The 455,025-nt window shown below is 65.5% G+C and carries 393 protein-coding genes, 5 tRNA genes and 2 riboswitches (2 of these 400 running past the window's edge); of the genes, 150 read left to right on the top strand and 248 right to left on the bottom strand.

Annotated features, from left to right (window positions below):
* Positions 1-55, top strand: partial view of an alpha/beta fold hydrolase gene (locus KT882_RS05260; protein WP_161075176.1) — the end only. Its footprint begins 797 nt before the window's first position; the window shows 55 of its 852 coding nt (coding positions 798-852); its start codon lies beyond the left edge, outside the window; its stop codon occupies positions 53-55.
* 2 nt (positions 56-57) lie between these two features.
* Here KT882_RS05260 and KT882_RS05255 read toward each other — a convergent pair whose 3' ends face one another.
* On the bottom strand, positions 58-990 hold the full coding sequence (locus KT882_RS05255; protein WP_161075177.1) for a LysR family transcriptional regulator: 933 nt from the start codon (positions 988-990) through the stop codon (positions 58-60).
* A gap of 294 nt (positions 991-1,284) precedes the next feature.
* Here KT882_RS05255 and KT882_RS05250 point away from each other — a divergent pair, with 294 nt between their 5' ends.
* The gene (locus KT882_RS05250) at positions 1,285-2,865 is read left to right on the top strand and encodes an isocitrate lyase (RefSeq protein WP_161075178.1); all 1,581 of its coding nucleotides are present in this window, start codon (positions 1,285-1,287) and stop codon (positions 2,863-2,865) included.
* Positions 2,866-2,966: 101 nt separating this feature from the next.
* On the opposite strand, the gene KT882_RS05245 is transcribed toward KT882_RS05250, so the two are convergent.
* Positions 2,967-3,932: a GlxA family transcriptional regulator gene (locus tag KT882_RS05245; protein WP_161075179.1), complete on the bottom strand. Its 966-nt coding sequence runs from the start codon at positions 3,930-3,932 to the stop codon at positions 2,967-2,969.
* 106 nt (positions 3,933-4,038) lie between these two features.
* On the opposite strand from KT882_RS05245, the gene KT882_RS05240 reads away from it, so the two are divergent.
* Positions 4,039-4,647, top strand: a complete 609-nt coding sequence (locus KT882_RS05240; protein WP_228894744.1) for a cysteine hydrolase family protein — start codon at positions 4,039-4,041, stop codon at positions 4,645-4,647.
* Here the strand turns inward: KT882_RS05240 and KT882_RS05235 are convergent.
* The 4 genes from KT882_RS05235 to KT882_RS05220 form a co-directional block, all read right to left on the bottom strand.
* Positions 4,644-5,669, bottom strand: a complete 1,026-nt coding sequence (locus tag KT882_RS05235) for a hypothetical protein (protein WP_228894743.1) — start codon at positions 5,667-5,669, stop codon at positions 4,644-4,646. The two genes, KT882_RS05240 and KT882_RS05235, sit on opposite strands and share 4 nt — an antisense overlap.
* Before the next feature lie 99 nt (positions 5,670-5,768).
* Complete coding sequence (locus KT882_RS05230; protein ID WP_228894742.1) at positions 5,769-8,459, bottom strand: hypothetical protein; 2,691 nt, start codon at positions 8,457-8,459, stop codon at positions 5,769-5,771.
* Positions 8,456-9,262, bottom strand: a complete 807-nt coding sequence (locus KT882_RS05225) for a hypothetical protein (RefSeq protein WP_228894741.1) — start codon at positions 9,260-9,262, stop codon at positions 8,456-8,458. The genes KT882_RS05230 and KT882_RS05225 overlap by 4 nt, the downstream gene beginning before the upstream one ends.
* An 85-nt stretch (positions 9,263-9,347) precedes the next feature.
* On the bottom strand, positions 9,348-9,884 hold the full coding sequence (locus KT882_RS05220) for a DUF2058 domain-containing protein (RefSeq protein ID WP_228894740.1): 537 nt from the start codon (positions 9,882-9,884) through the stop codon (positions 9,348-9,350).
* 151 nt (positions 9,885-10,035) lie between these two features.
* Here KT882_RS05220 and KT882_RS05215 point away from each other — a divergent pair, with 151 nt between their 5' ends.
* Positions 10,036-10,479, top strand: coding sequence for a nuclear transport factor 2 family protein (locus tag KT882_RS05215; protein ID WP_161075185.1), 444 nt, complete (start codon positions 10,036-10,038; stop codon positions 10,477-10,479).
* Between the two features lie 73 nt (positions 10,480-10,552).
* Here the strand turns inward: KT882_RS05215 and KT882_RS05210 are convergent, their stop codons facing one another.
* A complete protein-coding gene (locus tag KT882_RS05210; protein ID WP_161075186.1) occupies positions 10,553-13,489 on the bottom strand; it encodes a TonB-dependent receptor in 2,937 nt (978 codons plus the stop codon).
* A 214-nt stretch (positions 13,490-13,703) separates the two neighbouring features.
* On the bottom strand, positions 13,704-14,852 hold the full coding sequence (locus KT882_RS05205) for a sensor histidine kinase (RefSeq protein WP_228894736.1): 1,149 nt from the start codon (positions 14,850-14,852) through the stop codon (positions 13,704-13,706).
* A 181-nt stretch (positions 14,853-15,033) separates the two neighbouring features.
* Between KT882_RS05205 and KT882_RS05200 the strand changes: the two genes are divergently transcribed.
* Genes KT882_RS05200 through KT882_RS05160 form a run of 9 tightly spaced genes read left to right on the top strand, consistent with a single transcriptional unit; the run spans position 15,034 to position 24,871 of the window.
* On the top strand, positions 15,034-16,242 hold the full coding sequence (locus KT882_RS05200; RefSeq protein WP_161075188.1) for a TIGR04552 family protein: 1,209 nt from the start codon (positions 15,034-15,036) through the stop codon (positions 16,240-16,242).
* Positions 16,223-17,014, top strand: a complete 792-nt coding sequence (locus KT882_RS05195; RefSeq protein ID WP_228894735.1) for a substrate-binding periplasmic protein — start codon at positions 16,223-16,225, stop codon at positions 17,012-17,014. The genes KT882_RS05200 and KT882_RS05195 overlap by 20 nt, the downstream gene beginning before the upstream one ends.
* A gap of 2 nt (positions 17,015-17,016) precedes the next feature.
* Positions 17,017-17,844 (top strand): type 2 periplasmic-binding domain-containing protein, encoded by an 828-nt coding sequence (locus KT882_RS05190; RefSeq protein WP_161075190.1) that lies wholly within the window; start codon positions 17,017-17,019, stop codon positions 17,842-17,844.
* A 51-nt stretch (positions 17,845-17,895) separates the two neighbouring features.
* Positions 17,896-18,615, top strand: coding sequence for an RDD family protein (locus tag KT882_RS05185; protein WP_228894734.1), 720 nt, complete (start codon positions 17,896-17,898; stop codon positions 18,613-18,615).
* A gap of 10 nt (positions 18,616-18,625) precedes the next feature.
* Positions 18,626-19,585, top strand: coding sequence for a stage II sporulation protein M (locus KT882_RS05180; RefSeq protein WP_161075192.1), 960 nt, complete (start codon positions 18,626-18,628; stop codon positions 19,583-19,585).
* On the top strand, positions 19,575-21,182 hold the full coding sequence (locus KT882_RS05175) for a hypothetical protein (RefSeq protein ID WP_228894732.1): 1,608 nt from the start codon (positions 19,575-19,577) through the stop codon (positions 21,180-21,182). Before KT882_RS05180 ends, KT882_RS05175 begins: the two co-directional genes overlap by 11 nt.
* Positions 21,179-22,513 carry a DUF4350 domain-containing protein gene (locus KT882_RS05170; protein WP_228894731.1) on the top strand — a complete coding sequence of 445 codons (1,335 nt, stop codon included), beginning with the start codon at positions 21,179-21,181 and terminating at the stop codon, positions 22,511-22,513. Before KT882_RS05175 ends, KT882_RS05170 begins: the two co-directional genes overlap by 4 nt.
* Positions 22,497-23,525 carry an AAA family ATPase gene (locus tag KT882_RS05165; protein WP_161075195.1) on the top strand — a complete coding sequence of 343 codons (1,029 nt, stop codon included), beginning with the start codon at positions 22,497-22,499 and terminating at the stop codon, positions 23,523-23,525. Before KT882_RS05170 ends, KT882_RS05165 begins: the two co-directional genes overlap by 17 nt.
* Complete coding sequence (locus tag KT882_RS05160) at positions 23,522-24,871, top strand: DUF58 domain-containing protein (RefSeq protein ID WP_161075196.1); 1,350 nt, start codon at positions 23,522-23,524, stop codon at positions 24,869-24,871. Before KT882_RS05165 ends, KT882_RS05160 begins: the two co-directional genes overlap by 4 nt.
* A gap of 21 nt (positions 24,872-24,892) precedes the next feature.
* Here the strand turns inward: KT882_RS05160 and KT882_RS05155 are convergent, their stop codons facing one another.
* Positions 24,893-25,468, bottom strand: a complete 576-nt coding sequence (locus tag KT882_RS05155) for a DUF805 domain-containing protein (RefSeq protein WP_161075197.1) — start codon at positions 25,466-25,468, stop codon at positions 24,893-24,895.
* Positions 25,469-25,538: 70 nt separating this feature from the next.
* On the opposite strand from KT882_RS05155, the gene KT882_RS05150 reads away from it, so the two are divergent.
* Entirely contained in the window at positions 25,539-26,486 is a 948-nt protein-coding gene (locus KT882_RS05150) for an alpha/beta fold hydrolase (RefSeq protein ID WP_161075198.1), read from the top strand.
* 34 nt (positions 26,487-26,520) lie between these two features.
* On the opposite strand, the gene KT882_RS05145 is transcribed toward KT882_RS05150, so the two are convergent.
* A complete protein-coding gene (locus KT882_RS05145) occupies positions 26,521-27,933 on the bottom strand; it encodes a M16 family metallopeptidase (protein WP_161075199.1) in 1,413 nt (470 codons plus the stop codon).
* 10 nt (positions 27,934-27,943) lie between these two features.
* Positions 27,944-29,338 carry a M16 family metallopeptidase gene (locus tag KT882_RS05140; RefSeq protein ID WP_161075200.1) on the bottom strand — a complete coding sequence of 465 codons (1,395 nt, stop codon included), beginning with the start codon at positions 29,336-29,338 and terminating at the stop codon, positions 27,944-27,946.
* 158 nt (positions 29,339-29,496) lie between these two features.
* Here KT882_RS05140 and KT882_RS05135 point away from each other — a divergent pair, with 158 nt between their 5' ends.
* Both KT882_RS05135 and KT882_RS05130 read left to right on the top strand, forming a co-directional pair.
* Positions 29,497-29,961 (top strand): cache domain-containing protein, encoded by a 465-nt coding sequence (locus KT882_RS05135; protein ID WP_161075201.1) that lies wholly within the window; start codon positions 29,497-29,499, stop codon positions 29,959-29,961.
* Positions 29,962-30,080: 119 nt separating this feature from the next.
* Positions 30,081-32,354, top strand: coding sequence for a putative bifunctional diguanylate cyclase/phosphodiesterase (locus tag KT882_RS05130; RefSeq protein WP_161075202.1), 2,274 nt, complete (start codon positions 30,081-30,083; stop codon positions 32,352-32,354).
* Here the strand turns inward: KT882_RS05130 and KT882_RS05125 are convergent.
* Together KT882_RS05125 and KT882_RS30870 are read right to left on the bottom strand one after the other, a co-directional pair.
* Entirely contained in the window at positions 32,351-32,875 is a 525-nt protein-coding gene (locus tag KT882_RS05125; RefSeq protein ID WP_228894729.1) for a helix-turn-helix transcriptional regulator, read from the bottom strand. The two genes, KT882_RS05130 and KT882_RS05125, sit on opposite strands and share 4 nt — an antisense overlap.
* On the bottom strand, positions 32,875-33,066 hold the full coding sequence (locus KT882_RS30870) for a hypothetical protein (protein ID WP_371869406.1): 192 nt from the start codon (positions 33,064-33,066) through the stop codon (positions 32,875-32,877). Before KT882_RS30870 ends, KT882_RS05125 begins: the two co-directional genes overlap by 1 nt.
* Positions 33,067-33,205: 139 nt before the next feature.
* Here KT882_RS30870 and KT882_RS05120 point away from each other — a divergent pair, with 139 nt between their 5' ends.
* From KT882_RS05120 to KT882_RS05090, 7 genes are all read left to right on the top strand, one after another.
* On the top strand, positions 33,206-33,544 hold the full coding sequence (locus KT882_RS05120) for an HNH endonuclease (protein WP_161075204.1): 339 nt from the start codon (positions 33,206-33,208) through the stop codon (positions 33,542-33,544).
* Positions 33,545-33,795: 251 nt separating this feature from the next.
* Entirely contained in the window at positions 33,796-34,134 is a 339-nt protein-coding gene (locus KT882_RS05115) for a hypothetical protein (RefSeq protein ID WP_161075607.1), read from the top strand.
* A gap of 5 nt (positions 34,135-34,139) precedes the next feature.
* Positions 34,140-34,634: a tetratricopeptide repeat protein gene (locus KT882_RS05110; RefSeq protein WP_161075608.1), complete on the top strand. Its 495-nt coding sequence runs from the start codon at positions 34,140-34,142 to the stop codon at positions 34,632-34,634.
* 26 nt (positions 34,635-34,660) lie between these two features.
* Complete coding sequence (locus KT882_RS05105) at positions 34,661-36,253, top strand: hypothetical protein (protein ID WP_228894727.1); 1,593 nt, start codon at positions 34,661-34,663, stop codon at positions 36,251-36,253.
* A gap of 9 nt (positions 36,254-36,262) precedes the next feature.
* Positions 36,263-38,275 (top strand): hypothetical protein, encoded by a 2,013-nt coding sequence (locus tag KT882_RS05100; RefSeq protein ID WP_228894726.1) that lies wholly within the window; start codon positions 36,263-36,265, stop codon positions 38,273-38,275.
* A 23-nt stretch (positions 38,276-38,298) separates the two neighbouring features.
* Positions 38,299-38,952, top strand: a complete 654-nt coding sequence (locus KT882_RS05095; RefSeq protein WP_161075611.1) for a hypothetical protein — start codon at positions 38,299-38,301, stop codon at positions 38,950-38,952.
* Between the two features lie 106 nt (positions 38,953-39,058).
* Positions 39,059-39,700 (top strand): hypothetical protein, encoded by a 642-nt coding sequence (locus KT882_RS05090; protein WP_161075612.1) that lies wholly within the window; start codon positions 39,059-39,061, stop codon positions 39,698-39,700.
* 80 nt (positions 39,701-39,780) lie between these two features.
* Here the strand turns inward: KT882_RS05090 and KT882_RS05085 are convergent, their stop codons facing one another.
* Together KT882_RS05085 and KT882_RS05080 are read right to left on the bottom strand one after the other, a co-directional pair.
* On the bottom strand, positions 39,781-41,847 hold the full coding sequence (locus KT882_RS05085; RefSeq protein ID WP_228894723.1) for a S9 family peptidase: 2,067 nt from the start codon (positions 41,845-41,847) through the stop codon (positions 39,781-39,783).
* A 193-nt stretch (positions 41,848-42,040) separates the two neighbouring features.
* On the bottom strand, positions 42,041-42,469 hold the full coding sequence (locus KT882_RS05080; protein ID WP_228894720.1) for a hypothetical protein: 429 nt from the start codon (positions 42,467-42,469) through the stop codon (positions 42,041-42,043).
* A gap of 181 nt (positions 42,470-42,650) precedes the next feature.
* Between KT882_RS05080 and KT882_RS05075 the strand changes: the two genes are divergently transcribed.
* Both KT882_RS05075 and KT882_RS05070 read left to right on the top strand, forming a co-directional pair.
* On the top strand, positions 42,651-43,103 hold the full coding sequence (locus KT882_RS05075; protein WP_228896546.1) for a GNAT family N-acetyltransferase: 453 nt from the start codon (positions 42,651-42,653) through the stop codon (positions 43,101-43,103).
* A complete protein-coding gene (locus KT882_RS05070) occupies positions 43,103-43,456 on the top strand; it encodes a nucleotide pyrophosphohydrolase (protein ID WP_161075615.1) in 354 nt (117 codons plus the stop codon). Before KT882_RS05075 ends, KT882_RS05070 begins: the two co-directional genes overlap by 1 nt.
* Before the next feature lie 86 nt (positions 43,457-43,542).
* On the opposite strand, the gene KT882_RS05065 is transcribed toward KT882_RS05070, so the two are convergent.
* From KT882_RS05065 to KT882_RS05050, 4 genes are all read right to left on the bottom strand, one after another.
* Positions 43,543-44,448, bottom strand: coding sequence for an alpha/beta hydrolase (locus KT882_RS05065; protein ID WP_228894719.1), 906 nt, complete (start codon positions 44,446-44,448; stop codon positions 43,543-43,545).
* A 79-nt stretch (positions 44,449-44,527) separates the two neighbouring features.
* A complete protein-coding gene (locus tag KT882_RS05060; RefSeq protein ID WP_228894717.1) occupies positions 44,528-46,312 on the bottom strand; it encodes a hypothetical protein in 1,785 nt (594 codons plus the stop codon).
* A gap of 265 nt (positions 46,313-46,577) precedes the next feature.
* Entirely contained in the window at positions 46,578-48,893 is a 2,316-nt protein-coding gene (locus tag KT882_RS05055) for a DEAD/DEAH box helicase (protein ID WP_228894714.1), read from the bottom strand.
* A gap of 103 nt (positions 48,894-48,996) precedes the next feature.
* Positions 48,997-49,812, bottom strand: a complete 816-nt coding sequence (locus KT882_RS05050) for a substrate-binding periplasmic protein (protein ID WP_161074495.1) — start codon at positions 49,810-49,812, stop codon at positions 48,997-48,999.
* A 120-nt stretch (positions 49,813-49,932) separates the two neighbouring features.
* Between KT882_RS05050 and KT882_RS05045 the strand changes: the two genes are divergently transcribed.
* On the top strand, positions 49,933-50,325 hold the full coding sequence (locus KT882_RS05045) for a nuclear transport factor 2 family protein (protein ID WP_228894713.1): 393 nt from the start codon (positions 49,933-49,935) through the stop codon (positions 50,323-50,325).
* 19 nt (positions 50,326-50,344) lie between these two features.
* Here the strand turns inward: KT882_RS05045 and KT882_RS05040 are convergent, their stop codons facing one another.
* Positions 50,345-52,498, bottom strand: coding sequence for a hypothetical protein (locus KT882_RS05040; protein ID WP_228894712.1), 2,154 nt, complete (start codon positions 52,496-52,498; stop codon positions 50,345-50,347).
* Positions 52,495-54,372, bottom strand: coding sequence for an STY4199 family HEPN domain-containing protein (locus KT882_RS05035; RefSeq protein WP_228894711.1), 1,878 nt, complete (start codon positions 54,370-54,372; stop codon positions 52,495-52,497). The genes KT882_RS05040 and KT882_RS05035 overlap by 4 nt, the downstream gene beginning before the upstream one ends.
* A 144-nt stretch (positions 54,373-54,516) precedes the next feature.
* On the opposite strand from KT882_RS05035, the gene KT882_RS05030 reads away from it, so the two are divergent.
* Entirely contained in the window at positions 54,517-56,154 is a 1,638-nt protein-coding gene (locus KT882_RS05030; protein ID WP_228894710.1) for a M28 family peptidase, read from the top strand.
* Between the two features lie 50 nt (positions 56,155-56,204).
* Here KT882_RS05030 and KT882_RS05025 read toward each other — a convergent pair whose 3' ends face one another.
* Positions 56,205-57,293 (bottom strand): class I SAM-dependent methyltransferase, encoded by a 1,089-nt coding sequence (locus KT882_RS05025; RefSeq protein ID WP_228894709.1) that lies wholly within the window; start codon positions 57,291-57,293, stop codon positions 56,205-56,207.
* A gap of 142 nt (positions 57,294-57,435) precedes the next feature.
* On the opposite strand from KT882_RS05025, the gene KT882_RS05020 reads away from it, so the two are divergent.
* The gene (locus KT882_RS05020; protein WP_161074500.1) at positions 57,436-58,014 is read left to right on the top strand and encodes a PEP-CTERM sorting domain-containing protein; all 579 of its coding nucleotides are present in this window, start codon (positions 57,436-57,438) and stop codon (positions 58,012-58,014) included.
* A gap of 22 nt (positions 58,015-58,036) precedes the next feature.
* Here the strand turns inward: KT882_RS05020 and KT882_RS05015 are convergent, their stop codons facing one another.
* Positions 58,037-60,871 (bottom strand): bifunctional diguanylate cyclase/phosphodiesterase, encoded by a 2,835-nt coding sequence (locus tag KT882_RS05015; RefSeq protein ID WP_321170327.1) that lies wholly within the window; start codon positions 60,869-60,871, stop codon positions 58,037-58,039.
* 177 nt (positions 60,872-61,048) lie between these two features.
* Here KT882_RS05015 and KT882_RS05010 point away from each other — a divergent pair, with 177 nt between their 5' ends.
* The 5 genes from KT882_RS05010 to KT882_RS04990 all read left to right on the top strand — a co-directional run bounded on the left by KT882_RS05010 (position 61,049) and on the right by KT882_RS04990 (position 67,243).
* Positions 61,049-64,120: a DUF4097 domain-containing protein gene (locus tag KT882_RS05010; RefSeq protein WP_228894707.1), complete on the top strand. Its 3,072-nt coding sequence runs from the start codon at positions 61,049-61,051 to the stop codon at positions 64,118-64,120.
* Positions 64,121-64,187: 67 nt separating this feature from the next.
* Positions 64,188-64,877 (top strand): dienelactone hydrolase family protein, encoded by a 690-nt coding sequence (locus KT882_RS05005; RefSeq protein ID WP_228894704.1) that lies wholly within the window; start codon positions 64,188-64,190, stop codon positions 64,875-64,877.
* 94 nt (positions 64,878-64,971) lie between these two features.
* Positions 64,972-66,846, top strand: a complete 1,875-nt coding sequence (locus KT882_RS05000; protein ID WP_161074503.1) for an amidohydrolase — start codon at positions 64,972-64,974, stop codon at positions 66,844-66,846.
* 11 nt (positions 66,847-66,857) lie between these two features.
* Entirely contained in the window at positions 66,858-67,094 is a 237-nt protein-coding gene (locus KT882_RS04995; RefSeq protein ID WP_161074504.1) for a DUF1427 family protein, read from the top strand.
* Positions 67,091-67,243, top strand: coding sequence for a DUF1427 family protein (locus KT882_RS04990; protein WP_161074505.1), 153 nt, complete (start codon positions 67,091-67,093; stop codon positions 67,241-67,243). The genes KT882_RS04995 and KT882_RS04990 overlap by 4 nt, the downstream gene beginning before the upstream one ends.
* Here the strand turns inward: KT882_RS04990 and KT882_RS04985 are convergent.
* Positions 67,240-69,108, bottom strand: a complete 1,869-nt coding sequence (locus KT882_RS04985; protein ID WP_228894701.1) for a sensor domain-containing phosphodiesterase — start codon at positions 69,106-69,108, stop codon at positions 67,240-67,242. The two genes, KT882_RS04990 and KT882_RS04985, sit on opposite strands and share 4 nt — an antisense overlap.
* A gap of 46 nt (positions 69,109-69,154) precedes the next feature.
* Entirely contained in the window at positions 69,155-69,637 is a 483-nt protein-coding gene (locus tag KT882_RS04980; RefSeq protein WP_228894700.1) for a DUF2306 domain-containing protein, read from the bottom strand.
* 185 nt (positions 69,638-69,822) lie between these two features.
* Here KT882_RS04980 and KT882_RS04975 point away from each other — a divergent pair, with 185 nt between their 5' ends.
* Positions 69,823-71,010, top strand: a complete 1,188-nt coding sequence (locus KT882_RS04975) for a PQQ-dependent sugar dehydrogenase (protein ID WP_228894697.1) — start codon at positions 69,823-69,825, stop codon at positions 71,008-71,010.
* Between the two features lie 49 nt (positions 71,011-71,059).
* Entirely contained in the window at positions 71,060-71,503 is a 444-nt protein-coding gene (locus KT882_RS04970) for a thioesterase family protein (RefSeq protein ID WP_161074508.1), read from the top strand.
* Positions 71,504-71,506: 3 nt separating this feature from the next.
* On the opposite strand, the gene KT882_RS04965 is transcribed toward KT882_RS04970, so the two are convergent.
* Entirely contained in the window at positions 71,507-72,025 is a 519-nt protein-coding gene (locus KT882_RS04965) for a DUF3016 domain-containing protein (protein WP_161074509.1), read from the bottom strand.
* 101 nt (positions 72,026-72,126) lie between these two features.
* Complete coding sequence (locus KT882_RS04960; RefSeq protein ID WP_228894696.1) at positions 72,127-74,376, bottom strand: PhoX family protein; 2,250 nt, start codon at positions 74,374-74,376, stop codon at positions 72,127-72,129.
* A 366-nt stretch (positions 74,377-74,742) separates the two neighbouring features.
* Between KT882_RS04960 and KT882_RS04955 the strand changes: the two genes are divergently transcribed.
* A complete protein-coding gene (locus KT882_RS04955; RefSeq protein ID WP_161074511.1) occupies positions 74,743-76,245 on the top strand; it encodes a response regulator in 1,503 nt (500 codons plus the stop codon).
* On the opposite strand, the gene KT882_RS04950 is transcribed toward KT882_RS04955, so the two are convergent.
* On the bottom strand, positions 76,223-77,548 hold the full coding sequence (locus KT882_RS04950; protein ID WP_228894695.1) for a Fic family protein: 1,326 nt from the start codon (positions 77,546-77,548) through the stop codon (positions 76,223-76,225). The two genes, KT882_RS04955 and KT882_RS04950, sit on opposite strands and share 23 nt — an antisense overlap.
* Positions 77,549-77,995: 447 nt before the next feature.
* Here KT882_RS04950 and KT882_RS04945 point away from each other — a divergent pair, with 447 nt between their 5' ends.
* Positions 77,996-78,292 carry a transcriptional regulator gene (locus KT882_RS04945; protein WP_228894691.1) on the top strand — a complete coding sequence of 99 codons (297 nt, stop codon included), beginning with the start codon at positions 77,996-77,998 and terminating at the stop codon, positions 78,290-78,292.
* Positions 78,293-78,314: 22 nt separating this feature from the next.
* On the opposite strand, the gene KT882_RS04940 is transcribed toward KT882_RS04945, so the two are convergent.
* The 3 genes from KT882_RS04940 to KT882_RS04930 are packed head-to-tail and all read right to left on the bottom strand — an operon-like array spanning position 78,315 to position 81,929.
* The gene (locus KT882_RS04940; protein ID WP_228894688.1) at positions 78,315-80,273 is read right to left on the bottom strand and encodes a GAF domain-containing protein; all 1,959 of its coding nucleotides are present in this window, start codon (positions 80,271-80,273) and stop codon (positions 78,315-78,317) included.
* Positions 80,274-80,315: 42 nt separating this feature from the next.
* On the bottom strand, positions 80,316-80,846 hold the full coding sequence (locus tag KT882_RS04935; RefSeq protein WP_228894681.1) for a hypothetical protein: 531 nt from the start codon (positions 80,844-80,846) through the stop codon (positions 80,316-80,318).
* A 54-nt stretch (positions 80,847-80,900) separates the two neighbouring features.
* Complete coding sequence (locus KT882_RS04930) at positions 80,901-81,929, bottom strand: LacI family DNA-binding transcriptional regulator (protein ID WP_228894679.1); 1,029 nt, start codon at positions 81,927-81,929, stop codon at positions 80,901-80,903.
* A gap of 194 nt (positions 81,930-82,123) precedes the next feature.
* On the opposite strand from KT882_RS04930, the gene KT882_RS04925 reads away from it, so the two are divergent.
* The 9 genes from KT882_RS04925 (at position 82,124) to KT882_RS04885 (ending at position 90,789) form a co-directional block, all read left to right on the top strand.
* Complete coding sequence (locus KT882_RS04925; protein WP_161074517.1) at positions 82,124-83,005, top strand: dioxygenase family protein; 882 nt, start codon at positions 82,124-82,126, stop codon at positions 83,003-83,005.
* Between the two features lie 10 nt (positions 83,006-83,015).
* The gene (locus KT882_RS04920) at positions 83,016-83,783 is read left to right on the top strand and encodes an SDR family NAD(P)-dependent oxidoreductase (RefSeq protein WP_161074518.1); all 768 of its coding nucleotides are present in this window, start codon (positions 83,016-83,018) and stop codon (positions 83,781-83,783) included.
* Between the two features lie 9 nt (positions 83,784-83,792).
* Positions 83,793-84,662, top strand: coding sequence for a BKACE family enzyme (locus KT882_RS04915; protein WP_161074519.1), 870 nt, complete (start codon positions 83,793-83,795; stop codon positions 84,660-84,662).
* 22 nt (positions 84,663-84,684) lie between these two features.
* Positions 84,685-85,677, top strand: a complete 993-nt coding sequence (locus KT882_RS04910) for a quinone oxidoreductase family protein (RefSeq protein WP_228894674.1) — start codon at positions 84,685-84,687, stop codon at positions 85,675-85,677.
* Positions 85,674-86,015, top strand: a complete 342-nt coding sequence (locus KT882_RS04905) for a cupin domain-containing protein (protein ID WP_161074521.1) — start codon at positions 85,674-85,676, stop codon at positions 86,013-86,015. The genes KT882_RS04910 and KT882_RS04905 overlap by 4 nt, the downstream gene beginning before the upstream one ends.
* A gap of 59 nt (positions 86,016-86,074) precedes the next feature.
* Positions 86,075-87,376 carry a dicarboxylate/amino acid:cation symporter gene (locus tag KT882_RS04900; RefSeq protein WP_161074522.1) on the top strand — a complete coding sequence of 434 codons (1,302 nt, stop codon included), beginning with the start codon at positions 86,075-86,077 and terminating at the stop codon, positions 87,374-87,376.
* Positions 87,377-87,388: 12 nt separating this feature from the next.
* The gene (locus tag KT882_RS04895) at positions 87,389-88,510 is read left to right on the top strand and encodes a porin (RefSeq protein ID WP_228894673.1); all 1,122 of its coding nucleotides are present in this window, start codon (positions 87,389-87,391) and stop codon (positions 88,508-88,510) included.
* 227 nt (positions 88,511-88,737) lie between these two features.
* Positions 88,738-89,697 (top strand): IS110 family RNA-guided transposase, encoded by a 960-nt coding sequence (locus tag KT882_RS04890; RefSeq protein ID WP_228893647.1) that lies wholly within the window; start codon positions 88,738-88,740, stop codon positions 89,695-89,697.
* 681 nt (positions 89,698-90,378) lie between these two features.
* Positions 90,379-90,789, top strand: a complete 411-nt coding sequence (locus tag KT882_RS04885) for a hypothetical protein (RefSeq protein WP_161074524.1) — start codon at positions 90,379-90,381, stop codon at positions 90,787-90,789.
* Here KT882_RS04885 and KT882_RS04880 read toward each other — a convergent pair.
* On the bottom strand, positions 90,786-93,821 hold the full coding sequence (locus tag KT882_RS04880; protein WP_228894672.1) for a CHASE domain-containing protein: 3,036 nt from the start codon (positions 93,819-93,821) through the stop codon (positions 90,786-90,788). The two genes, KT882_RS04885 and KT882_RS04880, sit on opposite strands and share 4 nt — an antisense overlap.
* Before the next feature lie 319 nt (positions 93,822-94,140).
* Between KT882_RS04880 and KT882_RS04875 the strand changes: the two genes are divergently transcribed.
* The gene (locus tag KT882_RS04875; RefSeq protein ID WP_228894670.1) at positions 94,141-94,767 is read left to right on the top strand and encodes a PEP-CTERM sorting domain-containing protein; all 627 of its coding nucleotides are present in this window, start codon (positions 94,141-94,143) and stop codon (positions 94,765-94,767) included.
* Positions 94,768-94,798: 31 nt separating this feature from the next.
* On the opposite strand, the gene queC is transcribed toward KT882_RS04875, so the two are convergent.
* Positions 94,799-95,509 (bottom strand): 7-cyano-7-deazaguanine synthase QueC, encoded by a 711-nt coding sequence (queC, locus tag KT882_RS04870; protein WP_228894669.1) that lies wholly within the window; start codon positions 95,507-95,509, stop codon positions 94,799-94,801.
* Positions 95,510-95,635: 126 nt separating this feature from the next.
* On the opposite strand from queC, the gene KT882_RS04865 reads away from it, so the two are divergent.
* Together KT882_RS04865 and KT882_RS04860 are read left to right on the top strand one after the other, a co-directional pair.
* Positions 95,636-97,462 (top strand): autotransporter assembly complex protein TamA, encoded by a 1,827-nt coding sequence (locus KT882_RS04865; RefSeq protein ID WP_228894667.1) that lies wholly within the window; start codon positions 95,636-95,638, stop codon positions 97,460-97,462.
* Entirely contained in the window at positions 97,462-101,961 is a 4,500-nt protein-coding gene (locus tag KT882_RS04860) for a translocation/assembly module TamB domain-containing protein (RefSeq protein WP_228894665.1), read from the top strand. The genes KT882_RS04865 and KT882_RS04860 overlap by 1 nt, the downstream gene beginning before the upstream one ends.
* A gap of 2 nt (positions 101,962-101,963) precedes the next feature.
* On the opposite strand, the gene KT882_RS04855 is transcribed toward KT882_RS04860, so the two are convergent.
* Both KT882_RS04855 and KT882_RS04850 read right to left on the bottom strand, forming a co-directional pair.
* The gene (locus KT882_RS04855; RefSeq protein ID WP_187358816.1) at positions 101,964-102,110 is read right to left on the bottom strand and encodes a hypothetical protein; all 147 of its coding nucleotides are present in this window, start codon (positions 102,108-102,110) and stop codon (positions 101,964-101,966) included.
* Positions 102,111-102,172: 62 nt separating this feature from the next.
* Complete coding sequence (locus KT882_RS04850) at positions 102,173-104,632, bottom strand: alpha/beta hydrolase family protein (protein ID WP_228894663.1); 2,460 nt, start codon at positions 104,630-104,632, stop codon at positions 102,173-102,175.
* A 137-nt stretch (positions 104,633-104,769) separates the two neighbouring features.
* Here KT882_RS04850 and KT882_RS04845 point away from each other — a divergent pair, with 137 nt between their 5' ends.
* Positions 104,770-105,303, top strand: coding sequence for a hypothetical protein (locus tag KT882_RS04845; RefSeq protein WP_161074530.1), 534 nt, complete (start codon positions 104,770-104,772; stop codon positions 105,301-105,303).
* Between the two features lie 7 nt (positions 105,304-105,310).
* Here the strand turns inward: KT882_RS04845 and KT882_RS04840 are convergent, their stop codons facing one another.
* The 8 genes from KT882_RS04840 to KT882_RS04805 form a co-directional block, all read right to left on the bottom strand.
* Positions 105,311-106,273 (bottom strand): TIGR01777 family oxidoreductase, encoded by a 963-nt coding sequence (locus tag KT882_RS04840; RefSeq protein WP_228894662.1) that lies wholly within the window; start codon positions 106,271-106,273, stop codon positions 105,311-105,313.
* Between the two features lie 2 nt (positions 106,274-106,275).
* Positions 106,276-106,815: a GbsR/MarR family transcriptional regulator gene (locus tag KT882_RS04835; protein WP_161074532.1), complete on the bottom strand. Its 540-nt coding sequence runs from the start codon at positions 106,813-106,815 to the stop codon at positions 106,276-106,278.
* 78 nt (positions 106,816-106,893) lie between these two features.
* Positions 106,894-107,976, bottom strand: coding sequence for an acyltransferase family protein (locus KT882_RS04830; RefSeq protein ID WP_260048887.1), 1,083 nt, complete (start codon positions 107,974-107,976; stop codon positions 106,894-106,896).
* Between the two features lie 48 nt (positions 107,977-108,024).
* Positions 108,025-110,850, bottom strand: a complete 2,826-nt coding sequence (locus KT882_RS04825) for an ATP-binding protein (protein ID WP_161074534.1) — start codon at positions 110,848-110,850, stop codon at positions 108,025-108,027.
* 3 nt (positions 110,851-110,853) lie between these two features.
* Positions 110,854-111,618, bottom strand: a complete 765-nt coding sequence (locus KT882_RS04820; protein ID WP_161074535.1) for a hypothetical protein — start codon at positions 111,616-111,618, stop codon at positions 110,854-110,856.
* Positions 111,611-112,990, bottom strand: coding sequence for a hypothetical protein (locus tag KT882_RS04815; RefSeq protein ID WP_161074536.1), 1,380 nt, complete (start codon positions 112,988-112,990; stop codon positions 111,611-111,613). Before KT882_RS04815 ends, KT882_RS04820 begins: the two co-directional genes overlap by 8 nt.
* 98 nt (positions 112,991-113,088) lie before the next feature.
* Positions 113,089-113,853 carry a DUF3108 domain-containing protein gene (locus KT882_RS04810; protein WP_161074537.1) on the bottom strand — a complete coding sequence of 255 codons (765 nt, stop codon included), beginning with the start codon at positions 113,851-113,853 and terminating at the stop codon, positions 113,089-113,091.
* A 2-nt stretch (positions 113,854-113,855) separates the two neighbouring features.
* Complete coding sequence (locus KT882_RS04805) at positions 113,856-115,037, bottom strand: DUF3108 domain-containing protein (protein ID WP_228894659.1); 1,182 nt, start codon at positions 115,035-115,037, stop codon at positions 113,856-113,858.
* A 90-nt stretch (positions 115,038-115,127) separates the two neighbouring features.
* Between KT882_RS04805 and KT882_RS04800 the strand changes: the two genes are divergently transcribed.
* A complete protein-coding gene (locus KT882_RS04800) occupies positions 115,128-115,940 on the top strand; it encodes a PhaM family polyhydroxyalkanoate granule multifunctional regulatory protein (protein ID WP_161075340.1) in 813 nt (270 codons plus the stop codon).
* 76 nt (positions 115,941-116,016) lie between these two features.
* On the opposite strand, the gene KT882_RS04795 is transcribed toward KT882_RS04800, so the two are convergent.
* From KT882_RS04795 to KT882_RS04770, 6 genes are all read right to left on the bottom strand, one after another.
* On the bottom strand, positions 116,017-117,960 hold the full coding sequence (locus tag KT882_RS04795) for a S9 family peptidase (protein ID WP_161075341.1): 1,944 nt from the start codon (positions 117,958-117,960) through the stop codon (positions 116,017-116,019).
* A 100-nt stretch (positions 117,961-118,060) separates the two neighbouring features.
* Positions 118,061-118,276: a hypothetical protein gene (locus tag KT882_RS04790; RefSeq protein WP_161075342.1), complete on the bottom strand. Its 216-nt coding sequence runs from the start codon at positions 118,274-118,276 to the stop codon at positions 118,061-118,063.
* A 68-nt stretch (positions 118,277-118,344) separates the two neighbouring features.
* Complete coding sequence (locus KT882_RS04785) at positions 118,345-120,066, bottom strand: tetratricopeptide repeat-containing response regulator (protein WP_228894657.1); 1,722 nt, start codon at positions 120,064-120,066, stop codon at positions 118,345-118,347.
* Positions 120,067-120,077: 11 nt separating this feature from the next.
* The gene (locus KT882_RS04780) at positions 120,078-120,791 is read right to left on the bottom strand and encodes a sensor histidine kinase (RefSeq protein ID WP_228894655.1); all 714 of its coding nucleotides are present in this window, start codon (positions 120,789-120,791) and stop codon (positions 120,078-120,080) included.
* Positions 120,792-120,830: 39 nt separating this feature from the next.
* Entirely contained in the window at positions 120,831-122,552 is a 1,722-nt protein-coding gene (gene mnmC, locus KT882_RS04775; protein ID WP_228894653.1) for an FAD-dependent 5-carboxymethylaminomethyl-2-thiouridine(34) oxidoreductase MnmC, read from the bottom strand.
* On the bottom strand, positions 122,537-123,112 hold the full coding sequence (locus KT882_RS04770) for a DNA-3-methyladenine glycosylase I (protein ID WP_228894652.1): 576 nt from the start codon (positions 123,110-123,112) through the stop codon (positions 122,537-122,539). The genes mnmC and KT882_RS04770 overlap by 16 nt, the downstream gene beginning before the upstream one ends.
* 51 nt (positions 123,113-123,163) lie before the next feature.
* On the opposite strand from KT882_RS04770, the gene KT882_RS04765 reads away from it, so the two are divergent.
* Positions 123,164-123,625, top strand: coding sequence for an OsmC family protein (locus KT882_RS04765; RefSeq protein ID WP_161075346.1), 462 nt, complete (start codon positions 123,164-123,166; stop codon positions 123,623-123,625).
* Positions 123,626-123,718: 93 nt separating this feature from the next.
* Here KT882_RS04765 and KT882_RS04760 read toward each other — a convergent pair whose 3' ends face one another.
* From KT882_RS04760 to KT882_RS04750, 3 genes are all read right to left on the bottom strand, one after another.
* On the bottom strand, positions 123,719-126,544 hold the full coding sequence (locus tag KT882_RS04760) for a diguanylate cyclase (RefSeq protein WP_228894651.1): 2,826 nt from the start codon (positions 126,542-126,544) through the stop codon (positions 123,719-123,721).
* A 72-nt stretch (positions 126,545-126,616) separates the two neighbouring features.
* The gene (locus tag KT882_RS04755; protein ID WP_161075348.1) at positions 126,617-127,570 is read right to left on the bottom strand and encodes an AEC family transporter; all 954 of its coding nucleotides are present in this window, start codon (positions 127,568-127,570) and stop codon (positions 126,617-126,619) included.
* Positions 127,571-127,610: 40 nt separating this feature from the next.
* Complete coding sequence (locus KT882_RS04750; RefSeq protein WP_228894650.1) at positions 127,611-128,291, bottom strand: DUF4142 domain-containing protein; 681 nt, start codon at positions 128,289-128,291, stop codon at positions 127,611-127,613.
* A gap of 117 nt (positions 128,292-128,408) precedes the next feature.
* Between KT882_RS04750 and KT882_RS04745 the strand changes: the two genes are divergently transcribed.
* The 3 genes from KT882_RS04745 to KT882_RS04735 are packed head-to-tail and all read left to right on the top strand — an operon-like array spanning position 128,409 to position 130,105.
* Complete coding sequence (locus KT882_RS04745) at positions 128,409-128,762, top strand: COG4315 family predicted lipoprotein (protein WP_161075350.1); 354 nt, start codon at positions 128,409-128,411, stop codon at positions 128,760-128,762.
* A gap of 13 nt (positions 128,763-128,775) precedes the next feature.
* On the top strand, positions 128,776-129,288 hold the full coding sequence (locus tag KT882_RS04740; protein WP_161075351.1) for an RNA polymerase sigma factor: 513 nt from the start codon (positions 128,776-128,778) through the stop codon (positions 129,286-129,288).
* A gap of 10 nt (positions 129,289-129,298) precedes the next feature.
* The gene (locus KT882_RS04735) at positions 129,299-130,105 is read left to right on the top strand and encodes an anti-sigma factor family protein (RefSeq protein WP_161075352.1); all 807 of its coding nucleotides are present in this window, start codon (positions 129,299-129,301) and stop codon (positions 130,103-130,105) included.
* Between the two features lie 18 nt (positions 130,106-130,123).
* On the opposite strand, the gene KT882_RS04730 is transcribed toward KT882_RS04735, so the two are convergent.
* Positions 130,124-130,621 carry a winged helix-turn-helix transcriptional regulator gene (locus tag KT882_RS04730; RefSeq protein WP_056404007.1) on the bottom strand — a complete coding sequence of 166 codons (498 nt, stop codon included), beginning with the start codon at positions 130,619-130,621 and terminating at the stop codon, positions 130,124-130,126.
* A 406-nt stretch (positions 130,622-131,027) separates the two neighbouring features.
* Here KT882_RS04730 and KT882_RS04725 point away from each other — a divergent pair, with 406 nt between their 5' ends.
* Complete coding sequence (locus tag KT882_RS04725) at positions 131,028-131,327, top strand: hypothetical protein (RefSeq protein ID WP_161075353.1); 300 nt, start codon at positions 131,028-131,030, stop codon at positions 131,325-131,327.
* Between the two features lie 18 nt (positions 131,328-131,345).
* On the opposite strand, the gene KT882_RS04720 is transcribed toward KT882_RS04725, so the two are convergent.
* The 4 genes from KT882_RS04720 to KT882_RS04705 form a co-directional block, all read right to left on the bottom strand.
* A complete protein-coding gene (locus KT882_RS04720; RefSeq protein ID WP_161075354.1) occupies positions 131,346-132,374 on the bottom strand; it encodes a Csu type fimbrial protein in 1,029 nt (342 codons plus the stop codon).
* Entirely contained in the window at positions 132,371-134,650 is a 2,280-nt protein-coding gene (locus KT882_RS04715; protein WP_228894649.1) for a fimbria/pilus outer membrane usher protein, read from the bottom strand. The genes KT882_RS04720 and KT882_RS04715 overlap by 4 nt, the downstream gene beginning before the upstream one ends.
* A 187-nt stretch (positions 134,651-134,837) precedes the next feature.
* Positions 134,838-135,587, bottom strand: a complete 750-nt coding sequence (locus tag KT882_RS04710; protein WP_267478638.1) for a fimbrial biogenesis chaperone — start codon at positions 135,585-135,587, stop codon at positions 134,838-134,840.
* A gap of 12 nt (positions 135,588-135,599) precedes the next feature.
* Complete coding sequence (locus KT882_RS04705; RefSeq protein WP_161075357.1) at positions 135,600-136,121, bottom strand: Csu type fimbrial protein; 522 nt, start codon at positions 136,119-136,121, stop codon at positions 135,600-135,602.
* 205 nt (positions 136,122-136,326) lie between these two features.
* Here KT882_RS04705 and KT882_RS04700 point away from each other — a divergent pair, with 205 nt between their 5' ends.
* Positions 136,327-137,115, top strand: a complete 789-nt coding sequence (locus KT882_RS04700; protein WP_161075358.1) for a response regulator transcription factor — start codon at positions 136,327-136,329, stop codon at positions 137,113-137,115.
* On the opposite strand, the gene KT882_RS04695 is transcribed toward KT882_RS04700, so the two are convergent.
* From KT882_RS04695 to KT882_RS04670, 6 genes are all read right to left on the bottom strand, one after another.
* On the bottom strand, positions 137,112-139,670 hold the full coding sequence (locus KT882_RS04695) for a TonB-dependent receptor (RefSeq protein WP_228894642.1): 2,559 nt from the start codon (positions 139,668-139,670) through the stop codon (positions 137,112-137,114). The two genes, KT882_RS04700 and KT882_RS04695, sit on opposite strands and share 4 nt — an antisense overlap.
* 342 nt (positions 139,671-140,012) lie before the next feature.
* A complete protein-coding gene (locus KT882_RS04690) occupies positions 140,013-141,014 on the bottom strand; it encodes an NADP-dependent oxidoreductase (RefSeq protein WP_161075359.1) in 1,002 nt (333 codons plus the stop codon).
* Complete coding sequence (locus KT882_RS04685; protein ID WP_161075360.1) at positions 141,011-141,847, bottom strand: oxidoreductase; 837 nt, start codon at positions 141,845-141,847, stop codon at positions 141,011-141,013. Before KT882_RS04685 ends, KT882_RS04690 begins: the two co-directional genes overlap by 4 nt.
* A gap of 55 nt (positions 141,848-141,902) precedes the next feature.
* Entirely contained in the window at positions 141,903-142,514 is a 612-nt protein-coding gene (locus KT882_RS04680) for a TetR/AcrR family transcriptional regulator (protein ID WP_161075361.1), read from the bottom strand.
* Complete coding sequence (pnuC, locus tag KT882_RS04675; protein ID WP_260049045.1) at positions 142,511-143,089, bottom strand: nicotinamide riboside transporter PnuC; 579 nt, start codon at positions 143,087-143,089, stop codon at positions 142,511-142,513. Before pnuC ends, KT882_RS04680 begins: the two co-directional genes overlap by 4 nt.
* Complete coding sequence (locus KT882_RS04670; RefSeq protein ID WP_228894637.1) at positions 143,076-144,305, bottom strand: M48 family metallopeptidase; 1,230 nt, start codon at positions 144,303-144,305, stop codon at positions 143,076-143,078. Before KT882_RS04670 ends, pnuC begins: the two co-directional genes overlap by 14 nt.
* 174 nt (positions 144,306-144,479) lie before the next feature.
* Between KT882_RS04670 and KT882_RS04665 the strand changes: the two genes are divergently transcribed.
* Both KT882_RS04665 and KT882_RS04660 read left to right on the top strand, forming a co-directional pair.
* Positions 144,480-145,523, top strand: coding sequence for a hypothetical protein (locus KT882_RS04665; RefSeq protein ID WP_228894636.1), 1,044 nt, complete (start codon positions 144,480-144,482; stop codon positions 145,521-145,523).
* Between the two features lie 67 nt (positions 145,524-145,590).
* Positions 145,591-148,962, top strand: coding sequence for an ATP-binding protein (locus KT882_RS04660; protein ID WP_228894634.1), 3,372 nt, complete (start codon positions 145,591-145,593; stop codon positions 148,960-148,962).
* A gap of 22 nt (positions 148,963-148,984) precedes the next feature.
* Here the strand turns inward: KT882_RS04660 and KT882_RS04655 are convergent, their stop codons facing one another.
* Positions 148,985-150,499, bottom strand: a complete 1,515-nt coding sequence (locus KT882_RS04655; RefSeq protein ID WP_228894630.1) for a tetratricopeptide repeat protein — start codon at positions 150,497-150,499, stop codon at positions 148,985-148,987.
* A 112-nt stretch (positions 150,500-150,611) separates the two neighbouring features.
* Here KT882_RS04655 and KT882_RS04650 point away from each other — a divergent pair, with 112 nt between their 5' ends.
* Together KT882_RS04650 and KT882_RS04645 are read left to right on the top strand one after the other, a co-directional pair.
* Complete coding sequence (locus KT882_RS04650; RefSeq protein WP_228894628.1) at positions 150,612-151,889, top strand: SDR family oxidoreductase; 1,278 nt, start codon at positions 150,612-150,614, stop codon at positions 151,887-151,889.
* Position 151,890: 1 nt separating this feature from the next.
* Positions 151,891-152,358: a DUF2269 family protein gene (locus KT882_RS04645; RefSeq protein WP_228894619.1), complete on the top strand. Its 468-nt coding sequence runs from the start codon at positions 151,891-151,893 to the stop codon at positions 152,356-152,358.
* A 37-nt stretch (positions 152,359-152,395) separates the two neighbouring features.
* Here the strand turns inward: KT882_RS04645 and KT882_RS04640 are convergent, their stop codons facing one another.
* Entirely contained in the window at positions 152,396-154,057 is a 1,662-nt protein-coding gene (locus KT882_RS04640) for a CorA family divalent cation transporter (protein ID WP_228894618.1), read from the bottom strand.
* Positions 154,058-154,189: 132 nt separating this feature from the next.
* Between KT882_RS04640 and KT882_RS04635 the strand changes: the two genes are divergently transcribed.
* Complete coding sequence (locus tag KT882_RS04635) at positions 154,190-154,951, top strand: substrate-binding periplasmic protein (RefSeq protein ID WP_161071345.1); 762 nt, start codon at positions 154,190-154,192, stop codon at positions 154,949-154,951.
* On the opposite strand, the gene KT882_RS04630 is transcribed toward KT882_RS04635, so the two are convergent.
* A complete protein-coding gene (locus KT882_RS04630) occupies positions 154,936-155,331 on the bottom strand; it encodes a hypothetical protein (RefSeq protein ID WP_161071346.1) in 396 nt (131 codons plus the stop codon). The genes KT882_RS04635 and KT882_RS04630 overlap by 16 nt on opposite strands.
* Before the next feature lie 238 nt (positions 155,332-155,569).
* Between KT882_RS04630 and KT882_RS04625 the strand changes: the two genes are divergently transcribed.
* Positions 155,570-156,910 carry a hypothetical protein gene (locus tag KT882_RS04625; RefSeq protein WP_228894616.1) on the top strand — a complete coding sequence of 447 codons (1,341 nt, stop codon included), beginning with the start codon at positions 155,570-155,572 and terminating at the stop codon, positions 156,908-156,910.
* On the top strand, positions 156,907-157,791 hold the full coding sequence (locus KT882_RS04620; RefSeq protein ID WP_161071348.1) for a hypothetical protein: 885 nt from the start codon (positions 156,907-156,909) through the stop codon (positions 157,789-157,791). The genes KT882_RS04625 and KT882_RS04620 overlap by 4 nt, the downstream gene beginning before the upstream one ends.
* Here KT882_RS04620 and KT882_RS04615 read toward each other — a convergent pair whose 3' ends face one another.
* The 20 genes from KT882_RS04615 to ubiE all read right to left on the bottom strand — a co-directional run bounded on the left by KT882_RS04615 (position 157,792) and on the right by ubiE (position 176,521).
* Positions 157,792-158,571 carry an enoyl-CoA hydratase gene (locus KT882_RS04615; RefSeq protein WP_161071349.1) on the bottom strand — a complete coding sequence of 260 codons (780 nt, stop codon included), beginning with the start codon at positions 158,569-158,571 and terminating at the stop codon, positions 157,792-157,794.
* A gap of 72 nt (positions 158,572-158,643) precedes the next feature.
* Positions 158,644-159,840 (bottom strand): acetyl-CoA C-acyltransferase, encoded by a 1,197-nt coding sequence (locus KT882_RS04610; protein ID WP_161071350.1) that lies wholly within the window; start codon positions 159,838-159,840, stop codon positions 158,644-158,646.
* Between the two features lie 42 nt (positions 159,841-159,882).
* Positions 159,883-160,380 (bottom strand): PaaI family thioesterase, encoded by a 498-nt coding sequence (locus KT882_RS04605; protein WP_228894615.1) that lies wholly within the window; start codon positions 160,378-160,380, stop codon positions 159,883-159,885.
* 5 nt (positions 160,381-160,385) lie between these two features.
* A complete protein-coding gene (locus KT882_RS04600) occupies positions 160,386-162,785 on the bottom strand; it encodes a 3-hydroxyacyl-CoA dehydrogenase/enoyl-CoA hydratase family protein (RefSeq protein ID WP_228894612.1) in 2,400 nt (799 codons plus the stop codon).
* A 17-nt stretch (positions 162,786-162,802) separates the two neighbouring features.
* Positions 162,803-164,593, bottom strand: coding sequence for an acyl-CoA dehydrogenase C-terminal domain-containing protein (locus KT882_RS04595; RefSeq protein WP_228894611.1), 1,791 nt, complete (start codon positions 164,591-164,593; stop codon positions 162,803-162,805).
* Positions 164,594-164,658: 65 nt separating this feature from the next.
* The gene (locus tag KT882_RS04590) at positions 164,659-165,246 is read right to left on the bottom strand and encodes a TetR/AcrR family transcriptional regulator (RefSeq protein ID WP_161071353.1); all 588 of its coding nucleotides are present in this window, start codon (positions 165,244-165,246) and stop codon (positions 164,659-164,661) included.
* 248 nt (positions 165,247-165,494) lie between these two features.
* Positions 165,495-165,872, bottom strand: coding sequence for an RNA-binding S4 domain-containing protein (locus KT882_RS04585; protein ID WP_228894608.1), 378 nt, complete (start codon positions 165,870-165,872; stop codon positions 165,495-165,497).
* On the bottom strand, positions 165,872-167,035 hold the full coding sequence (clsB, locus tag KT882_RS04580; protein WP_228894605.1) for a cardiolipin synthase ClsB: 1,164 nt from the start codon (positions 167,033-167,035) through the stop codon (positions 165,872-165,874). The genes KT882_RS04585 and clsB overlap by 1 nt, the downstream gene beginning before the upstream one ends.
* A 6-nt stretch (positions 167,036-167,041) precedes the next feature.
* Positions 167,042-167,848: an endonuclease/exonuclease/phosphatase family protein gene (locus KT882_RS04575; RefSeq protein ID WP_161071356.1), complete on the bottom strand. Its 807-nt coding sequence runs from the start codon at positions 167,846-167,848 to the stop codon at positions 167,042-167,044.
* 97 nt (positions 167,849-167,945) lie between these two features.
* A complete protein-coding gene (locus KT882_RS04570) occupies positions 167,946-168,341 on the bottom strand; it encodes a type II toxin-antitoxin system VapC family toxin (protein WP_228894603.1) in 396 nt (131 codons plus the stop codon).
* Entirely contained in the window at positions 168,338-168,583 is a 246-nt protein-coding gene (locus tag KT882_RS04565; RefSeq protein ID WP_161071358.1) for a FitA-like ribbon-helix-helix domain-containing protein, read from the bottom strand. Before KT882_RS04565 ends, KT882_RS04570 begins: the two co-directional genes overlap by 4 nt.
* A 50-nt stretch (positions 168,584-168,633) precedes the next feature.
* Complete coding sequence (nudB, locus tag KT882_RS04560; protein ID WP_161071359.1) at positions 168,634-169,095, bottom strand: dihydroneopterin triphosphate diphosphatase; 462 nt, start codon at positions 169,093-169,095, stop codon at positions 168,634-168,636.
* Positions 169,096-169,142: 47 nt separating this feature from the next.
* Positions 169,143-170,948 (bottom strand): aspartate--tRNA ligase, encoded by a 1,806-nt coding sequence (aspS, locus tag KT882_RS04555; RefSeq protein ID WP_187358629.1) that lies wholly within the window; start codon positions 170,946-170,948, stop codon positions 169,143-169,145.
* A gap of 28 nt (positions 170,949-170,976) precedes the next feature.
* A complete protein-coding gene (locus tag KT882_RS04550) occupies positions 170,977-171,564 on the bottom strand; it encodes a DUF502 domain-containing protein (RefSeq protein ID WP_161071360.1) in 588 nt (195 codons plus the stop codon).
* Positions 171,565-171,568: 4 nt separating this feature from the next.
* Entirely contained in the window at positions 171,569-171,871 is a 303-nt protein-coding gene (locus tag KT882_RS04545; protein WP_161071361.1) for an FmdB family zinc ribbon protein, read from the bottom strand.
* Positions 171,872-171,936: 65 nt separating this feature from the next.
* A complete protein-coding gene (locus KT882_RS04540) occupies positions 171,937-172,548 on the bottom strand; it encodes a TPMT family class I SAM-dependent methyltransferase (protein ID WP_228894601.1) in 612 nt (203 codons plus the stop codon).
* Positions 172,545-174,113 (bottom strand): ubiquinone biosynthesis regulatory protein kinase UbiB, encoded by a 1,569-nt coding sequence (ubiB, locus tag KT882_RS04535; protein WP_161071362.1) that lies wholly within the window; start codon positions 174,111-174,113, stop codon positions 172,545-172,547. Before ubiB ends, KT882_RS04540 begins: the two co-directional genes overlap by 4 nt.
* Positions 174,110-174,739: a ubiquinone biosynthesis accessory factor UbiJ gene (locus KT882_RS04530; protein WP_161071363.1), complete on the bottom strand. Its 630-nt coding sequence runs from the start codon at positions 174,737-174,739 to the stop codon at positions 174,110-174,112. The genes ubiB and KT882_RS04530 overlap by 4 nt, the downstream gene beginning before the upstream one ends.
* Before the next feature lie 71 nt (positions 174,740-174,810).
* Positions 174,811-175,773 (bottom strand): Tim44 domain-containing protein, encoded by a 963-nt coding sequence (locus tag KT882_RS04525; protein ID WP_228894594.1) that lies wholly within the window; start codon positions 175,771-175,773, stop codon positions 174,811-174,813.
* Positions 175,774-175,786: 13 nt separating this feature from the next.
* The gene (gene ubiE / locus KT882_RS04520; protein WP_228894591.1) at positions 175,787-176,521 is read right to left on the bottom strand and encodes a bifunctional demethylmenaquinone methyltransferase/2-methoxy-6-polyprenyl-1,4-benzoquinol methylase UbiE; all 735 of its coding nucleotides are present in this window, start codon (positions 176,519-176,521) and stop codon (positions 175,787-175,789) included.
* Between ubiE and KT882_RS04515 the strand changes: the two genes are divergently transcribed.
* Positions 176,504-177,124, top strand: a complete 621-nt coding sequence (locus KT882_RS04515) for a PIN domain-containing protein (RefSeq protein ID WP_228894589.1) — start codon at positions 176,504-176,506, stop codon at positions 177,122-177,124. The genes ubiE and KT882_RS04515 overlap by 18 nt on opposite strands.
* 307 nt (positions 177,125-177,431) lie before the next feature.
* Here the strand turns inward: KT882_RS04515 and KT882_RS04510 are convergent, their stop codons facing one another.
* The 6 genes from KT882_RS04510 to KT882_RS04485 all read right to left on the bottom strand — a co-directional run bounded on the left by KT882_RS04510 (position 177,432) and on the right by KT882_RS04485 (position 184,801).
* Positions 177,432-178,751 (bottom strand): RNA polymerase sigma factor, encoded by a 1,320-nt coding sequence (locus KT882_RS04510; RefSeq protein WP_228894587.1) that lies wholly within the window; start codon positions 178,749-178,751, stop codon positions 177,432-177,434.
* A 10-nt stretch (positions 178,752-178,761) separates the two neighbouring features.
* Positions 178,762-179,112: a YciI family protein gene (locus tag KT882_RS04505; RefSeq protein ID WP_161071368.1), complete on the bottom strand. Its 351-nt coding sequence runs from the start codon at positions 179,110-179,112 to the stop codon at positions 178,762-178,764.
* A 111-nt stretch (positions 179,113-179,223) separates the two neighbouring features.
* On the bottom strand, positions 179,224-179,640 hold the full coding sequence (locus KT882_RS04500; RefSeq protein ID WP_187358630.1) for a gamma-butyrobetaine hydroxylase-like domain-containing protein: 417 nt from the start codon (positions 179,638-179,640) through the stop codon (positions 179,224-179,226).
* The gene (locus tag KT882_RS04495; protein ID WP_161071369.1) at positions 179,637-180,089 is read right to left on the bottom strand and encodes an HIT family protein; all 453 of its coding nucleotides are present in this window, start codon (positions 180,087-180,089) and stop codon (positions 179,637-179,639) included. The genes KT882_RS04500 and KT882_RS04495 overlap by 4 nt, the downstream gene beginning before the upstream one ends.
* The gene (locus KT882_RS04490) at positions 180,086-184,090 is read right to left on the bottom strand and encodes a DUF3683 domain-containing protein (protein ID WP_228894585.1); all 4,005 of its coding nucleotides are present in this window, start codon (positions 184,088-184,090) and stop codon (positions 180,086-180,088) included. The genes KT882_RS04495 and KT882_RS04490 overlap by 4 nt, the downstream gene beginning before the upstream one ends.
* A gap of 216 nt (positions 184,091-184,306) precedes the next feature.
* The gene (locus KT882_RS04485; protein WP_228894583.1) at positions 184,307-184,801 is read right to left on the bottom strand and encodes a YqaA family protein; all 495 of its coding nucleotides are present in this window, start codon (positions 184,799-184,801) and stop codon (positions 184,307-184,309) included.
* Positions 184,802-184,935: 134 nt separating this feature from the next.
* Between KT882_RS04485 and ilvA the strand changes: the two genes are divergently transcribed.
* The 5 genes from ilvA to rapZ all read left to right on the top strand — a co-directional run bounded on the left by ilvA (position 184,936) and on the right by rapZ (position 190,193).
* A complete protein-coding gene (gene ilvA, locus KT882_RS04480) occupies positions 184,936-186,471 on the top strand; it encodes a threonine ammonia-lyase, biosynthetic (RefSeq protein ID WP_161071372.1) in 1,536 nt (511 codons plus the stop codon).
* 120 nt (positions 186,472-186,591) lie between these two features.
* Positions 186,592-187,425, top strand: coding sequence for an NADPH-dependent 7-cyano-7-deazaguanine reductase QueF (gene queF, locus KT882_RS04475; RefSeq protein ID WP_228894581.1), 834 nt, complete (start codon positions 186,592-186,594; stop codon positions 187,423-187,425).
* Positions 187,426-187,796: 371 nt separating this feature from the next.
* Positions 187,797-188,279 (top strand): PTS sugar transporter subunit IIA, encoded by a 483-nt coding sequence (locus KT882_RS04470; protein WP_107870025.1) that lies wholly within the window; start codon positions 187,797-187,799, stop codon positions 188,277-188,279.
* A gap of 43 nt (positions 188,280-188,322) precedes the next feature.
* Entirely contained in the window at positions 188,323-189,258 is a 936-nt protein-coding gene (gene hprK, locus KT882_RS04465) for an HPr(Ser) kinase/phosphatase (RefSeq protein WP_056404135.1), read from the top strand.
* A 71-nt stretch (positions 189,259-189,329) separates the two neighbouring features.
* On the top strand, positions 189,330-190,193 hold the full coding sequence (gene rapZ, locus KT882_RS04460) for an RNase adapter RapZ (protein ID WP_161071374.1): 864 nt from the start codon (positions 189,330-189,332) through the stop codon (positions 190,191-190,193).
* On the opposite strand, the gene KT882_RS04455 is transcribed toward rapZ, so the two are convergent.
* From KT882_RS04455 to KT882_RS04420, 8 genes are all read right to left on the bottom strand, one after another.
* Complete coding sequence (locus KT882_RS04455; RefSeq protein WP_228894579.1) at positions 190,194-191,273, bottom strand: enoyl-CoA hydratase/isomerase family protein; 1,080 nt, start codon at positions 191,271-191,273, stop codon at positions 190,194-190,196.
* 95 nt (positions 191,274-191,368) lie between these two features.
* Positions 191,369-191,725: a ribosome hibernation-promoting factor, HPF/YfiA family gene (hpf, locus tag KT882_RS04450; RefSeq protein WP_161071376.1), complete on the bottom strand. Its 357-nt coding sequence runs from the start codon at positions 191,723-191,725 to the stop codon at positions 191,369-191,371.
* Positions 191,726-191,794: 69 nt separating this feature from the next.
* Positions 191,795-193,279: an RNA polymerase factor sigma-54 gene (locus tag KT882_RS04445; protein ID WP_161071377.1), complete on the bottom strand. Its 1,485-nt coding sequence runs from the start codon at positions 193,277-193,279 to the stop codon at positions 191,795-191,797.
* 15 nt (positions 193,280-193,294) lie between these two features.
* A complete protein-coding gene (lptB, locus tag KT882_RS04440) occupies positions 193,295-194,056 on the bottom strand; it encodes an LPS export ABC transporter ATP-binding protein (RefSeq protein WP_228894577.1) in 762 nt (253 codons plus the stop codon).
* Between the two features lie 2 nt (positions 194,057-194,058).
* Entirely contained in the window at positions 194,059-194,655 is a 597-nt protein-coding gene (gene lptA, locus KT882_RS04435; RefSeq protein ID WP_228894576.1) for a lipopolysaccharide transport periplasmic protein LptA, read from the bottom strand.
* A gap of 14 nt (positions 194,656-194,669) precedes the next feature.
* A complete protein-coding gene (gene lptC, locus KT882_RS04430; protein WP_228894572.1) occupies positions 194,670-195,263 on the bottom strand; it encodes an LPS export ABC transporter periplasmic protein LptC in 594 nt (197 codons plus the stop codon).
* An 11-nt stretch (positions 195,264-195,274) separates the two neighbouring features.
* Positions 195,275-195,814 carry a KdsC family phosphatase gene (locus KT882_RS04425; RefSeq protein ID WP_161071379.1) on the bottom strand — a complete coding sequence of 180 codons (540 nt, stop codon included), beginning with the start codon at positions 195,812-195,814 and terminating at the stop codon, positions 195,275-195,277.
* Between the two features lies 1 nt (position 195,815).
* Positions 195,816-196,814 (bottom strand): KpsF/GutQ family sugar-phosphate isomerase, encoded by a 999-nt coding sequence (locus KT882_RS04420; protein WP_161071380.1) that lies wholly within the window; start codon positions 196,812-196,814, stop codon positions 195,816-195,818.
* A gap of 109 nt (positions 196,815-196,923) precedes the next feature.
* Here KT882_RS04420 and KT882_RS04415 point away from each other — a divergent pair, with 109 nt between their 5' ends.
* Positions 196,924-198,900, top strand: coding sequence for a monovalent cation:proton antiporter family protein (locus KT882_RS04415; protein ID WP_161071381.1), 1,977 nt, complete (start codon positions 196,924-196,926; stop codon positions 198,898-198,900).
* Between the two features lie 265 nt (positions 198,901-199,165).
* Here the strand turns inward: KT882_RS04415 and KT882_RS04410 are convergent, their stop codons facing one another.
* The 3 genes from KT882_RS04410 to KT882_RS04400 form a co-directional block, all read right to left on the bottom strand.
* Positions 199,166-200,317: a GGDEF domain-containing protein gene (locus tag KT882_RS04410; RefSeq protein WP_161071382.1), complete on the bottom strand. Its 1,152-nt coding sequence runs from the start codon at positions 200,315-200,317 to the stop codon at positions 199,166-199,168.
* On the bottom strand, positions 200,317-201,168 hold the full coding sequence (locus KT882_RS04405; RefSeq protein WP_161071383.1) for an MOSC domain-containing protein: 852 nt from the start codon (positions 201,166-201,168) through the stop codon (positions 200,317-200,319). The genes KT882_RS04410 and KT882_RS04405 overlap by 1 nt, the downstream gene beginning before the upstream one ends.
* A gap of 207 nt (positions 201,169-201,375) precedes the next feature.
* On the bottom strand, positions 201,376-203,247 hold the full coding sequence (locus KT882_RS04400) for an NYN domain-containing protein (protein WP_228894564.1): 1,872 nt from the start codon (positions 203,245-203,247) through the stop codon (positions 201,376-201,378).
* Positions 203,248-203,377: 130 nt separating this feature from the next.
* Here KT882_RS04400 and KT882_RS04395 point away from each other — a divergent pair, with 130 nt between their 5' ends.
* The gene (locus KT882_RS04395; RefSeq protein WP_228894562.1) at positions 203,378-203,878 is read left to right on the top strand and encodes a nuclear transport factor 2 family protein; all 501 of its coding nucleotides are present in this window, start codon (positions 203,378-203,380) and stop codon (positions 203,876-203,878) included.
* Between the two features lie 178 nt (positions 203,879-204,056).
* On the opposite strand, the gene ychF is transcribed toward KT882_RS04395, so the two are convergent.
* Complete coding sequence (ychF, locus tag KT882_RS04390) at positions 204,057-205,148, bottom strand: redox-regulated ATPase YchF (protein ID WP_161071386.1); 1,092 nt, start codon at positions 205,146-205,148, stop codon at positions 204,057-204,059.
* Positions 205,149-205,238: 90 nt separating this feature from the next.
* Between ychF and KT882_RS04385 the strand changes: the two genes are divergently transcribed.
* The 3 genes from KT882_RS04385 (at position 205,239) to KT882_RS04375 (ending at position 207,404) form a co-directional block, all read left to right on the top strand.
* On the top strand, positions 205,239-205,673 hold the full coding sequence (locus tag KT882_RS04385) for an acyl-CoA thioesterase (RefSeq protein ID WP_228896542.1): 435 nt from the start codon (positions 205,239-205,241) through the stop codon (positions 205,671-205,673).
* Positions 205,670-206,338 carry an ion channel gene (locus KT882_RS04380; RefSeq protein WP_228894560.1) on the top strand — a complete coding sequence of 223 codons (669 nt, stop codon included), beginning with the start codon at positions 205,670-205,672 and terminating at the stop codon, positions 206,336-206,338. The genes KT882_RS04385 and KT882_RS04380 overlap by 4 nt, the downstream gene beginning before the upstream one ends.
* 76 nt (positions 206,339-206,414) lie before the next feature.
* Positions 206,415-207,404 carry a proline dehydrogenase family protein gene (locus KT882_RS04375; RefSeq protein ID WP_228894558.1) on the top strand — a complete coding sequence of 330 codons (990 nt, stop codon included), beginning with the start codon at positions 206,415-206,417 and terminating at the stop codon, positions 207,402-207,404.
* Here KT882_RS04375 and KT882_RS04370 read toward each other — a convergent pair.
* The 4 genes from KT882_RS04370 to KT882_RS04355 form a co-directional block, all read right to left on the bottom strand.
* Positions 207,358-208,158 carry an AraC family transcriptional regulator gene (locus tag KT882_RS04370; RefSeq protein WP_161071388.1) on the bottom strand — a complete coding sequence of 267 codons (801 nt, stop codon included), beginning with the start codon at positions 208,156-208,158 and terminating at the stop codon, positions 207,358-207,360. The two genes, KT882_RS04375 and KT882_RS04370, sit on opposite strands and share 47 nt — an antisense overlap.
* Before the next feature lie 5 nt (positions 208,159-208,163).
* The gene (locus tag KT882_RS04365) at positions 208,164-209,483 is read right to left on the bottom strand and encodes an amidohydrolase (RefSeq protein ID WP_161071389.1); all 1,320 of its coding nucleotides are present in this window, start codon (positions 209,481-209,483) and stop codon (positions 208,164-208,166) included.
* Positions 209,484-209,501: 18 nt separating this feature from the next.
* Positions 209,502-209,915: a hypothetical protein gene (locus KT882_RS04360; RefSeq protein ID WP_228894556.1), complete on the bottom strand. Its 414-nt coding sequence runs from the start codon at positions 209,913-209,915 to the stop codon at positions 209,502-209,504.
* An 87-nt stretch (positions 209,916-210,002) separates the two neighbouring features.
* On the bottom strand, positions 210,003-210,446 hold the full coding sequence (locus tag KT882_RS04355) for a DUF3224 domain-containing protein (protein WP_228894555.1): 444 nt from the start codon (positions 210,444-210,446) through the stop codon (positions 210,003-210,005).
* A 55-nt stretch (positions 210,447-210,501) separates the two neighbouring features.
* Here KT882_RS04355 and KT882_RS04350 point away from each other — a divergent pair, with 55 nt between their 5' ends.
* Together KT882_RS04350 and KT882_RS04345 are read left to right on the top strand one after the other, a co-directional pair.
* The gene (locus KT882_RS04350) at positions 210,502-211,329 is read left to right on the top strand and encodes a helix-turn-helix domain-containing protein (RefSeq protein ID WP_228894550.1); all 828 of its coding nucleotides are present in this window, start codon (positions 210,502-210,504) and stop codon (positions 211,327-211,329) included.
* Between the two features lie 138 nt (positions 211,330-211,467).
* Entirely contained in the window at positions 211,468-212,751 is a 1,284-nt protein-coding gene (locus KT882_RS04345; protein WP_228894549.1) for an HD-GYP domain-containing protein, read from the top strand.
* On the opposite strand, the gene pth is transcribed toward KT882_RS04345, so the two are convergent.
* The 7 genes from pth to KT882_RS04310 all read right to left on the bottom strand — a co-directional run bounded on the left by pth (position 212,748) and on the right by KT882_RS04310 (position 218,726).
* Positions 212,748-213,329 carry an aminoacyl-tRNA hydrolase gene (pth, locus tag KT882_RS04340; RefSeq protein ID WP_161071392.1) on the bottom strand — a complete coding sequence of 194 codons (582 nt, stop codon included), beginning with the start codon at positions 213,327-213,329 and terminating at the stop codon, positions 212,748-212,750. The genes KT882_RS04345 and pth overlap by 4 nt on opposite strands.
* A gap of 69 nt (positions 213,330-213,398) precedes the next feature.
* Complete coding sequence (locus KT882_RS04335; protein WP_161071393.1) at positions 213,399-214,028, bottom strand: 50S ribosomal protein L25/general stress protein Ctc; 630 nt, start codon at positions 214,026-214,028, stop codon at positions 213,399-213,401.
* Between the two features lie 134 nt (positions 214,029-214,162).
* The gene (locus KT882_RS04330; protein ID WP_161071394.1) at positions 214,163-215,113 is read right to left on the bottom strand and encodes a ribose-phosphate pyrophosphokinase; all 951 of its coding nucleotides are present in this window, start codon (positions 215,111-215,113) and stop codon (positions 214,163-214,165) included.
* Between the two features lie 145 nt (positions 215,114-215,258).
* Positions 215,259-215,335: transfer RNA gene (locus KT882_RS04325), tRNA-Gln, on the bottom strand.
* 77 nt (positions 215,336-215,412) lie between these two features.
* A complete protein-coding gene (gene ispE / locus KT882_RS04320) occupies positions 215,413-216,288 on the bottom strand; it encodes a 4-(cytidine 5'-diphospho)-2-C-methyl-D-erythritol kinase (protein ID WP_161071395.1) in 876 nt (291 codons plus the stop codon).
* 9 nt (positions 216,289-216,297) lie between these two features.
* Positions 216,298-216,921, bottom strand: coding sequence for an outer membrane lipoprotein LolB (locus tag KT882_RS04315; RefSeq protein WP_228894548.1), 624 nt, complete (start codon positions 216,919-216,921; stop codon positions 216,298-216,300).
* Positions 216,918-218,726, bottom strand: coding sequence for a tetratricopeptide repeat protein (locus KT882_RS04310; protein ID WP_161071396.1), 1,809 nt, complete (start codon positions 218,724-218,726; stop codon positions 216,918-216,920). The genes KT882_RS04315 and KT882_RS04310 overlap by 4 nt, the downstream gene beginning before the upstream one ends.
* 90 nt (positions 218,727-218,816) lie before the next feature.
* On the opposite strand from KT882_RS04310, the gene mutM reads away from it, so the two are divergent.
* The 3 genes from mutM (at position 218,817) to mutY (ending at position 222,832) form a co-directional block, all read left to right on the top strand.
* The gene (gene mutM, locus KT882_RS04305; RefSeq protein ID WP_161071397.1) at positions 218,817-219,650 is read left to right on the top strand and encodes a bifunctional DNA-formamidopyrimidine glycosylase/DNA-(apurinic or apyrimidinic site) lyase; all 834 of its coding nucleotides are present in this window, start codon (positions 218,817-218,819) and stop codon (positions 219,648-219,650) included.
* 9 nt (positions 219,651-219,659) lie between these two features.
* Positions 219,660-221,588, top strand: a complete 1,929-nt coding sequence (locus KT882_RS04300; protein WP_228894546.1) for a dynamin family protein — start codon at positions 219,660-219,662, stop codon at positions 221,586-221,588.
* A gap of 92 nt (positions 221,589-221,680) precedes the next feature.
* On the top strand, positions 221,681-222,832 hold the full coding sequence (mutY, locus tag KT882_RS04295; RefSeq protein ID WP_161071399.1) for an A/G-specific adenine glycosylase: 1,152 nt from the start codon (positions 221,681-221,683) through the stop codon (positions 222,830-222,832).
* Here mutY and KT882_RS04290 read toward each other — a convergent pair.
* The 9 genes from KT882_RS04290 to KT882_RS04250 all read right to left on the bottom strand — a co-directional run bounded on the left by KT882_RS04290 (position 222,829) and on the right by KT882_RS04250 (position 233,454).
* Positions 222,829-223,062 (bottom strand): hypothetical protein, encoded by a 234-nt coding sequence (locus KT882_RS04290; RefSeq protein WP_161071400.1) that lies wholly within the window; start codon positions 223,060-223,062, stop codon positions 222,829-222,831. The genes mutY and KT882_RS04290 overlap by 4 nt on opposite strands.
* 86 nt (positions 223,063-223,148) lie before the next feature.
* Positions 223,149-224,285, bottom strand: coding sequence for a deoxyguanosinetriphosphate triphosphohydrolase (locus KT882_RS04285; protein WP_228896540.1), 1,137 nt, complete (start codon positions 224,283-224,285; stop codon positions 223,149-223,151).
* A complete protein-coding gene (aroKB, locus tag KT882_RS04280; RefSeq protein WP_228896538.1) occupies positions 224,285-225,910 on the bottom strand; it encodes a bifunctional shikimate kinase/3-dehydroquinate synthase AroKB in 1,626 nt (541 codons plus the stop codon). The genes KT882_RS04285 and aroKB overlap by 1 nt, the downstream gene beginning before the upstream one ends.
* A gap of 98 nt (positions 225,911-226,008) precedes the next feature.
* On the bottom strand, positions 226,009-228,306 hold the full coding sequence (locus KT882_RS04275) for an Ig-like domain-containing protein (protein ID WP_161071401.1): 2,298 nt from the start codon (positions 228,304-228,306) through the stop codon (positions 226,009-226,011).
* A 48-nt stretch (positions 228,307-228,354) separates the two neighbouring features.
* Entirely contained in the window at positions 228,355-230,487 is a 2,133-nt protein-coding gene (gene pilQ / locus KT882_RS04270; protein WP_407682042.1) for a type IV pilus secretin PilQ, read from the bottom strand.
* Between the two features lie 32 nt (positions 230,488-230,519).
* Positions 230,520-231,077, bottom strand: a complete 558-nt coding sequence (locus tag KT882_RS04265) for a pilus assembly protein PilP (protein ID WP_228894543.1) — start codon at positions 231,075-231,077, stop codon at positions 230,520-230,522.
* The gene (locus KT882_RS04260; protein WP_228894541.1) at positions 231,074-231,736 is read right to left on the bottom strand and encodes a type IV pilus inner membrane component PilO; all 663 of its coding nucleotides are present in this window, start codon (positions 231,734-231,736) and stop codon (positions 231,074-231,076) included. The genes KT882_RS04265 and KT882_RS04260 overlap by 4 nt, the downstream gene beginning before the upstream one ends.
* A gap of 9 nt (positions 231,737-231,745) precedes the next feature.
* Positions 231,746-232,375: a PilN domain-containing protein gene (locus tag KT882_RS04255; protein ID WP_161071404.1), complete on the bottom strand. Its 630-nt coding sequence runs from the start codon at positions 232,373-232,375 to the stop codon at positions 231,746-231,748.
* Complete coding sequence (locus KT882_RS04250) at positions 232,375-233,454, bottom strand: pilus assembly protein PilM (protein ID WP_161071405.1); 1,080 nt, start codon at positions 233,452-233,454, stop codon at positions 232,375-232,377. Before KT882_RS04250 ends, KT882_RS04255 begins: the two co-directional genes overlap by 1 nt.
* 312 nt (positions 233,455-233,766) lie before the next feature.
* Here KT882_RS04250 and KT882_RS04245 point away from each other — a divergent pair, with 312 nt between their 5' ends.
* Positions 233,767-236,091 carry a penicillin-binding protein 1A gene (locus tag KT882_RS04245; RefSeq protein ID WP_161071406.1) on the top strand — a complete coding sequence of 775 codons (2,325 nt, stop codon included), beginning with the start codon at positions 233,767-233,769 and terminating at the stop codon, positions 236,089-236,091.
* A 38-nt stretch (positions 236,092-236,129) separates the two neighbouring features.
* On the top strand, positions 236,130-238,469 hold the full coding sequence (locus KT882_RS04240) for a S41 family peptidase (protein ID WP_228894539.1): 2,340 nt from the start codon (positions 236,130-236,132) through the stop codon (positions 238,467-238,469).
* On the opposite strand, the gene cyaY is transcribed toward KT882_RS04240, so the two are convergent.
* A complete protein-coding gene (gene cyaY / locus KT882_RS04235) occupies positions 238,456-238,791 on the bottom strand; it encodes an iron donor protein CyaY (protein ID WP_161071408.1) in 336 nt (111 codons plus the stop codon). The genes KT882_RS04240 and cyaY overlap by 14 nt on opposite strands.
* A 40-nt stretch (positions 238,792-238,831) precedes the next feature.
* Between cyaY and lptM the strand changes: the two genes are divergently transcribed.
* Complete coding sequence (gene lptM, locus KT882_RS04230) at positions 238,832-239,026, top strand: LPS translocon maturation chaperone LptM (RefSeq protein WP_228894532.1); 195 nt, start codon at positions 238,832-238,834, stop codon at positions 239,024-239,026.
* An 8-nt stretch (positions 239,027-239,034) separates the two neighbouring features.
* Positions 239,035-240,312: a diaminopimelate decarboxylase gene (lysA, locus tag KT882_RS04225; RefSeq protein ID WP_228894529.1), complete on the top strand. Its 1,278-nt coding sequence runs from the start codon at positions 239,035-239,037 to the stop codon at positions 240,310-240,312.
* A gap of 117 nt (positions 240,313-240,429) precedes the next feature.
* Here the strand turns inward: lysA and KT882_RS04220 are convergent, their stop codons facing one another.
* The 5 genes from KT882_RS04220 to KT882_RS04200 all read right to left on the bottom strand — a co-directional run bounded on the left by KT882_RS04220 (position 240,430) and on the right by KT882_RS04200 (position 246,563).
* The gene (locus tag KT882_RS04220) at positions 240,430-241,065 is read right to left on the bottom strand and encodes a protein-methionine-sulfoxide reductase heme-binding subunit MsrQ (protein WP_161071411.1); all 636 of its coding nucleotides are present in this window, start codon (positions 241,063-241,065) and stop codon (positions 240,430-240,432) included.
* A 1-nt stretch (position 241,066) separates the two neighbouring features.
* Entirely contained in the window at positions 241,067-242,044 is a 978-nt protein-coding gene (msrP, locus tag KT882_RS04215) for a protein-methionine-sulfoxide reductase catalytic subunit MsrP (RefSeq protein WP_161071412.1), read from the bottom strand.
* A gap of 206 nt (positions 242,045-242,250) precedes the next feature.
* A complete protein-coding gene (gene ccsB, locus KT882_RS04210) occupies positions 242,251-243,576 on the bottom strand; it encodes a c-type cytochrome biogenesis protein CcsB (protein ID WP_161071413.1) in 1,326 nt (441 codons plus the stop codon).
* Between the two features lie 33 nt (positions 243,577-243,609).
* Entirely contained in the window at positions 243,610-245,775 is a 2,166-nt protein-coding gene (locus tag KT882_RS04205; protein ID WP_161071414.1) for a cytochrome c biogenesis protein ResB, read from the bottom strand.
* 125 nt (positions 245,776-245,900) lie between these two features.
* Positions 245,901-246,563, bottom strand: a complete 663-nt coding sequence (locus KT882_RS04200; RefSeq protein WP_161071415.1) for a c-type cytochrome — start codon at positions 246,561-246,563, stop codon at positions 245,901-245,903.
* A gap of 153 nt (positions 246,564-246,716) precedes the next feature.
* Here KT882_RS04200 and yihA point away from each other — a divergent pair, with 153 nt between their 5' ends.
* A complete protein-coding gene (gene yihA / locus KT882_RS04195; RefSeq protein WP_161071416.1) occupies positions 246,717-247,451 on the top strand; it encodes a ribosome biogenesis GTP-binding protein YihA/YsxC in 735 nt (244 codons plus the stop codon).
* A 23-nt stretch (positions 247,452-247,474) separates the two neighbouring features.
* Positions 247,475-248,476 (top strand): porphobilinogen synthase, encoded by a 1,002-nt coding sequence (hemB, locus tag KT882_RS04190; protein ID WP_161071417.1) that lies wholly within the window; start codon positions 247,475-247,477, stop codon positions 248,474-248,476.
* A 32-nt stretch (positions 248,477-248,508) separates the two neighbouring features.
* On the opposite strand, the gene KT882_RS04185 is transcribed toward hemB, so the two are convergent.
* The 5 genes from KT882_RS04185 to KT882_RS04165 all read right to left on the bottom strand — a co-directional run bounded on the left by KT882_RS04185 (position 248,509) and on the right by KT882_RS04165 (position 256,005).
* Positions 248,509-249,402, bottom strand: coding sequence for a cell envelope integrity protein TolA (locus tag KT882_RS04185; protein ID WP_228894527.1), 894 nt, complete (start codon positions 249,400-249,402; stop codon positions 248,509-248,511).
* A 164-nt stretch (positions 249,403-249,566) separates the two neighbouring features.
* Positions 249,567-252,701, bottom strand: coding sequence for an efflux RND transporter permease subunit (locus KT882_RS04180; RefSeq protein WP_161071418.1), 3,135 nt, complete (start codon positions 252,699-252,701; stop codon positions 249,567-249,569).
* A complete protein-coding gene (locus tag KT882_RS04175; protein ID WP_161071419.1) occupies positions 252,698-253,894 on the bottom strand; it encodes an efflux RND transporter periplasmic adaptor subunit in 1,197 nt (398 codons plus the stop codon). Before KT882_RS04175 ends, KT882_RS04180 begins: the two co-directional genes overlap by 4 nt.
* Positions 253,895-253,924: 30 nt before the next feature.
* Positions 253,925-255,280 carry an ATP-binding protein gene (locus tag KT882_RS04170; RefSeq protein WP_228894526.1) on the bottom strand — a complete coding sequence of 452 codons (1,356 nt, stop codon included), beginning with the start codon at positions 255,278-255,280 and terminating at the stop codon, positions 253,925-253,927.
* Positions 255,277-256,005 carry a response regulator gene (locus KT882_RS04165; protein WP_161071420.1) on the bottom strand — a complete coding sequence of 243 codons (729 nt, stop codon included), beginning with the start codon at positions 256,003-256,005 and terminating at the stop codon, positions 255,277-255,279. Before KT882_RS04165 ends, KT882_RS04170 begins: the two co-directional genes overlap by 4 nt.
* A gap of 212 nt (positions 256,006-256,217) precedes the next feature.
* On the opposite strand from KT882_RS04165, the gene KT882_RS04160 reads away from it, so the two are divergent.
* On the top strand, positions 256,218-256,739 hold the full coding sequence (locus KT882_RS04160) for a Spy/CpxP family protein refolding chaperone (RefSeq protein WP_161071421.1): 522 nt from the start codon (positions 256,218-256,220) through the stop codon (positions 256,737-256,739).
* Positions 256,740-256,860: 121 nt separating this feature from the next.
* On the opposite strand, the gene dsbD is transcribed toward KT882_RS04160, so the two are convergent.
* The 33 genes from dsbD to creB form a co-directional block, all read right to left on the bottom strand.
* Positions 256,861-258,660, bottom strand: coding sequence for a protein-disulfide reductase DsbD (gene dsbD, locus KT882_RS04155; protein WP_228894525.1), 1,800 nt, complete (start codon positions 258,658-258,660; stop codon positions 256,861-256,863).
* A gap of 199 nt (positions 258,661-258,859) precedes the next feature.
* A complete protein-coding gene (rplQ, locus tag KT882_RS04150; RefSeq protein WP_161071423.1) occupies positions 258,860-259,255 on the bottom strand; it encodes a 50S ribosomal protein L17 in 396 nt (131 codons plus the stop codon).
* Between the two features lie 123 nt (positions 259,256-259,378).
* A complete protein-coding gene (locus tag KT882_RS04145) occupies positions 259,379-260,356 on the bottom strand; it encodes a DNA-directed RNA polymerase subunit alpha (RefSeq protein WP_145878057.1) in 978 nt (325 codons plus the stop codon).
* A gap of 109 nt (positions 260,357-260,465) precedes the next feature.
* The gene (gene rpsD / locus KT882_RS04140) at positions 260,466-261,089 is read right to left on the bottom strand and encodes a 30S ribosomal protein S4 (protein ID WP_161071424.1); all 624 of its coding nucleotides are present in this window, start codon (positions 261,087-261,089) and stop codon (positions 260,466-260,468) included.
* Between the two features lie 225 nt (positions 261,090-261,314).
* A complete protein-coding gene (gene rpsK, locus KT882_RS04135) occupies positions 261,315-261,719 on the bottom strand; it encodes a 30S ribosomal protein S11 (RefSeq protein ID WP_008444339.1) in 405 nt (134 codons plus the stop codon).
* 15 nt (positions 261,720-261,734) lie between these two features.
* A complete protein-coding gene (rpsM, locus tag KT882_RS04130; RefSeq protein WP_028833790.1) occupies positions 261,735-262,100 on the bottom strand; it encodes a 30S ribosomal protein S13 in 366 nt (121 codons plus the stop codon).
* A gap of 27 nt (positions 262,101-262,127) precedes the next feature.
* Positions 262,128-262,241 (bottom strand): 50S ribosomal protein L36, encoded by a 114-nt coding sequence (rpmJ, locus tag KT882_RS04125; protein WP_005663407.1) that lies wholly within the window; start codon positions 262,239-262,241, stop codon positions 262,128-262,130.
* Positions 262,242-262,272: 31 nt separating this feature from the next.
* Complete coding sequence (infA, locus tag KT882_RS04120; RefSeq protein WP_005663428.1) at positions 262,273-262,491, bottom strand: translation initiation factor IF-1; 219 nt, start codon at positions 262,489-262,491, stop codon at positions 262,273-262,275.
* A gap of 21 nt (positions 262,492-262,512) precedes the next feature.
* A complete protein-coding gene (gene secY / locus KT882_RS04115) occupies positions 262,513-263,847 on the bottom strand; it encodes a preprotein translocase subunit SecY (protein WP_161071425.1) in 1,335 nt (444 codons plus the stop codon).
* A gap of 32 nt (positions 263,848-263,879) precedes the next feature.
* Complete coding sequence (gene rplO / locus KT882_RS04110) at positions 263,880-264,311, bottom strand: 50S ribosomal protein L15 (protein ID WP_161071426.1); 432 nt, start codon at positions 264,309-264,311, stop codon at positions 263,880-263,882.
* Positions 264,312-264,338: 27 nt separating this feature from the next.
* On the bottom strand, positions 264,339-264,515 hold the full coding sequence (gene rpmD / locus KT882_RS04105; protein WP_161071427.1) for a 50S ribosomal protein L30: 177 nt from the start codon (positions 264,513-264,515) through the stop codon (positions 264,339-264,341).
* Between the two features lie 11 nt (positions 264,516-264,526).
* Complete coding sequence (gene rpsE / locus KT882_RS04100) at positions 264,527-265,045, bottom strand: 30S ribosomal protein S5 (protein WP_049817602.1); 519 nt, start codon at positions 265,043-265,045, stop codon at positions 264,527-264,529.
* A gap of 10 nt (positions 265,046-265,055) precedes the next feature.
* Entirely contained in the window at positions 265,056-265,418 is a 363-nt protein-coding gene (gene rplR / locus KT882_RS04095) for a 50S ribosomal protein L18 (RefSeq protein WP_028833785.1), read from the bottom strand.
* A gap of 13 nt (positions 265,419-265,431) precedes the next feature.
* Positions 265,432-265,965, bottom strand: a complete 534-nt coding sequence (gene rplF / locus KT882_RS04090) for a 50S ribosomal protein L6 (protein WP_161071428.1) — start codon at positions 265,963-265,965, stop codon at positions 265,432-265,434.
* A gap of 9 nt (positions 265,966-265,974) precedes the next feature.
* A complete protein-coding gene (gene rpsH / locus KT882_RS04085; protein ID WP_161071429.1) occupies positions 265,975-266,370 on the bottom strand; it encodes a 30S ribosomal protein S8 in 396 nt (131 codons plus the stop codon).
* A 14-nt stretch (positions 266,371-266,384) separates the two neighbouring features.
* The gene (gene rpsN / locus KT882_RS04080; protein ID WP_056404282.1) at positions 266,385-266,690 is read right to left on the bottom strand and encodes a 30S ribosomal protein S14; all 306 of its coding nucleotides are present in this window, start codon (positions 266,688-266,690) and stop codon (positions 266,385-266,387) included.
* A 6-nt stretch (positions 266,691-266,696) separates the two neighbouring features.
* Positions 266,697-267,236 carry a 50S ribosomal protein L5 gene (gene rplE / locus KT882_RS04075; RefSeq protein ID WP_161071430.1) on the bottom strand — a complete coding sequence of 180 codons (540 nt, stop codon included), beginning with the start codon at positions 267,234-267,236 and terminating at the stop codon, positions 266,697-266,699.
* 6 nt (positions 267,237-267,242) lie between these two features.
* Positions 267,243-267,557: a 50S ribosomal protein L24 gene (gene rplX, locus KT882_RS04070; RefSeq protein ID WP_161071431.1), complete on the bottom strand. Its 315-nt coding sequence runs from the start codon at positions 267,555-267,557 to the stop codon at positions 267,243-267,245.
* Positions 267,558-267,568: 11 nt separating this feature from the next.
* On the bottom strand, positions 267,569-267,937 hold the full coding sequence (rplN, locus tag KT882_RS04065) for a 50S ribosomal protein L14 (protein WP_050409761.1): 369 nt from the start codon (positions 267,935-267,937) through the stop codon (positions 267,569-267,571).
* A gap of 251 nt (positions 267,938-268,188) precedes the next feature.
* Positions 268,189-268,461 (bottom strand): 30S ribosomal protein S17, encoded by a 273-nt coding sequence (gene rpsQ, locus KT882_RS04060; RefSeq protein WP_056404288.1) that lies wholly within the window; start codon positions 268,459-268,461, stop codon positions 268,189-268,191.
* Complete coding sequence (rpmC, locus tag KT882_RS04055) at positions 268,458-268,649, bottom strand: 50S ribosomal protein L29 (protein ID WP_161071432.1); 192 nt, start codon at positions 268,647-268,649, stop codon at positions 268,458-268,460. The genes rpsQ and rpmC overlap by 4 nt, the downstream gene beginning before the upstream one ends.
* Positions 268,650-268,661: 12 nt before the next feature.
* On the bottom strand, positions 268,662-269,081 hold the full coding sequence (rplP, locus tag KT882_RS04050) for a 50S ribosomal protein L16 (protein ID WP_161071433.1): 420 nt from the start codon (positions 269,079-269,081) through the stop codon (positions 268,662-268,664).
* A 2-nt stretch (positions 269,082-269,083) separates the two neighbouring features.
* Positions 269,084-269,902, bottom strand: coding sequence for a 30S ribosomal protein S3 (rpsC, locus tag KT882_RS04045; RefSeq protein WP_057158346.1), 819 nt, complete (start codon positions 269,900-269,902; stop codon positions 269,084-269,086).
* A 9-nt stretch (positions 269,903-269,911) separates the two neighbouring features.
* A complete protein-coding gene (gene rplV / locus KT882_RS04040) occupies positions 269,912-270,244 on the bottom strand; it encodes a 50S ribosomal protein L22 (protein WP_177307311.1) in 333 nt (110 codons plus the stop codon).
* Complete coding sequence (rpsS, locus tag KT882_RS04035) at positions 270,241-270,516, bottom strand: 30S ribosomal protein S19 (protein ID WP_050409767.1); 276 nt, start codon at positions 270,514-270,516, stop codon at positions 270,241-270,243. The genes rplV and rpsS overlap by 4 nt, the downstream gene beginning before the upstream one ends.
* A 9-nt stretch (positions 270,517-270,525) precedes the next feature.
* Positions 270,526-271,353 (bottom strand): 50S ribosomal protein L2, encoded by an 828-nt coding sequence (gene rplB, locus KT882_RS04030; protein WP_056404299.1) that lies wholly within the window; start codon positions 271,351-271,353, stop codon positions 270,526-270,528.
* Positions 271,353-271,670, bottom strand: a complete 318-nt coding sequence (gene rplW, locus KT882_RS04025) for a 50S ribosomal protein L23 (protein ID WP_161071434.1) — start codon at positions 271,668-271,670, stop codon at positions 271,353-271,355. The genes rplB and rplW overlap by 1 nt, the downstream gene beginning before the upstream one ends.
* Positions 271,667-272,287: a 50S ribosomal protein L4 gene (rplD, locus tag KT882_RS04020; protein ID WP_056404301.1), complete on the bottom strand. Its 621-nt coding sequence runs from the start codon at positions 272,285-272,287 to the stop codon at positions 271,667-271,669. Before rplD ends, rplW begins: the two co-directional genes overlap by 4 nt.
* A gap of 3 nt (positions 272,288-272,290) precedes the next feature.
* The gene (gene rplC / locus KT882_RS04015) at positions 272,291-272,947 is read right to left on the bottom strand and encodes a 50S ribosomal protein L3 (RefSeq protein WP_056404304.1); all 657 of its coding nucleotides are present in this window, start codon (positions 272,945-272,947) and stop codon (positions 272,291-272,293) included.
* 214 nt (positions 272,948-273,161) lie between these two features.
* Positions 273,162-276,020, bottom strand: a complete 2,859-nt coding sequence (locus tag KT882_RS04010) for a TonB-dependent receptor domain-containing protein (protein WP_161071435.1) — start codon at positions 276,018-276,020, stop codon at positions 273,162-273,164.
* A gap of 468 nt (positions 276,021-276,488) precedes the next feature.
* Positions 276,489-277,880 carry a cell envelope integrity protein CreD gene (gene creD / locus KT882_RS04005; RefSeq protein WP_228894524.1) on the bottom strand — a complete coding sequence of 464 codons (1,392 nt, stop codon included), beginning with the start codon at positions 277,878-277,880 and terminating at the stop codon, positions 276,489-276,491.
* A 74-nt stretch (positions 277,881-277,954) separates the two neighbouring features.
* The gene (creC, locus tag KT882_RS04000) at positions 277,955-279,406 is read right to left on the bottom strand and encodes a two-component system sensor histidine kinase CreC (RefSeq protein ID WP_228894523.1); all 1,452 of its coding nucleotides are present in this window, start codon (positions 279,404-279,406) and stop codon (positions 277,955-277,957) included.
* Entirely contained in the window at positions 279,403-280,122 is a 720-nt protein-coding gene (gene creB / locus KT882_RS03995; RefSeq protein ID WP_161071438.1) for a two-component system response regulator CreB, read from the bottom strand. Before creB ends, creC begins: the two co-directional genes overlap by 4 nt.
* A 176-nt stretch (positions 280,123-280,298) precedes the next feature.
* Here creB and KT882_RS03990 point away from each other — a divergent pair, with 176 nt between their 5' ends.
* A complete protein-coding gene (locus KT882_RS03990) occupies positions 280,299-281,711 on the top strand; it encodes an aminotransferase-like domain-containing protein (RefSeq protein ID WP_228894521.1) in 1,413 nt (470 codons plus the stop codon).
* A gap of 80 nt (positions 281,712-281,791) precedes the next feature.
* Here the strand turns inward: KT882_RS03990 and rpsJ are convergent, their stop codons facing one another.
* From rpsJ to rpsL, 5 genes are all read right to left on the bottom strand, one after another.
* Complete coding sequence (rpsJ, locus tag KT882_RS03985) at positions 281,792-282,109, bottom strand: 30S ribosomal protein S10 (RefSeq protein ID WP_028101676.1); 318 nt, start codon at positions 282,107-282,109, stop codon at positions 281,792-281,794.
* 168 nt (positions 282,110-282,277) lie between these two features.
* Complete coding sequence (gene tuf / locus KT882_RS03980; protein WP_161071440.1) at positions 282,278-283,468, bottom strand: elongation factor Tu; 1,191 nt, start codon at positions 283,466-283,468, stop codon at positions 282,278-282,280.
* Positions 283,469-283,542: 74 nt separating this feature from the next.
* The gene (fusA, locus tag KT882_RS03975) at positions 283,543-285,648 is read right to left on the bottom strand and encodes an elongation factor G (protein ID WP_161071441.1); all 2,106 of its coding nucleotides are present in this window, start codon (positions 285,646-285,648) and stop codon (positions 283,543-283,545) included.
* A 111-nt stretch (positions 285,649-285,759) separates the two neighbouring features.
* Positions 285,760-286,230, bottom strand: a complete 471-nt coding sequence (rpsG, locus tag KT882_RS03970) for a 30S ribosomal protein S7 (protein ID WP_161071442.1) — start codon at positions 286,228-286,230, stop codon at positions 285,760-285,762.
* Positions 286,231-286,367: 137 nt separating this feature from the next.
* Complete coding sequence (rpsL, locus tag KT882_RS03965; RefSeq protein WP_056392507.1) at positions 286,368-286,751, bottom strand: 30S ribosomal protein S12; 384 nt, start codon at positions 286,749-286,751, stop codon at positions 286,368-286,370.
* 255 nt (positions 286,752-287,006) lie between these two features.
* Here rpsL and KT882_RS03960 point away from each other — a divergent pair, with 255 nt between their 5' ends.
* The 3 genes from KT882_RS03960 to KT882_RS03950 all read left to right on the top strand — a co-directional run bounded on the left by KT882_RS03960 (position 287,007) and on the right by KT882_RS03950 (position 291,221).
* Positions 287,007-287,987 (top strand): GlcNAc-transferase family protein, encoded by a 981-nt coding sequence (locus KT882_RS03960; protein WP_228894520.1) that lies wholly within the window; start codon positions 287,007-287,009, stop codon positions 287,985-287,987.
* Positions 287,988-288,049: 62 nt separating this feature from the next.
* Positions 288,050-290,008: a phosphoethanolamine transferase gene (locus KT882_RS03955; protein ID WP_228894519.1), complete on the top strand. Its 1,959-nt coding sequence runs from the start codon at positions 288,050-288,052 to the stop codon at positions 290,006-290,008.
* Positions 290,009-290,042: 34 nt separating this feature from the next.
* The gene (locus KT882_RS03950) at positions 290,043-291,221 is read left to right on the top strand and encodes a DUF1624 domain-containing protein (protein ID WP_228894516.1); all 1,179 of its coding nucleotides are present in this window, start codon (positions 290,043-290,045) and stop codon (positions 291,219-291,221) included.
* A gap of 255 nt (positions 291,222-291,476) precedes the next feature.
* Here the strand turns inward: KT882_RS03950 and KT882_RS03945 are convergent, their stop codons facing one another.
* The 4 genes from KT882_RS03945 to KT882_RS03930 form a co-directional block, all read right to left on the bottom strand.
* Positions 291,477-291,950: a helix-turn-helix domain-containing protein gene (locus KT882_RS03945; RefSeq protein ID WP_228894515.1), complete on the bottom strand. Its 474-nt coding sequence runs from the start codon at positions 291,948-291,950 to the stop codon at positions 291,477-291,479.
* An 81-nt stretch (positions 291,951-292,031) separates the two neighbouring features.
* Positions 292,032-293,603 (bottom strand): MutS-related protein, encoded by a 1,572-nt coding sequence (locus KT882_RS03940; RefSeq protein ID WP_228894514.1) that lies wholly within the window; start codon positions 293,601-293,603, stop codon positions 292,032-292,034.
* A 66-nt stretch (positions 293,604-293,669) separates the two neighbouring features.
* A complete protein-coding gene (locus tag KT882_RS03935; RefSeq protein ID WP_228894513.1) occupies positions 293,670-295,331 on the bottom strand; it encodes a GH35 family beta-galactosidase in 1,662 nt (553 codons plus the stop codon).
* Positions 295,332-295,336: 5 nt separating this feature from the next.
* Positions 295,337-298,441 (bottom strand): TonB-dependent receptor, encoded by a 3,105-nt coding sequence (locus KT882_RS03930; protein WP_228894512.1) that lies wholly within the window; start codon positions 298,439-298,441, stop codon positions 295,337-295,339.
* A 340-nt stretch (positions 298,442-298,781) separates the two neighbouring features.
* Here KT882_RS03930 and KT882_RS03925 point away from each other — a divergent pair, with 340 nt between their 5' ends.
* From KT882_RS03925 to KT882_RS03890, 8 genes are all read left to right on the top strand, one after another.
* Positions 298,782-300,050 carry an efflux RND transporter periplasmic adaptor subunit gene (locus KT882_RS03925; protein ID WP_228894511.1) on the top strand — a complete coding sequence of 423 codons (1,269 nt, stop codon included), beginning with the start codon at positions 298,782-298,784 and terminating at the stop codon, positions 300,048-300,050.
* A 29-nt stretch (positions 300,051-300,079) separates the two neighbouring features.
* Entirely contained in the window at positions 300,080-300,775 is a 696-nt protein-coding gene (locus KT882_RS03920) for an ABC transporter ATP-binding protein (protein ID WP_161071452.1), read from the top strand.
* A 10-nt stretch (positions 300,776-300,785) separates the two neighbouring features.
* Positions 300,786-302,099: an ABC transporter permease gene (locus KT882_RS03915; RefSeq protein ID WP_228894510.1), complete on the top strand. Its 1,314-nt coding sequence runs from the start codon at positions 300,786-300,788 to the stop codon at positions 302,097-302,099.
* A 15-nt stretch (positions 302,100-302,114) separates the two neighbouring features.
* Positions 302,115-303,350, top strand: coding sequence for an ABC transporter permease (locus KT882_RS03910; RefSeq protein WP_161071454.1), 1,236 nt, complete (start codon positions 302,115-302,117; stop codon positions 303,348-303,350).
* A 33-nt stretch (positions 303,351-303,383) separates the two neighbouring features.
* Positions 303,384-304,742 (top strand): sigma-54-dependent transcriptional regulator, encoded by a 1,359-nt coding sequence (locus tag KT882_RS03905; protein ID WP_228894508.1) that lies wholly within the window; start codon positions 303,384-303,386, stop codon positions 304,740-304,742.
* Positions 304,743-304,761: 19 nt separating this feature from the next.
* Entirely contained in the window at positions 304,762-306,105 is a 1,344-nt protein-coding gene (locus tag KT882_RS03900) for a sensor histidine kinase (protein WP_161071456.1), read from the top strand.
* Positions 306,106-306,145: 40 nt separating this feature from the next.
* Positions 306,146-306,916 (top strand): spermine/spermidine synthase domain-containing protein, encoded by a 771-nt coding sequence (locus KT882_RS03895; RefSeq protein WP_161071457.1) that lies wholly within the window; start codon positions 306,146-306,148, stop codon positions 306,914-306,916.
* 220 nt (positions 306,917-307,136) lie between these two features.
* The gene (locus tag KT882_RS03890) at positions 307,137-309,584 is read left to right on the top strand and encodes a TonB-dependent receptor plug domain-containing protein (RefSeq protein WP_161071458.1); all 2,448 of its coding nucleotides are present in this window, start codon (positions 307,137-307,139) and stop codon (positions 309,582-309,584) included.
* Between the two features lie 9 nt (positions 309,585-309,593).
* Here the strand turns inward: KT882_RS03890 and pdxR are convergent, their stop codons facing one another.
* Positions 309,594-311,180 (bottom strand): MocR-like pyridoxine biosynthesis transcription factor PdxR, encoded by a 1,587-nt coding sequence (pdxR, locus tag KT882_RS03885; protein ID WP_228894494.1) that lies wholly within the window; start codon positions 311,178-311,180, stop codon positions 309,594-309,596.
* 68 nt (positions 311,181-311,248) lie between these two features.
* On the opposite strand from pdxR, the gene KT882_RS03880 reads away from it, so the two are divergent.
* Positions 311,249-311,887: a pyridoxamine 5'-phosphate oxidase family protein gene (locus KT882_RS03880; protein WP_228894492.1), complete on the top strand. Its 639-nt coding sequence runs from the start codon at positions 311,249-311,251 to the stop codon at positions 311,885-311,887.
* Positions 311,888-311,918: 31 nt separating this feature from the next.
* On the opposite strand, the gene KT882_RS03875 is transcribed toward KT882_RS03880, so the two are convergent.
* From KT882_RS03875 to KT882_RS03830, 10 genes are all read right to left on the bottom strand, one after another.
* Positions 311,919-313,610: a hypothetical protein gene (locus KT882_RS03875; RefSeq protein ID WP_228894490.1), complete on the bottom strand. Its 1,692-nt coding sequence runs from the start codon at positions 313,608-313,610 to the stop codon at positions 311,919-311,921.
* Complete coding sequence (locus KT882_RS03870; protein ID WP_228894489.1) at positions 313,607-315,682, bottom strand: DUF4175 domain-containing protein; 2,076 nt, start codon at positions 315,680-315,682, stop codon at positions 313,607-313,609. The genes KT882_RS03875 and KT882_RS03870 overlap by 4 nt, the downstream gene beginning before the upstream one ends.
* Positions 315,666-316,733 carry a BatA domain-containing protein gene (locus KT882_RS03865; RefSeq protein ID WP_228894487.1) on the bottom strand — a complete coding sequence of 356 codons (1,068 nt, stop codon included), beginning with the start codon at positions 316,731-316,733 and terminating at the stop codon, positions 315,666-315,668. The genes KT882_RS03870 and KT882_RS03865 overlap by 17 nt, the downstream gene beginning before the upstream one ends.
* Positions 316,730-317,650 carry a DUF58 domain-containing protein gene (locus tag KT882_RS03860; protein WP_228894485.1) on the bottom strand — a complete coding sequence of 307 codons (921 nt, stop codon included), beginning with the start codon at positions 317,648-317,650 and terminating at the stop codon, positions 316,730-316,732. Before KT882_RS03860 ends, KT882_RS03865 begins: the two co-directional genes overlap by 4 nt.
* 25 nt (positions 317,651-317,675) lie before the next feature.
* Positions 317,676-318,674 (bottom strand): AAA family ATPase, encoded by a 999-nt coding sequence (locus KT882_RS03855; protein WP_161071464.1) that lies wholly within the window; start codon positions 318,672-318,674, stop codon positions 317,676-317,678.
* The gene (locus KT882_RS03850; protein ID WP_161071465.1) at positions 318,671-319,291 is read right to left on the bottom strand and encodes a DUF4159 domain-containing protein; all 621 of its coding nucleotides are present in this window, start codon (positions 319,289-319,291) and stop codon (positions 318,671-318,673) included. Before KT882_RS03850 ends, KT882_RS03855 begins: the two co-directional genes overlap by 4 nt.
* Positions 319,292-319,399: 108 nt before the next feature.
* A complete protein-coding gene (locus KT882_RS03845) occupies positions 319,400-320,737 on the bottom strand; it encodes a TldD/PmbA family protein (RefSeq protein ID WP_228894483.1) in 1,338 nt (445 codons plus the stop codon).
* Between the two features lie 14 nt (positions 320,738-320,751).
* Positions 320,752-322,389 carry a TldD/PmbA family protein gene (locus KT882_RS03840; RefSeq protein WP_161071467.1) on the bottom strand — a complete coding sequence of 546 codons (1,638 nt, stop codon included), beginning with the start codon at positions 322,387-322,389 and terminating at the stop codon, positions 320,752-320,754.
* 119 nt (positions 322,390-322,508) lie between these two features.
* Positions 322,509-323,846, bottom strand: a complete 1,338-nt coding sequence (locus KT882_RS03835) for a TldD/PmbA family protein (RefSeq protein WP_228894482.1) — start codon at positions 323,844-323,846, stop codon at positions 322,509-322,511.
* 15 nt (positions 323,847-323,861) lie between these two features.
* A complete protein-coding gene (locus KT882_RS03830) occupies positions 323,862-325,499 on the bottom strand; it encodes a TldD/PmbA family protein (RefSeq protein WP_228894481.1) in 1,638 nt (545 codons plus the stop codon).
* A gap of 286 nt (positions 325,500-325,785) precedes the next feature.
* Here KT882_RS03830 and KT882_RS03825 point away from each other — a divergent pair, with 286 nt between their 5' ends.
* A complete protein-coding gene (locus KT882_RS03825) occupies positions 325,786-326,607 on the top strand; it encodes a class I SAM-dependent methyltransferase (RefSeq protein WP_161071470.1) in 822 nt (273 codons plus the stop codon).
* On the opposite strand, the gene KT882_RS03820 is transcribed toward KT882_RS03825, so the two are convergent.
* Positions 326,608-327,360, bottom strand: a complete 753-nt coding sequence (locus tag KT882_RS03820) for a substrate-binding periplasmic protein (RefSeq protein ID WP_161071471.1) — start codon at positions 327,358-327,360, stop codon at positions 326,608-326,610. It lies immediately after the preceding gene.
* Positions 327,361-327,485: 125 nt separating this feature from the next.
* Between KT882_RS03820 and aqpZ the strand changes: the two genes are divergently transcribed.
* Both aqpZ and KT882_RS03810 read left to right on the top strand, forming a co-directional pair.
* A complete protein-coding gene (gene aqpZ, locus KT882_RS03815) occupies positions 327,486-328,178 on the top strand; it encodes an aquaporin Z (RefSeq protein ID WP_161071472.1) in 693 nt (230 codons plus the stop codon).
* Positions 328,179-328,204: 26 nt separating this feature from the next.
* Positions 328,205-329,053: a hypothetical protein gene (locus KT882_RS03810; protein ID WP_161071473.1), complete on the top strand. Its 849-nt coding sequence runs from the start codon at positions 328,205-328,207 to the stop codon at positions 329,051-329,053.
* A 40-nt stretch (positions 329,054-329,093) separates the two neighbouring features.
* Here the strand turns inward: KT882_RS03810 and KT882_RS03805 are convergent, their stop codons facing one another.
* A complete protein-coding gene (locus KT882_RS03805) occupies positions 329,094-330,719 on the bottom strand; it encodes a serine hydrolase (protein ID WP_228894480.1) in 1,626 nt (541 codons plus the stop codon).
* A complete protein-coding gene (locus KT882_RS03800) occupies positions 330,716-332,569 on the bottom strand; it encodes a M1 family metallopeptidase (protein WP_228894479.1) in 1,854 nt (617 codons plus the stop codon). Before KT882_RS03800 ends, KT882_RS03805 begins: the two co-directional genes overlap by 4 nt.
* Positions 332,570-332,654: 85 nt before the next feature.
* Positions 332,655-332,792, top strand: a riboswitch (yybP-ykoY riboswitch).
* 61 nt (positions 332,793-332,853) lie between these two features.
* Here KT882_RS03800 and KT882_RS03795 point away from each other — a divergent pair.
* Positions 332,854-333,429, top strand: a complete 576-nt coding sequence (locus KT882_RS03795) for a TMEM165/GDT1 family protein (protein WP_228894478.1) — start codon at positions 332,854-332,856, stop codon at positions 333,427-333,429.
* A gap of 86 nt (positions 333,430-333,515) precedes the next feature.
* On the opposite strand, the gene KT882_RS03790 is transcribed toward KT882_RS03795, so the two are convergent.
* Positions 333,516-342,218: a GH36-type glycosyl hydrolase domain-containing protein gene (locus tag KT882_RS03790; RefSeq protein WP_407682033.1), complete on the bottom strand. Its 8,703-nt coding sequence runs from the start codon at positions 342,216-342,218 to the stop codon at positions 333,516-333,518.
* Between the two features lie 114 nt (positions 342,219-342,332).
* Positions 342,333-344,366, bottom strand: a complete 2,034-nt coding sequence (locus KT882_RS03785; RefSeq protein ID WP_228894477.1) for an aminotransferase class V-fold PLP-dependent enzyme — start codon at positions 344,364-344,366, stop codon at positions 342,333-342,335.
* Positions 344,367-344,494: 128 nt separating this feature from the next.
* Here KT882_RS03785 and KT882_RS03780 point away from each other — a divergent pair, with 128 nt between their 5' ends.
* Genes KT882_RS03780 through KT882_RS03760 form a run of 5 tightly spaced genes read left to right on the top strand, consistent with a single transcriptional unit; the run spans position 344,495 to position 350,094 of the window.
* The gene (locus KT882_RS03780; protein WP_228894476.1) at positions 344,495-344,980 is read left to right on the top strand and encodes an Lrp/AsnC family transcriptional regulator; all 486 of its coding nucleotides are present in this window, start codon (positions 344,495-344,497) and stop codon (positions 344,978-344,980) included.
* Complete coding sequence (locus tag KT882_RS03775) at positions 344,977-346,149, top strand: HPP family protein (RefSeq protein ID WP_228894473.1); 1,173 nt, start codon at positions 344,977-344,979, stop codon at positions 346,147-346,149. Before KT882_RS03780 ends, KT882_RS03775 begins: the two co-directional genes overlap by 4 nt.
* A 49-nt stretch (positions 346,150-346,198) precedes the next feature.
* Positions 346,199-347,629: an AAA family ATPase gene (locus tag KT882_RS03770; RefSeq protein WP_228894472.1), complete on the top strand. Its 1,431-nt coding sequence runs from the start codon at positions 346,199-346,201 to the stop codon at positions 347,627-347,629.
* Positions 347,616-348,260, top strand: coding sequence for an HNH endonuclease family protein (locus tag KT882_RS03765; RefSeq protein WP_228894471.1), 645 nt, complete (start codon positions 347,616-347,618; stop codon positions 348,258-348,260). The genes KT882_RS03770 and KT882_RS03765 overlap by 14 nt, the downstream gene beginning before the upstream one ends.
* A gap of 37 nt (positions 348,261-348,297) precedes the next feature.
* A complete protein-coding gene (locus KT882_RS03760; RefSeq protein ID WP_228894469.1) occupies positions 348,298-350,094 on the top strand; it encodes a DUF885 domain-containing protein in 1,797 nt (598 codons plus the stop codon).
* Positions 350,095-350,260: 166 nt separating this feature from the next.
* On the opposite strand, the gene KT882_RS03755 is transcribed toward KT882_RS03760, so the two are convergent.
* Genes KT882_RS03755 through KT882_RS03730 form a run of 6 tightly spaced genes read right to left on the bottom strand, consistent with a single transcriptional unit; the run spans position 350,261 to position 360,378 of the window.
* Positions 350,261-353,794, bottom strand: coding sequence for a response regulator (locus KT882_RS03755; RefSeq protein ID WP_161071482.1), 3,534 nt, complete (start codon positions 353,792-353,794; stop codon positions 350,261-350,263).
* A complete protein-coding gene (locus tag KT882_RS03750) occupies positions 353,791-354,417 on the bottom strand; it encodes a chemotaxis protein CheB (protein WP_223149311.1) in 627 nt (208 codons plus the stop codon). Before KT882_RS03750 ends, KT882_RS03755 begins: the two co-directional genes overlap by 4 nt.
* Positions 354,414-355,256, bottom strand: a complete 843-nt coding sequence (locus KT882_RS03745; RefSeq protein WP_228894467.1) for a CheR family methyltransferase — start codon at positions 355,254-355,256, stop codon at positions 354,414-354,416. Before KT882_RS03745 ends, KT882_RS03750 begins: the two co-directional genes overlap by 4 nt.
* Positions 355,253-359,389 (bottom strand): response regulator, encoded by a 4,137-nt coding sequence (locus KT882_RS03740; protein WP_228894465.1) that lies wholly within the window; start codon positions 359,387-359,389, stop codon positions 355,253-355,255. The genes KT882_RS03745 and KT882_RS03740 overlap by 4 nt, the downstream gene beginning before the upstream one ends.
* A 4-nt stretch (positions 359,390-359,393) precedes the next feature.
* Positions 359,394-359,714, bottom strand: coding sequence for an Mpo1-like protein (locus tag KT882_RS03735; RefSeq protein ID WP_228894463.1), 321 nt, complete (start codon positions 359,712-359,714; stop codon positions 359,394-359,396).
* A 1-nt stretch (position 359,715) separates the two neighbouring features.
* Positions 359,716-360,378, bottom strand: a complete 663-nt coding sequence (locus KT882_RS03730) for a helix-turn-helix domain-containing protein (RefSeq protein WP_228894461.1) — start codon at positions 360,376-360,378, stop codon at positions 359,716-359,718.
* Between the two features lie 288 nt (positions 360,379-360,666).
* Here KT882_RS03730 and KT882_RS03725 point away from each other — a divergent pair, with 288 nt between their 5' ends.
* Positions 360,667-361,602 (top strand): DUF4351 domain-containing protein, encoded by a 936-nt coding sequence (locus tag KT882_RS03725; protein WP_228894460.1) that lies wholly within the window; start codon positions 360,667-360,669, stop codon positions 361,600-361,602.
* A gap of 44 nt (positions 361,603-361,646) precedes the next feature.
* Here KT882_RS03725 and rpoC read toward each other — a convergent pair whose 3' ends face one another.
* From rpoC to KT882_RS03660, 13 genes are all read right to left on the bottom strand, one after another.
* Positions 361,647-365,873 (bottom strand): DNA-directed RNA polymerase subunit beta', encoded by a 4,227-nt coding sequence (gene rpoC / locus KT882_RS03720; RefSeq protein WP_161071487.1) that lies wholly within the window; start codon positions 365,871-365,873, stop codon positions 361,647-361,649.
* A gap of 72 nt (positions 365,874-365,945) precedes the next feature.
* Complete coding sequence (gene rpoB / locus KT882_RS03715) at positions 365,946-370,055, bottom strand: DNA-directed RNA polymerase subunit beta (RefSeq protein WP_161071488.1); 4,110 nt, start codon at positions 370,053-370,055, stop codon at positions 365,946-365,948.
* 254 nt (positions 370,056-370,309) lie between these two features.
* Complete coding sequence (gene rplL / locus KT882_RS03710; RefSeq protein ID WP_161071489.1) at positions 370,310-370,684, bottom strand: 50S ribosomal protein L7/L12; 375 nt, start codon at positions 370,682-370,684, stop codon at positions 370,310-370,312.
* A 64-nt stretch (positions 370,685-370,748) separates the two neighbouring features.
* The gene (rplJ, locus tag KT882_RS03705; protein ID WP_161071490.1) at positions 370,749-371,273 is read right to left on the bottom strand and encodes a 50S ribosomal protein L10; all 525 of its coding nucleotides are present in this window, start codon (positions 371,271-371,273) and stop codon (positions 370,749-370,751) included.
* Between the two features lie 242 nt (positions 371,274-371,515).
* A complete protein-coding gene (gene rplA, locus KT882_RS03700) occupies positions 371,516-372,211 on the bottom strand; it encodes a 50S ribosomal protein L1 (protein WP_161071491.1) in 696 nt (231 codons plus the stop codon).
* A 2-nt stretch (positions 372,212-372,213) separates the two neighbouring features.
* Complete coding sequence (gene rplK, locus KT882_RS03695; RefSeq protein ID WP_161071492.1) at positions 372,214-372,645, bottom strand: 50S ribosomal protein L11; 432 nt, start codon at positions 372,643-372,645, stop codon at positions 372,214-372,216.
* Between the two features lie 124 nt (positions 372,646-372,769).
* On the bottom strand, positions 372,770-373,384 hold the full coding sequence (gene nusG, locus KT882_RS03690; RefSeq protein WP_161071493.1) for a transcription termination/antitermination protein NusG: 615 nt from the start codon (positions 373,382-373,384) through the stop codon (positions 372,770-372,772).
* Complete coding sequence (gene secE, locus KT882_RS03685) at positions 373,384-373,767, bottom strand: preprotein translocase subunit SecE (RefSeq protein WP_161071494.1); 384 nt, start codon at positions 373,765-373,767, stop codon at positions 373,384-373,386. Before secE ends, nusG begins: the two co-directional genes overlap by 1 nt.
* A gap of 36 nt (positions 373,768-373,803) precedes the next feature.
* Positions 373,804-373,879 (bottom strand) — tRNA-Trp (locus tag KT882_RS03680).
* 74 nt (positions 373,880-373,953) lie between these two features.
* The gene (gene tuf, locus KT882_RS03675) at positions 373,954-375,144 is read right to left on the bottom strand and encodes an elongation factor Tu (protein WP_161071440.1); all 1,191 of its coding nucleotides are present in this window, start codon (positions 375,142-375,144) and stop codon (positions 373,954-373,956) included.
* A gap of 82 nt (positions 375,145-375,226) precedes the next feature.
* Positions 375,227-375,301, bottom strand: a tRNA-Thr gene (locus tag KT882_RS03670).
* A gap of 38 nt (positions 375,302-375,339) precedes the next feature.
* Positions 375,340-375,413, bottom strand: a tRNA-Gly gene (locus KT882_RS03665).
* A gap of 49 nt (positions 375,414-375,462) precedes the next feature.
* A tRNA-Tyr gene (locus KT882_RS03660) sits at positions 375,463-375,546 on the bottom strand.
* 233 nt (positions 375,547-375,779) lie between these two features.
* On the opposite strand from KT882_RS03660, the gene KT882_RS03655 reads away from it, so the two are divergent.
* Positions 375,780-379,106, top strand: a complete 3,327-nt coding sequence (locus tag KT882_RS03655; protein WP_228894458.1) for an EAL domain-containing protein — start codon at positions 375,780-375,782, stop codon at positions 379,104-379,106.
* Between the two features lie 33 nt (positions 379,107-379,139).
* Here KT882_RS03655 and KT882_RS03650 read toward each other — a convergent pair whose 3' ends face one another.
* The 4 genes from KT882_RS03650 to KT882_RS03635 all read right to left on the bottom strand — a co-directional run bounded on the left by KT882_RS03650 (position 379,140) and on the right by KT882_RS03635 (position 385,310).
* Positions 379,140-380,144, bottom strand: a complete 1,005-nt coding sequence (locus tag KT882_RS03650) for a hypothetical protein (protein WP_161071496.1) — start codon at positions 380,142-380,144, stop codon at positions 379,140-379,142.
* 88 nt (positions 380,145-380,232) lie between these two features.
* Positions 380,233-381,780: an HDOD domain-containing protein gene (locus KT882_RS03645; protein ID WP_228894456.1), complete on the bottom strand. Its 1,548-nt coding sequence runs from the start codon at positions 381,778-381,780 to the stop codon at positions 380,233-380,235.
* Positions 381,781-381,847: 67 nt separating this feature from the next.
* Entirely contained in the window at positions 381,848-383,539 is a 1,692-nt protein-coding gene (locus KT882_RS03640) for a response regulator (RefSeq protein WP_228894454.1), read from the bottom strand.
* A 181-nt stretch (positions 383,540-383,720) separates the two neighbouring features.
* On the bottom strand, positions 383,721-385,310 hold the full coding sequence (locus KT882_RS03635) for a DUF3369 domain-containing protein (protein WP_228894452.1): 1,590 nt from the start codon (positions 385,308-385,310) through the stop codon (positions 383,721-383,723).
* 195 nt (positions 385,311-385,505) lie between these two features.
* Between KT882_RS03635 and KT882_RS03630 the strand changes: the two genes are divergently transcribed.
* The gene (locus tag KT882_RS03630) at positions 385,506-386,012 is read left to right on the top strand and encodes a chemotaxis protein CheW (protein WP_161071499.1); all 507 of its coding nucleotides are present in this window, start codon (positions 385,506-385,508) and stop codon (positions 386,010-386,012) included.
* Positions 386,013-386,239: 227 nt separating this feature from the next.
* Complete coding sequence (locus KT882_RS03625; protein ID WP_228892791.1) at positions 386,240-387,199, top strand: IS110 family RNA-guided transposase; 960 nt, start codon at positions 386,240-386,242, stop codon at positions 387,197-387,199.
* Positions 387,200-387,241: 42 nt separating this feature from the next.
* Here the strand turns inward: KT882_RS03625 and KT882_RS03620 are convergent, their stop codons facing one another.
* Together KT882_RS03620 and KT882_RS03615 are read right to left on the bottom strand one after the other, a co-directional pair.
* The gene (locus tag KT882_RS03620) at positions 387,242-388,234 is read right to left on the bottom strand and encodes a J domain-containing protein (RefSeq protein WP_228894450.1); all 993 of its coding nucleotides are present in this window, start codon (positions 388,232-388,234) and stop codon (positions 387,242-387,244) included.
* A 122-nt stretch (positions 388,235-388,356) separates the two neighbouring features.
* A complete protein-coding gene (locus KT882_RS03615; protein ID WP_228894448.1) occupies positions 388,357-389,511 on the bottom strand; it encodes a class I SAM-dependent methyltransferase in 1,155 nt (384 codons plus the stop codon).
* Between the two features lie 33 nt (positions 389,512-389,544).
* Between KT882_RS03615 and KT882_RS03610 the strand changes: the two genes are divergently transcribed.
* The 8 genes from KT882_RS03610 (at position 389,545) to KT882_RS03575 (ending at position 394,032) form a co-directional block, all read left to right on the top strand.
* Entirely contained in the window at positions 389,545-390,327 is a 783-nt protein-coding gene (locus KT882_RS03610) for an SDR family oxidoreductase (RefSeq protein WP_161071502.1), read from the top strand.
* A gap of 32 nt (positions 390,328-390,359) precedes the next feature.
* Positions 390,360-390,758: a dihydroneopterin aldolase gene (locus KT882_RS03605; RefSeq protein WP_161071503.1), complete on the top strand. Its 399-nt coding sequence runs from the start codon at positions 390,360-390,362 to the stop codon at positions 390,756-390,758.
* Entirely contained in the window at positions 390,758-391,684 is a 927-nt protein-coding gene (gene ttcA, locus KT882_RS03600; protein ID WP_228894447.1) for a tRNA 2-thiocytidine(32) synthetase TtcA, read from the top strand. Before KT882_RS03605 ends, ttcA begins: the two co-directional genes overlap by 1 nt.
* 73 nt (positions 391,685-391,757) lie before the next feature.
* Positions 391,758-391,991 (top strand): ribbon-helix-helix domain-containing protein, encoded by a 234-nt coding sequence (locus KT882_RS03595; RefSeq protein ID WP_161071505.1) that lies wholly within the window; start codon positions 391,758-391,760, stop codon positions 391,989-391,991.
* Positions 391,981-392,262 carry a type II toxin-antitoxin system RelE/ParE family toxin gene (locus KT882_RS03590; RefSeq protein ID WP_161071506.1) on the top strand — a complete coding sequence of 94 codons (282 nt, stop codon included), beginning with the start codon at positions 391,981-391,983 and terminating at the stop codon, positions 392,260-392,262. Before KT882_RS03595 ends, KT882_RS03590 begins: the two co-directional genes overlap by 11 nt.
* Before the next feature lie 119 nt (positions 392,263-392,381).
* Complete coding sequence (locus KT882_RS03585) at positions 392,382-392,708, top strand: ArsR/SmtB family transcription factor (RefSeq protein WP_161071507.1); 327 nt, start codon at positions 392,382-392,384, stop codon at positions 392,706-392,708.
* A 13-nt stretch (positions 392,709-392,721) separates the two neighbouring features.
* Positions 392,722-393,687, top strand: a complete 966-nt coding sequence (locus tag KT882_RS03580) for an acyl-CoA desaturase (RefSeq protein WP_228894445.1) — start codon at positions 392,722-392,724, stop codon at positions 393,685-393,687.
* Between the two features lie 9 nt (positions 393,688-393,696).
* Positions 393,697-394,032, top strand: coding sequence for a hypothetical protein (locus tag KT882_RS03575; RefSeq protein ID WP_161071509.1), 336 nt, complete (start codon positions 393,697-393,699; stop codon positions 394,030-394,032).
* Positions 394,033-394,046: 14 nt separating this feature from the next.
* Here KT882_RS03575 and KT882_RS03570 read toward each other — a convergent pair whose 3' ends face one another.
* From KT882_RS03570 to hppD, 4 genes are all read right to left on the bottom strand, one after another.
* On the bottom strand, positions 394,047-395,816 hold the full coding sequence (locus KT882_RS03570; RefSeq protein ID WP_228894436.1) for a M14 family metallopeptidase: 1,770 nt from the start codon (positions 395,814-395,816) through the stop codon (positions 394,047-394,049).
* A gap of 33 nt (positions 395,817-395,849) precedes the next feature.
* Positions 395,850-397,373, bottom strand: coding sequence for a S41 family peptidase (locus tag KT882_RS03565; protein ID WP_228894431.1), 1,524 nt, complete (start codon positions 397,371-397,373; stop codon positions 395,850-395,852).
* A 125-nt stretch (positions 397,374-397,498) separates the two neighbouring features.
* Positions 397,499-401,065 (bottom strand): indolepyruvate ferredoxin oxidoreductase family protein, encoded by a 3,567-nt coding sequence (locus KT882_RS03560; protein WP_228894429.1) that lies wholly within the window; start codon positions 401,063-401,065, stop codon positions 397,499-397,501.
* A 110-nt stretch (positions 401,066-401,175) separates the two neighbouring features.
* Complete coding sequence (hppD, locus tag KT882_RS03555; protein WP_161071513.1) at positions 401,176-402,306, bottom strand: 4-hydroxyphenylpyruvate dioxygenase; 1,131 nt, start codon at positions 402,304-402,306, stop codon at positions 401,176-401,178.
* Positions 402,307-402,432: 126 nt separating this feature from the next.
* On the opposite strand from hppD, the gene KT882_RS03550 reads away from it, so the two are divergent.
* The 4 genes from KT882_RS03550 (at position 402,433) to KT882_RS03535 (ending at position 406,198) form a co-directional block, all read left to right on the top strand.
* Complete coding sequence (locus KT882_RS03550; RefSeq protein ID WP_161071514.1) at positions 402,433-402,960, top strand: Lrp/AsnC family transcriptional regulator; 528 nt, start codon at positions 402,433-402,435, stop codon at positions 402,958-402,960.
* 131 nt (positions 402,961-403,091) lie between these two features.
* Complete coding sequence (locus tag KT882_RS30745) at positions 403,092-404,669, top strand: methyl-accepting chemotaxis protein (RefSeq protein ID WP_321170322.1); 1,578 nt, start codon at positions 403,092-403,094, stop codon at positions 404,667-404,669.
* Between the two features lie 2 nt (positions 404,670-404,671).
* Positions 404,672-405,079 (top strand): hypothetical protein, encoded by a 408-nt coding sequence (locus KT882_RS03540; protein ID WP_228894428.1) that lies wholly within the window; start codon positions 404,672-404,674, stop codon positions 405,077-405,079.
* A 15-nt stretch (positions 405,080-405,094) separates the two neighbouring features.
* Positions 405,095-406,198, top strand: coding sequence for a porin (locus KT882_RS03535; protein ID WP_228894427.1), 1,104 nt, complete (start codon positions 405,095-405,097; stop codon positions 406,196-406,198).
* Here KT882_RS03535 and KT882_RS03530 read toward each other — a convergent pair.
* Positions 406,195-406,857, bottom strand: a complete 663-nt coding sequence (locus KT882_RS03530) for a GNAT family N-acetyltransferase (protein WP_161071551.1) — start codon at positions 406,855-406,857, stop codon at positions 406,195-406,197. The genes KT882_RS03535 and KT882_RS03530 overlap by 4 nt on opposite strands.
* Before the next feature lie 228 nt (positions 406,858-407,085).
* On the opposite strand from KT882_RS03530, the gene KT882_RS03525 reads away from it, so the two are divergent.
* The 3 genes from KT882_RS03525 to KT882_RS03515 are packed head-to-tail and all read left to right on the top strand — an operon-like array spanning position 407,086 to position 408,478.
* The gene (locus KT882_RS03525) at positions 407,086-407,577 is read left to right on the top strand and encodes an Hcp family type VI secretion system effector (RefSeq protein WP_161071518.1); all 492 of its coding nucleotides are present in this window, start codon (positions 407,086-407,088) and stop codon (positions 407,575-407,577) included.
* Positions 407,578-407,588: 11 nt separating this feature from the next.
* The gene (locus tag KT882_RS03520) at positions 407,589-408,098 is read left to right on the top strand and encodes a M74 family metallopeptidase (protein ID WP_228894425.1); all 510 of its coding nucleotides are present in this window, start codon (positions 407,589-407,591) and stop codon (positions 408,096-408,098) included.
* Positions 408,095-408,478 (top strand): hypothetical protein, encoded by a 384-nt coding sequence (locus KT882_RS03515; RefSeq protein WP_161071520.1) that lies wholly within the window; start codon positions 408,095-408,097, stop codon positions 408,476-408,478. The genes KT882_RS03520 and KT882_RS03515 overlap by 4 nt, the downstream gene beginning before the upstream one ends.
* Positions 408,479-408,485: 7 nt before the next feature.
* Here KT882_RS03515 and KT882_RS03510 read toward each other — a convergent pair whose 3' ends face one another.
* Genes KT882_RS03510 through KT882_RS03500 form a run of 3 tightly spaced genes read right to left on the bottom strand, consistent with a single transcriptional unit; the run spans position 408,486 to position 412,453 of the window.
* A complete protein-coding gene (locus KT882_RS03510; RefSeq protein ID WP_228896532.1) occupies positions 408,486-409,733 on the bottom strand; it encodes a multifunctional CCA addition/repair protein in 1,248 nt (415 codons plus the stop codon).
* A gap of 7 nt (positions 409,734-409,740) precedes the next feature.
* Positions 409,741-410,457: a glutathione S-transferase family protein gene (locus KT882_RS03505; RefSeq protein ID WP_228894424.1), complete on the bottom strand. Its 717-nt coding sequence runs from the start codon at positions 410,455-410,457 to the stop codon at positions 409,741-409,743.
* A 22-nt stretch (positions 410,458-410,479) separates the two neighbouring features.
* Complete coding sequence (locus KT882_RS03500; RefSeq protein WP_161071522.1) at positions 410,480-412,453, bottom strand: lytic transglycosylase domain-containing protein; 1,974 nt, start codon at positions 412,451-412,453, stop codon at positions 410,480-410,482.
* A gap of 38 nt (positions 412,454-412,491) precedes the next feature.
* On the opposite strand from KT882_RS03500, the gene KT882_RS03495 reads away from it, so the two are divergent.
* Positions 412,492-413,106, top strand: a complete 615-nt coding sequence (locus tag KT882_RS03495) for a 5-formyltetrahydrofolate cyclo-ligase (RefSeq protein WP_161071523.1) — start codon at positions 412,492-412,494, stop codon at positions 413,104-413,106.
* 75 nt (positions 413,107-413,181) lie between these two features.
* On the opposite strand, the gene metF is transcribed toward KT882_RS03495, so the two are convergent.
* The 4 genes from metF to metK form a co-directional block, all read right to left on the bottom strand.
* A complete protein-coding gene (gene metF, locus KT882_RS03490; protein WP_161071524.1) occupies positions 413,182-414,009 on the bottom strand; it encodes a methylenetetrahydrofolate reductase [NAD(P)H] in 828 nt (275 codons plus the stop codon).
* Positions 413,996-414,352 (bottom strand): phage holin family protein, encoded by a 357-nt coding sequence (locus tag KT882_RS03485; RefSeq protein WP_161071525.1) that lies wholly within the window; start codon positions 414,350-414,352, stop codon positions 413,996-413,998. The genes metF and KT882_RS03485 overlap by 14 nt, the downstream gene beginning before the upstream one ends.
* Before the next feature lie 115 nt (positions 414,353-414,467).
* A complete protein-coding gene (gene ahcY / locus KT882_RS03480; protein WP_161071526.1) occupies positions 414,468-415,883 on the bottom strand; it encodes an adenosylhomocysteinase in 1,416 nt (471 codons plus the stop codon).
* Positions 415,884-415,910: 27 nt separating this feature from the next.
* Positions 415,911-415,981: riboswitch (S-adenosyl-L-homocysteine riboswitch) on the bottom strand.
* Positions 415,982-416,034: 53 nt separating this feature from the next.
* Positions 416,035-417,201 carry a methionine adenosyltransferase gene (gene metK, locus KT882_RS03475; protein WP_228894416.1) on the bottom strand — a complete coding sequence of 389 codons (1,167 nt, stop codon included), beginning with the start codon at positions 417,199-417,201 and terminating at the stop codon, positions 416,035-416,037.
* Between the two features lie 187 nt (positions 417,202-417,388).
* Between metK and KT882_RS03470 the strand changes: the two genes are divergently transcribed.
* The 3 genes from KT882_RS03470 to dapF are packed head-to-tail and all read left to right on the top strand — an operon-like array spanning position 417,389 to position 420,019.
* Entirely contained in the window at positions 417,389-418,243 is an 855-nt protein-coding gene (locus tag KT882_RS03470) for a lysophospholipid acyltransferase family protein (protein ID WP_161071528.1), read from the top strand.
* Complete coding sequence (locus KT882_RS03465; RefSeq protein WP_228894415.1) at positions 418,240-419,142, top strand: LpxL/LpxP family acyltransferase; 903 nt, start codon at positions 418,240-418,242, stop codon at positions 419,140-419,142. Before KT882_RS03470 ends, KT882_RS03465 begins: the two co-directional genes overlap by 4 nt.
* A 13-nt stretch (positions 419,143-419,155) precedes the next feature.
* Entirely contained in the window at positions 419,156-420,019 is an 864-nt protein-coding gene (dapF, locus tag KT882_RS03460) for a diaminopimelate epimerase (RefSeq protein WP_161071530.1), read from the top strand.
* Here the strand turns inward: dapF and KT882_RS03455 are convergent.
* On the bottom strand, positions 420,016-421,614 hold the full coding sequence (locus tag KT882_RS03455; protein WP_321170320.1) for a tetratricopeptide repeat protein: 1,599 nt from the start codon (positions 421,612-421,614) through the stop codon (positions 420,016-420,018). The two genes, dapF and KT882_RS03455, sit on opposite strands and share 4 nt — an antisense overlap.
* Positions 421,615-422,147: 533 nt before the next feature.
* On the opposite strand from KT882_RS03455, the gene KT882_RS03450 reads away from it, so the two are divergent.
* From KT882_RS03450 to KT882_RS03405, 10 genes are all read left to right on the top strand, one after another.
* Entirely contained in the window at positions 422,148-423,224 is a 1,077-nt protein-coding gene (locus KT882_RS03450; RefSeq protein ID WP_161074545.1) for a porin, read from the top strand.
* A gap of 222 nt (positions 423,225-423,446) precedes the next feature.
* Positions 423,447-424,742 carry a porin gene (locus KT882_RS03445; protein WP_161074546.1) on the top strand — a complete coding sequence of 432 codons (1,296 nt, stop codon included), beginning with the start codon at positions 423,447-423,449 and terminating at the stop codon, positions 424,740-424,742.
* Positions 424,743-424,838: 96 nt separating this feature from the next.
* Entirely contained in the window at positions 424,839-425,507 is a 669-nt protein-coding gene (locus KT882_RS03440) for a DUF484 family protein (RefSeq protein WP_161074547.1), read from the top strand.
* A gap of 7 nt (positions 425,508-425,514) precedes the next feature.
* A complete protein-coding gene (locus tag KT882_RS03435; RefSeq protein WP_161074548.1) occupies positions 425,515-426,444 on the top strand; it encodes a tyrosine recombinase XerC in 930 nt (309 codons plus the stop codon).
* A gap of 105 nt (positions 426,445-426,549) precedes the next feature.
* On the top strand, positions 426,550-427,602 hold the full coding sequence (locus tag KT882_RS03430; RefSeq protein WP_161074549.1) for a CobW family GTP-binding protein: 1,053 nt from the start codon (positions 426,550-426,552) through the stop codon (positions 427,600-427,602).
* 121 nt (positions 427,603-427,723) lie between these two features.
* The gene (dksA, locus tag KT882_RS03425; RefSeq protein WP_161074550.1) at positions 427,724-428,176 is read left to right on the top strand and encodes an RNA polymerase-binding protein DksA; all 453 of its coding nucleotides are present in this window, start codon (positions 427,724-427,726) and stop codon (positions 428,174-428,176) included.
* Between the two features lie 146 nt (positions 428,177-428,322).
* Positions 428,323-429,714 (top strand): STAS domain-containing protein, encoded by a 1,392-nt coding sequence (locus KT882_RS03420; protein ID WP_161074551.1) that lies wholly within the window; start codon positions 428,323-428,325, stop codon positions 429,712-429,714.
* Positions 429,715-429,844: 130 nt separating this feature from the next.
* A complete protein-coding gene (hslV, locus tag KT882_RS03415) occupies positions 429,845-430,393 on the top strand; it encodes an ATP-dependent protease subunit HslV (protein WP_161074552.1) in 549 nt (182 codons plus the stop codon).
* Complete coding sequence (gene hslU / locus KT882_RS03410) at positions 430,390-431,727, top strand: ATP-dependent protease ATPase subunit HslU (RefSeq protein WP_161074553.1); 1,338 nt, start codon at positions 430,390-430,392, stop codon at positions 431,725-431,727. Before hslV ends, hslU begins: the two co-directional genes overlap by 4 nt.
* A gap of 17 nt (positions 431,728-431,744) precedes the next feature.
* Positions 431,745-431,936 (top strand): hypothetical protein, encoded by a 192-nt coding sequence (locus KT882_RS03405; RefSeq protein WP_161074554.1) that lies wholly within the window; start codon positions 431,745-431,747, stop codon positions 431,934-431,936.
* Positions 431,937-432,175: 239 nt separating this feature from the next.
* Here KT882_RS03405 and KT882_RS03400 read toward each other — a convergent pair whose 3' ends face one another.
* From KT882_RS03400 to gpmA, 16 genes are read right to left on the bottom strand one after another with little or no spacing between them, the layout of a single operon-like run.
* Positions 432,176-432,703: a type II secretion system protein N gene (locus tag KT882_RS03400; RefSeq protein ID WP_187358817.1), complete on the bottom strand. Its 528-nt coding sequence runs from the start codon at positions 432,701-432,703 to the stop codon at positions 432,176-432,178.
* Between the two features lie 2 nt (positions 432,704-432,705).
* Positions 432,706-433,926, bottom strand: a complete 1,221-nt coding sequence (gene gspF / locus KT882_RS03395; RefSeq protein ID WP_228894413.1) for a type II secretion system inner membrane protein GspF — start codon at positions 433,924-433,926, stop codon at positions 432,706-432,708.
* A 5-nt stretch (positions 433,927-433,931) separates the two neighbouring features.
* A complete protein-coding gene (gspE, locus tag KT882_RS03390) occupies positions 433,932-435,353 on the bottom strand; it encodes a type II secretion system ATPase GspE (RefSeq protein ID WP_161074556.1) in 1,422 nt (473 codons plus the stop codon).
* Positions 435,350-437,530 (bottom strand): type II secretion system secretin GspD, encoded by a 2,181-nt coding sequence (gene gspD, locus KT882_RS03385; RefSeq protein WP_228894412.1) that lies wholly within the window; start codon positions 437,528-437,530, stop codon positions 435,350-435,352. The genes gspE and gspD overlap by 4 nt, the downstream gene beginning before the upstream one ends.
* Before the next feature lie 11 nt (positions 437,531-437,541).
* Positions 437,542-438,318, bottom strand: a complete 777-nt coding sequence (gene gspN, locus KT882_RS03380; RefSeq protein WP_161074558.1) for a type II secretion system protein N — start codon at positions 438,316-438,318, stop codon at positions 437,542-437,544.
* Positions 438,315-438,833 (bottom strand): type II secretion system protein GspM, encoded by a 519-nt coding sequence (gspM, locus tag KT882_RS03375; RefSeq protein WP_228894411.1) that lies wholly within the window; start codon positions 438,831-438,833, stop codon positions 438,315-438,317. The genes gspN and gspM overlap by 4 nt, the downstream gene beginning before the upstream one ends.
* Positions 438,830-440,113, bottom strand: coding sequence for a type II secretion system protein GspL (gspL, locus tag KT882_RS03370; RefSeq protein ID WP_161074560.1), 1,284 nt, complete (start codon positions 440,111-440,113; stop codon positions 438,830-438,832). Before gspL ends, gspM begins: the two co-directional genes overlap by 4 nt.
* Positions 440,114-440,155: 42 nt before the next feature.
* Positions 440,156-441,118 carry a type II secretion system minor pseudopilin GspK gene (gspK, locus tag KT882_RS03365; RefSeq protein ID WP_161074561.1) on the bottom strand — a complete coding sequence of 321 codons (963 nt, stop codon included), beginning with the start codon at positions 441,116-441,118 and terminating at the stop codon, positions 440,156-440,158.
* Positions 441,118-441,762, bottom strand: coding sequence for a PulJ/GspJ family protein (locus KT882_RS03360; RefSeq protein WP_161074562.1), 645 nt, complete (start codon positions 441,760-441,762; stop codon positions 441,118-441,120). The genes gspK and KT882_RS03360 overlap by 1 nt, the downstream gene beginning before the upstream one ends.
* Before the next feature lie 2 nt (positions 441,763-441,764).
* Positions 441,765-442,148, bottom strand: coding sequence for a type II secretion system minor pseudopilin GspI (gspI, locus tag KT882_RS03355; protein ID WP_161074563.1), 384 nt, complete (start codon positions 442,146-442,148; stop codon positions 441,765-441,767).
* A gap of 1 nt (position 442,149) precedes the next feature.
* Positions 442,150-442,641: a type II secretion system minor pseudopilin GspH gene (gene gspH, locus KT882_RS03350; RefSeq protein WP_228894409.1), complete on the bottom strand. Its 492-nt coding sequence runs from the start codon at positions 442,639-442,641 to the stop codon at positions 442,150-442,152.
* Positions 442,642-442,650: 9 nt separating this feature from the next.
* Positions 442,651-443,097: a type II secretion system major pseudopilin GspG gene (gspG, locus tag KT882_RS03345; RefSeq protein WP_161074565.1), complete on the bottom strand. Its 447-nt coding sequence runs from the start codon at positions 443,095-443,097 to the stop codon at positions 442,651-442,653.
* Between the two features lie 41 nt (positions 443,098-443,138).
* Positions 443,139-443,906 carry a HesA/MoeB/ThiF family protein gene (locus KT882_RS03340; protein WP_161074566.1) on the bottom strand — a complete coding sequence of 256 codons (768 nt, stop codon included), beginning with the start codon at positions 443,904-443,906 and terminating at the stop codon, positions 443,139-443,141.
* A gap of 4 nt (positions 443,907-443,910) precedes the next feature.
* Entirely contained in the window at positions 443,911-445,392 is a 1,482-nt protein-coding gene (locus KT882_RS03335; RefSeq protein ID WP_161074567.1) for a S41 family peptidase, read from the bottom strand.
* 23 nt (positions 445,393-445,415) lie between these two features.
* Positions 445,416-446,966, bottom strand: coding sequence for a murein hydrolase activator EnvC family protein (locus KT882_RS03330; protein WP_228894407.1), 1,551 nt, complete (start codon positions 446,964-446,966; stop codon positions 445,416-445,418).
* Between the two features lie 7 nt (positions 446,967-446,973).
* Positions 446,974-447,720: a 2,3-diphosphoglycerate-dependent phosphoglycerate mutase gene (gpmA, locus tag KT882_RS03325; RefSeq protein ID WP_228894405.1), complete on the bottom strand. Its 747-nt coding sequence runs from the start codon at positions 447,718-447,720 to the stop codon at positions 446,974-446,976.
* 105 nt (positions 447,721-447,825) lie between these two features.
* On the opposite strand from gpmA, the gene KT882_RS03320 reads away from it, so the two are divergent.
* From KT882_RS03320 to KT882_RS03285, 8 genes are all read left to right on the top strand, one after another.
* On the top strand, positions 447,826-448,227 hold the full coding sequence (locus KT882_RS03320; RefSeq protein ID WP_161074570.1) for a rhodanese-like domain-containing protein: 402 nt from the start codon (positions 447,826-447,828) through the stop codon (positions 448,225-448,227).
* 14 nt (positions 448,228-448,241) lie between these two features.
* The gene (gene grxC / locus KT882_RS03315; RefSeq protein ID WP_161074571.1) at positions 448,242-448,502 is read left to right on the top strand and encodes a glutaredoxin 3; all 261 of its coding nucleotides are present in this window, start codon (positions 448,242-448,244) and stop codon (positions 448,500-448,502) included.
* Between the two features lie 123 nt (positions 448,503-448,625).
* Positions 448,626-449,105: a protein-export chaperone SecB gene (gene secB / locus KT882_RS03310; protein ID WP_161074572.1), complete on the top strand. Its 480-nt coding sequence runs from the start codon at positions 448,626-448,628 to the stop codon at positions 449,103-449,105.
* A gap of 112 nt (positions 449,106-449,217) precedes the next feature.
* Positions 449,218-449,661, top strand: coding sequence for an SH3 domain-containing protein (locus KT882_RS03305; protein WP_161074573.1), 444 nt, complete (start codon positions 449,218-449,220; stop codon positions 449,659-449,661).
* 9 nt (positions 449,662-449,670) lie between these two features.
* The gene (locus KT882_RS03300) at positions 449,671-450,699 is read left to right on the top strand and encodes an NAD(P)H-dependent glycerol-3-phosphate dehydrogenase (RefSeq protein ID WP_161074574.1); all 1,029 of its coding nucleotides are present in this window, start codon (positions 449,671-449,673) and stop codon (positions 450,697-450,699) included.
* Positions 450,700-450,849: 150 nt separating this feature from the next.
* Positions 450,850-451,362, top strand: a complete 513-nt coding sequence (locus tag KT882_RS03295) for a hypothetical protein (RefSeq protein WP_161074575.1) — start codon at positions 450,850-450,852, stop codon at positions 451,360-451,362.
* A gap of 11 nt (positions 451,363-451,373) precedes the next feature.
* Positions 451,374-453,395, top strand: coding sequence for a hypothetical protein (locus tag KT882_RS03290; RefSeq protein ID WP_228894402.1), 2,022 nt, complete (start codon positions 451,374-451,376; stop codon positions 453,393-453,395).
* A gap of 9 nt (positions 453,396-453,404) precedes the next feature.
* Entirely contained in the window at positions 453,405-454,661 is a 1,257-nt protein-coding gene (locus tag KT882_RS03285) for a hypothetical protein (protein ID WP_161074577.1), read from the top strand.
* Here KT882_RS03285 and KT882_RS03280 read toward each other — a convergent pair.
* A protein-coding gene (locus KT882_RS03280; RefSeq protein ID WP_161074578.1) for a hypothetical protein crosses the window boundary here: on the bottom strand, positions 454,654-455,025 show its 3' portion. It continues 174 nt past the right edge of the window; 372 of the gene's 546 nt are visible here — the last part of the coding sequence; its start codon lies beyond the right edge, outside the window — the gene reads right to left on this strand; the stop codon is at positions 454,654-454,656. The genes KT882_RS03285 and KT882_RS03280 overlap by 8 nt on opposite strands.

Below are 455,025 nucleotides of genomic sequence, written 5' to 3'. Positions count from 1 at the left end.
CCCTGAGCTGTCGGCGCAGTACATCAAGGACTTCCTGCGCCTGGCCGCCAAATAAGGTCAGCGTTCCTGCGAGCCGGTGATCACGCTGGCCACCAGCTCGCGGAACCAGGCGTGGCCGGCGTCGTTCTCGTGGCGCGCATGCCAGGCCAGCGACAGGTCCACGTCCGGCAAGGCAAACGGCAGCGGGCTGATGGCCAGCTGCAGCCGCGCCGCATACACCCGCGCCGCCCGCAGCGGCAAGGTGGCCAGCGAAGGGAAAGCCCCCAGTACAAAGGGCAGCGTGGTGAAGCGCGACGTGGCCATCACCACGCGCCGCGACCGTCCCTGCTTCGCCAGCACCTCGTCCACAAAACCGGAAAAGCCGCCGCTGAAGGATGTCAGCAGGTGCGGATAGGCCAGGTAGTCCTCCAGCGAAATCGGCAGCGCCGCCGGCACCAGGCGCGGATCGAAGATGCAGGCGAACTGCTCGCTATATAAAGGCACGCTGCGCAGCCAGCTCGGCACCGCCGCAAAATCCGCCAGCGCCAGGTCGATCGCGCCGCTCTCCAGCAGCTGGGCGCTGTTGTTGCGGTCGGCCGGCTTGAGCGCCAGCCGCATGCCCTGCCCCGCCTGCTCCATGCGCGCCAGCAGGGCCGGCGCCAGCGTCACCTCCCCGATATCGAACATACCCAGCGTGAAGCAGCGCGTGCTGCTGGCAGGATCGAAGCCGGCCGGCGCGAACAGGGCCAGGCTCAGGCTCTCCAGCGCCGGCTTGACCGCCTCCGCCAGCGCCAGCGCGCGCGCGGTGGGCGCCATGCCGGACGGCGTGCGTACGAACAGCTCGTCGCCGGTGAAGGCGCGCAGCCGCGACAGCGCCGCGCTGACGGCAGGCTGGCCCAAATAAAGCCGCTGCGCCGCCCTGGTAACGCTGCGTTCACGCAACAAAGCGGTGAACACCAGCAGCAGATTCAGGTCCAGGCGGCGGAAATCCGGTTCATTGATGTCGATCATGCAATCATTTTACCCCAGCGGTATGCTGTTTATTCATGAGCCGAAAAGGCATTCCACATCATGGGATCCTGCGCAAAAAAACGCAGCACGGCGTATTCCATTTTTTGAAAATTTATTTCGCATAGCAAAATACTGCAAATAAGTAATTGAAAAATAAGGAATTAATTTTACTTATATGTCTTATATAAGACCCTGTTGCGCCGCAATAAAAAGGCCTACTATTAATGCATGCGGTTTCACTTTTTTGCATTATTTATTTGCCCTACTACTTGCCTTACCACCTAGGAGATTCTCATGTCCCAGTACCAAGACGACATCAACGCCATCGGCGCCCTGAAAGAACAGCAAGGCAGCGCCTGGAATGCGATCAACCCGGAATCGGCCGCCCGCATGCGCGCCCAGAACAAGTTCAAGACCGGCCTGGACATCGCCAAGTACACCGCCAAGATCATGCGCGCCGACATGGCCGCCTATGACCAGGACCCGTCCAAGTACACGCAATCGCTGGGCTGCTGGCACGGTTTTATCGGCCAGCAGAAGATGATCTCCATCAAGAAGCACTTCAACAGCACCGACCGCCGCTACCTCTACCTGTCCGGCTGGATGGTCGCCGCGCTGCGCTCGGAGTTCGGCCCGCTGCCGGACCAGTCCATGCACGAAAAAACCGCCGTCTCGGCGCTGATCAAAGAGCTGTACACCTTCCTGCGCCAGGCCGACGCCCGTGAACTGGGCGGCCTGTTCCGCGAGCTGGACGCCGCCGACGGCGCCGCCAAGGCCGCCATCCAGGCCAAGATCGACAACCACATCACCCACGTCGTGCCTATCATCGCCGACATCGACGCCGGCTTCGGCAACGCCGAGGCGACCTACCTGCTGGCCAAGCAGTTCATCGAAGCGGGCGCCTGCTGCATCCAGATCGAGAACCAGGTGTCGGACGAGAAGCAGTGCGGCCACCAGGACGGCAAGGTCACCGTGCCGCACGAGGACTTCCTGGCCAAGATCCGCGCCATCCGCTACGCCTTCCTGGAACTGGGCGTGGACGACGGCATCATCGTGGCCCGCACCGACTCGCTGGGCGCCGGCCTGACCAAGCAGATCGCCGTGACCGCCAAGCCGGGCGACCTGGGCGACCAGTACAACGCCTTCCTCGACTGCGACGAAGTGTCGGCCGACGCGCTGGGCAATGGCGACGTGGTCATCAAGCGCGGCAACCAGCTGCTGCGTCCGAAGCGCCTGCCGAGCAATCTGTTCCAGTTCCGCGCCGGCACCGGCGAAGCGCGCTGCGTGCTCGACTGCGTGACCGCCCTGCAGAACGGCGCCGACCTGCTGTGGATCGAAACCGAAAAACCGCACATCGCCCAGATCGGCGGCATGGTCAGCGAAATCCGCAAGGTCATCCCGAACGCCAAGCTGGTGTACAACAACAGCCCGTCGTTCAACTGGACCCTGAACTTCCGCCAGCAGGTGTACGACGCGATGAAGGAAGCCGGCAAGGACGTGTCCTCCTACGAGCGCAGCAAGCTGATGAGCGTGGAATACGACCAGACCGAACTGGCCATCACGGCCGACGAGAAGATCCGCACCTTCCAGGCCGACGCGGCGCGCGAAGCGGGCATCTTCCACCACCTGATCACGCTGCCGACCTACCACACCGCCGCGCTGTCGACCGACAACCTGGCCAAGGAATACTTCGGCGAGCAAGGCATGCTGGGCTACGTGGCCGGCGTGCAGCGCAAGGAAATCCGCCAGGGCATCGCCTGCGTCAAGCACCAGAACATGTCCGGCTCGGACATCGGCGACGACCATAAGGACTACTTCAGCGGCGAAGCGGCCCTGAAAGCCGCCGGCAAAGACAACACCATGAACCAGTTCTAAGCAGTTTTAAGCAGTAAGCCGTTTTACCCTCGCCCACAAGGCAACCGGTCGCAAGCCCCCGCGCTGTATCCAGCGCGGGGGCTTGTTTTTTGGGGCGTCCATTATTTGGGGCGGAACTGTTTGCGGTAGGCGGCGGGCGAGAGCGAGAACGCGGCGCTGAACTGCTGGCGCAGCGACACGGTGGAACCGAAGCCCGCCAGCTCGGCCACGCGGTCCATGGCCAGCTCGCCGGTCTCCAGCAGGCGCTGGGCGGCGGCCAAGCGGTGGTTCAGCAGCCATTGCGCCACCGTGGCGCCGGTGCGGGCCTTGAAGCGGCGCGTGAAGTTGCGCCGGCTCATGGCGGCGCGCTCGGCCAGCTTGTCCAGGCAGAGCGGCTGGTCCAGGTGGGCCTGCGCCCAGGCCAGCACCGCGTCCAGCGGGTCGCCGCTGCCGCCCTTGGGCAGCGGCTGTTCGATGTACTGGGCCTGGCCGCCGTCGCGGTGCGGCGCCACCACCATGCGCCGCGCCACGCGGTTGGCCACTTCCGCGCCGTGGTCGCTGCGCAGCAGGTGCAAACAGCAGTCGATGGCGGCGGCGGTGCCGGCCGAGGTGAGGATGTCGCCCTCGTCCACGTACAGCACTTTCTGGTCCAGCCTGACCTTGGGGTATTTGCGCGCAAAGTCCTCGCTCCAGACCCAGTGCGTGGAGGCGCTGCGGCCGTCCAGCAGGCCGGCTTCGGCCAGCACGAAGGCGCCCAGGCACAGGCCCACCACCCGCGCGCCCCGCGCGTGCGCGGCGCGCAAGGCTTGCAGCAAGGCGGGCGACGGCGCTTGTTCGGGGTCGCCCCAGGCGGGCACGATGACGGTGTCCGCCCGCTCCAGCGCGTCCAGTCCGTGCGGCACGGCGATGCTGAAGCCGGACATGGTGGCAACCAGCCCGGCCTGCTCGGCGCACACCAGCAGCTCGTAGCGCGGCACGCCCAGGCGCGCCAGGTCGTCGCCGAACACCATGCAGGGCACGGACAAATGGAAGGGGCTGATGCCCTCGAAGGCGAGTATGGCGACGGTATGAGGCTGGACATGAGACATGGCCCGATCCTATCACATGTTGTCCTGCGGGCCGCTTTCGCGGGCGGCGCGCCGGCCGGATACTGCTTCCTGTCGCCAGTCCACATCAACCAAACAGGAGAACACCATGAACCATCCCACCATCCGCACCCTGTCCGGCGCCAGCGCCCCGCAGTCCATCGCCGCAGCCAGCACGGCCCTGCTGGTGATCGACTTCCAGAACGAGTACTTCAGCGGCAAGATGCTGATACCGGACGGCATGAGCGCGCTGCGCAACACGCAACGCCTGATTGCGCATGCGGACCGGGCCGGCATGCCGGTCTTCCATATCCAGCACGTCACCCCGGCGGGCAGCCCCATCTTTGCGCAGGACGGCGACACGGTGCGCTTCCACAGCGAGCTGCAGCCCGGCGCCAATCACGCGGTGGTGCAGAAGTCGCAGGTCAGCGCCTTCCAGGGCACGGACCTGGACCAGCGCCTGAAAGCGGCCGGCGTGAAAACGCTGATCGTGACGGGCCTGATGACCCATATGTGCGTGACCGGCGCGGCGCGCGACGCGGTGCCGCTGGGCTATGGCGTGATCGTGCCGGAGGACGCCTGCGCCACGCGCAGCCTGGACACGCCGGGCGGCGAGCTGCCGCATGCGGCCCTGCACCGCGCGGCGCTGGCCGCCATCGCGGACGCCTTCGGTGCCGTCATGAGCACGAACCAGGTGCTGGAGCTGCCGCTGGCTTAAGGCGACGCCTGCGCCGGCCGCGCGGACGGCGCAATGGCCAGCTCGAGCGGCCCCGCCACCACGTCGTTGGCCACCGCATAGACCTGGTAAGTGGCCGGCGGCAGCGTCTCGCGCAGCGCCGCTTCCAGCTGCGCCTCGAACGCGACTGGCACCACGTCGCCCGCCTTCAGCGCCGCGCGGCCCAGCACCGGCACCAGCAGCTCGGTCTTGCGCGGCTTGGCCTGGTCGATGCTGGCCACCAGCAGGGTGATGCGCAACACCGCCTGCACCGGCCCTTTGCCGTCCGCCGCGAGATTGCCCGGCGCCAGCGCCACTCTGGCCGCGCCGCGCAGCAGCGAACGCGGCGCGCCGGCGCCGTCCGCCGGGACCAGTTCCAGCACCATGCCCGGACCGGCCAGCGCATCCGCTTTCGCCTGCCATTCGGCCGGCGGCGCCGGTTTATTCGCCAGGCCGGCCGCCTCGCTGTCCGGCCAGCGCAAGGCCCGCAGCGCGGCGTCGCCCACGCTTGCGCCACCGCGCAGCAGCTGGACGGTGGCGGTATTGGACTTCCAGTCGTGCATCAGCATGGTCACCGCATAGCGTCCCGGCTGCCATGGCAAATTGACGATGCCGCGCACATCCAGCACGCGGGTGCTGACGGTGGCGCCGCGCGGCGCGGGCCGTGCTGCGGGATCGCCTTCGGCCGACATGGGCATGCCGCGCAAGTTCTGTTTCTTGGGGCCGAAATACGCATCCTGCACGCTGACCTTGCCGGTCAGCAGGTCGCTCACCACCAGTGCGCTGTTGCGCTTGCCCACCACGCGCCAGTTGCGCAAATTGGTGGCGCGGACCGCCCACAGCAGCGGCAGCGTTTCCCCCCGCGCGGTGTCCGCCACCGCAGGCATGCCGATCACCATGCCTTCGTAACGGCCCATGGTGATCATCTGCTCCTGCAGCGCGCCCAGCCTGGCGTCGTCCAGGTGGTAGAAATCGGCATCCGGCAAGCGCACCAGGCTGGCTGCAAGGTCACTGTGTTGCTGCATATTCGCTGCCCCAGAAGAAGTTGACATGGCGGCCACCGCCACGAGCGCCACCGCCATGGCGCGGTTCCGCAAAAAAATTCGCATGCTGCATCCCGCCGCTCAAGGTCTGTGGAAATCTTCCGCCAGCACATAAGGCTGGCACTTGGGGCAGAATTTATGGATGCCCCATTTCATCGGTCCGGCATCGTACATCACGCACTCGTACTTGATTTTCTTGCCTGCCTTGCCGCCATTCACCCGGCAGTGGTTGCCCTGCCCCTTGTCCTTCTGCTTGGGATGCTTGGGCAGCGACTTGGGTTGCTTGCCGGGGCGCGGCGTCTGGTTGAAGGAGTGGCCGAACTCATGGGTGATAGTATCGAAATAATCGTCATTCTCCGTGGGATCGTACACCGCCAGCGTATGCCTGACGCCGAAACTTTCGCCCAGAAAGTCTTCGGCCGTATGGCAGCGCGCCACCACATACACCGCATCGGCGGCCGAAGGAGGCGGCACAATGGCCGGCAGCCGCACCTGGATGTGTCCGGGAGTCTGGCGCGGCTTGGCCACCCGCGCCTCGTTCGCCGGAATGGGAACCCTGGTTGAATCGGAATCGCGGTACCAGTAGATCGACGTGGCCATCGGGCCGCCGTTCTCCATTTCAGGGTCGACCACATACAGCTCGCTGCTGACGTCGATATCGATATACTGGCCCGACATATCGCTTTCGACGGGGTCGCTCTGGCCCAAGGCCGTACCGCCCGGATCGCATTGGTAGGCGCACACCATCAAATGGCGCTTGACCGGCTGGTCGGGCTGCGTGTCGAGCCGGGCCGACAGCGCCAGCTTGTTGTAGCTGCCGATATTGGCCACCAGGGTGGTCGACGTGCTGTTCATGTCCAGCATGTATTGCGGGTAAAAGGTCTGCGCCGGCGCCGAGCCCACGTCGAAGTCCTTGATCTTGTCGAGCACCAGTTCGGTGTAGACCTCTTCGTAAGCGCTCTTGGTGACGTCCGCCGCCGGCGGATTAAAGCCGGCGGCCTTGCTCAACTGGTACCACACCTTGCGCCAGACGGTGATGCTGTCGTCCTTGGCCAGCACCGGCTTGCGCTTCTCCAGTTCGCCGTGGCCGTCCACATACTTGGCCAGGTGCGGGTCCTGTTCTATGTAGGCCGCGGGCTGGAATTTGTCGCCGCCGAAGCGCGACAGGATCACTTCCACTTTTGCGTAGCCGGTGGCGTCCGTCTTGGCCGACAAGTGCAGGTATTTCTTGTATTTCACCTTGTCCAGGTGCTTCAAGCTGGAGGAAATATCCTTCCACTTCCAGCTCTTGGGCATGTCCACATTCCAGTTGGCCTGCTTGCGGTTGTCCTTGTCCGGCGCCAGCATGACGTGCAGCTCCACGTCCGCCAGCGCCACGCTGAGCTTGGCGCCTATGGTGACTTTGCGGCCGTCCGTGTCCTGCAGCAGGTTGATGTAGAAGCGCTTTTGCGCCGCGTCCCAGGCCGGGCCGCTGGCTGGCGCCTGGTAGTCCACCTTGACCTCGTCGATTTTCACCACGGTGAAGCCGGCCCAGTCGCCGTGGCGCTTGGCGGTCTTGGCCAGGCCGCCGTCGGCCCGGTCCATGCCCAGGTCCAGCTTCGCGTCCAGCAGGGCATTGGTGGCGCTGCCGCCCTCCACCCAGAACTCGTGCTCCTTCGCCTTCAGATCCGCCACGCGGATCTTGACGGGATCCTTCAGCTCGTCGTCCCATTCCTTGGTGTGGATGGCCAGCCCGCCGCTGGCGGCCGTTGTCGTCAACACGATTTCGTAGTCGTCGGTGCCGTCCGGCCAGTGCTTCTTGGTGTATTTTTTGACGAGCAGCCTGGCGCGGGAAAAACTGCCGCTGTCCTGCGCGTGCAGCAGGCGGCCCATTTTGGTGACCTTGCCCGCGTCGTCCATGGCCTTTTGCTTGGGCAGCTTGAGCGACTCCAGCGCGTCCGCATCGTCCGGCTTGCCATCCAGCTTCAGCAGTTTCTCGCGGCTGTGCTGGTGCACCACCATTTCCAGCTCCACCACGCCCATGGCCTCGGTGGCCGGCTCGTCCAGGCGCACGCCGGGCAGGTTCGGGTCGGTCAGCCCCAGCTTGGCTTTGAACTTGCCCGCCTTGGTACCGCGCAGGTAGAGCTTGAGCTTGGTGTCCGGCGCCAGCTGCTGGGGTGTCAGGTCGGCGGTCAGCTTCTGCGTGCAAGCGGCATCGAGAAACACGTCCACATTCGCCGGCGTGCAGCTGAATTTTCCGCCGCCGGCATAGGGATAGGTCTTGTTCGATTCGCTGAAGGACAGCTCCACATAGGTCGGGTCCGGCAGCAGCTTGGGCTGGCTGGCTTCCTGCAGCTCGCCCAGGCCCCGGTCCAGCATGACCACCTTGTATTCCAGCTCCAGCTTGGGCGTGACGATGTTCTTCTTGTCCACCTTCAGGTCGACGGTCTGCTTGTCGCCCGGCCCCAGCGTCACCGTGCTGGTGGAGCCGGGCAGTATCACGTAGTCCTTGTCGTCCGGCGCCAGGATGGTCCCTACGCTGACCGTGTAGGTGCCGGGCTGCACCACGCCGAAATCGGCAATGCCGGTCTTGGCCTTGCTGGCCTTCTGCCCTACGCCGTTCACGGTGGCGTGGATGGTCTTGGGGCCGTCCACGTCGCACGTCACTTTGGCGAGCAGCGTGGGCCGCTGGGCCTTGGGGCAAGGCTGGGCGGAGCCGTCCACCGCGCCGTCGCCGTCCTGTTGCATCTGCTTGTCCAGCGCCGCCGCCTGGTTTGTGCTTTTTCCGCTCATGCGGCGCGCTCCTGTTGTGGTTCGTGGTCCTGTTGGTGGTCCTGGCCGGACAGCGACTGCGCCAGGTGCGCCATCGCCGCCGCATACAGCCGCTCGGTGCGTTCCGCTTCGCCGGCTATGCGCTCGTCGTTCAGGATGGCGGCGGCCCATGGGTGGAGGGGATCATGGTCGAAGCCGCTGCCCAGCATGAACATCAGCTCCAGGAATACGAACACGCCCGCCGGCGCGGCCAGGCCATACTGTTTGGCGCGGCGACGGCCGGACCAGATCACGCGGCGCATCAGCGCGTCGCCCTGGTGGCGGTATTTTTCGGGATAGAACTGCTGGAAGATGGCGGCCACGTCGCTGATCCAGGCCTCGCCGGTGCGGCGCGGCGCCGCTGCGAGGTCGAAGGCGCGCATGCGCAGCATGGCGCGCACCACGCGCTGGCCGTCGCTGCCGGCGGTGGCGGCAAGGTAGTCCAGGGTGGCGGAAAACAGCTGCTCCAGCCGCACGGTGGGGTCGGCGATGGCCTGTTCGTCCAGATAGTCGGCCACCCAGGGCAGTTGCGGGTCGCTGGCGAAATCCACGCCGAGGATGAAGGTCAGTGCGACATAGATGCCGGCCTGGCGCTTGCTGGTGTAGCCTTGGGCGGCGGCAGCCCGGACGCCCTGGCGGACCAGCAGCAGGATCTGGTCCGCGCCGCCGGCCTGCCGGCACTCGCGCGGATAGGAAGCCACCAGCCTGGCGGCAAGCTCGTGTTCAAAACGCTGGCGCAGCAGCGGTCCGAACGCTTCGAGCTGGGTGTTTCGTATGACGAGCATAGGCCTCCCCCGACAATGCGCACTATCCTGAACATGCCGTTCAGAATGTTGATATTACTACAAGTGCGCTTGCCGGGGTAAGGCTTTACCACATCAGATCATCAGGAATCTTGAAGGCAGCGTAAGGATCGTCCTCATCGACTTCGGTGCTGGCCTGTTTCACGCGCACCACGATGGATTCGTCGCGCTCGGCGATCTTGTCGGCGATCACGCGCGGCACCAGTTCCACGGCGCCGTTCAGGCACACGATCACCAGGCGGCCGGCAACCAGGTGGGCCTGCACCTCGGGCGACACATAGATGCGCTCGATCTTGGTGCCGAAGGTGAAGTTGTAGGGCACGTCGCCCTTGCCCTTGTTCTGGCGGTTCTGCTGCACCATCTGCGCGATCTGCGCCTGGATGGCTTTCTGCGCGGCGGCCGCGTCGCGCTGGGCGTTCAGCTCGCGCGCGCGTTCGGCCTGCTTGCGCTGGATTTCCTGCGCGGCCAGGCGCGCCTCGTCCACGCTCTCGGTGCCGGTGCGGCGCTCTTCCTTCTTCTGTTTGCTCTTGTCCTGGTTGACGACTTTGACCTTCTTCTTGTCCACCAGGCCGGCTTTGAGCAGCTGATCTGCCAATGAAACCATAATCTAAACTCCGTGCGAAAGACGCTAGCATAGCAAACCTTGGCGCCGTCCTTGACTTCCGCCCCGCCGGCACTAGGCTTAACAGATCGGCTCTCTGCGGCATGACCATCCGCGACTGCTGTCGGACTGCCGACCTATCAGGAGGTATGTCATGGGCATACAGGAAAACAAGCAACTGGTCATGGAAGGTTATCGCCTGTTCCAGACCGGCGACATCCGCAAGCTGCTCGAGCGCTACCACGACGACGCCGAGTGGCTCAGTCCCGAATCCGAATTCGTACCCTTCGCCGGCTGTTTCCACGGCAAGGCCGAAATCGCGCAGTTCTTCCACAAGCTGGACGCGTCGGTGAAGGCGCTCAGCTTCGTACCGCAGCAGTTCATTGCCGAAGGGGATCAGGTAGTGGTGACGGGCACGGCCACCTGGATGGCCAGGAACACCGGCCGCAGCTACGACAGCCCCTGGGTCCACGTGTTCAACTTGCGCGACGGTAAGGTGGCGCGCTTCCAGTCCTATTACGACACCGCAGGCGCCGAACGCGCCCTGCACGCCGACCAGCCCGGCCAAGCCGCCAGCGCGGCGCAGCTGCACCACTAAACGCGTACGCCCCTGCGGATGGGAAGCCATCCGCAGGGGCGCATATCGCCCGGTCTACATCAGCGCTTTTAGATCAGTACTTGTAGGTCAGGCCCAGCACGAAGGTACGGCCGGAGTGGACGTAGAGCAGCGTGTCGTTGCGCTGCAGGTCGCGGCCGTAGCGCAGCGGGGTGTCGGTCAGGTTCTGGCCTTCCAGGCTCACGCGCAGTTTCGGCGTGATGTTGTAGGACAGGCTGAAGTCGATATTGGTCGAACCGTCCACCACCGTGAAGTCATGCCCCGCCACGTCGCCCAGCACGTTCAGCAGATAGGCCGAACGGTGCGCCGCCGAGACCCGCGCGCTGAACTTCGGATCTTCGTAGAACAGCGTGATGTTGTGCGCGTTCGGCGACAGGCCGGTGAAGTTGGCGGTCTTGCTCAGCAACTCGTTGGCCGGCGTGTTCGGGTTGTCCACCCGGGTCACGTAGGTGATCTTCGAATCGACGTGGGTGTAGTTGGCCAGCAGGCCGAAGTTGTTCCAGCCGGCGGGCAGGAAGCTGAACGGCGCTTGCAGGTTCACTTCAAAGCCGTTCAACGGACCGCCCGGCGTGTTGACCTTGCGGCCCACGGTGACGATGGTGTCCGGCAGCGTCGGGCAGGCAGGGGTGCCGCCGGTGATGCTGCAGCCGCCGCCGATCAGCACGGAGTCAGGCAGGCCCAGCGAGGAGAACACGGCGCGCTCGGAGACGCCCTGGATGAAGGTGTTGATCTCCTTGCGGAAGTAGCCCACCGACAGCAGCGCGTTCTTGGCGTAGTACCACTCGGCCTGCAGGTCATAGGTGCGCGCGCGGATCGGGTCCAGGTTGGGATTGCCGATGGTGACCGACTGGTTCTGCGTGGACAGCGTAGCCGATGGCGCCAGGTCGGTGTACTCCGGACGCGACAGCGTCTTGCCGGCCGAGAAGCGCAGCAGCACGTCTTGCGGCAGCGAGGCGGTCACGTTCAGCGCCGGCAGCACGTCGCGGTATTTGTGTTCCACCGTGGCCGGCGTGAGCACGCCGTTGGCGTTGATCAGCGCGAACGAGGTGGCCTTGGTTTCCGCACCGCGCACGCCCACATTGCCGCGCAGGCCGACCGGGCCGACGTCGTACTTGAAGTCGACCGAACCGTACAGCGCGTTGATGCCCTCTTCCACGCCGCGGTTGGCCTGGCCCAGCAGGTTGTACTCGGACCCCGGCACTTTCGAGCAGTGGCATTCGATGTCGTAGATCTGGCGGAACTTGTCCAGGTCCACCGCCACCCACGAGGTGGGCACGCCGCTGCCGCCCAGGCCACGGCCGAAGCCGCTGATCTGGCGCGTGATGCTGGCCATGGTGGTGCCGGCCGGCAGCGCCAGGCCGTTGCCGCCCGAACCGATCTCCACGTTGGTCCAAGTGTTCTTGCGGTTCGACAGGCCGCCGCGCAGCGTAAGGTTGTCGTTCAGCTCGAAGCTGGCGTTGACGGCGTTGGTGCGCAGCTTGTTCTTGGTGTGCAGGTAGCGGCCCACGAACTGGCCGTGGAAGGTGCCGTCCGCTTCCTGCGGCGCGAAGGTGAACAGGCTGGGGTTGGCCACGTCCATGCCGAAGTTCAACGTCGGCACGTTGCGGTTGTTGCGGAAATCGAAGGAGAAGCCGTCCACGTTGGGCGTGTCGAACTGCACCGTGGCGCGCATCGGCTCGTCCAGGTCGGAGTTCGAGATGCCGGTCAGGAAGTCCACCTTGAGGCGGTCGGTGATCTCGCGGCTGCCGGACAGCACGTTCTGGCGGAACAAGGTGGTGTACTTGTCGAGCAGGCCTTCGGTGCGGATGTCCACCGCGTTGAACTTGCCGTAGTCCCAGCTGCCGTTGGCGTCGAAGTGCGCGTCCAGGATGGAAGACTGCGGCTTGCCGTTGGACTGGCCCAGCGTGCGGCCGAAGGAGATGGCGGAGATGTAGTTGTCGTAGCGGTCGTTGACGAACTTGCCGCCCATGAAGTCCAGGTTCAGTTCGGTCTTGGTGTCCGGACGCCATTGCGCGGACGCGGTGATGCCGGTGCGCTCGTAGTTGGTGAGCGAACGGCGGTAGCGCGGAATGCGCGGCGCGAAGGCGCCCGAGCCGGCGGCCGGGCTGGCCACGGTGCCGCCGTAGTTGTCCAGGCGGCCCATCACGTCGTTGTAGGCGGCCAGGTTGGAGGTGCGCGGCACGCCGGTGCCGCAGGCGGTGGCGGTGATGCCCTTGGACGGGGTGTTGACCGGGTTTTGCGGTGCATAGCCGAGCGGCGAGCAGAAGCCGCCGTCCTGGCTGGCGCTCAGCAGTTCAACTGCCTCGTAGCCCTCTTCCTGCACGGTACGCTTGGAATAAGCCACCGAGGCCAGCGCGCCTATCTTGCCGATCGGGGTTTCCCAGCGGTCCGAGTACAGCGCGGTCACGCGCGGCTCGGCCTTGCGCGACAGGCCGTTCCACGATTCCTGGCCGCCCAGGCTGAAGGTCTGGCCCTTGAAGTCGAAGGGGCGAGCGGTGCGCAAGTCGACAGTGGCGCCCAGCGAGCCTTCTTCCACGCTGGCCTCGGAAGTCTTGCGCACTTCCAGGCTGTTGAACAGCTCCGAGGCGAACACGGAAAAGTCGAAGCCGCGGCCGCGGTTAGTGCTGCCGTTGATATCGGAGGCGCCGGTTGCGGTCACGCCCTCGATGCCGTTGATGCGCACGCGCGTAAAGCCCGCGTTCAGGCCGCGCACGGTAATCTGCTTGCCCTCGCCGCCGTCGCCGCGCGTGAGCGATACGCCCGGCACGCGCTGCAGCGATTCGGCCAGGTTGGCGTCGGGGAACTTGGCGATGTCTTCCGCCTTGATCACGTCGACGATGCCGTCGCTGTTTTTCTTGGTGTTCAGCGCGCTGTTCAGGCTGGCGCGAAAGCCGGTCACGACCACCACGTTGTCGTCGGGCTTGTCCTTGGCGCTGTCCTGGGCCTGCGCTTGCAGCGAGGTGGCTAGCGAAAATACCGCCAGGGCGATCAAGGTGGGTTTCAAAGCGGGAAGATGAGGGGTGCTACTGTGCCGGCTAGTCATATTGCTTCCTTGTGATTTATTTGTTTGGAAATGAAGCGCGCGTCCCAACGCGATTTCGATCATATGCGGATTCATTTCGCCCGCAACACGGCCGGCACAAATAGTCACGGAGTTGAGCAACTGACTGGTCTGCTGATTGATCAGCTGATTGATTGGCTTCCCGTCAGGCGACCGTGGGCGCCCCTTGGTGGGGCCGGGCGTCGCGCGGAATGTCGATGACAAAGGTGGTGCCATCCTGTTGGTTGCTTGCCACAACGATGCTGCCGCCGTGCGCCTCGGCCACCTTGCGCGCAAACGGCAGGCCCACGCCCCAGCCCTGCGCCGCGTCCTTGGCGTGCGCGGCGCGGCGGTAGAGCTGGAAGATGCTCTCGCAGTCCTCGGGCGCGATGGGTTCGCCCTCGTTGTGCACCGCAATCTTGACGCGCTCGAACAGCACGCCGACAGACACTTGCACCGGCGCATCGGGGCGGCCGTACTTGATGGCGTTGCCGACCAGGTTCTCCACGGCGCGCCGCAGCGAATCGCGGCACCAGTGGCCGAGCAGCGGCTGCGGCGGCAGCTCCAGCTGCACGCGTCCGCCCGAAGCGATGGCGCCGGCCACTTCGCGCGCCAGCTCGGCCAGGTCGAATTCGCTGATGCGCAGGGCCAGCTTGCCGCAGCCGCCGAACACAATGCGGTCCAGCAGTTCGCGCGTCATGGTGTCGATCCGGGCCGCGCTGCGCAAAATGGTCTGGGCCAGCTGGCGCACGTCGTCGCTGCCGGCGATACGTTCGATCAGCTCGGCGGCCATGCGCGCGTTCGACAGCGGCGTGCGCAGGTCGTGCGTAATGGCCGCCACGAACTGCTCGCGCAGCGCCGCCTGCACGGCGGAAAAGGCATTGGCGCTGTCGCGCATCATATTGTCGATGCTGCTGGCGATCAGCGCGCGCTGCTGTAGATCGAGCGGCGTGCCCGCCTGCTCCATGCGGGCAAACAGCACGCGCTTGAACAGCTGCATTTCGTGGATCAGGGTGGTGATGTCGTAGGGCGTCAGGCGCGCGCGTTCGCCCCCATGCTCGGTGGCCAGGGACAGCAGGTCGCATATGGCATGCTCGCGCTCGCTTTCGGTCAGCAGCAGGGCCAGCGTATCGACAATGGCGGGCAGGGTATTGCCGAGGATGGAGATATGCAGCGGCACCGCCTTGCTCAACTCGGCCCGCACCGTGTCCATCCAGGCCCTCACCACCTCGTCGCGGCAATCCAGCAGGGCGCGCGTGGCCGGCGCCAGACCGGGCTGGCCAGGGTCCGTCGTGCCTGTCAGATTCGAAGCCATGAGCGAGTATAGCGCCGGGAACGGGCGGCCGACGCCCGCTTGAACCTGCGCGCCCGGCGTGCTGCAGCGCAGCACGCCGGCCTGCCGCCGCGATCAAATTGCAACGCAGGACAGGCCCCGATTGACCGTTGCCCGGCACAGGGGGATACTTGCTTATCGGATAGTGGTGATGGTCGAGGACATGACTGAACTGCATGCTTCACTCAAGTGCGCGCACAAATTCTCGCTGAACTGGGGCTACCTCAACGCGATCGCCAGCGGCGTGTCCGCCATCGACCTGGGCGCGCTGGCGCTGCGCAATCTGCACGACGCGCGCCAGTTCGTGCTGGAATACGGCTTCGACCTGGAACAGCCGGCCGCGCCCGCCGTGATCGCGCGCGCCCACCGCGAGGCGGTGGCCTTCATCGCCTGCACCTTCCTGGAGCCCGGACAGGAGGCGCTGATCCCGCATGAAGTGCGCAACCCGGACGATCCGCTGCAGCTGCTGGTGTACGCCTCGCGGCGCGGCATGCACGCGGACGCGCTGCGCATGTGGTCGTGCGCGGTGCTCAAGGTCATGCACGGCATCTTCTACATCGACAACAATCTCAAGCTGCGCCACTTCAACACCATCCGCGAGCAGGTGTTCGCCTCGCTGGACGAGGTGATACGCTGCGAGGACGGCCACTACTTCCTCACGCACGGCGACACCTGCTTGCCGCTGCTGCATTTCGACCGCAAGAACAACAAGGGCCGCAACAGCATCCTGCTCAAGCTGCTGCAGAAGGCGGCCTACCTGGCGGCGGACGTGTACGACCACCTGGGCGTGCGCATGATCTTCAACACCCGCTTCGAATGCCTGCTGGCCCTGCAAACCCTGCAGCGCGCGCACCTGCTGTCGGTGACCAATGTCGATTCGCAGCGCACCCGCAACACGCTGCTGGACATGGAGGCGGCCAAGGAGGTGTTCTGCAAATACCGGCCCATGCTGGAGCGCAGCGAGCAGTACCCGGCCCAGCTGCTGCTGCGCATGGACGACGAGCTGCTGGCGCGCTCGGAGCAGCAGACCCGGAGCGACAATCCGCACAGCGGCGAAGGCTTCAGCAGCATCCAGGTGACGGTGCGCAAGATGATCCATCTGCACGCCGACGACGCAGGCGGCAGCAGCCTGCCCATCTTCGCCGCGCAGGACGCCGCCGCGCAAGAATCGGTGGAGCCGGACTACGACGTGGGTTTCTTCTTCGAGTACGAGATCCAGCTGATGGACAAGGCCAGCCATGACCTCAGCCTGAGCGGCCCCGCCAGCCACGAAGCCTACAAGCGGCGGCAAGTGGAGACGGCGCGCACGCGCGTGTTCGGCCGCGAACTGCTGCGCTGGATGGAGAGCCACGATGCCGCCGTCATGGCCTGATCCGGCCCGCCTGGCGGCCCGTTGCCGCGTGGCCCTGGCCGCGCTGGTCTGCCTGGCCGGCCCGGCGCACGCCGGCCCGCTGGTGCTGCGCACGGCGGCGCAGGACAACAACACCCTCAAGTACGAACTGCGCGCCAAGCGCAAGGGCATCTGCGTGGACGTGATCAAGGCGCTCGAACGAACCGACCCCGCGCTGCACTTCAGCGGCTGGACCCAGCCCATGTCGCTGCCGCGCATCGAATCGGCGCTGGCGGAAGGCCAGCTGGACGCGTTTTGCGCGCTGATACGCACCAGCGCGCGCGAAGCCAGGTTCGGCTTCATCGACGTTCCGGTCTACACCGTGCGCCACACCATCGCCGTGCGCGCCGACGACCAGGTGGTGGTCAATTCGCTGGACGACATCCGCAAGCTGGGACCGGACAACGTGATCATCGTCTCCAAAGGCACGGCGCACGAGAGCAAGCTGCAGCATGAGAAGGGGCTGCGCGTAGACGCCACCAGCCGCGACACCGACGTCAATCTGCGCAAGCTGCTCAACAAGCGCGGCCGCTTCTACTATCACACGGAGAGTGCGCTGCGGCGCTATATCGCAGACGAACAGTTAAAGGGCATGATAAGGCTATTGCCCACCGTGTTCAGCGAGGAGACTCTGTATTTCGCTGTGTCACCTTCGCTGCCGCCTCCCGCCACCGAGCAGCTGCGGCAGGCGCTACGCAAGCTGGCCGAGCGCGGCGAGCTGCAAAAAATCTACGCCAGCTACAAGGAAGACTAAGCATGCGCGTCCTGCTTCCATGCGCCGTCCCGGCCACGCTGCTGGCTACTGCGCTGCTGGCGCTGGCGCCGCAGGCGAGCGCGGGTCCGGTTGCGGGAGCCGGCGCGGAGGCACCGCCGCTGGTCATGTGCTACGAAGACGTGGCGCAGCGCCCCTGGACCACGCCGGACAACAACGGCCTCACCTTCGAGCTGTTGCGGCGCGTGGAGAAACAACTGGGCGAACGCTTTGTATATGCCGCCAAACCCTGGCGGCGCTGCCTGGAGGAGCTGCGCACAGGCACGGTGGATGCGGTGATCGCCGCCGCCGACAGCAAACTGCGCCGCAGCTTCGCCGCCTACCCGCTGCTGCCCGACGGCAGAGCCGACCCGGCGCGCGCCCTGTTCACGGATACCGTGAACGTGTTCCTGCGCGTGGGCGGCAGCGGCAGCTGGGACGGCCAGACCCTGGCCGCGCCCAAGCAGGAGGTGGCGGTGCAATCCGGCTACCTGGTTGCCTCGGTACTGCGCGAGCGCGGCTTCGTCACGCGCGAATTGGTCAAGTCGGCCGACGACGGCCTGCGCCTGCTGGCCAGCGGCATGTTCGACGTCGCCGTCCTGCAGGGAATGGAGGCGGGCCGCCTGGCGCGCAGCGACGCGCGCTTCCGCGACCGGGTGGTGCAGGCCGCGCCGCCTTACCGGGTGGTGGAGTTCCACCTGATCTTCAACCTCGCCGCTTACCGCAGCGCACCGCAGCGCGCGGAAGCCATCTGGCGCGCCATCGCCGCCGCGCGCAAATCGGCCGAATACCGCCAGCTGGCCAGCGAGGCGGGCGTGGCCGAGCCGCCTTAGCGCGGGCGGAGAGCAGCACGGTTTACTTTTTTTGCAACTCCGTGCTGTTTCTTGGATACAATAGCCATCCATGACCGCATATCCATCACGGCCTTGATCGACGGCCGGCTCTCGCTCACCACGCCGGAAGGCACCCGCCTGCTGCTCACGCCGGCGGGACCGGCGCCGCGCGCCTGGGCCTGGGCGCTGGACGTGTCGCTCTGGCTGGCCTTTATGCTGGCGGCCACCTTGTTGCTGCGCGGTCCGCGCATGGCGCAGGGCGTGCTGGCGGTGCTGGCCTTCGTCAGCTACTGGGGCTATCCCGTCATCTGCGAAGTCTATTTCCAGGGCCAGACCGTGGGCAAGCGCGCGCTCGGCCTGCAGGTCCGGCGCGACAACGGCCTGCCGGTGGGCTGGCGCGAATCGGCGCTGCGCAACCTGCTGCTGGTGGCCGACTTCCTGCCGCTGGCCTACGCCACCGGCCTGGCCTGCATGCTGTACGATCGCCAGTTCCGCCGCCTGGGCGACATCGTGGCCGGCACGCTGGTGGTGTACCGCGACAAGCCTCCCGCCCGCCCCGCCGCCGCCGAACGCGATGCGGCGCCGCTGCCCCCGCCCTTCCCGCTCACCTCTGCGCAGCAGCGCGCCCTGGCCGACCTGTTCGAGCGCGAACAGGGCTTGCCGCAGGCGCGGCTGGAGGAGCTGGGCGACGTCGCCGAACCACTCACCGGGACAACCGGCGCGGCCTCCCTGGAGCGCTTGCGCTCCTATGCGGCGGGCCTGAAGCAATGAGCGCGCGGCCATGAAACAGACCCAGTTCGAACAGCAGCACGCGCCCCTGTGGGAAGCGGTCGACGCCATCCTGCAAAACCGCTCCGAAGATTCGGCCGCCCTGCCCGCGCTGTACCGCCGGCTGTGCCAGTGCCTGGCGCTGGCCGGCCAGCGCGGCTACTCGCCGGCGCTGACCGACTACCTGCAGGCGCAGGCGGCGGCCTGCCATTTGCGCCTGTACGGCGCGGCGGCCGAGCGTCCGCGCGCGCTGATGGAATGGCTGCTGGTGGACTTTCCGCGCCGCGTGCGCGCCGAGTGGCGCTTGCTGCTGCTGGCGGCGCTGGCCGTGTTCGGCGTGGCGCTCGCCCTGGGCCTGCTGGTGTGGCAGCACCCCTACTGGGCGCACAGCTTCATCGACCCCGAGCAGCTGGACAAATACCGCCGCATGTACCGGCCCGGCCGCATCGACCTGGGGCGCGGCCAGGAGGGCGACCTGCAGATGTTCGGCCACTACATCTGGAACAACGTATCGATCTGCTTCCGCACCTTCGCCGGCGGCATTTTCGGCGGCCTGCCTTCGCTGCTCAGCCTCGCCTTCAACGGCATGCACATGGGCGTGATCGCCAGCTGGCTCAGCATGGACCCGCTCACGCGCATCAATTTCTGGTCCTTCGTGGTCACCCATTCCAGCTTCGAAATCACCGGCCTGGTGCTGGCCGGCCTGTCCGGCATGCGCCTCGGCCTGGCGCTGATCGCCCCCGGCCGCCTGAGCCGGCGCCACGCGCTGCACGCCAGCAGCCGCGCCATGTTCCCGGTGATTACCGGCGCGGCGGTGCTGACCCTGCTGGCGGCCTTCGTGGAAGCCTTCTGGTCCGCCAGCGCGGCCATACCGCCGCAGGTGAAGTTCGCCGTGGGCGGCGTGTGCTGGACGGCGGTGATCGCCTTCTTCCTGCTTGCGGGCCGCCGCCGTGGAGCGCCGCATGCGGATTGACCAGTTGCGCATCGCGCTGCGTCCGCGCCCGGCGCCGCAGGCGCTGGACCTGGGCTTCGCGCTGCTGCGCGCACACGCCGGGCCGGTGTACAAGACCTGGCTCGCGCTGTGGCTGCCCCTGTGCGCGCTGTCCGTTGCCATGATCTTCATGCTGCCGGACTACACGCTGCTATGGATGCTGCTGCCCTGGTGGCTGCGGCCGCTGCTGGAGCGCGGCCCGCTGTATGTGCTGTCGCGCCAGGTATTCGGCGAAGACGTGAGCTGGCGCCAGGCGCTGCGGGCCTGGCCTCGGCAGCTGGGCGGCGGCTGGGTGCGGCAATTGACCTGGTGGCGCCTTGCCATGCCGGGGCGCGGCTTGTACCAGCCGATCTGGCAGCTCGAACAGGCGCGCGGCGCGGCCGCGAGCGAGCGCCGCGCCGCCCTGGGCCGCAACGGCACCGGCGCCGCCGCCTACCGCTTCGGCCTGGCCTGCGCCCACTTCGAAGGGGTGCTGAACTTCGGCATGATGGCGCTGGTGGGCCTGTTCCTCAGCGACACCACCATGAATCCGCTGGCCTTCCTGAGCAAAGGTCCGCACAGCACGCTGGTGGACATGCTGGCCATGGTGTTCTACGGCGTGGCGGGCGGCGTGATGGGCCCCATCTACACGGCCTGCTGCTTCACGCTCTACCTGAACCGCCGCGCCACGCTGGAGGCCTGGGACATTGAAATCACGCTGCGCCAGATCCAGGCGCCGGCCGCGCGCCACCAGCCGCAGGCCGGCCACGCAAAGCCGCTGCTGCTGGCCGCGCTGGCCTGCATCGCCGCCGTGCTGATGGCGGCGGCTCCGGCGCCCCGCGCCGAAGCGCTGCAGCCGGCCGCACCCGCACCCGCGCCGGGCGGCGTGCAATGCGCGCGTCCCAAGCAGTTGCCTGACGTGGTGGGCAAGCACGCGCCACCGCACAGCGTGGAACAGGCGCTGCTGCGCAAGGAGCTGCGCCAGCTCTACAACAGCGACGACCTGCGCGGCTACAAATGCGAGGACAGCTGGCACCTGAAGGATTTCAAGGCGCCCAAGCCCGAGAAGCCGCCCAGGATGCCCGACCTGAGCGCGCTGGCCTTTGCCATCAAGCTGGTGCTGATCGCCAGCGGCGTGATGCTGGTGGCATGGCTGCTGCACCGCTATCGCGGCAAGTTCGCATGGCTTCTGCCTGCGCCAGAGATGCTGGCGGCGACCGAAATCGCGGGGCTGGACATCCGTGCCGAGAGCCTGCCGCCCGACGTGGCGGACGCCGTGCGCAACCTGTGGGAACGCGGCGAGCGCCGCGCCGCGCTGGCCTTGCTGTACCGGGCCACGCTGTCGCGCCTGGTGCAGCAGGACGGCTTGCTGCTGGCGCAAGGCGCCACCGAGGGTGACTGCCTGCGGCTGGCGCAGCAAGCCGCCCTGCCGCCTGCCCGCTACGCCATCGCCGCCACCACCACTACGCTGTGGCTGAACGGCGCGTATGGCGCGCGCTGGCCGGACAGCGCGGCGCTGTATGCCGCCTGCGATGCATGGCGCGCGCAATTTGATGCGGCCTCCGCTCCCGCTGCCGCGCCAGCCGGGGAGCTGCCATGAGCGCGGGCCGCCGCAATACACGGCGCGCACTGATTGCGCTGGCCTGCGCCGCCGCCCTCGGGGGCTGCGTGTGGCTGTGGTACGCCGTCATGGAACGCTCGCCGGCTGCGGTCAACTACGTCTCGCCGCTGGCCATCAGCAATCCCATGCTGGCGGCCGGCACGCTGCTCAAGCAGCACGGCTACACGGTCAGCGTGGAGCAGCGCCTGAGCGGCGCGCGCCTGGCCAGCCTGCCCGGCGGCACGCTGATTCTGGCGGACAATACCGGCCAGGTCGATCCGGTGCAGGCGGAGCAGCTGATGGACTGGGTCCGGCGCGGCAACACCCTGCTGATGCAGCCCAAGTGGGTGCCGGTGCGGCCCGGCGGCAGCGACAAGGCGGACCGCCTCGATCCGCGCAAGCGCGTGATTCCGCTGACCGAGCCCGACCCGCTGGGCAAGCGCTTCGGCGTGGGCCTGAGCTACCGCAGCAAGCTGCGCGCCGATTGCGACCATCCCGGCGCCCCGCCGCCGGACGCCGAAGCGGAAGGCGACGAGGAAGACGAGGACATGGAGGAGGACGACAGCGACGGCAGCGGCGCGGAAGAAGTCCCGGCGCCCAAGAAAGAGCTGCGCCAGCTCACCTGCGTCACCCTGCCCGGCGGCGCCTACCCGCTCGCGCTGGACACCGGCACCGAGGTGCTATACCCGCTGCATGCCCGCATCACGCCGCTGTGGAGCGATGCCGACGGCGCCTCGGTGCGCGTGTACGGCGAGGGCAAAGGCCATGTGGTCATGGTGTCGGACAACTACTTCAACAACCAGCGCCTGCCCCGCTACGACCACGCCGAGCTGCTGCTTGGCCTGGCAGGCCTGAACCAGCAGGGCCGCAATGTGATGCTGGTGCTGCATGCCGACGCGTCGCCGTGGTACGCGCTGCTGTGGCAGGCCGCATGGATGCCGCTCACCGCGCTGGCGCTGCTGCTTGCGCTGCTGCTGTGGCGCGCGGCGCGCCGCTTCGGCCCCATGCTGCCGGACCCGTCCACCGAACGCCGCGCCCTGCTCGAACATATCGAAGCGAGCGGCAACTGGCTGTGGCGCGCCGCCGGCGGCCGCGACACGCTGCTGTCCGCCGCGCGGCAAGAAACCCTGGCGCTGCTGCGGCGCCGCGCTCCGGAACTGCAGCAGCTCGGCGCGGACGAACAGGCGGCCCGCCTGGCGCGCCTGTGCAGCGCCCCGCTGGCTGACATGCGCAGCGCGCTGCACGGCCCCGCCGCGTCCCAACCGGCCGCGTTCACGCGCCAGATCCAGCTACTCCAACAAGTGAGAAACCTATATGAGCGAAAACAGTAGCGACAACAACCCACAACCCTCCGCCGAGGACGGCGGCAGCGCCATTGGCGCCGAGCGCCTGCAGCAGGCGCTGGACATCGTGCGCCGCATGGGCGAGGAAATCCGCCGCGCCGTGGTGGGCCAACAGGAAGTGATAGACGAGGTGCTAGCCTGCATGCTGGCAGGCGGCCACGTGCTGGTGGAAGGCGTGCCCGGGCTGGGCAAGACACTGCTGGTGCGCGCGCTGGCCAAGACCTTCGCCGGCCAGTTCTCGCGCATCCAGTTCACGCCCGACCTGATGCCGGCCGACGTGATGGGCCACGCCGTGTTCGACCTGAAGAACCAGACCTTCAGCGTGCGCAAGGGCCCCGTGTTCGCCAACCTGCTGCTGGCCGACGAGATCAACCGCGCGCCCGCCAAGACGCAATCCGCGCTGCTGGAGGCGATGCAGGAAAGCCAGGTGACCATAGAAGGCGAAGCGCACGCGCTGGCGCCGCCCTTCATGGTGCTGGCGACGCAGAATCCGCTGGAAAACGAGGGCACGTATCCGCTGCCGGAAGCGCAGCTGGACCGCTTCCTGATCAAGGTGCGCATCGGCTACCCGAGCGAGAACGAGGAGCAGGCCATGCTGCAGTCGGTCACGCGCAACCGCGTGGGCGACGGCCTGGACGTGGCCGCCGTGGCCACGCTGGTCAAGCCTGAAACGGTGCTGGCGCTGCAGCAGCTGGTGGCGCGCATCCGGGTGGACGACAGCGTGGCCAACTACGCCGTGCGCCTGGTGCGCGCCACGCGCGACTGGCCGGGCATCGCCATCGGCGCCGGGCCGCGCGGCAGCATCGCGCTGGTGCGCATGGCGCGCGCGATGGCCCTGCTGGCCGGGCGCGACTACGTCACGCCGGACGACATCAAGCTGGCCAGCCTGCCGGTGCTGCGCCACCGCGTCGCCATCTCGCCGGAAAGCGAACTCGATGGCCTGAACAGCGACCACCTGCTGGCGGCGCTGGTGCAGCAGATCGCCGCGCCGCGCGCATGACACCAGCGCGCCGCCTGCTGCAACTGCTGCTGGCCTGGGCCGCGCTCGGCGCCGCCGCTTCCGTCCCTGCGCTGGCCGGCACCGCCTGGCCGCTGTCCGCCCTGTGGTGGCTGGCCGGCGCCGCCCTGCTGGCCGCCGCGCTGGTGGACGCCTGGCACACGCTGCGCCCGCCGCCGTTGCGGCTGGAGCGCCAGCTGCCCGGCGTGCTGCCGGTGGAGCTGTGGCACGCCGTCACGCTGACGGTTCACAACCTCGGCACGCGCCCGCTGCGCCTGGACCTGTTCGACGGCTACCCGGCCGCCTGGGCGCTGGAAGGCATGCCGCATGCCTGCACCGTCGCCGGCGGCGGCTTTGCCTCCGTGGTCTACCGCGTCAAGCCGGACCAGCGCGGCAACGCGCGCTTCAGCCAGCCGCATGTGCGCGTCAGCTCACCCTGGGGCCTGTGGCAGCGCACGCGCCGCATCGGCCCCGAGCAGACGGTGAAGGTGTTCCCCGATTATTCCCGCCTGCTGGGCCAGACCCTGCAGGCGACCGAACGCCGCGCGCCGGCGGCCGGCGCCATCCGCAAGCGGCGGCGCGGCGAAGGCACGGACTTCCGCCAGCTGCGCGAGTATCGCCAGGGCGACAGCCTGCGCTCGATAGACTGGAAGGCCACGGCGCGCCAGCGCAAGCCCATCGCACGCGAGTACCAGGAGGAGCGCGACCAGCAGGTGGTGTTCCTGCTCGACTGCGGCCGCCGCATGCTGGCGCGCGACCACGATGGCGCGGACCGCAGCAGCCATTTCGACCACGCGCTGCAAGCCGTGCTGACGCTGGGCTTCGTGGCGCAGAAACAGGGCGATTCGGTGGGATTGATGACCTTCGGCGGGGCCAGCGCGGGCGCCGGCGGGCGCTGGCTGGCGCCGGCCAAGGGCCGCGCCGGTTTCGACCGCCTGCTGGCGGGCGTGTATGATGTGCAGCCGGATGAAACCGCGCCCGACTACACGCAAGCGGCGGGCGCACTGATGAACAAGTTGAGCAAGCGCGCCTTCGTGGTGCTGATCACCAATCTGCGCGACGAGGACGACCAGGCCATGCGCAGCGCCTGCGAGCTGCTCGGCACGCGCCACATGGTGCTGTGCGCCAGCCTGCGCGAACAGGCGCTGGACCGCGCCGTAGCGGCGCCGGTGGCCGGCTTCCAGGACGCGCTGCGCCAGCCTGCCGCCATGCTTTACCTGCAGCAGCGCCGCGAAGCCATACGGCGCCTGGGGCTGCGCGCGAACGCCCTGGTGGACGTGGCGCCCGGCCAGCTCAGCGCCGCATTGATCGGGCGCTACCTGGAGATCAAGGAGAGCGGGCAGCTCTGAGTGCCCGCTTTGCAAGCGCGCTTACAGGCCCTGGCTGGCGGACCTGGCCTGCGCCTTCTGCACATAGCTCTGGTAGGCAGGAATGGTGACGGCGGCCATCAGGCCGATAATGCCCACCATGAACAGGACCGGGAACACCAGCCCGACGATCTTGATCAGCAGGGTATTCGGCGACGGCGCCGGCCCGAAGTCGTTGTCGCCCTCGTCGCCGCGCGCGAAGACCAGGTACAGCGAGACGATGAAGTTCACCAGCGGCACCCACAGCAGCAGCGAAAACCAGCCGCTGCGGTTGACGTCGTTGAAGCGGCGCTTGGCCAGCACAAAGCTGAGCACCAGCAGCGGCAGGTAGAGCAAGGTGCTGATGGCGACGATGGCGTCCTGGTTGCTCGACAGGATACCGGCCGCGCCCAGCACGCCCATGAGGATGGTGACCGGGATCATATTGGCCAGGGAAGCGGCGAACAGGTAAGCCATGTAGCGCAGACGGCCTATGCGGCCGCGCCAGGCGAACAGCTTGGGCTCATAGGTCTGGTCTTTGCCCGGCGCCAGGCCGGACAGGTCGGCGCTGGGCGCCGAATATGGATTGGGGGTGTTCACGGCGTATGCTCCCATGGTTTATTAAATTATTAATTACGCAATACTACTGGATTTATAAGGAAAAGCGGCAATGGATCCACAACAATTCGTCTACTTCTTCAGCGCCCTGCTGTCGCTGGGCGCCGCGCTGCTGATGGCGCTGGTGCTGTTCGACCGCCTGGCGCCGATGACGGCGGCGCGCGCCGGCATTGCGCTGGAGCGGCTGCGCTCCGGCCTGCGCCTGCGCCAGGCCGGCGTGCCCGGCTTCGCCATGCCCTACCTGGAAGGCGGCAAGGGAGAAACGCTGGTGCTGCTGCACGGCTTTGCCGGCGACAAGGACAACTTTACCCGCATCGCGCGTTTTCTCACGCCGCATTACCGCGTGATCGCGCCGGACCTGCCGGGCTTTGGCGACGCGGGCCGCGACCCGCAGGCGGGCTACGGCATCGCCGAACAGGCCGAACGCCTGCGCGCGCTGCTGGACCAGATTGCGCCGGGCCGCGTCCACCTGGGCGGCAACTCCATGGGCGGCTTTATCGCCGCGCAGTTTGCCGCCGCCTACCCGGAACGCGTGGCCAGCCTGTGGCTGCTGGACGCGGCGGGCACGGAAGCGTCGCATAGTTCGGAAGTGCTGAAGCGCTACGAAGCCAGCGGCGACATGCCGCTGCTGGTGCGCGAAGAGCAGGAATACGGCGCGCTGGTGGACGCCTGCACGCAGGAGCGCCCTTTCCTGCCGCATTCCGTGCTCACCGCGCTGGGCCGCCGCGCCGTGGCGGACTTCCCGCTGCACACGGCCATCATGCAGCAGGTGGCGGCGTCGCCATTGCTGCAGCCGCAGCCGCAGTACGCCGCGCTGCCGGCGCTGGTGGTGTGGGGCGAGCAGGACGGGATATTGCACCCGTCCGGCGCCGCCGCCTTCGGCCAGCTGTTCCCGCGCAGCCGCGTGGTGATGATGCCGGGCGTGGGCCATTTGCCGATGGTGGAAGAACCACGGCGCACCGCGCAGGATTACCTCGAGTTCCGGCGCGGCTCGGCGTAAACGGCGGGTTACGGCGCGGCGCGCCTAACCCGCCCTACCGGTCGGTGACCGTAAACTCGCCAAACTCCTTGAGCTGCTCGGCCACTGCGGCCTTGTCGCCCACCACCACGATGGATTGCGTCTCGGGCGAGAAGTACTTCTTGCCCATGTCGCGCACCTGCTCCGCGCTCACCTTCTGGATCTTGGGCACAAAGCTGCCCAGCGTTTCCGGCGGCAGGCCCACCAGCCAGTTGTTGGCCAGCGTGCCCGCCACCGCGCCCTGCAGCTGGTTCGTGACCAGGTAGGTGCCCGCCACGTAGCGCTTGTTCATGCTCAGTTCCTCGTCGCCCACCAGCTCCGTGCCCAGCTTGCGGTATTCCTTGAAATACTCGCCCAGCGCGGCGCCGGTCACTTCGTTGCGCACGTCCGCGCCGCCGATGATGGCGCCGCCGTTGCGGCTCATGCGCGCGCCGGCCGAGGCGCCGTAGGTGTAGCCCTTCTCTTCGCGCAGGTTAAGGTTGACGCGGCTGCTGAAGCCGCCGCCCAGGATGGTGCTGGCCAGGCGCAGCGGCACGTAGTCCTCCACGCTGGCGGCGGTGCCGGGGCGGCCCAGGCGCAGCGTGGACTGCACGCTGCCGGCGCGCTCGAGCAGCAGGCGCTGCGGCGGCATGGCCGCTGCGGCGGCAGGGGTGTCCGGCAGCGCAGGGCCGGTCGACTTCCAGCTGCCGAAGGCCGCTTCGGCCAGCTTCATGGCGTCCGCTTCCTTGATGCGGCCGGTGATCACCAGCAGGCTGCGCTCGGGACGGAAGCGCTTGGCGTGTTCGGCCCGCAGCAGGGCCGCGTCGACCGAGGTGATGGCTTCGGCGGTGGCGGTGGTGCGGCCGTATGGGTGGTCGCCATAGACCACGCGCGAGATGGCGCGCTCGGCGCGGAAGGACGGACGCGCTTCGGCCGCCTTCAGCGCCTGCAGGGCGTTGGTCTTGGCCAGCTGCACTTCGGCGTCGGGGAAGGACGGCTCGCGCGCCACTTCGGCCAGCAGCGCGGCCATGGGCGCCGCGCTGGAAGCGAGCGCGTTGCCATACACGGTGATGCCGTCGTTGCTGGTGCCGGCGCCCACGCTGCCGCCCATGCCCTGCGCCGCTTCGGCCACCGCGCGCGAGCTGCGCTTGGTGGTGCCTTCGTTGAGCAGGTTGGCCAGCAGGCTGGCGAAGGCCGGGTGCTGCGCGTCGTCGGCAGCGTAGCCGGCGCCGCGCACGGCCAGCACAAAGTCCACGCGCGGCAGGCCGGTGCGCGGCACCACCCACACTTCCAGGCCGTTGGCCAGCGTCTTGCGGGCGATCTTGGGCACGGGCAGGGGCTTGTCCGCGCCGTAGGCGGGCACCGGCGAGGCGGCGGGGGCGGCGGTCTGGGCGTGCAGCACGGGAGCGCACAGCGTGGAGATGGCCACGGCCAGTATCAGTTTCTTCATGGTGCGGTCCTTATTTGTTGGCGGCTGGGGCGGCGGCGGCAGGTGCGGCGGGCGGGGCTTTCGGCGCCGGCTTGCGGTCGATCACGGTGCGGTTGGCCTTGGTCAGATAGGTGGCCGCCACGCGCTGCACGTCCGCCGATGTCACGCCTTCGATCCAGCCCGGAATCTTGTTCACCACCTTGGCGTCGCCCCACAGGGTTTGCAGCTTGGCCAGCGTGTCGGCGCGGTTGATATAGCTTTCCAGCTTGTTGTACCACTGGGCCAGCATGGCGGTCTTCACGCGCTGCAGCGAGGCCGCGTCCACGCCGTCCTTGGCCACCTTCGCGATTTCCTCGTCCATGGCCGCCAGCACCGCGTCGGCGCTGCTGGTGGGCTTGTACATGCTGAACACGGTGAACAGGGTCGGGCCGTCGTATTCCCAAGGTCCGGTCAGGCCGTACAGCGGCGACAGGTTGAGCGACAGCTCGCGGCCCTTCACCAGCCCCAGATAGAGGCGCGAGGCGTCGCCGCCGGCCAGCAGCTCGCCCAGCACCGCCATCGGCGCCTGGTCCTTGCTGCCGCGCGCGGGCATCTTCCATGCCGCCGCCAAGGCCGGCACCTGGGCCAGCGCGTCGCTCTGCTCGACGCGCTTCTCGGCCGTGTTCAGGCCTTCGCTGAAATCGCCGAAGGCGGGCGTGGGGCGCTTGGGTATGGCGCCGAAGTACTTCTGGGCCAGCGCGTAGCCCTGCTGCGGCGTCACGTCGCCTGCGATGGCCAGCACCGCGTTGTTGGGGCCGTAGTAGTCGCGGTGGAAGGCGCGCACGTCGTCCAGGCTGGCGCCTTCCAGGTCCTTGAAGCTGCCGTAGCCGTCGTGGTTGTTTTCCCACTTCTGGAAGGCGTGCTGGCCTATGTCGATCCACATGAAGCCGCCGTAAGGCTGGTTCTTCACGTTGACGCGGATTTCCTCCTTCACCACGTCCTGCTGGTTCTTCAGGGTTTTCTCGTTGAAGTCCAGGGTCTTCATGCGGTCCGCTTCCAGCCACAGGATGGCGTCCAGCGCGGAGGCGGGGGCGGTCTCGATGTAGTTGGTGAAGTCGGCCCGGGTGGAGCCGTTGTTGTTGCCGCCGCCGCCGGTGATGGTCTTGTCGAACACGCCCTTGGGCGCGTTCGGCGTGCCCTGGAACATCAGGTGCTCGAACAGGTGCGCGAAACCGGTGCGGTTCTGCGGCTCCAGCCGCATGCCCACCTTGTACACCACGCTCACGCCCACGGTGGGCGAGCTGTGGTCTTCGGTGACGATGACGGTCAGGCCGTTGTCCAGCTTCTTGACGTGGACCGGCACGTCCCAGCGGTCGGCACTGGCCGCTTGCGCGGACAGCGACAGCATGGCGGCGGCCAGCAGGACGGGAATTTGGCGCATGCGCATAAGGTAAACCTTTCTAATGAGGGTGGAGCGTCCGGCGTTTTGCCGAACCTGCAATTTTGCCTGTTGCACAGCAAAAGATACTCACCAATTATTGCAAGCGCCATCTTTTTTTTTTGAGTTAAGATGGGTTCACATCCACAACGTTGGGAGGTGTGTCCATGAAACGACGGCTGATGCTACTGACTCTCGCTACCACCCTGCTGCTGGCGCAACTGCCGGCCCGCGCCGCGGAACGCGGCAATGCCGACGAAGCGATGGCCATGGCGAAAAAAGCCATCGCCTACCTGAAGGCGCACGGCAAGGAGAAGGCCTTCGCCGAGATCAACGACCCGCGCGGCCAGTTCACCGACCGCGACCTGTACGTGGTGGTGTACGACCTGAACGGCAAAAACCTGGCGCACGGCCAGAACCCGCGCATGATAGGCAAGGACCTGATCGACATCCGCGACGGCGACGGCAAGTACTATATGCGCGAGCGCCTCGAGATCGCCAAGACCAAGGGCAAGGGCTGGCAGGACTACAAATTCCTCGACCCGCTGACCAAGAAGATCGAGCCGAAGTCCATGTATATCGAGAAGGTGGACGACCTGATCATCGGCTGCGGCATTTACAAGCCGCAGTAAGCCGCCGCCCCCGCCGGCGCCTCGCAAGCCGTGACAGGCTGCGGCTTTGCAGGTAACATGTCTGGTCAGCAACAACCACACCTCATACCTATGTTACTGGCCAAGAACGGGGGCTGCGAGTGGCAGCGCTAAACGACGTCGCGCACTGGCGCGGCCAGATCTTTACGCGCATCCTGCAGTTCGTCCTGGGGCTGGGCGTGATCACGGCGGTGCCCAGCATGCTGCTCAGCATCGCCGAGAACCTGTGGTCGGTGGTGGTGCTGGACGTGGCGGCGCTGGTCTGGATCTTCGGCATCCTGCGCCTGACCAGCGTGAGCTTCCGCACCCGGGTGCTGAACTTCCTGGCCGTCACCTTCATCTTCGGCGTGGGCCTGCTGGTGAAAGTGGGGCCGGTCAGCCAGATCTACCTGATGGCCGTGCCGGTGCTGGCCGCGCTGCTACTGGGCCTGCGCGCCGGTCTGTGGGCGCTGGCCATCGACAGCGCCGCGCTGCTGGTGATCGGCTTCTACACCAACACCATCCCCGACCTGCAGGGACTGGAGCTGGCGGCCTTCCTCAAGTGGTCCGTGATCACTTCCAACTACCTGTTCATCACCGCGGTACTGACGCTGTCGTGCGGCGTGCTGCTGCAGCGGCTGGAAAAGTCCATCGGCGACCTGCGCGCCACCGCCGCCTCGCTGGAGCAGGGGCAGCAGGAGCTGACCGCGCTGAACGCCGAGCTGCGCCTGACCGCCGCCGCCGTGGCGCGCCTGAACGACATGGTCAGCATCGCCGAAGTGGCGGGCACCGAGCAGCGCATCATCTTCGTCAACCGTGCCTTCGAGCGGCGCAGCGGCTACAACCGCGACAGCATGCTGGGCGGCAGCCTGCGCCTGCTGCAGGGGCCGGACACGGCCACCGGCACGCTGGACCGCATCAACCAGGCCATGGCGCGCAGCGAGGCGGTGCGCGCCGAGCTGCTCAACTACACCCGCTACGGCGAACCGTACTGGGTGGAGCGCGAGCTGGTGCCCATCTCCGACGAGGGCGGCAACAACACCCACTGGGTGGCGGTGGAGCGCGACATCACCGAGCGCAAAAAATCCGAGGACGACATCCACCGCCTGGCCTACTTCGACGTGCTGACCGGCCTGCCCAACCGGCGCCTGCTAATGGACCGCATCGACAAGCTGCTGGCCAGCTCGGAGCGCAACAGCCAGTACAGCGCGGTGATGTTCATCGACCTGGACAACTTCAAATACATCAACGACGCGCGCGGCCACGCCACCGGCGACGCGCTGCTGAAGAACGCTGCGGCGCGCCTGGCGCAGCTGATGCGCAAGGCCGACACGGTGGCGCGCATCGGCGGCGACGAGTTCGTGGTGCTGCTGGCCCACCTGAGCGGCGTGCACGCCACGGCGGCGCACGCGGCGCTGGTGGTGGCCGAGAAGATCCGCGTGGCCATCGCCGAGGACTTCGTGATCGACGGCCAGACCTACAGCAGCTCGGCCAGCATCGGCGTGACGCTGCTGCCCAAGGGCGAGCAGAGCGCGCAGGACCTGCTGCGCGAGGCCGACATCGCCATGTACCGCGCCAAGGCGGACGGGCGCAACGGCATCGCCTTCTTCGAGGCGGCCATGCAGGCCGAGGTGGAGCAGCGCCTGAACCTGGAGCGCGACCTGGCCGCCGCCATCGACAACCGCGAGCTGGCCATGCACTACCAGCCACAGGTCGACCGCGACGGCGCCATTATCGGCGCCGAGCTGCTGATGCGCTGGCAGCGCGCGGACGGCAGCTGGGTGTCGCCGGCGCTGTTCATTCCGCTGGCCGAGGAATCGGGCCAGATCCTGGCGCTGGGCGCCTGGGCCATGCGCCAGGCTTGCGAGGCGGTGCTGCAACTGCTGGCGGCGGGCCACCGGCTGCCGCTGTCGGTCAACGTCAGCCCGAGCCAGTTCCGCCAGCCGCTGTTCGTGGAGCAGGTGCGCACGCTGCTGGCCGAAACCGGCGCGCCGGCCGAGCTGCTGATCTTTGAAGTGACCGAAGGGCTGCTGGTGGAAAAACTGGAGGACACGGTGCTGCGCATGCGCCAGCTGGCCGCGCTGGGCATCCGCTTCTCGATCGACGATTTCGGCACCGGCTATTCCAGCCTGGCCTACCTGAAAAAAATGCCGCTGTACGAGCTGAAGATCGACCGCAGCTTCATCCAGGACACGCCGGCCGACGCCTCGGTCACGGCCATCGTGCAGACCATCCTGGCGATGGCGCACCACCTGGGGCTGAAGGTGGTGGCCGAGGGCGTGGAGACGCAGGCCCAGGCCGACTTCCTCGTCAACAACGACTGCCACGGCCTGCAAGGCTATCTGTACGCCCGCCCCGCCCCGCTGGACGCGCTGCTGGCGCGGCTGGGCGGCTAGGCCAGAAGGCCCTGAACCGCTTGCAGTACTTCGGGCTCCAGTTGGCGCGACTGCTTCGCCAGATTGAGCTGTTTCGCCGTCGATGCGACTTCCAGCATGCCCGGCTCCAGCTTGTAGCTGCCTTTCGCCAGCAGCCAGCGCAGCACATCTGCCAAGTGCCACAGCGAGGAGCTGCCTTCATGTATCGGCGTCGGGAAGGTAGCAGCATTATTCATGGCGAGCTTGCGCATATTTTGGCGCGATACACCCACGACGTCGGCAATATCGGTTAGACCTACGAAGTCCGGACCGGCCTCAATCAGCCTGGCCGAGGGGATGGCGCGCTTGACGTCGGCAAGGGCGCTTGTCAGGGCAATGTATGCGCTGTCCGCTTCGCGCGTGAACTCAAGCGCAACCCGGCCTGGCTGGCCGATCCCAACTAATGCATCGTCGCACCCCGCCTCGCCCAGGCGTTCAAGCAGTTCATCATGGTTCGCATCATCCACGTCCAGTTGGTATTTGAGCCTAAAAATAAAGTCCATTAGTGTTGCCTCTTGTTCCGGGCGCAATTATCGACCACACGCCTCAAAGCCTTCGCATGACTGCCGGGATTTTTCGGAGTACTCCATACCGACGCAATGCAAAATTCGCCGCAACGGCAAGTCTCATCGTTATAGGGACAATACATCTTTCCCCAGGCATGGCTTTTCTTGGGATGCGACACACGAGCCATCATGCTCTCCGGGTTCACATAGCACGGCCAGAGGTTGTCACATGACAACCATTGAATACATTATAGTGCAATCTCAAAAAGTCGCGCATCCTGCCCTGCGTCCGCTATCATGAGTGATCCTCGCAACCTTTTGCATCCAATGGAATTGATTGTTGTTACGGTGTGCCTGCTGGCTGCCGCTCTTGCCTACTCGCTGCGCGCCGCCGGCACCAAGCCGGTCAAGGGCAGCGATTTCTACGTCGTCTCGCGCGACGGGCGCGTGCTGCGCAACCGGGGGCCGCAAGTGAAGTGCCTGCGCGCGCTGGCCTTGCCGGAAGGGCTGCGCGTCACGCTCAGCAACGGCAGCCGCACCGGCCAGTTCTTCGTCCACGACCTGGTGGCCGAGGCGCACCTGCCCAACCCGAAAGGCCGCAGCAGCGTGCGCCACAAGGACGGCAACAAGCGCAACAACGCCGTAGATAATCTGGAATGGTATTAGGAATTGCTAGCAGAAGATTGCCTCTTGAAAGCTATCCAATTATCACCAAAACGTTAATTCTCAGGTTAAACGGCAAAATATTTTTACCATTAGAAACAAATATTTCCGACAACATCAATTAAGATTCAGATAATATATCCGAATTGCTAATTGGAAATATTAGTTTCATGCGCCTAAATACCGCTGCCGTATTGTCACTGCCACTTTTACTGTCCGCCTGCGCCTCCCAGCGATTGGAGCCGGCACCGGATTTGAGCGCCTACCGCTCCGTAGAATTGATTTCCAATAGCAGCGGCAAGCGCGCCAATCTGCCGGCCCGCTTTATTGCCGAGGGCTCCTATTTCGAATTGCCGGGTGAAACCGGCGGCAGCCAGCGCCTGTATTTGCAGGCTGAGGCTTGCCGCAATTCCAGCGACGCCTATTGCCAACGCAGCTACGCCATTACCGGCGACCTGGACGTGTTCCAAACGCGTCTGAAATGCTATGCCGAAGTGCGCAACGACAGCACCACCGGCTATGCAGGACAGGCCTTGCAGGGCTTGTGCCAGGATCCGCACAGCCGCTCCTATTCCTTCACCATCTCCCGCTAAGCACTATGAAAAAGTACGTTTTTGCCAGCCTGCTGGCAGCTACCGCCATGCTCGCAGCCTGTGATTCCGGCCCCTTCGCCAGCACGGACGCCATGCGCCAGCACGCCGCGCAAAGCCTGGCGCAGAAAAACTTCGGCGCGGCCGCCAGCCAGGCCGAGAAACTCAGCGCCAAAGCGCCGGACGACTATGAGGCGTTTTACTTGCTGGCCCAGGCGCAGGCGCAATTGGGCAATAAAAACGCGGCCCTGGCCGCGCTCGAATCGGCCATCAAAAAAGGCTACAAGGACGAGCAGGCAATTGCCGCCAACGACAATTTGCAATCACTGCGCAATATGTCCGCCTACGCGGAATTAATGGACAGCGCGTTCCCGCGCCGCGTCCAGGCCGGTACGGCGGAAACGCCGGCCGCCGCTTCCGACGCGGTGGGCATTACCGAAACGGCCGGCAAGACCGTTATCCGCGCCGGCGACGTCGTCGTGGAAATGCCGAAAACAAACTAATGAATAACGCAATTGGGGAAAAAGCTATGCCGAATCTGTTGAAAAAAACCATCTGCGTGGCGCTGGGTGCGCTGGCCCTGGCCGGTGCCGCACGTGCCGACGACGCCGTGATCGGCGAAGGCCGCGCGCCGCTGGGCGCCGGCAATGCGTCCGCGATCCGCGGCGCCGCCAAGCAGGACGCCGTGCGCGACGCCGTGCTCAAGGCCATCAAGGACGCCACCGCGCTGGACGCGAGTGACGAGCGCTTCGCCCCCATCGTGACCGAAGTGGCCAAGCAGATGCGCGACGTCCGCGTCACCTCGGAAGAATCGGTGGGCGGCGAATTCGTCACCCGTGTGCAAGTGTCGGTGGACCGCAAGCAGATCAAGAACGCCATCCGCGGCACCGACCTGGACAAGCTGAGCGACCGCTCCTTCAGCATCCTGATGCTGGTGGACGAGTTCATGACCAGCACGCGCGACCTCAACATGCCGCTGGAAGAACTGGTGGAATTGAAGTACGACGCTGGCTCCGCCTTCCGCGACAAGTCGATCAAGGCCTCCTCCGCCAGCTCCTCCAACAACTCGGCGGCCGCCTATTCCGGCAGCCTGAACGCGTCCAGCGCCTCGTCGGCCAAGATCAACGCCAGCTCGCAAAGCGCGGCCGGCCTGCGTTCCGGCGGCGACAGCCTGCATGCCAGCGAGCAGTCCAGCCTGCAGGGCAGCCGCTCGTCGGCCGCCGCCGTCTCGGCCAAGGAGAACTACAGCGCCGCGTCGGCCTCGAAGTCGCAGCGCGCCTCGGTCGATGCGCGCAACGTGGCCGCCTCCAGTCATGAAACAGCCAGCTACAAGCACCTGGTGAAGTACCAGGACACGTCCAAGCCGACCAACCGCCCCTTGTTCCTCAACGAGTTCGCCGGCAAGCTGCGCGACTACGACCTGCGGCTGCTCGATTCGATGAATGCGAAAAGCAAATTCTTCGGCGACAAGGCCATCAACCTGACTTTGCTGGGCAACACGGCGGAGATGGCCAAGTTCAGCGAGTTCGCGCGCACCAAGGCCAATGCCGACTTCCTGATGGTCGGTTCGGCCACCGTGATCGCCGGCGAGCGCAACAACGCCACCGGTGAGATGGGCTGCGTCGCCAACGCCGAAGTGAAGGCCTTCGCCACCGCCGGCGGCGAGATGATCGCCTCCATGGCCGAAAGCGCGCAGGCCAGCGGCCCGAATATCGAAGGCTGCGCGGCGCTGGCCGCGCAGAAGGCGGCGCGCCTGATGGCGCCCAGCTTCGCCTCCAGCGCGCTGGGATACTGGGCCGACCGCGCCGCGCGCGGCCGCCAGTACACGGTGGAATTCAAGGGCAGTAACCTGGCGCTGCCGGTGCGCATGGCGTTCGCCAAGGCGTTGCGCGACATCGACGGCGCCTCGGCCGTCGAGAAGAAGGAAGACGGTCCGGACGGCGTGAAAGTCACGCTGACGCTGAAGGGCAAAGGCGACGCCATGGAACAGGTCTACGGCGCCGTGTCCAGCCAGCCAGCGTTCTCCGGCAAGAACCTGGACGGCACCGTGGAAGGCGAACTCGTGACGCTGTGCCTGGACAAGTGCGGCGCGCCGGCCAAGGCGCCCGCCAAGAAGAAGTAAGGAACGGCCATGCTCAAACATTCCCTCCTTGCGCTGCCGGCACTGCTGCTGGCCATGGCCTCGCCCGTCGCGCTGGCCGCCGCCGAAGCCAAGGTGTATCCGGTGCGCGGCGTGTTCTGGGACAGCGGCGAAAGCAAGGCCATCGACCAGCGCTTCATGCAGTCGCTCGACATGCCCAAGGTGTCGCAGCAGGTGAAGGACGCGCTGGACACGGCCTTCAACGGCCGTACCGGCGAGCTGACGCAAAAGACCGGCGCGCACACCTTCGCCGTGTCCTTCCACCTGACGCGCATGGCGACCTACACCGCGCGCAAGCCGGACGGCAACGTGGAGATCCGCACCCCGGTCACCGGCAGCATCTACTTCACCAACGTGCTGACCGGCGAGATCCTGTTCACCGCCACCAGCACCAATGCGGCGCTGTCGCTGGTGTCGGGCAAGGCGCTGGGCGAAGCCGCGCTGCGCGCCGAGGCGGACAAGCTGTACGCGGCGTCGCTGAACGCGCTGATCGAGCAGCTGTGCAAGCAGGCCAACGCCGGCTTCCAGCCGCGCGCGCTGGAGGCGAAGGTGACCGCGCTGCACAACGGCATGCTGCTGCTGGCCGGCGGCTACCAGCAGGGCTTCCAGTCCGGGGACAGCCTGGAGGACGAGCAGTCCAACCTGATCCGCGTGGTGTACGCCGGCGCCGACTACGCCGTGGCCCAGCCGGTCCTGGCCGACGGCGTGCAGCCGGGGGCCAGCTTCCGCAAATACGTGGTCGGCAAGATCGACGGCCGCCTGCGCCCGCGCGCCACCGTGGTGGTGGACCAGGTGGCGCCCGGCTTCAGCCAGGAATACGTGGCGCAGCTGTTCTCCGAGGAGCTGGGCCAGCAGGCGCCGCTGACCATGGTGCAGGTCAACCGCAATTTCGCCGCGCTGCTCAAGTCCATCGCCCAGCAGGCGTCGCTGGCGACGGCCAGCACCGCCCAGCGCGACACGCCGGACCTGCTGATACGTTTGCGCGTGGCCGATCCCATCCTGTACGAAGCCCGCACCAACCTGGGCTTCCGCACGGTGCGCAGCTTCGAAGCCAATGCCTACGCCGAAATCATCGACACCAGCGGCCGCGTGCTGTTCACCTCCGCCGGCCATGAACGCCAGAAGATCGAAGTGAACAACGGCTTCGACCTGGACCCGGCGGCGCGGCGCGAAATCGCCATCAAGAACGTGCTGCTCAACCTGGCGCAGCAGATGGGCAAGCTGGCCGAGGCCAAGCCGGACGCCACGGCTGTGGCGCGCGTCAGTGCCGACGGCATCTTCCTGCCGACGCCGGCCAAGGTCTACCCCCAGCAGGCGGCGGGCTATCTGCTGCGGCCGACGGAATTCAAACTCAACGGCAAGAGCGTCAAGCTGCTGTTCCCGCTGTCCGAAGCGGTGGCGGCCCGGCGCATCGGCAATGAAACGCTGGTCGCCACCGTGATCCCGCTCGGCAAGGACAAGGCCGCGCCGGCCGCCGGCGACGTGTTCGAAACCCTGCAGCTGGGTGTGACGCCGAAGTCGGCCGCCGCCTTCAGCCTGTGCGGCGACTCGGAAACCCTGGGCGCGCTGCGCACGCCGGAATTCGAGAACCTGGCGTCGATGGCGCTGGCCAAGGCCATGCCGGGCAATTACTACGCGCCCGAGATCAAGGCCATCGCCGACGACACCGTCAACGGCGCGACCGGCTTCCGCTCGGCCATCAAATGGACCATCCCCGCCGTGCCCTCCTGCGTGCAGCCGGTGCAGCGGATCGACCTGGCCGGCGAGGAATGCGGCGAGCAGTGCCAGAAGAACGTCACCGCGCGCTACACCATGCGCATCCGCGAAGGCGGCGTGGTCGGCGCGCGCGTCGGACTGGAATCGAAATTCAAAACCAGCGGCTACGAGAAATCGACCGGCGCGGACGCCGTCAACGCCTTGATCCGCTCCGACCTGATCGACGAGGCGCAGCAGCTGCTGGGCAGCATCGCCGCCAAACTAGTTTTCCCCACCACCACCAACTAAGAAAGAGCTACATGAAAGCACGCATGAAAGTACAAGCCGCAGCCGCCGCACTGATCCTGGGCACCAGCATGGCGGCACACGCCCAGCTGGGCGGCCTGTCGCTGCCGGGCGCCAGCAAATCGGCGCCATCCGCCTCGGTGGACGTGGACGGCTTCCTGAAAAACGCCATGACCGCCGAACTGCTGATGCGCGGCTCGCTGGACCAGCTGGTGGCATCGCTGGCATCGAAGGAAGAGCTGGCGCAGATCGACGCGCTGAAGAAAGTGGCCAGCGAAAAGACCGACTCCAAGGAGAAGGCCGTTTCCGAACAGGCCATCATCCAGTCGCAGACCGCCCTGCTCAACACCAAGGACTTCGACAAGATCGCCAATGAAGACGCGAAGAAGATGGACGCCAAGCAGAAGCAGAAACTGGCCGGCGCCGCCTACAACTTCATGCTGGCCGCACTGAAGGACAAGGAACTGATCGGCCAGTCGCAAAGCGTGATCAGCGGCCTGAGCGGCAACCCGGCCAACCTGGGCAAGCTGGGCACCGTGAAAGACACCGCAGGCAGCCTGAAGACGCAGCTGGAACTGGCGTCCTCGCTGGCCACCAAGGTGCCGAAAGTGTTCACCGCCGTGGGCGTGAAGAACCCGCCGGCCAAGGCTTCGGACGCACCAGTCGCCATCGCCGACTGATATAGACCAAGGCTGGGAGCCGGCACATTTATCGTCCAGCTCCCAGCCTTGTATAAAAATTCAACGGGAGCGCAGCATGTTTCGCAGTATCGTACTATGCACACTTATGGCCTTCTCCAGCACGTCGTTCGCGCTCGACTGCGAGGCAGGTAGTCAACTGTACCGAGGCGCTTGCACATCCAATTCAATGGTGGACCTGATTACCTGCATTGATGCCACTGGCGGTAACAAGCAGCAGTTGGTTGCTTATCTCGATCAGTCAAATGGAGCCAACAACAAGGGAGGTGGGAGCATAGCCGCCGGGAATAGAGTCGCATCCGGCAAAGTCGAACTTCAGGCCGCCCGGGAAACAGAGAGCCGAGCCATTCTTGCTTTGGGCGCACGATACTTCGAAGGCGCAACCAAGGTATGCGCAGCGCATGCAGAAAAAATCATTTCAATGAAGTCGGAAGCGCGTCCAGGTAAGGGAAAAAGCGTATCCCCACCATCCGCAAAACTTCCCGTAGCCGTCATTGCCAGCGGCGGCTCTTTGACATTCTTCCCAGGATTTACCATCGTCATCAGAAGCACATCCAGTTCAGAGGACCCATCGCTTACCAATGTGAACATTCAAACGCCGGAAAACGGAACGATCATGGTCCGCACCGACAACATCGCCTGGGACATCTCTCATAAGGGCGTCAACTACAAGATTCGCGCGTCTCTGAACAAGCATAATCAAATCGTACTCACGCTATCGCAGAAATAGTGCGCCTGCATAGTAAAAAAAGCCCGTCATGGCAATGCATGACGGGCTTTCAAACTCATACAAGTTAACTTTTCAGGGCATTACTGCTTGGTGTACTTGTTCAGCCAGTCCAGCACCGTATGGTGCCACAGCACGGAGTTGGCCGGCTTCAGCACCCAGTGGTTCTCGTCCGGGAACACCAGCAGCTTGCTGTCTATGCCCTGGCGCTGCAGCGCGGTGAAGGTGCCCAGCGCTTGCGCGGTAGGGATGCGGAAGTCCAGGTCGCCCTGCACCACCAGCATCGGCGTCTTCCACTTGGCAACGTGGTGCACCGGGTTGAACTTCTCGTGCGACTCGGCCGCCTTGTAGTACGGGCCGCCGTATTCCCACTCGGTGAACCAGATTTCCTCGGTCGAGTAAGCCATGCCGCGGATGTCGAACACGCCGTCGTGGTTGACGATGCACTTGAAGCCGTCGGCCCAGTTACCCTCGATCCAGTTCATCATGTAGCCGCCGTAGGACGCGCCCAGCGCGCAGCTGCGCTCGCGGTCCAGCCATGGGAACTTGGCCACCGCCGCGTCCATGCCCTTCTTCAGGTCTTCCAGCGGCTTGCCGCCCCAGTCGCCGCTGATGGAGTCGGTGAAGGCCTGGCCGTAGCCGGTGGAGCCGTGGAAGTCGATGAACACGGTGGCGTAGCCGGCGCCGGCGTACACCTGCGGGTTCCAGCGGTAGCTCCACGAGTTGCCGAAGCTGCCCTGCGGACCGCCGTGCACCAGGAAGGCGATCGGGTACTTCTGGCCCGGCTGCGCGTTCCACGGCTTCATCACGTGGCCGTACACGGTCTCGCCGTTGGCGCCCTTGAAGGAGAACTGCTCGTACTCGCCGAAGCGCACGTCGGCCAGCGCGGCCTGGTTGACGCTGGTCAGCTGTTCAGGCTTGGCGGCGCTAGTACCCAGCTTGAATTTGTACAGCTGCGCGCCGGAGGCCAGCGAGGCTTGCGCCATCACCACGGTGTCGCGCGCGACGCTGAAGGCGGACACATAGCCCGGGCCGGAGACGGCGCTGGCCTTGCCGCTGGCGGCGTCGATGCTGAACAGGCGGTGCTGGCCCACGTCGTCTGCGGTGGCCAGCAGGGTCTTGCCGTCCGGCGCCCAGCGGTAGTCGGCCACGGAACGGTCCCAGGCGTCGGTCAGCGCGCGCTTCTTGCCGGTGGCGACGTCCATCAGCACCAGGTGGAAGCGGTCGGCCTCGAAGGTCGGGCGCTTCATGGCGGTGTAGGCCAGGGTTTTGCCGTCCGGCGAGAACTGGGCGCGGGTGTCCCAGGCCGGATTGTCGGCGGTCAGGTTGCGCGGCTCGCCGCCGGCGGCGGGCACGCTGAACAGGTCGAAGTTGGTGGACCAGGCTTCGGTCTTGCCGGCCACGCGGGCCGAGAACACCACGGTCTTGCCGTCCGGGCTGAATTGGTATTCGTCGTGGTCGCCGAACGGTTTCGACGGCACGTCGCCGTCAATGCCGCCGCTCAGGCTCACCGGCGCGGCGCTGACCTTGCCGCTGCTGTCGATGGGCGCGGTGTACAGCACGTTGTTGCGGCCGTCGTTCCAGGTGTCCCAGTGGCGCACGAACAGGCGGTCGTAGACCTTGCCGGTGGCCTTGTTCTTGGCTTGCGCATCCATGCGCGCCTTGCTGCAGGCCAGGTCCGCGCAGTCGCGGAACACGGCCAGGCTCATGGCCAGGCGGTCGCCTTGCGGCGACAGGCGGAAGTTCTCCACGTCCACCGGCAGGTCGGTCACGCGCGCCGCTTCGCCGCCGGCCAGCGGCAGGCGCCAGACCTGGTTGCTGCCGCTGCGCGCGGACAGGAAGTAGACGGCATCGCCGGAGGGCGACCATTCGGGGTCCGTGCTGCTGGCGTCGGCCTGGGTCAGGCGCACCGGCGCCGGCTTGGCCGCGCGCAGGTCCAGCATCCACAGCTGGGTGTTGCCGCGGTTCTTGTCCATATTCGTGGCGCGCACCGTGTACACCACTTTCGACGCGTCCGGCGACAGCAGCGGGCTGCCGACGCGTTCCATTTTCACCAGGTCTTCCACGGTAAAGCCGCGCGGTGCGGCCTGTGCGTGCTGAACACCGGACGCGGCCAGCGCGGCCGCCAATACCAGCAGACGTAATTTCATTCGGTTTATCTCCGACATCGTTATAAAAAAGGCCAGCTTGTGGCTGGCGCAGTCGGACATCATACCAAGATTCGGGGATAAAAGAGGCCCGCCGGCCGCGCCAGGGAGGACGAAGCCGGCGGAAAGGGAGACACCACGGGCGGCGGACTCGCCCGTGGCTTGCTACACGATCGGAGCTGCCTGAGGGCGCCGCCTAGCGCAGCGACACCAGCAGGTACTGCACCGGCTCGCCGGCCACGCGCGGGGTGCGGGCGATCAGCAGTTCGCCGCCCATGTCGCCGTCCGGCTTGCGTTCAAAGCTCATCTGCAGGCTGCGGTCGAGCGCGACAAAGCTTTGCAGCCCGGTGCCGACGATTTCAGTGCGTTCGCCGTTGTCGAGCTGGGCGTACATGCGCCGGCCTTGCGAGGTCAGTTGCAGCAGGCCGCCGTTGCTCAGGTCGTAGGCGCCCTTGTAGGCGCCGAAGTCCACCGCATACATGCCCAGCCTGTGTTCCGGCACGACGATGGACAGGCCGGTGGCGGGCACGCGCACCGAATCGACCATTTGCGGGTCCTGCGCCGTTTGGCCCATGGCGGCGATGCAAACCATGAACAGCAGCGGCGCCAGCAGCAGTTTTTTCATGATGCTCTCCTTCGCTTGGAGGGGGGCTTTGTCGCCCCACTATGATTCAATATAGCCAGCTTTCACGGCGGCGGGATAGTATTTTTCTCGCGCCGGCGCGGCGTGCATAGCGCCCCTGCATGCCCCTCGCCGGGCTTGCGCTACAATGCAGCCACACCCGTTTTTCGCCTCCATCACGCCCATGAATATCGCTTTCGAAACGCCGGACCAGCCCGAAGTCATCGCCCTGATTGCCGACCTGGACGCCTACCAGTTGACCTTGTATCCGCCGGAGAGCGTGTACGCGCTGGACCTGGCCTCGCTGAAGCAGCCCAATGTGCTGTTCGCGGTGGCGCGCGACGCGGAAGGCGCAGCGGTAGGCTGCGGCGCCATGGTGGTGACGCCGGAGTTCGCCGAGGTCAAACGCATGTATGTGCGGCCTGAAGCGCGCGGCCAGGGATTGGCGCGGCGCATGCTCACCACACTGGAACAGGCGGCGGCGCAGCGCGGCAGCAGCGTGTACGCGCTGGAGACCGGACCGGCGCAGCCGGAAGCGATTGCGCTGTACGAGCAGCTGGGCTACCAGCGCTGCGGTCCGTATGGCGACTACCGCGACGACCCGCTCAGCGTCTTCATGCGCAAGCAGGTGGCGTGATGGAACAAGACAGCCTGATCGAACTGCGCGACCTGGCGCGCGCCTTCGCGGCCGAGCGCGACTGGGGGCAGTTCCACACACCCAAAAACCTGGCGATGGCGCTGACGGTGGAGGCGGCCGAGCTGGCCGAGCATTTCCAGTGGCTGCCCACCGGCGCCGCGCACGAACTCGACGAGCGCAAACGCGTCGGCATCCGGCACGAGCTGGCGGACGTCATGCTGTACCTGATACAGCTGGCCGACAAGACCGGCGTGGACCTGCGCAGCGCGGTGCTGGAGAAGATGGAATTGAACCGCGCAAAATACCCCGCCGAGAAGGTGCGCGGGGATATGCGCAAGTACAACGAGTATTAACTGACGCGGCATATTGGCGGGTTACGCGCTCTGCGCTAACCCGCCCTACGCAATACCACCGCCACAGGCCACTCGCCGTGCAAGCGTCAAGGCAGCCCCAGCGCCTTGCGGATCTCGGCGTACACCAGCTTCCAGGCGGGCGAACTGGCGGCCACTTCGTCATAGTGGCTGGCGTTGGGCAGCACCACCACCTCGGCGGCGTCGCCCGCTGCACTTGCGCGGCGCGCATAATCCTGCGCCACGCGCACCGGCGACACGGTATCCAGCTCCCCCGTCACCAGCACGGTGCGCACGCCGGCCGGCAACAGCTCGGCGGGCGATGTGTCCGAAAACACATCCGGCCTCGTAGCGCTGGGCAAGCCCGTCAGCTGCACCATGTCGCGCTCGCAGCTGCTCTTGATCAGCGCTTCCTCGTTGCGCAGGTCGGCCAGGCCGCCCAGGCTGATCACCTGCGGAATCGGCAGCGGCGCGGCGCGGTAGACGGGGCTGGACTGCGGCAGCTTGTGGCGCGACGCGGCCCATTGCGCCAGATGCCCGCCCGCCGAATGGCCCATGGCCACCACGCGCGTCAGGTCCAGCTGGTGCGCGGCGGCTTCCTGCTTCAAGCGGTCCACCGCCGTGGCCACGTCCTGGTACATGCCGGGATAGCCGCCGCCCTCCTCGTCCACGCGGCGGTATTCCACGTTCCACACGGCGATGCCGTTTTTAATCAGCGCGCCGGCCACGTTGCGCATCTGCTTGATGCCGCCGAAATGGACGGTCCAGCAGCCGCCGTGGATGAGTATCACCACCGGGAAGGGCCCCGGCCCGGCGGGCTTGTACAGTTCTGCGAATTGCGACGGCGCGCTGCCGTAGGCGATGTGCTGCTGCGGCGCGGGGCCGTCCAGGGCCAGGTAGTCCTGCAGCGTCATCGGTGCGGCGGCGTGCGCGCTGCCGCCGGCGGCGCCGGCAATGGCGGCGGCGCAGAGCGTCTTGCGTAGTGTGGTCAGCATGGGTGGTCCATAAAAGCGGGGCAAGGCGCAGCATACCGCGCCCTATTCCGCTTGTCACCCGCTGCTCGTCGGCAGCTCGCTAACCCGCCAGTGCGGCCACCATGCGTTCGAAACTGGCGTACTGGCCCGGCGGCGGCACGTGCTGGCGGACCGGCGCCTCGCCGGCGCGCAGCCGCAGCACTTCCGCCGACGACAGACGGCGGTGCGCCACGCTGCGTTCGGCGATATGGCAGGCGTGGAAATGCATGGGCGCCTGCGGGTCAAGCAGGTAGATGGTGTCCAGGCTGGACGTGTCGCAGGCCACCTTCACATGCCACTGGCCGCGCTGGGCGGCGCGCTCGAACCAGCGCCCCTCCACGGCGCGCGCGCAGCTGTAATAGGTGCCGTGCAGGCAGATGCCTTCGGCCGTGACCACCGCGTCCTGCACCGGCAGCAGGCTGCAATGCACCAGCTCCTCGGCATACTGGCGCAAGGCCGTTCCGCGCTGCGCCACGCCCCAGTCCCACAGCTGCTGCGGCGTGCGGTCGTCCTCCTGCGCCGTGTGGTTGTAAGCCAGCACGCCGCTGATGACGATGCGCGTGAACTGCTCCAGGTCCAGCACCGCATCCAGCCGGCCGCACGGGGCGGCGGCATCGGCTGCGGGAGCGGCTGCCGATGCGGCGGTACTGGCTGCGGCGATGGCCGCCGCGTGCGTGCGCAGCGCAAAGCGCTTGCCCAGCTCCGCGCTCCACGGCGACGGCCCTTCCTGCGGCGCGACCAGGCAGCGCACATTGAAGTTGTTCAGCAAGGCGCCGTCGTCCGCATCGCCCAGCAGCGCGGCGTCGGCGAACAGCAGCTCCGGCAGGTGGCGCGACGGCCACGCGCCGGACGGGATATCGAGGCCGTGGCGCAGGCAGTAGCGGCGCTTGTCGGCGGCGCTGTTGGCCAGCGCCATCAGCGCGTGGCGCCAGCTGGGCTGCTCCATGCTCACATACACGCCTGCCACCACGCCGCTGAAGATGTCCGTCACCGCGTACAGCCAGGGTTTGCCGGTGACCTGGCTGCGGTCGGCGCGCGACACCAACTGCACCTCGGCCTGCATGGCCTCGACGCGGAAGGCCGCGCCGGGGCGGCCCGGATGGGCAATATCGCTATCGCCGGGCAGCGCGGGCGCGATGCGCTGCGCCGCCATCAGCTGGTCCTGCTCCAGCCAGTAGCTGAACTGGCCGAAGGTCGGCAGCGCCTGCAGCGCCTCGCCGCGCTGCACGCGCTGCGTGCCGGGAGCGACGCTGCGCTCGCAGAAGAAGTCGCGCAGCATCTGGTCGAAAATGGCGCGGCGCGACAGCGGCGGATGCACGGCGGCGTGGCGCGCAACGGCCACGCGGAACACCGCGCGCATCTGCTCGTCCACGTTCACGCCGGGCGCGGCGCCTTCCTTGCGCGGGCGGCCGCGCTTGATGCCTTCCGAAGCCGCGCGCGTCTTGCCGCGTCCTCCGGAATTGGCGTAGTCGGGCAGCAGCGCATTCGGCGTCTGGCCGCGCTGCCAGTAGCGGCGCAGATAGCGGTAGATGGTGGGATGCGATACGCCATGCCGCTGCGTATAGTCCGCCACCAGCTGGCCGCGCCGGCGCGGCTCGTAGATGGCGGGCTCCATGGCGGTCAGTTCGCGCACGATTTCCCAGGCGCGGGCGCGCAGCTCCAGGTGCTTCGGCGGCAGCAGGTCCTGGTTGACCACCACCATATACGGATCGTCCGGCAGCAGCCGCGCGCGGCCGGACGCCAGGTCGGCCTGCAGCACCGCCACGCGCGCCAGCTCCGCCTCGGCGCTGTGCGCTTTCACGTTATAAACATAGGCGGCGGTGTGCGCCGCATCTATCCACAGCACGCGGATCGTTTTGCGATCCGGTCCTGCATACTCAAGAAGGTCATTTCGGGATATCACGTCACCCTCGCTGGACAGGAAAATACAACCTTAGAAGCAAATTCCAGGCCAGATGGCAAAAAACAGTGCTTGCGGGGCGTGCCGCATTCCGCTGCGGCCGCGCAGCGTCCTTCTGGTGCAACGCAGCACGCCGCTGCACCGGCAACGTGCACCGCGAGGATGCGCCGGGGGTTGCCCAAAGAAAAAGGGCCTTGCGGCCCTTTGGTGTTTATTTGAACTTGTTGAACTTGCCCGGCTTGCGCAGCGGCTTGTCCGTGCCCGGCACCTTTTTCGGTGCGCCGGGTTTCGCGGCGGCGGGCTTGGGCGGCGTGTGCTTGCCCGATTCCGGCGGCATGGCGTCGGCGTGGCTGATGCGCAGCTGCTGGCCGCCCACCCACACTTTGCCCAGGTGCTGGAAGACGTCGTCCGGCATGCCGTCCGGCAGTTCCAGCACGCTGTGGTCGTCGAATATCTCGATGCGGCCGATGTACTTCGCCTCGATGCCCGCTTCGTTGGCAATGGCGCCGACGATGTTGGACGGCGTGGCTGCGTGCTTGCTACCCACTTCGATGCGGAAGGCGCTCATCGGCAGCGTGACCTTGTGCTTGTCCTTCTTTTTCTTCTTCGGCGCTTCGTCGCCAAAGGCCGGTTCGCTGTCGTCGTCCTTCGGGGCCAGTTCCGGCTCGGGCGCGGCGGCGCGCTTGGGCGCTGGCGCGCGTTCAACCGGCGCTGCGCGCTCGGCCGGCGCCGGACGCGGCGCCGCAGGGGCGCGGGCCGGTGCGGCAGCGGCGGCAGGCGCCAGCTCGCCGTCGCGGCTCAGGCGGATGATCTGGCCGGCGATCTTCACGCCCTGCAGGTGGCTGATGGTGTCCGAGGCCAGGTCGCTCGGCATATCGAGCACGCTGTAGTCGTCGTAGATCTCGATGCGGCCGATGAACTTGGAGTCGATGCCGCCTTCGTTGGCGATGGCGCCCACAATGTTGCCCGGCTTGACGCCGTGCTGGTAGCCCACTTCAATGCGGTAGGTCTGCATGCCCGGTTCCGGTTCGCGGATCACGCGTTCCTTTTTCGGGAAGGCGCGCTCGCCGCGGTCCGGACGCTCGGAACGCTCAAAACGGTCGCCACGGTCGAAACGCTCGCGCTCGGGGCGGTCGCCGCGCGCCGCCTGGGCCGCCGCAGCGGCCTGCGGCGTGTCGTGCCAGCCGGTTTCCTTCTTCTTGTCGAGCAGCAGCGACTTGCCGCCGCGCGCCATGCTGGCCAGCGCCGCCGCGATTTCAACCGCCGGCACATTGTGCTCGCGCTCGTAGTCCTCGATCAGGCCCTGGAAGTGTTCCAGGCCGCCCTTGGCCAGCACTTCGGTGATCTCGTCCTTGAACTTGGCCACGCGCACGTCGTTCACCGCCTGCAGCGACGGCAGCTCCATCACGCTCACCGGCTGGCGCGTGGCGCGCTCGATGGCTTTCAGCAGCGGGCGCTCGCGCGGGGTGATGAACAGGATCGCTTCGCCGCTGCGGCCGGCGCGGCCGGTACGGCCGATGCGGTGGGTGTAGCTTTCCGGATCATGCGGCACGTCGTAGTTCACCACGTGGCTGATGCGCTCCACGTCCAGGCCGCGCGCGGCCACGTCGGTGGCCACCAGGATGTCGATCTTGCCGTCCTTGAGCATGCTGATGGTGCGTTCGCGCGCCGCCTGCTGCATGTCGCCGTTGATGGCGGCAGCCGAGAAGCCTCTCGCGTTCAGGCGCTCGGCCAGTTCCTCGGTGCCCATCTTGGTGCGCGAGAAGATGATCATGCCGTCGAACGGCTCCGCTTCCAGGATGCGGGTCAGCGCGTCCAGCTTGTGCATGCCGCTCACCAGCCAGTAGCGCTGGCGGATGTTTTCGGCGGTGCCGGTCTTGGCGGCCATGGTCACTTCGGCCGGCTTGTTCAGGTAAGTCGTGGCGATGCGCTTGATGACCGACGGCATGGTGGCCGAGAACAGCGCGGTCTGGCGCGTGGCAGGGGTCTCTTTCAGGATGCGCTCGACGTCGTCGATAAAGCCCATGCGCAGCATTTCGTCGGCCTCGTCCAGCACCAGGGTCTTCAGCTTGGAGATGTCCAGCGAACCCTTGTCCAGGTGGTCGATCACGCGGCCCGGGGTGCCCACCACCACGTGCACGCCGCGGCGCAGCGCCGACAGTTGCGGGCCGTAGCTCTGGCCGCCGTAGATCGGCAGCACGTGGAAACCGGGGATGTAGGCGGCGTAGCGCTGGAAGGCTTCGGCCACCTGGATCGCCAGTTCGCGGGTCGGCGCCAGCACCAGCGCCTGCGGCGCGGTCAGCTTGGTGTCGATCTGCGACAGGATGGGCAGCGCGAACGCGGCGGTCTTGCCGGTGCCGGTTTGCGCCTGGCCCAGCACGTCGCGGCCGTCCAGCAGATAAGGGATGGTCGCGGCCTGGATAGGCGACGGCGACTCGTAGCCGACCTCCTTCAGCGACTTGATCAGCGCGGGAATCAGGTTAAGGTCGGTAAACAGGGTTACTTCGGTATTCGGTGTTCCAGACATGGCGTCACTCACAAGTATGTTCGAATCGCCCAATGCGAAACAAAAGCGCTAGTTTACTCCCTCCGGGCCGCCCGCGCCCAATTGTTCATAAATCCTGAACCGGTCAGCGGCTGCGCGGCAGCGGAAAACTGCTCGACATTTCTGCCGGCGTGAAGAATTTCCGGGTCCGGTGCAGCAGTTCGCCGTCCCGGCTCAGCTGCTCCAGCAGGGCCGCCAGCTGCGCCGCGTCGGCCGGCGGCGTGCGGCGCGAGATATAGACCCCGCTGGTGGAGGCCGGGATGCCCGCCAGCCGCGTGTAGTGCACGCGCGCGCCCAGCGATTCGCGCAGGCCCAGCTCCTCCAGCGTGCCGGCGAAGGTGTTGGACGGCATGAAGGCGTAGTCGGCGCGCCCTATGCCCATCTTGCGCGCGATGGTCTGCGGATCCTTCACGTATTCCAGCTTGCCCTGCTTGTCCAGCCGCGCCAGCAGCGCCAGATAGGCCGGCCCGTAGTTATAGCTGCGCACCACGTTCAGGCGGATGCCGCGCCGCGCCAGCATCTCCTCGGTGGAGCGCGGCGGGTCCGGGTCGGTGGAGATCAGCATCCATTCCGTGCCTATCATGGGCACGTAGCGGCCCCACTCGTCGCGCTCGGGCACCTGCACCGCGCCCACCATCAGGTCCGCGTCGCCCTGGCGCAGCATGGCTTCGGCGCGGGCGCGCGGCACCACCGGGAACACGAACTCGCAGCCGGCGCGCCGGCCGCGCTCGCGCAGCAGTTCGGGATAGACGCCGCCCACTTCGCCGCTGGCCTCGTTGACGGTCATCATTTTGCCCAGCGAGGACGCCGGCACCACGATGGGGCGCGAGCAGGCGGCGCCGGCGCGCAGCGGCAGCGCAAGAGTGGCGGCAAGGGAGAACAGGACGGCAACGTGTTTCATTAGCGAAATGCTAGCACGGCCGGCGCCATGCGTGCTGGCGCATACCCGGTATAGCAACAGACTGCGCTTCGGCGCGGCGCCGGTCCGGCATCATGGAACGCCACCCACAGGAGAGCCGCCATGAATATGAACACCATCTTCCGCCCCCCGTTCAGCGAAGAGCAAGCCGCCGTGCTGGACCCGATCAACCAGTACTTCGCCGGCCACGCCAACGACGACGCGGCCCATATGCGCGCTGCCTTCCTGCCCAGCGCCCACATCGAGTCGGTGCGCGAAGGCGTGTTCACCTCCTGGCCGCTGGACGTCTACTGCGAGCGCTTCAAGGGCGCCCCGGCCGCCGACGAGGCGGAGCGCGAGCGCATCGTGGACTGGATCGACGTGCAGGGCAGCGCGGCCTGCGCGCGCATCACGCTGGTGCACGGCGCCACCACCTTCACCGACTACTTCGTGCTGCTGAAAACCGATGCCGGCTGGCGCATCGCCAACAAGGCCTTCCACGGCGAAGCATCCTGAGGCTGCGCGGCGCCCGCCGCTAGTGGCTTTCGCCCCGGATGCCGAAGCGCCAGTACAGGATGAAGCCGAGCAGCGAGAAACCCACCACCACGCCCACCGTGGCCAGCTCGTAGTTGGCCACCTGGTGCGCGATCGCGGCCAGTTCATGCACGTCCGGCGCCGGGCTTTCCTTGAACAGCTTGAGCTGCCATTCGTAGCTGTTCATGGTCAGCCACTCCCGGATCGGCTCCCAGATGTGGTTGGCCGCCAGTCCCAGCCCCAGCGCCGAGAACACCGAGCCGTACACGCGCTGACGCATCTCCGTGCGGGCCGCGATGGCGTGCCGCATCATGCCGTCGATGCGGTCGATCAGCCCGAGCAGCTCGCCGCGCTGCTGCGACACGCCCCACCAGCGCTGCAGCGCCTCGCTCACGCGGTTCTCGTCGAAGTCGTCGCGCAGCATGCTGCCGCCGGCGATCACCGCCAGCGCGCGCGCCTTGACCTCGTGCATCTGCTTGCCCCAGCCCTCAGCGTCGCGCCCGGCGGCGGCGCCGTGGTGCTTGCCCAGCTCCGCAGTCCATTCCGCCAGCTTGTGCGCGTAGTCGGCCAGGAAGCCGCTGTAGGCCGCGCTGACCGCCGCCACGGCGGCGGCCACGCAGGCTAGCGGCTGCGCCGCGCCGCGCGCGCCCGGCCCCTCGAACAGCGTCACGCCGTGACGGTGCGCCAGTACCTGCACGGCGCCGCAGCGCAGCACCTCGTAGCTATCCTGCGGCGGCAGCGCCAGCGGACTGGCCGCAGCGCCGCCAGCCTGGCTGTGCGAGGCCAGCCAGGCCTGGAAGCCGGGCGTCTCCAGCAGCGCCAGATCCGGATGCAGCCCCTGCGCCGCCGCGCTCTCAGCGTTCCAGCGCAGCATGCACACCGCCTTGGCACGCCCCGGCGGTGCGGTCACAGCGTTAACAGCGGCGGCGGCGTCAGGCACCGGCAGCGCCTCCACCAGCGCGGCGGCCGGCCGCAGGAAGTACTGCCGCCACAGCGCCGGCAGCACGTCGGCGCGCCAGTCCAGCAGCGAGCCGGGCCTGCCGTCGTCCAGCAGCTTGGGCGCGGCCAGCAGGGTGTGGCGGCCGTTGTCGTCATACCAGGGCTGGTTGGGCGCTCCCGGCGCCATGCGCGCGGGATTCGCCGGGTCGCGGTAGGACGCCAGCGCGCGCGGCGCGTCCGCCGGCCGGCTGCCATCCCAGCGCTCGTCCTCCAGCGCCTCGAGCGCACGCCACAAGCCCTCCAGCGTGGCGCCGCAGCGCGGGTCCAGCGACAGCACCATGTCGTTGCCGTTGCCGGCCTCGCCCGGCCGGTGCAGCGCCAGCAGGGCATAGCCCTTGCGCGTCCAGCTGTTGGCCGAATCGGCGCGCGCCATCACCTTCAGCACGCCCGAGGGGAACACCTCCGACAGGATCAGCGCGTCCAGCAGCACCTGCCGCCCCGACCCGGCCAGGTCGACCAGCAGCTGGCAACGGCTGGCCTGGCGCAGCGCCAGCTCGTACATCTGCCGCTCGTGCGCCAGGTGGGCCAGCGCGCGGCCGTACTCGGCCCCCTCCAGGTAGCCGATGCCGGCCTCGGGGCGCGGCTGGCTGGCCAGCATGCGCCGCATCAGCGCCAGGCAGGCGTGCAGGCCGGCGCGCGCATAGCCGTCGCGCGCCACGTCGGCGGCCTGCGGCGGCAGATAGGAATGGCCCAGCACGCTGAGCAAACAGGCTGCCGAGCGCGACAGGTCGGCGCCGTCCAGGCAGTCGCCGCCCTCCCAGGCGCTGACATAGGCTACCCAGGCCGCCGTGTCGGGCAGCGGCCGGCCGTCCAGCGCGGCGCCGAACAGCAGCAGCGCGCAGCAGGTGTCCAGCGAAAAGTCTTCCACCACGATGGTGCGGATGGCCCCGGTCGACGGCAGGCGCGCACGCCAGGCCTGCCAGCGCGCCGCGTCCGCGCCAGCCACCAGCGCAGCCACCGAGCGCGCGCCGCCGGGGTCGCCCTTGTAGTTCAGGCACACGGCCTGGCCGTCCTCCCCTGGATCGCCCAGTCCCACCAGCAGGGTGCCGGGGCCGCCCTGGCGTGCCCCCGCGTTCAGCTCCACCGTCATGTCCGGCGCCAGCCACCAGCATGGCTGCTCGCTCAGCACGGCCTGCACCGCCATCTGGTCGTTCATGACTTCACCGCCTTCAGAATTTGTTCGTTGGCCCGCACAGACCAGTCGTTGATATCGATATTCGGCTCCTTTTCCACCAGGCCGGTGCAGTATTTATGCACCGCGGCGCGCAGCTTGTTGCGGTCCAGCAGGCCGGTGGCGATGCCGACGTACAGCTCGCCCAGCAATTCGTCGCGCGGCGTGTAGGTGCCGCGGCGCATGGGATTGAACCCGCCCGCTTCGTTGATCAGGGCCCCCTCCCTGTTCATTTCCGCCGCCTCGCACTGCGGCACCGGTTTCACGGCCGCCTTCTGCCGGTCGTATTCGGCGCGCGCCTCGCGGTGGGATTTCAGCTCGCTCTCGTACTGCTTCGTCGCATAGGCGATATCCTGCGGACGGCTGCAGAAGCGCTGCAGCATGCGCTGCTCGTCGCCGCTCAGCTGGTGCGCCTGCAGCGGCGAGCTGCCCGGCACCCAGCGCCGCGCGCGGCCCATGGCCAGCACGCAGTCGTTGTCGTCGCGCGCCAGCAGATCCGGGTGTTCCATCAACAGCGCCACGGTCTTGCTGTCGCCCTGCTCCAGCACCTTGCCGGTGTAGCCCAGCTGCCAGCGCATGCCGCCGGCCAGGAACAGCGCCACGTTGCGCGTGTCGCCGCGGCTGATCGCGCCAATGAATTCGCTCTCCTTCCAGGCCACGCCGTTGTTGGCCAGCTCCTTGCGCGGGTCCGCGCTGACCTCTTTTTTTACCGTGTCCATCTTCCGGTCGATGCTGGTGACCGAGCCGCGCATGCTCTCGGTGCTGCGCAGCGTGAACAGCGACGCGGCCCCCAGCGCCAGCACGCCCAGGCCGATCCAGCGCTGATGGCGCCGCAGCCAGCTGGTGTCGGCGCGCACAGTGCGCACGTCCTCGCCGGTGCGTTCAACGGTCTTGCGCACCTCCTCGACCTTGCCGTCCAGCGCCGCCACGTCGTCGCGCACGGCCTGCACGTCCTCTCCCAGGCGCGCGAAATTGTCCGCCACGCGCTGGAAATGGCGCTCCAGCTCCTCCTTGCTGGCGTCGAAGTAGCCGTCCGGATTCACGCCCAGCACGCCGTCGTCGTGCGCGTCCTGCAGCGGCTTGACCACCTCGTGGTAGTAGTGCCCCAGCAGCGCGATCTGCACCGGCGTCACGCGCTTGTGGTGGGCCAGCCGATTGCGGATGTCGCGCACGTCCTCCAGGAAGGCCGCCAGCGTGCCGCGCTTGTCCTTCAGCAGGCTGAGGAAAGGCGTCTCGGCAAACAGCGCCGCGTAGTGCTGCGGGTACTCCCGCTTGTGGGCGAAGATGCGGCCCAGGTCGCTGAACATGGTGCCGCTGAGCACATCGCCCGGGTCCGCCACGGCCAGCCAGCGCTCCACGGCGGCGTCGCCGGACAGCTCGCGCAGCCGCGCCAGCAGGCGCTGCTGGTCGCCATGGGTTTCGCCGATCACGCCGCGCAGTATCAGTTCCAGCGCCCGCACCTGTTGCTGCCCTGTGCGCAGCGCGCGCTCGCCGGGCGGCGGCAGCTGCACCGCGATACCCGCCGCCGGCTGCTTCTCCTGCACCCGCTCCAGCCAGTTCAACCAGCGCAGCGCGGCCACCTCGTCGCTCGCCGCCGGCGGACCGGCCTCCACCCGCACTGCACGCCGCGCCGCCTTGGTGAAATCCTCCATTTCCTGCGCATCCAGGCCCAGCGCCCGCGCCAGCGGGTCCCAGGAACCGGCCTCCATGCGCCGCGCGTCCAGGCGCTCGAACAGCTGCGCCAGGGTCGTTGCGCCGCCGGGGTCGCCGCCCAGATGGCGCACGATGGCGGCCAGTCCGGCGCGGCCGATGTCGAGATAAGCCGGCAGCCGGCCTTGGGGTTCAGCGTGATCAGGCATGGTGCTCCTGTTGGTTTCCGTGGAGCAGGCGATTATATCGGCGGCGCCCAAGCCGAATTCTCACCAATTCCCACAAGCGCCCGGCCGGGGTAAGATAGCCGCCATCCGAACTGAACCAACACCTTTGCCATGACTGGAGCTGCAATGCGCCTCACCCCCTTCGCCCTCGCCGCCGGCCTGACCCTGGCCGGATTCGCCTCGCACGCCAACGCCCAGCAAGCCACCGTGCGCGAAGCGCCGCTGCGCGCCCACCTGTCCTTCCTGGCCGACGACCTGCTCGAAGGGCGCGGCACCGGCCAGCGCGGCGGCGACCTGGCCGTGCGCTACCTGGAAACCCAGGCCGCGCTGATGGGCCTCAAGCCGCTGGCCGACGGCAGCTACCGCCAGCCGGTGCGCTTCCAGGGCACCAAGCTGCTGGCCAGCGGCAGCTCGGTCACCTTCCACGCCGGCAGCGGCACGCGCCTGACGCCCATCCCCGGCCAGGGCATCGTGTACGGCACCGGCAGCGGCCAGGCCAGCGTGAGCTTCGAGGCGCCGCTGCTGTTCGTCGGCTACGGCGTCAAGGCCGAGGAGGAGAACTGGGACGACTACAAGGGCGTGGACATGAAGGGCAAGATCCTCGTGATGATGGTGAACGACCCGCAGCCCACCGCCGAGGAGCCGAACCGCTTTGCCGGCAAGGCCTACACCTACTACGGCCGGTGGCTGTACAAGTTCGAGGAGGCGGTGCGGCGCGGCGCCGCCGGCGTGCTGCTGATCCACACCACGCCCTCGGCCTCCTACCCGTGGTCGGTGCCGGCCAACGGCTTCAGCCACGAGCGCTTCCACCTGAACCGCGGCGGCAACGGCATTGAAGGCTGGCTGCACGAGGACACCGCGCGCGACCTGGTGGGCGCCTCCGGCTTCGACCTGGACGAGCTGCGCCGCCGCGCCGAGCGGCGCGACTTCCAGCCGGTGGACCTGAAGGCCAGCGCCAAGGTGGAGCTGCGCAGCGTGATCCGCCAGGTGGAGCAGTTCAACGTGGCCGGCATCGTGCCGGGCACCGATCCCAAGCTGAAGGAGCAGGCGGTGGTGTACTCGGCGCACTGGGACCACCTTGGCATCGACGAGGGCGTCAAGCGCGAGGACAAGACCGACCATACCTACAACGGCGCCATCGACAACGCCTCCGGCGCGGCGGCGCTGCTGGCCATGGCGGCCGAGGCGGTCAAGCATCCGGCCAAGCGCACCCAGGTCTTCCTGTGGCCGGCGGCCGAGGAGCAGGGCCTGCTGGGCAGCGCGGCCTACGTGGCCAATCCGGCCTGGCCGCTGGACAAGACCAGCGCCGACCTGAACCTGGACAGCATGAATTTCGCGGGCCGCACCAGGGACATCGGCGTAGCCGGCGCCGAGCGCAGCACGCTGTACGAGACCGCCGGCCAGGTGGCCAAGAAGATGGGGCTGAAACTGGCGCCGCTGATCCCCGATCTGTCCGGCGCCTACTTCCGCGCCGACCACTTCAACTTCGCCAAGGCCGGCATCCCGGCCTTCAACGTGGGCTCGGCCGTGTTTTCGGGCGACGGCCATTTCGAGTTCGAGAAAAACCAGCAGGCATCCAGCGACAAGCTGGTGGCGTTCAAGAAGGACTACCACCAGGTGACCGACGAGTACCGCGCGGACTGGGACTTGTCCGGCATGGTGCAGCAGGCGCAGTTCACCCTGAACCTGGGCTACGCCGTGGCGAACGCGCCCGGCATGGCCAGCTTCAAGAAGGGCGACGCGTTTGCGAAGGTGAAGCGCTAGGGACCGTGGCGGCGCATTGGCGGGTTACGCGAGTGCCTCGCTAACCCGCCCTACGCGGCATCGTAAGCCGCGCACTCCGCCCGCGCGCGCACTTCCCATTCGTCCGGGTCGGGCGCGTACAGGGCGGCGGGCGGCGGCAGCGCCGCGCCTTCCGGCACCGCCACGCGCTGGTACAGGAACACGCCGGTCCAGGCCAGCGTGTTGGCCGGGAAGTGCTGCAGCAGCCGGAACGCCGGATGCGACAGCGCGAAGGTGGTGCAACTGACCAGGCAGCCCTCGGGCAGTTCGCGCGCCAGCTTGGCGGCCAACGCGTCCATCAGCGGCGCGAAGCAGGTGCTGTAGATGAACACCAGGCTGGCGCGGCTGACGTCGGCCTCGAACATGTTCTGCTCGCGCAGTTCTATGCGCGCGTCCAGCTCCAGCAAATGGCGCAGCGTGGCCGCGCCGCCGACGGGCAGCGCCAGCGGCGCCTCCGGCTGCAGCGCCTGCCCCGGCAACGCCGCCAGCAACTGCTGCGACAGCGACAGCAGGCGCGCGCGCCGCTCCAGCGCCATGGCGTGCCGGTAGCCCAGCAACTCCACGCCTGTGCAGCGCTCAAACGGCAGCGCCAGCGCGGCCGACATCACCACCTTCCCCAGGCCGCTGCCCAGGTCTATCATCTCCCCGCCCGGCCGCAGATGGGGCACGATGGCGTCGAAATAATTGGCCAGTTCGTAGCGCTGGAACTCGCCGTAAATCAGGCTGCCGTCATCCACCAGCCATTGGCGCAGTTCGGCGTCGCTCACCTGCTCCAGCCGCAGCGCGTCCGGCGCCGGCGCTGACGGTTCCGGCGGCAGCATGCCGTGCCGCTGTATGCCGGACGGCAGCACGCCTATCACCAGCTGCAGATGCGGCTTCATGCGGGCGATAAAGTAGTCGCGCTGCGCCGGATCGCGGAAAGCGCGCCGCAGCGCCAGCCCGACCTCGTTGAAACGCGCGAAACGGCCGCTTTCCAGCAGCGCGCGCAGCGGCCGGATATGCAGTTCGCCGCCTTCCACGCTGTCCAGCAGGGCCGCCAGCACGTCCCCGGCGCTGGTGCAGGGACCGGCTGGGGCTGCGGCCGCCGTATCGGCGCGCCGCCATTCAATAGCAGATTCCATGTCGATTTTCTTTACACTTTCCTTGCGCATACTTTTTGTGGCAAACGGCAAGTTATTGATTTGCATAAATTTTTCTTACTTCGAGGGAATTGGCATAATTATTGCTTATACTTAAGAAAATGCATTTATCAGGACCTCTGCCATGTTCAAGACCCTCCGCTCCCTCGTTTTCCTGTTCGCCGCACTGAGCAGCGGCATCGCCTGCGCCGACGTGATCAGCGTTTCCCACACCTGGACCGGCGACGAAATCTCCGGCGACCTGCGCCTGATGCGCAACGGCATCATTTCCGTGGCCGACACGCCAAAAGCCTTTCCTGGCACGACGTCCACCACCCCGACGTATTTCGAGACCTGGTCCTTCGCAGCCGAGGCAGGCTCCCTGGTTAAAGTCCTGGTGACCGCCACCACCTTCGACAGTTTCTTCTCGCTGTACGACAGCGTGCTGGACGTCGGCAACCTGGGCCAGAACTACCTGGGCGATGTGGGCCGTTCCGACAGCGGCATCGAATTCAGCGTGTTCGCCCCCGCCAGCGGCCAGCTCTTGCTGGTGGCCAATACCACCAGCGGCGGCGCCGCCATCGGCCAGACGGCCAACGCCACCATCACCTTCCAGGGTCCGGCCGCAGGCGCCGTGCCGGAACCGGCTTCGCTGGCCCTGCTGGCCATCGGCGCCCTGGCCCTGCTGCCGGCCACGCGCCGCCGCAAATCGCCGGCAGCCTGAAGCTCGCCGGCCGGCGCGGCGCTCACGCCGCCGCGCGCGCCTCGTATTCCGCCAGCACCGCCTCGAAGGCGGCCGCCGGCACCGGACGGCTGAAGTAATAGCCCTGCATCTGCCGGCAGCCGTGCTGGCGCAGGAAAGCCATCTGCTCCAGCGTCTCCACCCCTTCCGAAATCACTTCCAGCTTCAGATTGGCCGCCAGCGCGATGATGGTGATGACGATGGCCGCGTCGTCCGGGTCCACCGTCAGGTCGCGCACAAAGGTCTGGTCTATCTTCAGCACGTCGATCGCGAAACGCTTCAGGTGCGCCAGGCTGGAATAGCCGGTGCCGAAATCGTCGATGGCCAGCTGGACGCCGAGCTTCTTCAGCTCGTGCATGACGGCGATGGCGTGCTCCACGTCGTTCATCACCTGGCTCTCGGTCAGCTCGAGCTCCAGACAGGCCGGCGGCAAGCCGGTTTCGGCCAGCGCGGCCGCCACCGACTGCACGAAGTCCGGCTCGGCCATCTGCCGCGCCGACACGTTGACGGCCACGCGCAGGCTGTCGCGGCCGGCGCCGCCTGCCGCGCGCCAGGCCATCAGCTGCTCGCAAGCGGTGCGCAGCACCCATGCGCCCACCGGCAGTATCAGCCCGGTTTCCTCGGCCAGCGGGATAAAGCGGTTAGGCGCCACCATGCCCAGCTCAGGATGCTGCCAGCGTATCAGCGCCTCCATGCCGACGATGCGGCCGCTGGCCGTGTCCACCTGCGGCTGGTAATGCAGCACGAATTCGCGCCGCTCCAGCGCGCTGCGCAGCGCGCCCTCGATCAGCATGCGCTCGCCCAGCTTCTCGTTCATGGCCGGGGTGTAGAACTGGTAGTTGTTGCCGCCCATTTCCTTGGCGCGGTACATGGCGATGTCGGCGCGCTCGAGCAAGGCGCCGGGGTCGGCGCTGTCGTCCGGGTACACCGCAATGCCGGCGCTGCAGGTGAAGAACAGCTCCTGGTTGTCGATCAGCAGCGGCGCGGCCAGGCAGTCGAGCACGCGCTGCACCTGGTCGGCGCGCGGCGACAGCGCGCCCTGCTCGGGCAGCAGCATCAGCGCGAACTCGTCGCCACCGATGCGCGCCACCGTGTCCACCGGCCGCAGCGCCAGCTGCAAGCGCTCGGCGACCGCCTGCAGCAGGCGGTCGCCGCCCTTGTGGCCCAGGCGGCTGTTGGTGAATTTAAAACGGTCCAGGTCGATCGACACCACCCACAGCGCATGGCCCTTGCGCTCGGAGTGGGTAATGGTCTGGCGCAGGCGGTCCAGCAGCAGCACGCGGTTGGGCAGGCCGGTCAGCGCGTCGTGCGTGGACTGGTGGTGCAGCTCGGTCTCGTAGGCCTTGATGGCGGTGATGTCGTGCATGAAGGAGACGAAATGGGTCACCTCGCCGTTCTCGTCGCGCACCGGCGACACGTAGACGTCGTTCCAGAACATGGCGCCGTCCTTGCGGTAGTGGCGCAGCACGGCGTGGCCCTCGCGCTGCTCGCGCACGGCCGCCACCAGCTCGCTCACGCCCGGCTGGTCGACGTCGTCGCCGTGCAGCAAACGCGTGCTGCGGCCCGCCAGCTCGGCGCCGCTGTAGCCGGTCAGCCGCTCGAAGGCCGGATTGGCGTAGGCGATGGCGTAGCCGGGCGCGCCGTCGGTGATGATGATGGCGTTCACGTTCGACTCGATGGCGCGGTCGCGCAGCCGCATGGCGCGGTTCACGTCGTGCAGCTCGGCGGTGCGCTGGTCCACGCGGCGCTGCACGTCGCGGTTGCGGCTGGCCAGGGAATTGACGTAGGCCGCGCCCAGCACGCTGACGATGGCGCCCAGCGCCAGCGTGAAGATGGACGCCAGGTGGTCGCCCACCAGCACCGCGCGCGGCTGGGTGGCCACCATCAGCCAGGTCTGGCCGGCCACGTCGAAGGGCTGCGCCAGGCGCGGCGGCGGCGCCGGATACAGCCAGTGCGGCAGCTCGGCCTGCGCGGCGGGCTGGCCGGCGGCCTGGTACACCAGCGCGTCCGGCTCCTCGGCGCCGCTGGCGTACACCTTCAGGTTCAGGTCGCCGCTGGCGGGCAGGCCGGCCGTGGCGTAGATCTTTTCTATCATGTCGCCGGGGCGCAGCACCATGGCCGTCTCGCCCGCCAGCGCGGCGCGGCGCTCGGCCGGGCTGGCCGGCTGCGCGCCGTAGCGGAACACCGGCATGGACACGATCACGCCCAGCCGCGGTTCCGGGCCTTGCGCCAGGCGCACCAGCTTGCCGGCCGTGGGGCGGCCGCTGGCATAAGCCTTGTTGCGCGCGCCGCCGTCGAGCGCCGGATAGGCCGTGTCCAGGCCGATGGCCGCCGCGTTGGCCGCCATCGGTTCGATATACTCGATCACGCGGTAGCTGTCGCGCGCATCGGCCGGCACCCGCTGCCCGCCGCGCATCTCGGTCAGCACCGTGCCCGGCACCACGGCGGCCAGCTCGGCCTCCAGCGCGGCGCGCTCGGCGTGCCCGATCACGCGCAGCGAACTGATCGCCTGCATATAGGGATAGTGCTCGATAATGGGCCGGGTGAACAGCTCGAATTCCTTGCGGCTGACCCGCTCGCGGCTGGCGAACAGCTGGTTCACCGACCCCAGGCCGGCGATGGCGTTGCCCACGCCCTGCTGCAAAACGAACAGGCGCGCGTGCGCGCGCTGCAGAAAGGCGAGCGACACATTGTCCTGCTCCAGGCGGCTCACGCCGGCAAATAGCAGCGCCGTGCAACCCAGGCCGGACAGCAAGGCCAGCACCATCGGGCGGAGCTGGGCCAGGCGGCCTGGCTGCGGCTGAGGAGCGGAAGGGTGGGAAGCGCTAATCGGGTTCACCCGTCGTAGATGCTGATAAAGCAGCAAGATTAGCACGGATTGGCGCGCCGCGAACGGTGGGGCAGCCCCGGCGGGCGATCAAAATTTGCTTTGTGGCAAATTTGTCAAGCGTTGCCGACAGCGTGGCACAGTGTGATAATCGGTGACAATCCAGCGACGATCCGGGCCACTCCCCTTATGCCCCAGCTTCCCCTGCTCACCCTCCTCGCCGCGCTGCTGGCCTGGCTGGCCGCCGCGCCGGCCCTGGCCAACACAGCAGCCGTTTTCAATGGCGGCGCGGTGGCCGGCTGCAGCTATACCGCCGCCAGTGCCAGCTACAGCTGCCCGCCCTTCGCCGCCACGCTGGACGTGACCATCGCCAGCGGCTACAAGGTGGTGCTGACCGGCCCCATCAACTTCGATTTCAACCAGCAGCTCAACATGAGCGGCACGGCGCAGCTGCAGGTGGCGGGCGACCTCGACATCGGCAACATCAAGCCGTCCAACCTGAACATCAGCGGCGGCGCGCTGGTCTCCAGCGGCCAGTTCAAGATGGGCGCCCAGGTGCAGACCATCGTGGCCGACATCAGCGCCGCCAGCATGAAGATCGGCACCGGCTCGGACACCAAGGTGACCGGCACGCTGACCTCCACCGGCCAGATCGACCTGGCCTCGCACGCCACCATCATCGGCCCCATCACCGGCAGCAAGATCACCACCGGCTCGCCGGTGGCGCTGACCGGCGACGTGACGGCCAGCGTGTCCTTCAACCTGTCCTCGGGCAGCACGCTGAACGGCAACCTGGTGGCGCCGGTGGTCACGCTGGACGCCTCGCCCTCGCGCGTGAACGGCAACGTCACGGCCAACACCTCGCTCACCATCTCCTCGGCCAGCAGCGTGAACGGCAACGTGGTGGCCGGCGCGGTCAAGCTGCTCTCCTCGGAGGCCTACATCACCGGCACCGCGCTGGTGGACACACTGGAACTGGACTGGCACGGCCGCGTCTACCAGGCGGTGACCTGCCGCACCGGCAGCGCCGGCAGCCCGTGCAGCTGCGTGGATGACGGCAGCGGCTACGCGAACACCTCCTACAAGACCGTCTGCGCGCCGCCCGCCGCCAACACCGTGCACCACTACCAGATCACGCACGACGGCAACGGCCTGACCTGCCAGCCGGAGACGGTCAGCGTGAAGGCCTGCGCCGACGCATCCTGCAGCACGCTGTACACCGGCAGCGCGCAGGTGTCGCTGGCGCCCAACACGGTGGACTCGCCGGCGCCCGTGTTCAGCTTCAGCAACGGCATCGCCAGCGCCTATGTGCGCCAGACCACGGCCGGCAACGCCACCCTGACCATCACCTCCGTCACGCCGGCAGCCACGGCTGCGGCCACCTGCAGCTCGCCGTCCGGCGCGTCCTGCAGCGTGGCGTTCGCCGCAGAGGGGTTTACAGTGTCCGGTGGTGCGCGCCTGGCCGGGGTCAGCGGTACCTTCACGGTGGAGGCCTTGAAAGCAGATCTGCAAACGCCGTCCAGCTGCGTACCGCTCATCGCCAACAGCACCAAGTCCCTGACGCTGCGCTGCGCTTACACCGACCCTGGTACGAATAACAACACGCAGAGCCGCAATGTCAACCTGACCAACGACAGCGGTTCCGGCAGCACCGCTACCGCCACGCTGGTGTGCGGTAGCGGCGGCTTCACCGGCGCCGCCAGCGCCAACCTGCCGCTGGCGTTCGACGGCAACGGTAAGGCTAAAGGTACGCTGGCTTACGACGACGTGGGAAAGCTGGCGCTGTCGGCGGAATACACGGCCAGTGGCGCCAACTTCATTACCGCTTCCAGCCCGGATATCCTGGTCGTCCCACACCACTACGGCATAGGCAGCATCACTGCAGCCGGTGTATCCAATCCCGCCGCCACCAGCGCCACCGATCAGCCATTCGCAACCGCTGGTGCAAATTTCAGCGTGCAGGTGACGGCTTTGAGCAACAACAATGTGGTGAGTACGAACTTCGGCCGAGAGAGCCAACCAGCGCGGGTCGACTTCACGCATAAATTGATCGCGCCGGCTGGGGCAAACGCAGGCACGCTGTCCGTGCCCAACGCGAGCACCATCTCGGCCGCTATCGTCGCTGGCGGCAACGCCTCGTCGGGCAAATTCACGGTCAGCAACTTGAGCTGGGACGAGGTGGGCATCATCACCCTGACCGCCACCACCAACAACGCGCTCAACAACGGCAGCCTGTACAACAACCTGCCCGCCGCGCTGGTCGGCAGCGGGACCAGCGGCAACATCGGCCGCTTTATCCCGGACCACTTCGACACCGCCCTCACCACGCCGAACGCCTCCCCCGTCATGGTGTGTCCAAGCGGCGTGTTCAGCATTAGCTGCAGCGGCGGCCGCTTCGTCTACGCGGCCCAGCCCTTCGGCCTGACGGTGAGCGCCCGCAACGCCGCCGGCGGCCTGACCACCAACTACGCCGCCACCTACGCGCGCCCGCTCACCATCACCGCCTGGAACGCGGCCGGCGCCACCGGCACCGCCGCCCCCAACGACAACGACAACCCGGAATACCGCCCCGTGGACAACGCCGCCCGCAGCATGCCGGTCGGCGCTGGCCTGACCGGCGGCCCCGCCGTCCCCACGGCCTTCGTCTTCACCGGCGGCAACGGCCTGGGCAGCGTCAGCTACGCCTTCAGCAAGTCCTACTCGCCCGGCCCGCCCTATATGCCCAGCGTAGCCACAAATCTCATCTCGAGCCCGGTCAACGTGTTCTTCCGCGCCACCGAAACCACGCCCGGCGGCGACGGCGTGACCTCCCTGCGCGCCGGCGCCGTGGAAGCGGGCATCGCCGTGGCCAGCGGCCGCCTGAAGGTGGCGCACAGCTACGGCTCGCCACTGCTCAAGCGGCGCGTGGAAGTGGAATCGCAATACTGGACCGGGACCGAATTCCTGCGCAACAGTGCCGAAGCCACCGCCGGCACGACCGCGCTGAGCGCCGCCGGCGTGCTCACTTTCGGCAACTGCACCCGCAACCTGTACACGGGCGGCGGCTGCTACGCCGGCTTGGCGGCCGACTCCACGCCCCCCACGCTGGACTTCCGCCAAAGCAAAGGCCTCTCCTACCTGAACCTGGCCGCCCCCGGCGCCGGGCGCGACGGCAGCGTGGATGTGCGCGTGAACGCCTTCCCCTGGCTGCCCAGCACCGTCGGCCGCCTCAACTACGGCGTCTACCGCTCGCCCTTCATCTACCTGCGCGAACTCCACTAGCGTGCCAGCCGGCCGGTCCGAACTGCGGTAGCATGGCCGTTTCCCCAACAACGGCACAGGAGCGGACATGGACGGCAAGTGGATAGAGATACAGGGCGACGACGGCGCATTCGGCGCCTGGCTGGTGCCGCGCGGCGGCAGCGGCCCCGGCATCGTGCTGCTGCAGGAAATCTTCGGCGTCAATGAACACATCCGCGGCGTGGCCGCGCAGTACGCGGCGGACGGCTACGTGGTGCTGGCGCCGGACCTGTTCTGGCGCGAAGGCGCGCGCATCGAGCTGGGCTACGGCGAGGCCGACTGGCAGCGCGCCGTGCAGCTCAAGCAGGCCAACGGCCCCGCCCAGGCCCAGGCCGACGTGCGCGCCGCCGCGCAAGCCCTGCGCGCCCTGCCCGGCGTGGGCGCCAAGATCGCCGCGCTGGGCTACTGCTACGGCGGCCTGCTGGCCTACCATGCCGCCGCCAACGGCGACGTGGACGCCGCCGTCGCCTACTACGGCGGCGGCATCCAGAACGCGCTCGAGCGCGCCGACGACATCCACGTGCCGCTGATGCTGCACTTCGGCGCCCGCGACAGCCACATCCCGCTGGACGCAGTCAAGCACATCGCCGAACGCTTCGACGAGCGCGACAACGTGGAAGTGCACCTGTACACCGAGGCCGAGCACGGCTTCAACTGCAACCACCGCGCCAGCTACCGCCAGCAGCCCGCCGCGCTGGCGCACGGCCACACGCTGGTTTTCCTCAGCGAAACCCTGTGAGCGCGGCCCCGGAGACGCCGTCTCTCCCCTATGGCGCATAGTCTGCCGCCGTCCACGGCGGCATACTGCTGGCATACGATGACTGGAGAACCGCATGAGCACGCACGCCCCACCCGAACCCATCCTAATCCTGATCAACGGCTGTTTCCACACGGTCGATAAATCCCAGCCGCAAGCCAGCGCGGTCGCCATCCAGGGCGGCAAGTTCCTGGCCGTGGGCGACGCCGACGAGGTGATGCGCCACCGCACGCCCACCAGCCAGGTCATCGACCTGAACGGCCGCAGCGTGGTGCCCGGCCTGAACGACTCCCACCTGCACCTGATACGCGGCGGCCTGAACTACAACCTGGAACTGCGCTGGGAAGGCGTGCCCTCGCTGGCCGACGCCCTGCGCATGCTCAAGGAACAGGCGCTGCGCACGCCCAGCCCGCAATGGGTGCGCGTGGTGGGCGGCTGGAACGAATTCCAGTTCGCCGAGAAGCGCATGCCCACGCTGGACGAGATCAACGCCGCCGCGCCGGACACGCCGGTGTTCGTGCTGCACCTGTACGACCGCGCCCTGCTCAACCGCGCCGCGCTGCGCGTGGTGGGCTACGACAAGGACACGCCGAATCCGCCCGGCGGCGAGATCCAGCGCGATGCCTCAGGCAACCCCACCGGCATGCTGATCGCCCGCCCCAACGCCATGATCCTGTATGCCACGCTGGCCAAGGGCCCCAAGCTGCCGCTGGACCTGCAGATCAACTCCACGCGCCAGTTCATGCGCGAGCTGAACCGCCTGGGCGTGACCTCCGCCATCGACGCCGGCGGCGGCTTCCAGAACTACCCCGAGGACTACTCGGTGGTGGACCAGCTGGCGCGCGACGACCAGCTTACCATCCGCATCGCCTACAACCTGTTCACGCAGAACAAGGGCAAGGAGCTGGAAGACTTCGAAAAGTGGACCGACATGGTCACGCCCGGCCAGGGCACGGACTTCTACCGCCACAACGGCGCCGGCGAAATGCTGGTGTTCTCCGCCGCCGACTTCGAAGACTTCCTCGAGCCGCGCCCGGACCTGAACCCGGACATGGAAGCGGAGCTGGAAAAAGTCGTGCGCCACCTGGTCGGCAAGCGCTGGCCCTTCCGCCTGCACGCCACCTACGACGAATCGATCTCGCGCATGCTGGACGTGTTCGAGAAGGTTAACCGCGACATCCCCTTCGGCGACCTGCACTGGATGTTCGACCACGCCGAAACCATCAGCCCGCGCAATATCGAGCGCGTGAAGGCGCTCAACGGCGGCATCGCCATCCAGCACCGCATGGCCTTCCAGGGCGAATACTTCGTGGAGCGCTACGGCGCGGAAGCGGCCAAGGCCACCCCGCCCATCAAGCGCATGCTGGAGACCGGCGTGCCGGTGGGCGCCGGGACCGACGCCACCCGGGTGGCCAGCTACAACCCGTGGACCGCGCTGTACTGGCTGGTGTCCGGCCGCACCGTGGGCGGCATGCGCCTGTACGACGCCGGCGCCAAGCTCTCGCGCGACACCGCCATGGAACTGTGGACGGCCGGCAGCGCCTGGTTCTCCAGCGAGCAGGGCAAGAAAGGCCGCATCAAGGAAGGCATGCTGGCCGACCTGGCGGTGCTCTCGGCCGACTTCTTCACGGTGGACGAAGAAGCCATCAAATCGATCGAATCGGTGCTCACCATCGTGGGCGGCAAAGTGGTCTACGGCCAGGCCGAATTCACGCCGCTGGCGCCGCCCGCCATACCGGTGCTGCCGGACTGGTCGCCGGTGTCCTCCACGCCCGGCCACTGGCGCCGCGCCGCGCCGGCGCCGGCCGCGCAGGCCGCGCTGCCGCACCAATGCCAGGGACCATGCGGCGTGCACGCCCACTCGCACGACCGCGCGCGCCGCTCCCCGGTGCCGGTGTCGGACTTCAGCGGCTTCTGGGGCGCGCTGGGCTGCAGCTGCTTCGCATTCTGACGGAGGACGCCATGAACTACACCAAAATCGTACTGGGCCTGGTCCTGTCCTTCGTCGTGGGCGCCGGATGCAAGCTGTTCGGCATCCCGGCCGCCTCGCCGCCGGTGCTCAGCGGCGCGCTGCTGGTCTTCGCCATGAGCAGCGGCTACTGGCTGGTGGACCGCTACCTGTGCCGGGAAGCGGCGCAGAACAAAAAGCACTGCGGCGGCCACGCGCTCGAACGCAAGCCAGACGAGGCCTCACTATGAGCGCGCTGCTGATAGGCGCCCTGCTGGGCCTGGCCGTGGGCGGCGTCTGCCGCTGGTTCGACATCCCCTCCCCCTCGCCGCCGACGCCGGTCGGCGCCCTGCTGGTGGTCGCCATGACCGCCGGCTACGTCACCGCCGGCCTGCTTTAAGACTGCAGCAGCGCGCGCAGTTCCGGGATGGTGAGCGGGGCGGCGCCGGAGCCGCGCGCGCGCAGGGCGGCCAGGATGGCGACGATCTCCTCCGAGGTGCGGGCCGCGCTGAAGTACCAGCCCTGCACCCGCGTGGCGCCGCGCTCGGCCAGCCAGGCCAGATCGGCCTCGTGCTCCAGCCCTTCGCACAGCAGCTCGGCGCTGAACAGCTCGGCGATCCCCTGGATCAGCCGGAACAGCCCCGCCACCCGCTCGCTGCCCGCCACGCCGTGCACGAACTGGCGGTCCACCTTGAGGCGGTCGAAGGGGAAACTGTTGATGGCGTCCAGATTCGAGTAGCCTGTGCCGAAGTCGTCCACCGCAATGCGCACGCCCAGCGCGCGCAGCTGCGCCACCCGCGGCGACACCAGCTCCAGCGTCTCGAGCAGCTGGCTTTCCGTCACCTCGAATTCCAGCAGCTCGCCGCGTATGCGGTAGGTATGCAGCAGCCGCTTCAGGTCGCCGAGCAGGTCGGCATGCAGCAGCGAGCGGCGCGAAAAATTCAGCGACACCGGCACCACCGGCAGCCCCGCGTCCAGCCAGGAGCGCATGTCGCGGCACACCTGGGTCAGCACGCGCAGGTCGATGTCGTAGATCTTGTCGGTGCTTTCGGCCAGCGGGATAAAGCTGCCCGGCGCCACCAGGCCGCGCGACGGATGCCGCCAGCGCACCAGCGCCTCCATGCCGATCAGCCGTCCCTGCGCATAGTCCACCTGCGGCTGGTAGTGCGCCACCAGTTCGCCGTGCTGGGCGGTGGCGCCCGCCGCCGGCGCCGTGTCGAGCGCGCCCTGCAGCTCGAACACCATGTGCGAGCGCGCCAGCAATTCAAAGCCGTATTCCTTGACCGTGGTGCGCAGCATGGCGCTGCTGATGGACGAGGCCGCCGTCTCGGCCGCGTCCAGCAGGCTGGCGGCCGAGCCCAGGTAGGGCGTGTCGTGGTGCTCCACGCCGATGCGCGCGTGCAGCGCCTGGGTGCCGCCCTGCTCCAGCGTGAACGGCGCGCTCAGTTCGTTCTTCAGCCGCTCCAGGCTGACCGCCTGCGCGGCCCGGTCGCCGAACAGCGCGAAGGCGAATTTGTCGCCGCCCAGGTGGCCCACCAGGTTGCTGGCCCCGGCCCATTCGGTGAGCCGCTCGCCGACGATGCGCAGGGCCTGGTTGCCGGCGTTGCGGCCGAACACTTCATTGAGCTGGCGGAAGCCGATCAGGTCGATATAGCCGGCCATCACGTGCGGCAGCCGGGTCTGCTCCAGGCCCAGCTGCAAATGGTGCAGGAAAACGTTGCGGTTGGACATGCCGGTGATGTCGTTGCAGTAGCGCAGTTCCAGCGTATCGACCACCAGCCGCGCCATGCCCTTGAGCAGCATGGCCTGGTCGGGCGAGAAGCTGCCGGCCTCGCGCCGCATCACCCACAGCGTGCCCAGCAGGTAGCCGCGCGCGCCCGACAGCGGCACGGCGGCGTAGTGGCGGTAGTGCGGCGCATGGGTCACCAGCGGGTTGGTGCGGAAGCGCGGATCGCTGCTGGCGTCGGCGACCTCGAACCAGTCGCCCTCGGCGCCCACGGCCCAGGTGCAGAAGGAGCCCGAGCGCGGCACGTGGCGCTCCTCCATGCCGACGCGGGACGGCAGCCAGATCTGCGACTGGTAGACGATGCTGATGCCGCCGATGTCCGCGCCCACCGAGCGGATCGCCAGTTCGGTGATGTAGTCGAGGTTGGGGTCGCTGCGGTCCTGCGTCATGGCATAGCGCGACACCTCGGCCAGGCGGCGCTGCTCGGTCTCCCCATCCAGGCAGGACGGTGGCAGCTCTTCCAGGGTGCTGACATCCATGCTTACTCTCCTCCTTGCGAACAAGCATGGTGACACAAAAATGTAGTTATTGCATTTTTTTGAGCCGCCTCACCTGCAGCGTTGCGCCAATGAGAAAAAGCAGGAACAGGACGCCGGACGCCATCTTCAGCCATTCGGCTTCCGGGCTGTCCGCCAGGGGCTTTCCAACCGGCAGGCGCACCGAGGTTTCCGTCATGGCGGGGATCAGGTGGAAGAAAAAGGTGAGCGAATACGACACCGTCATGACGGCGGCGGCCTTGGCGCCGAACAGGCTGCCGCGCGCGGCCAGCCAGGCCAGGCCCAGCACCAGCAGGGTGATCACGCCCAGCGCGTGCGGCTTGCCGAAACCGCCGTGCTGGAAGATGCCGAAACCGGTCAGGCAGGTCAGCACCGTGGTCCAGATATAGACCCGGCCCACGGCGTTGGCGGGGTTGATGCCCTTGTCGCGGAAAAAGGCCACCAGCCCCGCAGCCAGCGCAACGAGGCTGATGGCGGTGTGGATGGCGCCGAGTGGAGTAAGTCCAAGCATGATGTCTTTCCTTAGCGTGAAAAGTTGAGGGCTTGCTGCCATTCAATGCTAATCCTCAAGCGCCCAGCCGTCCTATCGCGAAAGGCAGGGATGGACGCACCAAAACGGCGCAAGCTGCGTGTACGTGCGGCGCGCCGCCGGCCGCGCGGCGCCGATAGAATGGCGCGATATCGAGGGAGGCTGCCATGCGATCGTCTGCGATGAAACTGCTGGTTCTGTCTTGCGCCCTGGCGGGCTTGGCCGCGTGCGGCGGCGGCAGCGGGGGCATGAGCGTCACCGCGCCGCCAGCCGCGCTGCAGCTGGCCTTGCAGCCGGTGGCGAGCGGCCTCTCGCAGCCGCTGTACCTGACCGCGCCGGCCGGCGACAGCCGGCTGTTCATCGTCGAGCGTCCCGGCCGCATCCGCGTGTTTGCCAACGGCGCGCTGCTGGCCACGCCCTTCCTCGACATCAGCAGCCAGACCACCAGCGCCGGCGAACGCGGCCTGCTGTCCATGGCCTTCCATCCGCAGTACGCGCAGAACGGCAGCTTCTTCATCTACTACACGGACAGCAACGGCGATATCGCCGTGGACCGCATGAAGGTCTCCGACACCAACGCCAACCTGGCCGACCCGGCCACCGCCGGGCGCGTCATCACCATCCCCCACCGCGAGTTCAGCAACCACAACGGCGGCCAGCTGGCCTTCGGCGCGGACGGCTATCTCTACATCGGCACCGGCGACGGCGGCGGCGCCGGCGATCCGCTGCGCAACGGCCAGAACCTCAATTCGCTGCTGGGGAAAATCCTGCGCCTGGACGTGGGCATCGTGGTGCCGGGCCAGACTTACGGCATCCCTTCCGGCAATCCCTACGCGGGCCAGGCCGGACGGCGCGGCGAGATCTGGGCCGCCGGCCTGCGCAACCCGTGGCGCTTCTCCTTCGACCGCGGCGACGGCCTGCTCTACATCGCGGACGTGGGCCAGGACCAGCGCGAGGAGGTGGACGTGGCGCCCGCCACGCAAGCTGGCCTGAACTACGGCTGGAACATCATGGAGGGCACGGCCTGCTACAACGCCGCCAGCTGCAACCAGGCCGGGCTGACCCTGCCGGTGTTCGAGTACCAGCACGGCGCCAACGACGTGAACGGCTGCTCCATCACCGGCGGCTATGTGTACCGGGGCGCGGCCATCCCCGAACTGGCGGGCACGTATTTCTACTCGGACTATTGCAAGGGCTATCTGAAGAGTTTCGCCTATCGCAACGGGGCGGTCAGCGGGGCGCAGGAGTGGGCGGTGGACAACCCCGGCAATGTGCTGTCCTTCGGCCAGGACGCGCAGGGCGAGCTGTATCTGTTGGCCGGCAGCGGCCAGGTGTTCCGCATCGTGCGCCGCTGAACGCGATAGAATGGCGGCATCGCAACCCGCCCATTCCGCTGATACCGCCATGGCACGTTTGAAACTTGAATTCCCGGAAGACCAGTTCTATTTTTCCACCCAGCTGACCGTGCGCGTCACCGACATCAACGGGGCCAACCACCTGGCCAACGATTCGATGATCTCCATGATTTCGGAGGCCCGCGCGCGCTTCCTGTTCGAGTTCGGCGTGCGGGAAACGGAGGCGGACGGCACCGGCATTATCGTCACCGACCTGGCCACCACCTACAAGGCCGAGGGCCATGCGCGCGACCATCTGCTGTTCGAGGTGGGGGTGATGGACTTTAACAAATACGGCGGCGACATCACCTTCCGCATCACGCGCCCGCAGGACCAGGCGCTGGTGGCGATGGCCAAGTCGGGCTTTGTCTTCTTCAACTACAAGCGCAGCCAGGTGGTGCCCATGCCGGAGGATTTCCTGGCGAAATTCCCCCGGGTGAACTGGCTGGACTAAGGCCTAGCCGCGCGAAGGCCGCGCGCCGCGCACTTTCACGTCGAAGGTCTTGCTGAACCAGTTGTCCAGCATCTGCTTTTCATAGCGCAGCTCGTCGTTGGCGGTGGACAGGCGCGCGTTCTCGAGATAGTTCATATCGGACAGCCGGGCGTCGCCGCTGCGCAGCACCTTGCCGCCTTCCTCCAGGCTGTAGTGCAGCTCCATGCGGGGCCAGTCCGCCATGCCGCGCATGATGCGGATGTCGTTCGCGCTGCGGCGGCTGTAGTCGATGCGGCCGGCCAGGTCGATGTCGGTCACGGTCACTTTGAGTTCCTGCCCGGGAGGCAGGAGTTTGCCCAGCTCGGCGAAATGCTTGCTGAGGCTGTCGAGCACGCGCTCGCGCTCCACCGGCGAGAACGGCATGTCGGCGAATTTCTGCGCGTCGGTGTAGGTCACCGTGGCGCCGGCCACGGCGGCGGCGCTGGCCATGGCGGCGATGCCGGCCAGCGCCAGCGCGGCTACGGGGTTGCGAAGTGCACGCATGATGATCCTTTCAGCATAAAGATGGCGGATCATCCTAATATACCCCCGTTTGCCGTGCCTTGTGCTGCGCTGAAACGCTTTCTTACCAATTCCCCCGGCGATCAGCTGCCGATGCGGCCGCCGTCATTCTTGGTGATGACGATGGTGGCCGAGCGCGGACGCTTGCCCGCGCCGTAGCCTATGCTGGACGGCCACTGGCTGGTGTACTTGCTCGGGTCGGCAATATTGGCCTGGCTGGTGGTTTCGCCCGGGTGCTGGATGTTGACGAACAGCGCCTTGCCGTCCGGCGTTTCGCAGATGCCGGTCAGTTCGCAGTCCACCGGGCCGACCAGGAAGCGCTTCAGCGTGTCGGCGGTCGGGGTCTTGCCGACAAAGGTGTCCACCGCCAAGGTGCCGGTGCCGGTGGTCGGGTAGGTCAGCGTGACTTTCTTGCCGTCGCCCACCTGGCCCGGCAGCGCGGCCAGCATCATGCAGTTGGTGACGTCGGTGTAGGCGCCGTCATCGGTCTGGATCCAGCAGATGCCGGTGGACGGGCTGAAGGCCAGGCCGTCCGGGCTGGAGAAGTCCTGGTCGGCGGTCAGGCTGGACAGGTTGACCTTGCCCGCGTCGGCGCCGCTTTCCGCGCCGAACAGGTAGACGTCCCAGCTGAAGGCCAGCGCGGTGGAGCCGGCCAGCGCTTCCTTGATGCGCAGGATGTGGCCGTTCGGGTTGCCGCTCTGCGCGGTCGTGCCCTTCATGTCGGTGTAGGCGCGCGGGTTGGGGCCGTCCGGGGCCAGCGCGGACGAGCCGCTCGGGGTCGGGGTGCGGTTGCTGTTATTGGTCAGCGAGAAATACACTTCGCCGTTGGCCGGGTTGACCGAGCACCATTCCGGACGGTCCATCTTGGTGGCGCCGACCGCGTCGCCAGCCAGGCGGGCGTTGATCAGCACGTCGGCCTGGTCGGCGAACTTGTAGCCGGTGTAGGCGGCGATCAGCGGGTTGGTGATGCTCAGCTCGATCCAGCTGCCGGAACCGTCGGCGCCGAACTTGGCCACGTACAGCTTGCCCGAGTCCAGGTATTTGTCGCCCACGGCCAGCACGTCGGCCAGGGCCGCGTCGCCCGGGTTCCAGGCTTGGGTGGAGACGAATTTGTAGATGTACTCGTTGCGCGAGTCGTCGCCCATGTAGACGGCCAGCGGCTGGCCGGCCACCACTTTGCCGAAGGCGGCGCTTTCGTGCGCGTAACGGCCCAGCGCGGTGCGCTTCTTGACGGCCTTGGCCTTGTTGTACGGATCGGCTTCCACGATGTAGCCCATGCCGTTCATTTCGTTGCGGTAGTCGTCGCTGCCGTCCACCGACGCGCCCAGCTTGCTGTTGTTCCAGCGCGCGTATTTGTCGTCGGCGCCGCCGCTTTCCCAGCCGTGGCGCGATGCCGCGCCCTGGCTGCGGCCGTAGCGGTTCAGCGCAGCGACGCTCTTGTCGTTGCCGCGCGCGGCATTGTCGGCGGCGCCGCGCACAAAGTAGCCGGACCAGTTTTCTTCGCCGGAGACGAAGCTGCCCCACGGGGTCTTGCCGGTGCCGCAGTTGTTCAGGGTGCCGCGCGTTTTGCTGGCGTCCTTGGAGTACTTGGTCACCAGCAGCGCGTTGCCGCGCGCCGGGCCGGAGATTTCGCATTCGGTCAGGCAGGTGACGCGGCGGTTGAAGGCCGAATCCTTGACGTATTCCCATTTGCCGCCGGTCTTGCGCACTTCAACCATGGACAGGCCGTGCAGCGCGGTTTCGCGGTCGATCTCGGCGGCCGGGCGCGGCAGGGTGTTGCTGCCGCCGTTGGCGTGGATGAAGAAGGACGACAGCTGCTGGTTGGTGGTCGCTTCGTGGTTGACGGCCAGGATGCCGCGCTCGACGGCGCTGGTGGACGCCTTGCCGTCGGCGCTCAGGCCGAAGAACTCCATGCCGTCGTGGTGGTCGCCGGCGCGGTTTTCGAAGTCGGCGTCGCTGCCGTCATTCTTGAAGGCGGTGGCGGTGGCGGTCAGCGGGTCGCCCAGCGCGTACAGCACGGTGGCGGTGTAGCCTGCCGGCACGGTAACCAGGTCGGCCAGGCTCTTCGGCACGGCGCTGAAGCTGAGCAGCTTTTCGGCCGGGGGCGGCGGCACCACAGGGTCCGGCACGGCAGGCGAATTGATGTCGCCGCCGCATGCGGTCAGGCCCATGGAGCCGAGCACCACGGTGGCAGCGCCGGCGGCGCCGCCGCGCAGCAGGTTGCGGCGGCTGATGCGCTGTTCCAGCACGGCGCTGAAGTGTTCGTTCGGGGTATCGTTGTAGCCGATATCGTCTGGGTCGATGGAGGCTGGCACGCGGTCTTTGCTGTTCATATTCTTGGTCTCTGAGTTGGGAGGGTGCGACGCCCGCCATTCTAGGAGGAATAAATGACAACATTGTGACCGGGGCCCCTGCCTGCTATCCTAGTTTTGTCATGGACAATTTATCCGTGCTTAACAGTTTTCTTTTGAATCGATGGACAATATTGTCAAAAGTGAAGTACTGTTTCATATCAGTCACTGGCGAGGCGCCGCCGGGGCCGATGCAGCATGCAGTTTCGCTATGAAAAACAGGCATCTGTTGTAAGGCCATATCGTAATGATTATTGCCTGTTGTTAATTCAACGGATGTGAGACTACAATCGAAAGAATGCGCCTAAAAATTGCGCATACGAGTGTCTTTTTGCGGAATACGCCTATATGTCTTTTTTGTCCTCACCTTCGCCCAAGCTAGCGCCATGGAAAGTTCTGCTGGTCGATGACGAACCCGATATCCACGACGTCACCAAGCTGACCCTGACCCGCTTCCGCCTGGACGGCCGCGCGCTCAGTTTCGTCCATGCCTACAGCGGCGCGGAGGCCAAGGAAGTGCTGGCGCGCGAGCAGGATATCGCGCTGGTGTTCCTGGACGTGGTGATGGAGCAGGAGGACAGCGGCCTGGAAGTGGCGCGCTGGATGCGCCAGGAGCTGGACAACCAGTTCACCCGCATCGTGCTGCGCACCGGCCAGCCGGGCCAGGCGCCGGAAGAGCGCGTGATCGTCAACTACGACATCAACGACTACAAGGAAAAGACCGAGCTCGACCGCACCAAGCTGTTCACCACCACCTTCGCCGCGCTGCGCGCATACCGCGACATCATGAAGGTGGAGGAAGCGCGCATTGCGCAGCTGAACTACCGCGAAGGCCTGGAGCGCGTGATCGCCGCCTCGGCCCATATCTTCCAGCAGCGCAACCTGAAGGACTTCGCCAACGGCCTGCTGCAGCAGGTGGTGGCGCTGCTGCGCCTGGAAAACAGCATGCTGCTGCGCCTGCGCGCGGCCACCGCCATCAGCGGCGAACATGAATACGAAATCCTGGCCCAGATCGGCGACGAGGAAAACATCCTCACGCCCGACCTGCTGGCCCAGCTGGACGACGCCAAGAGCAACCGCATCTCCCGCGTGCACGGCGACACCTATGTCGGCTACTTCCCCAACAGCAGCGGCAAGGCCTCGCTGCTGGTGCTCAAGGGCGTGGAAGAAATCTCCGACATCGACGCCAAGCTGCTGGAAGTGTTCTGCTCGGGCGTGGCGATCGCCTTCGACAACATCCTGCTGACGCAGGAAATCACCGACACCCAGGCCGAGCTGATCCTGCGCCTGGGCGACGTGGTGGAATCGCGCTCCAACGAGGCGGGCAACCACGTGCGCCGCATGTCCGAGGTGTGCCATCTGCTGGCCGTGGCCAGCGGCATGCCGGACGAGGAAGTGGCGGTGCTGCGCCACGCCGCGCCCATGCACGACATCGGCAAGATCGCCACGCCGGACGCGGTGCTGCTGAAACCGGGCAAGCTCGACGCGGCCGAATGGGAAATCATGAAGCAGCATCCGGCGGTGGGCCTGTCCATCCTGGACGGCTCGCAGCGCCCGATCCTGAAAGCGGCCGCCGTCATCGCGCACCAGCACCACGAGAAATTCGACGGCAGCGGCTACCCGCAAGGCCTGCGCGGCGACAAGATCCACCTGTACGCCCGCATCGTGGCCGTGGCCGACGTCTTCGACGCACTGATGCACAAGCGCTGCTACAAGGAAGCGTGGCCGGTCGACCAGGTGGTGAGCCACCTGCGCGAAGTGGCCGGCCACCACCTGGACCCGGTCTACGTCGAGCACCTGATCAACAACATCGACAAGGCGCTGGCCATCAACGAGCGCTTCCCGGACTGAACGCCGCCTGCACGGCGTGCTCGATGCGGCCGGCCAGTTCGGCGTCGGCCAGCATCGGGAACTCCTTCTTCAGTTTATTCGACACCGCCCAGCCGTTTTCGCGCACCGCGCGCACGATGCGGTCGATTTCCGCATCCGGCCCTTCCAGCCAGTTCTTCACCTTCCGCCGCGCGCTGTAGACGCCGCGCAGATACGCCGCCTCGTCCGGCATCTCTTCGGCCAGGGTGTGCCGCAGCACGCCGCCCAGGTAAGCCGCATGTTTGCTCAGGTCCGGATAGCGCCAGGCAGCCATCGCATCCTCGTAAGCGCCGAACTGGAAGTTTGAGCGGACGCCATCCTCGTATTCCGCCATGGCGCCAAACTGGTACTGCTGCGCGTATTTGCGCATCAGCGGCCGGGAGAAGACTTCCAGCGTCTGGTCATACACTGCGCGCGCGAAGGCCGAGCGCGTGATCGAGGCCGACACCGGCAAAATAAAGGGCGCCGGCACTGCCCCGTCACGCCGCAGGATATCGTTAATCAGAAAGCGCGAAATCCGGCCATTCCCGTCCGACATGGGATGGATATAGACAAAACCGAACGCCGCCACCGCCGCGCGGACGGCCGGCGGCCGGCCCACCGTGCACGCCAGGCTGGCCCGCAAGCCTTCGAGCAACGGCAGGATCGCGTCCCAATGCGGGGCGATGTAGTCGACCACGTCGCTATACGTATTGAGATGGCCGACGAACACCGGCGAGCGGCGCAGGCCGTAGCGTGTTGCGGCCGGCCCCAGTATGCTGGCCTGCAAGGCCGCCAGGCTGTCCAGCGCCAACGGATCCTCCGAGCGGCCGCACATGGACTCCATCGTGGCAGCAAAGCGCTGGATGCGGCCCTGCTGGCTCTCCTCGTGCTCAATGGCGAAGCTGGCGCGGCTTTCCCTGATCGTCAGCCAAACTGCGCTGCGCTGGAGAATATCCTGTCCGTAGGCCGACTCAAGCTCCGCCAGCGCGTGGGCAAAATCGATAGCCTCGGCCGCCAGCACCTCCGGGCTGCGCGACACCACCGGACAAAACTGGCACGTGCCCGGCAAATTGTTGCGCACCCGCCAGCGCTTCACTGCGATAAACGATGTGGAAGTGAGATAAGCGCCGGCATCAATGGCGTCGACGTAGTTGCCCGCGGCGGTATCCGGCACAGCGAGCGTCCGCCCGGTCAGCCACTCGAAAAAGAACCCCGCCCTGCGCGCATATTGCCCGGTAGGCTCTCGCCTGATCCACACTTCAAGCTCAAGCGGTTCAATCCGCGCAAACAGGCGCGCCAGCAACTCCAGATGCAAACGCTCATGTTTTAGTGCAAAAGTAAGCTGCGCTTGCAGATCATGTGCAGGACGGACAGATGCAGGAAGGCTGCTCGCGGCAGGCAAAGGCTGGACAGGCTCGGCGCCATACCGCTCCGCCAGCCATCGCCACCCTGCCCTTGTCCCTGCGGTAACCATGATTAAAATCGTTCAGAAGTACTCGAAAACGATTATGCGCCTAAAATTTTGATTACAAATCGAGGCTTGGGACAAAAAACGCTTATGGCGCTGAAAGACCAGAAGATTGAGCAATACGAAGGCAAGTCCCCTTGAGGCAACGTGGTCGCACACATTCGGACGCGAGTCGAACGGGCATCTCTTGGGAACTTCAGAGACTGCTCTCCGGTCGGTGGTGGGGTCGCGGAAATGAGAATAAACTGCTATTAAACTCGTCAAGTCCATGCGAGAAAAACCATGACTATCGAACTTACCCCGTGGGACACCTCACAGCAGTTACAAACCCGAGAAGATATCGTGTTGTTTCTGGAGGCATGCCTGGAACAAGCGGCAGACGATGTTCCCTTCATTTCTGTTGCTATCGAAACAGTCGCACGCTCCCCGGCGCTGGCTCAACTCTCAGCCAGCGATGAGTTGCGTGAAGGAATTCTTAGCCTGATAAATGCTCATCCGTCCAACATTGCGCAACTGCTCTCTGAAATATTACATATAAAAATATCAGGAAATGGACATATCACAACCTATACAGTTTGAGGAATAGGAAGGCCGGGTCTCCTCAAGCCTGCGGCTTGCCTTGCTGGACGCGGGGGAAGCGCAGGTTGTAGTGCAGGCCCATGTTGGGGGCGCTGACCACTTTGACCGTGCCGCCCAGCGGACCCGTCACCAGGTTGTACAGGATGTGCGCGCCCAGGCCGCTGCCGCCGGAGCCGCGCTTGGTGGTGAAGAAGGGGTCGAACAGCTGGCTCAAGGTGCCAGGATCCATGCCGATGCCGTTGTCGCTGTAGTCGAACTGCACGTGGTCGCCCTCCACCCTGCCCTTGATCTTGATCGAGCCGGACTGGCCTTCGCCAAAGCCGTGCACCAGCGAGTTGACCACCATATTCGTCACGATCTGCGACACCGCGCCGGGGAAGCTTTCCATGTCGATGTCCGGCGGGCAGTCCACTTCCACTTCGATCGGCTTGCCCTTCAGCTTGGGCTGCAGCGACAGCAGCACCTCGTCCAGGTATTTGCGCAGGTTGAAGCTGCGCACATTGTCGGACGACTGGTCCACCGCCACCTGCTTGAAGCTGCGCACCAGCGCCGCCGCGCGCTGGGTGTTGGTGGTCATGATGCGCAGCGACTGGTCGACGATGTCGAAGAACTGGTTCAGCCCGTCCTCGTCCAGGGCGCCGTTGGCCAGGTCTTCCTTGGTCAGCTTGAGTTCCTGCACCAGGTGGCTGGTGGCGGTCACGCAGATGCCCAGGGGCGTGTTGATTTCGTGCGCCACGCCGGCCACCAGGCGGCCCAGCGAGGCCAGCTTTTCCTGCCGCACCAGCTCGCCCTGCGCTTCCTGCAGCTGCGTCAGCGCCGTGTTCAGCGCCGCGTTCTGCTCCTCCAGCGCGCTCTTGGCGCGGCGGATGGCGCGGTCGGCCTGCAGGCGCGAGATCACCACCGCCACGTGGCTGGCCATGAAGGCCAGCACGTCCAGGTCGGACTGGGTGTAGATCACGTCCTCGTGGTAGCTCTGCACCACCAGCACGCCGTAGGCATAGTCGTTGAGCAGTATGGGCGCGCCCATCCAGCTGATGATCTCTTCGTTGCCCAGCGGCCGCTCCACCTCGCCGGACGCCATCAGCGCCAGATAGCCGTCGCGGTCCAGCAGCACCGGCTGGCGCTGCTTCAGGATGTAGGAGGTCATGCCCACACCGTAGGAGAAGCTGGTGCACGGCGCGGTCGGGTCTTTCTCGTCGACGAAATACGGGACCGTGATCTCGTTGTTGCTCGGGTGGTAGAGCGCGATCAGGAAGTTGCGCACGGTCAGCACTTCGCTGATGGCTTCGTGCAGGCGCTGGTACATGGTGTTGCGGTCCCACGAGCCGCCCGACAGGCTGGCGATCTCGTACAGCGCGCGCTGCAGGCTTTCGGCGCGGCGGCGCTCGGCCACTTCGTACTCCAGCGCGGCGGTGCGCTCGTGCACGGCGCGCTCCAGGCGATCCATGCTCTGCAGGCCTTGCAGCGCGCTCGACACGTGGCTGGCGATCAGCTGGAACAGCGCCTGGTCTTCCTCGCTGAAAGTGTGCTGCTTGTCGTAGCTCTGGATCACCATGGCGCCCATGGCCTGGTGGTTCTGGTCCAGCAGCGGGCAGCCCATCCAGTGCTCGGCGGTGGTGCCCAGCCCCCACACGGCGCCGTCGGTCTCGTGCGAGGTGTGCTCCTCGGCCGTCATGATCAGGCGCTGGCCGTTCAGTATCACCCAGGCGGTGGGCGAATGGTCGGACGAGGGCAGCTCCACCAGCTCCTGGCCGTCATAGGGCGCGTCGTCCACCTCGTCGACAAAGTAGACGAAGCGCACCGAGTTGGGGCGCCCCTCGTCGCTCAGCGCGACATAGAAGTTGGCAGCGTACATGATGCGCCCCAGCGCCTCGTGCACCGCCTGCACAAATTCCGCAATGTCGGTGCAGGTGCTCGATTTCTGCCCGATTTCGAGCAAGATGCTTTGTACGGCTTCCAGGCGGCTAAGACGGCTTTCCATCGATTTTTCCTATGTGCAATTGAGCACAGGAATGGTAACAGTTCAGGCAGGCCGGCGGTAGCCGCTTTCTATCCACGCTGTGGCGCTCGCCACACTGAGTTTGAAGGTCGGCAGCGCGCGCACCTGGGCCAGCTCCTCGCCGTAGGGGTCGAAGGCGGTCAGGGTGGCGTAGGGTTCGTCCTCGTCCGGCGTGATGTCGAAGTTGACGGTGATGTAGGCCGCGCCTTCGGTGTTCACGCGCACGCTCTTGTGCAGCTGGGCGTGCAGCTGCTGCTCGTGGCGGCGCAGCACTTCGTTGGCGGTCTTGACCAGGGTGTTGAAGGCGTTGATGTCGAGCGGCTTGGGGTTTTTCTTGTCGCGCCCCATGGTCCACGGCCCCACCAGGGCCGGTTCCGGCTCGCCGTCCTTGATCATGGCCACGGCCCAGCCTTCGTCCTCGTCGTTCTTGATCACGCGCGCGGTCCAGCCATTGGCTTGCCATAGGCGGTCTTCCTGGACCAGGGCGTCTTCGTCCTGATTTTGGTCTTGGTCTTGGTCGGAAAGCAGGGTGTCGTCAAACATGGCGTCAGTCATGGGAGCTCGCTTTACTGGATATACATACAGTTAAAAACCGTATCATAGCCGAATTCAGCGCTTGCGGGGAACTGCCGTCGAGCCCCGCACCACCAGTTCCGGCTTGAGCCGGATTTCCACCTGCCCGCCGCCCTCCCCGCGCAGCTGGCGCAGCACCAGCTGGGCCGCCTGCACGCCCATCGCATGGTGGCCGATGCGCACCGTCGTCAGCGGCGGGTTGACCATGTCGACAAAGGGCATGTCGTTGTGGCCCACCACCGACACGTCCTCCGGGCAGCGCAGGCCGCGCTCGCGCAGCGCGTCGTAGCAGCCCAGCGCCAGCAGGTCGTTGCCGGCCAGGATGGCGGTCGCCTGCGGGTAGCGGTCCAGCGCGTCCAGGCAGCCGGCGCGGCCCGCTTCGCGCGTGTAGGCGCTGCACTCGGCCAGCAGCACGTCGTCGCGCGCCACGCCGTGCGCGGCCAGCGCCAGTTCATAGCCTTCCTTGCGCAGGTGGCCGGTGGACAGCGTTTGCGGCCCCACCAGGTGCACCAGCTGGCTGTGCCCGAGCGCCAGCACGTGCTCCACCGCCAGGCGCATGCCGGCGTATTCGTCGTTCACCACGCTGGACACGCGGCTGCTGTCCTCGCTGCGGTTGACCGTCACCAGCGCCACGCCAGCCTCCAGGCAATGGCCGATCACCGGGTCGTCGCGGGTGGCGGTGGCCAGTATCAGCGCGTCCACCTGGCGCGCCAGCAGCTGGTCCACCACAAAGCGCTGCTGCGCCGGGTCTTCCCCGGCGTTGGTCACCAGCGCCACGTAGCCGTGCTTGCGCAGCTCGTCCTCTATGCCCAGCAGGATGGGCGGGAACACCGGGTTGGTAATGTCGGGCAGCATCACGCCGACGATGTTGGAGCGCCGCGTGCGCAGCGCCGCCGCCATCTTGTTGGGGCGGTAGCCGTGCTTGGCGGCTTCCGTCAGCACCCGCTGCGCCACTTCCTCACCCACCATGTGGCGCGTTTCCGGGTCCATGACGCGGCCCACCGTGGAGGTGTGCACCCCCAGAATCTCTGCCAGGCCCTTCAGCGTCATCTTTTTCTGCTGCATAGACTTCCCGCGTCCCTCGCTAATCGATGTCGTATTTTCGCACGCCCGCGCTTCCCAGCGTAAACCAAGAAATCTATGCGAACGTTCGCAAATATTTTCTCTCAACGCTTGAATTCACATTTTGTTCTGCTACTATCAAGTCAATGCGAACGTTCGCATAACCAAATACAAGCAGGAGGAGACAGCAAGTGGACATGAACACCGCCAACATTATCGACGGCGAAGCATCCGTCACCGCCGTGGCGCACGCCGCCATGGCCCGCACGCCGGACGCGCGCCTGCGCCAGCTGGTGGCCGCCTTTGTCGACCATATGCACGCGCTGATACGCGAAGTGGACCTGACCGAAGCCGAGTTCGACACCGTGCTCAAATTCGTCACCGACATCGGCCAGCAGACCAACGACGTGCACAACGAGGTGGTGCTGGCGGCCGACGTGCTGGGCATCTCCACCCTGGTGGCGCTGCGCAACAATCCGCAGACCCAGGGCCAGAGCGCGGCCGCCCTGCTCGGCCCCTTCTGGCGCGCGGCCGCGCCGCTGTGCGCCAACGGCGATTCCATCGCGCGCGGCGACACGCCCGGCACGCCCATGCAGGTGTTCGGCCAGGTGCGCGGCCTGGACGGCCAGCCCATCTGCGGCGCCAAGGTCGACGTGTGGCAGGCCTCGCCGGCAGGCCTGTATGAAAACCAGGACGCCCACCAGCCGGCCATGAACCTGCGAGGCTACTTCATCACCGGAGAAGACGGCCGCTACAGCTTCCGCACCGTGCGCCCGGCCGGCTACCCGGTCCCCACGCACGGCGCGGTGGGCGTGCTGCTGCGCCTGCAGGATCGCCACTGCATGCGGCCCGCCCACGTGCACTTCATGGTGTCGCACCCGCAGTGCAAGACGCTGATCACCCAGGTCTTCGCGGACGACTGCGACCACCTCGGCAGCGACGTCTCCTTCGGCGTGACCAAGCCGCTGGTGGGGCAGTTCGTGCGCCACGCGGGCGACGCCGGCGAGTACTACACCCTCAATTACGACTTCGTCCTGGAAGCGGGCGAAAGCTGCTTCCCCGAAGCGCCCATCAAATAAGGAAACCAGCATGCCAATACCACTTCCACTCGCGGGCCAGGTGGCCATCATTGCAGGCGGCGCGGGCGCCATCGGCTACGCCAGCGCGCAGCGCCTGGCCAGCCAGGGCGCGCGCATCGTGCTGCTCGGCCGCGCCGGCGGCGACGCCCACGCCAAAGCCGCTGCCCTGCCCCCGCCGCAATTCGGCGAACACTGCGCCATCGACGCAGAGCTGGCCGACAGCGCCGCCCTGGCCCGCGCCGCCGCCGAAGTGCGCGAACGCTATGGCCGCGCCGACATCCTGGTCAACTCGGCCGGCTTCACGCAGCCGGTGCCGCACGCCGACCTGGACGCATTGAACGACGACCTGATCGACGCCATCTTCACCGCCAACTGGCGCGCGCCGTTCGCCGCCATCCGCGCCTTCGCGCCGCTGCTGCGCGCTTCCGGCAAGGGCCTGGTGGTCAACATCTCGTCCATCGCCGCCACCACCGGCATCGGCAGCAACGTGGCCTACTGCGCCGCCAAGGCCGGCCTGGACACCATGGCCAACTCGCTGGGCCGCGCGCTGGCGCCGCACATCCGCGTCATCAACGTTTCGCCCGGCGTGGTGGACAGCCAGTTCGTGCCGGGCCGCGACGCCGCCTTCAACGACAAGCAGGCCTCCACCACCCCGCTCAAGCGCATCGGCCAGCCGGACGACATTGCCGCCGCCGTGGAAGCCTGCGCCACCACGCTGCTGTTCGCCACCGGCAGCGTGATCCGCATCGACGGCGGCCGCCACCTCGGCGCGGCGTAAGGAGGGCACATGAACAAGACCATCATCACCTGCGCCGTCACCGGCAACATCGTCAAGCCGGACCAGCACCCGGGCCTGCCGGTCACGCCGCGCCAGATCGCGCAAGCCTGCCTGGACGCGGCCGACGTGGGCGCTTCCGTGGTCCACATCCACGTGCGCGATCCGCGCACCGGCATGCCGTCCATGGAGCTGGACCACTACGCTGAAGTGATGCAGCGCATCCGCGAACAGAACCGAGAGCTGGTGATCAACCTGACCACCGGCCCAGGCGGCCGCTTCATCCCCAGCGCGGACGACCCGCAGGTTGCGGCTCCCGGCAGCACGCTGATGCTGCCGGAAAAGCGCGTGGCCCATATCGCTGCGCTGCGGCCCGACATCGCCACGCTGGACCTGAACACCATGAACTCCGGCGCGGACGTGGTCATCAACACGCCCGCCAATGTGCGCCGCATGGCCAAGGTGATACGCGAGGCGGGCGTGCTGCCCGAGATCGAAATCTTCGACTCCGGCGACCTGCACCTGGCGCGCGACCTGATCGCCGACGGCACGCTGGCCGGCCCCGGCCTGTTCAGCTTTGTGCTGGGCGTGCACTACGGGTTCAGCGCCAGCCCGGAAACCATGGCCTACGCGCGCGGCCTGCTGCCGCCGGGCGCCACCTGGACCGGCTTCGGCATCGGCCGCCACGAATTCCCCATGGTGGCGCAGGCCTGGCTGCTGGGCGGCCATGTGCGCGTCGGCTTCGAGGACAACCTGTACATCGCCAAAGGCCGCCTGGCCAAGGACAACGCCGAGCTGGTGGCGCGCGCGCGCCAGATCGTTGAATCGCTGGGCGGCGCCGTTGCCACGCCAGCCGAAGCACGAAAAATATTGAGCATGTAATTACACCAACCGAGGAGACATTATGAACACCGTCCGCGTTAACGAAAAAGCCGCCAGCATCGACCTGCTGGCCCCCACCCTGTCCACCACCGAGCGCCCGATTGCCCAGCCCGGCCAGTGCGTCATCGAAGTGCACAGCGCAGGCGTGAACCCCAGCGACGTGAAGGCCGCGCTGGGCGCCATGCCGCACGCCGTCTGGCCGCGCACGCCGGGCCGCGACTACGCCGGCGTGGTCATCGACGGCCCGGCCGAACTGCTGGGCGTCGAAGTATGGGGCAGCGGCGGCGAGCTAGGCATCCGCCGCGACGGCACCCACGCGCGCTACCTGGTTCTGGACACGGCCGCCGTGCGCGCCAAGCCGGCCAGCGTATCGATGCTGGAAGCGGGCGCAGTGGGCGTGCCCTTCATCACCGCCTACGAAGGCCTGCGCCGCGCCGGACTGCCGCAGGCGGGCGACGTGGTGCTGGTCATGGGCGGCAACGGCAAGGTGGGCCAGGCCACCATCCAGCTGGCCACCCGCGCCGGCGCCCGCGTGTTCGCGGTGGAGCGCAGCAAGGAAGCCTATATCGGCCACGCCAGCGGCGCGGTGGACATGATCGCGGCCGACACCCAGGACATCGCCGCCTATGTGCGCGACAAGACCGGCGGCCACGGCGCGGACATCGTCTACAACACCGTCGGCAGTCCCTACTTCGAGCAGGCCAACGCGGCGCTGGCCACCGGCGGACGCCAGATCTTCATCTCCACCATAGACCGCGCCGTCCCCTTCGACATCTTCGCCTTCTACCGCGGCCAGCACACCTACGTCGGCATCGACACCCTGGCGCTCGACTCGCTGGCCTGCGCCCGCATCCTGGACGCGCTGGCGCCCGGCTTCGCCGACGGCACGCTCAAGCCCTTCCCTGTGCTGGCGGACACCATCTACGCCCTGAAGGACGCCGCGCAAGGCTACCGCGCCGTGCTGGGCGGCGCGCGCGAGCGCGTGGTTTTGCAACCAGATCTGCTGCCGGCATGAACCTCACCCGCTACCAGCAAGCCCCGGCCTACTTCCCGCCCAACCACGCAGGCATGCACTGCCTGCGCCTGCAGGGCCATGAAGCGGGACCGTCGGACAGCCTGTGGCTGGGGCTGTCGCACCTGCTGCCGGGCGGCGGCACCACGCTGGACGCGTCCGGCGTGGAGAAGCTGTACGTGGTGCTCGAAGGCGAAGTGACCATCGCCACCGAGGACGGCGAACAGGTGCTGCGCCAATACGATTCCGCGCGCCTGGCGCCCGGAGAAAAGAGGGCCTTGAAGAACAACACGAACCACCCGGCCAGCATCCTGCTGGCCATGCCATACCAGTCAAAATAAGTAGCAAACAATAAGCTAGACCTTGATCGAAGCACACGACGAAGTATTGGAGGAGACACATGATTACCACCAGCCCTACCGGCCCGGGCACGGGCGCGCTGCCGCCCGCAGTCCGCACCCGCAAGCCTTTCTACGCCATCCTGTACGTGCAGGTGCTGTTCGCCATCGCGCTCGGCATCCTGCTCGGCCACCTCGACGCCAAGCTGGCGATCGACATGAAGCCGCTGGGAGACGGCTTCATCAAGCTGATCAAGATGCTGATCGGCCCCATCGTGTTCTGCACCGTCGTCAGCGGCATCGCCGGCATGCAGGACATTAAGAAAGTCGGCCGCATCGGCTGCAAGGCCCTGCTGTATTTCGAGCTGGTGTCCACCTTCGCGCTGTTCATCGGCATGGCGGTCGGCAACTGGCTGCGCCCGGGCGACGGCTTCAACGTCAACCCGGCCACGCTGGACGCCAAGGCCGTCGCCGACTACGTGGGCAAGGCCAAGACGCTGAGCACCACGGACTTCTTCATGAACATCATCCCCACCACCGTGGCGGACGCTTTCGGCAAGGGCGACGTGCTGCAGGTACTGCTCATTTCGCTGCTGTTCGGCTTCGCGCTGGCGGCCATGGGACAGCGCGCCAAGCCGGTGACGGAGCTGATCGAAATGGGCTCGCAGGCGGTGTTCGGGGTGATCGGCTTCATCATGCGTTTCGCCCCCATCGGCGCGTTCGGCGCCATGGCCTTCACGGTCGGCAAATACGGCGTGGTGGCGCTCGGCCCGCTGCTGCGCCTGATCGGCACCTTCTACCTGACCTCCGCGCTGTTCGTGCTGATCGTGCTGGGCCTGATCGCGCGCGCCGCCGGTTTCAGCATCATCAAGTTCCTGGTCTACATCAAGGAGGAGATTTTCCTGGTGCTGGGCACCAGCTCGTCCGACACCGCGCTGCCCACGCTGATGGCCAAAATGGAGAGGCTGGGCTGCTCCAAACCGCTGGTAGGCCTGATCGTCCCAACCGGCTACACTTTCAACACCGACGGCACCAGCATCTACATGACGATGGCGGCGCTGTTCGTGGCCCAGGCCACCAATACCGAACTCAGTTTCCTGCAGCAGCTGGCCATCTTCGGCGTGGCCATGCTGACGTCAAAAGGCGCCAGCGGCGTGCAGGGCGCTTCCTTCATCGCGCTGGTCGGCACGCTGGCGGTGGTGCCCACGATACCGGTGGCCGGCATGGCGCTGATACTGGGCATAGACCGCTTCATGAGCGAAGCGCGCGCACTCGTCAACATGATAGGCAACGGTGTCGCCACGGTGGTCATGGCGCGCTGGGAAGGCGAGCTGGATCGCGAAAAACTGTCCGTCATCCGCTAAAGGAAGAACACAATGAAAAAAACCTACCACTCGCCGGCGGCGCTGCCGCTGGCCATGGCACTGTCGCTCACGCTGGCGCCCGGACTGGCCGCCGCGCAAAGCAGCGTCACCGTCTACGGCCGCCTGAACGTGGCGCTGGAATCCATGGAGACCTCGGCCGGCACCGCCGGCAAACCGCTCAGCATCACCCGCGAAGTGAACAACCGCTCGGTGTTCGGCTTCAAGGGAACGGAAGACCTGGGCGACGGCATGAAGGCGCTGTTCCAGATCGAAGGCACGCTGTCGCCGGACACCGGCGAAGGCAGCCCGGCCGCGCGCGACACGCGCGTGGGCCTGGAAGGCGGCTTCGGCCAGGTCTTCCTGGGCCACTGGACCACGCCCTACAACAACAGCACTTCCGGGCTGGACCCGTTCTATCCCACCACGGCCGGCTATATGAGCATCATGGGCAATGGCTCCGGCTCCACGGTGGACAATGTGAGCAATGTGTCGTCCTTCGACCGGCGCCAGCAGAACAGCATCAGCTGGTATTCGCCCGTGTGGCGCGGCTTCTCGCTGCGCACCGCGCACGGCATCAGCGAAGAACGCCCGGCCGGCGGCGCCAAGCCGTCGCTCACGTCGCTGGCCGCCATCTACGAGCAGGGACCGTGGTATGCGGCGCTGGCGCACGAGCTGCACAAGGACTACCAGGGCAAGGGCCGCGACGACAAGGGCACGCGCCTGGCGGCGGCCTACAAGTTCGTTAGCAGCTACGGCGAAACGCGGCTGGCTGTGGTGGCTGAAAAGCTCAGCTACGAGACTGCCACGGGCAAGCTGGAACGCAAGGCGGCGTATTTGTCGGCCAGCCACCAGTCCGGCGCGCATGGCCTGAGGCTGGGCGTGGCGCGGGCGGGCGACGGCAGCGGCGCTTCCACGCAGAAGATAGGCTTTATCAAGCGCGGGCCGGACACCGGGGCGCTGCACGCCACGGTGGGCTATGACTACACGCTGTCCAGGCGCAGCAGCTTGTACGCCTATTACACGCGCCTGGACAACGAAGCCAATGCGGTGCATGACTTCGCCATCAATCCGCTGGGCGTCAGCGCAGGCGCCACGCTCAAGGGCGCGGCATTCGGCATCAGGCACGCGTTTTAACGGCGCTGGCGGGTTACGCGCTCCGCGCTAACCCGCCCTTGTATTATTCCATCTGCCCCGAAAACGGAACGTCGGGGCAGAGCAACTGGATGCCGTACCCGCCCTTGGTCGCCAAGATCGTGATGTAGATTTCGCAGCAGTTGCTCTTATTCCATTAAAGATCGAACAGTATCTTTGGCCCGGCGTGCCGTGAGCCCGCATTTGCAAGGTTGATCAGGAGAAGAGTAATGTTGTGTCTTGGTATAGATGTCGCCAAATTGAAGGTCGATTGCGCACTGCGCCTGGAAACGGGCAAACACCGTGCGAAAGTTGTAGAAAACACCCAGGCTGGCTTTGCCAAACTGGAAGCGTGGCTGCAGAGTCATACGGACGGGTTGCCCCATATCTGCATGGAGGCCACTGGCGTCTATTGGGAGGCGATCGCGGAGTTCTTTGCCCGTCGGGGCTACCGCGTCAGTGTCGTCAATCCGGCCCAGATCAAGGCGTTTTCCCAGGCGCAGCTGGTGCGCACCAAGACCGACCAGGTCGACGCCAAGGTCATTGCCGAGTTCTGCGCCAAGCATGGTCCGGAAGCATGGCAGCCGCCGCCGCTGAGCGAACAGGAGTTGAAAGCGATGGTGCTGCGCCTGGATGCGCTGCTGGCCATGCAGACGCAGGAAACGAACCGCCTGGACGTGGCGCGCGAATCGGTCCGGGCCGATATCGAACAGCATATTGCCTGGCTCGGCGAGCAGATTAAACAGCTGCGCAAGCGCGTACGTGATCACATCAACGACGATCCCGACATGCGCGGCAGACGCGACTTACTCGATACCATTCCCGGTGTCGGGGACAATACCATTGCGTTACTGCTGGCCTATGGCATGCATGCCGGGCGCTTCGACAACGGCCGGCAGGCTGCCGCCTTTGCAGGCCTCGATCCGCGCCAACATGAGTCCGGATCAAGCGTGAAGCAGCGGCCCCGGATGTCCAAGATCGGCCACGCGCATCTGCGCAAAAATCTGTACATGCCGGCTATGGTAGCGCTGTACCGCACCGACTGGGGGCGCCAGTTCCGCACCCGCCTGGAAGCAGCAGGCAAGCCGGCCAAGCTGGTGATCGGCGCCATGATGCGCAAGCTCGTCCACGTTGCTTTCGGCGTCTTAAAATCTGGCAAACCATTCAATCAGGAGCTTCAAAACGCTTGACCGGCATAACAGTATCTACGCATGTTCAAGCCACGATAGTCCGCTCAGCGTAACCCGCCGTGCATGCGGCGCCGGGACGACAAAGACATCGCGGGCCGGTGGGCTAAGGTGCGGATCGCATGTTCAAGCCACGATGGTCCGCTCGGCGTAGGGCGGGTTAGCTGCGCAGCAGCGTAACCCGCCGTGCATGCGGCGCCGGGACTACAAGGACATCGCGGGCCGGTGCGGCGGGGCGATCGGCGGCCCCAGCGGGGTACGGCGCGGATCGATGGCCGGTTCCGGCATATGGTAGGTGTAGGGATTGATGATGATCGGCGGAATCGTGGGTGGCGCCGACGGCGGCCCTTTGGGTCCGCCCGACAATTCAGTCGCGCTACGCTGGCGCATTGCACTGCCGAATCCCGAGGATATCGATTGACCCTCGCTCAGTTCTAGCCAAGCCATATTGCCCTCCATGTGCAAGATAGGTATTCAGTATAGGCAACGATATCTTTAATTCAAGGAGAACCCTGCCGCTTTTTTCGGCAAGCGGGGGCGATTCCGCAGCTTATCGCCTCCGTCCGCCATTGATCCCGCGAAATCCGCGCTCCATCGCAATCCGGTGGCCCGGCGCGGCCTCCAGCCGTAAAGTCGCACCATACCAACCACGCATCACCACCACGACTTTACGGGGAACCTGAAATGAAAAAACTGCTCGCCATCGCTCTTATCGCCCTGCTCTTTATCGCAGCCTGGAATACCCTCGACACCGGCGACATGGTGGTCCACCTGGGCGACGAGGAATTCGACGGCCCGCTGGGCGTGCTGCTGGGCATCACCTTCGGCGGCCTGGGCCTGCTGATCGGCGCCATCGTCATGGTCTGCGTGGCGGTCTTCCTGGGCTTCCTGTTCGCCGGCCTGGGCGTGCTGATGCTGGCCGGCCTGGTGCTGCTGGCGGTGGTGCTGGTCGCCGTGATGTCGCCGCTGATGCTGCCGCTGCTGATCCCTGCCGGCATCATCTGGTTCTTCGTGGCACGCAACCGCAAGCAGCGCGAACGCAGCGCCAGCCTGAACAAGATGGACCAGAACATGGACCCGCACGCCGCCATCTAAGCCTGCCCGCCCGCCTCCTCGCACCCCGCCCCGGGCGCAAACTGTTCCACACGGTTGCGCCCGGCGCGTTTGGCGCAGTACAGCGCCTTGTCCGCCCGCACCAGCGCCGCATCGCCGCTGGCATCCGCCGGGTCCAGCGCCGCAATCCCTATGCTCACCGTGACCGACAGCGCGCGCCCGTCCACCTGCAGCGGCGTGCCGGCGATGCGCTGCCGCAGCCGCTCGGCGAAGGCCAGCGCGGCGGGCATGTCGGCGCCCGGCAGCAGCACCGCGAACTCCTCCCCGCCCACCCGGCCCAGGGTATCGATCTTGCGCTGGCTGTCGCGCATCAGCGCGGCCAGGTGGCGCAGCACGGCGTCGCCGGTGGCGTGGCCGTATTCGTCGTTGACGCGCTTGAAATGGTCCAGGTCCAGCATCAGCACCGCGCCCTGCTCGCTGATGTCGCGCTGCAAACGGGCCTGCTCATCGTCCAGCCGCGCCATGAACTCGCGCCGGTTCGGCAGGCCGGTCAGGAAGTCGGTGGTGGCCAGCACCAGCAGCTCGTCGTTCATGCGCTTGCGCTCGGTGATGTCCAGCGTGGACACGATAACGAAGTCCAGGCTGTTGGCATGGCCCGGCATCACCAGCAGGGTCAGCTCGTTCAGCCGCTGCACCCCGTCCAGCCGCTCGAAGCTGCCCTCGCAGGCGAACAGGTGGGCGCCCTGCGCCAGCGCGCCCAGCGCCCGGGCGAAAGCGTCCATGGCGGCGCTGTCGAAATTCTGCGCCAAGGTCAGCGCGGAGGCGTCCTTGCTGCCGGGCGGCGCGCCCACCTGGGCCAGCGCGGCCGCGTTGACGTCGGTGATGCGCACCAGGCCGGCCAGCCGCGCCACCTGGCTGGGGTTGGCGCGCAGCCAGGCGGGCACGTCGTCCACGCCGGACTGCGCCAGCTCGGCCAGCGCGGCGCGCACGGCGGACCAGTCCTGCTGCCACAGCGCCACCGGCGCGTGGTCGTACAGGCTGCGGAAGCGCGCCTCGCCGGCGCGCAGCGCCACCGCCCCCTGCGCCTGCTCGATGGCGATGCCGGCCAGCCGCGAAGCCTGCTCCATCAGCGCCAGCTGGGCCACGCTGGGCGCCTGCGCGGCGCGGTGGAAGATGGCGAAACTGCCCAGCATGGCCCCGCTGGCGGCGCGGATGGGCTCCGACCAGCAGGCCTGCACTCCGGCCTGGCGCGCCACGTCGCGGTATTGCGACCACAGCGGATCGCCGGCCAGGTCGGCCACGATCACCCGCCGCCCCAGCTGCACCGCCTGGCCGCAGTAACCTTGCGGCTCGTTCACCGGCTGGCCGTCCATGGCGGCGCACAGCACGGGCGGCAGGCTGGGCGCGGCGCGCACCTGCAGGCGGCTGCCGTCCTCGTCCAGCAGCAGGACGGCGCAGAGCAATTCCGGATGGCCGTCCTCGACGCCGCGCACCACGCTGTCGAGGATGGTCTGCAGCGGCGCGCCGGTGGCCAGCAGCTCCAGCACCTGGCGCCGGGTCTGCTCGCGCACTTCACTCTGGGTGCGTTCGGTAATATCGCGGAAGGACCACAGCCGCGCCGGCGCGCTGCCCAGCCTCAGGCCGCGCGTGAACTGCTCGATGACGCGGCCGTCGCGCAGATGCAGCAGTTCGTGCTGCACGTCGTTCTCGCGCAGCCGGCGCGCCACGGCCGCCAGGAAGACGCTGGGCTGGGCCACCTGCTCGGCCACCTGCTGCAGCAGCAGCGCGCCGTCCTGCGCCCAGTCCAGGTGCTCGGGCACGTTCCACAGCTCGCGGAAGCGGCGGTTGGAATTGAGCACGGCGCCGTCGAAATTGTCGACCAGGATGCCGTCCACCGTGGAGTCCAGTATGCTGCGCAGCACCGCCTGGCTGCGCTGGGCGCTGTCGGCCATGGCCAGCAGGCTGGCCTGGCCCTCCTTGAGTTCGTCGGCCAGCTGGCGCGCCCGGCTCAGCGCGCGGCGCGCCCGCAGGCTGCTGCGCGCCAGCAGCCAGGCCAGCGCCGCCAGCACCGCGCTGAGCACCACGCCGGCGCCGCCTATCAGCTGCACTTTGCTGTCGCGCTCAGCGCCCACGCCGCTGCCCGGCAAGCCGCTGATGCGCAGCGTCCAGCGGTGGCCGGCCAGGCTGATCTTCTGCACCGTGTGGCGCATGCCCGGCTGCGGCGGCCCCGGCTGGCTGTCGTACATGCGCCTGGCAACGGCCAGCTCGTCGCCGTCGTAGATTTCCACGTCCAGCTTGGCGGCGCGCTCGCCGCCCAGGCCGGCCATGACGTCGCCGATGCGGAACGGCGCATACACCCAGCCCGTCAGCGCGGCGCGCCGCTGTTCCAGGGTCTGCTGCGGCTGCGCGTTGCTGTACACCGGCAGCACCAGCAGGAAACCGGCCTGCTCGGCGCCGGGGCCGCCGCCATCCTCCTGCACCAGCCGGATGCGGCCGGTCAGGGACGGCAGGCCGGAATCGCGCGCGCGCTCGAGCGCAACGCGACGCACAGGATCGGACAGCGGGTCGAAACCGAAGGCTTTCAGATTGGTGCCGCTGAACGGCTCGATGTAGACGATGGGCGCGTACTGGGCGCGCGCGCCATCGGGGTGCACCGTGTAGTCCGGAAAGCCGTCGCGCCGCACCGCCAGCACATGCGCATCGAGCTGCGCGCCGCCCACCAGGCGCATATAGCCCACGCCTTGGATGCCGGGGAAATGCTGGTTCAGGTGCTGGCTGTCCAGGTAGCGGTGGAATTCGTCGCGGTCGACAAAATCGGAACTGATGTACAGCCCTTGCACGCCGTACAGCACCTGCTCGTAGGTCTGCATGCGCTGGGCGATGCCGTTCACCAGTTCGCGCACGCGGAAGTCGAAATCGGCCTGCAGGCCCTGGGCCGCGTCGGCGCTGGCGTTGCGCCATAGCCACCAGGTCGATCCCAGGCACACGCCCAACACCAGGCCCGCCACGATGGCCGGGTTCAGCAGGTACTGCAGCGGCCGGCGGGATTCGGGCCGGGGAACGGTAGGGTCCATGCTTGTCGCTGGAGAAACGGCGGTGAAAGGGAGTGCCAGCGCTTCTAATGCTACCGTTGATAGTACGTTAACGGCCCCGCCACGCGCAACGCCCTATTGTGGATTTTCGGCAATAGCCTATGCCGTATTGCCATTTGCAATCGACCTTCAGACATCGATTGTAGGGGAAACTCTTAGCTTTTCCATGTCGAAAAACTTTACACCTGTTGGGTGCACCATCAGGAGGACAAGGGCAAGCCGTTGATTTCAGACAATAAATTTTTCAGGCATGCAACTTGCTTTTGCGTAATTTATATTTCCAAACATTATGAAAGCAAACATGTCCCCACTGATCCGCCTGAGCGCCGCCGCACTTGTCTCCCTCGCCTTCGCCGCCACCGCCGGCGCCACCGTTATCGATTTCAATGGCAAAGCCGCTGGTTACTATGCTAGCGCCAACAATACCGTACTCAACAATATCAAGTTCAGCTCCTCAAGCGGCAATTTGCTTTATATGGGAACCGGCTACACCGGCGGCGACACCAGCCCCTACGCCTATAACGGCACCGACTATCTGATGAGCTATAACAGCTTCACGCTGAGCGCCGCCACAGCAAGCCCGTTCTCGGTACAAAGCCTGGACATGAAAGCCTGGAATACCTATGGCCCTATCGCGTCTGCAACCCTGGTCGGCACCTACGCGAACGGAGGCACCATCTCGAACACCATCAATCTGAATCAAACCGGCAACAACATTTTGACCGGCGGCAACGACTTCAATACCTATCTCCTGAGCGGCTATACCAACTTGACCTCTCTGACTATCCAACAGAGCAACGACAACAACTGGCTGGCCGTGGATAACATCACCATCAATGCCGCAACGGTGCCGGAGCCGGGCACCCTGGCCGTGTTCGGCCCGGGATTGGCGGGCCTGGCCGCAATGCGCCGCCGCAAGCAGCGCTAAGCAGCCCTCGGCGCCTGCCGCAGCTGCCTGCTCAGGCGGCTGCGCCGCCGGCGTACTCGCGATAGCCGCGCGCGCGCAGGGCGCAGGCCGGGCAGGTGCCGCAGCCGTAGCCCCAGTCATGCAGCGCGCCGCGCTCGCCCAGGTAGCAGGTATGCGTGGCCGAGCGGATCAGGTCCACCAGCGGCGCGCCGCCCAGCTGTTCGGCCAGGGTCCAGGTCTGGGCTTTGTCCAGCCACATCAGCGGGGTTTCCAGCTTGATGCGGGTATCCATGCCCAGGTTGAGCGCCACTTGCAGCGCCTTCATGGTGTCGTCGCGGCAGTCCGGGTAGCCGGAGAAGTCGGTCTCGCACATGCCGCCCACCAGCACGTTCAGGCCGCGCCGGTAAGCCAGCGTGGCGGCCACCGTCATGAACAGCAGGTTGCGGCCGGGTACGAAGGTGTTCGGCAAGCCGTTTTCCTGCATCACAATCTCAATATCTTCCGTCATCGCCGTATTCGACAGCGCCGAGATCAGCGACAGGTCCACCATGTGGTCCTCGCCCAGCCGCGCGGCCCACTCCGGCTTGTGCGCGCGCAGCGCCGCCAGCACGCCCGGGCGCACGGTCAGCTCGATGGCGTGGCGCTGGCCGTAATCGAAACCGATGGTCTCAACCCGGCTATAGCGCTCCAGCGCCCAGGCCAGGCAAGTGGTGGAGTCCTGGCCGCCGCTGAACAGGACCAGGGCCGCATCTGTTTTGATCATTTTTTTGCCTTCAGTAAATCTTAGTAGTACGCCATCTTTTGGGACTATCCGGTAACATGCTGAATAGCTTTCCCCTCAAAAGAACCGGCAGGACCTCGAATTTTGGCACAACTCATCACAAAAGCAATGGGCAAGCGCGCATGGGTAACCTTGCTGCTGGCTTGCGCCCTGCCCTGCGCCGCGCTGGCCCAGGGCATGCAGTACAAAGTGCGCGTGAACGCTCCCGACAAACTGGAAAGCCTGCTGACCGACAATCTGGACCTGCTGCGCTTTCGCGGCAATCCGCGCATCGACCGCGAACAGCTGCAGCGCATGGCGCGCAGCGCGCCCGAACAAGTGAAAACCCTGCTGGCCACGGCCGGCTACTACTCGCCCGTGGTGAGCACTCGCATCGACGGCCTGCCGGAAGCCGGCGCGGAAGGCGGCACGCCCACCGTGGTGGTCGACGTGCAGCCCGGCGAACCGGTGCGCGTGGGCAGCGTGGAGATCGTGCTGCAGGGCTTTGCCAGCAGCGGCGGCACGCCCTTCGACACGGCCGCGCTGCAAGCCGCGTGGGCGCTGCCCAAGGGCGACATCTTCCGCCAGGACGAATGGGAGCAGGCCAAGCGCGCCTTGCTGCGCCAGGTGGTGCAGACGCGCTACCCGCGCGCCCAGCTGAGCGACAGCATGGCCACCGTGGACCCGGACCAGCACAGCGCCGCCCTGCGCGTGGTGCTCGACAGCGGCCCCGAGCTGCGCTTCGGCGAACTGCGCATCGAGGGACTGAAGCGCTACCCGGCCTCCATCGTGGCCAATCTGAACCAGATCAAACCGGGCGACTACTACAGCGAAGCGGCGCTGCAAGCCTACCAGTCGCGCCTGCAGGACACCGGCTACTTCGCCGGCGTGGAGGTGAGCGCCGACCTGAGCGCCATCCTGGACCAGCAGCTGGAGGCAGCGGCCGAGAAGGCCGCCGACGCTGCCGCACCCGCTGCGCCGCCCTCCGCCGCGCCCATGGCGCCCTTGCCGCTGCTGGTGCGCGTAACGGAGAACAAGCGCCGCAACGTCAGCGCCGGTTTGGGTTACAGCACCAACACAGGCAACCGCGCCACGCTCAACTACGACGACCTGGCCATTTTCGGCCTGAAGATGAAAAGCGCGCTGACGCTGGAGACCAAGAAGCAGACCGCGCGCGGCGACTTCTATTTCCCCGTCACGCCGGACGGCTACAGCGACAGCTTCGGCGGCGCCTACGAGCGCAGCGACATCGCGGGCGAGCAGACCACGGTGTTCACCGTGTCCGGCAAGCGCGCCTGGGGCACGCCGCTGCTAGAACGCAGCCTGGGCGTGGAGCTGCTGACCGAGCAGAAGACCGTGGCCGGCCAGCCCAATGTGCGCAGCACCAGCCTGCCGCTGACCTACTCGGTCACGCGCAGGAAGCTGGACAACCTGCTCTTCCCCAGCAAGGGCACCGTGGTGAACTGGCAGATCGGCGGCGCCCTGCTGCCGCTGCTGACGGACGAACCCTTTATCCGCGCCAGCACCAAGGCCATGTGGTATATCCCCTTCGGCGCCAGCAGCACGGTGATACTGCGCGGCGAACTGGGCGCGCTGGCGTCCAAGCAGAAGGACGGCGTGCCCGCCATCTACCAGTTCCGCGCCGGCGGCGACCAGTCCGTGCGCGGCTACGCCTACCAGGAACTGGGCGTGCGCAAGGGCGACGCAACCGTGGGCGGACGCTACCTCGCCACCGGCAGCGCCGAGTACCAGTACTGGTTCAAGCCGTCCTGGGGCGCGGCCGTGTTCTACGACGCGGGCAATGCTTCCGACTCCTTCTCCGGCCTGCATCCCAAGTCCGGCTACGGCGTGGGCGCGCGCTGGAAAAGCCCGGTCGGTCCGATCAACGTGGACGCGGCCTATGGCCACGCCGTTAAAAAAGCGCGCCTGCACTTCTCACTGGGGTTCACTTTCTGATGGCCGAGATCACTACCCCCAACTCCGGCGCAGACGGCGCGGGCACACCTCCCCGCCGCTGGCTGCGCCGCACGCTGACCGGCCTGGCCGCGCTGCTGGTGCTGCTGGCCGGCCTGGTGTGGCTGCTGGGCCGCGAGTCCACCCTGCAGCAGATCGTGCAGCGCGTGGCCAGCGCCAGCGGCGGCCAGATTGTTGCCACCGGCGTGAGCGGCTCGCTGTACGGCCGCATGCATATCGACCGCATCGTCCACCGCACGCCGGAAAGCGTGCTGACGGCGAACGACATCACCATAGACTGGTCGCCGCTGCAGTACTTCAGCGAAGGCATCGCCATCAGCGAACTGCACATCGCCAGCGCCGTGTCGCAGACGCTCAAGCCCGGCGAGCCGGCCAAGCTGCCGGACACGCTGGCGCCGCCTTTCCGCCTGAGCGTGGCGGATGCCCGGCTGGACAAGCTCACGCTGCTGCCCACGGCCTCCGCCACGGACAACGCCAGCACCGGCACCGTCATCAGCGCCATCCGCCTCAAGCTGGACGGAGACGGCAAAGCCTGGCGCGTGCGCGAAGCCAGCGCCATGACGCCGATAGGCCGCGTCGCGCTGGACGGCAGCGTGGGCGCGCAGCGTCCCTTCCAGCTCAACGCCAAAGCCAGCCTGACCCAGACCACCGGCGTGCCCGCAGGCGCCAAGCCCGCGCAGCTTGCGCTGGCGGTCGGCGGCACGCTGGCGCAGATCGAGCTGGCCGCGCAGGCCACGTCCGGCAAGGCTTCCGGCGACGCGAAATTAACCCTGACCCCTTTTAATTCCATCATCCTGCAGGCTGCGGACATCAAGGGACGCGGCATCGATCCGGCGCTGTTCGATCCGGCCTGGCCGCAAGCGGAACTGAACCTGCAGCTGCAAGCGAAGATCGCGCCCAGCCAGGCCATCAGCGGCAGCCTGCTGGTGCAGAACCAGGGCGCGGCCGGTCCGCTGGACCAGCACCGCCTGCCGCTGCGCAGCATCAGCGGCCAGCTGGGCGGCACGCTCACCGCCACCACCATAGACCAGGTGCTGGTCGACCTTGGCGCGGCGGGCAAGTTCACCGGCGGCGGCCGCGTGCAGCGCGTGGCGGTGGACGGCGGCGTGGACGCGGCAACCTTCCAGCTGCGCACCGAACGCCTGGACCTGCGCGCCATCCACGGCGCCATCAACAGCACCAAAATAGCAGGCGACATTGCGCTGGGCAGCACCGGAAAAACACAAACGCTCACCGTCAACCTGGCGCAAGCAGGGCTGCGGCTGGATGCGCAGGCCACGCTGGCCGACGCGCTGCTGCGCCTCAAGCAAGCCCGCCTCAGCGTGGGCAAAGGCAGCATCAACCTGAGCGGCGAAGCCAGCCTGCAGGACAAGCAGCCCTTCAAGGCCAGCGCCAGCATCGTCCGCTTCGACCCGTCCGCGCTGGGCGCGCTGCCGGCGGCGGACCTGAATGGCGACATCAGCGCCAGCGGCCAGCTCGCGCCGGGCTGGCAGGTGGCGGCCAGCTTCAAGCTCGGCGCCAGCCGCCTGCTGGGCCAGCCGCTGTCTGGCGCGGGCAAGCTGAATGCGGATGCCGCGCGCCTGAGCGGCGTGGAGGCCCAACTGGCGCTGGGCCAGAACACCGTGGACCTGCGCGGCGGCTTCGGCGCGCCGGGCGAGCGCCTGGTGTGGCGCGTGGATGCGCGCCAGCTGTCGGCCATCGGCAACGGCCTGCTGGGCGCCCTGGCCGCCAACGGCGTGGCCAGCGGAACTTACGCCGCGCCGCGCAGCACCTTTACCGCCGAAGCCACAGGCCTGGGCCTGGCTGCCGCCAAGCGCCCCGCGCCGGACAGCGTGCTGCGCGCTGCGGGCGAAGCCTGGCTGGCGGGAAAACAGGCCGAGCTGAAAGTGTCGGGCAGCGCGCAGCGCGTCAATCCCGCCGCCTTCGGGCCTTACACGGCGGGCAGCATCAACGCGGACTTCAGCGGCAGCGGCAAACTGGGCGCGGACTGGCGCGCCGCGCTCGACCTCAAGCTGCAGCCCTCCACCTTGTCCGGCGCCGCGCTGTCCGGCTACGCCAAACTGGCTGCGGACCACAACCGCATCGACAACACCGACATCGACCTGCACCTGGGCGCCAACAGCCTGCAAGCCAAGGGCGGCTTCGGCAGCGCGCGCGACCGCCTGGACTGGAAGGTCGATGCGCCGCAACTGGCCACGCTGGGCGCGGGCTTCGGCGGCGTGCTGCGCGGCACGGGCGCGCTCACCGGCACCATGGCGCAGCCAGCGCTGGCGTTCAGCATGGACGGCGCCAACCTGCGCCTGTTCACTGCGCACCAGATCAAGAGCATCAAGGCCAGCGCCAGCATCGGCACCGGCTACGGCGGCGCCGATCCGCTGGCCAGCGACGTGGAACTGGCGGGCTATGTCTCGCCGGGCCTGAGCATAGACAAGGCGCGCTTCCAGTCCACCGGCACCCGCGCCGCCCACACGCTGCAACTCAGTGCAAGCAACCCGCACTTCGACGCGCTGCTCAAAATGCACGGCGGCAGCAGCGGCGGCGACGGCGGTGGCACCAGCATCGCAGACGACAGCGTCTGGACCGGCTCCATCGACACGCTGCAAAACAAGGGCCGCTACGCCCTCGCCCTGCAGTCCCCCGCCGCGCTGCGCATCGCCGGCGCGGCGGGCGGCGGCGCGGGCGGACTGGCCAAGCCCGAGCAGCTGTCGCTGTCGAACGCCGTCATCAAACTCGCCGACGGCAGCATCCGCATCGACACGCTGGAAAAGACCGGCCCGCGCTGGCGCAGCAAAGGCTCCGCCGCCGGCGTGCCGGTCAGCTACCTGGCGCAACTGTCCGAGCTGTGGCGCGACAATGTGGTGAGCGACCTCACGCTGGGCGCCGCCTGGGCGCTGGACGTACAGGCGCCCAACGCCGCGCCAGCGCAAGCTCCGGCCGCGCGCGGCAACTCGCCCGTCCTCGCCAACATCGAAGGCATGCTGCGCATCTACCGCGAAGCGGGCGACATCACCGTCACCAGCGGCGACAAGCCCATCGCCCTCGGCCTGCGCCAGCTGGAGCTGCGCGCCGACGCCGCAGCGGGCGCCCTGCGCACGCAGCTCAGCCTGGAGGGCGCGCGCGCCGGCCAGGCCCGCATCGACGCCACAGCGCAACTGGTGGACGGCCGTATCGCCGGCGGCAGCGCGCTAACCATGACGGGCAGCGTCAACATGCCGTCCATTGCCTGGACCGCTCCACTCACTGGCGTGCCCGGCCTGGAACTGGACGGCGCGCTGCAGCTCTCGGCCGCAGGCAGCGGCACCATCGCCGCCCCCGTGCTCAATGGCGACATCACCGGCGACAAGCTGGTGGTCAACTGGGCCGAGCAAGGCATCAAGCTGCGCAACGGCCAGCTGCAAGCCAGGCTGGCCGGCGACCAGCTCAATCTGCAAAAGCTCGCCTTCGACGGCGAGCAAGGCCGCGCGCAGGTGGACGGCTGGGTCAAGCTGGCCAATGCCGAAGCCACCATGCAGCTCAAGCTGGTGGCCGACAAGCTGCTGGTGCTGGCCCGCCCCGACCGCACGCTGGCCCTCAGCGGCCAGGCCACGCTGGTGCGCGACCAGAAGCGCTTCCAGCTGGACGGCAAACTGAAAGCCGACCGCGCCCGCATTGAACTCGGCTCCGACAACAGCCCCACCATCAGCGACGACGTGGTGGTGCTGGGACGCGGCAAGCCGCCCGCCAAAGCAGCCGCCGCGCAATCCATGCCGCTCAGCGTGGATCTCGAAGCGGACCTCGGCAACGACTTCCACCTGAAAGGAAAAGGCCTGGATGCGGACCTGAACGGCACCGTCCACCTGCGCATTGCCGACCGCCGCCCGCCGCGCGTGACCGGCAGCATCCGCGTGGACAACGGCACCTACAAGGCCTACGGCCAGAATCTCAGCATCGAACGCGGCGTGCTCAATTTCACCGGCGCCTATGACAACCCGGGTCTGAACATCCTGGCCGTGCGCAAGCGTCCCGAAGGCGAACAGCTGACCGAGACCAATGTGGAGGCGGGCGTGGAAGTGCGCGGCACCGCGCTGTCGCCGCAGGCCAAGCTGGTGTCCACGCCCACGGTGCCGGACAGCGACAAGCTGTCCTGGCTGGTGCTCGGGCATGGCATCGCGGACGCGGGCGGCAATGAAATGGCGCTGCTGGGCACGGCGGCCGGCGCGCTGTTCGGCGGCACCGGCGGCGGTATTGCCGGCAAACTGGGACTGGACGAACTGGGCGTGTCGCAGGCCGCGGGCAGTTCGCAGGCCAAAGGCCTCGAAAACACCGTGGTCACGGTGGGCAAGCGGCTGTCTTCACGCGCCTACCTCAGCTTCGAGCAGGGCGCGGGCACGGCCACCAGCCTGGTCAAGCTGCGCTACAAGCTCAATTCGCGCATCACCCTGCAATTCCAGACCGGCACCAACAACGCGCTCGACGTGCTGTACACCTGGGCCTTCGACTAAGCTTAGCTGGGATTGTGGTCAGGCACCGGATCGTCCTGCGGCACGGGGGGATTCGGATGGTGGGGATGGGATGGCGCCGGTTCCGGCATGGGATCGTCCACCGGCGCCGGATCGGGCGCGCGGTGGGCTTGGATGAAATCTGGGGCCATGGTTCACTCCGAAGGTAAACAATGGCCCCATTCTACGCCCCCTGGCGGAGGCGCTTCGTACTTTACGGCTTCGCCGCTTTCACATACTTGTCCAGCCAGTTGTTGGTCTCATACAGCATCTGCATGATGGACTCGCGTGCGCGGTAGGCGTGCGACTCGTTCGGCAGCATCACCAGGCGCGCCGTGCCGCCAAGGCCTTTCACGGCCTGGAACATGCGCTCGCTCTGGATCGGGAAGGTGCCGGGGTTGTTGTCCTCGGCGCCGTGTATCATCAGCAGCGCGTCCTTGATCTTGTCGGCGTTATTGAACGGCGACATGGTCTGGTACACATCCTGCGCCTTCCAGAACGGACGGTCTTCGGACTGGAAGCCGAACGGCGTCAGCGTGCGGTTGTAGGCGCCGCTGCGCGCGATGCCGGCCTTGAACAAACGCGTGTGCGCCAGCAGGTTGCCTGTCATGAAGGCGCCGTAGGAATGGCCGCCGATGGCGATGCGGTGGCGTTCGGCCACGCCGCGCCGCACCACCTCGTCCACCGCCGCTTCCGCGTCCGCCACCAGCTGCGGCAGATAGGTGTCGTTCGGCTCCTGCTCGCCCTGGCCCACGATAGGGAAGGACGGATTGTCCAGCACCGCGTAGCCCATCGCCACGAAGGCGCCCGGTCCCCAGTAGCTGACCGAGTTGAACTTGTACGGCGAACCGGTGGTCTGGCTGGCCGCCTCGGCCGACTTGAACTCGGCAGGGTAAGCCCACATCAGCATGGGCAGCGGGCCGTCGCGCTCGGCGTCATACTTCGGCGGCAGCAGCAGCGTGGCCGTCAGGTCCACACCGTCCTTGCGCTTGTAGCGGATCTGCTCTTTCTGCACGTCCTTCAGCTGCGGCAGCGGATGCGGGAAATGCGTCAGCGCGGTCAGCTGGGCGTCGCCCTGCTGCGCCAGGTTGCGCACGTAGTAGTTCGGGCGTTCGGTCGGCGATTCGCGCGTGGACAGCAGCTTGCTGCCGTCTTCGCTCAGCACAGCCACCACGTTCTCGTAGTACGGCGCGGCGCTCTGGAACAGGCGCTCCTTCTTCTTGGTGGTCAGGTTCAGACGGTCGATGAAGGGGCGGTCGCCTTCCGGCGTGGCGCCGGGGCCGTCCAGCAGGATGGAGTTGTCCGCGCTGATGAGCAGGCGCGGCAGGCCGGCCGCGTCGGCGCGCATCACCGGCGAGCCGGGCGCGTTGTAGCGGTCTTCGGCGGAACCCTGGTAGATCAGCTCGGGCGCGGCGCCCGGCTGGTCCGGTGCGATCTTCCACTGCTTCACGGCGCGCGTCTTGGACCAGCGCTCGTTGAGCAGGGCCACGTCGCCACGGCCCCAGGCGATGCCAGCGTAGCGCGAACCCAGCTTGGCCAGCACGGAAGGCTGGGCCGTGAACGGCGCGGCCTGGGTGTAGACGATGTCGCGGATCTCGGCGGTCTTGGACGGGTCGCCGCCGTCCTGCGCTTCGGCCCAGACCAGCGTTGCCGGCGCATCCACGCGCCAGCTGATATTGCGCTGGCCTGGAGGCACGGCGTCGTTCCCCGGCGGCAGGCCTTCGCGCAGCGGCTGCTTCGCCACGGTGTGCTGCAGCTTGCCGTCCAGTTCACGCACTTCGATATGCTCGCCGAAGCTCGACACCGGCACGATGTAAGAATACGGACGCGAAACGCTGGCCGACAGCAGGTATTTGCCGCCCGGCGCCAGCGAGGCGCGCGAGTACTGGCCCGGCTTGCCGATCAGGCGCGTCTTGCCCGACAGGTCCACCAGCGCCAGCTGGGAGGTGATGTAGTGCTCGAAGAGCTTGGCGTCTTCTTCGTTCTTCAGCAGGTCCGGATAGGTGCGGATCAGGCGCGTGCCTGCGCCCGGCTGGCTGTCCTGCGCGGCGGGACCGGACGGAATGCCGGTCAGCGCCGGCGCGGCGCCCAGGCCTGCGGGACGCAGCTGCACCAGCAGGCCCTTGCCGTCCGGCTGCCACTGGAAGCCACGGCTGAACACGGCCGACAGCGGCTGCGAGGTCAGCTTCTTCGCGCTGCGCGCGGCCACGTCCACCAGCCACAGTTCCACGCCGGCGCCCTTGCCTGCGGCATCACCGTAGCTGGTGTGGGTGAAGGCCAGGAAGCGCTGGTCCGGCGACCACGCCAGTTCCGTTACGCGCACGCCCTTGGGCAGGCCGGTGATTTTCGCTTCCTTCTGGGTCTCGATATCCAGCAGGGTCAGGTCGGTGCCGAAGGAGAAGCGGCTGGCGGCATAGGTGCGCGGGTTGATGCGCAGGCCGGCCAGCTTCAGTTCCGGCTGCGCCACTTCGGCGATGCCTGGCAGCGCAGGCTGCGCCACCATCACGGCCAGGTTGCGTTTCGGGCTCAGGTTCAGCAGCGGCGCGCGCGGCGCGTCAACAATGGCTTGCAGCGGCGCGGGCGGCAGCTGATAGCCGCCGTTCTGGGCGCCGGCAAACGGCGAGGCCGCCATCAGGCCGAGGGCCAGCGGCAGCAGGGAGTTCCGTACAGTCATTATTATCTCGTGGACAAATCAGAGGACTGATCATATTGCTTACTGATAACTTGAAAGTCAATCAACAGCATGTATCAATATGTCGCACCCGGGCCTTGCTTTACAATCGTGGTTTTTGCGCGCCGAGAAGAACCGATATGGAAATGACCACGATAGCCCTGCTCGTCCTGATACCGCTGCTGGTGTGGCGACTGTACTCGCGCATCAAGAGCATGCTCAAGCGGCAGGAATCGCTGGTATGGCGGCACTGGCTGTCGGCTGTCGCTTTTCCGGTGCTGCTGGCGTGGCTGGCGCTCTCCATGCTGGACAACTTGCTGGGCCTGTCCTGTCTGGCGGCGGGCGCGCTGGCGGGCGGCTGGCTGGGCGTGTTCGGGCTGAAAGGCACGCGCTTCGAGACCATAGGCAAGCGCCATTTCTTCACGCCCAATCTGCGCATCGGCGTCACGGTGTTCATGCTGTTCGCCGCGCGCATGCTGTACCGTGGCCTGGAGCTGTACATGATCAGCCGCGTGGAAACGCCCAACCTGATGTCGCAAACCGAATTCGTGCAAAGCCCGGCCACCGCTGCGGTGCTGGGCATGGTGGCAGGCTACTGCGCCGCCTTCTCGGTGGGCATGATACGCTGGCGCCGCACCCAGAAGCCGCTGCCCGAGCCGGAAGACCTGGCCTGATACGGCCTTACAGCAGCGCGGCCAGCGCGCCGCGCAGCGAGGGATAGCGGAACCGGAATCCCTCCTCCAGCAAGCGCTCAGGCGCAACCGTCTGCCCTTCCAGCAGCAGATCCGCCTGCTCCCCCAGCAGCAGCCGAACCGGCCAACCCGGCGTCGGCATAAAGCACGGCCTGCCCAGCAGCGCAGCCGCCGCGCGGCTGAACTCCCGTTGCGACACCTGCTCCGGCGCCGTGAAGTTGTACGCGGACCGCACGCCGCCGCCGTCGGCTGCGGCGCGCCACAGGTGCGCCATCCCTTGCAGCAAATCGTCCACGTGTATCCACGACATGCGCTGCCTGCCGCCGCCCATCGGCCCGCCCATGCCCAGCTTGATAGGCAGCAGCATGGGCGGCAGCGCGCCCTGCTCGCCCAGCACCAGTCCAAAGCGCATGCACGCCACCTGCACGCCGTGCGCCTGCGCCTTGCGCGCCGCAGCCTCCCACTCCTGGCACAGCTGCGACATGAACACCGGCTGCGGCGGCGCGTTCTCCGTCAGCGGCGTCTCGTCGCCCATGGCCTGCACGCCGTAGTAGCCGATGGCGGACGCCGACAGCATCAGGCGCGGCTTGTGCTCCGCCCTCGCTATCCACGCCACCACGCGCTCCGTCAGCGCCACCCGGCTGCGCCGCAGCACCGCCCTGCGCGCCGCCGTCCAGCGCCAGCCGAGGATGCGCGCGCCGGCCAGGTTGATGACCACGTCGATCCGTTCCGACGGCGCCAGCGCCTCCATGCTCTCCACGCAGCGCACCGCGCCCTTGAACAGCGTCTCCGCCTGCGCCGGCGAGCGCGTGAGCACCGTCACGCGCTGCCCGTCCTTCAGCAGCGCCGCCACCAGCCGCTGGCCGATAAAGCCGGTGGCGCCTGTCAGCAGCACGCTCTCCTTGCGCGCGCCGAACGCGATCGGACTATCGGCGGATTGATCGAGGGCCATGGCTATTTTTCCTTGTCGTCCGAGCCGAGGAAGCGCGCCATGGTGCCGCCCATTTTCAGGAAGCGCAGCATGGTGGCGGGCGGCAGGTTCTTGTAGTCGTTGTAGGTCGTGCCCAGCATTTCCATGAACTCCAGCACGTTGTTCATGCGGTCGCGGGTGGCGTCTTCCAGCTGCGCGTCCTGCTCCGCCTCGATGGCGCATTCGCGCAGCACGGTCAGGGTGGGATCGATCTCGCGCCGCTTGCGCTCCTCGATGATGACGCGGAAGATTTCCCACACGTCCTGCAGCGCCAGGAAATGGTCGCGCCGGTCGCCCATCACGTGGCTCACGCGTATCAGGCCCCAGCTTTGCAGCTCCTTCAGGCTGTTGCTCACGTTGGAGCGCGCCACGTTCAGCGTTTCGGCAATGTCCTCGGCGGTCTGCGGCGTATTCACCAGGAACAGCAGCGCGTGGATCTGCGCCACCGTGCGGTTCACGCCCCAGCGCGTCCCCATCTCGCCCCAGTGGAGGATGTACTTCTGCATGGTCGGGCTGAGCTGCATGGATTTTCCTTTAATTCTGTTATTACAGAAATTAAAGACCATGCAGACACGGAAGTCAACCTAATTCGCGCTGGCGTCTTAAACCGGCCGCGAATGGACGGTTTCGAATTTGCGTTTCAGCTTCAGGAAATGGCGCTCGAACAGCGCATACGACAAGGCCGACAACAAGATGCTGGCCAGCAGCGCGGCAGCAGCCTGGATCCACCAGCCGCCGCCCATTTTCAGCGCCACGCGCCGGCCGATTTCAATACCGATGAAGTGATAGACATACAGGCCGTAGGAAATCTTCCCCAGGTAACGCAACGGGCGGCTGGCCAGGAAACCAAGCAAGGGTTCGTGCAGAGCAGCGATGGTCAGCGCGGCCGCGCCGCAGGCGACTATGGTGTAGATGTATACCTGATGCATGCCAAGCACCCAAGCCAGCGGCAACGGCAGCAGCAGGCCGCTGAACAGCGCCGCCAGCCCGCCTGCCGCCAGCCCAAACCGCACCACGAGGGAAGCGGGCGGCACCGGGCGCAGCGCGCCAAGCAAAGTTCCCAACAGCAGCGAGTCCGCACTGAACAGGGAAGTCGCGATCATCGGATGCTGCGCCTGATTCAGCACCATCCCCGTGCGCGCTGCGAGGAACAGCAGCCAGATCGCCAGCAAGCCGTACAACAGCCGCTTCGAATCCGCCAGGAAGCCGGCCAGCATCAAGGGCAAGAACAGATAAAACTGCTCTTCCAGGGAAATGGTCCATAAATGGAAGGTGAAGGGGATGGTGCCAAAACCCTGCAGTCCGGTGATGATGTTGTCGACGAAGAGCAACTGCCCGCCCAGGCGGAACCAGTCTCCGGTTTCATGCGGAAACGGGCGCGGGATAAAGGTCAGCGCGAACAGGCCTATGCAGAAGACGAAATACAAAGGCCAGATGCGCAGCGCACGCCGGATATAGAAATGCTTGATCGAGATCCTGCCGCTGACCTGCAGTTCGGCGCGCAGGATGGCGGTCAGCAGATAGGCGCTGAGGAAAAGGAAGATGTGCACGCCGACCCAGCCCTGCAACTGGAACGCATGCAGCAGTGCGTTGTCCGAAGCCGGCAAATGGTGAACCAGCACCAGGAAAAACGCAAAGAAGCGCAGTCCGTCTAGCGTGGGGAAGTACAGGGCGGATGATTTCATCGGCGGTCGTGTGCGAAAAAAACCCCGCGTGTCGGCGGGGTTTCGTGTTTAGGCTGCGGCTTTATCCGGCGTTCGGCGCTGGAGCACGAAGATGGGCTGCGCCCACTGCGTGTCCTTTTTCTTTTTGCTGGTGATCAGCGTCAGCTCGGATGGGTCGTAGACGTCGGTGTTGTGCGTCAGCGGCGTCGTCATCAGGTACTGGGCTTCGGTGTTCTTCAGGAACTCGCCAACCAGCTGGATGTTGCGGATATCCAGGTGGGCGAACGGTTCGTCGATGAACACAAAGCCGCCGGAGCCGTCTTCGGACTTCAGCAGGCCAATCAGCAGCACCAGCGATTTCATCACCTGCTGGCCGCCGGACGCTTCGCCGTCGTTCATGCCGATAATGCCCTTGCCGTCGAACTTGAAGCGCACGTGCAGGCCAGCCTGAGACAGTTGCAAATCGTCGTTCTCCAGCTTGACCGGGTCCGAATGCACCTCGATGCCGGCCAGTTCGCCCAGCTCCTTGATGTTCTTGCTATACGTTTTGATGGTATAGCGCAGACGGTCCATGTACGCGCCGCGCGCGTTGGTGGTCGCTTCGATGGCGCGGTTGTTCTGGTAGCGGCGCTCTTCCGTCTCGCTTGCGCGGTTCTTCAGCTGCTCGTTCAGGCGCGCGTACTGGTCGATCACCGTCGCGTCCAGTTCCCAGTCGCTGCGCGACAGGCTAGCTTCCAGGCTGTGGATGCGCAAAATGGTCTGGTGCGCGTTCACGTACTCGGCCACCAGGCGCTGGCGGCGCGCCGGACGGCGCCAGTTGTACGGCATGTGGCGCCACTGGCGGCGCAGCGCCAGCAGCGCCTTGGCGTGCTCGCTGCGCTGTTCGATCACGCGCTTGTGGTTCAGGCGCAGGCCTGCCTCGGACTCGGACAGGTTGAAGCGCGCGTTCTGCCAGGTGGTGTCGGCGCGGGTGCGCGCGATGGTGGCGTTCTTGATCAGGCCTTGCAGCTCGCCCAGGCGCGAACCCACTTCGTTGCGCTCGGCCTTCAGCGGCACAGCGGCGCGCGCTGCTTCGTCGAACTCTTCCTGGCGCGCGCTCAGTTCCTTGGCCGCGTCCACGCCGGCCAGGCGGGCTTTCAGCGCGCTCACTTCGGAGGCCAGCTTGCTGATGGCGAGCGTGAAGGTGTCTTCCTGCGCTTCCAGCGACGGCAGGTTCTTCAGGATCGCTTCCATGCGCTGCGACTTGCCGGCTGCGCCGAAGCGGTAGCGCGAGGCTTCCACGAACAGCGAGCGGCCGCCGCGGCGCTCTTTATGATAAGCCTCGGGCGTGATCCATTCTTCGATATGGCTCTGGCGCGCGCCCTCTTCCACCGAGTCCACGCGGGTGATGCGCATCAGCTGTTCGATCAGCCAGCCCGGCGCCTTGTCGGAGAACTTCACCACCGACATCAGGCTGTCGCCCTTGGTGCTCGGCGCGGTGATCAGGTCCGGCACGATGAAGTGGCGGTAGCGTTCCTTCTCCGCCAGGCGGTAGGCGGCAGCGGCGTCGCTGGACTTATCCAGCAGCACCACGGAGGCGTAGCCGCCCAGCACGCCCTCGACCGCGCCCTGCCATTTCGGGTCCGTCACTTCGACGATGTCCGACAGCATGGCGTGGCCGATCTTGGCGTCGTTCAGCGCGCGGCGCATGGCGCGCACGTTGTCCGGCTCCGGCATGGCGGTCTTGCCCTGCAGCGCGGAGACCGTGGCTTTATCTTGTGCTATGCGCGACATGACCGCGTCGCGGCCCTGCTTCTGGCGCGCCAGCTCGGCTTCCTTCTGTTCCAGCTGTTCGCTCACGGCGGCAATGTCGGCGCCCGAGTCGGCGGCCAGCTTCTGCAAGCGGGCCTTCTGTTCCAGCAGGCTGTCCAGCGGCTTGAGCTTGGCGTTGATGGAGCTCAGGCGGCTTTGCAGCGCGGTCGATTCCTGCTCCAGCACGGTCTCATGCTGCTGCGCTTCGGTGTAAGCCTGCGCCTGCGCGGCCACGTGGGCGCGCTTGTCGGACAGCTGCTGGTCCGCCAGCATCAGCGGCTTGCGCGCTTCGCGCAGCTGGCGCGTGATGCTGGCCTGCTTCTCACGCGCCTCGTGGTATTCCAGCGTCGGCAGCACTTCTTCCTGCAGCTCGCGGCGTTCCTTGGTCAGCCCTTCCCACTGGTGGTAATTGGCCACGCGCAGGCGCAGGCCCTCCAGGTTGGTCTTGGAGCCTTCCAGTTCGGCCTCGAAGCGTTTCAGCTCGATTTCCGTGTCGCGCTGGTGGCGCTTGGCTTCGTCGTAGGCGTCCAGCACTTCCTTGTCGCCGAACACCTGGAACACCAGGTCCAACAGCTGGCGCGGCGCGTATTCGCACAGCTTGTCGGTTTCGCCCTGCTCGAGCGCCAGCACTTTCGCCATGGCCGGCGACAGGCCGGCGTTGGCCAGGCGTTTGCGATAGTTTTCCACGCCGAGGAAGTCGTTCGCCTCGGTCACTTCCTCGATCTGCACATTCCCCGGACGCATGAGGTACTGGCGCTTCCAGTCGCCGCCGTTCTTCTGGATCTGGCAGAACAGCGTGACTTCGTCTTCGGAGAAGAAGCCGGAGCTGCGGAAAGGACGGTTGGACAGCTGCTTGCCCATGGCCTTGTTGTCCACCACGGCGCGCAGCCAGGAGGTCTGCTGGCCGGCGTGGCGCGCGTAGTGCTTGTAGGTGCGGCCCATCGAGCAATCGAGGCCGAACAGGGTGCGCAGCGCGTCGAGCAAGGTGGTCTTGCCGGAGCCGTTCTGGCCGGCGATGGTGATGATCTTGGCGTCGAGCGGAATGTTCTTGATGCGCTGCCAGTAATCCCAGTGGACCAGTTCTAGCGATTTGATATGAAACATGGCTTAGTCTCGGTTCGGGGTGGCTAGGGAGTCGGAGTCGCCTGCGGCTTCGGCCGCGGCTTCGGCGGCGATGGCGGCGTTTTCAGCGGCGGCGGAGGCGGCGGCTTCGGCCAGCGCGGCGCGCGGAATGTGCACCACTTGCGCCGGGGCGCGCTTGAACACCTCGGCCAGTGCGCCGTTGATGATGCGCTCTTTCAGCAGGTCGGTGTCCATCAGCAGGTCCAGCAGCGGGCCTTCGACGATGATGTCGCCGCGGCGCTCGATGAAGCCCAGCTTGCCCAGGATGCCCAGGTTCATGTCCATGCGGGTTTTCTTGCCCAGCTTGTCGCCGAAGTCGGCCAGCAGGGCCTTGTACGGGATGCCGATGGAGGTGTCCTCGGCGCGCGGCAGCGGCTTGTCGATGCCGAACATGTCGTTCTGGTCGTCCTCCGCGTGGGTGTGGGTTTCCTGGCGCTCGCGCTTGGGCAGGATGATCTGCGCCCACAGCACCACCAGCAAAGCCACGCCGTCGCGCGCCAGGCCGAAGTTATTGTTCTGCCATACGTCGCGCGCGCCGAAAATCTTCGGCTCGATGGTGCGCGACAGGGCCAGCGTCACATGGTCGGCATACACGTTGTCGAGCAGCTTCATGCCGCAGTTGGCCAGGCGCAGGTCCACTTCGGCGCGGAACAGTTCGTCCGACAGCACGCGCTTGACCAGGCGGTCGTCGCGGCGCAGCGTCTGGTGCGTCAGCAGGCGCGCGATCAGGATCTGGGAATCGTCATTCATCTTGGGTTCCCGTATTTGGTTCCAGGTTCAAATCAAGGTTCAGCGCCAGCGAGGCGATACTCATGGCGGCCACTTCCTGGTCCGCCAGCTGCACCATGTCGTCGGTGGGGTTGAAAGAGATAGGCAGGCGCGCCAGGTCGCCGGTGGCGCCTTGCAGGCTGGCCTCGGACGGGTCGCCCAGCAGCGGCAGCATGGAGGCGCGGTAGGACGCCACGGCGAAGCTGGCCGGCAGCAGCGATTCGTGCACCGGCACGGCCTTGGGCGCCTCGCCCGGCGCGGCCTGCTTGGTGATGGCGGCGAAGTCCGACAGGCGCTCCAGCCAGTCGTCCAGCTCCTTCTGCATGGGGGGACCGTCGTTGACGGTGGTCGGCGCGTCCTGCCCGCTCGGCAGGCCGCCGGGCGCGGCTTGCGCGCGGTCGGTCAGCAATTCAGTTTCAGCCACGTCTATCATTTCTGCAGGGGTAATGAACAGCGGCACCACGGGCTGGTCGATCGCATCCTCGGCCAGCTGTGCCAGGTCTTCGTGCGCCAGCAGCCAGCGCTTGATGTCGGTGGTGGACAGGCCGGACTGGCCCAGGTGCACCCGCTGCCGTTCTATCTGGTTCAGCGCGCGCGAGAACATGCCCTGCATGTTCAGCAGCGCGCTCTGGGCGCGGCCGATGGCCTGCGCCGCGCGGTGCGTGGCCGCGTCGGCCCGCTCGTCGGAGGTGATGGCGCGCAGGATCTCGGAGCCCTTCTCCACCCAGTCGCAAGCCATATGCCATTTGTCCTGCGAGGCGCGCAGGCGGAACTCGGAACCGGAGGCGATGGCGTCGCGGAACTCCTCGGTCAGGTCCACCAGGCGGCCCAGCAGGTGCTGCAGCTGCTCCACGGTGACGCCGCCCACGGCCTGGGCGCCGGCCACCTGGGACAGCAGGAAGCCCATTTCGGCTTCGTCTTCGTTCTGGTTCAGGTTCAGCAGGCTGTCGATGGCCGACAGCACATTGCGCGCCATGGGCGTGACGCGGTAGACCGCGTTCTGCGCGTCCCAGGCCAGCAGCTGGTTGGTGCGCAAGCGCATCAGCACCGTTTCCAGGCTTTCCGGCAGCAGATAGGCCAGGCGCGTGTTGATGTCGGCCCGCGAGAAGGTCGATGAAGCGGTGTCCGAGGCCAGTTCGCGCAATACCAGCAGGCGCACGGCCACGCCCTCAAAGCCGCCGTGGAACAGGGCCGTGAAGACTTGCAGCAGGGGCTGGGCGCGCTTCAGGTGGTAGACCTGCTCGATCTCGTCCACCGCGATGTGCGGCTGGAAGTGCGCCTGCAGGGCGTCCTGCGTCGCTTGCGTCTGCTGTTCGATGGGGTTCGCGTCTGCGGCCAGGGCCGCATTTGCCATTATGTCTATCATTCTGCTCCGAGTTGCCATTTTGTACACGCCGCGCAGGCAATGCTCGCGGGGGGCGTCAGTATAGCAGTTCGCCGGACCCGTCCAAGCTACTTGCGGATCACCTTGTCGAGCAGCTGGTCCACGGTGTCGCCATCATCGTCGAAGCGGATGCGCACCGGATACCAGTCGAGCGAGGGCGCCAGCCACAGGTCCACCTGCTGGCCCTGGTCGCTCTTGGGCGGGGACTTGGTGAAATGCACCGCCTCCACTTCGCCCATGCCGGTCTGCACCGGCTCGTGGCGCACCACTTTGAACACCCAGGGCTCGGCGTCGCGCCGGCCGGCCACGAAGAAGGCCCACTCGGAACCGGGCGTGAACTTGTCCGGCGCGCTGCGCGCGATGGCGGCCAGCTGCCAGGGCGCGCTGGTGCGGTCCTGCTCGCCGCCCTTGATGGGGTAGCTTTCGTCGCCCTTGCTGAAGGTGATGGTCTTGGCGTCGCGCTTGAAGGTGGCCGTCGTGGGCTCCTTGCGGAAGCGCTTTTCATTGAAGCTGGACGGCGCCAGGCCGTAGCCGTCCACCGCGCCTTCGCTGCGGCTGTCCAGGATCTTGCCGAAAATGCCAGCGTGGCTTTCGGTGGCGATGCTGTACTTGCCGTCCGCCTGGCGCCACTGCACGGTGGCGTCGCCATTGATGGACAGGCCTTTCTGGCGCGCCTTGATGGTGTAGACCAGGTCCGCCGGCGGCGGCAGGCTGAAGGCCCGCTTGACGCTGGGATGCTCGGCCGCCGTCTCCGCGGCGGCCAGCGGGGCCGCTGCGGAAGCGGCCGTGGCCACGATGGCGGCAAGGGTGAAATTCAGTGCGGTATTGCGCATATTTACTTTCCGGCGTTGCCGCTCAGGGTGATCTTGGTAATGGTCTGCGTGGTCAGCGCGCCATTCGCTTCGGTATTCCGTATCTGCACCGGGAACCAGTTCATCCCCGGCGCCAGCCACACGTCCAGCCGAGCCGAATAGAAACCCGGCTTGGGCGGGCGCGCCAAATGCCAGGTGACGATGCGGCCCAGCTGCGTGTCCAGCTCCTCCTCCCCCACCAGCAGGAAGCGGTAGATGCTGGCGTCCTTCTCGTCGCCCACCAGGATGTCGATGTCGCCGCTGAACTGGTTCACGTCGGCCCGGCCGATGGCGCCCAGCTGGAAGGGCACCGTGGCCTTGTCCTGCGCGCCGGCCAGCAGCGGGTAGCTGCGCTCGTTCACCGAAAAGGTGATGCGGCCGTCGCCGCGCGCGAAATGCGTGGCGGTCTGCGCGCGGCCGCGCCGCTTCTCGGTGAACCTGAGCGGCGCAATGCCGGCGTCGTCGATCTCGCCTTCGCTGCCCAGCACCAGCAGGTTCACGCGCGCCACCAGCATGCTGATGCCCGCCTCCATGCCCACCTTGTACTTGCTGCCGTCGGTCTGCCAGGACATATGGGCCACGCCGCTCCACCTGGTGCCGTTGGCGTCGGTGCGCTTGAGTTCCATTTCGAATTCGGCCGACGGCGGCAGGTCCACCTTGTAGCGGCGGGTGGACAGCGGCGCGGGCGGCGGTTCGGCGGCCTGCTTGTCGGTGCTGCCCGGCGCGGCGTCCGGCGGCGATTGTACGGCAGCCTGCGCGGCGGCGGCGCCCGGCTGCACGGGCTCGGGCGGCGCGGCCAGCGTTTCCAGTCCGGCCAGCGGATCGGACAGCGCGCCCGACGCGGGCACAGGCTCGGCCACCGCCGACGGCTGCGGCATGGGCGCAGGGCGCGGCGCGGGCCTGGCCTGCGGCGCCTTGGGCGCCGGCTTGGGCGCGGCCGGGTCCAGCTGTTTGACTTCCGGCGGCGGCTCGCTGGACGCGCTGCGCTTGGGCAGCGCCAGGCGCAGCTGCGCCTGCATGACGGACGGCGCGGGCCGGACGGCGGTGCTCTGCTGCGGGCCGAGGCGCGCACCCAGCCAGTCTATCGTCACAAAGTGCAGGACAGCGGTGGCTGCGCACAAGGCGAGTACGCGGCGGCGCCGGGAAAGAAAGGAAACTATCGTCATGGCGGTAGTTTAACGCTTGTCAAGCCTGCTCCGCTGACAGGCCTTGGCAAATCTGCTACGCTGAATGACCATTCCTATAGGAGACCTGCTATGCCCATGCCTCAAATGCCCAACATTCCGGGCGCCGGTGTAATGACGGACACGCTCGATTTCGTGAAGAACCTGTGGGGCAGCATGGGCGTGGTGCCGGGCATTGCCGCGCCCACGCTGTCGGTGGATGAGCTGGACAAAAAAATCAACGACTTGCGCGCGGTGGAAGCGTGGCTGAATCTCAATTCGAGCATGGTGCGCGGCAGTATCCAGGCGCTGGAAGTGCAGCGCAACACCATCGCCACGCTCAAGTCCATGGGCAAGACCCTGGCGGACGCGGTGCAGCAGCAACAGCCTGCCCCTGGCAAGGAGAAGTCGCTGTTCGAGTCGATACCGTATGCGTCGGCCTTCTTCCAGCATGCGGCGGACGCGCTGGCGCCGGGCGCGCCGGGACCAGCGCCGGCCGCTGAAGCCAAGGCGCCCGCCACGGAGGCTCCGACGCAAGCGCCTGCGGCCAAGGCGGAGCCGGCTGCTGCGCCGCCCGTGTCGGACGCGGAAGCGGCTGCGGCCGCAGCGGCGCCCATGGTGAACGCGGCGGCGTGGTGGAATTTGCTGCAGGAGCAGTTCAAGCAGGCAGTCACCACCGCCATGACCACCGACGTGGTGAGCGGCGCGGCGGCGCGCGCAACGGAAGCGGCCAGCAAGTTCACGGCGGCGGCAGGCAAGCCGGTGGCCAAGGCGGACAAGGGAAATCTGCCGGAGGAACAGGGCAAGCCGGAGACGAAGAAGGCTGGCGGCAAGAGCGGCGCCGCGCCAGCCACCGCGCGCAAGGCGCCAGCCAGGAAAGCCGGCGTGAAGGCGGGCAAGGAATAAGCCGCTGGCGGAGCACGGCGGGTTAGGTCAAGGCTTTGCCTTGACCTAACCCGCCCTACGCGGCACGCGGTACGCGCTATCGGGAGGTGTTGACTTCGGCCTGGCCGCGCGCGCCGGTGGGTTTCAGGTATTTGTCGAGGAATTCCAGCATCCGGGCGTTCGCCACGAGCTGGTTTTTCTTCTTGCTGAAGCCGTGGCCTTCGTCGTCGAACACCACGTATTCCACCGGCACCTTGTTGCTCTTCACCGCCTCCACGATCTCGTCGCTTTCAGGCTTGATGACGCGCGGGTCGTTCTTGCCCTGGATGACCATCAGCGGACGGCGGATCTCCTTGGCGTGGAACAGCGGCGAGGTCGCCACCAGGAAGTCCTTGTCCTTCACCGGGTCGCCTATCTCCTGGTACAGCGCCTTGCGCTGCGATTCCCAGTACGGTGGTATCGACTCCAGCGTGCGCACCCAGTTGCTCACGCCGAAAATGTCGATGCCGACCTTGAACGCCTCCGGCCGGAACGCCAGCGCCGCCAGCGTCATGTAGCCGCCGTAGCTGCCGCCCATGATGCCGATGCGGTCCGGGTCGATATTGCCCAGGCTGGCCAGATAGGTCTTCGCTTCCACGCAATCCCACAGCGGCTCGCGGCCGTGCTTGCCGTCGTCGGCGGTGTTGAAGGTCTTGCCGTAGCCCGAGCTGCCGCGGTTGTTAATGCCCAGCACCGCGTAGCCGTGGTTGGCCAGGTACTGCATCAGCGCGCTGTAGCCGCGCCGGGTCTGGCCGCCGGGGCCGCCGTGCACAAAGATCACCGCCGGCGCCTTGGCGCCTGGCGCCAGGCCTTTCGGCTTGTAGTAGATGGACGGGATCACCATGCCGTCGAAGGACTTGAAGCGCACCACTTCCGCTTCCACCAGGTCGTTCGGGTCGATTTCCTTGTTCAGGCTTTGCGTCAGCTGCGTGGTCTTCTTCGTCTTCAGGTCGTACACGAACAGATTGCTCGGCGCGCGGTCGCCGTTCAGGTAGAAGGCCATCAGCTTGCCGCTCGGCGAGAATGTCACGCCGCGCATTTCGCCGCCGGGCAGCTTGGGCAGGGCCACCGGTTTTTCGTCCGCACCTTCCACCACGCGCACGGTCTGGCTGCCGTCGTTGTCCACCACCGTGATGCGGAAGCGGCCGTCCAGCGAATAGCCGGAACCGAACACGTCCCAGTCCGCCTTCTCGTGCAGCGCCACCGCGCCCGTGGCCAGGTCGTAGGTGCGCAGCGTGTTGAACTCGCCGCCTTCGTTGGAGGTGAAGAACAGGCGCTTGGAGGCCGGGTCGAAGGTGGAGGCGCTGTAGCTGGCCGTGCCCTGGTGCGGCGTGATGTGCTTGAGTTCTCCCTTGCTCAGGTCGTACAGGTAGATGTCGCTGTCGGACGTGGTGTTGGGTTTTTCCAGCGCAATCCAGCGCTCGTCGCGGCTGATGCGGTCCGGCGTCATGCCGTTCTCGTTCTTGTACAGCAGCGCGCGCGCATAGGTCTTGGCGTCGTAGCGGTACAGGTCGAAGAACTTGGGATCGCGCTCGTTGCTCAGCACATAGAAGGCGCCGCCGTCGGCCGACCAGCCGGCGAAGCTGGCTTTCAGCTTGTCGCCCGGCGTGAGGTCTTTCTCGCTGCCGTCCAGCTCGCGCACGAACAGATGGTTCTGCTCGTTGCCGCCCTTGTCGCGCGTGAACAGGAAGCGGTCGTCGGTGCGGAAATAGCCCACCGCGTAAGTGCTGTCGGTGGTGGACTGGGTCAGCGCCACCGGCTTGCCGCCGCCCACCGGCTGCGTGTAGACGTTGGGCAGGCCGCTCTCGTTGCTGGTGAACAGGATGTTCTTTTCGTCACGGCTGAAGGACGCGCCCGAAATGGACGTCGTGGCCATGAACTGTTCTATCGTGTACTGCTTGGGGACGTGCTGCGGGGACTTGGACGCAGCCAGCGCGCCAGGAAGGGCATGTAACATCAGCGCCAGCACGGTGAGACGCGCGGCTGTTTTCATACGACGCATGTTCGCTCCTGTCTAGATGGCCTGCCGTCACGATGACGGCAGGTCAGCCAGTGTTGCAAGAACGAACTACGTTGTCAAACAAATAAATTCCAGCGGCGGCTTAGCCCAGGCGCTGGATGCGGATGGCGTCGATCAGGCCGCCCACTTCGCGTTGTATTTTTACAATCTGGATCAGGCCTTCCTCGGCCAGCAGCTTGGCGCCTTCATGCGCCGACTGGAAGGACTCCAGCGTGTCGCCCTTGGCGGCTACCGGCCGTACCCACGCGGCAGCGCCAACTTTCATTTTGTCGTAAACCTCTTTAGTGATGTCGCGCATAGGCTCTCTCCTTGTTGTGTTCTAGTGTAATCATTGAAGTACCCGGAAACAAGTTGACGAATATTCAATTACTCGTCGTCCTCTTCCGGCTGGGTTTCCGTTTCGGTTTCCGCCTCTGTCGCGGTGTGGCGCGACGGCATCAGCATGGCCAGCTGCTCGATCAGCTGCGCGAAGCGCTGCTGGCCGGGGGCGATGCGGTCCACGTGCATCAGCACGTCGTTGGCTTCGTCCATCAGCGCCTGGGTGTAGCCGTTCTGCTGCATGTGCGAGATCAGGATCTGCGCCGAATTGAACAGGATGCGCATATTGTTCGGCAGCGCCTCGCGCGCGGTGCGCATCCACTCCACCGCCTCGGCCAGCTTGCCGGTTTTCCACAGCAGCACGCCCTTGTTCATCATGTCCGCCGCTTCCTTGCGGGAAGCCACGATCAGGTCGGCGCCCTCTTCGCTCATGCGCGCCTTGTCGAAGATCTTCTGCACGTCCTCCAGCAGCAGCTGGTTGTCGTGGTTGTTGCGGATCACGTAGCACAGCAGCTCGACCGGCGCGTCCTTCACGCCGACGGCGAACAGCAGCGTCGCCATTTCGATGCAGGTGTCCGTGTCCGGGCGCTCGGGGTCTTCGTTGAGCATGGTCTCGAGCTCGTCGCCGGACTTGCGCGCGCGGCGGTAGTCGCCGCTCTCGTGGTAGACCAGGCCCTCGGTGATCTTGGCGCGCAGCGCCACCTGGTCGCCGCTGAACTCGCGCTGCGCGGTGGCCAGCACCTGCAGCGCTTCCTTGGGGTCGTTCTTCTGGCCGCATACGCGCGCCAGGCCGAAGTAGGCGTCCACCGTCTTGAGCACCGAATACTCGCCGATGGCGATGCACTTGCGGAAGGCGCGCTCGGCCAGCGGAATATTGCCCAGCTTGAGCGCCGCATTGCCCAGGTTGCGCTGGCGCGGCACCGAGTTGGGCGACAGCTTGGCCGCCTTCTCCAGCACGTCGCAGGACTCCTCCACCTTGCCCATCAGCTGGTAGGCCGTGGCGAGCTGGTCGTAGGCGTCGATGTAGTAGCGGTTCTCGGCGATCACGCCCTGGAACATCTGGCGCGCCGCTTCGTGGTCGCCATTGCTCATGCGGATTTTCGCCAGGCCGGTGCGCGCCCAGTTGTAGTCGCGCTCCTCCAGCACCAGGTCGTAGACCACGCGCGCCTTTTCCGGCTCGCCGGCCTTGAGCAGCAGCTGCGCCTTCATGCGCAGCAGGTCGATCTCGTGCAGCTTGTTGTGCACGATCTGCTCGTCGCACAGGCGGGCCGCGCGCAGGTAGTCCTTTTCCACAAAGGCCTGGTCGATCTCGCGGAAGATCTGCTTCTTCTGCCACACGCGGTTCAAGCGCGTCAGCAGCACGCCCTCGGTGATGGGCTTGATGATGTAGGCGTCCGGCTGGTGCTCGGCCGCGCCCATGACGGACTCCACGCTTTTCTCGGCCGACACCATCAGCCACACGCTGGACGGCGTCATCAGGTTGCGGATGCGCACCTCCTCCAGCACTTGCTGGCCGTTCTTGCCCTCGCCCAGGTTGAAGTCGCACAGCACCACGTCGTAGTGCGTCTTGGCCAGCATGATCATGGCCTCGCCGCCGCTGGCGGCCTGGTCGATGTGCTTGGCGCCGAGGTTGCGCAGCGACTCGCGCAGCAACTGGCGGATGCCGACGAAATCGTCGACGATCAGGTAGTGCTTGTCGGTCCAGTCGATGGCTGCGATGGCGGCCGTGACGGTGTCTGGCATGGCCGGGGCGACGGTGGGGAATGACATCTGGCCTCCGCTCAAGGCAAACGCAGCACGAAGCAGCCGCCGCCCAAGGCGCCGCCGTTCTCGAGCTGCACGCTGCCGCTGCGCTGGCGATGCTTGTGCATCTTGGCCACTTCGCACGCGAAGTACAGGCCCAGGCCGCTGCTGTTGGTGAGGAAGTTCACGCCGCTGGTGTTGCCGCTCATGGCGGAAGCGCCGGCGTCGATCAGCGCCTGCGGGAAGCCGCTGCCGTTGTCCTCCACGCGCAGCTCCAGGTAGCCGTCGCGCTCGGCGATGGCGAGGCGGATGGTGTCGCTGGTGTAGCGCACGGCGTTGTTGATGGCGTGCGCCAGCATGCCGATCACCAGGTCTTCATCGAAGGTCCAGATCAGGCCGGCGGGGAAATCGATCTGCAGCGTGATGTGCTTGGACGCCAGCAGCACCTTGGCCTGCGAGCTGACCTGCTGCACCAGTTCGGCCACCTGCTGCGGGCGCGGGTCGAAGGGATAGGACGGCTTGCCCACTTCCTTGTACAGCGCCAGCAGCTGCATCAAGTTGTCGTTCAGGCGCTTGGTCTGGTACAGCATCTGGGCCAGGCTGGGATAAGCGGGATGGTTCGCGTCGTTCTCGTCGGCGCTGCCCAGCAAACTCTCCAGCGTGCCGCTCAGGACGCTGATCGAATTTTTCATGTCATGGGCAGTTGAAGCCAGGAACAGGAACAGCTCGGGCGAGCCCGCTTGATCTTCCATAGATGAGGCCTCCACGCGGCAATTATTTCTGAATAGCGATTATACCCGCCCGCCACGCCGGGCTTTGAGCATAAAGCGTGCGGGGTCCAGGGCGGCGGCCAGCGCGGCCTCCAGCGGCAGCGGTTCGTGCTCCAGCTGCGCGGCCAGCAGCTCGGCCGCCAGCGGCGCCCAGATCAGGCCGCGCGAGGCATAGCCCAGCAAGCCATACAGCCCGGCGTGGCGGGGCACGTCGCGCAGGCGCTCGGGGCGCGCGGGGGCGGCGTAGTCGGGCAAGGGACCGGCCAGCGGCAGGCGGTCCGGCGCCATGCAGCGGAAGCCGACCCGTCCCGCCAGCGGTGGATCCTGCGGCAGCACGCCGGGCAGGATGTCGCGTGCGCGAGACAGATTCTCCTGCTGGCTAGCGTGGCGCAAGGCGCTGTCCGTGTCGCTGTCGTAGGTGGCGCCTACGCTGACGATGCCTTGCACCGGCGGCGTCATATAGGCTTCGCGGCACACCACCAGCGGCAGATGGGGGAAATCCTGCTCCTGCAAATGGGTGACCTGGCCGCGCATGGTGTACAGCGGCAGCTCGGCCGTCTGCGCGATGGCGAGCGCGCCGGCGCCGTTGGCGAGAATGACGTGCGGCGCCTCGGCCAGCAGTTCGCCGCCCGCAGCACGGACCTGCCACTGGTCGTCCGCGCGCTCCAGCTTTAGCGCCCCGGCGTTGAAGATGCGAGTCAGGCGCGCGCCGCAAGCGGCCAGCATGGCGCGGCAGATGGACGCGGGATTGGCCCATCCGCCCTGGCTGAACAGCCAGCCGCCGTCCGGCGTGGGCGCGCCCAGCAAGGCGCTGGCTTCCTGCGCGTCCACCCAGCGCACGTACTCGCGCGGATAGTTCCAGGCCGCCGCCACTTCCTTCTGCAGCAGCGCATGCTCCGCATCCCGCGCCAGTTGCAGCACGCCGCACTGCGCGCCGGTGATACGCGCAGAAGGGTTTGCGGCGGCAGCGGGCAGGCGCGCCTCAGGGTCCACCCCGCCGAGGCGCTGCCAGTGGCGCATGGCGTACAGATAGGCCGCGCGGCTCAGGCGTGTTGGGATGTTGTCGTCCTTCGACAGCAGCGGCATGAAAATGCCCGCGCGGTTGCCGGACGCTTCCTGCGCCGCTTCCTGGTGGCGCTCGACCAGCGTCACCTGCCAGCCGCGCGCGGCCAGCCGTTCGCAAGCGGCCGCCCCCGCCACGCCAGCGCCTATCACCACCGCCTGCCGCACCGGCTCCGGCGCGCGCGGCGGCTGCGGCTTCCTGCTGGTGAAGACCGCCTGCACGCCGGACGGCGCCGGCTGCCACTCGAAGCCGGAGGAACGCAGCGCCTTGAGAGCCTCATCGTCGGCGCCGAGCAGCGTCAGCGTGGCGCCGGGCAGCGCGAGCTTGGCCAGGGTGCGCATGGGCGCAATCGGCGCGGGCAGATGGAAGGCGTCTACGCGCGCTTCGATTTGCGGCAGCGTGGCTTCCAGATCGCCCACCGCCAAATCCAGCACCACGCGGCCGTGGTCGAATTCGAGCCGATGGAAGCCGGGCACGTTGACGGGCCAGCCGCCGCGCAGTTCGGCGGCGATGTCTTGCGCCGCCGGCAGCGCGGGAAGCAGCGCGATGTAGTGCAGGACGGACGCGGCGCCGCTGCTGCGCCATGCGGCCAGCGTGGCGAGAAAGTGCTCGCCGGCGCCAAAGCCGGTGGCAAGCAGGACGTGGCGCCATCCCTGCGGCGTGGTCACGGCTGGCAGCATTCGGCGTGCCGGAAACAGGCCTGGTCGTGGTCGTTGACCATGCCGATGCCTTGCATATAGGCGTAAATAATGGTCGAGCCGACGAACTTGAAGCCGCGCTTGGCGAGGTCCTTCGAGATGCGGTCCGACAGCTCGGTCTTGGCCGGCCGGTCGCCCTGCTTCGCCACGATGTTGACGAGGGGCTTGCCGCCCACGTAGTCCCACAGCAGGCTGTCCAGGCTGCCGCCCTCGTCCAGCAGCCGCAAGTAGGCCTGCGCATTGCTGATGGCCGCCGCCACTTTCAGCCTGTTGCGCACGATGCCGGGATTGGCCAGCAGCTCGGCCACCTTGTCCGGACCGTAAGCGGCGATCTTGCGCGCGTCCCATTGGTCGAAGGCGGCGCGGTAGTTGTCGCGCTTGTTCAGGATGGTTTCCCAGCTCAGCCCCGCCTGCGCGCCTTCGAGATTGAGCATCTCGAACAGGCGCAATTCGTCGCGGCAGGGCAAGCCCCACTCTTCGTCGTGGTAGGCGATGTATTTGGGATTGGCGGGATTGGCCCAGCTGCAGCGGTGTAGGTTCATGGGCGCAGTTTACATTAAGATGTCGACTCCGATCGTGACATGGGGGCAGACATGCAATTCGAAGCGAAACTGGAGTGGCAGCGCAATGGGCAGGACTTCCTGGACCAGCGCTACAGCCGCGCCCATGAATGGATTTTCGACGGCGGCCTGCGCGTGCCCGCTTCGTCGTCGCCGCTGTCGGTGCCGCTGCCGATGTCGAACGCGGACAATGTGGACCCGGAGGAGGCGCTGATCGCCGCCGCGTCCAGCTGCCATATGCTGTTCTTCCTGTCGATTGCGGCCAGGCGCGGGCACGTGGTGGAGAGTTACACCGACCACGCCGTGGGCCTGCTGGAGAAGGACGGGCGCGGCCGCATGGCCATGACCAGCATCACGCTGCGCCCGGCCATCGTGTTCGCCGGCGCGCAGTGGCCGGACGAGGACGAGCTGGAAGCCATCCACCATGAGGCGCACGACAAGTGCTACATCGCCAATTCGCTGCGGGCGGAGATTACGGTGGAAGCGCCGGTGTGATGGCGGGTTACGCCCTGCGGGCTAACCCGCCCTACGCATGTTCATTCGTTGCAGGGTACTCGTAGGGCGGGTTAGCGCAGCGTAACCCGCCAATCAAGCCAAATCGCTGGACAAGCCCACGCGGCGCCGTTCGCCGCTCAGCTTGGGCGGCTGCACCAGGTTGGTCACGACCTTGACTTCGCCGCTGGCGACGGTCTGCTCCAGCTGCTGCATCATCCGTGGGAACAGGCCTTCCGGCTGCGTGGCGGGGGTGCTGTACAGCGCAGCCCAGGCGTTGCGGCCGGAATGCTTGGCGATGTACAAGCCCATATCCGCCAGCTCCACCACCTGCGACCAGCTCAGCAAACGCGGCTGCGACGGCAGGAAGGGGAAGCAGGCGTAGCCTATCGAACAGGTCTTGCGCAGCGTGCCGCCATCCGGCAGGATGAACTCGCGCAGCGCCACCGCGCTGCGGATGCGCTCGGCCACCACCTTGGCTTCCTCGCGGTCGGTGGCGCGCGCCAGCACCAGGAATTCCTCGCCGCCCCACCGTATCAGATAGTCCGATTCACGGAACACCTCGCGCAAGCGCTCCTGCATCTGCACCAACACCGCGTCGCCCGCCGCATGGCCGTAGCGGTCGTTGACTTCCTTGAAGTGGTCCAGGTCCACCATGAAGAACACCAGGTCCTTGTCCATGCAGGCCATGCGCTCCTGGTCCGCGCCCTGCGGGTCCGGACAGTCGTACTGGCGCAGCGCCATGGCCACGTCGGCGTCCACATGCTGCAGGAAGAAGCGGCGGTTGCGCAGGCCGGTGAGCTGGTCGGTCAGGCTCACTTCCTCCAGCGCCTTGTAGGCGCGCTCCAGCTCCACGTTCTTTTCCAGCAGCTGCGCCTGCGTCGCCGCCACCTGGCGGTAAGCGCTGGCGTTGTCGAGCGCGATGGCGCCGTAGGCGCACAGGGTGCGGAAGATCAGCCGTTCGCGTTCGCCATAGGCCAGCGCCAGCAGGGACTGCACCGTCATCACGCCCAGCACGCGCTCGCCCACCGTCAGCGGCGCGAACAGCAGGCTCAGTGTGGGCAAGGTGCCGGGAATCAGATTGGGCGTGCTGCCGCTTTCATCGAGTTCAATCACGATCTCGCGCCGCTCGCGCACGCAGCGCGCCGAGTTGGCGTTCGGGTCGGACAGCGCGAAGCGCGACGGCGGCAGCTCCCGCCCCGCCTCGATGCCGAAGGCGCAGCGCAGATACTCGCCGTCCGGCTCGAGCAGGAAGATGGAGAAATGGGTGGCGTCCAGCAGACCGTGCACATGGCGGTCCAGCGCGCGGAACACGGCCGCCGCGTCCAGGTGCGCCGTGATTTCCTGGCCGATGGCGCTCAGGTGGGCCAGCATGGCGTTGGTACGCTGCAGCACTTCGGCGCGCTGCGCCTCGGCCTGCGCCAGCTGGCGGTGGTGCTCGCCCTCGGTCTGCGCGCGCTCGGTCTGGTGCTGCACCTGCATGGCGATGGCGCGGTTGGTGGCTTCCTGGCTATGCGTCTTGTCGCGCGCGGCGCTGGCCTGCACGGAAATCTCGTAGGCGCGCGCGTAGTCGCCGGTGGCGGCGTATTCGCGCGCGGCGGCGTCCAGCAAGGCGGCGGGCACGGCGTAGCCGGCGATGCCGGAGGCCAGCGTCATGGCCAGCTGCAGATAGTGCAGCACGGCGTTGGCCGCCGCCATGCCGATGGGCTGCGGCAGCCGGTGGCGCGCGTGGATCTGCGCCAGCACGCGCAGCGCGGCGATCTGGTTGTACAGGTCGCCGTGCTCGCTGGCCAGCGACAGCGCCGACAAGGCCACCGACAAGGCGTCCTGCGGCCGGTCCAGCTGCGACAGCGCGTGCGCCTGGCCGCGCCGCGCGCCGCTTTTGAAATCGCTCTGGCCCAGCGAGTCGCCGCGCTGTTCCAGCATGGTGAAGCTGCGCAGCGCCCCCTGCGCGTCGCCCAGGTCCAGCGCCAGGTCGCCCTGGTATTCCAGCGAGACGGCGTAGGCGCGCGAGCCGGACAGCGGCGACAGCAAGTGGATGGCTTCGTGCAGCAGTTCCTGCGCCGCTTCACGCTGGCCCAGTTGGCGCAGGGTTTCGGCGGTCTGCATCAGGCAGGAGCCAATGCTCATCGGCCAGCCGGTGGGACGCGCCAGCGCCAGGCCGCGCTGCATCCACTCCAGCGCCGCGTCGTGCGCGTTCAGGCTGGTGAAGCCGTTGCCGATATTGGTGGCGATAATGATGGCGCGCCGCACCTGGCCGGTGGCCATGGCCGCTTCGAAGGCCACCATCAGGCGGCCCACCGCGTAGCCGAAATCGGCCGCCTGGAAAGCGGAGATGCCGTGGTAGTCGCTGATCCAGCCGGATACCGCCGGGTGGATGGCGGGCGCCAGCGCGGCGTCGGGCGCGAAGCGCTGGCCCCAGCGCTGGTTGGCCTGCTGCAGGCTGTGGAACACGCTGAAGATGGCGGCGGCGGCGTCGATAATGTCGGCCCGCGACAGGTCGCCGCCGGCGCGCGCATCGGCCGAGGCGATGGCCAGTTCGGCGTCGCTGGTGGCGGAGTCGCCGCGGTCGGTGGCGATCCAGGCTTGCAGCCAGTGCGCGTCCGCGCAGCCCAGCATGTCGCCCAGCTGCTCGAAAGCGTGCAGCGCCTGCGCCGCCTGGGCCTGGCCGGCGTCAAGTTCGCCGTGCAGCCATTGCGCTTCGGCTTCGATCAGCATGAAGCGGGCCGCCAGCGCGCTGGCCTCCTGCGCATCGACCAGCGGCAGCAGCGGCGCCGCTTCGGCAATCAGCCGCCGCGCCCGGGCCACGTCGCGCTGGCGCAGCTGCCAGGCCAGCTCGGCCAGGCGCAGCAGGCGCACGTCGCCCTGCAAGGACGGCAATTCCGCGTCCCAGCGCACCAGCTGCTCATCGAGCGCAAACATGTCCACTACACGGAGTCCTTCCCTGCAATATTGCCTAAACGCACTATGCGTCCTTTCGCATTATTCCACAGTTCAGCGCAGCAGAGCGACTGCCGTGGAAAATGTCAAGAATGACAAGCTTGTTGAAACGAGGATAATGCGTGCGATACGGCCGGTGTGGGCGCCGAAGCGCTCCGACAGCAGGGCCACGTTGCTGGCACTGGGCAGGCAGGCCACCAGCACAATCACGGTCAGCGCGGCAGGGTCCAGCGGCACGCCCAGGGCGATGGCGGCATGGCCGGCGCCGGCCACCAGCAGCGGATGCAGCAGCAGCTTCATCAGCGCCAGCCCCACGAAATCCCCGGGCGGGCCGCCCGGCAACGCGGCGGCGGGCGCCCCCATTTGCGAGCGGGCCAGCACCGCGCCTATGGTGAACAGCGCCACCGGCGAGGCCGCGTCCGCCAGCAGGCCGACGGTATGCATGACCGGCCCCGGCAAGGCCAGCCCGGCCGCCGAGCTCAGGCCGCCCAGTGCAATCGCCCACGGCATGGGATTGCCCAGCATGCCGCGCAGCGCCCGTCCCAGCGCGGCCCGCCCTGCCCCGCTGCCCATGCGCGACAGCGCAATGCACAGCGAACTGGTGATCACCATGTCGACCACGATGGCGACGATGGCCGGCCCCGTGGAGCGCGGCCCCAGCAGCGCCAGCAGCAGGGGCACGCCCATGAAGCCGGTGTTCGGAAAGGCCGCCACCAGCGCGCCGAAGGCGGCGTCGTTCCAGCCGGCGCGCCGCAGCGTGGCGGCCATGGCCAGCGCCACCATGAGCAGCGCGCACAGCAGGTAGACGCTGAACACGCCCACGTCCAGCAGCTGGGCGATGGGGGTGGCGGCGCCGAAGCGGTACAGCATGCAGGGCAGCGCGAAATACAGCACGAAGCTGTTCAGGCCGGGAATCGCCAGCTGCGGCAGCATGCCGCGCCGCACGGACACATAGCCGCACAGCACCAGCGCAAAAAAGGGAAACGTGACGGAAAGAATGGCGAGCATGGACAGCGATTGTACCCATGCTTGCCGCCGTCACAGCGTCTTATTTCATGGGCGCGGGGGGCTGCGTGGTGGGGTTTTGCTTGTTTTCCGGATTGTCCGTATTGCCGCTGGCCTTGTCCGGCACGGCGCGCGGACGCTTGCCGGTGCTGCCCGTGCTCCCTTCGATGCCGCTGCCGCTGGCCCCTTCCGTGCCGCTGCTGCCGCTGGCCGTGGCGCCCTTGATGCTGGCGTTGAGCTGGGTCACGTGGGTCAGGTGCTGGGCCACCGTGGGCTCCAGCTTGGCGGCCAGCGCCTTCACGTCGGCGTCCTTGGCGCTGGACTGCACCTTCTGCACCAGGGCGTGCGTCTTCTTGTGGTCGTCCACGCCTGCCTGGCTCAGATAGGCGCGGTCGAACGCGTCGCCGGACAAGCCTTTGAGCTTGCTGGCCATGGCCTTGTGCTTGGCGTCCGGCTCGGCCGGCAAGGTCACGCCCTTGCTCTGGGCCACGGTCTGCACTTCCTGCAAGCCCTTGGTGTGGTCGTCCACCATCTGCTGGGCGAAGGCCTTCACTTCCGTGTTCTGCGATTTCTGCAGTGCGATCTTGCCCGCTTCAATTTCCGCCATATTGCCTTGCGCCAGTTGCTGCAGCATATGCTGGTCCGCTTTGCCCAGCGTCTGGGCCTGGGCAGACAGCGCTCCCAGCAGGGCCGCCGTCATCAATGCGAGTTTTGCCTTGTTCATGGGGATCTCCTATCCTTGAGGTGTGGAGAAAAATTTTACGCGGGATGGAATAAACCGGCCGCAGCATACGTATACGCAACTGTTCCACCCTATCCATCCCCAAAAGGAGACACAGCCATGAAAAACGCACTCGCCATCGCCGCCCTGCTGCTGGCCGCCCAAGCCCAGGCCCAGGACCTGAAAACCACCGGCGGCGTACTCGCCACCGCCTCCGGCATGACGGTCTACACCTTCGACAAGGACGTGGCCGGCAGCGGCAAGAGCGCCTGCGCCGGTCCCTGCATCCAGAACTGGCCCGCCGTGGCCGCGCCGGAAAAAGTGGCCGAGCCCTACTCGGTGATCACGCGCGACGACGGCAGCAAGCAGCTGGCCTACAAGGGCAAGCCGCTGTACACCTTCGTCAAGGACGCCAAGGCGGGCGACCGCGCGGGCGACAACTTCAAAGACGTGTGGCACGTCGTCAAGGACTGAGTCCAGGCCCGCCATGCAAGACGACAGCGCCAGCCTCACCGCCTGCATCCCGCGCCTGCGCCGCTACGCGCGGGCGCTGCTGGGCGACCGCGCCAGCGCCGACGACCTGGTGCAGGACACCATGGAGCGCGGCTGGCACAAGCTGTCGACGTGGCGGCGCAATGGCGACATGCGCGCCTGGCTGTTCAGCATCATGCACAACCTGCATGTGGACCGGCTGCGCCAGCCCGGCCTGGCCACCGAGGCGCTGAGCGACGAGCTGCACAGCTCGCTCAGCGCCTCCGGCCCCTCGCCCTCGGACCGGCTGGAAATCCGCGACATGCAAACCGCGCTGCAAATGCTGCCGGCCGAGCAGCGCGAGGTGCTGCTGCTGGTGGCGCTCGAGGAACTCAGCTATGAAGAAGCGGCCGCCGTCCTGAACATTCCGCCCGGCACGGTGATGTCGCGCCTGTCGCGCGCGCGCGAACGGCTGCGCCTGCTGATGCTGGGCCAGGCCCCGGCCTCCACCCTGAAGGTGGTCAAATGAAGGCAGTGATATGAATCCGGTCACCGAAGCCGAACTGCAGGCCTGGGTCGACGGCCGCCTGGCGCTGGAGCGCCGCGCCGACGTGGACCGCTACCTGGAGCACCATCCGCAGGAGCTTGAGCGCCTGCGCGCCTACCGCCAGCAGAACGCCGGCCTGCGCGCGCTCTACAGCGCGGTGCTGGATGAAGCCATCCCGCGCAGCATGCAGCGTCCGCGCGGCTGGCAGCGCTATGGCTGGCCAGTGCAGCGCTATGCCGCCAGCGTGGCGCTGATGCTCTCGAGCGCGGCGCTGGGCTGGGTGGCGCACGGCAGCTACGGCGCCGCGCCGGACGCCGCCGTGGCCGCTGCAGTGGCCGCCAACGCTGCGGCCCCGGCAGCGGCGGCGCCGTCCGCGCTGGCGCACCGCGCCGCGCTGGCGCACCGCGTGTACGCGCCCGAAGTGCGCCATCCGGTGGAAGTGGGAGCGGACCAGCAGGAACATCTGGTGGCCTGGCTGTCGAAACGTCTGGGAGCGCCGCTGCGCCCGCCTCGGCTGGCGCCACTGGGCTATGAACTGGTGGGCGGCAGGCTGCTGCCGGGCGACAGCGGCCCGGTGGCGCAATTCATGTACGCCGACGCCAGCGGCCAGCGGCTCACGCTCTACGTGTCCGCCGGCCAGGCAGGCAACCGCGACAGCGGTTTCCGCTACGCCCAGGACGGCGCAGTCAATGTGTTCTACTGGATAGACGGCAGCTGGGGCTACGCGCTCTCCGGCGCGCTGGCCAAGGCCGAGCTGTCGCAGGTCGCCAACGCGGTCTACGAACAGCTGCAGCCCTGACCCCAGGGCTGCCTGGGATTACTGCACGCCGCGCCGGCCCATGTCGTCCAGGCGCATGCGCATCAGCTCGTTGGCGGCCGGACCCGGCGCGAACATATAGTCCTCGTCGTTGATGGCCAGGCCGGTGCGCGCATCGACCAGCACCTGGTCGGCCGGCTTGCCGGTTTCGCGGCTCACCACCAGCAGGCTGGCGCCCTCCGGGGCCAGATGGTCATTGCCCCAGGCCACGAAGGCCAGCAGCACGGGCTTGAAGTCGCGCCCCGCCTTGGTCAGCACGTACTCGTAGCGCGGCGGCCGCGCGCTGTACTGGCGGCGCTCCATCAGCCCTCCCTCCACCAGGCCGGCCAGACGCCGCGTCAGCATATTCGGGGCAATCTTCAGGCTTTTTTCGAACTCGTCGAAACGGGTCAGGCCATAGAAGGCGTCGCGCAGGATGAGGATGCTCCACCATTCACCCACTTTACCCAGGCTGCGGGCGATAGGGCATGGCATGCGGCCGAAATCGGTATGTTTCATTTGCAACTCCTTCGATCAACGTTAGTTGTTTGTCTATAGTTTCAAGCCCCGGACCGGGGACGGTTTTCCCTACTAACTTTCATCTTGGGTGCTACACACACCTTCTTTTTCCGACCTACACTTCTGCATTAGAATTGGTGAGTTTTCATTCGAGAAACCGGCATGAATTCTCACCAAAAATCACACTCTTTACTTACGGCAATTTCCGTGTAATATGTGAAAAGCGCGCGAAAGTTTATGCAGAGTAAAATTGATTCCTGCAGACACATTCGCTCTCTTGCTCAGCTACCCCATCAAGACCCGGATTTGTTTGCCGGAGCCTCACTTAAAAAGCGTGAGGTTCCGCAAGTCCCGGTCCCGTAGCTGCCGTGTTTCAAGCTACGCACCTCAACCACGTGTGTGAATCATGAAAACGTTAACTACCATTGCGCTGTTCTCGCTGCTCGGCCTGTCATTCGGCGCGTCCGCCGCAGGCCACCGCAGCGCCTCCATGCAGGTAAGCTTCGTCATCACCGAAAGCTGCAACATCCAGTCCGGCAAAGACGCTGCCAAACCTGTGGCCGCCACCGTCAGCTGCCAGCATGAAAGCCCATACCAGCTGCAGCGCAACGACGCCGCCGTTCAAACCTCCGCCCAGGCTGCCGCCAAGTCCAACGCCATCGTCAACAAGACCGAAGGCGCGCAGGAATGGACTGTGTACTTCTAAGCAAACTCCCCTCATCGTTCAAAAATAAATCGTCGCGGTAACGGAATCCTTGTAGTCCCCCGGCCGCGGCGTGGTCTGCACCGGCACCAGGCCATACAGCGTCACCGTCTGCGCGGCGCCGGTGCCAGTCCCCGTCACCACCGACGTGCCCGCATTGCCGTCCCCCCAAAGCGGACCGTCCAGCGTGTCCGAAATCCGGTAGCTGATGGTGTCCGTTCCCGCCGTGTCCTTCATCTTGCGCGCCGCCACATTGGCCGCCACCGTGCCGCCGTCGAGCGCAATGCGCCAGGCGTTGTCGTTGGTGCAGCGCACCGACAGCGCGGTGGTCGTGCGCTTGGCGCTGGTGAGCGCGCCCGCGTTCAGGAAGGCCAGCGGATTGGCGCTGATGGTGCAGTTGTTGGTCAGGTTGGCGGTGACATTGAAGCTGAACGCCACGCTGCCGCCGGCCGTGCAGGCCGGCGCGGTCAGGTTGTAGAAGGCGTAGCTGATGCTGCCGGCGCCGGTAAAGGCGGACGAGAAACTGGTTGGACCATTGCCCACGACCTTGGCGGCGGTCAGCGAGGCGCTGGCCGGCAGCTTGGCGTAGACGGTGAAGGGGCGCACGATGCTGCCGCCCACCAGCGGCAGCACGCCGCCCGAGAGGTTGATCGGCACCGTGCCGGCCTGCCCGGTGGCGCCCCACGTGGTGGCGCTGGCATAGCTGCTGGCCGTGTACAGGTTGTAGTCTATGCGCTGCGCGGCTTGTCCTAGCTGGCGCCCCCCATAGCTGAGGGAGTTGGTGCCCAGGCCGGCGTTCACGCACACCACCACGTTGGGAAACAGCAGCACAAAAGGCGGCGTGGGCGACAGCAGCGTCCAGCTGCAGGTGACGGAGCCGCTGCCGGTGGCGGTATAGTCCACCCCGGCGATGGAATTGATGTCGCCGAAAACCACGTCGCTCATGGTGACGGTGCAGCTGTCGGCACGCGCCGGCGCGCACGCCAGGCAGTACAGCGCCAGTAGCACGCACAGCCACCGCAGCCAGCTTTTCGGGCGAAGCGCCATCATTGCACCTTCCCCGGCGGCCGGCACACCAGCGGACCAATCACCGGCAGCGCGCCGCTGCCCTTCTGATACTGGTAGGGGAAGCGCACCGCGCATTGCCGCTCGCCGCTGCCGATCAGCAGCACATTGTCGTCCTGCAGATTGTCGATGAAGGCCATGCCGTCGTAGCCCAGCACGGAGGCGGCGCCGCTGGCCGTGTGCAGCACCGCCAGCCCCGGCGCCAGCGGCTTGCCGTCCTCGCCGTGGACGATGATGCTGGCCGCCGTGTAGCGCTCGACCGGGAAACGCGCCAGCACCCCGGTCAGCAGGCGCGGCGTGACGATCTGGCGGGTGCGGGAAATGCGCGCGTCCACCGGCAGGCCGGACACGTCGATGCCGATCTGGTTGGCGGCGTAAGGCAGCAGATTGGGCACCAGCAGGTGGCCGCCGCTGTCGGTCACGCCTATCGGGCGGTTCTCGTGCCACACCGGCACATTCGGCACGCCGTCGGTGGAGACCAGGGCAAAGCCGCCGCCGGTCTGGCGCGCCGTCTGCAGGCTGCCGTCCATCAGCACCAGCGCGCCGGACAGGTCCAGCGCGGTGCTGCGCGTGCTGCCGTTGTTCAGGGTGATGGCGCTGAGCTGGCCGCTGCGGCCGAGATACTGGAGCTGCGCCTGGTCGTAGCGGGTGTCGTTCAGGTTGCCCTTCTGCAGCACCCAGCCCAGGCCGCCGCCGAACTCCGGCGCGCGCGACACCGTGTAGCTGCGGCTGCGGCTGCGCTCCGGCTGGCCCGCCAGCGGCCCATCGGTCCGCCTGTCCTGCTGGTGCGCCATATTCGCGCTGGCCGCCACGCGGTTGTCGAACGCAAAGCTGAGGTTGGCCGACACACCGTGCGCACCGGCCACGCGGCGGTCGCGGAAGGCGCTCACGCTGAAAAAGGCGCCGCCCGGCAGCGTGGCCGAATAGGACACGCTGGCGATGCGGGCCGGTTCGGCCAGCGGCGAGTGGAAGGAGATCAGGCTCAGCCCCAGGCTCTGGCGCGTGCTGAGCGCCAGGTTCAGGCTGAAGCGGTCCGAGCGGGTGGCCAGCGGGCTGCCCTCGGTGGTGGCCAGGTCGCTGTAGCGGGGCGTGGCGCGCAGGGTCTGCGCGTCCACGCTGAAGCCGGCGCGGATGTACTGGTAGCCCAGCCCGCCCTGCCAGCCCCGGCCCGAACCGGGGAGTACCACCGGAGCGGCGGCCGTGCCGGTGACGGCACCGCCCCCGGCGCCCGAGCCGGCGCTGGCCGCCGCGGTGGCGTTGACCACGCCGAACTGGCCCAGGCGCCACAGCACGCCGCCGCCCGCGTTGACCACGCCGCGCCCGGCCTCGGCATGCGCCTCCAGCGTCAGCGCGTCGCTGGCCCCGTAGCGCAGCGAGGCGTTCAGCGCGGGCGAGCTGGCGTAGCTGAAGGAGCGGATGCTGTAGTTGCGGCGCGGCGCGCCCAGCTCGATGCCGTAGTCCAGCAGGCCTACACTCAGCAAGCGGGTGTCCACATACAGCGGCAAGGTGGTCGAGACGGTGCGCCCGGCCGCGTCGCGCGTGACGATGGTGGCCTGGCCGGCGCCGTTCAGGCCGGACATCTGGCTGATGACGAAGGGGCCGCTGGGCACCTCGGTCTGGATCTGCTGCACGCCGTTGACGTACAGGCTGAGCGCGGTGGGCACCACGGCCGAGCCTTTCAGCGCGGCCACCGGGAAAGTCAGCAGGTCCGGCCGCAAGTCGAAGTTCTTGCGCCACTGCACGCCGCCCAGGCGCATGGAGCGCGTCCACGGCAGCGACGAGGTGATCACGTCGCCCACCTGCCAGGTCTGCAGCGTGGCCGGGTCGGAGCGGGTCCAGTAGCTGTCGAAGCGCACATATTCAGCGCGCCGGGTCTGGTCGCCGGAGGTCAGGTTGAGCACGCCGGAACTGCTGAACACGCCGTCCTGGTCGAAATAGCGCAGCTCGTGCACACTCGACTGGCGCCAGGCTTTGCCCAGCTGCAGATAGGCGTCGTAATTGAGCAGCGCGCCGCGCGCCGCGCTGGCCGGCATGGCCTGGCGCACCTGCCGCGCCGCCAGCTCAAAGGGCACGCGCAGCGCGTCCGCCACCTGCAGCGAGATGGTCTGGCGCGCCGCGTCGTAGGTGTAGCTCAGGCCGTTCGCTTCGTCGAGGTCGAACTCGTCCCGGCCCGCCACGCCGAACAGCTGCGGGTCCAGTCCCAGGTCGCGCAGGTTCTGCCCGGTGCTGCGCAGCCCCTTCTTGCCCTGTGTGAAGCGCAATATGATTCCCGTCGCTTCGCCGTTCAAAGTCACCTCCAAATACAGCTCGTCCTGTGTGGCCGGCGTTTGTGCCCGTGCATCACCGCAGCCGGCGCCGCACAGCATCCACACGCACAGTAAGGTCATAAAAAATAGCCGCGCGCCATTTGTCATGGACAGACGGTACAAATCTTTGCCGAGCGCTCCGTCAAGGCTCTTGCGCTGCACTCCGCACCATCACGGGCTGGGCGTTGACCTGGCTGCGTATCGACAGCTCGCCGCCCAGCTGCGCGTCCTTGGCCACCTGCAGGCGCCAGATGCGCACCCGGCCCGCCAGCGCATAGCCCATCAAACCCTGGCTCAGCGCATACTCGCGCCCGGCCGTGTTGCTGACCGTGGTGGCGCCCAGCTGCGCATGCAGCTGGCCAGTATTGCTCAGCTTAAGCATCCAGTCGCCGTCCGGCTTGCCGCCCTCGCGGTAAAACTGCCAGCTCAACTGCGGCGCCGCCGGCGTGGCCGGCGCCATGAACACCGGCACCGAGTAGCGCAGCCGGAAGTCCACTCCGCTGTTCGCTCCGCCGGTCCCGGCGCTGGGAATTTCGTCTATCAGCACGCGGTAACTCTGCTCGCCCGGCTGCGCCGCGGCGCGGCGCACCAGGCGGATGGTCTGGCTGCTCTCCGCCCCCACCTGGATGATGGGTGGACTGGCCACCACATCCTGGGTTGGCGTGAGCACGTCCTCGCCATTCTGCTGGTCCCACAAGTACACCCGGACCTGGCCGTACACCGGCTGCTGGCCCAGGTTCTGCAAGGTGATGCCGGACGCGCCCTGGCCCGCCTGGAAATGGATCATCACCGGTGAAATCTGCAAATTGGCTGCCGTTGCGGTGGGTAATACCGCTCCCAGGGCGGCTCCCAGCGCCCCAAGGGTCAATAACGGTGCGGGCCAATCCGGCATTGCTCTCCTTTTCTAGAAAAACACCGTCGCGGTGATGGTGGATTTATAGGTGTCGGGCGCCGGCGTGGTTTGAGCCGGGATCGATCCGTACACGGTGTGGGTTTGCAGCGTGCCGTTGCCGGTGCCGCCCTTGGTGTTGACGCCCTGGTCTTCACCCCAGATGGTGGCGCCGGCGGTCTGGTACAGCATGAACTGCACGGTGCCGGTGTTGCCTGCGGTCTGGCCGCTCATGTAGCGCACGGTGCCGGACGAGCCGGTGCCGTTGCCGGCGCTGAGGCCGACGTTGTAAGGCGTGGTACTAGTACAAGTAACTCCCAGAGTCGTGGTGCCGGTGACAGTTGCTGCCAGCACGCCCTGGTTTTGGCCGAAGTCGAGGGCATTTGCGGACACCGTGCAATCGGCGATGATCCGCATTGTTACGTCAAAGGTTGCCGTCTTGGAGCCGTTCGAGTACACGGCAGCGCCGGTGATGGCGGGCGCTGCTGCGACGACGATGGCGGCCAAAGCCAGACGGGTAATCTTGGCGGGTAACATGACTTCCTCCTGGTGGATACAACATTAATTGATCGAGTGCATTTAAATTGCCCGGTCTCAACACTCGATTCCATTATTATCGATCGTAAAAAAAGCCGCTTTTGCCAGATGCGACCATCCTTTTGGGCGCGGAGAAAACCATTAAAAAATTTTAAAAAATAGGCATAATACGCAACACGGAATTGCTAACTTTATCAAGCCGACCATGTATTTAACCAGCGACGCGAATGTACGCAGCATCCTGATCGTGGACGATTCCGCGTTTGAGCAGCGCATGCTGGTCGATCTGCTCAGCGAGCTGCCGTACCGGGTGTCGGTGGCCTTCAACGGCATGCAGGGCTACCAGCTGGCCCTGGCCAACCAGCCCGACCTGATCCTGCTCGACGTGCGCATGCCGAATATGGACGGCTACACCTGCTGCCGCCTGCTCAAGGCCAATCCGGCCACCTACGATATTCCGGTGATCTTCCTGAGCGGCGCGGACGCGGCCGAGGACCGCATCATGGGCCTGTCGATAGGCGGCGTCGATTATGTGGCCAAGCCCTTTACGCCGGGCGAGCTGGCGGCGCGCATCCACGTGCACCTGAACCTGATGCGGCGCACGCGCGCCGAACCGGGCGCCCCGGAAAGCGCCGCGCCGGCCGACCCGGACGCGGTCATCGTCAACGCCGCCAAGCGGCTGATTTCAGACAACCTGGCGGCCTTGCCCAGCCTGTCCGAAATTGCGCGCAGCGTAGGCACCTACCGCGAAAAGCTGTCGCAGCTGTTCCGCGAGCAGACCGGCATGACGGTGTTCGCCTTCATCCGCGAGGAGCGCATCGCGCGCGGCGTGCAGCTGCTGCGCGATACGGAAATCGACGTGCAGGACATTGCCCTGCTGATCGGCTTCAACAACGCGGGCAATTTCGCCACCGCCTTCCGCGAGCGCATGGGCGTCACGCCCAGCGCCTACCGGCAGGGAGCCGAGCAGGCGCAAAGGCTCAGCGACGATTAGAACTTGTAGTTCAGCTTGACCGCTGCGGTGCGGCCGCGCGGGTCGGCCTGGGTGAAGTCGAAGAAGGCGGTCGACGAATCCCACGACGGGCGCTTGTCCGTCAGGTTCTGCACGATGAAGCTCACCGTCGCCGCCGGCGTCACCTTCCAGCCCACATTCGCATCCAGCGTGCCGACCGGCTTCACGCGCTCGTTCTCGCGCGTGGTCTGCTCGTAGCCGTCCACATAATTCCAGGTCAGCGTGCTGGCCCAGGCGCCGATGTCCCAGGTGGCGCTGGTGACGCCGCGCCATTTCGGGATGGAGCCGAAGTAGTTGTTGCCGGCGCCGTTGGTGAGCGGCTCGCCCAGCGCCAGCGGCGCTTCAAACTTGAACACATGGCTCAACTGCGCGTTCAGCGCCAGCTTGCCCCAGCGGCCCAGGCCCAGGCGTTGGCGCAGGTCGATATCGATGCCGGACACCAGGCGGTCGCCCTGGTTGGCGTACTGGCGGTACAGGGTCTGGATGCGGCCCTGCGCGTCGCGCACCACCTTCTCCGGCGCGGTCTTTTCGTTGGCGATGATGTTGTCCGCGCTCTCGGTGTCGATCACGCCCTTGGTGCGGATGCGGTAGTAGTCCACGCCTATGCTGCTGTCCGCGTTGGGCGCGACAACGAAGCCCAGATTCAGGTTGCCCGAACGCTCGGGGCGCAGCTCGGCGTTGGCGATAGTCAGATTGGTCACGCCGCGCGCCTGGGTGGGCGTGATCGGGTCGCGCGGGTCGATCACGCTGCCGTAGCTGACCGAGGTGGAGTTGGTGATCTCCGGCAGCGACGGCGCGCGGAAGCCGCGCGACACGGTGCCGCGCAGCAGCAGCCATTGCGCCGCCTGGTAACGCGCGCTGGCCTTCGGCGAGAAGGCCGAGCCGAAGTCGCTGTAGCGGTCGGCGCGGCCGGCCACGTTCACGTTCAGGTCTTTGATGACGGGCACATTGAACTCGGCGAACAGCGCGGCCACGTCGCGCTTGCCCTGGATGATGTTGATGGCCGGACGCAGCTCGGTGCCGCTCAACACGGCGGTGGAGGTTTGCGAATCCATCTCTTCGCGGCGCCACTGCGCGCCGAAGGCGAAGCCCAGCGGGCCGGCCGGAAGCCCGGCCAGCTCTTTCGATGCGTTGAAGTCCACCGTGGTCAGCGTGGACTCGGCCGGGCGCAAGGTGGACAGGCGCAGGCGGTTGCGCACCGCTTCGCTGTTCCTGGACTGGTCGGCGAAGTTGTAGCTGCCCTCGGCCAGCACCTTCTCGAATTCGTAGCGGTTGACGAAGTTGTTCACGGTCTCTTCCAGCTTGCTGCCGGAGCGGCCCACGGACGCGTCGTAGTCCCAGCCCGCCAGCGCGCCTTTCACACCGGCCAGCGCGCGGAAGAAGTCCACGCTGTCGCGCTTGGTGCGCGCGCCCAGGTCGAACAGGGTCGCGGTGAACGGCAGCGGCGTGGCGCCGGGGTTGTTCGGATGGCCCACCGGCAGCAGCACGCTGATGTTGTCCAGCTGCTGCCTGGCGTTGTTCCACGCGCGCAGGCCGCTGCCCACGGTGAGCGGCGCGCCGAAGGTCTGGTCGGCGCGCGAGTGGCCGTACAGCAGGTCGGCGTAAGCTTCGGTGTCCTCGTTCAGCTTGAGCGTGCCCCGCAGCGAGGAGTGGATGCGGCTGATGCCGGGAATCAGCGTCTTGTACTGCGCGTTGTTATACGCCTGCACCGTGCCGCTCTTGCCCGGCGTGATGGCGCCGTAAGGCTGCAGCTGCAGCGGGCCCTGCAGGCCGCCCAGCAGCTTCGTTGGATCGTTGTTCAGATAGTTGGCCGGCACCCAGGCCAGCGCGCCATTGGCGTTGCCGCGGAAATCGCTGCCGGCCATCCAGGCCACCTGGTCCTGCTGCAGCTTGTCGCGCTGCTGCGCGTCCAGCGAGAACACCACGCTGTAGCCGTCTTTCGCCAGGCTGCCAAAGCCGGTCTGCAGCGCCGCGCTCTTTTCCGACTGGCCAGTGCCCTCGGTTGAGCTGCCGACTTGCGCGCTCAGTTCCGTGCCCTTGAATTCCTTGTACAGGATGATGTTGACCACGCCGGCCACCGCGTCCGAGCCGTACACGGACGACGCGCCGTCCTTCAGCACCTCGATGCGCTGCACCGCCGCCATCGGCAGGCTGTTCAGGTCCACGAACACTTCCTGCAGATCCTGCGCGGTGGCGTAGGGGCTCACGCGCTTGCCGTTCACCAGTATCAGCGTGTTCTTCTGGCCGATGCCGCGCAGCGACAAGCCGGCCGTGCCGGCCGAGAAGCTGCCGGTGTACTGCTCGTTGTAGCTGTTGCCGCTGTTGGCGGAGATGGAGCGGATCACGTCGGCGATGCTGGCCTTGCCGCTGGCGGCGATGTCCTTGGCGCTGATCACCTGGACGGCGCTGGCGCCCTCCTTTTGCGTGGTGCGGATATTGGAGCCGGTGACGATGACGCGCTCCAGTTCCTGCGCGGCGGCGAGAGATGGGAGGGCGGAGGCGACGGCGAGCGAGATGGCGAGTGGTTTGATCAACATGGTTTCCTCTTGGGTGGGAATGGAACAACGGCCCCGGTCCGCGTGGAACCGGGGTGAGCGCAGCCATCCCGGCCTGGTGGGCCGGAGCGGAATGCGGCAGGGGCTTGGGTTTCTTTGGCGCGTGTTTAACGCAGGACAGCGCGGCACATGCACTGGGCCATGCAGAGCATGTACAGCACGTGGCGGCTAGGAACGAGGGACAGCGGAGCGAAACGGAACATAAACAAATTCAATCGGGGCGATACGGGAGTCAGCACTATACCGGCGCAGTTTCGAGACATGAACGAATTAAAACTGCATAGCTTATTCAGCCTGGATATAAGCCAGCGTCCCGCAGCGCCGTCAGCGCACCTTGATGACGACCTTGCCCTTGGTTCGGCCCGTGGCGACATAATCCAGCGCCTGGGCGGTTTCCGCGAACGGGAAGACCCGGTCCACCACGGGACGGATGTGGCCCGCGTCGATCAGCCTGGCGATGTCCTCCAGTTGCTGGCCGCTGGCGGTCATGAAGTGGAAGGCGTAGCTGCCGCCGCCGCGCCGCGCCGCTTTGCGGATGCCGTAGCTGAGCAAGCGCATCACCAGGCTGACAAAGCCGTTCGCGCCGCGCTGCTGCGCAAACGCCGGGTCCGGCGGCCCGGCGATGCCTACCAGCTTGCCGCCCGGCTTGAGCACCGCCAGCGATTTGCGCAGCGTGTCGCCGCCCTGCGTATCGAGCACCAGGTCGTAGTCCTTCAGCATGGCCGTGAAATCCTCGGTCTTGTAGTCGATGACCACGTCCGCGCCCAGCGCTTTCAGCGCAGGCGCCTGCGCCGCGCTGGCGGTGGTGGCGACGGTGGCGCCCAGATGCCGGGCCAGCTGGATAGCCATCGTGCCCACGCCGCCGGAACCGGCGTGTATCAGCACTTTCTGGCCCGCCTTGAGCTGGCCCTTTACAAGCAGCGTCTGCCAGGCGGTCAGCGCCGCCAGCGGAATGGACGCGGCTTCTTCCATGCTCAGGCTGGCGGGCTTGCGGGCCAGCGCGCTTTCCCTGACCGCGATGTATTCGGCAAAAGCGCCGATGCGGTCGTCATCCGGCCGCGCATACACTTCGTCGCCCACCTTGAAGCGCTGCACGCGCGCGCCCGTACGCACCACCACGCCGGCCAGGTCGTTGCCGAGAACCAGAGGCAGCTTGTACGGCAGCAGCAGCTTGAATTCGCCGTCGCGTATCTTGTTGTCCAGCGGGTTGACGCCGGCGGCATGGATCTGCACCAGCACGTCGTCGCCGTTCAGCGCAGGTTCCGGCTGCTCGCCTTGCACGAGAACATCCGGCTTGCCGTAGCGTTTGATGTACCAGGCTTTCATGCTGCGCTCCTCACCAATGACGGCTGGGTATCGAGCCGCAAGTCCTTGCGCACGCCGGCTTCGACCAGCGCAGCCGGTGCGAAGCGGCGCAGCAAGCGCAGGCGGCCTGCCAGCGCCCCCGAGGTATAGCGCACTTTCGGCGCCGCCGCCAGCGCCACCCGCAGCACGGTGGCCGCCACCACGTCCGGGCCGTCCGCGCCCTGCAGCGCTTCCTTGACGCGGCGGTCCAGCCCCGCGCGCAAGTCGCGGTATTCATCGAGCGCCTGGTCGGGCTGCAACTGGTTGGCGTCGAACGGAGACTTGATGTAGGCCGGCTGCACCAGCGACACGCGTATGCCCTGCGTGCGCAGTTCCTGGTCCAGCGCTTCCGAATAGCCTTCCATGGCGTGCTTGCTGGCCGAATACAAGGCCATATAGGGCATGGGCACGAAGCCAAGCACTGAGCTGATGTTGATGATGCGCCCGCTGCCGCGCCGGCGCATGTGCGGCGCCACCGCGCGTATCATGCGCACCATGCCGAAGAAGTTGGTGTCGAAGATGGCTTGCCCCAGCTGGATCGAACTTTCTTCCGCCGCGGCCGGCGCCACGCCGAAGCCGGCATTGTTGACCAGCAGGTCGATGCGTCCCTCCAGCGCCAGCACCTGCTGAACGGCGGCCTGCACCGACGCATCGCTGGTCACGTCCAGCGCCAGCATCTCGAAGCCGCGCCGGCTCCCCTGCGCGCCGCGGCGGCTGGTGCCATATACCTTGTAGCCAGCCCGGGCCAGCTGCCCGGCCGTGGCTTCGCCTATGCCCGATGACGCGCCCGTCACGATTGCGATTTTGCTGCTCATGCTACCTCCAATATGATGCTCATCATATTTCTGTTTAAAAAAAAGCCCGGCGGACCTATTTTGAAAAGTGGCTGAGCGCCGCCTCGCGCAGCGCTGCGGACAGTTTGGGATCGTCCACGGCGCGCGCCATCACCACGGTCCCTATCATGGAACTGACCATGAACATGGCCTGCTGGTGCGCTTCGGGCGTGCCCCAGTCCGGCAGTTGGCGCGCCACCAGATCTATCATCTCCTTGATGTGGCGGGTGGCCGCATGCCGCACTTCCGGCGCCTGCCTGTGCATCTCGGACCCCAGCGCCGACACCGGGCAGCCATACTCCACCGCGTCGACATGCTGCTGCGACAAATAGGCTTCCATCAGCGCCCGCAAGGACTTGCCCGGCGGAGCCGCGGCCGCGATATCGGCAGACATGCGCACCGCCTCGGCCCCGGCACGGTCCGCCGCTTCGGCCAGCAAAGCCTCGCGCGAGGCGAAATGCGCGTAAAAGCCACCGTGCGTAAGCCCGGCTTCCTTCATGATGTCCGCCACCCCGGTGCCGGCGTAGCCGCTGCGCCGTATCGCGCGTGCGGCCACCTCGACGATGCGCTGGTGCGTCGCTTCCTTGCGGCTGGAGGCGGCGCGCCGTGCGCCCGGATAGTCTGATTTTTTCTGCATGACGCCCATCATATACTAATTTCGGACTGCGTGCCCATCTGGCGCCGCCACCAGCGCCAGGACACCAGCGCGTTGATGAAGTAAGCCGCGTACAGCACCGCCGTCAGGTACAGGCCCCGGCTGGTGTACAGCGGCACCGACACCGCGTTCACCAGCAGCCACACCGGCCACGTCTCCACGCGGCGCGCCATCAGCAGCAACTGGGCGACGATGCTGAAGGCCAGCACCGCCGAGTCGACAAAGGGCGCGTAGGCGCTGGTGTAGTGGTGCAGCATCAGGCCATAGCCCACCGTGCCCGCCACGCCGGCCGCGCCCATCCACGCCAGCGTGCCGGTGCGCGCCGAGGTGATGGGCAACGCCTTGCCGCCGCCGCCGCGCGCCCATTCGTACCAGCCGATGGCGCAGGTGGCGATGAAGAACAGCTGCAGCGCCACATCGGCGAACAGCTGCACGCCGTAGAACAGCGCGCCGAACAGCGCGCAGCCAACGATGCCCAGCCACCATGAGTGGATATTGTTGCGTCCGGCCAGGACGATGGACAGCGCCATCACCGCATTGGCGGCAAGTTCCAGATTAGTGGTGGTCAAAAGTAGTCCCGGGAGGCTGGTTGCTCTGGCATGCCGGCGGCAGCAGCCGGGCCGGGATGTCCTCGCCGGCACAGCGCCAGGCGACGCGCTTATTCTCGGCCAGCACAGGCGTGAACGCAATAGCCTTGCCGCGCAGGGCGAAGTCGGACGGGTAGATGCGCAGCACGCCGGTGTCGCCGTCGATGCGCGCGTCGACCACGGCCAAGCCTGGATCGGCCAGCGCAAAGCCGGCTTCGCGCAGGCTGTCAGGACGGCGGCCGTAGGCGTAGTAATAGCGGTCCACCGCCGCCGTCGCGTCCTGCCCCACGCGCACGGCGCGGGCCAGCTGGCCGCGCGCGTCGGCGTCGTCCAGGGCCGGATGCAACAGCGCGGCGGCGGCCAGCAGCGCCAGCGCCAGCAGGCCGCCCGTGCCGCCGGCCAGGCCCAGGCGCGGCACCAGCAGCGCCGCCGGCCAGGCCAGCCGGTGGCGCGCTGGCGGCGCGGCTTCGGCGCCCGCCGCCAGGGCGCGCAGCGCCGCCATGCGCTTGACCAGCCAGGGCTGGCCGTTGATCAGTTCCTGGAACGACATCCAGAAGCCGGACGCCTGCCGCGCCTGCTCCGCGTAGCCGCTCAGATCGAGCTGGCGCCAGCGCCGCCCGCCGGCCGCCAGCGCGGCCAGGCCGCTCTGCGCGCTGCGCAAGTCGTCGCAGGCATGCAGGCCGTGGCGGTCGCAGGTGTAGGCGCAGGCGCGCGCGTAGGCCGCGCCCAGCAGCGGCAGCAGGGCGGCCGGCAGCAGCAGGGGCAGCCAGCGCTGGTGGCGCCGCGTGATGTGGCCGATTTCATGGCCGATGTAGAAGTTGATGGCGTCGGCGCGTTCCTCCAGCGCGTCCACCACGCTGGCCTGCAGCACAATATAGCGCCGCCCCAGCATCAGGGCGGCAACCGCGCTGCGCCGGCGCAGCAGATAGGCTTCCGGTATGCGCTCCAGCCCCAGCCGGCGGCAGCACACGTCGATGCGCGCTTTCAGATCCGGGAATTGCTGATACGTGATGTGTATGCCGGTCCCTTTTAAATAAGCGGCCAGCGCCGATTGCGCGCAAGCGCATATTATAAAAATAAAAACAATGGAGGCCAGCGCCGCAGCCGGCATGGCCAGCGCCAGCCCGCCCCAGATCAGCATCGCGGCCGCCAGCAGCGCCCTGAGCAGCACGCGCTCGTGTTTATAAACCAGTTCCAAAATGCTTCCCTCATTTCCGTGCGGCATTCTAATTTAGTTTCTAAAAAAATAAAGCCTTGTAACAAATTAAAATATTTTCACGGCTGAGCTGATACCGAACTGAGACTGTGCTGACCTGTCCCGCGCGCCCGCCTCCGCGCATACTGGCGCCATCCCCACCTCTCCGACTCCGCCATGATGCAGCACCTTGCCGACCCCGGCGCCGAAGCCATTGCCAGCCCGCCCTGCCCCACCCACGGCGGCCGCCGCTTCCACACCTTCCTGCCCATGAACCAGATCCTGCAGGCGGGCGACTACATCGTGTCGGCCAACGGCCTGTTCTTCGCCATGCTGATGGAAGACGGCACCCTGCGCGTGTACCGCGGCATGGACGCCGACGACGAGCAGGGCCTGCTGTGGAGCAGCGCCAAAGCGGGCGCGCGGGGCCGCTACTTCGCGCTGCTGCAAAGCGACGGCAATTTCTGCGTCTACCAGGGCTCGGACCTGGCGCACAACTGCGGCTGGCACTGGGGCACCCAGGCCACCGCGCAGGGCCAGCAGTTCTACGCCGCCATGCAGGACGACGGCAATTTCTCGGTGCGCGCCGGCACCGGCCCGGACGACAGCCGGGGCGTGATCTGGGCCTCCACCGTCACCGACCGCGTGCTCAGCATCGAGGAAGTGCTGCACATCGAATACGACTTCAGCGAGGGCTGTGTGCTGCGCACCAGCCCGGCCAGCCAGTACAGCGAAACCGTCACCAACCACGGCAGCGAAATCTCGGTGCACACCCTGGCCGGCTCCATTGCCGTCACGGAAACGTCGTCGTGGACCAACAACCCCGCCGCCGCGCTGGGGCCGGACGTGGAATACTTCAGCGGCGCGCCCGCCATCTCCGGCGACGAATTCGTGCTGTCGGACCCGGTGTTCTACGTGGCCAACTGCGCCTCCACCCGCCTGACCGACTGGGCTTTCGACACGCCCTACAACGTGGCGCCGCACACCGCCATGCGCGCCGCCATCGCGCTGACCTACTCCACCGTGTCGGTGCCCTACGTGCTGGTGGGCCAGCTGCGCTTCGAATCGGGCGCGCGTGTTGTAGGCGCGATACGCGGAAACTACTTAGGCACCAACGCCCACAGCCTCACCGCCAGCTTCACGCCGCAGGACCCCACGCCCAATCACAGCAAGCGGATTTTGCGTCCTTTGCGGCCGCTGGCGGGCATGGTGGCCTATTAACATTGCCCGTTAGCAATGCGCGACGGGCGCGCGTGGGCGCGCTGTGCAATGCTATAGTGGCAGCGTCATGAGTCTGGATCTGCCCGCCTACCACCCCGCCGAATCACCGCTGCCGCAAGACGGACGCGTGCTGCTCGACGCCACCCTGCTGAAACGCCTGCGCAAGTCGCGCGGGCTGAGCCAGGAGGCGCTGGCGGACTTGTGCTTCCAGCAGCAATTGTGCGTCTCCATCGCCTCCATCAAGCGGGCGGAAACCGGCAAGATCGTGCTCTACCGCACCGCGCGCCATTTGGCGCAGGTGTTCGGCGTGGCGCTGGAAGAACTGGCGACGGAGCAGGCCGCGTCCGCGCCAGCCGCCCCGGCGGCGCTGGTCCTGGCGGAGCCGTCCTTCGATGCGGCGCGCGCCGCGCCGCCGGCGGAGAACCACCTGCCCGCTTATGCCCCGTCCACGCCCTCCTCCTCCAGCGGCGTGCTGCGCCACGTGGTCCTGCTCGACATTGAAATGGCCGCGCCCCAGCATGCCGCCAGCACCGCAGTCCACGAGCTGGCCAGCGTGGCCCAGCAATTCGGCGGCCGCCTGGCGCAGGTGGACGGCTGCCGCCTGACCGCCGTATTCGGCCTGCCGCAAGCCTTCCGCAGCGACGCCGAACGCGCCATGCGCTGCGCGCTGGAACTGAACCGCCAGCTGCTGACCCACGGCGGGCGCGCCATGGCCATGCGCCTGGCGCGCTGGGAAGGCGGGGCCGCAGCCGCCCCGGCCATCCCCGCGCCCGACCTGCGCCACGACGACATGCCGGCGCCGGCCGGCGTGCGCCCCTTCCGCCTGCCGCTGTACGTCGAGCGCAGCCTGCTGCCGCTGCTCGACCACCGCTACCTGTTCGACCAGGACGAGCCGCGCTATCCCGGCTACCTGGCATTCAGCAAGCCCGCCGCCAGCGACGCCAGCCAGCTGCCGCCGCTGATAGGCCGCTACGCCGAAACACGCCAGTTCAAGGCCGTGGTGGAGAGCACGGAAGAAAACCAGTGCGGCCACATCATCTACCTGCGCGCGATGGCGGGCGTGGGCAAGAGCAGGCTGGCGCAGGAATTCGCCGATATCGCGCGCCAGCACGGCATGCGCAGCCACCGCGCCGAGGTGCAGGACCTGGGCGCCGAAGCTGGCTGGCGCGCGCCGCTGGAACAGCTGGCGCGCAGCCTGCTCGGCCTGGGCTCGCCGCTGGGCCACGCCAACGCGCAAGCCATCGCCGATATCGTGGCGCGGCTCTACCTGCCGGCCGACTCGGCCCTGTTCTACCACGTGCTGGCGGGCGTGCCGCTGAGCGAGGAGCAGCAGGCGCTGTATTCGGCCATGAGCCCGGAGGTGCGCGAACAGGGCTGGGCGCACGCGCTGCAAATGCTGCTGCTGCGCCAAGCCATGACCGAGCCGCAATTGATCGCGCTGGAGGACGTGCACTGGGGCGACCCGTATCTGTTCGAGGCGCTGGGACCGCTCCTTTCGCTGTCGCGCGACGCGCCGGTGCTGTGGGTGATCACCTCGCGGGTGGAAAACGACCCGCTGGAATCGGCGCTGCGCCAGCAGATGGCGGACCTGGGCCTGTCGGTGTTCGACCTGGCCGCGATGGCGCCGCGCGAAGCGGCCGTGCTGGCCGACCAGTTCAGCGACGTCGACCCGGCCTACCGCGCGCGCTGCGTGGACCGCGCGCAGGGCAACCCGCTGTTCCTGACCCAGCTGCTGGCCAATCCCGCCCAGCAGCTGCCGGACAGCCTGCGCCACCTGATCCAGGCGCGCCTGGACGGCATGCCGCCCGAGCACGCGCAGGCGATGCGCATGGCGGCCGTGCTGGGCCACCGCTTCGAACTGGCGCAGCTGCGCGCCGCGCTGGGCCAGCCGGACTACCAGCTGCAGGCGGCGGGCCGCGACAGCCTGCTGCGCAACGTGGGCGCGGACAGCTACGGCTTCGTGCACGACCTGGTCATGCACTGCATCTACGACGCCATCGATCCGGTCCAGCAGCGCCGTTTGCACCTGCAGGCGGCCGAGGCCTGGCGCGGGCAGGACGCCGTGCAGTGCGCGCACCACCTGTATCGCGCCGCCGATCCTGGCGCGCTGGGCATGATGCTGGAAGCCATCCGCGCCAAGCTGGAACAGCACCAGTTCGAAGCCGCGCTGGACCTGACGGCGGCATGCAACACGGCCGACTCCACCAGTTTCAGCAGCTTCCCGCTCGCGCTGCTGCGCGCCCACGCCAGCGCCGGCATGGGCCACATGAGCAACGCGCGCCGCTACTACGAGCACGCCATGCAGCTGGCAGGCAGGCCGCAGGACAAGATCGACGCCGTGGTGGGCCTGGCGGGCACGCTGAACGTGCTGGAGGAACTGGAAGAGGAAGAGCGCCTGCTGAACGAGGCCATCCCGCTGGCCCTGGAGATAGGCGCCGAGGCGGCGCTGGGCAAGCTGCTTTACCTGAAGGGCAATATCTACTTCCCGCGCGGGAACTATAACGAATGCCGCCGCCTGCATGAAGACGCGGCGCGCTACGCGCAGGCCAGCGACATGCGCGAAACGCAGGCGCGTGCGCTCAGCGGCGTGGGCGACTCCTACTACGCGCAGGGCCGCATGCGCAAAGCCTACGAGCTGTTCGAGCAATGCCTGGCCATGTGCGGGCAGCACCGCTTTGTGCAGATCGAAGCCTCCAACCGCGCGGCGCTCGGCTCCACCCGCATCTACCTCGGCGACGCCGCCGGCGCCGTGCAGGACGCGCAGGCCTCCGCCGCCATCGCGCGCAAGGTGGGCAACCGCCGCGCGGAAACCTTCGCGCGCATGACCGCCGGCTGGGCGCTGGTGGCGGACGGCCTGTTGGACCAGGCCGGCGAAGAAGTGGGCGCCGGCCTGGAGCTGGCGCGCTCGCTCGGCAGCTCGCGCTTCGAAACCTTTTTGATGGAAAGCCAGGCCCGCATCACCTGGCTGCGCGGCGACCGCGCGCTGGCCGAGCGCCAGATCATGCTGGCGGCGCAGCACATGGAGCGCCTGCAGCTGCACAACTTCATCGGCCCCTGGGTGCTGGGCACGCTGGCCCTGTTCTCGCAGGACGCCGCCGTGCGCAAGCGCGCCCTGCTGCAAGGCGCCGCCCACCTGACGCGCGACTGCCTGGCGCACAACGCCTACCGCTTCCACCTGAGCGCGGCCGAAGTGTCGCTGCTCGACGGCGACACCGTGGCCGCCGAGTTCTACGCCGGCCAGCTGGCGGCCTATGGCTCGCAAGAACCCTGCGTCTGGATCGAACACCACGCGGCGCTGATCCACGCCTACGCGGAATGGCTGCGCGCCCCGTCCGAAACGCTGCGCGCCGAACTCGCGCTGCTGCACGCCCGCTCCGCCCAATACGGCTACACCCACGCCGCCCCGCGCCTGCACCTGGCGCTGCAAGCGCTGGCCTAGCCTGGCCCTAGCTGTCAGCCGATTAAGCCGGCTTGCTGAACACGGCGACCAGGCCGGTGAGGTCCTGGCCGCCGTCCTTGCGCAGCACTTGCTGCTCCAAGCTGCGCACCTGGAAGCCGTGTGCTTGCGCCAGCGCTTCGAGGTAAGCCTGGGAGTGGGCGTAGCGGCCGGAGGGGCGCAGCGTGTAGTCGCCGTCTTCCTGCGCTTCCACCGTGAAGGCGAATGCGCCGCCGTCCTGCAGCACGCGGCGCGCGGCGCGGAAGACGGGCTGCAGGTCGCCGACGTAAACCAGCACGTCAGCCGCCACCAGCAGGCCGCACGGCGCGGCGCGCGCTTGCAGGAATTCGACGATGTCGGCGCAGGCCAGTTCATCGTAGACCTCGCGGCGGCGCGCCTGTTCCAGCATCTCGCCGGATAAATCGACACCGGCGAGCGTGCGCGCGTAAGGCCGCAGCAGCGGGCCGCACAAGCCGGTTCCGCAGCCCAGGTCCAGCACGTCGAGGACGGCCTGCCCCGCCAGCACGCCCTGCGCGTCCAGCGCGGCCAGCAGCAGTTGCGGCGCGCGGTATTGCAGCACGTTCTGCAGGTGATGGTCGAAGTCGTCCGCATACTGGTCGAACAGCGCAGCCACGTATTGCGGCGGCGGCATGGGCGGCGCGGCCTGTTCGCCCAGCGCGGCCAGCTGGTAGGCCACCGACTCGGCGTCCGCTCCGCAAGCCTGCGCGTCGCGGTAGGCCGCCGCCGCTTCCTGCGGGCGGTTCAGCGCGCGCAGGGCGTTGGCGCGGTGCAGGTGCGCCTGCGCATTGCCAAGCTGCAGGGACAGCGCATGCTCGTGGCAATCGAGCGCGCCTTCATAGTCGCCGCCGCGCTGCATCAGCGTGCCGTAGCTGGTCCACGCCTCGGCATAGGACGGCCGGGTTTCGATCGCGTTGCGGTAGGCCTCGCTAGCGTCCTCGTGCCGGCCCAGGCTTTGCAGCGTGACGGCCGCGCCGCAGTAGGACTCGGCGAGATTGGGATTGAGCGTGAGCGAGCGGCCGAAACTCTCCAGCGCCTCGGCGCGCCGCCCCAGCCCATGCAGCGCGATGCCGCGATTGCCCAGCGCTTCCGCATAGGCGGGCTGCAGGGCCAGCGCCGCGTCGTAGCTGGCCAGCGCTTCTTCCAGGCGGCCCAGCTTGCGCAAGGCGTTGCCCCGGTTGGCCAGCGCCATGGGATAGGCCGGCTGCAGCGCCAGCGCGCGGTCGTAGCTGGCCAACGCCTCCTGCTGCCGCCGCGCGTCCTGCAAGGCTGCACCCAGGTTGCAGTGGGCGATGGCCTGGTCCGCGTCGATGGCGATGGCGCGGCCGATCAGCTCTATCGCCGCTTCCGGCGCGCCGCCCTGCCGCGCCAGTACGCCCATCAGGTGCAGCGCGTCAAAATGGTCCGGCTCGCGGCGCAGCACCTCCGCGTACAGCACCTCGGCCTGCGCCAGGTCGCCGCGCTGGTGCAGCGCCACGGCTTGCTGCAGCAATTGGCTGGTGGTGTGGCTTGGTGATGGCATGGCGCGGCTTGGGTTCGGATAAAAACAGCACCTTACCAGAATGGCCGTTTAGTTGACTTTGCGCGGTAACGATTCTATTATTTCTGTAACGACAGAAATATAAGAAACAATCATGCGTATCCTGGTTCTCGGCGCCACAGGCCTGATCGGCCGCCACCTGCTGGCCGCACTGCGCGCGGTGGGCCACGCGGCCATAGGCGCCAGCCGCAAGGCTCCCGCCGGCCTTGCCGAGGGCGCTCCGGCGTGGTGCGAACTCGATTTCGGAACGCTCACCAGCCCGGAGGCGTGGCTGCCCCACCTTGCGCACGTCGATGCGGTCATCAACTGCGTCGGCATCCTGCGCGAGCACCGCCCGGGCGACTACGAGCGCCTGCACCATCTCGCGCCCGCCGCGCTGTTCGCTGCCTGCGAGCGCACCGGCGTCCGGCGCGTGATCCACCTGTCCGCGCTGGGCAGCACCGAAGACGCGCCCACCGCCTACTGGCGCAGCAAGGCGGCAGGCGAACGCGCGCTGGAGCGGCACGCGCTGGACAGCACCATCGTGCGGCCATCGCTCGTCTATAGCGAAGATGGCGCCAGCAGCAAACTGTTCCTCGCGCTGGCCACGCTGCCCGCCCTCGCCCTGCCCGCCGCACACAGCTCGCGCGTGCAACCCGTCCATATCGGCGACTTGTGCGCCGCGCTGCTCGCCCTGCTCGCGCCAGCGGCGCCGCGCGAACTGGCCGCAGTCGGCCCGCGCGCAATGAGCATGGCCGCCTATCTGGCCTGCCTGCGCGGCGGCATGGCGGCAGGTGCGGCGATGCCGGTGCTGGAAGTGTCCATGCCGCTCGCCCGGCTGGCCGCGCGCGTGGCGGCACTGCATCCCTCCAGCGCCCTGACGCCCGACTCCCTGGCCATGCTTGCCGCCAGCGCCGACGGCTGCAACACCGCCACGCCCGCGCCCATGCAAGCGCTGCTGGCAGGCCGTCCGCTGCGCGATCCCGCCAGCTTCGCCGCACCCGCGCAAAAGCCCGCTGCCGTGCTGTCCTGGGCCATGCCGCTGGCCACCATCGCCATGGCCGTGCTGTGGCTGTGGACAGCCTACGTTTCCTGGTTCGCCTGGCCGCATGCCGGCAGCACAGGCTGGCTCGCCGCCTGCGGCATTCCCGCCGCCTGGGGCGAGGCCACGCTGGCCGCCGCCAGCCTGCTGGACGCCTCCATCGGCTGCGCCCTGCTGCTGCGGCCACGCCGCTGGCTATGGCCGCTGCAACTGGCCCTGGTGGGCGGCTACACCGTGGCCATGAGTTTCTGCCTGCCGGAATTCTGGCTGCATCCCTTCGGCCCACTGAGTAAAAACCTGCCCATCCTGGCGCTGCTGCTGGCGATGTGGCGCCTGGACGAAAGAAAGTGATATGGAATACCTGACGGTCAAATGGCTGCACATCCTGTCCGCCACGCTGATGTTCGGCACCGGCTTCGGCACGGCCTTCTACATGTTCGCGGCCAACCGCAGCGGCAATGTGCAAGCCATCTCCGTGGTCACGCGCTGGGTGGCGCGCGCGGACTGGTGGTTCACCACGCCGTCCGTCATCATCCAGCCGCTGTCCGGCTTCTGGATGATCCACCTGGCGGGCTATCCGCTCACGTCGTTCTGGATCATGTGGTCGCTCGCGCTGTACGCGCTGGCGGGCGCTTGCTGGCTGCCGGTGGTGTGGCTGCAGCTGAAAATGCGCGACATGGCGGTCCACGCCGCAGCGGCGGGCGAAGCGCTGCCCGCGCGCTACTGGCGCTATGAAAAATGGTGGACCGCGCTCGGCTTCCCCGCCTTCGGCGGCTTGCTGGTGGTGTACTGGCTGATGGTGAACAAGCCAATTGCGTAGGGCGGGTTAGGCGAAGCCATAACCCGCCAGTGCCGGCTCAATTCTGCTCCGAGCGCCACACGCCCACCAGCGCCTTCATCTTGGTCCAGAACGGCAAGCGCTCGTCGGACAGCACGTCCAGGAAGTCCGACAGGCGCTTGGACTTGATCATGGTGTAGGCCGTCAGCACCGTGGTGACCACGAACACCACGCCGAATATCCACAGGCGGCGGCTCATGGGCGCATCCGCCTCGGCCAGCAAGTTCATGCCGAGGAAGCCCGTGGTCACGGTGCCGATCAGGCCGAAGATCGTCACCACCGTCAACCGCACCACCGTGTTGGCCTGGCGGCGCAGGCTGTCCGCTTCCAGGTAGCCGTTCATGTCCTCCACCCGCACTTTCACCTCGGCGTGCAGCCGCTCCAGGCCCAGCTGGGTGGCGCACATCTGGTACAGCGCGCGCACCAGCGTCTGCTCCGAGATGTCCTTGAACCAGTAGCGGTGCGTAAAGCGCAGGAAGCCTTCGAAGGAAGAACGGATGCGGCGCTTGAAGCGGCGCACGCTGTTCGCGTCCACCACGTTCAGGCAGTTCAGCGCTTCAGCCAGCCGGTCCGAGAACATCAGCAGCGAGGACTTCTGCAGGTGCGCGATCAGGAACAGCAGGAAGTGCTGATGGCGGAACTGCGCCAGCACGCCCCGGTCGCGGCAGCAGAAGAATTCCGAGCCCGCCGCGCCGACCACGATGAGCGACAGGCCGCTGCACAGGTAGCGCGTATCGTTGATCGCAGCCGGCGCGGCGCCGCTGCCGCCCCAGAAACGGTCGTAGCAGACCTGGCGTTCAAAGTCATTCAGGTGCTGCTCCGAGTAGGGCAGCGCGCCGCGTCCCCGGCCGGTCACCAGTCCCAGCCGGATAAAGTCCTCGCGCGACAGGGCGCGCGGATCCTGCACGGCCAGGTAGGCCATCACGGGCATGCGGTAGTACTCGATCTGGCGGTAGCGCAGCGCGCCCGGCTCGTCGCCCAGGTCGTACACCAGCGGCTCCAGCATGAACTGCCAGTGCGCGGCGATGCGCGGCGCGCGCTTCTCGCACACGTGCGCCAGGAAAGTGTCGCGCTGCTGCGCGTCGGAGCGCGACAGCACCTGGCCCTGCGCGTCCAGCCATTCCACGCTGTGCATGCAGTGCAGCGCCTTGCCCTCTCCGTCCCAGCCGGCCGGATAGCCGCGCCCGAAGCGGTACAGCAAGTCCTGCGCCTCGGCCAGTTCCAGGTCGTCCGCGCTCACTTCCACGTTGAGCATCACCACGTCCACGTCGAAGAAGAAATACAGGTCGGTGTGGACGATGGACAGCGTGACCGGCTCGGCGCCCGCATGCGCCGTCACGCGCACCTGGGCCACGTCGTGGCGGCGGAACACGCGCATGCCCGCGCCGCCGGTTTCGCCCCGCCCGCTGCGCGCCTCGCCGTACAGGAAGCGCTGCACATAGGGCAGGAAGGTGACGAATTCGTTGTAATGCCGTTCGTGGAAGTTGGCCGCGTCGCCGTTGAATTCATCGACCACCTCGCGCCACGGCGAGCCGCCCGCGTCGCCCAGGGCGCGCAGCACTTCCCATGGCCGCTGGTGGGTGTGGTCGGCGCCGGTGGCGGGCATCAGGCGCAAGGGCCAGAGCAGCACTTGCCGCATGTGGTGGACATGGGTGCCCGTTGGAGCTGTGGTCTCTGTCATCCCCTCGCCTCCCGCTATTGTTTTAATCCATTCTAGCGGAAAGGCGGTGCGGGGAGATCACCAGCAGCCCCCGTACACTTGACTTTCCAGCCCGTTCTGGCACATTGAGACTTTTCGTCAAGCGGCACAAACATGAGCGGACGCACCCTCTTGCTAACAGCGGCACTTTGGTCCCTGGCAGCTACCGGTAACGCCTGCAACCTGAAGACGGCGCCAGAACCGTGGCCGCCCTATATCTTCATCGACGAGCGCGGCGGACTGTCTGGGCTGGACTATGAACTGGCGCAGGCCATCATGAAGGAAGCCGGCTGCACGCTGCAGGTGGAGATGGCGCTGCCTTCGCTGCGGCGGCAGATGGAATTCCGCCAGGGCCGGCTCGACCTGACCCTGGGCGCGTCCGACACGCCGGAGCGGCGCAGCTTCGCCCGTTTCAGCCTGCCCTACCGCAACGAGACGGTGGGCCTGTACACCAGCCCCGCCAACGCTGCGCGCTTCCGCAGCCTGGACAACTTCGACGCCATCCTCCAGCAGCACGTGATGCTGCTCACGCCACGCGGCGGCTGGTATGGCGAAAACTATGCGCGCGCCCAGCGGGAACTGGACGCGGCCGGCACGCGCAGCCCCTTCGGCAGCTACGAGCAGGGCATGCGCATGTTCAAGGCGGGCCGCGCCGAAGTCATCATGGGCGACGCGGCCGCCCTGCGCCACGAAGCGCAGCGCCAGGGCGTGCGGCTGGCGGCGCTGCCCTGGGTGCCCTTCCGCGCCCCGGCGCACCTGATGCTCAACGCCATCAGCACCAGCCAGGCGGATCTGAACCGCATCAACGCCGCCATCACCCGCCTTGAACAAAACGGCACGCTGGCCGCCATCCGCGCGCGCTACGGCTTGAACTGATCGGCGTTGCGGCGCCGGTGCTCGCGGCGGTAGCGGCGCTCCGCTTCGGTCAGGTGGCTGACCAGCAGGTGCGAAACAATATTGATGCCCACACCCGCGAACAGCGCCGGGAACAGATACAGCGCCAGCGAAATGCCAGAGGCGAACAAGCGGTCGTCGAGCAGCGAGGGCGTGTGCGCGGTCAGCTCCGCCAGGCGGCGCAGCACCACCACGTTGACCCCGGCCAGCACGATGAGACTCAGGCCGAAACCGAAAATCGCCAGCCGCGACAAGGCGCGCTTCCACATCATGTAGCCGTAGATGGCCGACGGCAGCAGCAGCGACAGCACGATCAGCAAAAAGAAATCCAGCTCCACGAACACCGATTGGTTCACCGCCATCCCGTCCTCCAGTCCCAGCCGTTCAAACGATTATAGCCAAGGCGGGCCGGCACGCCTGTGTCGGCCTCGCGGACGAATGTAAGCAATGGCAACCGGCCCCATCAGCAAATAGGCGGCGCCGCGCCGCCCACTTCACTATGGCGTGTCAGATGACAGAGCAATCGTTGCTCCACATCAAATAGACCTGCGGGCAAATCCTTTACTGTGTATTTCCAACCTAACCTGAGGCACGTAAGCCATGCCGGACGAGAAAGCTGCTGCGAGCTGCGTACTGACACAGGATGGCGCCGTCACGACGGTGCTGATCAGCGCAAGGTTCAGCGTGTGCTACGAATTCGACACCACTGCGACCAATCGTGACTTGGCGCTGCCCTATGCTGTCGCCCTCAATGGAAAGGTATTGGCGGCCCATGCCGACAAGCCGCGCGTGCTTGACGCCAAAGGCCGTACCATCCGCGTGTCCGTGGAAGCGGGTGACGAAGTGGCCCTATACCTCAACAGCGACGCGCATCCGGACTTCCGCACAGCACCGGTGTACGCCGTCAAAGTCCGCAACCGCGATGTGCTGGTGCGGATAGTGGAACGCAAAGGACGTGGCAGCCATCGCAAGGGTGTGCTGGAGCCGCCCACGTGCCAACTGCGCGACGGCAAGCGTATCGACGTCTACGATGACGAACTGAACGGCGATATTTGGTTGAAAATATCGCATTGCTACACTAGCGCCGAGGCGCAGGCTCTGCTGCCTGTCGGCCTGGAGCCGACCATCCGCGCCGCCGTGCTCAGCATTTACCACGGCCTGCCCAGGCCCGAACTGCTGATCAGACTCAACGCCAGCGATACTGCCACGGCGTCCAGCATGCACGTGACGTTCGACGATTCGGACAATGCCCGCGCCAATATCACCGCCACCTATTCGCTGCAAAAGCTGGTCCTACCCCGGACCCACCCGAGCGGCTACGCAGCCCTGCTGAGCGCCGCGCGCGCGGCCGGCATCACGGAACTACGCGTCACATCCGCATGGCGCCCTATGCTCGGCTCCATCGCCCACCGCGCCGGACTCGGCATCGATGTCAGCTATGCCGGCGCCGCCGACAACGCCGTCCAATTCAACAGGGTTGCACTGACCGATCCAAAAGCTCCGGATACAGCCAATGTCGGCGCCAAAGAGAAAGCGCTGTATGCGGACTTCGACCATGCTGTCCAGGCAAGAGAAAATGAGGAAAAGGCGCGCGACCGGGCGACGAAGCTAAGTCAAGCCAACCGCAACCCCGACGATACCACTCGACTGCGACAGGACATTGAGTCCGCCAACAAGCGTGTTCAAACGGCTAAGTTGGAGCAGAAGGAGGCTGAGAAGCGATGGAATGATGAGCTTTCAGCTGACCAACCACGTCTAGTTCGCTCATTACGTAGCCATCTATGCAAAAACAAGTCCGTTCAACAGCTATTCGACCCCTGGTACATGGACACCGATACCAAGGATACAACCCCGCCAGCAGCGAATCAACAGCGCAGCGCAAACGAGAAATTACACAGTAATCATCTGCACATCACTGTTCACGAACCCAAAATACTATGATTCCCACTAAAAAAATCATCCAGACATCGACGGCCGCCGCTCTGATATTTGGCAGTCTTCATTGCCCAAGCTGCCAAGCCAGCGGGGAGGAAACCCGCCCTGCCTATACCTGGATAAACAAAGACTGGAATATCCGCTACGTAATCTTCGTCGGCAACGAAGACAGTATGCGTGACCGCATGCATGCCGTCCATGGAGAAAACCTGGCCCGCGAACAAGGAAAACGAAACAGCGTGTACTTGTTCTATGAAGAGCTATTTGATTTAACGTCGACTTTTAAAGTAGCCGGGCAGGAGTCTCTTGGAGTGCTACTGCTGGCTTTTGACAAAACAGGCCTGGTAACAACTGCCAATGTGCATTCAGTTCAACTAACTGGAAAACTGACCGAAATTGACGCTCTTGTTCTGTTGGTCAACGGTAATGGCGACAGGCTCAATCGGCCATTTTACTTCGCGGACTGGCGCCAGGTTCCAGGCGCAGACTATATCTCCCCCGCAGTATGTGCAGGAGATGACCAAGGACGATATGGCCCACGGTGGCAAGCTACTTTCCATTACTCCGGGAATTTCGGTTGCCGCGAATGGACCGCCCAGCTTTACGATCAGGACCGCCCCTATATCGACGTCACGTCCTACCAGGACCGCCACGTTTATATCGCAGAGCATGTGGGCTGGTCGCGCTTTGGCGACCCGCCCAAGCCTGTCATTGGCCGTCACGGCAAGGTGTGGCTCTGCCTGCATGAGTGCCCTGCAGGCGAGCAGCCCGGCATTATCCCTGACATCAAGAAATGGGCTGCCAAACATGGCTTTCCGCTGCCCAAACGGCCCGCCCGGCAGCCGGAGTTTCCCAATTCCAACTGGCCGGACGCCATCTACGAATAGTCAGTTGAACTGGCTGAAGTTCGGCTTGCGCTTTTCGAAGAAGGCGGTGAAGGCTTCCTTGGCTTCGGGGGCCAGCAGCATCTGGCCGAACAGCTGGCCTTCGGTTTCGATCACGGCCTGCACTTCGCTGGCGCGGCCGGCCTTCATCAGGCGCTTGGTGTTGCGGATGGAGGTGGCGGGCAGCGCGGCCAGCTTGGCGGCCTGGCCTTGCGCGTAGGCCAGCACGTCGGCCGCCGGCAGCACTTTCGAGACGATGCCCATGTCGTAGGCTTCCTGCGCCAGGAAGGGCTCGCCCAGCATCAGCTTTTCGGCCGCGCGCGCGTGGCCGGCCGCTTGCGTCATCAGCAGGCTGGAGGCGAATTCGGGGCAAAGGCCCAGTTGCGCGAAAGGCACCGAGAACTTGGCGTTGTCGGCCGCGTAGACCAGGTCGCAGTGCATCAGTAGCGTGGTGCCGATGCCGATGGCCGCGCCGCTCACGGCAGCCACCACGGGCTTGCTGGCGCCGCTCAGGGCGCGCATGAACTGGAACACGGGACGGTCGGTGAAGGCGGCGCCTTCGGCCGGCTTGGAGGTCTTCAGGAAGTCGTCCAGGTCGTTGCCGGCGGTGAAAATCTCCGGCTTGCCGGTGATGAGGATGGCGCGCACCGAGGCGTCCTGCTCGCCGTCCTTGATGGCGTCGGCCATGGCCTGGTACATCACGGTGGTGATGGCGTTCTTGCGCTCCAGGCGGTTGAATTCGATGGTGAGGATGCCGTTGGCTTTGCTGCTGAGAATATCCATATTGTCTCCGTATGACATTAAAAAAGGCGCCGGGGTTGTGCCGCGGCGCCTTCAGTTAGTTATCAGCGATGCTTATACGCGTTCGATGATACCAGCCGCGCCCATGCCTGCACCTACGCACATGGTGACCATGCCGTATTTGAGGCTGTTGCGGCGCAGCGCGTGCACCACGGTAGCGGCGCGGATAGCGCCGGTGGCACCCAGCGGGTGGCCCAGGGCGATTGCACCGCCCATCGGGTTGACCTTGGAGGTATCCAGGTTCAGGTCGCGGATCACAGCCAGCGCTTGCGCTGCGAACGCTTCGTTCAGTTCGATCCAGTCCAGCTGGTCCTGGGTGATGCCGGCAGCTTTCAGGGCTGCGGGAATCGCCACTTTAGGACCGATGCCCATGATTTCCGGCGGCACGCCGCGCACGGCGAACGAGGAGAACTTGGCCAGCGGGGTCAGGTTGTGCTCGCGCAGGATTTTTTCGGACACCACGATCAGCGCGCCGGCGCCGTCGGACATCTGCGACGAGGTCGCGGCGGTGACGGTGCCCTTGGCGGCGAAGACCGGCTTCAGCTTGCCCATGGTTTCCATGCTGGCGTCGGCGCGCGCGCCTTCGTCCTTGTCCACCACGCGCTTGGAGACCTTGATCTCGCCGGTGCTCAGGTCCGGGGTGCGGGTGATGATTTCAACCGGGGTGGTCTCGTCCTTGAAGAAACCGGCTTGCTGCGCGGCGATGGCCTTGCGGTGCGATTCCACGCCGAACGCGTCCTGGTCTTCGCGCGAGATCTTCCACTGCTGCGCCACTTTCTCGGCGGTCAGGCCCATGCCGTACGCCAGGCCGATGTTCTCGTCCTTGAAGGTGTCCATATTGATCGACGGGTGGTGGCCCATCATCGGCACCATGGACATCGATTCCACGCCGCCGGCGATCATCACGTCGGCCTCGCCCACGCGGATGCGGTCCGCAGCCATGGCCAGGGCGGTGATGCCCGAAGCGCAGTAGCGGTTCACGGTCACGCCGCCCACGGTGTTCGGCAGGCCTGCCAGCACCACGGAGTTACGGGCGATATTGAAGCCCTGCTCGGCTTCCGGGAAGGAGCAGCCGATGATGGCGTCGACGATCAGCGCCGGGTCCAGGCCAGGCACGGCGGCCATGGCGCCCTTGATGGCGGCGACCAGCAGGTCGTCCGGGCGGGTCTTGTTGAACATGCCGCGCGGCGCCTTGCCGATCGGGGTGCGGGTCGCTGCGACGATGTATGCGTCTTGAAGTTGTTTGCTCATTTTCTGCTTTCGAATATTGTGTGATCGATTAGCCGTCAGTCTTTAGCGCTTGGCCGAGAGATACCAGTCCACCTGTACTTGCGCCGCCAGCGTGCCGTGCTCGTCGTGGATGTCGACATCCACCGGGAAGGCCACCTTGCCGTCCGCCGCCAGCTGCGCCTTCAGCGCGGCCAGGTCGCCCGGCACGCGGCCGCTGGCGCGCGTGGCGCCCTTGGCCAGCTTCTGGTACTGGATGCGCGACTCCTTGGCCACCGGCCGCATGTCCGCAATCAGCTCGGCGAAGCCGCCCGCCATGGCCGCGCCGGAGGCCGTTTCGGCCAGCGTGAACAGGGCGCCGGCGTGCGGCGTGCCGAGGTGGTTGTGCAGCTTGGCGTCATCCGGCATGGACACCTCCGAGGTGCCGCTGCCGATGCTGTCGATGCGGATGCCGAGCAGCCGCACCATCGGCAGGGTGTCCATCATTTGCTGCTTGATGCGGTCATAAACCATGCTCGGTTTCACTTTCAACAGGACTTTGAAGGCCAGTGACAGGAAGGACATCGGACTTAGTTGCGCACCGGCTTACCGGTTTGCAGCATGCCCATGATGCGCTCTTGCGACTTCGGATTGTTCAGCAGCTCCAGGAAGGCCTTGCGTTCCATGTCCAGCAGCCACTGCTCGCTCACCACGCTGCCCTGGTCGATGTCGCCGCCGGACACGATTTCAGCAATCATGTCGCCCAGCTTGAAGTCGTGCGCGGAGATGAAGCCGCCGTCGCGCATATTCACCAGCTGGCCCTTGATGGTGGCCCAGCCGTAGCGGCCGGTCACGGTCACGGGACGCTGGATCGGCGCGCGGTAGCCCGCGTCGAACATGGCGCGCGCAGTCACTTTGGCCACGTGCAGCAGTTCGTACGGGTTGAACACGATCACGTCGTCTTCCTTCAGGTAGCCCATGGCCTTCGCTTCCAGCGCGGACTTCGATACTTGCGCGGTGGCGGCGTTGGTGAAGCCGGTCTTCAGGAATTGCAGAATGTCGTTGCCCTTGGCTTCCTTGAAGGCGCGTACCGCCGCTTCCTTCAGGCCGCCGCCGGCAGGAATCAGGCCCACGCCCACTTCCACCAGGCCGATGTAGGACTCGATCGAGGCCACGCGCTTCGATGCGTGCAGCGCCATTTCGCAGCCGCCGCCCAGCGCCAGGCCAGCCACCGCAGCCACGACAGGCACGTTGGAGTACTTCATGGCCTGGAAGGTGTCCTGCAGTTCCTTGATGATAGGGTCGACTGCTTTCGCGCCGCCCTGCATGAATGCAGGCAGTGCCGATTGCAGGTCGGCGCCGGCCGAGAACGCGCCGCCGTCGGCCGCGTCCGCGCTCCAGATCACCAGGCCCTTGAAGTTCTTGCCGGCTTCTTCCAGGCCCATTTTCAGGCCCTTGATGACGCCGTCGCCGATGACGTGCATCTTGGTCTTCAGCGAGATCACCAGCACTTCGTCGCCCGAGTGCCACAGGCGTACCGAGTCGTCCTCGAACACGGTGGTGCCGGCCTTGGTGCCGTCGATGGCGCCGCTGCCGAACAGGCCGGCGCGGAATTCCTGGCGCTTGTACACGTCCAGCGTGGAGCGCGGGACGTAGCTGTTCGATGCTGCCGAGTAGGAGCCTTCAGGGGTGTGCACGCCCTTCTCCGCCACCTGGCCTTCGAATACCCACGCCGGCAGCGGTTCGCTGCACAGTGCCTGGCCTGCGTCGATGTCGGCTTTCACCCACTCGGCGATCTGCGACCAGCCTGCGGCTTGCCAGGTTTCGAACGGGCCGGATTTCCAGCCGAAGCCCCAGCGCAGCGCGAAGTCGATGTCGCGCGCGTTGTCGGCGATGTCCTTCATGTGCACGGCGATGTAGTGGAACACGTCGCGGAAGATCGCCCACAGGAACTGGCCTTGCGGGTTGGTCGATTCGCGCAGCGCCTTCATCTTCTTGACCGGATCCTTTTCCTTCAGGATGCGGGCGATGATGTCGGCTGCCTTGGCGCCGCCTGCCACGTATTCGCCGGTGGCGAAGTCCAGGCGCATGATGTCCTTGCCGACCTTCTTGTAGAAGCCGGCGCCGGTTTTCGAACCCAGCGCGCCCTTCTCAACCAGCGCGCTCAGCACGGCCGGGGTCTTGTAGATGGCGGCGAAAGGATCGTTGGGCAGGTAGTCCTGCATGGTCTTGATCACATGGCCCATGGTGTCCAGGCCGACCACGTCCGCGGTGCGGAAGGTGCCGGAGCTGGCGCGGCCCAGCTTGGAGCCGGTCAGGTCGTCCACCACGTCCACCGACAGGCCGAATTTTTCGGCTTCGTGGATGGTGGCCATCATGCCGAACACGCCCACGCGGTTGGCGATGAAGTTAGGCGTGTCCTTGGCGCGTACCACGCCCTTGCCCAGGGCCGAGGTCAGGAAGGTTTCCAGCTGGTCCAGGATCTCAGGCTTGGTGTCCACGGTCGGGATCAGTTCCACCAGGTGCATATAGCGCGGCGGGTTGAAGAAGTGCACGCCGCAGTAGCGCGATTTCAGGTCCGCGTCGAAGCCTTCGGACAGCTTGGTGATCGACAGGCCGGAGGTGTTCGAGGCGAAGATGGCGTTGGCGGCGATGTGCGGCGCGACCTTCTTGTACAGGTCGTGCTTCCAGTCCATGCGCTCGGCGATGGCTTCGATAATCAGGTCGCAGCCGGCCAGCAGGTCCAGGTTGTCTTCGTAGTTGGCGACCTGGATCAGCTCAGCGTCGGCCTTGTCGCCGAACGGTGCCGGCGACATTTTTTTCAGGTTCTCGATGGCGCGCAGAACGATGCCATTTTTAGGAGTACCTTCCTTGCCCGGCAGGTCGAACAGCACGACCGGCACTTTGGCGTTGACGCAGTGGGCGGCGATTTGCGCGCCCATGACGCCGGCGCCCAGCACGGCTACTTTTTTAACGGTGAAATTGGTCATATCGGTCCTCTATCCTCTTAGAACAGGTCGGCGTCGAGCGCCATCAGGCTGGCAGCGCCGGAGCGTGCCTGGCGGATCAGGGTTGCGGTTTCCGGCTGCAGGCGGGCGAAGTAGAAGCGCGCCGTGGCCAGCTTGGCTTTGTAGAAGTTGTCGCCGCTGTCTTGCTTTTCCAGCGCGATCTTCGCCATCTGCGCGAAGAAGTAGCTGTACACCATGTGGCCCACGACGCGCAGGTAAGGCACGGCGGCCGCGCCGACTTCGTCCTGGTTCTGGAAGGCTTTCATGCCGATTTCCATGGTCAGCTTGCCGACTTTTTCGCCCAGGTCGCCCAGCGGGGTGACGAACTCGGACATCGCTTCATCGGTGCCGTTTTCTTCCACGAAGGCGCGGATCTTGTCGCCGAACTTGCGCAGCTTGGCGCCGTTGTCCATCAGGATCTTGCGGCCCAGCAGGTCCAGCGACTGGATGGTGTTGGTGCCTTCGTAGATCAGGTTGATGCGCGCGTCGCGCACGTATTGTTCCATGCCCCATTCGGAGATGTAGCCGTGGCCGCCGTACACCTGCATGGCTTCCGAGGTGGCGATCCAGCCGTTGTCGGTGATGAAGGCCTTGACGATAGGGGTCAGCAGCGCCACTTCGTCGGCGCACTCTTTGCGCACTTCTTCGTCAGGGTGGTTCAGTTCGCGGTCGATCTGCAGCGCGATGTAGGACGTGAATGCGCGCGCGCCTTCGGCGTAGGCCTTGGCGGTCAGCAGCATGCGGCGCACGTCAGGGTGCACGATGATAGGGTCGGCTTGCTTGTCCGGTGCCTTCACGCCCGACAGGGAGCGCATCTGGATGCGGTCCTTGGCGTAGGTCAGCGCGTTCTGGTAAGCGATCTCGGTCAGGCCCAGCGACTGCATGCCCACGCCCAGGCGGGCCGCGTTCATGAACACGAACATGGCGTTCAGGCCCTTGTTCGGCTGGCCGATGATCCAGCCCTTGGCGCCGTCCAGGTTCATCTGGCAGGTCGAGTTGCCGTGGATGCCCATTTTTTCTTCGATGGCGCCGCAGGTGATCGGGTTGCGTTCGCCTACCGTGCCGTCTTCTTTCGGCAGGAACTTCGGCACCAGGAACAGCGAGATGCCTTTCGAGCCTTCCGGCGCGTCCGGCACGCGGGCCAGCACCAGGTGCAGGATGTTGTCGGACATATCGTGCTCACCGGCCGAGATGAAGATCTTGTTGCCGGTGATGGTCCAGGAGCCGTCCGCTTCAGGGATGGCTTTCGAGCGCAGCATGCCCAGGTCGGTGCCGCAGTGCGGTTCGGTCAGGCACATGGTGCCGGTCCATTCGCCGGACACCAGTTTGGGCAGGTAGAGGCGCTTCTGTTCGTCGGTGCCGTGTTCTTTCAGGCACTCGTAGGCGCCGTGCGACAGGCCGGGGTACATGGTCCAGGCCTGGTTCGACGAGTTCAGCATCTCGTAGAAGGAGTTGTTCAGCACCACAGGCAGGCCCTGGCCGCCGAATTCCGGATCGCAGGCCAGCGCGGCCCAGCCGCCTTCAACGTACTGCTTGTAAGCTTCCTTGAAGCCTTTGGGAGTGGTCACGGTCTTGGCGACCGGATCATGGGTGCAGCCTTCGCGGTCGCCCGAGTGGTTCAGCGGGAACAGCACTTCCGAGGTGAACTTGGCGCCTTCTTCCAGCACGGCGTTGATGATGTCAGCGTCGGTTTCGGCGTGCGCCGGCAGTTCTTTCAGCTGATCTTCAACCTTCAAGAACTCGTGCAGTACGAATTGCATATCCCGGATTGGTGCGACGTATTGACCCATGATTTTCTCCTGATGGCGCAAACTTAAAAGTAAGCTAAATAAGTAAAAGCTCGCAGCGAGCTAAGCTAAGTGCGGTAATTTTCAATCAAGCGCGTGAAGCCGGTGCGCGCCCGCTCCACGCTGCCGGGCGTGCGCATGAAGCGCGCGTCGTGATGCACCGCCAGGATCAGGCCGTACATCTCGTACACCAGCTGCGCCGCGTCGGTGTCCTGTTTCAGGTCGCCGGTCTCGGTGGCTTGCTGCACGCAGCGCAACAGCGCGTTCTGCCAGGCCGACACCATGGTCACCAGTTCCTCGCGGATCGGGCCGGGGCGGTCGTCGTATTCGACGGCGCCGCTGATGTAGATGCAGCCCGAGGCGATCTCCTCGCTCACGCGGGTAATCCAGCGCGCAAACATCGCGCGCAAGCGCGGCAAGCCGCGCGGCTCCTTAATGCTGGGGAAGAACACTTCCTGCTCGAAGCGGTGGTGATACAGCTTCAGCACTTCCAGCTGCAAGTCCTCGCGCGAACCAAAGTGGGCGAACACGCCCGACTTGCTCATGTTCATTTTGTCCGCGAGCAAGCCGATCGTCAGGCCTTCCAGGCCGTCCCGGCTGGCCAGTTCCAGCGCCATATCCAGGATGGCTGCGCGAGTGAGCTCGCCCTTGCGCATAAATTTGATTGAAGTATTAATAGTTGCCACTCAAAGTAGTAATCCAGGTCAGGGGGTTCTATTTTCTCCCACCTGGATTTTCTTCGTGTGAAAAGAATTGCGAACGCTCGTACTATTATCCAGCGAGGGGTAAATGTCAAACGGCTTCGTTAGAGGCGGTGTTCTATTGGTGCGGCGCAGCACGAACAAAAGGGGGCAGGGTTGATTTTCCCGCAAGGGAATATCAACCCTGCCCCCTTTTTTGCCCCTTATTCGTCGCGGAAATGGCCCAGCTGACGGCGGTCACGCTTGGTGGGGCGGCCTTTGATGTCGGCGCCCGGTTCGTGAAACAATTTGCGCCGTTCGTGCTCCGCAGCGCGGCGCGCCACGCTGGCGGCGCTTTCCTGGTACAGCAGGCGCGCCACCGGGGCGCCGCCGCGCTTGTCGGAAATCCCCAACACCTCGACTTCCCAGGCGTCGGTGCCGTTGTCGATGTGCAGTTTGTCGCCCACCCGCACCGCGCGCGCGGGCTTGATGCGCTCGCCGTCCAGCTTGACCTTGCCGGTCTCGACGGCGTCGGCCGCCAGCGAGCGGGTCTTGAAGAAACGGGCGGCCCACAGCCATTTGTCGATGCGCACATTGTCCATTACGCGTATTTCCCCACTGCAAATATTCTCATCAGGATTTTGTAGAACACGAAGGCCACCTCGTAGCCGATGCGGCGGAAGCGGCCCACGTGGGCGAAGTCCTCGGCATGGATCACCACGCCGTCGGCTATGCCCTGCTCGATGTGGGCGCGCAGGCTGCGCGCGAATTCTGCGTCCTTGATGACCACGTTGGCTTCCTGATTCAGGAACAGGCTCAGGCCGTCCACATTGCTGGAACCGACCGTGGCCCAGTCGTCGTCGATCACGGCCACCTTGGCGTGCAGCTGGGTCTTGCGGTACTCCACCACTTTCACGCCGGCCGCCAGCAGCTTGGGGTAGAAGGAATGGGCCACCGCGTCCTGCAGCCAGATCTCGCCCACGCCGATCAGGAGCACCACTTCCACGCCGCGCTGGGCGGCGCGCGCCAGGGCGTGGCGAAACTTGCGGCCGGGCGCGAAATACGGGTTGGCGATCAGCACGCTTTTGCGCGCGCGGCCCAGCGCCTGCAGGTAGGCGCGCTGGATGGTGGCGCGGTTGCGCAGGTTGTCGCGCACCACGAAGCCGGCTTGCACCGTGCTTTGGCGCGCGATCTTGTTCACCTTGCGCATTTCGTTGTACAGGCCGATGCGCTTGATGATGCTCATCTTCCCCAGGCGGCGCCACTGGGTCTGCGCCTCCTGCTGGATGGAGGCCACCAGCGGGCCGCGCACGGCCACCGCGAAGTCCCAGCGCGGCGCGGCCAGGCAGACATCGGGCCTGGTGTCGCAGACCATGTCGTCGTTGATGTTGATGCCGCCCACGAAGGCGATTTCGCGGTCCACCACGCAGATCTTGCGGTGGGTGCGCGTCACGCCGCGCCGGAACCAGGGATTGAAGATGCGGTGCTCCACGCCGGCCGCCAGCAGCTGCTCGTGCATGCGGCAGACCTGGCGGTGGCCGGTGCCGAACCAGTCGGTGATCATGCGCACGGTGACGCCGCGCGCGGCGGCCCGCGTCAGCGCCTCCAGCACGGACTGGGCGGTGCTGTCGCCGGAAAAGATATAGGTCTCGAAATAGATTTCGTACTGCGCCGCGTCGATCGCTTCCCTCAGGGCCGGGAAGTAATCGGTACCGCAGTGCAGAAGCTTGACTTCGTTATCGGCGATGAAATTGACTGAGCGCATACGGCGTCAGTTTAACCCCAGAGTCGCCACGATGGGTGAGTGGTCCGACAGGCGCGCCCATTCGGGGCCGTGCAGCACCTGCGCGCTTTCCACGCTGAAGCCGCGCACGTAGATGCGGTCCAGCCGGAACACGGGCAAGGCAGCCGGGAAGGTGCGGGCCGGATGCAGGGCCGCCTTGCGCCGCGCCAGAGTACGGACCAGGTCGCCCAGCGCGGACGGCGGACGGATCTCATCGAAGACCTCGACCACTCCCAGCGCCTTGCGCAGTGTGGCGCTCAGGGTGTTGCGCCAGTCGTTGAAATCGCCGGCGATGATGACCGGCTCGTTGTCGGGGGCGGTGGCCTTGACCGCGTCGATCAGCGCCTGGGTCTGGCGCGTGCGGCCCGCCTCGAACAGGCCCAGGTGCACCACGTAGCAGTGCACCGGCGTCTCCGGCGTGTCGACGATGCAGTGCAGGATGCCGCGCGCCTCGTAGGCGTGGTCCGAGATGTCGGTGTTGGTCCACTGGGCGATGGGGAAGTTGCTGAGCAGCGCGTTGCCGTGGTGGCCGTGGTCGTACTTGGCGTTCATGCCGTAGACGGAATGGCGGCCGTCGCCGAAGAACTCGTGCTGCGCCGTGGCAGGCCAGTGGCGGTGGCCGTGCGTCTCCTCGGCGAACTTCTCGGCGATGCGGTCGTGCTTGCCTTGCACTTCCTGCAGAAACACCATGTCCGCCTCGAACTTGCCGATGGCCTGCTTGAGCGCATGCACGCGCGGCTGCGAGCGGTACGACACGCCCTTGTGGATGTTGTAGGTGGCGACGCGGATTTTCATGGGAACGATTCTACTCCCAACAGTCCGCTTGCCGTGCGGCTATTGTGCGATGCCGGTTCCGTGCGGCAAAACACAGACAAGCGATTGCGTAACGGGGTCAGCTCTTGGAAAGTGGCATGGCGTGCGCAGGGAACGCCCGCAGCAACTTCTTATCCATGGTGACAAGTTTGGTTCCGAGCTTTATTGCCAGGGCAATAAATTCGCAAGCGTAAGCGGAGCAATCGCTGTCCCGCACGAGTTCGAGCACAGCCGAAGAGTCAACATCGAACTCCGCGCCCTGCAGCAAGCTCTCTGCTTCGCGCTGAAGCCTGTTCGCCTGGTCAAACGAGATGGCTTTGCGCCGCATGTATCCGGCCAGGATGTTGCGGAACTCGCTACGCCAAAGAATTGGAGCAGCCCAGTCTGCATCCTGTTCAAGTAATGCCTCGGCGGCAGCCGTGTATTCGCTTGGTAAATACAAGTAGGCCAGCACGTTCGAATCAACAACGATCACGAACGGCCTTCGCGCTTCGCCGCGTCGATCCCATGCGCTTGGAATTGCCCCGCCGGTAAAGCCGCGCGCAATTCGCGCGCCCGGGCAATTCGCTCGCTCGGCATGATTTTCGTCGGCAATAGTACCGACTCCAGGCAAACAATTGCTTCGCTGTTCAGGCTGCGGCGATGTGCCGCTGCCGCGAGCTTCAGGCTGTCATAAACTGCGTCCGGGATATTCTTCAGCGTCAGGGTAGTCGGCATGGTGCGGCCCTCCATTTCGGAACCATTATGGTTCCACTTTTACGCTACGGTCAAGCCGAAATCCCTGCGCGCCTCGGCAGCTGGAGGATGGCTTCGGCGTTGGAGGAGGAGAAGCACTGGTCGGCGGCCTCCAGGTAGGGCAGCCACACGTATTGCGTGTGCTCGCGAGGGCTGAGCGTGACGGGGGTGCCGGGCGGGACTTCGACGCTGAACACGTGCTCGGTGTTCTGCGTCACGCCGGGCGCGTAGCGGTGGCGCCAGATGGGGTAGATTTCGTAGACGTTGGACAGGCGCCAGTCGCGCAGCGCGATGGTCTCGCCGTCGGCCACGATGCCGGTTTCTTCGAACAGCTCGCGCGTGGCGGTCGCCAGCAGCGGCTCGTCCGGCGCGTCCAGCGAACCGGTGACGGATTGCCAGAAGCCGGGGTTGCCGGCCCGCTCGATCAGCAGCACTTGCAGGTCGGCCGTGTGGATCACCACCAGCACCGATTCAGGGATCTTGTAAGGCTTCATAAGTCCGATAAAAGAAAAGGCGCCGCAGCGCCTCTTCCATTGCTACATTAGCCGGCGACTTTCGGCTCGGCGGCGCGCAGGCGGATATGCAGCTCTTTGAGCTGCTTCTCGTCCACTTCCGACGGCGCGTGCGTCAGCAGGTCTTGCGCACGCTGGGTTTTCGGGAAGGCGATCACGTCGCGGATCGAATCGGACTTGGTCATCAGGGTCACGATACGGTCCAGGCCGAACGCCAGGCCGCCGTGCGGAGGCGCGCCGTATTGCAGCGCGTCCAGCAGGAAGCCGAACTTCAGGCGGGCTTCGTCGGCGTCGATCTTCAGCGCGCGGAACACTTTCGACTGCACTTCTTCGCGGTGGATACGGATCGAACCGCCGCCCAGTTCCCAGCCGTTCAGCACCATGTCGTAGGCCTTGGCGATGCAGGCGCCCGGATTGGTTTCCAGCATGTCTTCGTGGCCGTCTTTCGGCGCGGTGAACGGGTGGTGGGTCGCGGTCCAGCGGTCGGCTTCTTCGTCGTATTCGAACATCGGGAAGTCGATCACCCACAGCGGCGCCCAGACGTCGTCGAACAGGCCGGCTTTCTTGCCGAATTCGGAATGACCGATCTTCACGCGCAGCGCGCCGATGGCGTCGTTCACCACCTTGGCTTTGTCGGCGCCGAAGAAGATCAGGTCGCCGTCTTGCGCGCCCGTCAGTTCCAGGATCTTGGCCAGGGTGGCGTCGTCGATGGTCTTGACGATAGGCGATTGCAGGCCGTCGCGGCCTTTCGCTTTCTCGTTGACCTTGATGTAGGCCAGGCCGCGCGCGCCGTAGATGGCCACGAACTGGGTGTAGGCGTCGATTTCCGAACGCGGCATCGAGCCGCCTTGCGGCACGCGCATGCCGACCACGCGGCCGTTAGGCATGTTGGCGGCGGCGTTGAAGATCTTGAACTCGACGTTCTTGACCACGTCGGTCAGTTCGGTGAATTCCAGCTTGACGCGCATGTCCGGCTTGTCCGAGCCGTATTTGCCCATGGCTTCGGAGAAGTTCATCACCGGGAACGGCTTGGGCAGGTCCACTTCCATGGTGTTCTTGAACACCAGGCGGATCATGTCTTCGAACAGGTCGCGGATCTCTTGTTCGGTCAGGAAGGAGGTTTCGCAGTCGATCTGGGTGAACTCGGGCTGGCGGTCGGCGCGCAGGTCTTCGTCGCGGAAGCACTTGGTGATCTGGTAGTAGCGGTCGAAGTTGGCCACCATCAGCAGCTGCTTGAACAGCTGCGGCGACTGCGGCAGCGCGAAGAAGTTGCCGGCGTTGACGCGCGACGGCACCAGGTAGTCGCGCGCGCCTTCCGGCGTGGACTTGGTCAGCATCGGGGTTTCGATGTCGATGAAGCCCAGCGCGTCCAGGTACTTGCGCACTTCCATCGTCACCTTGTAGCGCAGGCGCAGGTTGTTCTGCATCTGCGGACGGCGCAGGTCCAGCACGCGGTGGGTCAGGCGGGTGGTTTCGGACAGGTTGTCGTCGTCCAGCTGGAACGGCACGGCCACGGACGGGTTCAGCACTTCCAGTTCGGAGCAGATGACTTCGATCTTGCCCGATTTCAGGTTGGCGTTGACGGTGCCGGCCAGGCGGTCTGTGACCACGCCGGTCACGCGCAGGCAGAACTCGTTGCGCACGGATTCGGCGGCTTTGAACACCTCGGCCTGCTCAGGATTGCAGACGATTTGAACCAGGCCTTCGCGGTCGCGCAGGTCGATGAAGATCACGCCGCCGTGGTCGCGGCGACGGTGTACCCAACCGCACAGGCTGACGGTTTGGCCGAGCTGGGCTTCAGTGGTGAGGCCGCAGTAGTGAGTGCGCATAGACATGGTTATTTCTCAGTTCAGGTAAGTTGGTTCAATCGGGCGCAACCACGCCCATGGAGACGATGTACTTCAGGGCTGCATCGACGCTCATGTCGAGCTCGATGACATCTTTCTTGGCCAACATCAGGAAAAATCCCGAGGTCGGGTTCGGTGTGGTGGGCACGTACACGCTGACGTACTCGCCCTCCAGATGATTTTTCACGTCGCCGCCCGGCACGCCGGTCAGGAAGGCGATGGTGCGCGAATCCTGGTGCGGGTAGGGGATCAGCACGGCCTTGCGGAAGGCGTTGCCGGACGAGGAAAACAGCGTGTCCGACACCTGCTTGACGCTGCCGTACAGCGAGCTGACCACGGGAATGCGGTTCAGCAGCTTTTCCCACATGCGCACGATGTAGTTGCCGACCAGGTTGTTGGTCAGCAGGCCGGTCAGGAACACGATCAGCACGGTCAGTATCGTGCCCAGGCCGGGAATGTCAAAGCCGAACAGGGCCAGCGGGCGGAAACGCTCGGGCACCAGCAGCAGCGACTGGTCCATGGTGCTGATCACCAGGTTCAGCACCCAGGCGGTAATCGCCAGGGGCACCAGGATCAGCAGGCCGGTGATGAAATATTTACGCATCGGATCAGGCCGAGGTGGTGGTGCCGGCCGGCGCGGCAGGCGCTGCGGTGTCCGGTTTTGCTTCGGATTTCGCTTCGGCCTTCGGTTCGGCAGGACCGGTGGCCACGCCGGTGGCCGGCGGCGTGCCGCCACGGAAGTCGGTCGCGTACCAGCCGGTGCCCTTGAGCTGGAAACCAGCGGCGGTCAGCTGCTTCTTGAAAGTTGCCTTGCCGCAATTAGGGCAATCGGTCAGGACCGGATCGGACATTTTCTGCAAAACATCCTTGGCAAAGCCACAGTCGTCGCAGCGGTAAGCGTAGATCGGCATTCAATTACTCCGCAAAAATCATCAAAACCCTGAATTATAAAGCCTTTTACACGCCGGAACGCGAATTACAGCCGCCGCCAGACCATCCAGCGCTCCTTGCCCTCGAAAACGGGCATGGAATCCAACACCGCTTCGTCCTCCTCGCAGCGGAAACCAGGGGTGAGCAAGGCGTCCAGCTGGGCGCGGGCGATGCCGAAGGGCGGGCCTTTGGCGTTGTCGTCAAAGAAGAAATAGCCGGCCAGCACGGCGCCGGACGGCAGCAAAGCGGCCCAGCGCTCGGCCACCTGCGGCCACATGGCGCGCGGCAAGGCGCACAGGAAGGCGCGTTCGTAGATAAGTTCAAGCGGGGCGGCGGGCTGGAACTGGAAGAAATCGGCCTCCAGCACCCGGCCCTGCCATTCCGGGCCGACCGCCTGGCGCGCGGCGGCCACGGCGGCGGGGGAAAAGTCGATGGCGGTGGCGCTCCAGCCGGCTGCGCACAGGAAGGCCAGCTCGTAGGCGGAGCCGCAGCCGGGGATCAGCGCGGCGGGCGCGGCGGCGGGCCACTCCGCCACGTAGCGGCGCAGGCGCTCGGGTACGCCGCCCCGGTCCCAGGGCGTAAAACCCTTGTCGAAACGCTCATCCCAGAAGGCCGGGGCCAGCGGGTCGCGGGTGTCGAAGGACGGCGGCTTGTTCACAGTAGGCCGCGCCAGCGCATGATGGCTTGCAGACCCAGCGCGCCAACCGCGAAGGCGCCGGCGAAATACACCACGAAGCTGATCAGCCGGTTGGTGCGCTGCTGCTCGGCGATGAGCACGCGCAGCAGTTCATTGTTGGTGTTGTCCGGCTCGCCGGCCACGCTGAGCGCGCGGTGCATCAGGCGCGGCAGCTGGGGCAGCACGTGGGTGTAGCGCGGCGCTTCGGCCTTCAGGCGCTCCAGCATGCCCTGCCAACCCACCTGCTCGGCCATCCAGTTTTCCAGGTAGGGCTTGGCGGTCTTCCACAGGTCCAGGTCCGGGTCCAGCTGGCGGCCCAGGCCTTCGATGTTCAGCAGGGTCTTCTGCAGCAGCACCAGCTGCGGCTGCACTTCCACGTTGAAGCGGCGCGAGGTCTGGAACAGGCGCAGCAGGATCTGGCCGAAGGAGATGTCCTTGAGCGGACGGTCGAAGATGGGCTCGCAGCAGGCGCGCACGGCCGATTCCAGCTCGTCCACGCGGGTTTCCTTGGGCGCCCAGCCGGATTCGATGTGGGCCTCGGCCACGCGCTTGTAGTCGCGGCGGAAGAAGGCCAGGAAGTTCTGCGACAGGTAGTCCTTGTCGAAGTCGTTCAGCGTGCCGACGATGCCGAAGTCCAGCGCAATGTAACGGCCGAAGGTGGCCGGGTCGATGGACACCAGGATATTGCCGGGGTGCATGTCCGCGTGGAAGAAGCCGTCGCGGAACACCTGCGTGAAGAAGATCTCCACGCCGTCGCTGGACAGCTTTTTCAGGTCCACGCCCGCTTCCCGCAGGCGGTCGATCTGCGACACGGGAATGCCGTGCATACGCTCCATGACGATCACGCTGGACGAGCAATAGTCCCAGTACATTTCCGGCACCAGCAGCAGCTTGCCGTCGGCAAAGTTGCGGCGCAGCTGGCTGGCGTTGGCCGCCTCGCGCATCAGGTCCAGCTCGTCGTGCAGGTATTTGTCGAACTCGCCCACCACCTCTTTCGGCTTCAGGCGCTTGCTGTCGGCCCACAGGCGGCCTATCCAGTCGGCGGCGATGTGCATCAGCGCCACGTCCTCGTCGATCAGCTTTTTCATGCCCGGACGCAGCACCTTGACGGCCACTTCCTTGCCGTCCTTCAGAACGGCGAAGTGCACCTGCGCAATCGAGGCGGACGCCACCGGAATGCGCTCGAAGCTGGCGAACAGGCGGTCCGGGTGGTCGCCCAGCGAGCGCTGGATCTGCGCGATGGCCAGGTCGGAGTCGAAGGGCGGCACGCGGTCCTGCAGCAGCGCCAGTTCTTCCACGATGTCGAGCGGGATCAGGTCGCGCCGGGTGGACAGCACCTGGCCGAACTTCACGAAGATGGGGCCAAGCTCCTCCAGCGCCAGGCGCAGGCGCAGGCCGCGCGGGGCGGAGATGTCGCGCCAGAAGAAGGCGGTGTCGATCAGTTTGGCGGTGCGCGGCACGCGCAGGCCGGAGAAGGCGATTTCATCGAGTCCGTACTGGACGGCCACCCGCAGGATTTTCAGCAGGCGCAGGAATTTCAAGATCATGTAGGGTCCCCGGCGCGCTGCGCCAGCTTCTTTTCCAGGTTGGCCAGGCGCTTGGCGAAGCGCTCGGTGTCGTCGCGCAGGCGGCGCACGTCCGCGCCGAACTGCTCGGTCACGGCCGGGCGCACCAGCAGCGGGTTTTCTTCAAGGAAGTACTCGGCGGCGTTCTCGGCCAGCTTGCGCTGCCCGGTTTTCAGCGCCTCGAAAGCGGCCTTGGCGCCGCCCACCAGGCGGGTGGCGGCGATGGGGCCGAGCACTTTTTCCAGGTCGTGCTCGGCTTCCCAGCGCAGCGACTTGGACAGCTGCGAGATGGCGTTGGCGAATTCGGCGTCGCCCTCGATCTGCACGTAGGAAAACGCGCGTTCGCGGTTTTGCGCGATCAGCGGCAGGTCGGACAGCTTGAGGCGGATGGTGACGCTGGCGGCGGCGTCCGGCGCGGCCGCTTCCACCATGCCGTCGGCGGTCACGCCCAGGCGCAGTTCCACCGGGGCGGCGGCGATGCAGGCCACTTTGCCGGCATGCAGGCGCAAGGCGGCGCGCGCCCACGGTTCCTGGGCCAGCAGGTGGTTGATGGTGGCGGCGACGGGCGCCAGCGGCGACGGCAGATTAGGTATGGTCGAGGAAGGCATGCATTCAGGGGGCTTAAAAAAACAAAACCGCCCAGTTTGCCTGGGCGGTCTTGATCTTACCAGTTCTGGGCTCAGGCCAATTGCTGGATACCGGCCAGCAGCCAGCCACCGCTGCCGGCAACCGGCTTGGCCAGGTTCCACACTTCGTGGAAGGGCTCGGCCAGCGCGTCCGGCGCGGGCTTGATGGAACCGTAGAACTTCACGCTGGCCAGGTAGTCCTTGCCGTCGTTCTCGATGCCCAGCAGCTCGGCTTCAATGGTGACCACGTCGGTGTAGTCGGCCTGCGCGCCGCGTTCGGCGATCTGCATTTTCAGCTCGGCGAACACCTCCGGGGTGGTGAATTCGCGGATGTCAGCCGAATCGCCCTTGTCCCAGGCCGCTTGCAGGCGGATGAAGTTGCTCTTCGCGTGGCGCAGGAAGGACGCGGTGTCGAAGTCGGCCGGCACGCCCCATGGGGTGTGCGCAACCGGCGCGGCGGCCTTGTCCAGGTTCAGGCCGCCCGAGGCAGGCTGCAGCGGAGGCAGGCCGGAACCGATTTCAGGGGTACGGACGTCAGGGGTGAAGGCCGCAGGCTGCTGCGGCTGCCAGGCGCTGCCGCCGAAATTACCGCCGGCGGCCATGGGCTGCGGCGAGGTTTTGCGGCGGATCAGGGTGAAGATGAAGTAAGCCACGCCGGCGATCAGCAGGACGGTCAGCAGCGAGCCCAGCATGGACGCCATGGCGCCGCCCAGGCCGAAGTGGGAGAACAGCGCGCCCAGGCCCAGGCCCAGCAGGGCGCCGCCCAGGATGCCCTTCCACGGGCTGGCGGGCTTGGCCGGGACAGGCGCCGGCGCGGCAGCCGGGGCCGCCACAGGGGCGGCCGGGCGCGCAGCCTGGCTAGGCGCAGGTGCAGGCTGGGCCGGCATGCGGCTCACGCTTTGCGACTGGCGTCCGATCGAACGGCCGCCGCCCATGGGACGGGCAATCGCCTCGCTCAGCATGGAGGTGACGGACAGCGCCAGTACGGCGCCGATCAGAATTTTCTTCATGTTCATGATAGTTTCCTGCTTACAGTTTGATACCGGTGTGCAAAGCGGCCACACCTGCCGTCAGGTTGTAATACTGGACCCGCTCCAGTCCCGCATCCTGCATCATGGTTTTCAGGGTTTCCTGGTCCGGATGCATGCGAATCGATTCTGCCAGGTAGCGATAGCTTTCCGCGTCGCCGGCGATTTTCTGTCCCAGCCAAGGCAGGACAGAGAACGAATATACATCATAGGGCTTTTGCAGGGGTTCCGCGACCTTGGAGAACTCCAGCACCAGCAGTTTGCCGCCCGGTTTCAGCACGCGGCGCATTTCCGCCAGCGCCTGGTCCTTGTGCGTCATGTTGCGCAGGCCGAAAGCGACGCTGACGCGGTCGAAATAGTCGTCCGGGAAGGGCAATTTCTCGGCGTCACACAGCAAGGTGGGGGTGACCAGGCCGCGATTCAAGAGGCGGTCGCGGCCGACACGCAGCATGGACTCGTTGATATCGGTCAGCCACACCTCGCCGGTGGGGCCGGCCTGCCTGGCGAAGGCCTTGGCCAGGTCGCCGGTGCCGCCGGCGATGTCCAGGCACTTGAAGCCGGGGCGCACGGCCGCGTTGGCGATGGTAAACGTCTTCCACAGGCGATGCAGACCGGCCGACATCAGGTCGTTCATCACGTCGTACTTGGCGGCCACCGAGTGGAACACCTTGGCGACTTCCTTCACTTTATCGTCTTCGGAGACGGTCTTGTAGCCGAAATGGGTGGTATTGGTCATGGTCAGGAAAGCTGTGGATTTGCCAGCATTATACAAGCGCAACACGGAAAACCCCGCCTGGGCTTGATCTGGATGAAAGCGGGATGCGCTGGCGAGCCTAAGCTGGCAGCACAGGAGGCCCGGATGAGCTACACAGTCTACATCGACACATCTATTATCAAGCTGCTTACCACGCCGCCCAGCTGCGACCCGATCACCCGCGCCTGCCAGCAACTCACCCGGCGCTGGTGGTCCAGCCAGCGAGAGCCGGAAATGAGCTATTCATCGCACTATGTGAATAGCGAAATCATGGCAGACGAGCCATTGCTGGCAGAAAATCGCTTACTTCTTAGCGCGCAAAACAAATTCTTGCCAGAAGATAATGCGATAGACTCTCTTGCGGAACTTTTAGTCTGCGGCGGGGGTCTAAGGTCCAGCGCGCAAATAGAAGCGCGTCATATCGCATGTGCTGCAATTAATCGACTCGATATTCTCGTCACATGGAACTGCACCGATATTGCCAATCCATTCAATTTCAGGTTGATGCGCATGCTGGTGCGATCGCATGAACTCAGGCTTCCGGAATTGGTGACGCCTTTTGAACTGTTGGAGCATAAACTATGACCAGTTTCCTTCCCCTCCCCTCCGATGTGGACTTTCCGGACCTGGACGAGAAAACCAAAGTGGAGATAGACCTTCTGCACGCAAGGATGCAGGCCGAATCCAGGCGCATGCGTGAAGATCCCAGGCTACCAGTTCGGCAGCCGAGTACTGCCCGGGAGGTCTGGCAACAGACTCACCCCGGAACGGAGCCACCTCCCATGGGTCCTAATGCCGATGCACTAAAAAAACTAACACCGCATCAACGCGCCATTTATCGCTACATTTTCACGCGCGAGGATTAAGCGGCAGCCGAAGGCATGCCAAGTGTTCACAGGCCGTCCTGCCGCAGTTGCGCGCTGCGGGAACGCAGGTATTCCAGTTCAACCGCGTTGGCGGTGAGTTCGTAGGCGCGCGCGTAGGCGGCGATGGCGGCGGCGTTTGCTTCCGCACCGCCCTGGCGGCGCAGCAGCTCGGCCTTGGCCGCGTGCAGATAGTGGAACTGCGCCAGCTGGCCGCCCTGCTCCAGCCGCGCTATCCACGCCAGTCCTTGCGCGGGACCGTGCGCCATACCGAGAGCCACGGCGGCGTTCAGCTCCACCACCGGCGTGGGCAGGTAGCGCAGCAGCGCGCCGTACAAGGCGGAGATTTGCCGCCAGTCCGTGGCGGCGGCGCTGGCGGCCTTGCCGTGCAATGCGGCGATGGCGGCCTGGACTTGGTAGGGGCCGGGCTGGCGCAGCGGCAGCACCGCGTCCAGCACGGCGATGCCTTCGGCAATGGCCGCACCGTCCCACAGCGAGCGGTCTTGCGATTCCAGCGTCACCAGCCCGCCTTCGGCCGACACGCGCGCGCCGCTGCGGGCGTGCTGCAGCAGCATGAGCGCCAGCAGGCCTTGCACTTCGGCGTCGCGCGGGGCCAGTTCGGCCATCAGGCGGCCCAGGCGGATCGCTTCGCGGCACAAATCGGTGCGCACCAGGCGCTGGCCCCTGGTGGCGCCGTAACCTTCGTTGAAGACCAGGTAGATCACTTGCAGCACCAGCGCCAGGCGTTCCGGCAACTGGTCCGGCGCGGGCACGATGAAGGGAATGCGCGCGTCCGCGATCTTGCGCTTGGCGCGCACCAGGCGCTGGGCGGTGGTGGCTTCGGTTTCGCAGTAGGCGCGCGCGATTTCACGGGTGGACAGGCCGCACAGCGTGCGCAAGGCCAGCGCCGTCTGCGCGCCCGGCGCCAGCGCGGGATGGCAGCAGATGAAGATGAGACGCAGGCGGTCGTCGTCCACCGCCAGCTTATAGCCTGCTGGGGAGACACAGGACGCAGGCGGAGCGGTGGTGGCGGCGGGCGCGCTAGGGGCAAAATCGGCTTCCGCATCGCCGGCCGGTTCCTGCGCCAGCTGCGCCAGCGCCTGGCTTGAATCGTCCAGCGTGCGTGCGGCGCGGCGCACGTGGTCCAGGCCGGCGTTGCGGGCGACCGTGGTGAGCCAGGCGGCGGGATTGGCGGGCAGGCCGTCGCGCGGCCAGCATTCCAGCGCCTTGCTGTAGGCGTCCTGCAGCAAGTCCTCGGCTAGGCTGAAGTCGCCGAAGCGCCGTATCAGCCCCGCCAGCACGCGGCCGCCCTCACGGCGGCAGACTTCCTCAACCGCCCGCGTCAGCATGAAAACCGGCCTAGCCGTTCTTGATCTGCGGCCGCACTTCCATCGAACCCACGCCGGCGGACGGGCACTTGGCGGCCCATTGGATGGCTTCGTCCAGGTTGGCGCAGTCGATCAGGTAGTAGCCGCCCAGCTGCTCCTTGGTTTCCGCGAAGGGACCGTCGGTGCAGGCGATTTTGCCGTCGCGCACGCGCACCGTGGTGGCGGTGTGCACCGGCGCCAGCTCCGAGCCGCCGCGCAGCACGCCGGCGGCGATCAGCTCCTGGGTGTAGTCGTTATAGGATTGCATCAGCTCGCCGAGCTGCTGCTCGTTCATGCCGCTGTACAGTTTTTCGTCGGCGTAGATCAGGATCATGTATTCCATGTTGTGCTCCTCAAAAGTCGACCGGACATCCGGACATCACCACGACGAACGACTTTAACAATATCGACAGCATCCATGCAAAAAAATCCCCGCGGCAGGCGGGGATGGTTGTCAGTGCTTGTGGCCGCAGCCGTGCGCCTTGGGCGCGCTGGGCAAGGCGGCCCCGGAGGCCCGGCCGCTGTCGCCCTCGAACCCGGCGGCGTGCAGGCGCGCCAGGTAGTCCTTCCACAGCTGCTCCTGTTCTGCGCCCAGCTTGTACAGGTAGTCCCAGGTGTAGAGGCCGGAGTCGTGGCCGTCCGAGAAGGTGGGCTTGACGGCGTAGTTGCCCACCGGTTCGAGGCCGGCCATGCCGACTTCGCGTTTGCCGACTTGCAGCACTTCCTGCCCCGCTCCGTGCCCTTTCACTTCGGCCGACGGCGAGTACACGCGCAGCAGTTCGAATGGCAGTTCAAAGGTGGCGCCGTCGTCGAAGCTGACTTCGAGGATGCGCGATTTATTGTGGACCGTGAGGCCGGTTGCTTGTTTCATGATGCTTTCGACAGATTGGCGACGATGGTCTCGCGCAGTTTTTGCAGCAGCGCGCTGCGGCCGGCCAACGCCATCGTGTCCGGCTCGCGCTGCGCTTCGCCCCAGGTGGGATTGGGGAAATGCACGTCGTCAGTGTAGCGCGGAATAATGTGCCAGTGCACGTGCGGCGTCATGTTGCCGAAGCTGGCCAGGTTGACTTTGGCCGGCTTCATCACTTCGCGCACCGCCGCTTCCACCTGCCACACGGCGTTCATCACGGCCGTGCGGTCTGCTGGCGACAGGTCCGTCATTTCCTTGACGTGCTGGTTCCATACCACGCGCACGAAGCCGGGGTAGCTGGCGTCGTTCACCAGCAAGGCGCTCAGCTTGCCGTCGCGCCAGATCAGCGTGTCGGCGGAGGCGTTCGCCAGCAGGACGCACAGCTCGCAGGGCTTGAAGGCCGTACTCATACCAGCACCCGCTCGATGCCGCCGTTGTTGGCCTTGGCCACGTAGTCCGGCATCCAGTTCTCGCCCAGCAGGTGCTTGGCGATTTCCACCACGATGTAGTCGGCCGTGGTGCCCGCGTCTTCGTTGTAGCGCGACACGCCGCCCAGGCAGGCCGGGCAGCTGGTCAGGACCTTCACTTCGCCGGTAAAGCCGTCGGCGCGCAGCTTGTCTGCGCCCTTGACCATCTCCTCTTCCTTGCGGAAGCGCACCTGGGTAGAGATGTCCGGGCGCGCCGCCATCAGCGTGCCGGAATCGCCGCAGCAGCGGTCGTTCTTCTCGATCTTGGTGGCGTCAATGGTCGTGATGAGCGAGTTCACCGTTTTCAGCGGGTCCTGCATCTTCATCGGCGAGTGGCAAGGGTCGTGGTACATATAACGGGTGCCGTTCACGCCTTCCAGCTTGACGTTCTTCTCCAGCAGGTACTCATGGATGTCCATGATGCGGCAGCCGGGGAAGATCTTCTCGAACTCGTAGGACGCCAGCTGGTCGTAGCAGGTGCCGCAAGAAACCACCACGGTCTTGATGTCCAGGTAGTTCAGGGTGTTGGCCATGCGGTGGAACAGCACGCGGTTGTCCGTCACCATCTTGTCGGCTTTGTCGAAGTCGCCCGCGCCGCGCTGCGGGTAGCCGCAGCACAGGTAGCCCGGCGGCAGCACGGTCTGCACGCCCACTTCCCACAGCATGGCCTGCGTGGCCAGGCCCACTTGCGAGAACAGGCGCTCCGAACCGCAGCCCGGGAAGTAGAACACGGCTTCGGTGTCGGCCGTGGTTTTCTTCGGGTCGCGGATGATCGGAATCATCTTGTTGTCTTCGATGTCGAGCAGCGCGCGCGCGGTCTTCTTCGGCAGGTTGCCCGGCATCTTCTTGTTGATGAAGTGGATCACCTGCTCTTTGATCGGCGGCTTGCCGACGGTCGGCGGCGGCGCCTTGGTCTGGTTCCTGGCGAATTTCTTCAGCACGTCGTTGCCCAGGCGCTGGGCCTTGTAGGCCACGCCCACCATGCCCTGGCGCACCGTGTTGATGGTGGTGGGGTCGGTCGCGTTCAGGAAGAACATGGCCGCCGCCTTGCCGGGGTTGAAGCTGCGCTTGTCCATCTTGCGCAGCAGGTTGCGCATATTCATCGACACGTCGCCGAAGTCGATGTTGACCGGACAGGGCGTGACGCATTTGTGGCATACCGTGCAGTGGTCGGCCACGTCTTCGAATTCTTCCCAGTGCTTGATGGAGATGCCGCGCCGGGTCTGCTCTTCGTACAGGAAGGCTTCGATCAGCGAGGACGTCGCCAGGATCTTGTCGCGCGGCGAGTACAGCAGGTTGGCGCGCGGCACGTGGGTCGAGCACACGGGTTTGCATTTGCCGCAGCGCAGGCAGTCCTTGACGCTGTTGGCGATTTCGCCGATATCGCTTTGCTGCATGATCAGCGATTCGTGGCCCATCAGGCCGAACGACGGGGTGTAGGCGTTGGACAGGTCGGCGTCCATGCCCGGCAGGTTGAGCAGCTTGCCCTTGTTGAAGCGGCCTTCCGGGTCCACGCGCAGCTTGTATTCGCGGAAGCTGACGATTTCTTCTTCGGTCAGGAATTCCAGCTTGGTGATGCCGATGCCGTGCTCGCCCGAGATCACGCCGTTCAGCGAACGGGCCAGCTTCATGATGCGCGCCACGGCCTTGTGCGCCAGCTGCAGCATCTCGTAGTGGTCCGAGTTCACCGGCAGGTTGGTGTGCACGTTGCCGTCGCCGGCGTGCATGTGCAGCGCCACGAACACGCGGCCGCGCAGCACGCGCTTGTGGATGGCGGCGGCTTCGTCCAGGATCAGCTTGAAGGCGGCGCCGTTGAAGATCTGGCGCAGCACGGCGCGGATTTCCTGCTTCCAGCTCACGCGCACGGTGCGGTCCTGCACCACGTCGAACAGGGTGGCGTCCGGCTGGCGCTGCAGGCGCTCGTCGAAGGCCGCGTCCAGCGCGCCCAGGCCCAGCGCGCGCAGTTGTTCGCGCACGGCGGACAGCGGCTGGTCCAGATTGTCCTGCGTGAAGGTCCAGCGCTGCTGCACCTGCTCCAGCAAGGCCAGCGCCTGCTGCGCGCGGTCGCCCAGCATTTCGGCGTCGCCCACTTTATCGTCGGAGGCGTCGTCGCTTTTCCCTACCGGCAGATTGCCCACTTCGAAGAAGGCGCGCAGTTCGCCCGCCAGTTCCAGCTTGTTGGTGATGGACAGCTCGACGTTGATGCGCTCGATGCCGTCGGTGTATTCGCCCATGCGGTTCAGCGGGATCACCACGTCTTCATTGATCTTGAAGGCGTTGGTGTGCTTGGCGATGGCGGCCGTACGGGCGCGGTCCAGCCAGAATTTCTTGCGCGCTTCCGGGCTCACGGCCACGAAGCCTTCGCCCACACGGGTATTCGCCAGGCGCACCACTTCGGAGGCGGCGATGGCCACCGCGTCCTCGTCGTCGCCGACGATGTCGCCGAACAGCGCCATCTTGGGCAGCACGCCGCGCTTGGACTTGGTGGCGTAGCCCACCGCGCGCAGGTAGCGCTCGTCCAGGTGTTCCAGGCCGGCCAGGCGCAGCGTGGCGAATTTTTCGCCGGTGGCGGGCAGGCCGTCCAGGTAGTCCTTGATTTCAACGATCGACGGGATCGCGTCGCGCGCCTGGCCGAAGAACTCCAGGCACACCGTGCGGGTGTGCTTGGGCATCTTGTGCAGTATCCAGCGCGCCGACGTGATCAGGCCGTCGCAGCCCTCTTTCTGGATGCCCGGCAGGCCGGCCAGGAATTTGTCGGTAACGTCCTTGCCCAGGCCTTCCTTGCGGAATACGCGGCCGGCGATCTCCAGGATCTCGGTGCGGAAAGGCTCGCCTTTCGATTCGCCGCGCGCGTTCGGATGCGTCCATTCCAGCTTGAAGCGGGCCAGCGGGGTGTCGTGGATCTTGGACAGGTTGTGGTCCAGGCGCGTGACTTCCAGCCAGTCGCCGTTCGGGTCCACCATCTTCCACGAAGCCAGGTTGTCCAGCGCCGTGCCCCACAGCACGGCCTTCTTGCCGCCCGCGTTCATGGCGATATTGCCGCCGATGCAGGAGGCGTGGGCCGAGGTCGGGTCCACCGCGAACACGAAGCCGGCCTTCTCTGCCGCTTCGGACACCTTGTTGGTGATGACGCCGGCACCCGAGTAGATCGTGGCGTATTCCTTGTCCAGGCCGGGCAGCACTTTCATCTCGACCTTGCCGAGATTGAGCAGCTTTTCCGTGTTGATGACGGCCGACAGCGGCGTGAGCGGAATGGCGCCGCCGGTGTAGCCGGTGCCGCCGCCGCGCGGGATGATGGTCAGCCCCAGTTCGATACAGCCTTTCACCAGGCCGGCCATTTCGTCCTCGGTGTCCGGCGTCAGCACTACGAAGGGGTACTCGACGCGCCAGTCGGTGGCGTCGGTCACGTGCGAAATGCGCTTCATGCCGTCGAAGCAGATGTTGTGCTTTTCGGTGTAGCGGCCCAGCACCTTGGTGGTGCGCTTGCGCAGGTCATAGGTCTGGCGGAATTCTTCGCCGAACGCTTCCACCGCCTGGCTGGCGGCCTTGAGCAGCTTTTCCACGTTCTGGCTGCGGGTCTTGTCGGCCTCGGCGCCGTCCACGGCCACGCGGCGCTTGTCCACTTCGGCCAGGCGGTGGTGCAAAGCGTCGATCAATTCCTGACGGCGTTTCGGGTTGTCCAGCAGGTCGTCCTGCAGGTAGGGATTGCGGCGCACGGCCCAGATGTCGCCCAGCACTTCGTACAGCATGCGCGCCGAACGGCCGGTCTGGCGCGCGCTGCGCAGCTCGTCCAGCACCTGCCACGACTCCTCTCCCAGTAGCCGGATGACGATCTCGCGATCGGAAAACGACGTGTAGTTGTAGGGGATTTCACGCAAGCGGGTGGCTGCGGGACCATTTGGCGTTTCGGCGAGGAGAGCTTGGATTTGTGCGGGGGCGTTCATTGTTTAATGTGCTACGGACTGACCCTAAGGAAGAACATTCTAACTTATTGCGCCGCACCACGCCCCAACAGCCTTAGAGCGCCGCGGGGTTACGCGAACGTCAAATGGCCGATAAAAATTCGAAAAAATAGTATTTTCAGACAATTTCCTGCCTTTTCATGCCACATGAGCAATTTTCATGCGGCGAAAGCGGCTTTCCACAAAATACATTCCGCCTCAACCGCCCAGCGCATTGGCTATGGTTTTCCACACACCATCGGGCACATACAGCAGCAAGGTGGTCATGGTGAGGTAGCGCGCGCACTTGCCGATGGCCATGTAGGCGATGGACGGCCAGAACGGCAGCTTGAGCCAGCCGCCCAGCGTGCACAGGGGATCGCCTATGCCCGGCACCCAGGACAGCAGCATGGTCTTGGCGCCGTAGCGGGCCAGCCAGCGGAACCAGCGGCTTTCGCGCTCCTTGGCGAAGGCCACCTTGGCGCGGTAGCCTATCCAGTAGTCCAGCGCGCCGCCCAGGGTGTTGCCCAGGGTGGCCACGGCGATGGCGGGCCAGAACAGTTCCGGGTTGGCCTTGATGGTGGCAAACACCATGGGCTCGGAGCCCATGGGCACCAGGGTGGCGGAGACGAAGCTGACAAAGAAGACCGAAGTCAGGCCGACTTCCGGCGCGGACAGCTGCTCCAGCAGCCACTGGATGGTGGATTCAATCATTCTGCCATTATAATGATCCGGCATGGCGCGTGAGGTACTACACAACAGTACGCAGTACAGCGCCGCCCCACCCCGGTTACCCGCCGTTGAAAAGCAAGTCCTTGCAGCACGCCCCGAATCACTCATTGCAGACTATGACTATCGACTACCTGAAGAAGATCCTGACCGCCCGCGTCTACGACGTGGCCCACGAAACGCCGCTTGAGCTGGCGCCTGCCCTGTCGCAGCGCTACCAGAACCGAATTTATTTCAAGCGCGAAGACATGCAGGACGTGTTCAGCTTCAAGATTCGCGGCGCCTACAACAAGATGGCGCACCTGAGCGAAGGCCAGCTGAAGCGCGGCGTGATTTGCGCGTCGGCCGGCAACCACGCGCAGGGCCTGGCGTTCTCGGCCAACAAGATGGGCTGCCGCGCCGTGATCGTGATGCCGACCACCACGCCCCAGGTGAAGGTGGACGCGGTGCGCACGCGCGGCGGCGCCGGCGTGGAAGTGATACTGCACGGCGAGTCCTACACGGACGCGTACAACCACGCGCTGACGCTGGAAAAAGAACAGAAGCTGACCTTCGTCCACCCCTTCGACGATCCGGACGTGATCGCAGGCCAGGGCACCATCGGCATGGAGATCCTGCGCCAGCACAACGGGCCTATCCACGCCATCTTCGTGCCGATAGGCGGCGGCGGGCTGCTGGCGGGCATCGCTGCCTACGTGAAGCAGGTGCGGCCGGACATCAAGATCATCGGCGTGCATACCTTCGATTCGGACGCCATGGGCAAGAGCCTGAAGGCGGGCGAGCGCGTGACGCTGGCGGACGTGGGCCTGTTTGCGGACGGCACCGCCGTGCGCCTGGTGGGCGAGGAAACCTTCCGCCTGGCGCAGCTGTATGTGGATGACATCATCATTGTCGATACGGACGCGGTGTGCGCGGCCATCAAGGACGTGTTCACCGATACGCGCAGCATCCTGGAGCCGTCCGGGGCGCTGGCCATCGCGGGCGCCAAGGCCTATGTGGAGCGCGCCGAGCTGACCAAGGATCCGGTCCGCAACCAGACCCTGGTGACCATCGCCAGCGGCGCCAATATGAATTTCGACCGCCTGCGCTTCGTGGCGGAGCGCGCCGAGCTGGGCGAGTCGCGCGAGGCGGTGTTCGCGGTGACCCTGCCCGAGCAGCGCGGCAGCTTCAAGCGCTTCTGCTCGCTGATCGGCCCGCGCAACGTGACCGAGTTCAACTACCGCATCAGCGACCAGAAGGATGCGCACGTCTTTGTCGGCGTGCAGATTTCGGACCGCGGCGAATCCAGCGTGCTGGCGCGCGGCTTCGAGGCGGCCGACTTCAAGACGCTGGACCTGACGCATGACGAGCTGGCCAAGTCCCACTTGCGCCACCTGGTGGGCGGCAAGAGCGCGCTGGCCAAGGACGAGCTGCTGTACCGCTTCGAGTTCCCCGAGCGTCCGGGCGCGCTGATGCGCTTCCTGGATTCGATGGCGCCGAACTGGAATATCTCGCTGTGCCACTACCGCTCGCAAGGCGGCGACGTGGGACGCATCCTGATCGGCCTGCAGGTGCCGCCGGACGAGATGGATGAGCTGAACAAGTTCCTGGCCAACCTGGGCTACCGGTATTGGGACGAGTCGCAGAATCCGGTTTACAAGCTGTTCCTCGGCTGAGCTTGGCGGGTTACGCGGCTGCGCCGCTAACCCGCCCTACCCGCCCTACGGTTTTGCCACGGCGGGGACGCGGCTTTTGCGCTACCATGCGTCCTTCGTTCCTCCGCCTTTATCACTGCCATGACCAATACCGCCGACTTGTCCCCGCTGGGCAAAAACTCCGCTTACCGCACCGATTACGCGCCGGAGCTGCTGTTCCCCATCCCGCGCCAGGGCAAGCGCGACGAGCTGGGCCTGCAGGGCACGCTGCCTTTTTTCGGCGTGGATATCTGGAACGCCTATGAGCTGTCGTGGCTGAACATGCGCGGCAAGCCGCAGGTGGCGGTGGCCAAGATCACCTTCCCGGCCGATTCCCCCAACATTATCGAATCGAAATCGTTCAAGCTCTACCTGAACTCCTTCAACCAGACCCGCCTGGCCAACGAGGAAGCGCTGCGCTCGCTGATGGTACAGGACTTGTCGGCCGCCGCCGGCGCCAGCGTGCATGTCGTCATTACCCTGCAGGAAGATTTCGCCAAGCTGCAGATGGGCGAGCTGGACGGCCTGTTGCTGGACCGCCTGGATATCGACGTGGACAACTACGCGCCGCAGCCGGAAGTGCTGAAAGCCAACCTGGACGACCTGCCGGTGCAAGAAGTGTTTATTTCCCACCTGCTCAAATCGAACTGCCTGGTCACCGGCCAACCGGACTGGGGCAGCGTGCAGATTTGCTACTCGGGGCCGCAAATCGACCAGGAAAGCCTGCTGCGCTACCTGATCGGTTTCCGCGAGCACAACGAATTCCACGAACAATGCGTGGAACGCATCTTTACCGACATACTCCGCCATTGCAAACCGACCCAACTGGCCGTATATGCGAGGTATACGCGGCGCGGCGGACTGGACATCAACCCCTGGCGCGCCAACTACAGCACCGGCGCCATGCCGTCCAATTTGCGCAATGCCCGCCAGTAAGATTTTGATCTGCAACTGAAACGTGGCTGGGGTCGCGCAATCCTGTATCACTTGGCCCGGTTTTGTCTTACAATGAATCAATAAAGGTTGCAGTTTTCAAAGCTGCAGCCGTTAACTGTAAAAGACATTCAAAAATCGGCCAATCCGCGTAGTTCCTGACAAAAATCTGGCATTTGTCTTGCATTCGATGCGGAAATGGCTAATATCCCTGCCAGTGCTTATTTAACAACGCTACGGCCTGCCCCAAGCGGACTGCGGCGGATTGCGGAGCCAGCCATGGCGCAAGCGAATTCAAGTTACACGGCAAAAAAACCAGCCTATAATTCTGCTCGCAAGCCACATTTGTGCGCCGCACCATTCCACGTCGCGTTATGAACAACCTGAGCAAAATCCTATCCCTCGAAAACGTCCAGCTTGACCTGGAAGTTTCCAGCAAAAAGCGCGCTTTCGAGCAAGCCGGCCTGATTTTTGAAAACAACTGCGGTATTGCCCGCTCTACCGTGTCGGACAATCTGTTCGCGCGCGAGCGCCTGGGCTCCACCGGCCTGGGCCACGGCGTGGCCGTGCCGCACGGACGCATCAAGGGCATGAAGAGCCTGAAGTCGCCGCTGGCGGCCTTTGTGCGCCTGGCAGAGCCGATTCCCTTCGAGTCGCCGGACGGCAAGCCGGTCAGCCTGCTGTTCTTCCTCTTGATTCCGGACCATGTGACCCAGCAGCACCTGGAAATCCTGTCCGAGATCGCCGAAATGTTCTCGGACGACGGCTTCCGCACCGCGCTGGCCAGCGATCCGGACCCGCAGTCGGTGTACAGCCGCATCGTGAATTGGCAACCTAGCTTGCAAGCAGCAGGTTAAAGCAGGTTACACTAGGGTGTCTCCACCCTGAACAGATACGCTTATGCTGCAAACGCCCCTGACGATACAACGCCTTTACGACGACAATCGTGAAACGTTGCAGCTAGGCTGGTTCGCCGGCTTCCCCGGCGGCGAACGCCTGATCTCGGGCGATGTGGCCTCGGCGGCCGACCAGGTCGGCCACTTGAACACCATCCACCCCGGCCGCATCCAGGTGTTCGGGCACCAGGAGATCAATTACTACCAGCGCCTGAAGTCGCTGACGCGCGCCCACGTTATCAGCGAGCTGATCGCTGGTGGGCCGCCTGCGCTCATCATCGCGCAAGGTCTGGAAACGCCCCCCGATATCCTCGCCATCTGCGACGAAAAGAACATTCCGCTGTTTTCCACGCCATTGCCGGCGGCGCAGGTGATCGACTTCCTGCGCGTGTACCTGTCAAAGAAGCTGGCGCAGCGCATCATCATGCATGGCGTGTTCATGGACGTGCTGGGCGTGGGCGTGCTGATTACCGGCGATTCGGGCCTGGGCAAGTCGGAGCTGGGCCTGGAGCTGATTTCGCGCTCGCACGGCCTGGTGGCCGACGATGCGGTGGAGTTCGCGCGCATTGCGCCCAATATGATTGAAGGACGCTGCCCTGCCCTGCTGCAGAATCTGTTGGAAGTGCGCGGGCTGGGGCTGCTGGACATCAAGGCCATCTTCGGCGAGACGGCGGTGCGCCGCAAGATGCGCCTGAAGCTGATCGTGCACCTGGTGCGGCGCTCGGCGCTGGAGGAGGAAGTGGAGCGGCTGCCTTTCCAGTTCCCCACCGAAGACGTGCTGGGGCTGCCTATCCGCAAGGTGGTGATCCCGGTGGCGGCCGGCCGCAACATCGCGGTGCTGCTGGAGGCTGCGGTGCGCAACACCATCCTGCAACTGCGCGGCATCGATACGCTGCAGGAGTTCATGGAGCGCCAAAGACAGGCCATGAGCGGCGACTGATAAGTCGTCATCCGCCGCCAATTGGTGTGCTAACGCACCTATCGCGTAGTCTTGATGTATCATCTTCAGCTATGCGTATCGTGCTCATCACCGGTATATCCGGCTCTGGAAAATCCGTCGCCCTGAATGTCCTTGAGGACACGGGCTATTATTGTGTGGACAATCTGCCGCCGGCGCTGCTGGCGCACCTGGTGCTGCAGCTGACCGACGAGGGCACGCAGGCGCTGGCCGTGGCGGTCGACGCGCGCAGCGCCGAGTCGCTGGCCAGCTTGCCGGACGCCGTGCAGGCCCTGCGCCAGCAGGGGCATGACGTCAAGATCATGTATCTCACGGCGAACACGCATTCGCTGGTGGCGCGCTTCTCGGAAACGCGCCGCAGCCATCCCCTGTCGCATGAATTGAAGCCGGGCCAGAATCCGGCCGCGCGCCGCACGCTGATCGAATGCATCTCGGAAGAGCGCGAGCGGCTGTCGGCCATCGAGCAGCTGGGGCATGTGATCGACACCTCGGAACTGAGCGCCAACAAGCTGCGCGCCTGGATCAAAGACCTGGTGCAAAGCGAGAACGCGCCGCTGACGCTGTTCTTCGAGTCCTTTGCTTTCAAGGTTGGCGTGCCGCTGGATGCGGACTTCGTGTTCGATGTGCGGGCGATTCCGAATCCTTATTACGACCTGGCCCTGCGCCCGATGACGGGCCGCGACGCGCCGGTGATCGCCTTCCTGGACGCGCAGCCCAGCGCAGAGGAAATGTTCAAGGATATCCGCGACTTCGTCAGCAAGTGGCTGCCGTCGTTCAAGACCGACAACCGCAGCTATCTCACCGTGGCGGTGGGCTGCACGGGCGGGCAGCACCGCTCGGTGTATATGGCCGAGCGGCTGGCGCGGCATTTCCATCCGACTGAGCGCGTGGTGCTGCGCCACCGCGAGCAGTCGTGATCACAGGTGGCGCAGGGGATGCGCGTGCGCCGGCCACGGCGGCGCGAAGAATGCATCCACCATCTCCTGCGTGACGTCCTCCAGCGTGGCGGGCGACCATTTCGGCGCGTTGTCCTTGTCGATGACCAGCGCGCGCACGCCCTCCAGCACTTCTCCATGTTCGAAATTGCGGCGCACCAGGTTGCGTTCCATGCGCAGGCAGTCCGCCACGTCCATCCGCGCACCGCGGTTCAATAGCTCCAGCGTGACGCACATCATCAGCGGCGAACGGCTTTGCATGGCCTTCAGCGCCTTCTGCGCAAAGGCGCCCTCGTCGCCGGCCAGCGAGGCCATGATGGCCGCCACGCTGTCCGCCGCGAAGTGGCGCTCGATGGCGGCGCGCTCCGTTTCCAGCACGCCAGCGCCAGCACTGCCAGCAGCGCCTGCAAAGGCCGCTATCGCATCGCGCAGGCCTGCTCCGGGCGTGGCCTGCAGCAGCTCGCCCAGCGCGCTCCAGCGGGCCTCGGGCACGTAGTAGTCCGCCAGGCCCACGTAGAGCGCGTCGGCAGCGCCCACGGTCAGTCCGGTGAGGCCCAGGTAGCGCCCCAGGCTGCCCGGCGCGTGCGACAGGAAATGGCTGCCGCCCACGTCCGGGAACAGGCCGATGTTCACTTCCGGCATGGCCATCTTGGTACGGTCCGTCACGATGCGCACGCCGCAGCCGGGGCCGCCCTGCGAGATGCCCATGCCGCCGCCCATCACCACGCCGTCCATTAATGCGATATACGGTTTAGGGTAATAGTGGATCAGGTGGTTGAGGGCATATTCCTCGGTGAAGAAGTCCTCCAGCAGCGCGCTGCCTCCCTGCGGCGTGGCGTTCCCCACTTCATGGAAGAAGCGGATGTCGCCGCCGGCGCAAAAGGCCTTCTCGCTGCTGCTGCGGATGACGACGGCGGCCACGGCGCTGTCGTCGCGCCAGGCCAGCAGGGCGGCGGTCAGCGCGCGCACCATGTCGAGGGAGAGGGAGTTGAGCGCCTTGGGGCGGTCGAGGGTGATGATGCCGGCGCCGTTGGCAACCTGGGTGATGACGTGCTCGCTCATGGCTGATTGTCTCTATGATTGTTAGACAGCCATTTTAGCGCGGGCGCAAAAAAGGGCGCCAGATGCGCCCTTTGTTGGGAGTGCCGGTGACCGTCTTATGCGGTGGCGGCTGGCTCGTAGGTGTCCGGGAGATGCTTGATGGCGTCGTGGCCATGCTCCTGCACTTTGGCCTTGTACTTCATGACTTGGCGGTCCAGTTTGTCGATCAGCGTATCGATGGCAGCATACAGGTCTTGCGACAGGCTTTCCACGTACACAGTCTTGCCGGACATGCGCAGGTTGATCTCGGCTTTTTGCCTTTTGTCTTTCTCGGTGAGGTTATCTACAGTCAGGATGACAGCAATATCAATAACTTGATCGAAATGGCGCTTTACCCGTTCCAGCTTGTTCTGCACGTATTCACGGATGGCGGGGGTCACTTCGAGATGATGTCCACTGATGGTGAGATTCATACACACTCCTAAAGATAAGGGCTCATGCGCTATCGAATGTTATTTGAGCGCAGGGGAACCCAAGTAAAACTACAAAGCTTTACGCAGACTTACCGGAGGGATTTTCAAGGCTTCGCGATATTTGGCAACAGTCCGTCGCGCAATTACCATGCCCTGTTCTCCCAGCATGTCCGCAATCTTACTGTCGGATAAAGGATTTTTCGGGTCTTCTGCTCCTGTCAGTTGCACTATCAGCGCCCGTATCGCCGTCGAGGATGCTTCTCCTCCTGCTTCGGTGGCGACGTGGCTGCCAAAGAAATATTTCAACTCAAACATCCCATGCGGAGTCAGCATGTATTTCTGAGTTGTTACCCGAGAAATAGTGCTCTCGTGTAGTCCCAGTGTATCAGCAATTTCACGCAACACAAGGGGTCTCATGGCAACCGCGCCATGGCTGAAAAAGTTCTTTTGTCTTTCTACTATCGCTTGCGCCACGCGCAGTATCGTGTCGAAACGCTGGCGCATATTCTTGATCAGCCACTTGGCTTCCTGCAGCTGCGCGCCCATGGCCGACTCGCCTTTTCCCTGCTTGAGCATGTTGGCGTACAGCGCGTTCACGCGCAGGCGCGGCATCACGTCGTTGTTCAAGGAGACCTGCCAGCCATTGCGCGCCTTCTTCACGATCACGTCCGGCACCACGTAGTCGGACACGTCGGAAGCGAACTCGGCGCCCGGGTGCGGGTTGCACTGGCGGATCACCGCTTGCGCTTCGCGCAGGTCCTCGTCGTCGCAATCGAGGGCTTTTTTCAGCTTGTTGAATTCGCGCTGCGCGAACCAGGCCAGGTGCTTTTCCACGATGCAGATGGCCATGCGTCGCGTGACCAGCGGCACGCCGGGCATGCGCTTGATCTGCAGCGCCAGGCACTCGGAGGCGCTGCGCGCGCCCACGCCGATGGGGTCGAAACTTTGCAGCAGGGTCAGCGCCGTTTGCAGCTCCTCCAGCTCCACGTCCGCCTCTTCCGGCAGGCGCGCATGGATCTCTTCCAGCGGCTCTTCCAGGTAGCCGTTCTCGTCCAGCGCGTCGATGATCAGCTCCATCAGCACGCGGTCGCGCGGCTGCTGCACGGTCACGCGCATCTGCTCCATCAGGTGCTCGCGCAAGGTGCAGTGGCTCGCTTCGAGCTGCGGGCGCGAGTCCTCGTCGTCCGGCGCCTTGCTGCGGCCGGCGTCGCTCCAGTCGGTGTCGGCCTCGGCGCCGCTGGCGCTGTCGCCACCGGCGCCGTCGAAGGGGTCGCCCTCGCCGGCCGGCGCGCTGTCCTGCGCCGGCGCGCCCACGTCGGCCGGCGACGCGTCGGCGCCGTCGGACTGGGTCTGGTTGATGGCGCCGTCGCCGAGCAGGCGCAGCGAGCGGTCCAGCGGATCATCCAGGCGCTCCAGCAGCGGGTTCTCGCCCAGCAGCTGTTCCAGTTCCTGGTGCAGCTCCAGCGTGGACAGCTGCAGCAATCGGATCGACTGCTGCAGTTGCGGCGTCAGCGCCAGGTGCTGAGAGGTGCGGAGTTGCAGTGACTGTTTCATGGGCTGGTTCAGGAATTACATGCGGAAGTGTTCGCCCAGGTAGACGCGCCGCACCGATTCATCGGCGATGATGTCGTCCGGACGGCCGGACGCCAGCACGCTGCCCTGGTTAATGATGTAGGCGCGGTCGCAAATGCCCAGCGTCTCGCGCACGTTATGGTCGGTGATCAGCACGCCGATGCCGCGCTCCTTGAGGAAGCGCACGATGCGCTGGATCTCGATCACGGCGATCGGATCGACGCCCGCGAATGGCTCGTCCAGCAGCACGAAGCGCGGGTTGGTGGCCAGCGCGCGCGCAATCTCCACCCGGCGGCGCTCGCCGCCCGACAGCGACAGCGCGGCGTTCTCGCGCAGCTTCTCGATCTGCAGGTCGGCCAGCAGGCGGTCCAGGCGCTCATTGATCTCCTGCTTGGTCAGCGCCTTGCCGTTGACCTTCTGGATCTCCAGCACGGCGCGGATATTCTCCTCCACCGTCAGCTTGCGGAACACCGAAGCCTCCTGCGGCAGGTAGGACAGGCCCAGGGTGGCGCGCTGGTGGATGGGCATGCTCGACACGTCCACGCCGGCGATGTCGATGCTGCCCGCGTCGGACGGCACCAGGCCCACGATCATGTAGAAGGAGGTGGTCTTGCCGGCGCCGTTAGGCCCCAGCAGGCCCACCACTTCGCCGCATTCCACCTGCAGCGACACGTCGTGCACCACCTGGCGCTTGCCGTAGGACTTCTGCAGTCCGCGCACCACCAGGGTGCTGGTGCAGCTTTGCATTGCTTCAGCCATGGTTATTTCCCCGCTGGCGGTTGCTGGACCGGCGCCGCCGGCGCAGCAGGAGCGGCCGGGGCAGCCGGCTTGGGCGTGGACGGCTGGATCACCATGGTGCCGCGGCCGCCGCCGGTCTTGCCTTCGCCGCTGGCGGTATTGCGCACGCTGAACTGCTCGCGCCGGCTGTCGTAGGAGATGAACTCGCCCGACACTTCGTCGCTCGGCTTGCTGCCTTCCAGGCGGCGCACCTTGGCGCGCACGAACAGCTTCACCAGTTCGTTCTTGCCGTCGTATTCGATGCGCTCGGCTTCACCTTCCATCCACTGCTCGCCTTCGCCGTCGCGCTTTTGGCGGAAGGTGGTCGGCTTGCCTCCGGCGCTGGTGAGCGTCACGTACTGGTAGCCTTGCGGGTCCTTGGTCACCACCGCCTTGGCCGCTTTCATCAGCAGCGTGCCGCGCGTGAGCACCACGTTGCCGGTGAAGGTGCTGATCTGCTTGACGTCGTCGACGTCGGCGTTGTCGTAGTCGATCAGCGTGGGCTTGGTGGAGTCGGCCTTCTCGGCCTGCACCAGCCCGGCCGCGCACAGCAGCAGGGCCGAAATCAGGAGTTTTTTCATCGTCTGTCCATTCACTATTTAGTTTGCGCCGGCGGATACACAATCCGTCCGCGTCCCTGCAGTACAACCTGGCGCGTGGCGTTGTTCGCCTTCATACCGGCGCCGGTGGCGGTGGCGCCGCCCTGCACGATTTGCACGGCCTGGTTGGTTTCCATGCGGTCCTCGTCCGGGTAGACGGTGAGCGCCTGCGTCGTCATCTGCATCGCCTGGCCCTTGTCCTGCGCCGCGCGGTCGATCTGCACATTGCCTTTCAACTGCACGCGCGAGTTGTTCTCGTCCACGCGCGCGTGGTCCGCCTTCATGTCCATGGGCGGGTGCGTGCTGCTCAGGTTGCGCACCACCGGCTTGTCGATTTCCGATGCGTCGTCGATGGGACGGTGCACCAGCTTGTCGCCGGACACGATGTAGCTCGGCTTGCCGTCCTTGGCCATGCGCACCACGCTGAACTGCTCGATGATGTAATCGGGCTCGTTCAGGCGCTTATCGGCCAGCATGTCCTCTTCGCCGCGGTTCATCAGCTGAAGCAACCAGAAGGTGCCGAAAGCAACAAAGACCCCGATCACCAGGGTCATGCTCAGGCGCCAGCGGTGCGCGGTTCGTTTACGCATTAGCTACCCCCTCAGACCAGGAACTGGGCCATGACCTTGTCGTAATTGCCGGTGGCGCGCAGCACGAACTCGCACACCTCGCGCACCGCGCCGCGGCCGCCATGCGCCTCGGTCACATGGTGCACGCGGCTCAGCACATCGGCGCGGCCGTTGGGCACGCCCACGGCGAAGCCCACGCGTTTCAATATCGTCAGGTCCACCACGTCGTCGCCGATAAAGCCCACCTCGTCCGCGCCCAGGCCGGTCTTGGCCAGCAGGTCGTTGAACGGGGTCAGCTTGTCGTGGCCGCCCTGGTGCACGAACTCGATGCCCAGGTCCTTGGCGCGGGCCGTCACCTGCGGCGAACGGCGCGCGCTGATGATGGCGGTCAGGATGCCGGCTTCCTGCAGCAGCTTGATGCCCAGGCCGTCGTGCACATTGAAGGTCTTCATCACTTCGCCGTCCGGGCCGTAGTGCAGGCTGCCGTCGGTGAGCACGCCGTCCACGTCGAAGATCATCAGCTTGATCTTGGCGGCGCGCGCCACGTTTTCCAGGTTGTAGGCTTGGTTCATCTCAGATCACCTTGGCGCGGGTCAGGTCGTGGATATGCAGCGCGCCGGCCAGCTTGCCGTCGGCGTCCACCACCAGCATCTGGTTGATGCGGAACTGCTCCATGATGGCGACGGCATCCACCGCCAGCTTATCAGGCGAAATGCTGCGCGGATTGGCGTGCATCACATCGCGGATGATCACTTTGCTGAAATCCTGCACTTTTTCTATCATGCGGCGCAAATCGCCGTCGGTGAACACGCCCACCGGGCGCTTGTCGGCATCGACGATGGCGGTCATGCCCATGCCCTTCTGGGTGATTTCCAGCAGCGCGTCCGGCAGGCGGGTGTCCAGGCCCACGGCCGGGATGGCGTCGCCGCTGCGCATGACGTCGCGCACATGGGTCAGCAGGCGGCGGCCCAGGGCGCCGCCCGGGTGCGAGCGCGCGAAGTCTTCTTCCTTGAAGCCGCGCAGGTCCAGCAGCGCCACGGCCAGCGCGTCGCCCAGCGCCAGGGTCACGGTGGTGCTGGCGGTGGGCGCCAGGTTCATCGGGCAGGCTTCCTTGTCGACCGAGACGTCCAGGTGCACGTCGGCCAGCTTGGCCAGGCTGGAGCCGGGCTTGCCGGTCATGGAAATGAGGGTGCTGCCCATGCGCTTGACCACCGGCAGGATGGCCATCAGTTCCGAGCTTTCGCCGGAATAGGAGATGGCGATAAAGGCGTCCTCGGGCGTGACCATGCCCAGGTCGCCGTGCGCGGCTTCGGCAGGATGCACGAACAGGGCCGGGGTGCCGGTCGAGGCCAGGGTGGCGGCGATCTTGCGCGCGATATGGCCGGATTTGCCGATGCCGGACACCACAACGCGACCTTTGCAGTTCAGCAACAACGCGACCGCCTTGCCGACGCTGTCGTCGGTGGCCAGGCGCGCGTGCATGGCGATGATGGCGTCCGCCTCGATCCGCAGGGTTTCTCGGGCCAGCGCCAGCGCGCGTTCGGCCGTATTGTTGTCAAAAGCTTTCAGCATGGGATTTCCATCGGTTACACTCATGCCGGAAGTATAGCCGAATTGCGAAAGCAAAAAACTTGCCAGTCCCAACAAACAACGGGATCGGCTGCTGACCTGGAACCGCCGCATGTTTTCACCGCTAGAACTGACCCTGTTATTGCTGGGCAGCGCCGTGCTGGGCGTGGTCGCGTTCAGGATGCTGCACCTGCCGCCCATGCTGGGCTATCTGGCGGTCGGCATTATTATCGGGCCGCACGCGCTGGGGCTGGCCGAACAGAGCGAGGCCGGCCACATCCTGGCCGAATTCGGCGTGGTGTTCCTGATGTTCTCGATCGGCCTGGAGTTCTCGCTGCCCAAGCTGATGGCCATGCGCGGCATCGTGTTCGGGCTGGGCATGGCGCAGGTGGTGGCCACCATCGCCGCCACGATGGTGCTGGGCTGGCTGCTGGTGACCCAGATGCCCGGCGTGCACATCGGCTGGCAGGCCTCGTTCGCGCTGGGCGGCGCGCTGGCCATGTCGTCGACCGCCATCGTGGTCAAGATGCTGACCGAGCGGCTGGAGCTGGAGAGCGAGCACGGCCGCAAGATTATCGGCATCCTGCTGTTCCAGGACCTGGCGGTGGTGCCGCTGCTGATACTGATCCCCTCCCTGTCGAAGAACCCGGACGACCTGCTCAGTACGCTGGCCTGGGCGGCGGGCAAGGCCGCCATCGTGCTGGTGCTGCTGCTGTTCGTGGGGCAGAAGCTGGTGCGCGGCTGGTTCACCATCGTGGTCAAGCGGCGCTCGCAGGAGCTGTTCATGCTGAACCTGCTCCTGATCACGCTGGGCGCGGCCTGGATCACGGAGAAGGCCGGGCTGTCGATGGCGCTGGGCGCCTTCGTGGCCGGCATGCTGATCTCGGAAACCGAATACAAGCACCAGGTGGAGGAGGACATCAAGCCCTTCCGCGACGTGCTGCTGGGGCTGTTCTTTATCAACGTGGGCATGCTGCTCAACCTGCGGCTGGTGGTGGAGCACTGGTGGCTGGTGCTGGTGCTGCTGGCCGGGCCGGTGCTGCTCAAGTTCGCGCTCATTGCCGGGCTGGCCAAGCTGTTCGGCTCGTCGGACGGGGTGTCGATGCGCACCGGCCTGGCGCTGGCGCAGGCGGGCGAGTTCGGCTTCGTGCTGCTCAACCTGGCCGGCGGCATGGCGCTGATGGACCCGTTCATTATCCAGGTGGTGCTGGCGTCGATGGTGCTGTCGATGCTGCTGGCGCCGTTCATCATCGCCAAGTCCGACCAGCTGGTGATGAAGGTGTCGAGCAATGAATGGATGATGCAGTCGCTGGCGCTGACGAAGATCGCCACGCGCACCATGAGCACGCAAAAGCACGTGATCGTGGCCGGCTTCGGGCGCAGCGGGCAAAGCCTGGCCACGCTGCTGAGCGAGGAAGACATCGCCTACCACGCGCTGGACCTGGACCCGGAACGGGTGCAGGAAGCGCAGACGGCGGGCGCCAACGTGTCCTACGGCGACGCCGGGCGGCGCGAAAGCCTGGTGGCGGCCGGCATCTACCGCGCCAGCGCGGTGGTGATCACCTACGCCAGCACGCCGTCGGCGCTGCGGGTGCTGCATCTGGTGCACGAGCTGGCGCCGGCGCTGCCGGTGATCGTGCGCAGCCACGACGACACGGACCTGGACCGGCTGAAAGCGGCCGGGGCGGCCGAAGTGGTGCCGGAGCTGATGGAAGGCAGCCTGATGCTGGCCTCGCACGCGCTGGTGATGCTGGGCGTGCCGCTGCGGCGCGTGGTGCACCGGGTGCAGGCGGCGCGGGAAGCGCGCTACGCCTCGCTGCGCGGCTGGTTCCACGGCGCCAGCGACGCCGGCGGGGACGACGAGATGCTGCGGCTGCACTCGGTGGCGCTGGGCGAAAAAGCCGGCAGCGTCGGCAAGGCGCTGAGCGAGGTGGAGATAGAGACGGCGGGCGCCGAAATCGCCTCCATCCGGCGCGGCAAAAGCGGGGTCGAAGTCGCGCCCGGCACGGTGCTGCAAGCAGGCGACGTAGTCGTGCTGCGCGGCGCCGCCGACGCCGTCGCCCGCGCCGAACACCTACTTCTCACCTAACAATCCTACAAGCAGCCTGAGCCGCATCCGCCCCAATTCGGGGTCAGACCCCGGGGTGGGAGAAATGCGGCTCAGTTCACTTGCAATGGGCGTAAAGAGCGCTGGCGACAGCGCCGGCTGCGTTGGCAAGGCGCCAAGGTGGCGCCGATCCTGCGTCAATCGCCTACTGCTCGCCTAATATTCCTACAAGCAGCCTGAGCCGCATTTATCCGCCTTCGGGGTCTGACCCCGAAATGGGGAGAATGCGGCTCAGGCTGCTTAAGGTTTAGTCGCCGGGGCGGTAGGTGAGCACGCGGTTGCGACCGCTGTCTTTGGCTTGGTAGAGCGCGGAGTCGGCTTGGGCGATCAGTTCCATCGCGGCCGTCTCCGGCGTGACCGACAGGTCGCTGCGGTCCAGGCAGGCCACCCCGAGCGAGGCCGTGATCGATACCCGCACGCTGGGCGAGACGTGGATCATGCTGGCGGCGATGCCGGCGCGGATGCGCTCGGCCACGAAGGCGGCGCTGTCCAGGTCCGCATTGATCAGCAGTACCACGAACTCCTCCCCGCCAAAGCGCGCCAGCGCGTCCGACAGCCGCAGCTCGGCCTTGATACGCTGCGCCACCTCGCGCAGCACTTCGTCGCCGCCCTGGTGGCCCACCGTGTCATTCACCCGCTTGAAGTGGTCGATGTCGATGTACATGAAGGAGATGTCGTAGGCTTGGCGCCGCGCGCGCGAAATTTCCTCCAGCAAGCGGCGGTCCATATAGCGCCGGTTGTACACGCCGGTCAGCGAGTCGGTCAGGCCGATGTACTTGAGCATCTCGTTCGAGATCACGTTCTCCAGGCAGATGGCAATAATGGAGGCCATGTGCTCGATGAAGTCCGTGCCCAGGCTGGGCGTGAAGCGCGTGGGGTCCACGCTGCCCAGGTTCAGGCTGCCGATAATGCGCTTGTTGCGCAGCAGCGGCACCAGCGCCACGCTTTGCAGTCCGTCCGGCGGACGCGGGAAGGCGTGCCCGTGCTTGGCGGCGTCGTACATGCCCAGCAGCGGCTTGGGCGTGGGCGAGTAGGCGTTGCGGCGGCCCAGGTCAAAGCCCAGGGCGTCCACTTCTTCCACAAAAATCAGGTCGGGGAACTCGCTGAAGTTCACGCCCAGCTTGCCCATCACCGTGTTGATGTCGCCGCCTTCGTCGATCAGCGTCAGCGTTACCGCTTCCAGCTCGGAAATAATGGGCAGCGTGCGGAAGATGGTGCCCACCAGCTCCGGGAAAGTGCCCGCGCCGACGATTTCCAGGTCAAAGGCCTGGTGCCGCATCATGATGTTGTGGTTGCGCTCGGCCTGCTCCAGCAGGTAGGCCATGCGCGTGCGCAGCGCCTGGTTTTCCGCCGCCAGCTCGAGCGCCTGGGACTTTTTGTCGGGCATGGTGGTGGTCATCAGAAGGCCAGGTTGACGTCGATTTCCTGGCCCACATGCAGCTGCTGGCCGTCGCCTTCGAGCAGGATGCTGTTCATGCCGAAGCACAGCGCCCCCTCCACTTCGGGCTTGGCGCGGTAGCCGGCCATGATGTCGAGCGGGTCCGGACCGAACTGGCCGGTGGCCTGGTCGATCGAGGGCATGGGGCAGCGCGGACAGGGCTTGACCGGCTTGAGTACGGCGCTGCCGGCGCGGAAATCTTCCGCGTAGTCTTCTTCAAACGCGCCTATGCCGTCGATCACCAGGTTGGGGCGGAAGCGGTTCATCGGCAGCGCCTCGCGGCCGGCCTTGAGCAACTTTTCGTTCAGGTCCGCCAGCGAGGCGCTGCCGGCCACCAGGATCGGATAGCCGTCCGAGAACATGGTGGTGGCGGCCACGCCATTGGTCCATTTCTGCGACACGGCGCGGGTGGCGTGTGCATGGAAGCGCACCAGGCGGCACGGCAGGCCGAGGAAGCTGCTGAACCAGGCGGCGGTGGTGGCGTCGCAGTCGTAGGCCAGCACCTGGTCGTCCCACACTTGCACGGTGAGCTTGGGCGCCAGCTCGGGGTCGGGCAGGCCGAGGGCGATCTCCAGGCGCAGCATGCCGGGCGCGCGCAGTTCCAGCGTGTCCGCTTTCAGGCGCGGCACGATGAGCGCCATGCGCGGATGCTCGCGCTGGGTCAGCGCCAGGCCGGACTGGTCCACCACCATCCATTCGCGGTCGTAAATCTGCTCTTTCATCAGCCCTGCGCTGGTCAGCGTGGCGGAACGCAGCGGCATGCCGGCACAGGATTTGATCGGGTAGAGGTTGATTTCGGAGAGGATAGCCATGCTGACCGCCGCAGGCAACGCGAACGGACGCTGCCTAAATGTTATTCAAGTTGGCAGTATGGCAGCAAAGTGACCAGCAGTAAATCGGGGAAAACCGCAGCGCTGCGCGGGCGGGCGGCAAAAAAAGCCCCCAGCGCGGGCTGGGGGCGTTTTGGGCGCGGGCTGCGCCGCCGGCGGACGGGCAGTCCGCCGGTTGCGGGTGCTGCCTTATTTCGCTGCGGGCTTGCGCGGACGGCGCGGGCTGCGGGCTGGCTTGGCGTCGCCGGATGCGTCGGCGGCATCGCCCTGCTCGGCGGCTGGCGCGGCAGGCTCGGCGATCGTTTCGGCAGCCTTGGCGGCCTTGGCTGGCCGGGCCGGCTTGGCCGAAGCAGCGCCACGGCGGCCACCAGCACGCGCCGGCGCCGCTTCGGCGGCAACTGCCGCTTCCTGGGCCGGAGCGGCGGCGGGAGCTTCCACCACTGCTGCCTCGGCTGCTGCGGCAGTCAGGCGCGGCTCGCCGGCCTTGGCGCGGCCCTTGGCGGGAGCGCGCGCGCGGCCTTTCGTGGCCGGCTGTACGGCTGGCTGCACGGCGACAGGCGCTTCCGCAGCCACGCTGTCCTGCACCACCTCGGCAAGCGGCTGCACCGGCGCCGGGACAACCGCCGGGGCGGCTGGCTGGCGGCCTGCAGGCGCGGCATGCTGCGCCGCTGGCTTGCCCCGCGAATCACCTCCCGAGGCAGCCTGGGACGCCTTCACTTTGGCGGCCTTGGCCTGGCGGGCCGGGATCTTGGGCGGCTTGCGCTTGCCCTGGCCTGCCTGCTGCTGCGCGGCGCGCGCATTGCGCGTGCCGTTGGCAATGGCGGCGGCGGCTTCGTCCAGCGCGCGTTCTTCCTCGTCGCGGTCGTCGACTACGTCGCTGCCCTGCTCGCCGCCGGCCGGCTGCTCGACAGTATCAGCTGCCTCGCCGCCTTCCGCGTCCGCGGCCGGGTGAACGTAAGGGGCGTCGTCGGCGGCATGCACGGCTTCGGCTTCCGCATAGGCGTTTTCATCCTGCGCCAGCTGCAGCTCGGCCGACACTTCTTCCGATACCGGTTCCTGGCTGGCGTAGCGTTCGCCGCCGCGGTTGCGGCCACGGCCGCGGCCGCGCCGGCCTTCGTGACGGCCTTCCTGGCGGCCATCCGGACGGCCATCCTGGCGAACTTCGCCGGATTCACCTGCGCCTGGCGCCGCCACCGGCGCCGAGCCTTCTCCCGCCGCGCCCTGCTCGCCCATGCCTGCGCCGCTGCTACGGTATACATAGGCACCGGATTTCTCGTCGCGGCCGAATTCCAGCAGGCCGCGCGCCTTGGCTTCTTCCAGCAGGTTGCCGAAGGTGCGGAAACCATAATAGGACTCGCTGAAGTCCGGCTTGCGGCGCTTGATCGCCTCTTTCAGCACGGAGGCCCAGATCTTGCCGGAATCGCCACGCTCGGAAACCAGCGCGTCGAAGGTCTCGACGGCCATGTCCACCGCTTCGCGGCGGCGCTTGTCCATTTCCTCGCGGCGGCGTTTTTCTTCTTCCGGGGTGCGCTTGACGGCGGGCTGGCCTTCGCGCGTGTCGCGCTTGGCGGCCGCGCGGCGGCTTTCGCGCACCAGGTCGTCATAGAAGATGAACTCGTCGCAGTTGGCCACCAGCAAGTCCGAAGTGGACTGCTTGACGCCCACGCCGATCACTTTCTTGTTGTTCTCGCGCAGCTTGGAGACCAGCGGCGAGAAGTCCGAGTCGCCGGAAATAATGACAAAAGTGTTAACGTGGGCTTTGGTGTAGCACAAGTCCAGCGCGTCCACGACCATGCGGATGTCGGCCGAGTTTTTGCCCGATTGGCGCACGTGCGGGATTTCGATCAGTTCGAAATTGGCTTCGTGCATCGGCGCTTTGAAACCTTTGTAGCGGTCCCAGTCGCAATACGCTTTTTTGACCACAATGCTGCCCTTGAGCAATAAACGCTCCAGTACGGGCTTGATGTCAAATTTTTCGTAATTGGCGTCGCGCACGCCGAGGGCGACGTTTTCGAAGTCGCAGAACAGCGCCATGCTGACGTTATCGTTGGATGAAGCCATGTGATTTCGTTTTCTGTGGTGAGGAGGTGCTATTGGGCCGGTGGCCGGCGAACCTGACGATTATACAGCCAGGCCCGCCCATCGCCCGCCCTGGTGTATGCTGGCTTTACCATTTTTTTCGGGAGTCTCCATGAAGCAATTGCTCGCCACCCTCGTGTTTCTGCTGATGAGCGCCAGCGCCGCCGCCCAATCGCCCGCCGCCGATGAGGCATTCCGCGCGCAGGTCAATACGTTTATGGATCAGTGGCATAAAGATGCTGCCCAAGCAGATCCCATCTATTTCGACAAAATGGCGGTCAAGGGGATTTATATCGGCACGGATAAAACAGAAATATGGACGCGTGACGAATTCAAGGTCTGGGCCAAGCCTTATTTCGACAGGAAAAAGGCCTGGGCATTTACTGCGGCCAAGCGCAATATCTATTTCTCGCCGGATAAAAGTTATGCCTGGTTTGATGAGCAATTGAATACGCAGATGGGGATATGCCAGGCCAGCGGCGTGCTTCACCGCACTGCGTCCGGATTCGAGATCGAGCATTATCAATTGTCGCTGGCGGTGCCCAATCCGCTGATGGACCAGTTCACCAAGATCATCAAGGACTTCGAAGCCAAACCGGCCGCCGCGCCGTAAAACCTCGGCTACCCATGCTTTCATGGGGCTGGCGTGGCCATTTTAAGCCAGCTTTTAGCTTGTTCGCGCCAGATTTGAGTGTGCCGGCCTACCCCGTGCCCGGCTGACGAAAAATACGGACGAAAAAAAAGCCGCGATTGCTCGCGGCTTTTTTATTGCGGCCTAGGCCGCTGGATATTTAGACGTTGAACAGGAAGTTCAGTACGTCGCCATCCTTGACCACGTATTCCTTGCCCTCGGCGCGCATCTTACCCGCTTCCTTGGCGCCCGCTTCGCCTTTGAGCGCAACGTAATCGTCATAGGCAATGGTCTGGGCGCGAATAAAGCCGCGTTCGAAATCGGTGTGAATAACACCGGCCGCTTGCGGAGCGGTATCGCCGATATGGATGGTCCAGGCGCGCACTTCTTTTACGCCGGCGGTGAAATAGGTCTGCAAGCCCAGCAGTTTATATGCGGCGCGAATCAGGCGGTCCAGGCCTGGCTCTTCCATGCCCATATCGGACAGGAATTCGGTTTTATCCGCATCGTCCAGATCGGCGATTTCCGCTTCGATGGAGGCGCAAATGGCAACGATAGGCGCATTCTGCGATTTAGCGTATTCGGTCAATTGGTCCAGCAGCGGATTATTGGTGAAGCCGGTATCGGAAACGTTGGCCACATACATTGCCGGTTTGGCGGTGATCAGGCACAGCGATTTAATGATCGCCATTTGATCAGCGTCCAGGCCCATGGCGCGCACTGGTTTGGCTTCATTCAATTGCGGAATGATTTTTTCCAGCAGGGCGACCAGTTTGGCAGCGTCTTTATCGCCGGAACGGGCTTTTTTATTTTCACGGTGCAGCGCTTTTTCAGCGGTGCCCAGATCGGCCAGCGCCAATTCGGTTTGAATAACTTCGATATCGTCCAGCGGGCTAACTTTACCGGCCACGTGAATCACGTTTTCATCTTCGAAGCAGCGCACCACGTTGACGATGGCGTCGGTTTCGCGGATGTGCGACAGGAACTGGTTGCCCAGGCCCTCGCCCTGCGAAGCGCCCGCCACCAGTCCTGCGATGTCGACGAACTCGACGATGGCGTTGACCATGCGTTCAGGCTTCACGATCTCTGCCAGGGCGGCCATGCGCGGGTCCGGAACTTCCACCACGCCGACGTTGGGCTCGATGGTGCAGAACGGATAGTTTTCAGCCGGAATGCCTGCTTTGGTCAGTGCATTGAAAAGAGTGGACTTGCCGACGTTAGGCAGGCCGACGATGCCGCATTGGAGACTCATGAAAAACCTTTAATGATGGTATTGTTTTGCTGCGCCGATTGCCCGCGCGTAAGGATCAATTGTACCCCAGAACCAGGAGCTTCCATGACGATGCGCGACGCCAAACGCTCGCAATTCCCCCATTTCCTGTCCATTGCTACGCGATGGATGGACAATGACGTGTATGGCCATGTCAACAATGTTGTTTATTATTCCTATTTCGACACGGCGGTAAACCAGTTCCTGATCGAACGCGGCGTGCTCGATATTCACAAAGGCGAGGTGGTCGGTTTCGTGGTCGACAGCGGCTGCGCCTACTTCAGCTCGATCTCCTTCCCGGACACCATCCACGCCGGCATCCGCGTGGCCAAGCTGGGCAATTCCAGCGTGCGCTATGAAATCGCGCTGTTCCGCAATGACGACGAGCAGCCTTGCGCGGCCGGCCATTTCGTCCACGTCTACGTCGAGCGCGCCAGCAACCGCTCGGTGCCCATCCCGGCGCCGGTGCGGCAAGTGCTGGAGACCCTGCGCGGGGCGCAAGCGTGAATCCCTTCCCCTTGATGCGCAGCACCAAGCGCCACCCGTCGGCGGTATTGCTGCTGACGCAACTGCTGGGCATGCTACTGTATCCCTTTATCGAAAGCGTGCGCGGCGGCCACATTATTTTCAATGTGTTCGGCATTCTCGTGCTGCTGGTCGCCACACGCATGGTGCGGCGCACGCCTGGCCACGCCTGGATCAGCGCCAGCATCGCCGGGCCGGTGATTGCGCTGCTGGGCCTGCAAATGGCGTTCGACCTGCCCGGGCTGCTGCCCTGGTCCTCCGCGCTGGAGGCGGCGTTCTACTTCTATGCGGCCGCCAGCCTGGTGGCCTATATGATGGAGGACCGCCAGGCCACGACGGACGAGCTGTTCGCGGCGGGCGCGGCGTTCACGCTGCTGGCTTGGGCTTTCACGCACGTGTTCATCCTGCTCCAGACCCTGCAGCCCGGCACTTTCGGCGCAGCGGTGAACGCCGCCGCGCCGCGCACCTGGACCGAGCTGAACTATCTGAGCTTCGCCCTGCTGTCGAGCACCGGCATCGGCGACGTCATTCCGCTGACCTCCCAGGCGCGGGCCATCGCCAGCGTCGAGATGCTGGTCGGCCTGATGTATCTCGCGGCCGTGGTGGCGCGCCTGATCGGCTTTACCCTGCAGTCCAACAAGTCTTAAGCAGGGCAATTTCCTTCAATACAGCGGCACGGGGTGCGCATACGCTGTCCTTTCGTTAATTTGAAAGGACCAGACGATGCACACCCCGAACATGATGGCGCTGGCGGCCGACAGCCTGCGCTCTTTGGCGCTCAACGAGCAGGCAAAAGAACGCTTCTGCAACGATCCGCAGCTACGGCCTTATGTGCGCCGTGTGGCCGCGCGCTACGTGGCGGGGCAAACGGTCGCGGACGTGGTGCGGCATTTGCACGCAGTTGCCGCGCGCGGACATGCAGGATCGGCGGAGTTTGTGGGCGAAAGCTGCCGCAACGAGGGCAAGGCCAACGCCGACACGGCGGTCTTCCTGGAACTGGTGCACGCCATCGCGCACGAACAGCTGCCGTGCTCGGTGTCGCTGGATCTGTCCCACGTCGGCTTGCTGGTCGACCCCGAGCTGGGCTATCGCAACGCCAGGCGCATCGCCAGCGCCGCCGCAAGCACCGGCCGCGAGGTGATGATTTCCATGGAGGGCGCGGACCGCGCCGGCCTGATCTACACCACCTATCTCCGGCTGCACGGCGAGGCCGGGCTGGACAACGTGGGGATCACCGTGCCCGCCAAACTGCACCGCAGCGCACAGGACTTGCCACGGCTGATGGAAGCGCCCGGCCGCATCCGCCTGGTCAAGGGCGCCTTCCTTGAATCGCCCGGGATTGCCTGGGACCGCAGCAGCCCGGAACTGGCCGCCGCCTACCGCCGCTTTGCGCAGACCCTGCTGACCAGCGGCCACAAGTGCTCGCTCGCCACGCACGACGCGCAGTTGCAGAACGATCTGGCCGGCTTCATCCTGGAGCAAAAACTGCCGCCGCAGCAATCGGAATTTGAAACGCTGTTCGGGCTGGGAGCGGACGGCCTGGACGCGCTGCGCCGGCGCGGCTTTCAAACCCGCGAGTATGCGATCTTCGGCGAGGAGTATTTCCTCTACGTGCTGAACCGCATCGCGGAAGAACCGGCCCGGGTATTCCAGGCCGTGGTGGACCTTATCGGCCCCGGTACTGCCCCGGCGTGGCCGCAAGGTGCTGCTTGAAGGCGCGCTGGAAGTGGGCCTGGTCGGCAAAGCCGCTTTCGATGGCGGCGTCGGCAATCGCGGCGCCGCGCTTGAGCCGCCCTTGGCCGTATTGGATGCGGCGGTTGACCAGGTAGGCGTGCGGCGTCATGCCGAACTGGCCTTTGAAGGCGCGGATCAGGTAGGCCGGAGACAGGCTGGCGGCAGCGCAAATGTCGTCCAGGCTGAGCAGGCGCGTGCAATTGTCGCTGATGAATTCAGCGGCGCGCAGCAGCTTGCCGTTGGCGCCCGCCAGCGGCGCGGACGCCGGGTCCAGCGTTTGCTGCATGTCCATAAAGAAGCCGAGGGCTGCGCTCTCCTTCTGCAAGCCGTCTGCGTGCGCCGAGGTCAAGGTGTCGTAGAGCCGGTTCAGGCCGGCGAACAGCGAGGTGTTCAAGGTCGTTAAAAATGCCCGGAAGTCCGCATTGGGGCTGAAGCCGAGTTCGTGCTGCAGCGCGGTCAGCCAGGCCACGTCCACATAAAACATGCGGTAGGACCAGGGCTGGCCGGCGGCGGGATTGCAGGCGTGCGCGTCCTCCGGGTTGATCACCACCACGCTGCCCGCGCCCACGGTTTCTTTGCTGCGCCGGTTCCAGTAGGTGCTCACGCCGCCGGTGACCGCGCCGATGGAAAAGGTGCTGTGCGTATGCCGCGCGTAGCACAGGTCGCGGCCGCCGCGTATGGAGCGCGCCTCGATGAAGGGCAGCGCGGCGTCGCGCCAGAACACGGGCTGCATGGCCGTCAGCGCGCCAGTGCGCTCAGCACCGCAAGGCTCATGGCCTGCGCCGCCGTCTTGATGGACGGCTCGGGCACCGGCGCATAGAACGGCGAGTGGTTGAAGGCCAGCGGCTTGCCGCCGGCGGCTTCGGCCTCGGCCACGGCCTTGGCGGGATAGACGCCGGTGAAGAAGAACATGCCGGGAACGCCCTGGTTCACGTATTCGGAGAAGTCTTCGCTGGCCGTCATCGGCGCGATCAGGCCGACGTTGGCGGCGCCGAGTGCGTCCTTCAGCACGGCTTCGGTCTTGCGCACCAGCGCTTCGTTGTTGATGATGGCCTGGCCGCCGGACTTGAGTTCCACGTCCGGCGCCGGCGCGCCCGCCATCGCGGCCGATGCATTGGCGACGCGCCGCACGCCTTCCAGCAGCTTGGCGCGCACGCCAGGGCTGTAGGAGCGGATGGTGCCGCGCACCAGCACGCTGTCCGGAATAATGTTGCCCACGGTGCCGCCCTGGATCGCGCCTATGGTGACGACGCCGAATTCCTTGGGGTCTTTCTCGCGGCTGACCACGGTCTGCACGTCCACCACGAAGCGCGCGGCGATGGCGATAGGGTCCAGCGCCTTGTCCGGCGCGGAACCGTGGCCGCCACGGCCCTTGAACACGATCTCGATGGAGTCGGAGTTGGACGACACCGGCCCGACGTTGTAGCCGACCGTGCCGTGCGCGGTGGGCCAGGAATGCAGGGCGAACGCCAGGTCCGGCTTGGGGAAGCGCTTGAACAGGCCATCCGCCAGCATGGCCTTGGCCCCGGATACGGTTTCTTCGGCCGGCTGGGCAATGAACATCAGGCTGCCCTGCCATTGCGATTTCAGCTCGACCAGGGTGCGCGCCGCGCCCAGCCAGCTGGCCATGTGGATGTCGTGACCGCAGCTGTGCATGACGTAGGTTTCCGCGCCGCCGGACTGGGTGCGCGCCTTGCTGGCGTAAGGCAGGCCGGTCTTTTCCTCCATCGGCAGCGCGTCCAGTTCGGTGCGCACCATGACGGTTGGGCCGGGGCCGTTTTTGTAAATCGCCACCAGCCCGGTCTTGCCCACGCCTTCGGTGACTTCAAAGCCGAGCGCGCGCATCTCGGCCGCCAGCTTGGCGGCGGTGCGCACTTCCTGGAAGGCGATTTCGGGATGGGCATGCAAGTCCTTGTAGACCATTTCCAGCTGCGGATACATGCTGTCGATGCGCTTTGCGACCTGCGTCTTGAGCGGCGCGCCATCCTGCGCCGTGGCGGCCATCGTTGTCAGCGCTGCCGCCAGCGCCAGGGGAAAGTATGCGAGGGATTTTTTCATAGCCCCTATATTCGCATGTTAATTGGCCGCAAGGCGCCAGCGGTCGCCGGATTTTTTCAGGTAGTGGTCGAACACGTAGCGCCAGGGCATGGCCAGCGGCACCACGATCACCACCATGCAGGCGATGGTGTTTTCCAGCACGGCCTGGCTCATGTTTCCGGAGCGCCAGGCGGGCAGCGCAACCAGCGACAGCCACAGCACTTTCCAGACCAGCTCCCACAGCAACACGGGCAGCATTTGCAGCGGATAGCGCAGGCCCAGCGCGCACAGCAGCGAGAACGCGGCCAGCATGCACAACACCACGCCTTCCATCAGCTCCCACGGCTTGCTGTGGTGCAGGATGCCGGGCCAGACCAGCAGCGCCAGTCCCACAACGATCAGCAGGTACACCGCCCGCAGCGCATACAGCCGGAACAAAGACACTTCTTTCATAGACCTCTCCTAGTTATTTATTTGATATGTCAATAATATCTGACAGGTGTAAGAAGTCAAGTACATCTGTGTCCGGCCGATGCGCGGTCAGGGCAGCACGTAGTCCAGTTCGTACTGGTGCTTGCGGTCCACCTGCTTCAGCGACATCCGGCCGCTGATGCCGGCCAGCTCCCCGGTGCCGGAGTCGGGCACGATGGTCACCGCGAGCTGGCTGTCGCCGCCGTGCATGGTGCCGGCGTGCTGCACGACAAAGCTGCCGGTCTTCCCCTTCAGCGTGCCGGTGATGCGCTCGATGGCGACGTAGGCGGCGGAGCCTTTGGTGTCGGTCATGGCCGTCAGCATTTCGCCTGTGCCGGCAGCTTGCAGGTCGCCGGAGTATTGTTTTTCAAGTAACATGCGCCCGGTGGCCGTGCGGCCTTCGTGCTGCGGCGCGGACGCCGGCGACATCTTGATCTCGAACGTGCCTTCCACACGCTCCGCGCGGGCGGACAGGCAAGCGAGGGCGGCGAGGATGGCAAGGACTGGTTTCATGGCGCGCTTTCTTGGAAGGTGGAGCTTCACTGTAATGTTGGGACGGGAGAAAAGATTGGAAAAAACCGACAGCGCGCAGACACTGATGCCCAAGGGCGTGGTCGATCCGGCGGGCGCGGCGCGCCGCATCCGGCTGGCCACGTATCCGCCCTCGGCGGCGCTGCAGCCGTTTGTTGACTATCACTGGGTGGTGGAGTGGGATCTGGGCGGGCGGCCGCCGGAGACGCAGCGTGTGCTGCCGTATCCGAACGCCCATCTGGTGCTCGACCGGGGCCAGACCGCCATCCACGGCGTGGTGCGCGGCGCGTTCGAGCGCAAGGTGGAAGGCGCGGGCAAGGTGCTCGGCGTGCGCTTCAAGCCGGGCGGGCTGCGGCCTTTCCTGCCGCACCCCTTGTCCCGTCTGGCGGACCGCACCATGCCGGTGGACGAGGTGCTGGGCGTTGCGGGCGCCGAGGCGGAACTGCGCGTGCTGGGCGACGAGCGTGGACGCAGCGATGCGGACATGGTGACAGCAGCGGATGCCTTGCTGGCAGTTGCGCTGCCGCCGGTGGACGAGCGCGCGCTGCTGGCGCAGCAGGCGGTGGAGGCAGCCGCCGCGGCAAACGGGCCGGTCAGCGTGGCGGCCTTGTCGGCGCAGCTGGGTATCGAGGAGCGCACGCTGCAGCGGCTGTTCAGCAACTATGTGGGCGTGTCGCCAAAGTGGGTAATCCAGCGATTCCGGCTGCAAGAGGCCACCTGGCGGCTGGGCCAGGCGGCGGCGCCGGACCTGGCCGAGCTGGCGGCACGGCTGGGCTTCTTCGACCAGGCCCATTTCACGCGCAGCTTCACGCAACTGGTGGGCAAGCCGCCGCTGGAGTACTGGAAATCGCAGCAAACCGCGTGATATCCAGCGGCGCTGGGACATGAATTTCCTCGCTGAGCATGGGCATACGCACCCGCAGCATTACTTCTCGTATACACTTGAAATTAGAAATTTGCACAGCCACAACTTTTGCGTTGCAAGCCTGTAGGGGGAGCCGACTTGGATGAGTTGACGGTGACGATGGATCAGCTGCGCGTCGGGCTATATGTCGAGCTGGACCTGAAGTGGTTCGAGCACCCGTTTGCGTTCAGCCGTTTCAAGATCAAGTCCGAGGAACAGATCGGCGTACTGCGCAGCCTGGGGCTGCGCCAGGTGCGCTACAAGCCGGAACTGAGCGACGTCGCGCCGCCGGAAAGTGCCGTGCCGCTGCCGGAGGCCACCGCCACGCAGGCGGCGCCGGCGGCCATCCCGGACTCCCCTGCGCTGCAAGCCAAGCGCGCCATGATGGCGCAGATGCAGCAGCGCCGCGACGACGCCGAGCGCGTCGAACGCGCTTTCACCAGCACCGCGCGCGCCATCCGGGAAATCGAGAAAAACCTGTTCTCGCGGCCGGAAGAATCGGTCGGCCAGGCCACCGCGCTGGTGACGCAGATTACCGACTCCATCCTGTCCGCGCCGGAACTGGCGATCCACGTGATGGGCGACACCGCCGGCAACGAGGAGCTTTACTTCCATTCGCTGAACGTGACCATGCTGTCCATGATGATCGCGCGCGAAGTGGGCTTGCCGCCCGAGGTGGCAACCGTGCTGGGCCTGGGCGCGCTGCTGCACGATGTGGGCCGCAAGAACATCCCGGACAAAATCCTCACCAAGCCGGACGCCTACACCACGGCCGAACAAAACTTGTACGAGATGCACGCGCAATACGGCGCCGAAATGGCGCAGCGCCTGCAATGCCTGCCGGCGGTGAGCGCGCTGATCCATGACCATCACGAGCTGTTCGACGGCAGCGGCTATCCGCGCAAGCTGAAGGGGGAAGGCATAGGGGTGCTGGCGCGCATCGTGACCATCGCCAATTACTACGACGAGCTGTGCAACCCATTCAATCTGGCGCACGCGCTCACGCCGCACGAGGCGCTGTCCATGATGTTCGCCAAGCACCGCGCCAAGTTCGATCCGCGCCTGCTGCAAATGTTCATCCGCTGCCTGGGCGTGTACCCGCCGGGCACGGTGGTGCAGCTGTCCAACGGCATGACCGGCATGGTGGCCACCGTGAACACCGAGCGGCCCATGAAGCCCATGCTGGTGGTGTACGACAGGGACGTGCCGCGCCTGGAGGCGCTGATGGTGGACCTGGAGCGGGAGACGGACCTGAACATCGTCAAGGCGCTGCGGCCCAGCCAGGTGCCGATGGAAGTCTACGTCTACCTCAGCCCGCGCAAGCGCATCAGCTACTACTTCGACGCCAGCAAGCCATTGCCCGAGACGGCGGCGCTGGCTTAGGCCGTGTGCAGCTGGGTGGTGGCGAGCGGGAACTTGCCCTCGCACACCAGCGGGATGATTTTCAGGCTTTTCTCGATGGCTTCATCGATCAGCAGCTGCTCGTCGCGGCGCGGGCGGTGCAGCACGAAGTCGGCCACGGCCTGCTGCAGGCTCAGGGTGCGCGGATGGCCGATGCCGATGCGCAGGCGCCAGTAGTCCTGCGTGCCGAGCGCGGCGGTGATGTCCTTCAGGCCGTTGTGGCCGCCCGAGGAGCCGCCCTTCTTCAGCTTGGCCACGCCGGGCATCATGTCCAGTTCGTCGTGCACCACCAGCACTTCGTCCGGGTTGATCTTGTAGAAGCGCGCCAGGCCGCCCACCGACTGGCCGGAACGGTTCATATAGGTTTGCGGTTCCAGCAGCCACAGCTCGCTGCCGGCGACGGAGGTCTTGGCCATCAGCGCGTTGAAGCGGGTTTCGCGCTGCAGGCGCGCGCCCAGGCTGTTGGCCAGGTTGTCGACCAGCCAGAAGCCGGCGTTGTGACGGGTTTGTTCGTAGTCGGGACCGGGATTGCCGAGGCCGACGATGAGGCGGATGGACATGGTTTATTCTGTGGATGTAAAAAAACCCCGACTAGCGGGGTTTTTGTGTTACTTCATGGGAAGTAAAGATTACTTCTTGCCTTTAGCGGCTGGCTTGGCATCAGCGGCTGGAGCAGCTGCGGTGGCTTCAGCCGACACGTGGCCTGCCGGTACCGAAGCGGTAGCGATGGTCAGCTTTTTGCCGTGGGTGATTGCGGTCACGCCTTTTGGCAGTGCCAGGTCCGACACGTGGATCGAGTGGCCAACGTCGATGTTTGCCAGGTCAACGTTCACGAATTCCGGCAGGTCGCCTGCTACGCAGGAAACGTCCAGCTCGGACATCACGTGGCTGATCGTTGCGCCGTGCAGTTTGACTGCTGGCGATACGTCGGCGTTGATGAAGTGCAGCGCCACTTTCTTGTGCAGCTTGGTGTTTGCGTCAACGCGCTGGAAGTCAGCGTGCAGTACCAGTTGCTTGAATGCGTGCATCTGGAAGTCGCGCAGCAGAACTTGCTGGGTCTTGCCGTCGATTTCCAGGTCCAGGATGGACGAGTGGAACACTTCTTTTTTCAGCGCGTGGTACAGCGCGTTGTGGTCCAGGGAGATGTTCAGCGGGCCTTCAGCGCCGCCGTACACGATACCTGGGGTTTGGCCGGAAATACGCAGGCGGCGGCTCGCACCCGTGCCCTGCAGTTCGCGTTTGAATGCAACAACTTTCATTTGAGACTCCAAAAGTAACAAGGCTCGCGCCTCGTTGTGAAGAAGCGCCCCGCGACCAGGACGCTCCGGAAAAACAGCGGCGCAACCGGTCAAAAACCGGTCGCGCCGCCGCTAAAAACCATGTGTTGACCGACTTAGTCGATGAACAGGGAGATCACGGAATCGCCCTTGATAATGCGTTTGAACGTTTCTGCCAGCAGCGGTGCGCAGGTCAGCTGGCGGATCTTGCCGCAAGCTTTGGCCGCGTCGGACAGCGGAATCGTGTCGGTCACCACCAGCTCGTCCAGCGACGAGTTCGAGATGCGGTCGATCGCAGGGCCGGACAGCACGGCGTGGGTGCAATACGCCACCACTTTCTTGGCGCCGCGCTCTTTCAGCACTTCGGCAGCTTTGACCAGGGTGCCGGCGGTGTCCACCATGTCATCCATGATGACGCAGTTGCGGCCTTCGACTTCACCGATGATGTTCATCACTTCGGAAACGTTGGCTTTCGGACGGCGCTTGTCGATAATGGCCAGGTCGCAGCCCAGGCGTTTCGCCAGGGCGCGGGCACGGACCACGCCGCCAACGTCGGGCGACACGACCAGCAGGTCTTCATTGTCCTTCTTCTGCAGGTCGCCCAGCAGGATAGGGGAAGCGTAGATGTTGTCGACTGGAATATCGAAGAAGCCCTGGATCTGGTCTGCGTGCAGATCCATGATCAGGACGCGCTCAACGCCGGCGCTTTCCAGCATATTGGCCACCACTTTTGCCGAGATCGCAACACGCGCCGAGCGTGGGCGGCGGTCCTGGCGGGCGTAGCCGAAGTAAGGGATGGCGGCAGTGATACGGCCAGCGGAGGCGCGTTTCAGTGCATCGACCATCAGGATCAGTTCCATCAGGCTATCGTTGGTCGGTGCGCAGGTCGATTGCAGCACGAACACGTCTTTACCACGAACGTTTTCGTTGATTTCGACCATGACTTCGCCGTCCGAGAATTTCGAGACGACTGCTTTGCCGAGAGGAATGCCGAGGTTTTTTGCGACTCCTTCAGCCAGCGCAGGATTAGCGTTGCCGGTAAAAACCATCAGGTTTTCGTAAGCCATGGGGAGTCCCAGAGAAGTAAGCGTTGATATCTTTGATTGATCGCCGGACAAACCTCTATCCGGCGCTGCGAGCTTCGGTGCCGTGGGCACCTGTATTTTATCTTGACTGGACGCTGATGCATCGACAGACTCAAGAAAAATTAGGTGGCAGGGGAACAAGGATTCGAACCTTGGTATGCTGGAATCAAAATCCAGTGCCTTAACCAGCTTGGCGATTCCCCTGCTGTAACTTGCTGCTTGTCGTTACGACGGCGATTATTATACTACCGAACTAACGAAAAGCAAAATCTTTTTTTCGTTCACAACATGTCGAAGATCGGATGCTGCTTCAGCGCTTTGGCCTTCCAGGCAGTCCAGACACCCTGCGCTCTTTCGAGTACCGCATCGGCCTGGCCTTCATCTGCAAAGGCACAAAACACACAAGCACCGGAACCAGTCATCCTGGCATCTCCGTAAGCTGCCAGCCATTCTATCGCCTTTGCTACCGGCGGGTAAAGACTGGTTGCCACTTGCTGCAAATCATTCCTGCCATACTGCTTCAAATCGTTTCGATTTTCGTAGTGGCTGGAAAAGTCCGCTATTATGATCGGCGAACTGTCCCTTGTCAAATGGGGAGAGCAAAATATTTCCGCCGTGGGCACGGCCACGCCCGGCTCGATCACCACATACCAGCAGTCCGGCGCCGCCACCGCCTGCAGCGCCTCGCCCACGCCTTCGGCAAACGCGGTCTGGCCGAAGATGAAGAAAGGGATGTCCGCGCCCAGCGGCAGGCCCAGCGCCATCAGCTCCTGCCGCGTCAAGCCGGCGTTCCACAAATGGTTCAGCGCCATCAGCGTGGTGGCCGCGTCGGACGAGCCGCCGCCCAGGCCGCCGCCCATGGGCAGCACCTTCTCCACCGTGATGTCGGCGCCGTGCAGCTGGCCGCTGCGGCGCCGCGCCTCGGCCTGCAGCAGGCGCGCCGCGCGGATGACCAGGTCCTGTTCTTCCGGCACGCCGGGAATGTCGTTGCTGCGGCGCAGCTGGCCGTCCGCGCGCACGCGGATGTGCAGCAGGTCGCCGCGGTCTATCAGCTGGAAGGCGGTTTGCAGCATGTGGTAGCCGTCCGCCCGGCGGCCGGTCACGTGCAGGAACAGATTCAGTTTGGCCGGGGCCGGGAGGTTCTTCAGTTCGTTCATGTAGCTGGTTTAATTCTGTGCTTCTATGATGACTCGGATGGACATGTGGTCCAGCTTGCCGGTGGCGCCGCGCTCGGCGTCGATGCGCTTGGGCTGCTGGACGGCGCTCTTGCCGCCCGGCGCCGCATCGTGCCACGAGACCCAGCTCACGCGCCAGCCGTCGGCGGTGGTCACACTGTTGGCGGCGCCGTCGGCGGCGGGATTGGCCACGAAAGGCTTGCCGCCCGCCGCCGTGGCGCGGCCCTGCAGCCAGTCGCGCATGCCGGACACCGGCAGGGTCCAGCCCAGCGCCTGCGTGCTCAGCGCGTCGATATCGGTGGCGCTGCGCGGCGCCTTGCCGCTCTCGGTCAGCGTGGCCAGCCGGGGCGTGACGCTGATGGTGGCGACGGTCTGGTTCAGCGGCGGGGCCTGGATGGCGATGTCGGTGCGCTCCGCGTTTTGCTGCCAGATGAAGCGCACCGTTATGTTCTCGTCGCGGCCCTCTTTGCTGTAGGCGGCATTCAGCCTGCCCGCCAACTCCACGTCGTAGCCGGCGCCGGTCAGCCCGCTGGTGGTGGCACAGCCGGACAGCAGCGCGGCGCTGCCCAGCGCGAAGACCATGGCGGCGCGGCGCATCACATGTGCGCGCATCATAGGCTGGTATTCAAACGGGCCAGCGTGCTTTTCAGCGCGTCGTTCTGCGGGTCCTTGGCGCGCGCTTCGCGCCACAGCTTGTGCGCGCCGCCCTGGTCGCCCTGCGCCCACAGCACTTCGCCCAGGTGCACGGCGATTTCGGGGTCGCTGCGCAGGGTGTAGGCCTGGCGCAGCAGCGCCTCGGCTTCCTTCAGGCGGCCCTGGCGGTATTGCACCCAGCCCATGCTGTCCATGATGAAGGGGTCGTTCGGCGCCATCTGCATGGCCTTCTCGACCAGGGTGAAGGCCTCGTCCAGGCGCTGGTTGCGGTCCGCCAGCGAATAGCCCAGCGCGTTGTAGGCGTGGTGGTTGTCCGGCGCGATCTCCATCACCTTGCGCAAGCTGGTTTCCATCAGCTCCACCTTGCCCAGCTTTTCAGCCGCGAGGGCGAAGTCGTACAGCAGGTCCGGGCTGTTCGGGTAGCGCAGCACGCCGTCCTGCAGCACGGCGTAGGCTTCCAGGCTGCGGCCGGCGTCGCGCAGCAGCTGGGCGTCGGTCTGCGCCACCTGGGCCAGTTCGGCCGGATCTTCGCTCTTGATGTCGGCCAGCTGCTTGCGCGCGCCGTCCAGGTCGCCCAGGCGGGCGGACAGCTGGGCGCGCTTGAGCTTCACGGTCAGCAGCAAACGCGGCTCGCCATTGTCTATCTTCTCCAGCCAGGCCTGGGCGCCGGCGAAGTCGCCGCGCTCCTCGGCGATCTGCGACAGGATCAAGAGCGCCTTGGTGGGGTCGCGGTCGTCGCTGCCCTCCTTGTCCACCACCTCCACGAAGTGCTTGAAATAGCCTTCGGCGGCGGCAATGTCGTTGCCCTGCATGGACATGATGCCCAGCGCGTACAGCGTGGCCGGGTTGTCCGGCTGGCTTTTCAGCAGGAACTGGAACTGCTCGCGGGCCTGGTCGTACTGCTTCTGCTCCACCAGCATGCGGGCGTAGGCGGCGCGCACTTCGCGCGAATTCGGGTACTTGGCCAGGAAACCGGTCACCAGCCTGGTCACGGCGGCGCCGTCGGGCGTCACCTGCGCCATCGTCAGCAGCGCCAGTTCGGAGTCGGGCTTGATGCGCATGGCTTGCTGCGCTTCCTTGCCGGCGCGCTCCACGTCGTTATTCGAAAACGCGCCCTGGGCCAGCACCAGGTGGGCTTCCAGCGTCTGGGCGTAAGGCGCGAGCACGCGCTCCATCAGGGCGAAGGCGGCGGCCTTGTCCTTGGCGCGCAGCAGGAATTGCTGCATCTGGAACATGGCCAGGCCGCGCGCGTTGGGCGGGCTGGCCTTCAGGCGCTGCGCGAACACCTGCTCGGCTTCGCTCAGGTCGTCGCTCAGCACGGAGAAACCGAGGAAATACTGCGCCGCTTCGTCCGACTCGGGGGCCAGTTCCCGCCACAGGCGGATGGCCGCCATCGCCTCGCCGCCCTGCTTGGCTGCCAGCGCCATTTCAGCCGAGCGCTGGGCCAGGCGCGGATCGCGCGTCTGCTGGGCCAGCACCATCATGGTGACGTAGGCGCTTTGCCACTGGCCGCGCTTGAAGTCCAGCTCGGCCTTGGTGAGCTTGTAGAACAAATCGCTGGTCAGCTCCACGCTGGGCAGGGGCTCGGTGGCTTGCACTGCGGCTGCGGCCGCCACCGCCTGCACGGCGGGCGTATCGGCCTCGGCGGCGGGGGACGTAGCAGATTCTGCGGCAGGAGCGGGCTGCTCGGGCGCATCCGGCTGCGGTACAACAGCGCAAGCGGACAGTACTGCCGAGAAGGTTACAATGACGAATGCGTTTTTCAAAGGATAGCCCTGACTGGTAGGAAACTAGCCCTGATTTTACGCCAACCCACCGCTATCGTCCGTTTGCAGGTGTAACGAAGTTTTTTGCCTATGCCAGAATTGCCAGAAGTTGAAGTCACGCGGCGCGGAGTGGCGCCCCATATCGAAGGGCGCACCGTGCGCGGCGTGGTGCTGCGCCGCAGCGGCCTGCGCTGGCCCTTCCCTGCCGGCCTGGAGCAGGCGCTGGCGGGCCGCGTGGTGACGGCCACGGGGCGGCGCGGCAAATACCTGCTGCTGCGCTTCGACAATGGCACCCTCATCATCCACCTCGGCATGTCCGGCCATTTGCGCGTGCTGCCGCAAGGCATACCGCCGCAGAAGCACGACCATTTCGACCTGGTGGTCGACAGCGACCGCGACGAGCAGGTGCTGCGGCTGACCGATCCGCGCCGCTTCGGCGCCGTGCTGTGGCACCCCAGCGAGGACGGCGACCTGGAGCAGCACCTGCTGCTGCGCGGCCTGGGCGTGGAACCGCTGGAGGGCGCGTTCACCGGCGAGCTGCTGCACCGCATGACGCGCACGCGCGGCTCGGCCATCAAGCAGGTGCTGCTGGCGGGCGATATCGTGGTGGGCGTGGGCAATATCTACTGCTCGGAGAGCCTGTTCCGCGCCGGCATCAATCCGAAGACGCCGGCCCGCCGCATCAGCCTGGCGCGCTACCAGAAGCTGGCGCAGGCCATCCGCGACGTGCTGGCCGAGGCCATCGTCCAGGGCGGCAGCACCTTGCGCGACTTTATCAGCGTCAATGGCCAGTCCGGCTACTTCCAGCAAAGCTATTTCGTCTATGATCGTACCGGCCTGCCGTGCCGGGTGTGCGGGACGCCGGTGCGCCAGGTCAAGCAGGGGCAGCGCTCGACCTTCTATTGTGTGCAGTGCCAGAAATAAGAGGGAAGCATGGTCAGGGATCTTGAACAGTACAGTGCGTGGCGCCAGGGCGTGGTGGTGGCGCTGCAGCAGTACCAGGCATGGCTGCACGGCGCCGAGCTGGCCGACGCGGCCAGCGAGCAGCGCCTGGCGCGCACCCTGGCCCGGCTGGCGGACGACAAGCTGTCGGTGGCCTTCGTGGCCGAATTCTCGCGCGGCAAATCCGAACTGATCAACGCCATCTTCTTCGCCGACTACGGCCAGCGCATCCTGCCTTCGGCGGCCGGACGCACCACCATGTGCCCCACCGAGCTGATGTACGACCCGGCGTGGCCGGCCTGCATCCGCCTGCTGCCGATCGAAACCCGGGCCGACAACCTGTCCACCAGCGACTACCGCGACAACGCCTCGGCCTGGACCATGCTGCCGCTGGACCTGGACTCGCCGGCCGCCATGCACGAGGTGTTCCGCCAGGTGAGCCTGACGCGCCACGTGGGCGTGGAGGAAGCCAAGCGCTACGGCCTGTACGACGAGAACGATCCGGACATGCCGGTTACGCTGGACAACGACGGCCTGGTGGAAATCTCGCTGTGGCGCCACGCCATCATCAACTTCCCGCACCCGCTGCTCAAGCAGGGCCTGGTGATCCTGGACACGCCGGGCCTGAACGCCATCGGCACCGAGCCGGAGCTGACGCTGAATCTGATCCCGCACGCCCACGCGGTGCTGTTCATCCTGGCGGCCGACACCGGCGTGACCAAGAGCGATATCGAGGTCTGGCGCACGCACATCGGCGCCGGCGCCGGCCGCCTGGTGGTGCTCAACAAGATAGACAGCATGTGGGACGAGCTGCGCAGCGACGCCGAGGTGAACGCCGAGATCGCGCGCCAGCAGGAGCATGCGGCGCACATGCTGGCCCTGGAGCCGCGCCAGGTGTTTCCGGTGTCGGCGCAGAAGGCGCTGGTGGGCAAGATCAACAGCGACGCGGCGCTGCTGGAAAAAAGCCGCCTGGGCCTGCTGGAGAGGGCCTTGTTCAACGAACTGATTCCGGCCAAGAAGGACATCATCCGCAAGCAGCTGGCGCGCGAGCTGGGCACGCTGAGCGGCGCGCAGCAGGCCATGGTGAGCGCGCGCATGCGCGGCATCGTCGAGCAGCTGCACGAGCTGAAAAGCCTGCGCGGCAAGAACCAGAGCGTGGTGGCGCACATGATGCGCCGCATCGACGTGGAGAAGAAGGAGTTCGACAGCAGCCTGTTCAAGCTGCAGGCCACGCGCGCGGTGTTCACGCGGCTGTCCACCGAGCTGTACACCTGCCTGGGCATGGACATGCTGCGCGACCACGTGCTGGGCGTGCGCGCCGCCATGGACCGCAGCCGCTTTTCCACCGGCATGCGCGAGGCGGTCAAGGTCTTCTTCGACGACATCAAGCGCGACCTGCAGGCGTCCGAACGCAAGACCAGCGAGATCCGCGACATGATGGAGGTGATGTACCGCAAGTTCTCCAGCGAGCACGGGCTCACGCTGCCGCCGCCCATGCCCTTCACGCTGGACCGCTACCGCGACGAGATCGCCGACATCGAGGATATCTACGATGCGCAGTTCGGCACCGTGACCTTGCTGATGACCAGCCGCGTGGTGCTGATGGAGCGCTTCTTCGACTCCATCGCGTCGGCCGTGAAGCGCTGCTTCAAGGCGGCCAACGCGGACGCGGAGGCGTGGCTGAAGGTGATCATGGCGCCGCTGGAGGCGCAGATCCGGCAGCACAAGGACCAGCTCAAGCACAGGCTGGCGTCCATCCAGCGCATCCATGACGCGACCGACAGCCTGGAGCAGAAAATCGAGGCCTTCGAGCAGAGCCAGGCCGAGCTGGAGCAGCTCAGGGCCAAGCTGACCGAGCTGTCCGGCAATATCAGCATCGCCATCAACGCGGAATATGTGGCGCTGGACGCCGCCGCGTAATGGCGGGTTACGGCTGCGCCTAACCCGCCCTACGATATTGCGTAGGGCGGGTTAGGCCGCAGGCCGTAACCCGCCGCAACCCAAGGAACAGAATGAAACGTTTGACCCATCCGCTGGCGCCCGAAGGCGCGGCGGACTATATCGATCCCACTTTCTCGGCCGACCTGATCGCCTGGCAGCAGCAGCACGGCCGCCACACGCTGCCGTGGCAGAACACGCGCGACGCCTACCTGGTGTGGCTGTCCGAGATCATGCTGCAGCAGACCCAGGTCTCAGCCGTGCTGGGCTATTACGCGCGCTTCCTGGAGCGCTTCCCCACCCTGCGCTCGCTGGCCGAAGCGCCGGTGGAGGATGTGATGGCGCAGTGGAGCGGCCTGGGCTACTACACCCGCGCGCGCAATCTGCACAAGTGCGCGCAGCGCGTGGTGGCGGAATACGGCGGCGTGTTCCCGTCCGACCCGGCGCTGCTGGCCGAGCTGCCCGGCATAGGCCGTTCGACGGCGGCCGCCATCGCGGCCTTTTCCAGCGGCGCGCGCGCGGCCATCATGGACGGCAACGTCAAGCGCGTGTTCGCGCGCGTGTTCGGCATCGACGCCTATCCGGGCGAGAAAAAGGTCGAGCAGGCCATGTGGCTGCGCGCCGAGGCGCTGCTGCCCGAGCAGGGCATCGAGGCCTACACGCAGGGCCTGATGGACATGGGCGCCACCTTGTGCACGCGCAGCAGCCCGGACTGCGGCCGCTGCCCCATGCAGCCGCGCTGCGTGGCCTACGCCACCCAGCGCACCAAGGATCTGCCGGTGCGCAAGCCGAAGAAGGCCACGCCGGAAAAGCACGCCACCATGCTGGTGCTGATGGACCAGGGCCAGGTGCTGCTGGAGCAGCGCCCCGCCAGCGGCATCTGGGGCGGACTGCTGTCGCTGCCGGAACTGGACGGCCACACGCTGGCCGAGGATGACGATATTCCGCCGGCCGACCAGGCGGCATTGGTGGCGGCGGTGAGTGTATTCGGGGAGATGGAGTCGCACGAGCGGCTGGTGACGGTGACGCATGTGTTCACGCACTACAAGCTGCATATCGCGCCGCTGCTGGTGACCTTGGCGCGCCGCGCGCCCTTCGCCGCCGACGGCCGCCACGTCTGGCTGGACGCCTCCCGCGTGTCCGGCGCCGCCCTGCCAGCGCCCATCAAGAAGCTGCTGCTGGAGCTGCTGGGCGACAGCGGCGCCGCGCAGGCGCGCATGTTCTAACTGAGTAATCTGGCGACCGTCAGCGTGGCGCTGAAGGTGACCAGCGACATTGCAGTTGCCGTGCCGACAAACCACTTGATGAGGCGTTTTTCCAGCGCCTCCAGGTCCGCCTTGGTGGCGTAGCTGGAGCGTATCACTGCGACATCAATTTCCAGTGACCGCAGCCGGCTTTCAATCTCGCTGAGACGGCGATCGACGTCTGTGAACCGCTCCTTGGTTTCTTCATCCATGGCGCACCTCCGTCCCTTCATCATGCGCCGCGCAAGGACGGATATCAAGCGGACCGCGCAGGGGGCTTGATGCAGCTCAGATGACGCTACAGTTCTTCCAGCGCGAACAGGCGGCGGTGCTCGCGGATGGCGTAGCGGTCGGTCATGCCGGCGATGTAGTCGGCGATTTTGCGCGCCTGCGCGGTGGCTTCGCCGGAGGCGTCGATATAGTCGGGCGGCAGCAGCACCGGATCGGCGATGAAGGCGTCGAACAGCTCGCGCAGGATGCGGCTGGCCTTGACCCGCATGCGGTTGACCTTGTAGTGCTTGTACAGATTCGCCCGCAGGAAGCGCTTGAGCTCGGTTGCGTCCTTGCGCATCTGGTCGGAGAAGCGTATCAGCGGCGGCGCGTGGCGCACCTCGTCCAGGTTTTTCGGCGCGGCGTCCAGCAGCAGCTGGCCGGAAGTCGCGAGCAAGTCGTCCGCCAGCGCCGTGATCAGGCGGCGCAGGGTTTCGTAGATGGCGCGCCGTCCGCTCAGGCCGGGATGCACGCGCTGCACGTCGTGCCACAGACGGGCGAAGAACTCCACCTGCTCCAGCTGCTCTATCGTGATCAGCCCGGAACGCAGGCCGTCGTCGATGTCGTGGCTGTTGTAGGCGATCTCGTCGGCCAGGTTGGTCAGCTGCGCTTCCAGCGAGGGCTGGGTGCGGTCGATAAAACGCTGCGCCACCGGCCCCAGCAGCCTGGCATTGGCCAGCGAGCAGTGCTTGAGTATGCCTTCGCGCGTCTCGAACATCAGGTTCAGGCCGTCGAAGGCGCCGTACTGCTCCTCCAGCGTATCGACCACGCGCAGGCTTTGCAGATTGTGCTCGAAGCCGCCGTGGTCCTGCATGCATTCGTTGAGCACGTCCTGGCCCACGTGGCCGAAGGGGGTGTGGCCCAGGTCGTGCGCCAGCGCCACCGCTTCCACCAGGTCTTCGTTCAGGCGCAGGTTGCGCGCCAGCGAGCGGCCCACTTGGGCCACTTCCAGGCTGTGCGTGAGGCGGGTGCGGAACAGGTCGCCCTCGTGGTTGAGGAAGACCTGGGTTTTGTACTCAAGACGGCGGAAGGCGGTCGAATGGATGATGCGGTCGCGGTCGCGCTGGTACTGGCTGCGCGAGGCGTGCGGCGTTTCCGGATAGCGGCGCCCCACGCCCTGGTCCGAATGCACGGCATAGGGGGCGAGGTGGGCTTCGCTGCTCATCATGGCGCTTGTACGCAGGCGGCCAGGGTTTGCAGCAGCAGTTCCTGCGGCGCGTTGGTGATGCTGGGGCTGCCCAGCGGCTTCAAGAGGATGAACTTGATGGCGCCGCCTTCGTTCTTCTTGTCGACCTCCATCAGCTCCAGCCAGCGCGCCGCGCCCAAGTCCGGCGCCACGGTGGGCAGGCCGGCGGCGTGCACCAGCTTGCGCACGCGCTCGACGGTTTCGCCGTCCACCAGGCCCATGCGGTGCGACAGGTCGGCCGCCATCACCATGCCGCAGCCCACGGCCTCGCCGTGCAGCCACTTGCCGTAGCCCAGGCCATTCTCGATGGCGTGGCCGAAGGTGTGGCCGAAGTTGAGGATGGCGCGCAGGCCGCCTTCGCGCTCGTCCTGGCGCACCACGTCGGCCTTGATTTCGCAGGAACGGGCGATGGCGTAGGCCAGCGCGCCCTTGTCGCGCGCCACCAGCAGGCCGATGTTGGCTTCGATCCAGTCGAAGAACTCGGCGTCGATAATGGCGCCGTGCTTGATCACTTCGGCCAGGCCGGCCGACAGCTCGCGGTCCGGCAGGGTTTCCAGCGTGGACGTGTCGGCGATCACCACGCGCGGCTGGTAGAACGCGCCTATCATGTTCTTGCCCAGCGGATGGTTGATGCCGGTCTTGCCGCCCACCGAGGAGTCAACCTGGCTCAGCAGCGTGGTCGGCACCTGGATGAAGTCCACGCCGCGCATATAGCTGGCCGCAGCGTAGCCGGTCAGGTCGCCGATCACGCCGCCGCCCAGCGCCAGCAAGGTGGTCTTGCGGTCTGCCTTGGCCGCCAGCAGCGTGTCGAACACCGTCATCAGGCTGTCCCAGGTCTTGTACTCCTCGCCGTCGGGCAGCACGATCTCGATAACGTCCTTGCCGTGCGCCTGCAGCGCGCTGCGCACGCCGTCCAGGTACAGCGGCGCCACCGTGGTGTTGGTGACGATGGCGACTTTGCTGCCGGTGACGTGGCGCGCCAGCAGCGCGCCGTCCTCCAGCAGCGAGGGACCGATGGAAATGGGGTAGCTGCGCTCGCCCAGCTCAACGTTCAGGAGTATGGTGGTTTGTTCGTTCATCGATGGTTGTGCGGTTGTGACGCAGTTGGGCGCGGCATGGCAGGCCCGCGCGTCCAGCTGGTTCAGAATTGTGTGAACCATCGATTGTACGTTAGGTCGGCCGGTATCGATGACGATGTGGGCCATTTCCTCGTATAAGGGTTCGCGCTGCACCATCAGCTCCTCGAGCTTTTTGCGCGGGTCCGCGGTCTGCAGCAGCGGCCGGTTCTTGTCGTGGGCGGTGCGGGCCAGGATGGAATTGATGCTTGCACGCAAGTAAATCACCGTGCCGCGCTCGCGCAGCAGGGCGCGGCTGTCGGGATTGAGGATGGCGCCGCCGCCGGTGGCCAGCACCACGCCCTGCTGGGCGCTCAGGTCGCGGATCACGTCCGCCTCGCGGCGGCGGAAGCTCTGTTCGCCTTCGATTTCAAAGATCCAGGGAATGGAGGCGCCGGTGCGGGCCTCGATCTCGTGGTCCGAATCGATGAAGGTCAGCCCCAGTTTGCGGGCCAGCAGGCGGCCTATGGTGGTCTTGCCCGCCCCCATCAGTCCGACCAGAAATATATTACTGCCGTAAGTATCAGCCACGTTGATCCACTTTTCAGAATGCGCGGACGCCGGCGCCGGCGTCCGCTACTGCCTCCTTACGGGCAGCTGAACCGCAGTTTAAACGGATACGTGGTGACATTGTTGCGCGGCGTGGTGATCGTGACATTAAATGTTGCATTCAATGGCGTCAGGCAAGGTTTTGGCTGCACGCTGCCCACCGTTACGGTGTGGTAAGAACCCTGGCGGATGCTGGCGTTGTCGATGCCGGTGCCGCTGCTGGCGTCGCCGCTGGCAATGTGGGCGAACACGTTCTGCACGCTGGCCGGCGACACGCCGGTGGCCGACGCATTGACCGCATTGGTAATATCCACGCGGGTGCCGGCCGGCATCGGGTTGTTGTTGATGTCGTTTAGCTGCAGGTTGAACACGCGCGAGTCGTTGGCGCCCACGGTGCCCAGGTCGTACTCGGCGCCGGTCAGGCGCACGGGAACCGGGCTGGCGGTGTCGTTGAACCACACGTTTTCAGCGAAGCTGCCGCTCAGGAAGATGCCGATCTTGGCGAACAGCGTGTTGTAGCCGTCGGTGGTGCTGGCGCAGATGGTCGCCAGGCCGGTGCGGGTGCTGTCGTTGGTGATGCCAACCGACGTGCTGGTGCCGTCGCTGCGCACGGTGGGCGAGTTGCACGCCGTTTTAGGCGTGTTGGCCGGCGCCGAGCGCGGGTTCTGGGTGCGGAAGTCCACCGAGCAGCCGCCGTTGGCGGTGTTGCAGGCGCCCTTGCTGGACGCGCCCACCGACGCCAGGTTGCTCTGGAAGACCACCGGCAGGCCGTCGGCCACCGGATTGCCGGCCTGGTCGGCCACCATCACGTTGACCGTGGTGGCCGGCACCTGGGTGCCGCTGTCGTAAGTCCAGCCTTCCACGTTGGGGCTGCCCACGCTCAGCGAGAAGGCCTGCTGCACCGGGAGGCCGGTGGTGACGACGATGGAGTCCGAGCTGGTCGACACGGCGGCGTTGCTGACCAGGGTGGCCTGCACGCGGAACGAGGTCGGCTTGGCGCCCGAGTTGACGGTCATGATGACTTCGCCGTTCGCATCGGTGCTGTCGGTGGCCTTGTTGACGGTGACGTCCGGCGTCGAGGCGGCGAATTTGACCGCCTGGGCCGGCAGCGCCTTGCCGAAGATGTCGACCACCTTGAAGGTCAGCGTGGCCGTTTCGGTACGGCCGAAGCCGCCTTGGCCCTTGACCACGATGGACTGGTTGACCGGGCTGGCGCCGACGAACTGGATCGAGGCGGCGGCCGGGCTGGCGATGGCCAGCGCGGCGCTGGCGGCCACCGGCGTGGAGGCGCCGCTGCTCAGGGTGGCGGTGATGACGTCGTTATTGCCGCAGCCCTGGTCGCGGAACACCACTTGCGCGGTGCCGTTGCTGGTGGGCGCGCTCGCCGCCAGGGTGGCCTTGCCGGCGGTAACGCAGGCGGAGGAGAAGTTGATCGTCATCTGCTGCTCGGTGTACTTGCTGCTGCCGGCCAGCACGTCGACCGAGATCACCGAGGAGCCATAGGCGCCGATGGTGGCCGGCGACAGGGTCAGCTTGCTCAGCGTGACGGTGGTGGCGCCCACGATGAAGTTGGCCTGGGCCGTCAGGCCGGTGCCGTCCACGATGGCGGTGGCGTTCAGCGTGCCGGCGCCGCTGGCGACCAGGCTGGCCGGACGCACGGTGGCTTCGGCCACGCCGTTGGCGTCGGTCAGGGTGGTGCCGGCCGATGGCGAGAACGCCACCAGCGTGGCGGAGTTGGACACCGCGGCGTTGAAGGACACCAGTGCGTTCGGGACCGGCTTGCCGTCCTTGTCCTTGATGGTGGCGCGCGCCGTCAGCGGCGCAATGCTGCTGAGCGAATTGCTGGCCGCGCCGGTGCTGCTGAACAGCGCCAGCGTCATGGTCGGGATTTGCACCGGCGTGCCGGCCACCACCTGGATTTTCTTCTCGGCGGAGACCACCGTGCCGACGGTGGCGGTAATGGTGATGGTGCGCAGCGAGCTGTCGCCCTTGGTGCTCAGGCGGGCCGTGACGGTGCCGGTGGCGTCGGTGGTCTTGGCCAAGGCCGCGATGGCGCCCGAGCTGGCCTTGAAATCAACGGTCTGGTCAGCCATGACGTTGTTGCTGGCGTCCTTGACCACCACGGTCAGCGTCACTTCGGTGCCGTCGGCGCCGGAGGAGGCGATGGTGTCCGCGCTGGAGACCAGCACCACGCTGGCCACCTTGGGCGTGCCCGGCGTGGTGGGGGTGCCGGTGCCGCCGCCGACGCTGCCGGGGTTGCCGCCGCCGCCGCCGCAGGCGGCCAGCAAGGTGGCGCATAACGACAGCGCCAGCCAATCCTTGAATTTTTTCATCATGCTGTTTTCCGTAGTAATCATAGGTGGATTCTTGCGTATTCCGGGGTCTTAGCGCGCGGACAGGCGCTCGGCGACGATCTTGGGCGTAATAAAGACCAGCAATTCCGTCTTGTCATTGGTGCGGGAGTCGGTGCGGAACAGATAGCCCAGCACCGGCACGTCGCCCAGCAGCGGCACCTTGCTCACGACGTTGCGCTCGACCTGCTGGTAGATGCCGCCCAGCACGACCGTGCCGCCGTTGTCTATCATGACCTGGGTTTTCACGTGCTTGGTGTCGATGGCGAAGCCGGCCCGGGTTTCCTGGCCCACGCTGTCCTTGTTCACGTCCACGTCCAGCACCACGTTGCCGTCCGGCGTGATCTGCGGCGTCACTTCCAGGCGCAGGTTGGCCTTGCGGAAGATGATGGAGGTGGCGCCGCTGCTGGTGGCCACCTGGTAAGGCAGCTCCAGGCCCTGCTCGATCACGGCCACCGCCTTGTCGGCCGTCACCACGCGCGGGCTGGACACGATCTTGCCGGTGCCGTCCGCCTCCAGCGCCGACAGCTCCAGGTTCAGGAAGCGGTTGGCGGCCGACGAGAACAGGCTCACGGCCAGGCTGCCGGCGGCGGCGCCGTTGATGGACGCGGCCGGCAGGTTGATGAACTGGGAATTGGTGTAGCCGTCGCCCCGGTCCGGGGTCTGGCCGGTGACCTGGCCGATGCCGGTCATATTGCCGCCGATGCCAATGCGGGTGTTGCTGCCGCCGATCTGGTAGCCGGTGTCGCCGCCGCGCAAGGTGCGCAGGTCGGCAAAGCCCAGCTTGGCGCCCAGGTTGCGGGTGAAAGAGTCGCTGGCCTCGACGATGCGGGCCTCGATCAGCACCTGCTTGGAAGCGATGTCGGTCTTGGCGATCAGCTTGCGGATATCGTCCAGCTTGGAGGCGATGTCGGTGACGAAGAGCTGGTTGGTGCGCGGCTCGATAATGGCGCTGCCGCGCTTGGACAGCACGCGGTTCTTCACGTCGGACGCGCCGTCCAGGCCGAACACGGTCTTGAACGATTCAGCCTTCTGGTAGTTCAGCTGGAAGATTTCCGACTTCAGCGGCTCCAGGTCGGCGATCTGGGCGCGCTGCTCCAGCTCCAGCTTCTCCTTGGTCAGCAGTTCTTCCTTGGGCGCGATCCACAGCACCGAGCCGTTCTTGCGCATGTCCAGGCCCTTGGCCTGCAGCACCACGTCCAGCGCCTGGTCCCACGGCACTTCCTTCAGGCGCAGGGTCAGGTTGCCGCTCACGCTGTCGCTGGTGATGATGTTCAGGCCGGAAATGTCGGCAATGGCCTGCAGCGCGGCGCGCACTTCCACGTTCTGGAAATTGAAGGACAGCTTCTCGCCGCGGTAGCCCTGGGTGCCCTGGGTCAGCTTGTTCGGGTCTTCCTTGATCGGCTTGACGTCCACCACCAGCTGGGTGTCGCTCTGGTACACGCTCTGTTCCCACAGGCCCTTGGCCTCGATGGTCATGCGCACATTGTCGCCCTGCGGCACGGTGGTGATCTGCGACACCGGGGTGCCGAAGTCCGTCACGTCCAGGCGGCGGCGCAGCGATTCCGGCACGCCGGTCTTGAGGAAATCGATCACCAGGCCGGCGGCGGTGGGACGCACGTCGACCGCCACCTGGCTGTTCGGCAGGTCCACCACCACGCGGCCTTCGCCGTTGGCGCCGCGCCGGAAATCCAGGTCGCGCAACTGCTGCTTGCCCGGCGGCGCCGCTTGCGGCGCCTGCGCCGTCCTGGCCGGCATGCCGGTGGCGTCCACCGCCGTGGCCAGGCCGCCGGAGCCGTCTATGGTCAGGATGACGGCGTTGCCGTCGATGACGGTGGCGTAGTTCAGGCTGCGCTTCAGGTTGAACACCAGGCGCGAGCGTTCGCCGGCCTGCACCACGTTCACGCTGCGCAACTCGCCCTGGTTCACTTCCTGGGTGGTCTTGCCGGTGCCGTTGACGGTGGCGCCGAAATCGAGCGCGATGCGCGGCGGGTTGGTGATGGCAAAGCCGATCGGCAGCTTGTCCGGCGCGTGCTTGAGCGCGATCTTGACGATCACGTTGGCGCCCTGCTGGTTGGTGGTGATGGACTCGATGGCGTTGCCCTGCTGGGCGCGGGCCGGAGCCAGGGCCAGCGCCATGGCGGCGACGGCCAGCATGGCGTGCATGGCCTGTCGGAAAGCGGCGGTATTCAGGCGGTTCATTTTTGGTTCTCCTTGCTTTCCTGCAGTTCCAGCTTGGACACGCGTTCAACCCAGTCGCCGGTGGCGTCCTGGACGATTTCCTTGACGCTCACGGCGTCGTCGCTGATGCTGGTGATCAGACCGAAATTCTGGCCCACGTGCTGGCCGGGGCGTACCTGGTACACCGCCTTGTCCACTTGCAGCAAGGCGTACATCACCTTGGCTTTTTCCATGGTGCCCACCATCTTCACGATGTCGAGCGGAAAGCTTTCGAGGAACTCCTTGCGGCGCTCCAGGTCCGGCTTGAGGCCGCCGCCGGGCTTGCGGTCCAGCCGCGCCAGCTCGGCCAGCAGCTTGTTGGCGCTGAAGGGATCGATCTGGTCCTGCGCCACGTAGGCGAAGGGGATGAAGTTTTTCGGCGCGGCGATGGGCTTGACAGCCACCTGGGCCGAATTGTCGACCTGCTTCATCCACTGCCGCACTTCCTGCACGTCGCTGTCGCCGCAGCCGGCCAGCGCCAGCAGGCCGGCCAGGACGAACGAGAACCGGGAAAACCGGGATAGGCGCTTGCTCATTTTTTCGCCGCCTTTTTCTTGTCGGCGGCGGCCTTGCGCTGCGCCGCCACTTCGTCGGGATCCAGGTAGCGGAAGGTCTTGGCCACCGCGTCCAGCGTCAGGCCGCCGTCCTTGCCGGCCGACAGCGCCATATTGTTCAGCGTAACGATGCGCGGCAGATTGGCCATGTCGCTGGCAAAGGCGCCCACGTCATGGTAGCTGCCGGTCACCTTGATATCGATGGGCAGCTCGGCGTAATAATCGCGCACCACCACCTGGCCCGGCTTGAACAGCTCGAACTGCAGGCCGCGTCCCAGGCCGGCCTGGTTGATGTCGGACAGCAGCGCCGCCATCTCGGCCTTGCTCGGCAGCTGCTTCTGCAGGCGCTCCACATACTGGTCGACCTGCAGCTTCTGCGCCCGCAGCGCGTCCAGGTTGACCGCCTGCTGGGTCTTGGCGGTGTACTCGCCGCGCAGCCGGTTTTCCTCGGCCGCCAGCGTGTCCTGGGTCTCGAACTGGCTGCTCCAGTACGCGAAATAGCCCAGCGCGGCCACCGCCGCCACCATGCCCACCGCGCACATCAGGCGCGGCGCCAGCGGCCATTGGCCGGGATGGCGTCCGCTCAGTCCCCTGAACTGGTCCGCCAGCGCGGCGCTTGCTTCTTTCAGATCGATCGCCATGGTCCGCCCCTAGTTGCTGGCCGCAGCCATTGCCGCGCCCGGCTTGGCGCCGGGCTTGCCGTCGGCCGGCTGGTCCTTGTCGCGCGGCCGCTTGATGCTGACGATCATATTGAACTCCACTACTTTCTTGGCCGTCTTGCCCTGGCCCAGACCGGTGGATTTGACTTCGATCAGGTCCGGCTTCTCCAGCCACGGCGACACCCCGGCCACATTGCGCAGCAGCTCGGAGACGCGCTCCTGCGACTGCGCATAGCCCAGCAGCGTGACCTTCTGGCCTTCCTGCTTGAACGATTTCAGGTACACGCCGGACGGGGTCTGCTTGACCAGCTCGTCGAGCAGGTAGACCGGCTGGTTGCGGTCGCCCTGCAAATCCTCCACCGCCTGCTGGCGCGCCTTCAGCGCCTCGATTTCCTGCTTCAGCGTGGCGATCTCGGCGATCTTCTTGTCCAGCACCACGATGGCGTCCTTGATGACCTTGTTGCGCTGTTCCTGGATGGAGATGGCGCGCGCGTTGTAGCCGCCCACCGCCAGCACCACGGCCGCGCCGATCAGCGCGCCCAGCACCAGCAGCGCGTAGAACGCCGACTTCTTCTGTTTGCGCTTGGCCTCGCGGTGCGGCAGCAGATTAATATGGATCATCAGCCGAACCTCCGCATGGCCAGGCCGCAGGCGACCAGATAGGCGGGCGCCTCGGCGCGCAGGGCCTGTTCGCGCACGCCCGGTCCCAGCTGCATGCCCTTGAACGGCGAAATGACGGTGCTGGAGATCTTGCTGCGCGCGGCCACGATGTCGAGCAGGCCCGGGATCAGCGCGCAGCCGCCGGCCAGGAACAGCTGGTCGACCCGGGTGTAGGGCGTGGACGTGTAAAAGAACTGGATGGCGCGCGTGACTTCCAGCGCGGCGCTTTCCAGGAAAGGCGTGAGGATGTCGGCGGTGTAGTTGTCGGGCAGCTCGCCCGACTTCTTGCGCGACTCGGCCTCGTCGAAGGCCATGCCGTAGCTGCGCACGATTTCCTGGGTCAGCGAGTTGCCGCCGAAGGGCTGCTCGCGCTCGTAGATGGTGGCGCCGTCCAGCAGCACCGAAATATGCGTGACCTGGGCGCCGATCTGGAACAGCGCCACGATCTGGCCCGCGCCGCCCTCGGGCAGCTGCATCAGGATGCGGTCCAGCGCGGCGCGCGCGGCGTAGGATTCCACGTCCATCACGGTGGCCTTCAGGCCGGACGCTTCGGCGATGGCGACGCGGTCCTCCACCTTCTCGCGGCGCGAGGCGGCCAGCATCACTTCAATGTCGTCGGGCGAATTGGGCGCGGGGCCGATCACGTCGAAGTCCAGGCTGACTTCGTCGAGCGCGAAGGGGATGTACTGGGACGCTTCGGATTCCACCTGCACTTCGAGCTGGTCTTCGGCCATGCCGGCGGGCAGCACGATTTTCTTGGTGATGACGGATGCGGGCGGCATGCCCAACGCCGCCAGCTTGGCGCGCGTGCCGCTTTTTTTCCATACGCGGCGCAGCGTGTCGACCACCTGCTCCATGTTTTCGATATTGCCGTCCACCACCGCGCCGCGCGGCAGCGGCTCGGCGGCGTAGCGCTCCAGCCGCCAGCCTTCCTTGCCGGCCTGCGACAATTCCACCAGGCGCACGCTGGAGGTACTGATGTCCACGCCGATCAGCGGCGGGTTGCCGCCACCGAACAAGCTGCCGAGATCCAGGTTCATATTGCAACACCTGTGGTTGAATGCATAAGGGAACTCGTTTGAAAACCAGCGTTTAGGAGAAGGAAGTGAGACAGTACATTAAATCGTAGCAATAAGATGAATCCAGTGTAAAGGTATTTCTACTGTGCACAATTGCCCGGTTGTGCGGCCTACGCCACACTTTTTTCCCTCTGGCGTGACCGCAAAAACAACTTAGTTGTTTAGTTACTCAGAGTAAATGTTTCCTCCGTTCCTGCTGCTTCCGTAAGCTGCCGCTGCCATCTGCGCTCGCTTATAATGGGCCGGACAAAATGACAGCGAAAGACAACGCGCATGAGCACTGCCCAACCCGGTACCGCCGCCCCTTCCCGTTCCAAGAAACTCCTGCTGACCGTGCTGGCCTCCGTGGTAGGCCTGGCCATGGTCGCGGTGCTGCTGCTGGTGTTCGGCCTGGCCATGGCCTACCCCAACCTGCCTGAACTGGATTCCCTGACCGACTACCGCCCCAAGATGCCGCTGCGCATCTTCTCGGCCGACAATGTGCTGATCGGCGAGTTCGGCGAGGAGCGCCGCAACCTGGTCCATATCAAGGACATCCCCGACGTGATGAAAAAGGCCGTGCTGGCCATCGAGGACGACCGCTTCTACGACCACGGCGGCATCGACTACGCCGGCATCCTGCGCGCGGCGGTGCACAACGCCACCGGCGGCGCGCGCCAGGGCGCGTCCACCATCACGCAGCAGGTGGCCCGCAACTTCTTCCTGTCCAGCGAACAGACCTTCAAGCGCAAGATCTACGAGATCCTGCTGGCCTGGAAGATCGAGAAAAACCTCAGCAAGGACCAGATCCTCGAGGTGTATATGAACCAGATCTACCTGGGCCAGCGCGCCTACGGCTTTTCCTCGGCCGCACAAATCTATTTCGGCAAGAATCTGAAAGACATTAGCGTGGCCGAGGCCGCCATGCTGGCCGGCCTGCCGAAAGCGCCGTCGGCCTACAACCCGGTGGTCAATCCCAAGCGCGCGCGCACGCGCCAGCAATACATCCTGGTGCGCATGCAGCAGCTGGGCTATATCACCGACGCGCAGTTCCAGGCCGCCAAGGCCGAGCCGCTGAAAGTAAAGACCGACAGCAGCGAATTCGGCGTGCACGCCGAGTACGTGGCCGAGATGGCGCGCCAGCTGGTGTACGAGCAGTTCAAGGAGGACACCTACACGCGCGGCCTGAACGTGTTCACCACCATCACCAAGGCCGACCAGGACGCGGCCTACCTGGCGCTGCGCCGGGGCGTGATGGAATACGAGAAGCGCCACGCCTACCGTGGTCCGGAAGCGTATATCAATATCCCCACCACCAAGGAAGAGGCGGACGACGCCATCGAGTCCGAACTGGCCGGCCACCCGGACAGCGACGACATCGTGGCCGCCATGGTGCTGCAGGCCACGCCGCAGAAGGTGACGGCGGTGACCGCCACCGGCGAGGAAATCAGCATCACCGGCGCCGGCCTGGAGATGGGCAAGTCCTGGCTGTCGGACAAGGCCGCGCCCAACAAGCGCATCCGCCGCGGCGCCGTGATCCGCGTCATGCGCGAGGAAAAGGACTGGGAAATCACCCAGATGCCGGAAATCGAATCGGCCTTCGTGGCGGCCTCCACCGAAGACGGCGCCATCAAGGCCATGGTGGGCGGCTTCGACTACAACCGCAACAAGTTCAACCACGTGACGCAGGCGTGGCGCCAGCCGGGCTCCTCCTTCAAGCCCTTCATCTATTCGGCTTCGCTGGAGCGCGGCCTGTCGCCGGCCACCGTCATCAACGACGCGCCCATCTCCTTCGACGCCGGCCAGACCGGCGGCCAGGCCTGGGAGCCGAAGAACTACGACGGCAAGTACGAAGGCCCGATGACCATGCGGCGCGGCCTGACCAAGTCCAAGAACATGATCTCGATCCGCATCCTGCACCGCATCGGCGCCAAGTACGGCCAGGAATACACCACCCGCTTCGGCTTCGACGCCGAGAAAAATCCGCCCTACCTGACCCTGGCGCTGGGCGCGGGCGCGGTCACGCCGCTGCAGATGGCCGGCGCCTACGCGGTGTTCGCCAACGGCGGCTACAAGATCGCCCCCTACCTGATCTCCAAGGTGACCGACGCCAACGGCAAGGTGCTGTCGCAGGCCAATCCGGACCGCGCCGGCGTGGACGCCAACCGCGTCATCGACGAGCGCAACGCCTTCCTGATGGACAGCATGCTGAAAGACGTGGTGCGTTTCGGCACGGCCACCAAGGCCATGTCGCTCAAGCGCACCGACCTGGCGGGCAAGACCGGCACCACCAACGATTCCATCGACGCCTGGTTCGCGGGCTACCAGGCCAAGCTGGTGGGCGTGGCCTGGATCGGCTACGACCAGCCTAAAAACCTGGGCAACCGCGAAACCGGCGGCGGCCTGGCGCTGCCGATCTGGATAGGCTATATGGGCAAGGCGCTGAAGAACATCCCCATCGAGGAGCGCGCCGTACCGGAAGGCATGATGGTGGTGGACGGCGAGTACTACTACGCCGAGAACCCGCCCGGCACCGGCGTGACCAGCCTGGAAGGCGCCACGCGCGCCACCCCGGCCGAGGAAAAAGCCAAGGACGCAGTGAAAAACGAATTGTTCTGACCATCGTTCCAACACATCGGACTGGAGACCGCCACCGCATGAAGCAGTTGCCCCGCTTGTTGTCCTCCACCCTGCTGGCCCTGTCCGGGCTGCAGGCCGTTCAACACGCAGGGGCCGCGGAGCTGCTCGCCGCAGCGGGCGCCGCCAGCGCCTGGCAATACCTGGACGCGGGCAAACCCGCCGCGCCGGACTGGAACAGCGCGTCGGCGGACATGGCCGCCGCAGGCTGGAAAACCGGCGCCGCCCCGCTGGGCTACGGGCGAACGGACAGCGCCAACACCACGGTCTCCTTCGGCGCCGCGCCCGAAGCCAAACCGATCACCACCTACTTCCGCCGCACGGTCAACGTGGCCGACCCGGCGCAAGTGGCCCTGCTGACGCTGGACCTGCGGCGCGACGACGGCGCCGTGGTGTACTGGAACGGCGTGGAAATCCAGCGCAGCAATATGCCGCCCGGCCCCGTCGGCGCGCGCACCACGGCGCTCAAGGCCATCGACGGCTACGGCGAAATCGAATACCGGCGCCACCTGGCGCCAGCCGCCGCCCTGCCCATCCGCAAGGGCGCCAATGTGCTGGCGGTGGAAATCCACCAGTCCGGCCCCACCAGCAGCGACATCGTGTTCGACCTGGAAGTGCGCGCCTACGCGCCGGGCGAAACGCCGCCCGCCGACCTCTACCCCGACACCTACGCGGCGCTGGCCGAAGGCAATGCCGACAAGGCGCTGAACCTGCTGCTGCGGCTCGATCCGGCGCGCGCGGGCTATGCGCAGCTGGCCATGGCGGGCGCGTCCGCCTTACTCGCCGGCGGCGGTTCCGCGCGCGACCCGCGCTACGGGCAACTGCTGGACCGCACCCGCGCCGCCGCGCCGGACGATATGGCCGTGGTGCACGCGTGGATACGCGCCCGCGTGGCGGCCCGCAAAGACCTGCCCATCCGCCCGGCGCCGCGCCCGCTGCCGGCGGCCATCGCCGAGCAGTGGCGCTTCATTGCCGACACGCCGGAGCGCACCGGCGGCCCCATGCTGCGGCGCGCCGACCTGCTGGCCGACGTGGACGACCTGGAACTGATACTGGAAAACTGCTATTCCTACCTGGAACGGCGTGGCGCCGACTACCGCGGCGCCCTGGACGCGCTGCGCGCCAGCATCACCACCGACCTCAACGCGGACACCTTCGCGCACCGCGTGGGCCGCGTGCTGTCCGTGTTCGGCGACCCGCACAGCCGCGTGCAGCGCATCAGCGAACCGCGCGCCGCCGTGCGCTTCGTCATGGACGGCGAACGCGTGGCCGCGCTCAAGTACGACCGCAGCGCCCTGCTCGACCCGGCCCATCCCTACGTTGCGGCCATCAACGGCCTGCCGGTGGCGCGCTGGCTGGCCGCCGCCGAGGCCGTCGTCGAACAGGCTTCGCCGCAATACCGCCGCGTCCTGGCGCTGGAACAGCTGCGCAGGCTGGGCATGGTGGCGCGCCAGCTGCAGCAGCCGGGCGGCGCGTTTGAGCTCACGCTGGCCTCGTCCGACGGCGCCGAAGCGCGCCTGCCGGTCGCCCTGGAGCGCAGCAATCCGCCCGCGCCGCCGCAGTGGCCGGCCGGCGAATCCGCACTGCGGGCCGACAATCTGGGCTATCTGCGCCTGGCTTCCATGGAGCACGGCCCGGCCATGGTCAAGCAGATAGACGGCTGGATGGAGAAATTCAGCGGCACGCACGGCCTGATTGTCGACGTGCGCGGCAACGGCGGCGGCACCGTGGACGCCATCCAGACCCTGCTGCCCTGGCTGATGAAGCCGGGCGATCCCATGAAGATCATCAACGTGGCGGCCTACCGCATGCCGCTGGCCCTGCCCACGCCCAACCGGGGCGGCTTCCTGGGCATGGAAGGGCGCGGCCTGTATCCGGCCGGCAGCCCGGTGTGGACGGCGGAAGAGGCGCAGCAGGTACGCGCCTTCCTGGCCGGCTGGCAGCCCGCGTGGCAGCCTCCGGCAGGCAAGTTCAGCGACTGGCATGTGATGGCGGTGCGGCCCGGGGACGGCGCGCACGGGGTCTACGGCAAGCCGGTGTTCGTGCTGCTGGACGAGTCGTCCTTCAGCGCCACCGACACCTTCCTGGGCGCGCTCAAGGGCCATCCGAATGTGACGCTGATGGGTATGGCCAGCGGCGGCGGCAGCGGCCGCATGGCCGACTACACCTTGCCGCATTCCAGGCTGCAGATGCAGCTGTGCCAGATGGCGTCCTTCACCAGCACTGGACAGCTGTACGACGGCAAGGGCGTGCAGCCCGACGTGGCGATGCCGGCCCGGCTGAGCGACCAGCTCAGCGGCGGCGGCGACAGCGTGCTGGACGCGGCCGCCGCGCGCCTGCTGAAAACTACGCTGCGCTGATGACGACCGGGGCGCCGCCCTGGGCCGTGGTGATCTCGGACAGCGCGGCGAACAGCTCGGAGCCGTCGCGCGTGTTGATCCATTTGCCGTCGATGCGCTTGTAGTGGAAGCCGCCGGAACGGGCCGCCACCCACAGCTCCTGCATCGGCGCCTGGCTGTTGACGATGACCTTGGAGCCGTTGTCGATGAACTCGATTTCCAGCACATTCCCGCTGCGCTTGCATTCCACGTCCACCATGTCCTGGTCGTTCAGGCGGTCCAGCGCGGCTTCGATGGTGTTCAGGGTGGCGTCGGCCAGGGTCAAAAATTCTGTTTCGGTCATGCTACACTCCAAGCTCTCTAGTCAAACTGTGATTTTAATCGTGAAGTCCACATTAGCGCTGCAATTCACTGCGCTGGCCTGCACCGCCGCCCTGCTGGGCGGCTGCGGCCAGACCGGCCCGCTGTACCTACCCAAACAGCCCGCCAAACCCGCCTCTGCCAATACCCAGGGCAAGCCCGGCGTGGCGCCGCCGTCCGCCCCCGTGCCTTCGACTCCCCCCGCATCCCAACAATAAACTACTCCATGTCGCAATTTTCTTACCAGAACGGCGTGCTGCACGCCGAGGGCGTTTCGCTGAGCGCCATCGCCGAACAGTACGGCACGCCTGCTTACGTGTATTCCAAAGCGCAGCTGCTCGATAACTTTGCATCATACGCTGATGCCTGCCAGGGCCGCGACGCGCTGGTGTGCTACGCCATGAAAGCCAATTCCAACCTGGCCATCCTGGACCTGCTGGCGCGCCAGGGCGCGGGCTTCGACATCGTGTCCGGCGGCGAGCTGCTGCGCGTGATCGCGGCCGGCGGCGACCCGCAGAAGGTGATCTTCTCGGGCGTGGGCAAGAGCATGGAGGAAATGCGCCTGGCGCTGGAACACGACATCCTGTGCTTCAACGTGGAATCGATCCCGGAGCTGCACCGCCTGAACGACGTGGCCGGCAGCATGGGCAAGAAGGCGCGCGTGTCGCTGCGCGTGAACCCCAACGTGGACGCCAAGACCCACCCCTACATCGCCACCGGCCTGAAGGCCAACAAATTCGGCGTGGCCTTCACCGACGCGCTGGCCACCTACCGCGCCGCAGCCCAGCTGCCGCACCTGGACGTGGCCGGCATCGACTGCCACATCGGCTCGCAGCTGCTGGACGACGCGCCGCTGCTGGAAGCGCTGGACAAGCTGATTGAACTGATCGACGCGCTGGGCGCGGAAGGCATCCACCTGCACCACCTGGACCTGGGCGGCGGCATCGGCATCGACTACGGCGACGAGGAAGACGGCGCGCCGGTGCCGGTGGGCGACTACCTGGGCCGCGTGTTCAAGCGCATCGACGCCTGGCGCGCAGCCAGCCATGGCGGCAAGGGCATCAAGGTGATTTTCGAGCCGGGCCGCTCCATCGTGGGCAACACCGGCGTGCTGCTGACCAAGGTGGAATTCATCAAGCACGGCGAAGAGAAGAACTTCTGCATCGTCGACGCGGCCATGAACGACATGGCGCGTCCGGCGCTGTACCAGGCCTGGATGGACATGCAGCCGGTGGTGCAGGGCGACGCGCCGGTGGGCACGTTCGACGTGGTGGGGCCGATCTGCGAATCGGGCGACTGGCTGGCGCGCGACCGCGCGCTGGCGATCGCCCCGGGCGACCTGCTGGTGATGAAGACGGCCGGCGCCTACGGCATGACGATGGCGTCCAACTACAACACGCGCGGCCGCGCCGCTGAGCTGATCGTGGACGGCGCCCAGGTCCACCTGGTCCGCCAGCGTGAAAACCCGGCCGACCTGTTCGCGCTGGAATCGCTGATCAAGTAATGCCGCTGCGGCGGGTTACGGCGCCATGCGCCTAACCCGCCCTACGCATCGCCACCGCCCCTACCCTCGTAGGGCGGGTTAGCACGCAGTGCGTAACCCGCCAAGCGCCGCCACAGACTAAACCGATCCCACTGCCCGCGTATTGGCGGCGGCCTTGCTGCGCGCCCAGTACACGCGCACGGCCAGCAGCGCCAGCACGATCAGGCCGAACAGTATGGGCTGCGAGAAGTCGTGCTTGGCCGCTTTCATCCACCAGTAGTGCAGGATGCCCAGCGGGGCGATCACGTACACCAGCCGGTGCAGCCATTGCCAGCGCTTGCCGCCCAGGCGGCGCACCATGCCGTTGGTGCTGGTGACGGCCAGCGGTATCAGCAGCACGAAGGCGATGAAGCCCACCGTGATGAAGGGCCGCTTCAGCACGTCCTTCAACATTTCCTGCACGTCGAAGAAATGGTCGAACCACAGGAAGGTGGTGAAGTGCAGCAGGCCGTAGAAGAAGGCGTACAGCCCCACCATGCGGCGCAGCTTGAGCAGCCAGTTCCACTTGCTCAGCCGCCGCAGCGGCGTGACCGCCAGCGTGATGCACAGGAAGTACAAAGTCCAGTCGCCGGTGGCGCGGGTGATGTATTGCAGCGGCTCGACCAGCTGCCCGCTGGCCGTGAGCCAGACCAGCTTGAAAAACGGCAGCAGCGACAGCACGAAGGCCACGGCCTTCAGCGCGGTCACCTGCTTCGCGGTGGGATTGAAGGCCATGTCAGAAGAACTTCTTCAGGTCCATGCCGGCGTACAGCGGCGCCACGTCGTTGTAGCCGTTGAACATCAGCGTCTTGCGCTTGCGCACCAGGAAACCGTCTTCGCCGATGCGGCGCTCGGACGCCTGCGACCAGCGCGGGTGGTCCACGTCCGGATTCACGTTGGAGTAGAAGCCGTATTCGGACGGCGCGGCCTCGTTCCACGCGGTGCGCGGCTGCTCCTTGACGAAGCGGATCTTGACGATGGACTTGGCCGACTTGAAGCCGTATTTCCACGGCGTGACGATGCGCACCGGCGCGCCGTTCTGGTTGGGCAGCACGTCGCCGTACATGCCCAGGGTGAGCAGCGCCAGCGGGTGCATGGCCTCGTCCATGCGCAGGCCTTCGCGGTAGGGCCAGGTCAGCACGCGGCTGCCCACGCCCGGCATCTGCGCCTTGTCGGCCAGCGAAATGAATTCCACGTATTTGGCGTTGCCGGTCGGCTCCACCTTCTTGATCAGCTCGGACAGCGAGTAGCCCACCCACGGGATCACCATGGACCAGCCCTCCACGCAGCGCAGGCGGTAGACGCGCTCCTCCAGCGGCGCCAGCTTGAGCAGCTGGTCCAGGTCCAGCGTCAGCGGCTTTTTGATCTCGCCTTCGATGCTCACCGTCCAAGGGCGCGGCTTCAGCGTGTGGGCGTTGTGCGCCGGGTCGTCCTTGCCGGTGCCGAATTCGTAGAAGTTGTTGTAGGTGCTGGCGTCCTTGAACGCGGTCTGCTTGTCGAGCGCGGAGTAGGACGGGTTCAGCTTGGCGCCCAGCTTGCCGGGCGTGCCCTGGGCGAACGCTTCCCGCGAGGCCATTTCCAGCAGCGCGCCGCCGGCGATGGAGCCCACCGCCAGCTGCTTGATGAAACTGCGGCGCGACTCGAATACCTCGCGCGGCGTGATTTCTGACGAAAACGGCAACTCTATGCCGTTCGGGCTACGTTTGATCAACATGGCAACTCCGTGGTAAATGGGCTTCTGACAGCTCTGTCGGGCGGGACAGAGACAACCTTACACTAATCCCGATATTAATGAAGCTGGCCCCAAGGGGGAAGCGGGGATTTGTAGTGCTCTGTTTCGCCCTGCGCGGCGGATACACAGGAATACAAAAGCCCCCGGACGCAGGCGCGGCCGGGGGCTTGCGGAGGGGCTGCGGCGGCTTACAGCTTGCCGTAGGAATGCAGGCCGGACAGGAACATATTCACGCCCAGGAAGGCGAAGGTGGTCACCAGCAAGCCCACCAGCGCCCACCAGGCCGCCACTTTGCCGCGCAGGCCGGACATCAGCCGCATGTGCAGCCAGGCCGCGTAGTTGAGCCAGACGATCAGCGCCCAGGTCTCTTTCGGGTCCCACGACCAGTAGCCGCCCCAGGCTTCGGCCGCCCACAGCGCGCCCAGGATGGTGGCGATGGTGAAGAAGGCGAAGCCGGCCGAGATGGCCTTGTACATCAGGTCCTCCAGCGTTTCCGCGTCCGGCAGGCGCGCTGCCAGGCGGTCGCGCATCAGGTTGGTGACGGCGAACAGCACCACCAGCACGGCGGTGAAGCGGCTGGCGTTGACCATGCCCTTGATGACGATGTCGCCCGCGCCGGACACGAAGGCGATCAACCATGCCAGCGCCAGCAGCACCAGCGGCGCAATCACCAGCGCCTGCCACAGGACGCGGATTTTTTCATGCTTGAGCAGGTAGGCCCAGCCCACCATGGACGCCAGCGCGAAGGTGCCGTAGCCGATGAAGTTGGCGGGCACGTGGATTTTCATCCACCAGCTTTGCAGCGCCGGCACCAGGGGCTGGATGTCGGCCGCGTCGCGCGAGACGGTGTACCACAGCAGGAAGCCGACCGCCGCCGAAATCACCAGCAGCACGAAGGCGCCCAGCTGGCGCGTCTTGTAGTGGGCTTCGTAGTACAGGTAGAACATGGCCGTGATCAGCGAGAACAGGATGAACACTTCGTACAGGTTGGAAATGGGAATGTGGCCCACGTCCGCGCCGATCAGGTAGGACTCGTACCAGCGCACCAGCATGCCGGTCAGGCCGATCACCAGCGCGGCCCAGCACAGCTTGGAGCCGACCACGAAGCCCATCGAGGAACGCCCCGCCAGGCCTATCCAGTAGAACAGCGTGGACAGGAAGAAGAAGGTGCTCATCCACAAGATGGCGGACTGGCTCGACAGCATGTATTTCAGCCAGAATCTGGTGTTGGCGGCGTCCAGGCTGTGGTCGTACATGGCCACGGCCAGCAGCGCCAGCGCGAAGGCCAGCGGCATGAACCAGCGCACCGGCTTCCAGTGCCAGCCCAGCGCAGCGAAGGCGGGCGCGGCCGCCAGCAATATCACTTTTTCGTAGATGTCCATATAGGCGCCGTAGCGGTTCAGCGCGAACAGCGCGCCGCCGGCCAGCACCAGCGCGAACAGCCAGTCGAAGATGCCCAGGCGCTTGAAGTAGCCCGGCGTCTGGCTGTAGGTTTGGGTTTGTGTCATTTCCATAATGGTCTCCAGTACTGCTTTATGCCATGCAGCTTACGCCGATTGCGGCAGTTTTTCCTTCAAGTCTGCAAATTCCTTGTCGAAATCGAGGGTCTTGCGCTGCGTGCTCATGGCCATCAGCGCATGGGCGCCCGCGCCCTCCCCGCCATCCTTGATCCATACCCACAGGCGGCGCTCGCGGATGTAGAACATGGAGAACACACCCAGCACCAGGAACAGGCAGCCCAGATAGACCACGTTCTTGCCCGGCGACTTGGTCACCTGGAATACCGATGCCTTGACTTCGTTGAATTCGTCCAGCTGCAGGTAGACCGGGGCGCCGTAGAAGGAGGCGTCGGACAGCGCGTTGGTGGCCAGCTGCAGGAAGCGGCCGTGCAGCTCGTTGCCCTCCACCGGCGCCAGGCCGTCCTTCTCGCGCGCGGCCTGCCACAGTTCCCACATGCTGCCGTTCAGGATCTTCATGAAGATGTCGGCCGCCTTTTCCTGCTCGGCCGGCGGCACTTTTTCCAGGAAGCGCGAGATGGCCACGAAGCCTGCTGCCGTGCTGCCGTCCTTGGCGTCCCCGGCTTCGGCGCCGGCAAACATGTTCAGGCTGCGCGCGGACGACTGCTCCAGCTGGCCGCGCAGCGCGGCGCCGCCGGCGCTGGCGGCCGGGCTGGCAGCCGAATTGGCAACGCTGCCGCCGGCCGGCATGGCGCGGCGCGCATAGCGCTCGGCCGCGACGGCGCGCAGGGCCGGGTCCTGCAGCGCGGCGCGCAGGCGCATCCACTCCTTGACGGTGTGCTCGTCGTCGGCCGGAATGCGCAGATAGCTGAACGGGTCGCCCGGATTGGCGCGCACGCCGGCCAGGAACACCGTGGCGCCGTCCACCGTCACCGGCTGCATATAGTTCTGGAACTCGCGCGCCTGGCCGGTCTGGTCGCGCAGCTTGTACTGCACGCTGGGGCCGACGTTCTTCAAATCCTTGTTGTTGGCGTTCTTGGCCGCCGAACCGAGCTGCCGATCCAAACTGCGCAGTCCGCGCGCAAAGCCCTCTTCCAGCTTTTCGCCCTTGGCCACGCCGCGCGCGTCCTGGCTCGCCATGTTTTCCACGTTGAAGGGACGGAAGCCGGTCCACTCTATGCTGTATTCCTTGCCCAGCGGCGTGGCGGAATTGACCTCGCCCTCGACGTCGAAGCTGTCCTTGCCTGCGCCCGCCATGGGGTAGCCCTTGAGCTTGAGCTTGCTGCCGCCGTCCTCGAAGCTGGACTGGTAGACCGCCAGGCCCTTGTAGATCAGCGGCTTGTTCACTTCGATCACGGACTTGAATATCTTGCCGGTTTCATGGTCGCGCACTTCCACTTCGCTGGCGAACAGCTTGGGCATGCCGGTGCTGTAGAAGTCGATATTGAACTTGTTGAGCTTGATGGTGAAGGGCAGGTCCTGGATCAGCACGCCGTCCGCGCGCGGGATGATGGCGGTGTTGCTGGTCTGGCCTTCGGGAATGGCGGTGTTGGCGCGGTAGGTGGGGTTGCCCAGGCCGAGGCGGTGCTGGGCCGGAATGTCGGCGATCACGCCGCTGCCCGCGAACGGGGTCTTGCCCATGAACCATTCCTGGAAGCGGATCGGCATGTCCGAATCGAGCAGGCCGCCGATGCAGATCACCACGATGGCGGTGTGCGCGAAGATGTAGCCGAACTTGGCGCCGGCGCCGCGCTTGGCGGTCACCAGGGTGGCGTGTTCCTTCTCGACGATCTTGGCCTTGTAGCCGGCGTGGCCCAGGCGCTGCGCCATCTGCTGCGCCAGCGCGGCGCGCGGCAGCGGCGAGTTCCAGTCGTTCTTGTGGTGGAAATTGAGCAGCGACTGCTCGCGCACGTTCTCGCGCCAGCTGCGCATGTCCTTCATCATCTTGGGCGTGTTGCGCACGATGCACAGGGTGGTGGAGACCACCAGGAAGCCCATAATGCCCAGGAACCACCAGGCCGAATACACGGCGTACAGGCCGGCCTTGCTGAACACCTCGAACCAGAACGGCCCGAACTGGTTCACATAGTTCGACATCGGCTCGTTCTGCTTCATGATGGTGCCGATCACCGAGGCGATGGCGATCATGGTGAGCAGGCTGATGGCAAAACGCATCGACGACAGCAGCTCGACGCTTGCGTCGAACGCTGGCCGGCTTGTTTTCAATTTGATACCGGCGGTACTGGTGGTGCTCATACGGACACTATCTCTCAATGGACTGGCAGCAGAATACCAACAAAAAGGGCAGCCCGCTCACGCGGCCGCCCTCTTTTTGATATGCATTAGCTGATACGCGCCATATCGGCGCGGAAATACACAGATTACTTCAGGCCGGCCACATAATCGGCCACGGCTTTCATTTCGTCGTCCGACAGGCGCTTGGCGATGGTGCTCATCTCGGCGCTGTTCTTGCGCGCGTCGGTGCGGAAGGTGGTCAGCTGGGCTACCGTGTAGTCCTGGTGCTGGCCGCCCAGGCGCGGGTACAGCGCTGGAATGCCGGCGCCGGCAGGGCCGTGGCAGCTGGCGCAGGCAGGCACGTTCTTCTCGGCGATGCCGCCGCGGTAGATCTTCTTGCCCAGCTCGATGGTGTCCTTATTCTTCGCAGCGCCCGCTTTAGGCGCCTGGGTGCTCAGATACGCCGACAGGTTTTTCTTTTCGTCCTCGGTCAGCATCTTGGCGTAGGTGCTCATCACCGGGTTGCTGCGCGACGGCGAGGCGAAATTCACCAGTTGCTTGTACAGGTAGGCTTCCGGCTGGCCGGCCAGCTTGGGGTTGGCGGCAATGGTGGAATTACCCGACGCGCCGTGGCAGGACACGCAAGCCGGCAGGCCGCGGGCGTTGTCGCCGTCGGCATACAGGGTGGCGCCTTTGGCGGGATCGGCTTTGGCAGGAGCAGCAGCATGTTCGGCAGCCGACGCCACACCCGAAACGGCCAACACTGCGAGGAGCAAGGACTTTACCAACGGTGAAAACGCACGATTCATTCAAACACCCTGAGACTAGTGAAAAAAATGGTGGGACTGCGATGCATTATTTTTACTTGCTTTTATGCATAGCAACAATTCGTAACCCCTTATTGTACAATAGCTTTTCGCGCTTTTAGCTTTCTTTGTTGCATTTCTGCCCACCCCTTCCCCATGTCCAAACTCTGGCAAGCCCGCTTCTTTACCACCGTGAACCATTTGCGCGAACTGCCAAATACCACGGTGCCCGAAATCGCCTTCGCCGGCCGCTCCAACGCCGGCAAGTCGACCTCCATCAATATCCTGTGCAATCAGAAGGGGCTGGCATTCGCGTCCAAGACACCGGGCCGCACCCAGCACATCAACTTCTTCTCGATCGGCGGCGCCCACGTGGCGATGCACCGCAAGGACCCGACCAAGGTCGACGAGATCCAGGCCATGCTGGTGGACTTGCCCGGCTACGGCTACGCCGAAGTGTCCGGCAACACCAAGCTGTACTGGCAGCGCCTGCTGGGCGACTACGTGCAGCAGCGCGAGCAGCTCGCCGCGCTGGTGCTGATCATGGACTCGCGCCGCCCGTTCACCGACCTGGACATCCAGATGCTGGAATGGTTCGCCCCCACCGGCAAGCCCATCCACTGCATCCTGACCAAGGTGGACAAGCTCACCCGCAGCGAGGCGACCACCGTGCTGCGCCAGGCGCAAGCCAAGCTGGACAGCTACGTGGACGAGGACGGCGAAGGCTTCCCCTTCACCGTGCAGCTGTTCTCGGCGCTCAAGCGCGTGGGCCTGGAAGAAGCCACGGCCAAGATTGTCGAACTGGCCGGCCTGGCCGAGGACGACGCCGCCGCGCAAGCTGAACGCATCGATACGCCGGACGAGGAATCGGACGACGCATCGGAAGACTAATTACGCAAAGGACAACACCAGACATGGCCCACAACACGCCCTTCCCCGCCATCCGCATGCGCCGCATGCGCCGCGACCCGTTCTCGCGCGCCCTGATGCGCGAAAACGTCATCACCGCCTCCGACCTGATCTACCCGGTCTTCATCCTCGAAGGCGCGAACCAGCGCGAGCCGGTGCTGTCGATGCCGGGCGTGGAGCGCGTGTCGGTGGACCTGCTGCTGAAGGTGGCGGAAGAATGCGTGGCGCTGGGCATCCCCGTGCTGGCGCTGTTCCCGGTGATCGATTCCGCGCTGAAAACGCCGGACGGCATTGAAGCGACCAACCCGGACGGCCTGGTGCCGCGCGCCGTGCGCGCGCTCAAGCAAGCCTTCCCCCAGCTGGGCATTTTGACCGACGTGGCGCTGGACCCGTACACCAGCCACGGCCAGGACGGCCTGATCGACGAGCACGGCTATGTGCTGAACGACATCACCACCGACATGCTGGTGCGCCAGGCCCTGTGCCAGGCGGACGCCGGCGTGGACGTCGTGGCGCCGTCGGACATGATGGACGGCCGCATCGGCGCCATCCGCGCCGGGCTGGAGGCCAAGGGCCACATCCACACCCGCATCATGGCCTACTCGGCCAAATACGCCTCGGCCTTCTACGGCCCCTTCCGCGACGCGGTGGGCTCGGCCAAGAACCTGGGCAAGAGCGACAAGAACACCTACCAGATGGACCCGGCCAACAGCGACGAAGCCCTGCGCGAAGTGGCGCTGGACCTGCAGGAAGGCGCCGACATGGTGATGGTCAAGCCCGGCATGCCCTATCTGGACATCGTGCGGCGCGTGAAGGACGAGTTCAAGGTGCCGACCTTCGCCTACCAGGTCAGCGGCGAATACGCGATGATCAAGGCGGCCGCGCAAAACGGCTGGCTGGACCATGACAAGGTGATGATGGAATCCATGCTCGCCTTCAAGCGCGCCGGCGCCGACGGCGTGCTGACCTACTTCGCGCTCGACATCGCGCGCAAGCTCAAGGCATAAACCAAAACGGGGCGCTTCAGGCGCCCCGTTTTTTATCTGCGGTAGTTGGGGAAGAATTCCTTGAGCAGGAAGGCTTCCAGTTCGCCCTGGTACTGCTTGCCGGCGTTCATCGTGATGACCTTGCCCAGGCGGTGCGATTCCCACTGGAACTCGCCCGGCTTCTCTTTGCGGATCAGATCTATCATGCGGCGCACGATGGCCGTCTCGATGTCGATGTCCGTGCCCAGCTCCACGTGCACCTGCTGCGACCACTGGCGCTTGAAGTTCGTGTTCCAGCCGCGGAATTTGATGTCCGCGCTCAGGCCCGACTTGTTGACGATGGAGAAGATGCCGCCCGTGTCTTCCCGCTCGCCGGCCGCGTTGCGGCCCATGGCGCCCATGATGTTGGCGCGCGCGATGCGGTTGGCGCGGTCGGCATCGCTTTCCTGCGGCTCGGCCGCCGGCTGCGGATTGGCGTCGGCGCGGCGCTTGCGGGCCGCTTCCACGCGCGCCATCATGTCCTCTTCCACCGCCGGGGTCGGCGGCGGCTTCATCGTGGCCTGCACCGGCGGCACATAGGTCTCCAGCTTGGGCGGCGCGTTCTTGGCCACGGCCTTGCTCTCGCGGCGCGGCTGCGGCTGCGCTTTCGCAACTTCCGGTTTCTTGGGTTCGGGCTTGGCTTTCGGCGCCGGCTTGTCCTTCAGCGGCGCCACCCACACCATCTGCCCCTCCTTGGCGGGCGGCTTGATGGTGATCTTGTCCTTGGGCTGGAACAGGTAGTACAGCACGATCAGCAGGTGCAGCGCGATCGAGATGCCGACGCCGACGCGGTTGTGCTTGCGCGGCCCGCCAAAGCCGTAGCCGTCGGGACGGGGCAGGCGCTGGCCGCATGCTTCGCAATATTCGTGGCTATGGTCGGCCCCGTGGGTGTGGCTAAACTGGAACAAGATAAACGGACTTTCTGTACAAACACCCGAGAGAGAGCACCCAGCTTACCCGGACTCGGTCTTGATGGATGTTACCGTATGTATCACAAAGGTTGCGCTTGCGTAGCGACGGCCACGCGCCCAAAACTAAACGGGCCGGAATTATTCCGGCCCGCAGTATGATATCAGTGCTTGGCGAGGCTGACAGCTTTTAGCTCGACCGGCCCCTTCGCCGGTTCGGGCTCGTCCACCAGGGCCGCGTCGTCCATCGGGCCGCTGCCGCTGTATTTGTCGAGGAAGAGATAGATCACCGGGGTGATGTAGAGCGTGATCACCTGCGAGAAGATCAGCCCGCCCACCACGGCCAGGCCCAGCGGCTGGCGCAGCTCGGCGCCGGCGCCCAGGCCGAGCGCGATGGGCAGCGCGCCCATCAACGCGGCCAGCGTGGTCATCATGATGGGACGGAAACGCAACACGCAGGCTTCGCGGATGGCTTCGGCCGGCTGCATGCCTTCGTTGCGCTGCGCGTGCAGCGCGAAGTCGATCATCATGATGGCGTTCTTCTTGACGATACCGATCAGCATCAGGATGCCGATGATGGCGATCATGGTCAGGTCGAGGTTGAAGATGCGCAGCGTCAGCAAGGCCCCCACCGCCGCCGACGGCAGGCCGGCCAGGATGGTCAGCGGGTGGATATAGCTCTCGTAGAGCACGCCCAGCAGCACATAAATGACGCCCAGCGCGGCGATGATCAGGATCAGCTGGCTGCCCTGGGAGCTCTGGAACACGGCCGCGTCGCCGCCGTAGGTGGTGATGATGGACGCGGGCAGACCCATGTCCACCGCCATCTTGTCGATCTTGTTGGTGGCCACGCCCAGCGGCACGTCCGGCGCCAGGTTGAAGGACAGCGTAATGGCCTGCAGCTGGCCCTGGTGGTTGACCGAGGTCGGCCCCACGGTGCGTTCCACGCTGGCAAAGCTGGACAGCTGCACCAGCGCGCCGGCCTTGTTGCGCACCGAGATCCTGGTCAGCGCGTCGTCGAACTGGCGGTCCTCGGCGGCCGCTTCCAATATCACGAAGTAACTGGCGGCGGACGAGTAGATGGTGGACACCTGGCGCTCGCCGAACGCAAGGTAGAGCGCGCTGCGGATGGCGCTGATTTCCACGCCCAGGGTGTTGGCCTTGTCGCGGTCTATCTTGAGCGAGGCCTGCAGGCCCTTGTTCTGGGAGTCGCTGGTGACGTCGCGGAAGTCGTTGTCGTTGCGCATGCGTTCCTGGAACTTGCCGGCCCAGTCGTTGAGCGCGTCCGGGCTGACCGACTGCAAGGTGTACTGGTAGCGGCTCTTGCTGGGGCGTCCGCCCAGCTGCAGGTTCTGCACCGGGCTCATGTAGACGGACATGCCGGGCACTTTGCGGGTGGCCTTGCGCAGGCTGTCGAGCACTTGCGGCATCTTGGCGCGTTCGCCGCGCGGCTTGAGCACCAGGAACATGCGGCCGCCGTTGCCGCCGCTGACGAAGGAGGTGACGTCCTGCACATTCGGGTCGGCCATGATGGCGTCGGCCACCTTGCCCTGCAGTTCCAGCAACGCGGCCGACGAGATGTCTTCGGCCGCTTCGGTGGTGACGCGGATCTGGCCCAGGTCTTCCTCCGGGAAGAAGCCCTTGGGAATGGTGGCGTACAGGATCACCGTCAGCACGAAGGTGCCGATGGCCAGGGCCAGCACCACGTAGCGGTGCTTGAGGGCGATGTCCAGCGTGCTGGCGTAGCCGTTGCGCAGGCGCGAGAAGCCGGCTTCGAACCAGCGGCCGATAAAGGTGTCGTCGCCTTCGGCTTCGTGCGCCTCGTTCGGCAGCAGGCGCGCGCACAGCATGGGCACCAGCGTCAGCGACACCACCGCCGACACCAGCACCGACAGCGCCACCACCACGGCGAATTCATGGAACAGCAGGCCGATCACGCCCGGCATGAAGAAGATGGGGATGAACACCGCCACCAGCGAAATCGAAATGGAAATAATGGTGAAGCCCATTTCGCGCGAGCCGACCAGCGCGGCCTGCAGCGGCTTCTTGCCCATCTCGATATGGCGCACGATGTTTTCCAGCACCACGATGGCGTCGTCCACCACCAGGCCCACTGCCAGCGTGATGCCGAGCAGGGACACGTTGTCCAGGCTGTAGCCGAAGGCGTACAGCAGCGACAGCGCGCCCAGCAGCGAGATCGGCATGGTGATGGCCGGGATGAAGGTGGCGGCGGCCTTGCGCAGGAACAGGAAGATCACCAGCACCACCAGCACCACGGTGAGCGCCAGCGTCAGGTTGACGTCGTGGATGGCTTCACGGATGGAAATGGAACGGTCGTTGACCAGGTTGATCTTGACCGAGGCCGGCACCTGGGCCAGGAAGCGCGGCAGCAAACGGCGCACGCCGTCCACCACCTGCACGGTGTTGGCGTCCGGCTGGCGCTGCACCAGCAGCACGATGGAGCGCTCGCCGTTGTAGCTGCCGGCGGTCTTGACGGACTGGTAGCTGTCCTCGGCGTCGGCCACGTCTTTCAGGCGCACCGGCTGGCCGTTGCGGGTGGCGACGATCAGTTCCGCGAACTCGGCCGCCTTCATCAGCTGGGCGTTGCCCTGGATGGTGAGGGTCTGGCTGGGGCCGTCCAGGATGCCCAGCGGGGTGTTGGCGTTGGCGGCCTTGATGGCGGCGGCCAGCTCGTCCAGCGTCATGTTGCGGGCGTTCAGCAGGTCGGCCTTGGCGCGCACGCGCACGGCGAAGCGCTTCTGGCCGTTGACGGTGACCTGGGCCACGCCGGGCAGGGTCGACAGGCTGGGGGCGATCAGGTTTTCCGCGTAGTCGTTCAGCTCGGACAAGCTGAGCGACGGCGAGGTCATGGTCATGAACAGCACCGGCGCGTCGGCCGGGTTGACCTTGCGGTAGGACGGCAAGTCCGTCATTTCCTGCGGCAGCGAACGCTGGGCGCGCAGCAGCGCGGCCTGCACGTCGACCGCCGCTTCGTTGACGTTGACGCTGGGGTCGAACTCCAGGGTCAGCGAGGTGTTGCCCAGCGTGCTGGTGGAGGTGATCATGCTCAGGCCGGCGATCGTGGAGAATTGCTTCTCCAGCGGCAGCGCGACCGAGGACGCCATGGTTTCCGGGCTGGCGCCGGGCAGGTCGGCGCCGACGTTGATGACCGGCGTGTTATAGCTGGGCAGCGCCGCGACCGGGATGTGGGCGTAGGCCAGCACGCCGGCCAAAATCAGGCTCAGCGACAGCAGCACCACCATCACCGGGCGGCGGATGCACAATTCGGACAGGTTCATGCTGCGCTATCCTTCTTTTTTGCGTCGCCGCCGCCCTTCTTCTTGCCCTCGGACGCGGCCTCCGCGATGCGCACCTTGCCGCCGGGGCGCAGGTTCTGTTTGCCTTCCACGATGATCTTTTCGTCGCCGTTCAGGCCGGACACGGCGGCGTACGGGCCGAAGGTGTGCAGGCGCTTGACGTTGGCCACCACGGCGGTCTGGTCCGGGGCGACCGTGTACACGAAAGTACCTCGGGTATTGCTAATAATAGCGTTTTGCGGCACCACCAGCGCATCTTTCAGCGTTTGCACGGTCAGCCTGGTGTTGACGTACTGGCCGGGCCACAGCTGGGTCTGGCTGTTGTCGAACTGGGCCTTGACGCGTATCACGCCGGCCATGGCGTCGACCGCGTTGTCGATAAAGCTCAGCTTGCCCTTGAACTGCTTGCCGCCCGAGTCCACTTCCACCGGCACCGCGCCGGCCTGCTGGGCCGCCAGCAGCCCGGCCAGCGCGCTCTCCGGCAGGGTGAAGGACACATTGATCGGGTTGAGCTGGGTCACCGTGGTGAGCGAGGTGGACAGCTGCACCAGGCTGCCCGGATAGACGTTGATGGCGCCCACGCGGCCCGTCATCGGGGCGCGGATGCTGGTGTAGCTGGCGTCCACCTTGACGGCCTGGGTGGCCGCGAGGTCCGCGTTGAGCACGGCGCGCGCCTGTTCGACCTGGCTGCGCAGGGTGTCCACCGCGCCCTGGGCGATGAATTTCTGCGCCAGCAGGTCCATGCTGCGCTGGTACTGGCGTTCCAGGTCGGCCAGCGTGGCGCGGTCGCGCATCACCTGGGCCTGGGCTTTTTCCACATTGGCGTTTTCGCTGCGGCTGTCGAGCGAGAACATCAGCTCGCCCTGCTTCACGAACTGGCCTTCCTTGATGTGCACCTTGACGATGGTGCTGGTGGTCTGCGGGTGCAGGTCCACGGTGCTGATGGGCGACACGGTGCCGTTGGCGGTGAGCATCACCGGCACGTCCTGGCGCTGCGGCGACACCACGTTGACCGTGGTCGGGCCTTGCTGGCCCTGGCCGCCGCCCTTGCCTGCGCCTTGGCCCTGGCCGGCCGCCTGCTTGGCGGGCTCGGCCGCCGGTTGCGCGTAATACCAGCCACCCGCGCCTATTGCGGCGGCGGCGCCTACCAGAACTATCAGTGTCGTCTTTTTCATGGTTTTTCTTGGATTATTGCAATGCGGGAATTATTTCCCTGCGTAATATTCGGGCAGCACCAGGGTCACTTCCAGGCCGCCGTTGGCGTGGTTGGCCAGCGCGATGCTGGCGCCGTGCTGTTCTGCGATGTTGCGCGCGATGGTCAGGCCGAGGCCGGTGCCGCCGGATTCGCGCGAGCGGGAAGTTTCGATGCGGTAGAAGGGTTCAAACACCTGGGCCAGCTGGTCCGGGGCGATGCCGGGGCCGGCGTCGTGGATGCGGATGCGCGCCGCGCCCACCATGCGCTCCACCGTCACGCTGGCGCTGTGGCCGTATTTGACGGCGTTGTCGAGCAGGTTCACCAGGCAGCGGCGGATCGCCAGCGGGCGGCCCATCAGGGCCATGGCGGCGCGGCCTTTCAGGGTCACGTCCTGGCCGGCGTCGGCGGCGTCGGCGCACACGCTGTCGAGCAGGGAGTCGAGGTCCAGCGCCTGCATGTTCTCGGTGCTGTCCATGCTGCGCGCCAGGTCCAGGCCCTCTTTCACCATCTGCTGCGTGGCCGACAGGTCGCCCAGCAGCTTTTGCTGCAGGTCGCTGTCGGTGACTTTTTCCAGCCGCAGGCGCATGCGCGTGAGCGGGGTCTGCAGGTCATGGGTGATGGCGGCCAGCATTTGCGTGCGCTGGAAAATGTGCTGGCGGATGCGCGCCTGCATGGCGTTGAAGGCGGCGCTGGCCTGGCGGATTTCGCTGGCGCCGCTCAGGGCCAGCGGCGGATGGTTGATGTCGTTGCCCAGGTCTTTCGCGGCCTGCGCCAGCTTCTGCAGCGGGCGCACGGCCATGCGGGTGACCAGGTAGGCCAGGCCGACTATGCTGAACAGGAAAGGCAGAATGCTGAACAGCTCGTTCTGGCCGGTGGGCGGCGGCGAACGCGGCGGCAGCACGGTCAGGCGCAGCACCTGGCCGTCGTGCAGGCCCACGTGCACCACGCCGCAGATGCCGCGCCACTGGACCGGGCCGAAGATGGAGTTGATCTCGCGCGGCGCGTCGCAGGCGGCCGGGCGGCCCGGCTGCGGCGCCAGCACGTAGTCCTTGCCCAGGCGGGCGGACAGCTGGCGGGAAAACGGCGTCGGCTGGGCCGCCGTGTCGATGGCGGCGTCGCTCGCCTCCAGCCGCAGGCCGCCCTGGCTGACGATTTTCAGGTAGGCGGCGCGCGCGTCCGGCGCCACCACGCTGATGGTGGAAATGATTTCATCGGAGCGGTCCAGCACATAGGAGTCGCGGTAGCGCTCCAGCGTGCGCTGGCGTTCGGTGACGGCCAGGTAATGCGTCAGCGCGGCCGAGCCCACGATGCCCAGCAGCAGCACCAGAAAAACACGGCCCGTCATCGAACTGAGGAAATCTTTCACGCCAGCGGCTCCACGCTGACGGCGCCGGCCAGCACATAGCCGCCGTTGCGCACGGTCTTGATGATTTGCGGCACGCGCGCGTCCTCGCCCAGCTTCTGGCGCAGGCGGCTGATCTGGATGTCGATCGAGCGGTCGAAGGGGTCGGCGTCGCGGCCCTGGGTCAGGTTCAGCAGCTGGTCGCGGTTGAGCACGCGGTTGGGGTGTTCCAGGAACACTTTCAGCAGGCGGAATTCGGCGCCCGAGAGCATAATGACCAGGCCGTCCGGATTGACCAGATGGCGCGCGGTCAGGTCCAGCGTCCAGTTGGAAAAGCGCATCTGCTGCACCTTGTCGGAGCCGGCATTGGACGGCATGGCGTGGCTGCGGCGCAGCACGCTGCGGATGCGGGCCAGCAGTTCGCGCGGCTCGAACGGTTTCGGCAGGTAGTCGTCGGCGCCCATTTCCAGGCCCAGGATGCGGTCCAGCGGCTCGTTGCGCGCGGTCAGCATGATGACCGGCAGCGAGGAGGTGGCGCGCAGCTTGCGGCACAGGCTCAGGCCGTCGTCGCCGGGCAGGTTCAGGTCCAGCACGATCAGGTCAGGACGGGCTTCGTCGAGCTGTTTCCACATGGCGGTGCCGTCCGCCGCGCACTGGGCGCGATAGCCGTTGGATTCCAGATAATCGGCCAGCAGGGAGCGGATATCGCGGTCGTCGTCGACGATCAGGATGGTAGAAGTTTGTTCCATGCTCCAATTATCCTTAGTTCGGCGGGGGAAGGCCAACAAGCGTTTGTATCGGCTTGTATATCCTGCGCCACAGCAAGTAGCGGCGGCGGAGAAACAGTTTGATACAAAAGCGGCCGGCGGGGCAATGCAGGGGCAACACCACCCTGCCAAGATGTGTTCCATGTGCAGTGCACATAAGCAGAAGCCACTGAACCCAACGCAAAGGATGGACCATGAACACGATACGCAAATCCCTCATCATCGGCATGACCGTATTCGGTCTGGGCGTGGCCGGCAGCGCCGCCTACGCCGCCGACGCCCCGGCTCCGGGCCGCCACGGCCAGGCTCTGACGCAGGAGCAGATCGCCGCCAAAATGGCCGAGCGCCAGGCCAAATTCAAGGAAATGGTCGCCAAGCGCCAGGCCGCGCTGCACGACAAGCTGAAGCTGACGGCGGCGCAGGAACCGGCCTGGGCGGCCTTCACCGCCGCCACCGCGCCCAAGCTGCCGGCAGCCCGTCCGGACCGCGCCGCGCTGGCCCAGCTGAGCACGCCGGAACTGATGGAAAAACGCCAGGAAATGCACAAGCAGATGCTGGCCCAGCAGGAAGTCCGCCTGGCCGCGCTGAAGACCTTCTACGCGCAGCTGACGCCTGAGCAGCAAAAGACCTTCGACGAGGCAGCCAGGCACCGCCACGGCCGTTTCGGCGGCCACCGCGGCGGCCAGGGTGGCGGGATGATGATGCGCCACGGCTAAGCCGGCAAGGCGGGTTACGCGCCCACGCGCTAACCCGCCCTACGCTCGACTCAGCACCTGCGAAAATATCGTAGGGCGGGTTAGCAGCGGCGCTGCGTAACCCGCCAAGCGCCGTCCGGAACTACTGCAGCTTATCCAGCGACTTCAGGAAGGTTTCCGCATTCTGGAACCCCACCACGCGGGAATCCGGAATCTCCTGCCCTTGCGCATTGAACAGAATAATGCCCGGCGGACCAAACAGCTTGAAACGCTTCAGCAAAGCCTTGTCATCTTCATCATTGGCGGTCACATCCACCTGCAGCAGCACGGTGTTGGCCAGCCTGGCCTTGACCGCCGGCTCGATGAAGGTCAGCTTCTCCATTTCCTTGCAGGACACGCACCAGTCGGCATAAAAGTCGAGGATGGCGGTCTTGCCGCCCGTTTGCGCCAGCGCGGCATCCAGCTGGGCCACGGTTTTCACGCGCGTGAAGTGCACCGCCTGCGCGCCGCCGGTCAGGTGCGCCAGCGGCGCCAGCACATCCCTGCCCCCGGTAGCCAGGCCCACCAGCTGCACGCCGCCGAGAAGAATGAACACGGCCGCCACCGCCTTGGCCAGCCAACCGTAGCCCGCGCTGCCCCAGTTCATGCCCCGGCTGCGGCCGGTGCGGGACAGCAGATACACGCCGTAGCCTATGCCCAGCAGCGCGAAGCCCACCATGGCCAGCGCGGCCGGCAGCACCGGCGACACCAGCCACAAGGCCATGGCCAGCAGCAGCACGCCGAAGAATTGCTTCACATTGTCCATCCAGGCGCCCGCGCGCGGCAGCAAGGTGCCGGCCGACACGCCCACCAGCACCAGGGGCACGCTCATGCCCACCGCCATGGCGAACAGCGCGCCGCCGCCGACAACCACGTCGCGCGTCTGGCTGATGTAGACCAGGGCGCCGGCCAGCGGCGCGGCCACGCAGGGGCCGACGATGAGGGCGGAGATGGCGCCCATGGCGAACACGCCGGCCAGCTTGCCGGAGGACTGGCGGTTGGACACGGTGCTCAGGCGGCTTTGCAGGCCGGCCGGCACTTGCAGTTCGTACACGCCGAACATGGACAGCGACAGGCCCACCATCAGCAGGCCGAAGGCGCCCAGCACCCACGGATTCTGCAGCGCGGCGGCCAGGCCTTCGCCGATCAGCCCGGCGGCCACGCCCAGCGCGGTGTAGACAATGGCCATGCCCAGCGCGTAGGTGAGCGACAGCAGCAGGCCGCGCGAGCGGCTGCTGTGCTGGCCTTCGCCGACAATAATCGAGGACAGGATGGGCACCATGGGCAGCACGCAGGGCGTGAACGCCAGGCCCAGGCCCAGCAGCGCGAACAGCGGCAGGATGACCAGCAGGCGGCCGCCCTTGAGCGCCGCTTCGATCTTGCCCAGCTCGCTGGCGGCGCCGGTGCCGGATGCGGCGCCCTGCGGCGATGCCGCAGCCACGTCAGCCGCCGGCGCCACGCTCCTGCCGCCGCTGCCGACCAGGCTGGCCTGCGCGTCCTGCGGCGAATAGCACAGGCCCTTGTCCGAGCAGCCCTGCGAGGTGGCGGTCAGGGTGAACGGGCCGGCCGTGTCCACCGGGATGGTGATGGTGATGTGCTTGCGGTAGGTTTCGACTTCCTTGTTGAAGGTATCGTCGAATTTGACCTTGCCCGGCGGGATGTCCGGCTTGCCCAGCGTGGCGCCCTGCGCCTTGAAGGCGAAGCGCTCGCGGTACATATAGTAGCCGTCCGCGATCTCGTAGGTGACGCTGGCGGTTTTCGCGTCCAGCATGCGGGCCGAGAATTTGAAGGCGACGGCGGGATCGAGGAAATCCTCTTCGGCGCGGGCCGGGACGGAGAACAGCAGCGTCAGCAATGTTAGGGAGAGCAGCAGGCGGACGAGGTGGTGGGCAAAGCGGAACATGACAGCCTTCTAAAACTAAAACTTTTCTATGGTACACCTGCTTGGCGGGTTACGCTCCGCTAACCCGCCCTACGCGCTTGCCACGCCTCGGGTCTGGACGATGCGTAGGGCGGGTTAGGGGCGCAGCCACGTAACCCGCCAAACCAGCGGCGCATAAAAAAAGCCAGGCAGAGCCTGGCTTTTTCTTACTCGGCGTGAATTACGCTTCGTCAGCAACTTCAACAGCTTCGGTGACTTCTGGACGGTCCAGCAGTTCAACGTAAGCCATAGGAGCGTTGTCGCCTACGCGGAAACCCATTTTCAGGATGCGCAGGTAGCCGCCATTGCGGTTGGCGTAGCGTGGGCCCAGTTCAGCGAACAGCTTCAGGACCATTTCGCGGTCGCGCAGGCGAGCGAAGGCCAGACGCTTGTTGGCCAGGGTGTCGGTCTTGCCCAGGGTCAGGATCGGCTCGATCACGCGGCGCAGTTCCTTAGCTTTAGGAACGGTGGTTTTGATGGCTTCATGACGCAGCAGGGAAACGGTCATGTTGCGCAGCATAGCCAGGCGGTGGGACGAGGTACGATTCAGTTTACGGAGGCCGTGACGGTGACGCATGGTACTTCCTTTCAATGATGTTTAATGCCAGGTTCTTCGATCGCCAGGGCTCTCACCAGGGCGCGGACCGGTTCATAAGGGTTAAACGCCTCTGGCACATGCCGGGGACGGGTGCTACAAGAATTACTTCTCCAGACCTGCAGGCGGCCAGTTCTCCAGCTTCATGCCCAGAGTCAGACCACGCGAAGCCAGCACTTCCTTGATTTCGTTCAAGGACTTGCGGCCCAGGTTCGGCGTCTTCAGCAGTTCGTTTTCCGAACGCTGGATCAGGTCGCCGATGTAGTAGATGTTTTCCGCTTTCAGGCAGTTGGCCGAACGCACGGTCAGCTCCAGGTCGTCCACTGGACGCAGCAGGATAGGATCGACCAGCGGAGCGCGCGATGGCGCTTCGGCGGCCGCTTCCGTGCCTTCCAGGGCGGCGAACACATTCAACTGGTCCACCAGGACGCGGGCCGACTGGCGGATCGCTTCTTCCGGCGTGATCACGCCGTTGGTTTCGATGTTGATGATCAGCTTGTCCAGGTCGGTACGCTGTTCCACACGGGCCGATTCCACGGCGTAAGACACGCGGCGCACTGGCGAGAACGACGCGTCCAGGATGATGCGGCCGATGGTCTTGTTGGTGTCTTCGGACAGGCGGCGGACGTTGCCCGGCACATAGCCGCGGCCTTTTTCCACTTTGATCTGCATGTCCAGCTTGCCGCCTGCGGTCAGGTGGGCAATCACGTGGTCCGGGTTGATCAGCTCGACGTCGTGCGGCAGGTCGATGTCCGATGCCAGGACGGCGCCTTCGCCTTCCTTCTTCAGGGTCAGGGTGACGGAGTCACGGTTGTGGACTTTGAAGACCACGCCCTTCAGGTTCAGCAGCAGGTCAACCACGTCTTCCTGGACGCCGTCCAGCGACGAGTACTCGTGCACCACGCCGGCGATCGTCACTTCGGTCGGCGCGTAGCCGATCATGGACGACAGCAGCACGCGGCGCAGCGCGTTGCCCAGGGTGTGGCCGTAGCCACGCTCGAACGGCTCCATCACGACTTTCGCGTGGCCGGCGCCCAGGGTTTCTACGTCGATAATACGTGGCTTCAACAAACTGTTTTGCATGAAATGTCCTTTTCAATACCCTCGGCTCATTACACCGATAAGGCTGATGGCATTAGTGAAAACGCCCGCTGTGCGTTTGCGGCAGCGGGCGGGGAACGACTGACTACGATTAACGCGAGTACAGTTCGACGATCAGCGATTCGTTGACGTCGTGGGCGATTTCGTTGCGCTCTGGCAGCGATTTCAGGGTGCCTTCCATTTTCTTGGAATCCACCGACACCCAAGCTGGCATGCCAACTTGTTCAGCCAGCGACAGCGCTTCAACGATACGCACTTGCTTTTTGGCTTTTTCGCGCACAGCGATCACGTCGCCGGTTTTCACGTTGTACGAAGCGATGTTCACGACATTGCCGTTCACGGTGAAGGCCTTGTGCGATACCAGCTGGCGCGCTTCGGCGCGGGTCGAGCCGAAGCCCATGCGGTATGCAACGTTGTCCAGGCGGGTTTCCAGCAGGGACAGCAGGGTTTCACCGGTGTTGCCTTTGCGGCGGTCGGCTTCAGCGAAGTAGCGGCGGAACTGGCGTTCCAGGATGCCGTACATGCGTTTTACTTTTTGCTTTTCGCGCAGCTGGTTGCCGAAGTCCGAGGTGCGGGCGCCCGATTTCACGCCGTGCTGGCCTGGCTTGACGTCCAGTTTGCATTTCGAATCCAGGGAGCGGCGTGCGCTCTTCAGGAACAGATCAGTGCCTTCACGGCGGGACAGCTTTGCTTTTGGTCCGATATAACGTGCCACGGTGCTTTCCTTTAAATAATGACGCCCCAGCCAGCCGCTGTGCGGATGGTTAGGCGCTAGTCCAGCTCACTTTCAGCTTGGACGGTGGCTCAAAACGAAAAACCCGCCGGAGTTGATCCGACAGGCGAGAACAGCCGGACAGTATAGCCGTTTCCGGCCCACTGTTCCAGCGGTTTTTTGCTTCCAAGAGGACGGCGCCGGCGGACTGGTCCGCCGGCAACGTCATTAGATACGACGACGCTTAGGAGGACGGCAGCCGTTGTGCGGTACTGGGGTAACGTCCTGGATCTCGGTGATCTTGATGCCCAGGTTGTTCAGTGCGCGCACTGCGGATTCGCGACCAGGACCTGGGCCCTTGATACGCACTTCCAGATTCTTGACGCCGCACTCAACAGCCACTTTACCAGCGGCTTCCGCAGCAACCTGCGCTGCGAACGGGGTCGATTTACGCGAACCCTTGAAGCCAGCGCCACCGGAGGTCGCCCACGACAGGGCATTGCCCTGACGGTCGGTGATGGTGATGATGGTGTTGTTGAAGGAAGCGTGAACGTGTGCGATACCTTCGGCAACGTTCTTCTTGACCTTCTTGCGTACGCGAGCTGCTGCTGCGCTGCTTTGTTGCTTAGCCATAATATTTTCCTAAGATTATTTCTTCAGCGATTGAGCGGCTTTGCGCGGGCCCTTGCGGGTACGTGCATTGGTGCGGGTACGCTGGCCGCGGACCGGCAGGCCCTTACGGTGACGCATGCCGCGGTAGCAGCCCAGATCCATCAGACGCTTGATGTTCATCGACAGTTCGCGGCGCAGATCGCCTTCCACTACGAACTTGCCGATTTCATCACGCAGCTTTTCCAGCTCGCTGTCGTCCAGATCTTTGATCTTCTTGTTGGTTGGAACACCCGTCGCCTGGCAGATGAACTGCGAGCGTGGGCGGCCGATACCGTAGATGGCGGTCAGGCCGATAACGGTATGTTGGTGGTTTGGGATGTTAACCCCTGCAATACGTGCCATTCGTTATTCCTCGATAAATAACGGTTATTAACCTTGACGCTGCTTGTGACGCGGTTCGACGCAGATTACGCGGACCACACCTTTGCGCTTGATGATCTTGCAGTTGCGGCAGATGCGCTTGACTGAAGCGTTAACTTTCATTTTTGCACTCTCTTCTAGTACGATTGTTTATTTACTTGGTCCGGAACACGATGCGGGCCCGGCTCAGATCGTAAGGTGTCAGTTCGACCGTCACCTTGTCGCCAGGAAGGATGCGGATATAGTTCATCCGCATTTTACCCGAAATATGCCCGAGCACCACGTGCCCGTTTTCCAGCTTCACTCGAAATGTTGCATTGGGGAGATTCTCCAGAATCTCGCCTTGCATCTGTATGACGTCGTCTTTTGCCATTTTTCGTTATGTTTGCCGCGCTTATCGCTGCGGAATCCCGCCCTTGAAGTTTGCTTTGCGCAGCAGCGATTCATATTGCTGCGACATCACATAGTTTTGCACCTGGGCCATGAAATCCATGGTCACAACCACAATAATCAACAGGGAGGTGCCGCCAAAGTAGAAGGGAACCTTCCACTGGGCATTCATAAACTCCGGCAACAAACACACCAGCGTGATGTAGACGGCGCCGGCCAGGGTCAATCGCGTCAGGATCTTGTCGATGTAGCGGGCAGTCTGCTCACCGGGACGTATCCCTGGCACAAAGGCCCCGCTCTTCTTCAAGTTGTCCGCTGTTTCCTTGCTGTTGAACACCAGCGCGGTATAGAAGAAACAGAAGAACACGATTGCAATGGCGTACAACAATGCATGGATAGGCTCGCCCGATGCCAGCGATGCCGCCAGGTCTTTCATGAAACTGACGACAGGACTGGACTTGTCGAGCCCCTTCGAGAACCAGTCCACGAGCGTAGCCGGGAACAAGATAATCGACGATGCGAAGATCGGCGGGATCACGCCTGCCATGTTCAGCTTCAGCGGCAGGTGGCTGGTTTGGCCACCGTAGATCTTGTTGCCGACTTGACGCTTGGCGTAGTTGACCAAAATCTTGCGCTGTCCACGCTCCACGAACACCACGGCGAAGGTAACCAGGGCTACCAGGGCCACGATGAGGATCGCCGAGAAGCTGCCGATCGAACCGGTCGACACCTGGGTGAACAAGCCACCCAGCGCGCCCGGCAGACCGGCGGCGATGCCGGCGAAGATGATGATGGAGATGCCGTTACCGAGACCGCGCTCGGTAATCTGCTCCCCCAGCCACATCAGGAACATGGTGCCGGTCAACAGCGTCACGATCGTCACGAAGCGGAAGCCCAGGCCAGGATCCAGCACCAGGCCAGGCTGCGATTCCAGGGCCACGGACACACCCAGCGCCTGGAACAGAGCCAGTGCCACCGTCGCATAACGGGTGTACTGGGTGATCTTGCGGCGGCCGGATTCGCCTTCCTTCTTCAGCGCTTCCATCTGCGGCGACACGATCGACAGCAACTGCATGATGATCGAGGCCGAGATGTAGGGCGTGATACCCAGCGCAAACACCGTGAAGCGAGACAGGGCGCCACCGGAGAACATGTTGAACATGCCCAGGATGCCGCCTTCCTGCGACTTGAACAGTGCCGCGAGCTGTGCCGGGTCTACACCCGGCACAGGAACGTGAGCGCCGATACGGTACACCACCAATGCGCCAAGCAAAAACCACAGGCGGCCCCAAGGGAAGCCAGCTGCAGCGCTCTTAGCAAGTTGCGGGTTGGTCGCCAATTTTCGCTCCGATCTAGCTGTTAGCTACTGACTCAGGCTACCGAGCCGCCAGCCGCTTCGATGGCCGCTTTCGCGCCCGCGGTGACTTTCAGGCCTTTGACCACGACGGCTTTGGTGATTTCGCCGGAGGCGATCACGCGCACGTCGCGGGCCAGCACGCCCAGCACGCCGGCTTGCTTCAGGACCAGAATGTCGACTTCGCCGGTCGGCAGGTTGTTCAGGTCGGACAGGCGCACTTCAGCTTTGAAGGTGGCGTTGAGCGACTTGAAACCGCGCTTAGGCAGACGGCGTTGCAGAGGCATTTGACCGCCTTCGAAGCCGACTTTGTGGAAGCCGCCCGAACGCGATTTTTGACCCTTGTGGCCACGGCCGGCGGTTTTACCCAGGCCGGAGCCGATACCGCGACCGACGCGACGCTTGTAGTGCTTCGCGCCTTCTGCAGGTTGAATGGTATTCAGTTCCATTGATTTCTCCAGATCATAAGCCAGGGCTTACGATACGACTTTCACGAGGTAGGCGACCTTGTTGATCATGCCGCGTACCGATGGGGTGTCCTGCAACTCGGCAACCGAGTTAACACGGCGCAGACCCAGGCCACGCACGGTGGCGCGGTGGTCTTGACGAGTGCCGATCAGGCCCTTCACCAGTTGTACTTTGATAGTGCTCATGTGGTTTCCCCTTAAGCCAGGATGTCTTCCACCGACTTGCCGCGTTTCGCAGCGATGTCAGCAGCAGTACTGATTTTCGACAGGCCGTCCAGGGTAGCGCGCACCAGGTTGTACGGGTTCGACGAGCCGGTGGATTTCGCCACCACGTCCGTCACGCCCATCACCTCGAAGATCGCGCGCATGGCGCCACCAGCGATCACGCCGGTACCCGGCTTGGCTGGCATCATCATCACTTTCGACGCGCCGTGGCGGCCGATGACGGTGTGATGCAGCGTGCCGTTTTTCAGCGGCACTTTGATCAGGTTGCGGCGGGCTTCTTCCATTGCCTTTTGCACACCCACTGGCACTTCTTTCGATTTGCCTTTACCCATGCCGATGCGGCCATCGCCGTCACCAACCACGGTCAGCGCCGCGAAGCCCATGATACGACCACCCTTGACCACTTTGGTCACGCGGTTGATCGCGATCATTTTTTCGCGCATGCCGTCGTCCGGCTTGTCGCTTTGCATTTTAGCTTGCATTTTTGCCATGATCGTACCCTTAGAACTTCAGACCGGCTTCGCGGGCAGCTTCTGCCAGCGCTTTGACACGGCCGTGGTAACGGAAACCGGAGCGGTCGAACGCAACTTCGGTGATTCCTGCTTTCAGTGCTTTTTCTGCTACGCGTTTGCCCACCAGTGCGGCGGCGGCGGCGTTGCCACCCTTGCCGGATTTGCCAGCCAGTTCAGCGCGCACTTCCGCTTCCGCGGTCGAGGCCGAAACCAGTACTTTGGCATCCGGGCTGGTCAAGTTTGCATAGATGTGCAGGTTGGTGCGGTGGACCGACAGGCGGTTCACTTTCAGCTGCGCAATCTTGATCCGGGTTTGACGTCCGCGACGCAGACGAGATTCTTTTTTATCCATCGTCAGCCCCTAATTACTTCTTCTTGGTTTCTTTGATCTTAACCACTTCGTCCGAATAACGGACGCCCTTGCCCTTGTAAGGCTCAGGTGGGCGGTAAGCGCGAACTTCGGCGGCGACCTGGCCGACCTTTTGACGATCGATACCCTTGATCAGGATCTCGGTCGGGGTCGGGGTTGCGCAGGTGACGCCTTCTGGCATCGCATGGGCGACCGGGTGCGAGAAGCCGAGCGACAGGTTCAGCTTGTCGCCAGCGGCTTGCGCCTTGTAACCCACGCCAACCAGGTTCAGTTTCTTTTCGAAACCCTTGGTGACGCCGGTGACCATATTGTTCACCAGGGCGCGCAGCGTGCCGGACATGGCATTGGCTTCGCGGCTGTCGTCGGCCACGTTGAAGGACAGGGTGCCGGCGTTGTTTTCGACTTTCACCTGGCCGGTCAGGGCCTGGGTCAGTACGCCCAGCGGGCCTTTTACGGTAATCGCTGCTGCGGAGATGGCGACTTCAGCGCCAGCTGGCACAGCGATAGGCATTTTAGCTACACGAGACATTATTGCTCCTTACGCGACGTAGCAGATGACTTCGCCGCCGACGCCGGTAGCGCGTGCTTTGCGGTCGGTCATGACGCCTTGCGGGGTCGACACGATGGCAACGCCCAGGCCGTTCATCACGGTTGGGATTTCATCCTTGCCCTTGTAGACGCGCAGACCCGGACGGGACACGCGCTCAAGGCGCTCGATAACAGGACGGCCTACATAATACTTCAAACCGATTTTGAGTTCCGACTTGCCGCCAGCTTCGGCGACAGCGTAGTCCTCAATGTAACCCTCGTCCTTCAGGACGTTGGCAATCGCTACTTTGACTTTCGACGATGGCATGGCCACGGTCGTTTTTTGAACGCCTTGGGCGTTGCGAATGCGGGTCAGCATATCGGCGATAGGATCGCTCATACTCATTGCTTGTTCTCCTATTACCAGCTGGCTTTAGTCATACCCGGAATCTCACCACGCATGGCGAATTCACGGAGCTTGATACGGCCCAGACCGAATTTACGGAAGGTGCCGCGTGGACGACCGGTGACGGCGCAACGGTTGCGCTGACGGGTCGGAGCGGAGTTACGTGGCAGCGCCTGCAGTTTCAGGCGGGCTTCGTAACGCTCTTCTTCCGTCTTCGACTGGTCGTCGATGATGGCCTTCAGCGAGGCGCGCTTGGCAGCGAATTTGTTTGCCAGGTCGACACGCTTCTGTTCACGGTTAATCAGTGCGAGTTTTGCCATGATCTATTAGTTCCTGAACGGGAATTTAAAGGCGGCGAGCAGAGCTTTCGCTTCGTCGTCGGTCTTCGCGGTGGTGGTGATCGAAATGTTCATACCACGCAGCGCATCGATCTTGTCGTACTCGATCTCTGGGAAGATGATCTGTTCTTTGACACCGATGTTGTAGTTGCCGCGGCCGTCGAACGAACGACCGGACACGCCACGGAAGTCACGCACGCGCGGCAGGGCCACGGTGATGAAACGATCCAGGAACTCGAACATACGGGCGCCGCGCAGGGTCACCATGGTACCGATCGGATAGCCTTCGCGGATTTTGAAACCGGCGATAGCTTTGCGCGACTTGGTGGTCACTGGCTTCTGGCCGGCGATCTTGGTCAGGTCGCCAACGGCGTGTTCCAGAACCTTCTTGTCGGCGATTGCTTCGCCCACACCCATGTTCAGGGTGATCTTGGTCAGGCGCGGCACTTCCATTACCGTTTTGTAACCGAATTTCTCGGTCAGCTCGGCAACGATTTTGTCTTTATAGACTGCTTGCAGACGGGCCATTTCTTATTACCCTTTCACTACTTCGCCGTTCGACTTGAAGACGCGGACTTTTTTGCCGTCCACATCTTTGAAGCCTACGCGATCTGCCTTACCGGTCGCAGCGTTGAACAGAGCAACGTTGGACACGTGAATAGGCATGGTCTTGTCAACGATGCCACCAGTTACGCCAGTCATCGGGTTCGGCTTGGTCGCTTTTTTAGCAACGTTGACGCCCTCAACCACGACATGCTCAGCGTCTACACGCTGTTGCACGGTGCCGCGCTTGCCCTTGTCTTTACCGGTCAAAACGATGACTTCGTCGTTTTTACGAATCTTATCCATTTACTGACTCCTTACAGGACTTCCGGTGCCAGGGACACGATCTTCATGAACTTCTCAGTGCGCAGTTCGCGCGTGACAGGTCCGAAGATGCGGGTACCGATCGGCTCCAGCTTGGCGTTCAGCAGCACGGCGGCGTTGCCGTCGAACTTCACCAGGGAGCCGTCTTGGCGGCGCACACCTTTAGCGGTACGCACAACCACAGCGTTGTAAATTTCACCTTTTTTGACACGGCCGCGTGGCTGGGCAACCTTGACGGTTACCTTGATCACGTCGCCAATGCCAGCATAACGGCGCTTGGAGCCGCCCAATACCTTGATGCACATGACTTCTTTGGCACCGGTATTGTCGGCCACTTCGAGCCGGCTTTCAGTTTGAATCATAGTATTCTCTTTCCCAACTTAAGCCGAAGAATCCACACAATGTGGACCTCTCGGTCAGTCTTGGTCCCGCCAATGGCTTTCACCATTGTTTGGGTGCTTGACCTTCATACAAGTACTGACCGCGGTCCATGTCTGCGGAGAGACACTTTGCGGCGTTACATGAACGAAGCCCGCAAGTATTACACGAAACCTGCGGGCTTGCAAGAACTAATTGAAAAGCGCCACCGGCTAGGCCGGCGACGCTTGGTCAATTAAACGATTTGTGCAGCTTGCACTACACGAGTCACCGTCCACGCCTTCGTTTTGGAGATCGGACGGCCTTCCTGGATCTCGACCGTATCACCGGCTTTGACTTGGTTGGTTTCGTCGTGTGCGTGGTATTTAGCCGAACGCACAATGATCTTGCCGTACAGAGGGTGCTTCACGTGACGTTCGATCAGAACGGTAACGGTCTTGTCCATCTTGTCGGACACCACTTTACCGATCAGCGTGCGCTTGAGCGACTGTTTCACTGGTTGGTTCATTTGGCTTCCTTCAGATTCATTACCGTTTTTACACGCGCGATGTCGCGGCGTACCTTCTTGAGCTGCGAAGTGTTGCTCAGTTGCTGCGTAGCGGTTTGCATACGCAGACCAAACTGGGCCTTCAGCAGATCGTTCAGCTCTTGTTGCAGAGCTGCCTGGTCTTTGCCGCGGAGTTCAGATGCTTTCATATTTCACTCCTATTATTGGCCAACCTGGCGCACCACGAAGGTGGTAGCCAGAGGCAGTTTGGCAGCAGCCAGGCGGAACGCTTCGCGTGCCAGTTCTTCACCGACGCCGTCCATTTCGTACAGGACTTTGCCCGGACGGATTTCAGCGACGTAGTATTCCGGGTTACCTTTACCGTTACCCATACGAACTTCGGCCGGCTTGTTCGAAATCGGCTTGTCCGGGAAAACGCGGATCCAGATACGGCCGCCACGTTTGATGTGACGGGTCATGGCGCGACGTGCTGCTTCGATCTGGCGCGCGGTGATACGACCGCGGGCCACTGCTTTCAGACCGAACTCGCCGAACGACACCGAAGTGCCGGCGGTGTGCGAAATGCCGGTGTTGCGGCCTTTCTGCTCTTTACGATACTTCCTGCGTGCTGGTTGCAGCATGGTTATTCTCCTGCTTTCTCAGCTGGTGCAGCGGCGGCCGGTTTAGCGGAACGCACGCGGGCAGCACCTGCCGGGGATGGTTTAGCACCGGCCGGACCTGGACGTGGGCGGCCGGAAGGCTTGCCATCGTCACGGCGTGGACCGCGGCTTTTCTTCTCGTCAGCCGGGGTCTCGATGACTGGCGCTTCGCCGGTAGGCGAGCGGTCACCCTTGTAGACCCACACCTTGACGCCGATGATGCCGTAGGTGGTCGATGCTTCGCTGGTGCCGTAGTCGATGTCGGCGCGCAGGGTATGCAGAGGCACGCGGCCTTCGCGGTACCATTCTTTACGCGCGATCTCGATGCCGTTCAGACGGCCCGACGACATGATCTTGATGCCCAGGGCACCCAGACGCATGGCGTTTTGCATCGCGCGCTTCATGGCGCGGCGGAACATGATACGCTTTTCCAGCTGCTGCGAGATCGAATCGGCGATCAGCTGCGAGTCGATTTCCGGCTTGCGGATTTCTTCGATGTTCACGTGCACCGGCACGCCCATGATCTTGGTCAGCGCCGACTTCAGTACTTCGATGTCTTCGCCTTTTTTACCAATGACCACGCCTGGACGCGAGCTGTAGATCGTGAAGCGCGCGTTCTTGGCTGGGCGCTCGATGACGATGCGGCCAACGGAGGCGTTCTTCAGTTTCTTTTTCAGGAAAGCGCGAGCTTTCAGGTCTTCGTTCAGCATGGCAGCGAAATTGCCGTTGCCTGCGTACCAGCGCGAAGCCCAGTTACGGGTGACCGCCAGACGGAAACCGGTTGGATGAATTTTCTGACCCATCGTGGCTCCTTAGTTACCGACAGTCACGTACACGTGACAGGATTGTTTCGAAATGCGGTCGCCACGGCCCTTTGCACGCGCGGTGAAGCGCTTCAGGATCGGGCCCTTTTCGACGTAGATCGTTTTCACGAACAGTTCGTCGATATCGGCACCATCGTTGTGCTCGGCGTTCGCGATTGCGGACTCCAGCACTTTCTTGATGATGGCCGCGCCTTTTTTCGGGCTGAACTGCAGAATGTTCAGCGCAGCGTCAACCTTCTTGCCGCGGATCAGATCAGCCACCAGGCGGCCTTTTTGATCCGACAGGCGCACGCCTTTGAGGATAGCTTTGGTTTCCATTATTTCTTAGCCTTTTTGTCAGCAGCGTGGCCCTTGAACGTGCGGGTCAGCGCGAATTCGCCGAGCTTGTGACCAACCATGTTCTCGGAAACATACACTGGCACGTGCAGCTTGCCGTTGTGCACAGCGATCGTCAGACCGATGAAGTCAGGCATGATCGTCGAGCGGCGCGACCAGGTTTTGATTGGCTTTTTGTCTTTGGTCGCTTGCGCGGCTTCGACTTTTTTCACCAGGTGGGCGTCACAGAACGGCCCTTTTTTCAATGAACGAGTCATGGTTTATCCTTATTTCTTGCCGCGGCGCGAGACGATCATCGAAGAAGTACGCTTGTTGCTGCGCGTCTTCTTGCCCTTGGTCTGCTGGCCCCATGGGGACACTGGATGACGACCTGCTGCCGTTTTACCTTCACCACCACCGTGCGGGTGATCGACCGGGTTCATGACCACACCGCGAACGGTAGGACGAACACCGCGCCAGCGCATCGCGCCAGCCTTGCCGATCTTGCGCAGGCTGTGTTCGGCATTGCCGACTTCGCCCACGGTCGCGCGGCACTCGATGTGCACGCGGCGCACTTCGCCCGAGCGCAGGCGCACTTGAGCGTAGGTGCCTTCGCGGGCCATCAGCACAACGCCGGCGCCGGCGGTACGGGCCATCTGGGCACCCTTACCTGGCAGCATTTCGACGCAGTGCATCACGGTACCGACCGGGATGTTGCGGATAGGCAGGCAGTTGCCCGACTTGATAGGCGCTTCCGAACCGTTCATCACGCTGTCGCCAACGGACATGCCCTTGGTCGCGATGATGTACTGGCGCTCGCCGTCGGCGTAGCACAGCAGGGCGATATTCGCGGTGCGGTTTGGATCGTATTCGATACGTTCCACTTTCGCAGGAATGCCATCCTTCTGACGCTTGAAGTCGATCAGGCGATAGTGCTGCTTATGACCACCGCCGATGTGGCGGGTGGTGATGTGGCCGTTGTTGTTGCGGCCGGCAGTTTTGGATTTCTTTTCAACCAGGGCAGCGAACGGACGACCTTTGTACAGGTCCGGGTTCACCACCTTCACCATGCCGCGACGGCCTGGGGAGGTTGGCTTCATCTTTACGAGTGCCATTATTTAGCCTCCTCGGAGAAATTGATTTCCTGGCCAGGCTTCAGGCACACGAAAGCACGCTTGGTATGGTTGCGGCGGCCGGTGAAACGACCCGAACGCTTGACTTTACCTTCGCGATTGACGGTTTGCACCGACAGGACTTCAACCTTGAACAGCAGTTCAACGGCTGCCTTGATCTCAGGCTTGGTCGCATCCGGCAGTACGCGGAATACGATTTGCTCGTTCTTTTCCGCGACCATGGTGGCCTTCTCGGAAATGACCGGAGCCTGCAGCACCTTCATCAGGCGCTCTTCGCTGTGTTTGATGACTGCGCTCATGCCAGCATCTCCTCAATCTTGGCCAGTGCCGCTTTGGTGACCAGGATCTTCTTGTAGAAGACCAGCGACATTGGATCTGCGTGGCGTGGCTCAACTACCAGCACGTTAGGCAGGTTACGGGAAGCCAGTTCCAGGTTTTCTTCGATGTTGTCAGCGATGATCAGCACCGATTCCAGACCCATGGCGTTCAGCTTTTGCGACAGCAGCTTGGTTTTTGGAGCTTCGATAGCGAAGTCTTCAACAACAACCAGGCGCTCTTCGCGAGCCAGTTGGGACAGGATCGAGCAGATACCAGCGCGGTACATCTTCTTGTTCACTTTGTGGGTGAAGTTCTCGTCAGGCGAGTTCGGGAAGATGCGACCACCGCCGCGCCACAGTGGCGACGACGACATACCGGCACGAGCGCGGCCGGTACCTTTTTGGCGCCATGGCTTCTTGGTCGTGTGGTGGACTTCTTCACGGTCTTTCTGCTTACGGTTGCCGCTGCGCGCATTGGCTTGGTAGGCGACCACGATCTGGTGGATCAGGGCTTCGTTGTAATCACGGCCGAAGACGGTGTCAGCGGCGGCAACGTTGGAAGATGCTTGACCTTGAGCATTCAGGAGCTTGAGTTCCATCGATTAAGCCCCTTTCTTTGCTTTGACTTTGACAGCAGGCGAGACGACCACTTGGCCGTTTTTCGCGCCTGGTACCGCGCCTTTGACCAGCAGCAGCTGACGGTCGGCGTCGATACGAGCGATTTCCAGATTCTGGGTGGTAACAGTAACGTCACCCATGTGGCCGGTCATGCGCTTGCCTGGGAATACACGGCCCGGATCCTGCGCCATACCGATCGAACCTGGTACGTTGTGCGAACGCGAGTTACCGTGGGTCTGACGACCGGAGGCAAAGTTGTGACGCTTGATGGTACCGGCGTAGCCCTTACCGATGCTCGTGCCCTGAACGTCGATCTTCTGACCAACTTCGAACAGCGAAGCGGCGATAACTTCACCAGCTTTCAATTCTGCAGCTTTAGCAGCGTCGACGCGGAACTCTTTCAGCAGAGTACCGGCTTCAACACCAGCTTTAGCGTAGTGACCGGCTGCGGCTTTGGTCACGCGGGAAGCGCGACGTTGACCGAAGACGACCTGAACAGCGGAGTAACCATCCGTTTCAGGGGTTTTGATTTGCGCAACGCGGTTGTTCGACACGTCCAGCACGGTGACTGGGATCGAGTCCCCATCATCCGTGAAGATGCGCATCATGCCAACCTTGCGACCGAGGAGGCCTAGGCTCATTTTTTCTCCATTCCCACCTACGATTGGGCGGGGCTTTGTTTAACTACAAAAATTAGTACGGCCCGTAAAAAGATGGATTCCATACCGAAGCCGGCTAGTGTAGCGCGAAAAGACTCTTGACGCAACAACTTAGTACGGGGTATGTGAACTATTTGCGGACATGAAAAAAGGCCAGGCATTGCTGCCTGGCCTTGTGCCGCTTCACGCAGTCAGATTACTTGAAGGCGTACTTCGCGGTCGCGCGGAAGGTGCGGCCCATGCCGTTGTGCAGCTGGGTGTTGAAGCCTTCGGTTGGATAGCGCGGATCGTATGGCGCCGCCTTGTCCAGAATATTCTTGATATTCAGGGCCAGGGTCAGGTTCTTGACGCCGGTGTACGCGTAGTTCAGGCCGAAGGTGGTCCAGCTTGCCACTTCGCAGTTCGAGCTGGTGTACTTAGGCAGGCCGCCCAGCTGGTAGGCGCTGGAAGGCTGGCCGGTACCATAGTGGCAGTACGGCGTTGGGTACACCACGGCGTTGTCGTAGCGGCGCAGCAGGGACACGTGGTCGACGAAGTCCGCCGACAGCGTGGTGCTGTGCACGCCGTAGGTCCAGTTGGTCGACAGCGACGCGCGGTTGCGCGGATTGTCGCCAGCCGACAGCGACCAGTCGGACAGGCCGCCGTTCGAACCGGCGGTGTTGTGGATCGCATCGCCAGGCTGCATGGCGCGCTTGTAGGTGCCCAGGTAGCTCCAGTTCACCGTGCTGCTCAGGCGGCCGTAGTCGCCCAGCGAGTTACGCAGGGTCACTTCCAGGTCCACGCCGGCAACCTGGGTCGAACCCTGGTTGATGTAGGAGCGGTTGACCTGCAGCAGCGGACCCGAGTTCGGCACCACTACGCCGTTTACCACCAGCAAGTTGGCCGGATTGGTGTCGCGCAGCACTTCCGCGCCTGGGTACTGGTTCGGGTGGTCGATCACGGTCTGTCCACCCAGCAGCGCGGTTTCGTCACGCAGCTTGATGTTGTAGTAATCGATCAGGATGTCCAGGTTCTTGGTCGGCTGCAGGATCAGGCCCAGCGATGCGGACTTGGATTTCTCCGGCTTCAGCTCAGGATTGGCCTTGGACAGGCTGGAAACGCTCTTCGAGCAGTCGGTACGGTCGGCGGTGCCGATCGGATTGACGCCATCCGGGCAGCGGATCGAGTCGGTCACGGTCTGGAACGACTGCACGCCGCCTGGCGAAACCTGGGTCAGGGCCGGGGCGCGGAAGCCGCGGGCATAGGTCGCGCGCACTGCCACTTGCTCGGTCACGGTCCACTTGCTGCCTGCTTTAGGCACGAAGCTCGATTCGGTCGGATATTTATCGTAGCGGCCGGCGAAGTCCATCTCGAAGTTCTTGAAGAACGGCGTACGCAGCTCGATGAAGGCCGACTTCACATTGCGCTGGCCGTCCGCAACGGAGTTGGCCAGGCCGATGATTTCGCCCGCGCGGGTGGCCGCGTCCGGGGTCAGGCCGATTTTCTCCTGGCGCGCCTCGGCGCCGAAGGCCAGGCCGATGTCGCCGCCGGACAGCTTGCCCAGCGTGGTCGATGCTTTGGCATCGATCTGCATCACTTGCGAGAAGCCTTTGTTTTCCAGGTCGCGGGTCGAGTTCGGATCAGCAATGGTCGACGCGATGGTACGGTTTTCCGTCATGATGCGCTCGACCACCGGGCGGTACAGCATGCCCAGGTAGTGCTCGGTACGCTCGGTGCGGTTCCACAGCACGCCGGTTTCCCAGTCAAACGCGCCGGTGGTGCCTTTCAGGCCGGCCAGCACGCGGTAGGATTCGTTCAGGTTGTCGCTGCCGCCGGTGTGGCCCATGAAGCGGAAGCCCACCGCAGTGCGCGAGGTCGGGAACGGATTGTCCGGATGGCCCACTGGCAGGATCAGCTGGAATTGCGACGACGGCTTGCCGTCGGCGGCGAACACGGTGCTCGACGAGGTGCTCGAGATCGTGCGTGGCGCGCCCAGATAAGTGCGCTCGGTGCGCGCATACGACACTTCCGAGAACGCGGTCATCGCTTCATTGACCTTGAAGGTGCCGCGCGCCAGGATGTTGGCGTCCTTGCCGGCGCTCTGCACTTCGCTGTAGTCGTTCAGGTTGAAGTTACAGAAAGTACGGTCGATCAGCACGCTGGTCGCGGACAGATTGTGGGCGGCGATATTGCCCACCAGGCGCTGCGACGGATCGCAATTGGTGCGGTTGATCACGTCGGCGCGCAGCGCGTAGGTGGTGGCGAAGTTCTTGCCGCCCGGAGTGCGTTCGCGGTAGAAGAACGGCTGGTCCGTCAGGCTGCTCGAGTACGGGTTCAGGCGGGCGTTGATGTAGCTGTAGGCGGCCTGGTCGACGTCGGTCGCGTTCGCGATGGTGGTGCTGTCGCGCTTGGAAACGTCGAACGAGATAAAGCCGTTGAAGCGGTCCTTGTCCAGGTCGCCGAAACCGATCACGCCGCTGACATTCTTGCGGGCGAATTCGCCGTCATCGTTGGCGGTAATGCTGGCCGCCATGTCGAAGCCGGTGTAGTCGGTCTTGGTGATGAAGTTGATCACGCCGGCGATAGCGTCGGAGCCGTACACCGCCGAAGCGCCATCCTTGAAGATCTCGACGCGCTCGATGGCGGAGATAGGAATGGAGTTCAGGTCGTACACGGCCGATTTGCCCTGGTTCGGGTCGGCATACGCGGACGAGGCGATACGGCGGCCGTTCAGCAGCACCAGGGTCGAAGACGAACCCAGGCCGCGCAGGGAGGCGGTTGCCGCGCCGCGCGAGAAGCCGCCGTCGACGATGTCGACCGACGCGCCGGAGCCGAAGGCCGGGATCGAGTGCAGCAGTTCGGCCACGGTGTTGGCGCCGCTGGCTGCGATCTGCTTGGCGCTCACGGTCTGGACTGGCGACGAGCCTTCCTTGTCCGAACGCTTGATGTTGGAACCGGTAACGAAGACCTTGGTAACCGGCGCTTCTGCTGCTTGTTGTGCGATTGCAAACTGGGTGGTACCCAGTGCTACGGCAACGGCGAGGACGCCCCGTTTGAGGACTAGTTTATTGTTCAAAAGTTTCTCCGCTGTAAGGGTTGCAAGGGACTATACCGGTGCATGCGCGCCGGCTGCCATCTGTGCCGACGGCTTGTTTCAGAAGAGGCTGTGCTATTCCGAAGAAAGAATCTGAACATCTGAGTTAATGAAAGTCAATGAATGGGCAATATATTTGCAACGGCCTTTTTTCACAAAAAACAACATTACAGCACCACTTGCAATATAAGAATATGAGATTCAAACGAAATACTGAATTTAATTTCGAAAACATCGAAATTGTAAAAATATTCCCAATTGCAGCTTAAAGTTCTCAGAAACATATGCGTTTTGCGCGCATTGCAATGATGCTGGATTACAACAGCTTTTTAGTTACAAATATGCAAAAAAACAACACCGTGATGGTAGCTGAAATCACTGAACGGCAACGCAGCCAGCGGCGCCGCTTCAGAACAAAAAAGACGCCCTCCCAATTGCTAACACGGAGTCTTATATCGCTTTTTGACGATCAGTCAAAATCTGAGCCGCGTCCGCGCCGCCCAGCTGGTACCAATCGACTTTGCGGGTGGCAACCATGATGGCGGCCAGCACGGCGAACAGCAGGATGGCGCCCATCACCAGGGCGTTGTTTTCCGAGCTGAGCAAGCCGTACAGCACGCCGTACAAGGCCGTCAGCGCCGCGCCGAAGGCCAGGCCGCGGCGGCGGTCGCGCAGCACGTGGGCCAGGTAGTAGCCGGTCAGCAATATGCAGGCGGCGCTGGCCAGCAGGTAGGCGCCCAGGAAGGCGATGTGCTCGGACAGGCTGACCAGCAGCAGGAAGAACAGCACCAGCGCCAGCCCCACCAGCGCGTACTGCACCGGGTGGATGGGCAGGCGCTTGAGCACCTCGAACAGGAAGAAGGCGGCGAAGGTCAGCGCCACGAACAGCAGGCCATACTTGGTGGCGCGGTCGGCCATGGAATAGATGTTGACCGGCTCGATAAAGCCGACCGCGAAGCTGTCCGGCACGGCGTTGCGCGCGGCGGTGTCGCCAGACCCGGCGGCCAGCTCGCGCTGGCGCAGCTGCTGCTGCGCCTCGGTCGACAGCGCCGAGATGCGCCACAGCGCCTCGAAGCCCTGCTCGCCCACTTTGCGCTGCTCGGGCAGGAAACGCCCGCTGAACTGCGGATGGGGCCAGGACGAGGCCATCGCAAAGCGGTTGTTGCGCGCCAGCGGCACGAACTGCTGGCGGTCCATGCCGGACAGGCTCAGGCCAAAGCTGAACTGCACCGGGCCGGCGGTGGCGTCGGCCATGGCCAGCGGCACGTGCAGGCCCTGGCGGGCGGCGGCCAGGCCCGAACCCTGCTCGAACTCGAAGCTGCGCGCGCCCCAGCGCAGCTTGGGAATGTCGCGCACGCCGCGCACGTCGGAAATGCCCAGCGCCACGAAGGGCGGCTCCGGCGCGATATCGGAGCGTTCCACGGTGCGCGGCAGCGCGGACACCGGCGGCACCGTGAACGCACCCGCCACCGCGTGTTCGCCCTGGAACATCAGCACCTGGTGGATGCCCCGGTAGCGGCGCTCGGTGCCGAAGGTCGATTTCACCTCCAGCTGGTCCGGGAAGACCAGGTGGCGCAGCTGCTTGCGGTAGCGCTTGGCTTCCTTGCGTTTCTCGTCGCCCGCCACCGGCTCCATCACCTCATAAGTTTCGCTGTAGGGCATGACCAGCACCGGCCCGTACACTGTCTGCTCGCCCACCGAATCCTCGGCGATGCTGCGCGCCGCGTCCTGGCGGTAGGCGCTGCGCTCGCGGATGGTGGACTCTATCATCAGCAGCGGAATGCCGATCAGCAGCATCACCGCGATCACGGCCAGTATTTTGAACAACAGTTTCTTTTGCATGGCGCTTCCTTCTGGTTGGAGTGGCGCCAGTCTAGAAAACGCGTATGCGGTGACGATGCGTTCCGTGTGAAGTGCTACAGCGCCAGCGGCAGCGGCAGGTAGAGCGCGGCGCGGCAGCCGCCCTGCCCCGGCCCGGCGATGTTGGCCACGCTGACGGTGCCGCCGTGCAGGGCCGCCACTTCGCGCACAAAGGGCAGGCCCAGGCCGGTGCTCTTGGCGCCGCCGCCGGGGCGCGGCAGCGAGTAGAAGCGCTCGAACACGCGCCCGGCCGCGTAGTCGGGAATGCCGGGGCCGCCGTCGGCCACGTAGATTTCCACGCCCTCGCCGGGCACGCGCGCGCCCAGCGCCACCACGCCGCCGGCCGGCGCGAAGGCGATGGCGTTGTCCAGCAGATTGCCGATGGCCTGGCGCAGCAGCAGCGCGTCGCCGTGCAGCACCGGGGCGCAGTCCCGCGGCAGCTCCAGGTCCAGGCGCAGCCCGCGCGCGGCCAGCGGCGCGGCGAAGTCGCGCGCCACCTCCTGCAGCAGCGCGCCGCTATCGATGCGCTCGAGCGCGTCCAGGCGCTGCTGCTTCTCCACCCGCACCAGCGCCAGCAGCTTGTCGATCAGCTGCCGCTGGCGCGCGTTCTGGCTCAGTATGCTGGACAGGAACTGGCGGCGCTGCTCGGGCGGCATGTCCTCCTGCAGCAGCTCGGCCGAGGCCTGGATGGCGGCGATGGGGCTTTTCAGCTCGTGCGTAAGCGTGTGCATCAGCGTTTCCACATACTCCTTGCCCTCCAGCTTGACGCGCATGGCCTCCAGCGCGTGGCCCAGCGTGCCGATCTCGGTATTGCCCAGCACCGGCAGCGCCACCTTGCGGCCGGCCTGCACCTCCTCCACATAATGCATCAGCTTGCGCAGCGCGCGCGCCAGCCAGTAGGTGGACGCCAGGCCGATCAGCAGCGACAGCGCCAGCAGCAGCGCGCCGCGGCGCAGGATGTGCTGCTGGCTGCGCTCGACAAAGCCCTGCACGCTGGCGTTGGGCTTGGCCACCGTGAGCACGCCGATCAGGCGCTCGCCGTCGCGGATGGGGGCCGCCACGTGCATCACGGTGCTGTTCTCGTCGTCCTCGCGGTCGCGCGTGCTGCGCGCGCCGTACTTGCCGCGCAGGGTCAGGTAGACGTCGTTCCAGCGCGAGTAGTCCTTGCCCACCGCCTTGTTCTCGGAATCGAAACGCACGATGCCCTGCGCGTCGGTAATGTAGATGCGGTAGTCCAGCTTGTTCTTGGGCAGGCCGCTGATCTGCGCGCTGACGCCGCGCCCGGCGTAGTCGCGCATGCGCGCCAGCATGGGCGCGGCGTCGTAGGCGCCGGCGCGCACGTCGTCCGCCACCATCACGGCCAGCAGGTTGGCGGTGTCGACCAGGGTGTCCTCCAGCGTGGCGCGCACGCCCGGCTTGACCTCGGCCATGAACACATTCAGCAGGAACCAGCCGGCCAGGCCGACGATCAGGAAATAGCCCAGCAGAATGCGCAGGCCTATCCTCATGTGGCGGCCAGGCTGTAGCCCAGGCCGCGGTGGGTCTGGATCGGCTCGTTCTCGGGGGAAACCGCGCGCAGCTTGGCGCGCAGCGACTTCACATGGGCGTCCACGGTGCGGTCCAGGGTGTCGGCGGCGCCGGTCCACACGCGGTCCATCAGCTGCGCGCGCGACAGCACGTGGCCGGGATGTTCGATCAGCGTCTTGAGCAGCAGGTATTCATAGCGCGTCAGGTCCAGCGCGTGGCCGAGATACAGCACGCGCGCCTCCAGCGCCCGCAGTTCCAGCCCGGCCACGCGGCGCGCCTGGGAAGCTTGCACCGCCTGCGCCGCCGTCTGCGCGGCCTGCGGCCCCAGGCGGCGCAGGATGACGCGGATGCGCGCCACCAGCTCGCGCGGCGAGAACGGCTTGGTCACATAATCGTCGGCGCCGATCTCCAGGCCCACCACGCGGTCGATTTCATCGCTGCGGGCGGTGAGGAAGATGACGGGCGCGTCCGAGAACTGGCGCAGGCGGCGGCACACCTCCAGGCCGCTCATATCGGGCAGGCCGATGTCGAGCACCACCAGGTCCGGCGGCGGCTGGCCGCCCTCCCCGCGCATGGCCGACAGCGCCTGCTCGCCCAGCATCACGTGCAGCGGCGCGAAGCCCTCGGTGCGCAGTGCATAGGCAATGCCGTCCGCAATCGCCTGCTCATCCTCAACGATCAGGATCGTCTTAGCCATAACATTTCCAGGAACTTAACATCCGCCGAATGTACTGCGCAGCGGGCATGCTGTCCAGCGGAGAGTGCGCCGTGTGCTGCAAGAGAAATAAGGTCGTTGCACATCGCGGACCTTGTATGGATTGTTTTCCTTTATAGTTGTTTAATCCGCGACAAAAATCCATACATCCAGACAAAATGACCCGGACTCCACCCATACAAATCCCCTCCTGGCTGGGCGAATTCAGAGCGGATGGCGGGCCGCGCTATCTGCAGATCGCCGATTTCATCGAGCGCGCGCTGTCTGACGGGCGCCTGCAGCCGGGCGACCGCCTGCCGCCGCAGCGCAGCCTGGCGGCGCGGCTGGAAGTGGACCTGACCACAGTGACGCGCGCCTACGACGAGGCCAGGCGCCGCCACCTGCTGGAAGGCAGGGGCGCGGCCGGCACCTACGCGGCGGCGCCGAAAGTGGAACTGGCGCCGATGCTGGACCTGGGCATGAACATTCCTCCCCCGCCGGCCGGGGTGGATTTCGACGACATGCTGAAACTGGGCCTGTCCCAGGTACTGATGCGCACCGACAGCGATTTGCTGATGAGCTACCAGCTGGGCGGCGGCAGCCAGGCCGACCGCGCGGCGGGTGCGCTCTGGCTGGCGCCCATGTTCGGCCAGGTGGACAAGGAACACGTGGTGGCTTGTCCCGGCGCGCAGTGCGCGCTGGCGGCGCTGATCCTGGCGCTGACGCGGCCGGGCGACGCCATCCTGGCCGAGTCCACCATCTACCCCGGCCTGCGCTCGGCGGCGGAGCAGCTGGGGCGGCGCGTGGTGGCGGTGGATGCAGACGAGGACGGCATGCGCCCGGACGCGCTGGAGAAGGCCTGCAGAAAACACCGCGCGCGGCTGGTCTACCTTAACCCGACTTTGCAGAATCCCACCGCGCGCACCATGCCGGAGCAGCGCCGCCGCGAGATCGCGCAAACGGCCATCCGCTGCGGCGCGGCCATTGTCGAGGACGATCCCTATTGGCTGCTGGCGGGAGCAGCGGCGGCGGCTTCAGCCCCGCCGCCGCTGGCCCGGCTGGCGCCGCGCCACGTCTACTACATTTCCACGCTGTCGAAATGCCTGGCGCCCGGGCTGCGCACGGCCTTCGTGCTGCTGCCGGACGCGCCGGTGCGCGAGCGCTTCCTGCAGGCGCTGCGTTCGCTGGTGCTGATGCCCTCGCCGCTGGCCAGCGCGCTGGTGACGCAATGGATACACGACGGCACGGCGCAGCGCCTTCTTGAGGGAGTACGGGAGGAAGCCCGGGCGCGCCAGCAGCTGGCCGCGCAAATCCTGGCCGGCCTGGCGTTCGCGCCGGGCGGCCCCGACGGCATCCACATCTGGCTCACCTTGCCGGACTACTGGAGCGCCGGCCAGCTGGTCCAGGCCGCGCACGCCGAAGGGCTGGCCGTCACCGCCTCGGACGCCTTCGACGACAGCGCGCGGCCGCCGAACGCCATCCGCATCTCGCTGGGCAGCGTCCGCGAACGCGCGCGCCTGGCCGGCGCCCTGCGCAAGCTCTCCCACCTGCTCGGCCGCCAGCCGCCCGCGCCGCGCGCCGCCGTGGTCTGAAAAGCAAAAAGGCCAGCCCCGCGAGGGACCGGCCTTTCCTTGGCAACGGCAGAGCCGCCAGCCTTAACTCACACTGCGAATTATTGCAGTTTGATTTCTACGTCCACGCCAGCTGGCAGGTCCAGCTTCATCAGCGCGTCAACGGTCTTGTCGGTTGGGTCGACGATGTCCATCAGGCGCTGGTGGGTGCGGATTTCGAACTGGTCGCGCGAAGTCTTGTTCACGTGCGGGGAACGCAGCACGTCGTAACGCTGGATGCGGGTTGGCAGAGGTACTGGACCTTTTACCACGGCGCCGGTGCGCTTCGCGGTGTCAACGATTTCCAGAGCGGACTGGTCGATCAGCTTGTAGTCGAAAGCTTTCAGGCGGATACGGATTTTTTGGTTTGGTGCGGACATGATTATTCCTTAAAAGAACGAGCCGGCGCGGAAGCGGCGGCAATAAGTAACAAACTCAGTACAGCTAAGAGGCGAGATGATAGCACCAAAATGCCAGCCATGCCCGTCTCTGCGACAAAAAAAAGGCAGCGCCGCGAACGGCACTGCCTTCTTGTCTAACAGAGGCTATTAGGCCAGGATTTTTGCTACGACGCCGGCGCCGACGGTACGGCCGCCTTCGCGGATTGCGAAGCGCAGACCTTCTTCCATAGCGATCGGGTTGATCAGCTTAACGGTGATCGACACGTTGTCGCCTGGCATAACCATTTCTTTGTCCGCTGGCAGTTCGATCGAACCGGTCACGTCGGTGGTACGGAAGTAGAACTGTGGACGATAGTTGTTGAAGAACGGGGTGTGACGGCCGCCTTCGTCTTTCGACAGAACATAGATCTCGCCGGTGAAGTGGTTGTGCGGCTTGATCGAGCCTGGCTTCGCCAGAACCTGACCACGCTGTACGTCTTCACGCTTGGTGCCGCGCAGCAGCAGACCAACGTTGTCGCCGGCCTGACCCTGGTCCAGCAGCTTGCGGAACATTTCCACGCCGGTGCAGGTGGTTTTCACGGTGTCGGTGATACCAACGATTTCGATCTCTTCGCCGACCTTGATGATACCGCGCTCAACGCGACCGGTCACCACGGTGCCGCGGCCCGAGATCGAGAACACGTCTTCCACTGGCATCAGGAAGGCGCCGTCCACTGCGCGCTCTGGCGTAGGGATGTAGCTGTCCAGTGCGTCGGCCAGAGCCATGATGGCTACTTCGCCCAGAGGACCGGTGTCGCCGTCCAGTGCTTTACGTGCCGAACCTTTGATGATCGGCAGGTCGTCGCCTGGGAACTCGTATTTCGACAGCAGCTCGCGCACTTCCATCTCAACCAGTTCCAGCAGCTCTTCGTCGTCGACCAGGTCGCACTTGTTCAGGAACACAACGATGTATGGAACGCCAACTTGGCGGGCCAGCAGGATGTGCTCGCGGGTCTGTGGCATTGGGCCGTCAGCTGCGGAGCAAACCAGGATCGCGCCGTCCATCTGCGCTGCACCGGTAATCATGTTTTTGATGTAGTCGGCGTGGCCTGGGCAGTCAACGTGAGCGTAGTGACGCGATGCGGTCTCGTACTCAACGTGGGCGGTGTTGATGGTAATGCCGCGTGCTTTTTCTTCTGGTGCTGCGTCGATCTGGTCGTAAGCTTTAGCTTCGCCGCCGAATTTCTTCGACAGAACGGTAGCGATTGCTGCGGTCAGGGTGGTTTTACCGTGGTCAACGTGACCGATAGTGCCGACGTTGACGTGCGGTTTAGTCCGCTCGAATTTACCTTTTGCCATTTTATTCTTCCTTAGAACAAGATTTAAAGTTGTCCGGCCAGGGGGATCGTCCCCCGGCCGGTCAATTCATTATTTTACTTCGCTTTAGCAGTCACGATTGCATCGGTTACGTGCTTAGGCGCTTCCGAGTAGTGCTTGAATTCCATCGTGTAGGTTGCACGGCCTTGCGTTGCGGAACGCAGGGTGGTCGAGTAACCGAACATTTCCGACAGAGGCACTTCGGCTTTGATGATCTTGCCGCCGCCGCCTGGGATTTCGTCCATGCCCTGCACCATACCGCGGCGGGACGACAGGTCGCCCATCACGGAACCGGCGTAGTCTTCCGGCGTTTCCACTTCCACTGCCATCATTGGTTCCAGGATGACTGGAGCCGCTTTACGGCAGCCGTCCTTGAAGGCCATCGAAGCAGCCATGCGGAACGCGTTTTCGTTCGAGTCCACGTCGTGGTACGAACCGAAGAACAGCGTTACCTTCACGTCCACCACTGGGTAGCCGGCCAGTACGCCAGAAGGCAGCGTTTCGCGCACGCCTTTTTCTACTGCAGGGATGTATTCGCGAGGCACGGTACCGCCCTTGATCGCGTCGACGAATTCGAAGCCCTTGCCTGGCTCTTGCGGCTCGATCTTCAGAACCACGTGGCCGTATTGGCCGCGGCCACCGGATTGCTTGACGAATTTGCCTTCGATCTCTTCGCACACCTTGCGGATCGTTTCGCGGTAAGCCACTTGTGGCTTGCCGACGGTCGCTTCCACGCCGAATTCGCGCTTCATGCGGTCAACGATAATTTCCAGGTGCAGCTCGCCCATACCACCAATGATGGTCTGGCCCGACTCTTCGTCGGTCTTCACGCGGAACGACGGATCTTCCTGTGCCAGGCGGTTCAGTGCCAGACCCATTTTTTCCTGGTCGGCCTTGGTTTTTGGCTCGACAGCCTGCTGAATCACCGGCTCTGGGAACACCATGCGTTCCAGCACGATGATCGACGCTGGATCGCACAGGGTTTCGCCGGTGGTCACGTCTTTCAGACCAACCGCAGCAGCGATGTCGCCGGCGCGCACTTCTTTGATCTCTTCACGCTGGTTGGCGTGCATCTGCAGAATACGGCCCAGACGCTCTTTACGGCCTTTTACCGAGTTGTACACGGTGTCGCCCGAATTGATGGCGCCCGAGTACACGCGGAAGAAGGCCAGCTGGCCGACGAACGGGTCGGTCATGATCTTGAAGGCCAGTGCCGAGAATTTCTCGTCGTCAGCTGCTTTACGCGATGCTGGCTCTTCGTTCTCGTCGGTACCGGTCACGTCGTCGATGTCGACTGGCGATGGCAGGTATTCGATCACGGCGTCCAGCATGGCCTGCACGCCCTTGTTCTTGAAGGCGGTGCCGCACAGCATAGGAACGATCTCGGAAGCGATGGTGCGGTCGCGCAGCGCTTTCTTGATCTCGGCTTCCGACAGGTCGCCTTCTTCCAGGTATTTGTTCATCAGGTCTTCGGTCGCTTCAGCAGCGGCTTCAACCATCTTCTCGCGCCACTCGGCGGCCGATGCGGCCAGCTCTGCAGGGATATCGACGTAGTCGAACTTCATGCCCTGGGACGCGTCGTCCCAGATGATGGCTTTCATCTTGACCAGGTCGATCACGCCTTTGAAGTTGTCTTCAGCGCCGATAGGGATCTGGATCAGGACCGGGTTTGCCTTCAGGCGAGCGCGCATCTGCTCGTAGACCTTGAAGAAGTTGGCGCCGGTACGGTCCATCTTGTTGACGAAGGCCAGACGTGGCACTTTGTACTTGTTAGCCTGACGCCATACGGTTTCCGACTGTGGCTGTACACCGCCCACTGCGCAGTAAACCATGCAAGCGCCGTCGAGCACGCGCATCGAGCGTTCAACTTCAATGGTGAAGTCAACGTGGCCCGGGGTGTCGATGATGTTGATGTGGTGCTCAGGGAAGTTGTTCGCCATGCCCTTCCAGAAGCAGGTGGTCGCTGCGGAAGTAATGGTGATGCCGCGCTCTTGTTCCTGCTCCATCCAGTCCATGGTGGCTGCGCCGTCGTGCACTTCACCGATTTTGTGGTTCACGCCGGTGTAGAACAGCACGCGCTCGGTGGTGGTGGTTTTACCAGCGTCGATGTGAGCGGAGATACCGATGTTGCGGTAGCGCTCAATGGGGGTCTTGCGGGCCATAATAGATCCTAAATCTTTTAATGTACAAAACCGGACGCCATTTCTTCCAAAATGAGCCCGGCTTCGAACAAATGATTAAACGGCCGGAGCACCAGGCTCCAGCCAGTTTTATTAGAAGCGGAAGTGCGAGAACGCCTTGTTCGCTTCAGCCATACGGTGCACTTCGTCACGCTTTTTCATCGCACCGCCACGGCCTTCGGCCGCTTCCAGCAACTCACCGCCGAGGCGTTGTGGCATGGATTTTTCGCTGCGCTTGTTCGCGGCTTCACGCAGCCAGCGCATCGACAGAGCCATACGGCGCACTGGGCGGACTTCAACCGGCACCTGGTAGTTTGCACCACCAACGCGACGGGATTTCACTTCAACCAGCGGCTTGGCGTTGTTGATCGCGGTGGCGAACACTTCCAGCGGGTCTTTGCCGGACTTGGCAGCGATGTGCTCGAAAGCACCGTAGATGATGTTTTCTGCGACGGACTTTTTGCCCGACAGCATCAGCACGTTAACGAATTTGGCGACATCAGTGTTGCCGAATTTTGGATCCGGCAGAATCTCGCGCTTGGGTACTTCACGACGACGTGGCATATCAATTCCTTTCAATCTTCAGTTGAGCTTGCGGCGATATGTTCCGCAGCTCGCGGATCACCATCATAGTGGTCCACTTACTCGGTCAGTTCGACCGATACATTCACTTAGTTAGCTGCCACTAGGCGAAACTTGTATTACTTCTTACCTGCTTTAGCGCGCTTGGTACCGTACTTCGAGCGAGCTTGCTTACGGTCTTTAACGCCCTGGGTATCCAGTGCACCGCGAACCATGTGGTAACGCACACCCGGCAAGTCTTTTACACGACCGCCGCGCAGCAGAACAACGCTGTGCTCTTGCAGGTTGTGGCCTTCACCGCCGATGTACGAAATCACTTCGAAACCGTTGGTCAGACGCACTTTGGCAACTTTACGCAGTGCCGAGTTAGGCTTCTTAGGAGTGGTGGTGTACACACGGGTGCAAACGCCACGTTTTTGCGGGCTGTTTTCCAGCGCCGGCGATTTGCTCTTCACGCGCAGCGAAACGCGTGGGTTGCGAATCAATTGATTGATGGTTGGCATCGTTGTTAATCCAACAAAATTACTACCGTTGACAACCCGGACAAGCGCCCGGGGGCTAAAACCTAGTCCCGACTCACTACTAGATGCGGCATCGAAGGCGCGAGCAGCCACTCACCAGGAGCGGCCTGCAAAAAGCGTATACGATGCGCAGAATAAATCGAGAACTCGCGAGTATAGACTGGTAAACAAGTCGAGTCAAACCCTTTCGCCGCCGGAAGGTCCGCCGCTGCGGCATTTCGGCAGCATACCTGCAATATGGAAACTGTTACCATTTCCGCCATGCCGAACCAGAATATCTTCATCAGCCTGGCGTCCTACCTGGACCCGATGCTGTTCTTCACGCTCAATGAAGCGGTGGCCAAGGCCGCCCGCCCGGAGCGCCTGCGCATCGCCGTGGTGGACCAGCATTATGCCAGCCAGCGCGCCGCCATCGCCGCGCTACCCTTCGCCGGGCTGATACGCTATGTGCACGTGCAGGTGCAGGACACGCTGGGCGTGAGCTGGGCGCGCAACCAGGCCTTCTCGCTGTACGACGGCGAGCAGTACCTGCTGCAGATCGACTCCCACACCTGCTTCGAGCCCGGCTGGGACGAGTCGCTGCGGCGCCAGCACGCGCAGCTGCGCGAGCTGTCGGCCAAGCCGGTGCTGAGCACCTACCCCTACCGCTTCGACATGGTGGACGGCCAGCCGCAGTACGCCGCGCCCGAGGGCAAGACCGTGCTGGTGCTGCGGCCGCATCCGGACACGCCGCTGGCGCCCGGCGGCGACGTGGTGCTGCGCTTTATCGCCAAGCACCTGTTCACCGACCGCCCGGTGCCGGCCTGCCACATCGCCGGCGGCTTCGTGTTCTGCGAAGGCAGCTTTATCGACGAAGTGCCTTACGACCCCTTCCTGTACTTCCACGGCGAGGAGCAGAGCCTGGCGGTGCGCGCCTGGACCCGGGGCTGGGACATCTACCACCCGCTGCACGTGCCGCTCTACCACTTATATAAGGCGCCCAACACGCCGCACGAAAGCCACCACTGGCACGGCGAGGTGGACCGGCTGCGCGCCTTCAGCGGCGCCTACCTGACGGCGCGCGCGGCCGAGCGCCTCAAGCGCCTGCTGTGCGGCGACGGCCTGCCGGGCGCCTACGGCCTGGGCAGCGTGCGGACCATGGAGCAATACAGCGCCTTCAGCGGCATCGACTACCGCGCCGGCGCCGTGCGCGACACCTTCAACGGCCAGCTCTGCTGAAAAGCTCGCCGCGCGGGCCAAAGGGCCGGATAATGGGAAACTTTTTTTTCGTGTCTGGTGTCATGCGTCATCTGTTTCGTCCCTCCGCCGTCCCCTCCGCCACGCCGCAGGCCGCCCGGCTCTTCCTGCTGCTGAGTTACCTGGCCTTGTCGGCCGTGCCCTTTGTGCCCCTGCTGCTGGGCAAGCCGGTGGAAGCGCCCTGGCAGACGCTGGGCATGGAGGTGGTGACCTGGGCCGGCGTGTGGGCCGTGTTCCAGCGCCCGGCCTGGTTCCACTGGCTGCTGCTGCCGGCCTTCCTGGCGCTGCCCACGGAGGTCTACCTGATCATCTATTACGGCCAGGGCATTTCGACGCACCACCTGGGCATCATTGCCGAGACCAGCCCCAAGGAGGCGATGGAGTTCCTGGGCCGCACGGTCTACCTGATGGCGGCGGTGCTGGCGGGCGTGATCGCCTGGTTCTTCGCCAGCTGGTACGCGGCAATCAGGACGCAGGCGCTGGCCTGGCGGGGCGCCTCGCGCTGGGTGGGGCTGGCCATCGTGGCGGTGCTGGCGGCCGTGGCCGGCTACGGCTGGGAATTCGGCGTGGCGGGCCGGCCCGCCGCCAAGCCTGCGCATAAGTCGGCGTCCGCGCCGGCATCGGCCAGCGTGCAGTCCTCCGGCTTTGGCGACGGCGCCTCGGCCGAGGTGGAAGACGCGGAGGAAGAGGACGAAGCGGACAGCGCGGCGAGCAGCGGCGCCAGCCCGGCGGCCGCCCGCACCGGCTGGAAGCTGGCGCCGCTGGCATGGTGGGCCAGGGTGCCAGTCGACTTCTCGGCCTTCACCAACACCTGGCCCTTCGGCCTGATGTGGCGCGGACTGGACTTCTACCACGAGCGCCAGCACCTGGCCGAGCTGGGCCAGCGCAGCAGCACCTTTACCTTCAAGGCGCACCAGGACGGCGGCAGCGGCGGCGCCAACGCCGCCCCGGCCGAGCCGCAGGTGGTGGTCATGGTGCTGGGCGAATCGTCGCGCTACGACCGCTGGAGCCTGAACGGCTACGAGCGCGAAACCAATCCGCTGCTGGCCAAGGAGGACAAGCTGGTCACGCTGCGCGACGTCATCACGCCGGTGTCGGCCACGCGCCTGTCGGTGCCGGTCATCATCTCGCGCAAGCCCGCCACGCAAAGCCTGAAGGACGGCTTTGCCGAGAAATCCTTCATTACCGCCTACAAGGAGGCGGGCTTCAAGACCTACTGGCTGTCGAACCAGATCTCCTTCGGGCAGTACGACACGCCGGTGTCCGTATTCGCCAAGGAGGCGGACGTGATCCAATTCCTCAACCTGGGCGGCTTCACCAACAACTCCAATTTCGACCAGGTGCTGTTCGACCCGCTCAAGCACGCGCTGGCCGACCCGGCGCCGAAAAAGCTGATCGTCCTGCACTCGCTGGGCAGCCACTGGAACTACAGCCAGCGGCATCCCAAGGAGTTCGACAAATGGCGGCCCTCGCTGTACGGCGTGAGCAATCCCGCCTACACCGACCTCAAGCTCAAGCCGCAGCTCAACAACAGCTACGACAACTCCATCTTGTATACCGACTGGTTCCTGTCGCAAGTCATCGGCACGCTCAAGGACAAGCGCATCAATGCCTCCATGCTGTACGTGGCCGACCACGGCCAGACCCTGTACGACGGCAGCTGCCGCCTGGCCTTCCATGGCCACAACACGCAATACGAATTCCACGTGCCCGCCTTCGTCTGGTACTCCGATCAGTACGAGGAGCGCTATCCCGGCAAGGTGCAGCAGCTGCTCAAGCACAAGAAAGCGCGGCTGGCCACGGAAAACATGTTCCACACCCTGCTCGACATGGGCGACATCCGCTACGAAGGCGAGCGCCTGGAGTGGAGTTTCCTGAGCCCGAAATTCAAGCAGCACAAGCGCTACGTCGACAGCTACGGCTGGACCAACTACGACAACGCCATCATCAAAGGCGACTGCCGCGAGGTCATCGACAAAAGCAAACCGCTGAAACAAGAGTAATCCGCCCAACCGTCGCCCGGCAAAGGAAAACGCCATGACCGCCAGCTTGCGCCTCACCTCCATCGACATGCTGCGCGGCCTGGTCATCGTCCTGATGGCGCTCGACCACACGCGCGACTTCTTCGGCCCGGCGCTGTTCGACCCGGAAGACCTGGCCGCCACCACGCCCGCCTGGTACTGGACGCGCTGGATCACCCACCTGTGCGCCACCGTGTTCGTCTTCCTGGCCGGCGCCTCCGCTTGGCTGCGCGGCGCCAAAGCGGGCCAGGCCGGCGACGCCCGCCCCGCCCTGTCACGCTACCTCGCCACGCGCGGCTTACTGCTACTGGTGCTGGAAGCGACCTGGATCAGCTTCAGCTGGCAGTTCGGCTACAACGTCATCATCCTGCAAGTGATCTGGGCCATCGGCATGGGCATGGTGGTGCTGGCGGCGCTGGTGTGGCTGCCGCGCTGGGGCATTGCACTGATCGCCGCGCTGCTGATCTGCTGCCACAACGCCCTGGACGGCTGGCACCCGGGCGGCCTGCTCTGGCAGGCCCTGCACGAACGCGGCTACCACCCTGTGAGCGACAGCTTCGGCATCGTCTTCGCCTACCCGCTGCTGCCCTGGCTGGGCCTGATGGCGGCAGGCTACGCCACCGGTCCGCTATTCGGCCCCGGCGTGCCCGCAGCCCGGCGCCAGCGGCAGCTATGGCTCGCCGCCGCCGCGCTGATGCTGGCCTTCGTGCTGCTGCGCTCCGTGAACCTGTACGGCGACCCCGGCCCGTGGAGCGCGCAAGGGCGCGGCTGGATGTTGGACCTGATGTCCTTCGTGCGCGTGCACAAATATCCGCCGTCGCTGCAATATCTACTGGTAACCGGCAGCATAGGCCTGGCACTGCTGGCCATGTTCGAGCGCATATTCGACCGCGCGGACGCGCCGGCGGGCGAACAGGTGCGGCCGCTGGCCTGGCTGCAGCTGTTCGGCCGCACACCCATGTTCTTCTACACCGTGCACATCGCGCTGATCCACCTGCTGGGCAACCTCTACTTCGATCTGCGCTTTGGCGGCACGCCCGACTTCAACGGTCCCACGCCCCGCATGCCCGCCGGCTACGAGCCCTCGCTGCCCGCCGTCTACCTGGCCTGGGTCTGCATGCTGCTCATCATGTACGCCCTCACCCGCCTGTGGCTGCGCTGGCGCAAGCCCGCAGCTCCGGCAAATGGAAATTAGGGCACGGGGCTCGAAACCGGAAATAGTGGCATCTTCCACAGCCTCATTCATGAGCTCTATGGTCCGGCGTAATTTGGCGTATTGCAGATCAGGACGCTTGGCCAGCAAGCTGTGCGTCCATTCTTCGTGAATGCGATCACTCCATCTGGCGCGAAACACACCGTCAGCAGCCAGGCTTAACAGCAAATCCCTTAGCGCCGCCGGGTAGAGAACGCACGCATCAAGCACCGCTGTGTAGCGATGATATCCGGCCACCTAATAGCCCATGTCCAGTTCCTGTGCCTGATCCGCCAAGGCCTGCAAAGCGGTCTGCGAAGCCCGATAGCGTTCGTCCTTATAGCGCATGGCTTCATCCAGCGTGATTCGCCGGTGGCTTCCAACCTTATGAAAGGCTATCTCTCCTCGCTCCAGCAGTTTCACCAAATGCGGACGGGATACATTCAGGAATATGGCAGCCTCTTGCGTGGTCAAGTCGAGCTCCTTCGGCACGATAGAGACCGTTTTTCCTTGGGCCAACGCGCCCAGCATGTCCGCGAACATTCTCAGTACTTGGGGCGGCAGCCGCAAAATGGCCTGCCCATCCTGGCTTTCCGCCCTGTTGTCGATGAGCGCGATACTGACCGGGTGTGAATGGTCCAGCGAACTGGCCAAGCGTCGCTGCGCAGCTTGCACCAGTTCAATTTCTTCCCTCCCATTCAATAGGATTTTGTTGCCAGCATCCTCTGCCATTTCCGACTCCACATGAATAGACACTCAATTCATTGTAGGCGAATTAATCGTAATAATCGAAATAAGTGAAAGGGCATCGCATCAAGCCGCTTGCAGGACATGGCCGCAGTCATCGGGGTGGGCGAGGTAGTCGCTGAGCCAGGCGTGGACCTGGGCGGCTTTCGATTCGATGGCGGGGCCGAAGCCGTGCGTGGCGAGCAGGGTCAGGCCGTTGGTCTGCGCCAGCACGCCGGCACGCACGCGCAGCTGGCCATCTTCGGCGCCGACGCACATGGGTGCAAGACGGTGAGCCAGCAGGGGCGCCAGCACCAGGTTGTGCGAGGAGACGACCACCGTACCGTGCTGCGCCAGCGTGTCCAGCACGGCGGCGGCGCCGGAGACGGATTCGAGGTGGTTGGTGCCACGGAAAATTTCGTCGATGATGAAGAAGGCGCGGCCAGCGCGGGCCAGCGCCAGCAGCTCGTGCGCGCGGCGCAGCTCGGCGATGTAGAGGCTTTCGCCGCCCGAGAGCGAGTCTTCGCTTTGCATGCTTGAATAGACCGGCAGCAGCGGCACGCTGGCGCTGCGCGCGTAGCAGAAGCCGAAGGCGCGCGCGGTGATCAGGTTCAGGCCCAGCGTGCGCAGCAAGGTGCTTTTGCCGATGCCGTTCTGGCCGGAGATGAAGGCGCCGCCGCCGTCGCCCGCCAGCGCGAACGTGAGCGGCATGGCTTGCTCAAGCAGCGGGTGCACGACGCGGTCCAGCGCCAGCTCGCCGCTTGCCAATCCGTCGGGGGCGGCGGCCCAGCAAACTACTGGCGCGGCGCGCAGTTCGCGGGCCAGTGCCAGGTCGGCCTCCAGGCCGGCCACCATGCGGAAGCTTTCGCGCAGGAAGTCGCGCTGGGCGAGCACCAAATCGCGGCCGGCGAAGTAGCGGCGGATATTGGTCAAGCCTATCCATTCGCCATATTCCTTCAGGCCGGGAACGAAGCTCTCCAGCGGCGAACGGCCCAGCTGGCGGCTGATCTTGCCCGCCTGCGCGGCGCCGCTGGAGAATGGCGCGGCGATGGCGGCGGCGCCCTCCCCCAGCTTGCCGAGCAGGCTGTGTGCGCGCAACTGGAGCTGCATGGTCTGCACCAGCCGCTCCCATTGCTGCGATTGATCGTAAAACTTCACCTGCACACCCATCAGCAGCGCCCACAGCCCCAGCGCCAGCAGGCTGGCGGGCCACCAGAGCAGCGTCGCGGCCGCAGTGATCAGCATGGCGGGGCCAAGAAACTTGAGCCAGCGGGTCCAGCGCGGCGCGGGGGCGGGTCCGGCGCCGAACAGCATGCCTGCAATTTCAGCTTCCGAGGAACGCAGGCCGCTGCAGGCGGCCTGCAGGGCGCTGCGGCCTGCTTCGTCCTCCGCGAGCGCACGCACGCGGGCAACGGCGTCCGCGCCGGCTACGCCGCCATGCAGGCGGCGGTGCAGCTCCTGCTGGCCAAAGATGCTGGTTTCGCGCGCCAGGCGGTCCAAATACTGGTCGAGCAGCATGTCGTCCCAGGTCTGCTGGTCCAGCAGCGCGGGCGGGGCTTCTCCGGAGGCAGACAGTGCGCGGGTGTACAGCGCCACGTCGCTGCGCGCAAAGGGATAGTCGATAAGGGGAGCGTTGAAGCCGGCCAGCAGTTTGAACATGTCCGCACGAGTCGTGATTGAATTCCTGGCAAGTTGCGGCGATTGCCAGGAATTCAATACGCATGCTCAGCGGATTTTGTAGAGCCTGACCTTCTGCGCGGACCAGCGGTCGCCGTCAAGGCGGATGTGGCGGCCCTGGTGGGTCTGGTCGCCGTTCATCCAGCGCTCGTCCTGCCACACGCCGTCCTTGAAGCTGCCTTCGGTGGCTTTCTCGATGCCCACCACCGTGGCCGGGCCGGCCGGGTCGCGGAAGGTGACGGTGATGCCTTTGCCTGCGACGACGAATTCGTCTTCGCCGGTCCGGATCACCAGCCCGCCACGGCCCTCGAACTCCAGGCTCTCGGTCTTGCCCCACTGGTTGGCCAGGCTCACTTCGAGCTGGTAGCCGCCCAGCGCCACCTTGGCCGGCGTGGGATCGACCACACCGTCATACGAGACGTTGGCCTTGAAACCGCGCATCACGCCCTTGCCCTGCGACTGCATGATGAGCGGCGTCATTTGCTTGAGCAGCGCGTAGGCGCCGCGCAGCGGATCGTTGGGCGCGCGCTCGATGTCCTCGATGCCGAAGGGCGAATAGCCTATCGCATCCAGCTCGCCTATCGAGAAGAAGGCATTGGCGCCCAGCTCGGGACGGCCGATGCGGTTGCCCTCCGGGACAAACAACGGATTGTCCGGCCGCTTGAACTGCCGCGCCCATTCCGCGAAGTTGGCGAAATAGGTGTCGATGGCGAGTATGTCGACCGCAGGCGCGGCGGCTTTCCAGATGTCGAACAGGTGCGGCAGCGGCCCCGCGCTCGGATATTCGCCGGGCTTCTTGCCGGGACGGTTCAGCGCCACGTTCACGAACATGGGCAAGGCGTAGGCGGCCTTGCCCGCTGCCGTCAGCTCATTGGTGAAGGCGGCGTAGTACCAGGCCTGGAAAACTTCCTGCGCTTCGATGGAATCGCCGAACACCTCGTCCCAGCTGCCCGCGCTGCGGCCGCCGTGGCTTTCCCATAGCTTGCGCACAATGGGGTGCAGGTTGGCGCGGTTGGCGGCCAGGTAGGCGGTGAGCTGCGCAGGGACCGGGCCGGCGAAAGCGGCGTTGGCGGGCGCGCTGTAGTCGCGCACGTCCGGCAGCATGCCGATCTCGTTCTCGACCTGCACCATCAGCACGGTGCGCTGCGTGTCCGCTTGCGCGAGGTGCTTCATCATGGCGGCAAAGGCCGCCGAATCGGCCTTCAGCGTGGCGGCGCTGAACGGAGAGAGGATGTCCTGCACGTCGCCGGCGCGGTTGCGCGCGCGCGGGAAGCGCTGCTGGTCGCGCTTGACGAAGGGCGGCATATAAGTGGACATGGAGTTCTTCCATGCGCCGAACCACAGCAGGATCAAGCGGCTGTTGCTGGCGCGCGCCTGCTTCAGCATGCCGTCCAGCACGGTGAAATCGAAGCGGCCTTCCTGCGGTTCGATCTGGTCCCACTCAACCGGAGCCAGTACCGTATTCACGCCGGCTGCTTTCAGCGGCGCCCACAGTTTTTCAAGAAAAGGGAGATGGGAAGCGGAGGAGTTGTGCAACTCTCCGCCGAGCACCAGGAAGGGATGGTTGTCGACGATGATTTGCACTGCTGTGCCCTGCTTGCGCAACTGCGGCACGGGTGCATCGGCGGCGGCAACCACGGCGGACGATGCGCACAGCATCGCCGCCAGGGTTGCCGCAGGCCGCCATCGCTTGGGGAAGCGAGGGCTCATGCGGTTTAGAACTTCATGCGCAGGCCAACAGCGAAGGTGCGGCCTGGATCATACTGGGACATGGTGGCGTTCGGGAACTGGAAGTAGCCGCGGCGCTTGGCTTTGTTCAGGTTCACGATGTCGAAGGTCAGCGATGGCAGGCCTTCGCGGTCGAATACCTGGTCCAGCTCGATGGCCGACGAGAAGTCCCACTGCTTGTAGGTGTCGCCGAACAGCGCCGCTTGCGTGATGCCGCTCTGGTTCGCCGTGGCGACCTGGCTGCCCTGCGAGTAGGTGTGCATGAAGCGCGCCATGTAGCCGTGGTTCTCGTAGTACACGCTGAAGTTGTTGGTCTTCTTCGGTACGCCCAGTGCGATAAAGCCGTTCGAGCCTTCGCCGCTGGCTTGCTGGTTGATCAGCGTCAGCGTCTCGTTAAAGCCGAAGCCCTTGATCGGCAGGACCTTGTCGAGCGGCTGCACCCAGCCCAGTTCCAGGCCACGGATGCGCAGGATGCCGTCGGCGTTGCGTGGGCGGGTCATCACGACCTGCGCCGCGTTCGGACCGCCGCGCGAGTCGATCGCCTGCTGCTGCGCCGGGATCAGCGTGCCGTAGTTGATGCCGTACTGCGCCAGCGCGGTGAACGGCATGCTGATGTTCTCCTGCACGGTGAAGCCGTTCACGCGCTTCTGGAAGCCGGTGACCGAAACGTAGCCTTCGCGGCCGGTGTACCAGTCCAGGCCCAGGTCGATGTTATCCGACAGGTAAGGCTTCAGGGTCGGGTTGCCCATGGTGCCGGTATCTGCCGACACGCCGGAGAAGTTGATGCCTGGACGCAGTGCGTTCGGATCGACGCGGGTCATGCTGCGCGATGCGGCGGCGCGGAACACGATGTCCTTGCGCAGGTCAACCGCGATGGTGCCCGATGGCAGCGTGTTGTTGTAGTCCGTGTTCTGGTACACCCACTCGCTGATGTTCGGGTACTTGCTGCCGTTCAGCGTCAGGTTGGCATTGCGCGGATCGGACTGCGAATTGAGCGCGCCCACTTGCTGGTTGGTGCGGACGTAGCGCACGCCGACGTTCCAGCGCGTGGCGAAGCCTGCCGGAGCCAGTTCACCGCTCGCTTCCATGTACACAGCCTTGGACTTCTCGCGGATGTAGCCAGCGCTGGCGCCAGTGGACGATGCGCCCGAATCAGGCGCGGTGCTGTTGTAGTAGTCGTACTTCGAATCCTTGCGGAAGCGGTCCCAGTCCAGCGCCAGGTTGCCGTACGGGCCGGGCACCAGGTAGCTAGGCAGCGCGGCGTTGGTGATCAGCGAACCCTGATAGGTCAGCGGTGCGCTCTGGCCTGCGGTGTAGCCCGTGCCGTAGCCTGGATACAGGGCCGCAGCGCTGGCGCCCGGGGTGCTGGCGCCGTTGCATGGAGGCGCGCCGTTCGGGCCTTGCAGGAACACGGTCGGGTTGTTGCCGCAGACGGCAGCCTGCCATGCGGCGGAGTTGTCCTGTGCGCGGATCTGGCGGTCGATGTCATCCCAGGCGAAGCCGCCCTTGACGGTCAGCTTCTTGTCGCCCCAAACCAGGTTGGTGTGGAAGCCCTTGGTTTCGGTTTCGCGCAGTTCGTTCTGGATATTGACGCGGCCGCCGTTCCACTGGTAGTTGGCAGGGCTGGTCAGGTCCAGGTTCGAGGTGATCGATGGCACGCCGCCGTTGTTGGCGTAGGTAATGGTGTTGCCGCTGTTCGGCGCGGTGATCGGCATGACCGTCGGCGCTTCGTGGGTGAAGCGGCTGCGATTGTAGTTACCAGCGACGTCCAGTGCCAGCGTTGGCGTGATCTTCCATTCCGCGCCAGGATTGATGCCCAGCAGGTCAACCTTGTCGTGGCGCGGGCCGAACTCGATGAAGTTCAGCGCGTTGGCGAAGGTGCCGGAAGTGACCGTGCAGCCGTTGGCGCAATCGGTTTTATCAACCTGCATGTTCAGCGGAATGCCGGCGTTGTTGCGCACTGCCCAGGTGTAGGCATTGCGCTGCATGTCGTCGTCCTTCTTGCTGTACATCGTGTCGACGTAGAAGTGCAGGTTTTCGGTCGGACGGTATTCGCCCGACAGCACGGCGGAAATCTTGTCCTTGGTGCCGTAGTATTCCATCGTGCGGCCCAGGCGCGGGATGATGGCATTGTCGATCTGCTGGATGGTCAGGCCGGGATTGTGCGCCAGCAGGAATGCCTGGTCGATCACGGTGCCCGCCACCAGGCCGTTGCCTGCGCCAGCCGGTACGGTGGCAGGGATGGTCCAGTTGCCGCCGCCGGTGTTGTTGCGGGTCGGCGAGCTGCTTTGTGCTGCGGTCAGGTTGGGGTTGGTCCAGCCGACGGTTTCAAAACCGGTGGTGCGGGCTTCCTGGCGCGAGAAGGAGATGCCGCCCAGGATGCCGTATTTGCCTTCCCAGGTATTCGACCAGATGGCCGTGCCGCGCGCGCCGGCCTTGTCGGCGATCTGCTGCTTGGTGCCGGTCAGGCTGATGGAGGTCTGGCGGCCTTCCTTGTCGAACGGACGCGCGCTGCGCAGATTGACCACGCCGGCGGCGCCGCCTTCGATCTGGCCTGCGGTCGGGCTCTTGCTGACGGTCAGCTTGGTGAACAGGTCGGTCGGCAGCAGGTCGAGGTCGACCTCGCGGTTGGTGTTGGCGCCGTCGATCGGACCGGACGAAGCCACGGCGACCGGCGAGTTGTTCAGCAGGATCTTGGTGAACGAGGAACCCAGGCCACGGATCTGGATCGTCATGCCTTCGCCCGTCACGTCGCGGCTCACGCCCACGCCCGGCACGCGGGCCAGCGATTCGGCGATGTTTTTGTCCGGGAATTTGCCGAGGTCCTCGGCGTTGATGGAATCCTGGAAGCCGATGGATTCTTTTTTATCTTTGGCGGAAGAGATCAAGCTGTTGCGGAAACCCGTCACTTTTACGGTTTGCAGTTCCGCTGCGCCGCCCTGGGCCGCCTCGGCCGATGCCGAAACCGGTGCCGCCGGCGCCGGGGCCGCCTCCTGCGCATAGGCCTGCGCAATCATGCTGGCCATTACCGTCAGACCCAATACCACCTGCTTGCCCGCCTGCGAGGCGTGCTTTCCATGCTGCTTGATCATTTCCGTCTCCTGGTTTTTGTCGTACTGCTTTTATCAGTGTAGGAGGCTTTTCTCATCATTGTCAACATTTTCTAACATCGAATGTTATGCGCAACCATTTGCAATTTTCTCCTTGGATACAGTGCGTTACACAGCTTACTCAAGCGCATCATGAAATAAAGAAAGTTCATGTTGTTTGACGCAATCATTTCCGTTGCGGCCGCTGTCCGGGCGGACAGGCACGGACAGCCGGACAGCGGACAGCCAGTGTCCGGATCAATAAAATCAAGCACTTAGCGGCGAAAAACGCCTGGCACGCTTTCTGCAATGACGTGCTTACATTTTTCACAAGCACACCACCATGATCCGAGATACATCCCATCAAGACACCGTCATCGCGCCGCCGGCCGGCCAGCACCTGAAGCGCAAGCTGCTCGCGCTGGCGGTGGCCGTGGCGGTCGTGGCGGGCGGCGCCGTGTTGTACAGCAACTGGAGCGGCAGCAGCCATTCGGTGAACGTGGCGCGCCTGCGCATCGCCGACGTCACGCGCGGCACGCTGGTGCGCGACGCCGCCGTCAACGGCCGCATCGTGGCCGCCGTGAGCCCCACGCTGTACTCGACCTCCCCTTCCACCGTCACGCTGAAAACCCATGCGGGCGACACCGTGAAGAAGGGCGACGTGCTGGCCATCCTGGAGTCGCCCGACCTCACAGACGAGCTGAAACGCGAGCAGGCCACCTTCCAGGAGCTGACCGCCGAAGTGGCACGCCAGCAGATCCTGGCGCGCAAGCAGAAGATGCTGGCCAGGCGCGACGCCGACACCGCCGAGATCGAGCGCCTGTCCGCGCAGCGCACGCTGGAGCGCTACGACAGCGTGTCCAACGAGGGCGTGGTGGCCAAGATCGACTACCAGAAAGCCAAGGACGCGCTGCAGGCGGCCGAGATCCGCGCCCGCCATGCGGCCCAGGCGGCCGAGCTGGAAGGCGACAACGTGCTGCTGGAGCTGAAGACCAAGTCGGCCCAGCTGGAGCGCCAGAAGCTGAACCTGGCCAACGCCCAGCGCAAGGTGGACGAGCTGACCGTGCGCGCGCCGGTGGACGGCTTTATCGGCACGCTGTCGGTGCCGAACCGCAGCGTGGTGCCGGCCAACGCGCCGCTGATGACACTGGTGGACCTGTCCGCGCTGGAAGTGGAAGTGGAAGTGCCTGAAACCTACGTTGCGGACCTGGGCCTGGGCATGAGCGCCGAAATCCAGGTGGGCGGCGGCAAGGCCATGGGCAAGCTGTCCGCGCTGTCGCCCGAGGTGGTGAAGAACCAGGTGCTGGCGCGGGTGCGCTTCGACGGCAAGCAGCCGGAAGGCCTGCGCCAGAGCCAGCGCGTGAGCGCGCGCCTGCTGATCGACGAAAAACCGAACGTGCTGATGCTGCCGCGCGGCTCCTTCGTGGAGTCCGAGGGCGGCCGCTACGCCTACGTGCTGCGCGACGGCGTGGCCGTGCGCACGCCCATCAAGCTGGGCGCCACCAGCGTGACGGCGGTGGAAATCCTGAGCGGACTGAAACAAGGCGACAAGGTGGTTGTCGCCGGCACCGAAACCTTCGAGAACGCCGCGCGCGTCTCGGTCAACCAATAACCGCACCAGCCAACCCAAAGAGGCCCCTCATGCTGCGCATGCAAAACCTGAGCAAAGTTTACCGCACCCACATGATCGAAACCCACGCGCTGCGCGGCTTCGAGATCAACGTCAAGCAGGGCGAGTTCGTCACCGTGACCGGTCCGTCCGGCTCCGGCAAGACCAGCTTCCTGAACATCGCAGGCCTGCTGGAAGAGTTCACCGACGGCGAATACATCCTGGACGGCACCAACGTCAAAGGCCTGGACGACAACGCCCGTTCACGCCTGCGCAACGAGAAGCTGGGCTTCATCTTCCAGGGCTTCAACCTGATTCCCGACCTGTCGCTGTTCGACAACGTGGACGTGCCGCTGCGCTACCGCGGCTTCAACACCGCCGAGCGCAAGGAACGCATCGAGGACGCGCTGGCGAAAGTGGGCCTGGCCTCGCGCATGAAGCACTACCCCGCCGAGCTGTCCGGCGGCCAGCAGCAGCGCGTGGCGATCGCGCGCGCGCTGGCCGGCTCGCCCAAGCTGCTGCTGGCCGACGAACCGACCGGCAACCTGGACACCGCCATGGCGCGCGGCGTGATGGAGCTGCTGGAGGAAATCAACGCGCAAGGCACCACCATCCTGATGGTGACGCACGACCCTGAGCTGGCGGTGCGCTCGCAGCGCAATGTGCACATCATCGACGGCCAGGTGTCCGACCTGGTGCGCAAGGCGCCAACGCTGGTGTCGGCATAAGGAGCGGCCCATGTTTTCCTACTACTTCCTGCTCGGCATACGCAGCCTGCGGCGCAATCCTGCGCTGACCGCGCTGATGGTGCTCACGCTGGCGGTGGGCGTGGCCGCCAGCATCGCCACGCTGACCATCCTGCACGTGATGTCCGGCGACCCCATCCCCAGCAAGAGCGACCGCCTGTTCGTGCCGATGCTGGACAACGGCCCGCTGCAAGGCTACACCCCCGGCGACAAGCCGAACGACCGCCAGCTGTCCTATATCGACGCGGCCAACGTGGTCGCCAGCAAGCAGGGCGACCGCCGCACCGTGATGTACGGCGTGGCCGGCGCCATCGAGCCGGCGCGCAAAGACCTGAACGTATTCAACGTGAGCGGCCTGGCGCCGACGCGCGACTTCTTCGCCATGTTCGAGGTGCCCTTCCTGCACGGCCAGGCCTGGAGCGAGGCGCACGACAAAGCCGGCGCGGACGTGGTGGTGCTGAGCCGCAAACTGTCCGAGAAGCTGTACGGCGACGCCGACCCGGTCGGCCAGCGCGTCACGCTGCTGGGCCACGAGTACCAGATCACCGGCGTGTACGACACCTGGAACCCGGTGCCGCGCTATGTGCGCATCATCGGCGGCCCCGGCGCCTTCGGCAGCGAGGACGAGTTCTACATCCCCTTCTCCTCGGCCATCCGCCACGAATACGGCCATAACGGCAGCATGAGCTGCAGCGCCTACCGCGACCCCGGCTTCGACGCGCTGCTGAAATCCGAATGCACCTGGATACAGGGCTGGATCGAGCTGCACTCGGCGGCCGACCGCCCCGCCCTGCAGAACTGGCTGGACGCCTACTCCGCCGAACAGTTCAAGCTGGGCCGCCTGAAACGCCAGGCGCCCACCCATCTGTACAACGTGGGCGAGTGGCTGGAGTTCCTGAAAGTGGTGGGCAACGACAACAAGCTGTCGGCCTGGCTGGCGTTCGGCTTCCTGGTGCTGTGCCTGGTCAACACCATCGGCCTGCTGCTGGCCAAGTTCTCGGTGCGCGCGCCGGAAGTGGGCATACGCCGCGCCCTGGGCGCCTCGCGCAAGGAGATCTTCAGCCAGTTCCTGATCGAGACCGCCGTGGTGGGCCTGGCCGGCGGCGTGAGCGGCCTGCTGCTGGCCTTCGGCGCGCTGGCCCTGATCGCCATGCAGTCCAAGCAGCTCACCGTGGTGGCGCATATGGACTGGGTGATGATGGGCGCCACCTTCCTGATGGCCGTGGCCTCCGCCATCCTGGCCGGCCTGCTGCCGACCTGGCGCGCCTGCCAGGTCACGCCGGCGCTGCAACTCAAGTCCCAATAAGAAGGAACCGCGACCATGGAAATCCGTCCCATTTTCTCTGCGCTGATGCGCAACAAGACCGGCCCCATACTGGTGGCCGTGCAGGTCGCGCTGAGCCTGGCCATCCTGGCCAACGCGCTGCACATCGTAAACATCCGCCAGGCGGTGACTGCGCGCCCCAGCGGCGTGACCGCCGAAAGCGACATCTTCCACCTGATCGTGCGCAGGCTGCGCGAGAGCGGCCACGAGGAGCAGCTGGCCACGCAGAAGGCGCAGGCCGCCACGCTGCGCGGCGTGCCCGGCGTGCTGTCGGTGGCCGACACCAACCAGGTGCCGCTGTCGCGCTCGGGCAGCTACAACAGCTTCGTCACCGACCTGAAACAGGACAAGCAGACCGCCGCCACCTCCTACTATATATCTCCCGATTCCCTGGTGAAGACCTGGGGACTGAAGGTGATTGAAGGGCGCGACTTCGTTCCGTCCGACGTGATGGAGATCGACCAGAACACGAGCAAGGAACAGCCTGGCGTCATCATGATCAGCAAGACGCTGGGCGAGCGGGCCTGGCCGGGCGCCACCAGCTACGTCGGCAAGACCTTGTACATGGGCGTGGGTCCGGAGGCCAAGCCGGCGCGCGTGATCGGCGTCATCGAGCGCCTGCAGTCGCCCGGCGCCCAGCTGGGCGTGGACGGCGAAACCACCTCCATCGTGCCGGTGCGCCTGACCGGCGACAGCTTCTCGCTGTACACCGTGCGCGCCGAACCGGGCCAGCGCGAGCGCGTGATGAAGGAAGCCGAGGAAGCGCTGCGTAAAGCCGGCAACAACCAGGTGGTGGTGAAGTCCAAGACGCTGGACGACGACCGCAAGGACCGCTACCGCGCCGACGTGGGCCTGGCGTGGATGCTGATCACCGTCAGCGCCCTGCTGCTGCTGATCACCGCCAGCGGCATCGTCGGCATGGCCAGCCTGTGGGTGACGCAGCGGCGCAAGCAGATCGGCGTGCGGCGCGCGCTGGGGGCGCGGCGGGTGGATATCCTGCGCTACTTCATCACCGAGAACATCCTCATCACCAGCGTGGGCGTGACGGCCGGCGTGCTGCTGGCCCTGGCGTTGAACCAGCTGCTGGTGAGCAAGCTGGAAATGGAACGCCTGCCGGCCGCCTACATGCTGGTGGGAGCGGGCGTGTTCTGGGTGCTGGGCATCGTGGCGGTGTACGGCCCGGCGTGGCGCGCGGCGTCGACCTCGCCGGCGCTGGCCACGCGCAGCGCGTAACCCGCCACCGCGGTTTTACGCTATGCTGGCGGCATGCCTACCGTACTGATAATCGACGACAACGCCGCCATCGCCGTCGCGCTCGAAGTCCTGTTTTCGCTGCACGACATCGAGGCGCTGCGCGCGGCCTCGCCCGAGGCCGGCCTGGCCCTGCTGGAACAGCGCAGCGCCGCCATCGACCTGGTGATCCAGGACATGAACTTCACCGCCGACACCACCTCCGGCGAGGAAGGCGTGGCGCTGTTCCGCGCCATCCGCGCGCGCCACCCCGACCTGCCGGTCATCCTGCTCACGGCCTGGACCCATCTGAACGCCGCCGTCGACCTGATCAAGGCCGGCGCCGCCGACTACCTGGCCAAGCCCTGGGACGACAACCGCCTGATTGCCACCGTCACCAATCTGATCGAGCTGGGCCAGGCCAACCGCGCCCTGTCGCAGCGCATGCAGAGCGAGCTGCGGCAGCGGCGCGACCTGGAGAAGCACGATCTGCGCGGCATGGTGTGGCAGGACCCGGCCACCGAACGCGTGATCCACCTGGCCTGCCAGGTGGCGCGCTCGGACGTGCCGGTGCTGATCAGCGGACCGAACGGCAGCGGCAAGGAACGCATCGCGGAAATCATCCAGGCCAATTCAGCCGTGCGCGACGGCCCCTTCGTTGTGCTCAACTGCGGCGCCCTGCCGGCCGAGCTGATCGAGGCCGAGCTGTTCGGCGCGGACGCCGGCGCCTACACCGGCGCCTCCAAGGCGCGCGAGGGGAAATTTGAAGCGGCCGACGGCGGCACGCTGTTCCTGGACGAGATAGGCAACCTGCCGCTGGCCGGGCAGATGAAGCTGCTGCGTGTGCTGGAAACCGGCCGCTTCGAGCGGCTGGGATCGAACCGCGAGCGGCAGGTGCGGGTGCGCGTGGTCAGCGCCACCAATGCCGACCTGCAGGCGATGATACGGGCCGGCACCTTCCGCGAAGACCTGTTCTACCGCCTGAACGTGATCGAACTGAACCTGCCGCCGCTGGCGGCCCGCCCGGCCGACATCCTGCCGCTGGCCCTGCACTTCCTGGACGGACGCAAGACGCTGGACGCGCACGCGCAGGCGGCGCTGCAGGCGCACGGCTGGCCCGGCAATGTGCGCGAGCTGAAGAACGTGATGCAGCGCGCCTGCCTGCTGGCGAGCGGCGACGTCATCAAGGTCACCGACCTGGGCCTGCCCGCCGCCGCCGCGCCCTCCCCGGCGCTGTCCGCAGCATCCACGGCAGACGCCGAGCCGGACCGCGACGCCATCTCGCAGGCGCTGCGGCGCGCGCACGGCGTGGTGGCGCAGGCCGCCGCCGAGCTGGGCCTGTCGCGCCAGGCGCTGTACCGCCGCATGGAGCGGCTCGGCATCGCGCGCGCATGACGCGCGCCATGGGCGGACAATGAGCGGAAAACGCGACCTGGGCATACGCCTGTCCCTGCTCACGCGCTGGTCCGCGCTGGTGGGCACGCTGCTTACCCTCGGCATCCTGATCGCGCTGGCGCTGACGCGGCTGCTGCCCGACCAGCCCACGCTGGTGGTCGGCATCTGCCTGCTGGCGGTCATCCCCATCGCCATCATCACCATCCGCGCCCAGCTCGAGCACATGCTGTCGCTGTTCCGCGCGCTGACGGGCACCGTCACCAGCTACCAGGACGGCGACTTCTCCTTCAGCCTGCACTGGCCGCAGAACGACGAACTGAGCGACCTGGTGGGCGCGCACAATGCGCTGGGCCAGGTGCTGCGCGAACAGCGCCTCGGCCTGGTGCAGCGCGAACTGCTGCTCGACACCATGGTGCAGAACACGCCGGTGGCCATGCTGCTGGTCAGCGACGGCGGCCCCATCGTCTACGCCAACCTGGCCGCGCGCCAGCTGCTGCACCAGGGCCGCCGCCTGGAAGGCCACCGCCTGGACGCCATCCTGGCCCAGGCCGCGCCGGCCCTGGTGGACGCCATGGCGCGCGGCGGCGACGGCCTGTTCACCACCGGCGAGGCCGAAGACGAAGAGGTCTACCACCTGGCCAGGCGCAGCTTCAACCTGAACGGCCGCAAGCACGAACTGCTGCTGCTGCGCCAGCTGACGCTGGAACTGCGGCGGCAGGAAGTGCAGACCTGGAAAAAAGTCATCCGCGTCATCAGCCACGAGCTGAACAACTCGCTCGCCCCGCTGACCTCGCTGGCCCACTCCGGCGCCGAGCTGGTGCGGCGCGGCCAGACCGAGCGCCTGCCGCAAATCCTCGCCACCATCGAAGAGCGCACGCGCCACCTGGAAAGCTTTATCCTCGGCTACGCCCGCTTCGCCAAGCTGCCCACGCCGCGCCTGGAAGAGCACCAGTGGCCCGCCTTCATTGCCCAGCTCAAGGACCAGGCCGAGTTCACGCTGCTGGGCGAAGCGCCGCCGGACGGCGCCTGTTTCGACGGCGCTCAAATGGAGCAGGCGCTTTTGAACCTGCTGAAAAACGCGCACGAATCCGGCTCGCCGGCGGACGGCGTGAGCCTGGCGGTGCGGCGCGTGCAAGGGCTGGTGCGCATCGAAGTACAGGACCGCGGCCCCGGCATGAGCGACGCCGTGCTGGCCAACGCGCTGGTGCCCTTCTACTCCACCAAGCGCAGCGGCACCGGCCTGGGCCTGGCGCTGGCGCGCGAGATCGCCGAAGCGCACGGCGGCCGCATCACGCTCGCCAACCGCGACGGCGGCGGCCTTACCGTGACGCTGATCCTGCCGCTGCAAGCGAGCTGCGCCTGAGCCTGCGGCGCGCGGCCGTGGCGGCTGGTAAACTAGCAGGATGAAATCGCTTCCCACTTCCGCCCGCTACGACCAGCCCGGCCATCCGCCGGCCACCATCACCGAATTCCAGGGCGTACGCTCGCTGCACCTGGGCACCTCCTGGGTGCAGGGCGCCATGCGCATCGCCAAGCCGGACGCCATCGAGCTGGAATATGTGCAGATGATGATGATGTGGATGCTGTTCCACGACCAGCCGCGCCATATCGTCCAGCTGGGCCTGGGCAGCGCTGCGCTGACCAAGTTCTGCTACCAGCGCTTCCCGGACGCCAGGGTGACCGCCGTGGAGCTCAATCCCAACGTGATCGCGATCTGCCGCGCGCTGTTCGGCCTGCCCGACAACGACGGCCGCCTGAACGTGGTGGAAATGAACGCGCTCGATTTCGTGATGGACCCGGCCAACCACGGCGCCGTCGATATCCTGCAGGTGGACCTGTACGACGAGGAGGCGCGCGGCCCCGTGCTCGATACGCCGGAGTTCTACCAGGCCTGCTTCGACTGCCTGAGCCCTAACGGCATCATGACCACCAATGTGTTCGGCGAGTTCAGCAACTACGACAAGAACCTGCAGGCCATGGAGCTGGTGTTCGATGCGGTGGTGTGGCTGCCCGAGGTGCATGACGCGAATATCGTCGTGATTGCGTTCAAGCAGTCGCCGCAGATCGACTTCAGCGTGCTGTACGAACGCGCGGGCGCGATCAAGAACCGCCTGAACCTGCGCGCCAAGGCGTGGGTGGACGGACTGAAGGGATGGATGTTGGATCAACAATAAGGCCGCAATAATCGGCGTCCAAAGGACTACCTTACGATATTACTCTGGAGAAATCACGCAATTTAATAAAGATTATTCGTTTTTACAACAAATGCACTAAAAGAATGCATCTGGTGTGCATTAACTCTTGGTCCGCTCAATTGTGCGCGTTAGTATTTTCGCACTGCCGGAAGCTTACCCCGCTTTCCGAGCCACTATAACGAGAGAGAATGGACCTTACATGAAGAAGATTGCAGCACGCCAGGCTTCGCCTTTCCGCTTCAAACGCACCCTCCTCGCCAGCGCCGTCCTGCTGGCCGCCTCCCAGGCTTACGCACAGACCGCCGCCGCGCCGCAGGGCGAAGAGCAGACCGTGGTCGTGCTGGGTTCGCGCTCGACCGCCAAGACCGCGCTGGACACGTCCTCGCCGGTAGGCCTGATCAACATGAAGGACATGCAGTCGGCCGGCCCGCTGGAGCTGGGCAAGCTGCTGCAGACGCTGGACCCGTCGTTCAACTTCTCGACCACCTTCATCAGCGACGGTACGGACATTATTCGTCCGGCCACCCTGCGCTCGCTCGGCCCTGACCAGCTGCTGGTGCTGGTGAACGGCAAGCGCCGCCACCAGCAGGCGCTGGTGAACGTGCAGCAGACCATCGGACGCGGTTCGGCCGGTACCGACATCAACGCCATTCCGCTGTCGGCCATCCACCACATCGAAGTGCTGCGCGACGGCGCCGCCGCCCAATACGGCTCGGACGCCATCGCCGGCGTGATCAACATCGTGCTGAAGTCGAACGTGAACGAGACCGCCGTGAGCGGCCAGGTCGGCACCACCAAGGAAGGCGACGGCGACATGATCTCCGGCAGCGTGAACCGCGGCTGGGCGCTGGGCGAGAACGGCGGCTTTATCAACCTGTCGGTGGAAGCGCGCAAACGCGAGGAAACCAACCGCGCCGGCGTCGATTCGCTGCGCGTGAACCCGCCGCGCGTGACCCAGCGCATCGGCGACAGCGACGCCAAAGACGCCTACGCATGGTGGAACGCGGCCCTGCCGATCGACAAATCGAGCGAGTTCTACGCCTTCGGCGGCTTCTCCAAGCGCAAGGGCGATTCGTCCGGCTTCTACCGCTCCAAGGGCGACGGCCGCAACGTGCCGTCCGTGTATCCGGAAGGGTTCCTGCCGAATATCCGCACCACCGTGAAAGACGGCTCCTTTGCCTTCGGCTACCGCCGCGACCTGGCCAACGACTGGAAGGCCGACGTCAGCATCAACCACGGCATGAGCGAACTGGATTTCCACGAAAAGGAAACCATCAACATCTCCTACTGGTTCGAGCCGAAACCGGGTGGCGGCATCTACGCGCAGTCGCCGTTTGAAGCCGACACCGGCAAGCTGAAATTCAACCAGACCACCTTCAACGCCGACATCAAAGGTCCGGTCAAACTGGGCGGCGAAGAGATCTTCGTGGCCACCGGCTTTGAGTACCGCCAGGACAACTACCAGATCGTCGCGGGCGATCCGGTGTCCTACCAGTACGGCCGCACCAACAATCCGGCCATCGTGATCAAGGACCAGACCGGCGGCGTGGCGGCATCCGGCACGCAGGGCTTCCCCGGCTACACCCCGGCCACCGCCGTGGATGAAGGCCGCCACAACATCGCCCTGTTCCTGGACAGCGAATACCGTCCATTCAAGGAGCTGCTGCTGGCCGGCGCGGTGCGCTACGAGAAGTACTCCGACTTCGGCAGCACCACCACCGGCAAGTTCAGCGCGCGCTGGGATCCGAGCAAGGAATTCGGCCTGCGCGGCAGCGTGTCGTCCGGCTTCCGCGCGCCGGGCGTGCAGCAGAAGTTCTACAGCTCCGTGTCGACCAACCTGAACTCGGCCGGCCAGCTGACCGAGACCCTGACCGCGCGCGAAGGCAGCGCCGTGACCACCGCGCTGGGCATCAAGCCGCTGAAGGAAGAAACCTCGCGCAACGCGTCCATCGGCATGGTGCTGCGCCCGGCCAAGAACATGTCGCTGACGGCGGACGTGTACCAGATCAAGATCAAGGACCGCATCGTGTTCTCGAGCGAGATATCGCCTGAAGCCGGCGGCGGTCCTATCGCCAACGTGCTGAACCCGCTGAAGGTAGGCCAGGCGCAGTTCTTCACCAACGCGGTCGACACCAAGACCCAGGGCCTGGACATCGTAGCCGACCACACCACCAGGTTCGACGCGTCCACCCTGGTGCTGTCCGGCCAGCTGGGCTTCAACAAGACCGAAGTGACGAAGCGCCATTCGCCTTCGAGCCTGCTGAGCGGCGCGCAGCTGTTCAACCAGGCGCAGGTGACGCTGATCGAACGCGGCCAGCCACGCAAGCACCATGTGGTGGCAGCGGACTACACGCTGGGCCAGTGGAACGTGAACACCCGCGCCAACTACTACGGCGAAGTGCAGGGCGAAGGTTTCAGCCCGCTGCAGACCTGGGACGCGAAGTGGATCGTGGACGCGAGCGGCCGCTACAACTTCAGCAAGAAGACCAGCGTGTCGGTGGGCGTGAACAATCTGTTCGACACCTATCCGTCCGAATGGAAAAACGGCGGCGACTTCCCGAAACTGGGCTTCAAGTACTGCTGGGAGACCTGCCCGTTCGGCGTGAACGGCCGTTCGATGTACGTGAAGTTTGATACGGTGTTCTAAGCCACGCCACTAAGCCGCCCGCTTGCGCGTTGCCACGCGCGGCGGGCGCGCCTCAGGTAGTTTCGCCTCATAGGCGGCCAGGTGGACCACCGCCGCCAGCCGCCGCACAAATCCCTCCATCAAGTCCGCAGGAATCTGCGCATAGCCCAGCATGAGGCCATGCCAGGCCTGGGTGCGTTCGCAGGTCGCATGCATGCTGAGCGCGTGGGCGACGATGCCTTCCTGCGCCAGCCGCGCGCTGATCGCGGCGTCGTCCAGCGCGGGATCCGCGAAGCGCAGCGCCAGGTGCATGCCGGCGGATGCGCCGTGCACTTCCGCAATCGCACCCAGATGCTGGCGCAGCGATGCCACCAGCACGTCGCGCCGCTGGCGGTACAGGCGGCGCATGCGGCGCAGGTGCAGCGCGAACTGGCCGCTGCGCAGGAACTCCGCCAGCGCCAGCTGCTCGGCCACGCGGCCGCGCGCGGCGGACTGCGCGCGCATGGCGGCCAGCGGTTCGGCCAGGCCTTGCGGCGCCACCAGGAAGCCGATACGCAGGGCCGGGAACATGGTCTTGCTGAAGGTGCCGAGATAGAGCACCGGCGCGTCCGGCGCCAGGCCCTGCATGGCGGCCAGCGGCGGGCCGTCGTGGCGGAACTCGCTGTCGTAGTCGTCCTCGATAATCAATGCGCCTGCGGCGCGCGCGCCGGCGATCAGCGCCAGCCGGCGTTCCAAAGCCAGCACGCCGCCCACCGGATACTGGTGCGAAGGCGTGGTGTAGATCAGGCGCGGCGGGCGCTGGCGCCAGTCCTGCGGCGTGGGCGCTATGCCGTCTTCATCCACGGCGATGCCCTCCACTTTCAGGCCGGCGCCACGGAAGGCGGCCAACGCGCCGAGGTAGCCGGGATGTTCGATCCAGACCGTGTCGCCTTCGTCCGCGCAGGCGCGCGCGCACAGGTCCAGGCTGCTCTGGGTGCCGTCGGTGATGAAGACCTGGCTGGCGCCGCACAGCACGCCGCGCGAGGCGCGCAGATGGTCTGCGATGGCGCTGCGCAGCGCCTCCTCCCCGGCCGGGTCGCCGTAGTTCAGCTGGGCGGGATTGAGGCCGCGCCAAACGCGGTCCAGCAGGCGACGCCAGTGCGCGGCGGGAAAGGCGTCCAGCGCCGGCACGCCGGGCACGAAGGCGCCCATCTGATGCGCAGGACCGCCCACCTCGCGCAGATTGCGCGCGCGGCGCGACAGGCTGTGGTGAGGCTCCCCGGCAGGTTGCTGAGCTTGCGCGCGCGTGGCGGCGTGCGCGGCAGCGGGAGCGGCGACGTTTGCGGCGGCGGAAGCGCCAGCGGCAGCGATGGCTGCCGCCACCGGCGCCACGACCGTGCCGCGCCGGTCGCTTACTGCGTAGCCTTCGCATGCCAGCTGCTCGTAAGCGTAGAGAACCGTGTTGCGCGCCATACCCAGCTCAGCCGCCAGCGTGCGCGTGGCCACCAGGCGCGTGCCGGCAGCCAGCGTGCCGTCGCGTATCGCCGCGCGCAGGCATTCGTGCAGCATGCGCTGGCGCGGCCAGCCTTGCCCGGCATGACGTTGCATGAAAGAGGAAACAAGCAAGGCGTAGTCCATCGTGGCTCCAAAATATTCTAACGTTCTGGATCTTTTTACAGAGCCATGTATTGATTATATTGCACCACATGAAAACACATCCATCCCCACGCACGCGGGTACGCCGCATCCCCACCAACGCCGCCTACGACAGCGCCACGCTGTACGCCATCATCGATGACGCCTACGTCTGCCACATTGCCTTCACCGACGACAACGGCCCGCATTGCATCCCGACCGCATGCTGGCGCGAAGGCGGCCATCTGTACATCCACGGGTCCAACGGCAGCCGCATGCTCAAGCGGCTGGCGGAGAGCGAGTCCTGTGTCACCATCACGCATGTGGATGGCCTGGTCATGGCGCGTTCGGCCTTCAACCATTCGATGAACTACCGTTCTGCGATGGTGTACGGCCAGTTCGAGATCGTGGAGGGAGACGCGAAGCGAGGCGCAATGGAGGCGTTCATGGAGCAGCTACTGCCGGGCCGGCAGGCGCAGGTGCGCGGCGGCAGCGACAAGGAATACGCCGCCACCACAGTAATGCGCATTGCGCTGGACGAGGCGGCGTGCAAGGTACGCGCGGGCGGCCCGCAGGATGACGCCGAGGACATGGCCATCGACACCTGGACCGGCGTGCTGCCGCTGCAGCGCGTGCGTGCCGCTCCCGCTCCCGCCGAGGGCGCCGGCGAAACACCCGGCTACATCCAGCAGTGGCAGGGGAAGCCCTAGGCGGCGATCGGAGCCGGGCACACGCCCACGATCAGCGGCGCTCGCGCTGCCAGAGGGCGAGCATGGCGGCCGCGCAAATCAGCGCGAAGGGCCATGACGGGAATGGCGCGCGCGGGCTGCTTGCAGCTACCGCTTCAGGAGAGCGCGCGGCATAGCGGGCAGTGGCGTCCTGGCGCAAGGCTTGCTGCCATTGCGGCCAGTCGCTGGCGGCATAGATATAGACGCGATGTTCGGACGCGCCGCTGCGCAGCGTGAGCCAGCCGGCTTGCTGCGGCAGGAATGCGGCGCACACCATTTCGGCTCTCGCAAGACGCGCTTGCCATACCAGGCCTGGCTGCACGGCCTGGCCGGACTGCCCATCAATGTGCAAACTGCTTCCTGTCTCGGCACCCTGGGCGCAGATCTCGGTGCGCAGGCCTGACACGGGCATCGGGTCGGGCTGCTGCCAAACCAGTTTTTGCGTGGCGCCCACGGCGGCTTTGTCGAACAGCGCCTGCCACCACTGGCCGAGCGCGGCGGGCGAGGAGATGGCGTAGCGGTGCCAGTCTGATACACCTATCCACGCGATACTGCCTTTCTTCCATGCGCGCTGCCACAGCCAGGGCTGGCCTTTGCCATCGACCGCTGCGGTGCTCCAGCCTTCGCCCGGCTGGGCCGCAGGATTGAGAGAGGCCGGCGGCATGGCGAGCTGTTCGCCGTTTATGCTGAACTGGCGGACATCTTCCTTTTCCGTGGTCGGATTTTGCGGCGCCAGGCGCAGCGCCAGATCGCGCTGCCAGATCGCGGCGCTGGACGCATTACCGCCCAAGATAAGCAACGGAACGCCCTGCCCTGTTTGCGCCATCAGCGCGGCGCGCGCGGGGGCGGACAGGGATTCAAACCAGGCGGCATCGACAACTTGCACGTTGGGCTCGGCCAGATCGGCGCGCGCGGATTCGCTGCGGCTCAGGCCTTTGCCCAGCGTGGTCTGCCAGTCCAGCAAGGCGCCGCTGTCGGACAGGAGCTGGTTCAGCGCGCGCGCGTCGAAGGAGGGAGCGCCGAAGCGGCCGATGATTTGCAGCGGGACCGGCGGCGTGACTTGCAGCGGCACGGGGCCTTGTGCGACGGTCTTCCCGGCCGTGTCTAGCAGGCGGGCCTGCAGCAGCATCTGTTCGGCCAGCGGCGGTTGCCAGTTCAGCGAGAGCGCGGAGGCCTGGGTGGCCGTTTTGGCTGCTTGTGGCGACTCTGCCAGCATTTCTCCGTTCTCGGCGAGCAGTTGCAGGCGCCAGCCGGCTTGCGCGCCGGTGTGGCGCGCGGAGAGGATGAAGCTGCGGCCGAGCGGCAGGGTGCGGGGGAATTCGAGGCGCAGCAGATCGCCCTGCGGCGCAGTCCAGCGCAGCGGGCGCGCTGGCAGGTCGTCCCACTGTGCGGCACGCAAGCCATGGCCGGTCAGCGCGATCGATCCGGACTGCGGCACGGCGAGCAGCGCGCGCGCCAGGGCGTCGCCCGCAGGCGCGGAAGGCGCACCGGTTGCGATGGCGATTTCGCCGGCGCGGGCAGCAGGCTGCATTGGGGAGGCCAGCATGGCGGCCAGCGCCAGTGCGGCCAGCAATGCCAGAAGAGCGTTGAGCGCCTGGTCCCTGCGGACATACAGCGCAGCGCTGAACAGCCCGGCTAGCAGCACTCCACCGCTGGCTGCGCCGAAGCTGAAGGCGATGCCGAACATTTCCATGGTTGCCATCATGGCTGCTCCTTGCCGCGCCAGGCCTGGCGGAATTGACTGTCGGACTGCGGTTTCGCCTGCAGCACCACGGCCGCTTCGGTGAGCGTGGCGCGCAGGTAGGCACGCAGCACGGCGCGGCAGCTGGTGCAGCCGTCCGCCACATCCTGCACGGCGCGCTGCGCAGCCAGCTTCTGTTCGTCGCCTCCGATGCGTTCGGCGATGATGCTGCGCGCGCTCTTGCTCCACAAGGCGGGCAACGCTCCGTTGCCGGCCAGCGCTTGCACCAGCTCGCGTACATCCTGCGGCACCTTGTCGTCCGCCGCACCCTGCGCGCGCTTGTAGCTTTGCGCTCCGACCACGTCGCCGGAAAGGCGCTTTTCCTCCTTGATGGCGGGCGGTACAAAAGCGGTGCGGTGCAGGTAGACGCGTTCGGCCTGCTGCAGTTCCTTGATGGCGTCCAGCGCCTTGTACTCGGGCGCCAGCGCCGCCTTGGGCAGCATGGCGCGCAGCTGCTTCTCGGAGTCCCACATCGCCTTGAGCGCGCGGCGCAGCACTTCCTTGGTCTTGGGATCGAAAATGGTGGCGTTGTCGGTTTCGTCGTGCTTGTGGCCGAACTCGGCGACGATGCTGGCCATGCTGCCGTCCTTGAAGCCGCCTGCGCCTTCGCCGTGGCCTGCCTGGTGGCCTTCCTCGTGGCCATGCTCGTCGCCGAACAGGGTGGATTCCTCGCCCAGGAACTGGCCATAGCGCAAGCGCAGGGCCGACTGGTCGCCTGCGATGGACTCGCTGCGTTCGCGCAGCGTGGCGGCGTTCAGGCGGGGCATGTCGGCCACCAGCTGCTCGGTGTCGATAATGATCTGGCGCTGGCTGCGCAGGCTCTCCGGCTTGACCACGGTAGGCAGCGCGGAGGAATCCAGGCTTTCGGATTGCGGACCGGGCAGGCGCAGCGTGTAGGTCGGTGTCTGGACGGTGTGCGGCTGGCCGGGGGCGTTGTCCGTGGCGCGGACGAAGAAGTACAGCTCGTCGCCGGGCTCCATGCCCAGTTCCGCAAGCGCCCAGTTCTTCTGCCAGTTGCGCGTGCGCGGGTCCGGCGATTGCGGCAGCGGCATTTCGCGGTCGCTGAAACGGATGTTCTCGCCGCTGCCGCGCGCCAGCGTCAGGTGCAGGCTGGCGCGCACGATGCCGTAGTCGTCGCGCGCGGAGACCGATAGCTGCACGGACTGCGCACCGGGCGGCAGGACCTGGATCGCTTCGGTGGGCGCGGTGATGGCGACTTGCGGCGCCTGGTCTATCGTGACGCGGATGTTGTGGCGGCTACCTGCTCCGCCGCGCACGCGCCAGAAGATGGATTCGGTGGCGGTCCAGGCGGCGCAGTCCTGCGTTAGCGCAAGCGTCTGGCCGTCGCTCAGTTCCAGGATGGCGGGCGGCTCGCCGCTGCGCTTGTAGCACCATTGCACCTGGCTGTGCTGCGGAACCTGGATGTCGGCGGCACCGGATTCGAAGGCGGCGGCTTTGGTGTATGCGGGCGGGGTGACGCGCAGGACGATTTCGCCGGGGGCGGCTGGTTGGGACTGGCTGGCGGATTTGCCGCCTGTGCTTGCGGGAACGCTCCGGGTTTGCTGCCAGGCGTAGGCCGACGCGGCGCACAGCAGGCTGGCAATGATGGGCAGGAGCGTGAAGCGGATGCGGGTGCGGGCGATGGCGCGGTAGTCTTCCTCGCGCAGCACCTCGAGCAGGCGGGCTTGCAGGCGGTTGCGCTGGAGGCGGGCCACCGGGGTGGCGGGTTCGGTGGCGAGCAGGGTGCTGCTGTCTTCCAGCGCAGGCACGGCGGCGTCCAGCCAGCGCGCCCATTCGGCGCGGACGCGGCGCTGCAGGGCGCGCAGGTCGAGAGCGAACCAAATCAGCCACGCGGCCGGCAGCAGGATGGTGGCGGCTTTCGTTACGGCGGAAAGCGGAGCTGGCCGCAGCAGTGCGAACAGCATCAGCGCCAGCAGCGGCAGCAGCGCGGCGGCCCACAGCGGTGCGCGGCGCAGCAGGATGGCGCGCCACAATCGGCGCAGCACGGTGGAGCGGAAGTCAGCGTCGGCGGACATGGGTCATCAGGCGTTCAAGGGCAAACAGGGCCAACAGCAGGTAGGCAAGCCAGGCAGCGGGCGGCGTGTTGGGCATGGCCAAGGGCGAATTGCGGCGCGGGGCGAGCTGCATCGCGGGCATGGGGTATGGCTGGACAGGCTGGGCAAGCGACTGCCAGGTTTCGTAGAGGGCGCGGGCGGCGTCGGCGGTTTGCGGGGGCATGGCGGCGGAGGTCCACAAGCGGCCTTGCGGGCTGCTGGCGATCTGCAGCTGCAGGCCGTTGATGGCGAGCGGCGGGCTCGCGGCATCGGTGGCGCCGAGTGCGGCCGGCCTGGCGGATGGCGGCAGCCACCACAATGGCGCGTGCCAGCCGGGCGGCGGCGCGGCCTGCGAGTCCCACACGATCAGCTCTGTTTCGGAGCTGGGTTTGTCTTCAATCAGGTAGCGGCTGCCGTCGGCTGCCTCGAAGGCCGCGAACATCGCGCGCCAGGCGGCCAGGCGCTCCACTGGCGCGGCTACGACAACGCTGCGCTGCGTGCGCGGCGCGGAGGCCGTGGACGTGGCGGCGGGCAGGAGGCGGATGTCCACGGCGTGGGCCAGTGGCGGGAGCTGGGCGGGCATGGCGATGGATTCGGCCAGGACCAGCATGCGCGCGCCGGGGCGCCATTCGCTTTCGTTCGCTTGCAGCCATTGCAGGGCGTCCGGTGGCAGCGGCATTTGCGGCGCGGCGCTCAGGCCGGCGGTGGCGATTTGCTGCTTGATCCACGCCGGCGCCCGGGCGTCGGCACGGGCCTCCAGCGCGGGCGAGATGAAGACGGTGTCTCCGCGCCACGGCATGGTGGTGGCGGCGAGCCAGGCGATCAGGGCGGCCAGCAACAGGCAGCGCAACGCCAGCAGTATCAGGTCTTCCCAGCGCCAGATGCGCGCGGTCTGCGGCGGGGCGGCGGGCAGGAAGCGGGCTGTTGCCAGCGGCTCGGATTTGACGCGCTGGCGCTTCTGGCGATGCCACCAGATGGGCAGCAGCAGCACGGGCAAGGCGAGCCACCACAGGGCGAGTGCGCTGGAGATCATCGTGCCCTCGCTCGCGGCGACGCCAGTTGCAGCCAGCCGCGCAGCACCGCGGTCAGCGGCTGCTCAACGCGTGCTTCGTAATAAGGGATGTCGTGCTGGCGGCATGCCGCGCCAACACCGGCAAAGTGCGCTTCCAGCGCGGCGCGGTACGCGGCGCGGCCCGATTCCGTCAGCATATGCAGGCCTGCGGCGTTGGTGTCCGATGGCGGCATGCCGCCTTCCAGGTCGCGGTAGCCGGAACCGGGGTTGAAGCTGGCGTCCACTTCGGCCTGGGTGCGCACGGCCAGCAGGCGCACGTCGTGCTGCATATGGCGCAAGCGCAGCAGCGCTTCGGACAATGGCGACGGCCATTCCAGGCAATCGCTGGCAGCGAAAACGAGGCTGGGCGCGCGCGCGAAATGCAGGCTGGATTTGAGCGCGGCCGCGTCCGGCAGCGCGCCTTGCGGCCGGGCCTTGGACAACTGCGCCAGCACGCGCTGCAACTGGCGCGGACCGCGCGAGGCGGGCGTGAATTCGGTGCGGCCGTCGGTGCAGACCACCAGCCCGAAGGCGTCCCCCTGCCGCTGCGCGACGGCGGCGATGCAGCCCAGCACCGTGGCGGCGAAGCGCAGCTTGTCCACCTTCGGCACCTGGCGGCTCGGCTCGGACATGGACGCGGTGGCGTCCAGCCAGAGCCAGGTGGCGACGTGGCTGTCGCGCTCCGCTTCGCGCACGTAGTAGCGGTCCGCGCGCGCCAGCAGCTTCCAGTCCACGCGGCGCCACTCGTCGCCCGGCGCGTAAGCCCGGTACTCGGAGAACTCCACGCCCGCGCCGCGCTCGCGGCCCGCGTGGATGCCGTGGCCCAGCCCCGCCAGCACGTGGCGGATGACCAGGTCCAGGTCGTTGGTGTGCGCCAGCAGCGCAGGAGAGTCCAGCATCAGGAAATTAGCATCAGCGTGTGGGTCAGTCCGGGCGGATGTCGTTGCGCAGCGCAGCCAGGATGTCGGCGATGGCGATGCCGTCCGCTTCCGCTTCGAAGTTGCGCAGCACGCGGTGCGCCAATACGGGCAGCAGCATGGCTGCAATGTCTTCGCGCGTCACGGCCAGGCGGTTGTGCATCAGTGCGCGCGCCTTGGAGGCCAGCACCAGCGCCTGTCCCGCGCGCGGCCCCGCGCCCCAGCCCACGTGCTTGCGCACCGCCGCCACAGTGCTTTCCCTGGGCCGCGTGGCGCGCACCAGGCGCGTTGCGTACAGCAGCAGGTGGTCGCCGATTTCAATGTCGCGCACCAGCTGCTGCAGGCGCAGCAGCGTGGCCACATCCATCACGGGCTGCGCGTCCGCCAGGCCCGCATGCGTGGTGGCGGACACCATGGCCACCTCCTCCGCCTCGGTCGGATAGCCGACGTCGATGCGCAGCAGGAAGCGGTCCAGCTGCGCCTCCGGCAGCGGGTAGGTGCCCGCCTGCTCGATGGGGTTCTGCGTGGCCAGCACGAAGAAAGGTTTGGGCAGCTTGTGCGTCTGTCCGGCGAAGGTGACGGAGCGCTCCTGCATGGCTTCGAGCAGCGCGGACTGCGTCTTCGGCGGCGCGCGGTTGATCTCGTCGGCCAGCAGCACCTGCGTAAACACCGGCCCTTGCTGGAAGCGGAACTCGCGCTTGCCGGTGGCGTGCTCCTCCTCCAGGATCTCGGTGCCGACGATATCGGACGGCATCAGGTCCGGCGTGAACTGCACGCGGCGGAACTCCATGTCGGTGGCCTGCGACAGCGACTTCACCAGCAGCGTCTTGCCCAGCCCGGGCACGCCTTCCACCAGCGCGTGGCCACCGCCCAGCAGGCAGATCACCAGCGAATCGATCACGTCCTGCTGGCCGATGATCACTTTCGACATGCTGGCCTTGAGGGCGCCCACCTTGGCGGTCAGGTCGCCGATTTCATTTTCATTCCACTGCACAGACACTGTCATGCTCCCAATGCGTACTGAATTATGTTGACCGCGAAGCGGGTGTTGTCCACCACCAGCCAGCGCTTGTTGCGGAAGTCGTAGTCCCACTCGCAGCCGTAGTCCTTGTTGCTGTACAAGACCCGTACCCGGCCGCCGAACTCGATGGCCTTCAGGTAGTCGTGCACCAGGTCGTCGCCCCAGCCGTTCAGCTCCACGCTGGTGTTGGGCGGGCCGTCGAATTTGAAGAAGCTCGAATACACCGGATGGTTGTTCGGGATCTTGTGCAGCGCCTTCGGACCGAACATCCTGGCCAGTTCGGCTTCGAAGGACTTGGCGAACAGGCCGTCGATATCGTGGTTGCAATCGTCCACGAAGACGAAACCACCACCCCGCACATAGCGCTCGAAGTTCTTGCGCTCGGCGGGGGTGAACTGCACCAGCTTGTGTCCGGCCAGGTAGCAGAACGGCGCTTCGAGCATGCGGGGGTCGGACAGCGCCACGATGCGTTCGACGGGGTCAACCCGCAGGGTCGTGTATTCGACCAGCGAGTTGAGCACGTTGCTCGGCATGCGGATGTCCACGTCCCAGTCGCCGGACTCGTAAGTCAGGCGGGTGAAGTAGAAGTCGAAGCTGGCCATGCTCAAAGGTCCCTGGCGGCGCCTGGCGGGTTACGGCTACGCCTAACCCGCCCTACGCATGCTCGGCGGGCCGTAGGGCGGGTTAGCGCAGCGTAACCCGCCAAGCGCTTAGACAGCATCGGACAAGGATGTGAAGTTGAAGTCGCGCACCTTCATGGCCGGCAGCAGCATCTGGAACCCGGCGTTGACGCCGCCCACCACGGTGGGCTTGCCCAGTTCTTCGATGTTGTTGAGCATGGCGACCGGACTTTCGTTGAAGCGGAAGTTCTTGATCGGATGCTTGATCTTGCCGTTCTCGATGTAGAAAGTGCCGTCGCGGGTAAGGCCCGTCAGCAGCTGCGACTGTGGGTCCACCATGCGGATGTACCAGGTGCGCGTCACCAGCACCCCCTTCTTGGTGCTGGCGATCAGTTCCGCGGTGCTCTTGCTGCCGCCGGACATGATGATGTTGCCGTGGCGGCCGATGGCGCGCTTGCCCTGCTTCTGCGCCCAGAAGCGCGTGTAGTCCAGGCCCGCCACCACGCCGTTCTTGATGATGTCCGCGCGTTCGCGCGCCAGCATGGACGAACCGTCCCACGGCAGCACCGGCACTTCCGGATTCCACGGGTCGGCCCAGACGTTGACCTGCTCGTCGTACAGCTTCTCGCCCACGCGGTTGCCGCCGCCCTTTTTCGACAGGTAGCTGCGGCCCTCGTCCGCCTGGCGCGCGTCCAGCGCGCCGAACATGAAGCTCAGCATGTCGGAGGTTGCGTCCGGCTCCAGGATCACGGTGTAGCGGCCCGGCTCCAGCGCCTTGGCGTCCACCGAGCGCGCCGCTTTTTCGATGGCGATGCTGGACGCTTCCAGCGCGTCGAACTTGCCGGCGTCGTTGGCGTAGCGCTTGGCCCAGCCGGAGCCGCGACCGTCTTCGGTGCGGGTGGTGACGGTGAAGCCCAGATTGCTCAGCTCCTGGTAGCCGAACACGCCCTTGGAGTTGGCGTGCGCAGAGAAGGCCGTGCGGTCGTCGAAGAAGCCGGCCGCCTGCAGCTTGGCCTTGCGCGCCGCTTCGATGCTGCGGAACGCCACTTCGGCGCGGTACTCCGGATCGATGTCGGCGGTGCGCTTGTTCCAGGTCGGCGTGGCCTTGTACTGCTGCGGCCCCACGGCGGACAGGAACTCCGGATTCTCCGGCGCCAGGCGCGCCACTTCCTCGGCGCGGCGCACGGCGCGTTCCAGCGACTTGTCGTCGAACTCGTTGATGGTGACGGTGCCCACGCGCTTGCCGAAGGCGACGCTGACGTTGAGCTGCGTGTCTTCGGTCAGCCCGGCGGTGGAAACGGCGTTGTTGGCGTAGCGGATATTGCCGGTGCGGTTGCCGCTCAGGCTCACCTGGCACTCATCGGCCTTGGAGTAGGCGATGGTCTTGTCGCAAACGCGCTTTGCTTCTTCCTGGGTCAGAAATTTCATCTTGCAGTGACTCCTTAGCCGATCTTGCGGGCGGTGTTGATAACGTTGACGCCGTTGAAGCGCGTGGTGCTCGAACCGTGCGACACGGCGCTGACCTGCGAAGGCTGGCCCTTGCCGTCGAAGAAGGAGCCGCCCATGCGCCAGTCGCGCTCGTCGCACATGGCGGAGCACGCGTTCCAGAATTCCTGGGTGTTGGACTGGTAGGCCACGTCCTCCAGCGGCTGGGTGATCTTGCCGTCCTTGATCTCGTAGTACAGCTGGCCGCCGAACTGGAAGTTGTAGCGCTGCTGGTCGATCGAGAAGGAACCGCGCCCGGCGATGTAGATGCCCTTCTTCACGTCCTTCACCATCTCGTCCGGCGTGAGCTGCTTCTTGCCCGCCTGCAGGGAGACGTTGGGCATGCGCTGGAACTGCACGCTGCTCCAGCTGTCCGCATACGAGCAGCCGTGCGATTCTTTTTCGCCGATGATGTGGGCCTGGTCGCGCGTGGCCTGGTAGTTCACCAGTATGCCGTCCTTGATGATGTCCCAGCGCTTGCACTGCACGCCTTCGTCGTCGTAGCCGGCGGTGGCCAGTGCGCCCGGCGCGGTCTTGTCCGCCACGAAGTTGACGATGTCGGAGCCGTACTTGAATTTCTTCGACTGCCATTTGTCCAGCGTGGCGAAACTGGTGCCGGCGTAGTTGGCCTCGTAGCCCAGCACGCGGTCCAGCTCCGTGGCGTGGCCGACGGATTCGTGGATGGTCAGGAACAGGTGCTCGGGGCTGAGCACCAGGTCGTACTTGCCCGGCTCCACGGTCTTGGCGGTGAGCTTTTCGCGCGCCTGCTTGCCGGCTGCGCGGGCGTCCTCGATCAGGTCGTAGCCGTCCTTGTACAGCGTGGTCACGCCGCCCGGCGCGCGCACCTTGTGCTGCGGCTTGGCGTCGAAGAATTCGTAGCCCATGCCGGCCGGCGAGGACAGGCCCTGGCGGGTGCGGAACTTGCCGCTGGCCTTGTCCACGGCGGTGGCGGTGAACGGCGACCACAGGCGATGGATGTCCTGGTCGATATAGGAGCCGTCGGTGGAGGCGAAGTACTTCTGCTGGTTCACCTGGAACAGTGTGGACTGCATGAAGCTGGCGCCCGCGTCCATGCCGGCCTTGTTGGCGGCGATCAGCATGTCGGCCTTGTCCTTGATGGCCACCGTGCGCCAGTCTTTCTGGAACGGCGTGGCCCAGGCCACTTCGCCCACGCCCTTGACGGGTGCCAGGCGCACCGGTTCGGCCTGCAGGCGGGCGTTGGCCTTGGCGATGGCCACGGCCTGGCGCGCCGCTTCGGCCACCGAGTCCAGCGTCATCACGTTGGTGGAGACGAAGCCGTAGGCGCCGTTGGCCAGCACGCGCACGCCCACGCCGCTCGATTCGGTGTTGACGATGTTTTCCACGTTCAGGTCGCGCGTGGTGATGAACTGGTTCAGGTAGCGGCCGATGCGCACATCGCAGTAGCTGGCGCCGGCCTTGGTGGCGGCGTTCATCGCGGCGTCGGCCAGCGATTTCTTGAACTGCACGGCCATGGGGTTGAGCAGCTCCTCGGCCGCGATGGCATTGCCGAACACCGGCACCAGCAAGGTGCCGCCGGTGATGGCGCTGACTTTCAAAAATGTACGTCGTTCCACAATCTCTCCTGGTTCATCTTGTTTGGCGGGTTACGCCTTCGGCTAACCCGCCCTACGTTGTTTGCACCCGTTGGCGCACAGGCGCGTAGGGCGGGTTAGCGCAGCGTAACCCGCCGGCTTTACACGGCGTCCGACAGGGACGTGAAGTTGAAGTCACGTACCTTCATCGCCGGTATCAGCATTTTGTAAGGCGATTCGTCGCCGCCCAGTATGACCGGCTTGCCCACTTCTTCAATATTGTTCAGCATTGTCACCGGACTTTCGTTGAAACGGAAGTTCTTGATCGGGTGCTTGATCTTGCCGTTCTCGATGTAGAAGGTGCCGTCGCGCGTGAGGCCGGTGAGCAGCAGCGATTGCGGGTCCACCATGCGGATGTACCAGGTGCGCGTGACCAGCACGCCCTTCTTGGTGTTGGCGATCAGCTCCGCCGTTTCCTTGTTGGTGCCGGCCATGATGAAGTTGCCCGGCGATCCGACTGCGCGCTTGCCCTGCTTCTGCGCCCAGAAGCGCGAGTAGTCCAGCGCGGCGACTTTGCCGTTCTTGATGATGTCCATGCGCTCGCGCGCAAGGTAGGTGTTGTTGTCCCACGGCGTGACGGCGATGTCCTTGTCCCACGGGTCGGTCCAGATGTTGACCTGCTCGTCGAACAGCTTGTCGCCCAGGCGGTTCGCGCCGCCCTTCTTGGACAGGAAGCTGCGGCCTTCGTCCGCGCTGCGCGCGCTGAGGGAGCCGAACATATAGGCCAGCAGGTCGGAGGTCGCCGCCGGCTCCAGGATCACGGTGTAGCGGCCCGGCTCGAGCGCCTTGGCGTCCACCGAGCGCAGCGCTTTTTCTATCGCCACGTCGGACGCCTCGCGCGCGTCGAACTTGTTCACGTCGCCCGCGTCGCGGCGCACCCAGCCCGAACCGCGTCCGTCTTCGGTGCGCACGGTGAGCGTGAAGTTCACGCCGGTTTCCTGCTGGTGGCCAAACACGCCCTTGGAGTTGGCAATCGCCTCGAAGGAGGTGCTGTCGGTGAAGAAGCCCGCAGCCTGCAGCTTGTTCTTGCGGCTGTTCTCGATGCTGTAGGCCGCCACCTGTGCGCGGAAGTCGGGGTCGATGTCCGCCGTGCTTTTGCTGTAGGTGTTGCTGGCCTTGTACTCCTGCTTCGATACCGTGGGCATGAACTCCGGATTGTCCGGCGCCAGGCGCGCCAGGTCTTCCGCGCGGCGCACGGCTTTTTCCAGCGACTTGTCGTCGAACTCGTTGATGGTGGCAACGCCCTGCTTCTTGCCGAAGGCGACCGCCACGGCCAGCTGGCTGTCCTCCACCAGGCCGGCGGTGGACACGGCGTTGCGCGCATAGCGGATATTGCCGGTGCGGGCGCCGGTGACCTTCACTTCGCATTCATCGCCCCGGGACAGGGACAGCACTTTGTCGCAAATGCGCTTGGTTTCTTCCTGACTCAAAATCTTCATGTCGTCTTCCTGTCCTTAACCGATCTTGCGGGCGGTGTTGATCACGTTGATGCCGTTGAAGCGTGTGGTGCTGGCGCCGTGCGAAACGATGGACACCTGCGATGGCTGGCCCTTGCCGTCGAAGAAGGAGCCGCCCATGCGCCAGTCGCGTTCATCGCACAGGGCAGAGCAGGCGTTCCAGAACTCCTGGGTGTTGGACTGATAGGCCACGTCCTCCAGCGGCTGGGTGATCTTGCCGTCCTTGATCTCGTAGAACAGCTGGCCGCCGAACTGGAAGTTGTAGCGCTGCTGGTCGATGGAGAAGGAGCCGTCGCCGACGATGTAGATGCCCTTCTTCACGTCCTTCACCATCTCGTCCGGCGTGAGCTGCTTCTTGCCCGCCTGCAGGGAGACGTTGGGCATGCGCTGGAACTGCACGCTGCTCCAGCTGTCCGCATACGAGCAGCCGTGCGATTCCTTTTCGCCGATGATGTGGGCCTGGTCGCGCGTGGCCTGGTAGTTCACCAGCACGCCGTCCTTGATGATGTCCCAGCGCTTGCACTTCACGCCTTCGTCGTCGTAGGCCACCGCGCCGAGCGAGCCCGGGGTGGTCTTGTCGGCGACGATGTTGACCAGGTCGGAGCCGTACTTGAATTTCTTCGACTGCCACTTGTCCAGCGTGGCGAAGCTGGTGCCGGCGTAGTTGGCCTCGTAGCCCAGAACGCGGTCCAGTTCCGTCGGGTGGCCCACGGATTCATGGATGGTGAGCCACAGGTGCTCGGGGCTGAGCACCAGGTCGTACTTGCCCGGTTCGACCGACTTGGCGGTGAGCTTGGCGCGGGCCTGCTTGCCGGCGTTGCGCGCGTCTTCGATCAGGTCGTAGGAGTTGCGGTAAAGCGTGGTCACGCCGCCGGCGGCCTGGAACTTGTCTTCCTTGCGCGCGTCCAGGTATTCATAGCCCATGCCGACCGGGGACGACAGGCCGGAACGCGAGCGGAATTTTCCGGTGCTCTTGTCCACGGCGGTGGCGAAGAACGGCACCCACAGGCGGTGCACGTCCTGGTCGATATAGGAGCCGTCGGTGGAGGCGAAGTACTTCTGCTGGTTCACCTGGAACAGCAGGGACTGCATAAAGCTGGCGCCCGCGTCCAGGCCTGCCTTGTTGCCGGCGATGAGCAGTTCCGCTTTTTCCTTGATCGGCACGGCGCGCCAGTCCTTCTTGTAGGGCGTGGCCCAGGACACGGCGCCCGCGCCGACCACCGGCGCCAGCTGCAGCGGCGCACTTTGCAGGCGGGAGTTGGCCTTGGCGATGGCCACGGCCTGGCGCGCGGCGGCGGCCACGCCGTCCGGCGACACGTCGCTGGTGGCGGCAAAGCCGTAGGCGCCGTGCGCGATCACGCGCACGCCGACGCCGGCCGATTCGGTATTGGTGATGTTCTCCACGTTCAGGTCGCGCGTGGTGAGGAACTGGTTCAGGTAGCGGCCCACGCGCACGTCGCAGTAGCTGGCGCCGGCCTGGGTGGCGGCCGTCATGGCGGTATCGGCCAGCATTTTCTTGAAGGCGGTGTCCGCCGGCTTGAGCAGCTCTTCGGCTGCGATCGCCCTGCCATACGCGGGCAGCAGCATGGTGCCCAGGGCCAAACCACTGATATTGAGGAATGCACGTCGTTCCATAATCTCTCCAAAAGAACCTTCGCCGGAAAGCACATCAGCACGCAAGTTTTATGCCATTGCAAATATTGCACGCGGCCGCGTCACATTGCCCGGCCCTGGCTTGCGAACGGCAAGTGCCGGGTGTCCGGAGTGTCCGCGACAGTGTCCGGGCAGTGTCCGCGAACTGTCCGCGAACAGTCCGCCCCTGCTGCGCCGGACACTAGCGAATCCGCTTGACCCGGCTGGCGAGTTCCCCGATGATCGGCGCAGTCGACCGCCACGCGTCGTCAACAACCTGGAGACATGCATGAAACAACTCAATTTTGGACGGCTGGTGCTGGGCGCCGTGCTCGCCTGCGGCCTGGCCGCCCCGGCCCTGGCGGACGACGCCCTGAAGGCGGCCATCGCCAACCCTGCGCGCACGCCCGCCAACGCGGAACGCGACGGCGCCCGCCATCCTTACGAAACGCTGACCTTCTTCGGCATCAAGCCGAACATGACGGTGGTGGAGCTGGCGCCGGGCGGCGGCTGGTACACCGAGATCCTCGGCCCCTATCTGCGCAAGGACGGCAAGCTGATCGCCGCCGGCAATACGCCCACCTCGGCCAATGAGAACGTGCGCAAAGCCGCCGTGCGCTTCCAGGAGAGGCTGAACGCCGTGCCGGCCTCGTATGACAAAGTGGTGCTGGGCGCTTTCGAGCCGAACAACAATGTCTTCAGCTACGCCCCTAAAGGCAGCGCGGACATGGTGCTCACCTTCCGCAACATCCACAACTGGATAGGCAACGGCGACGCCAGCCTGAAGGCGCTGTTCGCCAGCGTGTACGACAGCCTGAAGCCGGGCGGCGTGTTCGGCGTGGTGGAGCACCGCCTGCCTGCCGGCGTGGCGCAGGACGCCAAGGCCAGCTCGGGCTATGTGCATGAAGCCTATGTGATCAAGCTGGCCGAGAGCGCGGGCTTCAAGCTGGCGGCCAGGTCGGAAATCAACGCCAACCCCAAGGACAAGGCCGACCATGAAGGCGGCGTATGGGCGCTGCCGCCGACCTACACCAACAAGGACAAGGACCGCGCCAAGTACCAGGCCATCGGCGAGAGCGACCGCATGACGCTCAAGTTCGTCAAGCCCTAATCACTTCATCACATCCGGCGGTGGCGCCTCCTGGTACCACTGCCGGTAGATGCGCGCGAAAGCGCCGTCCTGTTTCATCTTGTCGAGCGCGCGCTGCCACTGCGCCACCAGCTCCGCCGGCGCCTGCCTGGGGAAGCTCAGGTAGCTGCCTATGGTGAAGGCGGTGTACACCATCTCCACCTGCTCCGGGTGCGCGCCGGCCTCCTCCAGCAAGGGCTGCAGCTGCCGGTGGTCCAGCACCATCACCGGGCGCCGTCCGCCCAGCAGCATGCGCAGCATGGTCAGCGTGTTGTTGGTCGGCTCCAGGTTCGTGAAGCCCGCATCGCTCAGGTATTGATAGGAATAGAAATCGCGCGGCGCCAGCACGCCGCTGAGCTTCTTCGCGTCCTCCAGCGAACGGATGCGCACGTGGTCGGCGGGACGCGCATAGAAATTGGTCTGCGAAGTGAACAGCGGCCCCACCCATTTGAACCTGGCTTCGCGGTCCGGCGTGCGCTTGGGGCAGACCAGCAGCACGTTCTCGCCCTCCAGCGCGGAGCGATAGGCGCGCGCCCACGGCTGCAGTTCGATCTCCGTGCCGCTGCCGATGCGGCGCTGGATTTCGCGCACGATGTCCACGCAGTAGCCGGTGACGCGGCCGTCCTTCATAAAGGCCATGGGCGGAATGTCGGCAGTCAGGATTTGCATGTTCCCGGCGTGCGCCGCCGCCGCTGCCGCGCACACGATCGCCACTGCTGCAAAAATCCGCCTCATCACACCCTCCTCCTGCGCCAATTCTCGCACGGCTACCGGGGTGGCAACCAGTGTACTTCCAAACAATGGACATTTCCGCCACAGCGGTTTACATTGCACTTTTAGTAACCATCAAAGGGGTATTCATGAAAGCATATGGCGCGGAATTTGTAGGAACCTTCTGGCTGGTGTTGGGCGGCTGCGGCAGCGCGGTGCTGGCGGCGGCGTTTCCGGGCGTCGGCATCGGCCTGCTGGGCGTGTCGCTGGCCTTCGGCCTGACGGTGCTGACGATGGCCTATGCCATCGGCCATGTGTCCGGCTGCCATCTGAATCCGGCGGTCTCGATCGGCCTGTGGGCCGGCGGCCGCTTCCCCGCCAGCAAGCTGCTGCCCTACATCGTGGCGCAGGTGCTGGGCGGCATCGCCGCCGGCGGCGTGCTCTACCTGATCGCCAGCGGCAAGGCCGGCTTCAGCCTGGCCGGCGGGCTGGCGTCGAACGGCTACGGCGAGCATTCGCCGGGCGGCTACACGCTCACGGCCGCGCTGGTGACCGAGGTGGTGATGACGATGATGTTCCTGATCGTGATCCTGGGCGCCACCGACCGCCGCGCGCCGGCCGGCTTTGCGCCGCTGCCTATCGGCCTGGCGCTGACCCTGATCCACCTGATCAGCATCCCTGTCACCAACACCTCGGTGAACCCGGCGCGCAGCACCGGCGTGGCGCTGTATGTGGGCGACTGGGCCGTGGCGCAGCTGTGGCTGTTCTGGCTGGCGCCTATCGCCGGCGCGGTGCTGGGCGCGCTGGTGTACCGCTTTATCGGCGGCGACGGCAAGGACTGAAGCAGCCAGGGCAGCATCGCGCCGCCATGCGCTACTATAGCGGCGTGATGATCAAGTTTTATTTTTTCCGCATCGTGCTGCTGGCCTGCTGCCTTGCGCCGCAGGCCCATGCGGCCGCACAGAAGGCGCAGCGTTTCGTGCTGCCCGCCATCTCCGCCAGCGCCAGGGAGCACGCCGCCTATTTCCCGCGCCTGCTGCGCCTCGCGCTGGACAAGACCGTGGCCAGCGACGGCCCCTATGAACTGGCCTACTACGAGAACGAGCTGACCAGTTTGCGGCGCAATATCGAGCTGAAAAACAATGGCGTGATCAACGTGATGTGGGACGGCGCCAACCGCCAGCGCGAAGCCGAGCTGCTGCCGGTGCGCATCTCGCTGCTCAAGGAACTGAACGACTACCGGGTCTTCCTGATACGCAGCGGGGACGCGGCCCGCTTCGCGGCGGTGCGCACGCTGGACGACCTGCGCAAGCTGAAGGCCGGCGCGGGCGCGAACTGGCCGTCGGCCGATGTGCTGCGCTTTAACGGCCTGCCGGTGGAAACCTCGGGCGGCTATGAATACCTGTTCCCCATGCTGCGCGTGAAGCGCTTCGACTACATGCCGCGCGGCGTGCAGGAAGCGTGGGCGGAGATGGAGCTGCACCAGGGCGAGGGCCTGCAGGTGGAGTCCACCATTTTCCTGCACTACCGGGTGCCCTTCTATTTCTTCGTCAGCCGCAGCCGGCCGGAGCTGGCCGCGCGCATTGAACGCGGGCTGCGCATGGCGCAGAAGGATGGCAGCTTTGACCGGCTGTTCAACAGCATCCCCGCCTTCCAGCGCGGCATGGCGGAGATCACGGCGCACAAGCGCCGTGTGTTTGAGCTGCAGCTGCCGTAGTGCGGCGGGTTACGGCTTCGCCTAACCCGCCCTACGCATGCTATTTTTTCGGTGGGGGAACCGGGACCAGATTGAGGTCCTGGAAGTCGTAGCTGAAGTCGGTTTCGGCGGAGACCGGCTTCATCTTCATGCGCTCGATGCTGCCGTCCGGGTTCAGCGCGAAGCTGACGTAGGCGTCCGCGTTGAAGTTGCGCTGGCGCCAGCGGACGATGAAGGTGTCGTGCTGGAAGTGCTCCAGGTCTCCCACCAGGTCCGGCGTCTTCACGAAGCGCATGACCTGCTTCCCGCCTTCGCGCTGGATGGTGACCGCGCCGTACCACGCGTCCTGGTATTCGCCTTCATAGGCGGCCAGGGCCAGTGAGGGCTGCGACTTGGCGGCGCGCGCGGACGATGCCGTGCCCACTTTCGCCAACTCTTCCTTGTGCTTGGCCTGCTCGTCCGCCGACACGATGCCGATCCAGTCGCTGGCGGGCACGTTCATGTACTGGTCCAGCAAGCGCCATTGCAGCGCGGTCATCGAACCGCTGTTCTCGGCGTTGGTGAAGATGGCGATGCCCAGTTTTTCCTCCGGCACCATCAGCACGCGCGAGTAGAAGCCTTGCAGCGCGCCGCCGTGCAGGGCGATCTTGCGGCCGCGGTAGTCGCGCAGCTGGAAGCCCAGGCCATAGGCGGCGAAGTTGGGCCTGGTGGCGGCCAGCGGCGGCTTGGGTTCGCTGATCTTCATCGGCGTTTGCGCGGTCCACATTTCGCGCAGCTGCTTGTCGCTGATGAGCTGCTTGCCGTCCGGCGTTTTGCCGCCGGCCAGCAGCATATTCATCCAGCGCGCGATGTCCTCGGCGCTGGTGTTGATGCCCACCGCGCCGATGGCGTTCTCCACCGGCATGGGCTTGACCACGGTGGTGGTTTCGCCCACCTTGCTGTGCGGGGCCGAGTAGTCGGCCGTCTTCAGCATGGCGGCCACGCTGGTGGTGGTGCCGTCCATGCCCAGCGGCGCGAGGATGCGCTCGCGCACGGCGTCGCCCCAGGGCTTGCCGGCCTTGTCCGCAATGATTTTGCCGGCCACGATGTAGAGCAGGTTGTCGTAGGCGTAGCTGTTGCGGAAGCTGGTGGCGGGCTTGATGTAGCGCAGGCGCTCGATGATCTCGTCGCTGGTGAAATTGGAAGTGGGCCACCACATCAGGTCGCCCGCGCCCAGTCCCAGGCCGCTGCGGTGGGTGAGCAGGTCGCGCACCGTCATGGCGCCGGTGACGTAGGAGTCGTACATCTGGAAACCGGGCAGGTGCTTGGTGACCGGGTCGTCCCATTTCAGCTTGCCCTCGTCCACCAGCATGGCCAGCGCGGCCGCGGTGAAGGCCTTGGAGTTGGACGCCACTTCGAACAGCGTGCGGCCGGTGACCGGCGCCGGGTCGCCCAGCTTGCGCACGCCGTAGCCCTTGGCGGCGATGACCTTGCCATCCTTGACGATGGCGATGGCGATGCCGGGCACGTCGAAGGTTTTCAGCACGCGGTTTACGTCCGCGTCGAGATCGAAAGGCGCCAGCGGAGAGGCGGCAGTGGCGGCGGCCGGGGCGGACTCGCCTACAGCCCAAGCCGCGCCGCTGAAAGCGACGCTGGCGGAAAACGCGAAGGCCAGTGCGGTGGCCAGTTTGGTGTGCACTACTTTCATTTTTTCTCCTGCAGCTTGTCGACTGCCTTCTGGGTGTCCGGGTGGTAGCGCGGGCGGGCTTCCTTGTACAAGGCCAGCGCCCAGTCGCGCTCCGCCGGGTTCTTCAGCAGCGCGGTGTACAGCGGCACCACGAACTTCTTGCGGCCCACGCTCATCAGGAAGGTGTTGAGCGGCGCGCGCACGTCGTAGCCGGCCTTCACCGACGCCAGGTAGAAGCGGAACGCCACTTCGTTGTTGCCGGTCTTGGCCAGGCCGAACGCCTGGTCCAGTTCCTTGAGCTGCGCGGCGCTGGCCTTGCCGTCGATATCGTTCAGGAAGTGCATCCACTCGAGGGCGATCCAGTTCTTGGTGGCCAGGCTGGTGGTGGGCAGCTCGCCTTTCAGCCAGGCGTCGCGCTGCGCGTCCAGTCCCGCCAAACGCGGCGAGGAGGCGTGCTTCGCGCTGGCGGGCACGCCGGCGCCGTGCAGCCATTCTTCCAGCTCGGCCTGCGACATCACCTCGGGGTGCTCGGCCAGCAGGTTTTTCTGCAGGTAGCTCACGAACTGCTCGGTGGTGGCGGACTGGAAGGCGTGCTGGTCGAACCAGCCGCGCAGGAAGGGATCGAACACGGCGCGGCCTGCGCGCTGCTCCAGCGTGTGCAGCAGCCAGGCGCCTTTCGGATAGGCCAGGCCTTCGTCGGTGTAGGTGGCGGAACCCGTGTCCGGATCGCGCGTGACCAGGGCCTGCTTGGCCGGCGGGATGTCCTTCAGCGAGGCGTACAGTTCTTCCTGCTCCAGCTGCAAGCCCATCTGCGCCACTTCTGCGCCGTACAGGCTTTCCACGATGCGGGTGGTGACATAGGTGGTGAAGCCTTCGTTGAGCCACCAGTGCTTCCACGAGGCGTTGGTGACCAGGTTGCCGGACCAGGAGTGCGCCAGTTCGTGCGCGATCAGGTCCACCAAGCTGCGGTCGCCCGCGATCATGGTGGGCGTGAGGAAGGTCATGCGCGGGTTTTCCATGCCGCCGATGGGGAAGGACGGCGGCAGCACGATCATGTCGTAGCGCCCCCAGCGATAGGGGCCGTACAGCGATTCGGCCGCGTCTATCATTTTCTCGGTGTCGGCCAGCTCGTAGGCGGCGGCGGCGATGCGGGCCGGCTCGGCGTACACGGCGGTGCGCGGACCCAGGTTGCGCACTTCGATTTCGCCGATGGCGATGGCCAGCAGGTAGGACGGCACCGGCTGCGGCATCTTGAATTTCCAGCCGCCCTGGCCGGTGGCCTTCTGGTCGTTCTCGGCGCTCATCACCACGCGCAGGCCGGACGGGGCGTCCACGCGGGCGCTGTAGGTGAAGCGCACGGCGGGGGTGTCCTGCACCGGCGCCCAGGAGCGCGCGTCGATGGTTTCGGACTGGCTGAACATGAAGGGACGCTTGCCGGACATGGTCTGCTGCGGCGTCATCCACTGCAGCGCGGACGCGGTGGGCGCGGTGCGGTAGTAGACGCGCACTTTCTTCGGCTGGCTGGCCAGCGCGATGCGCAGGGCCTGGCCTTTTTCGGCGTCCGGCTTGTCCATCATGTAGGAGGCGGCGCTCCAGCGGCCGTTCGGCTGCAGCATCTGCACCTTGGCGATGCTGAGCTGGCGCGTATCGAGCACCAGCGAACGGGCCGACTTGTCGAGCCAGTCCAGCGTCAGCTCGGCGTAGCCGCTCAGGGTTTTACGGCTGAAATCCGCTTTCAGGTCCAGGTGCAGGTCCGTGGTACGGACCTGGTCGTAGCGGGCGTAGCTGAGCGGATCTTGCGCCAGCGCGGCGGTTCCGCTTTGTGCCAGCAGCGCGCACAGCAACAGGCGCAGGGGGGTATGGTTGGGCATAGTCTTCTTTGGTTAAGAAAGGGCGCGGAGCAGAATAGCATAAAGGGCTGGAGGCAAGCAGTGCTATAATGCCGGCTGAACTTTAGGGAGTAGTCGGCTTCCGGTCCCGCCGGAAGAATCTGCGTCAACATAATCGGCCCGCAGGCCGTGGTGCAGATGGCCGCAGCACGTGCAGCATGCACGCGCCGCGCAGCTTGACGAGACTATCGATCGAGGGGCGGCCGCTATGGGCCGGAGCTGCCCCTGGATCTTTGGTTAACGTCCGGCCCTGAAGACCTCATCCCATGGAAGCTTTCCTCCTTTCTACCGGCATCGTTGCCCTCGCTGAAATCGGCGATAAAACCCAGCTGCTCGCATTCTGTCTCGCCGCGCAATTCCGCCGCCCGATACCTATCGTGCTGGGCATTTTCACGGCCACCGTGGCCAACCATGCTTTTGCCGGCGCGGTCGGCAGCTGGATCACCGGCCTGCTGGGACCGGACGTGCTGCGCTGGGTGCTGGGCTTGTCCTTCCTGGCCATGGCGGCGTGGATACTGGTGCCGGACGAAATCGACGAGGACGAGCAGCCGGCCGCCAAGTACGGCGTGTTCGTCACCACCGTGATCGCCTTCTTCCTGGCCGAAATGGGCGACAAGACGCAGATCGCCACCGTGGCGCTGGCGGCGCGCTTCGACAACCTGCTGGCCGTCGTCGCGGGCACCACCTTCGGCATGATGCTGGCCAATGTGCCGGCGGTCTACCTGGGCAAGAGCGTGGCCGCCAAGATACCGCTCAAGCTGGTGCACGGCGTTGCCGCCGCCATCTTCGCGGCGATCGGCATTGCGACGCTGCTGGGCGCGGGTTCGTCGTTCGGCGTCTGAGGCGGCTCTTGGCGGGTTACGGCGTGCCGCCTAACCCGCCCTACGCATGTTCCAGCAGCCCGATGAGGCGGAGTCCGTAGGGCGGGTTAGGCGGAGCCGTAACCCGCCAAGCCCAGCGTGACGGCGTGCGGCCGGCCGTCATCCACCAGCTGGATTTCGGCGCCGGTCTGCGCAACGCCGTCCACCGTCACGCCGGGCGGGCCTTCGCGCTTGATCGCGATGGTGTAGACGCTGGCGCCGTAACGGTAGCTGAGCGTATAGCCCGGCCACGCGGCCGGGATGCGCGGCGCCAGCGTGAGCTTGTCCGCCGTGCGCGTGAGGCCGAGCAGCGACTCCAGTATCAGGCGGTACATCCAGCCCGACGAGCCGGTGTACCAGCTCCATCCGCCCCGCCCCACGTGCGGCGACACGGCGTACACGTCCGCCGTCACCACGTAGGGTTCCACCTTGTACACCGCGCAGCTTTCCGCCGTGGCGCCGTGGCTCACCGGGTTAATCATGCGCATCAGCGCCCAGGCTTTCTCCACGTCGCCCATCTGGGCAAACGCCATCACGGTCCAGATGGCGGCGTGCGTGTACTGGCCGCCGTTCTCGCGCACGCCCGGCACATAGCCCCGGATGTAGCCCGGATTCAGGTCGGCCTTGTCGAACGGCGGATCGAGCAGCTGGATCAGGCCGAAGTCGCGCCGCACCAGGCGCTGGTCCACCTGCAGCATGGCGCCGTGCACGCGCTCCTTGGCCGCCGCGCCGGACAGCACGCCCCAGCTCTGCGAGATGGAATCGATCTGGCATTCCTCGTTCTCGCGCGAACCGAGCGGGGTGCCGTCGTCGAAATAGGCGCGGCGGTACCACTCGCCGTCCCACGCGTTCTGCTCCACATTGGCGGACAGCTTGCGCGCCTCCTCCCGGCATTCGGCGGCGAAGGCGTCGTCATGGCGGCGCTCGGCCACCACGGCGTAGCGCGTCAGCACGTCGTACATGAAGAAGGCCAGCCACACGCTCTCGCCCCTGCCCTCCTCGCCCACCTTGTCCATGCCGTCGTTCCAGTCGCAGGAGCCGATCAGCGGCAGGCCGTGCGTGCCGAAGCGCAGGCCGTTGCGGATGGCCCGCACGCAGTGCTCGTACACGCTGCCGGTGACGGCTGAGCGGGTCGGCATGTCGTAGTAGGAATCCTCCTCCGGTTTGACCAGGCGGCCTTCCAGGAAGTGGACCACTTCGTCCAGCACCGTCAGGTCGCCGGTGCTGGCCACGTAGCGCGCCACCGCCAGCGGCAGCCACAGGTAGTCGTCCGAGCAGTGCGTGCGCACGCCCCGGTCCGACGGCGGATGCCACCAGTGCTGCACGTCGCCTTCCACGAACTGGTGCGCGCAGCACAGCACGATATGGTCGCGCAGCAGCTTCGGCTCGGTGTGCACCATGGCCATGGCGTCCTGCAGCTGGTCGCGGAAGCCGAAGGCGCCGCCGGACTGGTAGTAGCCGCTGCGCGCCCACATGCGGCAGGCGATGGTCTGGTACATCAGCCAGCCGTTGGCGATCACGTCCAGCTCCGGCTCCGGCGTGGCGATCTGCACCGCGCCCAGCGTGCGGTCCCAGTGCGCGCGCACGGCGGCGAGCGCCTCGCGCGCGGCGGCCTGGCCGCCATGCTTCTGCACCAGGCTGGAGGCGTCGGCGTTGCGGCGTCCGCCCAGGCCCAGCAGGAAGACGATCTCGCGTTCCTGGCCCGGCATCAGCTCGAACGGCACCTGGATGGCGGCGCAGGAATCGAGCGCGCTGCCGACCTTGCCGGACAGGCGCACGCGCCGCAGCGCCTGCGGGCTGGCCAGGCTGCCGTTGCGGCCCAGGAATTCGGTGCGGTCCGCCGTGATCGAACGGGTGGTGGCGTCCGCATTGAAGAAGGCCACGCGGCCGGAGAACTCGGTGTTGTAGGGATTGCGCGCAAACAGCGCGCCGCTGATGGGGTCGACCTCGGTGATGATGTGCATGCCGGACTTGGAGCGCATATCGCCCAGCACCCATTCCACATAGCCGGTGGCCGACAGGCGGCGCGGCGCCTGCGAGTCGTTGCGTATCTTGAGCACGGTGTAGCGCAGCGGCGCGTCCAGCGCCACGTAGGTGGTCAGCTCGCTGGCGATGCCGGACTCGGTGTGCTCGAACACGCTGTAGCCGAAGCCGTGGCGGGTGACGTAGTCGCCGCTGCCGCGCGCGGGCAAGGCGGTGGGCGACCAGAAGTGGCCGCTCTGCTCGTCGCGCAGGTAGAAGGCCTCGCCGCTGCCGTCCGACACCGGATCGTTATGCCAGGGCGTGAGGCGGAACTCGTGCGCGTTCTCCTGCCAGGTGTAGGCCTGGCCGCTTTCGGAAATCACGCTGCCGAACTGCGGATTGGCCAGCACATTGGACCACGGCGCCGGCGTGCGCTGGCCCTCGCTGGTGACGATCACGTATTCGCTGCCGTCGGCCGAGAAGCCGCCGATGCCGTTGGCCAGCTGCAGGCCTTGCGTGGCCGGGGTTTGCAGATGGGGCGCGGCCTCCTCGTATTCGCCGCGCGGGTCCGCCTGCAGCTGCGGCATGCGCAGCGGCGCCGGGCCGGGCCGCTTGAGCTGCTCGGCCAGCGTGCCGCGGTCGTCGCTGATGACGGCGCGCGCCACCGACTGCAGCAGGATGCGGTCTTCCGGCGCGATCTGCTCGCCCACGCGCACGAAGATGCCGCCGGGGCGGTCGATGGCCTGGGCGTCGATGCCGGAGGCGATCAGGCCCATGATCTGGTCCTGCAAGGCCTGGCGGTAGCCGGACAGGTCTTCGCACCAGATCACCAGGTCCACCACCAGCCCTTTCAGGCGCCAGTAGGCGTGCGCCTGCACCATCTGCCGCGCCAGCTCGATATTGGCCGGGTCGCGTATCTGCAGCAGCACGATGGGCAGGTCGCCCGAAATGGCGTAGGCCCACAGGCCGGACTGGCCGCGCTGGTTCTTGCTCAGGATGCCGGCGTCGGCGCGCAGGGTGGCGTTCGGGTAGATCACATGGCTGGCCAGGCGGCCGTACAGCTGGGCGTCCGTCTCGCTGGCGTTGAGCTGACGCAGCACCACCTGGCTGTGGGTCCAGGCCAGTTCGAACACGCGGTCGGCCAGGTGGCGGTCCTGGTATTTGTCGATCAGGTGCAGCGCCGACTCGCGCGTGTCCGTCATGCCGGTGACGATATCGACCGTGGCCGATTCGTCCGGTTCCAGCACGATCTGGTAGCGGATAGCCACGATGGGGTCCAGCACCGAGCCTTCGGCGCCGCCCAGCGGGCCGGGCTCGCGCAGCGCGCGCGGCGAGGCGGCGGTGCTGCCGCGCCCGATGAAGCGCGCGCGGTCGGTTTCATACGAGACGTTGCTGATGGCCGCGTCGTGCAGCGTCATCAGGTGCAGCATATACGGCATGTGCTCGCCCTTGCCGCGCGGACGGCGCGTGCACAGGATGGCCGTTTCCTGCGGCAGGATCTCGGTCTGCACGAACAGCTTGGAGAAGGCCGGGTGCGCCGCGTCGGCCGCCGCCGGCGCCATCACCACCTCGGCAAAGCTGGTCACTTCGATGGTGCGGCGGCGATCCGATTTGTTGGTGATGCGGGTGCGCCGCATTTCAATGTCGTCCTCCGGCGAGACCACGATTTCCGTGTACAGCTCCAGCTCGCGGTCGCTGCGCCGGAACTCGGCGCGGCCCTCGGAGAAGATCACCTCGTATTTGCGCGGCTCAACCAGCGTGGGCTGGTAGGTGGTGGACCAGTAGGTGGCGTCGTCCAGGTCGCGCACGTAGCAGAAGCTGCCCCAGTTGTCGCGCGTGCTGTCCTCGCGCCAGCGGGTCACGGACAGGTCTTTCCAGCGGCTGTAGCTGCCGCCGGCGCCCGTCACCATGACGTGGTAGCGCCCGTTCGACAGCAGCTGGATTTCCGGCACCGGCGCGCTGGGCTGGTTCAGGATGCGCATCGGCATGGACTGCTCGGCCGCGTCGCTGCGGATGGCGGCCTGCTCGGCGGTGTTGGAGTAGAAGGCGCCCGCCTGCGGGCTGCGCTCCTGCAGCACCAGCAGCGCCGACTGCAGCAGCGGGTCGGCCTCGAAGCGGCGCTGCATGGGCCGGTCGTGCAGCAGATAGCTCAGCGACAGCAGGCCCATGCCCTGGTGGTGCACCATGAAGGAACGCACCACCGCGTGGCTCTGGCCGCGCGGCAGGCGCGCCGCCGTGTAGTCGATCGCCTCGTAGAAGCCGTAGCGGCCCATGAAGCCCAGGGCGGCCATCTTCTGCAGATTGATGCAGGACGCTTCCGGGTTCACCATCAGGCCCATCATGGTGGCGTAGGGCGCCACCACCAGGTCGTCCGCCAGGCCGCGCTTGAGGCCAAGGCCAGGCACGCCGAAGGCGCGGTACTGGTAGTTCAGCGCCGCGTCCACCGTGTTGTAGCCGGACTCGGATATCCCCCACGGCACGTTGCGCTGCTTGCCGTAGTCGATCTGCGCGCCGATCACGGAATGGTAGGTCTGGTCCAGCAAGGTGCTGGGGTAGTTCGGCATCACCAGCAGCGGCATCAGGTACTCGAACATGGAGCCGCTCCACGACAGCAGCACCGGCTTGGCGCCCAGCATGCACAGCTGGCGGCCCAGCGCGAACCAGTGCTCCTGCGGCAGCTGGCCCTGCGCAATGGCGACGAAGCTGGCCAGCCGCACTTCGGAAGCCAGCAGGTCGTAATAGCTGGCGTCCAGGCGGCGCTCGGTGACGTTGTAGCCGATGGCCAGCAGATTGGTGGTGGAGTTGTACAGGAAGCCGTATTCCATCTGCGCGAATTCCTGCGCCTGGCGCGCCAGGCGCTCCAGGTCCGCGATGCGCGCGCGCGCCTGCTCCTCGCCTTGCGGCATGGCGGCCAGTTCGCGCAGCGTGGGAATGCGCAGCAGGCTGGCCTCGAACACTTCGCCCGATGCGACCCAGGGCGCCAGCAGCAGCAAGTCGTCCAGCGCGGCCTGGCATTGCACGGCCAGCGCGGCGGCCCACATCTGCAGCGCGGCGTCGCTTGGCTGGTAGGCGGCGCTGGCGGCGGCGGCCTGCTTCAGCCAGGCATGCAGCTCCAGCAGATTGGCAGGGAACATGGGGCGCAGCGGCGCAATGTCCTGCTGCAGGCGCACCAGGCGCAGCAGGGCTTCAGGCGCTTCTTGTTGCGTCCCTTGCTGCGCCCCCTGCGGTGCTCCGGGCTGCGCGCCCGGTCCGGCGGCGGCCAGCTGCGCCGCCTCGGCCAGCACTTCGATGGTGGTGCAGATGCCGTCCACGATCTGCGGCGCCACGATGGGCGCGTCTATCTGCTGCAGCAGGCCTTGCTGCAAGGTGAGCAAATGGCCGGCCAGGTTGCCGCTGTCCACCGTCGAGATATAGACCGGGTACAGCGGCTTCATGGTGAGCGTGTCGTACCAGTTGTAGAAGTGGCCCTGGTGGCGCTCCATCTGGCTCATGGCGTGCAGCGTGCCCTCGGTGCGCGCCACCAGCTGCGCGCCGCAGATATAGCCGAAATCGTGGGCGGTCAGATTGGCCAGCAGCGCCATGCCGATATTGGTGGGCGAGGTGCGGTGCGCAATCACCTGGACCGGATGTTCCTGCATATTGTCGGGCGGCAGCCAGTTGTCGGCGGGGCCGACGAAAGTCTCGAAATAGGCCCAGGTCTTGCGCGCCAGCAGATGCAGGAAGCCGTGCTGCGCGGCGTTCAGCTCCGCCCGCTCGCGGCGCAGCGGCTGGCTGATCCACCATGCCACGGCTGGCGCGCCCAGCCAGGCGCCCAGCAGCACCAGCGCGGCGGGGAGCGCGGACGGGCGCCATACGGCCAGCGCCGCGCCGGCGGCCAGCGCCAGCACGGGCGAAGCGGCCATGGCGCGCCAGTACGCCGGCATTTCGTTGGCCGTATCGGGGCCCGCTTCGCGCGCCAGCGTGGAGGCGCGCCATTGCAGCAGGCGGCGTTTCGACACCAGCGTGCGCCACAGCGTGCGCGCGATGGCGTCCACGCTGAACCAGGTTTCGTAGGGCAGGAAGACCAGCGTGAGCAGCGCGTGCGAGAACTGCATGCCGCTGCGGCGCGCGCTGGCGTTGACGTGCTGCGTCCACAGCGTATCGCGCGGCTTGTGCAGCAGGTCGTACAGGGCGCTGGCCAGCGGCGGCACGAAGATCACGGCCAGCACGGCCAGGGTCCAGAACCACGGGTCGGGCAGCGTGCTCCAGGCCAGCAGCAGCGACAGCGTCAGCGCCGGCGCCACCAGGCTGCGGCGCAGATTGTCGAACAGCTTCCAGCGCGACAGCGCGGACAGCGGATTGCGTTCGCGCTGGCTGCCGCGCAGCGGCACCTTGCGGCCCAGCCAGGACAGCAGCTGCCAGTCGCCGCGCACCCAGCGCTGGCGGCGGCTGATGTCGTCGCTGTAGCGGGCCGGGTACTGCTCGTACAGCTGGGCGTCGCTCAGCAGGCCGGCGCGCAGGTAGCAGCCTTCCAGCAGGTCGTGGCTGAGGATGCGGTTGTCCGGCATGCGTCCGCCCAGCACCTGCTCGAACACGTCCACGTCGTAGATGCCCTTGCCGATGAAGGAGCCTTCGTAGAACACGTCCTGGTAGACGTCGGACACGGTGCGGGTGTAGGGGTCAATGCCCGGCTCGCCGCCACACAGCTTTTCATAGCGCGAGGCTTGCTCGCTGGGCAGGCTGACCGTGACGCGCGGCTGCAAAATGCCGTAGCCCTCGGTCACGCGCCTGAGCTGCTGGTCCACGCGCGGGCGGTTCAAGGGGTGCTGCATGGTGGCCACGAACAGGCGCGCGGCGTCGCGCGGGAGCTGGGTATCGGTGTCCAGCGTGATGACGTATTTAAAGCTTTCCAGGTCGCTGGTATCGCCCGCCACCAGCGAGAAGCGGTCGCGCGCGCCGCCGCGCAGGAAGCGGTTCAGGTCCTCCAGCTTGCCGCGCTTGCGCTCGCGCCCCATCCACGCGTTCTCGGACGCGTTCCACATGCGCGGCCTGTGCAGCAGCAGGAAAGGCCCGGCCGCCGCATTGCCCTGCGGGCCGGCGTTGGGAGCGGCGCCGCGCGGCGTGGCGTCCGCGCCGGCCGCGTACTGCGCGTTGAGGCGGGCGATGGCTTGCTGCGCCTGCTCGAGCAGCGCGGCGTCGCCGGGCTGCGTTTCCTCTTTCGCGTCGGCGAAATCGGTCAGCAGGCAAAAGCGCAGGTTGTGGTCGCGGTTGGCAAGGAAGCGCACCTCGAGCTGCTCGAACAGCTGCTCCACATTGTCCTTGCTGTACAGGAGCGTGGGCACCACCACCAGCGCGCGCGCGTCCGGCGGGATGCCGCGCCGGTAGTCCATGCGCGGCAAGGGATGCGGCCGCGTGAGCAAGGTCGCGGCCCAGTTCACCAGCGCCTGCGCCAGCTGGCTGCTGCACAGCAGCGCCAGCACGGCCAGCAGCGCCAGCGGCCAGCCGCTCACACCCACCTTGCCCGCGTGCTCGGCCAGCAGGCCGGTCACCACCACGGCGATGGCGCCTATCGCGCCCAGGTAGGACGCCAGCGGCGCGGCGCGCATGGTGCGCTGGAGCGAGGCCAGCGGCGGCAGGCGCACGCCGGCCTGCTGCTCAAGCGCCAGCAGGCCGCGGCCCACCAGGTAGTAGCCGATGTGGGCCTGGCGCGGGTCCGCGTTGCCGCTGCGCCCACTGGCCAGCTGCAGCGCCATCACGGCGATTTCCTGTTCGCTGTGCGGCGAGCAGCGCGCCAGCTTTTCGATCACGTGGCGGTACTGGTCGCGCGTGGCGAAGTCCATTTCGCCGTAGATGTCGGCCGGGTCCAGGCGCAGCGTCTGTTCGACGGCGCTCATGGTCTCGACGAATTCCTGCCAGTCCATGGTGCCGAGGAAGCGCAGGCTGCCGATGCTGTTGGCGATGGAGAGCTGCTCGGCGGCCTGCTGCTGGATCTCGGCCTGGATCTGCTGTTCTATGGTCTGGCCGGATTCGGCCAGGCGCTGCGTGACCCAGGTCAGCGCCAGCGTCAGCATGGCGCTCTGGCCTTGCAGGCGGCGCGCCAGTTCGGCCACGAAGCCGCTGGTGATGGGCGGATTGGAGCGCGCCATGTCGGCCACCAGCAGTATCAGGCCGCTGGGGTTTTTGTCGGCCACGTCCATCATCTGGTCGGCCCAGGTGTTGGCCAGGTCGCGCTGCAGGCGGTTCTCGGCCACGCGCGCGGCCACGCGGCGCAGGTTCTCGATCAGCGCCAGACGCAGCATGATGGGGATGGCCCACAGTTCGCCCAGCTTGAGCGCGGCCACTTCCTGGTAGGCGTCCACAAAGCGGCACAGGCTTTCCGGGTCGACGCGGCCGTCGCCGTGGGCGATGATTTCCAGCGCGATCTGGTACACGCGCGGCGTGCCGTCCGGCGCGCCCTTGGCCAGGCGCGGCAGCTCTTTGCTGTAGTCCTTGGGCAAGTGGCGGCGCGCCGTGCGGATCTGTTCTTCGATCAGGTAGGAATTGTCGAGCAGCCATTCGGAGGCCGGCGTGATCTGGCGCGCCTGCTTGACGGCGGCGGTGAGCTCGTCGCAGGTCTGGGCTATGACCTCGGCGTTTTCGGCCAGGCGCGACAGCAACCGGTCCGGACCGCCGCGCGTGCTCAGTTCGTGCGTGGCGGCCAGCAGCTTGCCGTGGGCCGCCATTTGTTGCGCGCTGAACAGCTCGCCACGTAGCGGAGTACTGTCATCAGCAACGCCGCCCGGCAATCCGCCTGGCGTCTCCTCGCGGAAACCCAAGGTAGCACTAGGCAACAGTGTCCGGTGATCGCTCAACTTGAACCTCGCATTTCTACCTGATAAGGATAGAGAAGTATGGTCCAAGCAACACTACGGAGGCGCACGTATGGAAATGCGCGGCAACCCGTCCTACGCTGCGAGGGCGAGGCCGCCGGCGAGGTCGTAGGCCTGGGCGTAGCCGAGGCGGCGCAGGCATTGCGCGGCGCGCGTGCTGCGGTTGCCGCTGCGGCAGAAGAACACCAGCGGCACCGGCGCGGCCATCCACTCCGGAATCTGCCCGGCCAGCTGGCCCAGCGGCACGCTGACCACCTTGCCGCCTTGCGGCGCCTGCACGCCGACCAGGTGCTCATGGCTCTCGCGCACGTCCACCAGCAGGGCGTCGGGATGGGCGCGCAGCAGGCCTTGCAGCGCGGCGGCGTCCAGGTGCAGTTCGCCTTGCGAGCCGCCGCTTTCCGGCGCGGACGCGTGCAGGCTGCTGCAGAAGGGCTGCTGCGCGTCGCTGGCGGCGCACAACAGGGTGTCGCCGTGCACCAGGCCGTCCAGCTGCCGCGGCGCCAGCGTGCCGATAAAGGCGTGGCGCGCGGCGGATTGCGGCAAGGCGCCGGCGTCCGGCCGGCCCAGCAGATACACGGCCTGCTGCGCGCCGTCCGCGTCCACCAGCACGCGGCGCAGCGCCTGGCCGCCAAGGGCCAGCAGCCCGTCTGCGGCCGGCCAGCCGAAAGTGTCGCCGGCGCCGTAGGCCACGTTCAGCGCGCGCCCCGGCGCGGCCAGGTCCATGCCGGGCGCGGTGCCCAGCACGGCCAGCACCGTGCAGCCCTGGCCGCGCACCTGGGCCGCGATGCGGTCCATGAATTCCGGCTGCGGGTCGATCACCACGCAGCTGCGGCTGGCCGCGTCGTGCACCAGCCAGCTGCACGCGCCGCCGCTGCCCAGCTGCTGCACGCCGTCCTGCACGGGCAGGCTGCCGTCCGGGGCGATCAGGCCGCTGGCGCGCAGCGCGGCGCCGCAGCGTTCTATGCGTTCGCAGGCGCGCGCGATGGCCGCCTCGTCGGCCAGCGGGCCGAAGGACAGGCGGATGGCGCTGGCGGCGCGCCAGTCCGGCACGCCCATCGCCTGCAGCACATAGCTGGGCGCGGCCTTGGCGGCGGAGCAGGCGCTGCCCGAGCTGACGCGCACGCCGGCCGCGTCGAACACGTCCATCAGCTCCTTGCTGGACAGGCCGGGCACGGAGAAGTTGAGCGTGGTCGGCAGCGAGTGCTCGAAGGCGGCGTTGAACACCACGCCCGGCAGCGCGCGCCGCAGGCTGGCGGCCAGCCGCTCGCGGAAGGTGCACAGCGCGTCGTGCGAGCGGAACACGCCGCCCTGCTCCAGCGCCGCCAGCACCGCGTCCAGCGCGGCCACGCCGGCCATGTTCTCGGTGCCCGAGCGCTGCGCAGCCTCCTGGCCGCCGCCCACGATCAGCGGCGTGAACGGCGCGCCCTCGCGCACGTACAGCATGCCTATGCCCTTGGGCGCATACAGCTTGTGGCCGGAGAACGGCGCGTAGTCGATGCGGCTGCGCGCCAGCGACAGGCGGAACTTGCCCAGCGCCTGCACGCAGTCCACCATCCAGTAGGCCGGGCTGGCGCACTCGTCGAGCAGCACTTCGATGCCGGCGATATCGGACAGCACGCCGGTTTCATTGTTGGCCGCCATGGTGCACAGCATGGCCGTGTGCGGCAGCAGCGCGCGCAGCGCCTGCAGGTCGTGGCGGCCGTCGCTGTCGACCTGCAGCTTGCGCAGTTCCAGGTCCAGGCCCAGCAATCGGTTCCAGTGCGCCAGCGCTTCCGGCACCGCCTTGTGCTCGGTGGCGCCGTACACCAGCAACGTGCCGATGGCCTCGCCCGCCTGGCGGCGCTCGCGCAGCGCGCACAGCGCGGACAGCACGGCGGTCTGGATGCCTTCGGTGGCGCCGCTGTTGAACATCAGCCGGCCCTGCCCCACGCCCAGCAGGCGCACCGCGCGCCGGCGCGCGCCGTCCAGCAGCGCCTTGGCCTGCAGGCCGGTGCTGTGGCTGCTGCTGGGGTTGCCGTAACAGTCCTCCATGGCGCGCACGGCGGCGGCGATGGCGGCGGGCAGGACGGGGCTGGTGGCGTTGCCGTCGAGGTAGATTTCGGGTGTCATGATGTAAGCGTGGGCAAAATTGCTGATACTCAACAGCTTACGCACCGGCGCCGAATCATATATTCCAAAATCGCACTCCCCAGGCGCATAATATGGGATAAACATCCTATTTTTCGCCAAATACCAGAATGAACCAGCTAGACCGTTATGATTACGCCATCCTGGGCGCGCTGCAGCTGGACGGCACGCTGTCCATCGCCGACCTGGCCGGCAAGGTCGGGCTGTCCAGCACGCCGTGCTGGAAGCGCCTCAAGCGGCTGGAGGAGGAAGGCTATATCGACAAGCGCGTGGCCATCGTCAACCGCCGCAAGGCCGGGCTGGGCGTGACGGTCTTCGTCAGCGTGCGCACCAGCCAGCACGACGAGAAATGGCTGGCGCACTTCGCCGCCGCCGTGCAGGCGCTGCCGGAGGTGCTGGAATTCCACCGCATGAGCGGCGACATCGACTACCTGCTCAAGGTGGTCACCACCGACATCGAGGGCTACGACCGCTTTTACAAAAAACTGATCAAGGCCGTGCAGTTGACAGGGGTATCATCCGCTTTCTCCATGGAACAGATAAAATTCACTACTGAACTACCTCTGCACCTCGTCTCGCACGGACTTCCGACATGAAATCTCTCAGCACGCTTTGGGCCGCCTTTTTGCCGGCCGCCAGCCACACCAGTTTCCGCGAGCGGGCGCGCGCCTGCAGCGGCGCCATCCTGGCCCTGCTGGTCACCGGCCTGCTGAGCCGCTACCTGCTGCCGCACGAACCCTCCCACATCTTCCTGGTCGGCCCCATGGGCGCCTCGGCCGTGCTGCTGTTCTGCCTGCCGGCCAGCCCGCTGGCCCAGCCATGGTCCGTGGTGGGCGGCAACGTGCTGTCCGGTCTGGTGGGCGCTGCCTGCGTGCGCTGGCTGGGCGACTCGGTGCCGATCGCCGCGCTGGCCGTGGCGCTGGCCATCGGCGCCATGTTCGTGCTGCGCTGCCTGCATCCGCCCGGCGGCGCGGTGGCGCTGACGGTGGTGATGGGCGGCCCGGCGCTGCACGCGGCCGGCTTTGAATTCCCTCTGGTGCCGGTGCTGCTCAATTCCCTGCTGATGGTGGCGGTGGCCGTGGCCTACAACAACCTCACCGGCCGCCGCTATCCGCACCTGCAGCAGCCGCCGCACGTCAACCCGCACGCCACGCAGGATCCGGTGCCCACGCTGCGGCTGGGCTTCAAGCCGGAAGACCTGGACGCGGTGCTCAAGCAATACAACCAGGTGCTGGACGTGAGCCGCGACGACCTGGAAGAGATCTTCCTGAAAACCGAGATGCGCGCCTACCAGCGCCGCTTCGGCGTGATCGCCTGCGGCGACATCATGTCCAAAGACGTGGCGACGGCCGAATTCGGCACGCCGCTGGACGAAGCATGGAGCGCCATGCGCGCGCACAAGGTGGCCGCACTGCCGGTGCTGAACCGCGCGCGGCGCGTGATCGGCATGGTGACGCAGGGCGACTTCCTCAGCCACAGCGGCCTGGACGACTACCACACGGTGCGCCAGAAGCTGCGCCGCTTCCTGCGCCGCAGCGGCGTAACGCACACCGAGAAGGCCGAAGTGGTGGGCCAGATCATGATTTCCAAACCCGTATTCGCCACCCTGGCCACGCCCATCATCGACCTGGTGCCGCTGATGGCGGACGCCGGCTACCACCACATTCCCGTGGTGGACGAAGAACAGCGCTTCGCCGGCATCGTCACCCAGTCCGACCTGGTGGCGGCGCTGTACGAGTCGCGCCTGGTGGAAACGGCCTCGTAGGCGTCGGTTCTTATATACTGTATTCCCAACGCATCGCCAAGGACCCAGCATGGAAGTTACGCAAATCGATCTGGAAAATATCGGACGCTTTCGTTCATTGCGGATAACCTTGGCCACGCACGCAAAAAGCGGCTCTAACGTCACTGTCTTCATCGGCAATAATGGCGCCGGTAAAACCTCCATCCTGAAAGCGTTGGCAACGTCTTTAAGCTGGTTTGTTGCACGTCTGCGCAGCGAAAATGCCCCAGGCAATCCGATACCCGAAGAGGCCATTCTTAATGGCACGCCGTCAGCGGCCATTTCGCTGACGGTGCGCGACAAGCACGAATTCCACTGGACAATCAGCAAGACGCGCAAGGGCAGAGTGGCGGCTGAACACAGCTCCCAACTACAAGGCGCCACTTCGCTTGCTGATGAATACCGTCGCCGGCTGACCGAAAACGCGGCCAGCAACCTGCCGCTGATCGCATACTACCCAGTGGAGCGCAGCGTATTAACGGCCTCTCTCAAAACGCGGGAAAAGTATTCCTTCCAACAATTGGATGGCTACGATAAATCGCTCAGCAAAGGCGTTGATTTTCAGCGCTTCTTCGATTGGTTCCGTGAGCGGGAGGACATAGAACATGAAAAGCGCCACCCAGGCACCGCATTGAAGGCAATGGATAGCGATCCTGAGAAATTCGCTCAGCTGCTGGACTGGACGCAGAACGGCGCGAAAAGAGTCGATCACATCAAACAGTTCGACTGGGAAGCGTTGAACGACGAAGTGAAAAAAATACGGGAAGTCTGGGGCTTCCTGCAGCGCGTCGAAGCCTCGGCCAAAGACTCCCAGCTCCAGGCCGTGCGTGCGGCAATTCAAAATTTCATGCCTGGCTTTAGTGATCTGCGTGTGCAGCGGGAACCGCAACCGCACATGACCGTCCAGAAAAATGGCGAAACCCTGGACATCGCCCAACTTTCTCAAGGCGAAAAATCTCTGATGGCTCTCGTCGGCGATATCGCACGACGACTCGCGATGATGAATCCGGGACTGGAAAATCCGCTCAGCGGGCAAGGCATCGTACTCATCGACGAAGTCGATTTGCATTTGCATCCGCAGTGGGCGCGTACCATCATCGAGCGGCTAACCACGACTTTTCCAGGCTGTCAGTTCGTACTCTGCACGCACTCGCCTTTGGTCATCAGCGATAGCCAGGGCGTGCTGGTTTATTCGCTCGAAAATGGCGAATTGATCCGCTTGCCATCGCAATATGGGCAAGACGCCAATACCGTGCTATTGGAAGCGATGGATACCGGCATCCGAAATGCGGATGTGGCCAGGCGCCTCAACGATTTGCTGGACCTGATCCAGAGCCGCAAACTGGAACAGGCCCACACCATGCTAGCCAAGCTGGAAGAAGAACTGCCGGCGAACCATCTTGAATTGAGCAAGGCCAAGCTCCTGTTGCACAAGGAGGCGCTGCGTCTTGCGAAAAATTGACAAGCGCCCGGAACCAGAGAGCCTTCGCCAATTCAAGCGCCGCCGCCCCCACAGCAAATATACCGACCTCAGCGATGTAGAGCGGCAGGACATACGCAAGTCATGCGCAGAGAAGCAATTTTATCTCTGTGCCTATTGCTGCGCATCCATCACCGGCAATAGCACCGACACGAGGAACGAGCATGTCGAAGCGCGGGATCTGGCACCCAAGCGCAGCTTGGACTTCAGCAATATCGTCGCCAGTTGCACAACGCCACGGCAATGCGATGCCGCGCACAAGGCGCAGCCACTGCCGTTGACTCCCCTTATGCCCCAATGCGAAACTGATTTGCAGTTCAAGCTCAGCGGCAGAGTAGCGGGATTGACTGATGCCGCTCGGGAAACCATCCGCGTTCTCAATCTCGGCGACTCGGAAGCCAACAATAAAGCTCTCATTGAAAGACGCAAGCAACTCATCGACAGCTTGATCTGGCGGGACTATGGCGGAGCGCCTCAGGAACTAATGGCGGAGGAAGACGAGACGCTGGCAATGCTTATCGATGATCTGGTCAGACCTCAAAATGGCCGGCTTGAGGCGTACTCACCTGTACTGGTCAATATATTGCGGGCGCTCGTCAAGCCGCAGGACTAAGCAAATTCAAAACCAACTTTTTATAAACAGGACTCACATGAAACACCGCATCGCCCTGGCCGCCATGGCCGCCGCCCTGACGCTGGCCTTCGCCCCCGTCCACGCCGCCCCGGCCGCCGAACAAGTCCCCGCCGCCAGCGCGCCCGCCGCCAAGCAGCAGTTCAACACCCTGGCGGACGACTACTACAACGCGCTGGCGCGCTACGAGCCGGTGAACGCCACGCAGAACGGCGACAACCGCTTCGACGACCAGCTCGGCATAAGCATCGCGCCCGCCGTGCGCGCCAAGCAGTTCGCGCTGTACCGCGCCTACCAGAAGCGCCTGCGCGCCATCGCCCGCGCGCAGCTGGACCGCCGCGACCGCATCCACTACGACGTGCTGGCCTACGAACTGAAAACCGCGCTGTCCTTCGAGCCCTTCCCGGAACACCTGCTGCCGCTGAACCAGATGGACAGCATGCCGGTCACGCTGGCCAACTTCGCCGGCGGCGACGCTTCGCAGCCGATTGGCACCGTCAAGGAATACGAGGCTTACCTGAGCCGCCTGTCGCAGCTGCCGGCATGGATAGACCAGGCCATTGCGAATATGCGCGAGGGCATGGCCAAGCACGTGGTGCTGCCGAAGGCGCTGGTGGAATCCGCGCTGCCGCAGTTCAAGAAGCTGCCAAGCGCCACGCCGGAAGCGAGCATCTACTACACCGCCATCAACAAGCTGCCGGCCACCTTCACGGACGCGGACAAGCAGCGCCTGGCGGCCGCCTACAAGGACGCGATCACCAAGCTGAATCCGGCGCTGGAACGCCTGGCGCAGTTCGTCGAGCAGGACTACCTGCCGGCGGCGCGCAGCAGCTCCGGCTGGAGCGCCCTGCCGCAGGGCAAGGCCTGGTACCAGGCGGCGGTGGCCTCGTCCACCACCACCACGATGAAGCCGGAGCAGATCCACGCCATCGGCCTGAGGGAAGTGGCGCGCATCCAGCAGCAGTTCGCCGTGCTCGGTCCCAAGCTGGGCTACAACGGCCCGGCGGCGGGCTTGCCGGTGTGGGTGTCCGAGCAACCTAAGTTCTATCCTTTCAAGACGGAGGACGAGGTGCAGGCCGTGTACCGCAAGCTGAACGACGTGCTGGACACCAAGCTGCCCGCCATGTTCACGCTGGTGCCCAAGGCCAAGCTGGACCTGCGCCTCGAGCCTGAGCTGAGCCGCGCCACCGCGGCCGACCACTACACCGCGCCGGCCGGCGACGGTTCGCGCCCGGGCGTGTTCTGGTCGGTGGTGAACGACCCGGCCAAGTACGGCAGCACCGGCATGAACACGCTGTTCCTGCACGAAGGCAAACCGGGCCACCACTTCCATATCGCGCTGACGCAGGAGCTGGACCAGCCGCTGTTCCGCAAATACGGCGGCAACAACGCCTTCACCGAAGGCTGGGCGCTGTATGCGGAAACGCTGGGCAAGGAGATGGGCTTGTTCGACGATCCGGCGCAGTACTTCGGCCACCTGAACGACGAGCTGCTGCGCGCAACCCGCCTGGTGGTGGACACCGGCTTGCACGCGAAAGGCTGGACCCGCGAGCAGACCATCAAGTACATGCGCGACACGCTGGGCTACGACGCCGTGGCCAAGAGCGAGACCGAACGCTACATGGCGTGGCCGGGCCAGGCGCTGGGCTACAAGATCGGTTCGCTGAAGATCGTGGAACTGCGCCAGCGCGCGCAGCAGGCGCTGGGCGATAAATTCAGCCTGCCGAAGTTCCACGAGATCGTGCTGGGCGACGGCACCGTGCCACTGAGCCTGCTGGAGACCAAGGTGGACCGCTGGATCGCAGAGAGTAAATAAGCCGCAGTAATGGCGGGTTACGCAGCGCGCTGCTAACCCGCCCTACGGTACACAGATGCACCGGTACACAAATACGCCGACGCGCGTAGGGCGGGTTAGCGCGGCGCAGCCGTGCGTAACCCGCCTGGCATGCAGCCAAATATCGATTGTTCGTGGCGGCGGGCGGTCAGGAATCCGATAGCAGGGCGAACAGCTCGCGGTAGCGGAAGGCTTGCGTCATGTGGCGCAGGCGCCGCGCCAGGTCGGGGCAGTCGCCCTCGATCGCGGCCAGGGCGCCGGCCAGGCGCTGCTGGTCCAGCTCCACCGCGCCTTCTTTCAGCGCGCGCTTCACTTCGGCGGGCAGGCCCGCCAGCTCGTCCTTGCGCACCGGCTCGAAGCCGCCGCCGCCGCTGCTGCCGCTGCAGGCGGCGCGCTGGAAGCGCAGGCCGAGCAGGCGCTCGATGTCGCGGTACAGCTCCGCCGTGTCCAGCGGCTTGCGCAGGAAGGCGTCCGCGCCGGCCTCCAGCGCCACTTCGCACTGCTCCTCGAAGGCGCTGGCGGTGCACATGATGATGCGCACCTGGCCGCCGTCCGGCTGGCTGCGGATGCGCCGTATCGTCGCCAGGCCGTCCAGCTCCGGCATGCGCCAGTCCATCAGCACCAGGTGCGGCGCGAAGCTGGCCACGCGCGCCAGCGCTTCCACGCCGTTGCCGGCGAAGGCCACCACAAACCCCAGCGGTTCGAGCAGCTCGCCCAGCAGCAGCTGGGATTCGCGGTCGTCGTCCGCCACCAGCACGCGCTTGCCGCGCTCGTGCAGCGGCAGGCCCAGCACCTCGCCCGCCGCCGACGGCAGGGCGCGCGGCGCTTCGGCCAGCGGCAGCGTGAGCGCAAAGCGGAACACCGAGCCGCGCCCCACTTCCGATTCCACCTGCAGCACGCCGCCCAGCAGTTCCACGTACTGGCGCGAGATCGCCAGGCCCAGGCCGGTGCCGCTTTCGCTGGCCGGCCCGCCAACCTGCACAAAGGGATCGAAGATGCGCTGCAGGTCGCCCGGCGCCATGCCGATGCCGGTGTCGCTGATGACGAAGCTGATGCGCGCCACGCCGTCCTCCTGCCCGCGCAGCAGCTGTCCGCTGGCCTGCACCAGCACCCGCCCCTGCTGCGTGAACTTGAGCGCGTTGCCGACCAGGTTGATGAGCACCTGGCGCAGCTTGACCGCGTCCACTTTCACCGCCGCCGGCAAGCGCTCCATGGCCAGCTCCAGCTCCAGGCCTTCGTTCTGGGCGCGGATGCGCAGCATCTCGGCCACTTCCTCCAGCAGCCGCACCAGGTCGGCGTCGACCGCTTCCACATGGGTGCCGCCGGCCTCGATCTTGGACAGGGCCAGCACGTCGTTGATCAGGGTGAGCAAGTGGTGGCCGGAGCGGTGGATGATTTCCAGGTTGCGCTGCTGGTCCGGCAGCAAGGTGCCGGAGCGCGACATGAGCTGGGAAAAGCCGATCACCGCGTTGAGCGGCGTGCGCAGTTCGTGGCTCATCTTGGCCAGGAATTCGGACTTCACCTGGCTGGCCGTTTCGGCCGCGTTGCGCGCCGCGATCAGGCTGGCCTCGGCCGCCTTCTGCTGCGAGATGTCGCGCAGGATGCCGATGATGCGCGGCCGCCCCGCCACCTCCACTTCGCTGATCGCCACGTGCATGGGGAAGGCGCTGCCGTCGCGCCGCTGGCCTTCCAGGTCCATGCTGCGCACCACCGGCCGGCCCTGGCCGCCGGCCCTGCCGGCATGCGGTATCAGCTTGCCGATGGGCCGGCCCAGGATCTCCGCTTCGCTGTAGCCGAACATATTCTCGGCGGCGCGGTTGAAGCTCAGGATGATGCCGTGGTCGTCCACCGAGACGATGCCGTCGGCCGCGTTGTCGACGATGGCGCGCAGGCTGGCGTTGCGCTCGTCCACCAGCTCCAGCAGGTGGTCGCGGTGGCGCCGCATTTCTTCCTCGGCCTGTTTGCGCTCGGTGATGTCGTAATGGGTGCCGGTCATGCGCACCGCCTGGCCCTGGGCGTTGCGCATGACCTGGCCGTCCGACTTCATGTGGCGGATGCTGCCGTCCGGATGGATCACGCGGAACTCGATGTCGAAGGGCTGGTCGCCCGCCAGCGCGCGTTGGCGGGCGCGCTCGCACAGCGCGCGGTCGTCCGGGTGGGTGGTGAGCAGCCAGGTCTGGTGCGCGTCGCCCAGCTCGCCCGGCGCCACGCCGCACAGCGTGTACATGCGCTCGTCCCACACCAGTTCATTGGTGGCCAGGTTCCAGTCCCAGATGCCGAGCCGCGCGGCGCGCGTGGCCAGCGCCAGCTGGTCCACCAGGTGGGCGCGGTCTTCCTCCACGCGGCGGCGCTGGTCGATGTCCTCGATCAGCACGTCGCACACCGGCGCATCGTCGGTGCCGGCGCGCACAAAGGTGGAACGCACCCAGCGCGCCACGCCGTCGCAGCAGCGGATGCGGTGCTCGTACTGGCTGATGGCGCCGCTGTCCAGCGCGGCGGCGGCGCGCGCCGCCACCAGGGCGCGCTCCGGTTCGGCCACGATGGTGAGCCACAGCAGGGGGTCGTCCTCGAAGGCCTGCGGCGGATAGCCGGTGACCGCTTCGCAGCCGGAGCCGTGGCCGTAGGAGCGCAGCTGCTTGCCGTCGCGGCGCAGCGAGAACAGCTGGTGCGTGACGGCGCCCAGCAGGCGGCGGTAGCGCTCGCGCGAATCGGACAGTTCCTCGGCGCTGCGGCGCAGCGCTTCGGTGCGCTCGGCCACCAGCGATTCCAGGTGCGCGCTTTGCAGCTCGAGCGCCATGCGCTGGCGGTACAGCTCGCAGAACACGCGCACCTTGGACACCAGGATGTGCGGCTCGAGCGGCTTGATCAGATAATCGACCGCGCCTAGTTCGTAGCCCTTGAACTGGGCCGCGCGGTCCTTCATGCCGGCGGTGACGAAGATCACCGGCAGGGTGCTGGTGCGCGGATTGGCGCGCATCAGCTCCGCCGTTTCAAAGCCGTCCATGCCGGGCATCTGCACGTCCAGCAGCACCGCCGCGTAGTCGGCGCGCAGCACGGCGCGCAGCGCCTCGGGGCCGGAGTTGGCGCGCACCAGTTCCACATTGGACTGCTCGGCCAGTTCGCCCAGCAGGCCTTCGAGCGCCAGCAGGTTGGCCGGCTGGTCGTCCACCAGCAGCAGCCGCAGCGGCTGGCCGGCCGGGCTGGCGCGCCGCGCCGCCATCACGTTCTCCACCTGGCTGGCGTAGCGCTCGAATTCGGCGATGGCCAGGCGCTGGCGGTACAGCGCGGCAAACACGTTCACCTTGGCGTGCAGCACCACGGTTTCAATCGGCTTGACCAGGTAGTCCACCGCGCCGCTCTCGTAGCCGCGCAAGGAGAACTCGCTGCCGCCCTGCAGCGCGGTGACAAAGATGATGGGCACGTTGCGCGTTTTCGGATTGGCGCGCATCAGCGTGGCCGCTTCGTAGCCGTCCATGCCGGGCATCTGCACGTCCATCAGCACCAGGCCGAAATCGCGCCGCAGCAGCTGGCGCAAGGCTTCCTCGCCGCTGTTGGCGGTCGCCAGCTCCAGCCCTTCCACGCCCTCGAGCAGGGCGGACAGGGCCAGCAGGTTGTCGTCGTTGTCGTCGACCAGCAGCACCGGCATGGTTGCCGGCAGCGCGGCCATGCTGCGGCGGTTCATGCGGCCTCCATGCCGGCCAGGCGCTGCAGCAGCAGCGGCAGCCGGTCCAGCGTGGCGATGGCGTTCGGCGTGCCGGGCGCCAGGCGCGCCAGCGCGGCGCGCGGCATCAGATCCATCACGGCGTCGGCCGGCTCCTGCACGATGGTATAGCCGCCCGCCGCCGCAATGCGCGCCAGGCCCGCAGCGCCGTCCGCGCCGGCGCCGGTCAGCACAGCGCCCACCAGCGCGGCGCCGTAGCAGGCGGCGGCCGATTCGAACAGCACGTCCACCGAAGGGCGCGCAAAGCTCACCGGCGCGTCGGCCGACAGCGCCAGCCTGCCGTCGCGCTCGACCAGCAGGTGGTAGCCGGCAGGGGCCAGGTAGGCCGTGCCGGGCTGCGGCAATTCGCCCTCGTCGGCCTCCTTCACGCGCAGCGGCGCGGTGAAGTCGAGCAGGCGCGCCAGGCCGTCGCCCGATCCGGGCGAAATATGGATGACCACCAGCAGCGGCAAGGGGAAATCCGGCGGCAGCGCGGGCAGCACACGCTGCAGCGCGTCCACGCCGCCCATGGAAACGCCCAGCACGACGGCGCGGAAGCGCGGGCGCCGCGTTGCGCTTGCCCCCTGGCCCATGGCCGGGCTCATGCTTGCGCTCCCACGGCGTACTGCTTGCGGTAGATGCGGGTGGGCGCGGCCACTTCGCGGTAGCGCGGCGCAATGCCGCGCTGTTCCAGCGTTTCCTTGGTCCCCAGGCACAGGAAGCCGCCCGGCGTGAGGCAGCCGTCGAACAGTGACAGCAGGCGCTCCTTGAGGGCGGGCTTGAAGTAGATCATCACATTGCGGCACAGGATCAGTTGCATCTCGCTGAAGTCGGCGTCGGTGGCCAGGTTGTGCGCGGCGAACACCACGTTGCGCAGCAGCCCGGGATCGAACAGCGCCCGGCCGTAGCGCGCCACGTAGTAGTCGGAAAAGGCGGCGCAGCCGCCGGCCAGCTGGTAGTTCCTGGTGTAGCGCTGCATGTCGCGCAGTTCGAACATGCCCTGGCGCGCGCGCTCCAGCACCGACTCGTTCAAGTCGGTGGCGTAGATGCGGCATTGCTGGTCCATGCCGGCCTCGCGCAGCAGGATGGCCAGCGACGTCACTTCCTCGCCGCCGGCGCAGCCGGCCACCCAGATCCGAGCGTGCGGGTAGGTGCGCAGGTGGGGCAGCACTTCCTCGCGCAGCGCCTTGAAGAACGCCGGGTCGCGGAACATGTCCGACACGTTGACGGTGACGTCCTCCACCAGCGCGCGGCACAGCAGGGCGTCGCGCAGCAGCGCCGAGGTGGCCGCGCCGAAGCTGTCGAAGCCGGACTTGGCCAGCCACGCCACCAGGCGGCGCGTGAGCGAGGCGCTGGCGTAGCCGCTGAAGTCGTAGCCGTGCGCCTGCTTGACGGCGCTCACCAGCAGGCCGATTTCCAGCTCCACGATGTCCTGCTCGTTCACGCCACCTCCCCGGCCTGGTACAGCCACACCCGCATCAGCGAGAACAGCTTGTCCAGGTCCACCGGCTTGGCCAGGTAGTCGCTGGCGCCGGCGTCCAGGCATTGCTTCTGGTCGCCCAGCATGGCCTTGGCGGTGAGCGCGATGATGGGCAGGCGCGCCCAGCGCGGCTCGCGGCGGATGCGGCGCATGGCTTCAAAGCCGTCCATCTCCGGCATCATGATATCCATCAGCACGATGTCGATGTCCGGGTGCGCCTGCAGCTGCGCCAGCGCTTCGGCGCCGTTGCCCGCCTCCACGATGTGCATGCCCTTTTCGGCCAGCACCGAGGACAGCGAGAAGATGTTGCGGATGTCGTCGTCCACCAGCAGCACCTTGCGCTGCTCGAACATGGCTTCCTTGTCGAGCGCGCGCCGTATCATTTTCTGCTGGTCCTGCGGCAGCGAGCTTTCCACCAGGTGCAGGAACAGGCTCACTTCGCCCACCAGCCGCTCGGGGCTCTTGGCGCCCTTGACGATGATGCTGTCGGCATAGCGGCGCAGGCGCGCCTCGTCCACTTCGTTCAGGCTGCGGCCGGAATGCACGATGACCGGCATCTGCGGCGCGCAGGCGCTGTCGCGCAGGCGGTCGAGCAGCTCGAAGCCGGACATGTCGGACAGGCCCAGGTCCAGCACCATGCAGTCGTAGCGGCCTTGCGCCAGCAGGGCCAGGGCGGCGCTGCCGGAGCGCGCGATCGCGATGTCCAGGCCTTCGGTTTCCAGCAGCGCGGCCAGGCTCATGGCCTCGGCCTCGTCGTCCTCCACCACCAGCAGGCGCTTGTCGGTGCGGGCGATGGCGGCGCCGATGGAGTCGAGCACTTCGTCCAGCTGCTGGGCGCTGACCGGCTTGGTGATAAAGCCGATGGCGCCCAGGCCCATGGCTTTCTGGCGGTCTTCCAGGCAGGTGATGAAGTGCACCGGGATGTGGCGCGTGGCCGGGTTGTCCTTGATGCTGCGCATGACGCCCCAGCCGTCGATATGGGGCAGCATCACGTCCAGCAGGATGGCGTTGGGGCGGTAGCGCTCGGCCAGCGCCAGGCCGTCCTCGCCGTCGCAGGCGACGATGGCCTGGAAGCCGTGCTCGCGCACCGTGTCGCGCAGGATGCGGGCGAAGGACAGGTCGTCCTCGACGATGAGGATGCAGCGGTATTCGGGCAGCACCAGCTCGCGGTCGTCCTCCATCGCCATGGCCGGCGGGCGCGCGGCTGCGCCGGGGTCGGTGCTGCTCATGGCGGCGCGCTCGTAGCGGGCGGCCGCGCTCAGCGGCGCGATGGCCAGTGCGGCAGGGGATGGGGCAAACTGCGCGGCGGGCGGCACGGCGAATCCCGCGCTGGCGGGGGCGGCTGCGGGCGCCGCTGCGGCTGGCGGCGCGGCAAGCACGTCGCCGGCGTCCAGCGGCAGATACAAGGTGAAGATGCTGCCCGCGCCCGGCGCGCTGCTGACGGTGATCTCGCCGCCCATGCGGCGCGCCAGCTGGCGCGAAATCGACAGACCCAGGCCGGTGCCGCCGAATTTGCGGCTGGTGGAGCCGTCGGCCTGCTGGAAGGCGTGGAAGATGCGCTCCTGCTGCTCGGCGGCCACGCCCACGCCGGTGTCGCTGACGGCGAAGGCCAGGGCCTCCCCGGTCCGGCCCTGGCCGCCCGCCTCGGCAGCCTGGCAGACGCGCACGTCCAAGCCCACCCTGCCCTGCGCGGTGAATTTGACGGCGTTGGCCAGCAGGTTTTTCAGGATCTGCAGCAGGCGCTGGCCGTCGGTGCGCAGCTGCGCGGGCGTGCCGGCGCCCAGCGCGATGTTCAAGGCCAGCCCCTGGTGCTCGGCCAGCGGCTGGAACAGCGCCTGCAGCTGGCTGGCCATGTCGGCCAGCGCCACGTCCTCCAGCTCCAGCGTCACGTGCCCGGCCTCGATCTTGGACAGGTCCAGAATGTCGTTGATCAGGTTGAGCAGGTCCTTGCCGGCGCCGTTGATGGTGGCCGCGTACTCCACCTGCTTGCCGCTCAGTTTGCCTTCCTTGTTCTGCTGCAGCAGGCTGGACAGGATCAGCATGCTGTTCAGCGGCGTGCGCAGCTCGTGCGACATATTCGCCAGGAACTCGGATTTATAGGCGCTGATGCGCTCGAGCTCGTCGGCCTTGCGGCGCAGCTCGCGGCTGGCCTGCTCGCTTTCCGCGCTTTTCTGCCGTATCACTTCGCGCTGCTGCTCCAGCAGCTGGGCGCGTTCCTCCAGCTCCTCGTTGGACTGCTGCAGCTCCTCCTGCTGCACCAGCAATTCCTCGGTCTGCACCTGGGTCTGCTCGAGCAAGTTGGCCACGCGGCGGCGCGCATGCTCCACGCCGACCGCCACCGCCACCGCCTCGGCCGCCTGGCGCAGCCACGCCAGGCGCTGCGCGTCGAACTCGCCGAAGGTGCCGATCTCCACCAGCCCCACCAGCTCGCCGTTGTGCATCAGCGGCACCGCCGCCACGGCGGCCGGTCCGGCCTGGCCCAGCGCCGACGCCACGTCCAGGTAGCCCGGCGGCACCGGCGACAGCACTTCGATGGCGCCGCTGCGCGCCGCGCTGCCGGCCCAGCCCTCGCCCGCCGCGAACTGGCGGCGCGGCGCCGTGCCGGTGGTGTAAGCGTGGCTGGCGGCCAGCACCAGTTCCTGCCGCGCGGCGTCGTGCAAATACAGCGCGCCCACCGCGCCGCCCACGTGGCGTGTCAGGAAGCTGACCACGGCCTGCGTCAGCTCCGGCAGCGCGCGCTCGCCGCGCAGTTCGATATTCAGGGCGTTGATGCCGCTCTTGGCCCAGTCCTGCTGGCGTTCCTCGTCGCGGTGCAGGCGCAGCGTGCGCGCCATGCGGGCAAAGCCCCGCCCCAGGCTTTGCTGGGCGGCGCTCATGGCGGCGATGGCGCCCACCAGCGCACCGATCTCGTCGCGCCGCGCCGTCAGCCCGCCCATCTCCAGCGCGGGCGGCTCGTGCACTTCGCGGCTCAGGTCGCCGGCCGCGATGGCCTCCACCAGTTCGGCGCGCTCGGCGCTGTCCTCGCTCAGCGTGCGCAAGGTGTGCAGCACGCCCTGGATCTGCCCGGTCAGCGCCAGGAAGATGCCCACCGCAAGGTAGGCGAACAGCGCGCAGGCCAGCGCGCTGAGCACCACGATCCAGGCCAGGCCGGTGCGCGCCTTGTCGATGCGCCGCTCGATATGGTCGCGCAGGGCGGGCGCCAGCACTTCGCTGCCGCCGGCGTAGATCTGGTCGATCAGATTGGTGAACTGCTCGATGTACTGCTCCGAGCTGGTGCCGAAGCGGCTGTCGATAATGTCGTCCTGCGCCATGCCCAGGGCGATGCGCATGCCTGCGTCCACATTCTGGTCCAGGCTGCCCAGCACGCCGCGCAGCGCGGGATTGTAGTTAATGACTTTTTCAAGATTGGCGGTTTGCAAATCGCGCGCGATGCGGGTGTGGCCCAGCAGGCTGGCCATCTGCAGCCGCTCGGCCTCGGTCACCACCTTGCGCGCCAGGATGGCGGCGCCGAAAGCGCGGGTCTGGCCCAGCCGCTCGGTGAAAAAGGGCAGCTTGACGATCACATCCATCAAATAATAGCTGGCGATGTCCGGGTCCAGCGTCAGGGCGCTGGCGTCGGCCACGTCGGACGCCAGGGTCAGCATCTTGGCGATCAGCTGCTCGTGGCGCAGGGTGTTGGTCTGCTGCGGCCATTCCAGGCCGAACTGGCGCAGCGCGCGCCAGTCGCCGCTGACCTCGCGCCAGCGCGCCGCCGCCAGCACCTCGGGCGGCAGGGCTTCGGCCAGGCGCAGGAAGGCGGCGTCCACTTCGGCCGCCTTGGCCTGCTGCCGCTGGGCGAGCAATTTGTTGCCGCCGAGGAAACCAGCCGCCAGCCCGCGGTCGTGCTGCACCAGCTGGATGGTGCGGTTCAGGCGCACCAGCGCTTCCAGGCCGAGCAGCTCCTCGCGCGACGGTTCTATCACCCGGTCCAGCGCCTGGTAGAGATTCACCTGGAGCAGCACCACGGCGCCCAGCGCGAGCAAACCCAGCAGCAGGAACTTATGCGCGTAGCGCAACCTGCCCATCAAATTGATGGCGGGATAAAACAGGGCTTTCATCGCCTTAGAAACGGACGCGGCCGGCCAGCATGTCGCGGTACATTACCCAATCGCCCAGCAAGCTATACAGGGGATATTTGAATGTGGCGGGCCGGTTATGCTCGAAAAAGAAATGGCCTATCCAGGCGAAGCCGTAACCGGCCAGTGGAACAAACCACAGCAAGCCGTAATTGCCGCGCATGGCAGCGACGATAATAATTAAGAGAACCAGGGTGGAGCCGATGAAATGCAGGCGGCGGCAGGTTGAATTGGCGTGCTCTTGCAAATAGAACGGATAGAATTCCTTAAAACTCTGAAAGCGTGCTGCTGCATTCGCCTTATCCATTTCAATTCTCCTCGACGCGGCTGGCGTAATTCAAATCCGTTTCATCGCCCCAAACAAATACCTTGGGCTCCTGCAGTACATGTACCAGGAATTGCTGGCGCTCGCGCAGGCGGCGCCGGAAATCGGGCAGCGTGTAAAGATTGGGGTTGATCTTGCGGCGCAAAATACGCTCGGCAACCGGCAAGCGCGACAGCAATTCACCGTAGCTGGTGTTATCGCCGATCAGCAGCAATTCGATTTTATCTTCGCTGGCCTCCTGTTCCTTGGCGGTGGCGCCATAGACAAACGCCACATTCAATACATCGCCCAGCGGCGACAGCGCGGAATTGAGCACGCTGACCAGGCCGAAAGTCTTGCGCACCAGGCTGGATAATTCGCCATACACCAGGCTGTCTTTATTGGGGCGGAAGCGGCGCACATTGCCGATGCGTTCGGAGACGATCAAACCGGAGTCATGCAGGCGGCGCAATTCGCGCTGCGCGGAGGCGCTGCCCAATCCCGTCAGGCGCATGATCTCGTTGAGGTGGAAACCATCATTAACGCGCACGAACATCAGGCCCAGCAGTTTTTGCTGGGCGGGAGTGAAGAGGGCTTGGGCGATCATGGACCAAATCTTAGCACGGATAAGCCAGCATCTGGCACAGCAATCCATGCCTGTGTGCATGGAAACCGCATTCCACCGTGGCGCATGTTGCGGCAGCCGGACGCGGCCGTCACCGCGGCGCCGGCGGGACGGCAAATCCTGCTTTACATTTGGCGGATATGTGCGATCCTGTAGTTGTGAGGTGTTGCTGTTCCGGACCGACTCAAGTTACCGGGCGGGCACATCACAGAAGCAAGGGGGCCGCTTTCGTAGTGGCCCCTTCTATTTTCACCGCCCGTTATGCGGCACATCAAAATGCGGCCGTCGCCGCATGCCAACATAAGCTCTTCAGCCCAGCGGAGAGCCGCCATGCCGGACCAATATGACCCGCCCTGGAAAATAACGCTATCCCGCTATTTTCAGGAGTTCATGGCTTTCTATTTTCCCGCCGCACACAAACAGATCGACTGGCAACAGCCCATCGAATTTCTCGACACCGAATTGGAACAAATTGCACCGGACGCCATCACCGGCCCGCGCCGAGCCGATAAACTTGTCCGCGTTACCCTGTTCAATGGTGCGGCCAAATTGGTTCTGGTGCATATTGAAGTCCAAAGCCGCTACAGCGATAATTTTGCCGAACGCATCTTCATTTACAACTACCGCATCTTCAATCAGCACCGCCTGCCTGTCGCGTCCTTAGCGATATTAGCCGACACTGACTACGGCCACACCTCGCCACAATACGGCTACAAAATATTCGGTTGCCAGATGCATTTCAAATTCCCCGCGATAACCCTGCGGAGCTACGATTTGAACAAACTGCTCAAAAGCAAAAATCCATTCGCCCTGCTAACCGCCGCACATATACAGACTCAGCGGACGCGCCACAAGCATACAGAGCGGCACGCCGCCAAGCTGCACTTGATAACCCTGCTGTATAAGCGCGGTTGGCCGCGCGAGCGTATTATGGATTTCGCCAACGTCATCGGATGGATGATGCGCCTGCCGGCAGAAATGGAAGCTGCATTTTGGCAAGAGATTAAACAGAAACATGAGGGGTTCGCCATGGAATACATGCTCCCGTTTGTACGTGAGGCTCTCGAAAAAGGCGAAGCCAAAGGCCGCCTACGCGGACAGGCAGAACTAATAGAGATCCAGTTGACCGAGCGATTCGGCGAGCTGCCTGCCCCCATACGCCGGCGGCTGGAAGAAGCGGATACAGAACAGCTGTCCCGATGGGGCCGCGCACTGCTCAACGCCGGATCGCTGGACGACGTCTTCAGCCCCGCGCAGCGGGCATAAAAAAACGGCACCCGAAGGTGCCGTTTTGCTTTGAGGCTTGAAGATTACGCTTCGTCGCCGCCGTGAGGAACTTCCTCGCCTGGCAACTCGGCCACGATGGCCGCGCGTTCCGCGTCCAGCAGGGCTTTGCGTTCTTCCGCTTCCCAGACTTCCTTCTCGCGGCGGGCGCGGTGGAAGGCCAGACCGGTACCGCCTGGGATCAGACGGCCCACGATCACGTTCTCTTTCAGGCCGCGCAGACCGTCGCGCTTGCCCATGATCGCCGCTTCCGTCAGCACGCGGGTGGTTTCCTGGAACGATGCGGCCGAGATGAACGAATCGGTCGACAGCGATGCCTTGGTAATACCCAGCAGTACGTTTTCGTAGGTTGCAGGAATCTTCTGCGCCGCGTTCATGCGGTCGTTTTCTTCCAGCAGCTCGGAACGCTCCACCTGCTCGCCGACGATGTAGTCGGTGTCGCCGGCGTTGACGATCTGTACACGGCGCAGCATCTGGCGCACGATCACTTCGATGTGCTTGTCGTTAATCTTCACGCCCTGCAGACGGTACACGTCCTGCACTTCGTCGACGATGTAACGCGCCAGCGCTTCGATACCCAGCAGACGCAGGATGTCTTGCGGATCGGCCGGGCCGTCCACGATCATCTCGCCCTTGTTCACCACCTGGCCGTCGTGCACCAGCACTTGCTTGTCCTTGGTGATCAGGAACTCGTGCTTGTTGCCGTCCATGTCGGTGATTTCCAGACGCTGCTTGCCCTTGGTTTCTTTACCAAACGCAACCGTACCGGTGACTTCCGCCAGCATGCCCGCGTCTTTCGGCGAACGTGCTTCGAACAGCTCGGCAACGCGCGGCAGACCACCGGTAATGTCGCGGGTCTTCTGCGATTCGGTCGGGATACGCGCCAGAACCTCACCCACGGACACTTGCTGGCCGTCTTTCACCATGATCAGCGCGCCGACCTGGAAGCCAATCGCCACGGCGTGTTCGGTGCCGGCGATCTTCACTTCGTTGCCATCTTCGTTCAGCAGTTTCACCTGCGGACGCATGGTCTTGGTCAGCGAACCACGGCGTTTCGCATCGATTACCACCAGCGTTGCCAGACCGGTCACTTCGTCCACCTGGCGGGCCACGGTCACGCCTTCTTCGACGTTCTCGAAACGCACCGTACCGGCGTACTCGGTAATGATAGGACGGGTCAGCGGATCCCAGGTCGCCAGGGCCGTACCGGCCTTGATGACCATGCCGTCCTTGACGATCAGGGTCGCGCCGTACGGCACTTTGTGGCGCTCGCGCTCACGGCCGTGGTCGTCGGTAATCAGCACTTCACCGGAACGGGAAATGACGATTTGCGCGCCCTTGCCGTTGGTGACGTAACGCATGGTCGAGGTGAAGCGGATGGTGCCGTTCGACTTGGCTTCCACCGACGACGCCACTGCCGCACGCGATGCCGCACCACCGATGTGGAAGGTACGCATGGTCAGCTGGGTACCCGGCTCACCGATCGACTGCGCCGCCACCACGCCGACTGCTTCGCCGGAGTTGACCAGCATGCCGCGGCCCAGGTCGCGGCCGTAGCACTTGGCGCACAGGCCGTAACGCGTGTCGCAGGTCAGCGGGGTGCGGACCTTGACTTCGTCGATGCCCATGCGTTCGACTTCTTCCACCATGTCTTCGTCCAGCAGCGTGCCGGCTTCGAACACGGTTTCCTGGGTCTCAGGATTGACGATGTCGGTGCCTGCCACGCGGCCGAGGATACGGTCGCGCAGGGCTTCGATCACTTCACCGCCTTCGACCATCGCCTTCATCAGCGTGCCGTTGGACGTGCCGCAATCGTCCTCGATCACCACCAGATCCTGGGTCACGTCGACCAGACGGCGGGTCAGGTAACCCGAGTTCGCGGTCTTCAGTGCCGTATCCGCCAGACCTTTACGAGCGCCGTGGGTCGAGATGAAGTACTGCAGAACGTTCAGGCCTTCGCGGAAGTTCGCGGTAATCGGCGTTTCGATAATCGAACCGTCCGGTTTCGCCATCAGACCACGCATACCAGCCAGCTGGCGAATCTGCGCTGCGGAACCGCGGGCGCCCGAGTCGGCCATCATGTAAATCGCGTTGAACGATTCCTGGGTGGTGGTGGTGCCGTCGCGTTTCACGACGTCTTCCACTTTCAGCTGGTCCATCATGGCCTTGCCGACTTCGTCCGAGGTCTTGCCCCAGATGTCGACCACCTTGTTGTAACGCTCGCCGGCGGTCACCAGACCCGAAGCGTACTGCTGCTCGATCTGCTTGACTTCGGACTCTGCAGCCGAAATCAGGGTGACTTTTTGTGGCGGTACCAGCATGTCGTCCACGCAGATCGAAATGCCGGCGCGGGTTGCCAGGCGGAAGCCCGACTGCATCAGCTGGTCGGCGAACACCACCGTCGCGCGCAGGCCGCACTTGCGGAAGGACGTGTTGATCAGCTTGGAGATTTCCTTCTTCTTCAGCGCGCGGTTCAGCACGGAGAATGGCAGGCCTTTAGGCAGGATCTCGGACAGGATGGCGCGGCCGACCGTCGTTTCATAACGGGTCAGCGTGCGCACGAACTCGCCGGTCGCCGGATCTTTTGGATTTTCGACGATACGCACGGTGATGCGCGTGGTCAGTTCGACTTCCTTGTTGTCGTAGGCGCGGATGACTTCCGACACGTCCGGGAACAGCATGCCCTCGCCCTTGGCGTTGATCGCTTCGCGGGTCGCGTAGTACAGACCCAGCACGATATCCTGCGAAGGAACGATGGACGGTTCGCCGTTCGACGGGAACAGGATGTTGTTCGAAGCCAGCATCAGCGTGCGGGCTTCCATCTGTGCTTCGATCGACAGCGGAACGTGGACTGCCATCTGGTCACCGTCGAAGTCGGCGTTGAATGCCGCGCAGACGAGTGGGTGCAGCTGGATGGCCTTGCCTTCGATCAGGACCGGCTCGAAAGCCTGGATGCCCAGACGGTGCAGCGTAGGCGCACGGTTCAGCATGATCGGGTGTTCGCGGATGACTTCTTCCAGGATGTCCCACACCACCGGCTCTTGAATCTCGACCAGCTTCTTGGCGGCCTTGATCGTCGTAGCCAGGCCCATCAGTTCGAGCTTGTTGAAGATGAAAGGCTTGAACAGTTCCAGCGCCATCAGCTTAGGCAGACCGCACTGGTGCAGTTTCAGCTGCGGACCCACCACGATGACCGAACGGCCCGAGTAGTCGACGCGCTTACCCAGCAAGTTCTGACGGAAGCGGCCGCCCTTACCTTTGATCATCTCGGCCAGCGATTTCAGCGGACGCTTGTTGGCGCCGGTCATCGCTTTGCCGCGACGGCCGTTGTCCAGCAGCGAATCGACTGCTTCTTGCAGCATGCGCTTTTCGTTGCGCGTGATGATCTCTGGAGCGCGCAGCTCCATCAGGCGTTTCAGACGGTTGTTACGGTTGATGACGCGGCGATACAGGTCGTTCAGGTCGGAGGTCGCGAAGCGGCCGCCGTCCAGCGGTACCAGCGGACGCAGTTCCGGCGGCAGCACTGGCAGCACTTCCATGATCATCCAGTCCGGCTTGATGCCGGAGCGCTGGAATGCTTCCAGCACTTTCAGGCGCTTGGCGTACTTCTTGATCTTCGCTTCGGACTTCGATTCCTTCAGTTCCACGCGCAGGGTCTCGGCATCGCGGTGGATGTCGATCGAGCGCAGCAGTTCACGGATACCTTCGGCGCCCATGAAGGCGGTGAAGTCGTCGCCGTACTCTTCGTACTTGGCGGCGTAGTCGTCTTCCGACATGATCTGGCACTTCTTCAGCGGGGTCATGCCGGGGTCGGTCACGACGTATGCTTCGAAGTACAGCACGCGTTCGATATCGCGCAGGGTCATGTCCAGGACCATGCCCAGGCGCGACGGCAGCGATTTCAGGAACCAGATGTGGGCGGTCGGCGAGGCCAGCTCGATGTGGCCCATGCGCTCGCGGCGCACTTTGGCCAGCGTGACTTCAACGCCGCACTTTTCGCAGATCACGCCGCGGTGCTTCAGGCGCTTGTACTTGCCGCACAGGCATTCGTAGTCCTTGATCGGGCCAAAGATCTTGGCGCAGAACAGGCCGTCGCGCTCAGGCTTGAAGGTGCGGTAGTTGATGGTTTCCGGCTTTTTGACTTCGCCGTAGGACCAGGAACGGATTTTTTCAGGAGAGGCCAGACCGATCTTGATCGCGTCGAACGTCTCGTTTTGCTGAACTTGCTTGAATAGATCGAGCAGAGCTTTCATGTATCACTCCAGGTGATTGAATTCTTAAAGCTGCCGGGCGGAGGGTTTCCGCCGCCCGGCGGCGCCAGTGTCTTAGTTGCGTTCCAGGTCGATATCGATACCCAGGGAACGGATCTCTTTCACCAGCACGTTGAACGATTCCGGCATGCCCGCGTCGATCACGTGGTCGCCTTTGACCAGGTTTTCGTACACTTTGGTACGGCCGTTCACGTCATCCGACTTCACAGTCAGCATCTCTTGCAGCACGTAGGACGCGCCGTATGCTTCCAGTGCCCACACCTCCATCTCACCGAAGCGCTGGCCGCCGAACTGGGCTTTACCGCCCAGTGGCTGCTGCGTCACCAGCGAGTATGGACCGGTCGAACGCGCGTGCATCTTGTCGTCGACCAGGTGGTGCAGCTTCAGCATGTGCATCACGCCGACGGTGACCTTGCGCTCGAACGCTTCGCCGGTGCGGCCGTCGTACATGGTGACCTGGTTCTTCGATGGCGTCATGCCCAGTTTGTGGGCGATGTCGTCAGGGTAGGCCAGATCCAGCATGCGGCGGATTTCCGACTCGTGCGCGCCGTCGAACACCGGGGTCGCGAACGGCACACCTTTTTTCAGGTTGTGCGCCAGCTTCATGATCTCTTCGTCGTCGAACTGGTCGATGTCCTCGGGACGGCCCGACTCGTTGTACACGGTGGTCAGATACTTGCGCATCTCTTCCACTTTGATCTGCTGCGCCAGCATTTCGCCGATGCGGATACCCAGGCCTTTTGCTGCCCAGCCCAAGTGGGTTTCCAGGATCTGACCCACGTTCATACGGGACGGAACACCCAGCGGGTTCAGCACCACGTCGGCCGGCGTGCCGTCGGCCATGTATGGCATGTCTTCCACCGGCACGATGCGGGAAACCACACCCTTGTTACCGTGGCGGCCTGCCATCTTGTCGCCCGACTGCAGGCGGCGTTTCACGGCCAGGTAGACCTTGACCATTTTCTGCACGCCAGGCTGCAGCTCATCGCCTTGCGTCAGCTTCTTGCGCTTCTCTTCGAAGGCCAGGTCGAACTGGTGGCGCTTCTCGTTGATGGATTCCTTGATGGCTTCCAGCGCGGTGGCGGCACCGTCGTCCGCAGGGCGGATGTCGAACCAGTGGTATTTGTCCAGATCGTCCAGGTAGTCCTTGGTGATCTTGGCGCCCTTGGCCAGCTTCTTCGGACCGCCGTTGACCACTTGGCCAATCAGCATCTTCTCCAGACGCTGGAAGGCGTCGCCCTCCACGATACGCATCTGGTCGTTCAGGTCCAGGCGGAAGCGCTTCAGTTCATCGTCGATGATCTGCTGGGCGCGCTTGTCGCGCACGATGCCTTCGCGGGTGAACACCTGGACGTCGATCACGGTGCCGACCATGCCCGAAGGCACGCGCAGCGAGGTGTCTTTCACGTCCGACGCTTTTTCGCCGAAGATGGCGCGCAGCAGCTTCTCTTCCGGGGTCAGCTGGGTTTCGCCTTTAGGCGTCACTTTACCAACCAGGGTGTCGCCGGCGGTCACTTCCGCGCCGATGTAGACGATACCGGACTCATCCAGACGAGCCAGCTGGTTCTCAGCCAGGTTCGAGATGTCGCGGGTGATTTCTTCCGCGCCCAGCTTGGTATCGCGTGCCACAACGGACAGCTCTTCGATGTGGATCGAGGTGTAGCGGTCGTCCTTCACCACGTTTTCCGAGATCAGGATCGAATCTTCGAAGTTCAGACCATTCCATGGCATGAAGGCCACGGTCATGTTCTGGCCCAGCGCCAGCTCGCCCAGGTCGGTCGATGCGCCGTCGGCGATCACGTCGCCCTTGGCCACGCGGTCGCCCACTTGCACGATAGGACGCTGGTTGATGTTGGTGTTCTGGTTGGAACGGGTGTACTTGATCAGGTTGTAGATGTCCACACCGACTTCGCCAGCTTGCGCTTCTTCGTCGTTGACGCGGATCACCACGCGGCCTGCATCGATGTAGTCCACCAGGCCGCCGCGCAGGGCTTGCACGGTGGTGCCCGAGTCGACTGCCACGGTGCGTTCGATACCGGTACCGACCAGTGCTTTTTCCGGACGCAGGCAAGGTACGGCCTGGCGCTGCATGTTGGCACCCATCAATGCGCGGTTCGCATCATCGTGTTCCAGGAACGGAATCAGCGACGCTGCCACGGACACGATCTGGCCTGGCGCCACGTCCATGTACTGGATGCGCTCTGGCGATACCAGGATGGTCTCGCCGGCTTCACGGGCCGACACCAGCTCGTCGCTCAGCTTGCCTTCGGCGTTGATGGTCGCATTCGCCTGGGCGATGATGTAGCGGCCTTCTTCGATCGCGGACAGGTAGTCGATCTTGTCGGTCACCATGGAGCCTTCGACCTTGCGGTACGGGGTTTCCAGGAAGCCGTATTCGTTCAGGCGGGCGTACAGTGCCAGCGAGTTGATCAGGCCGATGTTCGGGCCTTCAGGCGTTTCAATCGGGCAGACGCGGCCGTAGTGGGTCGGGTGCACGTCGCGCACCTCGAAGCCGGCGCGTTCGCGGGTCAGACCGCCAGGGCCCAGGGCGGAAACGCGGCGTTTGTGCGTGATTTCCGACAGCGGGTTGGTCTGGTCCATAAACTGCGACAGCTGGGACGAACCGAAGAACTCGCGGATAGCGGCCGAAATCGGCTTGGAGTTGATCAGGTCGTGCGGCATCAGGTTGTCCGCTTCGGCCTGGCCGAGGCGTTCCTTGACGGCGCGCTCGACGCGCACCAGGCCGGCGCGGAACTGGTTTTCGGCCAGTTCGCCCACGCAGCGCACGCGGCGGTTGCCCAGGTGATCGATATCGTCGACTTCGCCGCGGCCATTGCGCAGCTCGACCAGGATCTTGATCACGGCCAGCACGTCTTCGTTCGACAGCGTCATCATGCCGGTCAGTTCGTCGCGGCCGATGCGGCGGTTGAACTTCATGCGGCCGACGGCCGACAGGTCGTAGCGGTCAGGGCTGTAGAACAGGCCGTTGAACAGCGCTTCCACCGACTCTTCGGTCGGCGGTTCGCCTGGACGCATCATGCGGTAGATCGCGATGCGGGCAGCGGTCTGGTCCATCGTGTCGTCGATGCGCAGGGTCTGCGAGATGTAGCCGCCCTGGTCCAGATCGTTGGTGTACAGGGTCTGGATGTCGGCGATGGACGCGTCGCGCAGGCGTGCCAGCACGTCTTCGGTCAGTTCGTCGTTGGCGTTGGCCACCACTTCACCAGTTTCCGGATCGACGATGTTCTTGGCCAGGACGCGGCCCAGCAGGTAGTCTTCCGGCACGGAGATGTGCTTCAGGCCGGCGGCGTCGATGTCGCGCACGTGCTTGGCGTTGATGCGCTTGTCCTTGGCGACCAGCACTTTGCCGGTTTTCGGATCGACGATGTCGAAGCGCGCGACTTCGCCGCGCAGGCGTTCGGCCACGAATTCCATCTCGGCGCCTTCGGAGCGCAGGTGGAAGTTGTCGAACACGAAGAAGTTCGCCAGGATCTGTTCCGGCGACATGCCGATGGCCTTCAGCAGGATGGTCACAGGCATCTTGCGGCGGCGGTCGACGCGGAAGAACAGGATGTCTTTCGGGTCGAACTCGAAGTCCAGCCACGAACCGCGGTAAGGAATGATGCGGGCCGAGAACAGCAGTTTGCCGGAGGAGTGGGTCTTGCCACGGTCGTGTTCGAAGAACACGCCTGGGGAGCGGTGCAGCTGAGAAACGATTACGCGCTCAGTACCGTTGATCACGAACGAACCGGTGCTGGTCATCAGGGGCAGTTCGCCCATGTAGACTTCCTGTTCCTTCATTTCCTTGACGACAGGCTTGGTAGGCGATTCCTTGTCCAGGATCACCAGGCGTACCTTGGCGCGCAGCGGCGACGCGAACGTCAGGCCGCGCAGCTGGCATTCCTTGACGTCGAAGGCGGGGTCGCCCAGGACGTACGACAGGAACTCGAGACGCGCGAAGCCATTGTGCGAAACGATAGGGAAAATGGAGGTGAAGGCCGATTGCAGGCCGTCATTCTTGCGCGTCGACGGTGCGATGTCTTCTTGCAGGAAGTTGTGGTAGGACTCGAGCTGGGTAGCCAGCAGGAACGGAACGTTGTGGACGTTGGCGCGCTTCGCGAATGATTTGCGAATGCGTTTCTTCTCAGTAAATGAGTAGTGCATGGACACTCCGTGAGTGACAGAAAGGATAGAAAATTCAGGTTTTGCAAGGTGCGCTGCGGAACGAACGTCACACAGACGAAACCTCAAGCCTCTATCATTTCAGGTCGATATGATCAAACTGCAGCGTAGTTTGCTACAAATGCGCGCTACAAATACGACAAAGACGACAAAGGAGCCAAAGCCGGCATTCCTTCCTTTCGGAAGGAATGCCCCACTTTGACTCGCGGCGCTAACTGCTCGCCAGTACAACTAGATTACTTCAGGTCGGCCTTGGCGCCAGCTTCTTCCAGCTTCTTCTTGCCGGCTTCAGCGTCAGCTTTCGACAGAGCTTCTTTAACGACTTTTGGTGCGCCGTCAACTACGTCTTTAGCTTCTTTCAGGCCCAGACCGGTGATTTCGCGAACAACTTTGATCACGCCAACTTTGTTTGCGCCAACTTCGGACAGAACCAGGTTGAATTCGGTCTGTTCTTCAGCAGCTGCACCAGCGGTTGCGCCGCCGGCTGCTGGAGCAGCCATAGCTGCTGCCGACACGCCGAACTTCTCTTCGAAGGCCTTGACCAGTTCGTTCAGGTCCATTACGGACATTTCGCTCACTGCGTTCAGGATATCGTCTTTGGAAATTGCCATTTGAAACTCCTAATTTGTTTGTATGCTACAGAATTGATTACTTGAGAAAAAAAGCGCGCGGCTATTAAGCTGCGGTTTCTTCCGCTGCGGGAGCAGCGGCGCCTTCGCCTTTTTTCGCTGCCAGAGCAGCCAGACCACGTGCAAAGCCCGACACCGGAGCCAGCATAACGCCCAACAGCTGCGAGATGAGGACTTCACGGCTAGGAATGCTCGCCAGCGCGGTAACAGCAGCTTTATCCAGCTGTTTACCTGCGTAGTTACCGGCGACGATGACCATTTTGTCGTTGGTTTTAGCGAAGTCGTTGATGACTTTCGCTGCTGCCACGGCGTCATCCGAGATCGAGTAGATCAACGGACCGGTCATGCTGTCAGCCAGAGCGGCGAATTGCGTACCTTCAACAGAGCGACGAGCCAGCGTGTTCTTCAGAACACGCAGGTATACGCCCTGGGCACGCGCCTTAGCACGAAGTTGCGTCAAGTGACCAACCTGGATGCCACGGTACTCGGCCACGACGATGGTTTGCGCAGTTGCTACTTTTGCGGAAACTTCGGCGACGACGGCCTTTTTGTCATTCAGATTGAGACCCACGGTCAACCTCCTTAAATGATGTTTGGCAAATGCCGCACATCGGTTCGAACAACGGCGTCCGAGGTTAGGAGTCCACTGGACTGCAAAACTTGATCGGGTACACCATCTGCGTTGGGCGCCCTGCGGCAATTAACCGGAAACCTGCTTGCTGCCTCCGGCCCAACGGTCTTTGATTGCCTGCCCGCCGGAGCGGACAGCCCAAAGATGCGCCTCCGGCTTGCGCCGAAGGACTTGATTCTTTATTACGCTGCCAGGGTAGCGTGGTCAACACGGACGCCAGCGCCCATGGTCGACGAGATCGCTACTTTACGCAGGTACACGCCTTTCGACGATGCCGGCTTGGCCTTGTTCAGCGCTTCGATCAGGGCAACCAGGTTGCGCTTCAGATCGGCGTCGTCGAAGGATTTGCGGCCGATGGTCGCGTGGATGATACCAGCCTTGTCGGTACGGTACTGAACCTGGCCGGCTTTCGCGTTTTTCACGGCGGTAGCGACGTCAGGGGTTACGGTGCCGACTTTCGGGTTAGGCATCAGGCCGCGTGGGCCCAGGATCTGACCCAGGGTACCAACGATACGCATGGTGTCTGGCGAAGCGATGACGATGTCGAAAGGCATGTCGCCGGCTTTGACGCGCTCGGCCAGGTCTTCCATACCAACAACGTCGGCGCCGGCTGCTTTAGCAGCTTCAGCCTTTTCGCCGGAAGCGAATACCGCTACGCGGACGGTTTTGCCGGTGCCAGCTGGCAGCACGACGGAACCACGCACAACCTGGTCGGATTTCTTAGGATCCACACCCAGCTGTACCGACACGTCGATCGATTCGTTGAACTTGGCGGTCGCCAGTTCTTTGATCAGGGTGACAGCGTTGTCGAAAGCGTACACTTTGGTACGGTCTACTTTAGCCTTGATGGCTTGAGCGCGTTTGGACAGTTTTGCCATGATTAGATGCCCTCTACCGTGATGCCCATCGAACGTGCGGAACCAGCGATGGTGCGCACTGCTGCGTCCATGTCGGCGGCGGTCAGGTCCGGGGTCTTCAGTTTTGCGATTTCTTCAGCTTGGGCGCGGGTCAGCTTACCGACTTTGTCGGTATGTGGCTTCGGCGAACCCTTGGTGATACCCGAGTGCTTCTTGATCAGGTAGGTCGCTGGAGGGGTCTTCATCACGAAGGTGAACGACTTGTCGGCGAATGCGGTGATCACGACTGGGATCGGCATGCCTGGTTCCATACCTTGGGTCTGCGCGTTGAACGCTTTGCAGAATTCCATGATGTTCAGACCGCGCTGACCCAGCGCTGGACCGATTGGAGGGGATGGGTTTGCTTTACCGGCTGGCACTTGCAGCTTGATAAAGCCAATGATTTTCTTTGCCATTTGGGCACTTCCTATCTTTGGGTTTGAGTAGTAGCGCCCCGCCGGTACTTACATGGCAGGGCTCCTCTTGTCCGGATTGGCCTAGGCCGCGCTCCGGGGGGCGCCAGCCACAGAAAACTGCGGCTTAAACTTTTTCGACTTGGCCGAATTCCAGTTCAACCGGGGTGGCGCGGCCGAAGATGGTGACCGAGACGCGCACTTTGGACTTCTCGTAGTTCACTTCTTCCACGTTGCCGTTGAAGTCGGTGAACGGACCGTCCTTGATGCGGACTTGCTCGCCCACTTCGTACAGCACTTTCGGACGCGGCTTCTCCACGCCTTCCTGCATTTGCTGCATGATCTTGTCGATCTCGCGCGCAGGAATCGGGGTCGGCTTGTTCGATTTGCCGCCGATGAAACCGGTGACCTTGCTGGTGTTTTTCACCAGGTGCCAGGTTTCGTCGGTCATTTCCATTTCCACCAGCACGTAGCCAGGGAAGAAACGGCGTTCGGTGACCGACTTCTGGCCATTCTTGACTTCCACCACTTCTTCGGTGGGCACCAGGATCTGGCCGAATTGTTCTTGCATGCCGGCGCGTTCGACGCGTTCGGTCAGGGCGCGCTGGACGCTTTTTTCCATGCCGGAATAAGCATGCACGACGTACCAGCGCTTGTTGCTCACCGGTACGCTCAGCGCTGCGCCAGCCTCTTGCGGCGGCACTGCTTCGCCTGCCGCGTCATCTTGCACATTTTCGCTCATTATTGTTTCCAACCCAGAATCACGTCGTACAACAGGAATTCCAGCAACTTATCCGTGCCCCACAGGAACACAGCCATTACCAATACGAAGGCAAACACGATCAACGTGATTTGCGTCGCTTCTTTGCGCGTAGGCCAAACGACTTTTTTGGTTTCGCGGACGGCTTCTTTAGCGAAATTCAGGAATTCGCGGCCGGAGGTCGAGGTATACGCGATGCCAGCGGAAATAAGCAAACCACCCACTAGCGCAGCTGCCCGCACCAGGGATGGTTGACCTGCCAGGTAAAAGAACCCGACTACGCCTGCAATCGCAGCAACCACAGCCAGCACGACTTTGAACTTGTCGTTTGACGTGCTAACGGTTTGCACGGATTGATTAGACATTCTATTTTACTTTCGGTGCCCTGCACCTGAATTCGGTGGCAGGGGCGGAGGGCCTCGAACCCCCAACCTTCGGTTTTGGAGACCGACGCTCTGCCAATTGAGCTACGCCCCTACGTAAAACTTGATCAGTGAATCCGCAATTATAGCACCCGACTGCAGTCGGGCGCTAGTTCTTGGCGCAGATTCTTAGGCCAGGATTTTTGCTACCACGCCGGCGCCGACGGTACGGCCGCCTTCGCGGATTGCGAAGCGCAGACCTTCTTCCATAGCGATCGGGTTGATCAGCTTAACGGTGATCGACACGTTGTCGCCTGGCATAACCATTTCTTTGTCCGCTGGCAGTTCGATCGAACCGGTCACGTCAGTGGTACGGAAGTAGAACTGTGGACGATAGTTGTTGAAGAACGGGGTGTGACGGCCGCCTTCGTCTTTCGACAGAACATAGATCTCGCCGGTGAAGTGGTTGTGCGGCTTGATCGAGCCTGGCTTCGCCAGAACCTGACCACGCTGTACGTCTTCACGCTTGGTGCCGCGCAGCAGCAGACCAACGTTGTCGCCGGCCTGACCCTGGTCCAGCAGCTTGCGGAACATTTCCACGCCGGTGCAGGTGGTTTTCACGGTGTCGGTGATACCAACGATTTCGATCTCTTCGCCGACCTTGATGATACCGCGCTCAACGCGACCGGTCACCACGGTGCCGCGGCCCGAGATCGAGAACACGTCTTCCACTGGCATCAGGAAGGCGCCGTCCACTGCGCGCTCTGGCGTAGGGATGTAGCTGTCCAGTGCGTCGGCCAGAGCCATGATGGCTACTTCGCCCAGAGGACCGGTGTCGCCGTCCAGTGCTTTACGTGCCGAACCTTTGATGATCGGCAGGTCGTCGCCTGGGAACTCGTATTTCGACAGCAGCTCGCGCACTTCCATCTCAACCAGTTCCAGCAGCTCTTCGTCGTCGACCAGGTCGCACTTGTTCAGGAACACAACGATGTATGGAACGCCAACTTGGCGGGCCAGCAGGATGTGCTCGCGGGTCTGTGGCATTGGGCCGTCAGCTGCGGAGCAAACCAGGATCGCGCCGTCCATCTGCGCTGCACCGGTAATCATGTTTTTGATGTAGTCGGCGTGGCCTGGGCAGTCAACGTGAGCGTAGTGACGCGATGCGGTCTCGTACTCAACGTGGGCGGTGTTGATGGTAATGCCGCGTGCTTTTTCTTCTGGAGCAGCATCGATCTGGTCGTATGCTTTGGCTTCGCCGCCGAATTTCTTCGACAGAACGGTAGCGATTGCAGCCGTCAGGGTGGTCTTGCCATGGTCAACGTGACCGATGGTGCCGACGTTCACGTGCGGTTTAGTCCGCTCGAATTTACCTTTTGCCATTTTAGACTCCTAACAATTTGATAAGTGTGCAGGGCACGCGCCCGACTGCTTGAGGATGCTGCTTGCTTGATACTGCGAATTCTGGTGCCCTTTACGTGGATTGAACACGTGGCCTCTCCCTTACCAAGGGAGTGCTCTACCACTGAGCTAAAAGGGCTTTATTTGTTGCGATGTACCACATAGATGCAAGCTAACTGGAGCGGGTGAAGGGAATCGAACCCTCGTCGTAAGCTTGGAAGGCTTCTGCTCTACCATTGAGCTACACCCGCGAGGTTTAGATCATCTTCACTGCTATCACTCAGTTTTCTTGCAAAAACTTGGTGGAGGGGGCTGGATTCGAACCAGCGTACTCGAAAGAACAGATTTACAGTCTGTCGCCTTTAACCACTCGGCCACCCCTCCGCGAGGAACCGCAGAGTATGAAGCAACTTCTTTGACTTGTCAACACTGTCTGCAGAATTTTTCGACTTCATTTTCTGCAAGCTGCGATGTTTCGTCTGCTTCGGGGCGAGATTGTAATCACAAGAATGTGATTGTGCAAGTGTTGTTTTTAAGTTGAATGATTTCTTATAGAATCGACATCTTGACGCACTCGTCCGATGCGCCGGAACTGGCCCCGACTGGAGCAGCCGATTTTGCAAGCACACGCCTTTCCCCCAGCCCCCTCCTCCCGCCGGCGCTCCCTGCTGCTGGCCAACGCCGCCCTGCTGCTGGCCTATCTGGCCGCCGGCCGCCTGGGCCTGGAGATGGCGCTGGGCGCAGCCTACGCCAGCCCGCTGTTCGTGCCGGCCGGCATCGCCCTGGCCACGGTGTTTACGCTGGGGCCGCGCCTGCTGCCGGCGGTGGCGCTGGGCGCGGTGCTGGTCAACCTGCTGCCGCTGGGCAGCGCCGCCGCGCCGGGCTGGCCTTCGGGACTGGCCCTGCTGGCCGCACTGGCCGCCGGCGCCGGCGCCACCCTGCAAGCCTGGGTGGCCATGCTGGTGCTGCGGCGCGCGGTGCAGCCGGCGCTGGGGCGCGGACGCGACGTGCTGGGCTTTATGCTGCTGGCGCCGCTGCTGGCCCTGGTCAGCTGCACGGTGGCGATAGGCGGCAACGGCCTGCTCGGCACGCTGCCCCCGGCCGCGCTGCCGGTCAACTGGTTCACCTGGTGGCTGGGCGACACCACCGGCATCCTGCTGGCCGCGCCGCTGACCTGGATCGCCATCGGCCAGCCGCGCCCGCTGTGGCGCCGCCGCCGCTGGCTGGCGGGCCTGCCGCTGCTGGTCTCGAGCGCGGTGTTCGTCGGCATCTACTTCCAGGTCGAACACTGGGAGAACGTGCAGCAGCTGCAAACCTTCCGCCTCAAGTCGCAGCAGCTGGGCGACTTGCTGCAAGCCCAGTTCAGCGAGCACGAGCGCTTCATCTACGCCATGTCCAAGGCGCTCAACGACCCGCAGCGCGCAATCGCCGCGAGCGACTTCAGCAATTTCGCCTCCGGCTATCTCGACAAGCGCCCCGAGCTGCTGTCCATGAGCTGGCTCAAGCCCATTGGCCGCGCGCAGCGCGCCGCTTACGAACAATGGGGCAAGCAGGCCATCGATCCCGCCTTCGAAGTGCGCGAAGGCGGCGGCGAGCACCGCATGCAGCGCGCCGGCGAACGCCCGGAATACATGGTGTCGACCTATATCGAGCCCATCAGCAGCAGGCGCTACCTCGGCATCGACTTCCTCAGCGAGCCGGTGCGCGCCGAGGCCGTGCGGCAGGCGCTGCGCAGCGGCCAGCCCTCGGTCAGCGCTCCCATCTCGCTGTTCCGCCATGCAGAGAAGAACGGCCTGATCCTGCTGCAGGCCGTGCAGGCGCCGGGCGACGCCGCCAGCACCATAGGCATGCTGCTGATCTCCATCCATGCGGACTCCTACATCGAACGCGCCATCGCGCAGGTGAACTTCCCGGCCATGCAGGTGCGCCTGCAGGACGCGAGCGCCGCGCAGCCGCGCACCCTGTACGACCACCTTCCGCCTTCCGTGCGGGGCGCGGCGGACGGCGCGGCGGCAAGTGCGGCGGCGCAGGTGCAGCGCCGCCTGCGCTTCGGCGGCCGCGACTACCTGCTGACCGCGGCGCCCACGGCCGACTACGCGGCGGCCCAGCGCGGCTGGCAGAGCTGGACCGTGCTGACCTGCGGCCTGCTGCTGACGGCGCTGCTGGGCGGCATGATGCTGCTGATCTCGGGCGAGCGCGCGCTGATCCAGGACCAGGTGAAGGACGCCACGCGCCGCCTGCGCGAGCGCGAAGCGCGCCTGCAGGCCATCCTCGACAAGGCGGCCGACGCCATCCTCACCATCGCCAGCGACGGCACGCTGGTGTCGGCCAACGGCGCGGCCGGGCGCCTGTTCGGCTACGCGCCCGAGCAAATGCCCGGCCTGCGCCTGGAGCATCTGCTGCCGCTGGCCGAAGGCGAGACCGCCTCCGGCCTGCTGCGCGCGGTCGCCAGCGGCGTGACCCACGAGCACGAAGCCACCGGCTGGCGCAGCGACGGCAGCGCCTTCCCGCTGGCGCTGTCGGTGAGCGAGGTCGAGCTGCCGGACGAGCACCTGTTCGTCGCCATCCTGCACGACCTGACCGAGCAGCAACGCGCGCAGGAGCGCATCCACCGCCTGGCCCACCACGACCCGCTCACGGGGCTGGACAACCGCTTGTCGCTGAACCTGCGCCTGGACCAGCTGCTGGCCCAGGCGCGCCGCAGCCAGGGCAGCGGCGCGGTGATGTTCATCGACCTCGACCACTTCAAGAAAATCAACGACACGCACGGCCACCAGGTGGGCGATCTGCTGCTGATCGGCGTGGCCAACCGGCTGCGCGAACTGCTGCGCGAAATCGACTCCATCGCCCGCCTGGGCGGCGATGAATTCATCGTCCTGGCGGGCAGCGCACCCGGCAACCCGATTACGCCGGACAGCGCCAGCCAGATCGCGGTGCGCATCGTCGACGCGCTCAGCGCGCCCTTTGTGCTGCAGGGGAAAACCATCCACAGCGGCGCCAGCGTGGGCGTGGCCATGTTCCCGTCCGACGGCGGCGACGCCCCCACGCTGCTGCGCCACGCCGACACCGCCATGTACGCCGCCAAGAGCCAGGGCCGGGGCAATTTCCAGTTCTTCTCGCCTTCGATGAACGCCGCCACGCATGAACGGCTGCTGCTGGAAAGCCGGCTGTGGCAGGCGCTGGAGCAAAACGAATTCGAGCTCTACCTGCAGGCGCAGGTGGAACTGGAGGGCGGCGGCGTGATCGGCGCCGAGGCGCTGCTGCGCTGGCACCATCCCGAGCTGGGCATGGTGGGGCCGGACCGCTTTATCCCCATCGCCGAGGAATCGGGCCTGATACTGCCGCTGGGCGACTGGGTGCTGAGGCGCGCCGTGGAACGGCTGCAGCTGTGGCGGGACGGCGGCCTGGGCCATCTGCGGCTGGCGGTCAACCTGTCGGCGCGGCAATGCCACGGCAGCGCGCTGCTGCCGCAGCTGGACCGGCTGCTGGCCGAGAGCGGCATCAACCCCGCCCTGCTGGAGCTGGAGATCACCGAATCGGCCGCCATGCAGGATCCCGAGCACAGCCGCAAGCTGCTGCGCGAACTGCGCTCGCGCGGGCTGAAGGTGGCCATCGACGACTTCGGCACCGGCTACTCCTCGCTGAGCTACCTGAAGCTGTTCGAGCTGGACCGCATCAAGATCGACCGGGGCTTTGTGAAGGACATCGAGACCGACCCGAACGACGCGGTGATCGTCGCCGCCACCATCGCGCTGGCCCATTCGCTGGGGCTGGCGGTGGTGGCCGAGGGCGTGGAAACGGCGGCCCAGCGCGAGTTCCTGCGCAGCAAAGGCTGCGAGGAAGCGCAGGGCTATCTGTTCGCCCGGCCGGTGCCGGTGGAGCAGTTTGAGGCGCTGGCGCGCGCCGGCATGGCGGGTTACGCCGAGCTCGGCGCCCCCAGCTAACCCGCCCGACGGTCACGGCAAGCTGAGGAAGCGCTAGCGCAGCAGGGGCGCGATGTCCTCGCCCAGCTTCTCCTGCGCCAGCGGGAGGATGCGGCTGGCGTCGCCGGACGCCAGCACGGCGCTGATCCATTCCTGCACGGCGGCGCGGCCATGGCGGCTTTCAAGGCCGTCGAACAGCGCCAGCGCCGCACCGTAAAGGCCCTCCACGTCGGACATGTCCTGCACGAAGTCGCCGGGGCCGAATTTGAACGGCCCTTTCGGCACATAGGACGGATCTTTCGCCTTGAGGGCGCGTTCCTCGCTGCTCATCTGGCGTTCTATTGCCTCCGGACGGACACGCATGCCGCCCCAGGCGCCCAGATGGGGCGCGTCCAGCTTTGCGCGCTCGGCGGCCAGCCCGGCGCGCCGCTGCTCGGCCATGTCGGGCCGCACCTGGCGCGTGACCTGCAGGCCCGCCCATTCCGCATGCCCCTCCTGGAACCAGCGCGGCAGTTTGAAGGCGGCGCGGGACTGGCTGAAGTGCACCTGCTCGTGGGGCATCACCCCGATCAGGAAATGCAGCGCGGCTTCGTCCCAGGCGGCCGAGCGGAACACATTCAGCCAGCGCGCCTCGCCGGTCTTGGGAGCCACATAATCCGGCTTGGTGGTGATGGTCATGGCCGACCAGTGCACGTCCCGGCGCGCGTCGGGAATGACGGGAGCCAGCAGGTCCAGCAGGCCGAGGTAGCACGCGGCCTTGGACTCCACGCCCTGGGCCAGCGCGGGCTCGAAATAAATCCTGGCCGTAGCGCCTGTCGCCGCCGAACGCGCCTCGGCATACGGCAGATCGCCCACAGCGCCGGGCGCCACGGTCACGGCAATGCCGGGCACGGCTGCGGCGCCGGCGGCGGCCAGGCTGCAGGCCTGGTCCAGCGCCCCGGTGGGCGCTGGCTGCGCCGCCGCTGCCGCCGCGCAAACGGACAATTGCAGCGCCGGCAGCAGCCGGCGCCGGACGGCAGGCTTGAATTGGAAATTAGCGAATTGCAGACGACCTTTCACACACACTCCCCGTGACGATTTGCGCCATCATTCCACGGCGAAACCTTTTCGGTTAGTTAATTTTGGTAAATTCTGGTAAAGGCCGGACTCAGGACGGCGTCAGCGCCACCAGCACCTGGCCCTTGAGGGCGCGGATCAGCGAGGTTTCGTCGGGCGGCACGCCTTCGGGCGCCGGCTCGCTGCGGTCGGCGTAGAACAGGCCCAGCTGCACGCCCTGCACCACCAGCGGCAGCACGATGAAGCTGCGCGCGTCCGGCAGCAGCTTGCGGTGCCAGGCCGGCAGCAGGTCGCGGATTTTCGGCGTGCTGGCGTCGGCGATCATCAGGTCGGCGTCGTTCTGCATGGCCAGGTGGAACAGGTCGCTGCCGGGCGCCATCGGAAACGCGAACTCGGCCATGCGCGCGGCGTGTTTTTCGCCGAACGCGATGCGCGCCCGGAAGGTGCCTGCGCGCGCGTCCTTCAGGCACACGGTGGCGTAGCGGAAACCCATGCTGCGGTACAGGGTTTCGAGCACCGCCTGGATCACCTCGTTGACCTTGCAGCGCCCCGCCGCGCGCATCTGCGCCACTTCCTGCACGCCCGCCAGCAGCTGCTCGCGCGCGTTGTAGGGCTTGCCGCTGGCGTGCTGGCCTTCGGGCAGCTTGCCGCCCGCGTCCATGGTGGCCAGCAGCAGCACATTGGGCAGGCCCTCGGCGCTCTCCTCGGCCGGCGGCGGCGCCGGCTGCAGCTGCAGCGTGTCCAGCAGCTCGTCCATCTCGCCGCGTATCGCGCCCAGCATCTCCGCCATCCGCTGCCGCTCCAGTCCCAGCGCCGCGCCGTAGCGCTCGAACAGGGCCTTGAGCACGTCGTCCGCCAGCCCGCCCGGGCGCACCAGCGCGCGCGCCGCGTCCATGCTGAAGGAGACCACCAGCCGCACCCAGTCCTGCCGGTTCGGCGGCGGCTTCTGCACCGGCGCCGGCGGCAGCGCGCCGATGGAGCGCACGATCACGTCCGGGATCTTCCATTCGTTGAGGATGGCGGCCGACAGCGTGTCGTAGGTGCTGCCCAGTATCATCTGCGAGGCCTGGCTGATGCTGTGCGCACCGCCCGCCACCAGCACATTGATCTCGCGGTAGCGCTCGTGATGCTGGGACGCGATCAGCAGCGGGCCGATATTCTTGAACAGGGCGCCGATGGAGGCTTCCTCCGCCCCCTGGTAGGCCGACAGGCGCGCCAGCTCGCGCCCGATCAGGCTGGCGCACAGCGCCGCCTCCAGCTCCACCCGCACGCTTTGCGCGTGCTTGCTGTTGGCCAGCGTGTCCACCAGCAGCATGGCCAGCGCGGTGGTCTTCACGTTGTCGAAGCCGAGCAGGGAAATGGCGCGCGAGATGGTGGTGACGGCGATGCCGCCCACGGTGCGGTAGCGCGGCGTGTTGGCGATGCGCAGCACTTTCTGCGTCAGCGCGGCGTCCGACAGCACGTAGTAGGCCAGTTCCTGGGTGCCGCCCTCGTCCGAGTCCACCAGCTGCACCACGCGCGCAACCGACACGCCCAGCGCGAACACGCCCTCGTCGCTGCACAGCTTTTTCAGCAGGGGACCGCGCACGGGGCGCGTGTCGAGGCTGGCGGACGATGGGGGCGGCGAAGCAGACGGCATGGTGCGGTATCCAGCTATGCCCTATCAGGGCGGCAAGCCATTGTAGCGCCGCGCGCGCCGCGGAGCGTCAGATTGCCGCCAGCCGTCCGGCCCGGATGTTGTATTTCTTCAATATGTCCTGGTGCAGGGCGGACAACGCGCCCAGCTTGGGGTTGGACGGGTCCAGCCGCCGCACGCTGGCGATCAGGTTCAGCGCGTCCTGCCCCAGGGTGCCGTCCCAGCCGGTGTTCTCCAGGCATTTGAGCACCGCCACGGCCGCGTTGAAGACCACCTGGCCGTTGTCGGGCAGCTTGGCCACCGCCTCCATCATCAGCTCGACGGCGCCCTTGTAGTCGCCTTCCTTGGCGCGCGCGGCGCCCACGGCCACCATGTCCACCACTTCCTGCCGGCTTTCCGCCGCCAGCTGCTGCGCCAGCTCGCCCTGCCCCGCGTCCTCCAGCACGCGCATGGCCTTGGCCATGGCGGCGGGGTTGCCAGCATTGCGCATCACGCCGCGCAGCACTTCGGCGGCCTGCTCCGGCTTGCCGCCTTCCAGGCAGGTGCGCGCCAGGTCCAGCCGCAAGTCGTTGGACAGGCCGGTGGCGCGGCGGCAGCCGGCCAGCGCGAACTGGATGGATTCGTCCAGCCGCGTCTGGTTGCCGGTGTACTCGTGCAGCATGGCCGAGGAGATGGCGCTGCACACGGCCGTGTTGCGCAGCCCGGCCAGCGATTTGTCCAGGTCGCGGATGACGGCGGCAGCCTGCACCGGATCGCCCTTGCGCACCAGCGTGGACACCAGCCGCGCGTGGTCCTCGGGGTCGCGGAATTCGGAATAGCGGGCCTTGCTGACCACCTGCTTCCAGGCCTGCTCGGCGGCGTCCAGGTCGCCCGCCTCCAGCGCCACCTCGCCCAGCCTGCGCAAACGGCGCACGGCGTGCGGCGACAGCTCCACCGCCTCGCTCAGCACGGCTTGCGCGCCGCTCCAGTCGCTGCCCACCTCGTGGGTGCGCGCCAGCCAGTCATAGGCGTCCAGGAAGCGCTTGTTCTGCTCCACCAGCGCGCCCAGCATGGCCTGCGACTCGCTGTGCAGGCCTTGCAGGAACAGGCACTTGGCCTGGCCCAGCCGCGCCCAGTGGATGTTTTTGCTGGCGTACAGCTCCGCGTAGATGGGTTCGGCCAGTTCCGGCTCGCCGAGCTCCATGTGCAGCTCGGCGCGCAGGCGCTGGAAGTCGGCCACGTAGCGCGGCTGCTGCTGCTCGCCGTCCAGGCAGGCGGCGATGGCGCCGCGCTGGTCGCCCAGCGCCACCAGCTGGTGGATGCCGGACAGCGCCTGGCGCTTGTCGAAGGCGCGCGCGATGCGCTCCAGCATATTGTCGGCCGTGAAAGGTTTCAGGATGTAGTCGTTGGGCTGCAGCTCGGCGGCGCTGACCACCTTGTTGAACTGGCCCTCGCCGGTGACCATGAAAAACAGCGTGGCGGGCTGGATCAGGCGGTGGTGGCGCAGGTCCTCCAGCATCTGCTGGCCGTCCTGGCCACCGTCCAGGCAGTATTCGCACAGCACGATGTCGTAAGTCTTGCTGGAAAGCATGCGGATGGCCTGACCGGAACTGCTGGCGTCCTCGATCCGGGTCACGCCGCACAGGTTGAGCATATTGTGCAGGCTGGCACGCATGCCGGGATGCGGCTCGATGGTGAGCGCGCTGACGCCGGCTGCAAGGCCGGCTGTAAGGCGTGCAGGCTGGCTGGCCCGCCCCGCGGTGAAACCCATAGGCTGATTCATTATTCTTTCCGCAATCCGTCTGCGCATGGGCGAGGCGCACGTGATGGCAGCGGCGCGCAGGGATGCGGCGGCAGACTGCCTGTAGGCAAAGTATATTACGGAAGTGTGAGAATCTGTGACATTCCCCTGAAAATGCGGCATTGCAGCGGGGCCAACCCGCCACAATGCCGCAGCGGATGTCTTATTTCGCGGACGGTGGCTGCTGGCCCAGTTCCGGATCCCGCTCGATCACGTCCAGCAGCGCCAGCACCACTTCGGGGTCGAACTGGCTGCCGCTGCGAGCCTTGATGTAGGTCATCACCTCAGGGTAGGGCCACGGTTCCTTGTACGGGCGCTCGTGCAGCAGGGAGTCGAACACGTCCACCACCGCCACGATGCGGGCGGAAATGGGAATAGCGCGCCCTTTCAGGCCGTTCGGATAGCCGGCACCGTCGAAATGCTCGTGGTGCGCACCGGCGATCTCGGCGCCATAAGTCAGATAGCTGACGCCGTCGACCATATTGGCGGCGCGTTCCAGGATGGTGCGGCCGACGTTGGCGTGGGTCTGCATCTGCACCCGCTCGTCGGGCGTGTGCAGGCCCGGCTTGAGCAGGATATGGTCCGGCGTCGCCACCTTGCCCACGTCGTGCAGGATGCTGGCCAGGCCTATCATGTCGAGCAGCTGCGGGGTCAGTTCGTCCTCGTAGACGCCGCGCTCCTTCATGCGCGCGGCGATGGCGGTCGACAGCGCCTGCACGCGGCGCACATGGCCGCCGGTGCCGCTGTCGCGGAACTCGGCCAGGTCGGCCAGCGCTACCACGGTGGCCTCCTGCGCCTTGCGCAGCTGGCCGAACATGTACAGGTTGTCGAAGGCGGCGGCGATACGCTGACAGAACACTTCCAGCAGGTCGCGCTGGATCTGCGCCAGCGGCCACGGCGGCGTGACGGAGATCGCCACTTCCCGGTCCTGGGTGTGGATGAACAGCACGTTGGCCGGATGCTCGAACTGGCTTTTCTTTTCGGAGAAGGCCTTGGCGATGGCCGGCCACAGCGGATGCTCGGACGGCATGCGCTCGTTCTCGGCCAGCGGCGCATAGCCGCCGGTGGCGGCCACCACGGTGGCCGGGCCGGTGTCGCCCTGCATCAGGCACAGCACGCCGTCGGCGCCCACGTCCAGGATGGCGGACACCTGGTTCAGCACGCCCGAGGCGAACTCGCGCAGCGAGTGGATCTGGTACAGATTGGTGGCGCCGGCCAGGATCTTGCCCAGGCCCACGCGGCTGCGCTCGAGCATGTTCAGGCTCTCGTAGGCGCGCAGCGCGGAGATGACCGTGGTGAACAGCTTCTGCGTGGTCAGCTCGGTCTTGGCTTTGTAGTCGTTGATGTCGTATTCGATGATGACGCGCTGCTCGGGCGCCTGGCCGGGCTGGCCGGTGCGCAGCACCACGCGCACGATGGCGTTGTGCAGTTCCTCGCGGATGCGGCGCGCCAGCAGCAGGCCGGCATCGTCGGTTTCCATCACCACGTCGAGCAGCACCAGGGCAATGTCGGGGGTGTCGCGCAGGATGTCGTAGGCTTCGCGCCCGCTGTAGGCGGAGAACAGCTCCAGCTCGCGGCCCTTGAAGCTGACATTGCGCAGCGCCAAACGGGTGACCGCATGCACGTCCACATCGTCGTCGACTATCAGCACGCGCCACAGGCGCTGGTCCGGCGCCGGCAAGCCGGCCGGCGCCACTTCCTCATCGTCCTCGTCGAGCAGCCAGTTGTCGTCTGAGGCGTTTGAATCGGTCATACATTCTCCAAGGTCGCGCGAGGCTGCGCGGTTTGCGCGCGCGGCTCTCGCGGCGCGCGCCGTCTGGTTCCCAGCATAATCAGAATTTGCCAGCCTGACAACCCCCGCCAACGGTGCCGCCGTCCGTTTTCCAACAATAGCAAATGCCCCGGAAAACGGCTACCCTGATAAAACCCCTCATGCGAAGGAGCCACCATGCAAGACGCCGCCAACAACACCAATACCGCCAGCAACCCCGGCAGCGACAGCGACGGCCGCGAGTTCCTGGCCTTCAAGCTAGGCAAGGAAGAGTACGGCATCGACATCCTGAAGGTGCAGGAGATCCGGGGCTATGAGGCGGTCACGCGCATCGCCAGCGCACCGGAATTTATCAAGGGCGTGATTAATTTGCGCGGCATCATCATCCCGGTGGTGGATATGCGCATCAAGTTCCACCTGGGCGAGCCGGTGTATGACGACTTTACCGTCGTGATCATTCTCAACATCAAGGGCCGCGTGGTGGGCATGGTGGTGGACAGCGTGTCGGACGTGACCACACTGATGCCGGAACAGATCAAGCCGGCGCCGGAAATGGGTACGGCTTTCAGCACCGAGTATGTGCTCGGGCTGGGCACCATAGACGAGCGCATGCTGATACTGGTCGATATCGATACGCTGATGTCCAGCCCGGAGATGGGGCTGATTGAGAGTTTGCAGCCGTGACGCACGGCGGGTTACGGCGCTAGGCGCCTAACCCGCCCTTGTATTATTCCATCTGCCCCGAAAACGGAACGTCGGGGCAGAGCAACTGGATGCCGTACCCGCCCTTGGTCGCCAAGACCGTGATGTAGATTTCGCAGCAGTTGCTCTTATTCCATTAAAGATCGAACAGTATCTTTGGCCCGGCGTGCCGTGAGCCCGCATTTGCAAGGTTGATCAGGAGAAGAGTAATGTTGTGTCTTGGTATAGATGTCGCCAAATTGAAGGTCGATTGCGCACTGCGCCTGGAAACGGGCAAACACCGTGCGAAAGTTGTAGAAAACACCCAGGCTGGCTTTGCCAAACTGGAAGCGTGGCTGCAGAGTCATACGGACGGGTTGCCCCATATCTGCATGGAGGCCACTGGCGTCTATTGGGAGGCGATCGCGGAGTTCTTTGCCCGTCGGGGCTACCGCGTCAGTGTCGTCAATCCGGCCCAGATCAAGGCGTTTTCCCAGGCGCAGCTGGTGCGCACCAAGACCGACCAGGTCGACGCCAAGGTCATTGCCGAGTTCTGCGCCAAGCATGGTCCGGAAGCATGGCAGCCGCCGCCGCTGAGCGAACAGGAATTGAAAGCGATGGTGCTGCGCCTGGATGCGCTGCTGGCCATGCAGACGCAGGAAACGAACCGCCTGGACGTGGCGCGCGAATCGGTCCGGGCCGATATCGAACAGCATATTGCCTGGCTCGGCGAGCAGATTAAACAGCTGCGCAAGCGCGTACGTGATCACATCAACGACGATCCCGACATGCGCGGCAGACGCGACTTACTCGATACCATTCCCGGTGTCGGGGACAATACCATTGCGTTACTGCTGGCCTATGGCATGCATGCCGGGCGCTTCGACAACGGTCGGCAGGCTGCCGCCTTTGCAGGCCTCGATCCGCGCCAACATGAGTCCGGATCAAGCGTGAAGCAGCGGCCCCGGATGTCCAAGATCGGCCACGCGCATCTGCGCAAAAATCTGTACATGCCGGCTATGGTGGCGCTGTACCGCACCGACTGGGGGCGCCAGTTCCGCACCCGCCTACAAGCAGCAGGCAAGCCGGCCAAGCTGGTGATCGGCGCCATGATGCGCAAGCTCGTCCACGTTGCTTTCGGCGTCTTAAAATCTGGCAAACCATTCAATCAGGAGCTTCAAAACGCTTGACCGGCATAACAGTATCTACACGCCCTACACGCCCTACACGCCCTACTTTCTGCAGTTGGTCTTGTCGGCGGATGGGTCGATGTTCTGGTAGCGGATTTCGTACTTGCCGCTGGCCAGCTTGTCGACCACCCAGGTGTCGCGCGCCAGCACGTAGGCGTAGCGCACATTGGATTTGCGCTCCAGGTCGTAGACCTTGATGAACACGGCCGAGTCGTTGCCGGCGTTGTCCAGCGTGAGCTGCATGTCCTCGCCCTTGTTGCTGACCGGGAAGCCGGCCACGTAGCCGGACTGCGCCGGCCAGGCTTCGCCGTTGGGCGCGGCCAGCGCGGGCGCGTCGGCGTCGCAATCGGCCGGGGCGGCGGTGGCCGTGCCCGGCAGCACCACCTGCGACAGCGCCACCACCTTGATCAGCGGCGCGCGCAGCACGCCGCTTTCGGTCGCGTAAGGCTTGGCGACGGCCCAGCTGTCGGCCAGCGGATCGTTCCTGGCTTCGGCCCTGGCGGCCGGCGCCGGGGTGGCGGACGGCGCCGGCCCGGTCGTGCCCGCCGCCGCGCTCAGTTCGCTCTTGCTGCCCAGCGCTGCGGCCAGCACCGCCTGCAGGCGCGGCTGGCCGGCCGACACCACGCCGCCCACCCAGCCCACCACCAGGCTCAGGCCCAGCGCCACGCCCCATTTCCAGTTGCGGCGCCAGCCCGAACGCACCGCGCGCGGTTCGTCCATATGTTCCGGCCAGGCATGCTCCGGTCCCGCGTGCCGGGGCGCCTTATGGCCGTCCTCGTGGCGCGTGCTTTCCAGCCATTCGATTTCCCATTCCTCGGCCGCGATCCACTCGTCATGCTCCTTGCGGCGCTGTGGATCGGCCAGCGTGCCATAGGCGCTGTTGAGGATGGCCATGATGCGCGCCGCCTTTTCGTCGCCCGGATTCTTGTCCGGGTGGTATTTCTGGCTGAGCGCCTTGTAGGCGGCACGTATGACTTCCTGCGGCGCCATGCGCGCCACTTTCAGGTTGTCATAGTGAGTGTGTATCTTTCCCATCGTTCCGTTAACTTTTCGACAAGCGCGCCGCGACGGGTGGCCGCGCTGAATCGACCATCATAGCTGATTCCGGGCCGTCAAACCCATCAAACAGCCGACGAAAAGCGGTGCAATTCGCGCAATCAGAGCCGGTGGCTGCGATCGGCGGCGGCCAGCTGGGCTGGCAATTCCACATTCTTTCCTATGACCAACACCTTAAACAGCTCGCCCATCTCGGCCGGCGACACAAGTTTCTGCAAAGCATTGGCCTGTGGCAAATATGCCATAGCGTCGGACGGATCGGTGCGCAGCAGCAGCTCGCCCACGCCGGCGCCGATCAGGAAAGCGGCCTGGTTCATATAGGCCAGCACGTCGGCGCCCGCGTCCTGCGCGGCCACGGCGGCGGCGGTGAAGTCCACGTGGGCGGTGATGTCCTGCAGGCCGGGCAGGTAGAAGGGCTCGGCGTGGGCGTGGTGGCGGTAGTGGCACATCAGCGTGCCCTTGTCGCGCTGGTCCAGATAGTACTCGTGGCCGGGGAAGCCGTAGTCGAGCAGCACGGCGGCGCCGCTGCCCTGGGCCAGCATGCGGCCCAGGGTAGCCATGAAGCCGCAGGCGGTGCCGTGCAGCTCGGTTTCATAACCGTCCGGCAGCTCGGCTTCCTGCTCGGCGCCGACCTGGCTGGCCAGCTGCCGCTGCAGCTCGGCGCTCATGGGCTGTTCCTCGTAGGCGAAGCCGCCGTCCTGGATGGTGACGTACAGTTCGCGCCAGCCGCCGGCGGTCTTGCGCACCAGCTGCACCGGCATGGCGTCCAGCACCTCGTTGCCGAACACGGCGCCGTCCCAGCGCTCGGGCAGCGCGTCCAGCCATACCACCTGCGGGAAACCGCCCAGCAGCGCCTGCTGGCGCGCGCGCAGCTCGCCGGACAGTTCCACAATCGCGTATTGCTCCAGCTCTATCCCGGCGGCCTTCAGCTCGGTCAGGATGTCGAAGGCCAGCTTGCCGGTGCCGGCGCCGAACTCGAGGATGCGGGGCGCGCTTTGAGCGATAATAGCGGCTGCCACATGGGCCAGCGTGGCGCCGAACAGCGGCGTCAGCTCGGGGGCGGTTGTAAAATCGCCATCCTTGCCCAGCTTGGCGGCGCCGCCGCTGTAGTAGCCCAGGCCGGGCGCGTACAAGGCCAGTTCCATGAAGCGGGTGAAGGGGATGGCGCCGGACGCGCGCTCGATTTCGGCGGCGATCAGGTGCTGCAGGGCGTGGGACGCGGCCAGCGCGTCGCTAGTGGGTGCGGGTAAGCTCATCCCGGCATTTTAAACAATTCGATGGAACTATTCATGACACAGGCAGACAACACGGCGGCGCCGGCCCCGGTGGCGCTGGTGACCGGCGCCGGGCGCCGCATCGGCCGCGCCATCGCGCTGGGCATGGCGCAGGCCGGCTGGGACGTGGCGGTGCATTACCGCCACTCGCTGGCCGAGGCGCAGCAGGTGGTGGCGCAGATCGCCGCCATGGGCCGGCGCGCCATCGCCCTGCCCTGCGACCTGGCCGACGAGGCGGCCGTGCGGCGCCTGCTGCCGCAGGCCGTCAGCGTGCTGGGACAGGTATCCTGCGTGGTCAACAACGCCTCGCTGTTCGACTACGACAGCGCGGCCAGCTTCACCCAGGCGCGGCTGGCCGAGCACATGGCGGCCAATGTGGCCGCGCCCATCCTGCTGGCGCAGGCGCTGCACGCGGCCACGCCGGACGGCGCCCAGGCCGTGGTTTTGAATCTGCTCGACCAAAAACTGTACAATCTCAATCCCGACTTCCTGTCCTACACCTTGTCCAAGGCCGCGCTGCACACGGCCACGACCATGCTGGCCCAGGAACTGGCGCCGAAAGTGCGCGTGGCCGGCATAGCGCCCGGCATCACGCTGGTGTCCGGCGAACAGAGCGAGGACGGCTTCGCCAAGGCGCATACGCAAACGCCGCTGGGCCGTTCCAGCACGCCGGAGGACATCGTGGCCGCCGTGCTGTACGCGGCCGGCGCGCGCGCGCTGACCGGCAGCACGCTGCTGGTCGACGGCGGCCAGCACCTGCAGGCTTCGCCGCGCGACGTGATGTTCCTCGCGAAATAATTATTTATACTCTTTATACTGAAAGCTCAACCATGCTGTCCGCCCTGACCCACCCCCGGCTCCAAGACTGCCGCCGCCTGTTCCTGCGCAACTACGAAGTGCTGATCAACATCGGCGTGCACGATTTCGAGAAGAAGGGCGAGCAGCGCGTCCTGATCAATGTGGACCTGTATATCCCGCTGGCGCTGTCGACCCCGACGGCCGACGAGCTGCACGAGGTGGTGGACTACGACTTCATGCGCGAGACCATCGCGCGCCGCATGGCCGAGGGCCATGTGCACCTGCAGGAAACCCTGTGCGACGACGTGGTGCAAGCCATGCTGGCGCACCCGCGCGTGCGCGCCGCGCGCGTGTCGACCATGAAGCCGGACGTCTACCCGGATTGCGAAGGCGTGGGCGTGGAAGTGTTCCGTATTAAGGATGACGTGTAATGAACGCAGTGATGGAAAACCTGGCCGCCGCGCCAGCAGGAAAGTCGGCCGAAAAGATCGCGCTGGAAAACAACAAGCTGCACAAGCGCCTGTGCCGCCTGGTGGGCCAGGCCATCGGCGACTTCAACATGATCGAAGACGGCGACAAGGTCATGGTCTGCCTGTCCGGCGGCAAGGACAGCTACGCGCTGCTGGACATCCTGATGACCTTGCGCGAGCGCGCGCCGATCAATTTCGAGATCGTGGCCGTCAACCTGGACCAGAAGCAGCCCAACTTCCCGGCCGACATCCTGCCGGCCTACCTGGAAAAGCTGGGCATCCCCTACCACATTGAAAACCAGGACACCTACAGCATCGTCAAGCGCCTGATCCCGGAAGGCAAGACCACCTGCTCGCTGTGCTCGCGCCTGCGCCGCGGCATCCTGTACCGCGTGGCCGACGAGCTGGGCTGCAACAAGATCGCCCTGGGCCACCACCGCGACGACATCCTGGAAACCTTCTTCCTGAATATGTTCTTCGGCGGCAAACTGAAGGGCATGCCGGCCAAGCTGGTGTCGGACGACGGCAAGCACATGGTGATACGCCCGATGGCCTACGTGAAGGAAGCGGACACCGAGCGCTACGCCGAAGTGAAAGGCTTCCCGATTATCCCGTGCGACCTGTGCGGCTCGCAGGAAAACCTGCAGCGCAAGCAGATCAAGAACCTGATGCGCGAATGGGACAAGAAGCATCCAGGCCGCGTGGACAACATCTTCTCGGCGCTGTCGACCGTGGTGCCCTCGCACCTGATGGACCGCGACCTGTTCGGCTTCCAGGACATCAAGGCCGACGGCCTGGCCAACCCGCTGGGCGACATCGCCTTCGACGAGGAGCCCTGCTCCACGCCGAGCACCGCGCCCGGCATCATCCCGCTGCAGCCGCTCTGATTTGCATCAAACCGCCACGCCTTGCCGATGTTACGGCAAGGCGTACAATCGGTTGTCAAACCAGGAGCACACCATGGACGCCCCAGTAGCAAGCTCACTCCCCGAAACTTTGCAGCAGCAGCTGGCCCAGCTGGCCGAACTGACCGGCCAGTCCGAGAGCAGCATCATGCAACTGGCACTGCAAGAATACCTGGACTGCCATCTCCCCGAGATGCTGGAACTGCAAGCGTCCGAGCAACAAGCCGATCGCAAGGAATTTGCGTCCAAAGAAGAAGTTCGGGAAGTATTCGCCCGATATGGCGCATGAACCCGAACTTGAATGGACGCCTCTTGCCGTTAAGAGCCTGGAGCAGGTTCTTGCGCGCATAGCCCAGGATAACCCAGCTGCCGCGCAGCGATTCGCCCGAAGAGTAAAACAAAAAACTGAGCAATTGCGCCAGTACCCCGCGCTTGGCAAAGCCGCCCACAACAAGCGCCGCATCCTGCTTGTCCATCCAAACTATCAACTCACGTACCGCGTCACCGACCAAGCGGTCGAGATCCTCAACATCCGCCACGTCGCACGCAAGCCCAAATAGCGCTCAATTGGCGCCCAAAACTGCCTGCCTCAACAACCGGCTACTCCACACAATTTTCTTGACATCTCATTTTCGACGGCACAATATATTAACAAATTCGTTAATTATCTAATTAAATAATGTCCCTGGATAAAGTATTTGAAGCGCTGGCATCGGCGCCACGCCGCAAAATCCTGGCCTACCTGGCCGAGGCCGAGATGAATACGTCCGAACTGGCGGCGCGCTTCGAGATGAGCGCACCGGCGATTTCGCGCCACCTGTCGGTGCTGGAAAACGCGGGGCTGATCAGCAGCGAACGGCGAGGCCAGTTCGTGTTCTACAAGCTCACAGCGGACAACGTCGCCAACACGCTGACCAGCTATGCGCTGGAGCTATGCCCGGCAGGCAGGCCGCTCAAGCGCGAGTCCGCCGCCATCGCCGCCAACCGGCGCAACCGGAAAGTCTAGACGGGAGAAACGCATGCCTTCGATACCAGACAGCCTGAAACAGCACCGCGTCCGCAGCGCGGATCCCGCAGGCGTCATCGGAGGCACGGTGCGCTACGCGCCGCTCAAGTCTCTGTGGTTCAGCGGCATGGCGGGCGCCGCACTGATCGGTGGCATCGCCACTTTTTCCTGGACCGCATTCGCCCTCTTCCTCGCCGCCACCGCCTTTGCGCTGCTGTTCGGCCATTCACTGGGCAGCCACCGCAAGCTGATACACAACAGCTTCCAATGCCCGAAATGGCTGGAGTACACGCTGGTCTATTGCGGCGTACAGGTCGGCCTGGCAGGCCCGCTTGGCCTGCTGCGCCAGCACGAACTGCGCGACTACGCGCAGCGCATGCCGGACTGCCACGATTACCTGCGCCACGGCCGCAGCTTCTGGCGCGACGGCTGGTGGCAGATCCACTGCGACCTGGCGCTCGACACGCTGCCCGCCATCCATTTGGAGCCGTCCATCGAGAACAACCGCTTCTACCGCTTCCTGGAGCGCACCTGGATGCTGCAGCAGCTGCCTCCCGCCCTGGCGCTCTACGCCATCGGCGGCTGGAGTTTCGTCGTCTGGGGCGTGTGTGCACGCATCACGGCAGGCATCTTCGGCCACTGGCTGATAGGCTATTTCGCGCACAACCACGGCCCCATGCATTCGGAAGTCTATGGCGCGGCCGTGCAAGGCCACAACATCCGCTTCGTGTCCCTGTTGACCATGGGCGAGTGCTGGCACAACAACCATCACGCCTATCCGGGTTCTGCGTGCCTCGGCCTGTATGCCGGCGAATGGGACCCGGGCTGGTGGACCTTGCTGGTGCTGCGCCGCACTGGACTGGCATGGGACCTGCGCCTCCCGCACCAGTTGCAGCACCGCCCCGAACTGCGCAAACTGGACACGCTGCAGCATTCCCCTTGCATCGCCCCTCCGCTCATGGGCACTATCTCAACTTAAGGATATGCCATGAAGGTCGATACCAATTCCAACGCAGTGCAGGGCAAGCTGGAGTTCGTCAAGAAAATGGCCGGCGGCGATTTCCAGGCGGCGCTGGACGGCGCCATGGGCGGCGCGGCGGCGAAGACGAATCCGGTGGCCGAGCTGGAGGCGTATATGAAGATGACGCCCGCCGAACGCATGCGCGATGCGCTGCTGAAAAAGCTGGGCATAAGCGAGGAGGACCTGGCGGCCATGCCGCCGGAACAGCGCAAGAGCTTCGAGGAGAAGATCGGCCAGCTGGTGCAGGAAGAAATGCAGAAGGCCGATCATAAAAAAGGCGCCCGTATCGATACGAGCGCCTGAGATTAGCGCACCTCTTAACGCGCCACCGCGCTGCGCATCACCGGGTACAGCTTGAAGCGCTCGTCCCACGACGGGTGGCGGCGGGCGAAGAAGTCCAGGCGCTGCGCGGAACTGGCGGCGAAGGCGGGGTCGCTGTCCAGCTTGCGCTTGAACTCGGCCGCCACGGCCGGGTCTTTCAGCTGTTCGCGCGCCACTTCCTCGGCCACGTATTCCTCCATGTACTCCTTGCGCTCGAAGGCGTTGTTGAACGCGCCCCAGGCCAGCAGCGAGTCGGCGCTTTCCGGTTCCAGCATGGCCATCACAAGGCGCGACTTGGCCTGCGCGATGGGCACGAACAGCGCGCCCTTGCCCACTTCGCGCGCTTCCCTGCGCCACGCGCCTTCCACCGCCAGCGCCTGGTGCCCTTCAAAGGACTGCGCGCCGAATTTGCTCTTGTCGGCGCGGAAGGCTTCCACTTCGACCTTGCCCAGGTCCGCGTTCAGCACCTTGTAGCCGATGCCGTGCTGCGCCAGCTTGGCCGCCACCATGGCCGCTTGCGCGGCCGGCACCAGGTAGCCGCCGGCCGGCGCCGCCACCTGAAGGTTGGGCACCACTTCGTCGCGCAGCGGCACGGTCCACATTTGCGGCTTGCTCTCGTCGTAGCGGGTCCACAGCGCGCCGGACACGCTGGACGGCGTGCGCGTGTATTCGTAGCCGGCGAACTGTATCATCCGCGTGCGGTCGGTGGTGCGGTAGCTGAGCGGCACCAGCTGGTTGCCCAGGTTCAGCGCGCGCGCGTCCGCCTCGGCCGCCAGCTTGCGCCACTCGGCGCCGTGCTCGGCTACCTGCGACAGCAGCGACACGATGGTGTTGCGCGTGATGCGCACGCGGGTCGGATAGTCTTTCCACGAGTGGGTTTCCACCAGCATGGCGAAGCGGTTGCGCAGCGGGAAGTAGCCGGTCGAGAAGCGCGGCGCCGACATGCTGTCCTCAAAGCCGGACTGCGGATCGTCGGTCTTGGCGAAGGAGATGTAGTAGTGCTTGGGGTCGGAACCTTCTTTGCGCAGGTCGGCCATCACCGCCTCGCGCAGTTCCACGCCGGCCGTCATCAGCGCCGCGTCGCCGCCGTGCACCGGCTCCACCTGGATGGACACGTCGGGCTGGAACTTGGCGCCGTCGGTCACGTGCAGGTCGATATAGGCCAGCGGGTCCCAGGCGTTCACCAGCGCCAGCATGGCCTGCATTTCCGGCGCGTCGGCCTTCACGTAGTCGCGGTTCAGATTGTAGTTCTGCGCCGTGGTGCGCCAGCCCATCGCCACCGGGCCGCGCTGGTTGGGACGGTTCCATTCGCCGAAACGCTCATGGCCGTCGACGTTAAACACCGGCACGAACAGCAGCACCTGCTTGTCCAGCGCGCCCGGCGCGGCCTTGCCTTCGAGCGCCTCGCGCAGCGCCAGGAAGCCGGCGTCCTTGCCGTCGATCTCGCCGGCGTGGATGCCGCCCTGCACCAGCAGCACCGGCAGGCCGCGCTTCTTCGCCTGCTCCGCCGTCAGCGCGCCGCTGCGCGAGACGGCCAGCGCCAGCATGGGCCGGCCTTCCGGCGTGCGGCCGAACTCGAAGCAGCGCACTTGCTTGGGGTAGGCCTGCTGGAAAGCCTTGCACAGCCGCTGCACTTCCTCGTAGCGGCCGGTCTGCTGGAAGCCGGAGCGCTCCGAGACGGTGGTGAGCGCGGGCGCGGCGTGCGCCAGGGGCAAAGCTGCGGAATAGGCCAGGGCCAGGGTCAACTGCAGGGTGCGGCGTTTCATGTATCAGTTCTCCAGCATGCTTAAAAGGGGCGCTCAGCGCGGGGTATGGATGGCGATCTCGCTTACAGGCGGACGCACGGGCACGGCCAGCGGCTCAGGTATGCCGGAACGCGCGCGCGCGGTGGAGGCCGCCGGGCAACGGCCATGCTCGCGGTAATACAGCGCCGCCGCCAGCTGGCCTTCGGCCGGGTCGCCCTGGCTGCGGCTGAAATCGTCCGCCACATTGCAGGTCGGGGCGAAGCCGTCGCTGTAGTCGCCGAAGCCTTTTGCGTTCACGCCCTGGTACTGGATGGTAAAGTAGGTGGTGCCGCAGTTGGGCGTGGGGACAAAAGCGTAAGGCTTGCCGCAGGTCTGGCCGCCGATCAGGTTGACTTCCACGTCCACGCCGCGCAGCCCGTTGATCACCGATTCGCTGGCCGAGCAGGTGCCCGGGCCGGTCAGGATGGTGACGCGATTCAGGCCCAGCTTGGGCAAGGGCTGCAGGTAAGGCGCCGGCTTGGGGGTGTTCAAGCCGAGCGACACCGGCAGGAAAATCAGCGGCGTCTGCGGCGTGCCCTTGTCGTTGACCAGGGTATGCTCAAACGTCTTGCCGGCGGTGATCTCGCCGCCGGATATCATGTAGGCCAGTTCGCTGGCGATCACCAGCAGGCCGCCGCCGTTGTAGCGCAGGTCCAGCACCAGGTCGTTCACCTTGGCGTCCTCCAGCTGCCTGAAGGCTTCGATCAGCTGCAGCTCGGACACCGGGTTATGGCTGTTGAAGGTCAGATAGCCTACCTTGCCGGTCGGCGTATCGATCACCTTGGTGTTCTGCACAGGCGGCACGTCCAGCTTGGCCGCTTTCAGGAACACCATGAACTTTTGCAGGCCGCGCGCCAGCAGGAACTCGTGCACTTCGCCGGCCTTGACGGGGAACAGCCCCGCGTTCAGCTTGGCAACCGTGGCGGCGTCGCCGGCCCAGACAAAGTTCTGGAAATCCACCTGGTTCAGCACATCGCCCCGGCGCAGGCCGGCCTGGTCGGCTGGCGAGCCGGGCAGGACGGAGGTGATGGTCCAGGTGCGGGGAATGTTGGGGCCGGTATTGCGTGCCCAGTTCATGCCGTAGCCCAGTTCCACGCCGCGCGACAGCTCGTCGTATTCGGCGCTCGAATAGGTGAAGTGGTAGCGGTCCTTGGGCTTGCCGTTGGCGGTCAGCAGCGGCGTCTTGAGCACATTGAAGTAGTCCAGCGCGGTGCTGTAGGAGGCCGGGTTGTTGGTCGGCACTTCCGAGTACCACAGATAAGTTTCGTCGGTCCACAGGCGCAGGAAGGACTTCTCGTCGTCCAGCGTGCCCTGGCGGTCCGGATAAAACGCGGTGGCGGTGGATTGGCGCGGCGCGGCGCACAGGTTCTGGAAGCTGGAATAGGCGGGCAGGGCCGGCGCGGCCATGCCGCTGGGCGCGCTGCGCGAGACGGCGGCGGCAGTGCTGCTGGCGGTGCCGGTGTTGTTGGCGTCGCCGCCACAGCCAGCCAGGCTGAGCAGCAAAAGGGCGGCCCAGCAGGTAAGTGAGGAAATTTTCATGCGGGAATTATAGTCGCCCGCCATGCCTTTTTTTGTCACAGATTGTTGCAAGCTGTGACCCGCAGGCCGCCAACAAGGGAACGCGCCGCAATGCGGCGCGATCCCCTTCAAGCTGGCTGCCCGGCTCAGGCCGCGTGGTGGCTGGCCGGCTGGCCGGCGTGGTAGACGGCGATCAGGCCGGCTTCCTTGGCCTTGGCCGCCTTCAGGTGGCGCTCCTTCACGTGGCCGTAGCCGCGGATGTCTTCCGGTATGCTGGCGATGGCCACCGCTTGCGCCAAGTTGGCGTCCGTCAGCTTGCCCAGCAGGCCGGCCACGGTCTGGCGGTACTCGGCGATCAGCGCACGCTCCATCTTGCGCTCGGCGGTGTAGCCGAAGATGTCCAGCGCGGTGCCGCGCAGGCCCTTGAACTTGGCCAGCACGCCGAAGGCTTTCATCATCCAGGGGCCGAACTGCTGCTTGACCAGGTGGCCTTCCGCGTCGGTCTTGGCCAGCAGCGGCGGCGCCAGGTGGAACTTGATCTGGTAGTCGCCTTCGAACATATTCGCCACTTTCTCCTTGAAGGCCGGATCGGTGTACAGGCGCGCCACTTCGTACTCGTCCTTGTACGCCATCAGCTTGTAGAAGTAGCGCGCCACCGCCTCGGTCAGGCGCAGCTGCTTGTGGCCCAGCTTGCCCTCTTCGGCGCGCACGTGGTCCACGAACTCCTTGTAGCGGGCGGCGTAGGCGGCGTCCTGGTAGGCGGTCAGCAGTTCCACGCGGCGGTTGATGATGTCGTCCAGCGACTGCGTGCGCTTGAACTCGATCACCTTGGCCGGCGCGGTCAGGCGGGTCACCATGCCCAGGTCGTGCGCGGCGGTGCGGCCCCAGTTGAAGGCGGTCTTGTTGAAGCCGACCGACACGCCGTTCAGCTCGATGGCCTTGACCAGCGAGGCCTCCGTCAGCGGCACCTGGCCTTTTTGGAAGGCGTAGCCCAGCATGAACATATTGGTGGCGATGGAGTCGCCCATCAGCGCGGTGGCGATCTGGCCGGCGTCGATGAACTCCACGCGCTCCGCACCGCAGGCTCGCTTGATTTCGCTTTGCGAACTGGCGCCCGGGAACTGCCAGTCAGGGTTTTTCACGAAGGCCGCCGTGGTGGCGCCGGTGGAATTGACGGCGGCCCAGGTGCGGCCCTCGCCCATGCGCGACAGCGCGTCGCGGCTGGCGGTGACGATCTGGTCGCAGCCTATCACCAGGTTGGCCGCGCCGGTGCCCACGCGGGTCGAGTGCAGGTCGGCCTGCTTGTCCGCCAGACGAACGTGCGACATGACGGGACCGCCCTTCTGCGCCAGGCCGCTCATGTCCAGCACCACGGCGCCCTTGCCTTCCACGTGCGCGGCCATGGCCAGGATCTGGCCCACGGTCACCACGCCGGTGCCGCCGATGCCGGTGATCAGGATGCCGAACGGTTCGGCGGTCGACAGCATGGCGGGCGACGGCAGCACGGGCATGGCTGCATCACCAGGGGCAGCGGCCTTCTTCGGTTTCTTCAGCGCGCCGCCTTCCACCGTCACGAAGGACGGGCAGAAGCCGGTGGTGCAGGAGAAGTCCTTGTTGCAGGAAGACTGGTTGATCTGGCGCTTGCGGCCCAGTTCCGTTTCCAGCGGCTCCACCGACAGGCAATTCGACTGCACCGAGCAGTCGCCGCAGCCTTCGCACACGGCTTCGTTGATCACGGCGCGTTTGGCCGGATCCGGATATTCATTGCGTTTCCGGCGGCGGCGCTTCTCGGAGGCGCAGGTCTGGTCGTAGATCATGGCCGACACGCCGGGCATGTCGCGCAGCTCGCGCTGCACATCCATCAGCTCGGAGCGGTGGCGCACCGTCACGCCCTCGGCCCACTTGTAATCGTCCGGATATTTGTCCGGCTCGTCGGTGACGACGATGATGGGCGTCACGCCTTCGGCCGCGATCTGGCGCGAAATCATGCCGGGGTCGAGCGGACCGTCGAAGGTCTGGCCGCCGGTCATGGCGACGGCGTCGTTGAACAGGATCTTGTAGGTGATGTTCACCTTGGCCGCCACCGCAGCGCGGATCGCCAGGATGCCGGAGTGGAAATAGGTGCCGTCGCCCAAGTTGGTGAAGACGTGCTTCTCGTTGGTGAACGGCGCCTGGCCCACCCAGGTCACGCCCTCGGCGCCCATGTGGGTGAAGGTGGACGTTTCGCGGTCCATCCACAGCACCATGTAGTGGCAGCCGATGCCGGCCAGCGCGCGCGAGCCTTCCGGCACCTTGGTCGAGCTGTTGTGCGGGCAGCCGGAGCAGAAGAAGGGCGTGCGGTCGGTTTCCGGATTGGCTTTCACCGGCAGGTTTTTCAGCGCCAGCTCCTTCGCTTCCAGGAAGGCCACGCGTTCCTGCACGCGCTTGGCGACAGGATGGCCGGCGCAGTAGTGAGCGATGCGCGAGGCGATGGCGCGCGCGATCTGCGCCGGGTTCAGCTCGTAGGTGGCCGGCAGCAGCCAGTCGCCGTGGCCGGTCTTGCCCTTGTTGCTCCATTCGCCGGTGTCGTCGAACTTGCCCACCACGCGCGGACGCTCGCCGTCCGGCAGGTTGTACAGCTCTTCCTTCAGCGCGTACTCCAGGATCTGGCGCTTCTCTTCCACCACCAGGATCTCGTCCAGGCCCTTGGCGAATTCGTGCACGCCGTCCGCTTCCAGCGGCCAGGTCATGCCGATCTTGTACAGGCGGATGCCGATGTCGGCGGCGGCCTGCTCGTCGATGCCCAGGTCGGCCAGCGCCTGGCGCGTGTCCAGGTAGGACTTGCCGGCGGTGATGATGCCGATCTTCGGTTTCGGCGAATCCCAGATGATCTTGTTCAGCTTGTTGGCGCGGCAGTAGGCCAGCGCGGCGTACCACTTGTAGCTGTTCATGCGGACTTCCATGTCCAGCACGGTGTCCGGCCAGCGGATGTTCAGGCCGCCGGCGGGCAGTTCAAAGTCGGTCGGCAGCTGGATCTGCACGCGGTCCGGATCGAAGTCCACCACGGCGCCGGATTCGATAATGTCGGTCACGCACTTCATCGACACCCACAAGCCGGTGTAGCGGCTCATGGCCCAGGCGTGCAGGCCGTAGTCGATGTATTCCTGCACCGAGGACGGGTACAGCACGGGGATGCCGCAGGCGTTCAGGATGTGGTCGGACTGGTGCGCGGTGGAGGACGATTTGGCCGCGTGGTCGTCGCCGGCCAGCACCAGCACGCCGCCGTGCTGGGCGGAGCCTGCGTTGTTGGCATGCTTGAAGACGTCGCCGCAGCGGTCCACGCCGGGGCCTTTGCCGTACCACATGGAGAACACGCCGTCGTATTTGGCGTCCTCGAACAGATTGGTCTGCTGCGTGCCCCAGACGGCGGTGGCCGCCAGGTCTTCGTTCATGCCGGGGTGGAATTTGACGTGGTGCGCGTCCAGGTATTTCTTGGCCTTCATGGCCGTCATGTCCACGCTGGTGACCGGCGAGCCGCGGTAGCCGGTGATGTAGCCGGCCGTGTTCAGGCCCGCTTTCAGGTCGCGCTCGCGCTGCATCATGGGCAGGCGTATCAGCGCCTGCGTGCCGGTCATGAAGGCGCGGCCGCGCTCCAGGGTCCATTTGTCGTCTAGCGAAATATCTTGCGCTGGCTTACCGGATTCCAGATGGGAATCTTTGACTGGTGCGTTCATTAGGTGGTCTCCACTATTTCTCGGGTGCCCGTGCGCCGTTCTGTGCGGCGCTGGCGGGTTAGTGCTGATGTTACGTAGGGCGGGTTAGGCGAAGCCGTCACCCGCCAAATTCAAACGGCGGCCTTGTCGTCTTTCAATACGCCGCGCTTGATCTGGTCCAGCTCGATGGACTCGAACAGCGCGCGGAAGTTCCCCTCGCCGAAGCCCTGGTCGCCCTTGCGCTGGATGATCTCGAAGAAGATAGGCCCGATCACGTTCTGCGTGAAAATCTGCAGCAGCAGCTCGCGCTCGCTTTCGGTGCTGTGGCCGTCGATCAGGATGCGCAGGCGGCGCAGCTCTTCCAGGTTCTCGCCGTGGTGCGGCAGGCGGCGGTTCACCAGCTCGTAGTAGGTTTCTATGGTGTCCTGGAACACGATGCCGGTGTCGCGCATGGCCTGGATGGACTGGTAGATATTGTCCGTACCCAGCGCAATGTGCTGGATGCCCTCGCCGTGGTAGGCGTCCAGGTACTCGGCGATCTGCGATTTGTCGTCCGACGATTCATTGATCGGGATGCGGATCTTGCCGCACGGCGAAGTCATGGCTTTCGACTTCAGGCCGGTGAGCTTGCCTTCGATGTCGAAGTAGCGGATTTCGCGGAAGTTGAACAGGTTCTCGTAGAACGACGCCCATTCCTTCATGCGGCCGCGGTGCACATTGTGGGTCAGGTGGTCGATATAGGTCAGGCCATGACCGGCCACGACCGGGTTGGCCACCGCGCCGGGTATCGCCACGAAGTCCACGTCGTAGATGCTGATGTCGCCGATGGCGCCGGCCGGCACGCCCTTGGCGGCGTTCTTGCCGCGCCAGCGGTCCACGAAGTACAGCAGCGAGTCGCCCACGCCCTTGATGGCGGGAATGTTCAGCTCCATCGGGCCGGTCTTGTTGTCGAAGCCCCAGGCGCCCAGTTCCAGCGCGCGCTGGTAGGCGAAGGCGGCGTCGTCCACGCGGATGGCGATGGCGCACACGGACGGGCCGTGCTGGCGCGCGAAGCGCTGCGCGAACGAGTCCTGCTCGGCGTTGATGATGAAGTTGATGTCGCCCTGGCGGTACAGGGTTACATCCTTGTGGCGGTGGCGTGCGATGGCGGTAAAGCCCATGCTTTCGAACAGCGCGCCCAGGGCCTTGGGGTCCGGCGCGGCGTATTCGACAAACTCAAAACCATCGGTACCCATAGGGTTGTCCCAGGACTCGAATTTCATGCGTGTCTCCTCTGCTTATTTTCCGCCCAGTATAGTCCCGCAGGGGGGCATTAAATTGCGAACAATTCCCGGACGCCGCCGATGTGCGCAATAATATTGCTTGTAACCTGACCAAAAGAGGGATTTATGACCAAGATTGCGCTCGACAAAACCGACCGTAAGATTCTGGCAATTTTGCAGGGCGACGGCCGCCTGTCCAACCAGGACGTGGCCGAGCAAGTCAGCCTGTCGCCATCGCCGTGCCTGCGCCGCATCAAGCGGCTGGAAGAAGAGGGCGTGATCCGCCAGTACGTGGCGCTGCTGGACCCGGACAAGATCGGCCTGGGCCTGCTGGCCTATGTGAACGTGCGCCTGGAAAAGCACAGCGACGCCGCCGCCGCCAACCACAGCACCGCGCGCGCGCTGGGCGTGAATCCGGGCGGCACCTCGCCGCGCGCCGACTTCGCGGTGGCGGTTGAGCAATGGCCGGAAGTGGTGGCCTGCTACGCCATGACCGGCGAAATGGACTACCTGCTGCGCGTGCACGTTGAGGACATGGACCACTTCTCGCGCTTTATGATGGCCACCCTGCTGCGCCACCCTGCCGTGCTGGACGTGAAGTCCAGTTTCGCCCTGCAGCGCATCAAGGACACCACCGCCCTGCCCCTGGTTTGATGCGGAAAGGCAACAGGTTTGCGCTAAACCGGCGCTAATATAGTAGCGTTTTGCAAGTAAGTGAGAATTGGTGAGAATTGCCTGTGGGACATGAATATATCATGTCAGCTACACTACAGTGCTTACCTAAAATGCAACTTACTTTCAAGCAGCGTATCTGGGCCATCCCAGCGATCGCAGCGCTTCTGTTCGCCACCGGCCTCGGCATCAATCAAAGCTACACCTCCTCCGCCCTGGCGCACATTGCACGCGCCGGCAGCGTCGATTATCCGGCGCTGGACCACCTCAATTCCCTGATCCGCGACGTGCAGGCCATCTCCGAAGGCATGCAGCACGCGGTGGCGGACGGCGAACAGGACGGCCTGGTGGCGATCCAGAATTCCGCGCAGCGCATCCGCGCCACGCTGGCCACCCTGGGCAAGGTCGACGGCCACGCGCCGGCGGCCGAGCGCCTGGGCGCCGAATTCAACGCCTACTACCAGCCCACGCTGCAGGCCGGCAAGATCATGCTGGGACTGGAAAGCGGCGACGCGCCCAAGATCATCGCCGCCATGCAGGCCGCGCTCAAAGTGCTGCAGCAGGACCTGGGCCAGAGCTATGCGGCCGAGAGCAAGCAGCTCACCGCCACCCTCGGCGACAGCACGCGCGACGTCAACTTCCTGATGAAGCTCAATATCGTGGTGGCGCTGGTGACCGTGGCCTGCCTGGCCCTGGCCTCCTATGTGATTATCCGCCTGCTGTGGCGCCAGCTGGGCGGCGAGCCTGAGTACGCGATCAAGATCGCCGTCACCATCGCCGACGGCGACTTCACCAGCCGCATCAATACCCTGCCGGACGACAGCGGCAGCCTGCTGCTCAGCCTGCACAACATGCAGCACAAACTGGCCAGCACCATGCAGCGCATCCGCGCGGCGGGAGACACCATCGCCGGCGCCGCGCACGAGATCGAGGCGGGCAACGCCGACCTGGCCCAGCGCACCGAGCGCGAAGTGGGCGCGCTGGACCAGACCGTGCAGTCCATGCGCCAGCTGACCTCCACCGTGCGCCAGAACGCCGACAGCGCCCACCAGGCCAACCAGCTGGCCGGCGACGCGTCCGGCGTGGCGGAAAAAGGCGGCGCCGTGGTGGCCCAAGTGGTGGACACCATGGGCGCCATCAACGCCTCCTCGCGCAAGATTGTCGACATCATCGGCGTGATCGACGGCATCGCCTTCCAGACCAATATCCTGGCGCTGAACGCGGCGGTGGAAGCGGCCCGCGCCGGCGAGCAGGGCCGCGGCTTCGCCGTGGTGGCTTCCGAAGTGCGCAGCCTGGCCCAGCGCTCGGCCGCCGCCGCCAAGGAAATCAAGACCCTGATCGACGACTCGGTGCGCCGCGTGGACGACGGCGCGCGCCTGGTCGACCAGGCCGGCGAGACCATGAACGACATCGTCAGCAGCATCGCCAGCGTGACCGGCATCATGGCCGAGATCACCGCCGCCAGCCAGGCGCAAAGCGGCGAGATCGAGCACATCCAGGGCGCCCTGGGCGAGATCGACCACGACACGCGCCAGAACGCCGTGCTGGTCGAGCAGGCCTCGGCGGCGGCCGGCTCGCTGCTGGAGCAGGCCACCAACCTGGCCCAGGTGGTGAGTGTGTTCAAACTCGGCCAGGACGCCGCGCCGCGCCTGGCCGCCAGCCCCTCTTTTCCCCTCCTAGCAAAGCACTAAATATGAACCAGAAATTCCTGGCCGGCGGCAGCGCGCTGCTGCTGGCGGCCGCGCTGGCCCTGCCCGCGCGCGCCGAACTGGTGGTCATCGTCTCGTCCAAGGCCAACGTGCCTGCTGCCGAGCTGATCTGCCAATCCTACCTCGGCAAGACCAAGCTGCCGGCCCCGGTCAACCTGCCGGAAAAGAACGCCGCGCGCGACCAGTTCTACGCCAAGGCCTGCCATAAAGATCCGGCCCAGGTGCGCTCGATCTGGTCCAAGCTCATCTTCACCGGGGGCGGCACGCCGCCGCAGGAAGTCGAGAGCGAGCAGGACATGAAGAAAACCGTCGCCGCCGATCCCACCCGCATCGGCTACATCGACAAAAAGGACGTCGACGCCAGCGTCAAGATCGTCGCCACCCTGAATTAATTGCTGAGCATACCCATGAACAAACTGATTACCGGCCTGCTGCTGGGCGCCGCCAGCCTGGGCACCGCGCACGCGGGCGACTTCACCATCTCCGGCTTCGGCACCCTGGCAGCAGGCAAGGCCTACGGCGGCACCCAGGGCCAGTGGAACGAATTCGACTGCCCCTGCTACATCGCCAACTACGAGCACGGCGCCGTGTACGACAAGAACCGCGTCAGCCTGGCAGAAGAGTCGCTGGCCGGCGTGCAGCTGAAATACAAATTCAGCGAGCAGCTGTCGGCCACCGCGCAAGTGGTCAGCCGCGCCTCGGAAAAAATGAAGGGCGAGATCGACTGGGCCTACGTCACCTGGGACATCACGCCCGAGACCACGCTGCAGGCCGGCCGCCGCCGCCTGCCGATCTACGCCTATTCCGACAGCGTCTACATCGGCTACACGCTGCCGTGGATACGCGTGCCGCAGGACATCTACGGCTGGGAAATCGGCGCCTACAACGGCGTCAACCTGAGCCACCGCAAGACGCTGGGCGACTGGGCCGTGATCGGCAATATCTTCACCGGCCAGGAAGTCACGAAGAACAACAAGGAAATGGAGCGCATCTACTACGGCGCCAGGGTGGACGACGCGTGGAAACGCATCCTGGGCGGCTATCTGGAAGTGTCCAACGACTACGTGGGCGTGCGCATGATCTACATGCAGAACACCATCGACCTGACCAGCTACCCGGCCGCCGCCGAGGACGCGGTGGTGACGCGCGGCCTGCGCCAGCGCATCATGGGCGTGTCGGCCAGCGTGGACTACAACAACTTCCTGCTGCGCGCCGAAGCCAACACCTTCCGCCGCCCGGCCCAGGACTACAAGGCGCGCAGCTGGACCGCGACGGCCGGCTACAAGATCGGCGACTTCACGCCGCTGGCCGGCTATTCGCACTACACGGAAAAACAGACCGACCTGTACACCGACCTGCAGATCGACAACACCCGCTTCGTGGCGCTGCGCTGGGACTTCCGCAAGAATATGGACCTGAAAATCCAGTTCGACAAAGTGATAGACCGCAGCCACATCGCCTTCAGCGGTAATTCGAAGCTGGTCAGCGTGGCGCTGGACGCGGTGTTCTAAAGCTTGTTTTTACGGCCGGGCAGCTTGTCCAGCCATTTGGCGGCGGCGCGGGTATTGGCCTTGAGCGCGTAGTCCAGCGTGGCCACCTGCTCCTCCACCGCCTCCTGCAGCATGCTGGCCGGATTGGCCGCCTCCAGCTTCAGGTAGGCGTCCGCCTCGCCGTAGTCGCGGTGGATCTGCATGCCGGCCTTTTTGGCGATATGCATCATGGTCTGGTTGGACGACAGGCAGTGCATATACAGCGTGTCGACGTCGTTGTTGCGGCAGTGGATGGCGGCGCGCTCGAACAGCTTGGAGCCTATGCCCAGCCCGCGCGCCGACTTCGACACCGACACGCCGAACTCCGCCACCCGCTCCTTCTCGGTGGCGGACTTCTTGGTTTCCTTGGGCGCAAACGCCAGGTGGCCCACGGCCACCAGCTTGAACACGCGGTTGTAGACGCCAAACACCATGTCGCGCGAAAAATCGATGCCCTGCGCGTACTTGGCAACCTGTTCGTCGCCCAGGTAGGAACCGAAGCGCAACAGGCGGTCGCCCCGCTCCAGCGCCAGGAAATGCTTGAGCATGCGCCGCCGGTCGCGCTCGGCCAGCTCCTTGACCATCACGGTCGGCCGGTACTGGCCGCCCTTCAGCCAGCGCCGCAGCGGATTGCGAAACATGTTCAGTCTGGTCACTCATCACTCCCTCGCCGCGCGTTGTGCGGCGCAGCATGAAACCCCATTGTATCCGAATTGAAAAACGAAAATCGAGGCCTGCCTCTAGCGTGACCAATTTTCGTTCGACATTGCAATTTTAGTGAAGTTGTCTGTCCTTGACGTGTCGCAACCCACGCGTTTACGCCTGAGTAACAATGCTTTGAGCAACCATCAACCACTTGGGAGGCACTTATGGCAATCGACGTGTACCTGCAAATCGATGGCATCAAAGGCGAATCGGCGGATTCAGCGCATCAAGGCTGGATCGAGATTACCTCTGCACACTGGGGCGTGATGCAGCCCAAGAGCGCCACCGCCTCTACAGGAGGTGGCCACACTGCCGAAAGGTGCGAGCACCGCACGCTGTCGCTCACCAAAGTTGCAGACTTGGCGTCCCCGATCCTGATGCAGACATGCTCAATGGGGCGCACGATTCCCAAAGCAAAGCTTGAGTTCATGCGGGCTGATGGATTGGGCATGCCCGTCAAATACTATGAGGTCGAACTCGAAAATGTCCTCATCAGCAATATGGATCAAGTGGCTGATGAGGGCAATATCCTGAATGATTCCTTCGGTCTGCGCTTTGCCAAAGTGAGATGGAAGTATACGCAACAGAAAATCGGCGGCGGCGCTGGCGGCAATACGGCAGGCGGATGGGATTTATCGATCAACCGAATTGCATGAGGGAGCGGACAATGCTTGAAGTCCAACCCAAGGATACACGCGGCTATTTCATGTTGCCGCAAGCGCCCGAAGACGCAGCTTACTACGTGTACGGAAACGTCGGCGGCAGGAAAAACACAGGGCATTTGGCGCAATATGCCCACTCCAACCTGCTGTCGCTGATATTTCACGTCGAACGGGAATGGCAAGCTATATCTGATCGTAAGTTTGGTATCGGAAACATCAGCATTGATGGCGGGCTTCCGTATGACAAACACAAGAGCCATCAAAAAGGTATCGAAGTAGACTGCCGCCCCATCCGAAAGGACCAGCTTACTGGCCAAGCCGCCCGTGTCTCACGCTTTGATGATGTCTATGATTGCGAACAGACGATCAAACTCATTCGGCTATTTGTCGAGCACCCCATGGTAAAAGTCGTGTACTTCAACGATGACAAGGTACAGCAAGCACTAGGAGGCCGCGTCCGCTCATTAATCGGCCATGACGATCACTTTCACGCCGAAATCCGGGAACCAAAATGAAAATCGATGCGGTATTAGTGGTCTGCGCTCTTGCAATTTTTTCCGACGTTCGTGCTGGCGAGAAGAAATCAGATGAATGGCAAGGTGCGCCGCCAAAACCATTGAACGGAGACTACCAAGTCTATGGTGGCACTTTATCCGAAATGCTTCCGCCGACCAAAAAAGACAGAAAAATAGCCTTCATGTTTAAAGGGGGGCTCGCAAGAGACTTGTTCAACCAGATCGGCCCCGACTCGAAGGATACCTGTAGCGCAGCCAGTGATTACAGGGAAAGAGCGCGCGGCGACATTTCCTGCACCTACACTTCGGCCCAAGGATACGCATGCTATCTAGGGCTCAACGTTGTCACTGGGAAGAGCACTCAGGGCTCGATCTGCTAGGCTAAAGTCAGTACTCCTCGTCCTCGCTGGCGCCGAAGGCGGTGCGCACGGCGCCGACGCGGGCGCTGTGGACCAGTTCGGGGATGCGCTGCGGATTGCCGGCGCTGCCCTGGGCGATTTCGCCGGCGTTCACGGCGCGCGCGGCGGCCAGCGCGGCTTCCAGATGGGCCAGCTGCGGGAAGGGCTTGTCGCGGAAGCTGACGCCATTGCCTTCGCGGCCGCAGGAATCGCATTCGGTGGCCAGCAGCATCTGCGTGAAGCGGGCGGGCTTGCGGAAGGCGTCGCAGCGCTCCAGCAGTTTCACTATCGTGTTCGGCCGCAGCTGCAGCGCGCGGCCCACGTTGCCGTGTTCGCGCGCCGTCATCACGGCCAGGTCGCGGCATTCGCTGGGCACTTTCAGGCGCTTGCACACCTGCTCCACCAGCTTGGCGCCGTCGCCTTCGTGGCCGTGGTGCGAGGGCCATTTTTCCGGCGGCGTGAGGCCTTTGCCCAGGTCGTGCATCAGGCAGGCGAAGCGCACCGGCAGCTCGTGGCCGCGCGCGGCGGCGTAATCCACCACCAGTTGCATGTGCACGCCGGTGTCGATTTCGGGGTGGTGCGCTTCCGGCTGGGGCACGCCCCACAGCGCGTCCAGCTCGGGCAGGATGCGCGCCAGCGCGTCGCAGTCGCGCAGCACTTGCAGCATGCGCGAGGGCTGCTGCTCCATCAGCCCGCGCGACACTTCCTGCCACACGCGCTCGGGCACCAGCGCGTCCACTTCGCCCTGCTCCACCATCTGCCGCATCAGCGCGTTGGTTTCGGGAGCCACCGTGAAGTCGGGGTAGCGCGCGGCGAAGCGGGCCACGCGCAGGATGCGCACCGGGTCTTCCGCGAACGCGTCCGACACGTGGCGGAAGATGCGCTGCTCGATGTCGCGGCGGCCGTTGTAGGGGTCGGTCAGCGTGCCGTCTTCCGCCTTGGCGATGGCGTTGATGGTGAGGTCGCGCCGCACCAGGTCGTCCTCCAGCGTGACGTCGGGCGAGGTGTGGAACACGAAGCCCTTGTAGCCGGGCGCGGTCTTGCGCTCGGTGCGGGCCAGCGCGTACTCCTCCTGCGTTTTCGGGTGCAGGAAGACAGGGAAATCCTTGCCCACCGGGCGGTAGCCCTGCGCCAGCATGTCCTCCGGCGTGGCGCCGACCACCACGTGGTCGTGGTCCTGCACCGGCAGGCCGAGCAGCTCGTCGCGCACGGCGCCGCCCACCACGTAAATCTTCATCGCCATATCAGTCCGGCATTTCCGCGTCGTGCTGGGGGCAGGTTTCGGTTTCGGCCAGGGCCTCGGCCACCCAGCGCGCCACGGCGGGATGGGCGCGCACGCGCTCGCAATAGGCGTTCAGCGCGGGCGGCAGCACCACGCCGTAGGTCTTGAAGCGCATCACCACCGGCGCGTAGTAGGCGTCGGCGATGGAGAAGTCGCCGAACAGCAATTCGTGGTGGCCGAAGCGGCTCAGGCACTCTTCCCAGATTTCGCTGATGCGGCCGATGTCGGCCTGGGTGCCGGGCGTGCGGCCCTTGCCCGGGTAGCTGCCCTTGATGTTCATGGACATGGAGTTGCGCAGGCTGGAGAAGCCCGAATGCATTTCGGCGCAGACCGAACGCGCCATGGCGCGCGCGGCCACGTCCTGCGGCCACAGGTGCTTTTCGGGGAACTGCTCGGCAAGGTATTCGCAGATGGCCAGGCTGTCCCAGATCGTCATCTCGCCCGCCAGCAGCACCGGCACGCGGCCGCAAGCCGAATACTCGGCGATCTTGTTGCCGGTGTCGGCCTGGTCCAGCAGCACGCGCACTTCCTGGAAGGGGATGTTGAAGGCGGTCATCGCCACCCACGGCCGCATTGACCACGAGGAGTAGTTCTTGTTGCCGATAACGAGGGTCAGGCCGGGCTCGCGCGCGGCAGCCAGGGTTTGCGTCAGCGTGGGATCCAAAACGGTGGTTTGCATATCTGTTCCTGAGTTTTTTAATTTATCGGCCGCCGAAGCTGGCTTCGCTGCGTTCCTGCTCGGTGTAGCCTTTCGGCCCGACCGTGCCCAGGCGCGCTTTCAGCGACTGCGGGCGGCCTTCGAACAGGGCGGCGTAATAGGTGGCGTTGGACATCACGTTCTTCACGTAGACGCGGGTTTCGAAGAATGGAATCGATTCGATAAAGACCGCGCTCTCCATCGGCTTGTCCAGCGTGGAGCGCCAGGTGCGCAGGCGGCCCGGCCCGGCGTTGTAGGCGGCGGTGGCCAGCACCTGCGAGCCGTCCATGCTGCCCAGCACCATGTTCATGTAGTTCGTTCCCAGCATGATGTTGGTCTTCACGTCGGTGATGGCGTCCTGCACGAAATCGGTCACGCCTATCTTCTTGGCCACCCAGCGCGCGGTGGACGGCATGACCTGCATCAGGCCGGAGGCGCCTGCGTGCGACTGCGCGTCCATGATGAAGCGCGATTCCTGGCGGATGATGCCGTACACCCAGGCCTTGTCCAGGCCCAGCGTCTGCGTGGCCGGATGCATGATGTCGTCGTGCGGCGAGGGGTAGCGCTGGGTGTAGTCGACCTGCACCCGGGTGCGGTCGGAGGTGTTCACCATGCGGTCCAGGATATGGTTCTGGCGCGCGAATTCGGCGGCGGCCAGGTGGCCGCGTTCGTCCAGGCTGCGCAGCTCCCAGTTCCACTCGCGCGTGCCTTCGAAGCGCAGGCGCATGCCGAAGAATTTGAGCGCGCGCTGGAAGCCGGGGCGTTCGCCGATGGCGGCCACTTCGGCCGGCGCCAGCGGCGCGCCCGGCGGCGGAATCGAGATCAACTTGCCCAGTTCCTCCTGCGCCAGCAGGCCGTAGAAATTGGCCTGGTCGGTAATGCCGCGCAGCAGCTGTGCCGCTTCCGGCGTGGGATGAACCGCGCCGGCTTCCGCCATCAGCGCGCGGGCGCGCCAGTAGATCCAGGCCGGGTCGGTGCGCAGCGCTTCCGGCATGGCGGCGATGTTTTTCTTGACCTGCTTCCAGTCGCCGCTGCGCAGCGCGATGCGGGTCTTCCACTGGTGCTGGTCGATGGACAGCGGCGCGCCTTCGGACTTGCGCCAGTAGCCGGCGGTCTCGGGCGACAGCGAGTAGGACGATTGCAGCGCGACGGCGGCCCAGCCTATGGCCTGCTCCTGCGCGCTCAGTTTGGGGGAGGCTTTTTCCAGCGCCAGCACGGCCAGCTTCATGCTGGTCTTGGCGGCGCGGCCCACGGCCACCAGGAAGGTTTCATGGTCGATCCGGCCGCTGCCCGGGCCTTTGGCGATGGCCACCAGCGGCAGGTCCACTGCCTGCGTGATCTTCTTGTCCACGCCGCCCAGCAGCAGGATGGCGCGGCGCGCCTGGCCGGTGGCGTTGAATTCGCCCGACAGGCGCACTTGCGCCCACACGTCCTCCGCGCTGAACTGGCCAGCCTGGAACAGCGTGGCGATCAGGCCCGCGCAGGCCTCGCCGTAGCCGTTCGGCGCGGTCAGCAGGGCGCGCGCGTCGTCCGCCACTTTCAGGCCTTTCAGGGCCTTCGATTGCAGCGCGTAGCACTTCACCTGGGTGTCGTCGTTGAGCACGAACTGCGGCAGCTGGTCGTCGAAATTGGGCCAGTCTTTTTTGCGGCCCAGCTCCAGCAGCCAGTCGTTGCGCAGGCGGTCGGCGATGGCGCTGCCTTCGTAGCGCTTGAGGAATTCGCGGATCTCGTAAGTGGTGGCGTCACGCCAGTGCGATTTCAGCCGATAATAATCAACATAGGACGGAATGGAATAGCTGGGCAGGCGGGCGGCATAGAAGTCTGCCTTCTGGGTCTCGTCCTTGCGCACCGCTTCGCGCAGCAGCAGGAAGGCATCGTCTTCTTTGCGGGTGTCCGCGCCAGCGTCTTGGGCGTGAGCCAAGCTGGTAATGGCGCATAAAGCTACTGCGCCGGCAATCCATTTCGACCTGGAAATCAATGTACGACTCTCACAAAAATTCAAGACATATCCGAGACATGAGCAGCGACCCTAGAATACCACGCAACCCACCCCAGCCCCTAGCTCCGCCAGAGGACGGCAACCCGAAATCGGCGCTGCGCAAACAGATGCTGGCGGCGCGCCGCGCGCTGGCGCCGGAGGTGCGCGCGCAATGGGACCGCGCGCTGTGCGAACAGGTGCTGGCCTGGCAGCGCAAAAACAAGGTGGCGGTGCTGGGCGTGTACTGGCCGCTGAGCGGCGAGCCGGACCTGCATGCGGCCTACGCGGAACTGGCGCGGCGCGGCGTGCGGCTGCTGCTGCCGGTGGTGGTGCAAAAGGACGCGGCGCTGGAGTTCGCGCACTGGCGGATCGGCGAGGCGATGGTGAAGGATGCAATGGGGGTGGCGGTGCCGGCGGACTTGCGCATGGAGGCGTATCCGCCTGCGCTGCTGGTGCCCTGCCTGGGCTACAACCGGCATGGCTACCGGCTGGGCTATGGCGGCGGCTTCTATGACCGGACGCTGGCGCGCACGCCGCGTCCCGAGACGGTCGGCATTGCCTACTCCTGCCTGCAGGCCGACTTTCCGGATGACAGCCACGACATTGCGCTGGATACGGTGCTGACGGAGCTGGCGGGTTACGGCTGCGCCTAACCCGCCCTACGATAAGCCATGCGCGTACCAGGGCGTAGGGCGGGTTAGCGCGGAGCGCGTAACCCGCCAGCGGCCTTAAACCAGCCGCTGCCAGAGCGCCGTGGTGGCGGCGGCCTGGTTCATGCTGTAGAAGTGCAGGCCGGGCGCGCCGCCCGCGAGCAGGCGCTCGCACAAGCCCGTCACCACGTCCAGGCCGAAGGCCTTGATGGAGGCGCTGTCGTCGCCGAAGCTGGCCAGCTTCAGGCGCACCCAGCGCGGGATCTCGGCGCCGCACATGTCGGAGAAGCGCATCAGCTGGGTATAGTTGGTGATCGGCATGATGCCGGCCACGATGGGCACCTGGATGCCCAGCTTCCGGGTCTGCTCGACGAACTGGAAATACGCGTCGGCGTTGTAGAAGTACTGGGTGATGGCGGCGTTGGCGCCCGCTTTCACCTTGCGCTCGAAGGCCAGCAGGTCGTCCTGCGGCGACTTGGCCTGCGGGTGCACTTCCGGATAGGCCGCCACTTCGATGTGGAACCAGTCGCCGGTTTCGGCGCGGATGAACTCCACCAGCTCGTTGGCGTAGCGGAACTCGCCCGAGGCGCCGTAGCCGCTCGGCAGGTCGCCGCGCAGCGCCACGATGCGCTTGATGCCGTGCGATTTGTATTCGTTCAGGATGGCGCGGATCGATTCGCGCGTGCCGCCTACGCAGGACAAATGCGGCGCGGCGTCTTCGCCTGCGGCGAGGATTTCACGCACCGTGTCCAGCGTGCCGGTCTGCGTGGTGCCGCCGGCGCCGAAGGTGACGGAGAAATATTTGGGATGCAGCTCGGACAGCTTGGCGCGCACAACGCGCAGCTTCTCCGCGCCTTCCGCCGTCTTGGGCGGAAAGAATTCAATACTGAAATTATGGGTGTCCATCGGCATTCTTCAGAAGTAAGGTGGATAGCGCCCAGGAAATCACACTGTAGAGTATCGCGCCGCCCATGGCAGCCCAGAAGCTGTCCACGTGGAAGCCGTCGACCCAGTGCGCCACCAGCCAGAACATGAAGCCGTTGATGACCAGGATGAACAGGCCCAGCGACAGCACCGTCACAGGCAGGGTGAGCAGCAGCAGGACGGGACGTATCAGTGTGTTAACCAGGCCCAGCACTAAGGCTGCGACCAGGGCTGCGCCTATGCTTGTGACATCGACGGAATGCATCAGGTAGGGCACGGCGAACAGCGCCGCGGCATTGATTAACCAGGTAAGGACCAAACGCATAGATAAGCCTCGCAACGGAGCCGGCGGGTGACGGCGTGCGCCTAACCCGCCCTACGGCACGCGGTCCGCAAGGGACCGTGGGGCGGGTTAGCGTAGCGTAACCCGCCTGTGCCGATTAATAACGGTAGTGTTCAGGCTTGTAAGGGCCTTCTTTTTTCACATTGATGTAGGCGGCCTGCTCTTCGGTCAGCTCGGTCAGCTGCGCGTTCAGCTTGCGCAGTTGCAGGCGGGCGACTTTTTCGTCCAGGTGCTTGGGCAGCACGTACACGCCGACCGGGTAGTCCTTGGTGTTCACGAACAGTTCGATCTGGGCGATGGTCTGGTTGGCGAACGAGGACGACATCACGTACGACGGGTGGCCCGTGCCGCAGCCCAGGTTCACCAGGCGGCCTTCGGCCAGCAGGATGATGCGCTTGCCGCTAGGGAAGATCACGTGGTCGACCTGTGGCTTGATGTTGTCCCACTGGTATTTCTTCAGCGCGGCAACGTCGATCTCGTTGTCGAAGTGGCCGATGTTGCAGACGATGGCCTGGTCTTTCATGGCCAGCATGTGCTGTTCGGTCAGGATGTGATAGTTGCCGGTGCAGGTGACGAAGATGTCGCCGTGTTCGGCGGCGTAGTCCATGGTCACGACGCGGTAGCCTTCCATCGCCGCCTGCAGTGCGCAGATCGGATCGATTTCGGTGACCCACACTTGCGCCGACAGCGCGCGCATGGCTTGCGCCGAGCCCTTGCCCACGTCGCCGTAGCCGGCGATGACGGCGATCTTGCCGGCGATCATGACGTCGGTGGCGCGCTTGATGCCGTCCACCAGCGATTCGCGGCAGCCGTACAGGTTGTCGAACTTGGACTTGGTGACGGAATCGTTGACGTTGATCGCAGGGAAAGCCAGCTTGCCTTCCTTGTGCATCTGGTACAGGCGGTGCACGCCGGTGGTGGTTTCCTCGGTCACGCCCAGGATGGCCGGCAGGCGCTTGGAGTACCAGGTGGCGTCTTTCGCCAGGTGGGCCTTGATCGAGTTGAACAGGCAGATTTCTTCTTCCGAGCCGGGGTTGGCCAGCACCGAGATGTCGGTTTCGGCGCGGGTGCCCAGGTGCAGCAGCAGGGTGGCGTCGCCGCCGTCGTCCAGGATCATGTTGGAGTACACGCCCTCGCCCGGCCATTCGAAGATGCGGTGGGTGTATTCCCAGTATTCGTCCAGGTTCTCGCCCTTGACGGCGAACACCGGGGTGCCGGCGGCGGCGATGGCGGCGGCGGCGTGGTCCTGGGTGGAGTAGATGTTGCACGAGGCCCAGCGCACTTGCGCGCCCAGCGCTTCCAGCGTGCGGATCAGCACGGCGGTCTGGATGGTCATGTGCAGCGAACCGGTGATGCGCGCGCCCTTCAGCGGCTGCGCGGCCGCGAATTCTTCGCGGATGGCCATCAGGCCGGGCATTTCGGTTTCGGCGATCTTGATTTCTTTTTCGCCCCATGCGGCCAGGCCGATGTCAGCGATGATGTAGTCTTGTGCGGATTTGAGTACGGCGTTCATCACGCCCTCCTTTCAGTGTTGAAAAAAGTAACGTGAGCGCGGTGTTGATTTCCGAGCCTGGCCTGCCTTGTAGGCGGGTCGCAGCGCTCCTCGGGAAGGGAATTCTAGCAGAAAAACCGCCGCGCCTGCATGGCGCGGCGGCGATACAACATTAGTTCAGGCCGGCGGCGGCGCGCAGGGCGGCGACCTTGTCGGTGCGCTCCCAGGTGAATTCCGGCTCTTCGCGGCCGAAGTGGCCGTAGGCGGCGGTCTTCTGGTAGATCGGACGCAGCAGGTCCAGCATCTGCACGATGCCTTTCGGACGCAGGTCGAAGTGCTCCAGCACCAGCTTGGCGATCGCGTCGTCCGAAATCACGCCCGTGCCTTCGGTGTAGACGGTGATGTTGATCGGGCGGGCGATGCCGATGGCGTACGATACCTGCACCTGGCACTGGCGCGCCAGGCCGGCGGCCACGATGTTCTTGGCCACGTAGCGCGCGGCGTAGGCGGCCGAACGGTCCACCTTGGACGGATCCTTGCCGGAGAACGCGCCGCCGCCGTGCGGGGCTGCGCCGCCGTAGGTGTCGACGATGATCTTGCGGCCGGTCAGGCCGCAGTCGCCCTGCGGGCCGCCGATGACGAAGCGGCCGGTCGGGTTGACCAGGAATTTGGTGTCCTTCAGCCAGCCGGCCGGCAGCACCGGCTTGATGATCTCTTCGATCACGGCTTCTTCGATCTGCTTGTGGCTCACTTCAGGCGCGTGCTGGGTCGACAGCACCACGGTGTCGACCGCCACCGGGCGGCCGTCGACGTAGCGCAGCGTCACTTGCGACTTGGCGTCCGGACGCAGCCATGGCAGGCGGCCGTCCTTGCGCAGCTGCGACTGGCGCTCGACCAGGCGGTGCGAGTAGTAGATCGCGGCCGGCATCAGTTCCGGGGTTTCGTCGCAGGCGTAGCCGAACATCAGGCCCTGGTCGCCGGCGCCCTGGTCCAGGTCCAGGCCCGCGCCTTCGTCCACGCCCTGGGCGATGTCCGGCGACTGCTTGTCGTAGCACACCATCACGGCGCAGCCCTTGTAGTCGATGCCGTAGTCGGTGTTGTCGTAGCCGATGCGCTTGATGGTTTCGCGCGCCACTTGAATATAATCAACGTTGGCGAACGTGGTAATCTCGCCTGCCAGCACCACCAGGCCGGTGTTGCACAGGGTTTCGGCGGCCACGCGCGCTCTCGGGTCTTGCGCCAGGATGGCGTCGAGGATGGCGTCGGAAATTTGGTCGGCCACCTTGTCCGGGTGGCCTTCGGAGACGGATTCCGAGGTGAAGAGATAGTCGTTCGACATTGCAAGCTCCTGATACTGGTTTGGTAAACATGTCGCAACAACCAATACGGCTTGCGACGCTTTAGCGATATTTATATTCCGCTTCGCAAGTTGTCTGTTAACTCAGCGGTTCCTTCATACGTGGTATTTTACGCTTCTTTTAAAAACTTTTGGCAAGGCAAAGCTTTTTGCCTGATCTGAATCATCCATGCTTGTCACCCTATTCCGCCTACTTTCCGTCTTTCCCCTGCCCGTGCTGCATGCGCTGGGCGCCGCGCTCGGCTGGCTGGTTTACCTGCTGTCGCCCTCGCACCGCCGCCGCATGCGCGAGCATATGCGCCAAGCCGGCTTCGAGCGCCACCTGGGCGCCGCCATTGCCGAGGCTGGTAAAAGCATACTGGAATTGCCGTTTATCTGGTGCGCGCCACCGGAGCGCGTGTCGCGCCACGCCACCACCGAGAACTGGGAGCTGGTGCAGGGCGCGCTGGACGCCGGGCGCGGCATTGTGTTCCTGACGCCACACCTTGGCTGTTTTGAAATTGTTGCGCAGGAAATCGCGCTGCGCACCGAGCTGATGGTGATGTACCGGCCGCCGAAACAGGCCGCGCTCAAGCCGCTGATCGAGGGCGCGCGCGCGCGCAAAAACCTGCTGCTGGCGCCGGCCAATATGTCCGGTGTGCGCATGCTGGCCAAGACGCTGAAAAAAGGCCTGCCGATCGGCCTGCTGCCGGACCAGGTGCCGCAGGAGGGCGAAGGCGTGTTCGCCGATTTCTTCGGCCGCGGCGCCTACACCATGACCCTGCCGGCCAAGCTGGCGCAGATGGGCGACGCGGTGGTCATCGTCACCTACGCCGAGCGGCTGCCGTTCGGGCGCGGCTATGTGATCCGCTTCGTGCCCTTCGAGGGCGCGCTGGACGGCAGCACCGCCGAGCAGGCGCGCGCCATCAACGCCGCCATGGAGCGGCTGATCGCGCGCGCCCCGGCGCAGTACTACTGGAGCTACAACCGCTACAAGGTGCCGGCCGGCGCGGCGGCCGCCGCCGCCAAGGCGGAGGCGCCATGAGGCTGCTGCTGGGATTCATGTGGCTGCTGCACTGGCTGCCGCTGCCGGTGCTGGGCCGCTTCGGCACGGCGGTCGGTTCGCTGCTGTTCATCATCATGAAGCCGCGCCGCGACATCACCCTGGTCAACCTGCGCCTGTGCCTGCCCGAGCTGTCCGAGGCCGAGCGCACCGCGCTGGCGCGGCGCCACTTCCAGTCCTATGCGCGCAGCGTGTTCGAGCGCTCCATCCTGTGGTGGGCCTCCGAGCAGCGCCTGCAGCGCCTGATCAAGGTGGTGTCCTACGACGGCGCGCACCCGGAGTCGGCCGGCATCCCGGTGGCGGCCATGACGGGCCAGCCCACCATTTTGCTGTGCCCGCACTTCGTCTGCCTGGACGTGGCCGGCGCGGCCATCGCCATGCAGGCCTCGGCCTCGTCCATGTATGTGCAGCAGAAGAACGCCGTGTTCGACAAGGTGCTGCGCGACGGCCGCGCCCGCTTCAAGCCGGTGCGCCTGTTCACCCGCCTGGACGGCATCAAGCCCATCCTGCGCGCGCTGAAGGAAAAGCTGCCCTATTTCATGCTGCCGGACATGGATTTCGGCGAGAAGGACGCCGAGTTCGTGCCCTTCTTCGGCGTGCAGGCGGCCACGCTGTCGGCCACGGCCCGCATCGCGGCGGCCACCGGCGCCCAGGTGATGCCGGTGATCTCCACCTTCCTGCCCGATTACCAGGGCTGGCAGGTAAAATTCTATGCGCCATGGGATAATTACCCCGGTCCCGACATGGTGGAGGCGACGCGCCGCATGAACGCCTTTATCGAGGAGCGCGTGCGCGAGGCCCCGGCCGAATATTTCTGGACGCATAAGCGCTTCAAGACGCGTCCCAACGGCGAGCCTTCCTTCTACGGCAAGGCCCGCTAAAAACCAACTGACTATGAAACTCAAATTCACCAAGATGCACGGCGCCGGCAATGACTTCGTGGTCATCGACGCCATCAGCCAGCAGATCGACTTGACGCCCGCGCAATGGAAACAGCTGGGCGACCGCCGCTTCGGCGTGGGCGCGGACCAGATGCTGGTGGTGGAGAAGCCGACCCAGCCGGGCTGCGACTTCCGCTACCGCATCTTCAACAGCGACGGCGGCGAAGTCGAACAGTGCGGCAACGGCGCGCGCGCCTTCGCCAAATTCGTCTCGCAAAAAGGCCTGACCGACAAGCGCAGCATCAGCGTGGAGACCATGGCCGGCATTATCGCGCCGCGCCTGGAGGACAACGGCAACGTGACGGTGGACATGGGCGCGCCCGTGCTCGAGCCGGCCCGCGTGCCCTTCGACGCGGACGGCCTGGACGGCGTGGCGGAGGGCCGCGACACGCTGTGGCCGCTGGTGCTGGAACTGGGCGGCGACAAGGAAACCGTGCTGGTGTCGGTGGTGTCGATGGGCAACCCGCATGCGGTGCAGCTGGTGGGCGACGTGGACACGGCCCCGGTGGAGCTGACCGGGCCGCTGATCGAGCACCATCCGCGCTTCCCGCGCCGGGTCAACGCCGGCTTTATGCAGCTGCTGAACCGCCAGCACATCCGCCTGCGCGTGTTCGAGCGCGGCGTGGGCGAAACGCTGGCCTGCGGCACCGGCACCTGCGCGGCCGTGGTGGCCGGCATCCGCCGCGGCCTGCTCGATTCGCCGGTGACGGTGGACGCGCGCGGCGGCCAACTGGCCATCGCCTGGGCCGGCGAAGGCCAGCCGGTGTATCTGACCGGCCCGGCCGTGACGGTGTACGAAGGCGAGATCGAGATCTAAGCGGCCTGCAGCCGGGCGCCGGGCGCGCCGTCCTCGCCGCGCTCGCCTTCGGCTTCGGCCTCATCCTCGAGCAGCCAGGTTTTCAGCCGGTACAGGCGCTGGCGGTAATTGCCTTCCGGCCCGTCCAGGCCGGCATCCACGCTGTCGAACAGGCGGCTGATGCGGTCCAGCGCCTGGCGCTGCTGGGCGTTGCTCACCAACACCAGGCGGCGCTTGCCGCGCCCGTAGCTGGCGCGGATGTCGACCACCAGGCAATGGCCGTGGTCGGCCGCCTTCACATCCAGCAGCAGCGCTTCGGCCCGGCTCAGGCCGAACCATCCCGCCAGTTCCACCCGCGCCGCCAGCAAAGGCTGGTTGCCCAGCAATTCCCGGCTCAGGCCCGGCAGGCTGGCGGCCCAGCCGCCGCCGCTGTCCGGCGCGATGCGCCGCAGCGCCGCCTGCGCCTCCGCGCAGCCCTGGGCGGCCGCCTTCTGCAGCCAGTAGGCCGCGCGCACGTCGTTCTGCCCGCCGCCGCGCCGGGTGCGCCAGGCGTGCATGCCGCATTCCAGCTGCGCCGCGCTGTGGCCCAGGTCGGCGGCGCGCTCCAGGCAAGCCTGCGCCTCGCTGACGCTGCGCTGGGAAAATTCCGGTTTTAAATAGATGCGCGACAGCGCGAACCAGGCGTCCGCCAGGCCCTGCTCGCCGGCCAGGGTCAGCCAGCGGATGGCGCGCTTGAAATTGGCCGCCGCGATGCCGCCGTGCACGCGCTCGCCGTCCCGGTTCATGCGCGCAAACCACAGCCCCAGCGACAGCTGGGCGATGCGTTCGCCGCCGTGCGCGGCCAGTTCGCGGCAGCGCATGCCGATGCCCTCCGCATCCGCTTCCGGGTCCAGCTCCATATTCGCGTCCGCCCCGGTGGCGGCACCGGCCAGCGCCCGCGCGCAGCGCGCCAGCAGCTGCACCTGCTGCGGCGCGATCTGCCAGCCGGCGGCGCGCGCCGCCTCGGCGTCCAGCGGCGCGTCGCGCAGCAGCTGGCGCACCAGCGGCAGCGCCTGTTCGAGAAAGACGGCGCGCGGCTGCGTGCCCCAGGCTTCGTCCAGCGCCACATAGGCCAGCGTGCTGACCAGCACAGGCGCACCCGCCGGCGCCGGATGCGGCGGCGGCTGCCGCTGCTGGGAAAGCGGCGCCGGCGCGGCGGCCGGCCGCTGCTGCTGGGCCACCAGGCGCAGCGCTTCCGGCAGGCCGGCCCGCACCGCCGCGTCCAGCGCCTGCATGGCCTTGGCGCGCAGCGAGGAGCGGGCGCCGGCGGCGGCCGCGCCCAAGGCGCCCAGGGCGCCCAGCGCGCTGGCCGTGTCGGTTTCGCCCGGCGGCGCATTCAGTACCAGCTGGGCCAGCACCAGGCCGGCCGGCAGCACGCCGGCCTCCCAGGCCCGCTCGTACCAGGGCAGGATGGCTTCGCGGCTGTGCTGTGCGTGTTCATATCCCACGTGGTTGCCGATCAGCCGCCATGCCTCGTCCCGTCCCTGCTTGGCGGCGCGGTGCAGCCAATGCAGGGCAGTAGGCAGGCTTTGCGGCAGACTGGCGCCACCGAACAAATACAGTTTCCCCAGCGCCAATTGGCATTGGGAGTCTCCAGCGCGCGCCCCTCTGATCATTACTAGTTCTTCACGATTTGCCATCGTTCCACTATTAATATGATTCATTCAAGAAAAACGCAGCGGTATGGCGAACCAGGTCATTGCCCGGTCGCCTAGTTATGGCTTGATCTTGCCACATTCCAACTAGCGCAGTAAGGGCTAGTGTCGCTTTATTGCCTATCGTGTTAGCCGTTAAATGCTAAGTGTTTGATATAGCTCAAATTCCGCTGCACGGCAAAGCGTGTACGCTAATTGCAATCCCATTAACTAAACGAAAGGAAACCTTGCCGCCCAGCATGCAGTGGACAGCTATTCAAGCGTTTCAAAAATACAACACGAAACCACATTTTTTTGGCTTTCGACCAATACTAGCCCTCATAATCGACCAATCCTTCGCCGTGAGCGCAGCGAGCAATTAAGGTTCAGAGCAGACGGCTGCCGTATGCAGAGACTCATCCAGCAGCTCATGTTTTAAAAGCTCTTTGATCGATTAATCATAAAAGGAAGAACAAATGAAAAAATCATTAGTGGCCCTGGCACTCATGGGCGCCTTCGCTGGAGCTCATGCGCAATCGTCTGTCACTATTTACGGCACCGTCGATGCCGGCGTTTCGAAAACCACCGGCACCACCGCCCAGATCGGCAAACGCGACAACAACAAACTCGGCTTCCGCGGCGTGGAAGACCTGGGCAGCGGCCTGAAGGCCCTGTTCCAGCTGGAGATCCGCTACGAGCCGGACACCGGCACCATAGAAAGCACCTCGGGCGCCAACAGCCGTCCGCTGTTCCAGGGCCAGAGCCGCGTCGGCCTGCAGGGCGACTTCGGTACGGTGCGCCTGGGCCGCGGCCTGACCCCGTTCCAGGAAACCTCGACCGCCTTCGAGCCATGGAGCGGCGTGCCTGCCGTGGCCGGCTACCAGACCAATCTGCAAGTGGCCGGCTACACCAGCGATCCGCTGGCGCCACCGGGCACCTCGGGCAACCGCTTCTCGAACGCCGTGTGGTACAACACCCCGGTGATCAACGGCTTCCAGCTCAACGTGGCCGTGGGCGCCAAGGAAGCGCTGGGCAACACCGTGGCCATCGTCGGCCGCGGCACCACGCTGGCGCCGCAGTACGGCGTCAACGCCCTGCCGTCCGCCAATCCATGGGGCGCCAGCGCCACCTACACGCTGAACCAGTTCGCCGCCTACGCCGCCTATGAGCGCAACGCGATCGAAACCAAGCTGTGGTCGGTGGGCGCGTCGTACAAGCCGATGCCGGCCCTGAAACTGATGGCGACCTACCAGAAGCAGGACATGGACCACACCGTGCTGCCCAACGCCGCCAACCACGAGACCGACGCCTGGATTATCGGCGCCAACTACACCATGGGTCCGGGCAAGCTGCTGCTGGGCTATGGCGTGAAGACGCCGGACCGCATCCTGAAGACCAAGCAGGCGTCGATCGGCTACGAGTACAACATCTCGACCCGCACCTATATCTACTTCGACCTGTCGAACAAGAAGACCCCGCTGCCGGCCACCACCGCCACCACCAACGACAGCACGGTCAACCACTATTCGGTTGGTATCCACCACAACTTCTGATGCGCGCGCGCTTCAGCTGAACCGGACGGACCCCACGCGGGTCCGTTTTTTTTGCCTTGCAAAACAATAGCCTAGGGCGCTGTGACTTTTTTGCAACTGCGCATCAGGAAGCAACATGGCTTTCTGTACAAGGCCCGATTGCCGTGTCATATTGGTTGCACCGGATTAGTACGCACGTACTATTTTGAGAATAAAAAAACAAATCAATCTTTTGGAGACTGCATGAAAACTAAACTGCTCGCAGCGGGTATCGCCGCATGCTTCGCCGCGCCTGCCATGGCGCAATCCTCGGTCCAGATCTACGGCATCGCCGATGCCGGCGTCATGTATGTGAAAAACGGCGGCCAGGACTCCAAGGTCAAACTGGTCAGCGGCATTGCCGACGGCTCGCGCCTCGGCTTCCGCGGCACCGAGGACATGGGCGGCGGCTACAAAGCCATCTTCAACCTGGAAGCGCGCGTGGAACTGGACAACGGCCGCCAGCAAACCGGCAACCTGAGCAGCAACCCCACCTTCGCGCTGACCGAAGGCCTGAACTTCACCGTGCCGGCCGCCGCCGGCGGCGCCGCCACGGCCGAAAAGCTGAAGGCCGGCGTGCAGGGCGCGCTCAACCCCGCCATCAACGTCAACATCACCAACGCGCTGTTCGACCGCACCTCCATGGTCGGCCTGGTCACGCCGGTGGGCGCCATCCTGCTGGGCCGCATGTACACCCCGGGCTATGAGGTGCTGAACGCCGGCGACGTGTTCGAGTCGGGCACGGCGGCAGGCTGGGGCGGCATCGTGGGCGGCACCGGCGGCCTGCTGACGGCCGGCGTGGCGATCCGCTCCGACAAGTCGATCCAGTACCGCATCGAACTGCCGAACGGCATCAAGGCCGCCGCCATGTACGGCACCGAGAAATCGGGCTACATCGGCATGGACAAGCGCTCCTGGGGCGCCAATGTGCGCTACGTGGCCAACGGCTGGGACGTCGGCCTGGCCCACAACCACGGCACCGACCAGGTCGGCGCGCGCGGCCTGGTGACCACCACGCTGGCCGGCTCCTACGCCTTCGACAACTGGAAGCTGTTCCTGGGCACCCACAAGCAGAAGAACGAGAACTCGGTCATCATCCGCTACGCGGGCGACCTGCTGGCGCCGACCTTCGCCGCCTTCCCGGCGCCGCTGAACACGCTGCTGGCCGGCCAGGCCAACGCCGCGCTGAAGCGCAACTTCCTGCTGGACGCGATCAGCTACCAGGTGGGCTTCCACTACAAGGTGGGCGCCGGCCGCATCATGGCTTCCGTGGTGCGCCAGGACGACAAGCGCGCCGACGCCAGCGACGCCACCCAGTACGGCCTGGGCTACGACTACAACCTGTCCAAGCGCACCGACGTGTACGTGGTGGGCGCCTACATCAAGAACGAAAACGACGGCCAGTACGCCATCGGCGCGGCCAGCGCGTCGGGCGGCTTCACCGCCAAACCGGGCGATTCGAGCAAGGGCATCCAGGTGGGCATGCGCCACCGCTTCTGACCCTGTTTCCGCACCACACCGAAAGACGCCTGCGGGCGTCTTTTTTATTGTGCCGTCGGGTAGAATGTGGCTTGCTCTCAACCCACAAGCTGAACAATGGATGCCACCGCCGTACTGCAATACCTGACCGACCACCCGCACTTCTTCGAGGAGCACGCCAGCCTGCTCGGCGAGGTCAAGCTCTCCAGCCCGCTGACCGGGCGCGCCGTCTCGCTGCAGGAACGCCAGATGGAAGTGATGCGCGACAAGTACAAGGCGCTGGAGCTGCGCATGGCCGAGCTGTCGCGCCACGCCAAGGAAAACGAAACCATCGCCGGCCGCTTCCACAGCTGGACCCAGGCCCTGCTGCAGGTGCGCGAAGACGGCGCCATGCCGCGCGTGCTGGCCGACAGCCTGAAGAGCAGCTTCCACGTGCCGCAGGCCACGCTGCGCCTGTGGGGCGCCAAGCCGGAATACACCGGCCAGTGGTTCACCGCCGGCGCCTCGGACGACGCGCGCATCTTCGCCAACAGCCTGATGGCCCCCTACTGCGGCGCCAACAACGACTTTGAAGCGGTGCGCTGGCTGGACGACGCCGGCACGGTGCAGTCGACCGTCATCATCCCGCTGCGCAAGCCGGGCAGCGCCGGCAGCAAGGGCGCCACCTTCGGCCTGCTGATCCTGGGCTCGCCCGACTCCGAACGCTTCACCTCGCTGATGGCGACCGACTTCCTGGTCCACATCGGCGAAACGGCCAGCACCGCGCTGGCGCCGCTGGTCGGCTAAGGCCGCCATGAGCGCGCGCAGCAAAGCCGACTGGGCGCACGCCTACCTCGAGCAGCTGCGCACGCAGCGCAAGCTGTCCGCGCACACCCTGGACGCCTACCGGCGCGACCTGGCCGAACTGGCCGCGCTCAGCGGCGACACGCCATGGGACGCGCTGGGCCAGGCCGACGCGCGGCGCTACGCGGCCCGGCTGCACAGCAAGGAACTGGGGCCGCGCTCCATCGCCCGCAAGCTGTCGAGCTGGCGCGGCTTCTTCGACTGGCTGGCCGGGCAGACCCCGCTGGCGGCCAATCCGGCGCACGGCGTGCGCGCCCCCAAACGCCCCAAAACCCTGCCCAAGGCCCTGCCGGTGGACGACGCGGTACGGCTGGTGTCGACCACGGCGCGCGCGCAGGCGGCGGCACCGGAACCGGCCGAGCTGTGCAACCAGGCCATGTTCGAGCTGATGTATTCCAGCGGGCTGCGGGTGTCCGAGCTGGCCGGGCTGGACCTGCGCCACAGCCCGGAGGCGCTGGGCTGGCTGGAGCAGGACAATGCCGACGTGACCGTGCTGGGCAAGGGCGGCAAGCGCCGCACGGTGCCGGTGGGCAAGGCCGCCATGGCCGCCATCGCCGCCTGGCTGGCGGTGCGCCCGCCGCCGTCCGACGGCAGCGCCGCGCTGTTTACCAGTGCGCGCGGCACGCGCGTGTCGCCGCGGGTGGTGCAGCTGCGCCTGAAAGCGCACGGCCTGGCCACCGGCGCGCCGGCCAGCGTGCACCCGCACATGCTGCGCCACTCCTTCGCCTCGCACCTGCTGCAGTCGTCCGGCGACCTGCGCGCCGTGCAGGACATGCTGGGCCACGCCACCATCGCCTCCACCCAGGTCTACACGGCGCTGGACTTCCAGCACCTGTCCAAGGTGTACGACCAGGCCCATCCGCGCGCCAAAGTGAAATAGCCTGCGCTGCGTCAAGGCTGGCGTTTGGCCGCCTGGCCCAAATTGCGGCATAATCGCTCGATCCCGGCCCCGAGGGGGCCACCAACTACTGATCGGCAAGCTGACATGGCACTCATTCCCACCACCATCCTCACCGGCTTCCTCGGCGCGGGCAAGACCACGCTGCTCAACCGCATCCTGCAGGAAAGCCACGGCATGCGCATTGCCGTCATCGAAAACGAATTCGGCCAGGAAAACATCGACAACGAAATCCTGGTGCAGGACAGCAAGGAGCAGATCGTCGAGATGAACAACGGCTGCATCTGCTGCACCGTGCGCGGCGACCTGATCGTGGCGCTGTCGACGCTGGCGCAAAAGCGCAACGCCGGCGAGCTCAACTTTGACCGCGTGGTGATCGAGACCACCGGCCTGGCCAATCCCGGCCCGGTGGCGCAGACCTTCTTCGTGGACGAGGAAGTGGGCGCCCACTACATGCTGGACGCCATCGTCACCGTGGTGGACGCGCGCCACGCCATGCAGCAGCTGGACGCCAACGAGGAAGCGCAGCGCCAGGTGGGCTTCGCCGACAAGCTGCTGCTGTCCAAGACCGACCTGGTGGACCAGGCCGTGCTGGACGAGCTGCTGCCGCGCCTGAAGCGCATCAACCCGCGCGCGCCCATCAGCCAGTCCAACTTCGGCAGCGCGCCCATCGCCGAGGTGCTGGACCTGAAAGGCTTCAACCTGAACGAGAAGCTGGAACTGGACCCGGACTTCCTGGCCGCCGAAGAACACGGCCACGACCACCACGACCACGACCACGAGCATGGCGAGCACTGCAACCACCCCAGCCACGCCCACGACCACCACCACAGCCGCCACACCGACGACATCGCCGCCTTCGTCTTCAAAAGCACGCGTCCCTTCGACAGCGCCAAACTGGACGAATTCCTGGGCGGACTCGTCAATGTGTACGGTCCTCGCATGTTGCGCTACAAAGGCGTATTGTTGATGCAGGGCGCCGAGCGCAAGGTGGTGTTCCAGGGCGTGCACCAGCTGATGGGCAGCGACCTGGGCGCCAAATGGGCCGAAGGCGAAGAACGTGGCAGCAAAATGGTATTTATTGGCAAAAATCTACCGAAAGACATCTTTATTAGCGGATTGGAACAATGTTTGGTATAAACTAACCGGGTTTTGTGGGGTGCCGGTTGGTGCAGGTAACAAAGTAACGTTCCGGTGCGGTTGCCAGCAATCGCGCAACTGAAAATTTGAAAACTCTGTCGTATCGAAGGTAAGCGAAGTGATGACTAAAACTAATAAATCGACCCCCGCCGCTATCGAAGAAGTCCGCCTCCTCACGGAAGAAGAAATTCTGAAAATGGGCGAAGCCGACTACATGAATCCGGCGCAAATGGCGTTTTTCAAGGCCAAGCTGCAATCCTTGGAAAAAGAGCTGCTGAAAAATGCCGGCGAGACGACCGAACACCTGCGCGAAACCGTGCTGGTGCCGGACCCTGCCGACCGCGCGACCATCGAGGAAGAACACGCACTGGAACTGCGCACCCGCGACCGCGAGCGCAAGCTGCTGAAGAAAGTGCAGCAATCCATCGTCGCCATCGATAACAACGAATATGGCTGGTGCGAAGAAACCGGCGAGCCGATCGGCATTCCACGCCTGATCGCCCGTCCGACCGCCACCCTGTCGCTGGAAGCGCAGCAGCGCCGTGAACTGAAGCAAAAGCTGTACGGCGACTAAGCAGTCCGCCGCCGCCAGCCACCCCGGCGTATGGACGCAGGCGGGCGGCTCACTCCCCAAAAAGCATGCCGGCCACACCGCATGCTTTTTTTGTTTTCCGGCTTGCTCTTGGGCTACACTAGGAGTCCAGCATAGCGAGGAACGCCGTGGGCCTGTTTTCCCTGTTTAAAAAAGGCAAGCCGGACGCCGCCGCCACGGACGGCGACGACGACGCCGCGCGCCTGGCCGCCAACAGCGAAGCGCAGCGCGCCGCCGCCAACAGCCAGCTGCAGCGCGACATCGCGCGCGCCACCGCGCTGAAAATCGACGCCATCGAAGCGGCCATGGAAGCCGACATCTTCAACACGCCGGAACCGGCCTGGGGCAGCCGCCCCGCGCGCCCGGTGCTGAACGCGGCGCCGGCGCCCGCCGACAACCCCGCCACCCTGCCCCTGCTCGACGCCAGCACCACCCAGCTGCTGGCCGACGACGAGATTCCGGCCCCGGTGGCCGACAGCGCCACCGCGCCGGTGGTGGAAGAAAGCGCCATCCTGTACGCCAACGGCCAGGCCGCGGTCGCCGAGCAGATGCTGGCCGGCGCGCTGGCCGAAGCCGCCGCCGCCGGCCTGGGCGCGCAGCAGGACCGCACCGTCTGGTGGCTGCTGTTCGACCTGCACCAGGCGCAGGGCCAGCAGGAACAGTTCGACAGCCTGTCCATCGACTACGCCAGCACCTTTGAAACTTCGCCGCCGCCCTGGCGCGGCGCCGGCGGCGCTGCGGCGGCGCCGGCGGCAGCCCCGTCCGGAGCGCCGGGCGCAAGCTACGCCGGCGTCGCCCCCACGCAGGTGTTCGGGGCGGTGCTGGACGCCGGCGCCGCCGCCGTGATCGCGCGCGTAGAGGCAGCCTGTGCAGCGGACGCCGCCGTCCCGCTGCGCCTGGACTTCAGCGCCATCGCCAGCGCCGACGCAGAAGGCTGCGCCCTGCTGCTGGCCGCCCTGCGTAGCCTGCAAAAACAGGGCCGCGAGCTGATCGTGGTCGCCGCCGCCGAGCTGGCCGCGCTGTTGCAAGGCAGGCTCACGGTGGGTGACCGCGCGGACGGCGAAGCGCCGTGGCTGCTGCTGCTGGAACTGCTGCAGCTGCTGAACCGCGAAAAAGACTTCGAAGAAGCCAGCATGGACTACTGCGTCACCTTCGAGGTGTCGCCGCCGCCCTTCGTGGCGCCCAGCAAAGTGGCCACGGCGGCGCGCGCGGCGGTCCCGGCGGCGGCGGCGGGCAAAGCGGCGGACCGCTTCATGCTGCCGGCCGTGGTGGAAGGCAATTGCACCGCGCTGCTGGACGCCGTCGGCGCCTACGCCGAACAATATCCGGCGCTGGTGTTCGACTGTTCGCGCCTGGCGCGGCTGGACTTCGGCGCCGCCAACCTGTTGCTGAGCCGATTGCAGCAACTCGCGGCCGACGGCAGGAGAGTAGAATTCCGGGAAGTGAACCACCTGGTGGCCGCCCTGCTGCGGCTGCTGGGCTACGCCGGCGTGGCGCGCATCTTCGCCCACAAGTACTGAGCCCAAGCAATGAGCCGGCCGGGTCCGGCGTCTTGCAATTGCGCGCACTATCCCCATGTCAGGGACTGGCGCCGGCATCTGCAGCGGGCGTTGCGCGCCATGCGCGAGCGCCACTACTTTTGAGGTCTACATGGAACAATTTCACGGCACCACCATCCTGTGCGTGCGGCGCGGCGCGGAAGTCGCGCTGGGCGGCGACGGCCAGGTCACGCTGGGCAACATCGTCATGAAGGGCACGGCCCGCAAAGTACGCAAGCTGTACCAGGGCAAAGTGCTGTGCGGCTTTGCCGGCGGCACGGCCGACGCCTTCACCCTGCTGGACCGCTTCGAAGCCAAGCTGGAAAAACACCAGGGCAATCTGCTGCGCGCCTCGGTCGAGCTGGCCAAGGACTGGCGCACCGACCGCGTGCTGCGCCGCCTGGAAGCGATGCTGCTGGTGGCCGACGCCACCTCGACCCTGGTCATCACCGGCAACGGCGACGTGCTGGAGCCGGAAAAAGGCATAGGCGCGATCGGCTCGGGCGGCAGCTACGCCCAGTCGGCCGCGCTGGCGCTGGCCGAGAACACCCAGCTGAGCCCGGCCGAGATCGTGAAAAAATCGCTGACCATCGCCGGCGAGCTGTGCATCTACACGAATATGTCCCACATTATCGAAACGCTGGACGGGAAAGCGGAATGAATATGACTCCTCAAGAAATCGTCGGCGAGCTCGACAAGCATGTGGTCGGCCAGGGCAAGGCCAAGCGCGCGGTGGCCATTGCGCTGCGCAACCGCTGGCGGCGCCAGCAGGTGGCCGAGCCGCTGCGCCATGAAATCACGCCGAAGAACATCCTGATGATAGGCCCGACCGGGGTCGGCAAGACCGAGATCGCGCGCCGCCTGGCCAAGCTGGCCGACGCGCCCTTCATCAAGATCGAGGCGACCAAGTTCACCGAGGTGGGCTATGTGGGGCGCGACGTGGACACCATCATCCGCGACCTGGTGGACATCGGCATCAAGCAGACCCGCTCGTCCGAAATGGCCAAGGTGCGCGCGCGCGCCGAGGACGCCGCCGAGGACCGCGTGCTCGACATCCTGCTGCCGCCGCCGCGCGACTTCGGCTTCGCCACCGCCGCCCCGGCCGAGGAAGGCAAGCCCGACACCACGCGCCAGACCTTCCGCAAGCGGCTGCGGGAAGGCGAGCTGGACGACAAGGAAATCGAGATCGAGCTGGCCGACACCGCGCCGCAGATGGAAATCATGGCCCCGCCCGGCATGGAGGAAATGACGGAGCAGATCAAGTCCATGTTCTCCGGCATAGGCGGCGGGCGCAAGAAGGCGCGCAAGGTCAAGATCAAGGAAGCGATGAAGCTGCTGCTGGACGAGGAAGCGGCCAAGCTGGTCAACGACGACGAGATGAAGCAGAAAGCCATCCAGAACGTGGAGCAGAACGGCATCGTGTTCCTGGACGAGATCGACAAGATCGCCTCGCGTTCCGAAGTGGGCGGCGCCGACGTCTCGCGCGCCGGCGTGCAGCGCGACCTGCTGCCGCTGGTGGAAGGGACGACGGTGAACACCAAGTACGGCATGATACGGACCGACCACATCCTGTTCATCGCCTCGGGCGCCTTCCACCTGGCCAAGCCGTCCGACCTGATACCGGAGCTGCAGGGGCGGTTCCCGATCCGGGTCGAGCTGGAATCGCTGTCGATCGCCGATTTCGAGCGCATCCTGACGTCGACCGACGCCTGCCTGACCAAGCAATACGAAGCGCTGCTGGGCACGGAGGAGGTGCAGCTGGTGTTTGCGCCGGACGGCATCACGCGGCTGGCCGAGATCGCCTACCAGGTCAACGAGCGCACGGAAAACATCGGCGCGCGGCGGCTGTACACGGTGATGGAAAAGCTGCTGGAAGAGATCTCGTTCAGCGCCAGCGAAGGCGGCGTGCAGACGCTGACCATAGACGCCGGCTACGTCAACGCGCGCCTGGACGCGCTGGCGGTGAACGAAGACCTGTCGCGCTACGTGCTGTAAGGGAAAGGGGGCAGACGATGGCCAACAAAGCCTTGGCGACGCGGCAGAAGATGCAGTTCCGCGTCGAGCCCTCCCAAAAACCGCGCAACCCCTACGCGGCGCTGGCCAAGAACCGCGTCGCCGGCCCGCACGCCAAGCCCGCCGCTGTGCAGCGCCACGCCGCCAAGGCCGCCCTCAAGAAAATCGACCCAGCCAAATCCGACGACTAAGCTCCCGCCATAGCAGCCTGAGCCGCACTTCCCTCACCCCGGGGTCAGACCCCGAAGGTGGCAAAATGCGGCTCAGCTTGCTTGGAAAATCTCGGTGATTACTCCTACGTCACTAGGGAAATTCGCTACCGTTCCCCATCCTGCCCAAAGCCCTCTCCCTATGAAGCAAGCGAACTGAGCCGCATTTTCCTGCCTTCGGGGTCTGACCCCGAAGTGGTGGAGAATGCGGCTCAGGCTGCTTAGCGGGTGGGGTTGACCGGGGCCGGCATTTGCGGGGCGGGCTGGGGGACCGGCGGGGGCGCCGGCTGCAGTTGCTGCTGGACCGGGGGCATCGGCAGCGGCGCTGCCATGGCGCTCGAGGAGGGGGCGCTCTCCGGCGGCGGCAGGTCGAGCCGCTTCTGGATGCCGCCTTCCGATAGCACCACGTACAAAGCCTGGACTTCCTGCACCTTCACATTGCCCGCCACTTCTGCGCCTACCGGATAGGCCTTCGCCGGCTGGCCGTCGGTCGCGATGATGGCGACGCTGCCGCGCCCGTTGGCGGCCGCCACCACGCCGCGCAGCTGGTAGCTGCTGGCGGCGGCGACGGCGATGTCGCCGCCGAACAGGTTGCGCGCAGCCGCCACCGGCACTTCCGGCGCCGCCTGCATGGGCACGGCGGCCAGCGCGCGCTGCTCGGGCTTGAACAGCAGCATGCCCCAGTAGGCGCACGACGCGGACAGGGCCACCACGGCCACGAAACTTGCTATTACAGGCAGTCGATTCATCTTCAGTGCACCAGCTGGTTAATTTCAATAATCGGCATCAGCACCGCCAGGACAATCAGCAGCACCACCAGCCCCATGGCCAGGATCAGCGCCGGTTCCAGCAGGCCGGCGATGGTGAGCGTGCGCCGCTCCAGATCCGCTTCCTGCGCACTGGCGGCGCGGTTCAGCATGGCCGGCAGCTCGCCCGTGATTTCACCGGCCCGTATCATGTGGATTAGCATGGGCGGGAAGTGCTTCTGCGCCGACAGGGCGCGCGCCAGGCTCACGCCCTCCCGCACCGCGTCGCTCGCTTCTTCCACCAGCTGCTGCATGGCGACGTTGGTCAGCGTGTCGCGGCTGGTCTCGAGCGCCCGCAAAATCGGCACGCCGGAGCCGGTGGTGATGGCCAGCGTGCTGGCGAAGCGCGAGGTGTTCAGGCTGCGCTCGAACTTGCCGTACAGCGGCGCCGTCAGCAGCCAGGTGTGCCAGCGCGTCTTGAGCGCGATGTTCTGCAGCGCGCGCCGCCAGGAGAACCAGGCGCCGATCAGCAGCACCAGCACGATCAGCCCGTAGTTGCGCACGAAGTCGGAGACGGCCAGCATGACCACCGTCAGCACCGGCAGCTTCTGCTTGGTGTTGGCGAACACGGAGACGATCTGCGGCACCACGTAGGTGAGCAGGAAGATCACGATGGAGAACGCCACCACCGTCACAATGGCCGGGTAGGTGAACGCCAGCTTGACCTTCTGCACCAGCGCGTTGCGCCGTTCGATATAGTCGGCCAGGCGCGTGAGCACGCGCGAGAGCTGGCCGATCTGCTCGCCCGAGGCCACCAGCGCGCGGTAGATCTCGGCGAAGTCGCGCGGGTGGCGCGACAGCACTTCGGACAGCGCGGCGCCGCCTATCACTTCGGAGCGGATGGAGGCGATCAGGTCGCGCACATAGGGGCGTTCGGCCTGTTCCAGCAGCGCCGAGAAGGCCTGCTCGAGCGGCAGGCCGGCTTCGAGCAGACTGGCCAGCTGGCGCGTGAACAGCGCCAGCTCGGTGGTGGACATGCGTTCGCCGAAGCCGCGCCGCGTGGCTTTGCCGCTGGCGTCGACCTGGGCCGAGATGGCTTCCACCTTGAGCGGCGTGAGTCCTTGCGCGCGCAGGTCGGAGCGCGCCGAGCGCGGGCTGTCTGCGTTGACCACGCCCTTCCTGGTGGCGCCGCCGGTGTCGACGGCTTCGTAGCGGAATGCTGGCATCTAAGCTAGTCCTTCGCCACGCGCAGCAGTTCGGCCTGCGTGGTGGTGCCGTCGCGCAGCCAGCGTTCGCCGTCTTCGCGCATGGTCAGCATGCCGCCGGCCTGCGCGGCCGCGCGCACTTCGGCTTCCGAGGCGCGGTTGTGGATCTGGGCGCGGATTTGCTCGGTGGTCTGCAGCAGCTCGTAGATACCGACCCGGCCCTGGTAGCCGGTGTGGCCGCAGTGCTCGCAGCCCACCGCGTGCCATTGCGCGCCGTCGAAGGTCTTGCACGACGGGCACAGCTTGCGCACCAGGCGCTGCGCCAGCACGCCGAGCAGCGAGGACGACAGCAGGAAGGGCTCGATGCCCATGTCCAGCAGCCGCGTCACCGCCGCCGAGGCGTCGTTGGTGTGCAGCGTGGCCAGCACCAGGTGGCCCGTCAGCGAGGCCTGCACCGCGATCTGCGCGGTTTCCAGGTCGCGGATCTCGCCTATCATGATCACGTCCGGGTCCTGGCGCAGGATGGCGCGCAGGGCCTTGGCGAAGGTCATGTCGATGCGCGGGTTGACCTGGGTCTGGCCTACGCCTTGCAGGTCGTACTCAATCGGGTCTTCCACCGTGAGGATGTTGGTGGTGGTGGAGTTCACGCGCGACAGCGCGGCGTACAAGGTGGTGGTCTTGCCCGAGCCGGTGGGGCCGGTGACCAGCACGATGCCGTGCGGCTGCGCGATCAGGCTGTCGAACTGCGGCAGCATGGCTGGGCTCATGCCCAGGTGCTGCAGGTCGAGGCGCCCGGCTTCCTTGTCCAGCAAACGCAGCACGGCGCGTTCGCCGTGGCCGGTGGGCAGCGTGGAGACGCGCACGTCGACCGGCTTGCCGCCCACCCGCAACGTGATGCGGCCGTCCTGCGGCAGGCGCTTTTCGGCGATGTCGAGCTGCGCCATGATCTTGATGCGCGAGATCAGCGAGCCGTGGATGGCCTTGCGCGGCTTGACCACGTCGCGCAGCGTGCCGTCCACGCGGAAGCGCACCACCGAAGTCTGCTCGAACGGTTCGATGTGGATGTCGGACGCGCCTTCGCGCAGCGCCTGCGTGAGCAGCGCGTTGATCATGCGTATCACGGGCGCGTCGTCGCTGGACTCCAGCAGGTCCTCGATGGCAGGCACGTCCTGCAGCAGCTTGGTCAGGTCCAGGTCGGCGTCGAATTCGTCGGCCACTTGCGAGGCGTCGCCGCCGGCGCCGGCGTAGGCCTTGGCGATGGCTTCCTCCAGGTCGGCGCGGCCCAGCGATTTGATGTTGATCCGGCCGAAACGGCGCGACACTTCGGCGATGGCGGCCGGCGCGGTGGCGGTGGAGACGTACACGTCCACCGAGTGCTCGGCCTCCTGGCCCGGCTGGGCCAGCACCGAATAGTCGCGCGCGAAGGCGTAGGGCAGCAGGTTGCTCATTCTGGCTGCTTGCCTTCGGCTGGGGTGGTGGCCGGCGCAGGCGGCAGCGCCGGACGCGCCAGCTGGCCGCTGCCTTGCGCCGGCTGGCCGTTCTGCAGCGCCGGCAGCATGGGCTGGCCGAGGTTTTTCAGCAGCGGCGTTTCGTTCGGCTGCACGTCCTGCTGGGTGGCGCGCATGTAGTCGTAGCGGTCGGTGGCCAGGCTGGTGCTCTGGTCCTTGCTGCGGATGACCACGGGGCGCAGGAACACCATCAGGTTGGTTTTCTTGCGGCCGCGCTTCTGGTATTTGAACAGGTTGCCCAGGATGGGGATGTCGCCCAGGCCGCGCACTTTTTCCACGTTGTCGCCGGCGTCGTCGGAGATCAGGCCGCCCAGCACCACGATCTGGCCGTCGTCGGCGATGATGTTGGTTTCGATGGTGCGCGTCTTGAGCACGATGCCGCTTTCGGACGTGACCGTGGTGTCGATGCTGGAGCTCTCGTTGTAGATGGCCAGCTTGATGGTGCCGCCTTCGGAAATCTGCGGACGCACTTTCAGCGTCAGACCCACGTCCTTGCGGTCTATGGTCTGGAAGGGGTTGGTGCTGGTGCCGGAGGTGGTGGTGAACTGGCCGGTCAGGATGGGCACGTTCTGGCCCACGCGGATGGTGGCCAGCTCGTTATCCAGCGTGAACACATTGGGCGTGGACAGGATGTTGGTGCCGCCGTCCGATTCCAGCGTGTGCGCCACCGCGCCCAGTCCCAGCTTGCCGTCGGCCAGCTGCTTGAAGATGCCGATGGTCATGCCGGCGCCGGGCAGCGCCTTGCCGCCGCCGGCGGCCAGCGTGAGCAGGTTGTTGGACGAGCCGCTGGCGAACGAGGTGCCGCCGCCGACGCGGTAGGTGGAGTTGTCGTTGCCGCTCAGGCCCAGCCACTGCACGCCGAATTCGGAGGCCTTGTCGGCGCTCACTTCGACGATCAGCGCTTCGATGTAGACCTGGGCGCGGCGCACGTCCAGCTGGTCGATCACGGCGCGCAGGTTGCGGTACACCGACTCGGGCGCGGTGATGATCAGGGTGTTGGTGGTGGCGTCGGCCTGGATGAAGCCGGCACCGCCGGTGGCCTGCTGGGTGTTGCTGCCGCTGGCGTTGAGCAGCGGATTGGTGGAGCCGGTGCTGCCGCCGCTGCCCGTCATGCCGCTGCCGCTCTGGCCTTGCATGCCGCCGGTGTTGCCGCCCTGCTGGCTGTTGAAGCCGGAGGTGCTGCCGGCCTGGCCGGCGGCGCCGCTGTCGCCGGACATGACGGCGCGCAGCGTCTGCGCCAGCTTGGTCGCTTCGGCGTTCTTCAGGTAGACCACGTGCACATTGCCCAGCTGCGTGGTGGGCTGGTCCAGCTTGGCGATCAGCGACTTGGCCAGGTTGGCGCGCGCCGCGGACGGGGCGCGCAGCACCAGCGAGTTGGTGCGCGGATCGGCCAGCACGCTGACGCGGCCCGCGTCGGCGGCGCCGCCGCCTGCGCCCGGCTCCAGCAGCTTGCCCAGCATGGTGGCCAGGTCGCTGGCGATGGCGTAGCGCACCGGGATCACATCCATGTCGGCGGCGGTGGGCGCGTCCAGCGCGGCGATCAGTTTGCCCAGGCGCTTCAGGTTGTCCGCGTAGTCGGTAATGACCAGGGTGTTGTTGCCAGGGTTGGCGTTGATGGTGTTGTTCGGCGTGATGAGGGGGCGCAGCACCGTCACCAGGTTGGCCGAGGATTCATAGTTCAGGTGGAACACCTGGGTGGCGATCTGGTCGCCCTTCAGCACGGAGGCCGAGCCGATCTGGGTCGGCGTGGCCTGCAGCTTGGCTTCCGCTTCCGGCACCACCTTGGCGTAGCCGTCGCCGCTGACGATGGCGAAGCCTTGCAGGCGCAGCGCGGAGGTCAGCAGCGAGAAGGCCTGGGTCTTGCTCATCGGGCCTTCGGACACCAGCGTCAGCGTGCCTTTCACGCGCGGGTCGATCAGGAAGGTGATGTTGGTGTAGTGGCCTACCGCCTTGATGACCGATTCGATGTCGGCGCCGACGAAGTTGAGCGCGGCGTCGTCGCCGGGCGCGGCCCAGGCAGGCGCTTGCGCGGACAGCGCGGCGCAGCACAGCATGGCGGCGGCGCTCAGGCGGCGCAGCGTAGGAAGTTGGTACTGGCTTACGGACTGTTTTTTCATTATCTGAACTATTATCTGAACTCTAACGCGATGATGTTCTTGCCGCCCTGGTTGGGACGGCGCTGGCCCAGCAAATTCAATAGATTGCCCAGCGACTGCTCGTAACCGTCGGCCGCTTCGGCCTGCCCGGAGAACTGCAGGCGGCCGTTATTCAGGCTGCCTTTCCCGCTCAACAGCAGCGGGCCTTTCAGGGAACTCAATACCAGCTGCGCCTGCTGGCCGCGCCAGTCCAGCGCCAGCTGGTAGCTGCCCAGCGGCTTCAGCGGCGACAGCCGCGAGGACATGTCGGCCATCTCCAGCGTGGTGCGGCCGTTCACGTCCATGCGCTGGCCGGCCAGGGCCAGCTCCAGCGTGGTCCACGACAGCCGCAGGCGGCCGCTGGGCGCCAGCGTGTTGAGCGGCGCGCCCAGGCCCGCCAGGCCGTCGGCGGGCAGCAGCAAGGCGGACGGACTCAACTGCCACTGCTTCCAGCTGCCCTTGAAACTGACCGGCTGCGCCAGCGCCTGCTCGTTCGACAATTCCATGTCCACCATGCCCAGCAGCGACAGCGGCGACAGCTTCCACGCAAAGCGCCCCGGCAGCAGCGGCGTCACCGCGCCATTGCTGCTGGCCGCGCCGCCGATGAAGGCCGAGCCGCGCCACAGCGTACCCTGCGCGTCGCCCAGCGTCAAACGGCCGCCGCTGCGGCTTTCCACCGCGTCCGCCACCCAGGCGGCCGGGAAGAAGGACAGCACCGCCAGCAGTACGCCCAGCAGCACCGCCAGCAACCATAGCACGGCGCGCTTCATCGGCCCCCGCCGGCCTGGCGCAGCGTGATGGCGGCGTCCACCACGCCGGGCGTGGCCTGGCCGGTGACGACTGCTTCCTGCACCATCACGGCGCTGTCGCGGCGCTGCGCGTCCAGCCAGGTGACCAGCGCGGCAAAGGCCACGCCCTTCAGCTCCAGCTTGGCGTATTCGCCGGTGAGATTGAGCGATTGCGGCTTGAGGCCGGCCGCGTTCAGGCTGGCGGTCAGCGCGTCGCGCGACATGGGCGGCGCCTGCACCGGCGGCTTGGCCGCCAGCTCTGCGGCGGTGCGCGCCAGCGCTTTCAGTTCTGCCACGTCCTGGCGCAGTTGCGGCAGCGCCTTGCGCAGCGCTTCACGGCCGTGCAGCGCGGGCGCCACCAGCAGGCTGTACGCCAGCGCCAGCCCGACCACGGCGCCGCCGATTGTCAGCATGCGGCGTTCCTGCTCGCTGCGTTCATTCCAGAAGGCGGACGCGCTGTCGCGCAGCTGCTGGATCTTCGTCATTGCCGCGCTCATGCCTTGCCTCCGCCATTGCCACTGCTGTTGCCGCCACTCTTGCCACCAGTTTTTATCTGCCACACCCCGGGCGCCGTTTCCGCTAGCGCCAGGCCGCGCGCGGACAAGGCGCCCTGCAGCTGCTGCAAGGTGGCCGCGTCGGCGCTGTTGGGTTTGAGCTTGATGACCAGGCTGCGCTCGCGGAATTCCATCGAAGCCACCACGTCGCGCTTGCCGCTGGCGGTCAGCGCTTCGCCGAAGGCGGCGCTGATGGCGGTGAACTCGTCGGCGCCGACGTCGCCGCTGCCGGCCTTGGCGGCGGCGATGTTCTTGCGCATCTGCGCGGCTGGATCAAGGATCACGGTTTCTTTCGGATAGGCGGCGCGGAAGATCTGCACCATGGACTCGCGCATCTCCCTGGCCTCGCCCTTCATGCGCAGCCATTCAATATTGAGCCCGGCCAGGTTGACCGCCACGGCCAGCAGCGCCAGGCGCAGCGGCCAGCGCCAGCGCTGCCAGGCGCGCGACTGCGCGCCGGTGGCGCCCAGGCTGGCGGCCAGGTCCGGCGCCACCACGCCCTTGGCGCTCTTGGCGGCGGACACCCAGTGCGCCCAGTGCTCGCTTTCCAGCGCAACGTGGCTGGCGGATTCGGCCAGCGGCTGGAACTGCGGCAGCAGCGCGGCCGGCAGGTACACCGTCAGCGGCGCATCGCCGGCCAGCGCACGCAGCATGTGCAGCGCCGCTTCCGGCTGCGGGCCGACGGTCAGGCCCAGGCCGTCCTGCGGGCCTTTGCGCAGGGTCAGTTCCAGGCCGCTGTCGGTCTGCGTGAGCGCGGCCGAGGCGCCGCCGGGGGCCAGCGGCAAGCACAGTTGGGCGGGCAACGCGGAGATCGATTGGGCGCCCTGCGCCACCAGCGTCTTCACCAGCACTTCCAGCCAGCTGCGCTGCACCACGGCCACGGTGCGGGTGCTGCCGTCCTGGGTGGAGGTCAGCGGCGCGAGGGCCAGCACGCAGTCGGCCGGGTCGCCCAGCACCTGGTCTTCCACCAGCGCGGGCAGCGCGGCCTTAAGGCGCGCGCTCGAAAGCGGCGGCACCGGCACATGCAGCAGCGTGACGTCGGCGGCGGCCAGCAGCAGCACCACGCGGCGCGCGGAGGCCACCAGGTCGGCCAGGTTGCCGAGCGCGGAGGCGCCCTGCTGCATCACATTGCCGCCGTCGCCCACCATGGCGAAATGGCAGGCAGGTGCAGTGCCGGCATCGGCGGCCGCCCTGGCTGGATAGCGGATGTATAAAGTCGTCAAAGAAGAATCTCGCTTTCGTTGGTGCTACTCAATTCGAGCTGCTTAAATTTCCCGCATCCATTGCAGCGTGGGTGCTTTCGGGGCGCGGAATATTAGCGACTGCGCATCCAGCGCCGCCCGGTCCAGTTTCACATGGGTGAGCACCAGGAAGTAATCGCTCTTGATGTCCACCTCCAAGCCAGCCGGCAGCGACCTGCCGTTTTGCGCCAGGGCGCCAGTGAAAGCCGACACGCCGATAAAAGGCGTGCGCAGCCGGAACTGCACCAGTGTGGCCGCCTCCGATACCGAATAGTTTTCCACCAGCGACGCCAGCACTTCGGGCGGCGCCGTGTTCACATTCACCTTGCTACGGCCCGGCAACACGATCACGAACTCGCGCAGCTTCTCCACCGCCTGCGGCGTAAAGCCCGCTACCGCCAGCAAATCCTCCACCCTTATCAGCTCGAGCGGCTCGCGGCTGCTGACGGAAGACTGCGGAGCGCCCCCGCTCGGACTCGGGTTGGGTGCGGCGGGCTGGCTAAGCGCCACCTCATCCGCAACCGCCTGCGCCAGGCCGGGGTTCAGCTGCAAATGCTGCAGCAGGCGCTGGAACACCTTCGTCTGCACCGGATCCGCCACGCCATTCGCTGCAAGATTGGTCAGATTGTAACGCGCCTGCGCGTCGGTGATGCGGCCGGACAGGGTGGCGTCGAACTTTTCATTGGCTACCCGCTCGCGCTCCACGTAATCGTCCAGCCGCGTTTCGGCCAGCGGCGTGGCCCAGGCCCCGGTTTCGGTGGTCATGTTCGGGTTGTCGATGCGGTCCTGCTGCAGGATCAGGCGCGCCCAGTCGAGACCGCCGCGCAGTATCCATTTGGTTTGCAAATGCAGGCGCTGGTTCTCCATGGAGCGCACCTGCACCTGCTGCTGCCAGAACAGGCTGGCCACGATGGTGACGGCCAGCGTGGTCAGCAGCAGCGCCGTGATGACGGCGACGCCGCGCTGGCGGTGCAGGCGCGGCGCCATCACTTCTCCCCCATCAGGAAGGCTTTGACCAGCGGGCCGGCCTGGCCTTGCAGCTGCAGCGACAGTTCCAGGCCGTCCAGGTCCTGCACGGCGGTGTTGGCCGCAGCTTTCTGTTCCTGGCTGGACTGCACGCCCGTCACCGCCTGCCAGCCGCCGTCGCGCCAGCCGCGCACGGCCATGCTCTCCACGCCGCTCTGCAGCGCCACGCCGGGCGTGGCGTCGCTGTCGCTGATGGCGGCGGCCCACAGCGCGTCCAGCTGCAGCAAGTCGCGCACGGCGCGCGACTCGCGGCGCGTGAGCACGCCGTCGCGGATGCGGTAGGTCACCACCTGCAGGCGCGAAGGCTCGCTCTCGGCCAGCACGGTGCGCACAAAGATCATGCGGTCGCTGTCGGCCGCCAGGGTTTCGCGCGAACGCAGCTGCTTGCGCACGGCGCGGTGCTCCATGTCGCTTTGCAGCTGGGCCAGCGCCAGCTGGATGCCGCGCGTCTGCTCCATCTGCTCGGTGAGCGCCTGGCGCGAACGGACGATGCCGTCCAGGCCGCGCCAGCCCAGCACGGCGACGATGGCCAGCACCGCCACCGCCACCAGCAGTTCGATCAGCGTAAAGCCGCGCGCGCGGCGCAGAGGGTATGCGGGGGCCATCGTCATTCCAGCAGCTTCAGCTGCACCAGCTTGATGATGAGGCGTTCCGGCTGGCGCTCGTCGAACACGCTGACCTCCACCCGGCGCAGGCGCGGGTTGGGGCTGGCGATCACCTCTTCCTGGCACATCAGTTTCAGCTCGCCCTGCGGGCATTCGAAGGTGGTCTTGCCGATGTTGGGGAATTGCTTGTTCAGGCTCAGCTGCACCAGGCGGTTCTCGGCCGACCAGGTGGCCATCATGGCGGCGCGCAGGCCGTCGCTGTTCTGGGTCAGGCTGCCGACCGCGCGCATGGACGCGCCCAGCGCGGTGCCGACGATGACCAGGGCCACCAGCACTTCCAGCAGGGTGAAGCCGCGTGCGCGGGGTGGGAATTTCGGCATTGTCATCTCAATCCACCGTGAAATGGCCGATGCCGTCGGCGCGGATGGCAACGCTGATGTCGCCGCTGGCCATGGTCAGCACAAAGGGCTTGTCCACCGGCTCGCGGCCGAAGACGATGCGCAGCGTGTCGCCCGGCACCGTGGAGGCGGGCTCGAGCAGCATGGTCACGGGGCTGTTCTTGAATTCGCGTTCGCGCAGCAGGTCGTCCTGCCCGTCTTTCGTGACCGGCTCCCACACGCGCTGCTCATTGCGCACCAGGAAGCGGTAGCGCTCCGGCCCCGCTTCGAAGGCCACCAGGCGGTTGCGCACGATGGCTTCGTCGCGCGCCAGCTGCAGCAGCAGGGCCACGCGCTGCGCTTCCTGCTGCATGCCCTGGCGCCGGCTGGGCGCCGCGTTCAGCGACACCAGCCCCAGCGTGATGCCGGCAATGACCAGCACCACCAGCAGCTCGATCAGCGTAAAGCCGCGCTGCGGTTGGGTAAAACGCGCGGCGACCATGGCAGAAGCTTAGTTGTCCCAGGAGCCGATGTCGGCATCGTCGCCGGTGCCGCCGGGCTGGCCGTCGGCGCCCAGCGAGAACACGTCGATCTCGCCGCGCACGCCGGGCGACAGGAACTGGTAGGCGTTGCCCCACGGGTCTTTCGGCATCTTCTCCAGGTAGCCGCCGGCTTTCCAGCCATTCGCGGCCGGGCCGGTGGTGGGCTTGGTCAGCAGCGCCTGCAGGCCCTGCTCAGTGGTCGGGTAGCGCTGGTTATCCAGCTTGTACAGTTTCAGCGCCTGCATCACGGTGGCGATGTCGACCTTGGCGGCGGCGACTTTCGATTCGCCGGTGCGGCTCAGCAGCTTGGGCACAACCAGCGCCGCCAGCACGCCCATGATCACCACGACCACCATGATCTCGATCAGGGTGAAACCGCGCGCGCGGCGCTTGGCGGGGAGTGTTACGTTTTGCATAGACAGGACACTTTTCAGGTGAGAGTGCGGAAGTATAAGGCTTAATCACGCGCTGCGGGCGGCCTTGCGGTGCATACCGGACAGGCTTCGTTGCGGCCGATTTGGATGCTGGTCCATTCCATGCGCAAGCCGTCCAGCAGCAGCAGCCGGCCCGACAGCGGCTCGCCGATACCCATCAGCAGCTTGAGCGCCTCGGCCGCCTGCATGGCGCCGACCACGCCCACCAGCGGCGCGAACACGCCCATGGTGGAGCAAGCCACGTCCTCGAAGGGCTGGTCTTGCGGGAACAGACAGGAATAGCAGGGCAGCGCCGCGCCGCGCGGATCGAACACGCTGATCTGTCCGTCGAAGCGTATCACCGCGCCGGACACCAGCGGCACGCCGTGCGCCACGCAGGCGCGGTTGACGGCATGGCGGGTGGCGAAATTGTCGGTGCAGTCCAGCACCACGTCGGCGGCGGCCACCAGCTCGGCCAGGCGGGCGTCGTCCGCGCGCTCGACCAGCGCTTCGATGTCGATGGTGGGATTGATGGCGGCCAGCGTGGCGCGCGCCGACTCGGCCTTGGGCTGGCCCACGCGCGCCATGGTGTGGGCGATCTGGCGCTGCAGATTGGTCAGGTCCACCGTGTCGTGGTCGATGATGGTCAGCTTGCCCACGCCGGCCGAGGCCAGGTACATGGCGGCCGGGGAGCCCAGGCCGCCCGCGCCTATCACCAGCGCGCGCGCGCCGAGCAGCCGCTGCTGGCCTTCGATGCCGATTTCATCAAGCAGGATATGGCGCGAATAGCGCAGCAGCTGGCTGTCGTCCATCGCCCTACTTCTTCTGCGGCTTGGCCGGCGCGTCCTGTTTCACGGGGGCTTCGGGCTTGGCCGGCTTGGCTTCGGCTTCCAGGTCGCGCGCTTTTTCGGTTTTCGACAGCTGCACCGGCAGGCCTTTGAAATGGTTCAGCGCCTGCGCCAGCTGGAAGTCGTCCTTGCTGCCGAACTCGACCGGCTTGCGGTTCTTGGACAGCGCCAGGATGCGCTGCTCCTCCTCCAGCTCGTCGTGCACCGGCGGCGAGGGCAGCTCGGCGTCGTCCTTGTTGTTCAGGTGCTTGACCAGGTCGGCCTCGCGCAGGCGCAGGCTATTCAGGCCGTCGCCCTCGGCGGTTTCGTCGACCAGCATGTCCGGCACGATGCCGCGCGCCTGGATGGAGCGGCCGTGCGGCGTGTAGTAGCGCGCCGTGGTCAGCTTGACGGCGGTGTCGGCGGTGAGCTGGCGCAGCGTCTGCACCGAGCCCTTGCCGAAGGTCTGCGTGCCCATCACCACGGCGCGCTTGTAGTCCTGCAGCGCGCCGGCCACGATCTCGGAGGCCGAGGCGGAGCCGGAATTGACCAGCACCACCATGGGCACGTTCTTCAGCGCGGCCGGCAGCTTGGCCAGCGGGTCGCTGTTGGCGCGGCCGGAATAGTATTCGGGGCGGGCGTAGAAAGTCTGCTTGGAGTCGGCCAGCTGGCCGTTGGTGGACACCACCACCGCGTCCTTGGGCAGGAAGGCGGCCGACACGCCGATGGCGCCCGGCACCACGCCGCCCGGATCGTTGCGCAGGTCCAGCACCAGGCCCTTGATGCCGGGGTTCTGCGCGTACAGATTGCCCAGCTTGCGCGCCATGTCGTCCACGGTGGGCTCCTGGAACTGCGACACGCGCAGCCAGGCGTAGCCCGGCTCCACCATCTTCGCTTTCACGCTCTGCACGCGGATCTCTTCGCGCACGATGGGCACGATGATGGGTTTGTCCTCGCCCTTGCGCGACAGCGTGAGCACGATCTTGGAGTGCGGCTCGCCGCGCATTTTCTTGATGGCGTCGTCCAGCGACAGGCCGCGTATCGGCGTGTTGTCCAGGCGGGTGATCAGGTCGCCGGCCTTGATGCCGGCCTTGAAGGCGGGCGAATCCTCGATCGGCGACACCACTTTGACATAGCCGTCCTCGATGCCCACTTCGATGCCGATGCCGACAAACTTGCCCTGCATGGTCTCGCGCATCTCCTTGAAGGCCTTCTTGTCCAGATAGACCGAGTGCGGATCAAGCGAGGCCACCATGCCGGAAATGGCTTCGGTGACGAGCTTTTTCTCGTCCACGTTCTCCACGTAGTCGGACTTGATGAGGCCGAACACGTCGGACAGCTGGCGCAGCTCCTCCAGCGGCAGCGGACTGCCCGGCGCCTTCTGTGCCACAGCGGAAAACTGCAGGGAGGCAGCCACGCCGGCCACCATGCCCAGGCCGATCAGGCCGAAATTCTTGAACTTGTTACCCATGTTTCTTCCGCTGTGTTGGACTGTCAGAATTTGACCCAGCTGGCCGGATCGAATTCCTTGCCCTTGTGCCTGAGTTCAAAGTATAAACCCGATTCCTCGTTGCCGCCGGTGTTTCCGGCTGCCGCAATGACCTCGCCGGCCTTGACCACGTCGCCCACGCGGCGCAGCAGGGACTGGTTGTTGGCGTACAAGCTCCAGTACTGCCCGCCGTGGTCGACAATGATGAGATTGCCGAAACCGCGCAGCCAGCTCGCGTGCACCACGCGGCCGCTGGCCACCGTGTGCACGTCGGCGCCCTCGGCGGCGCGGATGAACATGCCTTTCCAGCTGGGGCCGTCGCCGCGCTTGCTGCCGAAGCGCGCCGCCACCTTGCCCGCCACCGGCGGACGCAGCTGGCCCTTGAGCGCGGCGAAGGCGCCGTCCGGCATGGCGGGGGCCAGGGCGATGTCGGCCTTGCGCGCCGGCGGCTCGTCCTTCACCGCCGCCACTTTCGATTCGTCCACTTCGATCGGCTCCAGCTTGCCGCCCTCGTTCGCGGGCGCGGTCTGCGCGGTCTGCGGCGGCGTCACGGCCGCCGGCGGCAGGGGCAGCGGCGCCGGTTTCGGCTTGCCTTCGGCCTTGGCGATGCGTTCGCGCTCGGCCTGCTCGGCCCTGGCCTTGGCCAGCGCGTCGGCGCGCGCCTTGGCCTGTTCGCGCGCCTTGGCCTGCGCCAGCGCGCGCGCTTCCGCGTCGGCCTTGGCCTTGGCGGCCTTGGCGGCGGCCACGCGCTCGAGCCGCGCCTGCTCGGCGGCGGCCGCTTTGGCTTGTTCTTCGATCAGCTTGCCCAGCTTGTCCACCAGGCCGGCCATGCGCTGTTCGTCCTGCGCCACCTTGCCGGCCTCCTTGCGCTGCGCCACCAGGCGTTGCGACAGGCTGGCCAGCACGCTGGCGCGCTTGGCTTTTTCCTTGACCAGCAAGTCCTTCTGCTGGCGCTCTTCCTGCGCGATTTCCTCCAGCTCGTCGCGCGCGTTCTGCGCGTCGGCCTGGTTCGCTTCCACCGCGCGCAGATTGGCGCGCAGCGATTCCAGCAGCCGCGCCTGGGCCTGCGACACATAGGCCATCAGCTGCAGGTCGCGGTTGATGCGGTTCGGGTTGTCCCCGGACAGCAGCAGCTTGATGCGGTCCTCATTGCCCGCCACGTATTGCTCGCGCAGCAGCTTGGCCAGCTGCTGCTTCTGCTGCTCCACCGTGGCCTGCAGGCGCGCGCGCTCCGCGCCCAGCGTTTGCAGCCGGACGTTGGTTTCGGATTGCTCCTCGGCAAGCTCGCGCAGGCTGCGGTTGGCGTTCGAAATCGCCTCTTCGGACTCGGCCAGCGTGTCGGCCGCGTCCTCGCGGGCGCTCTCGGTCTGGCCGATGTCGCGCCGCAGCGCGTTGAGCTTTTGCTGCAGGCCGGCGCGCTCGGCTTCGGCTTGCAGCTTCTGCTTGCTGCGCTCGGTGGGCTTGGCCGGGGCCGCGTGGGCAGCCGGGACGGCCGCCAGCAACAGCACTGCCAACGCCAGCGCGCCCGCGCGGCGGGTAAGGTGGAACAGCGGCATCAGCGGTTTACTTGGCCTTGCCCTGGTTGGCGACCGCAGCCTGGGCGGCGGCGATGGCGGCCGGGTCGCCCAGGTAGTAGTGGCGGATCGGCTTCAGGTCGGCGTCCAGCTCGTACACCAGCGGCTGGCCGTTGGGGATGTTGAGGCCGACGATGTCGCTGTCGCTGATGCCGTCGAGCATCTTGATCAGCGCGCGCAGGCTGTTGCCGTGGGCCGAGATGATGATTTTCTTGCCGGCGCGGATGGCCGGGGCGATTTCCTCGTCCCAGGCCGGCATCACGCGCGCCACGGTGTCCTTCAGGCATTCGGTCAGCGGGATGCTGGCTTTCGGCAGGCCGGCGTAGCGCGGGTCGTTGAAGGAGGTGCGGTCGTCGCCCTCTTCCAGGGCCGGCGGCGGGGTGTCGTAGCTGCGGCGCCATACCAGCACCTGCTCGTCGCCGTATTTGGCGGCGGTTTCGCCCTTGTCCAGGCCCTGCAGCGCGCCGTAGTGGCGCTCGTTCAGGCGCCAGTCATGCTTGATTGGCAAGTACATCATGTCCATTTCGTCCAGCGCCAGCCACAGCGTGCGGATGGCGCGCTTGAGCACCGAGGTGTACGCCAGGTCGAAGGTGTAGCCCTCCTGTTTCAGCACCTGGCCGGCGGCCTTGGCTTCGGCCACGCCTTTCTCGGTCAGGTCGACATCGGTCCAGCCGGTGAAGCGGTTTTCCAGGTTCCAGGTGGATTCGCCATGGCGCATGAAGACAATTTTGTACATAAGAACGATCTATAAAGTGTGAAAAAATCTGCGGGAGGCAGCGTTTCAGCCTCGGTTCAGCTTCTATTTTATAATGCGCGCATAACCTTAAACCATTGGAACACCGTGAAATTCCTTTTAGATCAAATTTTTCTTATTGGTATCGTCGCCCTGTCGGGCGGCGCACTGCTGTGGCCGGTACTGACCCAGCGCGGCAAAAAAGTGTCGCCGGCCGAAGCGGTGCAGTTGATAAACCGCGCCAAGACCACCATCTTGGATGTGCGCGAGGCCAAGGAGTACGCCGAGGGCCACTTGCCGGACGCCAAGCATATCCCGGCGGGCGAGCTCAAGCAGCGCATGGCGGAACTGGACAAGTTCAAGAACCGCACCGTGGTGGTGGTGTGCCAGAAGGGCGCGCGCGCCTTCGGCGCCGCCAAGCTGCTGGCCGGCGCCGGCTTTGAGAACGTGGTGGTGCTGGAAGGCGGCCAGTCCGCCTGGCAAACCGCCGGCCTGCCGCTGGCCAAATAACCAAGGATAGCAAGATGACAGCCTCCGTAACCCTGTACAGCACCGCCGTGTGCCCCTATTGCGTGCGCGCCGAGCGCCTGCTGGAAGCCAAAGGCGTGACCGGCATCAACAAGATCCGCGTCGACCTCGATCCCGAGCAGCGCGTGCTGATGATGCAAAAAACCGGCCGCCGCACCGTGCCGCAAATTTACATTGGCGACACCCATGTGGGCGGTTTCGACGATTTGTATGCGCTCGATCAAGCCGGCGGCCTGGACCCCTTGTTAAAAGGCTGACCGCCCTCAAATTGGTTTTGCTACAATTGCTGCGCATTTGCGCGGGCGTCCTTCCGGATGCGCGCGCGGATAACCTAACTGCGGGCGGTTCCGCCGCTCTTTTCCAATATATGAAAGCGCACCATGTCTGACGAAAATCTGCAACCAGTCTTCCAAATCCAACGCGTCTACCTGAAAGACATGTCGCTGGAACAGCCGAACTCCCCAGCCATTTTCCTGGAACAGGAAGCGCCTGCGATCGAAGTCGCGCTGGACGTGGCTGCCGAGCCGCTGGCTGAAGGCATCTTCGAATCGACCGTCACCATCACCGTGACCGCCAAGATCAAAGACAAAGTGGCTTTCCTGGTTGAAGGCAAGCAAGCCGGTATCTTCGAAGCGCGCAACATTCCAGCCGACCAGCTGGACCCGCTGCTGGGCATCGGTTGCCCGAACATCGTGTACCCATACCTGCGCGCCAACATCGCCGACATGATCACCCGCGCCGGCTTCCCGCCAGTGCACCTGGCCGAGATCAACTTCGAAGTGTTCTACCAGCAGCGCCTGCAAGCGCTGGCTGAGCAGCAAGCCGCTGCCGCAGCACCGACCGAAGGTGCGGCGCACTAATTGCATTCGCATTAAGATGCAGTATCGGCGGTGCGCGCGGCGCGCCGCCTTCTCAAAGGCCGGCAGCGGCCTTTGCGTTTTTTCTCCCCCGAATTCTGAGCAGAGGCCCGGTATGACACTGTCCCGATGGATCGCAGGCGCAGCCCTGCTGCTGGCCGCCACGGCCGGGCAGGCGCTGGACTTCAAATCGGTCGGCGCGGCCCCGGCCATCCTGTACGACGCGCCGTCCACCAAGGGCGGCAAGCTGTTCGTGGCGCCGCGCGGCATGCCGCTGGAAGTGGTGCTCAGCTATGGCGACTGGGTCAAGGTGCGCGACGCCAGCGGCGACCTGGCCTGGACCGAGTCCAAGGGCCTGAGCGCCAAGCGCACCCTGGTGGTGCGCGCGGCCAACACCAAGGTGCGCGCCAGCGCCGACGACAGCGCCGCCGCCGTGTTTATCGCCGACAAGGGCGTGCTGCTGGAGCTGGCCGAACCGGCCGCCGGCGGCTGGATCAAGGTGCGCCACCGCGACGGCCAGTCCGGCTATGTGAAAAGCAGCGAAATCTGGGGCATTTAAGGAAGATTCATGGCTCACCATCAACATGCCGCCGGCGCGCGCCGGATCAGCGTGCTCGGCGCAGGCGCCTGGGGCACGGCCGTGGCCATGGCGCTGGCCGCCCGCCACGACGTTTTGTTGTGGGGGCGCAACAGTGCCGCCATGCATGAGATGGCCGCCGCGCGCGACAATCTGCATTACCTGCCCGGCCACCCCTTCCCCCCCGGTTTAACCATCGGCGCCGATTTCGACGCCGCCCTGGCCCACGGCAGCGACCTGCTGATCGCGGCCTGCCCGGTGGCCGGCCTGCGCCCGCTGCTGGAACAGCTGAAGGGCCGCGCCATTCCCAAGCTGGTCTGGCTGTGCAAGGGCTTCGAGTACGGCACCGGCCTGCTGCCGCACCAGATCATGCGTGAAGTGCTGGGCGACAGCGTGCCCGGCGGCGCCCTGTCCGGCCCCTCCTTCGCGCAGGAAGTGGCGCGCGGCCTGCCATGCGCGCTGACCATCGCGTCCAGCTCGGCCGAACTGCGCGACTGCGTGGTGGCGGCCATGCACGGCGGCAATGTGCGCGTCTACAGCAGCGCCGACCTGGTGGGCGTGGAAGTGGGCGGCGCGGTCAAGAACGTGCTGGCCATCGCCACCGGCGTGGCGGACGGCCTGGGCCTGGGCCTGAACGCGCGCGCCGCGCTGATTACGCGCGGCCTGGCGGAAATCACGCGCCTGGGCACGGCGCTGGGCGGGCAGGTGGAAACCTTTATGGGCCTGACCGGCATGGGCGACCTCATCCTCACCTGCACCGGCGACCTGTCGCGCAACCGGCGCGTAGGCCTGGGCCTGGCGCAAGGCAAGGCGCTGGACACCATCGTCAATGAGCTGGGCCATGTGGCCGAGGGCGTGCCCTGCGCCAAGGCCGTGCGCGACCTGGCGGCCCGCCTGGGCGTGGACATGCCGATCACCAACGCGGTGGCCGGCGTGCTGTTCGACGGCGACCAGCCGCAGGCCATGGTGGCCAAATTGCTGGCGCGCGATCCGCGCGGCGAAGCCAGCTTGCCTATTTGAAACGTTAAATATTGTTCTGCTATTTGTTACAGAAGCGAACAAAATAAATCTCATTTCCTGCTGAAACGTGCCGTAGTTCTGTGCGACACTATTCAGTATGCCGCGCAGCAATTCCGGCATCTTCCTTTTTTTTTAAGAAGACACTTGGCAATGAGACATTCCCGCACGTCCGTCCCAGCAGCGGTCTGCGCTGGCAACGAAATCCTCCCCGCCGACAGCCAGCAATCCCAGCAGCGCCGCCAGTTCATCAAGCTGATGTCGGCCAGCGCCGCCACGCTTGCGCTGCAGGCCTGCGGCGGCAGCGCAGACAGCGCGGCCGCCGGCGCCAGCCTGGCCGGTCCCGCGCCGGCTCCCGAGCCGGCCACGCCGCCCGTCAAGACCGCCTCCGGCGGCAGCAGCGCCCCGTCCGCCCTGGCGCCGGCCAGCGCTCCGCCCGTGTGGAGCCTGATCCCCACGCTGACGTTTACGCAAGGCGTGGCCAGCACGATTTCCATTTCCAAATACGTCAAGAGCGCCAGCGGCGGACCGCTGGCCATCGCCCTGAACAGCGTCGCGCTGCCGCCCGGCGTGACGTACAACGCCAGGACACTGTCCTTCGTCTACGACGGCATCGGCGCGGCCAGCAGCAATGATGGCCATGTGCTGACCGCCAACGACATCTAAGGAACAGCGCCATGGCCCAGTCCTCCTCCAATCCCTTCACCATCCAGGTGCAGGCGCCAGCGGCCGGCTTCGCGTCTTTCACGCTGAGCTCGGCCGTCGGCGGCGCCAGCCTGCCGTTCACGCTGGGCCAGGCCTTCCGCCAGGGCCAGGTGCCGGCCGGCAAGCTCGTCGGCAGCAGCCTGCCCGGCCTGCAGGTAACGCCCAAGAACACCTGGCCGGACGGCTCGCTCAAGTTCGCCATCCTGTCCGGGCGCGCCACGCTGGCGGCCAATACCGCCAAGACCTACACGCTGACCGCCGCCGGCACCGCCAGCACCGCCGCCGCGCTCGGCACGGCCGCGCTGCGCACCACCGGCATCACCGCCGCCGTCAGCGCCGGCAGCTACGGCACGGCCAGCTGGTCCGGCGCCGACTGGGACGCGCCGTTCTCGGCCTGGGTGGCCGGACCGGAAATGAGTTCCTGGATTTACCGCAAGCCCATCGGCAGCGACGCCCACCTGGTGGCGTGGCTGGAAGTGCGGCTGTACGCGGGCGGCGCGGTGGAAGTGCTGCCCTGGGTGGAAAACGGCTACCTGAAAGTGGCCGGCCCCACCAGCAAGAGCGCCACCTACGGCTTTACGCTGGGCGGCACCCAGCGCTTCAGCGCGGCCATCGACCTGCCCCACCATTGCCGCACCGTGCTGCTGCAGGGCACGGCGTTCAGCCACTGGCTGGGCAGCGACCCGCGCGTGGCGCCCAGCCACGACAAGACCTATCTGCAGGCCACCCGCCTGGTGCCCAACTACCGCGCGGCCGTGCCCGCCAACGCCAGCGCGTGGAACGGCCTGGCCAGCAGCTACAGCCCCTTGCAGCAAAGTAATTACGCCGAGGCCATGGGCCAGACCGGCTACCATCCCGGCATCGGCCTGCTGCCCGAGTGGGATGTGCTCTATCTGGCCAGCAACGACGCGCGCGCCCTGCCCGGGGTGCTGGTCAACGCCTACAGCGCGGGCCGCTACCCCATCCACTACCGGGACGAAAACAGCAACCGTCCGCTGCGCTTCTCCAGCCACCCCAACCTGGTGCTGGGCAACAACAGCGGCATTTCCGGCACAGGCAGCTCCAGCACCGGCAACTACACGCCAACGGCCGGCGGCACCGGCGCGCCGGTATGGGACTCGCCGCACCACCCGTCCGTGGGCTACACCGCGTACCTGCTGACCGGGCGCTACTACTTCATGGAGCAGGTGCAGTTCTCCGCCACCTTGCACTACCTGAAGAACACCGACAACTACCGCCTGTACGCGGGCGGCGTGTTCCAGTCCGCCGCCGGCTCGAACACCGTGCGCGGCGCGGCCTGGTCGCTGCGCACGCTGGCCCAGGCGCTGTGCGCCACGCCGGACGGCGATACCTTGCTGCGCAGTGAGCTGGCCGCGTCCCTGGCCGCGAATGTGGACTGGTACCACAGCATCTATATCGCCAAGGTCAACAACACGCAGGGCTGGGTGTCGCCGTACAGCAATTATGCCGACGGCAGCGGCAAATACATGGAAGCGGCCTGGCAGCAGGACTTTTTCACCGCCGCGCTGGGCTACGCGATCGACCTGGCGCCGGCGCTGCCGAGCGCCTCGCTCACGCGCCTGAGCGCGCTGTTCGCGTGGAAGGCCAGGAGCATCATCGGACGCCTGGGCGGCACCGGCGACAACGAATACCTGTACTGCGACGCGGCCGTCTACACGGTGGCGGTGGCCCCGGCCAACAAGGCCGACTTCTACGACGGCACCGGCCCGTGGTACGCCAGCTGGGGCGACGTGTACGCCGCCACGGCAGGCGCCCGCAACCCCGGCGTGGGCGGTCCGCTGCGCGGCGCCTACTTCCCCGACCCCACCAGCTACTGGGGCAATTTGCAGCCGGCCATCGCCTACGCGGTGCAGCACGGCGTGCCGGGGGCGCAGGCCGCCTACGCCCGCATGACAGGCGCCAGCAACTGGAATCAAATCGTCTCCGGCTGGAACAGCCAGCCCGTCTGGGGCGTGGCGCCGCGCGCAGACTAAGGAACCACCATGTCACAAGCTTCTTCCAACCCGTTTACCATCACAGTGCGGGCGGCGGTCCAGGCGGCGCGCCCGGCCTGGATGCCGCCGGCCGGCTATTTCGCCGACGTCCCCATGCGCAACACGCCGAACGACGTGGTGCCGTCCATCTACGTGGCCGACAACTACCTGATGAACAATCCCTTCGCGCTGTGGGGCGGCAGCGCCGTCCTGCGCGACTATAGCGAACTGGGCGCGCAGGTGTTCTACTCGGGCGGCCACGAGTCCGCCGGCGGCCTGCCCAACTACCAGTTCTCCCTGATCTGCGATTTTTCCAGCCTGAGCTGGCGCACCGCCAACGTGCCGCTGCAGAGCAACCGCTCAGATTCTTTCGTGGCAGGCTACGCGCCGGACGGCACGCCGTATTGCCCGCACAGCTACCTGGGGCTGCAGGAACTGCCTGCCGCCTGGGGCGGCGCGGCGCAAGGCACGCTGGTGTCCTTTTTCTGGGCCGGATCGAGCTACGCCAACCGCATTAATCTGCTGGATGTGTCGCGCCCCAGCCGGGGCTACACCACCATGGCCACGCGGCAGGCCCAAAACGCCGACCCGGGCATGATACGGTTTTCGCCCACGGCGCAAGGCGGCAATTACCCGATCACCGTGATGGACGAGCAGCGCAAGGGCTGGTGGGTGGCCGTCAACGGCCCGGTCAGCTACACCCTGTTTGTCGACAAGGCCGGCGCGATCACGCAGTATCCCGCGCTGGGCGGCAACCTGGGCAACGGCGCCATGGTGCTGTGCCCGTCGCTGCAGCTGCTGATCGCCATCGACGGCGGCTATGCCAGCGGCACCTACGCCGACCTGAACTACCGCACCCTGTATGTGCGCAACCTGGCCACCGGCGCGGTCACGCGCACCAGCACCAGCGGCAGCGTGCCCTCGCTCACTTTCGGCTACGACGGCAGCGCGGTGCCCAACTTCCACCGCATGGACGTCATGGGCCTGCAATGGGTGGAGGAGCTGGGCTGCATCGTCGGACTGGACCAGTCCGAGCAGCCGCCCAGCGTGGTCAAGCTCAGTCCGCCCGCCACCAATCCGGCCACCAATCCTTGGACGTGGAGCAAGGTTGCGCTCCAGCACTGGCCTTCCGACAGCAAGGGCCAGGCGACGATACAGACGGCGGCCAACGGCTACTGGTCCAAATTCCGCTGGGTGCCCAGCTTGCAGGCCTTCGTGGTGTGCGGCAGCAGCAATACCAAGCCGCAGGTGATCAGGCTCACCTGAGGCGCGGCAGCAGGACCACGCCGGCCGCCAGCAGCAGTGCAAACAGCACGCCTGCCCAGCGCAGGCCCTGCCAGAAGCGGCGCCGCGGGCGGAAATAATCCTGCAGCGCCGCCTCGTGCTTGACCATCAGGCTGGCGATGCTGTGCCAGCCATACAGCGACACGCGCGACAGCCCGGCCGCCGCGCGCTGCTCGCTGAGTTCCTCGGCGCGGTCCTGCAGGGCGACATTGTCTTGCGTGGTGGTCAGGATGATGAGTTCCTCGACCGCGTGGGGATAGCTGTCGATCTCGCGCACCGCCGCGTCCAGATTGGCAATGCTGAGCGACTTGCCGAAGCTGCGGCTGCGGCCTTTGCACTGCAGCAA

It is taken from the genome of Pseudoduganella aquatica, from assembly GCF_020865585.1.
Taxonomy (GTDB): domain Bacteria; phylum Pseudomonadota; class Gammaproteobacteria; order Burkholderiales; family Burkholderiaceae_D; genus Rugamonas; species Rugamonas aquatica_A.
Note: the sequence above shows the minus strand (reverse complement) of the source record. Positions and strands in the feature narration are given on the sequence as shown.

What these genes read in the sequence shown, in the direction of transcription:
- KT882_RS05255 (WP_161075177.1), bottom strand. Translation starts at nt 990, where the DNA reads ATGATCGACATCAATGAACCGGATTTCCGCCGCCTGGACCTGAATCTG.
- KT882_RS05250 (WP_161075178.1), top strand. Translation starts at nt 1,285, where the DNA reads ATGTCCCAGTACCAAGACGACATCAACGCCATCGGCGCCCTGAAAGAA.
- KT882_RS05245 (WP_161075179.1), bottom strand. Translation starts at nt 3,932, where the DNA reads ATGTCTCATGTCCAGCCTCATACCGTCGCCATACTCGCCTTCGAGGGC.
- KT882_RS05240 (WP_228894744.1), top strand. Translation starts at nt 4,039, where the DNA reads ATGAACCATCCCACCATCCGCACCCTGTCCGGCGCCAGCGCCCCGCAG.
- KT882_RS05235 (WP_228894743.1), bottom strand. Translation starts at nt 5,669, where the DNA reads ATGCAGCAACACAGTGACCTTGCAGCCAGCCTGGTGCGCTTGCCGGAT.
- KT882_RS05230 (WP_228894742.1), bottom strand. Translation starts at nt 8,459, where the DNA reads ATGAGCGGAAAAAGCACAAACCAGGCGGCGGCGCTGGACAAGCAGATG.
- KT882_RS05225 (WP_228894741.1), bottom strand. Translation starts at nt 9,262, where the DNA reads ATGCTCGTCATACGAAACACCCAGCTCGAAGCGTTCGGACCGCTGCTG.
- KT882_RS05220 (WP_228894740.1), bottom strand. Translation starts at nt 9,884, where the DNA reads ATGGTTTCATTGGCAGATCAGCTGCTCAAAGCCGGCCTGGTGGACAAG.
- KT882_RS05215 (WP_161075185.1), top strand. Translation starts at nt 10,036, where the DNA reads ATGGGCATACAGGAAAACAAGCAACTGGTCATGGAAGGTTATCGCCTG.
- KT882_RS05205 (WP_228894736.1), bottom strand. Translation starts at nt 14,852, where the DNA reads ATGGCTTCGAATCTGACAGGCACGACGGACCCTGGCCAGCCCGGTCTG.
- KT882_RS05200 (WP_161075188.1), top strand. Translation starts at nt 15,034, where the DNA reads ATGACTGAACTGCATGCTTCACTCAAGTGCGCGCACAAATTCTCGCTG.
- KT882_RS05195 (WP_228894735.1), top strand. Translation starts at nt 16,223, where the DNA reads ATGCCGCCGTCATGGCCTGATCCGGCCCGCCTGGCGGCCCGTTGCCGC.
- KT882_RS05190 (WP_161075190.1), top strand. Translation starts at nt 17,017, where the DNA reads ATGCGCGTCCTGCTTCCATGCGCCGTCCCGGCCACGCTGCTGGCTACT.
- KT882_RS05180 (WP_161075192.1), top strand. Translation starts at nt 18,626, where the DNA reads ATGAAACAGACCCAGTTCGAACAGCAGCACGCGCCCCTGTGGGAAGCG.
- KT882_RS05175 (WP_228894732.1), top strand. Translation starts at nt 19,575, where the DNA reads ATGCGGATTGACCAGTTGCGCATCGCGCTGCGTCCGCGCCCGGCGCCG.
- KT882_RS05170 (WP_228894731.1), top strand. Translation starts at nt 21,179, where the DNA reads ATGAGCGCGGGCCGCCGCAATACACGGCGCGCACTGATTGCGCTGGCC.
- KT882_RS05165 (WP_161075195.1), top strand. Translation starts at nt 22,497, where the DNA reads ATGAGCGAAAACAGTAGCGACAACAACCCACAACCCTCCGCCGAGGAC.
- KT882_RS05160 (WP_161075196.1), top strand. Translation starts at nt 23,522, where the DNA reads ATGACACCAGCGCGCCGCCTGCTGCAACTGCTGCTGGCCTGGGCCGCG.
- KT882_RS05150 (WP_161075198.1), top strand. Translation starts at nt 25,539, where the DNA reads ATGGATCCACAACAATTCGTCTACTTCTTCAGCGCCCTGCTGTCGCTG.
- KT882_RS05145 (WP_161075199.1), bottom strand. Translation starts at nt 27,933, where the DNA reads ATGAAGAAACTGATACTGGCCGTGGCCATCTCCACGCTGTGCGCTCCC.
- KT882_RS05140 (WP_161075200.1), bottom strand. Translation starts at nt 29,338, where the DNA reads ATGCGCATGCGCCAAATTCCCGTCCTGCTGGCCGCCGCCATGCTGTCG.
- KT882_RS05135 (WP_161075201.1), top strand. Translation starts at nt 29,497, where the DNA reads ATGAAACGACGGCTGATGCTACTGACTCTCGCTACCACCCTGCTGCTG.
- KT882_RS05125 (WP_228894729.1), bottom strand. Translation starts at nt 32,875, where the DNA reads ATGGACTTTATTTTTAGGCTCAAATACCAACTGGACGTGGATGATGCG.
- KT882_RS30870 (WP_371869406.1), bottom strand. Translation starts at nt 33,066, where the DNA reads ATGGCTCGTGTGTCGCATCCCAAGAAAAGCCATGCCTGGGGAAAGATG.
- KT882_RS05120 (WP_161075204.1), top strand. Translation starts at nt 33,206, where the DNA reads ATGGAATTGATTGTTGTTACGGTGTGCCTGCTGGCTGCCGCTCTTGCC.
- KT882_RS05110 (WP_161075608.1), top strand. Translation starts at nt 34,140, where the DNA reads ATGAAAAAGTACGTTTTTGCCAGCCTGCTGGCAGCTACCGCCATGCTC.
- KT882_RS05105 (WP_228894727.1), top strand. Translation starts at nt 34,661, where the DNA reads ATGCCGAATCTGTTGAAAAAAACCATCTGCGTGGCGCTGGGTGCGCTG.
- KT882_RS05100 (WP_228894726.1), top strand. Translation starts at nt 36,263, where the DNA reads ATGCTCAAACATTCCCTCCTTGCGCTGCCGGCACTGCTGCTGGCCATG.
- KT882_RS05095 (WP_161075611.1), top strand. Translation starts at nt 38,299, where the DNA reads ATGAAAGTACAAGCCGCAGCCGCCGCACTGATCCTGGGCACCAGCATG.
- KT882_RS05090 (WP_161075612.1), top strand. Translation starts at nt 39,059, where the DNA reads ATGGCCTTCTCCAGCACGTCGTTCGCGCTCGACTGCGAGGCAGGTAGT.
- KT882_RS05085 (WP_228894723.1), bottom strand. Translation starts at nt 41,847, where the DNA reads ATGAAATTACGTCTGCTGGTATTGGCGGCCGCGCTGGCCGCGTCCGGT.
- KT882_RS05080 (WP_228894720.1), bottom strand. Translation starts at nt 42,469, where the DNA reads ATGAAAAAACTGCTGCTGGCGCCGCTGCTGTTCATGGTTTGCATCGCC.
- KT882_RS05075 (WP_228896546.1), top strand. Translation starts at nt 42,651, where the DNA reads ATGAATATCGCTTTCGAAACGCCGGACCAGCCCGAAGTCATCGCCCTG.
- KT882_RS05070 (WP_161075615.1), top strand. Translation starts at nt 43,103, where the DNA reads ATGGAACAAGACAGCCTGATCGAACTGCGCGACCTGGCGCGCGCCTTC.
- KT882_RS05065 (WP_228894719.1), bottom strand. Translation starts at nt 44,448, where the DNA reads ATGCTGACCACACTACGCAAGACGCTCTGCGCCGCCGCCATTGCCGGC.
- KT882_RS05055 (WP_228894714.1), bottom strand. Translation starts at nt 48,893, where the DNA reads ATGTCTGGAACACCGAATACCGAAGTAACCCTGTTTACCGACCTTAAC.
- KT882_RS05050 (WP_161074495.1), bottom strand. Translation starts at nt 49,812, where the DNA reads ATGAAACACGTTGCCGTCCTGTTCTCCCTTGCCGCCACTCTTGCGCTG.
- KT882_RS05045 (WP_228894713.1), top strand. Translation starts at nt 49,933, where the DNA reads ATGAATATGAACACCATCTTCCGCCCCCCGTTCAGCGAAGAGCAAGCC.
- KT882_RS05040 (WP_228894712.1), bottom strand. Translation starts at nt 52,498, where the DNA reads ATGAACGACCAGATGGCGGTGCAGGCCGTGCTGAGCGAGCAGCCATGC.
- KT882_RS05035 (WP_228894711.1), bottom strand. Translation starts at nt 54,372, where the DNA reads ATGCCTGATCACGCTGAACCCCAAGGCCGGCTGCCGGCTTATCTCGAC.
- KT882_RS05030 (WP_228894710.1), top strand. Translation starts at nt 54,517, where the DNA reads ATGCGCCTCACCCCCTTCGCCCTCGCCGCCGGCCTGACCCTGGCCGGA.
- KT882_RS05025 (WP_228894709.1), bottom strand. Translation starts at nt 57,293, where the DNA reads ATGGAATCTGCTATTGAATGGCGGCGCGCCGATACGGCGGCCGCAGCC.
- KT882_RS05020 (WP_161074500.1), top strand. Translation starts at nt 57,436, where the DNA reads ATGTTCAAGACCCTCCGCTCCCTCGTTTTCCTGTTCGCCGCACTGAGC.
- KT882_RS05010 (WP_228894707.1), top strand. Translation starts at nt 61,049, where the DNA reads ATGCCCCAGCTTCCCCTGCTCACCCTCCTCGCCGCGCTGCTGGCCTGG.
- KT882_RS05005 (WP_228894704.1), top strand. Translation starts at nt 64,188, where the DNA reads ATGGACGGCAAGTGGATAGAGATACAGGGCGACGACGGCGCATTCGGC.
- KT882_RS05000 (WP_161074503.1), top strand. Translation starts at nt 64,972, where the DNA reads ATGAGCACGCACGCCCCACCCGAACCCATCCTAATCCTGATCAACGGC.
- KT882_RS04995 (WP_161074504.1), top strand. Translation starts at nt 66,858, where the DNA reads ATGAACTACACCAAAATCGTACTGGGCCTGGTCCTGTCCTTCGTCGTG.
- KT882_RS04990 (WP_161074505.1), top strand. Translation starts at nt 67,091, where the DNA reads ATGAGCGCGCTGCTGATAGGCGCCCTGCTGGGCCTGGCCGTGGGCGGC.
- KT882_RS04985 (WP_228894701.1), bottom strand. Translation starts at nt 69,108, where the DNA reads ATGGATGTCAGCACCCTGGAAGAGCTGCCACCGTCCTGCCTGGATGGG.
- KT882_RS04980 (WP_228894700.1), bottom strand. Translation starts at nt 69,637, where the DNA reads ATGCTTGGACTTACTCCACTCGGCGCCATCCACACCGCCATCAGCCTC.
- KT882_RS04975 (WP_228894697.1), top strand. Translation starts at nt 69,823, where the DNA reads ATGCGATCGTCTGCGATGAAACTGCTGGTTCTGTCTTGCGCCCTGGCG.
- KT882_RS04970 (WP_161074508.1), top strand. Translation starts at nt 71,060, where the DNA reads ATGGCACGTTTGAAACTTGAATTCCCGGAAGACCAGTTCTATTTTTCC.
- KT882_RS04965 (WP_161074509.1), bottom strand. Translation starts at nt 72,025, where the DNA reads ATGCGTGCACTTCGCAACCCCGTAGCCGCGCTGGCGCTGGCCGGCATC.
- KT882_RS04960 (WP_228894696.1), bottom strand. Translation starts at nt 74,376, where the DNA reads ATGAACAGCAAAGACCGCGTGCCAGCCTCCATCGACCCAGACGATATC.
- KT882_RS04955 (WP_161074511.1), top strand. Translation starts at nt 74,743, where the DNA reads ATGTCTTTTTTGTCCTCACCTTCGCCCAAGCTAGCGCCATGGAAAGTT.
- KT882_RS04945 (WP_228894691.1), top strand. Translation starts at nt 77,996, where the DNA reads ATGACTATCGAACTTACCCCGTGGGACACCTCACAGCAGTTACAAACC.
- KT882_RS04940 (WP_228894688.1), bottom strand. Translation starts at nt 80,273, where the DNA reads ATGGAAAGCCGTCTTAGCCGCCTGGAAGCCGTACAAAGCATCTTGCTC.
- KT882_RS04935 (WP_228894681.1), bottom strand. Translation starts at nt 80,846, where the DNA reads ATGACTGACGCCATGTTTGACGACACCCTGCTTTCCGACCAAGACCAA.
- KT882_RS04930 (WP_228894679.1), bottom strand. Translation starts at nt 81,929, where the DNA reads ATGCAGCAGAAAAAGATGACGCTGAAGGGCCTGGCAGAGATTCTGGGG.
- KT882_RS04925 (WP_161074517.1), top strand. Translation starts at nt 82,124, where the DNA reads ATGAACACCGCCAACATTATCGACGGCGAAGCATCCGTCACCGCCGTG.
- KT882_RS04920 (WP_161074518.1), top strand. Translation starts at nt 83,016, where the DNA reads ATGCCAATACCACTTCCACTCGCGGGCCAGGTGGCCATCATTGCAGGC.
- KT882_RS04915 (WP_161074519.1), top strand. Translation starts at nt 83,793, where the DNA reads ATGAACAAGACCATCATCACCTGCGCCGTCACCGGCAACATCGTCAAG.
- KT882_RS04910 (WP_228894674.1), top strand. Translation starts at nt 84,685, where the DNA reads ATGAACACCGTCCGCGTTAACGAAAAAGCCGCCAGCATCGACCTGCTG.
- KT882_RS04905 (WP_161074521.1), top strand. Translation starts at nt 85,674, where the DNA reads ATGAACCTCACCCGCTACCAGCAAGCCCCGGCCTACTTCCCGCCCAAC.
- KT882_RS04900 (WP_161074522.1), top strand. Translation starts at nt 86,075, where the DNA reads ATGATTACCACCAGCCCTACCGGCCCGGGCACGGGCGCGCTGCCGCCC.
- KT882_RS04895 (WP_228894673.1), top strand. Translation starts at nt 87,389, where the DNA reads ATGAAAAAAACCTACCACTCGCCGGCGGCGCTGCCGCTGGCCATGGCA.
- KT882_RS04890 (WP_228893647.1), top strand. Translation starts at nt 88,738, where the DNA reads ATGTTGTGTCTTGGTATAGATGTCGCCAAATTGAAGGTCGATTGCGCA.
- KT882_RS04885 (WP_161074524.1), top strand. Translation starts at nt 90,379, where the DNA reads ATGAAAAAACTGCTCGCCATCGCTCTTATCGCCCTGCTCTTTATCGCA.
- KT882_RS04880 (WP_228894672.1), bottom strand. Translation starts at nt 93,821, where the DNA reads ATGGACCCTACCGTTCCCCGGCCCGAATCCCGCCGGCCGCTGCAGTAC.
- KT882_RS04875 (WP_228894670.1), top strand. Translation starts at nt 94,141, where the DNA reads ATGTCCCCACTGATCCGCCTGAGCGCCGCCGCACTTGTCTCCCTCGCC.
- queC (WP_228894669.1), bottom strand. Translation starts at nt 95,509, where the DNA reads ATGATCAAAACAGATGCGGCCCTGGTCCTGTTCAGCGGCGGCCAGGAC.
- KT882_RS04865 (WP_228894667.1), top strand. Translation starts at nt 95,636, where the DNA reads ATGGGCAAGCGCGCATGGGTAACCTTGCTGCTGGCTTGCGCCCTGCCC.
- KT882_RS04860 (WP_228894665.1), top strand. Translation starts at nt 97,462, where the DNA reads ATGGCCGAGATCACTACCCCCAACTCCGGCGCAGACGGCGCGGGCACA.
- KT882_RS04855 (WP_187358816.1), bottom strand. Translation starts at nt 102,110, where the DNA reads ATGGCCCCAGATTTCATCCAAGCCCACCGCGCGCCCGATCCGGCGCCG.
- KT882_RS04850 (WP_228894663.1), bottom strand. Translation starts at nt 104,632, where the DNA reads ATGACTGTACGGAACTCCCTGCTGCCGCTGGCCCTCGGCCTGATGGCG.
- KT882_RS04845 (WP_161074530.1), top strand. Translation starts at nt 104,770, where the DNA reads ATGGAAATGACCACGATAGCCCTGCTCGTCCTGATACCGCTGCTGGTG.
- KT882_RS04840 (WP_228894662.1), bottom strand. Translation starts at nt 106,273, where the DNA reads ATGGCCCTCGATCAATCCGCCGATAGTCCGATCGCGTTCGGCGCGCGC.
- KT882_RS04835 (WP_161074532.1), bottom strand. Translation starts at nt 106,815, where the DNA reads ATGCAGCTCAGCCCGACCATGCAGAAGTACATCCTCCACTGGGGCGAG.
- KT882_RS04830 (WP_260048887.1), bottom strand. Translation starts at nt 107,976, where the DNA reads ATGAAATCATCCGCCCTGTACTTCCCCACGCTAGACGGACTGCGCTTC.
- KT882_RS04825 (WP_161074534.1), bottom strand. Translation starts at nt 110,850, where the DNA reads ATGTTTCATATCAAATCGCTAGAACTGGTCCACTGGGATTACTGGCAG.
- KT882_RS04820 (WP_161074535.1), bottom strand. Translation starts at nt 111,618, where the DNA reads ATGAATGACGATTCCCAGATCCTGATCGCGCGCCTGCTGACGCACCAG.
- KT882_RS04815 (WP_161074536.1), bottom strand. Translation starts at nt 112,990, where the DNA reads ATGGCAAATGCGGCCCTGGCCGCAGACGCGAACCCCATCGAACAGCAG.
- KT882_RS04810 (WP_161074537.1), bottom strand. Translation starts at nt 113,853, where the DNA reads ATGCGCAATACCGCACTGAATTTCACCCTTGCCGCCATCGTGGCCACG.
- KT882_RS04805 (WP_228894659.1), bottom strand. Translation starts at nt 115,037, where the DNA reads ATGACGATAGTTTCCTTTCTTTCCCGGCGCCGCCGCGTACTCGCCTTG.
- KT882_RS04800 (WP_161075340.1), top strand. Translation starts at nt 115,128, where the DNA reads ATGCCCATGCCTCAAATGCCCAACATTCCGGGCGCCGGTGTAATGACG.
- KT882_RS04795 (WP_161075341.1), bottom strand. Translation starts at nt 117,960, where the DNA reads ATGCGTCGTATGAAAACAGCCGCGCGTCTCACCGTGCTGGCGCTGATG.
- KT882_RS04790 (WP_161075342.1), bottom strand. Translation starts at nt 118,276, where the DNA reads ATGCGCGACATCACTAAAGAGGTTTACGACAAAATGAAAGTTGGCGCT.
- KT882_RS04785 (WP_228894657.1), bottom strand. Translation starts at nt 120,066, where the DNA reads ATGTCATTCCCCACCGTCGCCCCGGCCATGCCAGACACCGTCACGGCC.
- KT882_RS04780 (WP_228894655.1), bottom strand. Translation starts at nt 120,791, where the DNA reads ATGGAAGATCAAGCGGGCTCGCCCGAGCTGTTCCTGTTCCTGGCTTCA.
- mnmC (WP_228894653.1), bottom strand. Translation starts at nt 122,552, where the DNA reads ATGCTGCCAGCCGTGACCACGCCGCAGGGATGGCGCCACGTCCTGCTT.
- KT882_RS04770 (WP_228894652.1), bottom strand. Translation starts at nt 123,112, where the DNA reads ATGAACCTACACCGCTGCAGCTGGGCCAATCCCGCCAATCCCAAATAC.
- KT882_RS04765 (WP_161075346.1), top strand. Translation starts at nt 123,164, where the DNA reads ATGCAATTCGAAGCGAAACTGGAGTGGCAGCGCAATGGGCAGGACTTC.
- KT882_RS04760 (WP_228894651.1), bottom strand. Translation starts at nt 126,544, where the DNA reads ATGTTTGCGCTCGATGAGCAGCTGGTGCGCTGGGACGCGGAATTGCCG.
- KT882_RS04755 (WP_161075348.1), bottom strand. Translation starts at nt 127,570, where the DNA reads ATGCTCGCCATTCTTTCCGTCACGTTTCCCTTTTTTGCGCTGGTGCTG.
- KT882_RS04750 (WP_228894650.1), bottom strand. Translation starts at nt 128,291, where the DNA reads ATGAACAAGGCAAAACTCGCATTGATGACGGCGGCCCTGCTGGGAGCG.
- KT882_RS04745 (WP_161075350.1), top strand. Translation starts at nt 128,409, where the DNA reads ATGAAAAACGCACTCGCCATCGCCGCCCTGCTGCTGGCCGCCCAAGCC.
- KT882_RS04740 (WP_161075351.1), top strand. Translation starts at nt 128,776, where the DNA reads ATGCAAGACGACAGCGCCAGCCTCACCGCCTGCATCCCGCGCCTGCGC.
- KT882_RS04735 (WP_161075352.1), top strand. Translation starts at nt 129,299, where the DNA reads ATGAATCCGGTCACCGAAGCCGAACTGCAGGCCTGGGTCGACGGCCGC.
- KT882_RS04730 (WP_056404007.1), bottom strand. Translation starts at nt 130,621, where the DNA reads ATGAAACATACCGATTTCGGCCGCATGCCATGCCCTATCGCCCGCAGC.
- KT882_RS04725 (WP_161075353.1), top strand. Translation starts at nt 131,028, where the DNA reads ATGAAAACGTTAACTACCATTGCGCTGTTCTCGCTGCTCGGCCTGTCA.
- KT882_RS04720 (WP_161075354.1), bottom strand. Translation starts at nt 132,374, where the DNA reads ATGATGGCGCTTCGCCCGAAAAGCTGGCTGCGGTGGCTGTGCGTGCTA.
- KT882_RS04710 (WP_267478638.1), bottom strand. Translation starts at nt 135,587, where the DNA reads ATGCCGGATTGGCCCGCACCGTTATTGACCCTTGGGGCGCTGGGAGCC.
- KT882_RS04705 (WP_161075357.1), bottom strand. Translation starts at nt 136,121, where the DNA reads ATGTTACCCGCCAAGATTACCCGTCTGGCTTTGGCCGCCATCGTCGTC.
- KT882_RS04700 (WP_161075358.1), top strand. Translation starts at nt 136,327, where the DNA reads ATGTATTTAACCAGCGACGCGAATGTACGCAGCATCCTGATCGTGGAC.
- KT882_RS04695 (WP_228894642.1), bottom strand. Translation starts at nt 139,670, where the DNA reads ATGTTGATCAAACCACTCGCCATCTCGCTCGCCGTCGCCTCCGCCCTC.
- KT882_RS04690 (WP_161075359.1), bottom strand. Translation starts at nt 141,014, where the DNA reads ATGAAAGCCTGGTACATCAAACGCTACGGCAAGCCGGATGTTCTCGTG.
- KT882_RS04685 (WP_161075360.1), bottom strand. Translation starts at nt 141,847, where the DNA reads ATGAGCAGCAAAATCGCAATCGTGACGGGCGCGTCATCGGGCATAGGC.
- KT882_RS04680 (WP_161075361.1), bottom strand. Translation starts at nt 142,514, where the DNA reads ATGATGGGCGTCATGCAGAAAAAATCAGACTATCCGGGCGCACGGCGC.
- KT882_RS04665 (WP_228894636.1), top strand. Translation starts at nt 144,480, where the DNA reads ATGATGCAGCACCTTGCCGACCCCGGCGCCGAAGCCATTGCCAGCCCG.
- KT882_RS04660 (WP_228894634.1), top strand. Translation starts at nt 145,591, where the DNA reads ATGAGTCTGGATCTGCCCGCCTACCACCCCGCCGAATCACCGCTGCCG.
- KT882_RS04655 (WP_228894630.1), bottom strand. Translation starts at nt 150,499, where the DNA reads ATGCCATCACCAAGCCACACCACCAGCCAATTGCTGCAGCAAGCCGTG.
- KT882_RS04650 (WP_228894628.1), top strand. Translation starts at nt 150,612, where the DNA reads ATGCGTATCCTGGTTCTCGGCGCCACAGGCCTGATCGGCCGCCACCTG.
- KT882_RS04645 (WP_228894619.1), top strand. Translation starts at nt 151,891, where the DNA reads ATGGAATACCTGACGGTCAAATGGCTGCACATCCTGTCCGCCACGCTG.
- KT882_RS04640 (WP_228894618.1), bottom strand. Translation starts at nt 154,057, where the DNA reads ATGACAGAGACCACAGCTCCAACGGGCACCCATGTCCACCACATGCGG.
- KT882_RS04635 (WP_161071345.1), top strand. Translation starts at nt 154,190, where the DNA reads ATGAGCGGACGCACCCTCTTGCTAACAGCGGCACTTTGGTCCCTGGCA.
- KT882_RS04630 (WP_161071346.1), bottom strand. Translation starts at nt 155,331, where the DNA reads ATGGCGGTGAACCAATCGGTGTTCGTGGAGCTGGATTTCTTTTTGCTG.
- KT882_RS04625 (WP_228894616.1), top strand. Translation starts at nt 155,570, where the DNA reads ATGCCGGACGAGAAAGCTGCTGCGAGCTGCGTACTGACACAGGATGGC.
- KT882_RS04620 (WP_161071348.1), top strand. Translation starts at nt 156,907, where the DNA reads ATGATTCCCACTAAAAAAATCATCCAGACATCGACGGCCGCCGCTCTG.
- KT882_RS04615 (WP_161071349.1), bottom strand. Translation starts at nt 158,571, where the DNA reads ATGGATATTCTCAGCAGCAAAGCCAACGGCATCCTCACCATCGAATTC.
- KT882_RS04610 (WP_161071350.1), bottom strand. Translation starts at nt 159,840, where the DNA reads ATGAGCAAACAACTTCAAGACGCATACATCGTCGCAGCGACCCGCACC.
- KT882_RS04605 (WP_228894615.1), bottom strand. Translation starts at nt 160,380, where the DNA reads ATGTCCTTCCTGTCACTGGCCTTCAAAGTCCTGTTGAAAGTGAAACCG.
- KT882_RS04600 (WP_228894612.1), bottom strand. Translation starts at nt 162,785, where the DNA reads ATGACCAATTTCACCGTTAAAAAAGTAGCCGTGCTGGGCGCCGGCGTC.
- KT882_RS04595 (WP_228894611.1), bottom strand. Translation starts at nt 164,593, where the DNA reads ATGGGTCAATACGTCGCACCAATCCGGGATATGCAATTCGTACTGCAC.
- KT882_RS04590 (WP_161071353.1), bottom strand. Translation starts at nt 165,246, where the DNA reads ATGCGCAAGGGCGAGCTCACTCGCGCAGCCATCCTGGATATGGCGCTG.
- KT882_RS04585 (WP_228894608.1), bottom strand. Translation starts at nt 165,872, where the DNA reads ATGGACAATGTGCGCATCGACAAATGGCTGTGGGCCGCCCGTTTCTTC.
- clsB (WP_228894605.1), bottom strand. Translation starts at nt 167,035, where the DNA reads ATGCGCTCAGTCAATTTCATCGCCGATAACGAAGTCAAGCTTCTGCAC.
- KT882_RS04575 (WP_161071356.1), bottom strand. Translation starts at nt 167,848, where the DNA reads ATGAAAATCCGCGTCGCCACCTACAACATCCACAAGGGCGTGTCGTAC.
- KT882_RS04565 (WP_161071358.1), bottom strand. Translation starts at nt 168,583, where the DNA reads ATGCCGACTACCCTGACGCTGAAGAATATCCCGGACGCAGTTTATGAC.
- nudB (WP_161071359.1), bottom strand. Translation starts at nt 169,095, where the DNA reads ATGAAGCCTTACAAGATCCCTGAATCGGTGCTGGTGGTGATCCACACG.
- aspS (WP_187358629.1), bottom strand. Translation starts at nt 170,948, where the DNA reads ATGTCTATGCGCACTCACTACTGCGGCCTCACCACTGAAGCCCAGCTC.
- KT882_RS04550 (WP_161071360.1), bottom strand. Translation starts at nt 171,564, where the DNA reads ATGCGTAAATATTTCATCACCGGCCTGCTGATCCTGGTGCCCCTGGCG.
- KT882_RS04545 (WP_161071361.1), bottom strand. Translation starts at nt 171,871, where the DNA reads ATGCCGATCTACGCTTACCGCTGCGACGACTGTGGCTTTGCCAAGGAT.
- ubiB (WP_161071362.1), bottom strand. Translation starts at nt 174,113, where the DNA reads ATGATCTTGAAATTCCTGCGCCTGCTGAAAATCCTGCGGGTGGCCGTC.
- KT882_RS04530 (WP_161071363.1), bottom strand. Translation starts at nt 174,739, where the DNA reads ATGCCTTCCTCGACCATACCTAATCTGCCGTCGCCGCTGGCGCCCGTC.
- KT882_RS04525 (WP_228894594.1), bottom strand. Translation starts at nt 175,773, where the DNA reads ATGAACATGAAGAAAATTCTGATCGGCGCCGTACTGGCGCTGTCCGTC.
- KT882_RS04515 (WP_228894589.1), top strand. Translation starts at nt 176,504, where the DNA reads ATGGGTGGTATTGGTCATGGTCAGGAAAGCTGTGGATTTGCCAGCATT.
- ubiE (WP_228894591.1), bottom strand. Translation starts at nt 176,521, where the DNA reads ATGACCAATACCACCCATTTCGGCTACAAGACCGTCTCCGAAGACGAT.
- KT882_RS04510 (WP_228894587.1), bottom strand. Translation starts at nt 178,751, where the DNA reads ATGCTGACGCGGGCGGTTGAGGAAGTCTGCCGCCGTGAGGGCGGCCGC.
- KT882_RS04505 (WP_161071368.1), bottom strand. Translation starts at nt 179,112, where the DNA reads ATGGAATACATGATCCTGATCTACGCCGACGAAAAACTGTACAGCGGC.
- KT882_RS04500 (WP_187358630.1), bottom strand. Translation starts at nt 179,640, where the DNA reads ATGAAACAAGCAACCGGCCTCACGGTCCACAATAAATCGCGCATCCTC.
- KT882_RS04495 (WP_161071369.1), bottom strand. Translation starts at nt 180,089, where the DNA reads ATGAGTACGGCCTTCAAGCCCTGCGAGCTGTGCGTCCTGCTGGCGAAC.
- KT882_RS04490 (WP_228894585.1), bottom strand. Translation starts at nt 184,090, where the DNA reads ATGAACGCCCCCGCACAAATCCAAGCTCTCCTCGCCGAAACGCCAAAT.
- KT882_RS04485 (WP_228894583.1), bottom strand. Translation starts at nt 184,801, where the DNA reads ATGATTGAATCCACCATCCAGTGGCTGCTGGAGCAGCTGTCCGCGCCG.
- ilvA (WP_161071372.1), top strand. Translation starts at nt 184,936, where the DNA reads ATGACTATCGACTACCTGAAGAAGATCCTGACCGCCCGCGTCTACGAC.
- queF (WP_228894581.1), top strand. Translation starts at nt 186,592, where the DNA reads ATGACCAATACCGCCGACTTGTCCCCGCTGGGCAAAAACTCCGCTTAC.
- KT882_RS04470 (WP_107870025.1), top strand. Translation starts at nt 187,797, where the DNA reads ATGAACAACCTGAGCAAAATCCTATCCCTCGAAAACGTCCAGCTTGAC.
- hprK (WP_056404135.1), top strand. Translation starts at nt 188,323, where the DNA reads ATGCTGCAAACGCCCCTGACGATACAACGCCTTTACGACGACAATCGT.
- rapZ (WP_161071374.1), top strand. Translation starts at nt 189,330, where the DNA reads ATGCGTATCGTGCTCATCACCGGTATATCCGGCTCTGGAAAATCCGTC.
- KT882_RS04455 (WP_228894579.1), bottom strand. Translation starts at nt 191,273, where the DNA reads ATGAGCGAGCACGTCATCACCCAGGTTGCCAACGGCGCCGGCATCATC.
- hpf (WP_161071376.1), bottom strand. Translation starts at nt 191,725, where the DNA reads ATGAATCTCACCATCAGTGGACATCATCTCGAAGTGACCCCCGCCATC.
- KT882_RS04445 (WP_161071377.1), bottom strand. Translation starts at nt 193,279, where the DNA reads ATGAAACAGTCACTGCAACTCCGCACCTCTCAGCACCTGGCGCTGACG.
- lptB (WP_228894577.1), bottom strand. Translation starts at nt 194,056, where the DNA reads ATGGCTGAAGCAATGCAAAGCTGCACCAGCACCCTGGTGGTGCGCGGA.
- lptA (WP_228894576.1), bottom strand. Translation starts at nt 194,655, where the DNA reads ATGAAAAAACTCCTGATTTCGGCCCTGCTGCTGTGCGCGGCCGGGCTG.
- lptC (WP_228894572.1), bottom strand. Translation starts at nt 195,263, where the DNA reads ATGCGTAAACGAACCGCGCACCGCTGGCGCCTGAGCATGACCCTGGTG.
- KT882_RS04425 (WP_161071379.1), bottom strand. Translation starts at nt 195,814, where the DNA reads ATGAACCAAGCCTACAACCTGGAAAACGTGGCGCGCGCCGCCAAGATC.
- KT882_RS04420 (WP_161071380.1), bottom strand. Translation starts at nt 196,814, where the DNA reads ATGCTGAAAGCTTTTGACAACAATACGGCCGAACGCGCGCTGGCGCTG.
- KT882_RS04415 (WP_161071381.1), top strand. Translation starts at nt 196,924, where the DNA reads ATGTTTTCACCGCTAGAACTGACCCTGTTATTGCTGGGCAGCGCCGTG.
- KT882_RS04410 (WP_161071382.1), bottom strand. Translation starts at nt 200,317, where the DNA reads ATGACCACCACCATGCCCGACAAAAAGTCCCAGGCGCTCGAGCTGGCG.
- KT882_RS04405 (WP_161071383.1), bottom strand. Translation starts at nt 201,168, where the DNA reads ATGGCTATCCTCTCCGAAATCAACCTCTACCCGATCAAATCCTGTGCC.
- KT882_RS04400 (WP_228894564.1), bottom strand. Translation starts at nt 203,247, where the DNA reads ATGGCTTCATCCAACGATAACGTCAGCATGGCGCTGTTCTGCGACTTC.
- KT882_RS04395 (WP_228894562.1), top strand. Translation starts at nt 203,378, where the DNA reads ATGAAGCAATTGCTCGCCACCCTCGTGTTTCTGCTGATGAGCGCCAGC.
- ychF (WP_161071386.1), bottom strand. Translation starts at nt 205,148, where the DNA reads ATGAGTCTCCAATGCGGCATCGTCGGCCTGCCTAACGTCGGCAAGTCC.
- KT882_RS04385 (WP_228896542.1), top strand. Translation starts at nt 205,239, where the DNA reads ATGCGCGACGCCAAACGCTCGCAATTCCCCCATTTCCTGTCCATTGCT.
- KT882_RS04375 (WP_228894558.1), top strand. Translation starts at nt 206,415, where the DNA reads ATGCACACCCCGAACATGATGGCGCTGGCGGCCGACAGCCTGCGCTCT.
- KT882_RS04370 (WP_161071388.1), bottom strand. Translation starts at nt 208,158, where the DNA reads ATGCAGCCCGTGTTCTGGCGCGACGCCGCGCTGCCCTTCATCGAGGCG.
- KT882_RS04365 (WP_161071389.1), bottom strand. Translation starts at nt 209,483, where the DNA reads ATGAAAAAATCCCTCGCATACTTTCCCCTGGCGCTGGCGGCAGCGCTG.
- KT882_RS04360 (WP_228894556.1), bottom strand. Translation starts at nt 209,915, where the DNA reads ATGAAAGAAGTGTCTTTGTTCCGGCTGTATGCGCTGCGGGCGGTGTAC.
- KT882_RS04355 (WP_228894555.1), bottom strand. Translation starts at nt 210,446, where the DNA reads ATGAAACCAGTCCTTGCCATCCTCGCCGCCCTCGCTTGCCTGTCCGCC.
- pth (WP_161071392.1), bottom strand. Translation starts at nt 213,329, where the DNA reads ATGTCCATCCGCCTCATCGTCGGCCTCGGCAATCCCGGTCCCGACTAC.
- KT882_RS04335 (WP_161071393.1), bottom strand. Translation starts at nt 214,028, where the DNA reads ATGAAAGTTGTTGCATTCAAACGCGAACTGCAGGGCACGGGTGCGAGC.
- KT882_RS04330 (WP_161071394.1), bottom strand. Translation starts at nt 215,113, where the DNA reads ATGGCTTACGAAAACCTGATGGTTTTTACCGGCAACGCTAATCCTGCG.
- ispE (WP_161071395.1), bottom strand. Translation starts at nt 216,288, where the DNA reads ATGAACGAACTGAAGAACCTCCCGGCCCCGGCCAAACTGAATCTGTTC.
- KT882_RS04315 (WP_228894548.1), bottom strand. Translation starts at nt 216,921, where the DNA reads ATGATGCGCGCACATGTGATGCGCCGCGCCGCCATGGTCTTCGCGCTG.
- mutM (WP_161071397.1), top strand. Translation starts at nt 218,817, where the DNA reads ATGCCAGAATTGCCAGAAGTTGAAGTCACGCGGCGCGGAGTGGCGCCC.
- KT882_RS04300 (WP_228894546.1), top strand. Translation starts at nt 219,660, where the DNA reads ATGGTCAGGGATCTTGAACAGTACAGTGCGTGGCGCCAGGGCGTGGTG.
- mutY (WP_161071399.1), top strand. Translation starts at nt 221,681, where the DNA reads ATGAAACGTTTGACCCATCCGCTGGCGCCCGAAGGCGCGGCGGACTAT.
- KT882_RS04290 (WP_161071400.1), bottom strand. Translation starts at nt 223,062, where the DNA reads ATGGATGAAGAAACCAAGGAGCGGTTCACAGACGTCGATCGCCGTCTC.
- KT882_RS04285 (WP_228896540.1), bottom strand. Translation starts at nt 224,285, where the DNA reads ATGAGCAGCGAAGCCCACCTCGCCCCCTATGCCGTGCATTCGGACCAG.
- aroKB (WP_228896538.1), bottom strand. Translation starts at nt 225,910, where the DNA reads ATGGGGGCGGGCAAGACCACCATAGGCCGCCTGCTGGCCCGCAAACTG.
- KT882_RS04275 (WP_161071401.1), bottom strand. Translation starts at nt 228,306, where the DNA reads ATGATGAAAAAATTCAAGGATTGGCTGGCGCTGTCGTTATGCGCCACC.
- pilQ (WP_407682042.1), bottom strand. Translation starts at nt 230,487, where the DNA reads ATGCACGCCATGCTGGCCGTCGCCGCCATGGCGCTGGCCCTGGCTCCG.
- KT882_RS04265 (WP_228894543.1), bottom strand. Translation starts at nt 231,077, where the DNA reads ATGAGCAAGCGCCTATCCCGGTTTTCCCGGTTCTCGTTCGTCCTGGCC.
- KT882_RS04260 (WP_228894541.1), bottom strand. Translation starts at nt 231,736, where the DNA reads ATGGCGATCGATCTGAAAGAAGCAAGCGCCGCGCTGGCGGACCAGTTC.
- KT882_RS04255 (WP_161071404.1), bottom strand. Translation starts at nt 232,375, where the DNA reads ATGATCCATATTAATCTGCTGCCGCACCGCGAGGCCAAGCGCAAACAG.
- KT882_RS04250 (WP_161071405.1), bottom strand. Translation starts at nt 233,454, where the DNA reads ATGAACCTGGATCTCGGCAGCTTGTTCGGTGGCGGCAACCCGCCGCTG.
- KT882_RS04245 (WP_161071406.1), top strand. Translation starts at nt 233,767, where the DNA reads ATGAGCACTGCCCAACCCGGTACCGCCGCCCCTTCCCGTTCCAAGAAA.
- KT882_RS04240 (WP_228894539.1), top strand. Translation starts at nt 236,130, where the DNA reads ATGAAGCAGTTGCCCCGCTTGTTGTCCTCCACCCTGCTGGCCCTGTCC.
- cyaY (WP_161071408.1), bottom strand. Translation starts at nt 238,791, where the DNA reads ATGACCGAAACAGAATTTTTGACCCTGGCCGACGCCACCCTGAACACC.
- lysA (WP_228894529.1), top strand. Translation starts at nt 239,035, where the DNA reads ATGTCGCAATTTTCTTACCAGAACGGCGTGCTGCACGCCGAGGGCGTT.
- KT882_RS04220 (WP_161071411.1), bottom strand. Translation starts at nt 241,065, where the DNA reads ATGGCCTTCAATCCCACCGCGAAGCAGGTGACCGCGCTGAAGGCCGTG.
- msrP (WP_161071412.1), bottom strand. Translation starts at nt 242,044, where the DNA reads ATGTTGATCAAACGTAGCCCGAACGGCATAGAGTTGCCGTTTTCGTCA.
- ccsB (WP_161071413.1), bottom strand. Translation starts at nt 243,576, where the DNA reads ATGGAAATGACACAAACCCAAACCTACAGCCAGACGCCGGGCTACTTC.
- KT882_RS04205 (WP_161071414.1), bottom strand. Translation starts at nt 245,775, where the DNA reads ATGAGCACCACCAGTACCGCCGGTATCAAATTGAAAACAAGCCGGCCA.
- KT882_RS04200 (WP_161071415.1), bottom strand. Translation starts at nt 246,563, where the DNA reads ATGAATCGTGCGTTTTCACCGTTGGTAAAGTCCTTGCTCCTCGCAGTG.
- yihA (WP_161071416.1), top strand. Translation starts at nt 246,717, where the DNA reads ATGTCCAAACTCTGGCAAGCCCGCTTCTTTACCACCGTGAACCATTTG.
- hemB (WP_161071417.1), top strand. Translation starts at nt 247,475, where the DNA reads ATGGCCCACAACACGCCCTTCCCCGCCATCCGCATGCGCCGCATGCGC.
- KT882_RS04180 (WP_161071418.1), bottom strand. Translation starts at nt 252,701, where the DNA reads ATGAACCTGTCCGAATTGTGCATCCGCCGCCCGGTGATGGTGGTGCTG.
- KT882_RS04175 (WP_161071419.1), bottom strand. Translation starts at nt 253,894, where the DNA reads ATGAAAAAGACGACACTGATAGTTCTGGTAGGCGCCGCCGCCGCAATA.
- KT882_RS04165 (WP_161071420.1), bottom strand. Translation starts at nt 256,005, where the DNA reads ATGGAACAAACTTCTACCATCCTGATCGTCGACGACGACCGCGATATC.
- KT882_RS04160 (WP_161071421.1), top strand. Translation starts at nt 256,218, where the DNA reads ATGAACACGATACGCAAATCCCTCATCATCGGCATGACCGTATTCGGT.
- dsbD (WP_228894525.1), bottom strand. Translation starts at nt 258,660, where the DNA reads ATGTTCCGCTTTGCCCACCACCTCGTCCGCCTGCTGCTCTCCCTAACA.
- rplQ (WP_161071423.1), bottom strand. Translation starts at nt 259,255, where the DNA reads ATGCGTCACCGTCACGGCCTCCGTAAACTGAATCGTACCTCGTCCCAC.
- KT882_RS04145 (WP_145878057.1), bottom strand. Translation starts at nt 260,356, where the DNA reads ATGCAAAACAGTTTGTTGAAGCCACGTATTATCGACGTAGAAACCCTG.
- rpsK (WP_008444339.1), bottom strand. Translation starts at nt 261,719, where the DNA reads ATGGCTAAGCAACAAAGCAGCGCAGCAGCAGCTCGCGTACGCAAGAAG.
- rpsM (WP_028833790.1), bottom strand. Translation starts at nt 262,100, where the DNA reads ATGGCACGTATTGCAGGGGTTAACATCCCAAACCACCAACATACCGTT.
- rpmJ (WP_005663407.1), bottom strand. Translation starts at nt 262,241, where the DNA reads ATGAAAGTTAACGCTTCAGTCAAGCGCATCTGCCGCAACTGCAAGATC.
- infA (WP_005663428.1), bottom strand. Translation starts at nt 262,491, where the DNA reads ATGGCAAAAGACGACGTCATACAGATGCAAGGCGAGATTCTGGAGAAT.
- rplO (WP_161071426.1), bottom strand. Translation starts at nt 264,311, where the DNA reads ATGGAACTGAATACCATTCAACCTGCAGAAGGCGCGAAGCACTACAAG.
- rpmD (WP_161071427.1), bottom strand. Translation starts at nt 264,515, where the DNA reads ATGAGCACTATCAAAGTACAACTGGTGAAGGGCCTGATCGGCACTCGT.
- rpsE (WP_049817602.1), bottom strand. Translation starts at nt 265,045, where the DNA reads ATGGCAAAAATGCAAGCTAAAATGCAAAGCGACAAGCCGGACGACGGC.
- rplR (WP_028833785.1), bottom strand. Translation starts at nt 265,418, where the DNA reads ATGGATAAAAAAGAATCTCGTCTGCGTCGCGGACGTCAAACCCGGATC.
- rplF (WP_161071428.1), bottom strand. Translation starts at nt 265,965, where the DNA reads ATGTCTCGTGTAGCTAAAATGCCTATCGCTGTGCCAGCTGGCGCTGAA.
- rpsH (WP_161071429.1), bottom strand. Translation starts at nt 266,370, where the DNA reads ATGAGTATGAGCGATCCTATCGCCGATATGCTGACCCGCATTCGCAAC.
- rpsN (WP_056404282.1), bottom strand. Translation starts at nt 266,690, where the DNA reads ATGGCAAAACTCGCACTGATTAACCGTGAACAGAAGCGTGTCGACCTG.
- rplE (WP_161071430.1), bottom strand. Translation starts at nt 267,236, where the DNA reads ATGGCCCGTCTGCAAGCAGTCTATAAAGACAAAATCGTTGCCGAGCTG.
- rplX (WP_161071431.1), bottom strand. Translation starts at nt 267,557, where the DNA reads ATGGATAAGATTCGTAAAAACGACGAAGTCATCGTTTTGACCGGTAAA.
- rplN (WP_050409761.1), bottom strand. Translation starts at nt 267,937, where the DNA reads ATGATTCAAACTGAAAGCCGGCTCGAAGTGGCCGACAATACCGGTGCC.
- rpsQ (WP_056404288.1), bottom strand. Translation starts at nt 268,461, where the DNA reads ATGAACCAACCAGTGAAACAGTCGCTCAAGCGCACGCTGATCGGTAAA.
- rpmC (WP_161071432.1), bottom strand. Translation starts at nt 268,649, where the DNA reads ATGAAAGCATCTGAACTCCGCGGCAAAGACCAGGCAGCTCTGCAACAA.
- rplP (WP_161071433.1), bottom strand. Translation starts at nt 269,081, where the DNA reads ATGCTGCAACCAGCACGCAGGAAGTATCGTAAAGAGCAGAAAGGCCGC.
- rpsC (WP_057158346.1), bottom strand. Translation starts at nt 269,902, where the DNA reads ATGGGTCAGAAAATTCATCCAACCGGTTTCCGTCTGGCGGTCACCCGT.
- rpsS (WP_050409767.1), bottom strand. Translation starts at nt 270,516, where the DNA reads ATGACTCGTTCATTGAAAAAAGGGCCGTTCTGTGACGCCCACCTGGTG.
- rplB (WP_056404299.1), bottom strand. Translation starts at nt 271,353, where the DNA reads ATGGCACTCGTAAAGATGAAGCCAACCTCCCCAGGCCGTCGCGGCATG.
- rplW (WP_161071434.1), bottom strand. Translation starts at nt 271,670, where the DNA reads ATGAGCGCAGTCATCAAACACAGCGAAGAGCGCCTGATGAAGGTGCTG.
- rplD (WP_056404301.1), bottom strand. Translation starts at nt 272,287, where the DNA reads ATGGAACTCAAGCTCCTGAATGCTCAAGGTCAAGCATCTTCCAACGTT.
- rplC (WP_056404304.1), bottom strand. Translation starts at nt 272,947, where the DNA reads ATGAGCCTAGGCCTCCTCGGTCGCAAGGTTGGCATGATGCGCATCTTC.
- creD (WP_228894524.1), bottom strand. Translation starts at nt 277,880, where the DNA reads ATGCAAAAGAAACTGTTGTTCAAAATACTGGCCGTGATCGCGGTGATG.
- creC (WP_228894523.1), bottom strand. Translation starts at nt 279,406, where the DNA reads ATGAGGATAGGCCTGCGCATTCTGCTGGGCTATTTCCTGATCGTCGGC.
- creB (WP_161071438.1), bottom strand. Translation starts at nt 280,122, where the DNA reads ATGGCTAAGACGATCCTGATCGTTGAGGATGAGCAGGCGATTGCGGAC.
- KT882_RS03990 (WP_228894521.1), top strand. Translation starts at nt 280,299, where the DNA reads ATGACCCGGACTCCACCCATACAAATCCCCTCCTGGCTGGGCGAATTC.
- rpsJ (WP_028101676.1), bottom strand. Translation starts at nt 282,109, where the DNA reads ATGTCCGCACCAAACCAAAAAATCCGTATCCGCCTGAAAGCTTTCGAC.
- tuf (WP_161071440.1), bottom strand. Translation starts at nt 283,468, where the DNA reads ATGGCAAAAGGTAAATTCGAGCGGACTAAACCGCACGTCAACGTCGGC.
- fusA (WP_161071441.1), bottom strand. Translation starts at nt 285,648, where the DNA reads ATGGCCCGCAAGACCCCCATTGAGCGCTACCGCAACATCGGTATCTCC.
- rpsG (WP_161071442.1), bottom strand. Translation starts at nt 286,230, where the DNA reads ATGCCACGTCGTCGTGAAGTACCCAAGCGCGAGATTCTGCCGGATCCA.
- rpsL (WP_056392507.1), bottom strand. Translation starts at nt 286,751, where the DNA reads ATGCCAACCATCAATCAATTGATTCGCAACCCACGCGTTTCGCTGCGC.
- KT882_RS03960 (WP_228894520.1), top strand. Translation starts at nt 287,007, where the DNA reads ATGGAAACTGTTACCATTTCCGCCATGCCGAACCAGAATATCTTCATC.
- KT882_RS03955 (WP_228894519.1), top strand. Translation starts at nt 288,050, where the DNA reads ATGCGTCATCTGTTTCGTCCCTCCGCCGTCCCCTCCGCCACGCCGCAG.
- KT882_RS03950 (WP_228894516.1), top strand. Translation starts at nt 290,043, where the DNA reads ATGACCGCCAGCTTGCGCCTCACCTCCATCGACATGCTGCGCGGCCTG.
- KT882_RS03945 (WP_228894515.1), bottom strand. Translation starts at nt 291,950, where the DNA reads ATGGCAGAGGATGCTGGCAACAAAATCCTATTGAATGGGAGGGAAGAA.
- KT882_RS03940 (WP_228894514.1), bottom strand. Translation starts at nt 293,603, where the DNA reads ATGTTCAAACTGCTGGCCGGCTTCAACGCTCCCCTTATCGACTATCCC.
- KT882_RS03935 (WP_228894513.1), bottom strand. Translation starts at nt 295,331, where the DNA reads ATGAGCCCTCGCTTCCCCAAGCGATGGCGGCCTGCGGCAACCCTGGCG.
- KT882_RS03930 (WP_228894512.1), bottom strand. Translation starts at nt 298,441, where the DNA reads ATGATCAAGCAGCATGGAAAGCACGCCTCGCAGGCGGGCAAGCAGGTG.
- KT882_RS03925 (WP_228894511.1), top strand. Translation starts at nt 298,782, where the DNA reads ATGATCCGAGATACATCCCATCAAGACACCGTCATCGCGCCGCCGGCC.
- KT882_RS03920 (WP_161071452.1), top strand. Translation starts at nt 300,080, where the DNA reads ATGCTGCGCATGCAAAACCTGAGCAAAGTTTACCGCACCCACATGATC.
- KT882_RS03915 (WP_228894510.1), top strand. Translation starts at nt 300,786, where the DNA reads ATGTTTTCCTACTACTTCCTGCTCGGCATACGCAGCCTGCGGCGCAAT.
- KT882_RS03910 (WP_161071454.1), top strand. Translation starts at nt 302,115, where the DNA reads ATGGAAATCCGTCCCATTTTCTCTGCGCTGATGCGCAACAAGACCGGC.
- KT882_RS03905 (WP_228894508.1), top strand. Translation starts at nt 303,384, where the DNA reads ATGCCTACCGTACTGATAATCGACGACAACGCCGCCATCGCCGTCGCG.
- KT882_RS03900 (WP_161071456.1), top strand. Translation starts at nt 304,762, where the DNA reads ATGAGCGGAAAACGCGACCTGGGCATACGCCTGTCCCTGCTCACGCGC.
- KT882_RS03895 (WP_161071457.1), top strand. Translation starts at nt 306,146, where the DNA reads ATGAAATCGCTTCCCACTTCCGCCCGCTACGACCAGCCCGGCCATCCG.
- KT882_RS03890 (WP_161071458.1), top strand. Translation starts at nt 307,137, where the DNA reads ATGAAGAAGATTGCAGCACGCCAGGCTTCGCCTTTCCGCTTCAAACGC.
- pdxR (WP_228894494.1), bottom strand. Translation starts at nt 311,180, where the DNA reads ATGGACTACGCCTTGCTTGTTTCCTCTTTCATGCAACGTCATGCCGGG.
- KT882_RS03880 (WP_228894492.1), top strand. Translation starts at nt 311,249, where the DNA reads ATGAAAACACATCCATCCCCACGCACGCGGGTACGCCGCATCCCCACC.
- KT882_RS03875 (WP_228894490.1), bottom strand. Translation starts at nt 313,610, where the DNA reads ATGATGGCAACCATGGAAATGTTCGGCATCGCCTTCAGCTTCGGCGCA.
- KT882_RS03870 (WP_228894489.1), bottom strand. Translation starts at nt 315,682, where the DNA reads ATGTCCGCCGACGCTGACTTCCGCTCCACCGTGCTGCGCCGATTGTGG.
- KT882_RS03865 (WP_228894487.1), bottom strand. Translation starts at nt 316,733, where the DNA reads ATGATCTCCAGCGCACTCGCCCTGTGGTGGCTCGCCTTGCCCGTGCTG.
- KT882_RS03860 (WP_228894485.1), bottom strand. Translation starts at nt 317,650, where the DNA reads ATGCTGGACTCTCCTGCGCTGCTGGCGCACACCAACGACCTGGACCTG.
- KT882_RS03855 (WP_161071464.1), bottom strand. Translation starts at nt 318,674, where the DNA reads ATGACAGTGTCTGTGCAGTGGAATGAAAATGAAATCGGCGACCTGACC.
- KT882_RS03850 (WP_161071465.1), bottom strand. Translation starts at nt 319,291, where the DNA reads ATGGCCAGCTTCGACTTCTACTTCACCCGCCTGACTTACGAGTCCGGC.
- KT882_RS03845 (WP_228894483.1), bottom strand. Translation starts at nt 320,737, where the DNA reads ATGAAATTTCTGACCCAGGAAGAAGCAAAGCGCGTTTGCGACAAGACC.
- KT882_RS03835 (WP_228894482.1), bottom strand. Translation starts at nt 323,846, where the DNA reads ATGAAGATTTTGAGTCAGGAAGAAACCAAGCGCATTTGCGACAAAGTG.
- KT882_RS03830 (WP_228894481.1), bottom strand. Translation starts at nt 325,499, where the DNA reads ATGGAACGACGTGCATTCCTCAATATCAGTGGTTTGGCCCTGGGCACC.
- KT882_RS03825 (WP_161071470.1), top strand. Translation starts at nt 325,786, where the DNA reads ATGAAACAACTCAATTTTGGACGGCTGGTGCTGGGCGCCGTGCTCGCC.
- KT882_RS03820 (WP_161071471.1), bottom strand. Translation starts at nt 327,360, where the DNA reads ATGAGGCGGATTTTTGCAGCAGTGGCGATCGTGTGCGCGGCAGCGGCG.
- aqpZ (WP_161071472.1), top strand. Translation starts at nt 327,486, where the DNA reads ATGAAAGCATATGGCGCGGAATTTGTAGGAACCTTCTGGCTGGTGTTG.
- KT882_RS03810 (WP_161071473.1), top strand. Translation starts at nt 328,205, where the DNA reads ATGCGCTACTATAGCGGCGTGATGATCAAGTTTTATTTTTTCCGCATC.
- KT882_RS03805 (WP_228894480.1), bottom strand. Translation starts at nt 330,719, where the DNA reads ATGAAAGTAGTGCACACCAAACTGGCCACCGCACTGGCCTTCGCGTTT.
- KT882_RS03800 (WP_228894479.1), bottom strand. Translation starts at nt 332,569, where the DNA reads ATGCCCAACCATACCCCCCTGCGCCTGTTGCTGTGCGCGCTGCTGGCA.
- KT882_RS03795 (WP_228894478.1), top strand. Translation starts at nt 332,854, where the DNA reads ATGGAAGCTTTCCTCCTTTCTACCGGCATCGTTGCCCTCGCTGAAATC.
- KT882_RS03785 (WP_228894477.1), bottom strand. Translation starts at nt 344,366, where the DNA reads ATGACACCCGAAATCTACCTCGACGGCAACGCCACCAGCCCCGTCCTG.
- KT882_RS03780 (WP_228894476.1), top strand. Translation starts at nt 344,495, where the DNA reads ATGAACCAGCTAGACCGTTATGATTACGCCATCCTGGGCGCGCTGCAG.
- KT882_RS03775 (WP_228894473.1), top strand. Translation starts at nt 344,977, where the DNA reads ATGAAATCTCTCAGCACGCTTTGGGCCGCCTTTTTGCCGGCCGCCAGC.
- KT882_RS03770 (WP_228894472.1), top strand. Translation starts at nt 346,199, where the DNA reads ATGGAAGTTACGCAAATCGATCTGGAAAATATCGGACGCTTTCGTTCA.
- KT882_RS03760 (WP_228894469.1), top strand. Translation starts at nt 348,298, where the DNA reads ATGAAACACCGCATCGCCCTGGCCGCCATGGCCGCCGCCCTGACGCTG.
- KT882_RS03755 (WP_161071482.1), bottom strand. Translation starts at nt 353,794, where the DNA reads ATGAACCGCCGCAGCATGGCCGCGCTGCCGGCAACCATGCCGGTGCTG.
- KT882_RS03750 (WP_223149311.1), bottom strand. Translation starts at nt 354,417, where the DNA reads ATGAGCCCGGCCATGGGCCAGGGGGCAAGCGCAACGCGGCGCCCGCGC.
- KT882_RS03740 (WP_228894465.1), bottom strand. Translation starts at nt 359,389, where the DNA reads ATGAAAGCCCTGTTTTATCCCGCCATCAATTTGATGGGCAGGTTGCGC.
- KT882_RS03735 (WP_228894463.1), bottom strand. Translation starts at nt 359,714, where the DNA reads ATGGATAAGGCGAATGCAGCAGCACGCTTTCAGAGTTTTAAGGAATTC.
- KT882_RS03730 (WP_228894461.1), bottom strand. Translation starts at nt 360,378, where the DNA reads ATGCACACAGGCATGGATTGCTGTGCCAGATGCTGGCTTATCCGTGCT.
- KT882_RS03725 (WP_228894460.1), top strand. Translation starts at nt 360,667, where the DNA reads ATGCCGGACCAATATGACCCGCCCTGGAAAATAACGCTATCCCGCTAT.
- rpoC (WP_161071487.1), bottom strand. Translation starts at nt 365,873, where the DNA reads ATGAAAGCTCTGCTCGATCTATTCAAGCAAGTTCAGCAAAACGAGACG.
- rpoB (WP_161071488.1), bottom strand. Translation starts at nt 370,055, where the DNA reads ATGCACTACTCATTTACTGAGAAGAAACGCATTCGCAAATCATTCGCG.
- rplL (WP_161071489.1), bottom strand. Translation starts at nt 370,684, where the DNA reads ATGGCAATTTCCAAAGACGATATCCTGAACGCAGTGAGCGAAATGTCC.
- rplA (WP_161071491.1), bottom strand. Translation starts at nt 372,211, where the DNA reads ATGGCAAAACTGTCCAAACGCGCTCAAGCCATCAAGGCTAAAGTAGAC.
- rplK (WP_161071492.1), bottom strand. Translation starts at nt 372,645, where the DNA reads ATGGCAAAGAAAATCATTGGCTTTATCAAGCTGCAAGTGCCAGCCGGT.
- nusG (WP_161071493.1), bottom strand. Translation starts at nt 373,384, where the DNA reads ATGAGCGAAAATGTGCAAGATGACGCGGCAGGCGAAGCAGTGCCGCCG.
- secE (WP_161071494.1), bottom strand. Translation starts at nt 373,767, where the DNA reads ATGTCTAATCAATCCGTGCAAACCGTTAGCACGTCAAACGACAAGTTC.
- tuf (WP_161071440.1), bottom strand. Translation starts at nt 375,144, where the DNA reads ATGGCAAAAGGTAAATTCGAGCGGACTAAACCGCACGTGAACGTCGGC.
- KT882_RS03645 (WP_228894456.1), bottom strand. Translation starts at nt 381,780, where the DNA reads ATGCCGTCTGCTTCGCCGCCCCCATCGTCCGCCAGCCTCGACACGCGC.
- KT882_RS03640 (WP_228894454.1), bottom strand. Translation starts at nt 383,539, where the DNA reads ATGAATCAGCCTATGGGTTTCACCGCGGGGCGGGCCAGCCAGCCTGCA.
- KT882_RS03635 (WP_228894452.1), bottom strand. Translation starts at nt 385,310, where the DNA reads ATGACCGATTCAAACGCCTCAGACGACAACTGGCTGCTCGACGAGGAC.
- KT882_RS03630 (WP_161071499.1), top strand. Translation starts at nt 385,506, where the DNA reads ATGCAAGACGCCGCCAACAACACCAATACCGCCAGCAACCCCGGCAGC.
- KT882_RS03625 (WP_228892791.1), top strand. Translation starts at nt 386,240, where the DNA reads ATGTTGTGTCTTGGTATAGATGTCGCCAAATTGAAGGTCGATTGCGCA.
- KT882_RS03620 (WP_228894450.1), bottom strand. Translation starts at nt 388,234, where the DNA reads ATGGGAAAGATACACACTCACTATGACAACCTGAAAGTGGCGCGCATG.
- KT882_RS03615 (WP_228894448.1), bottom strand. Translation starts at nt 389,511, where the DNA reads ATGAGCTTACCCGCACCCACTAGCGACGCGCTGGCCGCGTCCCACGCC.
- KT882_RS03610 (WP_161071502.1), top strand. Translation starts at nt 389,545, where the DNA reads ATGACACAGGCAGACAACACGGCGGCGCCGGCCCCGGTGGCGCTGGTG.
- KT882_RS03605 (WP_161071503.1), top strand. Translation starts at nt 390,360, where the DNA reads ATGCTGTCCGCCCTGACCCACCCCCGGCTCCAAGACTGCCGCCGCCTG.
- ttcA (WP_228894447.1), top strand. Translation starts at nt 390,758, where the DNA reads ATGAACGCAGTGATGGAAAACCTGGCCGCCGCGCCAGCAGGAAAGTCG.
- KT882_RS03595 (WP_161071505.1), top strand. Translation starts at nt 391,758, where the DNA reads ATGGACGCCCCAGTAGCAAGCTCACTCCCCGAAACTTTGCAGCAGCAG.
- KT882_RS03590 (WP_161071506.1), top strand. Translation starts at nt 391,981, where the DNA reads ATGGCGCATGAACCCGAACTTGAATGGACGCCTCTTGCCGTTAAGAGC.
- KT882_RS03585 (WP_161071507.1), top strand. Translation starts at nt 392,382, where the DNA reads ATGTCCCTGGATAAAGTATTTGAAGCGCTGGCATCGGCGCCACGCCGC.
- KT882_RS03580 (WP_228894445.1), top strand. Translation starts at nt 392,722, where the DNA reads ATGCCTTCGATACCAGACAGCCTGAAACAGCACCGCGTCCGCAGCGCG.
- KT882_RS03575 (WP_161071509.1), top strand. Translation starts at nt 393,697, where the DNA reads ATGAAGGTCGATACCAATTCCAACGCAGTGCAGGGCAAGCTGGAGTTC.
- KT882_RS03570 (WP_228894436.1), bottom strand. Translation starts at nt 395,816, where the DNA reads ATGAAACGCCGCACCCTGCAGTTGACCCTGGCCCTGGCCTATTCCGCA.
- KT882_RS03565 (WP_228894431.1), bottom strand. Translation starts at nt 397,373, where the DNA reads ATGAAAATTTCCTCACTTACCTGCTGGGCCGCCCTTTTGCTGCTCAGC.
- KT882_RS03560 (WP_228894429.1), bottom strand. Translation starts at nt 401,065, where the DNA reads ATGAACGCACCAGTCAAAGATTCCCATCTGGAATCCGGTAAGCCAGCG.
- hppD (WP_161071513.1), bottom strand. Translation starts at nt 402,306, where the DNA reads ATGAAATTCGAGTCCTGGGACAACCCTATGGGTACCGATGGTTTTGAG.
- KT882_RS03550 (WP_161071514.1), top strand. Translation starts at nt 402,433, where the DNA reads ATGACCAAGATTGCGCTCGACAAAACCGACCGTAAGATTCTGGCAATT.
- KT882_RS30745 (WP_321170322.1), top strand. Translation starts at nt 403,092, where the DNA reads ATGCAACTTACTTTCAAGCAGCGTATCTGGGCCATCCCAGCGATCGCA.
- KT882_RS03540 (WP_228894428.1), top strand. Translation starts at nt 404,672, where the DNA reads ATGAACCAGAAATTCCTGGCCGGCGGCAGCGCGCTGCTGCTGGCGGCC.
- KT882_RS03535 (WP_228894427.1), top strand. Translation starts at nt 405,095, where the DNA reads ATGAACAAACTGATTACCGGCCTGCTGCTGGGCGCCGCCAGCCTGGGC.
- KT882_RS03530 (WP_161071551.1), bottom strand. Translation starts at nt 406,857, where the DNA reads ATGTTTCGCAATCCGCTGCGGCGCTGGCTGAAGGGCGGCCAGTACCGG.
- KT882_RS03525 (WP_161071518.1), top strand. Translation starts at nt 407,086, where the DNA reads ATGGCAATCGACGTGTACCTGCAAATCGATGGCATCAAAGGCGAATCG.
- KT882_RS03520 (WP_228894425.1), top strand. Translation starts at nt 407,589, where the DNA reads ATGCTTGAAGTCCAACCCAAGGATACACGCGGCTATTTCATGTTGCCG.
- KT882_RS03515 (WP_161071520.1), top strand. Translation starts at nt 408,095, where the DNA reads ATGAAAATCGATGCGGTATTAGTGGTCTGCGCTCTTGCAATTTTTTCC.
- KT882_RS03510 (WP_228896532.1), bottom strand. Translation starts at nt 409,733, where the DNA reads ATGAAGATTTACGTGGTGGGCGGCGCCGTGCGCGACGAGCTGCTCGGC.
- KT882_RS03505 (WP_228894424.1), bottom strand. Translation starts at nt 410,457, where the DNA reads ATGCAAACCACCGTTTTGGATCCCACGCTGACGCAAACCCTGGCTGCC.
- KT882_RS03495 (WP_161071523.1), top strand. Translation starts at nt 412,492, where the DNA reads ATGAGCAGCGACCCTAGAATACCACGCAACCCACCCCAGCCCCTAGCT.
- metF (WP_161071524.1), bottom strand. Translation starts at nt 414,009, where the DNA reads ATGGACACCCATAATTTCAGTATTGAATTCTTTCCGCCCAAGACGGCG.
- KT882_RS03485 (WP_161071525.1), bottom strand. Translation starts at nt 414,352, where the DNA reads ATGCGTTTGGTCCTTACCTGGTTAATCAATGCCGCGGCGCTGTTCGCC.
- ahcY (WP_161071526.1), bottom strand. Translation starts at nt 415,883, where the DNA reads ATGAACGCCGTACTCAAATCCGCACAAGACTACATCATCGCTGACATC.
- metK (WP_228894416.1), bottom strand. Translation starts at nt 417,201, where the DNA reads ATGTCGAACGACTATCTCTTCACCTCGGAATCCGTCTCCGAAGGCCAC.
- KT882_RS03470 (WP_161071528.1), top strand. Translation starts at nt 417,389, where the DNA reads ATGCTTGTCACCCTATTCCGCCTACTTTCCGTCTTTCCCCTGCCCGTG.
- KT882_RS03465 (WP_228894415.1), top strand. Translation starts at nt 418,240, where the DNA reads ATGAGGCTGCTGCTGGGATTCATGTGGCTGCTGCACTGGCTGCCGCTG.
- dapF (WP_161071530.1), top strand. Translation starts at nt 419,156, where the DNA reads ATGAAACTCAAATTCACCAAGATGCACGGCGCCGGCAATGACTTCGTG.
- KT882_RS03450 (WP_161074545.1), top strand. Translation starts at nt 422,148, where the DNA reads ATGAAAAAATCATTAGTGGCCCTGGCACTCATGGGCGCCTTCGCTGGA.
- KT882_RS03445 (WP_161074546.1), top strand. Translation starts at nt 423,447, where the DNA reads ATGAAAACTAAACTGCTCGCAGCGGGTATCGCCGCATGCTTCGCCGCG.
- KT882_RS03440 (WP_161074547.1), top strand. Translation starts at nt 424,839, where the DNA reads ATGGATGCCACCGCCGTACTGCAATACCTGACCGACCACCCGCACTTC.
- KT882_RS03435 (WP_161074548.1), top strand. Translation starts at nt 425,515, where the DNA reads ATGAGCGCGCGCAGCAAAGCCGACTGGGCGCACGCCTACCTCGAGCAG.
- KT882_RS03430 (WP_161074549.1), top strand. Translation starts at nt 426,550, where the DNA reads ATGGCACTCATTCCCACCACCATCCTCACCGGCTTCCTCGGCGCGGGC.
- dksA (WP_161074550.1), top strand. Translation starts at nt 427,724, where the DNA reads ATGACTAAAACTAATAAATCGACCCCCGCCGCTATCGAAGAAGTCCGC.
- hslV (WP_161074552.1), top strand. Translation starts at nt 429,845, where the DNA reads ATGGAACAATTTCACGGCACCACCATCCTGTGCGTGCGGCGCGGCGCG.
- hslU (WP_161074553.1), top strand. Translation starts at nt 430,390, where the DNA reads ATGAATATGACTCCTCAAGAAATCGTCGGCGAGCTCGACAAGCATGTG.
- KT882_RS03405 (WP_161074554.1), top strand. Translation starts at nt 431,745, where the DNA reads ATGGCCAACAAAGCCTTGGCGACGCGGCAGAAGATGCAGTTCCGCGTC.
- KT882_RS03400 (WP_187358817.1), bottom strand. Translation starts at nt 432,703, where the DNA reads ATGAATCGACTGCCTGTAATAGCAAGTTTCGTGGCCGTGGTGGCCCTG.
- gspF (WP_228894413.1), bottom strand. Translation starts at nt 433,926, where the DNA reads ATGCCAGCATTCCGCTACGAAGCCGTCGACACCGGCGGCGCCACCAGG.
- gspE (WP_161074556.1), bottom strand. Translation starts at nt 435,353, where the DNA reads ATGAGCAACCTGCTGCCCTACGCCTTCGCGCGCGACTATTCGGTGCTG.
- gspD (WP_228894412.1), bottom strand. Translation starts at nt 437,530, where the DNA reads ATGAAAAAACAGTCCGTAAGCCAGTACCAACTTCCTACGCTGCGCCGC.
- gspN (WP_161074558.1), bottom strand. Translation starts at nt 438,318, where the DNA reads ATGAAGCGCGCCGTGCTATGGTTGCTGGCGGTGCTGCTGGGCGTACTG.
- gspM (WP_228894411.1), bottom strand. Translation starts at nt 438,833, where the DNA reads ATGAGCGCGGCAATGACGAAGATCCAGCAGCTGCGCGACAGCGCGTCC.
- gspK (WP_161074561.1), bottom strand. Translation starts at nt 441,118, where the DNA reads ATGGCGCCGCGCCTGCACCGCCAGCGCGGCGTCGCCGTCATCACGGCG.
- KT882_RS03360 (WP_161074562.1), bottom strand. Translation starts at nt 441,762, where the DNA reads ATGGCCCCCGCATACCCTCTGCGCCGCGCGCGCGGCTTTACGCTGATC.
- gspI (WP_161074563.1), bottom strand. Translation starts at nt 442,148, where the DNA reads ATGACAATGCCGAAATTCCCACCCCGCGCACGCGGCTTCACCCTGCTG.
- gspH (WP_228894409.1), bottom strand. Translation starts at nt 442,641, where the DNA reads ATGGTCGCCGCGCGTTTTACCCAACCGCAGCGCGGCTTTACGCTGATC.
- gspG (WP_161074565.1), bottom strand. Translation starts at nt 443,097, where the DNA reads ATGCAAAACGTAACACTCCCCGCCAAGCGCCGCGCGCGCGGTTTCACC.
- KT882_RS03340 (WP_161074566.1), bottom strand. Translation starts at nt 443,906, where the DNA reads ATGGACGACAGCCAGCTGCTGCGCTATTCGCGCCATATCCTGCTTGAT.
- KT882_RS03335 (WP_161074567.1), bottom strand. Translation starts at nt 445,392, where the DNA reads ATGGGTAACAAGTTCAAGAATTTCGGCCTGATCGGCCTGGGCATGGTG.
- KT882_RS03330 (WP_228894407.1), bottom strand. Translation starts at nt 446,966, where the DNA reads ATGCCGCTGTTCCACCTTACCCGCCGCGCGGGCGCGCTGGCGTTGGCA.
- gpmA (WP_228894405.1), bottom strand. Translation starts at nt 447,720, where the DNA reads ATGTACAAAATTGTCTTCATGCGCCATGGCGAATCCACCTGGAACCTG.
- grxC (WP_161074571.1), top strand. Translation starts at nt 448,242, where the DNA reads ATGACAGCCTCCGTAACCCTGTACAGCACCGCCGTGTGCCCCTATTGC.
- secB (WP_161074572.1), top strand. Translation starts at nt 448,626, where the DNA reads ATGTCTGACGAAAATCTGCAACCAGTCTTCCAAATCCAACGCGTCTAC.
- KT882_RS03305 (WP_161074573.1), top strand. Translation starts at nt 449,218, where the DNA reads ATGACACTGTCCCGATGGATCGCAGGCGCAGCCCTGCTGCTGGCCGCC.
- KT882_RS03300 (WP_161074574.1), top strand. Translation starts at nt 449,671, where the DNA reads ATGGCTCACCATCAACATGCCGCCGGCGCGCGCCGGATCAGCGTGCTC.
- KT882_RS03295 (WP_161074575.1), top strand. Translation starts at nt 450,850, where the DNA reads ATGAGACATTCCCGCACGTCCGTCCCAGCAGCGGTCTGCGCTGGCAAC.
- KT882_RS03290 (WP_228894402.1), top strand. Translation starts at nt 451,374, where the DNA reads ATGGCCCAGTCCTCCTCCAATCCCTTCACCATCCAGGTGCAGGCGCCA.
- KT882_RS03285 (WP_161074577.1), top strand. Translation starts at nt 453,405, where the DNA reads ATGTCACAAGCTTCTTCCAACCCGTTTACCATCACAGTGCGGGCGGCG.